This is a genomic window from Streptomyces sp. NPDC050504, assembly GCF_044458065.1.
GTDB lineage: Bacteria > Actinomycetota > Actinomycetes > Streptomycetales > Streptomycetaceae > Streptomyces.
In genome coordinates, this window is the sequence record NZ_JBITHO010000006.1 from 394,832 (window position 1) to 738,845 (window position 344,014).

Sequence of the window (344,014 nt, forward strand, 5' to 3'; positions counted from 1 at the left end):
TCCCTGGCGGGCTGGCTCCAGGGGCCCCTGGACGCCGCCGTCTGGAAGGCGGCGATCCCCTCGATGGGGCCGATGGCGCTCGTGCGGAACCTGCGGAACTTCGACCGGGCGGGCCTCCCCGACGAGATCGCCGCCCAGGTCGCCGAGCGGCTCTCGGACCCCGCGGAGGTCGCGGCGTCCCGGCAGTTCCCCTTCCGCTACCTGGCCGCCCACCAGCACGCGCCCTCGCCGCGCTGGACCGCGGCGCTGGAGCGGGCGCTGGGCCACTGCCTGGCGGACGTGCCCGCCCTGCCCGGCCGGACCCTGATCCTGGTGGACCGCTCCGGCTCCATGATCTGGGACACCGTCTCCGAACGGTCGAAACTGACCCGCGCGGACGCGGCGGCCGTGTTCGGCACCGCACTGGCCATGCGCGCCGAACAGGCGGACCTGGTGCAGTTCGGCTGGAACAGCGCCGAGGTGCCCTTCGCGCGGGGCGAGCGGGTACTCGACGTGCTGGAGCGGTTCGGTGACCTCGGGGGCACCTACACGGCGAAGGCGCTGCGCAAGCACTTCCGGGAGCACGACCGGGTACTGATCGTCACGGACGAACAGGCCGCGTCCCACGAGCTGTGCGGCGCGGCCGACCCGGTCCCCGCAGACGTCCCCGTCTACACCTGGAACCTGGCGGGGTACCGGCCCGCCCACGGCCCGCCCGGCCCCCACCGGCACACCTTCGGCGGCCTCACGGACGCCGCGTTCCGGATGGTCGGCCTCGTCGAGGCGGGTCGTGGGGGCGCCTGGCCGTGGGACGCGGATCCCGCCTGAGCGGGGAGCGGCAGCGGTACGGAAAGGGGAGGAGGAGGGGGCCTTCCCGTACCGCCCCGTGCTCAGTGGTGCCGCGTCCGGCTCAGTGGTCCCGCGTCCAGACCGTGCCCCGCGCCTCGTACTCCAGCATCGTCTCCAGCTCCGTGGTCGCGCCCGAGCCGAGTTCGCGCCGGACCAGCCACAGGCCGAGGTCCAGGCCCGAGGTGATGCCGCCCGCCGTGACCAGGTCGCCGTCGTCCACCACCCGGGCGTTCTTGAGGATCCCGCCCTGCTTCTCCAGGTCGGGCTTCGCCCTGTGGTGCGTGGTGCAGGGGCGGCCGCGGGTCAGTCCCGCGGCGGACAGCAGCATCACTCCCGTGCACAGCGCGCTGACGGTCAGGCCGGGGCGCACGGCGGCCGCCAGGGCGCGGGGCAGGGTGCCCCGGTCGATCTCGGCCCACACGCCGGGGCTGTCGCGGCGGGCGTAGCCGCCGCCGGGCACGACGAGCACATCGGCCTTGTGCGGCGCCCAGGCGTGCTGGACCCGGACCTTCGTGCCGTAGGCCGCGGTGATCGTGCCGGGACCCGTCGCCGTGACGTAACGGACCTCCACCGGGCGCTCGGTGAAGAACCCCGCGGCGGAAAGCACTTCGTAGGGAGCGGCGAAGTCGAGCTCCTCCACGCCGTCGAAGAGGACGACGTGGGCCCGGAGGGGGCGGGTGGCGGCGCGGGCGCCGACCGGTGCGTCGGCGGTGGCGGTGGGGGTGGCCGACGGGCTCGCGGCGGCCGGCGCCGCCGCTGCCGCTGCCACGGCTCCGACGGCGCCCGCGGCGCCCAGCGCGGTGGAGGCCCGGAGTACGTCTCTGCGGTTCATGTGGTGCTCCCCGAAGTTCGCGGGGCAGCCGTTCCGCCCTAGAGACAGTCGGACGGACCCGCGCATCGGTTCCCGGCCGGTCGGCCCGAACTCCGCACTTCAACTGTGGCGCGTGCCACACGACTTGACGGGGCCGGTCCGGAGCGCACCCCCGTCCCCGCGCCCGGCCCGAGGTGCGAGGATGAGCACGCCATGACGCCAGGCCGATGTTCCCGAGCCGCGCGCGCCGCGATGTTCGCGGCGGTCTGCGTGCTGCTCGCCGCCGTCGGCCACGTCCTCATGTCGGGCCGGGCACTGTCCACGGGAACCCTCGCGGTGAGCTTCGCCGGCACGGCCCTGGGCGCGTGGGGCCTGGCGGGCCGGGAGCGCGGGCTCCTCGCCGTCACGGCGGCGGCCACGGCCTTCCAGACCGCGCTGCACACGGTGTTCTCGTGGTCCCAGTCCGCGGGGGCGGCCCCCGGCGGCAGCGGCTGTCCGGCGCACGCCGCGGGCCACCTGGGCATGGCGCACCACGCCCCGCCCTCCCCCACCGGGCACGACATGACGGCCGCGTCCTCGTCGCTGCCCGAGACGGTGACCGAAGCGGTGACCGAGGCGGTGACGGGGGCGGTGACGGGTCCGATGGCCGGGATGACGGCGGCGCACGCACTGGCCGCGCTGCTCGGCGGGATGTGGCTCGCGTACGGCGAGCGGGCGGCGTTCCGGCTCCTGCGCGCGGTCCCCGCGGCGCTGTTCAGGCCGCTCCGGCTGCTGCTGGCGACCGCGGCCGCGCCACCAGTCCGCTCCCGGATACGGCCCGTGCGGCCGGGTGACGAGCCCGCTCCCCGGCAGCTCCTGCATGCTTCCCGAACGCTCCCGACCAGGGGTCCGCCCCGGGCAGTCGCTGTCGTTCGACAGCAGGCTCCCCGACTGCGCGGCGTGCCGCACGGGCCCTGACGGCCCGCGTAACCCGCTCCGCGCCTCGGGCAGCGGCCCGCGCCTTTCGCCGCGGGCCGTGCGCAGCACCGGCGCCGCCACCGGGCGCGCCGGACTCCCTTGCCCTCAGGACGTGTAAGGACATGTGGCGATGACCCCTGCCCGCAACTTCCGCCCCCGACCGGACGCCGCGGACGACGCGGCGACCACCCGCCTGGCCCTCGCGGCGCGCGACGGCGAGCCCGCGAAGGTGGAGCTGTTCGTGCGCGCGCTGCACCGGGACGTATGGAGATACGTCGCGTACGTCAGCGCCGACCGCCAGGCGGCCGACGACCTCACCCAGGAGGTGTTCCTCCGGGCCCTCGCGGCCCTGCCCCGTTTCGCGGGGCGCTCGTCCGCGCGCGCCTGGCTGCTGTCCATCGCCCGCAGGACGGTCGTGGACAGCCTGCGGCACGCGGCCGCCAGGCCCCGGCTGTCGGACCTCGACGACTGGCAGACGGCCGCCGAGCGCTCCCAGCCGCAGGGACTCCCCGGGTTCGACGAGGGCGTGGCGCTCGCCGAACTCCTGGCGTCGATACCGGCCGAGCGCCGTGAGGCGTTCGTCCTCACGCAACTGCTCGGCCTGTCCTACCTGGAGGCCGCGAAGGCGGCCGACTGCCCGGTCGGTACGGTCCGTTCGCGGGTCGCGCGCGCCCGCTCGGCGCTCGTCTCGCTGCTGCGCGACGTCGAGACCGCCGCCCCCGTCGGCCACCGGACGGGCACGGTTCCCGCACTCGCCTGACCCGGCACACCGCCCGGCCCACAGGACCCCGTGGGCCGGGCAACCACCCGTCGCACACCGGCCCGCCCAGGACTCACCACAGGACGATCCGACACACCGCCATGACCCTCGCCGGCAATGGATTGTTGTTGCACATAGTTCGCAACAAGCCATCGGTGAAGCGGCCGCTCCGCGCTCGGCCCGGTCACTGACCTGCGCGGCACGGATACCGCACCCCGTCAGCGGTGTCATTCAGGACAACCACCCGGCCAACCCTGTTGCCGCGCCTGAGCCACCGCCTACTCTGACGGCGCAGTCGGTTCGCGCCATGATTGCGTGGCGCGTCGAAAGGCCCGTGCCGGACACGGGCCCCAAGAGGGAACCCGGTGGGATTCCGGGACTGTCCCGCAGCGGTGAGAGGGAACGAAAGCCGTCAACAGCACTGGGACCCGTCCGAGGGCCCGGGAAGCGACGGCCGGTAGGTGACGCCGGAAGGTCCGGCGCCGGGCCCTTCAGTCCGAAGACCTGCCCACTGCGCGCGTGCGGGGTCGCACGCGCTCCAACACGGTGACCTCGTGGGCTGGGTCGGCGGTGCAGGCGGACACGGCGCGCTCATACCGCGCGTACGCCCTCACGTACCGGACCGTCCCTCGGGACCTGGCGACGAGGGGATGGGTACGTGACCGGGGTGCTGCGATGCTGACCGACGCCGATAACCGGCCCGCGCGAACCGTCTCCGGCGTCTGCCACGGCACGCTGGGCGAGCTGTACCAGGGGCCGCTGGACGCGCGCGACCGCCCGGAGATAGCCATCGTCTCCTTCCCGGTGGACCGCCACTCCTGGGTGTACTTCACCCCGGACGCCGGAGCGCCGACGGGCACCGAGAACCTCGGTGCGAAGGCGGCGAAGGCCGCGCGGCTGTTCCTCGACCACTACGGCCTGGAACCGCCGCCCGGCCGCTGGAACACCTACTCCGACCTCGACGTCGGTGTGGGCATGGCCAGTTCGACGGCCGACATCGTGGCGACGCTGCGCTGTCTCTTCCGGGTCTTCTCCCTGCCGTACGACTCCCGCGTCGTCATCGGCGTCCTGTCCGCGATCGAGCGGGCCGACAGCGTGTTCCTCCAGGAGTACGCGCTCTACCTGAGCGGCCGCCACCGGGTCGTGCACCGGCTCGGCACCGGCATCGCCTTCCACACCGCCTTCGTCGCGGAGCCAGGCACGGTGGACACCGCCGGGGTCACCCCGCAACTGCTGCGCCAGTACCGGCGCTGCGCGGCGGAGTACGAGCGGTGCCTCACCGACCTCCTCAAGGGTTTCGCGGGCGGCGACCCGGCGGCCGTGGCCAGGGCCTCGACCGTCAGCGCCACCCTCTCCCAGGAGGTGCTGCCCAAGCAGACCTTCGACGCCGTGCTCGCCCGCCGCGAGGAGTTCGGGGCGGACGGGGTCTTCGTCGCGCACACCGGCTCCCTCGTCGGCCTCCTCTTCGCCCGCAGACCCGCTCCCGCGGTCAAGGGCGAGGTGTCCGCCTTCTTCCACTCGCTCGGCCACCAGTGCTCGTTCGCCCAAGGAGGCTACGCGTGATCCATCCGCACATCGCCGACGCCCTGAAGGTCCCCGACCTCGTCCGGCTGACGGACGGCGCGGTCCTGCTCCGCTTCGAATCCATGAAGATCTACTCGGCGCTCGCCGCCGTCCGGCACCTGCTCGACCGGGGCGCGGTGCGTCCCGGGCAGACCCTGGTCGACAGCTCCAGCGGCATCTACGCGTACGCGCTGGCGCTGGCCTGCCACCGCTACGGGCTGCACTGCCACATCGTGGGCTCGACCACCGTGGACGCCACCACGCTCGCCCAGCTGGAGATACTCGGCGCGACCGTCGAGCGGGTCACACCGTCCCAGAACCTCAAACTGGACCAGGAGTTACGGGTCCGCAGGGTGCGCGAGATCCTCGCCGAGCGGCCCGACGTCCACTGGATGCGCCAGTACCACGACGAGGTCCACTACCTGGGCTACCAGGAGGTCGCCGACCTGGTGGCGGCGACCGTGCCCGACCGGCCGCTGACCGTCGTGGGCGGGGTCGGCTCGGGGGCGTCGACCGGCGGCCTGACCGAGCACCTGCGGCGCCGCGACCCCACGGTTCGCCTGGTGGGGGTGCAGCCGTTCGGCAGCGTCACCTTCGGCAGCCAGGACCACCACGACCCGGAGGCGATCATCGCGGGCATCGGCTCGTCGATCCCCTTCGACAACGTCCACCACCACCTGTACGACGCCGTGCACTGGATGGACTTCACGCACGCCTGCTCCGGCGCGGTCGCCCTGCTGCGCGAGCACGCCGTGTTCGCCGGGCTCTCCACCGGCGCGGCCTACCTCGCGGCGACGCACGAGGCCCGCCGCCACCCCGACCGGCTGCACCTGGTGATCGGCGCGGACACGGGCCACCGCTACGTGGAGCGGGTGTTCGCCCGGCACCGCGAGGCCTCGGACCTCGTCTCGCTCAAACCGACCGAGGTCGCGAGCCCCGAGGACATGACCATGCCCTGGTCGACGATGGCGTGGAACCGCGCCGCGTGGCAGCGGCCCGACACGTCCCGTTCCCACCCGCACCCACCCGCCGACACGCACCCGCCCGCCGACCCGCACAGCACGGCGGACGCACACGGAAATCCCCCCAGCAAGGAGTCCGCCGCATGACCGTGGCCTGCCTGGAATCGCTCACCTTCGGCCTCGGCCACCTGGCACGCGCGGCCGCGCGGCTGGACGAGAAGCTACTGCTCCTGACCCGCGACCCCGACTACTACGCCTACGAGTTGGCCCGGCTCCCCGAGGGCGCGGTGGACGTCGTCGAGATCGACACGTTCGACACCGAGCAGGTGGCCGGCCTCCTCGCCCGCACCCCCGACCTGCGCGGCCTCATCAGCTCCACCGACACCTGGATGCTGGTCGGCGCCGAGCTGGCCGAACGCTTCGGGCTGCCCGGACTCGACCCGGCGGCGCTGCGGCTCACGCGCGACAAGGCCGCCGTCCGCGACCTGTTGCACGCGGCCGGGCTGACCCGCTCGCGCGCGGCGGACGTGCCCGAATCGGCCGCCGACGACCCCGAGTCCGCCGCACTGCTGGTGAAGGCGGTGGGACTGCCCGCGATCCTCAAGGACACCTCGGGGACGGGCAGCCAGAACGTCTGGCTGGTCAAGGACGAGCCGCAGCTGCGCGCCGCGCTCGCCGAGGCGGCCGGGCGGCAGTTGAAGGGCCGGCTGTTCGCCGAACCTTACTTCTCGGGGCCCGTGTACAGCGCGGAGACCCTGACCTGGGCCGGGCGGACCCGACTGCTCGGCGTCTCCAGCCGGCTGATGTCGGCGGAGCCGCGCTTCCGCGAAGAGGTCACCGCCTTCCCCGTCGCCTTCCCCGAGCCGCGCCGCCTCGCGCTGGAGTCCTGGCTCGGGGACGTGCTCTCGGCCATCGGCTACACCGACCGCTTCGCGCACGTGGAGTTCGCGCTGACCACGGCGGGTCCCGAGATCGTGGAGGTCAACCCGAGGATCGGCGGCGCGCTGGTGGGCGAGGGCCTGTGCCGGGCGCTGGGCGTCAACGTGTACGAGGCGATGCTGGAGGCCGCGCTCGGCATCCGTCCCGGACTCATGGACGCGGCGCTGCCCGGCGGGCCCGCCGTGGCGTTCGTCCTCGGCTACCCCGCGCGCCCCGGCACCTTCTCCGGCGTCGAGGGCCTCGACCGGCTCTCCGACATGCCCGGCTCCCCCGCCTGGTACCCCGTCAAGAGCGTCGGCGACCCGGTCGAGCACCTGGACGACAGCCGGGGCTACGCGGGGATCGTGTACGCGGAGGCCGAGACGGCCGAGCTGGCCACGCACTGCGCGGTCGCCGCGGCGGGCGCCGTACGGGTCCTGACCGAGCCGTTCCCCGAGCCCGAAGCGGCGGCGCGCCCGGCCTCCGATGGCTGAAGGCGCCAAGGGCGGCACCGGGCTGTGGTCCGCGCTCGGCACGCTCACCGGGCCGCTGCGCTTCCTGCTGCTCAGCTCCTTCCTGATCCCACTCGGCAGCTTCATGGTGCTGCCGTTCATGTCGGTGTTCCTGCACGAGCGCCTGGGCATGGGGCTCGGGGCGGTCGGGGTGGTGCTGGCGGCGGCCTCGCTCGTGCAGTTCTCGGGCGGAGTGCTCGGCGGGGCGCTCGCCGACCGGGTGGGGCTGCGGCGCACGATGCTGTGGGCGCTGGTGGTGCGCACGGCGGGGTTCGCGGCGTTCCTGCTGGCGCTGCGCTGGCCGCCGCTGGCCGTGGGCGCGCTGGTCCTCACGTGCTGCGGGGCCGCCCTGTACCTCCCGGCGAACAAGGCGTACCTGGTGCACGGCGTGGACGAGGCGCGGCGCCCGGCGTTCCTGTCGGCGGGCAACGCGGCGCTCAACGCAGGAATGGCGGTGGGCCCGCTGGTCGCCGGGCCCTTCGTGCTGTCGTCACCGGGGCTGTTGTTCCTCGGTGTGACCGTGCTGTTCGCGGTCGTCGCGGTGGGGCACGCGCGGCTGCCCGCGGCGGCGGCGGACGAGGCGCGGCCCGGTGGCGGGGGCGCGCCGGGCGAGGGGTTGCTGACGGGCCTGGCGGTCCTGCCGTTCGTCGCCAACGGTCTGGCGTTCTACCTGTACTTCCACTTCCAGCACTACATGGCGGTGTACGCGCAGGAGCGGGCGTCCACCGAGTTCTACAGCCTCGTGCTGCTCGTCTGCTTCGTCCTGGTCATCGTCGTCCAGCCACCGGCCTCGGACACGATCCGGCGCATGAGCTACCCGCTCGCGCTCGCCGTCGGTTTCGCGGGCCTCGCGGCCGGAATGGCCGTCATGGCGCAGGGCTCGCGGGTAGCGCTGCTGGCGGGCGGCGTGCTGATCACGCTGGGCGACATCGTGCTCTTCCTCAAGAACGACCTGGAGGCCCTGCGCCGCAGCTCGCGCTCCGACGCGGTGGTCTTCGGTCAGCAGCGGCTCGCCGCCGGGCTCGGCGCGTGCGCCAGCGGCGTACTGGGCGGGCAGCTGTACGGCGTGGCCGAACGGGCGGGCGACACGGGCTGGTTCTGGCTGCTGGCCGCCGCCCAGTGTCTCCTGCTGCCGCCCCTCCTGCTCGCGCTGCGGCGCGGCTCCGAAAGCACCACCACCGATACCGACGCCATCCACGACACGGAAGGAACACCGGCTCCCGATGACACACACGGGCGGATTCCAGGACGATGACTTCTGGATCGAGTTCCACGACTTCCTCTTCTCCGAGCAGCGCTACACCCAGGCCGAGGAGTTGCTGGACTCCTCGCCGCTGCTCTCCTTCGCACCCGGCGCGCGGATCCTCGACCTGTGCTGCGGTCCCGGGGTGTTCACCGTGCCGCTCGCCCGGCGCGGCTTCGACGTGACGGGGGTGGACCGCAGCCCCGCGATGCTGGAGCGCGCCAGGAAGCGGGCGGCCGACGCCGGGGCCGCGCCCGCGTACGTCCGGGCCGACATGCGGGAGTACGCGCAGCCCGGCGCCTTCGACGTCGTGCTCAACATGTTCACGTCCTTCGGGTACTTCGAGGACCCGGCCGACAACTCCCGTGCGCTGCGCACCATGCACGACTCCCTGGTGCCCGGCGGGACGGTCCTGCTCGACATGGCGGGCAAGGAACTGCTGGCCCGCAAGGTCGTGCCGCCCAAGGTCGTGCAGCGCGGCGATGACCTGCTGGTGCAGACCGACACGGTGCTGGACGACTGGGCCAGGCTGCGCAGCGACTGGGTGCTGGTGCGGGGCGACCGGGTGACGCGCACCAGCCTGGTCTGGTTCGTGTACAGCGCGGTCGAACTGCGGCGGATGGTCGAGGACGCGGGCTTCGCGGACGTCGAGGTCTTCGGCGGTTTCGACGGCAGGCCCTACGACCACGACGCCGAGCGCCTGGTGGTGCGGGCGGTACGCGGGGAGTAATGGGCAGGGGCGTGCGACGGTTCGCCGCACGCCCTTTGCCCCGCACTCGACCGACCGTAATATCTCCTGGTCATCACCGCGACGGGAGACAGGAAGCCGGTGCGATTCCGGCACGGTCCCGCCACTGTGACCGGGGAGTGCACCCCTGAGGAAGGCCACTGCGCACCGCGCGGGAAGGCCGGGGGAACGTCGATCCGGGAGTCAGGACACTGGCCTGTCGCGGGTCCGATCCGAGGAGCGCGGACTCCGCAGGAGGCTCTACGTGTACGACGGCACACCCCGTCCCCCTTTCGCCCCACCCCGTTCCCTGCGCCTCCCGCGCCGCGGGACCCTGCGCGCCGCGGCCCTGGGCGCCGCCCTGTCGGCGGTGCTGCTGACCGGCTGCGGCACGTCCGAGGACGCGTCCGACAAGGGCGGTTCGGCCGACTCCGCCACCAAGGGGTTCCCGGTCACGGTCGACAACTGCGGCATGCGCACCACGTACGAGAAGCCGCCGTCCCGTGTGGTCGCCATCCATCAGCACCCCACCGAACTGCTGCTCAAACTCGGCCTGAAGGAGAAGATCGTCGGCACGGCCTTCCCCGACTCGGCCGTACTGCCCGAACTGAAGAAGGAGTACGCGGCGCTTCCCCAACTCGCCAAGAAGGAACCGTCGTTCGAGGCCGTCCTCGACACCGAGCCCGACCTCGTCTACGGCGGCTACGCCAGCGCGTTCGCGGAGAAGGACGGCCGCTCCCGCAAGGCCTTCGACAAGGCCGGGATCGACACCTACCTCAACCGCGAGTACTGCGGGAAGAAGCGGGTGTCGATGACGGACGCCTACGACGAGGTCCGCACCGTCGGCTCCGTCTTCGGCGTGCCCGACCGGGCAGCGCGCCTGGTGGCCGACCTCAAGGGGCGCGTCGACCGGGCCGGGAAGGCCGTCAGGGGCGCGCCCGCCGTGCCCGTGTTCGTGTACGACAGCGGGGACAAGTCGGCCTTCACCGCGGGCGGCAAGAGCCTGGGCACCGAGATCCTGAGGCTCGCGGGCGGCCGTAACGTCTTCGCCGACATCGACGAGGTATTCGGCGACGCGTCCTGGGAGCAGGTGGTGGCGCGCAGGCCCGAGGTCGTGGTGATCTACGACTACGCGGGGGCGGGCAGCGTGGAGCGCAAGAAGGAGTTCCTGCTCTCGCAGCCCGCGCTCGCGGACGTCCCGGCGGTGAAGAACAAGCGGTTCGTCGTGCTGCCGCTGACCGCGACGCTCGTCGGGATCAGGGCGCCGTACGCGGTCGAGGAGCTGGCCCGCGGTCTGCACCCGGAGCGGTTCAGGTGACGGCACCGGTCGAGGCGCCGCTCCGCGGCGCGCTCCCGGCCCCCGGTGCGCCCCTCCTCCAGGGGGCGCGCCGCTGGCCGTTCGCCGTCACGCTGGTGGTGCTGGGCGCGCTGCTGCTGGCCTCCGTCACGGCGGGCATGGCCATCGGTTCGGTGGACGTGCCCCCCGGCCAGGTCTGGGGCATCGTCAGCCACGCGCTGGGCGCCGACTGGACGGAACCCGACTGGTCGCGGGCGCGCGAGACGATCGTGCTGGACGTGCGCGGGCCGCGCGTGGTCCTCGGGGCGGTGACGGGCGCGGGGCTCGCGGTGGTCGGCACCGCGATGCAGGCGCTGGTGCGCAACCCGCTGGCGGAGCCGTACCTGCTGGGCGTCTCGTCGGGTGCTTCGCTCGGGGCCGTCTCGGTGATCGTCTTCGGATTGAGCCTGTTCGGCCCGCTGTCCCTGTCGGTCGCCGCGTTCGCGGGCGCCCTGGTGACGCTGCTGCTCGTCTACGCGACGGCCCGTACGGGCGGGCGCATCACCTCCGTGCGGCTGGTGCTCTCGGGCGTCGCCGTGGCCGCGGTCATCACCGCGGTGATGAACCTGATCCTGCTGACGTCCGGGCGGGGCAACGAGGCCCGCGAGGTGCTGGCCTGGACGCTCGGCGGGCTCGGCGGCGTCCAGTGGGACACGCTGTGGCTGCCGGGCACCGCGCTGCTGCTGGGCGTCAGCGTGCTGCTCGTCCAGGCCAGGTCGCTGAACCTGCTGCTCGCGGGCGAGGAGGCGGCGACGACGATGGGGCTCGACGTGGGCAGGTTCAGGGCCCGGATGTTCGTCCTGCTCTCGCTGGTGACCGGGGTGCTGGTGGCGGCGGCCGGGCCGATCGGCTTCGTCGGGCTGATGCTGCCGCACATCGTGCGCCTGGTCGTGGGCGGCGACAACCGCCGTGTGCTGCCCGCGTCGGCGCTCGCCGGCGCGGTGTTCCTGATCTGGGCGGACATCGCGGCGCGGACCGTCGCGGCGCCCATGGAGATACCGGTGGGAGTGCTGACGGCGCTGTGCGGCGGTCCGTTCTTCCTGTGGCTGATGCGCCGCGACGCCCGCAAGGACGCCGGCCGGGGAGTGGGATGAGCGCGATCGAACCGGCCGTCGAGCTGGCTGTGGAGGGGGTGACGCTCACCGCGGGCGCGCACCGCCTGGTGCGCGACGTATCCCTCACCGCGCGGCCCGGCGAGGTGGTGGGCCTCGTGGGGCCCAACGGCAGCGGCAAGTCGAGCCTGCTGCGCGCGGTGTACCGCGTGCTGCGGCCCGACGCGGGGCTCGTACGGGTGGGTGGCGCCGACACCTGGAAGCTGCCGGTGCGCAAGCTGGCCCGTACGCTCGCGGCGGTGGTGCAGGAGTCGGGCGCGGACTTCGACCTGACGGTGCGGGAGGTGGTGGCCATGGGCCGCACCCCGCACAAGCGGCTGCTGGACGGCGACAGCGCTCAGGACGCCGCGCTGGTGGCGTGGGCGCTGACCGCGGTGGACGCGGCGGCGCTGGCGGACCGGCCCTTCGACCGGCTCTCGGGCGGCGAGCGGCAGCGCGTGCTGATCGCCCGCGCGCTGGCCCAGCGGCCCGCGCTGCTGGTCCTCGACGAGCCCACCAACCACCTGGACGTACGGCACCAGTTGGAGGTGCTCGGCGTGCTGCGCCGGCTGCCCGCCACCGTTCTGGTGGCGCTGCACGACCTGAACCTCGCCGCGTACTACTGCGACCGGCTCTACGTGCTGCGCGACGGGGCGGTGACGGCCTCGGGGCCGCCCGCCGACGTGCTGACGGAGGAGTTGCTCGCCGAGGTGTACGGGGTGGCGGCCGAGGTCGCCGTGCACGCGCGCACGGGGGCGCCCCGGGTGACGTTCCTACCCGGGGAGCCGGTGCCCGAGCCGGTGCCGGTGGGACCTGATCACTCGGATTCGTGATGGTGCGGCGCCGCCGGGGGCGGGTCGACGGGCCTGGGGCGGCCTCCGTCGTGGCCCGAGACCACGACGGCCAGCAGGCCGACGACCACGGCGGCCGCCACGAGGCGCCCCGCCGCCCTGACGGTCCACCGCAGCCTGCCGGGCCCCGCGGGGTCGGCGCCTGGCGCCCCCAGGCGCTCGGCGCGGCGCGCGGGGCGCAGCAGCCGTAGCAGGAGCAGTGCGGCGACGGGGACTTGCAGCAGCCACAGGACGGTGCGCGGCCACTCGTCGTACCAGACGTTGGTGCCGTACAGCAGGGTGTGCCAGACGCTGAGGACGTAGACGACGGCGACGAAGCGGTGCAGGACGCGCCAGGTCCTGGGGCCGATGCGGTGCCTGACGTAGAACAGCAGGCCGAGGGGGATCCCCAGGTAGAGGGCGCCCTGGCCGATGGGGATGGCCACCTGGCCGGTGCCGGAGTCGTACCAGCCGGGGACGAAGCTGTCGGCGAAGGCGCCCCAGAGCCGTCCGGCCCACGCCGCCCCCGCGTTGTACCGCACGAGTTCGGCGGAGAACATCAGCGCGTGGGCGAACATCAGGGCCATCGTGGTGAGGCTCGTGGTGCGGTGCCAACGCTCCAGGACGGGCGGCGGCACGGGCAGCCGTGCGGGCTTCGGCCCCGAGAGCAGCAGGCCGAGCATGACGGTGCCCCAGGCCCAGAGCAGTCCCGACCAGCCGAAGGCCTGGCTGAGCAGGTACATCCAGTACGTGTCGGGGTCGTCCATGAAGGGCATGACGGCGACCGTCGCCGAGGCGCCCGAGCGCATCCTGAAGTACAGGAAGAGGAAGATCGCGAGGGTGACGACCAGGCCCGCGGTCGCGTCGGGCGCCGCCGCGACGAGGTCGGAGCGCAGTCGAACACGCGCGCTGCCGCGTTCTTCGTTCACCGGGGCCGGTGGCGTTCCGTCGCGGCCTGTGGTCTCCGGCTGCATTGCTGGCCCCTCGGGCTGTTGTCACCTGGTGCGTCACCTGGTGCGTCGTGTGTGTGCCGGTCAAGTCTGGCCGGGAGGAGGGGGCCTTGCCGAGGATCATTCCAGCCACAACACACCGCTTCGTGAGCCATCGAGGGGAATCGCGGTGAAGGGATGTTCGACGTCACACGGATCAATAGAATCACCCAAAGTCGTCTTCCTCATGAAAATCTGGGTTAAATCGCCCTTCTTTTGAGGAGTTGACGGCTCAGTGCAGTTCACTTCACTCACCCGTCCGGGAGGCAGGCGCGCCGGTTCCGTCCTGGCGGCGACGCTCTGCTCCCTCCTTGCGGTGCCCGCGGCGGCGCTGCCCGCGGGGGCCGCGCCGCGGACCCCGCCCGCCCTGGCCAAACCGCTGCCCGGCGGTCTGGGTCCCTGTGTTCCCGGCAGTTGCCCGCCCGACGGCTACCCCCCGATCAACAACGACCCCATCAAGTACCGCGACAACGCCGTCAACGTGTTCGTCGGCGGCGACTTCATGGTCCGCGAGAAGGCCGCCGAGGCCGAGGGACGCGTCGTGGTGCTGGGCGGCTTCGACCAGAACAAGGCCGAGGGCGTCAGCGGCATCTACAACGTCGGCGAGGCCGGCGTCGGCTCGCGCGTGACGCCCGACCCGGGCTCCGACTGGCTCACCACCGGAGGGAACGTCACGGTCGCACCGGGACAGCGGCTCCTGGCGGAGGACGGCGTCGTGCGCCACGCGGGCGACGCCACGGGCACGGTCATCGGCACCAAGGTCAAGGACCCGGACGCCGCGCTGCCCTACCTCGCGCTGCGCGACCAGCTCACCGAGGCCAGCCAGTGCTACGCCCACCCGGAGGGCGGCACGCGCCCTGCCACCGGCACCGCGACGCACGCGGGCGGCGAGACGCTGTTCACCGGCGACGGCACCTCCGCCCTCCAGGTCTTCAACGTCGACTTCGACCTGATGGGCGGCACGGGCGGCCAGGAGGGCATCTCCTTCGCCGGAATCCCCGACAACGCCACGGTCCTGGTGAACATCCTCGGGACCAACCGCACCATCAACACCTACAGCGGCACCATCGACGACAGCAGCCCGCTGAACAAGATGCGCAACCGCCTGCTGTGGAACTTCCCCGACGCCACCTCCGTCGAGATCAAGGGCACGGGCCAGTTCCAGGGCAGCGTCCTGATCGGCAACCAGAGCTCCGCCGCGTCCGTCAGCGTCCCCGGCATGAACGGCCGCTTCTTCACGACCGGCTCGCTCACGCACACCAGCCCGCCGTCGGGCGGCGGCGGCCAGGAGTTCCACAACTACCCCTTCGACGGCGACCTGCCCGACTGCGGCAGCGCACCGGTCACCGGCACCGTCCGGGTGCTCAAGCGGGACAAGGACACGGGCGCGCCGCTCGCGGGCGCCGTGTTCGAGCTGTGGAACGAGTCCAACGGCGTCAGCGGCCTGCAGACCGACGGCGCCGCGCCCGACACCCGGGTGGGCGACGCCTGCACCACGGACGCGGGAGGTGAGTGCGCCCGGTCGTCACGGCCACTGGGCACGTACTACTGGCGCGAGACCGCCGCGCCCACGGGCTACGACCTGCCCGACCCGAACGTGTTCGGCCCCCTGGAGCTCACCGAGGCCAACGCCGACCAGGGCGTGTCGGTGACCGCTGAGAACACCCGCCACACCGGCCCGGTCACGCGCGTCAAGCTCTCCGTGGTGAAGCGGGACGCCGCGACCGGGAAGCCGCTCGCGGGCGCCGTGTTCGAGCTGTGGCACGAGACGAACGGAAAGGCCGGCCTCCAGACCGGTGGCGCGTCCCCCGACACCAGGAGCGGCCGGCCCTGCACCACGCCGGGCAACGGCACCTGCTCCCGCACGGTGGCGCCCGGCACGTACTACTGGCGCGAGACCAGGGCCCCTGCCGGATACGTCGTCGGCAAGGCGGTCCTCGGGCCGATCGTCCTCACCGACGACGACGCCGAGAAGGGCGTGGTCGTGGTCGCCACGAACAAGAAGAAGGCCGTGGTGGAGGGCTCGATCGCACTCCGCAAGAAGGACGGCAAGAGCGGCGCGGCGCTGCACGGCGCCGTGTTCCAGCTGTGGCGCGAGTCCAACGGCAGGGCCGGGCTCCAGACGTCGGGCGCCCGGCGCGACACGCTGGTGGACCGGGGCTGTGCGACGGACACCAGGGGCCGGTGCACGTTCCCGAAGCTGAAGCCGGGCGCGTACTACCTGCGGGAGACCGAGGTGCCCGACGGCTACCTGCTGCCGAAGAACCCGGTCAGCGGTCCGCACCGGGTGACCGGCACGGGCGCGGGCAAGGTCGTCACCGTCACGCTGACGAACAAGCGCGGCGAGCACGGCAAGAAGGGCTGACCCGGGACGGCTCCGGCCGAAGGGCGGTGCCCCGGCGCTTCACGCGCCGGGGCACCGCCCTTGTGTGCGGCTGCGGGTGCAGGCCCAGCGGGACCGGGCCGGTCAGCCGAGCGGAACCGGGTCGACGACCGGGATGCCGTCGGAGCCGAACGCCTCCCTCACCAGCTGGTCGTCGCTCTTGACCGCGGCGCCCTCCATCGCGCGGATGGGCTGCTTGCGGCCGTAGATGTAGAGCCGGTCACCGATCTCCAGCAGCTCGAACAGCCGCTTCGCGTCCTTCACGTACATGTTGACGCAGCCGCCCGAGCCGGACTTGAACAGGTCCTTGTAGGTGCCGTGGAGCGCCTGGCCGCCGTTGAAGAACTGGGAGTAGGGCATGGGCGCGTTGTTGTAGATCGTGGAGAAGAAGGTCTTGTTCTTCTGGTAGACGCGTTGCCAGCCGGTGCGCGTCTCCAGTCCGGGCCTGCCGCTGCGGACCGGGACGGGCGCGAAGACCACCTTCTGGTTCTTCTGCACCCACAGGATCTGCCGCGTCAGGTCGACACAGGTCACGCGGTAGGACCTGACCGGGCACTTCTTGGCGGCGTTGGGGTCCTTGCGCACCTCGAACACCAGCAGCATCCGGTACGTGCGCAGGTCGGCCGCGCCGTCGACGGGCGTGACGCCGATGCGCTTCTGCAGCTTCTTGACGGCGAGGCAGTCCTCCGTGGACATCCTGCCGTCCTGCGGGAGCTTGAGCTTCTTCTCCAGCTGCCACTGGTAGGGCCCGGTCCCCGCCCCGCAGACGGCCGGGGCCGGCTTGCCCAGGCCGGTCGTCCGCGCGGCGTGCGACGCGGGGGCCGCGTACAGGCCGACCGCGGAACTTCCGGTGGCGAGGACGAGGATGGTGCACACGGAACGGAGTTCCATCGCGAGTCCAGCGGTCACGTCGTCTCCCTGATAGCCGGTTGCCGGTCGCGGTCTCACCGCGACCGGCCGTCCGTTCCAGATATCCGCGACGGGCTCCCATGTGCCATGTGGGTTACGCCGATGGGGCACAACCGCAGGTCCCCGGAACTCCCCGCGCCCGGGACCCACGACGCGCGGAACGGGACCTACGACGCGCAGAACTCGTTGCCCTCCGGGTCCCGCAGGGTCCACCAGTGTCCGGCCGGACCCTTGTCGAACTCCTGGACCCTGGTCGCGCCCAGCGCCTCCAGGCGGGCCACCAGGGCGGCCAGGCCGCCGGGCTCGCCGTGGACGTCGATGTGCAGGCGGTTCTTGCCCGCCTTGCCCTCGGGAACGTCCTGGAACAGCACGCGCCTGCCCCGGCCGACCCCGCTGGTCGCGTCGAAGGGGTCCTCCGGGTGCCGGATCGCCGCGTAGCCGCGGAACGTCTTGCGGCCGCCGTGCTCCAGGACCGCCTCCTCACCGATGTGGCCGGCCGCCAGCAACTGCTCCACGAGCGCGCTGGGGTCCTCCACCTCGTACTCCAGGGCCGCCGCCCAGAAGTCCGCGAGAGCGGGTGCGTACGTACTGTCGATGACCAACTTCCAACCGAGTGCCATGTAACCAGTTATAGTGGTTACATGGATCCCGTCGCAACCACAGGGCTGATGCTCCAGTCGCACACAGGCGCCGCCTACCTGTTCGATCCGGGCGCGCTCTGTCTGGAGCTGCTGCCCACCGGCGGCCCGGGGCCGTACCGCAGGTACGAGATCCTGCACGCGCCCGGCGACCTGGCCGACTGGGCGGCGAGGTCGCGGCTCTCCCCGACGCCCGCGCTCGACGTCGCCGAGGCGGACGTGACCGACGCGCGCGCACTGCGCGACGCGCTGCTGCGGGTGGTGCTCGCCCATACGCGCGGCGAGCCGCTGCCGCCCGACGACCTGGCGACCCTCAACACGGCCGCCGCCCGGCCGGCCCTGGCACCGGCGATCACGCCGACCGGGGAGCGGGGGTGGGCCGGGAGGCCCAGCGGCGCGCAACTGCTCGCCACGGTCGCGCGGGACGCCGTCGAGCTGCTGACCGGACCCTTCGCCCACCGCGTCCGCACCTGCGCCGCCGACGACTGCCTGCTCGTCTACGTCGACACCTCGCGCCCCGGGCGCCGCCGCTGGTGCTCCATGGAGCACTGCGGAAACCGCAGCAAGGTGCGGGCCCTGCGCGCCCGCCGCTCCGAGGAGGGATGACCGTCATGCCCACAGGACTCACCAAGGACGTCGGCTGGCAGATCGGCGTGTCCCGCACGCTGCCGCACCCCGTGCCCGTCGTCTGGGACTTCGTCAGCGGCCCCGAGGGGCTCGCCCTCTGGCTCGGCCCCGGCGCCGCGCCCGCTTTGGAGCGCGGCGCCCCCTACCGCACGGCCGACGGCGTGACCGGAGAGGTCCGGGGCTACCGCCCCGAGGAGCGCATCCGCGCCACGCACGGCAGCACCACGTTCCAGCTCGCCCTCGTCCCGTCCGCCGACGGGGCGCGGACGGCGCTCCGGTTCCACGAGGAGCACCTGACGAGCGCGCAGGAGCGGGAGGAGCGGCGGGCCCACTGGCGGCGGGTCATGGAACGGGTCGCCGAGGCGCTCGAAGGACGGTAGGGCCGGGCAGCGGTCACGCCTCGCACATGGCCGCCACCGCCTGCTCCTCCCGGGTCAGTGCGGGACCGGTGCTCGCGGAATTCACCGCCTTCGCCGCCTTGCGCTCCTCCTGCTTCTTGCACGCCGAGGCCTGCACGGCGAGCTCGGCGATCCGCTCGCGCGCCTTGTCGCGGCCGTCGGTCACGATCCTGTTCTCCACCTGTGCGCGCTTGAACGCCGGCAGGTACTTGAGCTCGATCTCCGGGTGGTCCGTGTCCATCCGCGACAGGCTCAGCCCCGCCACGGACTGGCCGATCCCCCGGTAGAGCGCCACGTGGCCGCCCTTCGCGCCGACGTAGTACTGCGTGCGCGTCCACTGCTAGCCGCCGTACGCCCCGCCGCACAGGGCGAGGAGCACCACGGCCGTGACCAGGAGCCCGGTGCGCATCCGCCGTCGCCTGCCGGGTCCGAGGTCGAAGTCGTCATCGTCGACCAAGTCGTACGAGCCCGGCGGCCCGAAGGATCCGGGCCCGGTCGGTGCGGGCGCGGGCATCACGGGGCGCACGGGCTCACTGGAGTGCACGGGCTCGCTGGGGCGCGCAGGGGCCTTGGCGTGCGCGGGGCCAGTGGCGCGTACGGGGCCGGTGGGCCCTGCGGGTCGCACGGGCGGCACCGGCGGCACGGGCGGGACCGAGGGGGCGGGCGCCGCCGGGAGCACGGGCGCACCGGCGTACGCGGCCAGCCGTCCGAGCACGCCCTGCGCCGACCCCGGCCGCCGCGCCGGATCCCGGTCCAGGAGTTCGGCGACCAGCGCCGTCAACGGCTCCGGCAGGTCCGGGCGCAGGTCCGCCAGGCGCGGCGCGTCCTCCTCCAGCTTCCGCCGCATGATCGACAGCCCGTTGTGGCCGGTGAACGGCGCGTGTCCGACCAGCATGGCGAACAGGACGCCGCCCAGGGCGTACAGGTCGGAGCGCTCGTCGCCGCGTTCGGTGAGGAACTGCTCCGGAGCCCCGTACTCCGGGGTGCCCGCCGGGGCCAGCTGCGAGGACCGCGCCACCGAGAAGGTGTTCTGCACGAAGCCCGCGATGCCGAAGTCCACGACCTTCACCCGGCCGTCCGCCGTGAGCATCACGTTGTGCGGCTTGATGTCGTAGTGGATGACGTGCGCCCGGTGCGCCGCCGCCAGGGCGTCGCAGATGTCGCGGGCGATCGCCACCGCCCTGGCGGGAGGCATCGGCCCCTCGGTGCGGACGTGCTCGGCGAGCGTCGCGCCCGTCACCTTCTCCATGACGATGAAGAGCACGTCCTCGTGCACGCCGCGGTCGTAGAGCCCCACCACGCCCGGATGGTTGATCTGCGCGGCGGCGACCGCCTCGCGGTCGAAGCGCTTGGGCAGGTCGGGGTACGAGGCGTCGTCGAGCACCAGCAGCTTGAGCGCGACGTCACGGTGCAGATCGCGGTCGCGCCCCGCCCACACCTCGCCCATCCCGCCCCGGCCGAGCCGCTTCACCAGTTCGTACCGCCCCGCGATCAGCTCGCCGCGCTCCATCGTTCCCCCTGTGCCCGCGCCGGGCGCCGACGGGCGCGTCGGCGAACCGCAGTGACCAGGAACCAGCGTACGGAGAGCGCGGCCCGCGGGAACCCGAACAGAGCGCGTACAGCACGGAGTTGGTGCCGGTCCGGCGCCCCGCGGCCCGTCAGGCGCTCCTGAGCGCGCTCACCAGCCCCGTGACGAGCCGCGCCCGCTCCTCCATCGTGTCGACCAGCACGTACTCGTGGTCGGCGTGCGCGCCGCCGCCGACCGCGCCCAGGCCGTCGAGCGTCGGAATCCCGAGCGCGGCCGTGAAGTTGCCGTCGCTGCCGCCGCCGACCGCCACGCCCTCGACGCCCGGCAGCAGGCCGCGCGCCACCGCGAAGAGCCCGGCGGAGGCCGACTCCGGCATCGGGGGCCTGCCGATCCCGCCCCGTACCGAGAGCGCCGCTCCTTCGAGATGGGGGGCGAGCGCGGCGAACGCCGCCTCGACGCGCTCCTTCTCCTCGGCCGACTCGACCCGGACGTCCACGGAGACGGTCGCCCCGGCCGGTACGACGTTGCTCTGGGTCCCCGCCGCGGCGACGGTCGGGGTCACGGTCGTGCCCGCCCCGGGGCGGCCGAGCGCCGCGATGGCCAGGACCTGGTGCGCCGCCTCCACCAGGGCGTTGACTCCGGCCTCCGGCTCCAGTCCCGCGTGCGAGGCGCGGCCCGTGACGGTCACCTCGAACGTTCCGCAGCCCTTGCGGCCGGTCTTCAGCGCGCCGCCGTCCGCCGCGCCCTCGAACACCAGGACCGCGCCGCAGGCGAGCGCGCGCTCCTCGATGAGCGCGCGCGAGGAGCGCGAGCCGACCTCCTCGTCGGCGGTCACCAGGATCTCCACGCCCGACCTGTCCGCCAGCGCCGCGAGGCCGTGCACGGCCTGCACGAGCCCGCCGAGCATGTCGAAGACGCCGGGGCCCGTCACGCGCCCGTCCGCGACCGCGAACGGGCGGCGCGCGAGCGTGCCGAGCGGGAACACCGTGTCGTGGTGGCCGAGCAGCAGCACCTTGGGGTCGCCGCCCGCCGACCAGTGGACGTGCGTACCGCCTTCGTTCTCGACGAGCGCGGCCCGCCCGCCGAGACGGCTCTCGATCATCGCGGCCACGGCCCCGGCCGAGACCTTCAGCGCGTCGAGGTCGCGCGACGGGGATTCGATCTCCACGAGCGTCCGCAGGTCGTCGATCATCGCGTCGAGGCTCACGTCGGCGGTCTTGTACGTCGTCATGCCCCCAGGTTACGAGGCGCGCACCGGCCCCTCTGCGCCATCCGTGTGACACCGGCCTGTCACCCGCTCCCCCGTCCACCCGCGTTGACACACTGCGGCCGACGCGCCGGTCCGTTCGGCGCGACGGCAGGAGAGGTGTCGGTCAACTTGAATCGCCAGAGGATGAGTCACGCACTCGCGACGGCCGCGGCGGCCCTCGCGCTCGCCGCGTTCGGCACGTCGGCCCCGGCCCACGCGGCCCCGGAGCCCGAGGCGCAGGCGCCTGTGCAGGCGGGGGAGCAGCGCGCGTACTACCCGGACGTGGACTGGATCGTGTGCCGGATCAACGAGGAGCGGGTGCGCGCGGGACTGGCGCCGCTGGCGATCTCGGACGTCGCGTCCGGCGTGGCGAAGAAGCACGCCGCGGACATGGCGGGGATGGGCCGGCTCGCCTCGGTCGGCAGCGACGGCAGGGACCTGCGGACACGGCTCGGCGACGCCGGGCTCTACTCCCGTGACGTCGCCGAGCACATGCTCTTCGGTTACCACCACGACGGCTACTTCGCCGACCGGGCCACCGATCCGGATTCGGGCAGCACCTTCTACAGGACGCTGACGAACCCGGACATGGTGGCGATCGGCGTGGGTTACGCGGACCGGTACTGGGACGTCGACCTGCTGGGCCCGCACCGCCGTCTGGTGACCAGGCCCGCGGTCTGCGCCGAGTAGCAGCGGGCGTCCGGCCGCGCGGGCCGCACGGGCCCTCCTACTTCTTGATGACGTGGGAGAGCCCGTGCTCGGCGAGCGGCTTGCGGAACGGCTCCCAGACAGCGGGGTCGGCGAGGTTCGTGAACAGTCCCTGGCAGGTGTTGGTGTCGCCGGTCACCAGCCCGTGCACCACCGGCTTCCCCTTGACGCCCGTCGAGAACAGCGGGCCGCCGCTGTCGCCGGGCCCGATCCGCGCGGTGGGCGTGCCCGCGCAGATGAACTCCTTGTCCCAGATGCCCCCTTCCGTGTCGAACGCGGTGACCGGAAGCCGTGCCTCGCGCAGCCGCGACGGCTTGGCGGGGTCCTCCAGGTCGGTACGGCCCCAGCCGGCGGCGCGGAGCACCCGGCCGGGCTTCAGCTTCTCTCCGAGAGCGGGGAGTTCGGCGACCTGGCCGGCGACGGGGCGGTTCAGGACGATGAGCCCGAGGTCGGTGTTGGTCACGGTGGAGAACTTGGGGTGGCTGTAGACGGTGAACCCGTCCTCGATGACCGTCCCGCCCGGGGTGTTCGTGTCGGCGCGGCCCACGACGAGGCGGATCGTCATCTTCCCCTTCTCCGCCCACATGGCGCAGTGGGCCGCCGTCGCGACCACCCTGCGGTCGATGAGCGCCGCCCCGCAGAAGTGGGACCACTTCCCGTCGTCGCCCCGCTGCTCGATGCGCACCACGAAGGTCCGCTGTCCGTCGGCGACCGGGGAGCCGCCGACGACGGCCGACGCGGGCGGCGCCGCCACGGCTCCGACGCCGAGCGCGCCCACGAGGGCGGCGACGGCCCGCCGCTTCGACCGGCCCGGCCGGTTCGTCCGTTCCACTGAACCGCGCAAGAGTGCACCCGCTTTCCGTACGCCGCCGCGTGCTCGACCCGGCGGACCTGTGTGCGGGGCGGCATCCCGCCGCCCCCTGTCCCTCGTAGATCCTGGACACGGGCCGCGTCCAACCGGTCTCGACGGCGCGTCAGGAACCGTGCGACCGCACGTCGGTTGCGTAACAGCTCGGGCATTCCGCGCCAGTGCCTCGGTCACCTCCAGGTGACCGAGGCACTGAAAAGTGCGTTCTTCCACGTCGGCGCGGGCTCTCCTACGGTTCTCAAGTAACCGAAAGAGAGCAGAGCCCACGCCCGAGGAGGCAGGCAGCATGCCCATCACCCTGGTGAACCCCGAAGGACTTCCGCAGGTCGACGTCTACCGGCAGGTCGCCGTCGCGACCGGCTCCCGGCTCGTCTTCGTCGCAGGACAGGTCTCCTGGGACGCCGACGGCGTCACGGTCGGCGTCGGCGACATCGCGGCCCAGGTCGAACGGTGCTACCTGAACGTCGCCACCGCCCTGGCCGCGGTCGGCGGCACCGTCGAGGACCTCACGAAGCTCACCGTCCACGTCGTCGACTGGGGCCCCGACAAGATGCCACTCGTCCTGGAGGGGATCTCCCGGGCCGCCGAGAAGCTGGGCACCGTACCGGTCCCGCCCGTCACGCTGCTTGCCGTGCCCGCGCTGGACGTGCCCGAGCACCTGGTGGAGGTCGAAGCCTTCGCCGTACTCGACTGACCCGGGGACCTCGGCCCCGGAAACCTGAGTACCCGTACTCACGACGGGTACCCGCCCCGGCCCGACCATGGGGAGCGGAACACACGTCCCGGGGGAGAACAGATGAACGTCCGCACCGTCGCCCGCCTCGCCGTCACCAACGCCGCGTCCGCGGTCTACCTCGGCGTCGTCGGCATCTCGATCGCCATCGCCACGGCGGTGACGCTGTTCTCCCCCGACCCCGGGTTCATCTGGGTGTGGCCCGCCTTCCTCACCGCCCCCGTCTCCCTGCTCACCCTGGGGGCCGGCATGGCGCTCTGGGGGGTCGAGGGGGCTCCCGCCTGGTTCCTGGTCGGCGGCGTCGTGGTCTCCGCACTGGTCCAGTCGCTCGCGCTCGGCGCCCTCTACCTGGGCCTGCGCGGCGACCGGGGCGCCCGCCGCCACCGCCCGCAGCACGGCTGATCCCCCGCCGCTCCCCCCGCGACCGCCACGCGCGGGCCGCGCGACCCGCAGGAACTGCGACGGCCGCCACGCGCGTCCAAACGCTCGGAGTACCGTACGCCGCGGTGTTCAGACGTTTGTGCGGGCGGTGGCGCCCGTCCGTCCCAGGAGGATGCGGATGTTAACAACAGCGGGCGAGGCACTCGCCAGTTCGTCGGGAGACAGACCCTGGTACCAGTGGGTGGCGCTCGTGCTGGTCGCGATGCTGCTCAGTTCGGGCTTCGCCTACTTCCGCGCGTGGCGCAGGTTCACGGCCGCCACGCTCGGCACCGCACTGCTCTTCACCGTGGCCGTCTGGTTCAACGCCGGTACGGCGACGACGACCTGGACCGTGATCTACGCCCTGTGGGCGGCGCTCCTCCTCTACTTCCTCATCCGACAGCCGCACCGCCGCGTGCTGCGGGACGTCGAGCACCCCAGCCTGGGGCGAATCCAGCTCCTCGTACGGGAGCCGGTCGGCCCCGCCCTGCCCGTGGGCCGCGCGCTGGTCGTCGGAGTGCTGGCCGCCGCCCTGACCGCAGGCGCCCTCGCCGGGCTCCGCACCATCCCGCAGGGGCAGTTGGAGGACGCCGACGCCGCCCAGCGGTCCGGGGACTGCGCGTCCGCCGTCGGCACGTACGCCACGGCAGGCTCCGACATCCACGAGTTCACGCTGAGTCCGGCGCCGGACCGGGCCCGCGCGGGCGGGAACGGCTGCGCGGCGACACTGCGGGCCGAACAGGCCGCGAAGCGGGGGGACCACGAGACCGCGGCGGAGGCGTACTGGGCCGCCACCCGGGTCTTCGAGCGGCGCATCGGCCGCACCGCGCCCCGCCTCGCCGAGCTGCGCCTCGCCTACGGCGACGAGATGGCCGCCGACCTGCGCGACGAGACCAACTACGCGCCTTCGCAGGTCGGCAACTACTCGGCGATCATCGACGCCTACCGGTCCATCGTCACGGACACGCCCGGCTCCCCACAGGCCGAGCTGGTGCCCGCGCGCATCGACGCCCTGTACGCGAACGCGGCGGCGGACAGCGCGACGCAGCCGTGCGCCGCGAGCAGCCGGATCAGCCACCTCGCCCAGATCGAGAAGGAGCGCGAGCCGGGTGCCGCCCCCAGCTCCAAGGCGGGCGAGAACCTGGCCATGGTCCAGTACCGGTGCGGCAAGAAGCAGTTCGACGACAAGGACTACCAGGCGGCCCGCACCACCCTTGAGGAGGTGACCGAGAAGGGCGCATCGGGGCCGTACGCGAAGAAGGCCGCCAACCTGCTGATCGACGTGAACGTCGCCGACGCGGCCCAGGGCAGCGCGGGCGCGCTGCCGCCGCCCGCCGCCAAGGGCACCGCGCCCGCGGGCACCACGGAACTGGTGATCACCAACGATTCCACCGAGTCGCTGGAGGTCCTGTACTCGGGTCCGGAGAGGGGCAGTTCGTCGGTGGGCGCCTGCACCGGCTGCACGACCCGTTCCCCGGACACTCCGCTGGGGAACCTCTTCACCGGGTGCTCCCCCGCGGCGGAGACGGCGACGATCAGGCTGAAGCCGGGAACGTACACGGTCGTCGTGAAGGGTGCGGGAGGCAGCAAGGTCCGCCCGTACAGCGGCAAGTGGGCCCTGAAGTCGGGGACTTCGTACTCCAGCTGCTTCTACGTCAGCACGTCCCGCTACTGACGCCGGTGTGTTCCGGCTCCGGGCGGGGCCCGGAGCCGGAACACAAGGACGCGGGTCTCCCGGCGCTCAGCCGACCGTCAGCAGCTTCGCGACGCTCGGCACGCCCTGCGCGTTCATCGCGAAGAGCATGTACGTGCCCGGAAGCGCGACGCCCGGGTCGGCCGGGATCGTCACCTCGTAGGAATTCGACCCGTTCGAGGTCGAGTTCAGCGGAACGCGCCGCTGGTCGTTGTCCGTGCTGTGGGTCGCGGCTCCGGCGCGTACGAGCACGAAGGACGACACGGCGGAGTCGGTGGTCACCGTGAGCTTCGCGCCGTTGGCCGCGCGCGAGGGCACCGGGCCGTTGATGACGGGCCTGGTCTTCTCCGTGCCGTCGGCGTTGAGCAGATAGGGCGGGGTGAAGACCGACCCGTCGGCGTGGTTGGTGGCGCAGTCGCCGCAGAGTCCGCCGCCGCCCGAGAAGATCCGCCCGTCGGGGAGCAGGTTGGCCACGCTGTGGTAGTTGCGCGGCACGGCCATCGACGCCATGCGGGTGAACTGGCCGGTGGCCGGGTCCCAGATCTCCGGGGTCATCGCCGACGTGGCGTCGCTGAACGGCACCGGGAAGGACTGCCCGCCGAAGACGGCGACCTTGCCGTCGGGCATCACGACGCTGTTGGCGAAGGAGCGCGCGTGGGCCATGTCGCCCGTGCGGGTCGCGACGGGCTGCCCGCCGCCGTTCAGGTCGACGGTGTAGGCGCGCCGGGTCGCCTGGACGTTCTCGTAGGCGGTGGCGCCGCCGAGGGTGAGCAGTTTGCCGATGTCGTACGCGATGGCGTTGCCGTTCATCGCGTCGGCGCTGTCGGCGCGGTTGCCCGCGGTGGTGACGCCGCCCGCGCCGGTGGTGGAGATCCAGTTCATCTGACGACTGGGGCCCAGGTGCAGCACGCGGCCGCCCGAAGTGGCGTGCAGCCACTGGTGGTTGTCGGCGCGGTAGGCACCGGCGGGGTCCTGGGTCATGGTGTTCGTGACCGGGACTCCGGCGAGGTTGCGCCAGGTGCCGGTGGCCTTGGACCACACCTCGCCGCCCTTGTTGCCCGCGCCGCCGCTCCAGGAGCCGCCGAGCACGAAGGCGTCGCCGTTGGAGAGCAGCGTCATGGCCTGGTAGCCGCGCGCGACGTTCATGTCCGTGGTGGAGGTCCACTGGTCGGTGACCGGGTCGTAGATGCTGGCGCGCTCGGCGTTGCTGCCGCCCGTGACCAGGACCCGCCCGTCGTCGAGGACGGCGATGCCGGGGCAGAACATGTCGTGCCGGGTGTTGTCGACGCGACGCTGCGTGACCTGGCCCGTCGTCAGGTCGAGTATCGCGGTCTGGGTGTAGCCGTTGGCGCCGCCGAAGCGGTCGGTGCCGTACGCGGACCAGGCGAGGAGCTTGTTGTTGGGCAGGACCGCGGTCGCGACGGGGACCAGCGGGAAGCCGGTGAGCCGTCCCCAGGCGCCGTGCGCGGCGGGGCTGGCGGGGCCGCTCAGCCGGATCTCGGCGGCGGACGACCAGGGGCCGCGGCCGGCCGCTTCGGTGGTGGCGGTGAGACGGACGTAGCGGGCGGTGACGGCGCTCGTGAAGGTGGCGCCCTTGACGGTGTCGTCGTCCCGCCAGGTGCCGGTGGCGACGGGAGCTCCGAAGGTGGTTCCGTCGGTGCTGGTGGTGACCGTGTAGGCGCCGATGCGGCCGTTGGTGCCCGCCCTGCGCGGCTGGTAGGAGAGGGCGGACACGGTGCGGCTGGTCTTCATGTCGATGGTGATGTGGTGCGGCAGCGGCGCCGCCGTGCCGGTCCACCTGCTGTGCCACTGGGTGTCGGGGTCGCCGTCCAGGACGTTGGCGGCCCTGCCGTCCTCGCCCGAGGTCTCCTCGTCGCTCGCGGCCGCGGTCCAGCCGTCGCGGGGCAGTTCCACCACGGACGCGGGGGTGCCTGGGTCGCCCTGGAGGTTGATCTCGGAGGCCGATGACCAGGGGCCGCGGCCGCCCGCCTCGGTGGTGGCGGTGAGGCGGACGTACCTGGCGCCCTTGGGCGCGAAGCTGAGGGTCTTCACCGTGTTGTCGTCGGCCATGGTGCCCGTCGCGACGGGCGAACCCCAGGTGGCGCCGTCGGCGCTGAGGTGGACGGCGTACTGGCCGACGCGCCCGTTCGGCCCGTCGAGGCGCGGGGTGTAGACGAGGGCGGACACCACCTGCGTGCGGTGCATGTCGACGGTGACGGTGTGCGGCAGCGGGGCCGGGGTGCCGGTCCACTTGCTGTGCCAGATGGTGGCGGTGCTGCCGTCCAGGACGTTGGCGGCCCTGCCGTTCTCCCCCGAGGTCTCCTCGTCGCTCGCGGTGGCGGTCCAGCCGTCGCGCGGAAGCACGGGAGCGAGCGGTCGCATCGCTTCGGCGGGGGCCGCGCGGTGGTGCGGCGCGGCCAGTGGTTGGCGCACTTCGGGCACGGGGCCGTTGCGCGGGTCGTCGGCGGCGCTCGCCAGCGGCAGCAGCGCGGCGGTCACCGCCGTGAGCGCGACCGCCACCAGGCCGGGCGCGCGATATCTCGCCAGTCGGCGTAAACCAGGTCTGTCCAGCATGAGATCGGCCCCCTGACCGAAAACGGCGGCGGTCCCCCCGACCGCACGCAAGGGCATGACCATGCCAGAGGCGGGATCTGTTGTAAAGGAATCGTGTACGTATTCCGGACACCTCGCGGGGAGGCCGGGCGCCTCGCGGGGAGGGGCGTACGGGCCCCGGACCGGACCCGCGCCCCGGACCGTCACGCGCCTACTCGTCGTCCCAGAGCATCGAGCTCATGCGCCAGCCCTCAGGGGTGCGTACGAACTGGGTGGTCTTGCGGCCCCCGCCCTCGAACCGTTCGCCCCTGAGGACACCGGACTTGCGGTACTCGCTGAAGCGGTGCGCGATCGTTCCGAAGACCTCGGTCCGCTCGGCCACCTCCCACTCGGAGAACTCCGTCAGCGTGCCGTCCGTGAGCATCTTCCGCCGGGGCTCGATGAACGCGTCGAGGTCGTAGACGACCGGGTCCGCGCCGATGTTGCTGGTGATCCGGCCCTGCGGCACGAAGACCTCGCGGACCGCGTCGACGTTCGGAGCCGCTCCCCCGGTGTTGGTGAACGCGCCGAGGAAGACGTCCATGAGGCGGTCGAGCTCGGCCTTGGCCGCCGCCGTCGAACCGTCCTGGACGACGCCGGCGGACTCCTCGCGGAGAGCCTCGTCGGGCTCCGCGCGCCGCGTCCTCGGTTCGTCCGCGAGGATCGACCAGACCTCGCTGTCCTGCCGTTCGCCCCGGTACGCGTAGCGCTTGCGCAGCACGCCGTCGCGCCGCATCCCGAGCCTGCGCGCCACCTCGATGCTGCGCGTGTTGTGCGGGCCGACCCACCACTCGATCCGGCTCATGCCGCGCTCGTCGAACGCCCAGTCGACGAGCGCGCGGCAGGCGCGGGTCACCAGGCCGTGGCCGGCGCCGCCCTCCTCCAGCCAGCAGCCGATCTCGCACACCCCGGCCTCCGCCTCGAACCGGGTGAACATGACGCCGCCGACCAGCGTCCCCTCCAGCCAGATCCCGTAGAGCCTGGCCGCGTCCTGCGCCTGCCGGTCCGCGTACCGCTGGAGCACGGCCGTGGCGGACGCGAGGTCGGTGCTGAAGGTCGCCCAGGGTATCCACGGGTCCACGAAGGGGCGGGCGCGGTCGATGTGGGCCAGGAACTCCTCCGCGTGGCGGGGTTCCAGGGGACGGAGCTGGGCGTTGTCGCCGAGGGGAAGAACGAACACGGTCACCTTCCGAGAAGCGTGGGAGCAGGTACGTAACGAGCGTTCGGTATGTAAAGTAGCAGCATGCCGCCCGCACCCGGAGACCGCGAAGCCCGCCGCAAGGACGTGTCGGAGGCCGTGTGGCGCGTCCTCGCCGAGAAGGGCTTCGGCGGGCTGACGCTGCGCGCCGTCGCCGCCGCCATGGGGGTGTCGACTGGCATGCTCATGCACTACTTCCCGACCAAGCGGGCCCTGGTCGCGCACGCGCTCGACCTGTTGGAGACGCGCACCGCCGAGCGCCCCAGGCGCGAGCGGCCCGTCGAAGGGCTGGCGGCGCTGCGCGCGATGCTGCTCGACATCCTGCCGCTGGGCCCCGACGACACCGCACGCAACCGGATCTGGGTCAGCTCCTGGGACCTGGCGCTCGCCGACGAGGCCCTCGGATCGGACCAGGCCGCCCGGTACGCCCGGCTGCGCTCGACGCTCCGCCCGCACGTCGAGGCGGCCCGCGCGATCGGTGAACTCCCCCCGGACGCGGACGCCGAGCGGCTGGCCGCCGCTTCGGTCGCGTTCGTGCACGGACTGGTCGTCCAGGCCCTGTTCGATCCCGACCGGTTCCCCGCCGACGTGCAGATCGCGATGGTGGACGGCTTCGTCGCGTCCCTCGCGTCGTACCCGTCCCCGTCCTGAGGGCCGGACGTCACGGCTCGATGAGGCCCGCCCGGATCGCGTAGCGGGTGAGTTCGAGCCGGTCGCGCAGGCCCAGCTTCTGGAGCAGGTTGGCCCGGTGGCGCTCCACGGTCTTGGCGCTGATGACGAGGAGGAGGCCGATCTCCTTGGACGAGTGCCCCTCCGCGACGAGCTTGAGGATCTCCTCCTCGCGCTCGGTGATCGGCCGGTCGGGCAGCGGATCGCCGCGGTGCGCCCGGTCCAGATAGGTGCGGATCAGGGTGGTCTCGACGCCCGGGTAGATGAACGGCTCGTCGCGGCGGGCGGCCCTGCACGCCTCGACGAGGTCACGGTCGGCCACGGACTTGGGCACGTATCCCGAGGCCCCTGCCCTGAGCGCCTCGAAGAAGTACTGCTCGTTGTCGTACATCGTCAGCATCAGCGTGCGCAGACCGGGCCGCACCCTGCTGAGTTCGCGCGCCGCCTGGAGGCCGGTCTGCCGGGGCATCGCTATGTCCAGGATGGCGAGGTCCACGTCGGCGCCGCGGGCGCGGGCGACGGCCTCGGCGCCGTCGGCGGCCTCCGCGACCACGGTCAGGTCGGGCTCGGCGTCCAGGATGAGCCGCACGCCGCGACGCACCAGTGCGTGGTCGTCGGCGAGCAGGATGCGGGTCGGTGCGGTCATCGCTCCTTCTCGGTCTTCATGGGCCGCGCGGTCTTCGCGGGTTCTACTGGTTCCGCGGGTTCTACGGGATCCGCGGGTTCTACGGGTTCCTCTGACGGCCCGGGTTCCCCTGACGGCACGGGCCGTTCGGACGGCGCGGACCGCTCGGGCACCACGGGCTTCCCGGGCGTGCCGGTTTCGGCCGCGGCCGTCCCCGGGGCGCCCACGCCCTCCTCCCCCGCGCCGCCCGCCACGCTCAGCCGCACCCGGGTCCCGCCGCTCGGCCCGGCGCCGACGGCGAGTTCCGCGCCGATCAGCAGCGCGCGCTCCCGCATGCCCCGCAGCCCCGCGCCCTCGGGCGCCGTACCGATGCCCTGTCCGTCGTCGCTCAGCAGCAGTTCCACGCGGTCCCCCGGCAACGGCCGCAGACGCATCTCGACGTGCCGGGCCCGTGCGTGGCGCGCGGTGTTGGTCAGGCCCTCCTGCGCGATGCGGTAGAGGACCAGCTCGGTGTCCCGGTCGAGGCGCGGCAGCCCAGGGGTGATGTGGATGCCCACGCTCAGGCGCGAGGTGGTGAACTCCGCGGAGAGGGCGCGCAGGGCGCTGTACAGGCCCAGTTCCTCCAGGACTCCGGGGCGCAGCCTGCGGGCGATGCGGCGGATCTCGTCGAGCCCGGCCCTGGTGGTCTCCTGTACCTGGCGGAGCTCTTCGCGCACGTCGGAAGGGGCGTGGTCGGCGGCGTGCTTGAGGTGCAGGAGTACGGCGGTGAGGGTCTGCCCGACCTCGTCGTGGAGCTCCTGGGCGATGCGGCGGCGCTCGGCCTCCTGGGCGGAGAGGGCACGGCCTGAGCTGGCGGCCCGTTCGGACTCCAGCCGGGCGAGCATGGTGTTGAAGGTATCGGTCAGTTCGGCGATCTCGCCCTTGCCGGTGACGGTCGTGCGGCTGCCGGGCCTGAGCAGGTCGACGGTGGCCATGGCCCGGGTGAGGCGGGCGAGCGGCGCGAGGCCGATCCGCAGCAGCACGGCGTTGGCGAAGAGCATCGCGCCGAGCCCCGCGATCAGGACCAGTGCCTCGCCGAGCAGGATCGGGGTGGAGACGGTGACCGGGCCCAGGAGGAGCAGCACGGCAGCCGTGAGCACGGCGGCGTTGAGCAGGAAGATCCGCCAGTACAGCGACAACTGCAGTCCCTTTCGCACCGGCCCCTCCTCAACCGGGCCGCCCCGTTCCCCTGTCGCTGTCCTGTTGTCCACCGACTTCACCGACGTTTCCGGACCGCCCCGTCGCGGGGCCTGACCTGCGACGGGATGTGGTGCCCCGCCCAGCTTGGCCGGTGGAGCGGCCTGCTGTCCATCCGTGCTGACACCCATATGCTCCGGCGAGCCCGTGCTGGCAACATATGCCGTCGCCGCCCGTGGTGACCTGCGCGAACGACCGTACGGCGGTGTGCTTCCCGTACGTTCCGCAGCCGCTCCACCAGGCAATTCGACACGCACTGCGCAAGACAAGAGGGGGGACAGGCCGTGCCTGCTCCGCGAATGAGTACGACGCCCTTGCCCGGGATCGGGGTCCAGTACGACCTCACCACACGCGAGCGCCGCCACCTCTCGGTGGTCGCGCACCGCGACGGGACGCGGACGGTCAACGTGTACCGCTCCGACGACCCGGACGCCTGCGCGCAGTCCCTGCACCTGACGGAGGCGGAGACGGCCTCGCTGATCGACGCCCTGACGCCGTCCCACCACAGCCCGAACCTGCTGTCGACGACCGACCTGGGGCTGGTCGCCGAACGCATCGAGCTGGCGCTGACGTCGCGCTGGCGCGGCCGGGTGCTGGGCGAGACCCGGATGCGCACGGCGACCGGCGCGTCGATCGTGGCGGTGCTGCGGCGTGCCGAGGCGATCCCCTCCCCCACGCCGGACTTCCGGCTGGCCGGCGGGGACGTGCTCATCGTGATCGGCACCCGCGAGGGCGTGGCAGCGGCCGCGACGATCCTCGGGCAGGAGTGAGCGTGCACTCTTCCGCGGTCTTCCTGATCGAGTTCGGCGCCATCATCCTCGGCCTCGGTCTGCTCGGCAGGCTCGCCGGGCGCTTCCAGTTCTCCCCGATACCCCTGTACCTGCTGGCGGGTCTGGCCTTCGGCGAGGGCGGGCTGCTGCCGCTGGGCACCAGTGAGGAGTTCGTCGCCATCGGCGCCGAGATCGGCGTCATCCTGCTGCTGCTCATGCTGGGCCTGGAGTACACCGCCAGCGACCTGGTCTCCAACCTCAAGACGCAGTACCCGGCGGGTCTGGTCGACGCCTCGCTCAACGCCCTGCCCGGCGCGGCGATGGCACTGCTGCTCGGCTGGGGCCCGGTGGCGGCGGTGGTGCTCGCCGGCGTCACCTGGATCTCGTCGTCCGGGGTGATCGCCAAGGTGCTCGGCGACCTCGGCAGGCTCGGCAACCGCGAGACGCCGGTCATCCTCAGCATCCTGGTGCTCGAAGACCTTTCGATGGCGGTCTACCTGCCGATCCTCACCGCTCTGGTCGCGGGCGCGAGCCTCGCGGCGGGCAGCATCACGCTGGCCATCGCGCTCGCCGTGGCGGGGCTCGTGCTGTTCGTCGCGGTGCGCTACGGGCGGATCCTGTCGCGGTTCGTCTCCAGCGACGACCCGGAGAAGCTGCTGCTGGTGGTGCTCGGTCTGACCCTGCTGGTCGCGGGCGTCGCGCAGCAGCTCCAGGTGTCGGCCGCGGTCGGGGCGTTCCTGGTGGGCATCGCGCTGTCGGAGGAGGTCGCGGAGGGCGCGCACCACCTGCTGTCGCCGCTGCGGGACCTGTTCGCGGCCGTGTTCTTCGTCTTCTTCGGTCTGCACACCGACCCGGCGAGCATTCCGCCGGTGCTGCTGCCCGCCTTCGCGCTGGCCGTCGTCACGGCGGGCACCAAGGTCATGACGGGCTACTGGGCGGCGAAGCGCGCCGGGGTCGGCGTCAAGGGGCGCTGGCGCGCGGGCGGCACGCTGGTCGCGCGGGGCGAGTTCTCCATCGTCATCGCGGGTCTCGCGGTGAGCGCGGGCATCGAGCCCTCGCTGGGCCCGCTGGCCACCGCGTACGTACTGATCCTGGTGGTGATGGGCCCGCTGACGGCCCGCTACACCGAGCCCGCAGCGGCCTGGGTCGGCGCGCGCATCCGGGGCAGCGGGACGGCACGGGGGAAGGACCCGGCGGTGGTGCCGGGCGACAACCCGGCGAACCCCGCCTGACCCCGCGAGCCCCGCCTGACCCCCGGCGAACCCCGCCTGACCCCGCGAACCCCGCCTGACGCGGCGGCGCGCCTCCTCTCCACGGAGGTAGCACATCCCGTCACCGCCACGCCCGTGGACGCCGGGGGGCCACAGCTTCGAGTGAAGGTCCTCCGGATTCCCTGCGCGTCCGCCCGCCCCGCGACTTGAATCGGCCCTCCGGGGCGGCCCTCCTGCGCGGAGGGGCACGGGTGGCGCGGGAGGTCTCATGGGTTTCGGCTTCGGCCATCGGCACGGGAGGCAGCTCCCCGTGGAGCGGACCAGCTTCATCGGCCGCGTACCGGAACTGACCCGGCTCCGGGCGATGCTGGGCGAGTACCGGCTGGTGACCCTGGTGGGGCCGGGCGGCATCGGCAAGACGCGTACCGCGTTGCGCGCCGCCACTGCGGCGAAGGAACGTTTCAGCGACGGAGTGCGACTGGCCGAGCTCTCGGCGCTCGACGACCCCGAGCTGGTGCCCGCGCTGGTCGCCGCCGCGCTCGAACTGCCCGACCAGCCGGGCATGGCGCCCCTGGACGCGATCGTCTCGCACCTCCAGGGGCGCCGCCAGCTGCTCGTCCTGGACACCTGCGAGCACCTGCTCGACGCGTGCGCCGTGCTCTGCGACACGCTGCTGCGCGAAACCGCCGACGTGTGCGTCCTGGCGACCAGCAGGCAGCCGCTGGACGTGCCGGGCGAGCGCTGTATGCAACTGGCGCCGCTGACCGGCGCCGACGCCGAGGAGCTGTTCGCGCAGCGCGCCGCGGCCGTGGTGCCGCACTTCGCGGTCGCGGACGCCAACCGCGAGCAGGTGCGGGCGCTCACCGCGCGACTCGACGGGATGCCCCTCGCCCTGGAGCTCGCGGCCGTACGGCTGCGCGCGGTGCCGCTCACCGATCTGGTGGCCCGCCTCGACCGCCGCTTCGAAGTGCTGACCGGCGGCCAGCGCACGGCGCTCACCCGCCATCAGACGCTGCGCACCGCGATCGACTGGTCGCGCGACCTGTGCACCCCCAGGGAGCAGTTGCTGTGGTCGCGGCTCTCGGTGTTCGCGGGCTCCTTCGAACTGTCGGCGGCCGAGCGGGTGTGCGCGGGCGGCGAGGACCTGCCGCCCGACCAGATCCTGCCGACGCTGGCGGAGCTGGTCGACAAGTCGGTGGTGCTCCGCGTCGGCGAGGGCGGGGAGCGCTACCAGCTCCTGGACACCATCCGGGAGTACGGCGCCGAACGGCTCGCCGGGTCGGACGACCCGTCGGCGGTGCGCGAGCGGCACCTGACGTACTACAAGGAGCTGGGGCAGCTCTTCTGGGACCGGCTGCTGACCCCCGACCAGGTCGACCTGCACCGCACGGTCCGGGTGAAGATCGCCAACATACGGGCGGCCGTGCACTACGCGTACGAGACGCGGGGCAGGGCGGCCGAGGGGCTGTGGCTGGCCGCGCAGCTCACGCCGCACTGGCGGGCGGCGGGGACGCTGTCGGAAGGGTGCTTCTGGATCGAGAAGGGCCTCGGTCTCGTGCCCGAGATGTGTCCCGAGCGGGCCTGGGGGCTGTTCATGACGGCGCTGGCCGCGGTGTGGACCGGCGATCTGGAGACCGCGCCCGCGCGTTTCGCCGAGGCCAGGGAGGTGGCGCTGAGCTGCGGCGAGGAGCGGGTGGCGCTCTTCACCGAGCCGTACATGGGCGCCATGCGGGCGCTGGTCGGCGAGGTCGACGAGGGGCTGGCCGCCCTCGAAGCGGGGCGGCGCAGGATCGTCGAGGCGGGCGATCCGCTGGGCATGGCGGTCGTCCACTGCGAAGGCGCGCTGCTGCGGGCGGTCTTCGGTGACCTGGCGGGCGCGCTGGAGCTGTGCGCGATCGGGATCGCCCACCTGGAGAACACCGGGGACCGCCAGCTCTACGCCTCCACCCTGCTCGTGCAGGGCGTCGTCCTGTGGCTGGCGGGACGGCACGACGAGAGCGCGGTGGCGCTGCGCCGGGCGCTGGAGGCCGCGAGCGAGGTCGGGGACATCCTGATCGCCGCGATGAGCTGTCTGGTCCTGGCCTGGCACGCCGCCCGCGAGGGCCGGCACACCACGGCGGGCTGGCTGCTCGGCTACGCGGAGAGCGCGCGGAGCCTGAGCGGCGACCCGGTCTCCATGCTGCCCTCGCTGCTGGAGGAGCAGGAGGCCGTGCACGCGCAGATACGCGACGCGCTCGGCGACACCGCTTTCCGGCGGCTGCACGCGCTGGGCGCCCGCCTCTCGGGCACCCGCGTGCTGGAGGCCGTGCACGCCGGGACGGAGCTGCCGCAGCCCGACGGGGACGTGCCCGCCGCACGCCGGGCGGGAGCGACGGCCCACACCTTGACGCCGCGCGAGCGCGAGGTGGCGGGCCTGGTCGCCCAGGGGCTGTCCAACCGCGAGGTCGCGGAGCGCCTGGTGATCTCCAAACGCACCGCGGACACCCACATCGAGCGGATCCTCAACAAGCTGGGCATCACGTCCCGTACGGAGATCCCGGCGGCTCTCGGGAACGAACCCGGGGCGTGAGGAGCAGGCGGCGCCCTCCCATGTGCCGCATATGCTCCCGGCCTGAAACGAAAAACACTTCCACCCATCAGCACCTCGCGCCGCACCACGCGCGGCGCCGCAGGCCGGAATTCACCCCCGTGCCGTCCGGCCCGACAAATTCCGGTGAATGTAAAACAGCGGAAAAATCATTAGGCCGACCTGCGGCGAAGAGCGTTCGACGCGTCAATCGGAATGTGACGGAACAGATCGACACCTTGTTCCCCGCATGTCGCCAGGGGCTCTTCGGACTTTCCGTCCCGTTGATCGGCCCGCGTTTCCTCTGTCAACTCGCGGGTTGACACAAAAGATTGGGCCCTCCTAGATTCGAGGGGCTTTTCCGGCACGGCTCCGGCACGGTTCCCGTACGACTCCGGCACGACCGACGCGCGGCTGCGCGGGGTGGTTGCTCGCAGAGCTCCCCGTTACGGCCGAGGGAGACGGCGATGAAGAAGGTGCTCCTGGCAACGGCCCCCAAAGAGGCGCTGGTGGAGCCGGACGGCATAGGGGGAAACTGGTACGACAGGACCGACACCTACATGGCCTGGACGTGTGCGGTGGACCTGGAGGACCGGCTGTCCGTCACGTGCCCGCCGACCGGTCTGCGCTTCCTCAAGCACAATGTGCCGGACGTGGAGATCCTTGAGTACCCGACCTGGCAGGAATACCTCTCCGCACTGCGGGCCGAGACCTGGGACATGGTCGGCCTCAGCTTCTACACCTGGTCGACGCCGGTCGCGATCGAAATGGCGAAGGCCGCCCGGGAAGCGGGTGTCCGGGAGATCTGGGGCGGCAACTACGGCGTGCTCACTCCCGGCATCGACCAGTACTTCACCCGTCTGGTGAAGGGCGCCGGCGAATTCCCGCTGTACCAGTACGTCTACGGCGCGACCCTGCCGCGCGTACGGCATCCCGCCATGCTCGGCGAGAGCGGATTCCGCGGCATCAGCTCCCCCGTCGGATACCTCTACTCCAAGCGCGGCTGCAACATCGGCTGCACCTTCTGCTCCACCCCGATCTTCAACCCCAAAGAAGAAGCCATCTTCATGGAGGACATGTACGCGGCCCTCGACGCGTACCGGGAGGAGAAGGTCGCGCACGTCATCATCTACGACGAGAGCTTCTTCCTCACCAACCACCTGGCCGAGCAGGTCGTGGACGCCCTGGCCGAGCGCGAACTGCCGTGGATCTGCCTGACCCGCGCCGACCTGATCCGCGGCCGCGTCCCCGAACTCACCGACCGCTACATGGACGGCGCGATCGTCGGCATCGAGTCGTACCGCGACAAGAACGTCGCGGACGTCAAGAAGCGCGACGACGTCTACAACGTCCGCCAGACCGTCCGCGAACTGATCGACCACGGGCGCCGCGCGCTCGGCACCTTCATGGTCGGATTCGCCGAGGACAGCGTCGAGGACATGAAGTTCGACATCGAACAGCTCAACGAGGAAGGGCTCTTCGCCTGCCAGCTGACGCTGCTCACCCCGTTCCACGGCACGCGGCTCTACCGGCAGATGGAGCACCTGATCGACGAGCCGGACCTGAGCAAGCACGACCTCTACAACCTGGTGTGGAAGCACCCGAAGATGAACCGCAGCGAGGCGCGCGACCTGCTGGCCTGGGCCCAGCGCCGGGTCAACGACCCGGACCGGATCGCCGGCACGCTCAAGCAGGAGATGAAGGAGAAGGTGCGCCGCCGGCTCGCGCACCAGCACGGCGCGCACGAGCGCGGCGCGGCCCAGGCCGGTCCGTCCGCCCCGTATCCGTCGGCGTCCTAGGGGCCGGGCCGTGAAGAGCCTCAACATCCTCTGCGTACAGCTCGGGTTCCACGACGCCTACCCGGACGCGTCGACCCTGGCGACCACCTACAACGACGGCATCTACTACGTCGCCTCCTTCGTCCAGCAGGAACACCCCGACGCGCGGGTCGAGATGTGCCAGATGTTCTGGGGCGAGAAGCCCGAGGACTTCCCGCTCGCCGAGTACGACTACATCCTGATCTCCGCGCTCGCCACGCACTTCTGGTCCAACATCGAGGCGCTGGAGCTGATCAAGCGCGCCAAACGGCCCGGCTGCGTGGTCGTCATGGGCGGCCCCCACGCCGCGTTCGCCCCCTACGAGGCGCTGCGCTACGCCGACTACGCGGTCATCGCGGAGGGCGAGATACCGACCGCCCAGCTCATCAACGCCCTCGAAGCCGGGGAGTCCGTCGCCGAGGTCGACAACCTCGCCTACATCGGCGCGAACGGCGAACTCGTCCTCAACAAGATCGCCCGGTACGGCAACATCGCCAACGCCATCGACCCCCGGCTCCTCGCACGGGCACCCCAACTCCACTGGGCGACGGTCTCCATGTCGCGCGGCTGCCCCTTCGACTGCTCCTTCTGCTACGCGATCCGGCTCCTGGGCCGGCGCTTCCGCACGAAGACCGCCGAGGACGTGCGCAGCGAACTGGACGCCATCCACCGGCAGACCGGCTGCAGCCGCTTCTACGTCACGGACCTCAACTTCACGACCCGCAAGGACTACTGCCGGGAGATCGCCGCGACGTTCCGCGACCGCGACTACAAGTTCATCGCGATGAGCCGGGTCAACCACGCCGACGACATGGACCTCGTCCTGGACCTCAAACGGTCGGGGTTCGAGGAGTACTGCCTCGGCGTGGAGTCGGAGGACCCCGACGTCCTCAAGGCGTTCAACAAGCGCGTCGACCCCTCGGAGCAGACCCGGCGGCTGCTGCGCTTCGCGGAGAACGACATCGCCATCCACTCCGCGATCATCTTCGGCCTGGACGTCCAGGACCGCCGGGCGATCGAGGCCACCGCGTACTGGTGCGCCGAGGCGCGCATCATGCACCCGGTCTTCGTCTGTCTCGCCGAATACCCCTTCCAGGACCTGCTGTACGGGGCCCGGCAGGACATCGAGGACCACCGGATCATCATGGAGGTGCCGACCTACCAGCACTACTCGTTCGTCGGGATCTTCCCGCGCCACATGCGCCCCAGCGAACTCCAGCGCGGCATCCTCGACAGCTACGACATCTTCTTCGAGCGGGCCTTCGAGATCGAGCAGCGGCCGCAGCGGCGGGCCCGCCTCAAGTCGTACTCCCGCAGCGTCGACCGGGGGCGCGCCGGAATGGCGCAGCACATCCGCTTCCTGGAAGAGCTGGAGAAGCCGTACTACACCGCGGGCGGCACGCTCAAGGAGGACCGGCTGAAGGCCGACTTCGACACGCGCCACGGCGAGCTGCGCGACTGGCTGGCCCGCTCCTCCAAGCGCACCGACCTCCACTTCGTGAAGGGGTACGCCCGGTGACCCGGGCCCACCGGGCGGACACGGTCGTCGACGCGCTGCTCGACAGCGCCCTGCACACCCCCGACCGGCTGGCGTTCCGGGTCATCGAGCGGGGCGACGAGGAGTACGCCCTCAGCTGTGCGGACACGGTGCTCCTGACCCACGAGGCCGTGGCGGGCCTCGCGGAGCATGCCGTCCACGCGGGCGACCGGATCGTGCTCGTGCTGCCCACCTCGCGCGACTTCCTCTCGGTCTACCTGGGCTGTCTGTACGCGGGGGTGGTGCCGGTCGTCGTGGCGGAGCCGATGGACGGCCGCACGACGCACTACGCGGCGAACCTCCGCCGCACCGCCGAGCGCGCGGGGGCCGGGCACGTCGTCGCCGCGCCCGAACTGGCCTCCGTACTCGCGCCGTTGCTGCCGGTACCGGTCCTGACGCCCGACGCGCTGCGCGTGGACTCCGCACCCCGCCCGAAGCCGCCGTGCGCCGAAGCGGACGCACCGGCGCACCTCCAGGCGACGTCGGGTTCGACCGGCGCGCCGAAGCTCGCGGTCGTCCGGCACTCCAACATCGCCGCCAACGTGCGGGCGATCTCCGGGGCGATCCACGGCAACGCCGACGACTCGCTGGTCAGTTGGCTGCCGCTCTTCCACGACATGGGGCTCATCGGCATCTCCTACGCCCTGCACGCCCGCATCCCCATGGTGCTGTCGGACCCGGTCAACTTCCTGCGCGACCCGATGTCGTGGCTGCGGTGGATCAGCCGCTACCGGGGCACGCTGTCGCCCGCGCCCAGCTCCGCGTTCCACATCTGCGCGCGCGTCGCCCGGCGGCGTCCCCCGGCCGGGCTCGACCTGTCGTCCTGGCGGGTCGCGCTGTGCGGCGCGGAGCCCGTCCACGAGAGCACGATGCGCGATTTCCAGACGGAGTTCGGGCGCTTCGGCCTGGCCCCGACGACACTCAGGCCGGTGTACGGCCTCGCGGAGGCGACGCTCGCCGTCACGATCTCCGACGTCACCCGGCCCTACGCGGTGGACCGGGTCGACGCGGAGGCGGTGACGGCCCGGGGGCGCGCCGAGCCGCGGGCGGCGGGCGACGGGCGCACGGCGGGCGAGGGGCCCGCGGCGGGCGAGGGGCCCGCGGCGGGCGTTCCGCGGACGGCGAGCATGATGTGCGTCGGCCGGGTGGTGCCGGGGCACGCGCTGCGGGTGGTGGACCCCGCGGGCGCTCCCCTGGCGGACCGTACGATCGGCGAGATCGAGGTCTCGGGACCCAGCGTGGTCGACGGCTACCTCCCGGACTCCGACGGCGCATCGCTCAAGAGGCCGGACGGGCACCTGCGCACGGGCGACCTCGGCTACCTCGTCGACGGCGAGCTGTACGTCACGGGCCGCCACAAGGACCTCGTGATCATTTCGGGCCGCAACTACCTCCCCGACCAGCTCGAATCCTTCGTCGAGGGCCTCACCGGCAGCCCGCGCACCTCGGCGGTCGTCGCCGTCGGCATCCTGGACCCCGCGCTCGGCACCGAACAGCTGCACCTCCTGCTGGACGAGCGGCTGGCGGAGGGGCGCGACCGGCAGGAGGTGGCGGGCCTGGTCAAGGACGGGCTCGCGGAGGTGTTCGGCATCGGCGGGGTCGTCCTGCACTGGACCGCGCGGCGCGAGCTGCCCCGCACCACCAGCGGAAAGATCCAGCGCCACCTGTGCCGAGAACTGATCGAGGAACGTCGGCGGAACGGACGGAGAGGCAGGCACGTGGAAGACCAGGAGCTGTTCGAGAAGATCGTGGGGCACATCGGTGAATTCATCGAGGAGGACGTCCCGTACCTCACTCCGGAATCGCACTTCGCCACGTCCATCGAGGGCATGAGCTCGCTCAAGATGGTCGAGCTGCTGCTCTATCTGGAGGACTGTTTCGGGTTGGAGTTCGACGAGTCCGTCGTCGGGAAGCTCGGGACGATGCGGGATCTCGTGGACTACATACGGGATCTCCAGGACGCGCGGCAGCAACCGGCTTGAGTCCCGGGCCGGGCCGCGCGATGCCTCGACGCAGTGTGGTCGTCACCGGCATGGGGGTGCTCTGCCCGCTCGGCGCGACGCCGGGCGAGCTGTGGCGGGGCCTCGTCGCGGGGCGCTCGGGCATCGTGCCGCTGACGCGCTTCGACCCGGCCCGGTTCCGCAGCCGGTACGCGGGGCAGGTCGACGCGTCCGTGGTGACGTTCGCGCCGGGGCCGCTGTGGTTCGAACTCAAACGCATGAGCGACTTCGTGCGGTACGCGCTGTTCGCGGCGGACCGGGCGGTCGCCGACAGCGGTCTTTCGCCACGGGCGGCGGGCGGCGGCGTCTTCCTCGGGGTCGCGATGGGCGGGCTGCCCGCCATCGAGGCGGGCGTGCTCCGGCAGGAGCGGCAGGGCGTGCGCAGGACCAGCCCGTTCCTGATCCCCTCGCTCATCCCGAACATGGCGGCGAGCGTCATCGCACTGCGCCACGGGATCGAGGAGGAGCAGGTGACCGTGGCCGGTGCCTGCGCGAGCGGCTGCCAGGCCGTGGGCCAGGCGGTGCGCGCGATCCGCTCGGGCGACCGCGTCTGGGCGCTCGCCGGGGGGACCGAGGCGGTGGCCACTCCGGTGACGTACTCCGGCTTCGAGGCGATGCGGGTGCTGAGCCGGCGCGACGACCCGGCGCTCACGCCCCGGCCGTTCGACCGCGAGCGCGACGGCATGGTCGTCGGCGAGGCGGCGGCCGTCTTCGTGCTGGAGGAGCGCGGCCACGCCGAGGCGCGGGGCGCGGTGGTGCACGGCGAGCTGACCGGGTACGCGACGAACAGCGGGAGCGAGGGCGTCGCCGGGGTCTCCGCGGGGCACGCGGCGCGCTGTGTGAACGGCGCGCTCGCCGACGCCGGAATGGGGCCGGCCGCGATCGACTGCGTGTTCGCCCACGCGTCCGGGATGGTGCAGGGCGACGCGGCGGAACTGGAGGCCGTGCGCACGGTCGTGGCGGGCTCCCGGCGCAGACCGGTGGTCACCTCGATCAAGGGGCACACGGGCCACACCTTCGCCGCGAACAGCCCGCTGAACCTGGCCGCCGCGCTGATGGCGTTGCGCTACCAAATCGTGCCGCCAACCTTGAAACTGGAGAAGCCCGATCCCGCGTTCACCGACATCGACATCGCGCGCGAGGCCCGGCCGGCCGAAATCCGGAACTGCCTGATCAACGCGTACGGCTTCGGCGGGATCAACGCGGGCCTGATCGTTTCGCGCGCATGACACTGCCGTAAGGAGCACCGCATGGCGACGCCGTCAGAAGACGCACCCCCCGCCCCGTCCTCGCAGTCGCGGCACTTCGAGAAGCTCACCCGCTGCTGCATGGAATGCAAGATCTCCCGGTACCTGAACAAGACGATCACGATCGAGAAGGCCGGCGTCGCGCGCGTGGCCATTCCGTTCCCCGCCGAGCTCACCCAGAACTCCGACTTCCTGCACGCCGCCATGCTGTTCGAGGTGGGCGACACCGCCGGTTTCATGGCCGCCAACTCCATGGAGGAGACGTACAGCGTCCTCACGGTGGACTACCACATCAACCTGATCCGGCCGGTGCGCAAGGAGGGCGTGTACGCCGTCGGCGAGGTGGTGACCGCGGGCCGGACGCTCTACGTGGCGCGCAGCGACGTCTACTCGGAGAGCGGCAAGCTGGTGGCGGCGGGGCAGGGCACGTACACCGTGTCGCGGATCCTGCTCACCGACCTCGACGGCTACGAAGACTGACCGGGCCGGGGAGCTGCGCATGATCGACACCACCGAATACGACGGCACCGCCGTCCTGACGCTCGACCACGGCCCGGTGAACGCCCTGGACCTGGAGCTGCTCTCGGCCTTCCCCAAGGCCCTGGACGCCGTCGCCGACGCCCGCGCCGTCGTGCTGACGGGCAGCGGGCGCACGTTCTCCGCGGGCGTGGACCTCAAACGAATCGTGGAGGGCGGCGCGCCCTACGTGGCGGAGTTCCTGCCGGTCCTCAGCCGTGCGCTGCTCGCGCTCTTCGACCACCCGAAGCCGGTCGTCGCGGCGGTGAACGGCCATGCGCTGGCGGGTGGTTGCGTGCTGGCCGCCGCCTGCGACGTACGGCTGATGTCCGAGGGGACCATCGGCCTCGCCGAGCTGGCGGCGGGGCTGCCGTTCCCCACGGTGCCGCTGGAGATCGTGCGCCACGCCGTGGGTCACGCGGCGGACGCGATGGTACTCGGCGCCGGACGGCTCGACCCCGCGGGGGCGGCGGCGATCGGGCTGGTGCACGAGACCGTCGAGCCGGGCCGGCTGCTCGCGGCGGCGCTGGTGCGGGCCGACGGGCTGTGCGCGGCGCCCGCGGACGTGTACGCGCTCGCCAAGCGCCAGCTGCACCGCCCCGCGCGCGAACGCATCGAGGCGGCGGGCCCGAAGGACGACCCGCAGGTGCTGCGGATCTGGAGCTCGGAGCGCACGGGGCTGAGCCTGGGCGCGTACCTGTCGCGGCTGCGGCGGAAGTAGCGGAAGGAGCCGGGACACCGGTCGCCTCGGACGGGGTGGGCCCCTCTCCGCCGTGCGTACGGCGGAGAGGGGCCCGAACCCGAACCGGGACGCGGCCCTGGGGCCGGGGGGCGACCCGGACCCGTCCCTGTCCGACCGCTGTCCGACCCGGGTCAGACGCCGGCCACGCTCTGGATCCAGGAGCGGTAGGCCGTCACGTTGGTGTACGCGGTGGTGGTCTGGCGGTCGCTGGTGGAGGCGACGCCGACCTGGATGCCGTTGGCCATCATGGGGCCGCCCGAGTCGCCGCCCGCCGTGATGCCGTTGCCGCGCCTGGCGCAGATCGCCGAGCCGTTGTACGCGTCGCGGCAGCCGCCGGTCACGGTGACGTTGGCGACCTTGAGGAGCTGCGACTGGCAGTTGATCTCCGAGCCGCACTGGGAGGTCGCGCCCCAGCCGTAGACCTGCACGCTCTGGTTGACCTGCACGGATCCGGGCTGGCCGAGGCGGGCGTAGGTGCCCTGGACGGACCGGTCGAGCTTGACCAGGGCGAGGTCGGACGCGGAGTGGGTGTAGGTGCCCGCGCCGTTGGCGACGGTGCCGCCGCTGGTCTGGTCGAGGCTGCCGATGCGGAACGAGAGTCCGCCGCCGCTGACGCAGTGCTTGGCGGTGAGGATCCAGGTGGGCGCGATGATGGTGGAGCTACAGGTCTGCCTGCCGTTCGAGAAGAGGCGGGCGGCCCACGGGGCGTTGCTGGCGTAGCCGCCGCCGATGATCGGCTGTGCGGAGGTGGCGGCCGGTGTGCTCGGCACAGGGGCGGGCGCCTGGGCGGCGGCGGTGGGCACGAGCCCTGCCACGGAGAGCCCGACGGCGGCGATGGCGGGGGCGAGTCTGGACAGTCGCACGTTCGTCTCCATTGTGTGGGGGTTGGAACGCTTTCCGCAGGGACGCCGCCGCATATGTATGCGGCGGGAGCACATACACGGAAGGCGGGTGACCCTGTCACGTGCATGCCATTCCCGGCAGTGGCGAATCTGGCAGACGGGCCAGGTCCGCCGCAAGGGGGCGGACTTCGGAATTTCGGGGTCCGCGTGACGGAACCCCACCAACGACCTTCACTAATCCACCGTCAGTGCTCCAACAAACAACGTGGAGTTGCACTACTCAACATACTCAATCAGGTCCGACTGTGCTGAACCGTTGTGCACCGAAAGCACACAGCGCAGAATGCGGAACGGGCCGCTACCCGGAAGAGGGCTCTTCCGGGTAGCGGCCCGTCCGTTCGGCGCGGGGCCTGGCTCAGCCGCGCGGCGCGTTGACGCGGACGGCCATGTTGCCCGAGGGGTGCTTGTTCTCGTGCATGAGCTGATGGGCCCGGCCCGTGTCCTCGAACTCGCCGACCCAGGACAGGCAGGGGTCCAGCTTGCCGCTCGCCGCCAGCTCGATCACCTGGCGGCACTGCTTGAGGTTCGCGAAGTGGGAACCCTGCAGGCGCTTCTGACGCATCCACAGGAAGCGCAGGTCCACGTCGCCGTTGTAGCCGCTGGTGCCGCCGCAGATCACGACCATGCCCGCGGTGTCGCAGAGGTACATGGACGTGGGAATGGTGTTCTGGCCGCTGTGCTCCAGCACGATCTTCGGCGCCCTGCGCTCGCCGAGCACGTTCCAGAACTCGGTGCCGAAGGCGCGCGCGCCCTTCATCCACTCCGCCATGGCCCGCTCGTCCGTGGTGTCGGGCAGCCTGCCCCAGTGGTGGAAGTCGTTGCGGTTGATGAAGCCCTCGGCGCCGAGGTCCAGGCAGAACTTGCCGCGCTCGTCGTCGGAGACCACCGCGACCGGAATGCCGCCGCGGATGCGGGTGATCTGGATGGCCATCGAGCCCAGGCCCCCGGCCCCGCCCCAGATCAGCACCGGGTCGCCCGGCTCCACGGTGTGCGGAGCCCAGCCGCACAGCTGGCGGTACGCGGTCGCGGCGGTCAGCAGGAAGGAGGCCGAGGCCTCCCAGGACAGGTTGGCCGGCTTGGGGTGGCACTGGTAGTCGGCGACGAGCGCGTACTGCGCGAAGGAACCGTAGTTCGTCTCGTACCCCCAGGCCTTCTGGGTGACCGACGTCATGGGGTCGGCCCCCAGGCGGATGTCCTGCGCGGTCTCGTCCCAGGTGCAGCCGGAGAGCATCACCTCGTCGCCCACCTTCACGGAGGTGACTCCGTCGCCGACGGCCCACACGATGCCGGAGCCCTCGGACCCGCCGATGTGGAAGTCCTCCGGCTCCCCGCGCTTCTGGCGGCCCGCGACGACGTCGTAGGGGTAGCCGAGCGACGCCCAGACGTTGTTGTAGTTGATCCCGGCGGCCATCACGTAGACCAGGACCTGGCCCCGGCCGACCTCGGGCACGTCCACGACCTCCATGGCGAAGCCCTGCTCCGGCGGGCCGTAGCGCTCGGGGCGGATCACCGCGGCGTGCATCCGCCGGGGCACCACGCCCAGTGGGGGCAGTTCACCGATGTCGTACAGGTCCTTCGTCATCTTTCTTTCCCTCCGTTTGTGTGGAATGGCGTTCGCCGCCGGGTCAGGCGCCGGTCCGCGCCTCGATCTCCCGGGCGAGCGCGGCGGTCGTGACGCCGCGCGTGAGCGTGGTGGGCGGCAGGGTGACGCCGAGTTCCCGCTCCAGCCGCTTGAGCAGCTGCGTTCCCATGAGCGAGTCCATGCCGAGCCGGCTGAGCGGCTTGTTCACGTCGAGCCTGGCCACGCGCATCTTGAGGATCGCCGCGACGTGCTCCCCGACCCGCTCGACCGTCGGGCGGTCGTCCGGGGCCGCGGGGACGGACGGCACGGAGGCCGTCGGTGTCGGGGCGGGCGGCGTGGGGGCGGACGGCGTGGGCGGTGCGGCCACGACCGGTGCGGCCACGACCGGTGCCGACACCGGTGCGGGGAGCGTCCGGGGAACGGGGGCAGGGACGGGAGCGGGCACGGCGGCGGGCGCCGCGACCGCGTCCCGGGAAATGCGCAGCGAGCCGCGCAGTTCGATGGAGAATCCGGTCCCCGGGTCGGTCAGCCGCAGCTCGCCCGTCAGCTCTATGCCCGTGTCCGCGCCCTTCCGCGCCGCCGAAGCCGGTGCGTCCGCGGACTCGGCCGCCGTAGTCGTGTGCACGTGGTTCTCCCCGGTCTCCGCTGTCTGGGCATCTGTCTGGGCGTCTGCGTGGCCCGCGGCTTCCGTGCCGTCCGGGTCCCGTTGGTCGCGGATCGGCATTCCCGCCGCCTCGGCGACGACGCGCTGCCGGTCGTCGAGCAGTGCGACGTCCACCACGAGGCCGCCGTCCGCGCTCCGCGAGATCCGGCAGGTGCTCCACAGGGTCTGCGTGGCCCGGCCGGTGACCGTGAACCGTTCGAGCCGCGGGACCAGGCCGGACGTGTCGGGCAGGAGCGCGAGCACGGGCTGGTAGGCCGCGTGCACCAGCTGGGGGTGGACCGGGTGGCCGGGGTCGGGCTCAAGCGACGCGGGGCGGCTGAGCCGGGCCACCGCCTCGCCCTGCCCGAGCCACAGCTCGTCCACGACCCGGCTCAGCCGGTCGCCGCGCGGGACCCTGCGGTAGAAGGTCTCCGCGTCCCAGCGCTCCGAGCAGCGCCCCAGGACCTCGGCGAGCGCCACGGGGGCGGGCCCTTCGTCGGCCACGGCGACGGTGCCCTTACAGCGCGGCCGCCAGTCGCCCGCGTCGGCCGCGGGGCGGCTCGTGACCTCGAACCGCCACCTCTCCCCCGGCACTTCGGGGGTGAGGGTGACCCTGACGACCGGTTCGTCGCCCGGGTTCACCAGGACCGCGTCGCCGATGTCGACGCCGGTGAGCACGACGGCGCCGCCGCCCGCGGCCTCGACCGCCACGGCCCTGACGGCCTCCAGGAACTCGGGGCCGTGCGCCGTCACGGGTCGCCCGTGCGCGGCGTCGGCCAGCAGCGGCGACGCCGGCCCCAGGACGAAGTCGCGGACCACCGGGAGCAGGTCCAGGTCCTCCAGCCAGTAGCTCTCGCGCTGCCAGGGGTACGCGGGCAGCGGGACGTTGCGGCCCGTGCCGTAGAGCCGCTCCCAGTCGACGGGGGCCCCGGTCTCGTACACCTTGCCCAGGTGCGCCAGGAGCGTCTCGCGTTCGGGCTCCTCGCGCACCAGGGAGCCGAAGGCTCCGCCGGGCAGGCCGGCGTCCGCCAGGCAGTCCCGCACCGCGCCGGTGAGGATCGGGTGCGGGCTCATCTCCACGAAGACCGTCGGGGCTTCCTCGGCGGTGGCGAGCACTGCCTCGTGGAAGTGCACGCGGCCGCGGAGGTTGCGGGTCCAGTACGCGGCGTCGAGGCCGGTGCCGTCGACGGGTTCACCGGTGACCGTGGAGCGCATCGGCACACGGCCCTGCCGCGGCCGCACCTCCCGCAGTGCTTCGGCGAGTTCGCCCAGGACGGGGTCCATCTGGGAGCAGTGGGAAGCCGCTTCGGCCTTCATGACGCGGCAGAAGACGTCCCGGGCGTCCAGTTCGGCCTTGATCTTCTCGATGCCCTCGACCGCGCCCGCGAGGACCGTGGTGCGCGGGCCGTTGCTGGCCGCGACGGAGACCTCGACCGCGAGTTCCGCGATCAGCTTCTCGGCGTCGGCCGCGGGCAGCGCGGCCACCGACATGGTGCCCCTGCCCGCGACCCGGTCGCGGATGAGGCGGCTGCGGCGGCAGACGACCGCCGCCGCGTCGGCGAGGCTCAGCGCGCCCGCGACGGCCGAGGCCGCGGACTCGCCCATGCTGTGGCCGATCACGACGTCCGGCTCGACGCCCCAGGCGCGCCAGGTCTCGGCGAGCGCCACCTGCACGGCCCACAGGACGGGGTGCACGACGGCCACGGTCTCGTCGATCAGGTCGCTGCCGTCGGTGAGCCGCTCGATCACGGACCATCCGGTCTCGGCGCGCACGGCCTCGTCGCAGCGGATCAGCGCGGCGCTGAACGCGGGAGAGGCGTCCATCAGTTCGCGCCCCATGCCGATCCACTGGGATCCGTGGCCCGAGAAGACGAAGGCGACCCGGGGGCGGCCCGCGTACTGGGCGTCCACTCCTTCCGCGAGGGCGGCCCCGAGTTCGGCCGCCAGGGCTTCGCGGCTGTCACCGACGACGGAGAGCCGGTAGTCGTGGTGCGCGCGGCGGACGGCGGCGGTGTGGCAGATGTCGGCGAGCTCCACCGCACGGGCGGAGCCGTCGGAACTGTCGGGGCCGCCTGAGGTGTCGGAGCCGTCGGACACGAGGTGGTCCGCGAGGTCGCGGGCGCGCTGCCGCAGAGCCTCGGGGGACGCCCCGGAGAGGAGGAGCAGCTGGGCGCCGGCGCTCTCCCCCGCGGACGCGGTGGAGCGGCGCGTGGCATCCACGGGCTGCTCGGTCCCGGTCAGGACGACGTGGACGTTGGTGCCGGAGACCCCGAAGGCGCTGACTCCGGCCGTGAGGGGGCGGCCCTGCGCCCGTACGGGCACGGCGGCGCCCGGGATGTCCATGCCCGCGGCGTCCCAGTCGATCTCCCCGGTGCGTTCGGTGACGTGGAGGCTGCGGGGGACCGTACGGTGCTGGAGCGAGAGCACGACCTTGATCAGCCCGAGCACCCCGGCCGCCGCTCCGGTGTGCCCGATGTTGCTCTTGACCGAGCCGACGAGCAGCGGCGGCCCGTCCGGGCGGGCGCCGCCCAGGACGGTGGCGATGGCGCCCAGCTCGACGGGGTCGCCCGCGCGGGTGCCGGTGCCGTGCCCCTCGACGTAGTCCACGTCGGCGGGGGCGATGCCCGCGTGCGCGTACGCCTGCCTGAGCATCTGCTGCTGGCCGCTCAGCGCGGGGGTGATCATCGTGCTGGCGCCGGCGCCGTCGTTGTTCGTGCTCCAGCCCCGGATGACCGCGCGGATCGGGTCGCCGTCGGCCAGCGCGCGGTCGAGCGGCTTGAGCACGACCGCGCCGACGCCCTCGCTGAAGACGAAGCCGTCCGCGTCGGCGGCGCCGAAGCGGCAGTTGTCCGCGAACACGCCCGCTTCCACGAACCCGTGGTTCTCGCTGTTGGTCAGCAGCAGTTGCGCGCCGCCCGCGATCGCCGTCTCGGACTCGCCGGTCTGCAGGCTCTGGCAGGCGAGCGCGACGGCCGTCAGGGAGGAGGAGCAGGCGGTGTCCACGGACAGTCCGGGCCCGGTGACGTCCAGCGCGAAGGAGAGCCGTCCGGTGGTGGTGGAGCGCGAACCGGCCCCGAGGGAGGCGTGGATGTCGGGGTGGCCGATGGACTGCTGGAGGTCCCAGTAGTGCACGTTGGTCGTGCCGACGAAGACGCCGGTACGGGTCCCCGCCAGCTTCGACGTGTCCTGCCCCGCGTCCTCCAGGGCCTCCCAGGCGGTCTCCAGGAACAGCCGCGTCTGGGGGTCCATGCCCTCGGCCTCGCGCGGCGAGATCCCGAAGAACTCCGCGTCGAAGCGGTCGACCCCGTCGAGGAGCGCCGTACGGACTCCGGCCCCGGGAATGCCGTAGGGCCTGCCGAAGCGGACCGGCGGCGCTTCCCCGACCGCGCAGACCTCGTCCATCAGGAGCTTCCAGAAATCGGCGGGACCGTCGGCACGGGGAACACGGCAGCCAATTCCCACGACGGCGATCGGGGCAGGACGTGCGGGGGCGTATTCACCCATGATTCCGGTGACTTCCTTACTCGCGGCGGGATTTCGCGCGACAAATGGGTGCGCGACGACCCGTACGACCCTCGAATACCTGTGAGTAATGTTCAACGCGGCCGTCTGGAAGCTGCCAAAAGGGCCCTGGCCCACACGGGTGTGACAGGTTGTTGCCTCCCGGCGGGCGGCGCGTCCCGCGCACCGCGTCCGTAGTGGCTGCTCCCCACCGGGGGTGTAGCGGACTCCCCCTTCGGTTCTACTGGTAGCAGCACTGTGCTGCCTTCCTTCCGTTGGAAGGATCTTCCTCAGTTCGAAGTTTCGACAGCACGACATGGGGAGTACCGGCATGGGCGAGAGCCGCGTGGACCACACGGCGGACGTGACGGACGTACGGATCGGGCGGCGGCCGCTCATCGCTGCCGCCGCCGGCCTGACGGGGGCGGCGCTGACACCGGCGGCCGCCCGCGCCGCCGACGGCTCCCGGGGCGACCTGCCGTCGGTCGTACGCGCCCTGGAGCAGGTCGCGTACCCGTTGCGGTCGACGGAGCCTGGCGGCGGCTTCGCGGACCTGCGGCCCCTGGGGGCGATGCTCGGGGGCGCCACCGTCGTCGGCCTCGGCGAGGCCACCCACGGCACGCACGAGTTCTTCACCATGAAGGAGCGCGTCTTCCGCTACCTCGTCGCGGAGCACGGCTTCACCACCTTCGCGCTGGAGATGAGCTGGCCTTCGGGCCTGCGCGTCGACGCGTACGTACAGGGCGGACCGGGGAACGCGCGGGAGCTGGTGCGGGACGCGTTCGGCGGATCCCCCTGGGAGCGCGAGGAGTTCGTGCACCTCATCGCCTGGATGCGGGACCACAACCGCCGGAACCCGCACCGCAGGGTCCACTTCATGGGCTGTGACGCCGCCGCGCCCCGGGCGGGCGACGAGTTCTTCGAGCGGATCACGGGGTACGTGCGCGAGCACCAGCCCCACCTGCTGGCGCGCGTGAGCGCGTTGTACGCGGGACTCCGACCCCTCGACGACCACCTCGCGTACCTCAACAAGCCGCTCGAAGAGCGGCGGCTCCTCGCGGCCAACGCCCGGCAGGCGCTCACCGTGCTGCGCGACCCCCGTCGCGGCGCGGCGGCCGGGGCCGAGTCCTTCGAGTGGGTCGAGCAGCACGCCCGGTGCGTCGCGGAGACCGCCGCCTTCCTCGCGTTCGACCTCGGCGACGCCGCCGTCGTTCCCACCGCGATGCGCTACCGGGACAGGCTGATGGCCCGCAACGTCTCCTGGTGGCAGCGGCACACCGGGCACAAGGTGCTGGTCTCCGCGCACAACTCCCACGTCGCGTACGTCTCCGACCTCCCCAGGGAGTATCCGAAGGTCCAGGGCGCGTTCCTGCGCGACGTGTACGGCGACGCCTACCGCGCCATCGGGTTCACCTTCCGCCAGGGGTCGTTCCTCTCCTCGGACGCGGCCGTCGGCGGCACGTGGCGCAAGTTCGGCATCGGCCCCGCGGCCCCGGGCACCACCGAGCACACCCTGGGGCAGGTCCGCCACCGCGCCTACTACCTGGACGTGCACCGCGTCCCCGCCGCCGCCCGCACCTGGCTCGCCGCCCCGCACCCCGTCACCAGCATCGGCACCCAGTACCCCGGCCCGTCGGCCGAGGCGACCGTCTCCCGCTCGTACGACGTCCTGATGCACCTCGACACCGTCACGGAGGCCGCTTTCCTGCGCCCCTGAGGCGGCTAGCCCCGCAGCAGCCAGGCGAGGAGCTCTTCCCTGCTGCCCACGCCCGTCTTGCGGTAGACCGATTTGAAGTGGTCGTTGACCGTGTGCGGCGACAGTCCGAGGCGGCGGGCGATCTGTTTGGCGGCCTGCCCCTCCAGCACCTGCTCGATCACCGTCCGCTCCCGCGCGGAGATGCCGTACCACCGCACCAGCGCGGGCAGCAGATCGGCGGGCGGTGCCGGTTGGAGCGTGACCACCACTTCTCCCGACTCCCGCCCCTCCCACGGCTGCGCCTGGAGCGAGAACCAGCCCAGGGAGGTGGGGGCACGGGTGAGTGCGGGTTCGCCGGTGCGTCGTGCCGTGCAGATGAGGTGCCGGGCGAAGCCGAACAGTTCGCGGTCACCGGCCGGGTAGACGCCGGGCAGCAGTCCGCGCAGCGCCTCGCGCCCCGCCGCCGTCACCCCTTTGACCTCGTCGTCCTGTCCGACCAGGACGACGACCGGAGGGAAGTGCGTCCGGCGGGGCCGCGGGGCCCTGCCCGTCACGAACCGCCGTACGGCCAGGGCGAGCGGCCCCGCCAGCTCGGCGGCGCGGGCCGCGTCGGCCGGTGAGAACGGCCTGGCTCCGCGCTCGCGCAGCAGCACCAACGTCCCGCAGGACAGGTCGCGTTCGCGCAGCATCACGCACATCTCGCTGCCGTAGCAGTCGGCGGCCATGATGTCGTGCAGCCGCCTCTCCCCCGGGCCCGCGTCCCGCGCGCCGGAGCCGAGCACCACCACCGGGCTCGCGCCGTCGACCAGTCGGGCGACCGGACCGCGGGTCAGCCCGAGCGCGTCCTCCTGGTCCATGCGGCGGCGCGCCCCCGCGCCGTAGGCGTTCTCGCAGGCGAGGAAACAGCGGGCGCCGGTGACGGGGTCGTAGCCCGTCAGCAGATAGCCGTCGTGCGGCACGACCCGCCCCAGCATGCGCGAGAGTTCACCGCCGAGCTGTTCCACGCCTTCGGCCCGCGCCGCCTCCCGGGGCGCCGAGCGGCTCACTGATTCCACCGAGTCCACCGCGTCAACCCATGTGGCCATGCGCCCATTGTGGCAGCGCCCGTATCGGCAACTCTCTTCATTTACTTGCCCTTTCGGGTGAGCGGGGCGCTCGTGACGGGTGGTGAATCCGCCGTGTGCGCCGGAGCCGCCGCCCGTGCCTCCGTCACTCGGGGACCAGTACCAGCCGTCCCCGCAGCCCGCCCTCCGCCAGGCGCCGGTGCGCGTCCACCGCGTCGGTGAGCGGCAGCGTCCGCGCGACGCGCGGCGTCAGCCCGCCCCGTCCGGCCAGCTCCGACAGCTCCGCGAGCTGCGCCGGGTCGGCGCCCACCCACTGCTCGGCGACCCGGATGCCGCGCAGCGCGGCCGGCGCGGCCCCGGCCACGACGGACACGAACGCCCCTTTGTTCCGTACGGCCCCCAGCGCTTCGATCCCGACGACGGCCGCGTCAAGCGCGGCGTCCACTCCCCCGGGCACCCGGGCCCGTACCGCTTCGGCGAGCGGCTCCGAGCGCGGCACGAACCACTCGGCCCCCGCTCCGCGCACGAACTCCTCGTCCTCGGCGCCCGCGACCGCCACCACCCGTATCCCGCGCAGCGCGGCCAGTTCTACCGCGAAGCCGCCCACCGCGCCCGCGGCCCCGGTGACCAGCAGGGTCGCGCCGCGCTCCAGGCCGGTGCGGTCCAGCGCCTGGAGCGCGGTGAGGCCGTTCAGCGGGAGCGTCGCGGCCTGCGCGGCGGCGACGCCCACGGGCGCGGGGGCAACGGCGGCGGCGTCCAGGACCACGTACCGCGCGTACGTCCCGAGCGGCACGTCCAGCCTGTCCCTGAGCCCGATCACCGCGTCACCTGGCGTGAACTCCTCGACGTCCGAGCCCACTTGGTCGACCGTCCCCGCGACGTCCCACCCGATGCCCGCCACCCCGTCCGGGCGCATCAGGCCCGCCGCGGCCAGCGCTCCGGAGCGGGTCGCCGCGTCCACCGGGTTGACCGCGGCCGCGGCCACCCGTACGCGGACCTGTCCGACGCCTGCCGACGGGACCGGCACCTCGACGAACTCCAGGGCCTCGGGGCCGCCGAACGACCGCACGACAACTGCCTGCATCATCACGAACTCCATTTCCGCACCGGCTTGTTCGCGACGACCTTAGGGAGAGTTACTCTCCAGCGGGAAGGACGCACTTCGAAGTGCGTCCGTCCCCCGAACGCCCAGGTCCGCACCTTGAGGAGTGTCATGATCAGCACCACGCCCGGCGCCCGCGCCGCGTACGACGCCTACCTCGCCCAGTGCCCCGCGCGGCAGATGCTCGACCGGATCGGCGACAAGTGGGTGAGCCTGGTGGTCAGCGCGCTCGCGGACGGCCCGCAGCGGTACGGCGACCTGGCCCGCAGGCTCGCGGGCGTCAGCCAGAAGATGCTCACCCAGACCCTGCGCAACCTCGAACGCGACGGGCTGGTCACCAGGACCGTCACGCCGACCGTGCCCGTGCGCGTCGACTACGCGCTCACCGGGCTCGGTGCGACCCTCGTCCCGGTGATGCGTGCCATCAAGGGGTGGGCCGAGGAGCACATGGGCGAGGTCCTGGCCGCCCGCGAGGCGTACGACGACGCGCCCCGCTGAGCGCGGGGGGAGCGACCGGGGAGCGACCGGGCAGCGCGCCGCCCGCCGGGATCACTCCTCCGCGCGTTCGAAGTCCACCTTCTCCCTGACCCCGCAGTCCGGGCAGGGCCAGTCGTCGGGCACCGAGCTCCACGGCGTCCCCGGGGGGAAGCCCTCGCGCGGCGCGCCCAGCCCCTCGTCGTAGACGTAGGCGCACTCGGGGCAGAGGTGGCGGGCGGGGCGAGGGGTCATGCGGCGGCTCCGTAGCGGGCCAGCAGGCGGGCGCGCCTGGACGGCTGGATGTTGGCGCGGGTGATGTCGCCGTCGTACGCGGCGAGGACCCTCTTGTCCATCACCCGGTACCAGAGGGGCGGGAAGTAGGCCATCACGATCATCCCCGCGTATCCGGTGGGGAGTTCGGGCGCTTCTTCGAAGTGGCGCAGGGACTGGTATCGGCGCACGGGGTGGGCGTGGTGGTCGCTGTGGCGCTGGAGGTGGTACAGGAACACGTTCGACGCGACGTTGTCGCTGTTCCAGCTGTGGCGCGGCGCGCAGCGCTCGTAGCGCCCGTTCTCCAGGCGGCGGCGCAGCAGCCCGTAGTGCTCGGTGTAGTTGATGACTTCCAGCAGGCAGAAGCCGAACACGGCCTGTCCCGCCAGGTACGGCAGTACGGCGGGGCCGAAGGCGAGGGTGAGCGCGCCGAAGAGGACGAGCGACATGGCCCAGGCGTTGAGTACGTCGTTCTGGTGCGTCCAGGGGGACTTGCCGCGCCGCCGCAGCCTGGCCTCCTCCAGGTGCCAGGCCGAGCGGAGGCTGCCGACGACGGTGCGCGGCAGGAAGCGCCAGAAGCTCTCGCCCATGCGGGCGCTCGCCGGGTCGTCGGGGGTGGCGACGCGGACGTGGTGGCCGCGGTTGTGCTCGATGAAGAAGTGTCCGTAGCAGGTCTGCGCGAGGGCGACCTTGGAGAGCCAGCGTTCGACGGACTCCTTCTTGTGGCCCAGTTCGTGGGCGGTGTTGATGCCGATGCCCGCGACCCCGCCGAGGGTGACCGTGAGGCCGACGCGGCTCGCCCATCCCAGGTCGCCCGAGGTCAGCAGCCAGCAGCCGAGGACGAGCCCGGCGTACTGGAGCGGCAGGTAGAGGTACGTGCACCAGCGGTAGTACCGGTCCTGTTCCAGCCACGCCAGCGCGCTCTCCGGCGGGTTGCCCGAGTCCTTGCCCATGAGCTGGTCGACCACGGGGAAGACCGCGTAGAGCACGATCACGCCGGTCCACCAGAAGACGCCCTGCCCCGTGACTTCGACCAGGGCCCAGGACAGGAACGGGAAGGCCGGGATGACCAGTCCCATCAGCCAGTAGTAGCGCTTGGGATCGCGCCAGGTGTCCTCTGCGGCGGTCATCAATCCACCTTCTCCCGCGCCCTGTTGGGCGGCCGTACGGTCGGACGGTTCCACGGTTGGACAGTTGGGCATGCAACTGTCCAGTAGTTAGACACCGGTCCGGACGAGTGTCAATGCCGTGGACAGGGAGCGAAGAGAACGGGACGCCGTAGAGTGGGCGTCACGATGGCGACTCGATTCCGGCAGACAGTCCGCTCCGTACTGCGGGAGCAGGTCCTCGACGCGGCGTACGCGCAGGTCGCGGCGGGCGGCTGGGGAAAGCTCGGCATCGCGGGACTGGCCCGCGCGGTGGGCGTGAGCCGCCAGACGGTCTACAACGAGTTCGGCACCAAGGACGCGATCGGGCTGGCGCTGGCGGAGCGCGAGGCCGAGCGCTTCATGATCGGCATCGTGCGGGAACTCGACGCACACCGGGCCGACCTGAGGGCCGCGGCGACCGCGGGCGTCGGCTTCGTGCTCCGTCAGGCTTCGGACAATCCGCTGATCAAGGCCGTGCTGACGGCCGCGCGCAGCGGGGACGACGAACTGCTGGCGTATCTGACCACGCGTCACGACCCGGTCTTCGACACCGCGATGGCGCTGCTCGACGCCTATGCCCAGGATGCGTGGCCGGAAGTCGACGCCGAGTCGCGCAGCCTCGCGGTGGAGACGATCGTCCGCCTCACCGTCAGCCACATCGTCCAGCCGCTGGGCGCGGCGGAGGAGTCGGCGGCGCGGATCGCCGCGATCACGACCCGCATCGCCTATCCGGGGGGCCGGTCGGGCCCGTAGCGGGCCGCTCGGCGGCGCTCACGCACCCACGGACACCGACCCCACGAGCCCGCCGTCGACGACGAGGTCCTGGCCGGTGACGTACGCCGCGTCGTCCGACGCCAGGAACGCGACGACGACGGCGACGTCCGCCGAGGTGCCGAGCCGTCCGAGCGGGACCTCGACGGAGTTCCGCGCCTCTGCCTCCGGGTCGGGGAGTGCGTGCTGAACCTGGGTGCGGCACCACCACCCTCACCGCCGGGCCCGCAGCCTCAGCGGCGGCCTGGTCAGGGTCGTCCACGCCCGGAGCAGCCATTCCACCGGTCCGTACGCACAGTGCCGCAGCCACCAGCGGCTCGCGACGGCCTGTACGGCGAAGAGGGCCACGGCAATCGCGAGCACCCCGAGCGGCGGGACGCGGCCCACGAGCGCCGCGCCGTATCCGGTGAACAGCAGGGCGCAGACGAGGGACTGGGTGAGGTAGTTGGTCAGTGTCGTGCGGCCCGGCGGCGCGAGCACGGCGGTCGGCACGGCGCCGTGCCGTCCGCAGAGCAGACGCAGCACGGTCGCGGCGTACGCGGCGGCGAGCAGCGGTGCGGTGATGACGTCGATGCCCAGGGCGAGGATCTGGTACGTCCCTCCGGGGTGTTCGAGGCTCGCGTGGGCGTAGACGATGCCGCCGAGCAGCCCCGCGGTGAAGCCGGCCCACTGGAGGCGGACCAGGGTCCCGCGGTGCCGCAGGGGGTCGGCGAGCACCCGGTGGCGGCCGGCGGCGAGGCCGAGCAGGAAGGCGGCCAGCGCGGACGGCGCCTGGAAGAGGGCGAGCAGCAGCAGGACGTCGGGCAGTTCCGCCAGGTGCGCGCCGACGACGGACGCGGGGCCGCCGCGCAGCGCGGTCACGGCCCGTTCGGCGTTCGCCGCCGCGTCGGGGTCGGGGCTCGCGCCGCCCGACAGGTGCAGGGCGAGGGCGAGCAGCGCGTAGGCGGTCGCCGTGACGGCCAGCAGCACGACGGCCGTGCGCACGGCCGTGCGCGGGCGCAGGCCGCGCAGCGCGAGCAGGACCAGGCCCAGCACCGCGTACGTGGTGAGGATGTCGCCGGGGAACAGCAGGACGGCGTGCAGGGCGCCGAGGACGAAGAGCCCGCCCAGGCGCCGCAGGAAGCGCGGCACGAAGCGGGCGCCGCTCCGCTCGGCCGAGGCGAACTGCAGGGTGAAGCTGTAGCCGAACAGGAACGAGAACAGCAGGAAGAACTTGGCTTCGAGGAAGACCGCGACCAGCGCGCGGACCGCCTCGTCCAGCGGGGCGCCGAAGGCGGGGTCCTCGACGCCGCTGCCGTGGTACGCGGAGGCGAGGTAGCCGATGTTCACCAGCAGGATGCCCAGCAGTGCGAAGCCCCGGAGGGCGTCGACGTGGGCCAGCCGCCCTGTTCCGCGTTCCCCGTCAGGCCCCACGCGCGGTCTCCGCAGCACGTTCTGTCCTCGCATCGCCCCTCACCCTCCAAAACTATCGAACTCAATACGATCGTTTTCATAATGAGCGTACTATTCTCGATAGAGCAAGTGCCGACGTGACGGAGGGGCGACGATGGCGGCCGAAGAACCGGTACGGGTGCGCAGGGACGTGCCGCCCGGCAGCGAGGGGCGGGTGGCGGCGCTGTACTGGGAGGCGTTCGGGCGCAAGCTGGGCGCGGGGCTGAACCCGCCGGACCAGGGGCGCGCCTTCATCGCCGCCCATCTCCACCGCGACCGGGCCGTCGTCGCCCTCGTCGACGGAGAGGTGGCCGGGGTCGCCGGCTTCCAGCTCGACGGCCGCGGCCTGACCGGCGGCACGGCGGGCGACGTGCTCCGCGCCTACGGGCGGCTGCGCGGCCTGCCGCGCGTCGCCGTCCTCGCGCTCTTCGAACGCGACCCCGTCCCCGGCGAACTCGTCATGGACGGCATCGCCGTGGCCCCGGAACACCGCGGCAAGGGCATCGGCGGCCTCCTGCTGCGCGAGATCGCCGCCGTCGCGGCCGAGCACGCCCGCGAGCGCGTCCGGCTGGACGTGATCGACGTCAACCCACGCGCCCGCGCCCTGTACGAACGGCACGGCTTCGTCGCCGTGCACACTGAACGGACGCCGTACCTGCGCCGCCTCATGGGGTTCGGCGCCGTCACGACCATGCACAGGGCCGTCACCCCGGCCGACGCCCGCCCGACCCGCCCGAACGGCCCGCACACCCCGAGCAACAGGACCGACAGATGACCACCGCCACCGCACCGGACGACAGCGCCTGGCCCCCGATCCCCACCCGACTGCTCGTGCACGCGCTCGTGCGCGAGGACGGCACCGTGGACGCGGGCGAGCTGTACGACGTCGCCGGACGCCTCGGCATGACCGACCAGCAGGTGCGGCTCTGCATCAAGCGCCTGGTCGCCGAGGGCCGCTTCACCCACGAGGGCCGGGGCCGCAAGGCCCTGCTCCGGGCCGTCCCCGACGCCACGGGCTCCGTCGCCCCCGACGTCGCGTACGTCCGCCACGCCTACCGCCAGGACCACGGGCTCGCGCCCTGGGACGGCGTCTGGCACCTGTTCGCCTTCGCCGTCCCCGAGGCCCGCCGCACCGCCCGTGACGCCCTGCGCGACACTCTCCTGCACCTGGGCGCCGCGCCCGTCCAGAGCGGCCTCTACGTGAGCGCCAACCGCATCGGGGAACTGGTCGGCGCCGAGGCGCACCGGCTCGGCCTCGCCGCCCAGGTCACCACCTTCACCAGCACCGACCTGAGCGTCGGCGGCGTCCATGAGCCCGCCGAACTGGCCGCCGCCCTCTGGCCGCTGGACGAGGTCGCGGCCCGCCACACCCGTCTCACCGCACTGGCCCGCACCTGCCTGGACCGGCTCGGCCGCCCCGACGGGCCGACGGCGGCCGAGCGCCTGACCCTGGCGGTGCGCCTCGCGGCGGCCTTCAGCCAGGCGATGGAGCCCGATCCGCTGCTGCCGCCCGAACTGCTCCCCCGGCCGTGGCCAGGCGCCGAGGCCCGCCGGGTCACCGCCGAGTGCTGGTCGGCGCTCGCCGCCACCGCGACGACGGCGTCGCAGGAGTCGGGAACCCCCGCGCCGCGCCTCTTCGCACTGTACGAAGGGGTGCGCGAAGAACTGGGCGAAGAGCTGGGCGAAGAGCTGTCGGACGCGTCAATCCGGTGACCGGTCAAACCAGTTGCCGATTCGGACGGGCGTGCGAGGATGCGGCGGTGAAACTCGATCAGAAGCTCGTGGACGCCGCCCTCGACCAGCTGCGCCGGAGGTGGCCGACGGACGTACCCGGCGGCGCGGAGCCCGTCTTCTTCCCGCCCTGCGGCATCTGCCAGGAGCGGCTACCACTGGCCTTCCCATGAACTCCACACCACCTGACGGCGGCGGCCCGCCGACCGCTCCCCCGGCGTTCCCGCCCCGGCCCCTCAGGGACGTGGTGGCGCTGTACGCGTTCCAGAGCGGCTGCCCCGCCGACTTCGCCCGCGTCACCCTGGACTTCGAGCCCTGGGAGGAGGGCCTGGCCTACGAGGTGGCGGCCACGCACACCGTGCGCGGGCACGTCGAGCCCGGGGAACTGGCGGAGTTCCACGAGGCCCTGGTCGAGGGCGTCCGCGAGGAACTGGCGGTCGCGCTCGACGCGGGGACCGCGGTGGCGGCCATGGTGGTGCTGCACGACACGCGGATCCACGAGGTGGACTCCAAGGTCGGCTCCTTCCGTGAAGCGGGCCGCCGTGCGGTCCGCCGTGCGGTCCTCATGGCCTACGGGCCGAAGTAGCCCGCCCCTCGTCGTCCACGGGCGTGGGCGGCCCCGTACGCGGTCAGTCGACCGCGGCGGACCCGGTGACCCGGTGGGCCTCGATGCCGGGCACCGCCAGCAGGGCGTCGACGCACTCGGCCGTGCCGCCCACGTAGGTGCTCACCAGGTCGACGTCGCCGCCCACGCACCACGCGCGGTCCTCGGGCCACCACAGGTCGGGCAGCTCGGGCGGGGCGCCGTGCGGCCGCACCGCGGGGGACGCGACGTCCGCGAGCGGCCCGGACAGCAGGACCTCCTCGCGGCCCGGCGTGTGGAAGACGGGGGCGCCGCGCCAGTCCAGGTGCCCGTAGCCGTCCCAGAGGCCGTACCAGCAGCGCTCCGGGGTGCGCGTGTGCGCGGCGAGCACGGGGAGGAGGGCGGTGGCCACGTCGGCGGGCGTCGGCCCCTCCTCCGGGTGCTCGTCCCAGACCCCGGGGATCTCGGGGGTGTCGTGGTTGCGGTACAGGCGGTCGGCCGCGCCGATCAGTTCGTGCCAGCAGGTGGCGCCGTCCACCGTGCGGCCGTACTCCCGCGCCACCCGGTCCCAGCGCACCGGCCGTTCGTCCAGCCTGGCCGGGTGCAGCACGCGTGCGTACGCCTCGAAGCCCGGCGCGCACACCGAGGCGACGGTGCCCATCCCGGCCCATCCCTCGGAGTCGCGCTCCAGCCACCGGGCCGGGGCCAGGTCGTCGAGCTCCACCCGCAGGCGGCCGTAGTGGGAGGGGAAGGGCTCGCGGTCGACGTACTGCATGGGCGCCGGTCCTGTTCGTGGGTGCGTGATGGCGGAGGCAAGAATACGGGCGGCCTTGTGCGGTACACCGGCCGGTGTACCGCACAAGGCCGTTGGACGTGCCGTGCCCGGGGAACTAGATGCGGGTGTCCTCGACGACGGGCACGGTGGCGCGGACGGTGCCGTCGCCGACGCTGTTGCGCGGGGCGACGGAGCTGCGCGCGGCCGGACTCGGCGCCTTGCCGCAGAAGGCGGGCTCCAGGGCGCCCATCAGGCCCTGCGTGACGGTGCCGTTGTTGGAGGCGTTCGCGAAGACCACCACCGTACGGCTGCCGTTCGGGGTCGTGAAGGACTGCGTCTGGTAGCCCTGCACGATGCCGCCGTGGCCGAACACCTTGCCGCAGCTGAGCTGGATCTGGCGGATGCCCAGGCCGTAGCTGACGTTGGCGGACGGCGTCGGCAGCACGTTCGTCATCTGGCGCAGCGACTCGTCGGAGACCAGGCCGCCCTTGCTGCCCGCGACCACCTTGGAGAGGAAGCGGTCCAGGTCGGCCGCGTTGGAGATGACGGCGCCCGCGCTCCACACCCAGGACGCGGTCTGCTCGGTGGAGTCGAGCAGCGGCTTGGTGCGGTCGTCGTTCGTCAGGTAGCCCGTGGCGTGGGCGCCCTTGATGGCCTTGTTCGGCACGACGAAGGACGTGCGGTGCAGGTGCAGCGGCTCGATGATCTCCTCGCGCAGCACCTCGGCGTAGGGCCGCCCGGTGACGTGCTCGACGGCCAGGCCGAGGAGGACGTAACCGGTGTTGGAGTAGGAGTAGCGGGCGCCCGGCGCGGCCTGCGGACCGCGCTTGACGGACATCGCGACGAGGTCGGACGGCTTGTAGGCGATGTTGCGGATGCGCTTCTCGAAGGCGTCCGTGGTCTCCTCGCCGGCCTGCTCCAGCAGGTCGTTGGTGTGGTCGTAGACCCCGGCGCGGTGCTGCATCACCTGACGGCCCGTGATCTGCCAGTCGTCGGGGAGCGTGCCCGCGGGAAGGTAGTCGCGCAGCGGCTTGTCGAGGTCGATGCGGCCCTCCTCGACGAGGCGCATCACGAGCACCGAGGCGAACATCTTGCTGTTGCTGCCCACCCGGAACCGCAGGCGGGAGTCCATCGGCGTGCCGTCGAGGTCGGCCTTGCCGAGGGTCAGCGCCTGGTCGCGGCCCGATCCGTCGTGGTTCTTGATCACGGCGAAGGCGCCGGGCGCCCCCGCGTCCACGGTCCGCTGGAGCGCGGCCCTGACGCCTGCCGTGTCCGAGGCGGGCGGTGCGGGCGTGGTGGGCGCCGTCGGCGCGGTGGCAGCGCCCGCGGGCGTCGCCGCCACCAGTGCCAGGGCCGCCGCCGCGACCGCCGCACCCGTCCATCTCGTGTACGCCATGTGATGAATCCCCTGTACCCCTAGTGCGGCCCCACCGCGGATCGGTGGAGCCCATGGTCAATTTCTGCACATAAGTGCGGGCAAGATCGTATACGTCGGACGGCGGCCGCTGAACGCGTCGAACGCCGCCGACCGGCATACGCCCGGGGTCCGTTCAGACCCCGGAGACAGTGGCGGCGCCCTCCGGGTCCTGGCTGCCGGGCTCCCGGGCCGGGGCGCCGAAGTCGACCGCTTCGGTGCGGGCCGTGCCACCGGTGCGGCCGGGGGCCGCCTGGTGGGTCCAGTAGAGGTTGGTGTGCGCGATGACCTGCTCCGGGCGCGGAGCGCCCCGGGACGTCAGGTCGTCCGTCGTGTGCGCGTCGCTCACCAGGAGGGCGTCGTACCCCCTGAAGAACGCGGAGTGGAGCGTCGAGCGGACGCACATGTCGGTCTGCGCCCCCGCGACGACCAGACGGCCGACCTTGAGGTCCGCGAGCACGGCCTCCAGCGCGGTGTCCTCGAACGAGTCGCCGTAGTGCTTCCCCACGACCGGTTCACCGGCGCGCGGAGCCAGTTCGGCGACGATCCGCCAGGCCTCGCTGCCCTCCGGCATCTCCTCGTCGGAGTGCTGGACCCAGACGACGGGGACGGCTTCGCGCCGCGCGCGCTCCACGAGGGCCGCGATGTTCGCGACGACCGCGTCGCGCGCGTGGGCCGCCGAGACGGCGCCGTTCTGCACGTCCACGATCAGGAGAGCGGTGTTCGGGCGGTTCTCGAGTGTCGTCACTGTCTTCCCTCGTTCGTACGGGCCCAGGCAGGGATCTGCCCGAGCAGCACGCTAGACGCGCCCACCGACAGTCAGCCGGTGGGCAGGGAGAGCTTGGCGCTGATCGCGCTGACGCGGGTGAACAGACCGGTCGGGAAGTCCTTGTTGCAGTACTTGTTGCCCGTGGAGAGGATGCCGACGAGCTTGCCGCCCACGATCAGCGGACCGCCGGAGTCGCCCCGGCAGATGCTGTCCTTGGTGCCCGCGGCGGGCGTCGTGCACAGCTTCAGGGAGGACTTGTCGTCGGGCTGCGTGTAGGGCTCGCAGCTCTTGAGCGGCGAGAGCACGAGCCGCGCCGACTTCAGCCGGGTCGCGAGGGTGTCGGTCGCGGTCAGCCCCCAGCCCAGGGCGGTCGCGCTCGTCCCGGACTTGTAGAGCGCGCCGTCCCTCGGGCCCGCGACCGGCAGCACCTTGTAGGGCATCGGCTTGTCGAGGGTGATGACGGCCGCGTCGTAGGTGAAGGCCGCCGACACGTACTGCGGGTGGATCTTGATCGAGGCGATGTTCCGTACGGTGCCCTTGGTGGACGCCACCTCGGTGCGGCCGCCGATGACCTTGAACTTCTTCGCCGAACCGTCCTCGTTGTCCACGCAGTGCGCGGCGGTGACCACCTTGGTCGGCGCGACGAGGGTGCCGCCGCAGATCTGCTCGCCGCTCGTGGACCGGATCGCCATGATGTACGGGTGGTCCGCGGTCGTGGCGTTCTTGCCGCCGTGCACCGCGGCCGCCGGGGTGGCGGCTGCGAGGGCCGCGGTGCCGAGGGTCGCCGCGGCGAGCGCGACAGCGGTGGAACGCCTGGTGAGCGTGAACACGAGTTCTCCCGGGAAGGTCCGCGCACGGCGGAAGGACCGTGCGTCACGCCGTAGAGGAGGGCGGTCCCGGACGCGGGGTTCCCTCGCCGGAACCCCTGTCCCTTCCGTCGCGCGATCGTTGCCCGTACGGTCACGCGCGACCTGTCCGTACGGTCACGCACCCGCTGTCCGTACGGTCACGCGTCCGTCCCGCGGAGCCGCCGCACGGGCCCGTGGTGGCCGTCGGCGTCAGAGCGGCGCCGATTCGTCCGCAGCGAACGCCCCGCCGTGACCCGGCACGATCACGTCGGCCGCCGCCAGCACCCGCAGCCGCGACGCGCGCAGTTCCCCCTGGTCGGGAGCGACGGGGTCCTCGACGGGTCCGTTGGGCCGCCACCACAGGTCGCCGACGAACGCCACGACGCCCTCGGGGGTGCCCGCGAGGAGCGTGATGTCCTCCGGGCTGTGGCCCGGGGTGCGGATCAGCTTGAGGGACGGGGCCAGTTCGTAGCCCTCGGCGTCCCGGTCGGTCCACTGGTCGTTGCTGTAGACCGCCTTGTGGTCGTGGACCCTGGCCCGGCCGAACAGGCCCACGTTCATGGTGTTGTCCGGGTGGTGGTGGCTGAGCACCACGTCGGTGATGTCGTCGGGCCCCAGCCCCATCGCGGCCAGCGGGCCGAGGATGCGGTCGCGGCTCGCCACCATGCCCGGGTCCACGACGACGTGCCGGTCGCCGTCGCGGACGTACGAGACGGTGGCGGCGACGCCGGGGCCGGTGGAGAGGGTGTAGCCGGTGGTCAGGATCGTGTACGCGGCGCTCTGGCCGGTGGGTGCGTCGTTCATGGCTCAAGCCTTTCAGCCGGGCCGCCTTCGAACGAGTGGCCCTGATGCCACTGATCGCGGGAAACGTGCCACTCGTGCCAGACTCCCGCCATGCCGCCCTTCCTCACCATCGCCGCCTACGCCCCGCCCGGCGTCGGCATGCTCGGCGCGGCGATCGCCGCCGAGGTGTTCGACCCACGGGGACCCGGCTTCCCCCGCTTCGACTTCGCCCTGTGCACCGACCGGCCCGGCCCGGTCCGCACCGACACCGGGCTGCCGCTCTCCGTCGAACACGGCCTGGACCGGCTGGCCACCGCCGACCTGGTGATGGCGCTGCCCTGGGCAGACTTCCGCACCCCGCCGCCGCCCGCCGCGCTCTCCGCGCTGAACGGCGCGCACGAGCGCGGCGCGCTGGTGGTGTCCCACTGCGTGGGGGCCTTCGCGCTCGCCGCCGCAGGGCTGCTCGACGGGCGGCGCGCCACCACCCACTGGCGGTTCGCCGACCTGCTGGCCGAGCGCCACCCGGACGTCACCGTCGCCTCCGACGGCCTGTACGTCGACGAGGGGCCCCTCGTCACCGGCGCGGGCGCCGCCGCGGGCTTCGACCTCTGCCTCCACCTGCTGCGCCGCGAGCACGGCGCGGCGACCGCCAACGCCATCGCCCGCGACCTGGTGCTGCCCGCCCACCGCGAGGGCGGGCAGGCCCAGTACCTCGCGGCACCCGCCCCCGAGGACAGCCAGGACGAACGGCTCGCCGACGTCCTGGCCTGGGCCCGCGAGAACCTGCACGAGCCGCTGCCCGTCACCGAACTCGCCCGGCGCGCCCTGATGAGCCGCCGCTCCTTCGCCCGCCGCTTCACCGCGTCGACCGGCACCACCCCGCACGCCTGGCTGCGCGGTCTGCGGCTCAGCCGTGCCGAAGAGCTGCTGGAGACCACGGACCTGCCCGTCGAGGAGGTCGCCAGGAGGGTCGGCTACCGCAGCGCGGCGGTGCTGCGCGAGCAGTTCGTCCGCCGCAGGGGCGTGCCGCCGCGCGCGTACCGCAGATCGTTCACCCGGGCTCCGTCGTAGGGCGGGCGACCACCCCTCAGAACTGCGGGTTCACCGCAGAACCGCGGGTGCGCATCAGAACCGCGGGTGCGCATCAGAACTGCGGGTTCGCCGCGGCGCCCTCGGTGCTCAGCAGCACCACGGTCGACGAGGCGCCGAGCCCCAGGGCGGCGCGGCGCTCCGCGCCCCGGGGGCCGGTGAGCGCGGCGCGCACGCCCGCCAGCGAGGCGGCGCCGCAGGGGCCGGCGGACACACCGAGGGCCGCGAGGTCGCGGGCGGCACCGGCCGCCGCGCTGTCGGTCGCCACGACGGCGGCGTCCAGGCCGTCGCGCAGGTGGGGCCACGCCAGTCGGGAGAGCGTGCCGCAGTTCAGGCCCGCCATCGCGGTGTGTCCCGTGGCGAGGGTGACCGGCTCCCCGTGCAGCAGGCTCTCCAGTCCGCAGGCGGCGGCAGCGGGCTCGACCGCGAGCAGCGCGGGCGCCCGGCGCCCGTCAGGCCTGCTGCGGTAGTGGGTGACGGCGGCCTGCGCGAGGGATCCCACCCCCACCGGCACGACCACCAGGTCCGCCTGCGCTTCCGCGAGTTGGTCGTCGATCTCGGCGAAGAGCGTGGAGTACCCCTCGACGATCCAGCCGGGGATCTCCTCGTAGCCGAGCCAGGCCGTGTCCTGGACCAGGACGGCGCCCGGCGCCTGGGCACGGGCGGAGGCGGCCCGCACCGCCTCGTCGTACGACCCGTCGACCACCGTGACGCGCGCGCCCTCGGCGGAGATCGCCGCCACGGCCGCCGGATGCACGCCGCGCGGCACGAAGACGTGGGCGTGCTCACCGGTCAGGCGCGCCACCCTGGCCAGGGCGCGGCCGTGGTTGCCCTCCGTCGCCGCGACGAGGGTGAGGCGCCCTGGAGTCCCGCCGCCCCCGGCCCCTTCGGACCGCTCCGACGTCAGCCGATGCACCGCCCAGGAGACCCCGAGCGCCTTGAAGGCGGGCAGCCCGAGGCGGCTCGCCTCGTCCTTCACGAGGACCCGCACCACCTCCAGTTCCTTCGCTAGCTCGGGGAGTTCGGCCATCGGCGTGGGCGCGTAGTCGACGAGCGACGCGTGGAACGCGCGTACGGCGTCCGGGGCGGGGGCGCAGCGCCACGTGCGCGCTGCGGGCCTGGAGTACCAGGGCACGTCAGGTGTCTCGTTCATGGGGGCAAGCCTCCTGCCCGCCCGGCCGATCGGTCCAACCGGGGGTCCGCCCGCCGGACCGCAGGCCCCCAGCCGTCCCGGGGCCGTGTCCCCCCGCGAACTGCTGTGCGGTGTGACCGTCCGACCATCTCTTCGTTGGACATGCCATGCCGTCCTCCATAGGCCCGGCCGAATCCCTCGCCGCCGGAACACCTCCCCGTACCCACGACGTGGAAGCCACCCTCGTCGAGCACTATCCGCGCCTGGTGCGGCTCGCGTACCTGACGCTGCCGCCCGCCCTGGGCCGCCACCGCCGCGTCCTCGCCGCGCACGCGGTGGTGCAGCGGGCGCTCCCGCGCGGCCCCGTCCCGCGCCTGTCCCGGCGCGCCGCGCCCGTTCCCGCACAGCGCGGTTCGAGCGACGCGAGGAGCGCCGCCTACGCGTGGGTGCGGACCCGGGTGCTGCGCCACTCCCTCGCGTACGAGCACCGGCGGCCGCGCGCCCCGCGCCCCGGGCTCCCGCTGGTCCTCGGACTGCGGCTGTTCCCGCGCGCGGGCGGCTCGGCCGAACTGGCCCTGGACCGCGCGCTGTCCGAGGTGTCGGCGCCGGTGCGGGCCGCGCTCGCCCTGCGCGTACTGGAAGAGCTGTCCGCGGACGCGGTCCGCGCACTGCTCGCGGAGGCCGGGGTCGCGGATCCGGACGGGGCGCTGCGCTGTGCGGCGGGCCTGCACCGGCCGGTCGGCCGCGCGGAGGGCGCCACGGACCCGGACTCGTCGGACGCGGTCGCCGATTCCCCTTTGCGCGCGTCGGAGTTCGACCCGTGCACCGTGCAGACCCGCCCGACCGATCTGCTGCGCCGCCGTCGCAGGGCGCGCCTCGCCACGCTCGCCGCCGCCGTAGCGCTGGCCGCCGCGGCCGTCACGCTGGCCGGGTCGGACGAGGAGCCCCGGCGCGAGTACACGGGCGGCGTACCGGTCGGTGCGGCGTTCACCCGCGCGCTGGATCCGGCGCTGCTGCTCCGTACGCCCGCCGCCGTCTGGTCCGACACGTCCCGGGTGGACTTCACCGCCTGGCCCGTGCGCGGCGAGCGCGCAGAGGACCGGGCGCTGCTCGGCCGCGCGCTGCGCACCTGGGCGAGTCCGGGGCCTTCCGTGCAGGTCACCACGACGCCCGGCACGTCCACCGCGCCGCCCGCCGAGCCGCCGCAACTGCTGTACGCGGGCGAGCTGGACGGGGACGCGGTCGTGCTGTTCCACGACGGCCGCCGTCTGGTGCGCTACGCCGAGACGAAGGGCTCCGGGACGGGATCGGGCGCGGCGCTCGACCTGGCCCGTACGGACGAGGCCGACGTCACCACGGCCGCCGCGGTCGTGGTGAGCCGCTCGGCGGACTCCGCCCGCTTCCTGCTCGCGCCCTGGATCGCCGAGTCCACGACCCGCGACATGCTGGCGCCGAACACCCCGGCCCGTCCGCTGGCGGTCTCGGCCTCCGGCGTCACCGCCGCCGTTCCGCGCCCCGCGCCCGGAAGCACGTGCGACTCCTGGCCCGCCCTCCAACTGCGCTCGTCCGAGGCGATCGTGGAGAAGCACGCCTTCGTCGTGACGGACCTCGGTGATCTGGTGCCCGTGCACCTCACGTACATCCCGCCGCCCGGCACCGGCGCGCCGCCGCGTCAGCCGCGCGAGGCGACCGGCGGCCCCGCGCTGGTCAGTTGGGCGCGCACGGCCTGTTCGCTGCGGTCCCTGCGGGGCTCGGGGGTGCGCGCGGTCAACAACTGGGCGTACGCCGTGCAGCCGCTTCCCGAGGGCGGCGGGAGCGCCACGTGGGTGTGCAGCAGGGCGGACACCTGGCGGGGGCCCGGCCGGGTGACGGTTCAGCTCCAGGAGTCGGGGGCGGGGCCGCTCGATCCGGGCGTGGTGGTGGCCGGGGCGGCCGACACCGCATCGTGCAGCAGGTTCGGGCAGCACGTGCTCGCCGGCGCGCACTGGAAGGCACCTTCCGGGCGGTGGTACGTACTGGCCGCCGGGAGCCGTGCGGTGAACAGGGTCTCGGTGAGCGGGGCGGTGAAGGCCACGGCCCCCGGGGCGTACGTGACGGTGCGGGCGCCGCAGGACGCGCGCGTGGAGCTGTCCGCGGAGGTGCCGGGCGGGGCGAAACTGCGCGGACTCGGTCAGCCGGGCGGGGAGTAGGGCACATCCCTCGGGGCCCGTCCTCGGAGCCCGTCGGCGTCGCCACGTGCGCGCGGCGGCGACGGGCCCCGGAGCGTTCTACGTCCGCCGTCCCCCGCGGCGCCGGGACAGTGCCTCGCCGAGCACCTTGGCGACCACCGTGGGGTGGAACAGCACGGTCGGCGGCGCCACCATGTTGGCCACGCGCACGAAGCGCGCCCACACGGCGGGGTCGCGCAGGCACACCGCGAAGAGCCGGGTATTGTACCAGTGGGCGGCCCTCGCGGCGAACGGCTGGCCCGCGGGGTTCCACATGAGGTCGGAGTTGACGGACAGGGTCCAGGGCGCGAGGACGATGCGCGCCAGGCCCCGCTGGTACGTCCGGCTCAGCCCGGCCAGTCCGGCTCCCCTGCCCTTGTGCCGGGCCAGGGTGCGGTGCAGGAACTGCGCCTCCAGGGCGGCGACGGTCAGGCCCTGCCCGTAGACCGGGTTGAACACGCAGACCGCGTCGCCGATGGCGATCAGCCGCTCGGGCCAGTCCTTGACCCGGTGGTACCTGCGCCACTGGTTGTTGACGTTGGTGTAGCGGTGGACCTGCTCCTGTTCCGTGCGGCGTTCGACCTGCTCGGCGAGGTGCGGATTGGTCAGGCCCTTGGCGAAGTCCAGGTAGCCCTCGTCGTCGGTGGGCGGCAGCTGGTCGTCGAACCCGAACAGCGAGCACGTCCAGCGGTCGTTCTCCACCGCGAGGAGCACGCCGCCGCGCGGCACGTGGGGGGCGAACGTCATCTGGTAGGCGATGTCGAAGCCGGGGGCGCCGTCCGGCGGCCGGTGGAAGTTCATCGAGGTGTAGGTGATCTTCGCCTTCACCACGACCTTCTCGGGGACGTCCACCCCCATGCCCTCCAGCCAGGCGTCCAGCGGGCTGGAACGGCCCGACGCGTCGACGACCAGGTCCGCCGTCAGCTCCTCGGAGTCCGCGGCGCCGTCCGTGCGGTACACCACGCCCTCGACCGTGCCCGGCTTCGGGACCAGCAGTCCCTCGCACTTGGTGGCGGACAGCAGTCTCACCTCGGGCCTGGCCAGCACCCTGCGCCGCAGGCTCCGCTCGATCCCGTCCCTGGTGAACGACTGGATCTCCACGCCCGTGCGGTCGCGAGGGGCGAAGCCGTCGGGCAGCCGGAAGCTCATGCGCTCGCCGTAGTCGAAGACCGGCGCGCCCTGGTCCCGCAGCTCGGCGCGGAGTCCGGGGAAGAACCCCTCCAGCACCTCCGCGCCCTTGGCCAGCATGGCGTGCGCGTGGTAGCCCTGCGGCGCGCTCGGATGGACCCCGGTGTCGCGGTCCACCGGATCCCGCTCCAGCACGACGACTTCCTCGAAGTGGTCGGCGAGCGCACGGGCCGCCACGAGCCCGGCATAGCCGCCGCCGATGACGACGGCCCTGCCCCACGAATAATCGGACTGATGTGCCTTCTTCCCCATATGTACTCCCTCCCGTTCTCCTGTTACCCAGGGAACGGAGAGGGAAAGCGGATTCAGAGCTCCCAGACGACGGGGAGCGCGGCGGACGAGCCGTCGGCCGAATAGTCGTGCTCGACCGCGAGCAGCTCCCCCATGCGCCGCTGCCAGGCGATGTTGACCGGCAGCTTCTCCAGCTCGGCGAGCAGCCGCTCGTAGTCCTCGACCTCCAGGAGGTGGAAGAGGTCGGTGCCGCTGCGCCAGATCGTCCAGCTGCTCGCGCCCGCCGCCCTGATGGCGTCGGTGAGCTCTTCGGGTACGGCGCGGTGTGCCGCTTCGTACTGCTCGATCCGGTCCGCGCGGACGCGGGTGTGCAGGGCTACGCGCATGGTTCCTCCGGGGGTTCGGGGCGCGCGGAACCCCGCCGCCGGCGGCCACAGTAACCGCTTGCTGTCCCGCACTGAAGGCCTTGGACCGAGGGCGCCCCCGGGACGCCCCAGGGGCGCTTGTAGGGTCCAGTCATGTCGAGGCTGAAGATCGAGATAGCCGTCCCCGAGAGCCATGTGGAGCAGGTCGTCGACGCGCTCCACGCCGCGGGCGCCGGGCGGGTGGGGACGTACGCGAGGTGCGCGAGCGTCTGGCGCACGAGCGGCACCTGGCTGCCGCTGCCCGGCTCGGACCCGTACGACGGCGAGGTGGGCGTGGTGCAGCGGGGCGACGAGTGCAAGGTCGAGTCGGTCTGCGACCGGGAGCAGGCGCGCGCCGTACTGGAAGCCGTTCGGGCCGCCCATCCCTACGAGGAGCCGGTCGTCCACTTCCTCCCGCTGTACGAGCCGTAGGTCCCACCCTCGGGACAGATCCGGCCAATTCGCAGATCCGGCCACTTCTTGGATCTTTTCGATTCCCCGCATCTCGCGAGGCAACCTTTGGCCAATGGTTGCCATCCTCACGGGGCGAGAGGGGCCTCAGTGATCTTCGACGGTCTCTGAGCGGCCCCGGCATCGACGATGTCGTGGAGGATCGACTTGAGACGTGTGACGCGCGCGACGACCGCCGGACTGGCGGTCCTCGCGGTGGCCGCGATAACCACGGGGCCCGCACAGGCGGAACCATCACCGGGCACGACCGGTTCCGTATCCGGGGCGTCGCCCCGGGGATCCGGCGAACAGCTGCCCAAGGGCTGGCTGTTCACCGGGGAGGGCGCCGGACGACACCTCGTCTGGACGTCTTCCGAGCCCGTTCCCATGGGCGACGCCCGCGTCGAGTTCTACGCCGGGGACAAGCTCCTCGGCAGGCCCGTCGCCTCGAAGGACCGCCGGTCCTTCCGGCTCCCGCTCGACACCGCGCGCCTCGGATCGCCCGAGGAACTGCGGGTGCTGGCGGGCGGGCGGCGGCTGGACGCGGTCGGCGCCGAGGAGGCCCGCTCGCTCGCGCCGCGCGGTGCCGCGCCCCTGCGGGCCGAGGCCCAGCTGCCCGTCAACCCGGTCGACCCGGGAAAGCCGGGCCCGTACCGGACGGCCGCGGGCGAGTACGCGCTGCCGTCGGTGAAGCTGCCGGGCTTCACCGCCCCGGTCGAGATGCAGGCCCGGGTGATCGGCCCCGTCGCCGCCCCCGGCAAGCGGCCGGTCGCGCTGTTCCTGCACGGCCGCCACGCCACCTGCTTCACGGCGGCGGGCGAGGTCACCGGCGACTGGCCCTGTGCGCCCGGCGCCGAGCCGATCCCCAGCTACCAGGGTTACCAGCGCGCCCAGCAGCTGCTGGCCTCCCAGGGCTACGTGACGGTCTCCGTCTCGGCCAACGGCATCAACGGGCAGGACTGGAACGCCGAGGACGGCGGCGCGCAGGCCCGCTCCTCGCTCGTGCGCCAGCACCTCGCGCGCTGGGCGCAGTGGGCCGCGAACCGCGGCACGGCGCCCGCCTCCGTGCGCGCCGTCGCGCCCGCCGACCTGAACAAGGTGCTGCTCGTCGGCCACTCCAGGGGCGGCGAGGGCGTCAACAGGGCCGCGCTCGACAGCCTGTACCCGGCCCCCGCCCACCAGGACGGCTACCGCGGCCCGGTCCGCTGGAAGATCCGCGGCAACGTGCTGATCGGCCCGACCATCTTCGGCCAGAACCCGGTCCCCGACGTTCCTTCAACGACGATCCTGCCGGGCTGCGACGGCGACGTGTCCGACCTCCAGGGCCAGATGTACCTGGACGCGGCACGCGGCATCGGCAAGGGAGCCGCGCTCCAGAGCGCGCTCTACGTGGTCGGCGCCAACCACAACTTCTTCAACAGCGAGTGGACTCCCGGCCAGGCCAAGGCGCCCGCCGACGACGACTTCGCGCCCGGCGAGAACCCCGACCCGGTGTGCTCGCCCGGCACCAGGACCCGGCTGACCGCGGTCCAGCAGCAGCAGGCGGGCGCCTCGTACATCGCCGCCGCCGCCCGTCTGTTCGTCGCGGGCGACGACAAGGTGCGCCCGCTGCTCGACGGCACGGGGCGCCGCGCCCCGTCCGCGGGCCCCGCGCGGGTGCTGTCCCACGCGATCGGCGCGAACCGCACCCCGGCCTTCCTGCCGGGCCCCGGGCTCAAGGTCTCCGGGGCCGGCGCGCGGCTCTGCGCGCAGGTCGCCACGGACGAGTCGCGCTCCTGCCTCCCCTTCGAGGGCGCCGGCAGGTCTCCGCACTTCGCGTTCTGGGAGGCCCTGCCGGAGCCGGGCCGTGACGCGGTGGCGATGCGCTGGTCGCGTCCCGGCACCACGGCGAAGGTCAGCGCGGTCAAGCCGTTCTCGCTGAAGGGCTCCGCCTCCCTGGCGCTGCGCGCGTTCGTGCCCGCGAACGCCCCGGCAGCCGGGCTGGACGTCACTCTGGTCGACGCTTCGGGCCGCAAGGCCAAGCTCGGCCGGGCCACCGTGGAGTCGCTGCCCGGCAGCGAGGCGACCGCCTCGCTGTGGGCGCGCGAGGTGCGCGTGCCGCTGGCGGCCGCCGCCCGCGCGGGCCTGGACCTCAAGCGGATCAAGACGCTGGAGCTGACCCAGCGCTCCGGATCGCGCCAGGTCTGGCTGATCGACGCCTGGGGCTGGCGCCCCGGCACGCCCGCCGTGACCGCCTCCCCGATGCCGCGCGTCGACTTCGGCCGGCTGACGGTCAAGGAGGGCGACAGCGGTGAGCGCACCTACCGGATCCCGGTGCGGGTCTCCGGCAAGGGCAGCGGCCAGATCCGGCTGTTCACCTCAAGGTCCGATTCGGAGCAGATCCAGTCCCGGCTGGTGACGGTGCGGGCGGGCGTCCAGGACGTCAACGTGCCGGTGAAGATACGGGGCAACACCCGCTACGGCTACGACATGGGGTACGACGCGTTCGCCAAGTCGGTGCGCGGCGCGGTGATCGGTTCGCACCACGGCGGCGTGATGACGCTGAACGACGACCCGATGCCCGATGTCGTCGTGAAGCCCGTCGCCGACCGGGTCACCGAGGGCCAGGCGCTGAAGTGGCGGATGACGCTGTCGGCGCCCTCGGACGCGGACGTCATGGGCGAGTTCAGGTTCCTGCCCGTCACCGAGGGGACCGAGCTGACCACGGCCGACGTGGACCCGGTGTGGCTGGAGGAGAACTTCGGCGAGAAGCCCACCCCGGTGCGGCCGCTGTCGAAGATCTACGACGACCCCTCGCTCGTCCTCGCCGTGACGTCCCGCACGGGGGCCGAGCTGGCCATCCCGATCCTCAAGAACCCGGCGAGCCAGCCCGAGCGGACGTTCAAGGCACAGTGGTTCACGCTCGACGCGAAGTGGGAGCCGCACCCGGGCCCGGTGGTCACGGGCACGGTGCGGGACGCCTCGTAATACCCACGCCTCCATGAGGCGTGCCCCTTACCGGGCATGAGGTACGCCCCTCGACGGGCGGGTGCCCCGGGACCGTTCCGCACGGTCCCGGGGCACAGCTCTGTCCCGGTCGGGACGCCGGGTCCGCGTCAGTCCCCGCCCCGCGCGCGCACCGCCAGCAGGCCCGCCAGCGTGATCGGCACGACGAGCAGCGCGAACACCGCCGCGTAGCCCAGCAGGTCGTTGGAGCCGAAGCCCAGGAGGGCGTTGAAGATCGCGGACGCGAGACCGATGACCGTGATCTGGCCGAGGTTCTGCGCGGTCTGCATCGCACTGCTCGCGTGGCCCTGCCGCCCGGCCGGGCTGTGGGAGAGCGAGAGCAGGGTCAGGGCCGGGGCGGCCAGGCCCATGCCGAGCGCCGCGACGACCATCGACGAAGCAGCGGTGAAGGCGGGCACGCTCGGGACGGTCCCGATGCCCGCGATCACGGCGGCGAGCACCATCAGGCCGGTGCCCGCCACGACCAGACGGTGCCGGGGCCAGTGGTCGAGCAGACGGCTCTGCACCCAGGACGAGGCGGCCCAGGCGATGGCCGCGCCCGTGAAGGCGAGACCGGTCAGCACTCCCGGCACCCGCCGCTCGTGGTCGAGCAGCAGCGGTACGAACGCCTCCAGCGTGAAGTACGCCCCCGAACAGAGGCCGCGCAGCAGGACCGTGGCGGGCAGTCCGCGCGCCGCCGTCCACGTGCCGCGCGGCAGCAGGCGCGGGGCGAACACCACGAGCAGGGCGAGGCCGCCCACGGCGAAGAGCGCGTGGCGCACGTCCCATCCGGAGACGCCGAACTGGGCGAGCGCCGCGCCCAGACTCACCGCGATCGCGACCAACAGCGCAGGGCGCGGCGGCCGTTCGTCCATCTCCTGCCGCTCCTGCCCCTCCTGTCGCTCGTTCCCTTCACGCTCTTCGGGCCCTTCGTGCTGTTCCCGTCGCTTCTGCCGCAGCATCGTGACCACGGCCAGCGCGGGGATCAGGGTCAGGGCGGCGAGGCCGTAGAAGACCACGCGCCAGGACCACCACGCGGTCACCAGACCCGCGAGCGGCGGGCCCGCCAGCGACGGGACGATCCAGCAGGTGCTCATCAGCGCCAGGGCGCGGCCCCGCAGCCGGTCCGGATAGGCCTGGCCGATCGCGGTGTTGATGGACACCGCGACCATGCCGGCCGCCACTCCGTCCAGGAAGCGGCCCGCGACGAGCTGCCAGATGCTGGTGCTGGCCGCCGAGATCACCAGGGTGACCACCGCGAGGACCACACCGGCGGCGAGCGGGCGGCGGGCCCCCGAGCGGTCCGACCAGTAGCCGCCGAGCACCCCGCCCAGCAGGCTCGCCGCGACGAAGGAGCCCGCGACCAGCGGATAGAGCGACACCCCGTCCAGGTCCCGCGCCGCCGCGGGCAGCGTGGGCATCACCGCGAGCGCGGCGAAGCCCGTCAGGAACATCACCGCGGCGAAACTGACGCTGGTGGCCGCGTACGTACGGGAGAACAGCCCGTCCTCGGCCGCGTCCTGCCGTACCGCCCGTACCTTCTGCTCCGTCACAGCCGGACCATAGGTCCGGACCTTCGGGGCTGTCGATCAATTTATCGAACGGCCGCGCGGACCCCGAGCATCGCCAGCGCGTCGATCGCCGCCGGGGACAGCGCCGCCTCCGGAAGTCCGGCCAGCGGCTGCCAGGCGACCTCGTCGGTGGAGTCGTCGGCCCTGGCGACGAAGGCCGGTGCGGGCACGAGGTCGACGACGTAGAAGAGCCCCACCAAGTGCCAGTGCACGCCGAGGCGTTGGACGGTGTAGGCGCGCGAGTCGACCAGCTCCGCGGTGCGCACTTCGAGTCCGGTCTCCTCGTACAGCTCGCGCGCCAGGGCCTCGCGCGGCTGTTCGCCGTGGTCGATCCCGCCGCCGGGCAGGTGCCAGAGTCCGGGCTCGAAGACGGGCGATGCGGCGTTGAGCCGGGTCAGCAGGATCCGGTCGTCCTCGGTGGCCACCGCGTAGGCGGAGACGCGCGAGCGCTCGGGAAGCTCCAACTGTTCCTCCGGGGATGAAGACTTGGGCAGGACAGGGCAGGACAGGGCAGGGCACGGGCCCGTGAGCCGGGGCACGCCAATCTATCGATCTTCACCGCTGCCCGCGGCCGCCGGTCTCGCGCCCGGTTCGGGCAGCCCGCGCAGCAGGAGCAGGCCGAGCGCGGGGAGCGCGATCAGCGGTGCGAGCGCCGTGCGCAGCGACGTGGCGTCGGCGAGGGCCCCGACCAGCGGGCTGGCGAGCCCGCCGACGCTCACCGTCAGCCCCAGCGTGACGCCGCTCGCGGTGCCCACCCGCGTGGGCAGGTAGTCCTGGCCGAGGGTGATGTGCAGGGAGAAGGGGACGTACAGACCGGCCGAGGTGAGCGCGACGAAGAGGTAGACCGGCGGTCCCGGGACGAACACCACGCCCGCCACGGCGAAGACGCTCAGCGCGTACGCGCCCTGGACGACCCGCACCCGGCCGTGGCGCGCGGCGAGCCTGCCGCCCGCCACCGTGCCCACCGCGCCGCCGACGTACAGGACGGTCAGTGCGGCGGTGCCGGACGCGGGACCGCCGCCCGTGCGCTGGCGCACGTACAGCGAGACGAACGTGCTCAACGAGACGAAGACGATCGAGCGGCACACCACGGCGCCCGACAGCTTCAGGAACGACCGCCAGTCGCTCTCCCCCGCCTCCGGCATCCCTCCCGTCCCTGTCGCCCCTCCCGCCCCGGCCCCCCGGCCGGTGGGCGCCGCCCGGCGCAGGGCCGTCGCGCACAGCACCGCGCCCAGGAGCGCGGGCAGTACGAGGAGCGGGGAGGCCGCCAGTCCGCCCGTCGCGACGACGGCCGTGACCAGCAGCGGCGCGGTGGCGAAACCGAGGTTGCCGCCGAGCGCGTACCAGCCCATCGCCGTGTGGCTGTCGCCTGCCGCGGCCCGCGCGGCGCGGGCGCCCTCCGGGTGGTAGGCGGCGACGCCGATCCCGGAGAGCGCGATGGCGGCGAACGCGAGGGCGTAGGAGTCCGAGATCCCGACCAGCGCCACGCCCGCGCCGCCCACCAGGGTGCTCACCGGCAGCAGCCACGGCAGGGCCCTGCGGTCGGTGAGCGCGCCGAACAGCGGCTGCACCACCGAGGAGAGCAGGGACGCGGCCAGCACCAGGCCGGACGCGGCGGCGTAGGTGTAGGCGCGCTCGGCGACGAAGTACGGGACCAGGGCGGCCACCGCTCCCTGGTAGACGTCCACGCAGGAGTGGCCCAGGGACAGCAGCGTGACGGGGCCGCCGCGCGACGGGCGCGATGCGTGGCGTTCGGGGCGGGCCCGGCTCGCGGGCCGTGCGGGGTGTTCGGTCGGCATGGGCCCATCGTCGGCGGAGCACGGTCCGGCGTGCTTCCGATAAAGTGCCAAGCCATGCCGGAAATCCGCCACACGCCCCAGGCCCCGACGCGCACCCAGGCCCTGGCACCCGGGGAGCGGATCGACGCGCACCGCCACGACGACCACCAGATCGTCTACGCGGGCTCCGGCGTCCTCGCCGTCACCACGGACGGAGGCACGTGGTTCGCACCCGGCACCCGCGCCATCTGGGTCCCCGCCGGATGCGTACACGCCCACCGTGCGCACGGCCACCTCGAACTGCACCTGCTCGGGCTGCCCGCCGACACCAACCCGCTCGGCCTCGACGCCCCCACCGTCCTCGCGGTCGGGCCGCTGCTGCGCGAGCTGATCCTGGCGTGCACCCGGGACCCGTACGACGAGGGCCCCGAGCGGCAGCGGCTGCGCGCCGTCCTGCTGGACCAGCTGCGCGCCTCGCCCCGGCAGCCCGTGCAGCTTCCGACGCCCACCGACCCCCGGCTCGTCGCGGTCTGCCGGCGGTTGCACCGGGACCCGGCGGACCCCCGGACACTGGGCGAGCTCGCGGCGGGCAGCGGGGCCGGCGAGCGCACCCTGAGCCGCCTCTTCCGGCGCGAGCTGGGCATGACGTTCCCGCAGTGGCGCACGCAGTTGCGGCTGTACCACGCGCTGCGGATGCTGGCCGACGGCGACCCCGTCACGGCGGTCGCGCACCGCTGCGGATGGGCGTCGGCCAGCGCCTTCATCGACGTGTTCCGCCGCGCGTTCGGCTGCACGCCCGGCAGTCACCAGCGGATGGGGTGACGGGACGGCCCCGTACGGGCAGCCGCCCGCGCCACCTGATCCGCGGCCCTCAGGAGGTGGAGCCGGGCCTGTTCCCCGCCGCGCGCGCCGCCTCGACGGCCCCCGCGAAGTCGGGGCCGCCCAGCGGGGTCTTGTGCCGGACGGCGTCGACCCACTGCGCGGTCGTGACGACCGAGGCGAAGAACGCCTGCAGCACGACGAGCACCGTCTGGTGGATCTGCTCGGCGGTGAGCGTCCCGATGCGGTTCGACATGGGCAGGGCCCCCGTCGCGTCGGACAGGACCTCCACGCCGTACCCGCGGTGCACCGCCTCGCGCGAGGTGGACTCGATGCAGGTCTGGGTCATGTACCCGGTGATCGAGAGGGTGTCGATGTCGTGCCGGGCCAGCCAGTCGGCGAGGTCGGTGCCGGTGAAGCTGGAGGGCAGGGTCTTCTCCACGAGGTGGTCGTACGGGCGCGATGCCACCGCTTCGGGCAGCGCGCAGCCGTGGCTCCCCCTGGCGAAGATCGGTGAGCCCTCGGGGGCCACGTGCTGGACGACCACCACGGGGACGCCCTCCTGGGCGGCCGCGTCCATGGCGGCGGCGATGTTGGTGAGGCTCCAGTTCGGGTCCGGGTAGCCGATCGGCAACCCGCCCGTGAGGTACTCGTTCTGGACGTCGATGACGACGAGGGCACGCTTCATGACGGTCTTCCCCTCTGTCCGGGGCAGGACGGACGCAGGAGGTGCGGTGTGGGGCGGGCCGAGTGCCCGCCGGGGCCGGGGTACGGGCCTTCCCCGGAGGGTGGATCCGGGTGACACGGGGTGCGGCCGGTGGCGGAGGAGCGCGGGAGCGGCGGTCAACTGCGCCTTTCGCCCACGGTGTTCGGAGGCACCGCACCGGACCTTGGCGTATGGTTTGACTCCGAACGACTGACCTGGGGCCCGTCGCCCCCACCGGGTCGAAGGAGGGGGTTCCGTGTCCGGCCAGCAGTCCATCACCCGGGCCGAGCGGCTCGCCAGGGAGAAGCTCGGCGGAGCGCCGATCCGGCACGAGCAGATGGCCGCCGTCGCCAACATCTACCGTGCGGCCACCGCCGTGCGCCAGCACCTGGAGAACTCCGTGCTGCGCGGCGCCGATCTGACCTGGACCGGCTTCGTCGTGCTCTGGGTGGTGTGGATCTGGGGCGAGTCGGAGACCCGGCGCGTGGCAGAGGAGGCCGGCATCTCCAAGGGCACGCTGACCGGTGTCGTACGGACCCTGGAGGCACGGGGCCTCGTGCGGCGCGCCGCACACCCGGAGGACGGACGGCGGGTGCTGCTTCGACTCACCGAGAAGGGCGAGGAGTTGATGCAGGACGTCTTCCCCCGCTTCAACGAGGAGGAGGCGTTCGTCACCAGCAGGCTCAGCGACGCGGAGTGCCACGGCGTGGCGCAGGCGCTGCGGCAGGTCGTGCTCCAGGTGGAGGAGCACGGCGAGGAGCGCAGGCTGACGCTGCTGGACGGCGCGCAGCCCGCGCCGCGCAGGAGCGGCCGCAGGGCGGCGAAGGGGTAGGGCGGGGGGCCGAGCCGTCCGGCGGGGCGCACGCGCGGGTCCGGCCGTTTGCCCCGTGTTCGCGGGACTTGGCGATCGCGCCCTCACCGGTGGCCCCTGGCCGCCTGCACGAACGCGTCGAACAGCCTTTGCTGCGCGGGGTCCTGACGGGCCGTGTCCTCCGGGTGCCACTGCACAGCGGTGAACCACCCCCGGGCCGTGGGCAGTTCGAGCGCCTCGCGGGTTCCGTCGTCAGCGCGTGCCGTGACCGTGAGGCCCGCGCCCATCCGGTCCACGCGCTGGTGGTGGAAGCACGAGGCCGTCACCACGGGCGCCCCCGTGACCTCGCGCAGCAGGGTGCCGCGCTCCACGCTCACCTGGTGCACGAGGTTGCGGTGCACCCGCCGCTTCGTGGACATGTGCTGCTGGAGCGTGCCGCCCAGGGCGACGTTGACGACCTGGAGGCCCCGGCAGATCGCCAGCAGCGGCAGCCCGGTCCCCAGGGCGTGGCGGGTCAGCGCCAGGTCGAAGCCGTCCTGTTCGGCGTCCACGTCGTAGACGCTGCCGTGGGCGGGGTCGCCGATGTAGCGGCTCGGCGCGATGTCGCCGCCGCCCGGCAGCAGGATCCCGTCGAAGCGGCGCATCCGGTCGGCGGCCAGGGACGGGTCCGCCGACCCTCCGGGGGCGTACGGGTGGATGCTCGCCGGTTCGCCGCCCGCCCGCCACACGGCCTCGATCAGGGCGCGGGCGTTGACCTCGGCGGCGTAGCGCAGGGCGGACGTGGAGGCGGCGAAGCGGGCGGGGACGGCGATCAGGGGGCGTGCTCGGGTGCTCACAGCGGGTACCTCGGGGTTCGCGGACGTACGGGATCACGGGGTCGGGGGCCGGGGGTCCCGGGGATCGGGCGGGACTTGGGGCTCGGGATCCCGCGACTCCGGTCCGGGAGCCGGGGACTCCGCTCCGGGGGCCGGAGGGTCCTGGGGTCTGCGGGGGATCAGGCGCGCCGTGCCCGCGCCCGCGGCGAAGACCACGGGGACGGCCAGCGCCAGCCAGGTCGCCGTGGTCCGGTCGCCGCCGATGAGGGTCGTCAGGTTGGCGAGGATCAGCCAGATGGCGCCCGCGAGGCCCAGCGCGCCGAGCGCCGGGGCCACGAGGGTGTGCCAGGGGCGGGTGTCGAAGCGCTCGCCCCGGGAGTCCCGCGCGTGCCGGAAGAAAGCGACCACCGACACGGAGGTCAGGAAGTACAGGAGCATCATCGCGAGGACGGCGACTCCGCTGAACCAGGAGAACAGCGTCAGTACGGGGTCCTTCCCGGCGAGCGCGAAGGGCACCACCAGCAGTACCGCGACGGCGGTCTGCGCGACGCCCGCCGCCCAGGGGGCGCGCCGCCGGTTGAGGCGGCACAGCACGTGCGGCAGCAGCCGCTCGCGGCCCAGCGAGAACAGGTAGCGGTTGGCCGAGTTGTGGAAGGCGAGCACCCCGGCGAAGAGGGACGTCGCCAGCAGCAGCGGCAGCAGGACGCCCGCCCAGGACCCGAGCCGGTCGGCGACCGGGTCGAACACGAAGGCCGCCGAGTCCCCGCCCTCCAGGGCCCGGCCCGCGGCCTCCGGGGCGGCCGCGCCGCCCTGGGCCGAGATGAGCGTCCAGGAGGTGACCGCGAAGAACACCGTGACCAGGCTGATGGAGAGGTACGTCGCCCGGGGCACCGTCCGGTGCGGGGTCCGTGCCTCCTCGCCGTAGATGGCGGTGGCCTCGAAGCCGAACATCGAGGCCACCGCGAACATCAGGGCCACGCCCGGCGCCCCGTCCAGTGCCGCGCCGGGCGAGAAGCTCCCGCCGAAGTCGAGGCCGCCGGGGCCGCCGCCGTCGACGAGGGTCACGAGCGCGAAGGCGAGCAGGATGCCGGTCTCGGCGAGCACGAACACCGCGAGGACCTTGGCGCCCAGGTCGATGCCGGTCGCGCCGAGCGCCTCGACGAGGGCCATCGTGACCAGCGCGCAGGCCCACCAGGGCGGGTCGAGGGCGGTGTGCTCCGCCAGGAGTCCGCTGACGGTGGCGCCGTACAGCCCGTACATCGCCGCCTGGATGGTGCAGTACGCGAACAGCGCGACGCCCGCGCTCGCGGTGCCCGCGGTGCGGCCGAGACCGCGTCCGATGTAGGTGTAGAACGCGCCCGCGTCCACGACGTGGCGGCCCATGGCGACGAACCCGACGGAGAAGAGCAGCACCACGACGCCCGCCGCGACGTACGCGGCGGGCACGGCCGGGCCGTTGCCGAGGGCGACCGAGAGGGGTACGGCGCCGGCGATGCCGGTGAGCGGCGCCTGTGCGGACAGGACGAGGAAGAGGATGCCCAGCACCCCGAGGGCGTCGCGCTTGAGCCGGGTGGGTGCGTCGTGTCTGGTGGGCCCGTCGTGTCTGGTCTGCGGCATCCCCGGTCCTTCGGTTCTCGGGTCCAGTGTGTGGTGCGGGGCGGGCGGCTGCGTGCGCGCGGAAGAGCGGGCGGCGCCGTGCCGGGCATCCCCGTGGCAAGCCCGGTACGGCGCCTTCGCCCGGCGCGGGTCAGCGCCCGGGTGGTCGGATCCCGCGGAACTCCCAGTCGCCGCCGAGCGCCGTGGACAGCACTTCCTCGGACTCGGTGGGCTGGGCGCCGACGTCCTCGCGGATGGGGGTGGGGCCCGTGACGACGTGGTTGGTGAGCCGTCCCAGGCCCTCCACCTCGACCTCCACGACGTCGCCCGGACTCACCGGACGGGAGCCCGCCGGGGTGCCGGAGAGCAGGACGTCGCCGGGAAGCAGGGTGATGGTGCGGGCGATGTCCGCGACGAGGTAGTGCATGTCCCAGCGCATCTCGTCGGTCGAACCGTCCTGGACGACTTCGCCGTTGACGTACGTGCGCAGCCGTTTGTGGTGGAAGTCCCAGCCGGTGACGAGGCCTGGGCCGAGCGGGCAGAGCGTGTCGGAGCCCTTGACGCGCAGCATGGAGCCCGCGTCGGTGTCGCGGAAGTCGTGCAGCCCGAAGTCGTTGCCGACGGTGTATCCGGCGATGTGGGCGGCGGCTTCGGAGGGGGCGATGTTACGGGTGGTGCGGCCGATGACGATGGCGATCTCGCCCTCGTAGTTGAGCCACTTGCAGCCGAGCGGCCTGACCACCGCTCCCCGGTGCGCGTTGAGGGCGGAGACCGGCTTGTGGAAGTAGGTCGGTGCGGCCGGGAGCCGCGCGCCGAACTCCTCCACGCGGCTGCGGTGGTTGAGGTGGACGGCGATGACCTTCGACGGGGTGACGGGCGGCAGGTGGTGCGCCCGGTCGGTCTTGACGCGGCGGCCGTCCCCGGCCACGAGTTCGTCGCCGTCGCGCACGGTGTGCACGGCGGCGCCGTCCAGCAGGACGCGGCGGTACTCGGGCACGTCACACCTCCCGCAGGTGGCCGTGGGGGTGGCGCGCGGCGGGAGCCCGTACGGCCGTCGCCGCGTCGCGTCCCGCCCAGCCGTCTTCGGGCCGGTCGAACCAGAGGTGTGCCTGGCCCGTGCCGATGGAGTTCTCGTACTCCCCGTACCTCCTGGCCCGTGCCGTGCACGCGCGTCCCCCGAGCGCGCCCGCGAGCATCAGGTAGTGCGCGAACCGCGCCTCCGGCTTGAACCGGTCGAACTCCGCCATCGTGTCGAGCACCCGGTCGTGCCTCCCTTCGGCGAACCACGCGATGCGCTGTTCGTCGGCGGCGCGCGCCTCGGGCGTGCGGATGTGGACGGGGTCGGCGGCCTCGTGGGCGCGCAGTTCGCGCAGCGGCCAGAAGCGGTGCGAGAGCGCGCCCGAGGCGATGACGAGGACCTTGCGCCCCGGCACCGTGGCGATTCCGTCGGCCAGGGCCCGGCCCAGGCGCAGGTGGTCGTCCGCGTCGCCGGTCTGGCAGACGCCGATGGAGACCCAGCGCTTGTCGGGCAGCCCTTCGCCCAGGTACTTCCAGAGGTTGAGGGTGGCGTAGTGGAGCGGGAGGTACGGGTCGTCGACCGGGGTGATCCAGGTGCCGTGCCGCTGGGCGAACGAGGCGACGGCGTGGGCCAGTTCGGGGTCGCCCGGATAGTCGTACGGCATCCTGCGCATGCCGCGCGGCAGTTCGTCGGAGGTGAAGAGCCCCGCCCTGCGGCCGTGCGCGGTGACGACGAACTCGACGGTGGTGGCCCAGTGCGAGTCGAGGACGACGACCGTGTCGTACGCCGTGCCGGACGCCGGGTCGAAGACGTCGTCGCGCAGCCGCTTGAGGCCGGTGACGAGGGTGGACTCCTTGCCGTCGTTGAGGGCGAGGCGGACGTCGTCGGGCAGCACGACGGTGGGGACGTGGGCGAGCAGGCCCGCGCCGGTGATCTCACCCATGGCTCCTCCAGCCGTGCGGTGCGCTGACGGGTGCGGTGGCAGGTGCGGTGACGGTGTTCTTCAGGTCGCAGTAGAAGTCGAAGCTCCAGGCGCCGCCCTCGCGGCCGATGCCGGACTGGCGGGCGCCGCCGAAGGGCACGGCGAGGTCGCGCACGTAGAAGCAGTTGACCCAGACGGTGCCCGCGACCAGTCGGGCCGTGATCCGGTCGGCTCGTGCGGGGTCGGTGGTGACGACGGTCGCCGCGAGGCCGAAGCGGGTGTCGTTGGCGAGCCGCACCGCCTCGTCCTCGTCGGTGAAGGTCTGGAGGGTCAGGACGGGGCCGAAGACCTCTTCCTGGACGATCTCGCTGTCCTGCGCGGGGCCGGTGAGGAGCGTGGGCGGGTAGTAGAGGCCGCCGCGCGGTGCGCCGCCCCGCGCGGCCACGGCCCCGGCGGCCGTGGCGCGCCGTACGAAGCCGTCGACGCGCTCCAGTTGGCGCGGGTGGACCAGGGGCCCCAGGTCGGTGGCCCCGTCGCGGGGGTCGCCCTGCACGAGCCGGTCGACGCGGGCCAGGAAGCGGTCGGTGAACTCCTCGGCCACGGACTCCTGGACGAGGAGCCTGGTCGCGGCGAGGCAGACCTGTCCGGCGTTGTCGTACTGCTCGACGGCCAGGTCGACGGCGAGGTCGGCATCGGCGTCGTCGAAGACCAACAGCGGTGATTTTCCGCCCAGTTCGAGGCTCACGGGCGTGAGGTTGAGCGCGGCGGCCGCGGCGACCGCCTTGCCGGTCGGCACGGATCCGGTGAAGCTGACGCGGCGCACGTCGGGGTGGGCGGCGAGGGCGGCGCCCGCCTCGGAGCCGTATCCCTGGAGGACGTTGAGGACGCCGGGCGGCAGGCCCGCCCGCTCGGCGATGTCGGCCAGGAGCGAGGCGGTCAGCGGGGACCACTCGGCGGGCTTGAGGACGACGGTGTTGCCCGCGGCGAGCGCGGGGGCGACCTTCCAGGTGGCGAGCATCAGGGGCGCGTTCCACGGGGTGATCAGCGCGCAGGGGCCCGCCGGGTCCCAGGAGACGCGGTTGCGGTGGCCGCGCGTGTCGGTGTCCGGGTGCTCCAGGGTGAGTGAGCGGTCCGCGAAGTAGCGGAAGTTGTGGGCGACGCGGGGCATGACGCCGCGGCGGTGGGAGCGGAGCAGGGCGCCGTTGTCGGCGGTCTCGACGCGGGCGAGGTCGTCGAGGTTCTTGTGCACGCCGTCGGCGATCGCGTGCAGCAGGCGGGCCCGTTCCTCGCGGGGCGTGGCGGCCCAGTCGGGGAACGCGGCGACGGCGGCCGCGACGGCCGCGTCGGCGTCGGCGCCGGTGCCCCTGGCCACCTCGGCGAGGGGGCGGCCGTCGACGGGCGAGTGGTCGGTGAAGGTCGCCGCGGAGGCGCGGCGCAGGCCGCCGATCCAGTGGCGGGTGTCGACGGTGACGCCTTCGACGGTGGCGGTGGGGCCCGTGACCGCGGAGTCGGACCGGGGGCGCGGTCCCGTGGTCCGGGGCCGGTGCCCTTCGGGCCCGGCACTGGGGCGATCGGTCATGTGCGGCCTCCTCGGGGCGCCGGCGGGCGGGTCATTCGGCGCCCGACGTGTGGGACTCCAGGAGCCGGCCGCCGTCCCAGACGACGCCGACCTGGCGGTAGTACGCGGCGATGGGCTCGCGCACCACGAGGCGCGCCAGCTCCTCGGTCGGCGCGTCGAAGAGTTCCAACTCGGCGTCGCCCGTCCAGGGTTGCCCGGCCTCGAAGGCGGCGGCGCCGGACTCGACGAGTTCGTCCAGGGCCAGCCCCTTGCCCTTCTCGACGGACGGCAGCCAGCGGTGGTGGGCCATCGGGTGGGCGTTGACGGTGCCGCCGGTCGGGGACGGCTCGCGCAGGGTCACCACGGTCTGCGCGAGGCGGCGGTCCCCGGCGGCGAGCGTGGCGCCGAACCGCGCGCCCGCCTCCACGCGGGGGGCGGGGCCGTAGGGGTGCGGGCGGGTCTGGTGGATGGAGCCGAGCTTCTTGGGGTAGCCCTGGTGCCAGCCCCTGGCGAGCGCGAAGTCCTTGTCGACCCAGATGAACACGCACCGCGAGTAGACGCGGCCCCGGTAGGAGCAGCGCACGACCGCGAACGCCTCCTTGTACTGCGACCTGACCGGGTCGAGGAGCTCCTGGCGTCCGGTCGAACAGGACTGCCAGTCCGCCCAGATGAGCGCGACGGCTCCGGGGTCGTCGTCGACGAGTTCGAGGGGCGGCGGCAGCAGTTCGCGCACCCGCTCGGGGTCGGTGCGGTACTCGACGGTGAGCAGGTCTCCCGAGTAGTACCAGGGCGGGGCGGGCGCCAGCGCGGAGTCGCCGGTCGCCGTCTTGGGCGGGAAGTAGCCGCGCAGTCCTGTCATCGTGGGCTCCTCACGCGAGCGGGGCGGGCTGCTGAACGAGCCGGGCGCGGTACCGGGCGGCCGCCGCGGCGGCGGCCGGGCCGCCGAGCGCGACGACGCCGACGAGGCGGCCGTCCGCGCGGTACTCCGCGACGACGTCGCCGCCGTCGCCCCGGTCGCCGTCCGGGTCGCCCTCGACGACGCGGATGTCGCCCGTGCCGAGTTCGGGCGAGCCGAAGGACTGGATGCGGAAGTCGTGCTGGTCGCTCCAGAAGCTGGGCAGCGGCGCGAAGGGCGCCGACTCCCTTTTTTCACCCGCCAGTTGGGCGACGAGCGTCCGGGCCGCGTACCGGGCGCTGTCCCCCGGCATCGACCAGTGCTCGACGCGGCGCGCGGGGCCGCCGTACCGGACGTCGGGGAAGCGGGCGACGTCACCGACCGCGACGGCGTGCGGCGCGCCCGGCGTGCGCAGCTGTTCGTCGGTCAGCACCCCGTCCGTCAGGTCGAGTCCGTTGCCCGCGAGCCATTCGGTGTTGGGGCGCGCGCCGACGCACTCCACCACCACGTCCGCCGCCAGTTCGCGCCCGTCGTCCAGCAGCACCCCCCTCACCCGTTCCTCGCCCGTGAACGCGGCGACGCCCGCGCCGAGGACGAAGCGCACGCCGCGCGCGAGGTGCCGGGCGAGCAGCGCACGAGCCAGCGGTTCGCCCAGCGGTCGCAGCATCGGCAGCGGTACGACGTCCACGACGGTCACGTCCCGTACGCCCAACGCGACGGCCGTGGCGGCGACTTCGCAGCCGATGAACCCGGCCCCGACGACCACGAGGCGGGCACCGGGCCTGGTGAGTGTGGTGTGCAGCGAGCGGGCGTCGGAGATCGTGCGCAGGACGTGCCGGCCGCTCAGCGGGCCCGCGGGCCCCGGCCGGGCGAGCCGGCGCGGGCGCAGTCCGGTCGCGGCGACCAGTCCGGTGAACGGGATCTCCTCGCCGCCCTCCAGGACCGCGACGCGCTCGTGGAGCCGTACGGCGGCGACGGGACGGCCGATGCGCCACTCCACGTCGGCGGTGCTCGGCCTGGGCGTGAAGGCGAGGGAGTCGAACGGCACCCTGCCCGCGAGGACTTCCTTGGAGAGCGGGGGGCGGTTGTACGGCATGTGGGGCTCGGCTCCGACGACGGTGATCGCCCCGTGCCAGCCCGCGGCGCGCAGCTGCTCGGCGGCGCGCAGCCCGCCGAGGGAGGCGCCCGCGATCAGGACGCGCGGGGGCGCGTGCCGTGCGGGCACCGGCCCCGGGTCCGCAAGCCGTGGGCTCATCGGTCAGTCCTCGATCCTGATGGCCTGCACGGGGCAGACGTCGGCGGCGTCCTCGACGTCGTCGCGCCGGATGTCGTCGGGGTCGGTGGTGTAGTCGAGGTGCCCTTCGTCGTCCAGCCGGAAGACCTCGGGGGCGGCGAATACGCACTGGCCGTGGTCCTGGCACTTGCCCCTGTCGACGACGACCTTCATGTACGGCCCTCCTGAGCTCCGGCGCCATAAATCGTTTGGTACCAAACAACGTAGGCAACCGTTCCGGTCCGGTCAATCCCCCGTGCGATACGAGGAGTTGACCTCCCGGGCCTTGCGCACCCGACCGGAGCATCCCTACCGTCGAAGCATCGTTTGGCATCAAACAACTTGCATCAACCCCACAACTGCGGCCACGTCAGGTCCGCCCGAGGAGGCAGCGGTGAGCGCTCCCGACCCCGCACAGGTCCGTCGGCACACCGAGCGGTTGGCCGCGACAGGGATCGACGTGGTGCGGGTGGTCTATCCCGATCTGCTCGGCACGGACCGCGCCCGCGACGTGCTGCTCGACCACCTTCCGACGGCCTGCGCCCACGGGCTCGCGTTCTGCCGGGCCGTCTACCACACGACTCCCGGCGGCGACGTGGTGCCCGTGCCCGGCGGCCTCGACGCGGGCCTGCCCGACGTGGTCGTGCACCCCGACCTCGACACGCTCGTCGCGCTGCCCTGGGAGCCGGGAACGGCGAGCTGCCTGGGCGACGTCACCGATCCGCACACCGGGACCCCCACCCCCGAGTCCCCCCGCGACCTGCTGCGCGCCGTGCTCGCCCGGTGCGCCGAACGGGACCTGCACCCCGTCGCAGGACCGGAGTTGGAGTACTTCCTGTGCGACGCCGACCCGGCGGCGCCCGGCGGCTGGCGGCGCTACAGCTCGGCTTCGGGCGCGGTGTACACGGCGGGGCTGCGCGCCGACCCCGACAACCACCTGCTGCGGCTGCTGCGGCTGCTGCACGGGGCGGACATCGGCGTCACCAACGGCAACCACGAGTTCGACGGCGGGCAGTTCGAGATCAACCTCACCCACTCCGGCGCGCTGGACGCGGCCGACCGGGCCTTCCGGCTCAAGTCCGCGGTGAAGGAGCTGGCCCGCAAGGAGGGCAGGCTCGCCACCTTCATGGCCAAGCCCTTCAACGACGCCGGCGGTTCGGGCTTCCACCTCCACCTGTCGTGCACGGACGCCGAGGGGAACAACGTCTTCGACGACCCCTCGGCCCCCGACGGCCTCTCCGCCACCGCACGGCACGCGGTGGCCGGGCTCGTCGCCCACGCGCCCGCCCTGTCCGCGCTGGTCAACCCGACGGTCAACTCCTACAAGAGGTTCGGACCCGACACCCTGGCGCCCTGGCTGATCGACTGGGGCCTGGACAACCGCAGCGCGATGGTCCGCGTCCCGCCCGAGCGCGGTTCGGGCACCCGCCTCGAACTGCGCCTGGGCGACGCGAGCGCCAACCCGTACCTGCTGGTCGCGGCCGTCGTCGCGGCCGTCCTGCTCGGCATCGAGGCGGCCGACGAGCCGCCCGCGCCGCTGAAGGGGTACGGGTACGACACCGCGCGCGCCGCCCTGCTGCCCGCGACGCTGCCCGCCGCACTGGCCGCGCTGGAGGCGGACTCGGGACTGACCCAGCTGCTCGGCAAGGACTTCACGACCGCGTACCTCGCGTACAAGCACAACGAGGTCGACCGCTTCCAGCAGCACGTCACCGACTGGGAGTTCACCGAGTACGCGTACCACCTGTGACCGCCCCCGCCGCACGGCCGGAAGGAACCCCGACATGCCCCCGCAGCCCCGGCGCCCGCACCCCGTGACGGCGCCCGACCCGGCGCCGCCCCTGCCCCTGGACGAGGTCGACCTCACCGACCTCGACCGCTTCACCGACGGCACCACCCCCTGGCGGATGTTCCACACCCTGCGCCACGAGGACCCCGTCCACTGGCAGCCCGAGCCCGCGCCCAACTCCGGCTTCTGGGCGGTCACCCGGCACGAGGACATCGTCCGCGTCGACCGCGACGCGGAGACCTTCACCTCGGCGCGGTTCGTCAACCTCGAAGAGGTGGACGACGACCAGATCGCCAAGCGCGCCTCGATGCTGGAGCTGGACGGCACCCGGCACCGGGCGCTGCGCAGCCTGCTCCAGCGCCAGTTCGGGCACACCGTGATCAGCGGCTACACGGACTTCCTGCGCGGCCTCACCGCGCGCACCCTCGACGCGGCGCTGCCCCGGGGCGAGTTCGACTTCGTCGAGCACGTCTCGGCGGACTTCCCGATCAACGTGCTCGCCCGCCTCCTCGACGTGCCGCCCGAGGACAACCGCAAGCTCATCGCCTGGGGCAACCGCCTCATCGGCAACACGGACCCCGACTACGCCGACGTGCTGCTCGACAGCGAGGACAGCGAGCGCTACCGCGACCTGCCGTTCCGCTCCCCCGCCGCGACCGAGGTCTTCGAGTACGGCCGCGAGCTGGCCGGGCAGCGGCGCGGCCGCGCCGGCACCGACCTCGTCTCGCGCCTCGTCAACGAGGTCCCGCGCGACGGGGTCCCGCTCTCCGGGCAGGACTTCGACAACTACTTCCTGCTCCTGGTCGTCGCGGGCAACGAGACGACCAGGCACGCCATTTCGCACTCCGCGCTCGCACTGATCGAGAACCCGGACCAGCTGGCGCGGCTGCGCGACGACCCGGCGCTCATCCCCGCCGCCGTCGAGGAGTTCCTGCGCTGGGCCTCCCCGATCTACCACTTCCGCCGCACCGCGACCCGGGACACCGAGCTGGGCGGCAGGAAGGTCAAGGAGGGCGACAAGGTGGTCATGTGGTACGCGTCGGGCAACCGCGACGAGGGCGTGTTCCCCGACCCGTACGCCTTCGACGTGACCCGCGCCGAGAACGACCACCTCACCTTCGGCAAGGGCAGCCCGCACCTGTGCCTGGGCAACCTGCTGGCCCGTACGGAGATCCGCATCATGTTCGAGGAGCTGATCCCCCGGCTCGCGGACATCCGCCTCGCGGGTCCCGTGCGGCGCGTCCGCTCCAACTTCGTGAACGGCATCAAGCACCTGCCGGTACGGGTGGCGACGTCGTAGCTCCTCCCGACGGGCCCGGTCGTCCGGCTCCGGGGCCCGTCAGACCCGGTCGGGCGAGAAGGCGCCGACGCCGCCACCGCCGTCCAGCGGATTGATCCGGCGCAGCGCGGCGTAGGCGGCGGCCGGGTAGCGCTGGTCGGGGCGCAGCGCGTACTCCCGCAGGCACGCCTCGGTGAACTTGACGACGTGCTCGTCGCCGTGTTCGGCGGCGCGCGGGGCCAGTTCGTGGACGGGCGGCAGGTCGGGGACCTCGGCCCGCCACGCGCCCGTGCCCTCGTCGCGCCGGTCCACGGTCAGGGCGAGCAGGAACGCCGTCTGGACCTGCCAGAGGCGGGCGACCGTCGGGCCGTGCAGCTCCGTCGGGAGGTGCGGCAGGACCAGGCGGACGGCGGCGGGCGCGGTGACGCCGTGGATCAGGGGAACCGGGTAGACCTCGGGGTGCCCGAGGTAGACGTCGGCGAACTGGAGCGTCATCTCGGTCAGCAGCAGGGGTGCCTGATCGGGGCCGATCCAGCCCAGTGCCGCACTGTAGTGCGGGAGTTCTTCGAGAGCGCCGAACCTCTCCCGGGCGGCCTCCGCCGTCAGGCCGCCCGGGAGCGGGACGCGGGGCAGGGCTTCGACGGCGGCGGACACGGCGCGGGTGCCGGTGAGGCGGGGGGTGCCGGGGAGTTCGGTGTAGCGGGCGGCCCAGTAGGCCAGGCCCCTGGCCAGCTCGCGGAGCTGGAGTCCGGTCGCGGCGTTCCCCGCTGTGTACAGGCCGCGCACCGCGTGGGCGGTGCGGATCACGCCGTGGGTGAGTCCGGCGAAGAGGCCCGGGAGGAGCCGGGGCCACCAGCGGGCGAGCACGTCGCGCCAGTGCGCTTCGGCGAGTTCCGCGCCGAAGAGCCGCTCCCAGTCGCCCGCCCTGCGGATGTCGCCGAGGGCGGGGCGCCAGGACGCCTCGTCCGCCGGGTCGACGCGCAGGAGCGCGGCGGGCGGCTCGTGGTGCTCCATGGCCCTGCGGTAGCGGACGACCCACCGGGCGACGTCGTCTCCCATGCCGAGCAGGACGAGCGCCTCGGCGCCCATCGGGCCGTGGTTGGCGAGGTCGACGCCCTGCCCCCGTTCGTACCCCAGGTCGTCCAGGCGCTCAAGGGCGTCGTTGAGCGCGTCTGTGTAGCTCACTGCGGGCATGACGGACCCCATCCTTCGATTTTCCGAACAGTTTGGATTTCCGAAGCATCTACACTCACAGTATGCACGACGCTCCCGAGCCGTACGCCGCCGAGCCGCAGACGGTCCACCGCCCCCGGGCCCTGACGCCCGAAGAACTCCAAGTCGTCGGCCTGATCCCGCTGTTGGAGCCGCACTTCCGGCCGGGCGAGGTCCGCGAGCTGATGCCGGAGCCGCTGCGCACGGCGATGGAGTCGCACGGCCTGACCACCCGTCACGGATCCGTGCTCCCCCACCTGCTGGCCGGTCCGCCGCTGACCGTCGGCGAGATCGCGGGGCGGCTGCACGTCTCCCTTTCCACGGCGAGCGAGCTGGTCGGCGGGCTGAGCAGGGCCGGGGTCGCCCGGCGCGACCACGACCCGGCGAACCGCCGCCGCGTGCTGGTCACGCTCGCCGACGAGTACCGCACCCCGCTGGAGACCTTCGCGGCCCGGCGCGGCGAACCGCTGGTCCGCGCCCTCGCGGAGCTGACGGAGGACGAGCGGGCCGGGTTCCTGGCGGGGCTGCGGGCGTGGGTCGCCCAGTTGCAGTCGCCCGCCGACTGACCGCGAGGGGCTGCGCGGGACCGTGCGGGGCTACGAGGGACCGCGCGGGACTCCGGAAGGATCCGACAGAGCCCGGCAGACCCCGCCGAACCCCGGGGGCCGATAAATCCGGTGCGCCCTCCGGGAGGGCTCGGTTAGCGTGGAGACATGTCTACGCCCCGAGTTTCCTAGCCGAGGACCCGCTTCCACGCCAGAAGTGTGTCCCTCAGCCCTCTCGGAGCGTTACCCCATGATCACCGTTCGCGGTGTCGAGCTGCGCGCAGGTGCCCGCCTGCTGCTCGCCGACACCTCCTTCACCGTCTCCCCCGGCGACCGCATCGGCCTCGTCGGCCGCAACGGCGCGGGCAAGACCACCCTGCTCACCGCCCTGGCCGGCCGCTCCCGCCCGGCGTCGGGAAGCATCACCCGCACCGGCCCGCTGGGCTTCCTCGCACAGGACTCCCGCGCCGCCGACCCCTCGGTCACCGTCACGGACCGCATCCTCGCCGCGCGCGGCCTCGACCGCGCCCTGCACGCCCTGCGCGCCGCCGAGACGGCGATGGCCGCCGCCTCGGCCGACCCCGTCGCCCTCGAACGGGCCATGGCCGCCTACGCCCGCGCCGAAACCGCCTTCCAGTCCGGCGGCGGATACGCGGCAGAGGCCGAGGCCGCCCGGGTCGCGGCCGGGCTCGGGCTGCCCGAGCGCGTCCTGGCCGAGCCGGTCGGCGCGCTCTCCGGCGGTCAGCGGCGCCGGGTCGAACTGGCCAGGATCCTGTTCGCGGGACACACCGGCACCCTGCTCCTCGACGAGCCGACCAACCACCTGGACGCCGACTCGGTCGGCTGGCTGCGCGCCTTCCTGCGCGGCCACTCGGGCGGCGTGGTCGTGATCAGCCACGACACCTCGCTCCTGGCCGACGTGGTGAACCGGGTCTTCCACCTCGACCCGGCCCGTGCGGCGGTCGACGTGCACAATACCGGCTGGGAGCGGTACCTCGCGCAGCGCGCGGCCGACGAGCGGCGGCGGGCCAGGGAGCGCGCGGGCGCCGAGCGCAAGGCCGCCTCGCTGCACGCCCAGGCGGACCGGATGCGGGCCCGCGTCGCCACCGCCGCGACCGCCAGGAGCATGGCGCGCCGCGCCGACCGCATGCTCGCCGAGCTCGAACCCGCGCGGCGCACCGAGAAGGTCGCCAGGATCCGGCTGCCCGAGCCCTCCCCCTGCGGCCGGATGCCGCTCGGCGCGGTCGGCCTCACCAAGGCGTACGGCGGCCGCCGCGTCCTGGACGGGGTGGACCTCGCCGTCGACCGGGGCAGCAGGCTGCTGGTCCTCGGCCTCAACGGCGCGGGCAAGACCACGCTGCTGCGCGTCCTGGCGGGCCGGGAGGCGCCGGACGGCGGCAGGGTCGTGCCGGGGCACGGGCTGCGGCTCGGGTACTTCGCGCAGGAGCACGACACGCTGCGCGAGGAACTGACCGTACGGGAGAACCTCGTCGCCGACGCCCCGCACCTCACCGACGGCGAAGTGCGGGGCGTGCTGGGCTCGTTCCTGTTCACCGGGGACGACGCCGACAAGCGCGCCGGGGTGCTCTCCGGCGGCGAGAAGACCCGGCTGGCGCTGGCCGGTCTCGTCCACTCCGGCGCCAACGTGCTGCTCCTCGACGAACCGACCAACAACCTCGACCCCGCGTCGCGCGACGAGGTGCTGGCGGCGGTCGGCTCCTACCCCGGCGCGATCGTGATGGTCACCCACGACGAGGGCGCCGTCGACGCGCTGCGCCCCGACCGGGTGCTGCTGCTGCCGGACGCGGACGAGGACCTGTGGAACGAGGAGTACCGGGAACTCGTCGCACTGGCCTGAGTCCGGGGCCGGGGCCGGGGCCGGGGCCGGGGCCGGTGCGGGCGTACGGGGACGGTGCGTCATCTCCGTACGCCCGCCGCCTCGTTGCAGGGGGACCGGCAGAGACCTGCGCCGACGGTCTCTGTAGCGTGCTCGTCGACACATGGGGCCGGGCGCCGGACGACCGGCCCCGGCAGCGAAAGGACATGACACGGTGACAGACAGCACGGGGGCGGGCGGCACGGCGCCCGACGACGTGGCGCTCGCCGAGCGCTTCGAGCGGGACCGGTCCCATCTGCGGGCGGTGGCCTACCGCATGCTCGGCTCGCTCAGCGAGGCCGACGACGCCGTCCAGGAGACGTGGATCCGCCTGGCCCGCACCGACACCAGTGACGTGCTGAACCTCAGCGGCTGGCTCACCACGGTCGTGGGCCGGGTCTGCCTGAACATGCTGCGCTCGCGCGACACCCGGCGCGAGGACCCGCTGGAGACGTTCGCCTCGGGCGCGCCGCGCGCCGAGGCGGACGGCTCGGCCGTCGACCCCGAGCAGGAGGCCCTGATGGCCGACTCGGTCGGGCTCGCCCTGCTGGTGGTGCTCGACACGCTGTCGCCCGACGAGCGGCTCGCGTTCGTGCTGCACGACATGTTCGCCGTGCCGTTCGAGGAGATCGCGGAGCTGCTGGACCGTACGTCCGCCTCCACGCGGCAGCTCGCCAGCCGCGCCCGCCGCCGCGTGAAGGGCGGCGCGCCGGATCCCGGCGCCGACGCCGGGCGCAAGCGGCTGGTGGTGGACGCCTTCCTGGCGGCCACCAGGGGCGGCGACTTCGAGGCGCTCGTCTCGCTCCTCCACCCGGACGTGGTGCTGCGCGCCGACCGGTTCGCCGGGCCGACGCCCGAGCCGATCCTGGTCGGCGGCGCGGAGACGGTGGCGCGCGGCGCGATGGCCGCGATGGGCCGGGCCGCGTTCACCGGTGTGGCGCTCATCGACGGGGCGTTCGGCCTCGCGATGGCTCCGCTGGGCCGGCTCCGGCTCGTGCTGCAGTTCACCGTGGTCGACGGCCTGATCACCGGGATCGAAGTGGTCGCGGACCCCGAGCGCATCGCGAATCTGGAGCTCGACGTGGCGGACGGGCCCGCCGTCACGGACGAGCCGGGCGCCACCGGGCCGCAGGCCTGAGTGGCGGATGACGCGGTACGGGGCCGGGCGCGGCGCGCCCGGCCCCGTACCGCGCTTCGGTGCCTCAGCGGCGCAGCACCTTGCGCGACAGCGCGTTGCCCAGCAGCTGGGCCGCCTGCACCAGGGCGATCAGGATGAGCACCGTCACCGCCATCACCCGGTCGTCGAACCGCAGGTAGCCGTGGGTGATGGCGAGGTTGCCCACGCCCCCGCCGCCCACCGTGCCCGCGATCACCGAGAAGTCGATCAGCGCCACGAGCATGAAGGTCATGCCGAGGATCAGCGGGCCCAGCGCCTCGGGCACCAGCACGGTCAGCAGGATCCGCACCCTGCTGGTGCCCATCGCGCGGGCCGCCTCGATCACTCCCGGCTCGACGCCCACGAGGTTGCTCTCCACGATCCTGGCGACCCCGAAGGTCGCGATGAACGTCATCGGGAAGATCACCGCGTCGGTGCCGACCGCCGTGCCCATCAGCTCCCGCGTCACGGGGTTGAGGACGACGATCGCGATCAGCGCGGGGACCGGTCTGATGACGTTGACCAGGAAGCTGAGCAGCACGAAGACGAGCCGGTTCTGGAAGATGCCGCCCTTGCGGGTGGCGTACAGGGCCAGCCCGACGAACGTGCCGAAGAGCGTGGCCAGCACGAGGGTCGCGAGGACCATGTAGACCGTCTCGCCCGTCGCGTCGACGATCTTCGGCCAGAGGACGTCCCAGTCCTGTTGCACTACGCGTTCACCGCCTTCGTCGCCACGCCGTCCGGTGCTTTCGCCACACCGTCCGCAGCCTTCGCCACACCGTCCGCAACCTTCGCCCCGCCGTCCGGCGCGCTCGCCCCGCCGTCCAGGTCCGCCAGGACCGCCGCCGCGACCGTGTCGGGCACGCCGTGCTCCCGCAGCAGCCCGGGAAGCAGGCCGCGCACGGGGGACGCGTGCAGCGCCGCCCGTACGAACTCCCGGGTCGTCGGGTGGCTCGGGCGCGTGAAGACCTCGTGCACCTCGCCCTCCTCCACGACCGCGCCGTCCTCCATGACCGCGACCCGGTCGCAGATCGCGGTGACCACCTCCGTCTCGTGCGTGATCACCACGATCGTGACGCCCAGCTCGGAGTTGACCCGCTTCAGCAGGGCCAGCACCTCCTGGGTGGTGCCGGGGTCCAGCGCGGACGTCGCCTCGTCGCAGAGCAGCACGCGCGGCGACGTGGCGAGCGCGCGGGCGATGCCGACGCGCTGGCGCTGGCCGCCCGAGAGCTGCTCGGGGTAGCGGCGGGCGTGGTCGGCGAGGCCGACGAAGTCCAGCGCCTCCAGGGCCTTGGCGCGGGCCCCGGCCCTGGAGTGCCCGGACTGGCGCAGCGGGAACACCACGTTGCCCAGCACGGTCCTGGACCTGAAGAGGTTGAACTGCTGGAAGATCATGCCGATGTCGCGCCGCGCGGCGCGCAGTTGGCGCTCGCCGAGCGCCGTCAGCTCCTGTCCCGCGACGGTGACGGTGCCGCTCGTCGGCCGCTCCAGCAGGTTCACCAGGCGCAGCAGCGTGGACTTGCCCGCGCCGCTGTGGCCGACGATGCCGTGGACGGAGCCCGCGGCCACCTCCAGGTCGACGGCGTCCACGGCCCGTACGCCGCCCTTGAACTCCTTGCTGACCCCGGCCAGCCGGATCATGGGCCCGTCCTGGGCCGCGGCGCTACTTCTTGAGCTGCTGTGCGACACGGTCCAGCTCCTTCTCCAACTCGCTCTGCGACAGGTCGAGGTGGACGCCGGTGCCGTTGGCGTACTTCTGGTAGGCGTCCTGGACCGGCTTGCTCGCGTACAGCTTCGCGATCTTGGCGTAGTCGGGGTTGTCCTTGTCGCCCGCGCGGACGGCTATGACGTTGATGTACGGGCGGATCCGCGGGTCCTTGGGGTCGTCGTGGAAGAGCGCCGACTTCGCGTCGATCTTGGCGAGCGACGCGACGCCGTCGTTGATGATCGCGATGCCCACGTCGGGCAGCAGGCGCGGCGTCTGCTGGGCGTTGACCGGGGTGAACTCCAGGTTCTTCGGGTTCTTCGCGACGTCCTCGGGGGTGGCGTACAGGCCCGTGCCCGGCTTCAGCTCGATGAGCCCCGCGCGGTCCAGCAGGTGCAGCGCGCGGCCCTGGTTGGCCGGGTCGTCGGGGTGGGCGACCTTCGCGCCGTCCTTGAGGTCCTGGAGCTTGTCGACCTTCTTGGAGTAGATGCCGAGGGGGACGACGGTGGTGGCCGAGAGGGGGACGATGTCGGTCTTGTTCTCCAGGTTGGACTGGGCGAGGAAGACCAGGTGCTGGAAGGCGTTGAGGTCGATGTCGCCGGCCGCGAGCGCCTTGTTGGGCAGCGAGTAGTCGTCGAAGGAGACCGGTTCGACCTTGAGGCCCTGCTTCTCGGCCTCCTTCACGAGCGTGTCCCACTCCTGGGCGTCGCCGCTGATGCCGACCTTGATGGTGTTCTCGTCGTCGCCGCCGATCAGACCGCAGCCCGACGTCAGGACGGCCAGCGCGGTGCCGGTTGCGGCCGCGAGTACGGCGCGGCGGCTGAGCGGGGTGCGGTGCATGGTGATGACTCTCCTCGTGGGTGTGGACGGGATTCAGGCCGGGAAGTGGCAGGCCGCGGTGGTGCCCCGGCCGGATGCGGCGGGGACCGGGATCTCGCTCTCGCAGCGCGCGCGGTCGGCGGCGCCGAGGGCGGAGTAGCGGGGGCAGCGGCCGCGGAATCCGCAGCCGGTCTGCCGTTCGGCGGGGCTCGGCGGATCGCCCGCCAGCAGGACGCGTTCGCGTTCGCGCTCCCGTACGGGGTCGGGCAGCGGGACCGCGGAGAGCAGCGCCCTGGTGTACGGGTGCCGGGGGTCGCCGAACACCTCGTCGACCGGGCCGCTCTCGACGGTGCGGCCCAGGTACATCACGCTGACCCGGTCGGCGACGTGCCGGATCACCGACAGGTCGTGCGAGGAGACGTCGAGCGCGGTGGTCGGCTCGTCGGCGAGGATCGTCTCCGGGGCGTTGGCGATCGCCGTGGTGGTGAGGGCGCGCTGGCGCATGCCGCCGGAGAACTCGTGCGGGTGGGCGCGGGCCCGGCCTGCCGGGTCGGGGACGCCGACGAGGTCGAGGAGTTCGACGGCGCGGCGGGCGGCGTGGGCGCGGGAGACGTCCTGCTGGGTGCGGACGGCCTCGGCTATCCGGTCGCCGACGTGGTGGACCGGGATGAGGGCCGAGAGCGGGTCCTGGAGGACCATGCCGATGCGGGCACCGCCCAGCCAGTGCCGGAAGCGCTCGGCGAGCGGGGTGCGGTCGTTGATGCCGAGCGCGGTGAGCCGCGCCTCGACCTGTGCGGGCGGGGGCGGGGGCCGGCGGCCCCCGAAGTAGCCGCGCGGGGAGAGCGCGAGCGAGGGCAAGGCGTAGGAGACCACGACGGCAAGCGCCAGTAGCAGAGCGTAGTAGCCGAGGCGTTTGGAGAGGTGGCTGAGCACGAGTGGGAATCCTCGGCAGGGCTTCGTGGGGACGGGGCGGTGAGCGACGCTATCCCACGGTTGTGACCGGGTGCGGCCCGTGCGTGAACCCTCTGTTGCAGCCTCAATAAATGCTCTGACCTGCTACTTTCATGGCCCTTTCGAGGGTCGGGGCCGTTCTACGGTTCCTGTTGCCGCGACCTCGCGACGCCGTACCGACCGGGAGGAACTCCAGCATGAACCGGGCCCGCAGGGCGATGGCCCTGACCGTAGCGACCGCGTCCACCGCCGTGGCGGTGACTGCGTGTGTCGGTACCTCGGACTCCGGCGACGGGGGCACGCGGCCCGCGCCGAAGGTCGGCGTGCAGGGGCTGAACCCGCATCAGGCGTCCGACCTGAAGCAGGGCGGCACCGTGCGCCTCTCGGTGCGGCAGTGGATCAGCCGGTCCAGCCCGAACCAGGTGGACGGCACGCAGGACCGCCTCAACCCGAAGGCGAAGCGCTGAACGGCACGGACGAGCGCTGCCGGGTCGCCGACACGGCGGGCTACGAGCAGATCTCATCTGGTGGTCGGCCGGCTGAAGTAGCCGTACGGAAAGCGGGGAGGTCCCACGAGTCCGTGGGACCTCCCCGGGGCGGTTCGTCGACCGTTCGGTGTGTGCGCTCCGTTCAGTGTCCGTGCGCGCCGTGCGCCAGGAAGCGGCCGAACGCCCGCCACTTCCCGACGGCGGCCCCGTCGGCGGAAGCGGCGGGCGAGGGCACGGCGGCCGGTACGGCGGCCGCCGTACCGGGTGGTTCGGGCCCCTGCCAGTCGCACGGCACGGGCGTCAGGCCCGTCGGTACCGCGCCGTGCTCCTTGAGCGCCACGCTCACCAGCGTCAGCAACAGGGCGATGTCCGCGTCGCAGTCCAGGAGGACCGTCACCCAGTCGCCACCGGGTTTCACCCGGATCGCGCTGCTGTGCCGCAGGTGGGGCAACAGCCGCTGGACGGCGGCGCGGGTGAGGCGGACATCGGCGGAGTCCTCGGAATGGAAGTGCACGACATCGCCCTCGGCACTGCTGAGGGCGAGACCAACAGTGCACCGGGGCGGGGCACTTACCAGATCCGGCCATGTCTCTAGTTGAGTCATGGCGCGATGAGCCACGGTCATAACCCCATCGTGGCGCACACTTCACCTGCTGGACCACCTCTGGTACCCACCGAGTGACGACTTTCGGGCTTTTGGTCCTTCCCACATGCCCCGACAATGACGGGGACACGCCATCGGGAGGGATCGTGAAGCCGTACCGCGCAGGACCGGCCGTCGCCTTGTTCGCCCTGTTGCTCGCCTGGTCGGGTGTCGCGGCGCCCGCCGCCCTCGGTGCCGTGCGCGCCGTGGAAGTGCGTGGCTCGGACGTGTTGTACGCCTCCGGAGGGCTGCGCTGCACGGTCGGCTTCAACGCGCGTGGCGGAGATCGTACGTACGCGGTCGTGGCCGGGCACTGCGCGGGCGCCGCGGGCACAGCCTGGTTCGCCGACCCCGCGCTGACCGTGCCCGTGGGCGTCACCGAGGCGGTGACCTTCCCCGGCCGGGACCACGCCGTGATCCGCTACACCAACGCCTCGGTGAGCCGTCCGGGCGAAGTGCGCACGGGGCCCGGCACGGTCCGCGACATCACCGGCGCCGCGCAGCCCCGGGTGGGGCAGTCCCTGTGCCACGTCGGCCGGACGAGCGGGCTGCGCTGCGGCACCGTCACCGCGGTGAACGTCTCGGTCACCTACCCCGAGGGCACGGTCCACGGCCTGTTCCGCTCCAACATCTGCACCGAGCCGGGCGACACGGGCGGCCCCGCCTTCTCCGGCACCCTCGCGCTGGGCCTGATCGTCGGCGGCAGCGGCAGCTGCGCGTCGGGCGGGGTCACCTACTACCAGCCGGTGGCCGCCGCCCTCTCCGCGTACGGACTCGCGCTGTACTGAGCCCGTGCCGCCAGCGGCCCGTCGGCCTGCGGATCAGCCCAGTTCGCGGACGAAGGTAAGGCCGGGCCGTCCGCCGAGGTCGGCCTCGCCCGTGACCGTGAAGCCCGCGCGGGCCAGCACCGCACGCGAACCAGCGTTGTCCAGGGTCGTGCGCGCCCACAGCGAGGTCAGCCCGTAGTCGGTGGCGGCCAGCTCGCACACCTCCCGCACGGCGGCCGTCGCCAGGCCCCGGCCCGCCGCGCTCTTGGCGATGCGGTAGCCCAGCTCGGCCGTGCCGTCCTCGACGTCGATCAGGTTGACCCGGCCCAGGACCGCCCCGTCGTCGGCCACGAGCAGGTGGAAGCGGCAGGTGCCGGCGGACTGCTCGGCGAGCAGCCCGGCGTGCCGGTCGTCGAACTCCGCGAAGTACGCGTCGCCCCGGTCCGGCACGGATTCGGCGAAGTAGGCGCGGTTCTCCCGCTCGAAGTCGAGCAGGGCGGGGGCGTGGTCGGCACGCAGGCACTGGAGTTCGGGCATGCGGACACGGTACGCGGCCGGTGCGCGGACGGCCCGTCCTTTTCCGTCCCCCCGGCCTCGCCCGGGGCCGGCCCCGTCGACCGCCCCCGAGCGGCGCACCGGGGGCGGTGCCGGGCCCGCCGTCCGACCGTGCAGACTGGGCTCATGTCCACCTCTTCCCGGTCCCCCCGTCGCCTCTGCCCCGTCTGCGGGCGTGACATCGCGGTCGTGGCGGGCCGCCTGGCCCGCCACGACCCGCCGCCGGGAATCGGCCACGCGCAGCTCACGTCCTGCGACGGTTCGCGGACGCGGGTGGGTCCCGGCGCCGCGCAGCCGTCCCTCGACGGGTATGTGGTGCCGGATTTCCCCGGTCAGATGCAGCTGTTCTGACCGGACCGGCCCCCTCGCGGGGTCAGATGCTGCTCGCCTCGCGCCACAGCCGTGCGGCCTCCGCGTCGCCCGTGACGCTCAGCCGCTCCTGCGGCAGCCGGTTCCACAGCACCAGGTAGAGGTCGGCCGCCGGGCCTTCGACCACGCAGTCCGGCGCCTCGGGCTCCTCGGTGGTGCGATCGGTCGTCGGCGCGTCGGCCGAGAGGCGCACGGTCCAGGCCGCGTCCGGGACGTCGGTGGCCCGCAGGCGCAGCGTGCGCGGGGTTTCGCTGCGCACCCTGCCGCGGTCGAGGGGGTGGACGCCGCACAGCAGTTCGTCCACGCCGTCCGCGGCAAACGCCGGGTCGAGCTGCGACAGCGGCAGCCCTGCGGCGGACTCGGCGTCCACCCGGTGCACGGCCGTCTCGTGGGCCTGGCGCCGCCTCCAGAAGGCCCGCGACGAGCCGTCGGGGCCGGGGAACAGCGTCCAGCAGGACAGGTCGGCGGGGGCCGAGCGCAGCGTCTCGATCAGGGTGCGGTGCCCTTGGCGGTACCACTCCAACAGGGCCTCGTGGGCGAGGTCGGGCGGGTCGACGGGCGGCTGTCGCTCCTGCAGGTTCCCGGCGACCTGACGGGTCGCCCAGCGGTGGACCCGGCCCACGTGGCCGACCAGGTCGTGGACCACCCAGTCGGGGCAGGCCGGTACGGGCGCGTCCGCGGCGGCGCGTTCGGCGGCGGCCGCGAGGCGGCGGCCCTCGACGTCCAGGATCTCGATGAACTCTTCGCTCTTCACCCCGCCGAGTGTGCCCGCAGGGGCGCTCCCGGGACACCGGATAATCACCACGCGGACCGTCCTCGCGCGATGCGAGGACCGCGTCAGGCCCAGGGGCGCCGGTCGGCTCCCGGCAGCGGGCGCGGCGCGGGCCGGGCGGCGACGAGGCGGTCGGCGAGCGCGCCGGAGAGCGTGCCCACCGCGTGCAGCAGGTCGTGGTCGCGGGCGAGCCCTGCGACCACGTCGAGCCGGTGCACCAGGCGCTCCCTGGCCGTGCTCGGCCCCCACGCGAAGTCCTCCACCGGCACGCGCGCGAGGTGGTCGCGGGTCTCGCGCTCCGCGCGCCGCACGAGCGCGTCGCCCTGGACGAGCCAGCCCGCGCAGGCGTCCGCGAGGTCGCCCGGGACGTCCGTGCCGGTGCGCGAGCGCCACGTGGAGCGGTAGACGGACTCCGCCTCCTCCAGCGGCGCGCCCGTCACCGACATGGCGCACCAGCAGGTCGGGAACCCGATGCGCAGATAGGCGAGTTCGACCAGTCCGTTGCCCAGTGCGGCGTGCTCGAAGTCGATGAACCGCACGCCGCCCGAGGTCCGCAGGTCGTTCCCGGGGCACGGGTCGCCGTGCAGCAGGGCGTGGTGCGGCGCCGGGTCGAGCCGGTCCAGGAGCGCGCCGAGCTGGTCGGCCGCGCGCGGGGGCACCTCGACGTCCAGTGCCTCGGCCAGGGCGAGGAACGCGTCGGCGTCGGCGGGCTTCGGGCCCGCCCAGGCGGGGAGCGCGCCCCGGTCGGCCGGTCCCGTGACCGAGTGCAGCCTGGCCAGCGCGTCGGCGTACCCGGGCAGCCAGTCACCGCCCCCGGACGCGCCCTGTTCTTCGAGGAGTTCCAGGACCATCACCCGGTTCCGCGGGTCGGTGCCGAGGAGCGCGGGGGCGACGGCCGGGTCGGCGGCGCGCCCCGCGAGGCGCAGCGCGGTGACCTCGCGCGCGAAGCGGGTGGCGCCGTCCGTGGTGGCGCCGCCTTCGGCGGTCTGCTTGACGATCGCGGGGGTGCCGTCGGCGAGGGCGGTCCGCCACACGTGCGAGCGGGGGCTGCTCTCCAGGAGGTGGCCTCCCTCGGGGAGACCCAGCGCGGACAGTGGCTCGCCGATCGGCATGGGTGTCGTCATGGCGATCACCCTAGGCACGGTACGGGCGGGCGGCTCAACCGACTTTCCCCCGACGGGCGCGGCCGCCAACGCCCTTGCACGACAAGGCCGATCGGCCGCGTCGTAGTCCCCAGGGCCACGGCGGCCGCTACCAAGGTCGGCGCGTCGGCGACCTTCGGACGATCCGTCCGGACGGGGCCTGCGGGCAGAGTGAGTGCCGTGCAGCGCGGCGCCGGGGGCGCCGGACGGATCGACGAGGGAGTCACGGTGAACGGCAAGGGCATGAGCAGGGCGCGGTTCCTGGCGGGTACGGCGGGCCTGGGGGCCGCTGCCGCCGCTGGGCCGCTGGTGGCGGCGGCTCCCGCGGGGGCCGCGCCCGTGCGGGCTGCGGGCGGGGCGGACGGGCGCGGGCGGCGGGGTCTCGGGCAGCGCGGGGTGTGCTACGAGGTGGGGCCGGGCGAGACCCCGGGGACGGCGTGGAGCGCGGAGCGGATGCGCGGGGACGTCAGGGCGATCGCCAGGGACCTGCACGCGGACACGGTCTCGGTGTTCGGCGAGGGCGTGGACCGGCTGCGGGCGACGTCCAGCGCGGCGGCCGAGCAGGGGCTCGGCGTCTGGCTCCAGCCCAGGCTCGGGGACGTGCCCGAGGCCGAGATCCTGGACCACCTCGCGGAGACCGGGCGGCACGCGGAGCGGCTGCGGCGGGCGGGGGCGCGGGTCCATCTGAGCGTGGGCTGCGAGTTCGTGCTGTTCGTGCCGGGGATCGTGCCGGGCGCCGACGCCCTCGAACGGGTGGAGAACCTGCTCAAGGGGAACTTCGACCCGGTGCACATGATGCGGCGGCTCACCGAGGTCGTCGCCGCGGCGGCGCGGGTGGGCAGGTCGGTGTTCCGGGGGCCGTTGACGTACGGCGCGGCGCAGGACGAGGAGGTCGACTGGAAGCTCTTCGACGTGGTGAGCGTCAACTACTACGCGTACCACCCGAAGAAGTCCGACTACGTGAAGGAGCTGTCGCCTTTCCTGCGCTGGGGCAAGCCGGTCGCGGTGACGGAGTTCGGCACGTGCACCTACGTCGGCGCCCCGGAGCGGGGCGGCATGGGCTGGCACACGGTCGACTACTCCAAGACGCCGCCGGAGATCGTCGGGGACCTGGTGCGCGGCGAGCGGACGCAGGCGGCGTACCTCACGGACATGCTCGACGTGTTCGAGTCGATGAACCTGTACGCGGCGCTGCTGTACACCTTCGTCAGCCCCGACTCCCCGCACCGCCCCGAGCCGAAGCTCGACCTGGACATGGCGTCCTACAGCATCGTGAAGAGCGTCAAGGACCGTCCCGACGAACCGGCTTCCCCCTGGCACTGGGAGCCCAAGGCGGCGTTCCACGCCCTGGCCCGGCACTTCGCGCGGCACGCCTGCTGAGCGGGGCGGCTGCCGGGAGCGGGCGCTGTTCGTGAGGCGTACGGCGGAGCTTCACCCGACGGAAACCGGCTCTACCGACCCTTCCGTTTCCCTGTCCCCGCTTGGCACACTCCGTTCGCTCCCGTTCCCTCAACGAAGAGGTCCCCCCACCATGGCCGAACTCGACCGGCGCCGGTTCCTCCAGATCGCGGGCGCCACCGCGGGCTTCTCCGCCCTTTCGAGCAGCATCGCCCGCGCCGCCGCCATCCCGGCCGCGCGCGGGTCGGGCAGCATCCAGGACGTCGAGCACGTCGTCGTGCTCATGCAGGAGAACCGTTCGTTCGACCACTACTTCGGCTCGATGAAGGGCGTACGGGGCTTCGGCGACCCGCGCCCGGTGACCCTGCCGAGCGGCAGGAGCGTGTGGCACCAGCAGTCCGGCGGCAAGGACGTGCTGCCGTACCACCCGGATGCCGAAGACCTCGGCATGCAGTTCATCGCCGGGCTCAACCACGACTGGGCGGGCGGCCACAAGGCGTTCAACAACGGCCGCTACGACCAGTGGATACCCGCCAAGTCGGCCGGCACGATGGCCTATCTGACCCGCCAGGACATCCCGTTCCACTACGCGCTGGCCGACGCGTTCACCGTCTGCGACGCGTACCACTGCTCGTTCATCGGCGCGACGGACCCCAACCGGTACTACCTGTGGTCCGGGCACACCGGCAACGACGGCAGGGGCGGCGGGCCGGTCCTCGGCAACGAGGAGGCCGGGTACTCCTGGACCACGTACCCCGAGCGCCTGGAGAAGGCGGGCGTGTCCTGGAAGGTGTACCAGGACGTGGGCGACGGCCTGGACGCGGCCGGGCACTGGGGCTGGATCAACGACGCGTACCGCGGCAACTACGGCGACAACTCCCTGCTGTACTTCAACGCCTACCGCAACGCCAAGCCGGGCGAGCCGCTCTACGAGAAGGCCCGCACGGGCACGAACGTCAAGAAGGGCGACGGGCTCTTCGACCGGCTCAGGGCCGACGTGGCGGCCGGGACGCTGCCGAAGGTCTCCTGGATCGCCGCGCCCGAGGCGTTCAGCGAGCACCCCAACTGGCCCGCCAACTACGGCGCCTGGTACGTCTCGCAGGTGCTGGACGCGCTCACCGCCAACCCCGAGGTGTGGAGCAGGACCGCGCTGTTCGTCACCTACGACGAGAACGACGGCTACTTCGACCACGCCGTGCCGCCGTACCCGCCGTCGTCGGCGGCACAGGGCCTGTCGACCGTCGACACGGCGCTCGACAGGTTCGGCGGCAACGTCTCGTACGCGGCCGGGGCGTACGGGCTCGGCCAGCGGGTGCCGATGACCGTGGTGTCGCCGTGGAGCACCGGCGGCTTCGTCTGCTCCGAGGTCTTCGACCACACGTCGGTGATCCGGTTCCTGGAGCGCCGCTTCGGGGTCGCCGAGCCGAACATCTCGCCCTGGCGCCGGGCGATCTGCGGCGACCTCACCTCGGCCTTCGACTTCTCCCTGCGGGACACCGGCCCGGCCGAGCTGCCGAACACCGACGGCTACCGGCCGCCGGACGGCCAGCGCCACGACAGCTACGTGCCGAAACCGCCCGCGCAGCCCCTGCTGCCCAAGCAGGAGAAGGGCTCGCGCCCCACGCGCCCGCTCAGGTACGCGCCGTACGCGGACGGTGCCACCACCCCGTCGACCGGGCGCTTCCGGCTGACGTTCAGCGGCGGCGCCGGGGCCGGCGCGTGCTTCTACGTCACGTCGGGCAACCGCACCGACGCGCCGTGGACGTACACCGCAGAGGCGGGCAGGAGCGTCACCGACACCTGGAACGCCGCGTACTCCAAGGGCACGCACGACCTGACCGTGCACGGTCCCAACGGCTTCCTGCGCTCCTTCCGGCAGACCGCGTCCGCGGCGGGCCCCGAGGTGACCGCCCGGCACGCCGCGTCGGGCGGCGGCCTGGAGCTGACCGCGACCAACGCGGGCACCGCCGCCTGCCGCCTCACGTTCAGCAACGCCTACGGCGGCTCGGGCTGGACGCTGACCGTCCCCGCGGGCGGGCGCGTGACGCACCTGGTGGACCTCGCGGCCACCCGGCGGTGGTACGACGTGACGGTGGTCTGCGACACGGACCCGGTGTTCCGGCGCCGTCTCGCGGGGCACGTCGAGGACGGCACGGCGGGCATCAGCGATCCGGCAATCGCCACCGTCTGACGGTCAACTCCCCGGGGGACGCCGCCCGTTCGGCGCCCCCGGGAATCCGCTCGCCCGAGGCATATGCCAGAAGCACCACCGTATCGAGTGTTGCCGAACCCCTTACAGGAACTTCCCCGCTGTGCCACAGTCGTTACCGGTCCATTCGTCAGCTGGCCGCGCCGCGCCTGTATCGGAGTCCGACATGCCGTCCCATCCACTCGCGGACCGTCATGCACCGGGGTCCCCCGAGAAGGGGCTCGTAGACGCGCTCATCACGCGTACGCACCGGCTGCGCGGCGACGTGGACGCGGTGCGGCGCGACGCGTCGGCGCACGACGAGGACGACATGCACGGCCGCTGGCAGCGCGCGCTCTGCGACCTCGCCGTGCACCAGCTCGACGACCTCAGGGCCCACCTGGGCCAGCTCAAGGAGGGGCTGCCCGAGGAGGCCGCGCAGCTCCCCGCCCCGCGCGCACCCCACGGCGGCGCCGTGCCCGCCGCGCCTTCCGGCTCCCTGCTCAGCAGGGTCGGCAGCGCCGAGTGGAACCTGCTGACCGACGAGGTGAGCTGGTCGGACGAGCTGTACCAGATCTTCGGCCGCACCCAGGACTGCGGACCGCTGTCCCTGGACGAGCTGCCGACGATGGTCTTCGCCGAGGACCAGGCGCTGCTCACCGCCCTGGTGACGGACTGCCTCGTCGACGGCCGCCCCATCGACGGGGAGTTCCGGATCGTCCGTACGGACGGCCGGGTGCGCACGCTGCACATGATGGGCGAGCCCGTCCTGGACGCCGACGGGTGCACGGCCTCCATGTGGGCGGTCCTGCGGGACGTCAGCGAGCTGCGCAGGAGCCAGCGGGTCGTCCGCGAGAGCCTCGACTCGCTCCAGCGCCAGCGCCACATCGACCGCACCGAGCGGCGCCTCGCCGTCGAACTCCAGGAGGCCGTGCTGCCGCCCTGGCGCGGAACTCCGCGCCTCTCGCCCACCGGACCCGGCGGGCTCGACGTCGCGGCGCACTACCTCCCCTCCACCACGGACGCGCTGATCGGCGGCGACTGGTACGACGCGCTCGACCTGCCCGACGGCAGCTCCCTGCTGACCGTCGGCGACCTCACGGGCCACGGCGTGACGGCCACCTCCACCATGGCGATGCTGCTCGGCGCGCTGCGCGGCATGGCCGTCGCCGGAATCGCACCCGGCCCCCTGATGGGCCATCTGAACCAGCTGTTGGAGGCGTCGGCGCAGCCCGCGCTCGGCAGCGCCATCTGCTGCCGGTACGAGCCCACCACACGCACCCTGAGCTGGGCGCATGCGGGACACCCCGCCCCGCTGCTCTTCCGCGGCGGGGCGGGCGTGGCGTTGCCGCCGCCCGACGGCGTGCTGCTCGGGGCGACCTCCACAGCCGTGTACGAACAGGACGAGGTGCCGCTCCTTCCGGGCGACGTACTGGTGCTGCACACCGACGGGCTGACCCGCCGGGGTGCGCTCGACGAGCAGAACGTGCGTCGTCTGCTGGGGCTCGCGCCGAGGTTCGCCAGGGCCAGGACGGCGCGCGACTGCGTGCGCGGGATCGTCGAGGAGTTCGGCGGTGACGTCGGGCGCGAGGACGACGCGTGCGTGCTGGTGGCCAGGGTCGGCGAATAGCGCTCCACCGTGGATGTGGTGGGTACGGGTCCTCGCGGCCCGCGGTGGGGACCCCCGCTCAGACCTGTGCGCTCCTGACCCGCTTCGTCTGCTTGGGCAGGGCGGTCTTCAGCTCCTCGCGCAGCTCCTGGATCTTCGCGTGCCCCGCGTACTGGCCCGTGAGCAGGTACATCTCCCACAGCCTGTCCCAGGTGCGGTGCGACGAAGTGCTGCCGATGGCTTCCAGTGCCTGCCTGGCGTAGCGTTCGGCCTGTTCCGGGTCGTCGGCGATGAAGCAGGCCGAGGCCAGCGAGATGTAGTCGAAGACCTTCGACCGCTGGTGGCCGGACTTGCGCAGTTCGAGCGCCAGTTTGGCGTGCCGCTGCGCCCCGCTCGCCGCCGACGGGTCGTGGTCGGCGAGGGTCCGGAAGGCCAGCGCCTGCATGCCGTGCAGGTCGGCCTCGTCGAACATCTGCATCCAGCTGGGCGGCGGCACGTCGCTGCGGTCCGAGACGAACAGTTCCTCCGCCTCGCCGAGCGTGCGGCGCATCGCCTGGCCGTGGCCCATCGACGCCTGCGCCCACGCCTCGATGGTGTGCAGCATGGCGCGGGTGCGCGGCAGCGCCTCTTCGCCCGAGCCCGACTTGGCGAGCTTCATCAGGTCCAGCGCTTCGTCCGGCCGGCCCAGGTGGACCATCTGCCGGGCGGCCCGGGAGAGCGCCTCGCCCGCCCGGGGCCGGTCGCCGCCCTCGCGCGCCGCGTGGGCGGCGATCACGAAGTACTTCTGGGCGGTCGGTTCGAGGCCGACGTCGTGGGACATCCAGCCCGCCAGGACGGCGAGGTTGGCCGCGACGCCCCACAGGCGCCGCTGGAGGGGATCGGGGTGGCGGTAGGAGAGCATGCCGCCCACCTCGTTGAGCTGGCCGACGACCGCCTTGCGCTGGAGTCCGCCGCCCCGGTTGGCGTCCCAGGCGCGGAACACCTCGACCGAGCGCTCCAGCGCCTCGATCTCCTCGTATCCGATGGGAGCGGCCTCGTAGCGGTCGAACCCGGCGGGATCGGCCTTCAGCGGATCGTCGAAGCGGGGAGCGTCGGTCGAGAGAGCGGGGTCGGTGTGCAGCCAGTCGTGCATGGCGCTGCTGAGAGCGGTGCCTGCGGCGAGCGCGGCGCCCGCGCCCACCAGGCCGCGTCGGTTGAGCATGAGGTCCATTCCCGTGAATTCGGTGAGGACCGCCGCCGTTCGCTCGGGCGCCCACGGGATGCCGTCGGGGGTGTCGTCCGTTCCTGAACCCCGTCGTCTTCCAGCGCGCCCGTGCCGTACGAAACCGAGGTCCTCGATGGTCACGACACGGCCGAGTCGCTCGGTGAACAGGGCTGCCAGCACTTTGGGCACGGGATCGCGCGGGGCCTCCCCCTTGTCGATCCAACGCCGCACCCGCGAGGTGTCGGTCGCCAGTTGGGGGTGGCCCATGGCCGCCGCCTTCCGGTTCACGAGCCTCGCGAGCTCGCCCTTCGACCAGCCGGCCAGGCCGAACAGGTCGTTCAGGCGGGTGTTGGGTTCTCCGGTCACGTCAAGCCCCCAGGGTTCTCGGCTGACTTGACAGTAGCCCCCTGTCAGATGCGGCGGGACTATTCGCCAGGGTTCGCCAGGGTGCGCCAGATGGTCTGCCACCCGCGGCCGGGTGTCAGGTAAGAAGGCGCCACCCCGGCCCGGCAGTCGGTCTTCATTCCCCAGGGTGTCGGTCGGCTTCCGGTCCGGGTGGCGCACGTAAATCGTCGGACCACGAAGGGATCTGTCTCGCCCATGTACACAGCATCGTCCTCCGTGTCCGCCCCACCTCAGCCCCGGCGACCGGTAGCGGTCGGCGGACCGTACCTGGACCCCACGCAGGCCGGCCCGAACCGGCGGGCCGCGGGGCGGGTCGCCGGACCGCTCAGCGGGAGACTCGACTTGTCTGGCGCTCAGGGCGCGCAGTTGCGGAAGGCCATCACCGCCGTGCACCGCATCTGCCCGGAGTTCAACCCGGTGCAGGTGATGCGGCGCAGCGGCCGCTCCGTCCTGCTCGTCGGCACGACCGGGCGCACGAACGCCGTCGCCAAGTGTTTACTCGACCACTCCCCCGCCTGGGCGGAGCGCTTCCGCCACGAAATAGCGACGTACCGCGCCTTCGTCCGGCACCGTCCACCCGTGCGGGTGCCGCGGCTCATCGCCGCGGATCCTGACAACTGCACGCTGGTGATAGAGCGGATGCCGGGCCGGGTGGCGGCCCTGACGCGGCACCTGGCCGAGGCTCCGCCCCGTGCCGACGTCCGGGCCGCCCTCGGCGCGGTCGCCCGGCTGAACGAGTGGCGTCCGCCCACGGAGCTGTTCGGCAACAGGCCCCAGATCGACTACGCGAGCCGCATCTCGCGCTTCCACGAGCTGGGCCTCTTCACGGACCGCGACCTGGGCGACCTCCAGAAGCTTCTGCACGGGCTCGCACATGCCAGTGGCAGGGGCGGTGGCATCTGGCAGTTCTGTCACGGCGACGCGCTGCTCTCCAACATGCTGCTGTCCCCGACCGGCCCCGTGCTGGTCGACTGGGAGCACGCGGGCTGGTACCTGCCGGGCTACGACCTGGCGACGCTCTGGACGGTGCTCGGCGACGCGCCCGAGGCGAGGCGGCACATCAGCCAGGTCGCGCAGGCGGCGGGCCCGGCCGCGCAGGACGCCTTCCTGGTGAACCTGATGCTCGTGCTGACGCGGGAGATCAGGACGTACGAGACGGCCGTGCAGCGCACCATGCGCGAGGCGCCGTCCGTCGGCGGCGCGGCCGAGCGCCCCGGCGCGGCGCCCACGGGCGAGGAACAGCGGCTGCTGCTCAGGCGGCTGCACGACGACTGCGCGCTGGCACGGCGGGCCGTGCGCGCTGCGGTCGGCACTCGCTGACCGATGTGAAAAAAGGGGGATGCGCGCTGCGCGCCCAGTGCCGACGCACTGGACGCGCAGCGCGCTGTCGCGTCCGCCGCCCCCGGCCTGCCTCCGGCTCCCACCGCACCCGCGCCGACGTGCGGGATTCATCCGAAAATCCTTTCGGTGAAGGGTAATTGACGGATCGTTCGGAAGTGGATACCCCTAGACGGGCCCCTTCCGCTCCACCCGTCACTGGAGGCCGCATTGCAAGGTTCCGCCCTTCTCAGCCCAAGAGCCCTCGGTGCCCTGGCGTCGGCCGCACTGCTGCTGCCACTGGTCCCCGGCGCCACCGCGGCGCCCGCCACAGCCGCCCCCACCGCCGCCGCGCACGCCCCCTCCGCCGCGCTCCAGCGGGCCTTCGCGGCGGCGTCCGCCGAGTACGACGTGCCGCAGAGCGTGCTGCTCGGCGTCTCGTACCTCCAGTCGCGCTGGGACGCCCACGCGGGCGCGCCCAGCGTCACCGGCGGCTACGGCCCCATGCACCTCACCGACGCCGCCGGGGCCGTCGCCGACGCCCACCACCACTCCCACGGCACCGAGGACGCCCGCGGCGACGCCTCCCGCGCCGCCCGGACCCCCGCCCCCGAGCCCGCGCCCCCGAGGCCGGACCAGCTCCCGGAGCGGCTGCGCACCCTGTCGCGGGCCGCCGCGCTCTCCGGCCTGTCCCCCGAGCGGCTGCGCCGGGATCCCGCGGCCAACGTCCGCGGCGGCGCCGCCCTGCTCGCCGCGGCCCAGCGCGGTCTGGGGCTGCCCGCGAGCGCCGACCCGGCCGACTGGTACGGCGCCGTCGCCCGCTACTCGGGCGCCGACGACGCCGGGACCGCCGCCACCTACGCCGACGACGTGTACGAGGTGATCCGCGCGGGCGAGCGCCGCACCACGGACAGCGGCCAGCGCGTCACGCTGCCCGCCGACGCCTCGCTCGTGCCCGACCGGAGCCGGCTCGGGGGGCTCGGCCTGCGGGCCGCGGACACCGGGCGGACCGAGTGCCCGAAGTCCGTGGCGTGCGAGTGGATCCCGGCGCCGTACGAGGAGTTCGGCGAGGACGACTACGGCAACCACGACAAGGCGGACCGGCCGGACAGCCAGTCGATCGACTACATCGTCGTCCACGACACCGAGGGGTACTGGGACACCGCGCTCAAGCTGGTGCAGGACCCGACGTACGTCTCCTGGCAGTACACGCTGCGCGCGTCCGACGGGCACGTGGCGCAGCACCTGAGGCTCAAGGACGTCGGCTGGCACGCCGGGAACTGGTACGTCAACGCCAAGTCGGTCGGGCTGGAGCACGAGGGCTTCCTGACCAACCCCGACGCCTGGTACACCGAGGCGATGTACCGCAGCTCGGCCCGCCTGGTGCGCTACTTGGCGAAGCGGTACGACGTCCCGCTGGACCGCCAGCACGTCATCGGCCACGACAACGTGCCGGGCACCACGCCCGCCTCGATCCCCGGCATGCACACCGACCCGGGCCCGTACTGGGACTGGGCGCACTACTTCACGCTCCTGGGCAAGCCGTTCACCCGCACCGCGGGCCCCGGCTCCGCCGTCGTGACGATCCGCCCGGACTACGCGAAGCACCGGCCCCTCTACACCGGCTGCGTCAAGGCGGGCGAGCCGTGCGCGCCGCACGGCTCGGGCGCCGTACGGCTGCACACCGCGCCGGCCGACGACGCCCCGCTGGTCAAGGACATCGGGCTGCGGCCCGGCGGCCAGGACTCCACGACGGGCGTGAACGACACCGGCGCCCGCGCGTCGACCGGCCAGCAGTACGCGGTCGCGGAGCGGCGGGGCGAGTGGACGGCGATCTGGTACCTCGGGCAGAAGGTGTGGTTCCACAACCCGCGCGAGCAGCCGACGGCCGTGGAGTCCAAGGGCCCGCTGGTGACCCCGAGGGCGGGGCTCACCGAGGTCCCGGTGTACGGCAGGGCCTACCCGGAGAAGGAGGCGTACCCGGCGTCGGTGCCCGTGCAGGCGGTGGTTCCGCTGCCGTACAAGCTGCTCGCCGACCAGAAGTACGTGACGGGCGGGCGGACGCCCGGCGAGTACTACTACTCGCCGACGTTCGACACGGCCGGGCACACGGTGGTGCGCGGCAAGGAGGTCTACTACGAAATCCAGTTCGGGCATCGGATCGCCTTCGTGAAGGCCGCCGACGTGCGCGTGACGAAGCGCTAGAAGCCGCCTGACCAGCCGCGACGGAGAACCGGGCGCCATCGGCCGCAGGGGCCGATGGCGCCCGTTCGTATGACTAATCCACATGGCGTGTAGGCCGTACGGGCGACGGGTAGAGCTGCGCCGCATCCGCACCCGATCAAGGAAGGCCGCGACTCCATGGCCCAGCCCTTCACCCTGCCGGATTTCTACGTGCCCTACCCGGCCCGGCTCAATCCCCACGTCGAGGCCGCGCGCGCCCACACCAAACAGTGGGCGCGGCGGATGGAGATGCTGGAGGGTTCGGGCGTCTGGGAGGAGAGCGACCTCGACGCGCACGACTACGCGCTGCTGTGCGCGTACACCCACCCCGAGTGCTCGGAGGAGGTGCTGTCGCTGATCACCGACTGGTACGTGTGGGTCTTCTTCTTCGACGACCACTTCCTGGAGACCTTCAAGCGCAGCCTCGACCGGGCGGGCGGCAAGGAGTACCTCGACCGGCTGCCGGCCTTCATGCCGATGGACCTCGCCGAAGGGACGCCCGAGCCGGAAAATCCGGTGGAGGCGGGGCTGGCCGACCTGTGGCGGCGCACGGTGCCCGCGATGTCGCAGGCGTGGCGGGCGCGGTTCGCGGAGAACACCCGGCACCTGCTCAACGAGTCCCTGTGGGAACTGTCCAACATGGACGAGGGCCGCATCGCCAACCCCGTCGAGTACATCGAGATGCGCCGCAAGGTCGGCGGGGCCCCCTGGTCCGCCGGGCTCGTGGAGTTCGCGGCGGACGCCGAGATCCCCGACCGGGTGGCCCGCTCGCGCCCGCTGGGCGTGCTGCGGGACGCCTTCTCGGACGCCGTGCACCTGCGCAACGACCTCTTCTCGTACCAGCGCGAGGTCGAGGAGGAGCAGGAGAACAGCAACGGCGTGCTCGTCATGGAGCGCTTCCTGGGCTGTACGACCCAGGAGGCGGCCGAGAGCGTCAACGACCTGCTCACCTCGCGGCTCCAGCAGTTCGAGCACACCGCGCTCACCGAGATCGGCCCGCTCTGCGCCGAAAAGGGCCTGACCGCGCGGGAGACCGCGGCCGTCCTCGCGTACGCCAAGGGCCTCCAGGACTGGCAGTCCGGCGGCCACGAGTGGCACATGCGCTCCAGCCGGTACATGAACGGCGGCGGGGTCGCCGCCGGTCCGTCGGACACGCCGCTCGCGACGGCCGCCGGGTCGATCCGCTTCACCGGGCGCGCCGAGGCCGCGCGGCTGCGCTCGCACCGGCACGTGCCGTTCCAGCACGTCGGCCCTTCGCTGCTGCCGGAGTTCAGCCTGCCCTACGCGGTCTCGCTGAGCCCGCACCTGGCGGGCGCCCGCGAGCGGAACATCGCCTGGGCGCACCGCATGGGCATCCTCGGACCCCAGCCGGGCCGCCCCGACTCGCACGTGTGGGACGAGCGCAGGGCCCGCAACATCGACCTGCCGCTCTGCGCCGCGGGGATCGCCCCGGCCGCGACCCGGGACGAGCTGGACCTCGCGTCGAACTGGCTGACCTGGGGCACCTACGGCGACGACCTCTACCCGGTGCTCTACGGCAGGAACCGCGACCTGGCGGGCGCGCACGCGGCCAACGAGCGGCTGCGCACGTTCCTGCCGCTGGCGGGCGAGCCCGTGCCCGAGCCCGTCGACGCGATGGAGCGGGGCCTCGCCGACCTCTGGCGGCGCACGGCGGGGCCGATGGACGAGCGCTCGCGCCGGGTGTTCCGCAAGTCCGTCGAGGACATGCTGGACAGCTGGCTGTGGGAGCTCGCCAACCAGCTGCAAAACCGTATCCCCGACCCGGTGGACTACCTGGAGATGCGGCGCTGGACCTTCGGCTCCGACCTGACGCTGCGGCTCGCCCGGCTCTCCAAGGGCGAGACGGTGCCCGTCGAGGTGTACGAGAGCGGGCCGATCCGTTCGCTGGAGAACGCGGCGATCGACTACGGGATGCTGATCAACGACGTCTTCTCGTACCAGAAGGAGATCGAGTACGAGGGCGAGGTGCACAACCTGGTCCTGGTCACGCAGCGCTTCTTCGACATCGACTACCCGACGGCCCTGCGGCTGGTCCACGACCTGATGGAGGGCCGCCTCGCGCAGTTCCACCACGTGATCGACGTCGAACTCCCGGTGCTCTACGCCGACTTCCAGCTGGACGAGGCGACCAGGAAGGCCGTCGACGACTACGTGGACGACCTGCGGAACTGGATGGCCGCGGTCCTCAACTGGCACCGCGGCTGCGTCCGTTACTCCCAGGAGCACCTGCGCTCGGGGTCGGGCGGCGCGCCCTGGCACCTCGGCGGCCCCAAGGGCCTCGGGACGTCAGCGGCCCGCGTGCTGCTCGGGTAGCGGCGGCGCGGCGGGGTGCGCGAAAGCCCGGCCCTCCACGTGGAAGGGGCCGGGCTCGTGGATGTACGGGCGGCGGGCCGGGTCCGCGGGGCTCAGCCCTGCTGGAACAGCTCCGCGGGCAGCGGCTTGAGCAGCGCGTACAGGTCGTCCGTGATCGGCCGGTCCCAGCTGGCGATGGTCACCAGGACGTTGTCGCTGCGGTCGAACTGCACGCAGGAGATCCGGCTCTCGGAGAGCTTGACGCGGCGCACGATCAGGAGGTTGTCGCCCTGCATGACCGGGACGTCCTCGGTCGAGACGACCTTGACCTCCTCGTCGTTCTCCAGCGCCAGCAGCAGCTGCGCCACCTCGAAGGGGACCTCGCCCTCGGGCAGCTCGCGGGCGGGCGAGCCCTCGGGGAGGTTGCCGATCACCATCGCGGGGCCGCGGCCGCCGAAGAGGTCGTAGCGGAGGAAGACACCCTGGCAGCTGCCGTCGGGGGCGGGCAGCAGACCGGCGCCGAGGTTGCCGGGCCAGTCGCCCGGGTCCATGGCCAGGACGTCGAAGTCCGGGCCCGCGGGTGTGGCGGAGCTGCGGCGGCGGAGGAAGGACATGCCGCAATGGTACGTGCACCGGGGCGTGCCCCGTCGCGCCCCCTCGACGCCCCCGGCGGCCCCGCACCGGCCCCCGCCCGGGGCCGGGCACGGGGCCGGGCACGGGCTCTCAGGCGCCGCTCGCCGCCGCGTGCCGTTCGTGGTGGCGGGCCACCCTCGCGCGGTTGCCGCAGGAGGGCTTGCACCACGCCTGGCGCGGGTGCTCCTTCAGGAAGTACCGCACGCAGCGGGGCGCGTGGCAGGCCCGCAGCCGCTCGCGGTCCGGGCCGGTGAGGAAGGCGACCGCGGCCCGGCCGAGCGCCGCGACCAGCGCGTCCTCGGGGCCCGGCGCGCCCACCGGGCTGACGGTCGCGACGGGGTCAGCGCCCTCGGGCCAGCCGAGCCTGGGGACGGCGGGGACCCGGGCGGCGGCCGCGTTGACCAGCCGCACGGCCTCGTCGAGCGGGAGCAGCCGGCGCGCGTCGGCCGGGCTGGGGGCGTCGGGCCGCACGGCGTGGGCGAAGAGCGCGCGGACGGCGGCGCGCAGCGCCCGTACCTCCTCGCAGGTCTCCGCGTCCGGGGTGAAGGCCACGACGCCGAGGTCGGCGGCCCGCTCGCGCACCCAGGCGCGCAGCCCGTCCCGGTCCGCGAGGTCGTCGGCGACGCCGCCGTGTCCGTCGTGGCGGACGGTGAGGGCGAGGTCGAGTACGAGGGTCTGTGCGGCCATGGGCCTACGGTAACGCGCCGCCCCGCACTGTCTTGCGGCACAAGACAGTGCACCACTACCTTGTACCGCATGACAAAGGAGCTGCCGGGCGCCGGCGACCAGCGGCACAGCCAGCTCCTGCGCGGCGTGCTCGACCTGTGCCTGCTCGCGCTCGTCGCCGAGCGCCCCAGGTACGGCTACGAGTGCGTGGAGGCGCTGGGCGGGCACGGCCTCGACCTCGTCAGCGAGGGCAGCATCTACCCGCTGCTCGCGCGGATGGAGCGGGCCGGTCTGGTCGAGGGCTTCCGGGCCCCGTCCGCCAGCGGCGGGCCGCCGCGCAAGTACTACCGCCTGACCCCAGCGGGGCACGCCGAGCTGACCACCGGCCGCGCCGCCTGGGACACCTTCAGGGCGGCGGTCTGCCGCACCCTGGCCGACCGCGCGTCCGCGCCGACGACCGACGACGGGGAACACAGCGCATGACGAACGAGCACGTCCTGGCGGTCTGCCGCAGCAACTGGGAGTACCGCGGCCTCGACGACCGGGCGGTCGCCGAGATGATCGCCGAACTGTCCGCGCACCTGGAGGACGCGGCGGCGGCCGGACGCACGCCGAGGGACGTGGTCGGCCCCGATCCCAGGGCGTTCGCCGCTTCGTGGGCGCGGGCCCGCCGGTCGCTGCCCCGCAGGGCGCTGCGGACCGCCTCGCTCGCCACGACGGTCCTCGGCGTGCTGCTGCTCGCCTCGCACGCGCTCAGGTGGACGCCGACGCTGCCGGTCGAGCCGGGCCGCGTGGCGTTCTTCGGCGTGCTGGCCGCGGTCACGGTGGGCTGGGAGCTGCGCCGCGGCAGCCTCGGCCTCGGCAGGAGCTGGCTGGTGGCACTGCTGGCCGGCGCGCCCGCGATGGCCCTGACCGACTGGCTCGCGGGCGACGGACCGCTGTTCCGGCTGCCCCTGTGGGGCACGCTGCTGATGCTGCTGCCCGGCGTTCCGTTCGCCGTGGCGGACGTCCGCGGCAGGAGGGCGGCAGCCCCGTCGCCCCCGACCGCACCGCCCGCTACGTGAGGTCAAACTCTCCGTCGCGGGCGTTCAGCACGAACGCCCGCCACTCGGCGGGGCTGAAGATCAGCGAAGGGCTCTCGGGCCTGCCGCTGTTGCGCATCGCTATGAATCCCTCGACGAAGGCGATCTGGACGTCGCCCGCTCCCTGACTGCCCGATTTCCACTCGGCGTCGCTGAGATCGAGGTCCGGCTTGATCCAGCCCGTGAACAGGTGCTGGGCGGTGGAGGTGATGGTGCTGTCTGACACGTCCGTGCTCCTCCCGGTTGCGTCGTCCCGGGCCTCAGACTAGCGATCGTCCCCGGCCCCGGACAGGTCGCGGGGGACTACGGTCCCCGATGGGGGCAGCGGGAACTCCGATCCTCACCCCGGCGGCGGCTCCGCGCCCACCAGCCACATCGCGAAGAACTGCGAGCCGCCCCCGTAGGCGTGCCCCAACGCCCGCCGCGCTCCGTCCACTTGGTGCTCGCCCGCGCGGCCCCGCACCTGGAGCGCCGCCTCCGCGAAGCGGATCATGCCCGAGGCCCCGATGGGGTTGGTGGACAGGACGCCGCCCGAGGGGTTGACCGGCAGGTCGCCGTCCAGTTCCGTGACGCCGGACTCGGTGAGCTTCCAGCCCTCGCCCTCCGCGCAGAAGCCCAGGTTCTCCAGCCACATCGGCTCGTACCAGGAGAACGGCACGTACATCTCGACCGCGTCGATCTCGCGCCGCGGGTCGGTGACGCCCGCCTGGCGGTAGACGTCGGCCGCGCAGTCGCGGCCCGCGCGCGGGGAGACGAAGTCCTTGCCCGCGTAGAGCGTCGGCTCGCTGCGCATCGCGCCGCCGTGCATCCAGGCGGGCGGGTACGGGGCGCGCGCGGCGCCCGCGCGGTCGGTGAGGACCATGGCGCAGGCGCCGTCCGACGAGGGGCAGGTCTCGGAGTAGCGGACCGGGTCCCAGAGCATCGGGGACGCCTGCACCTTCTCCAGCGTGAGGTCCTTCTCGTGGAGGTGGGCGTAGGGGTTCTTCAGGGCGTTGCGCCGGTCCTTGTACGCGACGAGCGAGCCGATCGCGTCGGGGGCGCCGCTCCTGCGCACGTACGCCCTGATGTGCGGCGCGAAGAAGCCGCCCGCGCCGGCCAGCAGCGGCTGCTGGAAGGGCACCGGGAGGGAGAGCCCCCACATGGCGTTGGACTCGGACTGCTTCTCGAACGCGAGCGTGAGGACGGTGCGGTGGACGCGCGCGGCCACGAGGTTGGACGCGACGAGGGCCGTGGAGCCGCCCACCGAGCCCGCGGTGTGGACGCGCAGCATCGGCTTGCCGACCGCGCCGAGCGCGTCGGCGAGGTACAGCTCGGGCATCATCACGCCCTCGAAGAAGTCCGGCGCCTTGCCGATGACGACGGCGTCGATGTCGGACCAGGTCAACTCGGCGTCTTCGAGGGCGCGCAGGGCGGCCTCGCGGACCAGTCCCGCGATCGACACGTCGCGGCGCGCCGCGACGTGCCGGGTCTGCCCTATGCCGACGATCGCCACCGGTTCAGCCACGGGGGTCTCCTTCCAGGACGGCCACGAGGTTCTGCTGGAGGCAGGGGCCTGACGTGGCGTGGGCGACGGCCCGTGCGGACTCGCCGCGCTGGATGCGGGCGGCGGCCTCGCCGAGCCTGATCAGCCCGGCGGCCATCAGCGGGTTCGCGGCGAGCGCGCCGCCCGAGGGGTTGACGGCCACCTCGTCGCCCAGCCGCAGCGCCCCGCGCAGGACGATCTCCTGCGCGGTGAAGGGGGCGTGCAACTCGGCCGTGTCGACCGGCCGTTCGAAGAGCCCGGCACGCTCGGCCGCGAGGCGCGCGGAGGGCGATTCGGTGAGGTCGCGCACGCCCAGGGAGTGCGCCTCGATGCGGTGGTCCATGCCCCGGATCCACGCGGGGCGCTCGCACAGCTCGCGGGCGCGGTCGCCCGCGGCGAGGACCACGGCCGCCGCGCCGTCCGACACGGGCGGGCAGTCGCCGGTGCGCAGCGGGCGCACCAGGTACTCGCCGTGCGGGCGGGCGCCGCGCAGTTGGGCGTGCGGATTGGCGTCCGCCGCCGCGCGGTTGCGCGCGGCGACCGCGGCGAGCGCGGGCTCGTCGGCGCGGCCCGCGTCGATGAGGGCCTGCGCCTGGAGCGCGGCCAGGGCGACGGAGTCGGGCCACAGCGGCGCGAGGTAGTACGGGTCCAGCTGCCGGGTCAGTACGGCGCGCAGGTCGCCGGGCGAGGACTTGCCGTACGCGTAGACGAGCGCGGTGTCCGCCTGGCCCGTCAGCAGTTTCACCCACGCCTCGTACAGCGCCCACGCCCCGTCCGTCTCCACGTGCGACTCGGAGATCGGCGGATGGGCGCCGACGCCGTCGAGGGCCATGGTGAAGGAGAAGGCGCGGCCCGCGAGGTAGTCGGACGATCCCGAGCAGGTGAAGCCGATGTCGGCGGCCTTCAGTCCGGTGGCGCCCAGGACTTCGTGGAGCACCGGCATCAGCATCTCGACCTCGGACAGCTCGTCCGAGCGCCGGCGGTGGTCGGACTGGGCGAACGCGACGATCGCGATGTCGCGCGCGTTGCCGTGGTCCGTGCCGTGCGCCTTGTCGTGTGCCTTGCCGTGTTCCTTGTCGCGTGTCATTCAGACCAGCCCCTTGTACGTGTCGTACGCGGCGTCGGGCTCGCCCGTCGGCCGGTAGTGGTCGGGGTGGCGCACGCCCTCGCGCCACACCGGCTCCACGCGCAGGCCCATCCGGACCTGGTCGTAGGGGATGCCGGAGATGCGGCCGTGCAGGGGGAGGTCGGCGCCGTCGAGGGCGATGTGGGCGTAGACGTAGGGCACTTCGATGTCGAGGTTGGCCGCTTTGATGTTGACCACGCAGTACGTGGTGACGGTGCCGCGCGGGCCGACCTCCACCCGGTCCGTGGTGGCGACCCCGCAGGTCGGGCAGGCGCCCCGGGGAGGCACGTACACCTTGCGGCAGTCGGGGCAGCGCTCGCCCACGGTGCGGTGCTCGGCGAGGGCGGCGAGGTGGGCGGACTGGGCGCGGCCGGGGGTGTAGGTGTAGTCGAGGCGGGCGGGAGCGGTGATGCCGGTGACGGGGTCGGCGAACTGCCCGTCGTGCGGGCGCGGTTCGCGGTGGCCTTCGCTCTCGTGCGGCTCGAAGCACGCGATGTCCGTGATGGCGCCGGTCCGTGTCGCGGCCCAGCGGACCCGGACGCGCATCCCGCTGCGCACGGCGTCGGGGCCCGGCGCGTCGAGGGCGTGCAGCAGGGCGGTGTCGGCGCCGTCGAGGCGGACGAGGACCCAGGCGAAGGGGGTGGCGAGCGGCTGGACGGGGGTGGGGGCGGGGTTCCAGGCCCAGGTGGTGACGGTGCCGGTGGGGGCGACCTCGACGAGGTCGCGCAGTTCGTCGGCGGTGCCGGGGTCGTACTCGACGGGCGGGACGAGGACGCGCCCGTCGGCGGTGCGGACGCCGAGGAGGGTGCGCTCGCGGAGGCCGGTGAGGAAGGCGGACTGGACGGGGCCGAGGGAGCGGGTGAAGGGGAACTCGACGGTGAGGGGGGCGCGGAGGGTTTCGGGGGTGGGAGTGGTTGGCATGCGGGCTCCTTGAGGGGAGGGTCGGGTGGGTGGCGGGTACAGGGCGGGATGACGGGCCCGTTCGGCACAGGCGCGCCCCGATAGGGGCGCGGGGAACCGCGCGAGGGTGGGGCAGCTGCCGCGCGTACCCGCCCCGGGCAACGGCGCCCCGGGCAACGCCCCTTCACTCGCGCCGGTACACCGCCTCCCGCCCCTCCGTGAACGCCCGCGCCCCCTCCTTCGCGTCCGCCGTGTCGAAGACCGGCCACCCCCGCTTCAGCTCCGCCGCCAGCCCCGCCTCCTCCGTCATCTCCGCCGTCTCGTAGACCGACGCCTTCACCGCCTCCACGGCCAGCGGCCCGCACGCGTTGATCCGCTCCGCGACGGCGAGCGCCTCGTCCAGCGCCGTACCGCTGGGGACGACCCGCCCGATCAGCCCGATCGCCGCCGCCTCCGCCGCGCTGTAGGGGCGCCCGCTCAGCAGCATCTCCAGCGCGTGCGTGCGCGGGATCTGCCGGGGCAGCCGCACCGTGGACCCGCCGATCGGGAACAGCCCCCTTCTCACCTCGAAGAGCCCGAACGTGGCGCCCTCGCCCGCGACCCGGATGTCGGTGCCCTGGAGGATCTCCGTGCCGCCCGCGACGCAGTACCCCTCGACCGCCGCGATCACCGGTTTGCGGGGCCTGTGGTGGCGCAGCATCGCCTTCCAGTGCAGATCGGGGTCGGCCTTCATGCGGTCCCGGTACGCGTCGCCCGCCGCGCTCCCCGTCCCCCGCTCCCCCGCGAGGGCCTTGAGGTCCATTCCCGCGCAGAAGTCGCCGCCCGCCCCGGTGAGCACCACGGAGCGGATCGCGTCGTCCGCGTCGGCGGCGAGCCAGCCGTCGTACAGCCCGACGAGCATGGGCAGCGAGAGCGCGTTCTTCGCCTCGGGCCTGTTGAGGGTGAGCACGAGCGTGGCGCCTTCGCGCCGGGTACTGAGGTGTTCCGTACCGCTCATGGCGTTTCCTTCTCCCGTCTCGGATGCGAGAACAGGTTGCAGGAGGCTCCGATCCAGTTCAATAGTTTTCTGACACTCAGTCAGTTTTCTTCTGTGCGTGCCCTTCCCACTTGTGGGTGCCTCTGCTCTGATGACGGCCACACGCGATGGCGCCGGGGTCAGGAGGAGCGGTGGAGTACAACCTTGCCGACCTGTTCGAGTCGGTCGTGGACGTGGCCGCGGACCGCGAGGCCCTGGTGTACGTCGACCATCCCGGTACGGGCGCGGAGCGCCGCCTGACCTACGCGCGGCTCGACGCGGCGGCCAACCGCATCGCCCACCACCTGATCGACGCGGGCCTGGAGCCGGGCGAGCACCTGGGGCTGCACCTCTACAACGGGGTGGAGTACCTCCAGACGGTACTGGCCTGCCTCAAGGCGCGGATCGTTCCGGTGAACGTCAATTACCGTTACGTGGAAGAGGAGTTGGTCTACCTCTACCGGGACGCCGACCTCGCCGCGCTGGTCTTCGACGCGGAGTTCACCGAGCGGGTGGCGGCAGCGGCGCCGCGGACGCCGAAGCTCCGGCACGTGCTGCGGGTGGGCGCCCCGCCCGTGGACGGACCCGCGCTCGCCTGCGTGGAGTTCGCGGACGCCGAGGCGGCAGGATCACCCGAGCGCGGCTTCGGGCCGCGCTCGGGCGACGACCTGTTCATCATCTACACGGGCGGCACGACCGGCATGCCCAAGGGCGTGATGTGGCGTCAGGAGGACCTGTTCTTCGCGGGGTTGTTCGGCGGCGACCCGTCGGGCGAGCCGGTCAAGCGCCCCGAGGAACTGGCCGAGCGGGTCGCCGCGGGCGGCGCCGGGCTCACGTTCTTCCCCGCGCCGCCGCTGATGCACGGCACCTCCACGCTCACCACCTTCATCGCCTTCCACTACGGCCAGCGGGTCGCCCTCCACCGCAAGTACGTGCCCGAAGAGGTGTTGCGCACCATCGAGAAGGAGAAGGTCTCCAGCGTGTCGCTGGTGGGCGACGCGATGCTGCGCCCCCTGATCGACGCGCTGAGCGGACCGCTGCGCGGCACCGACCTGTCCTCGCTGTTCAGCCTCTCCTCGTCCGGGGCGATCATGTCGGACACCGTCGCGGAACAGCTGCGGCGGCTCATGCCGCACGTGCTGCTGCTCAACAACTTCGGCTCGACGGAGTCCGGCTCCAACGGCCGGGCCACCGACGACTCGGGCCCCGCGAAGGGCTTCCGCCTGGAGGTCAACGACGTGACGTGCGTGGTCGATCCGGCCACCCGCGAACCGGTCCCGGTCGGCGTGCCGGGGCGGCTCGCGCAGCGCGGGCACGTACCCCTCGGCTACTACAACGACCCGGCGAAGACCGCCGAGACCTTCTTCCGGAAGGGCAACGAGCGGTGGGTGCTGCTCGGCGACATGGCGACGGTCGACGAGCAGGGCATCGTCACGGTGCTGGGGCGCGGTTCGCAGTGCATCAACACCGGTGGCGAGAAGGTGTATCCGGAGGAGGTCGAGCAGGCGCTCAAGGCCCACCCCGACGTGTACGACGCGCTGGTCACCGGGGTCCCCGACGAGAAGTGGGGCAACCGGGTGGCCGCCGTGGTCCAGCTCAGGGAGGGCGCGGCGGGCGGCCTGGACCTGGCGGCGGTGCAGGCGCACTGCCGGACGCGGCTCGCCGGGTACAAGGTGCCGCGCACGGTGGTGTTCACCGAGCGGATCCAGCGCTCCCCGAGCGGCAAGGCGGACTACCGCTGGGCGAAGGAGGTCGCGGCGGCGGACCGGTAGCGCGCCGCCCACCGCCCCGTACGCCGGTGTTAGCGTCCCGCCATGACCGACCGCACCAGCAGTGACAGCAGCGTGTACGTGGGCAACGCGGGCAAGGACGCCGCGCTGGACCGGGGCTGGCTCCTCGGACACTTCAAGGATCCGGGCGACCCGCGCCACAGCGAGGACGTGGAGATCAAGTGGGGCGTCCACCCGGCGGGCGACGCACGCGCCCAGTGGGTGCGGGGCGAGGACCGGACGGCGCTGCTGGTGCTGATCAGCGGGCGCTTCCGGATCGAGCTTCCGGGCCGCAGCGTGCTCCTGGCCGAGCAGGGCGACTACGTGCTGTGGGGGCGCGGCGTCGACCACTCGTGGCGCGCCGAGGAGGAGTCGGTCGTCCTGACCGTGCGCTGGCCGTCCGTACCGGGGTACGCGGCCGCGCACGACGAACCGGACCCCGGCGCGCGGTAGTGGAGCGGCTACGCCTCCAGGAACTCCCGTACCACCGCGAGGAATTCATCGGGGCGCCCCGCGTGGACGAGGTGCCCCGCCTCGACGGTCACCAGTCGCCCGTCGGGTGCCTGCTCGGCGAGCCAGGCCAGTTGCTCCTGCGAGAAGGGGCTCTGCGAACCGCCCGCGACGACCAGCGTCGGCGCCGCCAGCGTCTTCACCCCTTCGCGCCAGGCCGGATCGGGCGCGTTCAGCTGGGCGTTGACCGCCGGTACCAGCGACCAGTCGAAGTCCAGCGGCTCGTCGGGACGTTCGACGGGGCCGCGCGGCGGGTCGAGCGGGAAGAACGCCGTGCCCTCCTCGTTCACGAGCCGCCCCACCAGCTCAGGCGCGTCCTGGGCGAGCAGCAGGGCCGCGACGCCTCCCATGGAGTGGCCGATCAGGTCCGCGCCGCGCAGGTCGAGTGCGGTGAAGAGGGCGCGGACGTCGTCGCGGAACACCTCGAAGGAGTACGTGCCGGGCCAGTCGCTCAGCCCGTGGCCGCGCAGGTCGAGCGCGTACACCCGGTGCGTGGTGGCGAGGTCGGCGGCGACCTCGGCCCACTCCCGGCTGCTGCCGCACCTGCCGTGGACCAGCACCAGGGGCGGCGCCGTCTCCTCGCCCCAGGTGCGGTACGCGAGGCGGGTGCCGTCCGGTGCCGTGACGGTGGAGACCTCCGGGTCCAGGAAGGCGGCGACGGCACGGGCGAAGGCGCCGGGGTCGTCCACCCACGGGTAGTGTCCGGCCCCCGCCTGGACGACCAGTTCACCGGCCGGGAACAGCGCCGCGAGTTCGGCGGCCCGCCTGGGGGTGGGGCCCGAGTCGTGCGAGCCCGCGAGGACCAGGACGGGCGCGGTGAACCCGGCGAGCGCGGCGCGGGTGGCGTCCGGCGCGTAGGCGCCCTCGCCGTGGAAGGCGGGCAGCGCGTCCCAGTTGGTTTCGGCGTCGCCGGCCTGGGCGTGGGCGCGGGCGGCGTCGTCCCAGCGTCCGTAGGCGAGCGGCGCCGCGGCGGCCATCACCTCGCGGGCCGACGCGTCCTCGGGGAGCGCGCCGAGGGCGGCGCGCACGTGGGGGTACCATTCCTGGTCCGCGTGGACCGTGGCCGCCTCGTCCCACTCCTCGTCGGTGATCTCGATGCCGACGGCCCGCACTCCGGGCGTGACCAGCACGAGCGAGGAGACCCGCGCCGGGTGGGCGGCGGCGTACAGCGCGGCGAGGTTTCCGCTCGCGGAGTGGCCGAGCAGGTCCATGCGCTCAAGGCCCAGGTGCGCGCGCAGCGCCTCGACGTCGGCGACGTGCCGGTCGCAGCGGTAGGTGGCGGGGTCGGCCGGGGCGGCGGAGGCGCCCGTGCCGCGCAGGTCGAGCGCGACGAGCTGCCGGTGCGCGGCGAGTCCGCCGAGGTCGCCCAGGTAGGAGGAGGCCCGCAGGGGGCCGCCGGGGAGGCAGATCAGCGGTTCTCCCTCGCCCGTGGTGTGGTAGGTCAGCTCTGTGCCGTCGTACGAGGTGAAGGTGCCCATGCGGGGGATCCTGACCCGGCCGGACGATCATGGCAACGGATTTCCCCGAGAGCCGCACGCCGCGCGGCGGCGGCCGCCGCCGCAAGCCTTGACGGCTGCCGGGTCGCCCTGAATTACTGGCCCCGAAGAGTTCGACCGAATGATCGGTCGCCCGTTTGGGGCGGAGATAGGACGGGAGCGGCCCGTATGACACCGACGTCAGCCACGCCACCCTCGCTGGACCCTGCGGAAGAGATGGGCCTTCCCGAGCTGCGGGAGCTCCAGCTGGAGCGGCTGCGGGCCACCCTCCGCCACGCGTACGACCGCGTCGGCCACTACCGCGCGGCCTTCGACGCGGCGGGGGTGCACCCGGACGACTGCCGCTCGCTCGCGGACCTCGCCCGCTTCCCCTTCACCACCAAGGCGGACCTCCGCGAGAACTACCCCTTCGGGATGTTCGCCGTCGAGCGGGGCGAGGTGCGCCGCATCCACGCCTCCAGCGGCACGACGGGCCGCCCGACGGTCGTCGGCTACACCGAGCGGGACATCTCGAACTGGGCCGACGTGGTGGCCCGTTCGATCCGCGCGGCGGGCGGCAGGCCGGGCGACCGCATCCACGTGGCGTACGGCTACGGGCTGTTCACCGGCGGGCTCGGGGCGCACTACGGGGCCGAGCGCCTGGGCTGCACGGTGATCCCGGCCTCCGGCGGCATGACCGCCCGTCAGGTACAGCTCATCCAGGACTTCGAGCCCGAGATCATCATGGTCACGCCCTCGTACATGCTGACGCTGCTCGACGAGTTCGAGCGCCAGGGCGTCGATCCCCGCACGACGTCGCTGCGGACGGGCGTCTTCGGCGCGGAGCCGTGGACGGAGGCGATGCGCGGCGAGATCGAGGAGCGGTTCGGCATCGACGCCGTCGACATATACGGGCTCTCGGAGGTGATGGGCCCCGGGGTCGCGCAGGAGTGCGTGGAGACCAAGGACGGGCTGCACGTCTGGGAGGACCACTTCTACCCGGAGGTCGTCGACCCGTTCACGGGCGAGGTGCTCCCCGACGGCGAGCCGGGCGAACTGGTCTTCACCTCCCTCACCAAGGAGGCGATGCCGGTGGTCCGCTACCGCACCCGCGACCTCACCCGGCTGCTGCCGGGGACGGCCAGGCCCGCGTTCCGCCGCATGGAGAAGGTCACGGGCCGCAGCGACGACATGATCATCCTGCGCGGGGTGAACCTCTTCCCGACCGCGATCGAGGAGATCGTGGTCCGCACCCCGCACGTGGCGCCCCACTTCCAGCTGCGCCTGACCCGCGAGGGCCGGCTGGACGCGCTCACGGTCAGGGCGGAGGCCCGCGCCGGGGCGACGCCCGAGCAGCGCGCGGCCGCCGGGGCGTCGATCGCGGCGGCCGTGAAGGAGGGCGTCGGGGTGTCGGTGCGGGTCGAGGTGGTGGACCCGGAGACGCTGGAGCGCTCGGTCGGCAAGATCAAGCGCATCGTGGACCTGCGGGAGCCGAAGTAGCGGGCGCGGCGGCCGTCACATCCGGGCGGCCGCCGCCTTGACGGCCTCGCGGATGCGGAAGTACGTACCGCAGCGGCACACGTTGGCGATCTCGTCGATCTCCGCGTCCGTGGGGTTCTTCGTGCGCTTCAGCAGGGCCACCGCCGCCATGATCTGGCCCGGCTGGCAGAAGCCGCACTGGGCGACGTCCTGCTCCAGCCACGCCTCCTGCACGGGGTGCAGCCGCTCGCCGTCCGCGAGCCCCTCGATCGTGGTGACCTCCTTGCCCGCCGCGTCCGCGACCGGCACGACGCACGGGTTCACCGCCTCGCCGTCCAGGTGGCTGGTGCACGCCTTGCAGACGTCGATGCCGCAGCCGTACTTCGGGCCGCGGACGCCGAGCAGGTCGCGCAGCACCCACAACAGGGGCAGGTCGGCCGGGGCTTCGACCGTGACGGACTCGCCGTTCACGGTGAAGGTGTGCTGGGGCACGGGTGGGGCTCCTCGGGAAGGTCGGACCGGGCGGGAACTGAGGTCAGCGGGGGAAGGGCTCGAAGTCGACGTCGAAGCGGATCGGGAAGGACCGTGCGCGCTTGCCCGTCGCGCGGGCGTACGCGTTGGCGACCGCCGCCGAGGCCGCGGGGACGCCCAGTTCGCCGACCCCGCCGGGCTCGCCGTTCGCGGGCATCACGTGGACGCGCACGTCCGGCGGGGTGTCCGCCTGGCGGGCGTAGTGGAACTGGGAGTAGCTGCCTTCCAGCGGCAGCCCCCGGTCGATGTGCAGCCCCGCCTTGAGGGTGGTGGCGATCGCGTCGGTCAGCCCGCCGAGCATCTGCGCCTCCACCCCGCGCGGGTTGACGGCCCTGCCGACGTCGACCGCGATCACCGCCCGGGTCACCCGGGGCGCGTCCGGGTCGCGGGCGTCCAGCTCCACCAGGCAGGCGGTGCACGAGCGGTACTCCTCGTGGAACGCGATGCCCTGAGCCACGCCCCTGGGCAGCGCCCTGCCCCAACTCCCCATCGAGAGCGCCGCGTCCAGCACCGCGCGCTGCCGCGCCGAACCGAGCTTGGCGCGCCGGAACTCCGCCGGGTCCCGGCCCAGGCGCTCGGCGATCTCGTCCACGAACATCTCCTCGGCCGCCCGCGCGGGACCCGAGTACACCCCGCGCCACGACCCGGTGTGCAGCTTCAGCGGCAGCTCGCCCAGCGTCTGGACGGTCACCCCGAGGTCGTACGGGGAGCGCACCGTGAGCCCGAACAGCACCTGTCCGAACGCGCCGTTGATCGGCGGCAGATGGGTGGCTCCGGCCGTCAGCGCGTCGCCGAGGCCGTGCTTGAAGTCGGTCTCCACGCACGCCATGCGGTGCTCGAAGCCGAGGACGGCCCCGGCCGCGTGCGTCGCCCGCAGCCGGTGGTAGGTCGGCGGCCGCATCCTGCCGTGCCGCATGTCGTCGACGCGCGACCACATGAGCCGTACGGGCCGCCCGACGGCCTTCGACACCTGCGCGGCCTCCACCGCCGCGTCGAAGAAGAGCCGCCGCCCGAAGGAGCCGCCCGCCTGGACGACGTGGAGTTCGACGGCGGCCTGGGGCAGGCCGATCGCGGCGGCGACCGCGCCCCTGGCCGCGTTCGGCGCCTGGGTGCCGGTCCACACGGTGGCGCGGTCGGCCCTGACGTCGGCGACGGCGCTGTTGGTCTCCAGCGGGGCGTGGCTGACGGGCGCGAAGTCGAACTCCCCGTCGACGTGCTGGACGAGCAGCGGCGGCAGGAAGGGCGGCGCGATCGACCGCAGCCGCCGCTTGATATCGGCGTCGGACACGTCGTCGACGGGTCCCGGACCCCACTCGACCTCCAGCGCCTCCTTGCCCGCCAGGGCCTGCCCGAAGGTCTCGGCGACGACCGCGACCCCGGTCGGGATCGCCGTGACGCCCAGGACGCCCGGCATGGCCGCGACCTCATCGGCGTTCAGGACGCGGCGCACCGTGCCGCCCACGGTCGGCGGGCGGCGCACCATGGCGGGCTTGGCGCCGGGCACGTCGAGGTCGAGGGTGTAGCGCTGTGCGCCCGTGACCATGGCGCGGGCGTCGATGCGGCTGGTGGGGGCGCCGACCAGGCGGTGTTCTGCGGCCGGTTTGGGCGTGGCGCCCAGGAGCGCGGGGGCGGTGGCTGCGGCCTTCGCGGCGAGGGATGCGTACGTCGCCGTGCGGCCGTCGGGGGCGCGGACGACGCCGTCGCGGGTGGTGACCTCACCGGCCCGGACGCCCCACTGGCGGGCGGCGGCACGGGCGAGGCTCAGCCGGGCCGCCGCGGCGACGTCGCGGACGGGGCCGTAGAGCGAGCGGATGGAGTTGGAGCTGCCGGTGAGCTGGTTGAACAGCAGCTCGGGGCGGGCGCCGTCCAGTGACACCCGTACCTTCTCCAGCGGCAGGTCGAGCTCCTCGGCGACCAGCATGGCGACCGCGGTGGTCAGCCCCTGTCCGACCTCGGCCCTGGGCAGTCGGAAGTGCGCCTCGCCGTCCTCGGTGACGGTGAGCACGAGCAGGTGGGAGGTGGGGAGTCCGGCGACGATCAGCACGTCCCCGAGGTCGGGCAGCAGATCGGGGAGCAGGGCGGCGGGCGCGGCCTCGGGCGCGGCGCCCGGCACGGCCGCTTCCGCGGCGTCCCCGGTGCCCGCCCCGAGGGCCACGGTCAGCGTCGGCGCGGCGACGAGGTAGGTGAGGAGGGTACGCCTGTCCAGCTCCGCCATCGGGTGCAGCGCTCCATGTTCCATGGGCCCGGGTGGGCCTGAACCGTCATCAGGGGTCGAGAGATTACCGAACGGTAGCCGAGGCTCCGCGCACGGGGACCGATTCAAGACATCAGAGGGACGAGGGGGTTTCAGGGGGTGGCGACGAGTCGGCCGAGGCGCGCGGCCAGCCACGGTCTGCGGCCGCCCGCCCGCATCCCGCCGCTCGCGACCGCCTTCCAGATCGGCATGCGCCGGAAGGAGACGAGCAGGAACGGCACGGGGGCGGCCGTGATCCGGCAGTCGTAGGGGCGCGGCGGGGCGTCGCGGGTCACCGTCATCGTGCCGTCGTCGACGACGGCCGCCAGCCTGGGCCCGCCCTTGACCACGAGGTCGAAGGCGATACTCACGCCCTTCGCCCTCCGCTCGTTCAGGGCGAGCGCCATCGTCGTCGGCATCGTCTGCCCGACCACCAGCCTCGCCTCGTCCTGGCCGATCGGCCAGGGCAGCCGGGCGCCGCGCGCCATGTCCAGGCCGTGCACCAGGCTCTCGCCGAGCAGCAGGCCGGTCGCCGTCGCGACGGTGGGCCTCGCCTCCTCGCCGAACCAGGGCAGGGCGACGGGCGCGTCGTGGGCGAGCCCTTCGGTGGCCCCCAGGAACGCCTCGCCCTGTTCGGCGACCGACTCCCCCAGGCGGGCGCGGTCCTCGCCGCCGAAGAGGCCGATGGACACCGCGTTCATCGCCGCGATCCGCTCCGCGAGCGGCACGTCGCCGTCCGGCAGGAGCGCGGCGAAGTCCACGGCCCCGTCGGCGGCGACGGCCGAGCCGTATCCGAGGTACGCGGCCGCGAGGTGCGAGCCGACGTCGCCCACCGTCCAAGTGGGCAGGCCCGATGCCGCGTCGAGGTCGGGGACTTCGTCGAGCAGCCGGGCCGCGCGCGCCACGGCGGCCGCGAGCGCGGCCCGGGTCTCGCGGTGCTCGGCGGCGGGATCGAAGGTCGCTGCGGTGCCCATGCGGTTCCCCCAACTCGTGGACGGGCCCGCAGATTACCGTCGAGTAGCCCCCGTGCGACAGCGGTCGCGCGGGCTCACCGCCGCTCGGGCTCCCGCAGCGCGCGCAGTTCCCTCAGCTCCCGCTTGAGGATCTTTCCGCTGGCGTTGCGGGGCAGTCGAGCCACGAAGTGGATCCGCTTCGGCGCCTTGAAGTGGGCGATCCGCTCCTTCACGTGGGCCAGCAGCTCCGCCTCGGTGACCTCGGCGCGGGCCACCACCACGGCCGTCACCGCCTCGATCCAGCGCTCGTCGGGCAGGCCGATCACCGCGGCCTCGGCGACCGCCGGATGGGTGTAGAGCACGTCCTCGACCTGGCGCGAAGCGACCAGTACGCCACCGGAGTTGATGACGTCCTTCACCCGGTCGACGACCGTGAGGTAGCCGTCCGCGTCGCGCACCGCGAGGTCGCCCGAGCGGAACCAGCCGTCGCGGAACGCCTCCGCGGTCTCCTCGGGCTTGCCCCAGTACCCGTCGCACAACTGCGGTGAGCGGTACACCACTTCACCGGCCGTCCCGTCGGGCACGTCGGCGCCCTCGTCGTCCACGACCCGCGCCTCGACGAACAGGACGGGCCGCCCGCAGGACTCCAGGCGCCCCTCGTGCTCGTCGGGCCCCAGCACCGTGGCGAGCGGCCCGATCTCGCTCTGGCCGAAGCAGTTGTAGAAGCCGAGCCCCGGCAGCCGGGCGCGGAGCCGTTCGAGGACGGGCACGGGCATGATCGACGCGCCGTAGTACGCCTTGCGGAGCGCGGAGAGGTCGCGGGTCGCGAACTCGGGGTGGTTGGCCAGGCCGATCCAGACGGTCGGCGGCGCGAAGAGGCTGTCGGCGCACCCGGCCTCGACCAGGTCGAAGACCTTCCCGGCGTCGGGGGCGTCGAGGATCGTGTTCTCCGCGCCGACCGCGAGGTACGGCAGCAGGAAGACGTGCATCTGCGCCGAGTGGTAGAGCGGCAGCGAGTGCACCGGCCGGTCGTCCGCCGAGAGGTCCAGCGCCTGGATCGCGCTCATGTACTCGTGGACCAGCGCACCGTGGCTCATCATCGCGCCCTTGGGGTCGGCGGTGGTGCCCGAGGTGTAGAGCAACTGGGCGAGCCGGTGCGGCGGGTACGCGCCCTCCCCCGCGTCGGGGGCGGCGAGCACGGCGGCCAGCAGCGAGTCGTCGGCGTCGCGCAGCGCCCGAACGGCGAACCCCTCGGGCACGCGCGCCGCGATGCCCGGATCGGCCAGGACCAGGGCGCTGCCCGACTGCTCCAGGACGTACGCCAGGTCGTCGCCGACGAGGTTCTGGTTGACCGGCACGTGGACGAGACCGGCCCGGGAGCAGCCGAGGAAGGCGATCAGGTACGCGTCGGAGTTGTGGGCGTAGGTCGCGACCCGGTCGCCGTGCGCCAGGCCCGAACCGCGCAGCTCGGCCGCCGCGGCGGAGACCGCCGCGTCCAGCTCGGCGTACGTCCAGGCACGGTCCGCGTAGCGCAGGGCGGTGCGGTGGGGGGTCCTGCGCGCGGTGCGGCGCACGACCGAGTCGACCGGGTCGACGTGTGCGGTCCGCGCGTCTGTCGTCGTCATGGCGTGATCCTGAGTGGCTCGGATGCGCGGGTCAAGGGCCGTACGGCGTACGGCATGTTGACAGGGGCGGCCACCGGCTGCGTGCATGGACCGACTCAGAGCCCGTGTCCGGCCCGGGGCCGGACACGGGCTCCTGGCCCGGCAGTACTCACGTTGGGGGTCGACGTGCACTTCCGTACCCGTATGAGACGTCTGGCGCTGGGGTCACTCGCCCTGGTGACGGCGGCGACCGCGCTCTCCCCCGCCGCCTCGGCGGGCGCCCACGAGCGCCGCCCCTCGGGCGGCGGCCTGTCCGCGGTGATCCGGTACACCGAGTACGGCGTGCCGCACATCGTGGCGAAGGACTACGCGGACCTCGGCTTCGGCACGGGCTGGGCGCAGGCCGCCGACCAGGTGTGCACGCTCGCGGACGGCTTCGTCACGCTCGCCGGGGAGCGGTCGCGGTACTTCGGTGCGGACGCGGCGCCCGACGGCTCGCTCTCGTCGGCGACGACGAACCTCTCCAGCGACCTGTTCTTCCGGGGCGTACGCGGGTCGGGCACCGTCGAGGAGCTGCTGGCGGTGCCCGCGCCCGTCGGGCCGAGCCGGCGGCTCAAGGACCTGATGCGCGGCTGGGCCGCGGGGTACAACGCCTGGCTGCGGCAGAACCGGGTCACCGATCCGGCCTGCGCCGGCGCCGCCTGGGTGCGGCCCGTCACCCCGCTGGACGTCGCCGTGCGCGGCTTCGCGATCCAGGTGCTCGGCGGGCAGGGCCGGGTCGTCGACGGCATCACGGCCGCGCGGCCGCCCGCACCGGGCGAGGTGCGCCCGCCCGCCGATCCGGCGGCCGTGACCGGGGCCGCGCGGGCGCTGTTCGACCCGGCGACGGCCGACGCGGGCTCCAACGCGGTGGCGTTCGGAGGCAAGGTCACCGCGAACGGCCGGGGACTGCTGCTGGGCAACCCGCACTACCCGTGGCAGGGCGGGCGGCGCTTCTGGCAGTCGCAGCAGACCATCCCGGGCGAGCTGAACGTCTCGGGCGGTTCGCTGCTCGGCACGTCGATCGTCAACATCGGCTTCAACGACCGCGTCGCCTGGAGCCACACCGTCGCCACGGGCGTCCCGCTCAACCTGCACCAGCTGACGCTGGACCCGGCCGACCCGACCGCGTACCTCGTGGACGGCAAGCCGGAGCGGATGGTGCGGCGGACCGTGACGGTGCCGGTGAAGGACGGCGCGCCGGTGACCCGCACGCAGTGGTGGACGCGGTACGGCCCCGTCGTCACGGGCGGGCTCGGGGCGCGGCTGCCGCTGCCGTGGACGGCGGGCACCGCGTACGCGCTGAACGACCCCAACGCGGGGAACCTGCGCGCGTCGGACAGCGCGCTCGGCTTCGGCAGGGCGCGCTCGACCGCCGACGTGCTGACGGCGCTGCGCCGTACGCAGGGGCTGCCGTGGGTGAACACCGTCGCGGCGGACTCCGCGGGGCACTCGCTGTTCACCCAGTCGCAGGTGCTGCCGCGCATCACGGACGAGCTGGCGCAGCGCTGCTCGACGCCGCTCGGCAGGGTGACGTACCCGGCGACGGGCGTGGCCGTGCTGGACGGTTCGCGCACGGACTGTGCGCTCGGCTCCGACCCCGACGCGCTCCAGCCGGGGATCTTCGGGCCCGCGAGGATGCCGACGCTGAAGGACGCGCCGTACGCGGTGAACTCCAACGACAGCGCCTGGCTGACCAACGCGGACCGGCCGCTGACCGGCTACGAGCGGGTGTTCGGCACGATCGCCCAGCCCCGCTCGGTGCGCACCAGGGGCGGCATCGAGGACGTGGCGGCGATGGCCGGGCGCGGGCGGCTGACCGTGGGGGACCTCCAGCGCCAGCAGTTCGCCGACCGCGTGCCCGTCGCGGACCTGGCGGTCGACGACCTGGTGCGGGCGTGCCCGGCGGGGCAGGCGGCGGCCTGCGGCGTGCTGGCGCGCTGGGACCGGCGGGCGGACACCGGAAGCCGGGGCGCGCTGCTCTTCGACCGCTTCTGGCGCAGGGCGCAGGCGGCGCCCGACCTGTGGACGGTGCCCTTCGACCCGGCGGACCCGGTCCGCACCCCGCGCGGCCTGGGCGCCGCGTCGCCGCTGGTCGCGAAGGCGCTGGCGGACGCGGTCGCGGAGCTGGGGGCCGCGGGGATCGCGCTGGACGCGCCGCTCGGCGCGCACCAGTTCGTGGTGCGCGGCGGCACGCGCCTGCCGGTCCACGGCGGCACGGAGTCGCTGGGCGTGTGGAACAAGGTCGAGCCCGTGTGGAACCCGGCGGGCGGCGGCTACACCGAGGTGACGCACGGTTCGAGCCACGTCCAGGCGGTCGGCTGGGACGGCGGCGGGTGCCCGAAGGCGCGCACCCTGCTGACGTACTCCCAGTCGTCGAACCCGAACTCGCCGCACTTCGCCGACCAGACCGCGCTGTACTCGGCCGGGCGGTGGGTGACCTGGCGGCACTGCGAGCGGGACATCGCCCGCGCGCCCGGACTGAAGGTGATCAGGGTCAGGGGCTGAGCGCGGCCCCGCAGACCGTCGTCAGGGCTGAACGCAGCCCCGCCGCGGCCGTCGTCAGGGGCTGAACGAGAGGAACACGAAGGCGCCGAACAGCGCCATGTGCACGCCGCCCTGGAGCAGCGTGGCCCGGCCCGGCACGACGGTCAGCGCGCTCACCACGGCGGTGAGGGCGAGCAGCGTCATGTGGGTGGCGTCCTCGCCCAGCACCAGGGGCCCGTCCAGCCAGATGGAGGCGAGCGCGATCGCCGGGATGGTGAGGCCGATGCTGGCGATCGCGGAGCCGTAGGCGAGGTTGAGGCTGGTCTGGACGCGGTTGCGGCGCGCGGCGCGCACGGCGGCGAGCGTCTCGGGGGCCAGCACCATCAGCGCGATGACGACGCCGACGACGGCCTTCGGCAGCCCGGCGTCCTCCACGGACGACTCGATGGTGGGCGAGACGAGCTTGGCGTTGCCGACGACGGCGACCAGCGCGAGGAGCAGCAGCCCCACGCTCCACCAGGTCTCGCGGTCGCTCGGCGGCGGCGCGTGCTCGTCGGGCCCGCACTCCTTGCCCTTGGCCGTCGGCACGGGCAGGAAGTAGTCGCGGTGCCGCACGGTCTGCACGGCGACGAAGAGCCCGTACAGACAGATCGAGGCGACCGCCGCGAACGCCAGCTGTGCACCGGTGAACTCGGGGCCCGGCTGGGTGGTGGTGAAGGTCGGCAGCACCATGGTCATGGTGGCGAGGGTGCAGACCGTGGCGAGCGCGCCGCCCGAGCCCTCCGCGTTGAAGACGGCGACGCGGTTGCGGATCGCGCCGACCAGCAGCGACAGGCCGACGATGCCGTTGCAGGTGATCATCACGGCGGCGAAGATCGTGTCGCGGGCGTAGGTGGATGCCTTGTCGCCGCCGCCCGCCATCAGCGTGACGATCAGTCCGACCTCGATGACGGTGACCGCGACCGCGAGGACGAGCGAGCCGAAGGGCTCGCCGACCCGGTGCGCGATGACCTCCGCGTGGTGGACGGCGGAGAGGACGGCGCCGATCAGACAGAGCCCGATCAGCGCGACCCCCCAGCCCGGGAGGTCCCGCCCCCAGCCGAGGACGAGGGCGACGGCCGCGAGGACCGGCACCCAGGTGGTTCGCTGTCGTGTGAGCGCCGCCGCCCCCGTACCCGTACTCATACGGACCATGCTGCCATATGGGGTGAAAAGCCCGCACAGGGGGTTGGGCTGTCGGGGGCGCGGGCTCCGGGTCGGGAGGGCGGCGGTCAGTTCTCCCCGCCCGCTCCTCGCTCCCAGTACGGCTCCCGCAGCCGCCGCTTGTAGAGCTTGCCGTTCGGGTCGCGGGGCATCTGTGCGACGAAGTCGACGCTCTTGGGGCGCTTGTACCCGGCGAGGCGCCCCTCGCAGTGCGCGAGGAGCGCGGCGGCCAGCCCGGCGCCCGGCTCGTGGCCCGCCGCGGGCTCGACGACGGCCTTGACCTCCTCGCCCCACTCGGGGTGCGGGATGCCGAACGCGGCGGCGTCGGCGACCGCCGGGTGGGCCAGGAGCGCGGCCTCGATCTCGGCGGGGTAGATGTTGACGCCGCCCGAGATGATCATGTCGATCTTCCGGTCGCGCAGGAAGAGGTAGCCGTCCTCGTCCAGGACGCCGAGGTCGCCGACGGTGAAGAAGTCGCCGATGCGGTTCTTCCGGGTCTTGGACTCGTCCTTGTGGTACGAGAAGCCGCCGGTCGACATCTTCATGTAGACGGTCCCCAGCTCGCCGGGCGGCAGCCGCCGGCCGTCGTCGTCGAAGACCGCGAGCTCGCTGATGGGCCAGGCCCTGCCGACCGTCCCCGGCTTCTTCAGCCATTCCTCGGCGGTGGCGAACGCGCCGCCGCCCTCGCTGGCCGCGTAGTACTCCTCGACGCAGTGCCCCCACCACTCGATCATGGCGCGTTTCACGTGGTCGGGGCAGGGCGCGGCGCCGTGGATGGCGTGCCGCATCGAGGACACGTCGTAGCGGGCGCGCACCTCGTCGGGCAGGGCGAGGAGGCGGTGGAACTGGGTGGGCACCATGTGCGTGTGGGTGCAGGCGTGCCGGTCGATCAGCCGCAGCATCTCCTCCGGCGTCCACTTGTCCATCAGGACGAGCGGGTGGCCGAGGTGCAGGGCCGCGGCGGCGAACTGGAGCACGGCCGTGTGGTAGAGCGGCGAGCAGACCAGGTGGACGTTGGAGTCGAAGGGCCGGATGCCGAAGATGCCGAGGAAGCCGCCGAGGTGGGTCTCCTCGGGGGGCTTGCCGGGCAGCGGGCGGCGGATGCCGCGGGGGCGGCCCGTGGTGCCCGAGGTGTAGTTCATGACCCAGCCGAGGGTGCGCTCGGCCGGCGGGGTGCCGGGCCGGCCTTCGAGGAGTTCGGCGTACGGGCGGAAGCCCGCGGTGTCCCCGCCGACGGCGTAGCGGTGCGTGGCGGGCAGGTCGGCCTCGTCGGCCGCCGCGCCCGCCGCGGCGGCGTACCTGTCGTGCGCGATGAGGACCTTGGCGCCCGAGTCGGCGACGATCCAGGCGATCTCCGGGCCCACCAGGTGGTGGTTGACGGGGACGAGGTAGAACCCGGCCTGGGTGGCGGCGAGGTGGGCGGTGAGGAGTTCGGTGCCGTTGGGCAGGACGACGGCGAAGGCGTCGCCGCGCTCCAGACCCGCCGCGCGCAGCCCGTGGACGAGGCGGTTGGCGTCGGCGTGCAGCCTGCCCGCGCTCCACTCCTCGCCGTCCGGGGCGATCAGCACGGTGCGGTCGGGGTCGGCCGTCGCCTGTGGCCAGAAACCGTTGGGGCGCCCGGCCTCTTCAAGGGCCTGCTCCTTCATGACCCGCTCCTTCCCGCGATGCGGCCGATGCGGTCGACGGCCCGTTCGAAGCCGCGCGTCAGGTCGTCGAAGACCGCCTGGACGCTGCGCTCGGAGTTCATCCGGCCGACGATCTGGCCGACCGGGGTGCCGAGCAGCGGCTCCACCTCGTACTTCTGGATGCGCGACACGGCCTCCGCGACCAGCAGGCCCTGGAGCGGCATGGGCAGCGGCCCGGGGCCCGCCGGGTCGTCCCAGGCGTCCGTCCACCCGGTGCGCAGCTGGCGTGCGGGTTTGCCGGTCAGGGCGCGGGAGCGGACGGTGTCGCCCGAGCCCGCGGCGAGCAGCTTCGCGGTGAGCGCGCGCGAATGCAGGTCGGCCTCCTCGGTGGTGAGCCAGATCGAGCCGAGCCAGACGCCCTGGGCGCCCAGCGCGAGCCCCGCGGCGATCTGCTCGCCGCTGCCGATGCCGCCCGCCGCGAGGACGGGCAGCGGGGCGACGGCCTCGGCGACCTCGGGGACCAGCACCATGGACGCGATCTCGCCGGTGTGGCCGCCCGCCTCGTAGCCCTGCGCGACGACGACGTCGATCCCGGCCTCGGCGTGGCGCACGGCGTGCGCGGCGCTGCCCGCGAGGGCGGCGACGAGGACGCCGTGGGCGTGCGCCCGCTCGACGACGTCGGCGGGCGGGGGGCCTAGCGCGTTGGCGAGGAGCTTGATCGGGTAGTCGAAGGCGACGTCGAGCTGGCCCCGGGCGACCTGTTCCATCCAGCCGGTGATGCGCCAGCCGGACGCCTCGCCCTCGGGCAGTTCGGGGACGCCGTACTTGGCCAGGGTCTCCCGGACGAACGTCCGGTGGCCCTGCGGGATCATCGCCTCGACGTCCGCCTCCGTGACGCCCTCCACCTTCTTGGCGGGCATGACCACGTCGAGCCCGTACGGCAGCCCTTCCGTGTGGTCGGCCAGCCAGTCGAGGTCGCGCTTGAGGTCGTCGGGGGCGGTGTAGCGGACCGCGCCGAGTACGCCCAGGCCCCCGGCCCTGGTGATGGCGGCCGCCACGGCGGGGAAGGGGGTGAAGCCGAAGATGGCGTGCTCGATGCCCAGGGACTTGCTCAGCTCCGTCTCCATGGGCCGCAAAATGCCACAGCCGGGCGCGGGAGGGAAGAGATTTTCTGATGCAGCGTCAGATCCTTTCGGCCCCCGCTTTCCGCCGCGCTCCTTGACGCACTCCGGCCCCGGTAAGAAAGTTCCAGGTGTTGCATGCGCGGCCGAAGGAATCTTTCACCCGCGTGCGGCCGGGCGTGGCCGGCCGCACGCGGGCACGATCGGGAGGGCGGGACGTGGGCATGACGGAGGACCCGGACGACAGAGAACCCGGCGCCGGTCCCGGCCGCGGCCCCGGCGACGCGCCCCGTGACGCCCGCGGCATCAGCCGCCGCCGGCTCGGCGGCGGGGTGCTCGCCCTGGGAGGAGCGCTGGTGATCGGTACGGCTCCGGGGGCCACCGCCGCGCGGCGCCCCGGCGGACACCGCCCCACGCTGCGCCGGGGCCCGGCCGAGCGCGCCGGACTGCTGCCCGCCGAGCTGGACCGGCTGGTCGCGGAGGCGGAGAGGTTCCTCGGCCCCTCCCCCAAGCACCCCTGGTACGCGGGCGCGGTACTGCTCGCCGGGCGCGGCGGGACGGTCGCGCTGCACCGCCCGATCGGCAAGGCGGTGCGCTACCGGGCGTACGACGAGAAGACCGACACCGCCGTGGAGTTCCCGCCCGAGCAGCAGATCGCCATGGCCGAGGACACGGTCTTCGACCTGGCGTCGGTCTCCAAGCTCTTCACCTCGATGCTCGCGGTGCAGCAGATCGAGCGCGGGACGCTGGAGCTCCAGGAGCGGGTCGCCGCGTACCTCCCGGACTTCGCGGGCGCCGGGAAGCAGGACGTGACGGTACGTCAACTGCTCACGCACACCTCGGGCTTCCGCGCCTGGATCCCGCTCTACAAGGAGCCGACGCGCGAGGGGAAGCTGCGGCTGCTGTGGAACGAGGCCCCGGCGAATCCGCCGGGCACCAAGTACCTCTACTCCGACCTGAACCTGATCTCGCTCCAGCTGGTCCTGGAGAAGATCACCGGGCGCCCGCTCGACGCACTGCTCCACGACGAGATCACCGCTCCGCTCGGGATGCACCGCACGCGCTTCAACCCGCCCGCCTCCTGGCGGCCGAAGATCGCGGCCACCGAGGACGCCCGCGCGCCCTGGTCGGGGCTCGACCGGGGGCTGGTCTGGGGCGAGGTGCACGACGAGAACGCGTTCGGCCTCGGCGGCGTCGCCGGGCACGCCGGGGTGTTCTCCTGCGCCTGGGACCTCGCGGTCCTCGCCCGCACGCTGCTCAACGGCGGGGTCTACGGCCGCGCGCGGATCCTGGCGCCCGAGTCGGTCGACCTGATGTTCACCGACTTCAACACCGCTTTCCCCGGCGACGAGCACGGCCTCGGCTTCGAGCTCTACCAGCACTGGTACATGGGCGCGATGGCGACGCCGCGCACGGCGGGCCACACCGGGTTCACCGGCACCAGCCTGGTGCTCGACCCCACCACCGACTCGTTCCTGATCGTGCTCGGCAACTCCGTGCACCCGGTGCGCGGTTGGCGCTCGGGTTCGGCGCCGCGCGTCGCCACCGCCAACGCCCTGGCCCGCGCCGTTCCCGTGCGCCCCGCCCACGGCCGCACCGCCTGGTACTCGGGCACGGCCGCGGGCTCGACCGCCACGCTCACTCTGCCCGCCGTGCGCCTCACCGGGCGCGGCGCCCGCCTGAGATGCGCGCTGTGGTGGGACACCGAGCCGGGCTCCGACGCCGCGTTCCTGGAGGCGTCGGTGGACGGGGGCGCGACGTGGACCGCGGTGCCCTTCACCACCGTGCGCGAGGGGGACGAGCCGCTGCCCCACCCGGACGGCAGGGCGACGGGCTGGTCGGGCCGGGTGTGGCACCGGCTGGACGCGGACCTGTCGGGGCTCTCGGGACCCGAGGTGCGGCTGCGCTGGCGGTACACGACCGATCAGCTGTACGTGGGGCGCGGGGTGTACGTGGACGGGCTGCGCGTCGCGGACGGCGGGCGCGTCAGGTTCGACGAGGCGAGACCGGGGGACGCCGCCAGGATCGAGGCCGTGGGCTGGACGGCGTCGGCGGACTGAACGGCCGGGCGGCCGGGGGCGCTTGCCCCCGGCCGCCCGGAACGCACGTCACCGGCGCCCGGACCGCCCGGCGCCCCGGCCGGTGAGCAGCAGCGCGGCACCCGCGACGCCGAGCACGGCGCCCGCCGCCCCCGCCGCGCACAGCCCGCGCCTGGCCTGGAAGGACAGCACGGACCAGCGGGACTGGAACGACAGGAACGAGCCGATACTCAGCCCGGAACCGGCCGAGGCCAGCGACAGGACGGAGCCGATCGAACCGACCGACAGCGCGCTTCCCACCGAACCGACGGAGAGGGCCGAGCCGACGGAACCCACGGAGAGCACCGAGCCCACCGAGCCGATGGACAGCACCGAGTCCTCCGACCAGAGCGACAGCGTGGACCCCCGTGAGGCGCAGGCCGACGCCGTGTTCGCGCACTTGTTCTTCGTCATGCGTCCATACTCCCCCACCCGCGGGGATCCCGGCCCGCGCCAGGACCGCCCCGCCGGGACCCGCCCCGTGGAGCGGTCCCGCTCAGCGCCCCAGCACCGCCATCGCCGCGTTGTGCCCCGGCACCCCGCTGACCCCGCCGCCGCGCACCGCGCCCGCGCCGCAGAGCAGGACGCCCGGCCTGGCGGTCTCCACCCCCCAGCGGCCCGTGGCGTCCGTGGCGTGGGGGAAGGAGAGGTCGCGGTGGAAGATGTGGCCGCCGGGGAGGCGGAGTTCGGCTTCCAGGTCGAGCGGGGTCTTCGCCTCGACGCACGGGCGGCCATCGGCGTCGGCCGCCAGGCAGTCGGCGATCGGCTCGCCGAGGTGCGCGTCGAGCTGGGCGAGGGTCGCGGCGAGGAGTTCGGCGCGGGCCGCCGCGTTGTCGGCGGTGAACAGCCGTGCGGGGGTGTGCAGTCCGAAGAGCGTGAGCGTGTGGTGGCCGCTCGCGGCGAGCGCGGGCCCGAGGACCGAGGGGTCGGTGAGGGAGTGGCAGTAGATCTCGGACGGCGGCGCCGTCGGCAGCCGCCCCGCGTCCGCCTCCCGGTAGGCGGTCGCCAACTGCTCGTACCCTTCGGCGACGTGGAAGGTGCCCGCGAAGGCGTCACGCGGGTCGACGGAGCCGTCGCGCAGCCGGGGCAGCCTGCGCAGCACCATGTTGACCTTGAACTGGGCCCCCTCCGGGGCCTTTTGGTCCGCCGCGTCCCCGGTGAGTTCCGCCAGTGCCTGCGGCGATGCGTTGACGAGGACATGGGCGGCGCCGACCGTGTGCTCCGCGCCCGTGCGCGCGTCCCGGTAGCCGACCTCGGCCCGCGCGCCCTCGCTGTCGATCCGGGTCGCCTCGCAGCCGGTCACGATCTCGGCGCCCGCCGCGCGGGCCGCGTCCGCGAGGGCGTCGGTGAGCGCGCCCATGCCGCCCACCGGCACGTTCCAGTCCCCGGTGGAGCCGCCGATGACGTGGTAGAGGAAGCACCGGTTCTGCCGCAGCCCGGGGTCGTGGGCGTCGGCGAAGGTGCCGATCAGGGCGTCGGTGAGCACCACGCCCCGCACCAGGTCGTGCCGGAACTCCCGCTCCACGGCCACCCCGACGGGCTCCTCGAACAGCATCCGCCAGGCCGCCTCGTCGTCGATGCGGCGGCGCAGCCCCGCACGGTCCGGCAGCGGCTCGGTGAGCGTGGGGAAGACCCGTTCGGCGACGCGGCGCGTCATCCCGTAGAACCGCTGCCAGCTCTTGAACTCCTCCTCTCCCCCGGTCAGTTCGGCGAAGGACTCCCGGGTGCGGGCCTCGTCGGCGACGAGCAGCCCGCCGTCGCCGAGCGGGGTGTAGGAGGAGACGGACCTCGGGGCGACGGAGAACGTCAGCCCGAGGTCGCGCACGATCTTCGCGGGGAGCAGCGAGACGAGGTAGGAGTAGCGCGAGAGCCGGGCGTCGACCCCGGTGAACGGACGGGTCGAGACGGCGGCCCCGCCGGTGTGCCCGAGGCGTTCCAGGACGAGGACGGAGCGCCCGGCGCGGGCCAGGTAGGCGGCGGCGACCAGGCCGTTGTGGCCGCCGCCGACGATGACGGCGTCGTACGCGGCGCGTGCGGTACGTGCGGTGCGTGGAGGCATGCCGGGACCGTACCCGGCACGGGGCCCCGCGGACCGCTCTCCTGGAAGAGCACGTATCCCACCCCTCAAGGGAGGTACGCATGGAGCGCAGAAGACTGATCCAGGCGGGAGCGGGGATCGCGGCGGCCGCCGCGGCGGTGCCCACGGGCACCGCGCACGCCACGGCCGCGCTGCCGCACGACGGGACGGGGGACGCGACGGGCGTCCGGGGCGCGACGGGCACCCCGCAGGCCCCGGACGGCTGCTCGGGCGAGCCGATCACCACGCACGGCACGGCCTCGCTGACGGCCGCGATCGTGGGCATGACGGTGCTGAACGGCAAGGGCTACGTGGTGGCCAGGGGCCAACGGCCGCCGCTGTTCGGCGAGATCGACCTGACGACCCGCCAACTGGTCAGGTCGGTGCGGCTCGGCCGGGGCGACGGCGGCTGGGCCGCCACCACCTCCGGCGCCTTCGTGTACGCGGGCACCTACCCGTACCCGGACATCTACCGCTTCGACCCGGCGACGGGCGAGGTGAAGCTGATCGGTACGGTCGGCCCCGCGGGCGGCTTCGTCTGGTGCCTGACCACGGCCCCGGACGGCGCGGTGTACGCGGGGACGTACCCGAGGGGCGAGGTCTGGGAGTACCGGCCCGACACGGGCGTCCTGCGCAACATGGGCGTGGCGTTCCCCGGCCAGACCTACGTCCGGGCCATCGCGGCCGACGACCGGTTCGTCTACGCGGGCACGCTGGCCACCGGCTACGTCATCGCCTACGACCGGGCGACCGGCGCGAAGACCAACATCACGCCCACCCCCTACGGCCCGCCCGCCGCGCTCCTGGCCACCGGCGGCCGGATCATCGGCTCGCACGGCCGCAACATCGTCGACCTCGCGCCGGACGGCAGCGATCCGCGGATCGCGACCGTGCCCGCCGACGAGCGGCTGGTGGACGCGATGACCATCGGCCCGGACGGCGCGCTCTACTGCGTCGGCCGCCCCACGGGCACGGTCTACCGCCGCGAGGGCGACGCGTTCACCGCGGTCGCCACTCCCGTCACGGGCGACGAGCACCGGGGCGTCTTCACCCTGGACGACCGGACGCTGGTGGGCGGCGCGGGCAGCGGCCGCCTGTGGTGGCTCGACCTGCCGACCAAGCGGTCCCAGACGCTGGAGCTCATCGACGTGGGCCTCGCGGGGCCCGACCCGGTGCAGTCCGTGACGACCGGCAGGCGCGGCGCCGTGCACGTCGGCGGCCACTTCGCGCTCACCACCCACCGCCCCGCGTCCGGCACCCGCAAGCGCACCCAGCTCGCCGGTGAGGCCAAGCAGATCATGGAGGTGAACGGGCGGCTGTACGCGGCGATGTACCCGAGCACCGAACTCCTGGAGATCGATCCGGACACGCACCGGATCCGCTCGCTGGGCCGCGTGCAGAACGCCCAGCAGCGCCCCACCGACATGGTCCACTCGCCCCGCCGCGACCAGCTCCTGATCACCACCGCGCCCGGCGTGGGCCTGCTCAAGGGCGCGCTGACCGTGCTCGACCGGCGCCGCCGCACCTTCACCGTGCACCACGACGTGATCACCGACCAGAGCCTGATGTCCGTCGCGCTGCCCGACGGGCACGACGGACCCGACCGGCACGGGCGCAGCGTCGTCTACCTGGCGGGCGACGCGGTGGGCGGCGGCAGCGTGCCGCCGACCCGGCAGAACGGCACGGTCGTCGCCTACGACCTGCGGTCCCGTCAGGTCCTGTGGGAGGTCACCCCGGTCCCGGGCAACATCAGCCTCCAGCACATCGTGGTCCAGGACGGCATCCTGTACGGGATCTGCAAGCGCGTCGGCGGCGTGTGGTTCGCGCTCGACCTGGAGACGAGGACGGTGCTGCGCACCGGGAAGCTGCCCGGCTACGGGGAGTTGAGCGTGCACCGGGGCCAGGTGTTCGCGTCGGTCTTCGGCGGCCTGGTCTACCGGCTCGGCCCCGACCTGGCGGAGCCGGTGCCGGTGGTCTCCGGGCTCGGCGAGGGCTGGTACAACCCGCCGCAGCTGGGCTGGGAGCGGCTGTCGTGGCACGCCTGGGGCGTCGCGGACCGGGACCTGGCGCGGATGCGCCTCGACCCGGACTGCCCGCCCCCGCCGCCCGGCCGCCTCCCGGCGCCGCCGGACGAGGCGGTGCTGGAGGCGCTGCTGGAGAACTGAGGAGCCGCTGAAGGAGGCAGGGCCGTCGGGGTGCGCGGGGCCGCGTCCCCCGCCTCGACGGCACTCCCCTGCTCCGGCACGGGCTCTCGGATCACGGGCTCTCAGTGCCCGAGCGCGCCCCGCTGCTGCCTGAGCGCCGCCACCCTGCGGTACAGCTCCACCGCCTCGGGACCGCGCCCCAGTTGCTCCAGGCAGTGCGCCTCGTCGTTGCGGCTGGCGAGCGCGTCCGGGTGGTCGGCGCCCAGCACCCGCTCACGGGCCTCGGCGACCTGCCGGTAGACCGCGAGCGCGTCGCCCCAGCGGCCGAGCCAGCCGAGGCCCACCGCCACCTCGCGGCGGCTGACCAGCGTGTCCGGGTGCTCGGCGCCCAGCACCCGCTCGCGGATCGCGCACACGTCGCGGGACTCGGTCAGCGCCTCCTCCCAGCGGGCCAGGCGCCCGAGGTTGACGCCGAGGCCGTGGCGGGCGCGCAGGGTCTCCGGGTCGGCGGGGCCGCCGACCCTGGTGCGGTCGTCGACCAGCGAGCGGTACAGGTCGAGGGCCTCGGGGCTGCGGCCGAGCCTGCCGAGGCTTATCCCGACCTCGTAGCGGGCGGCGAGGGTGTCGGGGTGGTCGGGACCCAGCGCGTGGGCGCGGGCCTGCGCGACCTCGCGGTAGGTGGCCAGCGCCTCGGTCCAGCGGCCCAGCTGCCCGAGCGCGTACGCCACCTCGTACCGCGTGACGAGCGTGTCCGGATGGTCGGCGCCGAGCACCCTGGCGCGGGCCGTGGCCACCTCGCAGGCCATCCGGTACGAGTCCTCGAGGCGGCCGAGCCTGCTCAGGTTGTACGCGAGGTTGTGGCGGCAGCGCAGCGTGTCGGGGTGGTCGGCGCCCACCGAGCGCTCGCGGGCCGCGAGGACGGCCGTGTACGTCTGGTGCGCCTCGAAGTGCCGTCCGAGCTGGCCGAGCACGTACGCCGTCTCCTGGCGTGCCGCGAGGGTGTCGGGGTGGTCGGGACCCAGCGCGCGCTCGCGCCCGTCGGCGACCCTGGCGTACTCGCGCAGCGCGTCGCCGGGGCGCCCGGTGCGGCTGAGCGTGAGGCCGACCTCGTACCGGCTGGCGAGGGTGTCGGGGTGGTCGGGGCCCAGCGCGTGCTCGCGCTCGACGGCGACCGAGCGGTGCACCTCGCCCGCCTCCTCCCAGCGGCCGAGCCGCCCCAGGCTGAGCCCGGCGTTGTGGCGGTTGGTGAGGTGGGCGAGCAGTTCGGGCGCGGGCGTGGGCCGCTCGGGGCCCGCGGTGACGGGGGTGGCGGGCGCGCGGCGCGGGTCGGTGCGGGTGGTCCACTCGCCGGTGAGTCCCGCGGTGTGGTCCGGCAGCGCGGGATGCGGGCGGGCGCCGCCGGTCGCCTTGCGGCCCGTGGTCATGCCGCGCGTCCAGGAGGGGAGCCGGCGTTCGTGGGCGGGCTGCCGGGGCTGGGCGGGGACGACGGTGAGCGGGGGCGCGAGCGGGACGCCGCCGGTGCTCGCGGCGAAGGCGGCGTGGCCCGCGGTGATGCGGTGGCGCAGGTCCTTGGCGTCGGCGGGGCGCTCGTCGGGGGTCTTGGCGAGGAGGTCGAGGACGACCCGGTCGAAGTAGGCGGGGAGTTCGGCGCGGCGCTTGCGCAGCGGCTCGGGCTGGGTGTCGCGGTGCCCGACGAGGACCGCCCAGGCGTCGTCGAGGTCGAAGGGCGGCACGCCGGTGGCGATCTCGTACAGCACGCAGCCCAGCGAGTAGAGGTCGCTGCGGTGGTCGACCTCGTGGCCGCTGATCTGCTCGGGCGACATGTAGTGCGGGGTGCCCATGGCGATGCCGGTGCCGGTGAGGCGGGAGGTGAAGCCGATGTCGGCGCCGAGCCTGGCGATGCCGAAGTCGCAGATCTTCGCGGTGCCGTCGGAGAGCCGGACGATGTTGGCGGGCTTCAGGTCGCGGTGCACGATGCCCTGTTCGTGGGTGTACGCGAGGGCGTCCGCGACCTGTTCGGCGATGTCCACGACCTGCTCGACGGGCAGCGGGTGCTGCTGGTTGTCCTCCAGGAGCTGGCTGAGGTTGCGGCCTTCGAGCAGTTCCATGACGAGGTAGAGGACGCCCTCGTACTCACCGAAGTCGTGGACGACGGTGACGCCCCGGTGCTGGAGCGCGGCGGCGACGCGCGCCTCGCGGCGGAACCGCTCGCGCAGCACGGTGGTGAACGACTGGTCGGGCTGGGGTCCCAGCGGCTTGAGGCACTTGACCGCGACGCGGCGGCCCAGGGATTCGTCGACCGCGCGCCACACCTCCCCCATGCCGCCGCGCCCGATCAGATCGAGCAGCCGGTACCGGCCGTGGATCAGCCTGCTGTCCCCCATCGCCCGCTGTCGCCCCCGTCATAGCCCGTCGTCGTTCCCGTCGGCATCGCTCAGTGCTGTGCCCTCCCCGGCCCGTCCAGTATGGACGCCCGCTTACGGAGTTTGTACGGCGCGGGGCGGCTGCCGGGACCCAGCCGGGCCATCGCCTTCAAGATGTGACCTGGCGGCAGCTGCCAGCGGACGCGGGAGGGTATGAGGCGCAGGAGGCGTCCCGTGAGGGCCAGTCGGCGGGTGACGTGGTCCGGGGCGGGAGCGGGACGTCCGTACAGCTCGTGGGCGTAGGAGGGCAGCGAGTCGTACGCGAGGGCCGCGACGCGGCGCCAGAGCACGGCGCGGGCGGGGGCCAGGGCGGGGTGCACAGGGGGGCGTCTGAGGAAGTCGTCGACGGCGCGGGCGTCGGGGCCCGCGGCGAGGTCGGGGCGCACGCGCTCGAAGTAGGCGGCGAGTTCGGCGGCGGTGCCGGGGACCGCGGCCGGGTCGAGGCCGACGAGGCGGGCGTCCGCGCGGTGCTCGGCCACGTAGCGGTCGGCCTGCGCGGCGGTGAGCGGCAGCCCCGAGCGGCGGGCGACGGTCAGGTAGGAGTCGATCTCCGCGCAGTGCACCCAGGTCAGCAGTTCGGGCTCGTCCACGCCGTAGCGCTCGCCGGTCGCGGGGTCGGTGGCCTTGAGGAGGGCGTGGATGCGGCGGACCCGGGCACCGGCCTTCTCGGCGGCCTCGGTGGTGCCGTAGGTGATGGTGCCGACGAAGTTCGCGGTGCGCATGAGGCGGCCCCAGGCGTCCTTGCGGAAGTCGCTGTTCTCCATGACGCCGCGCACCGCGCGCGGGTGCAGGGCCTGGAGGTAGAGGGCGCGCACCCCGGCGACCCACATCATGGGGTCCCCGTGGACCTGCCAGGTGACGGAGGCGGGGCCGAACAGTCCGGGATCGGGCCGCCGGGGCGGTCCGGACGTCCGTGCGCGGGCCCCTGCCCCGTTCCCCTCGCCGCTCATGTGCGCCTCCTCGGCCGTGTCGGGCCGCGTCCGGCCCGGTCGCCACCGGATCACCTACCCCGTACCGAAGTCAACGCCCCGTGCGCGGAACCTCGTACACTCCGTGCGCGACTTCGCGAGTGGCGGTCGACGAAAGAGGGGGAGACGGGCGTGTCCTACGGAGGGCCTCACGATCCACGGTGGCAACCGAACGGCGGGCCGCACCCGCCCTGGCCGCCGAACGGCGGGCCGCACCCGCAGTGGCCGCCGGGCCCCGGCCCGTATCCGTACCCCCACCCGTCCCCCTACCCGCCCCCGCAGCCGCCCCGGGTCTCGCTCTGGCAGCGCTTCCGCGAGGACGAGTGGCCCACGACGCGCGAACTGCTGCGCCCCGCGCGGCGGGTGCACGGCTGTCTGTGGGCCCTGCTGCTCCCGTGCTTCTGGTTCGCGCTCTTCCCGCTGGTGTTCTATCCGATGGCCCGCTCGGCGCGGCGGCACGCGCGGCGGAGGTTCCCGGTCGGCGGGCCCCACCGGATCCAGGATCCGCAGGTGCTGCGGATACAGAAGGCGCGGGCGTGGTCGGCGCTCGCCGCGACCTTCGTCATCATGGCCGTGTACGCCACGCCCGAGGACTGGGAACAGGCGCAGGACCAGTACCAGATGCGGCTGGTGATCACGCCGTGGCTGCTGCTGCTCAGCGCGCCCGTGGTGGTCGGCGCCGTCTTCTGGCTCGCGCCGCGCCGCGCGCGGCCCGGCATGCGCCGGGGGATCCGCCCCGCGGCCCTCTCGGCGCTCTGGTACTTCGGTGCCTTCGCCTCGATGCCGCTCGTCGCCGTCGGCGGCGTCATGCTCTCCGAGCCGCTGTCGCAGGAGTCCCCGGCGCGGTTCGCGATCCTGCTGGTGATGTGCTTCCTGGTCCTGTGGCTCTTCATGTTCGTCGCCTTCTCGTCGCCGACGGTGGTGCGTTCCGCGTTCAACACGGCGGGCGTGCACGCGGCGCTCCCGGCCCTGCTGACCGGCGCCCTGGTGTGGGAACTCTCCGCGATCAACCTGGCGTTGGGCGGCATGCCGCCGGGCCCGCCGCCCCTCCAGATCTGCTCGGTGGTCTTCGGGCCGCTGTCGGTGACGGCGGTGGCCTGGTGGGAGGTGCGCCGGCTGCGCACGCGGCACGGCATCCGCATCAGGGTCTGACCGGCGGGGCGGGGGTCCACGGGCGGGGGGCGAGCACGCGTCCCAGGTCCAGGAGGCTGAGGCCGAACATCAGGACGCCCAGGGGGACGTGGAGCGACGGCACGTGGGCGATGCCGGCCACCACCTGTATCGAGGCGAGGACGAGGAAGCCGGTGGCGTACAGCAGGGGCCGGGGCGAACCGCCGCCGGGACGCCAGGCCAGGACAGCGGCGAGGACGTACAGCATGGACGCCCCGTACATCACGCGTGAGCCGACCTCGTGCAGCAGATAGCCGTGGGAGGAGGAGAGCAGCATCCCCGCGGTGGCCGCCTGGAAGAGGATCGCGAGGGTCTGGAGGGCGATCGCGGTCTTCGTGAAGGCGGGGTTGCCGAAGGTCTTCGTCGTCTGTCTGGCCATGGGGTGGGAGCCGTCCTCTGGTGTGCGGTGGCGGGCAGGAGTGCCGGGCGGATCGAAGGTGTCGGGCGCGCCGGGGGCGCCGGGCGCGGTCATCGCAGGGTCAGCGGGGTCTCGACCCCGACGCGGGTCAGCTTCTCGGGGTTGCGGACGTAGTAGAGGCCGGCGATGCGGCCGTCTTCGACGTGCGGCGCCATGACGCCGTCCAGCTCGCCGTCCAGGCGCAGCACGAGAGCCGGGTTGCCGTTGACGACGGTGGGTTCGCAGGTGATCTCGGCGTCCGCCGTGACGGGGCTGCCGAGGTAGAAGCGCACCAGTTTGTCGGCGCCGACGACCGGGCGCAGCGCGGCGCGCTTGATGCCGCCGCCGTCGCTCACCAGGACGACGTTCGGGGCGAGGACGTCCAGGAGGCCCTGCGGGTCGCGGGTTTCGAGCGCGCGCCGGAGCGACTCAAGGGCCGCCCTGACCTCGCCGGGGGTGACCGTCTTGCGGGGGCGGCGGGCGTCGACGTGCTTGCGGGCGCGGTGCGCGATCTGGCGTACGGCCGCGGGGGTCTTGCCCACGGCCTCGGCTATCTCGTCGTAGTCGACGTCGAAGACCTCGCGCAGGACGAACACCGCGCGCTCGGTGGGCGACAGGGTCTCCAGGACGACCATCAGCGCCATCGACATGCTCTCGGCCAGTTCGACGTCCTCGGCCACGTCGGGCGCGGTGAGCAGCGGCTCGGGCAGCCACTGGCCGACGTACGCCTCCTTGCGGCGCTTCAGGGTGCGCAGCCGGTCGAGTGCCTGCCGGGTGGTGATCCGCACCAGGTAGGCGCGTTGGTCGCGCACCCGCGCCAGGTCGACCCCGACCCAGCGCAGCCAGGTCTCCTGGAGCACGTCCTCCGCGTCGGCCGCCGAGCCGAGCATCTCGTAGGCGACGGTGAAGAGCAGGTTCCTGTGGGCGACGAACGCCCCGGTCGCCGGGTCGCCCGCGTGTTCGGTCATGTCTCGGCCCTTCCGGTCGCGGTCGACTGTCGACCGTCCGGCATCAAGACACCGCGGGACCGATCACCGTGACACCCTGTGACGTGGATCACTCGGCGAGGGCCGGGGCCGGGACCCGGGCGCGGGTCAGACCTTCTTCACCACGCTCGACTTGAGGTGCATCGCGCCGAAGCCGTCGATCCTGCAGTCGATGTCGTGCCCGTCCACGCCGTCCACCAGACGGATGTTGCGCACCTTCGTGCCCGCCTTGATGCCCGAGGGGCTGCCCTTGACCTTCAGGGCCTTGACCACGGTCACGGTGTCGCCGTCGGCGAGCACGTTCCCCACCGCGTCCTTGACCGCTTTCTCCCCGCCGCCACCGGCCGGGGCCGCGGCGGCTTCGGGGGACCACTCGTGGCCGCACTCGGGACAGACGAGGAGGGCTCCCATCTCATAGGCGTACGAACCGGAGCACTCGGGGCAGGCAGGAAGATTCTCAGACATGGCCGCAGTCTATATTCGGCCCGAGTCAATGCATGAATTGCAAATTTCTGCAATTCCATACATGCTGTGCGCACGTTGCGCCGCCCGGGAGCCGGAGCGCGGCGTCGCACCGGGCGGGCCGAGGAGGAGGGGGATCCCGTGGCGGTTCCGCTGTACCGGGCCAAGGCCGAGTTCTTCCGGATGCTGGGGCATCCGGTGCGCATCCGGGTCCTGGAGCTGCTCCAGCGCGGCCCGATGCCGGTACGGGACCTGCTCGCCGAGATCGAGGTGGAGCCCTCCAGCCTCTCGCAGCAGCTCGCGGTCCTGCGCCGGTCGGGGATCGTCACCTCCACGCGCGAGGGGGCGACGGTGGTGTACGAACTGGCCGGAGGGGACGTGGCGGAGCTGATGCGCGCCGCGCGCCGCATCCTGACCATGATGCTGGCCGGCCAGCGCGAACTCCTCGAAGAACTGCGGGAAGCCGAGGTCAGCGCGCCGTGAGCACCCCGACCGACCGGGTGCGCCACCCGCCCCGTTCCCCGCTGCCGACCCTCCTGACCCCTTCGGAGTCCGTACGATGACCCGTTCCGCCCCGCACCGCATGCTGGAGGTCTCCGGCAGCGAGGCCCTGTGGCTGCTCGAAGGCACCGCCCTGGGACGCCTGGTGTACGTCCGGCAGGGCGCCCCCGTCGTCCGTCCCGCGGTGCACCTCCTGGAGTACGGCCGCCTGATCGTACGGGCCCCGGCCCAGGCCGCCGCCCTGTCCGGCCGCGCCACCCTCACCTACCAGGCCGACGCGATCGACGTGGCGGCGGGCGGCACCGGCTGGACGGTCACCGCCACCGGTCCGGCCGAGCTCGTCGCCGACCCCGACGAGGCCGCCCACTACCGCCGTACGCTGCCCGGCTGGGTCCACGGCCCGCACGACACCCTGCTGCGCGTCCAGCCGCAGAGCGTCGCGGGCTTCCGCCTCGCCCGCCCGGAGGTGACCGGGTGAACGCCCACGCGCTGCCCTGGCGGCACGCACTGACCGTGCCCGCCATGGGCTCGGCCGTCCGGATGGCCCGCGAGACCGCCGAACTCGCCCTCACCGAATGGGGCGTGAGCCCGCGCCACCCCGCTGTCGGGGCGGCCCTGCTGATCCTCAGCGAGCTGGTCACCAACAGCGTCCGGCACGCCGCGGCGCTCTCCCCCGACATCACGGTCGTCTTCGCGGGCGGCCCGGACGCCTTCGCCTTCGCCGTCCACGACCGCCACCCCTACAAACCGCCCCTGCACGTCACCGCCCCCGGCACCACCGGGCTCACCACCGTCATGGAGCTCACCCTCGGCCTCGGCGGCACCGCGGTGGTACGGGGCGACTCCGACGACGGCGGCAAGAGCATCTGGATCACCCTGCCCCTGTGACCGGCCGCCCGGCCTGGCGGGGCGCCCCGGTCACGGCGCGGCACGCCGTACCGGATCGGCGGCGCGCAGGTCGGCCAGCAGCTCGGCCTGCCCGGTCAGCACCCCCGTCAGGATGGACCTGGCGACCTTCAGCAGCTCCGCGACCTGCTCGTTGACCAGCGAGTAGTACACGCCCGCCCCCTCGCGGCGGGTGACCACCAGGTTCGCCCGGCGCAACACCGCCAGCTGCTGCGACAGGTGCGCCGGCTCCACGCCCACCTTGGGCAGCATCTCGGAGACCGCGTGCTCGCGCTCGCTCAGCAGTTCCAGGACCCGGATGCGCACCGGATGCCCGAGCGTCTTGAAGAACTCGGCCTTCAGCTGGTAAAGCGGCGTACTCATCGAACCGGCCCTCCGCACCACCACGGGCGCATCGGGCACCGGGTCCACCCACGCGTCTTCGTCATGGAACCATCATCCGGCCTGTACGGGCCGGGGGCGGACCCGCCCACCCCTCGGCCGGTCCCGGAGGGCGGCCGGGTCCAGGAGGGCGGCCAGGTCCCAGGGGGTGGCCAGGTCCAGGAGGGCGGCCCCGGCTCGTCGTGCGGCCGTCGGCGTCACGGTCCGATGTCGAGCTGCCAGCGGATCTCGCCCTCGTGCCGTTCGCCGGTGGGGGCGAGCCCGGCGGCGGTGGCGACGGCGGCGGACGCCCGGTGGTCGGGGTGGACGTGGGCGACGACGGTGCGCACCCGCTGCCCGCCGAGCCAGGCGACGAGTGCTCGGGCGGCTTCGGTGGCGATGCCCCTGCCCTGCCACGGGGTCCCCACCACCCAGGCGATCTCGGCGACCGGTCCGTGCGCGGAAGGGCCGACCGTCGCCTGGACGGTGCCCGCCAGGCAGGGCTCGTCACGGATCGCGACCACCCAGTTCAGCCAGGACACGGCAGGATCGGGAGAGCCGGCGAGCATGCGCAGATAGCGCGAGCGCAGGGAGTCCAGAGTGTCCGGCGCGCCGCCGGTGAAGGCGTGCAGGGCCGGATCGGACAGCACCACGGCCATCTCCTCGGCGTGCTCCACGCGCAGCGGCAGCAGGTCCAGCCGCGTGGTGGCGATGGGCCGAGCCGCGAGAACGCCCACGCCACGACCGCCTCACCGCAGTAGGACCGGGCGGACCCGGACGGAACCGGGCAAGCGTCTTGATCACCGCCTCGGCACGGTCACGTTACACGGGCCCGTGCCGACAACGGCAAGGCCCCCGGGCCCGGTTCGCCCCGGTACGCACGGCGCACGCACAGAACACGAGCGCCCCGCCGGACACTCCGCGCGCCCTACCGATGCCCGCGGGCGGCGGATGAAGATGAGCGCTCCACCCATGAAGTCCGGCGATCCGCGGCCCCCTGCCCTCCGGCGGGCGGTCCCGCGGCGGAAGGAGCTCACGGTGTTGCTTCTCGTCTCCCCCGACAGCGTCGAGGAGGCCATCGCCTGCGCGCAGGCCGCGGAGCACCTCGACATCGTCGACGTCAAGAAGCCCGACGAGGGCTCGCTCGGCGCCAACTTCCCCTGGGTCATCCGCGCGGTCCGCGACGCGACACCGGCGGACAAACCGGTGTCCGCCACGGTGGGGGACGTCCCGTACAAGCCCGGCACGGTGGCGCAGGCCGCGCTCGGCGCGGTCGTCTCCGGCGCCACGTACGTCAAGGTCGGCCTCTACGGATGCACGACGCCCGACCAGGGCGTCGAGGTGATGCGCGCGGTCGTCCGGGCGGTCAAGGACCACCGCCCCGACGCGCTCGTCGTCGCCTCCGGTTACGCCGACGCCCACCGCGTCGGCAGCGTCGATCCGCTCGACGTGCCCGGCATCGCCGCCCGCTCCGGCGCCGACGCGGCCATGCTCGACACCGCCGTCAAGGACGGGACGCGGCTGTTCGACCACGTTCCTCCCGAGGCCTGCGCCGAGTTCGTGCGGCTGGCCCACGCCTCCGGCCGGCTCGCGGCCCTCGCGGGCAGCGTCGCACGCTCCGACCTCGGTCCGCTGACCCGCATGGGCACGGACATCGTGGGCGTACGGGGAGCGGTCTGCGAGGGCGGCGACCGGGACGCCGGGCGGATCCGGCCGCACCTGGTGGCCGCGTTCCGGGCGGAGATGGACCGGCACGCCGCCGGCGTCCCCACCGCGGGCTGACCGCCGTGCCCACCACCGCTCAGTGAGGCTCTCAGGAGGCACCGCATGAGGTTCCGGGCTGCCGTACTGCGCGCGTACGAGGACCCGTTCACGGTCGAGGAGGTGACCCTGGGGGCGGAGCCCGGCGCGGACGAGGTCCTGGTCGAGATCGCGGGCGCCGGGATGTGCCGGACGGACCTCGCGGTCCGGCGGTCGGCCGGCCGCAGCCCGCTGCCCGTCGTGCTCGGCCACGAGGGCGCGGGGGTCGTGGTGCGGGCGGGCAGCGGAAGCGGGGCCCCGGTCGGGGTGGGCGACCACGTCGTGCTGAGCTTCGACTCCTGCGGACACTGCCGCAACTGCCTGGGCGCGGCCCCCGCCCACTGCGACTCCTTCGCCTCCCTCAACCTCTTCGGGGGGCGCGGCGGGGAACCGCCCCGGCTCACCGACGCGGCCGGAAGACCCCTGGCCCCCCGGTGGTTCGGCCAGTCCTCGTTCGCCGAGTACGCGCTGGTCCCGGCACGCAACGCCGTCCGGGTCGACCCCGCCCTGCCGCTCGAACTGCTCGGGCCCCTCGGCTGCGGCTTCCTCACCGGTGCCGGGGCCGTGCTGAACACCTTCGGCGCGGGCCCCGGCGACACCCTGGCCGTCCTGGGCGCCGGGGCCGTTGGCCTGGCCGCGGTGATGGCGGCCACCGCCGCCGGAGTGCGGACCGTGGCCGTCGACCGGCTTCCCCGACGGCTCGCCCTGGCCGAACGGTTCGGCGCGGTACCGCTGCCCTCGGGAACGTCGGGACTGCCCGACCGGATCCGGCGGCTGACCGACGGCGGCGCGCGGTACGCCCTGGACACCACGGCGTCGGCCCCGCTCGTCAACGCCGCGCTCCACGCGCTGCGCCCCACCGGCACGCTCGGCCTGGTGGCGCGCCTCCACACCGCGCTGCCGCTCGAACCGGGCGCGCTCGACCGGGGCCGCGGCATCCGGCACATCTGCGAGGGGGACGCCGTACCCGCACTGCTGGTCCCCCGGCTGACCGCACTGTGGCGGGCCGGGCTCTTCCCCTTCGACCAGCTGATCCGCACCTATCCGCTGGCCGACGTCAACGAGGCCGAACGCGACTGCGACGCGGGCCTCGTGGTCAAACCCGTCCTGATCCCGGAGAGGAGCGGCCGATGAGCGAGACCCTCGGTGCCGCGCGATCCCCCCGCCCGCTCTCCGCGTACGGAGGAGCCCCGGCCCGCGCCGCGCAGCGGCGGACGGACCCGCGGGGCGTGTCAGGAGGCGTGGGCCTGACCGCCCTCCTGGTCGCCGCGGCACGGGCGATCGAGACCCACCGGCACGACAGCCTGGCCGCGGACCCCTACGCGGAGCACTTCGTGCGCGCCGCCCCGGCGTCCGCGCACTGGCCGGTGCGCGCCGAGCAGGCCGGGGGCGGGGACGACGACCCGCTGTGGGGGCGGTTCGCCCGCTACTTCGGCCTGCGGACCAGGGTCCTCGACGACTTCCTCCTCCACGCGGTCCGTGCGGGCGCCCGGCAGGTGGTCCTCCTGGGCGCGGGGCTCGACACGCGCGCCTTCCGGCTGGAGTGGCCCTCCGACCCGGTGGTCTACGAGATCGACCGGGCGGGCGTGCTGTCCTTCAAGCAGCGGGTGCTCACCGGCCTGTCGGCCGTCCCCGGGGTGCGGCGCGTCCCCGTGCCGGCCGATCTGCGCGCCGACTGGGCGGGCGCGCTGACCGGCGCCGGTTTCGACCCGGCCCTCCCGACCGCCTGGCTGGCCGAAGGGCTCCTGTTCTACCTGTCGGGCCCGGTGGAGACGCGACTGCTCGACGCGGTGGACGGCCTGACCGCCGCGGGCGGCGCCCTGGCCTACGAGGTCAAGCTGGAGAAGGACCTGCTGGCGTACCGCGACAGCCCGATCTACTCCGCGACGCGGGCGCGGCTCGGCATCGACCTGCTCGACCTCTTCGCCAAGGGCCCGCGACCCGACTCGGCGGGCGGGCTGCGGGCGAAGGGCTGGTCCGCCTGCGCCCACTCGCCCTTCGGGTTCTCCCGTCGGCACGGCCGCGGCCCCCTGCCCGAACCGAACGACGCCCTGGAGGGGAACCGGTGGGTGTTCGCCCACAGACCACGGCCGTGACGTCCCCGGGGCCCGCGCCGTGGGCCCCGGGCCGTGATCAGGACTCCGGGACGGACACCAGGCGGTCGCCCGCGGTCCCGGCCAGGTCCGGTGCGTAGTAGTCCTCGATGGCGGCGGCCCAGGTGGCGACGGTGACGCGGTCCTCGGCGTCCGGGCCGAAGGCGTCGAAGAGCGCGTGGACGTTCGCCTCCTGGAAGCCGATCGCCGTCATCAGCGCCACGAAGAGCGGGCGTTCGATCAGGCCGTCCCCGTCGGGGTCGCCGAGCGCGGAGAGCGCCACGGCGAACTCGGTGACCGTGGGGCCGAAGCGCTCGGGGTCGAGGACGACCGGGCGGAACTCGTCGACGGTGACCACACCGTCTCCGTCGGTGTCCAGCTCGGCGGCCAGCGTCGTCCAGTACCGGCGGAACGCGGCCCGGATCGCGGCCCTGGCCCCGTCGTCCGATGCGGTCGCCGCCGCCAGGACCCGGCCCGTCATGAGGTCGAAGTCGTCGGAGTCGACGACTCCGTTGCCGTTGGCGTCGAAGAGGGAGAAGACCAGTTCGACCCGCTGGGCGGCCTCGGTTCGCATGTACGTCACCTGTCTTCCGCGGCCCGTCGGTGCCGGGCCTGGCTCTGTGCGTGCTTCCACACAACCGCGCGGGGAGAGGTCCGCGCCGGTGAACCGCTCTTCGTAACCGGAAGGAGTGAGTGCCCCGCCCGCCGGGCACAGGTACGAATCGTCCCGTTCGGCGTGCCTTGTTCTTTACACCCTGTAAATCCAGATACTGATGCCCCATGACTGTGCTGGTCCTCGTCCACTTCGCCGTCGCGCTCTGCGCCGCCCCGCTGATCCGCAGGCTGGGGCTCCGCGCTTTCGCCGTGCTGGCGCTGCCGCCCGCCGCGGCCCTCGTCTGGGCCGTGTCGCGGTGGGACCGGGTGGAGTCGGGCCGGGCCGTCACGGAGTCGTGGACGTGGATCGAGGCGTACGACGTCGAGGCCGCCTTCCGGCTGGACGCCCTGTCCTTGGTGATGGTGCTGCTCGCCGCCGGGGTCGGGGCGCTGGTCCTGTTCTACTGCGGCCGCTACTTCGACGCCGGGTCGCCGCGCCTCGGCCGGTTCGGCGGGAACCTCCTCGGCTTCGCGGGCGCCATGCTGGGGCTCGTCCTCGCCGACGACCTGATGGTCCTCTACCTGTTCTGGGAACTGACGACGGTCCTGTCGTTCCTGCTCATCGGGTACGACAGCGAGAAGCGGGAGAGCCGCCGATCCGCGCTCCAGGCGCTGACCGTCACCTCCGTGGGCGGTCTCGCGATGTTCGTCGGGTTCCTGATGCTGGGCCACCTCGCGGGCACATACCGCATCTCCCGCATCCTGGAGGCCCCGCCTGAGCCGAGCGGCACGCTGACGGCGGCCGTGCTGCTCGTGCTGTGCGGGGCGGTCGCCAAGTCCGCGGTGTGGCCGCTGAGTCTGTGGCTGCCCAACGCGATGGCCGCGCCCACCCCGGTCAGCGCCTATCTGCACGCCGCCGCGATGGTGAAGGCGGGCGTGTACCTCGTGGCGCGGCTCGCCCCGGCGTTCGCGGACGTCCCCGTGTGGCGGCCCGTCCTGCTGACGCTGGGCACGGCGACGATGCTGCTGGGCGGCTGGCGGGCGCTGCGCGAGAACGACCTCAAACTGGTGCTCGCCCACGGCACGGTCAGCCAGCTGGGCCTGCTCCTCGTGCTCGCGGGCGCGGGCTCGTACGACGTCGCGCTCGCGGCGATCTCGATGATCCTGGCGCACGCCCTGTTCAAGGCGCCGCTGTTCCTGGTGACCGGGATCGTCGACCACGCGGCCGGCACGCGTGACCTGCGGCGCCTGTCGGAAGTGGGGCGGTCGCTGCCGTGGGTGTGCGCGGTGGCCGTCGTGGCGGGCGCTTCGATGGCGGCGCTGCCGCCGCTGATCGGGTTCGTCGCGAAGGAAGCCGCGTTCGACGCGCTGCTGAACGGCAGCGCTGCCGAGCGCTGCGCCCTGGGCCTGGTCGTCGCCGGGTCCGCCTGCACCACGGCGTACACCCTGCGGTTCCTGTGGGGCGCCTTCGCCCGCAAGCCGGGGACGCCGCCGACCCCCGTGCACCGCGTCGGCCCCGCGTTCCTCGCGCCGCCCGCGCTGCTCGCGCTCGGCTGTCTCGCCCTCGGCCCCGGCATCGGCACGCTCGCCCCGCTCTTCGAACGGTACGCGTCCCAGTACCCCGCCCCCGCGCACCCGTACCACCTCGCCCTGTGGCACGGCTTCGGGGTCCCGCTCGGGCTCTCCGCACTCGCCTGGCTGGCCGGCGCGGCGCTGTTCGTGGCGCGGGAGCCGGTGGCGCGGACCGGGCGGCGCCTCGCCTGGCCGACGGCGGACGCGGTGTTCGGCCGGACCGTCCTCGGTCTGGAACGGACCGCCCTCCAGGTGACGGGCGCGGTGCAGAAGGGCTCGCTGCCCGCGTACGTGGCCACGGTCCTCGTCGTCACGGTCGCCGGGCTCGCCGCGGTCCTCGTCGTCGACCGACCCTGGCACGGCGCCCCCGCGCCGCGCGCGTGGGACTCCCCGTGGCAGGCCGGAGTCGGGGCGCTGACCTGCGCGGCCGCTCTGATGTGCCTGTTCGTGCGGCGGCGGATGAAGGCCGCCGTCCTCGCGGGCCTGACCGGGTACGGCACGGGACTGCTGTACGTCGTCCAGGGCGCGCCCGACCTCGCCCTCACCCAGTTCGCCGTGGAGACCGTCTCCACGGTGGTGCTGGTACTGGTGCTGCGGCGGCTGCCGGTCTACTTCGGCGACTCGGGGATGCTGCGCCGCCGGGCGACGGGAACGGTCCTCGCGCTGGGCAGCGGGGCGCTGGTGGCGTGCGCGCTGTGGCTGGCCGCGGCGGCGCGTACGGCCGATCCCGCCGGGGCCGCCATGACGGAGGAGACCGCGCACCACGGCCTCAAGGACGTGGTCTCGGCGATCCTCGTGGACTACCGCGCCTGGGACACGATGGGCGAGTCCGCCGTCCTCGCGGTCGCCGTCCTCGGCGTCATCAGCCTGCTGTACGTGCACCGCCGCCAGGGACCGTCGGCCAGGGAACCCGTCCGGCGGCCCGGCGGCGTGACGGCCTGGTCCCCGGCGGGCTCCCGCATCCGGGCCCCCCTCGGCCCCGGTCAGGCCGCGCCCGAGCGCAGCTGGCTGGTGGCGGCCGACACCCTGGACCCCGCGTACCGGTCGGTGGTCTTCGAGGTGGTCGCCCGGCTGGTCTTCCACCCCGTCCTGATGCTGTCGGTGTACCTGCTGCTGTGCGCGGAGAACCTGCCGGGCGGCGGCTTCGTCGGGGGCCTGGTCGCGGGGGTCGCCATGACCATCCGCTACCTCGCGGGCGGGCGGCACGAACTGGACGCCGCGGCCCCGCTCCACCCCGGGTTCCTGACCGGTCTCGGCCTGTTCCTGTCCACGGGAGTCGCGCTCCTGGGGCTGGTCGACGGCACGGTGCTGCACGCCTGGACCTGGCGCGGACACCTGCCGCTGATCGGCGACTGGCACGCGGGCACCGCCGTCCTCTTCGACCTGGGCGTGTACCTGCTGGTGCTCGGGGTCGTCCTGGACATCGTCCGCGCCCTCGGCTCCAAGATCGACCAACAGACCGAGTACGCGGCGGGCCTCGCCCTCGCCGGTGAGGGGCGCCGATGACCGTCAGCGCGGCGCTGCTCGTCTGCGCCCTCGTCCTGTCCGGCACGGGCGGAATGCTCATCCTCACCCGCAGCCTCACCCGGGTCCTGGTCGGCGTCATCCTCTGCGGCAACGGGGTGAACCTCTTCGTCCTCGCCGCCACCGGACCCGCCGGGGTCCCGGCACTGCTGTACCCCGGGGTCCCCCACGACCGGGTGACGGACCCGCTGCCCCAGGCCATCGTGCTGACCGCGGTCGTCATCACCCTGGCCACCACCGCGTTCGTGCTGGCCATGGCGTACCGCAGCAGTCAGCTGACCGGCTCGGACTTCGTCCCCGACGACCTCGCCGACCGCAGGGTCGTGCTGCGCGCCCAGATCGCGGCGGAGCGCGCCGAGCTGCGCACGCGGCACCGCGACGAGGGGCCCAGTGCCTGGCGGCAGGAGCGCCGCGAACAGCGCCACCGGCTCCGCGTCGACCGGGCGTCCCAGGCACGCGCCCAGGACTCCTTCGGCGACGGCGACCCGTGGGACGACGTACTCGGCACGGACCCGGAGGATGCCCCGTGAACCATCTCGTCCCCCTGCCGGTCGTGCTGCCGCTCGCGGTGTGCGGCCTGAGCCTGTTCGTCGGGCCCCGGCTGCGCTGGCTGCACCGGCTGATCACCGTCGGGGTGCTCGTCGCGGTCGTCGCCGTCGACCTGGCCCTGCTGGTCGCCGCCGACCGCACCGGACCGCTCGTCTCCCACCTCGGCGGCTTCGCGCCGCCGCTCGGCGTGACCCTGGTCGCGGACCGGCTCGCCGCGCTGATGCTGACCGTGTCCGGGGCCGTCACCCTGATCGTCCTGGTCTACGCCATGGGCCAGGGCATGGCCGACCGCGAGGAGAAGGCGCCCCTCGCCGTCTTCCACCCGGCGTACCTGGTCCTGGTCTCGGGCGTCTCGCTCACCTTCCTCGCCGGTGACCTCGTCAACCTCTACGTCGGCTTCGAGATCATGCTGATGGCCAGCTTCGTGCTGCTGACGGTGGGCGCCACCGAGCCGCGCGTGCGGGCCGGTTCCACCTACGTCGTCGTCTCGCTCGTCTCCTCGCTGGTCTTCCTCGCGGGCGTGGCCGTGACCTACGCGGCGGCGGGCACCGTGAACTTCGCGCAGCTCGCCGAGCGGTTCGGCGCGCTCCCGCTCGGCGTGCGGAGCCTGGCGGAGGTCCTGCTGCTCACCGTGTTCGGGGTGAAGGCCGCCGCGTTCCCCGTGTCCGCCTGGCTCCCGGACTCCTACCCCACCGCGCCCGCGCCGGTGACGGCCGTCTTCGCCGGGCTGCTCACCAAGGTCGGCGTGTACTCGATGATCCGCACCGAGACCCTGCTGTTCCCCGGCAACCGGCTCTCGTCGGTGCTGATGGCGGTGGCGTTCGCCTCCATGGTCGTCGGCATCCTCGGCGCGGTCGCCCAGACCGACCTCAAGCGCCTGCTGTCCTTCACCCTGGTCAGTCACATCGGCTTCATGCTGTTCGGCATCGCGCTCGGCAGCCGCCAGGGCGTCGGCGGCGCGATCGTCTACACGGCGCACCACATCACGGTGCAGACCACGCTGTTCCTCGCCGCCGGGCTGCTGGAGAAGCGGTACGGCACGACGGAGCTGACCCGGCTCGGCGGCGTGGCCCGCGGCGCGCCGCTACTGGCCGTGCTGTGGTTCGTACCCGCCATGAGCCTCGCCGGAATCCCCCCGCTGTCGGGCTTCCTCGGCAAGCTCGGGCTGATGCGGGCCGGTGCCGCCGACGGCGGGGCGTGGGCCTACCTCCTGCTCGGCGCGGCGGCGGTGACGAGTCTGCTGACGCTGTACGTGGTGGTGAAGGTGTGGAACCTGGCGTTCTGGCGCGCCGCGCCGAACGCGTCGGCCTCGCCTGAGGGCGACGTGCTGGAGGAGAACGACGACAGCGACGACTCCGGCGCAGCGGGCGCGGTGTGCGTCCGCACCACGACCCGGGTCCCCCGCGTGATGACGGCGGCCACCGCGGCCGCCGTCGCCCTCGGACTCTCCTACACCGTCCTCGCCACGCCGCTCACCGGTCTGGCCGACCGTTCGGCCGCCGAGCTGCTGGCCCGCACCCCCTACGTCGAGGCGGTGCTCGCCCCGTGAACTCCCCCTCGCTCAAGACGCGGTGGCAGCGTCTCGACCTCCCCCTCATCGCCTGGCTCACCGTCATCTGGATGCTGCTCTGGTCGGGGCCGACCTGGGGCAACCTGATCAGCGGCGTCCTCGTGGCGGTCGTCCTGTGCCTGGTCTTCCCGCTGCCCGCCGTCGAACTCGACCTGCGGCTGCGGCCGTTCGCGATCCTGCGGCTCGCCGCCTACCTGCTGGGCGACATGGTGGCGTCCAGTGCCGTGGTGGCCAGGCACGCGCTGTCCGGTCGGCGGCGCCCGGCCGCCGTGGTGCGCGTGCCGCTGCGGTGCCGCACGGACCTGATGGTCGCGGCGACCGCCGTCGCCGTGTCGAGCGTGCCGGGCGGCGCGCTGGTGGAGGTGAACGGCTCGACGGCCATCCTCTTCCTGCACGTCTCCGGTGCCGACGACCCCCGGGCCGTGGACCGGGCGCGCGGCGACGCCTGGCGCCTGGAGGCCCTGGTCGTACGGGCCTTCGGAACCCGCGAGGAGATCGCGCGCGTCACGGCGGCTCCCCCGCCCTCCTCCCCCACCGGACCCCCACCCACCGGAAAGGCCCCCGGCCCGTGACCCTGGCCAACGACCTCCTGCTCCACGGCGCCCTGGTGCTGATCCTGCTCGCCGGCGCGCTCCTGCTCGCCGGCGTCTGGCGCGGTCCCACGATGCTGGACCGCGCCATCGCCGTGGACGTCGCCGCCGTACTGATCATCGCCGGGATCGGCGTGGACGCGGCGTTCACCCGTTCCCGCTACTACCTGTCGATCATGCTGGTGCTCGCCTTCCTGGGGTTCACCAGCTCGGTCGCCATCGCCAGGTTCATCGCCGCGCGGGACCGCGCATCGGCCAAGGAGCGCCCGTGAACACCTGGGAGAACGCGGCCGACCTGGCCGGTTCGGTCCTCCTCTTCCTCGGCGCGGCGGTCTGCCTGACCGGCGTCATCGGCCTCCTGCGGCTGCCGGACGTCCTGACCCGCAGCGCCGCCGCGACCAACCCGCAGACCTTCGGCATGCTGGTGCTCCTGGCGGGCGTGGCCCTGCGGCTGCGCTCCGGCGTCGACCTGGGCACCCTCGCCCTGGTCGCCTTCTTCCAGCTGCTGACCAGCGCGGTGGCGGCCCACCTGGTGGCCCGCGCCGCGTACCGCACGGGCCAGACCGGGGAGTGCGAACTGCTGCGCGACGAGCTGGGCGACGGGAAGTGAGCACCGCGGCCGCCGCGGCCGCACACCGTGCGACCAGGGCTCCGGGCGGCGGTGCCCCTTTCGGACGACTCCCGGTGACGGTCCACGTGCGGCGGGCCGCGAGGCGGGAGGCCGCAGTACGGACGGCCGGCTTTCGTCCGGACCGCGCTGCGTCTCCATTGGTGCCGCTGGTTCGGGCAGTTGAGGTAGTCCGGGTGGTTCGGCGCTCGTCACGCGAGGGCGCGGATCGCCTCGGCGGTCCGGTCCACGCCGAGGGTCCCGTTCGCGCAGTCGCGCAGCAGGGCCGTCACCCGTTCGTCCTGGTACTCGCGCAAGGGCGCGGGTGGGACCGGGACCTCGGGTGCCGCGGCTCGGGCGACGTCGTCGCGGGTCAGGAGGTGGTCCGCCAGGGCGGCGCAGGAACGGTGCTGGAAGATGACGTCCGGCTTGATCGGAATGCCGAGGACCGTCCCGACCCGACGGGCGAGGCGCACGTAGATGATGGAGTTCAGGCCGAGCTGCCGGAACGAGGCGTCCTCGTCGAAGCCCAGCGCGTCGTCGCCGATCTCCGGCTGGAGGACCTCGCGCTTGATGCGCTCGATCAGGTCTCGGCGCGGGTCGGGCGCGGGCTCTCGTGCGGGCTCGTGCGCAGGCTCGTGCGCGGTGGTGATCCGGTCGATGAGCGAGGTGAGCACCTTCGCTTCGCCCAGTTCCGTGAAGACCGACACGCCCGCGTCCCGCAGGTACCGGACGCAGTCGGTCCAGCGGACGGGCCTGGCGATCTGCTCGGCGAGCAGATCGCGGACTTCCTGGGCATCGGGGCCGAACGGCCTGCCGGTCACGTTGGAGATGACCGGTGTCCGCAGTTCGCCCACGTCGACCGTGTCCAGCAGGTCCCGGAAGCGCGCGGCGGCCGGGGCCATGGCCGGTGCGTGGAAGGGTCCGCTGACGCGGACCGGGACGAAGCCCCTGACACCCTCCACCTTCTCGAAGAGCGGCTTGATCCGCGCCAGTTCCTCGCGGCTGCCGGAGAGCACGAACTGCTCGGGCGCGTTGTAGTTGGCGATGACGACGCCGGTGGCGTCGTGCCGCTTGAGGGTCTCCTCGACGATCCGTTCGCACACGCCGACGACCGCGGCCATCGCACCGCCCTCGACCCGGCCCATCAGTTCCGCGCGGTGTCGCACCAGCGTCAGGCCGGTTTCGAAGTCGAAGGCACCGGCCGCGAGCAGTGCGCTGTACTCGCCGAGGCTGTGGCCCGCGAAGAAGTCCGCGGGCGGCAGGTCCTCCTGCGCCGCCGCCCAGTGCAGCGCGTTGACGACGTAGATCGCGGGCTGCGCGTACCCGGTCTCGGACAGCCGTCGTTCCGGGTTGTGCAGACAGAGCTCTTCGATCGAGTATCCGAGCACCCGGTCGGCGCGGCGACGGAGGTCGGGGAACCTCTCGAACAGGCCTCGCCCCATGCCCTTCTTCTGGGTGCCCTGTCCCGGGAACACGTAGCAGCGCATCAGATCCGCCCGCCCCCGAGGCCGGATCCGGCCGACGGCGTCGGCCGCTCGGGAAGCTCGACGATCCGGACCACGGCGCACGTCCAGGTGAAGCCTGCGCCGACGCCGAGCAGCATGCAGAGGTCGCCGACGTCCACGGCGCGCTCCCGCACGAGGTGGTCGAGTCCGGCGATCTGGTCGCCCGCGCCGAGGTGGCCGACGGTACGGCCCCAGGACCAGGTCGTGAGATCGAGGTCGATGTCGAGTGCGGCGAGGACCTCGCGCTGCAGCACGATGCGTCCGAAGTGCGGAACCACGAACCGGGCGACGTCGCGCAGACGGATGTCCGCGTCGCGCAGGGCTCGGTTGACGCAGTCGCTGAGGCCCGCCCGGAACCGGCGGGTGAACTCGTCGAGCTCCACGTCTCCCAGGTACTGCAGCTTGCGCAGACGCAGGTCGATGGGGAGCGCGGGGTCGTGGTGGGGCGTGAAGGGCGCGTCGCCGCGGTGCAGGCGCTCAAGGGTGGGGTCCGACACCGTGGAGGTGCTCAGCACCCGTGCGAACCCGGACCTCTTGCTGAGCACCATCGCCGAAGCGCCGTCGCCGGGGACGATGCCTATGTCGCTGTTCCAGCGGTCGATCGCCGGTCGGCTGACCTTGTCGGCCGTGGTCACCAGCGCCGCCACGTCGTCGGTGGCCGCGAGGGAGCGCGCCGCGATGTCCAACGCGGTCATGCAGCCGTTGGAGGCGTTCTTGACCTCGAAGGCGAGCGCCGAATGGTCCCCGAGCACTTCGCGGTGGATGTAGGAAGCCGTCGGGTAGAGCTCAAGGCCCTGGAAGTACACGCAGGCGTGCAGCAGCAGCGCGATGTCCTCGGCCCGGTGGCCCGACCTCTCCAGGGCGTCCCTGGCGGCGGCCACCGCCATCTCGGGCGGAGCTTCGTCCGTGGCCTCGCAGATCGATTCCAGCTGCGTATCCTCGGCGTCCTGGGCGTCGAACCGGCCGTCGGCGACGGCTTGTTCGACCTTGGTCGCCGGGGGCAGGCAGGTCGCGGTACCCGCGATGAACAGGGCCTCTGTCTTCACTTCTCGTTCCCTCTCAGGGTGGTGCCGTCGTGGAGCAGGAGCCCGGCGATGGCCTCGGCGGTCGGGTAGTCGAACACCAGCGTGGCGGGCAGCGTGGTGGTCACCCGCTTGGCGAGGCGCTTGCGCAACTGGACCATGGTGAGCGAGTCGATCCCGAGGGAACGCAGCGCTCTGTCGGTCGGCACGCTGTCGGGTCCTGGCAGGCCGAGCACGTCGGCGACTTCGCTGCGGACGAGGTCCAGCAGCAGGGCCGGCCGTTCGGCCTCGGAGGCGTCCGCCAGCCGCGCGTCGAGCGACTGCGCGCTTCCGGCTTCTTCGGTTCGGCGCTCTTCGGTCGTGCGCCGCAGCAGGTAGCGCAGCAGGGGAGGCGCTGGTGCGTCGCCGAGCGCGTGGCGCAGCGATGCCAGTTCCAGGCGTACGGGCATCAGCTGGGCCTCGGGCCGTGCGAGGGCGACGTCCAGGGCGTTCAGTCCGTCGGCCAGGGTCAGGGCGCCGATCCCCTGGCGCCGCAGGCGTCCCAGCTCGGCCTTGCCGAGGTGCGCGGTCATGCCCACTCCGGCCTGTTCCCAGAGCCCGAAGGCGAGGCTGAGTCCTGCCAGCCCCCGCTTGCGCCGGTTCGCGGCCAGGGCGTCCAGCGTCGCGTTCGCCGCGGCGTACCCGCTCTGTCCAGCGGTGCCCAGCGTTCCGGCCGCCGAGGAGAAGAGCACGAACGCGGCCAGGTCGAGCCGCTCGGTCAACTCGTCCAACAGGCGCGCGCCCTGCACCTTGGGTGCCATCACCCGGTGCAGCCGCTCCGCGGTGAAGCCCTCCACCAGGCCGTCGTCGAGCACGCCTGCGAGGTGGAACACGGCCGTGAGGGGATGGCCCGGGTCGATCCCCTCCAGCACCGCGGCCAGTGCGGCCCGGTCCGCGGCGTCGCCCGCGACCAGGTCCACCCGCTCGGCGCCCGCCGCTTCGAGTTCCCGCACGACCGAGTCGGCTTCCGGGGTGCCGCCACCGCGCCGCGACAGCAGCACGAGCCGCCGCGCTCCGTGCGTACGGACCAGGTGTGCGGCGAGCGCGCTGCCGAGTTCACCGAGACCGCCGGTGATCAGCACGGTGCCGTTCGGGTCGAGGGCGCGCGGCAAGGTCAGCACGGTCTTGTGCGCGGCGTTCCGCCGCGCGTGGCGCAGGGCGTGCGGAGCATCGCGTACGTCGAAGGCGGTGAACGACACCGTGTCCCGCTCCGCACCTGAGGCGGACGGATCAGCGGCCGCCCGCGCGAAGGTCAGGGTCTCGGGCATCGGCCTGAGGGCGGCACCGTCCACGCGGATCCGGTTGCCGAGCGCGCCCGCCGCACTGCCCATGACCCGGTCACCCGCGCGTACGGAAGTGACGTCGCCGCCGACCTCCGTGACGGTCCCCGCGAACTCCAGTGCCTGTGCGTGCCCCGGGCTCATCCCGGCGGCGCGCACCTCGACGCGGACTTCCCACGGCGCGACCGGCTCCGGCGCGCCCTCGTCGTGCGTGGCGGCGACGGCCTCCAACTGGTCGTCCTCCCGCTGACGCAGGTGCCAGCCGCCCTCGTCCGGCAGGACGAGCGCGTCGACCTCTTCGACGGTCGGCCTTGCCCGCGGCACGTGGGCGGCCCCACCGCGCAGCACGCACTCCGGCTCGCCGACGGTCGCGATCACGCGCGCCAGGAGCCGGAGGTCCGGGGTGCCGGGATCGAGGTCGATCAGGCGCAGCAGGCGCTCGGGCTGTTCCGTGCGGGCCGTGCGCACCATGCCCCACACTGCGGCATGGGCCCAGTTCCCCACCTGGTCGTCAGGGCTCGACGCCACCGCGTCACGGGTGATCCAGACGAGCTCCGTGTCCTGGAGCCGGGCGTCGCCCAAGCACACCTGAAGCGTCCGCAGCGCTTCGGCGGCACTCCGCTGCGCACCGTGCCACTGGGCGGACGCGTTCTCGGGCAGCGCGAACAGCAGTCGCCGAGGCACGTCCGCCTGGGCATCGAGCCGCTTCACGAGGGCGTCCAAGTCGGGTACGACGTCGGCGCCGAGCCCGGCGCCCCACTCCGCGTCGCCGACCACGAGGGTGCCCGCGGGGTCGTGGGTCTCGGCCACGGGGTGTACGGGTTCGAAGCCGACGCGGTAGAGGTGCTCGGCGAACGGGTGTCCGCGGCGCCTGCCGCGCTGGAACTTCAGCCTGCCGATACGGGCCACCGGGTGGCCCGCCGGGTCGGCCAGCCATACGGTGGCCGGCGCGAGGTCCGCGCCCCCGTCGGACTCGAACGACACCCGCACCGTCAGTTCCCTGCCCGCGGCACGGAACAGCTCGACGTCCGACCAGATGAACGGGACGAGCGGCCCGGGAGCCGCACCCGCCTCCATCAGAGCGGCGACGACGACCTGAAGTGCCGCGTCGAACAGCGCCGGATGCAGGCCGTGACCGGCCGGGTCCAGCGCGTCCGGAAGGGACACCCGTGCGTAGTGGACGCCGTCGCGGCAGGCCAGTTCGCGCAGTCCTCGGAAGGCCGGGCCGTAGTCGAGGCCGTTCGCGAGGGCGCGTCCGTAGAAGGCCTCGATGTCGAGGGCCCGCGCATCGGGCACCGGCCCGTCGCCGACGTCCTGCGGCATCGCGGCGCCGACGTCCGCGCGGGTCACGCACTCTCCGGTCACGTGCTGCCGCCAGCTCAGCGGCTCGTCCGTGTCCGCAGGGTCCTCGGGCTGGCTGTAGAACGCGAAGGGGCGTCGTCCGTGCGCGTCCGGATCGCCGACGGTGGCCTGGATCCGCAGCGCGCGGCCCGGCAGGAGGACGACCGGCTCCAGCAGCGTCAGGTCCGCCACTGCGTCGGCACCCGCGGTCCGGGCGGCGAACAGCGCGGCGTCGACCAGGCCCGCGCCCGGCACGTAGACCTGCCCGCCGACGACGTGATCGGCCAGCCACGGGTGGTCGTCGAGCGTCAGCCGGCCGGTGAACAGGTGACCGCCGCCACCGGCGAGAGTCGTGATCGCGTCGAACCACGGGTGGCCGTCCGCGGACCGACTCGCCGTCACCGCGCCGGGCCCGGCCGGAAGCTCGCCGTGCCAGAAGCGTTGGCGCTGGAACGCGTACGTCGGGACGTCGACCTTGGCGGCGCCACGGGACCCGAGGACCCGCTCCCAGTCCAGTGCGAAGCCCCGCTCGAACAACGAGGCGGCCGCTCGCCAGAGCTGCTCCACGCCGCCCGCGGCGCCTTCGGAGGGCGGGCCGATCTCGACGAACGTTCCGAAGCCTTCGCCGCGCAGCCGCTCCAACGCGCGGTCGAACTCCGTGGGCTCCGGCTCCGGCAGGTCGCGGAACCAGTAGTCCGCGTCCAGCTCCGGGCCCGGCACGACCTCGCCCGTCAGGCGCGATCGGAAGGGGACGGCGGTCCGGGCAGGGACGATCCCCGCCCTCCCGTCGCCGACCGCGTCCCCCGAGCGAGCGCGGGCCCGAAGGACGACGACGCGGGCGCCGTCCTCCAGGCTCAACGCCCCGCTCACCACAGCGGCGGCGACCTCGCCCAGCGCGTCGCCCACCACCGCCGCGGGCTCCACGCCCCAGCTGCGCCACAGCGCCGCGAGTCCGAGGTACGTCGCGAACAGCGTGCAGGGCAGCACATCAGGACCGCTCACGTCCGCCTCGCCGCGCAGCACCTCCAGCACGGACCAGCCCGTCAACGGCGCGAGGACCGCGTCGCACCGCGCCACGGTGTCGCGGAACACCGCGCTCTGCTCCAGCAGTCGGCTCTTCGCCCCTTGCGGCTGCCCGCCCCGGCCGCCGAACACGAAGGCGATCTCCCCCGGCGCCGTACCGGAGCCGGGCTCGACCGCCCGCAGGGCCTCGGCGGCCTCCACGGCGTCGCCCGCGAAGACCACGGCGCGCGCGTCGAAGTGCGTACGGCCGACGGCGGAGGTGTAGGCGACGTCCCGCATCGACGCGCCGGGCCGCGCGTCGAGCCACTCGGCCCAGCGCAGGGCCTGCGCACGCAAGGAGGCCGCGTCGATGCCCGAGATCACCAACGGGTGGACGAGACCGTCGCCCGGCCGGTCCGCGACGGCGGTCTCCGGCGCTTCTTCGATGATGACGTGCGCGTTCGTGCCGCTGATGCCGAACGAGCTGACGCCCGCGCGACGCACCCGCCGGGTCCGCGGCCACCGCCTCGGCTGCCGCAGGAGCTCCAGTTCGCCGCCGGTCCAGTCGATCCGGGTGTTCGGCTTCTCCGCGTGGAGCGTGCGCGGCAGCCACTCGTGCTCAAGCGCCATCACCATCTTGATGACGCCGATGACGCCGGCGGCCGCCTGGGCGTGGCCGATGTTGGACTTGGCCGATCCCAGGTGCAGGGGCCGCACGCGGCCCGAGAACACCGCGGCGAGGGCTCCGGCCTCGATGGGATCGCCGAGCACGGTGCCCGTGGCGTGCGCTTCGACGACGTCGATGTCGGCCGGGGACAGTCCCCCGTCGGCCAGGGCGCCGCGCAGCACGCGCTGCTGCGCGAGGCCGTTCGGCGCGGTGAGCCCCTGGCTGCGGCCGTCCTGGTTCATGGCGGTGCCCCGTACGACGGCCAGCACGCGGTCACCGTCGCGCTGCGCGTCCGAGAGCCGCTTGAGCACCAGGACGCCACAGCCCTCCGCCCAGCTCGTCCCGTCGGCGTCGTCGGCGAAGCTCTTGCAGCGGCCGTCGGCCGCGAGCCCGTTGAGGCGGCTGAACTCGACGAAGATCTGCGGGGTGCTCATCACGGTCACGCCACCGGCGAGCGCCAGGTCGCACTCGCCGCTGCGCAGCGCCTCGCACGCCAGGCGCAGGGCCACGAGCGACGAGCTGCACGCGGTGTCGATGGTGAGCGCGGGCCCGGCCAGGCCGAGCGTGTAGGCCACCCGCCCGGAGATCAGGCTCGAACCGTTGCCGGTGATCTTGTAGCCGTCGCTGCTCCCGACGTCCCAGCGGCGAGCGACGTCGTAGTCCGAACTCATCGCGCCGAGATAGACGCCCGTGTTGCTGCCTTCGAGGGACGCGGTGCGCAGATTGGCCCGCTCCAGCGCCTCCCACACGACTTCCAGAACGAGCCGCTGCTGCGGGTCCAGGGACAGCGCTTCACGGGGGCTGAGCCCGAAGAACGCCGCGTCGAAGTCCTCGACGCCGCGCACGAAGCCGCCCTTGCGCTCGAAGCGCCTGCCGGTGGCGGCGCGCTCCGCCTCCTCGATCGCGTCGAGGTCCCACCCGTCCCAGCGCTGCGGGAACGGGGAGGATGCCTCGCGGCCGTCGACGAGCAGATCCCAGAACGCTTCGGGCGTGTCGACCGCGTCCGGAAGGCGGCAGGCCATGGACACGATCACGACGGGATCGTCGTCGTCGGGCAGCGCGGGCGCCGCGGCGACGGCGGGCGGGACTTCCGGAGCCTCGTGCCGCGCACCGGCGTGCGTCAGCAGCAGGGTCGCGATCGCTCGCGGTGTGGGGTAGTCGAAGGCGAGCACCGTGGGCAGCGGGACCCGTGTCCGTGCGCTGAGCCGGTTCCGCAGCTCGACCACCATGAGGGAGTCGAAACCCTGTTCGCGCAGCGTCGTGTCGGGGCGCACGTCCTCCGCGGGCCGGCCGAGCAGGGCCGCGGCCTCCCCCGTGACGAGCGCGACCATCGAGCCCAGCCGCTCGGGTTCGGGCAGCGCCATCACCTCCTCGCGCCACGAAGCACCGCTGACGACCGGGATCGCGTCGTCGTGCTCGTCCAGCCAGTAGCCGCGGTGTTCGAACGCGTACGTCGGAAGGTCCGCCCCGCGCGCGTCCGGGGTCGAGTACACACGCTGCCACGGGACCGGAACCCCTTGGGCGTGCAGCTCCGCCAGCGCCCGCAGCGCCTGTTCGAGCCCGCCGTGGCCGCGGCGCAAGCTGCCCACCACGACGGCCGCCCCGTCGGCCTCGGTTCCCTGCGCCAGGGCTATCTGGAGCACCGGATGCGGACTCGCCTCGACGAAGACCCCGAACCCGTCCGCCCGCAGGCGTTCCAGCGCGCGATCGAAGCGCACCGGCTCGCGCAGGTTGCGGCACCAGTAGTCCGCGTCCAGCTCAGGCCCTGTCGCCCGCTGACCCGTCACGCTCGAATAGAAGGCGATCCCCGCGTCCGCGGGGGCGAGGTCCGTGAGCTGCTCGCGCAGCGCGGGCAGCAGCGGATCCATGTGCGGGCTGTGCGACGCGTAGTCCACGTCCACGCGCTGGCAGTACGCGCCGGTGGCCTCCATCTGCGCGAGGAAGCGGTCCACCGCGTCGGAGTCCCCGGCCACGACGGTGGACCGCGCGGTGTTCACCACCGCGACGGACAGGGAATCGCCGTACGCCGCCAACTGCTCGACGACCTCGCCCACCGGGCGCTCCACGAGGCCCATCGCCCCGTCCGGCGCGTGCTCGCGCACGGCCCTGGCGCGCAACGCCACGATGCGGGCGCCGTCCGCCAGGCTCAACGCCCCGCTGACGACCGCCGCGGCCACCTCGCCCTGGCTGTGGCCGACGACCGCCTCGGGTTCGATGCCCCAGCCGCGCCACATCGCGGCGAGGCCGACGTACATCGCGAACAGCGCCGGCTGCACCACGTCCGTCCGCGTGAAGGGCGGCGCGAGACCGTCCTGGCCGCGCACGGCCGCGGCGACCGAGAACCCGGTGAGCGGGGCGAGTGCCTCGTCGCAGGCCGTCACGGCCTCGCGGAACGCGTCGTTGTGCTCCCACAGCGTCCGGCCCATCCCCCACCACTGGGCGCCCTGTCCGGGGAAGACGAACGCGACGCGGCCGCGACCGGCGGCCTCGCCCGTCACCACCGCGTCGTGGCTCTCGTCCGCGGCGAGCGCCCGCAGTCCGGCCACCGCCTCGTCCGTCGTCGCGGCGATCACCACGCCGCGCGCGGGGTGCTGCGTGCGGGTCGTCACCAGCGAGTGGGCCACGTCGGAGAGCCTCGCCCCGGGCGACCGCCCGAGGTGGCCCGCCAGCCGTTCGGCGTTGCGCGCGAGCGCGTTCGGGTTCGTGCCGGACACCGCCAGGCAGACCGGACCGCCCGCATCGGGTGCGTCCTGTACCGGGGCGCCCTCGGGCGCCCCGCCGAGGGCGACGTGCGCGTTGGTGCCGCCGTATCCGAAGCTGCTCACTCCCGCGAACCGCGGCCCGGCAGGCCACGCGGCTGCCTCGGTGACCACTTCCAGGCGCTCGGCGGCGAAGTCGATGCGCGGGTTCGGCGTGCGGAAGTGCAGGCTCGGCGGAATGACGCCGTGGTGCACCGCCAGCGCGGCCTTGACGAGCCCGAGCACGCCGGCCGCCGGTTCGAGGTGGCCGAAGTTAGTCTTCACCGAGCCGATGCGCAGCGGCGCGGGCCGGTCGGGCCCGAACACGGCTCCGAGCGCGCCCGCCTCCGTCACGTCGCCCAGGGGCGTGCCCGTGCCGTGCGCCTCGACGTACGACACCGCGCTCGGCGCGACGCCCGCGTTCTCCCACGCCGACCGCAGCACCCGGGTCTGCGCCTCGTGGCCCGGGGCGGTCAGTCCGTCCGTCGCGCCGTCGTTGTTGACGGCACTGCCGTGCACCAGCGCGTAGACGCGGTCGCCGTCGGCGAGCGCGTCGGACAGCCGGCGCAGCACGACCACCGCGCAGCCCTCGCCGCGGGCGTAGCCGTCGCCGTCGCCGTCGAAGGCCCGGCACAGGCCGGCCGGGCTCTGCGTGCCGAGTCTCGTCAGGGCCACCGAGGTGTTCGGATGCAGCATCAGGTTGACGCCGCCTGCGAGCGCGTAGTCCGACTCGCCGGAGCGCAGGCTCTGCACGGCGAGGTGCACCGCGACCAGGGAGGAGCTCGACGCGGTCGCCACGCCCATCGCGGGGCCGCGCAGCCCCAGCGCGTAGGAGATCCGGGACGGGATCACCGAGTTGTCCCAGCCGATGGCCGAGTGGGCGTGGATCGCTTCGGCGGCGCCCTGTGTGAACAGCGGGTACTCCTGCCACATCGCGCCCATGAAGACGCCGGTGCGCGTGCCCGCGAGGCTCGCCGTGGAACGCCGCGCGTCCTCGACCGCGGCGCACGCCACCTCCAGGGCGATCCGCTGCTGCGGGTCCATCTGCCGTGCCTCGGCCGGGGGGATGCCGAAGTGTTCCGCGTCGAATCCCGTGACGTCGTCGAGGAATCCGCCCCGGCGGTTCGCCGCCGAGCCGGACGCCTCCGCTTCGGCCCACGCGTCGGCGTTCCAGCGGTTGGCCGGCACCTGGCGCACCGCGTCGACGCCCTTGAGCAGAGCCTCCCAGAGTGCGGTCGGATCCTCGATCTGTGCAGGCAGTCGGCAACCGATGCCGACGATCGCCACCGGCTCGTGACGGTCGTTCGTCTGGGATGCGGTCTGGTCAGCCACGGGAAACCCCGATCTCCTCGGACGCGTACAGCGCCAGGCATGTCTCTTCGATCGCGGCGAGCGGCCCCGCGTCGTTCAGGATCGTCATGTGGTTCGCGGCGTCGATCTCCACCAGGCGCAGGCCCGGCAGCTCGCGATCCCAGTCCTGCTGGTAGTTGACGTGGTCGAGGGAGAAGGTCTCGCCTTCGACCTGGAAGTAGGGTTCGGCCTCGCCCAGGAAGAGCCCGCGCCGGTTGCGGAAGTACGTGCACACCACGGCTTCCGGCCGAGGCAGCGGCCTGATGGTGTGCTCGCCGAGCCGGTAGGCGAGCTGGATCGCCATGTTGCGCCTGACGAACCGCGCGATCTGGGCGGGCCTCATGGCGAGCCCGCGCTCGGCCGCCAGGTCCGCGAGCCGCCGTACGAACGCGTCCTCGTCCAGGTCCTCCACGACCTCGTCCCGGTGGACGAGACGGGCGCGCAGGACCGCCGGGTCCTTCTCCCCCGCCGGCCAGAGTAAGGAGTTGACGACCTGGAGCGCCGCGCTCCGCGCCGACTGGAACCCGTTCGCGTTCGACTTCGCCAGGCCGGTCTCGTCCGGCGAGTCGACCATCGTCAGCGTGGCCACGTCCTGGCCCTGTGCCTGCAACAGCCGGGTCACCTCGTAGGCGACGATGCCGCCGAGGCAGAATCCGCCGACGTCGTACGGCCCTTCGGGCTGCACCGAGCGGATGGCCTCGGTGTAGTGCTCGGCCATGGCCGTGACGCCCTCGATCGGCGCGTCCTCGGTCAGCAGCCCGCGGGCCTGGATGCCGTAGAACGGGCGGTCGACGCGCTCGGCGATCGTGCGGTAGGACTCGACTCCGGCGAGGGCGCCGTGGATCCAGAAGACCGGCCTGCCCCCGGTCGTGCCGTTGAGGCGCACCAGCTCCGGGGCCGGTCCGCGCATGGAGCGGGCAGCCGTCTCGGACAGCCTCGCGACCACGTCGTTCAACGTGTCGTGCGGCTGCCACCAGTCGGGCTGGAAGCCCGGAAACGCATTGCTGATCCGGCCCAGCATCGCGACCAGGAGCAGGGAGTTGAGACCGTAGTCGGCGAGCGACCTCGTGCCGTCGATCTCGTCGCGCGGCAGGCCCAGCACCGAGGCGACGAGGTCGGCGACGAAGGCTTCGCCGTCCGGGGGCCCGACGCCCGTGTGCGGGGCCTGATCCAGTAGCGGCACCTGCTCGGCGAAACACGTCAGACGTGCGAAGGGGTACCCGGGCAGTGCGACGCGCCTGCGTCGAGCGCCGCGATGCAGCAGGTCCCAGTCGACGGACGTGCCCGCGGCCCAGAGTTCTGACGCCCGGTCGAGCCGCGGCGGCTTCCCGTCGTGCTCGGCGTCGGCGGTGGGATCGACGCCGTCGGCGAACGCCACGTGCGCGAGCGCGTCCGGGTCGCCGTCCAGCCAGCCGCCCAGAACGCGAGCGGCCTCGTCGGTGCTCCGCGCCACGAACGCCAGTCGGCAGCCCATTTCTTCCCGGCCGACCTGCAACGTGTACGCGATGTCCGCCCAGGAGCGCGGATCCGCTTCGGCGAGCCGAGGAATCAGCCGGTGCGCCCGCTCGCGCAGGGCGTCGGCGTTCCGCGCCGAGAGCACGAGGACCTGCGCACCCGGGTCGTCCGCCGTGTTCGCGGCGGCGATGTGCTGCTCCAGCACGACGTGCGCGTTCACCCCGCCGATCCCGAAGCTGTGCATGCTCGCGCGGCGAGGCAGCGGCCGACCGGCGGCGTCGGTGCGCTCGGGCCACGGCAGGTTCCGCTCGGCGATGCGCAGCCGGGTCCCCTTGAGGGAGAGGTCCCGGTGCAGCCGTCCGAAGCCCGGGAGCGCCGGGATCACGCCGTGCCGCATCGCCTGCGCGGTCTTCACCAGCGCGGCCAGGCCGGAGACCACCTCCGTGTGCCCGATGCAGGGCTTCACGTTGCCCAGGTACGTCACGTCGTCGCTGTCGTCCTCGCCGCGGAGTCCGGCGCCGAGCGCCGCCAGTTCCGCGCTGTCCGCAAGCATCGTGCTCATGCCGTGGGTCTCGATGTAGTCCACGGCGCCCGGATCGATCGCGGCGTCGGCGTAGGCGCGCGCGACGGCCGTCTTCATGCCCCTGATGTTCGGTGCGGTGAAGGACACGCCCCTGCCGCCGTGGGCCACGCCGGTGCCGCGCACGACGCAGTGGACGAAGTCCCCGTCCGCCACGGCCCGGCTCAGTGGTTTGACCAGTACGGCGGCGACGCCCTCGCCGCGCGCGGTACCGTCGGCGTCCTGCTGGAACGGCCGGACGTCGCCGCTCGGGCTGAGCATCCCCGCGGCCCGCATCCCGCCGAAGCCGGCGGGCGACATCACCAGGTTCACCCCGCCGACGAGCGCCTGCTCGCACTCGCCGTCGCGGATGGACCGGATCGCCCGGTGCAGGGCCACGAACGAGGACGAGCACGTCGTGTCGCACTGCTCGCTGGGGCCGTTGAGGTCGAGCAGGTACGAGATCCGGTTGGGCACCATCGCGGGCGACGGCAGGCTCATCAGGTCCGTGGCCGCGGGCCGGTACTCGCTCTGCGTCGTGGCGACGAACACGCCCGTGGGCCGCTTCCGCAGCTCGGCCGGCCGATAGCCCGCGTCCTCGACGGCGTTCCACGCCGTCATCAACAACAGGCGCAGTTCCGGCGTCACCTGGCGCGCCTCGGTCATCGACATGCGGAAGAAGAGGGGATCGAATTCGTGCACCCCGTCGAGGAATCCGCCCCGCAGCCCGGCCGCCCCTTCGCCGTGGACCGCCCAGTCCGCACGCTTTTCCGGCGGCTCGGTGATGCGCCGTCCGCCCTGCTCGACGATCCGCCAGAACTCGTCGATGTCGTCGGCCCCGGGGAAGCGTGCGGACATGCCGACGATCGCCATGGCGTCGGGCTCGGCCTCGTCGAGCGCGGGCCCAGGTCGAGGTTGGGGTTGAGATCGAGGTTGTACGGGATCGGGCGCCGGTTCTAGAGGTGCGGGTTCCGGCGGTGCGGGTTCCGGCGGACGTACGTCCCTCAGGTCATCGGCGTATTCGGAGACGATGAACTCGCCCAGCTCGGCGAGGGTGTTGTGCTCGAACAGCACAGTGATGTCGAGGTCGATGCCGAGCGTTCCGCCGAGGGTCCTGGCCACGTTCACCGCGAAGATCGAGTCGAGCCCGTAGTTCGAGAAGGGCTCGCCCCGCCCGATCCTCGTCCGCGGGATGTCCAACGCCTCCGCCAGCACGTCGAGCGCGACTGCCTCGATGTGGGCGCGCAGCCGGTCTGCGGGCTCGCTCCCGGCGCCGTGATCGGCCACCGTCGGCGCCGGGCTCTCGCGCACCGGCGCCACGTGCGGCGCGGACGGGCGCGGTGCGGCCGTCGCCTGCCGTATGACGCCGTCGCTCTCGGCCACGATGATCTGCTGTCCCAGGTCCTCGGCATCCTGTGCGGGCAGGGAGATCGCGCGGAAGCCCTCCTGTGTGAGGACGTGCTGCCAGTTCGCCGTGGAGAGCAGCGGGCTGCCCTGGATGCGCAGGTGCGGGTCCTCGTGGTGCCACCATCCGTCGAGGAGGCCGAACGAGAACTGGCTGAGCAGGTTGTTCGCGGTCAGTTCGTTCAGGACCAGCAGTCCGCCGGGCCTCAGGAGCGCCTTGGCGTTCCGCAGGGTGTTGCGGATGTCCCGGGTGGCGTGCAGGACATTGGCGGCGAGCACGACGTCGTATCCGCCGAGAGTGAGGCCCTGAGCTGCCACCGGGCGCTCGATGTCCAGGATTCCACAGGTCAGCGATGGGTTTGCCGCGCCGAACGAACGCTCCGCGTGGTTCAGGAAGACCCTTGATATGTCGGTGTAGCGATATTCGCGCACCTCCAGCCGCGCGGACCGCAGCGCTTCCAGGACGACGGCGCTCGTGGCACCCGTGCCGGCGCCGATCTCCAGGATCCGCGGGGCGTCCGCCGTCAGGTCCCGTGTCCGCCGTCGCAGCCGCGCCACCAGGTCGGCGGCCAGCACCTGGTTGAAGAACGCTGATGCCGGGTTGGTCGTGTAGGCGTTCTGCACCAGCTCCAGCGATCCCCCGGGGAAGATGACCTCGGTGGCCGGTCGCCGTCCGCTGAGGATGTCGGGGAAGGCGCGCAGGGTGGTCTCCACCAGCAGGTGGGTGGCCGCGAGGTCGGGGTTCTGCTGCCACGCGGGACTTTCCGTCTCCCACTCGCGCCACAGCTGCTCGATCGGCCGGTACCGCCCGGCTTCGTCGAACAGGATCCTGCCGTCCCGACGATCGATGTAGCCGGCCCCCTCGAAGACGCGCAGGCACTCCTCGAACCAGGCGTCGTACCCCGGCGCGAGGCCCGCCGACTCCCGTGCGGCCTGTGGGGTCTGCCCGGACTTGCGGAACGCGCCGAGCGTGGACAGATGGGACCAGAGGAAGTCGAGCAGCAGCTGTTTCATGATCAGTCCCTTCGAAGGCCGCGATCAGATCGCGAGCGCGGTCAGCTCTGCGATGCGGGCGCGCAGCCGCTCCAGTTCGACGTCCGGCGCCGCCGCCGGTTCCTGGACGTCGGCGGGTACGGCGTCCGGCGGCGCGTCCGTGGGGAGGACGACCTCGTCGTCGCCCAGGACGATGCCCCGGTTGTTGAGCGCGGGACTGAACTTCATCAACGTCAGCCTGCCGACCGGCCCGGCGCACAGTCGTTCGATCGCCGCCGTCAGCTCGTCCGGCTGGATGAGCGGCGCCTGCGCTCCGACCACCGCGCCCGGCTCTCCCCCGGTGGGTGCGTTGTTGAAGCAGTAGCCCAGGTTCAGCACCTTGCCGACAGCGCCGTAGCGGCGCCGCACCGTCAGTGCGAACGAATCGAGGAACGTGCAGGCGGCCGCGTAGTTCGCCTGTTTGATGGCCTTGAGGTAGGAGTTGATCGAGGACAGGAACAGGGCGAAGTCGAGCGATTCACCGCCGAACACCTGCATGCACCGGACGCTCGCGTCGACCTTGCCGCGCAGCACGTCCTCGAACTGCGCCTCGCTCATCCGGGCCAGGCTCGCCCCCGAGAACACCAGGCCCGAGTGGATGACGCCGTGCACCGCGCCGAACCGTCGTACGATCTCGTCCTTCGCCGCGCGCAGGGACGCCAGGTCGGTGGCGTCGGCCCGCAGGTACAGCGGCGCGGGCCCGTCCGTGCCGGTCGCCCGAGCGATGGCGTCATCGACCCGCGCGTCCTGCGGCCTGCGTCCGAGCCACACCACCTGGGCCCGGTACCGGCGGATCACGTACTCGCTGATGACCGTGCCGAGGGCGCCCGCCCCGCCGATGATGACGTACGTGCCGCCCTGCCGCAGCCGGGACGTCGTCGGCGAGCCCGGCCGAACGGTCATCAGCCGCTGCCCGTGCCACCGGCCGTCGCGGTGGATCAGCAGGTTGCCGTCCGGGTCGGCCGGCAGGTCGAGCACCGCCGCGAGAGAAGGCGCGTCATGGTCCTGGACGTCCGCCACCCGCACCCGCCAGTTCGGGTACTCCTTCGCGGTCGCCCCCGCCAGACCGGCGACACCGGCGTGCGCCGGGTCGACGTCCTCGGCCTCGTGGACGGCGTGCGCCCGCTCGGTGATCAGGGTCAGGCCGAGCGGACGATCGCCGTACCCCGCGGCCAGAAGGGCCTTCACCGTGCGGAAGGCGTGCAGCGGGCCGTCGGACTGGCCCTCGACGACGCTCGCGCCGGACCGGTCGTCCTCTGCTCCCGGCGCCACCCAGATCAGATGGTCGAGGTCCGGGACCGACCGGAGGGAGGTCTCCAGGTCGTCGTGCGCACTCCGCGCCGGGTCCGCGATCACGTGCGCGCCGGGATGGCGCGCGACGAGGACGTCCCGCGCCCGCCCCGGGGACGCGATGATGCCCACCGATTCGGAACTCCGCGGCCACGTCGTGGATTCCGTCCGTTGAACGGAATCCCAGACCGGCAGCAGCGTGACGGCGCTGTCCGGCGTCCGCTCGGTCCGACGGCCCGCGATGCCCCGCAGGCGCAGGCACACCGTGCCGTCGCCGGTCGCGAGGTCGATGTCGATCCGGTCCGCGCCGCGCGCGTCCTCGGCACGGCGGATCAGGGCCCACATCGTGGTCGCGCCGGGGGCGAGGACTTCGGCCGACTTGATGCCGAACACCAACCCGACCCGCTCGTCGGCGTCGAGCAGTCGCATGCACTGCATCGCCGAGTCCACCAGCGCCGGGTGCGGGACGGGGCCGTCCGCGGCTTCCGACGCGGTGCTGGGCAGCCGCAGTTCGGCGAGCACCGCGCCGTCGCCGCGGTGCACCGCCACGACCCCCTGGAACGTGGGGCCGTAGGCGATGCCGCGCTCCCGCCACTCGGCGTAGAACCGCTGGGGGTCGAATTCCGCGGGCCGCAAGTCCCGGAGCAGCGCGGGCAGATCGAGCGCCTGAGCGGACGTCTGCTCCGCGGCGGACACCTCGCCTTGGCAATGGAGTACGGGCTCGTCCTCGGCGGACTCCGTGGAGGAGACCGTGAACCGGGTGACGGCGCCGTCCGTGCGAAGGGCCACCCGCAGCGCGCGCGGCGCCCCGGACACCGAGAGGGGTCGCAGGAAGGCGATGTCGCGCAGGTGAACCGCGCCGCTCGTGGTCCGCCTCGCCGCTGCCGCGGCCCACTGGAGGTACATGGACCCCGGGGCGATCCCGGTTCCCCGCACCTGGTGTTGACGCAGGTAGAACTCGTCGCCGGTGAGGACTCCCCCGGCGCGCTGCGGCCGGTCGTCCGTCTGCGGCAGATCGTCCGCCCGCGGCCCTTCGTCCGCCGCCGCGCGGACCGGCAGGCCGTAGTGTTCCCGCTCGAAGGGGTAGCCGGGCAGCGGAACGCGGCGGTAGCGGCTGTCGCGGAACAACCCGGCGAAGTCCAGTGCCTCACCGTCGAGGAACTGCCGGGCGAGTGCCCGCAAACCGGAGTCCGCGTGCGGTCCGAAGTCCGTGCTCCACACCGGAACGTCCTGCCCGGAGAGCCAGGAGGCGCACTGGCCCTCCAGGTCCGCGATGTCCCTGACCACGCTCGCCCATCGGTGCCGCAGGTGCCTGCGGCCGAGCAGAAGGGTGTGGCTCACGTCGCCGACATCGAGGTCCGGGTGCTCACCGCAGTGGCGCGCGAGCCGGACCACCTGTTCGCGCAAGGCCTGTTCCGTCGCAGCCGACAGCACGATCAACCGGGCCCCGTCCCGCCTGCTCCACGGTGGCGCGGGCTGCTTCGACGGCTGCTCGACGACAGCGTGGGCGTTGGTTCCGCTCGCGCCGAGCGACGTGATCGCGGCGCGCCGCTTGCCGCCTTCGGGCACGGCCCACCGCCGGGGCTCCGTGTGCACGTAGAACGGGCTGCCTGCCAGCGTGACGCTGGAGTTCGTCTCCGTGTGGTGGGGCAGACCGGGGATCACCTCGTGCCTCATCGCCAGCAGTGTCCTGATGACGCCGATCACGCCGGCCGCTGCCTGCGCGTGGCCGATGGAGGCCTTCGACGAGCCGAGCGAGCAGAACCGCTCGGCGTCCGTGAAGCCGCGGAACGCGCGGTCGAGCGCCCGGAATTCCACCGGATCGCCGAGCTTGGTTCCGGTGCCGTGTGCCTCGACCAGCCCGATCCCCGCGGGGTCGATGTCGAAGTCCCGGTAGATCTGCCGGATCAGCCGTTCCTGGGAGGTCCCGTTCGGCGCGGCGATCCCGTTCGTGGTGCCGTTGTGGTTGATCCCGATCCCGCTGATCACGCCGTGGATGTGGTCCCCGTCCGCCTCGGCGTCCGAGAGCCGTTTGAGGACCAGCGCACCGACTCCCTCGGCGGGCACGAATCCGTCGGCCGCCTGGTCGAACGAACGGCACCGGCCCGTCGGGGAGAGCATCCCGGCCCGCGACGCCGCCAGATACAGCCGCGGCGAGTTCTGGACGTAGACCCCGCCCGCTATCGCCGTGGTGACCTCGCCCGCCCACAGTGCCTGGCACGCCAGGTAGAGGGAGACCAGCGAGCTGGAGCACGCCGTGTCGACCGCGATCGCCGGCCCGTGCAGGTCCAGGTAGTACGCGATGCGGGACGGCACGAGCGAGTTCATGTTGCCCCACAGCGCCTGGCCCGGGTAGTCGGCCGGCCCCGTCAGGTCCAGGTAGTCGCCCGCCGCGCAGCCCACGTAGATGCCGCACCGGTCCCGGTCGAGCGACTCGCCCGCGTGGCCCGCGTCCTCCAGCGCCCGCCACGCTTCCTGGAGGAACAGCCGCTGCTGCGGCTCCATGTAGACGGCCTCCGCACCGGAGATCCCGAAGAAGAGCGGGTCGAACTCCTCGACGCCGTCCAGGAGACCGCCGTCCAGGCACGCGCTGCCCAGCGACGCGAGGTCCCAGCGGGACACCTTCGATACGGCGTCGCGGCCGGAGGCCAGCAGGTCCCAGAACTCGTCGGTGTCCCGGGCGCCGGGGAACCGGCCGCTCATGCCGACGATCGCGACGGGCTCCCGGCCACCGCCCGACGGCCCGGACACCGCGGCCTGCCCGGACGGCCCGAACGCCTCGGACGGCTCCATTACCGCAGCCTGCCCGGACGGCTCGAATACCGCGGACGGCCCGGCCACCTCGGCCGACCCGGACACCTCAGAAAGCCCGGACACCGCAGCCGGGCCGGACACCGCGGCCCCGAGGGCGGCGCCTGCCTCCTCGACGATGAAACTCGTCAGCCGCCTGATCGACGGATTCTCGAACAGCACGCTCGGATCGAGGTCGGTGCTCAGCGACTCGTTGAGCCGCTGCACCAGGGAGACGCCGGTGAGCGAGTCCAGTCCGTAGTCGGCGAAGGGCTTGTCGGCCGCGAGTTCGTCCGCGGTCAGCTTCAGCGTCTCCGCGAGGATCCGCTCGACGGACGCGCGGACGTGTTCCTCGACCGAGGTCGAACCGGGCGCGGCGGGACGCGGCTCCCGGCGCGGAACGAGCGAACCGGCGCGCGCCAGCAGCACCTGCTGGCCCAGGTCCCGGGCGGGCTCCGCCAGCAGTTCGACCGTGTCGAACCCGCACTCCCGCAGCACTTCGCGCCACGAGTTCGAGGACAGCGCCGGTCCGCCCTCGATACGCTTTCCGTCCGTGAACCGCCACCACCCTTCGAGGAGCCCGAAGGTCAGGTGCGACCACCAGTCGTTGCGGGCGAGTTCGTTGAGCACGAGGACTCCGCCGGGCCGCAGCAGTGCCCTGGCGTGCCGCACCGACCGCACGATGTCCTCGGTGGCGTGCAGGACGTTGTTGGCGATGACGATGTCGTAGGCGCCCACGGCAAGGCCCTGTGCGCCGGGCTCCCGCTCCACGTCGAAGGTCGTGAAGGACACGTACGGCACGTCACCGGCGAAGCGCCGCTCCGCGTCGATGAGGAACGCCTTCGAAACGTCCGTGTAGCGGTACTCGGCGATTCCGCGGCCCTTCAGCCGGGCGAAGACGCGCTCGCTGGTGCTGCCGGTGCCCGCTCCGATCTCCAGCAGCCGGATCCCGTCGCGGCGTGCGTCGACCTCCGCGCGCACCGCGCCGGCCGTCACGTCGTTGAAGTAGTCGGCCGTCGCGTTCCCCCGGTACGCCGGTTCGACCAGCTCGAACGAACCGCCCGGGAACATGACAGCGGTGGCCTTCGTCCGCCCGGACAGGATCGCGGGCAAGGCCTCGACCATGCGCTCGGTCAGGCCGGTCTTGGCCGCCAGCTCCGGATCTCCGGCACGGCCGTCCTTCCACGCACGCCAGCCGCGCCACGCCTGTTCGAGACCCGGCGCGCCCTTCCTCGGCGCCACGGATCCGCCCTCGCGCACGAGTTCCCCGTGGCGCAGCAGCACGGTCACCGTGTGGTCGAGCCACTGGGCGAAGGACGGCGTGGCCCTCTGCCCGATCAGGTCGCGACGAACGGGCTCGTCGAAGAGGCCCGCCGCCACGAGCTGCGCGAGCACGAGCGGGCGCGAGAGGCTGTCCATCTCGTCCGTGGCGGACGTGCGACCTGACAGGAACGCATCGACGCTCTCGGGCGCGGCCGCGGCCACGAGCAACGCCGCCGCGTCGAGCGGGACGGCGGCCCGGGGAACCGGCGCCGCCCCGGCAGTCGGCCAGTACCGTTTCGCGGCGAACGGATACGTCGGCAGGCTCACCCGTACCGGCGGATTCGCGCCGTGGTAGGCGTGCCACTCGACGTCGACGCCGTTGACCCACAGGGGCGCGACCTTGTCCCACTCCCCGCGTTCGAGCCACCCGGCGACCAGGTCCCGCAGTTCCCCGGGGCGGTCGAAGAGGCCGAGCAGCTCGTCTTCGGGCCGTCGGGCCGTACCTTCGAACACCGTTCCGCGCGCCCGGCGCTCGACGTAGCCCTGAAGGCTCGTGATCAGCCCGTCGACGTCGTTCACGACGAAGACCACTCGTTCGGCCATCGCCCGCCGCCCGACCTGCAGCGTGTACGCGAGCGACGCCAGATCGCCGTGCGCGTCCCGGTATCCCGGCAGGAACTCCAGAAGCTGCCGCGCGAGGACGCCGAGCCGCTCCCCGTCGCGGGCCGAGAGGACCACCGCCTGGGGGCCGGGGCGGCCGGCGGCCCGCGCACCGGTCGGCGCCTGTTCCAGTACCGCGTGCACGTTGGTGCCGCCGATGCCGAACGAGCTCAGTCCCGCCCTCGCGGGCTCGTCGCCGTCCAGCGGCAGGTTCCGGTCGGCCACGAAGAACGGCGACTCGTCCCAGTCGATCTCCGGGCTCGGCACGTCGCAGTGCAGGGTCCGCGGCACCTCCCCGTGTCGCAGGGACAGGGCCACCTTGATGAGGCCCGCGATCCCCGCGGCCGCGTCCAGGTGGCCGAGGTTGCTCTTGACCGAGCCGATGCCGCAGTACTGGCTGCGTGCCGTGTAGTGGCGGTACGCCTCGGTCAGAGCCGCGACCTCGATGGGATCGCCGAGCCTCGTGCCCGTGCCGTGCGCTTCGACGTAGCGAATCGTCGACGGGTCGGTGCCCGCCTTGTCCAGCGCCTTGCGGATCACCTCGGCCTGGCCGCGCACACCGGGCGCGTAGAACCCCGCCTTGTCGCCGCCGTCGTTGTTCACCGCGATGCCGCGGATCAGGCAGTAGACGTGGTCGCCCGCGGCGATCGCCTCACTGGCGCGCTTGAGGACGACCACGCCGACGCCTTCGCCGCCGGACATGCCGTCGGCGCCGTCGGCGAACGCGCGGCTGCGCCCGTCGCTTGAGAAGTTCAGGCCCGGCTGGTGCACGTATCCCAGTTCCCCCGCGGAGAACAGGCTGGCCGCGCCGACGATCGCCTGGTCGGCATCGCCTGCCAGGAGTCCCTGGCAGGCGACGTGCACCGCGCTCAGCGCCGAAGAGCAGTTGGTGCTCACCGCCATGCTGGGGCCGTGCAGGCCCAGCTTCGTGGAAATCATCGTGGGCACCGTGCCGCCTTGGGCGAACAGCCACGCGGCGTAGGTCTCCGAGCTCGCCAGGACCCGCGGGCCCGACGCGTTCGCCATCAGGGCCGGGAGCAGGGCCTGGTAGAAGTTCGTGCTCGTGGACGTGGTGACGCTGGTCTCGGGGACGTCCTCCGGGCGGTAGCCGGCGTCCTCCAGGGCCTGCCAGGCGTGTTGCAGCAGCAGGCGCGCCTGTGGGTCCATGAACTCGGCGTCGCGGGGGGAGATGTCGAAGAACGCCGCGTCGAACTCCGCCCTGCCGTCCACGACCGACCGCTGCGGCACGTATCCGGGTCGGGCGATCAGCTCCTCCGGCACTCCGAGTGCGCGCAGTTCCTCGACCGACCACGACGTGCCGCCGCCGCGCCCCTCGACGAGCGCGGACCAGAACGCGCGGTGGTCCATGGCTCCCGGGAACCGGCAGGAGATGCCGATCACCGCGATCGAGTCGTCGAGCGAGGTGTCGTCGGCCGCCGGAGCGGCACGGCGCGGAGCGGGCCGCCGCTCGGGCTCGGCCGGGCGCGCCGCGGGTGCCTGCTCGGCGGGCAGCAGCCCCGTCAGGTGTCGGGCCATCGCGGCGACGGACGGGTGGGCGAACATGCTGGTGGGTCGCAGCGCGCAGCCGAACTCGCGGTTGATCCGCGCCACCGCTTCGATGGCCGCGAACGAGTCTCCGCCGATGTCGAAGAAGCCCGCAGCACGATCGACGTCACGCGAGCCGAGCACCTCTTCGAAGATCCCGCGCACGGTCCTTTCGATGTCGAGCGCGTCCACCGGGCTGTCGGCGGCCGGGCGCGGCTCCGTCCGGGCGGCCCCGGTCAGCTTCGCCCGGTCGACCTTGCCGTGCGCCGTGAGCGGAAAGGCGTCGAGGGCCACGAACGCGGCGGGCAGCATGTAGGCGGGGAGCGTCTTGGCGAGGTCCGCGCGCAGCAGCGCGGTGTCGACAGGTCCGTCGCCGTTCCCTGTGTAGTAGGCCGTGAGCCGGTCCGAGAGGCCGGCGTGTTCGATCAGGACGACGCTTCGGCCGATCTGCGGGTGGGCATCGAGCACCGCCTCGATCTCGCCTAGTTCGATGCGGTGGCCGCGTAGTTTGACCTGGTTGTCCATCCGGCCCAGGACGACGATCTCGCCGTTCGGCAGTCGGCGCGCGCGGTCTCCGGTCCGGTACAGCCGTCCGGGCGCGAACGGGTTGTCCGGGAAGCGCTCGGCGGTCAGCTCCGGCTTCCGGTGGTAGCCCAGGGCGAGCCCGTCGCCCGCGATGTGAAGCTCGCCGGTCACGCCGACAGGCAGGGGGCTCAGGTTCTGGTCGAGGACGTACAGCCGGGTGTTCGCGATGGGGCCGCCGATGGTCACCGGCTCCTCACGGCTCAGCCGCTTGGCCGCTGACCAGATGGTCGTCTCCGTGGGCCCGTACAGGTTCCAGGCCTCGCCGCGCGCCACGAGTTGGTCCTTCAGCCCGTCGGGCAACGCCTCGCCGCCGCACAACACCTTGACGCCCTCGGTGTTCTGCCACCCGACGCGCACCAGCATGGCCCAGGTCGCCGGAGTGGCCTGCATGACGGTGGGCCGCCAGTCGGCGACCTTCTCGGCCAGCAAGGTGGCGTCGGCGGTCGTGGTCTCGTCGCAGACGTAGACCTGACCGCCGGTGATCAGCGGGAGGTAGAGCTCCAGGGCGGCGATGTCGAAGCTGTGCGTGGTGACGGCCAACAGCCGGTCGTGGGACGACGCTCCCAGCGTGTCCGCCATGGACAGCAGGAAATTGGTCAGCGCCGCGTGCGGCACCACGACGCCCTTGGGCTTCCCCGTACTGCCCGAGGTGTAGATGACGTAGGCGACTTGAGGCGTAGAGGCTCGTGCGTCCGGTGCGTCGGCGGCCGTCTCCCCCGCCGCAGTCCCTGTCTCTGCCTCTGCCTCTGCCTCTGCCTCTGCCTCTGCCTCTGCCTGGGTGACCTGATCATCATGGTGGTCCGTCGCGTACAGCCGCGCCGTCCGCGTCCCCACGGCGGCCAGCCTGTCCATCACCGCCTCGTGGCAGATGACGAGTTGGGCGCCGCTGTCCTCGACCATGTAGGAGAGGCGTTCGGCCGGCAGCCGGCTGTCCAGGGGCAGGTACGCCGCGCCGAGTCGCATGACGGCGAGGAGGGCCACGACGAGGTCGAGCGACCGTTCGTAGCAGACTCCTACGACGTCCCCGGGGCCGACGCCCCGGCGCGTCAGTTTCCGCGCCAACGCCGAGCTGCGGTCCGCGAGTTCGCGGTAGGTGAGGGTCTGCTCCCCGCAGGTGACCGCCGGGGCGTCCGGGTGCGCCTCCGCCTGTTCCGCGAAGAGGTCCCAGCACGTCCGGTGCGCGGGAAAGTCGACCTCGGTGCGGTTCCACGCCTCGATGACGAGGCGCCGTTCCTCGTCGTCGAGCAGGTTGAGCCCGCCCATGGGCGACTGCCCGTCCGAGTCGAGGATGCTGTCCACCAGGGTGGCGAAGTGTTCCGCCATGCCCGCGACGGCGCGGGCCGAGAAGGCGTCGGGGTGGTATTTCCAGTTCACCAGGAACCCGTCACCGGGAGCCACGTCCACCGTGAGGTCGTACTCGCCCAACTGGTACAGCCCGTCGACGAGTTCGAAGTCCGTCTCGCCGGTGGTACGGGCCCGCTCGCCCAGGTGTCCGGAGAGGGCGGAGTCCTGGTAGTTGTACACGACCTGGTAGAGGGGCGACCGCGGGTTCGCGCCCCGGGCGCCGAGATCGCGCACGATCCGGTGGAACGGGTAGGAGCCGTGCTCCAGCACTTCGAGCACCGTGGACTGTACGCGCCGGGCGAACGAGGTGAACTCCTCGGAGGCGTTCGGCCTGCTCCGGACGGGCAGCGTGTTGACGAAGCAGCCGACGACCGGGTCGAAGCGTTCCGTCGGGCGCCCCGCCACCGGCATCCCGACGACGAGGTCCTCGCTTCCGGTGTACCGGTGCAGCAGAGTCAGGAAGGCCGCCAGGAAGAAGATCCCCGGGCCGATCTCGTGCGAAGCGGTGAAGGCCGCGATGGCGGCGGCCCGCTCTTCCGGCAACCGGCTGGTGTGCACCTCGCCCACATGAGGCGCGTCCGGTGCCAGGGCCACCTGCGAGGGTAACCCCGTGAGGACGTCCGCCCCGGCGAGCTCCCGCACCCAGAACTCGCGGTCCTCCTGGGCGCGTTCACCGGCGAGCGCGGCCCGCTCCCACGCGACGAACTCGCCGAACGAGGCGGAGCCCACCTCGATCGGCACCTCCCGCCCCTCGGCCCGCGCCCGGTACGAACCGAACAGCGTGTCGATGACGAGACGCCCCGACACTCCGTCGATCACGAGGTGGTGGACGACCAGCAGGACGTACGCCTCGGACGCGGACCGACGCAGGACAGCCAACCTGGCCAAGGGGTCACCGGCCAGGTCGAACGGCCGCCTCGCCCTCTCCCGCAAGAAGTCCAGCACTCGGCCGGACGGCACATCGGAGATGTCCACTTGCTCGACGTGGAAACCGTCGGCGTCCTTGTGGGACAGGACCGGCCCGTCGTCCGTCTCGCGCACCGTGGCCGCGAGGAGCGGGTGCCGGGAGAGCGTGTCGCGGAACGCGGCCTGGAGCGTCGCGGTGTCGACGTCCGCGAACGAAAAGCACACGGGGACGTTGTACGCGTACGTCTCCGGCTCCAGCTTGGCGTGTGCCCACAGGCCGCGCTGCCCCTCGGACAGGGGAACGTCCACGCGCCTGTCCAGCTCGGCCAGCACCTCCGTCGTCGACAACTCGCCGTCGGCATACATACGGGCCAGTGCACGAAGGCTCATGACTGACTCCTTCCTGCCACGCCACCCGGGCATGACGCTGCGGCGGAAGATCGCGAGCGAACGCGAGGGCCCTGCCCGAGCCCGCACGCGGTGGGATTCCCGTTGCCGCGGCGGGGGCACGGGGCGAGGCGGGCACGGATCCGGGCGAACTCGCGGTCCCACTGCCGACGGCAGGGTCGCGCATCGGTGAACTCGGCACGGTCCACCGTTCCGCCCTTGGCGTCGGCCGACCCCGGAAGGTCGGTCGAACGCGACATCACGGCCGGATGATCAAGGCCTGCGCATAACGGCGAGCAGCAGGCGCCCACGGATGTGGCCGTCGGTGTCATAACGATCAGTATGGCCTGCGGAACGTTGCATGCTCATACGTTTGTTCCACTGTGGGGTACATCACTTTTCGGCCAGCGAGGAGTAGGTGCCGCGTACCGCAACCACGGGTCAACGAGCGGCGGTGACCGGTCCGTTCGGCCTGTCGTCGGCGGTGGCCGCCGGGGCGTCGGCGCCGGTCTGGAGTGCGGCCGGGGCCGCGCAGCAGCCCGAGCCGTCAGCCGCGGTGTCGGCGGGCAGGTCGAAGAGGCCTGCGCCGCCGCAGACGCCGGTCTCGGGCAGGACGAGTTCGACGCGCTCGGCGGACTCGCGGTCTCCCGCGAGGGCGGCGACGACCGAGCGGACCTGCTCGTAGCCGGTGAGGGCGAGGAAGGAGGGTGCGCGGCCGTAGGACTTCGTCCCCACCAGGTACACACCCTCCTCCGGGTGTGCCAGTTCTTTCACACCGTGCGGGTAGACGGTGCCGCAGGAGTGCTGGTTGGGGTCGATGAGCGGTGCCAGTGCGACGGGCGCCTGGAGCCGTTCGTCGAGGCCCAGGCGCAGTTCGTCGAGGAAGGTCAGGTCGGGGCGGAAGCCGGTCAGGACGACGACCTCGTCGACCGGGTCGAGTCGGCGGCCGTCCTCGGCGACCAGGACCAGCTTCTCGCCGTCGCGCTCGATCGCGTCCGTACGGAATCCGGTGACCGCCTCGGCGTGCCCCTCGTCGACCGCCGCCTTCGCCGCGAGGCCGAGTGTGCCGCGCGCGGGGAGCTGGTCGGCGCCGCCCCCGCCGAAGGTGGCTCCCGAGATGCCCCGGCGCAGGATCCACACGGCGCGGGTGCCGCTTCCGTCCGCGGACGTGGCGAGGGAGGCCAGGGAGGCGAGCGCGGTGAAGGCGGAGGCGCCGGAGCCGATGACCGCGGTGCGCCTGCCCGCGTACCTGGCCCGCACGACCGGGTCCTTCAGGTCGGGGACGCGGTAGGAGATCCGGTCGGCGGCGGCGCGCTCACCCAGGGCCGGAAGGCCGTCGCCCCCGGCCGGGCCCGGGGTGGACCACGTACCGGAGGCGTCGATCACGGCCTGGGCGTGGACGCACCCCTCCCGGCCGTCGTCGTACCGGACGTGGACGGTGAAGGGCTGCCGCTCGCGGTCCGCGTCGACGACGCGGTCGCGTCCGGTGCGGGAGACGCCGGTGACCCGGGCGCCGAGCCTGACCCTGTCGCCGAGCACGTCCGCGAGCGGCTGGAGGTAGCCGTCCGCCCAGTCGCCGCCGGTCGGGTACGTCTCCGCGTCGGGCTTCACCCAGCCCGTCGGCGCCAGCAGCTTCTCGGCGATCGGGTCGACGACCTCGCCCCAGGCGGAGAAGAGCCGCACGTGGGACCACTCCCGCACGGCCGCTCCCGCCCGGGGTCCGGCCTCCAGGACCAGCGGTTCCAGCCCCCGGTCGACGAGGTGCGCGGCGGCGGCCAGGCCTGCGGGCCCTGCTCCGACGACCACGACGGGCAGCTGGGCGGTGGTGGTGGCGCTCACGGCTCTTCTCCTCTTGATTCGACGTTTGTCGATTTCCTGCGGCCTCAGCATGACACCTGCTTCGACAGCCGTCAACATAGACATTCATCTAATCAGAGCATCGCCAGGAAGGTGCCCCACGCCCACTCCTGGGCGCCTGGTTCGACATGTGTCAACATAGATACATGTCGAATGTGAGGGTGTTGCCGTTGCTGGGGCCCGAGACGGAGCCGTGCTGCCCGCCCCTGAACGAGCGGCCGTTGACGGCGGAGGAGGCGGAGCGGACCGCCGTCATGTTCAAGGCGCTCGGCGATCCGGTCCGGCTGCGGCTCTTCTCCGCCGTCGCCTCGCACGCGGGCGGCGAGGCGTGCGTCTGCGACATCTCCGATGTCGGCGTCTCCCAGCCCACGGTTTCCCACCACCTGAAGAAGCTCAAGGAGGCCGGACTGCTCTCCTCGGAGCGGCGCGGCACCTGGGTCTACTACCGCGTCGAGCCCGCTGTCCTCGCGGCCATGGGAGCGCTCCTCACCCAGGCGGCGGCCTCGGCCTGACCGGCCACAGGGGCGCCGGGGCGGCGCGAGGTGCCGGGGTCAGGAGATCCGGGCCACCGGTGAGGCCGCTCCCTTGCCCGATTTCCCGGTTGCCCGATTTCTCGGTGGCGACGAGAAACGCCCCCGGTGACGCCGGGCGCCGGGCGGCCGCACACCCGGGTGCCGCGCCGCCCGGAGGAGACGCCGGCGTCGGCCGTATCGCGAACGCACGCCTCGCCGCTGGGGCGCGCGGCCACTCCGAACGGGAGGTGGAGCCGGACGGGGTCGGCCAGCGCCTTGAACATTGCCGCCATGGCCGCGCCGCCCCTCCGGGACGGCGCGGCGGTCATGACGGGTGGTCAGCAGGATGCGGGCGGCCCACCGGCCGCGCGGGATGTCGGCCCGACCAAGGGGCCGGCCCTCACTCCGCGGACCGGGGACGGCCCATGACGGCGTCGGCAGCACTGGGGAAACACGCCACGCACGCGACGTTGATGGAGTAGAGCATCGACGTCCCTTGGCGCTCGCGCAGGACGAACCGGACATCGGCCAGCAGCTTCAGATGGTGGGACACCGTCGACTGCCCGACGCCCATCCGGTCCACGATCTCTCCGACGTTCATCGGACCGGGCGCCAGCGCGAGGAGATTGAGGATCTGCACGCGGGTGGGGTCGGAGAGGGCCTTGAACCAGGTCGCGTAGGACTCGGCCGTACTCCGGTCAATCAGCTGGGCATTCATCGTACCGCTCATGATTCATCGATGTTATTCGATAACTGCCCGCGAGGGCAAGGCTCCCCCCGGGCAAGACGGGCCCCCGCGGGGCCACCTCCGACCACCCGTCCTCCCACCCGCGCCGGACGCGAACGACGCGCACAGCGGCCCGACCGCCGCCCTCCCCCGGACACCATCGACGCCACCTGGGCACACGTACACCACCTGACACGCGCCTGCCCCCGGGGGCGGAAACCGGTGCGCCGGGGCGCACCGGAGTGCCTCGATCCCATTGCCGGGCATTCGCTTAATCGTCTATCATCGATGTTCGATAAAAGGGGTGGCGTTCGAGCCTTCCCCGCGCGGCTCGCCACGTCCCCCGTACGCCCCCGTCACGGCGCCGCTCCCCTCATGTGCCACCGTCTCAGAGAGGTTCACCTGTGGACGAATTGCGGGCCCTTGGCCTGTTCATCCTGCTTGAGGTGCTGCACTACCTCCCATGGTTCCTGATCGCCATCGTCCTGGGGATCGCCGTACAGCGTCTGTCGATCGACGTGGTCGCGCGCCGTAGCTTCGCCCAGGGGCGCAGGGGCGTTCTCGGTATCGCCGTCGTCACGGCCGTCGGAGCGTTCAGCCCGTTCTGTTCCTTCACCGTGATCCCGCTGATCCGCCGGTTCCTGATAGCCGGCGTCCCGCTCTCGGCGGTCATGTCGTTCTGGATCGCCTCCCCTTCCATGGACCCGGAGATCTACGCGCTCTCCGCCGCCCAGCTCGGGCTCCCCGTCGCCACCGCCCGCCTCGTCGGTGCCCTGGTGCTGAGCTTCGGCGCGGGCCTCCTCGTCCTGGTGCTCGAACGGCGGGGCCGGTTCGCCGATCCGCTGCTCGACTCCACCAAGGCGAAGGCACCCGCGAAGAGTTGCTCCCAGCAGGCGGTGACCGTCCCCGAGCCCTCTTGCTCCACGGCGAAGGCGGCCGTTCCCGAGACCGTGGCGGTGGGCGGCGCAGGCAGCGATGGGGGAACGGCAGGGGGAGAGGGGGGATACGGGGGTGTCCAGGAGCCCGCGCCCGAGACCGGCGGCTGCTCCGCCGCGGCGCGCGACGACGCCGAGGACGACGGCACTCCCTGGCGCGTGCTCGTCCGGCATGACGTCAAGAACCTCCGCGCCGGTGAGATCCTCAAGGAGGTCGTCGGCGACACCCTGGCCCTGGGCAAGTGGCTGCTGCTGGCCATCACCCTCGAAGCACTGATCGTCCGTTACGTGTCCACCGATTTCGTATCGGGCGTCCTCGGCACGGACGGCATCCTCTCCGTCCTGGTCGCCGGGCTCATCAGCGTCCCGCTATACCTCAACGGCGTCGGTGCCATCCCGGTCGTCGAGGGCCTGCTGGACCAGGGAATGGCGGCCGCGGCGGGTGTCACCTTCCTGCTGGGCGGTGCCATCACCACGATTCCGGCGATGGTCGCCGTCAAGAGCGTCGTCAAGGCGAAGGTCTTCGCCTTCTACCTCGGCGTCGGCCTCATCGGCAGCGTGGGCATCGGCCTCGCCACGCTGCCCCTGCTCTGATCCACAGACCTCCCCCCCCGTACGCGCTCCCGCGGCGGCCCGTGCCGCCGCGGGAGCGCCGCAGTCCGGTGGTCGAATGACGGGGGCCGGTCGGACACCGTGCCGCAGGAGTCGACGTGTCCGCGTGCGGTGTCCGCCCGGACGGGGCACTCGTCGTTCTGGTCATCCTGCGGGCGCGTGGTGTCCGGCGGCGTCGACCGGCCCGGGTCGCGAGAGGAGCGGGGTGAGGGAGGACACGGTCGTGTGGCCGGGCGCGGCCGGGCGTTCGTCGTCGGGGCGGCGTACCGCCACGGTCTGCCAGCCTGCCGTGTGCGCGGCGTCGAGTTCGGCGCCGACGTCGCTGACGAACAGCAGGTCGCCGGGGGCCTGCCCCAGGTCCGCCGCGATCGCCCGGTAGGAGTCCGCGTCCGCCTTGGGACCGGTCGTCGTCAGATCGAAGTAGCCGTCGAGCAAGGGGCGCAGGTCGCCGTGGGCGGTGTGGCCGAACCAGTCCCGCTGCGCGGCCACGGAGCCGGAGGAGTACACGAAGCGGCCGGTGCCCCGCGCCTTCCAGTGCTCCAGTGCGGGCGGCACGTCCGGGTACACATGGCCCAGCAGCTCGCCCGCCGCGTAGCCGTCGGCCCAGATCAGTCCCTGGAGCATCTTCAGCGGCGGCGCCTTCACATCGGCGTCGGCCCACTGCTCCAGGAGTGCGAGTGCTCCGGCTTCGTCGTGGGCCCTTCCGGTGTGGGCGGCGACCGCCCGGAGGATCTCCTGCCCTGCCGCGGTGCCCCGGTGCGCACCGAGCCAGGGAGCGAGCCGCTCACGCGCGTAGGGGAAGAGGACGGCACGGACGTGGCTGAGGGAGCCGGTGGTTCCCTCGATGTCGAGGACCACGGCCCGCAGTTCGTTCCCCGCCCCTTGGGGTTGTCGGCTGCCCGGCATCAGTCCGCCCGCAGCAGCGCGTCGAGGCGGGGGAAGGCCTCGGCGACGGAGTCCTGCGTGAAGTCGCCCACCCAGCCGTCCTCCTTCTCGAAGAAGCGGACGGCGCAGAAGTCGGGCACGGGTCCCATGTCGAACCAGTGCCGGGTACCGGCCGGGACCGACAGCAGGTCACCGGCCTCGCACACCACGGCGTACACGCGGTCGTCGAGGTGCAGGTAGAAGCAACCGGTGCCCTGGGCGAAGAACCGGACCTCGTCCTCGGAGTGCCGGTGCTCGTCGAGGAACTTCGCGCGCGCGGTGGCCGCCTTCTCCTGCCACTGTGCTCCTTCCTCGGGGTGGAGCCGGGCGACGTCGACGAGGAGCAGCCCCTGGTCGGCACTGAGTTCGTCGATCTCGTTCCGGTAGGCGTCGAGCAGTTCCGCCGACGAGGTCCGCGGTGTCACCCTCGTGCGCCGCGGCCAGCGGGTGAAGGAGACCGAACGCTCGCGCAGCGCCTGCGCGATGGCCGCCTCGTCGCGCGTGCGCAGCAGCACGGTGTCCGGTGCGTCGTCCGGCATGATCTGCAGCAGTGTCATGGTCTGGTCCTGTCGTCGGTTCCTTCAGACACGGGAGACGCGCAGCTCGGACTGGGAGAGCACGAGCAACTGGCAGAGCGATTCCAGGCATTCGAGGCGGTTCTTCGCCTCGCCCGGCGAATCGCCCCATGCCGTGATGCCGTGATCGGCCAGGAGGAGTCCGGGCGGGCCCCCCGCGTCCGCTGCCAGGTGGGTGGCGACCTCGACAGCGATCCGTTGCACCTGGGGCCAGTTGGGGAAGACCGGCAGGTCCGTGGCTGCCGGGTCCTTGAGGCCCAGTCCCTTGAGCAGTTCGAAGCGCTCCACCTTCAGCAGCGCCAACGCGCCCGGCACGGCGGCCCGGTGGGCGACGACGGTGGCGTACGGGGAGTGTGCGTGGATGACGGCACGGGCTCCGGTGGTCCGGTAGACCGCCACGTGGATGGCGGTCTCCGCCGAGGGGCGGGCACGCCCGGGGCGGGACGCCCGTCCGGTGCGGACGTCGACCTCGACCATGTCCTGGGCGGTCAGTTCGCCCTTGTCCCGGCCGCTCGCCGTGATCAGCGCCCGGTCGGGATCGTCGGGCAGCCGCACGGAGATGTTGCCGGAGGTGCCGGGCATCCATCCGCGCTCGTACAGGGTGCGGGAGAGGTCGGCCAGCTGTTGGGCCGCCTGCCGGTCAGCGGCGGTGGACGGCGTGCGGCTCATGCCCTCACCTCGGACGGATGGTGGACACCGTGTTCGGAGGCGACGGCGGTGATCGGGGCTGCGGGGGTGGCGTCGGCCACGGTGTCCAGGCGCGGGAGCCGCTGTTCGTGGGGCAGGGCGCGTTGGTCGAGGATGACGATCGCGTTGCCGTCACAGCGCGGTGACGGCTGGTCGGACGGCTCGGTCACGGGCGGCGGCTCCTTCGGTTCGGGCCCCGGTTGGGGCCTCGGGCCCCGGGCTCCTCAGCGGACCAGCAGGAAGACGACCGCCGCGACGGCGGCGGCGAACGGCGGGGTGACGAGCCAGGCGATCAGGAAGTGCCGGAGGGTCTTGCCGCTCAGGCGGCTCAGGTTGGGCCCGGCCGATCCGGCGATGGCGCCGGTCGAGGTGTGCGTGGTGGACATGGGCAGGCCGTACCCGGCGCCCAGGCCCACGAGCGTGGCGGTGGTGAGGTTGGCCAGGAAGCCCTCCGTGTGGTTCATCTTGATGACGCCTTCGCCCAGGCGCCGGGCGATGCGCATGCCGCCGGTGAGGGAGCCCACGGCCATGGCGCCCGCGACCAGGAGCATGATCTGCCAGGTCGTCATGCCGGCCGGGAGGAGGGCGAAGGCACCGATGGCGACGATCTTGGGAGTGTCGTTGAGGCCGCGGGCGAAGCCGGTGGCTCCGCTGGTCAGCCAGTGCGCGGCCGTCAGCACCCGGTGGCCGCGCGACACCGCGGGTCCGGTGGTCTCGGTGGTCGTGGTGGCGACGCGCCCGGCGGCCAGGACCGTGCTGCTCTCCCCGCTCCCCGCGGCGGGTTCCTGCCGCCGCGCGGTGCCGGATGAGGGCTTGGCCGTGCCACCGGTGAAGCGCCCGACCACGAGCGCGAGGACCAGCGAGATGCCGTAGGCGACCCCGATGCTGGTGAGCAGCGGGATCAGGAGCTTCTGGGGGATCGCGCTCCAGGCGATGGAGTCGGAGGCCAGCAGCATGCCCGCGCCGAGGAGCGCGCCGATCAGTGCGTGGGTGGTCGAGACGGGCAGGCGCAGGACGGTGGCGAGCGCCACCCATGCGACGGCTCCGGCGAGTACGGCCACGGCGAACGCCTCGGTGGGCGGGGCCGTGACGATGCCCTTGGAGAACAGCTTGGTCATCTTGTCGGCGAGGGCGAGGGAACAGACGCACCCGATCAGGGTGGTGACGGTTCCCCAGATGATCGCGGTGCGGTACTTCGTCACGCCCGCGCCCGCCAGGGTGGCGACACCCTTGGGGACGTCGTTGCTGCCGTTGGCCGCGGCGAGCGCCGCGACCAGTGTGAACACGAGGACGACGGTGAAAGACATGGCGGTGTCTCCCTTGAAGTGGCCGCGGTGAGCGGTGCCGCGGCCGTCCGTGTATGGCGTGGACGCGTCAGCAGCAGGTGCCGCCGGGCGCGCACTGCGGCGCGTCGGCGGTGCTGTCGACGGGCTTGTGCGCGCGGACGATCGCGGCGTGGAGGCCGTCGGCCGCCTCCTGGGTGAAGACGACCTCCGCGTCCTTGAGGCCGACCGCGTCGAGGAGTTCCTTGTACTCGGAGACCGAGAGGGCGCCTGCGATGCACTGGCTGTGTCCGCCGCGTTCGGCCCGCTCCTCGGGGCTGAGCCGGTCCTCGGCGACGACGTCGCTGATGCCGAGGCGCCCGCCGGGGGCCAGGACGCGGGCCATCTCGGCGAAGACGGCGGGCTTGTTCAGCGACAGGTTGATCACACAGTTGGAGATGACCACGTCGACGGTTCCGGCGGGCAGCGGGATGGCCTCGATCGTGCCCTTGAGCAGGACGATGTTGTCGATCTCGGCGTCGGCGACGTTGCGGGCGGCGAGCGCGAGCATCTCCTCCAGGAAGTCCAGGCCGAAGACGCGGCCGTCGGGGCCCACGCGCCGGGCGCTGAGGATGACGTCCAGGCCGCCGCCGGAGCCGAGGTCCAGGACCGTTTCGCCCTCGCGCAGTTCGGCGACGGCGCTGGGGTTGCCGCAGCCGAGGCTGGCGAGGAGGGCGGAGTCCGGGGCGGTGCCGGGTCCGATCCCGTCGTATGCGGCGGGCCCGAAGGTCCGCGGGTCGGGCGAGCAGCAGGCGCCGTTCCGCTCGGCTTCGGCGGCCTTGGTCCGGTAGTACTCCCGGACCTCTTCCTGAAGGCCGCCTGTGGTGGTGTCGCTCATGTCGGGTGGTCCTTCTCGGTCAGGCGCCGGCGGGGGCGAGGCGGTGCACGGGGCGCGGGTACGAGGGCTTGAACGACACCGGGGCGGTGGCCGACGAGGTGACGGCGGCGGACAGGTCGGCGGCCTCGACGGCCCCGGTCACGGCCGCGTCCAGGGCGGCGGGCTCGCAGGCGACCCGGGCGTTGACGACGGCCCGGCCGGTCGGCGCTGCCCTGTCGGTGGAGCGGTCGAGGGTGGGCCGGGCTCCGGCCTCGGTGAGGCTGAGCTTGGCGAGGTCGCCGTCGGCCGTCTCGACCGTGATCTTGGCGTGGCCGATCACCGCGTCGTGCTCCGCCGCCCAGGAGGACAGCTCCGAGAGGACGGTGCGGGCCCAGGCGGCCGCGTCGAATCCTCCCTCGGTGGCGGTGAGGTCGAGTTCCTGGTTCATCCAGGCGAGCTGGGCCTCGGCGGCCGCGTAGCGGTCGTAGTCGATGTCGAGGACGACGTCCTCGTTGGTGGCGGGCGCCTGCCAGGCGTCGAGGAGTTCTTCCAGGTGGGCGCCGGTGGTGGCGGAGTATCCGACGACGGCCGCCTTCGGGTGGGCCGAACGGAGCAGGGCGAGGAGTTCCACGGCCCGCTCAGGCGAGACGGTGTCCAGCTTGTTCACGGCGATGACGTCGGCTTCGGTGATCTGCTGGCGGAAGAGGTAGGACAGGTCCGACTCCGGCTCGCCGCGTTCGGCGGCGCGGGCGAAGGCCAGGTGCCGCAGCGGGTCGACGACGGTGGTCAGGGGGGCGACCACCATGTCGTCGCCGTAGTACTGGCGCAGCGGACGTACGACGGTGGCCTGGAGGTCGGTGCAGCTGCCGACGGCTTCGGCGATCACGGTGTCGACGCCGTCGGAGGCCACCAGCGCGACGACGGCCTCGACGAGGTCTTCGAACTTGCAGCAGAAACAGCCGCCGGTGACCTCGGCGACGCTGTCGAGCTCGCTGCGCACCAGCTTGGTGTCGACCAGTTCGACGCCCTGGTCGTTGGTGATGACGGCGACCTTGCGGCCCTTCGCCTGGAGGGCGAGCGCGGCGGCGGTCATGGTGGTGGTCTTGCCCGCCCCGAGGAATCCGGTCAGGGGTACGAAGGTGATCATGTGGCCCTTCTCGTCCTTGTCGTCCTTGTCGTCCTTGTCGTGGGGTCGGGCGCGGTCAGCCGCAGCAGCCGCTGTCGCCCGTGCCGCCCAGCAGGGGCAGGTTCCCGGGCCGGGCCTGGGCGGGGGACGCGGCGCCGAACGCGGCGCGCCTGCTGTTTCCGAAGGCGTCGAGCCAGGCGCTCGCCCGGGGCCGGAGCTGCGGGTCGGCCAGCAGCACGGAGGTGGTGACGGCGCGCGGGGTGCAGCCGCGCAGGGCCTTGGCCCGGTGGGCTCCGGCGCCGAACTCGACGGTGCGCAGTCCCTCTTCGTACGCGTCGCGGACGGGCGCGTTGAGGACGAGGGCGAAGTAGATGCCGCTGCGCTCGCCGACCGCGGCGTAGTCGAAACCGGCCCACTTGGTGAAGAGGCGGTGGTTCTTTCGGACGGTGACGCAGGTGGCGACCACGGCGCCGTCCTTGCGGCCGAGGTAGGCGCGGACGTCCGCGCCCTCGTCGATGAGTGCGCCGAGGATGCCCGCGATGTGCGCGGGTTCCTCCCCGGCGCCGTTCTTCTCCCGGTTGAGGCAGGTGAGTTCGGCGATGCGGGCGGCGTAGGGGCGGATGTCCGTGCCGTCGACGCGCTCGATCGTCACCCCGGTGGCCCCGGCGCGGCGGGCGTCGCCCTTGATGCGCTGGCGCTTCTTCAGCGGGAGGGCGGCGAGGTGCCCTTCCCAGTCCGGCGCGTCCAGGCGCGTGAAGTCCTCGTAGCCCCAAAATGTGCTGGAGGCTCCGGCGGTGTCGAGCGCGTCGACGAGGGCGTCGTTGCCGCGCCGGTCGGGGATCCAGGGGGCGAGGACGCAGCGGATGCCGGCGTCGAACGCGGCGGGCACCAGCTTGTCGACGAGTGCCCCCATCAGGGTGGGAGTCCAGAAGTTGTAGGCGACTTCGGTGCGGTAGCCCAGCGGGGAGCCGAGCAGGAGCGTCGGGAAGAAGGGCCCGGTTCCCAGGGCGTCGACCTCGGCGCTGCGTGCCGCGTCCGTCTCGGCCCCGCAGCACACCTCTTCACCGGAGGGCGCCTTCCACCCCAGGTAGGTGCGCGGTTCGTGGTCGACGACCGGCGGCGTGGTGAGGACGTAGCCCGGCAGGAGCGCCAGCTCGCCGCGTGCGCGGTGGGCGAGGGTGTGCCAGGGCTGGATGTCGGGGAGCACCTTCTCCGTGGCCCGCAGCCACGTGGGGCCGAGGTAGGGCCAGGAGTCGGTGAGTCCTGCGAGTTCGCCGCTCCAGTCCATGTCGGGGAGGGTCTGGCCGGTGGAGATGACGACGCGGGGTGATCCACCCATGTCAGTGTCCTTGTCGTGTGGGCGGGCGGGTCAGCACTTCACGCAGCAGCGGATCTTGCCGGCGTCCTCGGCGTCGGTGCGGCGCTCCTGCCAGAGTTCCTCGACGCGCTTGTCGGGATGGGTCCACTCCACCCAGAAGCCGCGGTCGACGGTGGCGATGTCCTCCATCCAGGGCGAGGAGAGCAGCGGCGAGCCCTTGAACAGCAGCAGCCGGGTCTGCAGCGCGGTGGGGTCGGTGACGCGGGCCAGGCCCGTGTCGACCAGCCAGTCCTCGAAACCGAGGAGTTCCTCGTACTCGATCCACGGGGTGAACGGGATGAACGTGGGGTACAGCTCGAAGCCGGTCTTCTCGGCCTGGGCGACGGCCTCGCGCAGGTGGTCGACGTCGATGTGCTTGTCGAAGATGCGCAGGATGCGGTCGGAGGGGAACTCCAGCGCGCAGGTCACGCGGCGCAGCCCGAGCGAGACGAGCTTCTCCAACTCCCTGGTGTAGTCCAGGACGTGGTCGACGCGGGTGGTGAACTCGAACGTGATCGGGCCGACGGCCTCGACGAGCCGTTCGACCACACCGACGCCGATGGTGCGGGAGTTGAAGAACTCGGCGTCGATGAAGCAGAAGTGCCGTACGCCCTCCTCCGCCAGTTGCAGGGCGTCGGCCAGGACGCTGTCGGCGTCGTACGCGGCGACCCCGCCGTCGTACGCGCCGTAGACGGAGCAGTACGTGCACTTGTGGTGACAGCCCCTGGACGCCTCGATGTTGCCCATCAGGCCGAACGGCGAGTGGTGCGCCGGGTAGTGCACGAGGGAGGGGAAGAGGTCGCGGGCGGGTTCGGTGACCGAGATGCGTCGGCGCGGGGGCCGCGGCCGCATGCCCGCACGGGTCATCAGGGCGGGCACCGCCTCGGGCGCGACGGTACCGGCCGCGAGCCGGACCAGTTCCTCGCCGATGAGTTCGGGTTCCTCCATGACGACGCCGTCGGCGACGCCGAGGAACTCCCGGTGGTTCATCTGCGCGTACTGGCCGAAGGCCACGACCGTGGTGCCGTACGCCTCCGAGACCCTGCGCGCCAGGGCCATGCCCCGCTCAAGGCCCTCGAACTGCTGGACCGAGACGAGCGTGAGGTCGAAGGGGCCGTTGGGGACGGCGTCGGGAAGCAGGTGGGCGTCCCATCCGACGACGTCGGCGCCGTGGTGCCGCAGAGCGGCGGCCGCGCAGGCGGACGTCAGGGGCTGGAGTTCCGCTTCGAACGCGGAGGCGACGAGAACACGGGGATGGCTCACACTTCCCCCCAGGGAGTGATCAAGACATGTGAAGGTCGGGATCGGGCCGGGTCGGAGCCCTGTTCGGCAACGGCACTGTCCGCCGACGGCCGGAACCCTGCCAGCGTTAAGCGATGCATGTCAATAGATCGATGAATGACTGGGCGCCGCCCTCACTCGGCGTCATCACCGCCGGGCGCCGCTGCCCCGGTTCGCCCGCCTCTGCGGGCGCTTGCGAAACCGTCAAGCTCACCCGAAAAGGGCTTTGGCACTGCCGGGGTTGGCGGCGATCGAGGCGGCACACACGCCTCGCGCCCCGCACGGCTGTCGCCAATTCGGCCGCCGGGCATCCTCGGGACCGTACGCCGCATGGCGGATTTTGATCGGTAATCATCGATGCTTCAGGCGCGACGGACGGTCATGAGCTTGCTCTTCCCCCTGCGGCCACCGGCGTGATCCGGCCGCTTGCGGAGGGGTCGCCACAGGGACGGGGAGGGAGTACCGTTCGCGCACGGATCCCGGTCCGCGGCCCGGCGGGTCACGGGCGGGGGACGCCACGGCAGTGCGGGCGCCCGCGAGGAGAAACGACCGGGCTCCAGCCACAGGGCCGCCGCCCGGTGGCGCTTCGCGGCCTCCGTCGGCCGGGCCGCCGAAGAACGTCGTCACATCGGCCAGCGCCCCGGGGCGCACCCGGCAGTAGGTGAAACACCCGCAGGGCCCGGTCTCCACGACACCCGCTTCCCGCAGCACCCGTAGGCGGTTCGACAGGTTCGTCTGCCGCGCACCCGGCTCCTCGACGAGACGGGTCGTACACAAGGACTCGGCGGGACGGACCGATCGCGGTACGCCGAGCGCAACCGGTGACAGGCTCGCAGGAGTGTCAGTCCCGGCTGCGATCCTGTGCCGCATGGACGAGAAGACCTTCTGGGCGCTCATGGACGAACTGAGCCGTCTCCCCGGTGACCGGCACGAACGGTTAGACCGGCTGCGCGGGCGGTTGCGACGCCGACGGGCCGCGGAGGTGGTGGAGCTTCAGGCCCGTCTGGAGGCCGTGTGCGCTGCGGTCGCCACGGACGGGCTCTGGCGGGCGGTGGACCGGATCGAGAGTGGCCTGTGCTCCGACGACGGCTTCGACTACTTCGCGCTCTGGCTGGTGGCCCAGGGGCACGGTACGTACAAGGCGGTGCTTGCCGATCCGGACGCCCTCGCCGACATCGAGCAGGTGCGGGCCCTGGCGGGACGGCACCCGCGGGAGTGGCGCGACGACGAGTGGCCGGAGTGGGAGGAGCTCGACTACGTGACCCAGGAGGTGTTCGACGAGCTGACGGGTCACCAGGAGGGAGGCGGCGAAGAGGCGTTCCACAGGGCCCTGGACGCCGTCCAGGAGAGGTGGGCGGAGCCCGAAGAGGTCGACGCGACGACGGGCGCCGCAAGGGCCGGTACACCCCGGCTCGACGCCCTCTTCCCCGCGCGGAAGCCAACGCCTGAGCCGTGACGGGACGCCGGAGGGCCATGGCGGCAGGCGGAAACCGATGCGGCGCGGACCGTTGGACCGGGGTGGAGCCGCCGGTCAGGACGGCGGGCCGTCGACGCCGCACGGGAAGGCCCGCTCCCTGAGTTCCCGAAGGGCTTCTCGGCGGATCGAGAACCAGGCCCAGGTCCCTCGCTGTTCGCGGCTCAGCAACCCCGCCGTGGTGAGGATCTTCAAGTGACGGCTCACCGTGGGCTGCGCCAGGTCGAGCGAATCGGTCAGGTCGCAGACGCAGAGTTCCCCGGCGGGCGACTGGTCGATGAGGTGGAGGATCTGAAGGCGGGTCTGGTCGGCCATCGCCTTCAACCGGGCCGTCAGGGTCTCGACTTCGTCGCGGTCGATCAGCCGCCCCGGAGTGCCGGGCACACAGAGGTCCCCGCTCACGTCTTCGATCGGTATGCCCGCCGACGGAATAGCCATCCGGACACCATACGAGCCGACAAGATCCACGGCGAACCCGTGCACCGATTTCCGTCAGGCATTCACCCTTCGTTCACCCGCGCCGCATCGCGGCGTGCGCGAGGTACACCGGCCTGCCCGCAGCCGATGACGACGACGTCGAACAACTCGCGCGTCTTCCGGGATCCCCCTTCCCGACAGCGGCGCCCCGCCCCCGCCGGGTCGGCGGGGGCAGGGCGGTGGACGCCCGCCCGTCGGGCCTACGGCCGGGCGGCGGTGAACTTCCCGCGCCAGGCCAGCGACACGTACACGAGCGCGACCAGGACGGGGACCTCGATGAGAGGGCCGACGACACCGGCGAGCGCCGGCCCCGAGGTGACGCCGAAGGTGGCGATGGCGACCGCGATGGCGAGCTCGAAGTTGTTGCCCGCGGCGGTGAAGGCCAAGGTGGCCGTCCGGTCGTACTCCAGGCCGATCGCCCGGCCGAGGAAGAACGTGCCGAACCACATCACCGCGAAGTACACGAGCAGCGGCAGCGCGATCCGCGCCACGTCCAGCGGCTGCGAGGTGATCGTCCTGCCCTGGAGGGCGAAGAGCACGACGATCGTGAAGAGCAGGCCGTAGAGCGCCCAGGGGCCGATCTTCGGCAGGAACGTCGTCTCGTACGACTCCCGGCCCAGCCTCCGCTCGCCGATCCGTCGGGTGAGGAACCCCGCGACCAGCGGCACACCGAGGAAGACGACGGCGTTCAGCGCGATCTTCCACATCGAGATGTCGAGCTCCTCGCCCTCGCCGAGGCCCAGCCATCCGGGCAGCAGGTCGAGGTAGAACCAGCCCAGGACGCCGAAGGCGACGACCTGGAAGACCGAGTTCAGGGCTACGAGGACGGCGGCCGCCTCGCGGTCGCCGCAGGCCAGGTCGTTCCAGATGACGACCATGGCGATGCAGCGGGCGAGCCCGACGATGATCAGTCCGGTGCGGTATTCCGGCAGGTCGGGCAGGAAGATCCAGGCGAGGGCGAACATGAGCGCCGGGCCGAGTACCCAGTTGACGACCAGCGAGGAGACCATCAGCTTCTTGTCGCCGGTGACGGCGTCCAGCCGGTCGTACCTGACCCTGGCGAGCACCGGGTACATCATGACCAGCAGGCCGACGGCGATGGGCAGGGAGACGCCGCCGATCTCGACCTCGGCGAGCGCGTCGTTCAGGCCGGGGACCAGCCGGCCCAGGCCCAGGCCGAGACCCATGGCGAGGAGGATCCAGACGGCGAGGAACCGGTCGAGCGTCGAGAGCTTCGCCACGACCGACCGGTCCGCGGCGACCGCGGGGGCGATGGGGGCGGCGGGGGTCAACAGGGCCTCTTGGATTCGGCGTTGGCGCGGGCGGCCGCGGCCAGGTCGGCGAACTGGCCGGCGAGCGTTTCGATGACGTCGGGCTTCAGCCGGTAGTAGGTGTACCGGCCGCACGGCTCCGTCTCGACGACCCCGGCCTCGCGCAGGACCTTCAGGTGGTTGGAGAGGTTGGTCTGCTTGGCGCCGGTCTCCTCCACCAGGTGGGTGGTGCACAGCGTCTCGCGGGCGAGCAGGGTAACGATCCGGAGCCTGAGGGGATCACTCAGCACGCGGATCAGATCAGTATCGACTGACGTCATCATGGACTGATACTGTCACATCATTCGTTGCTGATACCAGCGGGGACTGACCTCCGGAGCCCGCCGAAGGGGGTCCCCGCCATGACCGCGCCCTCGGCCGGTGTCGCGTTCGACGACCTCCGAAGGAAGACCCGATGACCACCGCTCCGCTCGCCTCCGTGCTCTTCGTCTGCGTCCACAACGCCGGCCGCTCCCAGATGGCCGCCGGATTCCTCCGCCACCTCGCCGGTGACCGCGTCGAGGTCCGCTCCGCCGGATCGGTGCCGGGCGACCGGGTCAACCCGGCCGCCGTCGAAGCGATGGCCGAGGTGGGCGTCGACATCGCGGACCAGAAGCCCAAGGTGCTGACCACCGGGGCCGTCCAGGCGTCCGACTACGTCATCACCATGGGCTGCGGCGACACCTGCCCGGTCTTCCCCGGCAAGAAGTACCTCGACTGGGCCCTAGAGGACCCGGCCGGCCAGGGGGTCGAGGCCGTCCGCCCGATCCGCGACGAGATCAAAGCCCTCGTCGAGGGCCTCGTCTCCGAGATCGACGCGAAGCGGGGAACGTGACACCGGCGGACGCCCTTGCGGACAAGGACGGGCAGACGGCGGGCGCCGCACGGTGGCGCCAGGAGGGCCGCACACACCCTCCACCGCACGCCGTCAGCGGCGCACGCGGGGCATGCCCAGGCCTATCCACGAGATGATCTCGCGCTGGATCTCGTTGTTGCCGCCGCCGAAGGTGAAGATCACCGCCGAGCGGTAGCCGCGTTCCAGTTCGCCGTGGAGCACCGCGCCCGCCGAGCCCTCCTTCAAGGGGCCCGCCGCTCCCACGACCTCCATCAGCCAGCCGTACGCGTCGCGGCGGGCCTCGGAGCCGTAGACCTTGACGGCCGAGGCGTCCTGCGGGGTGAGGCTGCCGTCCTCGACCGCGCCCACCATCCGCCAGTTGAGGAGCTTCATCGCGTCGAGCCTGGCGTGCGTGCGGGCGAGCCGGCCGCGCACCCAGCCCAGGTCGATCACGCGGCGGCCGTCCGCGAGCCCGGTGTCCTTCGCCCAGCGCTGGACGTCGGCGAGCGCGCGGATCGCCATCGTGCCGTGGGCGGCGAGCGTGACGCGCTCGTGGTTGAGCTGGTTGATGATCAGGCGCCAGCCCCCGTTCTCCTCGCCCACCCGCCGGGACACCGGGACGCGGACGTCCTCGTAGTAGCTGGCCGTGGTGTCGTGGGAGGCGAGGGTGTTGATGAGGGTGCAGGAGTAGCCCGGGTCCGTCGTCGGGACCAGGAGCATGGTGATGCCCTTGTGCGGCTTGGCCGCGGGGTCGGTGCGGACCGCGAGCCACACCCAGTCGGCCGTGTCGCCGTTGGTCGTCCAGATCTTCTGGCCGTTCACCACGTACGTGTCGTCCTCGCGCACGGCCCTGGTGCGCAGCGCGGCCAGGTCGGTGCCCGCGTCGGGCTCGCTGTAGCCGATGGCGAAGTCCAGTTCGCCGGAGAGGATGCGGGGGAGGAAGTACGCCTTCTGCTCGTCGGAGCCGTACCGCATCAGCGTCGGGCCCACCGTGTTGAGCGCCATCAGCGGCAGCGGTACGCCCGCCTGGGCCGCCTCGTCGAAGAAGATGAACTGCTCCATGGCGCTCAGGCCCCGGCCGCCGTACTCCCGGGGCCAGCCCACGCCGAGCCAGCGGTCCTCGCCCAGGCGGCGGACGGTCTCGCGGTAGAACCGCTTCTGGGCCGCCGGGTCGGCGTAGCGGGCGTGCACGTCGTCCGGGACGAGGCCGGTGAAGTACGTGCGCAGTTCGGTGCGCAACTTCCGCTGCTCGGGCGTGTATTCGAGGTGCACGGCCCCTCCGGTTCTCCCGCTCTCGGGCGCTTTGGCGTGGCGGCGCACACGGTAGAACGTGTTGCAAGAATCCGGAAGGGCGGAGGTCGTACGGAACGAAGGTCCCGGAACGAAGGTCCCGGTACGTCAGTCGCCCGCCACCAGCGCCAGCACCTCCAGCGCCTGCGGCAGGCTCCCCAGCCTGCACATCCCCGGCCTTCGCCCCGCGCTGTGCCAACCGGGCCCCGCGAGCAGCACCACCGGACGCGTACGGGCCCCCGCGATGCCCCACTTCGTGGCGCCCAGCAGCACCGCCTGCGCCGCGTCCGCCGTCTCCGCGCGCTGGGACCAGACCACCACCGCGCGCGGGCCCGTCCTGCGCACCGCGTCCGCGAGCGCCGCCACGGGCACGGCGCTGCCGAACATCCGCACCGGTACGGCGCGTTCGGCCAGGGTCATCGCCAGGACCTCGACCGCGAGCGAGTGGAACTCCCCCGGCGCGCAGGCCAGCACCACGGGCCGCTCCCCCTCCCCGCCCGGCGGGTCGAGCGTCGGCGCCACCGTGGGGCCCGCGCGGCGCACCACCGTGGAGACGTACCAGGAGAGCATGTGCTCCGCCTCCACGTACCGCTCCCCCACCGGGTCGCCCGACGTGGCCCAGCGGCGTCCGATGGCCCGCAGCGCCGGCATCATCACCCGGTCCCAGGCCCCGGCCAGCCCGTGGTCGGCGACGGCCTCCGTGAGCAGCCGCTCGACCTGCGAGGCGTCCAGCCTGACCGCGGCCTTGCCGAGCCCGCGCACCACCCGGCGCGCCTCGCCCGACGGCGACAGCGCGGGCGGCTCGGCGAGCGGGTCGGGCACGGCGGGGGCGCCGAACACCTCGCCGCCCGGCACGGCGCACAGGTCGACGGGCTCGCGCGCACCGGGCAGCGCCAGCGCGCTGCGCACGGGCGGCAGGCCCGGCACCCCCAGGGCGCTCCGCCCGCCGAATCCGCCGGGCGCGTCGGCCGTCGCGGGCGCGTCCGCGACGGGGTCGGCGGGGACGGCGGGGCCGGGAGGGGCCGGAGCGGCGGGGACGGGAGCAGCGGGGACGGGGACGGCCGCGGGGACCGTCAGGCGGGCCAGGCGGGCCGCCTCCGCCGGCGGCACGCCGCGCGCGGTGAGTCCGCACATCCGTTCCACGACGGCCACGTCGGCGGGCGACCACCGCCGGTGTCTGCCGTCCCCGCGCAGGGCGGGCCCGAGGCCGTACCGCTTGTCCCAGGACCGCAGGGTGGTCGGCGCCACCCCGAGCCGTAGCGCCAGTGCACCCGTGGTGATCCATGCAGCCGCGTCGCTCATGCCGGGACGATACGACGCACGAACGACGCGGTTTGCACGCTCACGGGAACCGGAGCACCGTGTCTTTCCGGGACGTACACTGCGCAGTCGGCGGCACGGCGCGCGTCCCTGAGAGACCTTCGGCCCGTAGGGCGCGCGGCGTGGTGTGGTGCGGCGCGGCGCACGCCCCGGCGGGGTCTCCGGTCCCGGCGAGGGGCCTTGCCCAACCCCCGCAAGGTCCCCGCCGCCCGTCCACCGACGGACTGCCGCCGTCAGGCGGCCGGCGCGGGCCCGCAAGGAATCCGCAGGCAGCGCCCCGGTCGCCCCGCCCTACGGCAGTTGCTCCTCCACCGCGGCCCTGCCCCGCTCCGCGAGCCTGCGCCGCGCCCATTCCAGGCTCTCCGGCGTGACGTCGCGGCCCGACGCGAGCACCAGGTCCTCGGCGCTCACCTCGCCGTCGGGGCTGCTGTGCAGCAGCGCGTCGGGCGTCACCCCCGACGTGGCCCGCCCGGACTCCCCGTCCCCGTCCCCCGCCCCGTACTTTCGCTCGAAAGCGGCAATGCGACCCTCGGTGTCCACGGTGCGCGCCTTCCCTGTGTAGAAGGGGTGGCTCTCCGACGAGATCTCGACGTCGACGACCGGGTAGCTGTTCCCGTCGTCCCATTCGATGGTGGTGTCGCTGGTGGCCGTCGACCGGGTGAGGAAGGCATAGCCCGCAGCCCGGTCCCGGAAGACCACCGGCCGGTAATCGATCGAGGAGTCCGCTGTCACGTCCCGCTCCTTGCTCGCCGTTTGCCCGCCGTTCCCCCTCGTGCCCGCCTGGTGCGGCACGGTTCGGGTCATTCCAGGCTATGCCCGAGCACCGACGGCGGCATCCGGCCGCGCCCCGTTCTGACGCCCCCGCAGGTTACCCGCCAGTACAAGAGGGGTAGGTCACAGCCGACTCCCCTACTGCACCCCCGTCGACCTGCCCTAACATCCCTCGCATGACGGTCCTGCCCGACGACGGGTTCTCGCTGGCCGCCGATTTCCCGGATGCGACCCATGAGCAGTGGCAACGCCTGGTGGATGGTGTGCTGCGCAAAGCGGGTCGGAACGTCCCGGAGTCGGCCGCCCCCGACGACCTGCTGTCCACCACGCTCCAGGACGGGCTCTCCACCCGTCCGCTGTACACCGCGCGCACCACGGCCGGCGCCGAGGAAGGGGAGGGCGCGGGCGCCACCGGCGTGCCCGGCTTCGCACCGTTCACCCGGGGCGGCACGCCCCAGGGCGGCGCGGCCTCCGGCTGGGACGTGCGCCAGCGCCACGACCGCCCCGACCCCGCGCGGACCAACGAGGCCGTCCTCACCGACCTGGAGAACGGCGCGACCTCGGTGTGGCTCACCGTCGGCGCCTCCGGCGTCCCGGTCGACGGCATCGGCGCGGCGCTCTCCGGCGTGTACCTCGACCTCGCACCCGTCGTCCTCGACGCGGGCGCCGAATTCGACGCGGCGGCGAGCGAGTTGCTGCGGCTGTACGAGGAGCGCGGCGTCGCCCCCTCGGCCGCGCTGGGCAACCTCGGCGCCGACCCGCTGGGCCACGCGGCCCGCACCGGCGAACACGACTCCCTGCCCGACCTGTTGACGGCCGCCGCCGCCCTCGCGCGCCGCTGCCACGAGGAGTACCCGGGGCTGCGCGCGCTGACCGTCGACGCGCTGCCGTACCACGAGGCGGGCGCCTCGCCCGCCGAGGAGCTGGGGTGCGCGCTCGCCACCGGCGTCGCCCTGCTGCGCACGCTCGACGGAGCCGGGCTGCCGGTCGAAGCGGCCCTGGGCCAGCTGGAGTTCAGGTTCGCCGCGACCGCCGACCAGTTCCTGACGATCGCCAAGCTGCGGGCCGCGCGCCGGGTCTGGGCCCGGGTCGCCGAGGCCTGCGGCGCCGCGCCCGGGGCGGGCGCGCAGCGCCAGCACGCCGTGACGTCCCCGGTGATGATGAGCCGCCGCGACCCGTGGGTGAACATGCTGCGCACCACGGTCGCCTCGCTGGCCGCCGGGGTGGGCGGCGCCGACGCGGTGACGGTCCTGCCCTTCGACCACGCGCTGGGCCTGCCCGACGCGTTCGCGCGCCGCATCGCGCGCAACACCTCGACGGTCCTGGTGGAGGAGTCGCACATCGGGCGGGTCATCGACCCGGCGGGCGGCTCCTGGTACGTGGAGCGGCTGACCGAGGAGCTGGCGGGCGCGGCCTGGGAGTGGTTCCAGGAGATCGAGCGGGCCGGGGGCCAGGCGGCCGCCCTGCGCTCGGGTCTGGTCGCCGCCCGGCTGGACGCGACCTGGCAGGCCCGCAAGGAGGACCTGGCCAAGCGCCGCGAGCCGATCACGGGCGTCAGCGAGTTCCCGATCCTCGACCAGCCCCCGGTGGAGCGCGACCCCGCGCCCGCCGCGCCGACGGGCGGTCTGCCGCGCGTGCGCCGCGACGAGGACTACGAGGAGCTGCGGGCCCGTTCGGACGCGCACCTGGCGGCGACCGGCGCCCGGCCGCGCGTCTTCGTCGCGGCCCTGGGCAGCGCCGCCGCGCACACCGCGCGCGCGTCGTTCGCCGCCAACCTCTTCCGGGCCGGCGGCATCGAGCCGGTCCACGACCCGGTGTCGGTCGACGCGGCCACGGTCGCCGAGGCGTTCGCGGCGAGCGGTGCGCGCGTCGCCTGCGTCTGCTCCAGCGACGCGCTCTACGCCGAGCAGGCGGCGCCGGTGGCCGAGGCGCTGAAGGCGGCCGGGGCCCTGCGGGTGTTCCTGGCCGGAAGGCCCGGCGAGCTGCGGGAGACGTACGTACGGGCGGGGGTCGACGAGTTCGTCGTCGCGGGCGGCGACGCGGTCGCCGTGCTGGCCTCCGTACTCGACCGGATCGGAGTGGCGTGATGGGGATCCCCGACTTCTCGCGGATCGAGCTGGGGTCCGCCCCTCCGGGCGCGGGCGAGGAGCAGTGGCGGGCCGCCGTCAAGGAGTCCACCGGCAAGGACGCCGCCGACCTGGTGTGGGAGACGCCCGAGGGCATCCCGGTCAAGCCGCTGTACACCGCGCAGGACACGACGGGGCTCGACTTCCTGGACACCTACCCGGGCATCGCGCCGTACCTGCGCGGCCCGTACCCGACGATGTACGTCAACCAGCCGTGGACGATCCGGCAGTACGCGGGCTTCTCCACGGCCGAGGAGTCCAACGCGTTCTACCGGCGCAACCTCGCGGCGGGCCAGAAGGGCCTCTCGGTCGCCTTCGACCTGCCGACGCACCGGGGGTACGACAGCGACCACCCGCGCGTCACGGGCGACGTCGGCATGGCGGGCGTGGCGATCGACTCGATCTACGACATGCGCCAGCTGTTCGACGGCATCCCGCTGGACCGGATGTCGGTGTCGATGACGATGAACGGCGCGGTGCTGCCCGTGCTGGCGCTGTACATCGTGGCGGCCGAGGAGCAGGGCGTACCGCCCGAGAAGCTGGCCGGGACCATCCAGAACGACATCCTCAAGGAGTTCATGGTCCGCAACACCTACATCTATCCGCCGAAGCCCTCGATGCGGATCATCTCCGACATCTTCGCGTACACCTCGCAGCGGATGCCGCGCTACAACTCCATCTCCATCTCGGGCTACCACATCCAGGAGGCCGGGGCGACGGCCGACCTGGAGCTGGCGTACACCCTCGCGGACGGCATGGAGTACCTGCGCGCGGGCATCGGCGCGGGTCTGGACGTGGACGCGTTCGCGCCGCGGCTCTCCTTCTTCTGGGCCATCGGCATGAACTTCTACATGGAGATCGCCAAGCTCAGGGCGGCCCGGCTGCTGTGGGCGAAGCTGGTCGCGAAGTTCGACCCGAAGAGCCCCAAGTCCCTTTCGCTGCGCACCCATTCGCAGACATCTGGCTGGTCGCTGACCGCGCAGGACGTCTTCAACAACGTGACGCGCACCTGCGTGGAGGCGATGGCGGCGACGCAGGGCCACACCCAGTCGCTGCACACCAACGCGCTGGACGAGGCGCTCGCGCTGCCGACCGACTTCTCGGCGCGCATCGCCCGCAACACCCAGCTGCTGCTCCAGCAGGAGTCGGGCACCTGCCGGGTCATCGACCCGTGGGGCGGCAGCGCCTACGTGGAGCGCCTGACGCACGACCTGGCGCGCCGGGCCTGGCAGCACATCGAGGAGGTCGAGGCGGCCGGCGGCATGGCCAGGGCCATCGACGCGGGCATCCCGAAGCTGCGCATCGAGGAGGCGGCGGCCCGCACGCAGGCCCGCATCGACTCCGGGCGCCAGCCGGTGATCGGCGTGAACAAGTACCGGGTGGCGAGCGACGAGCAGATCGAGGTGCTCAAGGTCGACAACACCTCGGTGCGGGCGCAGCAGATCGAGAAGCTGCGGCGGCTGCGCGAGGAGCGCGACGAGGCGGTGTGCCAGGACGCGCTGCGCGCGCTGACGGCCGCCGCTTCGGGCGGCGGCAACCTGCTGGAGCTGGCCGTGGACGCGGCGCGCGCCAAGGCGACGGTCGGGGAGATCTCCGACGCCCTGGAGCGGGCCTACGGGCGGCACTCGGGGCAGATCCGTACGATCTCCGGTGTGTACCGGAGCGAGGCAGGGACGTCACCGGCGGTGGAGAGCACGCGCGCGGCGGTCGAGGAGTTCGAGAAGGCGGAGGGCCGCCGCCCCCGCATCCTCGTCGCCAAGATGGGCCAGGACGGGCACGACCGGGGTCAGAAGGTGATCGCGACGGCCTTCGCCGACCTGGGCTTCGACGTGGACGTCGGCCCGCTGTTCCAGACCCCGGCCGAGGTGGCGCGCCAGGCCGTGGAGGCCGACGTGCACATCGTCGGGGTGTCCTCGCTGGCGGCCGGGCACCTGACGCTGGTCCCGGCGCTGCGCGAGGAGCTGGCGGCCGAGGGCCGCGAGGACATCCTGATCGTGGTGGGCGGGGTGATCCCGCCGCAGGACGTGCCGACGCTGATCGAGGCGGGCGCGGCGGCGGTGTTCCCGCCGGGCACGGTCATCCCGGACGCCGCGCTGGACCTCGTGGAGCGTCTTGCCGCCGAGCTCGGGCACGAGCTGTAGGCCATGGCGCCGAGCATCGACATCGACGCCTACGTACGGGGCGTACGGGACGGGAAGCGGGCGTTCGTCGCACGGGCGATCACGCTCGTGGAGTCGACCAGGCCCGACCACCGGGCCCTCGCCCAGCGGTTGCTCACCGAGCTGCTGCCGTACACGGGCGGGGCCAGGCGGATCGGGATCAGCGGGGTGCCGGGCGTCGGCAAGTCGACGTTCATCGACGCGTTCGGCACGATGCTCACGGGGCTCGGGCACCGGGTCGCGGTGCTCGCGGTCGACCCGTCGTCGAGCCGTACCGGGGGCTCCATCCTGGGTGACAAGACCCGGATGGAGCGCCTGGCGGTGGACCCCGCGGCCTTCGTGCGGCCCTCGCCGTCGGCGGGGACGCTGGGCGGGGTCGCCAGGGCGACGCGCGAGACGATGGTCGTGATGGAGGCGGCCGGGTACGACGTGGTGCTGGTCGAGACGGTCGGCGTGGGCCAGTCGGAGACCACGGTCGCCAAGATGGTCGACACGTTCCTGCTGCTCACGCTCGCCAGGACCGGCGACCAGCTCCAGGGCATCAAGAAGGGCGTCCTGGAGCTGGCGGACGTGATCGCGGTCAACAAGGCGGACGGCCCGCACGAGCGCGACGCGCGGGCGGCGGCGCGGGAGCTGGCGGGCGCGATGCGCCTCATGCACCCGTCCGACGCCGCGTGGACTCCCCCGGTGTTGCATTGCAGCGCGCGCGAGTCCGCCGGGCTCGACGCCCTGTGGGAGCGGATCGAGCAGCACCGCACGCTGCTCGACTCGACCGGGCGGCTCGCGGACAAGCGCCGCGACCAGCAGGTCGACTGGGTGTGGGCGATGGTCCACGACACGCTCCTGGAGCGGCTGCACGGCCACCCCGGGGTGCGGGACCTGGTTCCCGTACTCGAAAAGGGTGTACGGGACGGGGAGTTGACGGCGACGCTGGCGGCCGAGCGGATCCTGGAGGCGTTTCAGTCCTCGGACGCACCGGGCGCGGAGCCCGGTTCGCGGTAGCCCCACCACACGGCGGCCGCCGCGAGCAGGACGAGCAGCGCGGCGGTCCGCAGGCCCGTGCCCATCGCCGAGGTGAACTCGGCGACCTGGGCCGGGCCTTCGGGCGTTCCGGAGAAGCGCGCGGCCAGGACCGTGCCGACGACGGCCACGCCGAGTGCCGCGCCGACCTCGCGCGCCGCGGTGTTCAGCCCCGAGCCGAGGCCCGCCTGGTGGGCGGGGAGCGAGGCGACGACCGTGGCGGTCAGGGCGGGTGCGCACAGGCCGGTGCCGACGGAGAGCAGCAGCAGGTAGAGCGCGTACAGCGGGTAGGGCGTCGCGGCGTCCGCGGTGGAGACCAGCAGCAGTCCGGCGCCGATCAGGGCGAGGCCGCCGCCCGCGAGGGGCCGGTGCTTGAGGTTGCCTGCCCTCACCACGAGCTTGGGCACGACGACCATGCCGACGGTGAGCGGGACGATCGCGAGCCCCGCGACCGCGACCGAGTACCCCTTGGCGTACTGGAGGTACTGGGCGTTGACGTAGAAGAGCGCGAAGAGGCCGAAGAACGCGGTCGCCATTCCGAGGGTCCCGGCACGCAGTTCGCGGGAGGCGAAGACGCGCGGGTCGAACAGCGGGCGCGCGGCGCGCAGCCCGTACGCCGTGAACAGGGCGAGCAGTACGGCTCCCGCGGCGAAGGAGCCGAGGACCGTGGCGGAGGTCCAGCCGCGCGGCGGGCCCTCGATGATGCCGTGGACGACGGCGAACAGTGCCCCGGTGATCAGCAGCGAGCCGATCGGGTCGAGGGCCGCGGCCGGGTTGGCGGGGGTGCGGGGAGTCGTGCGGGCGACGGCGGCGGCGAGCAGCGCGGCGAGCGGCACCATCAGCCAGAACAGCGCGCGCCAGGAGAGGTACTCGCCGACCAGGCCGCCGACGACGTTGCCCGCGAGGCCGCCGAGGCCCGCCGAGAGGGTCCAGGCGGCGAGCGCCCGGCCCATCCCGGCGGGGCCCGCGAGGCGCACCACGATGGACATCGTCGCGGGCATGATCAGTGCGGCGCCCGCGCCGCAGACGCCGCGCCCCGCGATGAGCGCGGCGGGCCCGGTGGCGAGCGCGCTGGTGGCGGCGCCCGCGGCGAAGAGCCCCAGTCCGGCGAGCAGGGCGCCCTTGCGGCCCCAGCGGTCGCCGATGGCGCCCGCCGGGATCAGCAGGGCCGCGAAGACGATGACGTAGGCGTCGACCGTCCACAGTAGTTGACTGGTCGTCAGATGCAGTGACGATGCGGCGAGTTGGGGAATGAGCAGGTTGATCGCGGCGACCATGCCCTGCGCGACGAGGACGCAGGCGCAGAGCGCGAGAAGGGTGGACCGGCGGAGGCCGGAGTTCTGGGCGGGGGTCGCGGGGTCCTGTGGGTGGACCTGCACGCGGGCGTGCGTCGACAAGGCTCCTCCTCGGAGCTGGTGCGTCGGGGTGTGTCATTCACCGTAGAGTCGGAGTGGCCTGCTTTCCAATGCATCCTTTGCAGGAGATGAATGCGCGTGACGCAATCCGGGATCGACCTCAATCTGCTGGTCGCGCTGGAGGTGCTGCTCGACGAGTGCAGCGTCTCGGGCGCGGCGGCGCGGCTGCACCTCTCCGAGCCCGCGATGAGCCGGACGCTGGGCCGGATCCGCAAGGCGCTGGGCGATCCGGTGCTGGTGCGGGCGGGCCGGAGCATGGTGCCCACGCCGCGCGCGCTCGCGCTGCACGGCGAGGTGCGGGCGGCCGTGGAGCGGGCCCGCGCGGTGTTCACGACGGGCGGCGAGGTCGATCTGGCGACGCTGAAGCGGACGTTCACGGTCATCGCGCACGACACGCTGCCCGCGACGCTCGGCGCCGAGCTGTTCGCCAGGGTCGCGGACGAGGCGCCGGGGGTGCGGCTGAGGTTCCTGATGGAGAGCCACGTGGACGCCCCCGCACTGCGGGAGGGAACCGTCGACCTGGAGGTGGGGGTGATCGACTCGCGGGAGCCCGAAGTGCGGGTGGAGCACCTCTTCGACGACCGGATGCTCGGGGTCGCACGCCCCGGTCACCCGCTGCTGGACGGCGAGTTGAGCGCGGAGCGGTTCGCCGCGCAGACGCATCTGGTGGTGTCCAGGCGCGGCAGGCTGTCGGGCCCCGTGGACACCGCGCTCGCCGCGCTCGGCCTGGAGCGGCGGGTCGCGGGCAGCGTCGGGACGTTCCCCGCGTCCCTGTTCCTGCTGCTCGACAGCGATCTGGTGGGCATGCTGAGCGCGCGGACGCGGGCACTGGCCGACGCGCTCGGCCTGGTGGCCTTCGAGGTGCCGCTGGAGCTGCCGCCGCTACCGTACGGGATCGCCTGGCACCCGCGCCACGACGCGGACCCGGCGCACGCCTGGCTGCGGGAGTGCGTACGGGAGCTGCTGACGGGACGCTGAGGGGCGGGGCACGTACGGCCGTGGCGGCCGACCGCGCCCCGGGCCCGGTCACTCGTTGAGCCACCCGCCGGTCCGCGCCAGCCACTCCTTCAACAGGCTTTCGTCGCCCGTCACTTCGATGGGATGCGCGGCGCTCCGGCGGCCGTAGAGCATCAGGACCAGGCCGGTGACCGGGCCGCGCACGGCGACGGCCGCGTCCTCGCGCGCGAAGTGCTCCCAGGTGACGGCGGGGCCCGTCAGGTCGACCGTCCAGTCGGCGGGGCGTCCCGGCGCGCCGTCCGTGGCGCGGAAGCACAGCGTGCGGCCAGGTCCCAGCAGCGTGGGCACGCCCGGCTCGGGCTCCAGGACCTGCGGGAGCGTGCCGAAGCCCATCCACTCGTCGAACGCGTCGGCCGCGAGGTCGGGGGCGATCTCGTACCCGGCGTCGACGCCGCGCGCGGCGGATACCGCCCGCGCCACGTCGTAGCGGTGCACGGCCGTCTCGTGGGCCATCCTGCGCGCCCAGAACTCCGGCGTCCCGCCCGGCGCGACGGTCCACACCGGAGCGTGGGGCCCGGCATCGCCCAGCGCGTCCGCGAGCCGCCGCGCACCGTCCACCAGCCGGGCGGCGACCTCCGACGCGGCGACGCCGTCGTCGCCCGCCACGTCGTTGACGACGTCCTCGGGCACCTGCTCCTGCGCCCGGGTCCGCACGATCGTCTCCACCCAGCTGTGCGCGCCCGCGATGTGGCGCAGCAGCGCCCCGAGGGTCCAGCCGGGGCAGGTGGCGACGGGTACGGCCAGGTCGACGCCTTCGACGGCGGCCCGTACCAGCTCTGTCTGTTCCACGATCTCCGCGCGGTGGCGCTCGTAGCTCAGGAGGCTCATCGCCCCACAGTAGGCGCCCGCCGCGCCGCGCCGCCCGGAATTACCGCCCGCACGACCGCCTCGGCTCACGCGGGGAGCTGCGGGTCCGCGCGGGCCGGCACCTCGGCGAGCGGGGTGCCGGTTCGTGCCGCCGCGATGCGCCGCGCCCGCAGCTGGGCCCGGGTGCGGGGGCGGAACCCGGGTTCCCTGCCGCAGCCGCACGGCCCGAAGCCCTCGTACCGCAGACCGGCGTTCAGCACGGCCGCCACGACGGTCCACGCCTTGGCGTCCCGGCGCCGCGGTGCCGCGAAGTCGTGACCGGCGCAGGACATCGGCCCGGAGCACCGGGGGCACCGGTGCCCGCCGGGCACGGGATGCCGCTTGAACGAAACGCGGCAGGACACGCAGGCGTAGTGCGACTTGTAGGGTTTGTCCGCGTAGAAGCACACGCGGCGACCGTATCCGGCACCGCTACGGACGACGAAGCTGTTTTCGCGGCCGCGCCCACAGCGCCACGACCACGAGTGCGGCGGTGACGCCGCCGACGACCATGGCCGTGGACGGCGAGCCCCGGTCCACGACCAGGCCGCCGACCAGCGCGCCCGTCGAGATCGTCGCCTGGAAGGACGCGGTGAACAGGACCGACGCGGCCTCGGGCGCACCGGGGGCCGCCCTGGTGAACCACGTCTGGGAGCAGACGGGGACGGCACCGTAGGCGACGCCCCAGACGGTCAACAGGACCACGGCGCCGACCGGCCCCCTGCCCAGGACCGGCAGGAGCAGCGTCGCGGCCGCGATCAGGCCGGCGGCCAGGCCGAAGACGGCGCGCGGGTGGCGGCCGACGACGGCGCCGCCCGCGAAGTTGCCGACGATTCCCGCGGCTCCGTAGACCAGCAGGAAGACGGTGATCCTGGTCGGACCGGCTCCGGTGACCTGTTCGAGGAACGGGGTGACGTAGGTGTACGTGCCGAAGTGGGCCAGCACGACCAGGAAGGTCAGCAGGAGCGCGAAGCGGGTGTCGACACCGCGCAACGTCCCGCGCAGCACGCTCAGCCGGACCGTCCGGTGCGCGGGCAGGGGCGGCAGGAACAGCAGCAGCATGATCAGGACGCCGACCGTCAGGGCGCCCATGACGACGAACGCCGTCCGCCAGCCCGCCGCTCCTCCGACGAAGGTGCCCGCGGGCACTCCGACGACCGAGCCCAGGGGGACCGCGGAGAAGATCACGGCGGTGGCCCGGCCGACGGACGCCGGGGCGACCAGGCGCTCGGCGATTCCCGCCCCGATGGACCAGAAGCCGCCGATGACGATGCCGACCAGGACGCGGGAGACCAGGACGAGCCAGTAGTCGGGGGCCGCGGCGGCCAGGAAGTTCGCGGCGGCGAGCAGGGCCGTCAGCACGCACAGCACCAGGCGGCGGTCGACGCGCGCGGTCGCCGCGGTCACCACGGGTGCGGAGGCGGCCGCGAGGAAACCGGGCATCGTCATCATCAGCCCGGCCGCTCCGTCGGTGACGGTGAAGCTGGAGCCGATCCTGGTGAGCAGGCCGATCGGCAGTATCTCGGTCGTCACGATCGTGAAGATCCCGAGCGTCACCGAGACCACGGCGAGCCATCCGCGCAGGGGCGATCTTGTCGATAAGTCGGTTCCGTCGGGCGCATGCGTGCCGGTGCCGGTACTGCTGGTACTGGTATTGGTGCTGGTTGCCGAAGCCATGTTTCCCATCCCGTGAAGGACCGCCGTCGCGCGCCCGGTTCAGTTGCGTGCCCAGTTCAACAGCCCCTCCGCAGGAGAGGCTGGCAGGTACGCGACGTCACCCTCGCGGAGCCCCGGGCGGGGACCTCGACGGCTTCGGCCGGAAGCGGGCCGGTACGCTGCGTCCTGGCCGTCCGTCACGCCTTCCGCTGGCCCGCCCCCGTACCGCTTCCCTCCGAAAGCCCGCCATGCCCGCTCTCCGCACGCCGCACGGCTTCCAGCCGTGGGCCGGTGGGCTGCGCGCGGTGCGGGCCGGAGCGCTGGCGGTGCTCTGCGTCCTGCTGCCGGTGGGCGGGCACGCCCTGCTCCAGGGGCACACCCCGCGCCTCGTCGTCCTGGCGGCGGTGGCCGTGCTCGCGGCCTCCCTGTGCCTCGTCCTCACCCGACGGCGGCTCACCGACACCCAGCTGCTCGCGGCCTTCGTCGGCGCCCAGGCCGCGTACCACGTCTGTTACGTGATCCCGGGGGCCTGCGCGACGCTGACCGACGCGCGGGGCGGCGCGCACCTCACGGGCCTGACCGAGCACGCGGCCGCCGGGCCCGGCCCGTCCGTGGTGCTGGGCGGCCACGCCGTCACGCTCCTGCTGGCCGCGCGGCTGCTGGGCACGACGGGCTCCCTGCTCCTGCACGCCCGGCCGCTCGCCGAATCCGCACAGCGGATCCTGTCCGCCGTACTGCCCCTGCTCGCGGCCGTCCCCACCGGGCACGGCCCCCTGCGCCGCCCCGCCACCGACGTCGCTCCGCTGCGGCCCGCGGCCCTCGCGCACCCGCGCCCCGGACGCGCTCCCCCGGCGCCCGCGGTCCTCCCGAACCCGTTCCGGCCGTCGGCCGCGACCGGCTTCCGCATCGCGGCCTGACGCCCCCCGCGCCAGACGCCCCGACGCGGGTGAACGCCGGAGCGTCCCGTACGGCCTCCTCACCACGCCGCCACTCCCGCACCCGCCCGGTGCCGGGGGCGGCAGAGAGCCCCACTCCACCATGCGCACCAGGCACACGCCCGCCGCCCGTGCGGCGGTCCGCCCCCTCCTCCTGCCCGCCGCCGTCACCGGCCTGCTGGCGGTCTCCGCCCCGCAGGCCGCCGCCCACACGGACCTGAACGGATCCGACCCCGCGAACGGCGCGGTCCTCGACGCCCTCCCCCGTACGGTCACGCTCACGTTCAGCGATCCCGTGACCCAGAAGCACGCCCGGCTCGCCGTCACCGGTCCGGACGGCGCCGCGCTCGGCGACGGCGCTCCCGCCGTCGCGGGGCGCGAGGTCACGCTGCGCCTCAAGGACGCGAAGGCCCGGGGCCGGTACACGGTGGGCTACCGGGTCGTGTCGGCCGACGGTCATTCCGTCGCCGGGACGTCGGCGTTCACCGTGCGGCCGCCTGCCGCGACCGCCTCGCAGCAGCCCTCCCCCACCTCATCGCTCTCGCCCTCCGCCGTGGCCTCCGGGGAGCGCGCGGTCAGCAGCCTCAAGGCCATCGGGATCGGCTTCGGACTCGGGCTCGTCGGGCTGGTCACCGCGATGGTCGTCACCGTCCGCCGCCACAGGAACGAAGGTCCCGCATGAAGAAGAACGTGAAGAACCAGCTCGTCGCCGCCCTCGTCCTGGTGGCCGCGCTCGCCGCCGCGTTCGGATCCTTCCTCCTCTTCCGCCCCGACGCGGGCGGCGGCGCACGGGCCCTGCCGGAACCCGCGGCGGACGCCCGCGTGGTCCGTGACGACAGCCACCGCCTCACCGACCCCGCGCGGAGCCGGGTCACCGTCGTCGAGTTCCTGGACTTCGAGTGCGAGGGCTGCGGGGCCTTCCACCCGGTCATGGACCGGTTGAAGAAGGAGTACGGCGACCGCGTCACCTTCGTCGCCCGCTACTTCCCCATGCCGGGACACCGCAACAGCGGGTCCGCCGCCCGCGCCGCCGAGGCCGCGGCCCAGCAGGGCCGCTTCCGCGAGATGCACGACAAGCTGTTCACGACGCAGCGCGAGTGGGGCGAGGCCCAGGAGCCCAAGGACGCCGTCTTCCGCGCGTACGCCCGCGCACTCGGTCTCGACATGAAGCGCTACGACGCCGACGTCACCTCCGCCCGCACCGCCGAACGCGTCTCCCTCGACCAGCGCGACGGCCTGGCGCTCGGCGTCCAGGGCACGCCGACCTTCTTCGTCGACGGCCAGAAGGCGTCCCCGCGCGGCTACGAGGACTTCAAGGCCCTGATCGAACAGCGCCTGTCCGGACGTTGACCCGACCGGGCACGGCGCTCACCGGGGCCCCCTCCGTCCTGCGCAGGACGATCGTCAGGGTCAGTCCGCCCCCGGGCGTGTCCTCCGCCGTCACCGTGCCGCCCATCGACTCGACGAAGCCGCGCGCCACGGCGAGGCCGAGGCCCACTCCCTCTCCGCGCGGGGCGTCGCCGTACCGCTGGAAGGCCCCGAAGATGCGGTCCTTGGCCTCGTCGGGGACGCCGGGGCCGCGGTCGACGACCCGCAGCTCGACCCGGTCGGCCACGGCACTGGCCGCCACGAGCACCGGTGTCGCGGGCGGGCTGTACTTGACGGCGTTCTCGACGACGTTGGCGACGGCCCGCTCCAGCAGGCCGCGGTCAACGGCGACCATCGGAAGCGTCTCGGGGATGTCGAGGTCGACGCTGTCCCCTGGCACGCCGAGCAGCGCCATCGGCACGACCTCGTCGAGGTCGGTCTCCCTGATCACGGCGGTGACGGTGCCGGTCTCCAGCCGGGACACGTCCAGGAGGTTGCCGACGAGGTGGTCGAGCCGGTCGGCGCCCGACTCGATGCCTTCGAGGAGTTCGGCGCGGTCCTCTTCGGACCACGCGACGTCGTCGGAGCGCAGGGACGTCACCGACGCCTTGATGCCGGCGAGCGGGGTGCGCAGGTCGTGGCTGACGGCCGCGAGCAGCGACGTGCGGATCCGGTTGCCCTCGGCGAGCTTGCGGGCCTCCTCGGCCTCGCCGACCAGCCGTTGGCGGTCGAGGACGACCGCCGCCTGGGCGGCGAAGGCGCCCAGCACGCGCCGGTCCTCGGCGGGGAGCACCCGCCCGGTCAGGACGAGCGCGAGACGGTCGCCGACCGGCATCTCGGCGTCCGCGTCGTCCGGGCGTTCGCACGGACGACGGCCGACGACGGCGACGCGGGACCACGGCTGCGTCTCGTCGGAGCGCTCCAGGAGCGCCACGGACTCCATCGAGAACGTCTCCCGGACGCGTTCGAGGAGCGCGTCGAGGGTCGTCTCGCCGCGCAGCACGCTGCCCGCGAGGAAGGACAGGGTTTCCGCCTCGGACCGCAGGCGGGCGGCCTGGTGCGTGCGGCGGGCGGCCAGGTCGACGACGGAGGCCACGGAGATCGCCACTCCGACGAAGATCGCCAGGGCGACGATGTTGTGCGGGTCGGCGATGGTCAACCGGTGGACGGGCGGGGTGAAGAACCAGTTCAGGAGCAGGGAGCCGACGGCCGCGGACGCGAGCGCGGGCCTGAGGCCGCCGAGCAGCGCGGCCGCGACCGTGAGCGTGAGGTAGAGGAGGACGTCGTTGGCCAGGCCCACCGCGGGCATCGCGGTGCTCAGCAGCAGCGTGAGGAGGGCCGGTCCCGCGAGACCGACGAGCCAGCCCCAGATGGTGCGGGACCGGCCGAGCCGGGCCCCGCGGGCGGTGGACAGCCCCCCGCCCTTCGCCGCCTCGTCGTGGGTGACGATGTGGACGTCGAGGTCGGGTCCCGACTCGCGGGCGACCGTGGCGCTGACGCCGGGGCCGAAGAGGTACTGCCAGGAGCGGCGCCTGCTGACGCCGAGGACGATCTGGGTGGCGTTCACCCCGCGGGCGAAGGCGAGGAGCCCTGCCGGTATGTCGTCGCCCACGACGTGGTGGAAGGTGCCGCCCAGGTCCTCCGCGAGGGTGCGCTGGACGGCCAGTTCCTTCGGCGACGCCGACGTCAGGCCGTCGCTGCGGGCGATGTAGACGGCCAGCACCTCTCCGCCCGCGCCCTTCTCGGCCAGGCGGGCGGCACGCCGTATCAGGGTGCGGCCCTCGGGGCCGCCGGTGAGGCCGACGACGATCCTCTCGCGCGAGCCCCAGATCTTCGAGACCCGGTGTTCCGCGCGGTACTCCTGGAGGTACTCGTCGACCCGGTCGGCGGTCCAGAGGAGGGCCAGCTCGCGCAGGGCGGTGAGGTTGCCGGGGCGGAAGTAGTTGGCGAGGGCCGCGTCGACCTTGTCGGGCTTGTAGACGTTGCCGTGCGCCATGCGCCGGCGCAGCGCCTGGGGCGACATGTCGACCAGTTCGATCTGGTCGGCCCTGCGGACCACTTCGTCGGGGACCGTCTCCTTCTGCCGGATCCCGGTGATCGACTCGACCACGTCCCCGAGGGACTCCAGGTGCTGGATGTTGACGGTCGAGACGACGTCGATGCCCGCGGCGAGCAGCTCCTCGACGTCCTGCCAGCGCTTGGCGTTCCGCGAGCCCGGCACGTTCGTGTGCGGCAGTTCGTCGACGAGCGCGACGGCGGGGCGGCGGGCGAGGACGGCGTCCACGTCCATCTCCGTGAAGGAGGTGCCCCGGTACTCGACGGACCGGCGCGGGACCGTCTCCAGGCCGTGCAGCATGACTTCGGTGCGCGGCCGGCCGTGGTGCTCGACGAACGCGACGACGCAGTCCGTGCCCCGCTCGACCCGCCGGTGCCCTTCCGAGAGCATCGAGTAGGTCTTGCCGACGCCGGGCGCCGCCCCCAGGTAGATGCGCAGCTTCCCGCGTCCCATGTTCCGCGTCCCTCCCTCTTCTTCCCGCGTCTCTTGCTGGTTCCGCGGTTGTCCTACGGCTCGAACCGGTAGCCCATGCCGGGTTCGGTGATCAGGTAGCGGGGGTGCGCGGGGTCCGCTTCGAGCTTGCGGCGCAGTTGCGCCATGTAGACCCGCAGGTAGTTCGTCTTGGTGCCGTGGCTCGGGCCCCAGACCTCCTTGAGCAGGTGGCGCTGGCTGATGAGCCGCCCCGGGTTGCGTATGAGGAGCTCCAGCAGGTGCCATTCGGTCGGGGTGAGCCGTACGTCCCGGTCCACCCGCCACACCCGTTTCGCCCTCAGGTCGACGGTGAAGTCGTCCGTGGTGATCCGCCCTCCCGTGACCGGCTCGGGCACCGTGGCCTCGGCCACGCGCCGGGTCGCGGCCCGCAGCCGGGCGAGGAGTTCGTCCATGCTGAACGGCTTGGTCATGTAGTCGTCCGCGCCCGCGTCGAGGGCGCGGATCTTGTCCTCGGACCCGCTGCGCGCCGAGAGGACGAGCACGGAGGCGCGGCTCCAGCGCCGCAGCGCCTCGATGAGTTCGACGCCGTCCATGTCGGGCAGCCCGAGGTCGACGATCAGCGCGTCCGGCGGCTCGGCGGCGGAGAGGGCGAGCGCCGTGGCGCCGTCGGGCGCGGAGTCCACCGCGTACTGCCGGGCCTGCAGGTTGATCACCAGAGCTCGGGCGAGTTGCGAGTCGTCCTCGACCACCAGCACCCGCGTCATCGGCGTGCGGCCTTCCTGTTGTTCGGGGCGTTCAGTTCGTTCGGGTCTTCGGGGTCCTTCGGCGTGCCGCGGGGGCCGACCGGTCCGGTGCGTTCCCTGGCCCGAGACGAGCGAACAGCCTTTTCGGCCGTACGCCGCCGTTGTTGACGCCGCCCTAACGCGCCGGGCACCCCTCTTGACGCATCCCCTACGGGAAGGACGCGCTGGGCAGCGTGACGACCATCGTCAGACCGCCCCCCGGGGTGTCCTCGGGGGTGAGCGTGCCGCCCATCGCCTCGGTGAGACCGCGGGCCAGTGCCAGGCCGAGGCCGACGCCGGTGGTGTTGTCGGTGTCGCCGAGCCGCTGGAAGGGTTCGAACACCCGGTCCCGGTCGGCGGGCGGCAGGCCGGGGCCCCGGTCGACGACGCGGAGTTCGACGCGGCCGGAGAGCGTACTGGCTCCGAGGAGGACCGTGCGTCCGGGCGGGGAGTGGCGGACGGCGTTGGCGACGAGGTTGGCGAGGACCCGCTCCAGGAGCGGTGGGTCGGCGAGGACGAGCGGCGCGTGCTCCAGGCCGTGCAGTGCCACCGGTCGTCCCGCGTCGGGGAGCCCGTCCAGGGCCGCGGGGACGACTTCCTCCCAGGCCGTGGGGCGCAGGTCGAGGGAGAGCGCTCCCGCCTGGAGGCGGCTCATGTCGAGCAGGTTCTCGACGAGTCGGCTGAGCCGGGCCATGGACTCGTCCGCCGTGGCCAGGAGTTCGTCCCGTTCGTCGGCGGTGAAGTCCACGTCGGGGCTCCGCAGCGAGGCGACGGCGGCCCACCCGGCGGCCAGCGGGGTCCGCAGGTCGTGGCTGACGGCCGCCAGGAGGGCGGTGCGCATCCGGTCGGCGGCCTTCACCGGTTCCGCCTCGGCCGCCGCCTCCGCGAGCCCGGCCCGTTCGACGGCCGCCGTGACGTGGGCGGCGAACGCGGTGAGGACGCGGCGCTCGGCGGCCGGGAGCGTACAGCCGCGCAGCACGAGGAAGCCCCCGTCGCCGAGGGCGACCTGGCTCGCGGCGGGGTCGTCCACCGGGCGGTCGACGAGTTCGGCGGCCTCGGCCCCGAAGGTCTCCCGGGTGCGGGCGAGCAGGGCGGGGACGGTGTGCTCGCCCCTGACGACGGAACCGGCGAGCGCCGAGAGGGTCTCCGCCTCCGCGGTGGCCCTGGCGGCCCGGCGCGACAGCCGCAGCGACCGGTCCACCACCGCCGCGACGACGCCCGCGACCACGACGAACACGCCGAGGGCGAGGACGCTGTCGGGGTCGCCGAACGAGAACGCCCCGATGGGCGGCATGAACCAGTAGTTGAGCAGCAGGGAGGCCGTCACCGCGGCGACGAGCGCGGAGCCGATGCCCCCGACGCGGGCCACGCCGACCACGGTCACCAGGAAGAGCAGCGCCTCGCTGGTCAGTCCGATGCTCCCCCTGGCCCGGTCGAGCAACAGCGTGAGGAGCACGGGCAGTACGACTCCGGCGAGGGGGCCCGCGACGCGCCGCGACAGCGGCAGGGTGCGGCGGCGCGAGGGCAACGGGCGCCCCCGGCCCGCCCGTTCGTGGGTGACCATGTGGACGTCGATGCCGCCGGAGAGCGTGACGGCGGTCTCGCCGATGCCCCGTCCGGTGAGGAACCGTTCCCACCGGCCGCGTCGGCTCGTGCCGAGGAGCAGCTGGGTGGCGTTGCCCGCCCTGGCGAAGTCGACCAGCGCGGTCGGCACGTCCTCCCCGACGACCGTGTGGTAGCTGCCGCCGAGGGATTCCACCAGGCGCCGCTGTCGGGCGAGCGCCGCGGACGAGGCGCCTGCCGCGAGGCCGTCCCCGCCCACGACGTGCACGGCGGACAGCTCGCCGTGGGCCGACCTGGCGGCGATCCGGCCCGCGCGCCGTATGAGGGTGTCTCCCTCCGGTCCGCCCGTCAGGCCGACGACCACGCGCTCCCTGGCCTCCCAGACCCCGCCGATGCCGTGGTCGCTGCGGTACTTCCGCAGCGCGTCGTCGACCTGGTCGGCGACCCAGAGGAGCGCGAGTTCGCGCAGGGCGGTGAGGTTGCCGGGCCGGAACCAGCTGGCCAGGGCCGCGTCGACCATTTCCGGCGGGTGGATGTTCCCGTGCGCCATCCTGCGGCGCAGTTCCTCGGGGTCGACGTCGACGAGGACGATCTGGTCGGCGCGGCGTACGAAGCCGTCGGGGACGGTGTCGCCCGGCGGTACCTCGGTGATCCTCTCGACGACGTCGCTGAGCGATTCCAGGTGCTGGACGTTGACGGTGGTGAGGACGTCGATGCCCGCCGCGAGCAGTTCCTCGACGTCCTGCCAGCGGTGGGCGTTGCGGCTGCCGGGCGGGTTGGCGTGGGCCAGGTCGTCGACGAGGAGCAGTCCGGGGCGGCGGCGCAGGGCGGCGTCCAGGTCGAATCCGCTGTGCCGGGCGGCCGGTTGGTATGCGGCCGGGCGGTGAGCGGCCGCCCGGTCCGGGTGTTCCAGGCGTGCCAGGCGTGCCAGGCGTTCCAGGCCGTCGAGGAGCGCCTCGGTGTGCGGGCGTCCGCGGCAGTCGGCGGCGCCGACGACCACGTCCGTGCCCCGCGCCGCCCTGCGGCGGCCCTCGTCGAGCATCCGGTACGTCTTGCCGACGCCGGACGCGGCGCCGACGAGGACCTTGAGGCGGCCGGGGCGGCCCGCGGGCGGGCCGGGCTCCGGCCCACCGGCGAGCCGCCCCGGCCCGGCGGGCGCGTTGGCGGTCAGAACTTCTCCGGGCGGATCAGCGCGGCCACCAGGTAGCCGACGAGGGCGAGGGCGATGACGAGGCCAACCACGTTCTCAATGCTCATGGACGATCGACTCCCCGGGTGGAAGGCGGACGGGTGCGGACGGGCCCGGCAGGCGGTTGCCCGCTGTCGTCGGGGCCTGCGACGGGTCGCGGGCCCACCTTGGCAGCGGATCGCCACCCGTGTCCGGGACGCTGACGGAGCTTTGACGGGTCCTGTACGGCGGTTCACGCGACCGGGTGCGGTGGGCCCCTGCGCACGGTGGTCGCCCTGTGCCGCACCGGGGCCTGGGAGCACGTCGTACGGGCGGGCACGCCCGGCCCGCGGCACACCCCCTGGCTGCCTCGGGCCGGGGCGTCCCTCCTGTCGGACGGTCCCGCCCGCCCGTGCCGAGGTGCCGATCCGGGCCGTCGGTCGCGGACCGTACGCGCCGCCTGCGGCGGAGCGCCCCTCACACCTCGTACGGTCGAGCGGTCGTCCACCCCCGTGCGGTGATCATCCTGTGCCGCGCCGGGCCCGAACAGGCCCGCCTTGACGTGGTTCTGACGCTCTGCCACATCGCTTTGACGGGGCCTTGACGACTCCGGCGCACGCCTCGTATCGGGCGCGTAAAAGCCTGCGCCGGACCGCCGCCGCAGGGGTGGCGGGCGTCTAGATTCGCCCTCGGCCGCTCACCGGCCCGGGGACGTCAGTGGCCTGATCGCCCCCGGACCGCGGGGGCGCGGACGTCCTCCCGAACACGGCGACCGCGCCCCCGCGCGCGACCGCCTCCTTCCGTCCACGACCGCGCCGCGGAGCCGGGGCACCGCACCCCGCACCCGACCGCCGCGGCGCGCCTCCCGCCCGTCGTTCCCCTCCGGCCTCCGCCGCGCGGACGGCCGACTCCTGCCAGAAAGCCTTCCGCGATGCATCCCGCCGCGCCCCGACCGGCGCACTCCCCTGCCGACCCGCAGCTCTCCGCCTCCGCGCCCACCACGGGCGCGCCGTCACCCCTCGCGCCGCCCGCGTTGCCCGTACCGCCCCAGGGCCGTGTCCCCCGGTTCGGCCCCCGGCGCCGACGGGCCGGCCACGGCGGGCTGCTGGATCCGGTCCAGCTCCTGACGTCGTTGCCCGAGGCGCTGCGCAAGCTGCACCCGCGCACGCTCGTCCGCAAGCCCGTGCTGTTCGTGGTGGCCGTCGGTTCGGCCCTCACCTCGATCTCCGCGCTGTTCGACCCGTCGGTGTTCACCTGGACCGTCAGCGCCTGGCTCTGGCTGACGGTGGTCTTCGCGAACCTGGCCGAGGCCGTCGCCGAGGGCAGGGGACGCGCACAGGCCGAGTCGCTGCGCCGGGCCCGTACGGACACGGTCGCGCTGCGGCTGCGCCACTGGCAGTACGGCACGGACGTCGACCGCGCGGCGACGGAGGAGGTCGCCGCGACCGATCTCAAACAGTTCGACTTCGTCCTGGTCGAGGCGGGCGGGCTGGTCCCGGCCGACGGCGACGTCGTCGCCGGGATCGCCTCGGTCGACGAGTCCGCCGTCACGGGCGAGTCCGCGCCCGTGATCCGCGAGGCGGGCGGCGACCGCTCGGGCGTCACCGGCGGCACGACCGTGCTCTCGGACCGGATCGTCGTCCGGGTCACCTCGAGGCCGGGCCACTCCTTCCTGGACCGGATGATCGCCCTCATCGAAGGGGCGCGGCGGCAGAAGACGCCGAACGAGATAGCCCTCAACATCCTGCTCTCCGCGCTGACCGTCGTCTTCGTCCTGGTCGTCGTCGCGCTCAGGCCGATGGCGGGGTACGCGGACGCCGCCCCGTCCACGACCGTGCTCGTCGCCCTCCTCGTCACCCTCATCCCGACCACGATCGGCGCGCTGCTCTCCGCGATCGGCATCGCGGGCATGGACCGGCTGGTGCAGCGCAACGTGCTCGCCATGTCCGGGCGGGCCGTCGAGGCCGCGGGCGACGTGAACACCCTGCTCCTCGACAAGACCGGCACCATCACCCTCGGCAACCGCGAGGCCGTGGCCTTCGCGCCGATGCCGGGGGTGGAGGCGGCGCTCCTCGCCGACGCCGCGCAGCTCTCCTCGCTCGCCGACGAGACCCCCGAGGGCCGGTCCGTCGTCGCCCTGGCCCGGCACCTGTACGGCCTGCGGGCGCCTGCCGAGGGCGAGTTGGCGGACCCCCGGTTCGTGGAGTTCAGCGCGCAGACCCGGATGAGCGGCATCGACCTGCGCTGGGACGGCGGCGCCTGCCACGTCCGCAAGGGGGCCGCGGCCCGGATCGTCGCCTGGGTGGAGATGTACGGGGGTGCGGTGCCGCCCGAGGCCCGGGGCTGGTGCGACGCGATCGCGGACGCCGGCGGCACTCCGCTGCTGGTGGCCGTCCACGACGGGGGCGGGCCCCGGGTCCTGGGGATCGTCCACCTCAAGGACGTCGTGAAGGAAGGCATCGGCGAACGGTTCGCCGAACTGCGCCGCATGGGCATCCGTACGGTCATGGTCACGGGCGACAACCCGCGCACGGCACGGGCGATCGCCCACGAGGCGGGCGTCGACGACTTCCTGGCCGAGGCCACCCCGGAGGACAAGCTCGCCCTCATCCGGCGGGAGCAGGAGGGCGGCAAGCTGGTCGCGATGACCGGCGACGGCACCAACGACGCTCCCGCGCTGGCCCAGGCGGACGTCGGCGTGGCGATGAACACCGGCACCTCGGCCGCCAAGGAGGCCGGGAACATGGTCGACCTCGACTCCAACCCGACCAAACTGATCGAGATCGTCGAGATCGGCAAGCAGCTCCTCATCACCCGTGGCGCGCTGACCACCTTCTCGATCACGAACGACGTGGCGAAGTACTTCGCGATCATCCCCGCGATGTTCACCGGGGCCTATCCCGGCCTCGAAGCGCTGAACGTCATGGGGCTGCACAGCCCCACGTCGGCGATCACCTCGGCGATCATCTTCAACGCCCTGATCATCGTGGCCCTGATCCCGCTCGCGCTGCGCGGCGTGCGCTACACGCCCGCCTCCGCACACCATCTGCTGCGCCGCAACCTCCTGGTGTACGGGCTCGGCGGCCTGGTGCTGCCCTTCATCGGCATCAAGTTCATCGACCTCATCGTCTCGACGCTCCCCGGTCTGGGGTGAGCCCCCGTCAGAAGCCCGTCGGGAAGACCGGTGCGCCGCCCTGTCGCACACCGCGTCCCCGCACGGCGTCAGGGTCGCGTGAAGACTCGTCGGCCGCGCCCCTGCGCACCGCGCCTCCGCCCTACGTTCGCCCCATGAACCGATCCGACGGACGCCTGCCCGCAGACCGCCGCGTGCGCCGCCACGTGCTGGCCCTCGCCGTCGGCTCCGTCCTCCTGTGCGCCATCGGCGCGACGACGGACAGCATGTGGCTGCTCGGCATCGGCACCTGGCTCCTCATCGCGGCCGTCCTCCTGGAACTCGTGTACCGCCCGTGAACCGCGCGCGAAGGGAGGCCGGTCCACCGCGGGTTCACCGTCCCGACCCCCGGACCCACTGGTCGCGCACGAGCAGCGGCGCGTAGGCTGGCCCCGCAGCTGGTTCGCCCTGCCCGCCAGGCAGGGAGTCGCAAGAGGGAACCCGGTGGGAATCCGGGACTGCCCCGCAGCGGTGAGTGGGAACGACCGCCGTCATGAGCACTGGGCCCCGGACGGGACCTGGGAAGCGACGGCCAGTAGGTGTCCGCGTCGGAAACGACGAGGGCGTGCCCGCGAGTCCGAAGACCTGCCACTGCCCGCACGCGGACCGTTCCGCGTGCGGACATCCCGGTGACCTCGTGGGCGGGTCGGCGTACACACTGGACGGAACGGCCGCGCCTTTGCCGCGCGGGGTCGTCGCCGTCCGGTTCGTCATCCCCTTCGCGCTCTCGTCCCGTCTCCGGGATCTCAGGGATTCATCTCGCGAAGGAGATCTCCGTGACCAGCAGGACCGCAGCCGCGGCGGCACGGGCCACCGTGTACGGCTACCCCCGTCAGGGGCAGGACCGGGAACTCAAGAAGGCGATCGAGGGGTACTGGAAGGGCCGCGTGGACGCCGACCGGCTGCGCGCCACCGCGGCGGAACTGCGCCGCGGCAACTGGGAGGAGCTGGCCGCCGCCGGCATCAGCGAAGTCCCCACCGGCGACTTCTCCTACTACGACCACGTCCTCGACACCACCGTCATGGTCGGCGCGGTCCCCGAGCGGCACCGCGCCGCCGTGGCCGCCGACCCGCTGGACGGGTACTTCGCCATGGCCCGGGGCAACCAGGACGTGGCGCCGCTGGAGATGACCAAGTGGTTCGACACCAACTACCACTACCTGGTGCCCGAGTTGGGCCCCGACACGGTCTTCACCGCCGACTCCACCAAGCAGGTCGCGGAACTGCGGGAAGCCCTCGGGCTCGGCCTCGCGCCCCGTCCCGTCGCCGTCGGCCCCGTCACCTACCTGCTGCTGTCCAAGCCCGCGCCGGGCGTCGCCGCCGACTTCGACCCGCTCACCCTGCTCGACCGGCTGCTGCCCGTCTACGCCCGGGTCCTCGCCGACCTGCGGGCCGCGGGCGCCGAGTGGGTGCAGCTCGACGAGCCCGCCCTGGTGCAGGACCGCACGCCCGCCGAACTGAACGCCGCCGCCCGCGCCTACCGCGAGCTGGGCGCGCTCGCCGACCGGCCCAAGCTCCTGGTCGCCTCCTACTTCGACCGGCTCGGCGACGCCCTGCCCGTACTGGCCAAGGCCCCGGTGGAAGGGCTCGCCCTCGACTTCACCGAAGCCGCCGCCGCGAACCTCGGTGGCCTCGCGGCGGTGGGCGGCCTGCCCGGGAAGCGGCTGGTCGCCGGGGTCGTCAACGGCCGCAACATCTGGGTGGGCGACCTGGAGAAGTCCCTGAGCACGCTCGGTACCCTGCTCGGACTGGCCGACCGGGTCGACGTGGCCGCCTCCTGCTCGCTGCTCCACGTCCCGCTCGACGCTTCGCTGGAACGCGACGTGGACCCGCAGATCCTGCGCTGGCTCGCCTTCGCCCGGCAGAAGACCGCCGAGATCGCCACCCTCGCCAAGGGGCTGACACAGGGCACCGACACCATCGCCGCCGAACTGTCCGCGAACCGCGCCGCCCTGGCCTCCCGCGCGGCCTCGGCCATCACCCACGACCCCGTCGTGCGCGCCCGTGCCGCCGCCGTCACCGGGGCGGACGCGCGCCGCCCCCAGCGGTACCCCGAGCGGGCCGCCGCCCAGCGCTCCCACCTGGAACTGCCGCTGCTGCCGACCACCACCATCGGTTCGTTCCCGCAGACCACCGAGCTGCGCACGGCCCGCGCCGACCTGCGGGCCGGGCGGCTCGACAGCGAGGGCTACGAGGAGCGGATCAGGAACGAGATCCGCGACGTCATCGCGTTCCAGGAGAAGACCGGCATCGACGTCCTCGTGCACGGCGAGCCCGAACGCAACGACATGGTGCAGTACTTCGCCGAGCAGTTGACCGGCTACCTCGCCACCCAGCACGGCTGGGTCCAGTCGTACGGCACCCGTTACGTGCGCCCGCCGGTCCTCGCGGGCGACATCTCACGGCCCGAGCCGATGACGGTGCGCTGGACGGCCTACGCCCAGTCGCTGTCCGACCGTCCCGTCAAGGGCATGCTCACCGGGCCCGTCACGATGCTCGCCTGGTCCTTCGTCCGCGACGACCAGCCGCTGGGCGACACCGCGCGGCAGGTCGCCCTCGCGCTGCGCGACGAGGTGAACGACCTTGAGGCGGGCGGCACTTCGGTGATCCAGGTCGACGAGCCCGCCCTGCGCGAGACGCTCCCGCTGCGCGCCGCCGACCACGCCGCCTACCTGGCCTGGGCCACCGAGGCGTTCCGCCTGACCACGGCCGGGGTGCGGCCGGAGACCCAGATCCACACGCACATGTGCTACGCCGAGTTCGGCGACATCGTCCAGGCCATCGACGACCTCGACGCCGACGTCATCAGCCTGGAGGCCGCCCGCTCCCACATGCAGGTCGCCCGCGAGCTCGCCGCCCACGGCTACCCCCGCGAGGCCGGACCCGGCGTCTACGACATCCACTCGCCGCGCGTCCCGAGCACCGAAGAGGCGGCGGCCCTGCTGCGCAAGGGACTTGAGGCCATCCCGGCCGAGCGGCTCTGGGTCAACCCCGACTGCGGCCTGAAGACCCGCGGCTGGCCCGAGACCCGGGCTTCGCTCGAAAGCCTCGTGTCCGCCGCCCGTACGGTCCGCGCGGAGCTGGGAACCCCCACGGACTGATCCCGCCGCGCAGCACCGGGCCGGGGCGCCGCGCGGCGCCCCGGCCCGAGTCCGCCGTCGGAGGAGGAGCGCCTCACGTGCCGGGCGGCAGCGTGAAGTCGAAGACGGCCGAGTCGAAGACCGCGTACTCCTCGTAGCCGAGCAGTTCGTAGAGGCGGGAGCGGGTCTGCATGTGCGGGAGGAGGGACCGCTGGGTCCCTTCGGCGGCGATCGTGCGCAGCCCGTCCTCGACCGCGCCCATCGCGACGCGCAGCAGCGTGACCGGGTAGAGCGCGATGTCGAAGCCGAGGTCCTCCAGTGTCCGGGTGTCCAGGAGGGGCGTCCTGCCGAACTCGGTGAGGTTCGCCAGCAGGGGGACGTCCACGGCCCCGCGGAAGGCCTCGTACTCGGAGAGGTCGGTCAGCGCCTCGGGGAAGACCGCGTCCGCACCGGCGTCGACGTAGGCCTTCGCCCGGTCGATCGCCGCGTCGAGCCCCTCGACGGAGCGGGCGTCGGTGCGGGCCATCAGCAGGAGGCCCGGGTCGCGGCGGGCGGCGACGGCGGCGCGGACGCGGCGGACCATGTCCTCGCGGGGCGCGATGGTCTTGCCGTCGAGGTGGCCGCAGCGTTTGGGGTTGACCTGGTCCTCCAGGTGGAGTCCGGCCAGGCCCGCGTCCTCCAGGAGCTGGACGGTGCGGGCGGTGTTCACCGGCTCGCCGAAACCGGTGTCGGCGTCGATCAGCACGGGCAGGTCGGTGACCCGGGTGGTCTGCTGGGCGCGGGCCGCGATCTCGGTCGACGTGGTCAGGCCGATGTCGGGCAGGCCCAGGTCGGCGGCGAGCACGGCGCCCGAGAGGTAGACGGCTTCGAAGCCCGCGTCCTGGACGAGGCGGGCGCAGAGCGGGCTGATCGCGCCGGGGATGCGCAACAGGCGCCCGGTGGCGAGCTGTTCGCGCAGGGCCCGGCGGCGTTCCTGGGGCGTGGTGCGGGTGTGGAACAGCATCAGAACAGGCCTTTCGGGAGCCGGCTGTCGTACGCGGCGACGGCCGCCGTGTCCACGGCGGGGAACAGGCCGTCGAGGTCGGCCGGGCCCAGCTCGGCCAGGTGTTCGGCGGTGGCCAGGAAGCGGTCCTGCTCGGCGGGGGCGACGAGGCCTCCGGTGAGCGTGCGGAACTTGGCGGTGTAGGCGGGCCGGTCGAAGGGGCGGGCCCCGGCCGGGTGGGCGTCGGCGACCGCGAGTTCGTCCTCGACGACCGCACCGTCCTGAAGGGTGACGACCGCGCGCCCGCCGAAGGCGCGCAGGGCCGGGTCGGGGTCGTGGTAGCGGCGGGTCCACCGCGGGTCCTCGACGGTGGTGATCTTCTGCCACAGCGCGACGGTCTCCGGGCGGCGGGCCCGCTCGGGAGCGTAGGAGCGCTCGTGGTGCCACGCGCCGTCCTCCAGGGCCACGGCGAAGATGTACGGAACCGAGTGGTCGAGGGTCTCGCGGCCGGCGCCGGGGTCGTACTTCTGCGGGTCGCCCGAGCCGGAGCCGGTCACCCGGTGGGTGTGGCGGCTGGTGTGCAGGACGACCGACCGCACCCGCTCCAGCGGCCCGGTCCTCCCGCGCAGTCGTCGCGCCAGGTCGATGACGGCCTGTGCGTGGTACTCGGCGGAGTGCTCCTTGGTGTACGTGTCGAGAATGGCGCGGCGCGGCTCGTCGGGCGCGGGGAGCAGGACGGGGTAGTCGGCTCCCGGGCCGTCGAGCAGCCGGGCGACGACGCCGTCCTCGCCCTCGTAGATCGGTGAGGGCGAGGTACCGCCGCGCATCGCCCGGTCGACGGCCTCGATCGCGGCCTTGCCCGCGAAGGCGGGGGCGCACGCCTTCCAGCTGGAGATCTCGCCCTTGCGGGACTGCCGGGTCGCGGTGGTGGTGTGCACGGCCTGCTGGACGGCCTGGTACACGGTCCGGGTCGGCAGCCGCAGCAGCGTGCCGATGCCGCACGCGGTGGCCGCGCCCAGGTGGGCGACGTGATCGATGCGGTGCTCGTGCAGGCAGATGCCCTTGACCAGGGCCACGTGGATCTCGTACGCGGCGACGATGCCGCGCAGCAGGTCGGCGCCGGTCCTGCCGGTGTGCTGGGCGACCGCGAGCAGCGGCGGGATGTTGTCGCCGGGGTGGGAGTAGTCGGCGGCCAGGTAGGTGTCGTGGAAGTCCAGTTCGCGCACGGCCGTGCCGTTGGCCCAGGCCGCCCACTCGGGCGGGACTCGGGCGGCGGTGCCGAAGGCGGACGCGCCGGGGGCGCTCGCGCGGTGTGCGACGGCCTGGGCGCGGGCGACGGCGACCGGGCGGCGGGTGAGGGAGGCGACGGCGACGGACGCGTTGTCGACGACCCGGTTGACGGCCATCGCGGCGCTCTCGGCGTCCAACTCCTCGGTCGCGGTCGCCGCCGCGGCGAGCTTCCAGGCGAGTTGCCCCTCGCGCGGCAGCCGATCGGCGCTGGGGTGGACGCGGACACGGTGTTCGATCACGACGCTCCTCGGGGCGGTCGAGAGGTGCTGACGGGACCGAGGCTGCTCTCGACGACGGGCCGCCTCCACCCCCCGTGCCTTGTTGCACATATATTGCAACTGCGTATTTATTGCATCTGAAGTGCGGACGGAGTGGCGCAGTGGGCGGACCGGTGGTGCTGGGGATCGAGTCGTCGTGCGACGAGACCGGCGCGGGCATCGTGCAGGACGGGAAACTGCTCGCGCACGTGGTGGCGACGAGCATGGACGAGCACGCGCGGTTCGGCGGCGTGGTGCCCGAGATCGCCTCCCGCGCGCACCTCCAGTCCTTCAACCCGGTCGTCCGCCGCGCCCTGGACCAGGCGGGGCTGCGGCTCGGCCGGATCGACGCGGTGGCCGTCACCACAGGACCCGGGCTGTCCGGGGCCCTCCAGGTGGGGCTGGCGGGAGCGAAGAGCCTGGCGTACGCGGCGGGGGTGCCGCTGTACGGAGTGCACCACCTGGCCGGGCACGTCGCCGCCGACACCCTGGAGCACGGCCCGCTGCCCGCCCCGTGCGTGGTGCTGATCGTCTCCGGCGGGCACACCTCCCTGCTGCTCGTGCGGGACCTGGTGCGCGAGCCGATCCTGCACCTGGGCGACACCCTCGACGACGCCGCCGGGGAGTGCTTCGACAAGGTCGCCCGGATCCTGGGGCTCCCCTACCCCGGCGGGCCCGCCATCGACCGGGCCGCGCGCGAGGGCGATCCCCGCGCGGTGGACTTCCCGCGCCCCCTGACCCGCTCGGGCGACGACCCGTACGCCTTCTCCTTCTCCGGTCTGAAGACGGCCGCCGCCCGCTGGGTCGAGCGGCACCGGCTGCGCGGCGAGGAGCCGTCGGTGGCCGACGGGGCGGCCGCGCTCCAGGAGGCCGTCGCCGACGTGCTGACCCGCAAGGCGCTCGCGGCCTGCCGCGCGTACGACGTGAAGACGCTGGTCGTCGTGGGCGGCGTCGCGGCGAACTCCCGCGTCCGCGCGCTCGCCGAGGAGCGGTGTGCGCAGAACGGCGTCGAGCTGCGGGTGCCGCCGATGACGCTGTGCACCGACAACGGCGCCATGATCGCGGCCGTCGGCGACCTCCTCGTACGCGCGGGTGCCGAGCCCGCCCCGCTGCACGTGTCCATCGACCCCTCGGCCCCGCTGGAGTACGCCGCCCTGACTCCGCTGCCCGCGCCGACAGGGCGGGCCGCCTGACGCCTCCCCTCGTCAGGGGGCGGCACGTGACCCGGGTTCAGTCGAAGAGGGCGACGAATCCGGTCACCCAGACCGCGAGGACCGCGAGGACCCCCACCAGGCAACCGACACCCGCCAGCACGTCGCCGGCCGTCCACGGCTCCCGCTCCTCCTCGTCCGGGCCGTCCCGGTGGGAGGCGGGGTCGTCCCAGTCGACGGGGCGCCCCAGTGACTCGGCGCAGGCGGACCGCACCGCGGCCAGCTGCCCCTGCGCGAAGGAAGTGGCGGCCGTCGCCTCGGGACCGCGCCAGGCGACGGCCCTCATCCGCCGCCCGGGAGAGCCGTACCGCGCCTCGAAGGCGGCGGTCTCGTCGGCTTCGCGGTCCTCCTCCAGGTACATCCAGCGCCCGGCCTCGGCGGCATCGCCGTAGAGCCGGTACACCCCGGCCAGGCGCCGACGGAGCGCCAGGTCCTGCGGGAAGGACGAGACGAGACCGCGCAGGCGTTGGCGCGCCAGGGGGACCCGGCCGGCGGCCAGGTCCGCGTCGACGCGGGCAAGGGTCTCACTCAGAGGCATGGGCGCATGATCGAGTACCTCGCCGGCCCCTGTCGACCTGAATACGTCGCCCGGAGCACGGAGCCTCCGGCCGCCACCCGGTCGGCGCGGCCCCGGCACGCTCCTCAGAGCCAGCTGACGCGCATGCCGGTGGCCGTCGCCGGGTCCGCGTCGCCCACCGGGCGGGCCAGGTCTCCGGACCACACCCGCGCCAGGAGCCGACGGACGGTGTCCGTGATCTCCGCCGCCGCCGTGCGCAGGCCCTCCGCGTCCGCGGCCGGGATCTCGTCCGCCGCGATGCCCGTCGCCTTCAACAGCGCCGACACGTTGCCCAGCTTGTCGGCCAGCCACACCAGCGGATCGCTCGACAGCTCCTCGACGAAGACCCGCGCACCGGGCTCCCAGCCGTTGAAGGCCGGATGGTGGTGCGTACGGTCGAAGGTGTACGGAGCCGCGCCCGCGTCCTGGAGGAGGTCCACCCGCCACAGCGGGCGGCCGATCTCCACGGGCCGTGCGGAGTAGACGGACCCGGGCAGCTCACCGCGCCCGAAGAGCCGGAGTTCGAGACGGACCCCGCTCTCCGGCGTCTCCTGCCCCGGCAGCGGATCCGGATCGAGGAAGTGGAGATCGCTCACCACCACGCCGATCCGCTCGAACGCGAACGCGTACAACATGCCTACCCCCAGGGGCTCCGTGCGGGACACGTCCTGTGGTGGCGAGCCTACGGAATCCCGCGCCCCGACCCCACAGCGCGGAACCGGCCGGCGCCCGGTGGCCCGACGGCGTGGGCGATACTCGAACCCGCCGGGCAACGCACCGGACGACACACGGACTTGCCGCAAGGACAGCAGGCCGACCGGCCGGTTGTCACGCCCCAGGAGGTACCCATGAGGATGCTCATCAACGTCCCGGAGACGGTCGTCGCCGACGCGCTGCGCGGAATGGCCGCCGCCCATCCCGAGCTGACCGTCGACGTCGAGAACCGCGTCGTCGTGCGGCGGGACGCGCCGCTCGTCGGGCAGGTGGGGCTGGTGTCGGGCGGCGGGTCGGGCCACGAGCCGTTGCACGGCGGGTTCGTGGGGTACGGGATGCTCTCCGCCGCCTGTCCCGGCGAGGTGTTCACCTCGCCCGTTCCCGACCAGATGGTGCGCGCGGCCGCCGCCGTCGACAGCGGCGCCGGGGTGCTGTTCGTCGTCAAGAACTACACCGGTGACGTGCTCAACTTCGACATGGCCGAAGAGCTCGCCGACGAGGAGGGCGTGCGGATCGCCAAGGTCCTCGTCGACGACGACGTCGCCGTCACCGACAGCCTCTACACCGCGGGGCGGCGCGGCACGGGCGCCACCCTCTTCGTCGAGAAGATCGCCGGTGCCGCCGCCGAGGAGGGCGCGCCGCTGGAGCGGGTCGCGGCGCTGGCCCGGCAGGTGAACGGGGCCTCGCGGAGCTTCGGCGTCGCGCTGAGCGCCTGTTCCACGCCCGCCAAGGGCAGCCCCACCTTCGACCTCCCGGCCGGTGAGCTGGAGCTCGGGGTCGGCATCCACGGCGAGCCGGGGCGCGAGCGCCGCGCCATGATGACGTCCAGGGAGATCGCGGACTTCGCGGTGGACGCGGTGCTGGAGGACCTGCGGCCCACCGCGCCCGTCCTCGCGCTCGTCAACGGCATGGGCGCGACGCCGCTGCTGGAGCTGTACGGCTTCAACGCCGAGGTGCAGCGGGTGCTTTCCGAGCGCGGGGTGCACGTCGCCCGTACGCTCGTGGGGAACTACGTGACCTCGCTGGACATGGCGGGCTGTTCGGTGACGCTCTGCCAGGTCGACGAGGAGCTGCTGCGGCTGTGGGACGCGCCGGTGCAGACGCCCGCCCTGCGCTGGGGCCGTTGAGCCGGTCGATCCGGCCGGCTTCGATTCCGCTGACGCTGACGCTGACAAGGAGAGTCACTTGCTTGACGCCGAATTCTTCCGCCGCTGGCTGGCACTGACCGCGGCGGCCGTGGACCGCGAGGCCGCCCGCCTCACCGAGCTGGACTCGGCCATCGGCGACGCCGACCACGGCAGCAACCTCCAGCGGGGCTTCGCGGCGGTCGCCGCCGCCCTGGAGAAGGAGCCGCCCGCCACGCCCGGTGCCGTACTCGCCCTCGCGGGGCGGCGGTTGATCTCCACCGTCGGCGGGGCGTCGGGCCCGCTGTACGGGACCCTGCTGCGCCGTACCGGCAAGGAGCTGGGCGACCGTGCGGAGGTCTCGCGCGAGGAGCTGGCCGCCGCGCTCGGCGCGGGCGTCGTGGCCGTCGCGCAGCTCGGCGGGGCGCAGGCCGGGGACAAGACGATGCTGGACGCGCTGCTCCCGGCGGTCGACGCGCTCGGCGCGTCCTTCGCGGAGGCCGCCGCCGCGGCGGAGAGCGGCGCGGTAGCGACCGTACCGCTCCAGGCCCGCAAGGGCCGCGCCAGCTACCTCGGCGAGCGCAGCATCGGACACCAGGACCCCGGCGCCACCTCCGCCGCCCTGCTGATCGGCGCACTGGCGGCGGCCGCCGGTGAGGGGGCGGCCCGATGAGCGGCGACAAGACCGTGGGGATCGTGCTGGTCTCGCACAGCGCCGCCGTCGCCTCGGCCGTGGCCGAGCTGGCGAGGGGCCTGTCCGGCGGCGGCAGCGGCGTCGCCGTGGCCGCCGCGGGCGGCACGCCCGACGGCGGGCTCGGCACCAGTTCCGAGCTGATCGCCGAGGCCGCCGCCGCCGTGGACGGCGGCGCGGGCGTGGCCGTCCTCGTCGACCTGGGCAGTGCGGTGCTGACCGTGAAGGCGATGCTCGCGGACGGCGACGAGCTGCCCGACGGCACGCGGCTGGTGGACGCGCCGTTCGTGGAGGGCGCGGTGGCCGCCGTGGTGACGGCCTCGGCGGGCGGTGACCTGGACGCGGTCGAGGCGGCGGCCGGGGAGGCGTACGACTACCGGAAGGCGTGACCCGGTGGGGCGGGGTGCCAGGTGCTCGGAGCGGGCCGGGCACCCCGCCCGGATAGCGGTGATCGTCGTCCGGCATGCTGACGGCCGTGAACGATACGGCGAGCACCCCGGGCCCGACGACGCGCCCGGTCCCGGAGACGACCGCGATACCCGCGCCCACCCCGGCGGTGGGCTGACGTGCACGGCGTACTCTCCGGCTTCCTGCCCATCTGGGTCATCACCGCGGCCGGTTGGGGCGCGGGCCGCACCCGGGTCCTGGGCGACAACGCACAGCACGTGCTCAGCAGGTTCGCCTTCACCTTCGCGATGCCCTCACTGCTCTTCCTGACCATGTCGCGCTCGCACCCGGGCGCGGTCTTCGCACCCGGCGTGCTCGTCTTCGCCGTCGGCCTCGTGCTCGTCTTCGCCGTGGCGCTCGCCCTGGGGCGCTGGGCGTTCCGGCGGAGCCAGGCCGACGGGGCGATCGGCGCGATGACCGCCGCCTACGTCAATTCCGCGAACCTCGGCATCCCGATCGCCCTGCACGTGCTGGGCGACACCTCGTTCGTCATCGCCGCCGCGCTCTTCCAACTGCTGTTCGTCACTCCGACGATCCTGCTCCTGATCGAGCTGGACCCGCGGCGCGCCGAGGAGGGCGGCAAGCGGACCGGCGCCGCCGCGCTGGCCCGCAGGATCGCCGCCCTGCCCGTCCGCAACCCCGTCATCGCGGCCTCCGGATGCGGGCTCGCGGTCGCCGCATCGGGCCTCCGGCTGCCGCAGGAGCTGTCCTCTCCGCTCCAGATGCTCGGCGGGGCGGGCGTGCCCGTCGCGCTGTTCACGCTGGGGATGTCGCTCACCGGGCGGACCAGGCCGGACGCGGCCGGGCGGGTCGAGCGCGGGGTGCTGGTCGCGCTCAAGACGGTGGCGCAGCCGCTCCTCGCGTACGCGCTGGGCCGCTGGGTGTTCGGGCTCGACGGCCCGGCGCTGCTCGCGGTGGCGGTCTGCTCGGGCCTGCCCACGGCCCAGAACGTGTTCGTCTACGCCTCCGAGTACCGGCTGGACACCGATCTGGCCAGGGACACCGTCCTGCTGTCGACACTGGTGTCGATGGTGTCCCTGACCGTGATCGTCTACCTGCTCACACCGTAGCGGCGCCCGGCTCGCGCACGGCCGCGATCGGCCCGCCCACGGCCGGGCGCAGCCCCCGCTCGTACGCCGTCTGCCGTCCCGCCCGCAGTTCGAGCCGGTCCCCGGCGAACCCCTCGCGGAAGCGCCGGTCGTGCGAGACCACGACCACCGCGCCCGCGTACCCGGCCAGCGCCGTCTCCACCTCCTCGACGAGGGAGAGCGCGATGTGGTTGGTGGGCTCGTCGAGCACCAGCAGGTCGGCCGGGCGGGTCACCAGACGGGCCAGCGCCAGCCTGCGCCGCTGCCCGACGGAGAGGCGCGCGACGGGGACGGTCAGGTCCTCCTCGCGGAACAGGCCGAGGGCCAGCAGTTCGTCGGCGTGCTCGTCGGGCTGCCCCGGCAGTCCGGCCGCGTACGCGGTGAGCAGCGGATGCCCGGTGGGCGCGGCCGCGACCTCCTGGGCGAGGTAGCCGATGCGTCCCCTGGCCGTGACGGTGCCGCCGTCGGGCCGCAGGTCACCGGCGAGCACCCGCAGCAGCGTCGTCTTGCCCGCGCCGTTGGGGCCCGTGACCAGGAGCCGCTGCCCCGGCCCTACGGCGAGCGCGGGCAGCCGCAGCCGGTCGCCGACGGCGATGTCCGCCAGCTCGACGAGCGGCCCTGCGTCGGCCTCCGCGCCCGCCGTGGTCAGGCCCGCCGTGAACCGCAGCGGCTCCGGCGGCGCGGGCACGGGCTCCCTGCGGAGCCGTTCGAGCCGTTCCCTGGCGGCCCTGACCTGCCCGGAGAGCTTCGCCTCCGAGGAGCGCCTGTGCTTGCCGAAGCCCTGGCGCGGGTCCCTGCCCGTGGCCGCGAGGCGCTGCCCGGCCGCTTCGACGAGTTCCCCGGTGCGGGCCAGGTCGTCCAGCCACTCCTGGTGGTCCTGCGCCCAGCGGCGGCGGGCGGCGGCCTTAGCCGTGCGGTAGCCGTCCCAGCCGTCGCCGTACCGGTGCACGGTGCGCAGGTCCCGGTCGACCTCCAGGACCACCGTGGCGATGCCTTCGAGGAACGCCCGGTCGTGGGTGACGGCGACCACGGTGCCCCGGTGCGCGCGGAGCTGGTCCTCCAGCCAGTCGGCCGCGGCGCGGTCGAGGTGGTTGGTGGGCTCGTCGAGGAGGAGCAGTTCGGGCGCCGCCGCGAGGACGCAGGCCAGGGCCAGCCTGGACTGCTCGCCGCCGGAGAGCGTGCCGAGCCTCCGGTCGCGGGTGACGCGGGCGAGGCCGAGCGCGTGCAGGCCCGCGTCGACCCGGGCGTCGGCCCGGTAGCCGCCGCGCTCCTCGTAGGCGGTGAGCAGGTCGCCGTAGGCGGCGAGGCCGTCGGCGTCGGCGGTGCCCAGTGCCGCCTCCGCGTCGGCGATGCGGCGTTCCAGGTCGCGCAGCTCGGCGAGCGAGGCGTCGACCGCGTCCTGGACGGTGCACGCGGGGTCGAGGTCGAGCGTCTGGGCGAGGTGCCCGACGCCGCCGGGGAAGCGGACGGTCAGCTCTCCGGTGTCGGGGGTCTCGGCCCCGGCGAGCAGCCGGAGCAGGGTGGACTTGCCCGAGCCGTTCTCGCCGATGACGCCTGCCCTGTCGCCGGGGCGGACGGTGAGGGTCACCTGGTCGAGGACGGCACGCGTGCCGTACGCCTTGGATACGTCCTTCATGGACAGCTGGGCGTGGCTCTGGGCAGGGGTGTGGGCGCGGTGGCGCATGGGTGTTCTTCCCTGATGGGGTGAGAGGGCATGCCCCTCAGCGCGCCGGTGTCAGGCGCGGTGGGAGCCGGGCGGCGTGGAAGCTGCGCCCGGTATCAGCGGAAGAAGTAGTACGAACCCATGCGGACCAGTGTAGGGGGCGGTTCCGCGCGCGGTCGATCGTTTATTCGGGGCGCCCGGGGCTCCCGGGCGCCCGGTCATCGACGTCGACGGCGACATCCGGTTTTCCCGCGTCGCGCGCAGCCCACACCGGCAGGGCGAACCACCAGAGCACGAACCACGTCGCCATCGCCACGACCAGCCACAGCGCTGTCCCGTCCGGCAGCGCGACGCGCAGCACGAGCAGCAGCGCCGACGCCATGGTGCACAGCAGCAGCACCAGCCCGAGCAGGGTCGCGCGGGAGGCCCAGGCGACCGTCTCCGGCTTCATCCTGCGCCCGGTGAGGAGCCGGTGCAGCGAGACGGGCGCGATGAGCGCGCCCGTGGTGGCGGCGCCCAGCATGACGGTGACGGTGTAGAGCGTGCGGTCGGCGGACGACAGGCCGGGGAAGCGCGACTGGAAGACGACCGTGAGGAGGAAGCCGAAGAGGATCTGTACGCCGGTCTGGGCCACCCTCAGCTCTTGCAGCAGCTCGGTCCAGCGCCGGTCGGCGCGCTCGTCCGCGGTCTCGTCACGGCCGTGCGAGCGGCCGTCGCCGCTGCCGCCGTCCTGTCCGGTCATGGGCCGCCCTCCTTCGGGGCCGCCCGGGTACCCGCGCGGCCGGTCCGCAAACCGGGCCGGTCACCGGACCCGGCCGGTCACCGGACCGGGTCGGTCACCGGACTGCCCGGGGCGGGGTGCCGTCGCCGAACGGGCGTCCGCCCAGCTGTTCGCGGTGGTGCGGGGAGTGCCAGCCCGACGGGTCGGGACCCGCGGGCACGATGCCGGTCGGGTTGATCCCGGTGTGCACCTGGTAGTAGTGGCGCTTGATGTGGTCGAAGTCGACCGTGTCGCCGAAGCCGGACGTCTGGAAGAGGTCGCGGGCGTACGCCCAGAGCACCGGGTCCTCGGTGAGCTTGTTGCGGTTGCACTTGAAGTGGCCGTGGTAGACGGCGTCGAAGCGCACCAGCGTGGTGAAGAGCCTGATGTCGGCCTCGGTGATGGTGTCGCCGACGAGGTAGCGGTGGTGGGCGAGGCGTTCGGACAGCCGGTCGAGGCGGCCGAAGACGTCCCGGTACGCCTGCTCGTACTCGCGCTGCCCGGTCGCGAACCCGGCCCGGTAGACGCCGTTGTTGACGTCCCGGTAGACCCCGTCCGCGACGGCGTCGATCTCGTCGCGCAGCGCCTCGGGGTAGAGGTCGGGCGCGCCCGGCCGGTGCAGGGCGCGCCATTCGGTGGCGAGGTCCAGGGTGATCTGCTGGAAGTCGTTGGTGACGAGCCGTCCGCTCGGCACGTCCACGATCGCGGGCACGCTCACCCCGCCCGGGTGCCCCTTCTCGCGCGCCTCGTACGCCTCGCTGAGGTACGCGATGCCGAGCACCGGGTCCCGGCCTCCGGGGTCCAGCGTGAACCGCCAGCTGCGGTCGTCCTGGACGGGGTCGACGACGGCCAGCGTGAGCGCGTCCTCCAGGCCGAGCAGCCGTCGCGAGACCATCGCGCGGGCGGCCCAGGGGCAGGCGCGGCTGACGACGAGCCGGTAGCGCCCGGCCTCCACGGGCCAGCCGTCCCCGCCGTCCTCGGTGATGCGGTCGGCGAAGTGGCTCCGGGACCGCTTGAACGGTTTCCTGCCGTAGGCGGCGTTGCCGCTGTCCGTACCGGTCATGGCCGTGCTCCCTTCGGACGTGCTCCGACCGCGGGCCTCCCGGTCCGCGCCGTTCGTCCCGCACCTGCCCGGCCTCCGCGCCGCTATCCCGACGCGCCGAAGAGCTGGGTCCAGTACGTGCCCGCGCGGCCGCCGCCCGCGAAGCCGATGCCGATGTGGGTGAAGTCGGGTTTGAGGATGTTGGCGCGGTGCCCGGGGCTGTTCATCCAGCCGAGGACCACTTCGGCCGGGGTGCGCTGGCCGCACGCGATGTTCTCGCCGATGCCGCGGTGGGCGGCGCCCGCCGCAGCGGCCCGGTCCCAGGGCTCGGTGCCCTCGGGGGTGGTGTGGGAGTAGAAGCCGCGCGCGGCCATGTCCGCGCTGTGGGTCTGCGCGGCCGATGCCAGGCGCGGGTCGGCGGCGAGCGGGCGCAGTCCGGCGCGGCCGCGCTCGTCGTTGGTGAGCCCGATGACGTCGGTGACCGTGCGGGCGAGGCCCGCCGGGGTGAGCGGGGCCGCCCACAGCGCCGTCCAGAACAGGCCACCCGAGCGGGCGTCGGCGGCGTGGCCGATGCCCGCGTCGGTGTACGCGGCGTCACACAGCGGGCGCCGCCGGTCGGGCGAGCCCAGGAGGTAGCCGACGAACTCCTCGGGGGTACGGGGCCCGGAGACCAGGTTCTCCTCGATCCGCAGGTAGGCGTATCCGGCGGCGGTGACCCGCTGGTGCACCGACGTGCCGTCCGGGCTCTCCGTGCTGAGCCTGCCCTGGCGGGCCATCTGCGCCGCGTGCTCCCGGGCCGCCGCCGTGAGCCGGGCGTCCAGGGCCAGGGGCCGGGCGCCCGACGCGGTCCGTTCGGCGTTGACGAGCGCGGCGACCCCGCCCGACCTGCCGCCGTCGGGCGCGGGCGAGGGCCTGCCGGGGGCGCCGGGGATCTGGACCCGGCCGCCCGGTCCCGCGCCCGCGCCTCCCGCGTGCGGGGCGCCGCGGCCCGCGCCCCGCCCGGCCGCGCCGCCGTCGGCGCCGCCCGCGCCCTCGCCTTCGTCCTCCTCCAGCACCTCGATGCCGAAGTCCCTGGCCACGCCCGCCAGTCCGTCCGCGTACCCCTGGCCGAGGGCGCGCAGCTTCCAGCCGGTGCCGCGCCGGTACAGCTCGGCGAGGAGCAGCACCGTCTCCCCCGCCGCCGGGCGCGGTGGCGCGAAGCGCGCGACCCGGGCGCCGCCCGCCCCGGTGACGTACAGGACGGGCAGCGGCAGCCGGGCGAGTGCGGCGCCCTGCTCCTCGGGGCTGACGACCACGGTGACGCGGTCGGCGCCCGGTCTCAGCCGGTGGCACTCGACGGTGAGGGCGCCGCCGCCGAGGCGGACGCCGGGCGCGGACGGCTGGTTGAAGAAGACGAAGTCGGCGTCGCCCGAGACCTTGCCGCTCGCACCCGTGACCAGCGCCGAGAGGTCGTAGGGCCCCGCGACGCGCAGCGACAGGGCGCCGCTCGGCACGGGCAGGTTGCCGCCGGCCACCAACTCGCTCATGTACGGAAGAACGCCGCCCGGCGCCCGCCGGTTCCCGTCGCGTGCCCGCGCCGTGACGGCGGGTCAGCCGCGCCGGGCGACCAGCAGGCGGCAGCGCGGCGCGCCGCTCCCGGTGCGGCCCAGCTCGGGCAGGGCGTACAGCTCGACGGTGAAGCCGGCTCCGCGCAGTTCGGCGGAGACGGGCGCGAGGCCGAAGCCCCGGTAGTACATGACGAACGGGGGCCGCCACAGCGCGTTGCGCACGCGCATCGCCGCGTCGAAGCCGAGCATCGCCAGGTGGGCGCGGGAGCCGGGCCGGGGCGGGGCGACCATCGGGAAGGCGAAGGCCCCGCCCGGTGCGAGCGCGGAGTGCACCCGGGCGAAGAGGCCGGGCCGCTCGGCGGGCAGGAAGTGGCCGAACGCGCCGAAGCTGACGACCAGGTCGAAGACGGGGCCGAAGGGCAGGGCGCGCGCGTCGCCCCGCACCCACTCCACGTCGGGCAGCCCCGGCGCGGCCCGGACGTTCTCGCCCGCGGTGGCGAGCATGCCCGCGCTGAGGTCGAAGCCGGTGACGCGCTCGCGGCACACCTCCCGCAGCAGTTCGGTCCCCGCGCCCGTGCCGCAGCACAGGTCGAGGCCCGCGTCGAACGGTCCGAGCGCGCGCAGCGCGGACGCGACGGGTCCGAGCAGTTCGTCGGGCGTGCGGAAGGGGGTGCTGTCGAACTTCGGGGCGAGCAGGTCGTATCCGTGCTCGACGGACGACAGCGCCTGAACGGCGAGCTCACGGAACGTGGGGCCCTCGGGAGTGAACATCGCGAACAGGATAGGCAGGGCGGGACCGCGCGTGCCGAGTGGCAGGAAGCTGACAGCCGATTGGCAGCTTTCTGTCACGGCGTCCAGTGGATGACCTTGGCTTGATTACGATCCGAACGTCTCGAACAGAAGTTACTCGCAAGGCAAGTGAAGCCAGCGAAGACGCCAGAGAAGACGGAGTCAGGCCATCATTCGGAGAATCGCGGTCACGGTCGCCGCCGGTGCGGCACTCACCCTCGGCGCGACGCAGGTGGCGGCCGCCGCCCCGCAGGCGCCGGTCGCCCCCGTCGCGGCGGCGTCCCAGGCGCTCAGCGCCCAGCTTCCGCTCGACCTCCCCCTCACCAACGCCCAGGGCGAGCTCGGCGGCGGCGTCAACCCCGCCCTCCCCACCGACCGCGCGACGCTGGAGAGCCTGCTCGGCCAGGCGCGCGCCCAGGGCGTGGAGCCCAAGCGGTACGCGGCACTGCTCTGGCAGTACTGGCTGGTCCGCGCGACCGGCACCGCCGGGATCGACCTCACGACCTGGGAGCCGGCGCGGGGCGTCATCGCCAACGACGCCACCGTCGCGGCCGTCTACGGCTACTACGGCAAGACCTTCCTGGCCCACCCCGACCTCCAGTGGTCGGGCATGGCCAACATGATCGGCCCGGCGTTCACCGCGGGCTTCAAGGACCTCGGCTCGATGGCCGACATCGCCGCCCTGGTCTCCGGCAACGTCCGGGCCCTGCCGTCCGAGGTGCAGAAGGCGCTGCCCGCCGACGTCCGGCGGCTCGCCGAAGGCAAGGTCAGCCTCCCCTCCGACCAGCTGCGCTGGTTCGAGAGCAAGTTCCTGGCGATGCAGAAGCACATCTTCATGGACCAGGGCGCGATGCACGAGGCGTACCTGGGCGGCGGCGTCGCGGCCGTCGAGGAGATGCGCGCGGCCGGGCTCGTGGACGACAACGCGGTCGGCGCCTGGCGCGACATCGCGTCCGGCGACGCCACTGCGGTCCAGCGCGGCAACACCGCGCTGCTCAACCGCGAGCAGAACCAGATCATCGACCGGCAGTGGGGCGAGATGTACGCGCGCGACGGCGCGGTCGGCGCCGTCATGACGTACGGGATGACGGTCGGCGGCGCCGCCTCGATCCCGAACACCAGGACCCCGGGCAAATACAAGCCCCTGGTGCTCTCGGCGAACCTGCTGATCGGCAGGGTGAACCTGACCACCTCGCTGCCGAACTTCAACATCTCCAACAACGCCGAGCGCTGGGCGTACATCACCAAGGACACGCTCCCGGCCTACCAGAAGCTGCTGCGCGACCAGCCGGCCAAGGCGCGGCAGGTCATCGGCTCCTCGTTCACCGACCGGGTGTCCGACATGCGGCTGGTCAACCGCTGGCCCTCGGTGGTCGCCGACCTGACCACCGGCTGGCGCCTGGGCATCGACGGAGTCTTCGACTCGGTCGAGCCCGCGACGGCGCCCGCCTCGGCCCCGTCCGCAGTCCTGGCCCACTGACCGGTCGCACGGCCGTACGGCTCGATCCGTACGACGAGGGCGGCCCCCGGAACACCGGGGGCCGCCCCTTCGCGCGTCGAAGGCCCGAATCGGCTCTGGCGGTCACGTACGTCCGGGCGTAGAGAGTAAGGCGACCCCGTGGGGAGGCCGCCGTGGACCGGACCGTCGACAAGGGCACGTTCGAGGGCGCGTTCAAGAACCAGTCGATCGACGTGCCGGGGCTGCCGCCCGGCACGGCCAGGGACCTGGCCGCGCTGGCCAACGAGAGCGCGGGCAGGGGCGACGCGGCGCTGCGCACGCGGGCCGAGTTCGGCGCGCTGTACGACCTGCTGCTCGCCCGGCAGGGCGGCGCCGACGCGCCGGAGGGGCCGCTGGTGCTGCTCGACGCGCGGGGCGTGCCGACCGAGGCGGGCGGGCTGTACGGGACGTACCTGACGAGCGCCGAGGACAAGGCCGAGTTCTTCGCGCACCCGATGTACCACGTCGCCGTCACGGGCTGGCCGCCCGGCGTGCTGACCGCCGACGAGGTCGCCTTCGCGCCGCCCGGCGCGCTGCTGACGGTCCGCAAGAGCCTTCCGGCCGGCCCTCCGGCCTCCGGCACGACCCGGGAGTCGCCCGCGACCGTGCTGGCCACGCAGTCGTTCTCGCTGGTGAACAGCGGCAACATGACCGCGCACGCCCCCAAGCGCTCCTGGAAGGTCGACTTCGAGGTGGGCGGCAGCGAGGACCGGCTGCACGGCATGGAACGGGTCAACCTCAAGGCGATGTACAACGACCCCTCGCAGATGCGCGAGGCGATCGCCTGGCGGCTCCTGGACCGCGCGGGGGTGCCCGCGGCGCGCCACACGTACGCGACGTTCTCGCTCAACGACCGCTACATGGGACTCTTCTCGGTCATCGAACAGGTCGACAGGAAGTTCCTCAGGGACCGCTTCGGCAGGAACGACCGGGGCAACCTCTACAAGGCGTACTGCGGGGACGTCGGCTGCGCGACCCTGGAGCACCGCCCCGACCCGGGCGGACGCGACGACGGGCGGCAGTACTTCGCGCCGGGCAGCGCGGTCGACGACCGCACGTACCGGCTGAAGACCAACGAGGACGACCCGGCCCTGAACACCTACGACGACCTGGCCGCGCTGGTCCGCGCGGTCAACGGGATCGGGGTGCCGGGCGACTTCGCCTCGGACGCCTTCAGGGCGGCGGTCGAGTCCGTGCTCAACGTCCGCGCGTTCCTGCGCTGGGCCGGGGCCAACGTCCTGCTGGGCAGCTGGGACAACTACTTCGCGACCCCGTCGAACTACTACCTCTACAACTCGGGGCGCGCGGGCGACGAACGCGGCTTCGTGGACCGCCCGTACTTCACCTTCGTCCCCTGGGACTACGACAACAGTTCGGGCATCGACTTCTTCGCCACGCCCTGGCAGTACACGGACCTGCTCGACTGGCCGGCGATGACCCGCGCGTACTGCCGGGCCACCCGCGCCCCGCACTCCGAGTCGCGGCTCCCGCTCTTCACCAACCTGCTGCGCCACCCGGACTTCTGCCAGTACTACCTCGACCACCTGGAGCACCTGCTCGACGCGGAGTTCTCGCCCGAGCGGGTCGCCGCGCTCATCGGGGCCGAGGGATCGGGGCGCACCGACGGGCTGTGGCAGCGCGTGTCGGCGGCGGCGTACGGCGAGTCCGACTCGCCGCACGGGCAGCCCTTCACGGGGCGGCAGTTCAGCAACGACGAGGTGTACCGGGCCGGGTACCGGCAGTGGGAGCTGAGCCGCGGCGCCCAGTTCACGTACGGGATCTACCACTACACGCGGATGCGCTACGACCGTGCCCGCGCGCAACTCGCCGACCTGCGCAAGACGTATCCGAACGGGGCCAGTGGAGCGACCTTCTCCTCAAGCCTGGAGGCACTGCCGTCATGACAGCCAACAAGAAGAGCACCGCCGCGTCGAAGGAGCAGAAGCAGCGGAAGGGGCCGAAGGAGCCGAAGGAGCTGCGTCTGGTCAAGGAGGCCAAGCTCCAGGAGCTGATCGGCAAGGCCGCGGGGACCCGTCTGGAGGCGAGCGGCGTCCTGTACAGGGACGGCGTCTTCCTCGTCGTCTGCGACAACTTCCGCGACCTGATCCGCGTCGGCAGCGAGATCTCGCCGAAGGCGCCAGAGAACGGCCTGCTCTCCGGCCGCCGGACGGCCAAGGGCGCCGAGGAGGGGTACGAGGACCTGGCGCACGACCCGGTCAGCGGCCACTACTACGCGCTGACCGAGGCGGTCGCGGTCAAACCGACCGCGAAGGACGCGAAGGACGCGAAGAGCCCGAAGGACACGAAGAGCGCGAAGGGCGCCAAGCAGAACGGGGCCAAGTCCGGGGGCTTCAGGGCCAGGGTCAGGGAGTACGACGAGCGGTTGCGGCCCGGCGGTTCGAGCTGGCTGGACTTCCCGCTGCCCGACGCGGGCAAGGGCATGGAGGGCCTGGAGTGCGTCGAGCGCGCGGGCACCGTGCACCTGCTCGGGCTGTGCGAGGGCAACCGCTGCGCGACCGGGGCCGAGGGACGCGAACCGGGCGGCGGCCGGGTGCAGGTCTTCCGGCGGGGCAAGCGCAGCTGGGAGCACCTGGAGACGCTGAAGCTGCCCGCTTCGGTGCCCTTCGAGGACTACGCCAGCCTGTCGGTGCGCGGCGACAAGCTGGCCGTGCTGTCCCAGGCGTCGTCGGCGCTGTGGGTGGGGCGGCTCGCGCCCGACGCGTGGCGGGTCGTCGACGAGGGCACGGTGTACCGGCTGCCCAGGGACGCCAAGGGCCGGACGGTCTACGGCAACCCGGAGGGCGTGTGCTGGGTGTCGTCCGACCACGTGGTGGTGGTCTCGGACCGGGCGAAGAAGGGCCCGGACAGCGCCCGGCACCGTACGAAGGACCAGTCGATCCACCTGTTCCTGGTGCCCGGCAACGGCGACTAGCCGGGCGGGTGCCGGACCGGGCGGGCGCCCGCACACGTCAGGAGTGCGAGCGCTCGCCCGTCGGGACCGTCTCCAGCAGTTCGAAGGTCTCGTCGAGGCCGCACAGCGCGAGCACCTTGACGACGAACGGCCGGGTCACCACGATCCGCAGCCTGCGCCCCTGAGCGGCAAGCCTGGTGTGCGCGACGCACAGCGGCCGCAGCCCGCTGCAGTCCACGAAGGTGACGCCGCGCAGGTCGACGATCACGTCCCGGCCCTCGCCGCTGGTGAGGATCCGCAGACAGGACGCGAGGGGTTGTGCCGTGAGGATGTCGAGCTCGCCCCGGAGCTCGACCACCACGGACGTGCCGCACTTGCGCTGACGCGCCCTGAAGTGCGTCTGCCGCTGGGACATCGATGACCTCACCACAGTCGCTGTGAAGCAGGGTGCCGCAGAGGCGCGCGGAGCGCGTCGGCGGCGAGGACGGTCGGCGTACTGAGCGTGTGCTCGGGGTATCGGCCGCCGCCGGGGGCAGGGGTGACTGCCGTCGTGGACAGTATTGCCACGGTCACATGCGACGACACGGCGGTTATCGGCCATCCCTGAAGAGGCCCTTGGCCCGGGACCGGATCCGCAGGCCCGTGACGATCTCCACCACGCCCGTGGCGACCAGGAAGCAGCCGCCGAAGACGGTGAGGACCGCGATCGAGCTGAACGGCGACACGATCAGCACGGCACCCGCGAGCGTCCCGACGATGCCGGAGAGGACCATCCAGCCGCGCGCCGGCATGTCCTCGTCCGCCAGGGCGGCGATCGTCTGGGTGATGCCCCGGAACAGCCAGCCGATGCCGATCCACAGGGCGAGCAGGAGCAGCGACTGGGTCGCGCTCCTGAAGCAGAACAGTCCGAGCAGGATCGACAGGGCGCCGCTGATGAACGCCATCACGCGCAGCGCCGTCGACACGTGCGTGCCGAACGCGGCGACGATCTGGAAGATGCCGCTCACCAGCAGGTACGCCCCGAAGAACGCGCCGATGACGAGCAGGGTCGCCCCCGGCCAGGCGAGCACCACGACGCCGAGCAGCAGGGCGAGGACGCCGGAGACGAGCACGGCCTGCCAGGCACTGCGCGCGAGCTGCTGGAACGGGCCGCGCAGCGGCGGGGGGCGGTCCATCGTGTTCTGGCTCATCTGGCCAGTGGAACAGAGGCCTCCGGGTCGTGCCACGCGAGGTTCACTCCGTCAGCCGAGCGGCCAGTACGGCGGTGTGGCTGTGCTCGGGCTCCTTGGCGGCGGTGAGCAGCGTGACGGGCCCGCGCTCCGCGATGGCGCGCAGCCGCTCCAGCGAGGCGGCCGCGTCCGGTGCGGCGAGCTCCGCCGCGTACCGCCGCCGGAACTCCTCGAAGGTCCCGTCGGGCCCGTGGTACCAGCGGCGCAGCTCGGTCGACGGGGTGAGGGCCTTGGGCCACTCGTCGAACGCGGCGTCCGCCTTGGACAGGCCGCGCGGCCACAGCCGGTCCACGAGGACGCGAGTGCCGTCGTCGGGCTCGGGCGGGTCGTAGACACGGCGGACCCGGACGGAGGGCTTGCTGCTGTTCATGCCCCCAGCATCCCGACGACGGCCCCCGTGGCAAGTCGGTGGCCCGTGGCTCGCGGGGCCACGGGCGACAGGGCCGCGGGGCGCGCGGCTACGGCTTGCGGGCCACTCCGCCGAAGGCGTCGACCGCGAGCCGCTCGGTGTCCTCGGTCGCGCGCCACTCGGTGACCCGGGTGACGCCGGGCTCCAGCAGGTCGAGACCGTCGAAGAAGCCGGTGAACTCCTCGACGCTGCGGACGTGGTAGGGGACGGCGCCGCTCTTGTTGTACGCCTCCGACGCGGCGATCATGCCGGGACTGGTGGCCGTGGAATCGCTGACGACCAGGTAGCTGCCGGCCGGCAGGCCCGCCATGAGCCGGGAGATCAGGGAGCGGGCCGCCTCGAACTCCGCGACGTGGCCGAGGGTGTTGAGGATCATCAGCGCCACGGGCTGCCGGAGGTCGAGCACCTCGCCCGCGGCCCGCAGGATCTCCTCGGGCTCGTAGAGGTTCGCGTCCAGGTAGGAGGTCTCGCCCTCGGGCGTCGAGGTGAGCAGGGCGCGGGCGTGGGCCAGGACCAGCGGGTCGTTGTCGACGTAGACGATGCGCGCGTCGGGCGCGACGCGCTGGGCGACCTCGTGGGTGTTGTCGGCGGTGGGCAGGCCGGTGCCGATGTCCAGGAACTGGCGCACGCCGAGGTCGCCCGCGAGGTGGGTGACGGCGCGGCCCAGGAAGTGCCTGCTGGTGCGGGCGACGTCGACCAGGCCGGGGAAGATCTCCTTGATCTGGTCTCCCAGCGCACGGTCGACCTCGTAGTTGTCCTTGCCACCCACGAAGTAGTTCCAGAAGCGCGCGGAGTGCGGCTTGCCCGTGTCGATCCGGGCGTTGATGTCGGCGGCGGAGACGGGCTCGGGTGCTTGCTCGGACACGGGGCGCCTCCTGGCGTGCGTCATTCGATGATCAACGGCCGCCAATGTATCCGCAAGGCTCCCGGACAACTCCAGCCGGGTGCCACCTCCTTGTCGCGGACCCCGCGGGCCTGCCGTTCGGCGGGGGCCGAACGGGGCAGACTGGCGGGGGCCGGTGCTCCCGGGCACCCGTAGCGCCCATACGTCTGCCCGTACCGCAGGAGTCAGGAGTGACGCATGACCAGTGACCGCCACGCCCTTTCACCCGGCTCACCCGGCTCGTTCGGTTCGTTCGGTTCGTCAGGTTCGTTCGGTCCGCCCGGCTCCATCGGCGGCGAGGCGGCCCGCCACTACGAACGCGCCCTGGACGCACTGCTGTTCTTCCGCCCCGAGATGGTCACCGAGTCCGCCGCGCTGCTGCGGGCGGCGCCGCACGCGCCGATGGCACGGGCCTTCGGCGCGTACCTGGCGCTGATGGGCACGGAGGAGAAGGACGTCGCCGGGGCCAGGCTCTCCTTCGGCGACGCGGCGGCGCCGGAGCGCACCGCCGGGCTCGCGCCCCGCGAGCGGATGCACGTCGCGGCAGCGGCCGCGTGGCTGGACGGCGACATCCACCGCGCGGGGACCGTGCTCGCGGAACTCACCGCCGCGCATCCGCGGGACGCGCTCGCGCTCGCCGTCGGGCACCAGATCGACTTCCTGACCGGCGACGCCCGCAGCCTGCGCGACCGCGTCGGCGGCGCGCTCTCGGCGTGGGACGGGGACGATCCGCACTACGGGCCGCTGCTCGGGATGTTCGCCTTCGGTCTGGAGGAGTGCGGGCAGTACGGGCGCTCGGAGGAGGTGGGCCGCGAGGCGGTGGAGCGCAACCCGAAGGACGTGTGGGCGATCCACTCGGTGGTGCACAACCACGAGATGCAGGGCCGGTTCGCGGACGGCATCCGCTTCCTGGACGCGCGGGCCGGGGACTGGGCCGCCGACAACTTCCTACAGGTCCACAACTGGTGGCACTACGCGCTGTACGCGCTGGAGTCCGGCGACACCGCGCGGGTGCTGCGGGTCTACGACGGGTCCGTGCGCCACGCGGAGTCCGAGCCGCTGGCGATGCAGCTGCTCGACGCCTCGTCCCTGCTGTGGCGGCTGCTGCTGGCGGGGGTGCCGACCGGCAACCGCTGGGCGGAGCTGGCCGCCGCCTGGGCCGGGCGCGAGGACGGGCCGCACTACGCGTTCAACGACGTCCACGCGGTGATGGCGTACGTCGGCGCGGGGCGGTTCGCCGACGCGGAGCGCCTGATGGCGGACCGGCGCGCCTGGCTCCGCTCGGCCGGGCCCGGGGTCGGCAACCGGGCGATGACCGAGGAGATCGGGCTTCCGGTGTGCGGGGCGCTGGTCGCGTACGGGCAGGGGCGGTACGAGGAGGCGGTCGGCCTGCTCCTGCCGATCAGGCACCGGCTGTCCCGCTTCGGCGGCAGCCACGCGCAACGCGACGCGGTCGAGCGCACGTTGGTGGAGTCGGCGCTCGGGGCGGGTCTCGCCGACCTGGCACGCATGCTGCTGAGCGAGCGCGTGAACGTGCGCCCCGTGTGCCCGTACAACTGGCGGGCCGGTGCCCGCCTGGCCGAGCTGCGCGGCGACGCGCGGGAGGCGCAGCGGGCGGGCGCCCGCGCGGCGGAGCAGGCGGCGCGGGGGGCCGCGGCGCTGGCCGAAGGGGCTGCGGGGGCTACGGGGCGGTAGGCCCCGGAGAGGCGTTCGGTGCGGAAGAATCACGGGAGAAGGGGCGGCTCGCCGGTGGACAAGCCGGTCGATATCGGCTCAACCGGTGCATTAAACTGCTCGCTTTGCGTCTCCGTTGTCGTCCAGCCCCCAGGAGCCTTCAGTGACCCTCGCGCCCGTTGAGCCCGCCGGCATCGAAACCGCCGAGCCCGCAGATCTCGCCGCGGACACCGTCCCGGCCGCGCACGCGGGGGCCGGGACCGAGACCCACACCGAGACCCACACCGGGACCGAGACCCACACCGGCTCCGAGGCCGAGGCCGGTTCCGAGGCCGACGACCACGCCGACGACTACGCGGCCGCGATCGACGCTCCCTCCGCGATCGACGCCGGCGGGTTCTGGACCCCCGTCGACAACCCGGTGGAGCGCGACGCCCGCGACTTCGGCGCCTACGCCCGCAACGGCGCCTGGTCCTTCGCCCTCAAGGTCGCGCGCAGCGTGCGCCCCGGCGGGCAGCCCGCCGAGGGCTCCCCGAAGGTCTCCGCGAAGGAGTTCGCCCAGCTCGCCGAGACCTCCCCGGAGCGCGTGATGCGCTACTACAAGGCGTGGGACAAGGCGGCGGACGACGGCATCGTCCCGCACTTCGAGGTCCTCGTCCCCGGCGAGGACATCGACCTGCCGGACGCCGACGTCTGGCTCTCGTACTACGTCTCGCGCTCCAGCGCCGCCAGCGACCGCGGTCAGGCCATCACCGCGGCCGCCGAGGCCGAGGGCATCCGGCCCACCAAGGCGCTGGAGGTCGCGGAGAACCCGACCGCGCTGCGCGCCGCGATCCTCGCCGACCCCGGCACCGCGCAGGCCGCGCGCTCGGCGCTGCTCGACCGGCTCAAGGAGGACCCCTCCCTCCAGATGGAGCTGGCCAGGGACATCGCCCGCACCGACGGCCTGAAGAAGGCCGTCGCGACCGAGGCCAAGGCCGCCGACCGCATCGGGTACGTCCGGCAGATCGTGGAGAAGGGCCAGGTCAAGACGCCCGCGGGCCAGACCATCGACGCCCCGGCCGAGCTGCGCGCCGAGGCCGAGCGGCACCTGTCGCTCATCGACGAGCTGGACGACGGCGAGGAGAGCGGCGAGTGGGCCAGCGAGGCCTACGACACCGTGAAGTCCCTCGTCGTCCAGACCGTCGAGGCCGACCCCGAGCTGCGCGTGCAGGAGCGGCGCACGAAGTTCTACAGCAGCCTCCAGAAGGCCACGAAGGTCTTCGAGGAGCTGACCTTCGACGCGGTGGACGCCGAGGCCGACGCGTTCTACGAGGACGACATGGTCCAGCAGCTCGAAGGGTTGCAGAAGGCCCTCGACGCGTGCATCACCGCGCTGCGGAAGGCCGCCGGAGAGCACTGATCACTCATCACTGATCACTGATCGCTGAGGGGGCGGTGCCCCGGGGTCCGTTCCCGGGGCACCGCCCCCTCAGTCCGCCGTCACCGGCACGCTGCGGGGGCCGCGCACCAGCAGGCCCGGACGGTACGGCAGCCCGCTCGCGTCCGCCGCCAGGCGCAGCCCGGGGAACCGCTCGAAGAGCAGGGGCAGTGCGACGGCCGCCTCCAGGCGGGCCAGCCGGGAGCCGACGCAGAAGTGCGGGCCGTGGCCGAAGGCGGCGTGCGGGGCGGGGCGCGCGGCGCCCGGCAGGTGGCGGTCCGGGCGGAAGGCGTCCGGGTCGGGGAAGTGCTCGGGGTCGCGGTTGGCGGCGGCGAGCACCGCGAGGACCGAGGCGCCCTCGGGTATGACGGTGTCCTCGCCGAGCGTCACCTCCTCGGTGGTGCGCCGCCAGGTGGTGCCCTCCAGCGGGCTGGCGTGGCGCAGCGCCTCCTCGACGACGGCGGGCCAGCGCGCCGGGTCCCGGCGGGCTGCGGCCAGCTCCCCGGGATGGGTGAGCAGCAGCAGCGAGGCCGAGGCGAGCAGGTTCATGGTGGTCTCGTAGCCCGCGAAGAGCAGCAGGAACGCCATGGCGAGCAGTTCCCCGTCGTCGAGCCCGCCCTCCGCGCTGTCGTGCGTGAGCGCGCTGAACAGGTCGGGCCCCGGGGCGCGCCGCTTGGCGGTGATCAGTTCGCCGAAGTACCGGTACAGCTCGCTCCACGCCTCGTCCACCGCGCCCGGCTCCAGGGCTCCGGCGGGCGAGCCGACGCGGTAGGTCCACTCCCGCAGGTCGGCGCGGTCGGCCTCCGGTACGCCCAGCACCTCTCCGATGACGAGCACGGGCAGCGGGAAGGCGAAGGAGTCGACCAGGTCGGCGCCGCCCGTCCCGCGCAGCCGCTCCGCCGTCTCGTCCAGCAGCCCGTCGGTCAGCTCCGCGATGCGGGCGCGCAGCGCGTCGACGCGGCGCGGGGCGAAGGCCGCGCTGGTCAGCCGGCGCAGCCGGGTGTGGTCGGGGGCGTCGGTGTTGAGCATGTGGCGCGCGAGGCAGGCCCTGGCGCGCTGGGCGGGCGAGTCCGCCTTGGGGCGGCCCGCCGCGCGCGGCGGAACGTTCGAGAAGCGGGGGTCGGCGAGGACGGCGCGCGTCTGCTCGTACCCGGTGACGAGCCAGGCGTGCGTGCCGTTGGCGAGCGCGACACGGGCCGCGGGGCCCCGGGCGCGCAGCCGCGCGTAGTACGGGTAGGGGTCGCGGGCGAAGTCGGGGTCGGCCGGGTCCAGTGCGTCGGGCATGCGCCCATCCTCGCGGGGCGGCGCCCGCCGCCCGATGGGGCACGGGTCCAGCGATGGGGGTGCCCGAGCTGTACGGACCCGACAAGATCGGCGCCTGACAAGATCGGCGCCCGGCCGGATCGGCGCCCGGCGGTACGGGACCTGGCGCTACCGCACCCGGCGGTACGGGACCCGGCGCGCGGGGCCGGGTGCGCGGGGCCGGGCCGGTTGCAAAGGAGGCTTTGCAGAGGGGTCTAGGCAGAGGACCCTCTGCGGTCTAGCGTGAAGGCATGGGAGCAACAGGGACGGGATCCGCGCCGAGGCCCGAAGGACGCCCCGCGCCCGCCGACACCAGCACCGGACCGCCCGCCGACGCGCGCGCCCGGCCCTCCGCCGCCGTACGCCGGCTGGACGCCCACAGCCTGCGCGGGCTCGCGCACCCGCTGCGCATGCAGCTCCTCGACGTCCTCCGGGTCGACGGCCCGTCCAACTCCACCCGGCTCGCCGAGCGGGTGGGCGAGAGCACCGGTACCGTCAGCTGGCACCTGCGGCGCCTCGCCCACCACGGATTCATCGAGGAGGACCCGGGGCACACCAGCCGCCGCGAGCGGTGGTGGCGCGCCCCGTCCCGTACGGAAGTGGTCGACACCGCGGAGCTGGGCGGCGACGCCGCGTCGCGCGCCGCGGTCGCCTCCTGTCTCGAAGAACTGCTGCGGTGGAGCTTCGGGCGCGTCTCGCGGTACCTGCGCGAGGAGTGGCCGCGGCGCTGGCGTGCGGCCGCCACCGTCTCCGAGTGGACCGAGCTGCGGCTCACGCCCGAGCAACTGGCCGACCTGACCCGCGAGTTGGCCGAGGTCGTCGAGCGGAGGCTGCCCGCGCCCGGGGCGGAGCCGCCGCCCGGCGCGCTGCCGGTCGTGGTGCAGCTCCAGGCGTTTCCACGCACCCCGGGGGAGGCGGCCGAATGACGGGGCGGCAGCGCGGCGGGCTCCTGCGCCGCCACCGCGACTTCCGGCTGTTGTGGGGCGGGGAGGTGTCGGGGAAGTTCGGCGCCGCCGTGACGGCGGTCGCGATGCCGCTGGCCGCGGTGTCCGTGATGGACGCGGGCACGTTCCAGGTCAGCCTGCTCAGCGCGGCGACCTGGCTGCCGTGGCTGGTCATCGGGCTGCCCGCGGGCGCCTGGGTGGACCGCCTGCCCAAGCGCCCGGTCATGCTGTGGTCGGCCCTCGCCTGCCTGCTGCTGTTCCTCGGGCTGCGCGCGGCCGCCTGGGCCGGCCACTTCGTGTTCGGCTGGCTGCTGGCGGTGGCCCTGCTGACCGGGGTGGCCGCCGTGTTCTTCCAGATCGCGTACACGGCCTACCTGCCGACGCTGCTCGACACCGACGACCTCGCCGAGGGCAACGCGAAACTGCACGGCAGCGCGTCGGCCGCGCAGATCGTCGGCCAGGGCGGCGGCGGTTTCCTCGTCCAGGCCGTCGGGCCGGTCAACGGCCTGCTCACCAACGCGGGCACGTTCGCCATGAGTCTGGTGTGCCTGCTGGGCATCCGGCACCGCGAGCCGCGCAGACCCTCTGCGGAGAGCGAGCGGGCCGCGCTGCTCCCCGAGGTCCGCGCGGGGCTCCGACTGGTCGCCCACGACCCGTGGTTCCGGGCGTTCGCGCTGTACGGGGCCCTCGCCAACCTCTGTCTGATGGGCTACCAGTCGATCCTGGTGGTCTTCCTGGTGCACGACGTGGACCTGGACCCGGGCTCGGTCGGCGGTCTGATCGCCGTCGCCAACACGGGCGGAATCATCGGGGCGTTGATCGCCCGCCGGGTGTCGTCGGCGCTCGGGACCTCGCGGGCGACGCTCGTCTTCGCGCTGGTCCTCACGGCGCCCGCGCTGCTCGTTCCGCTGACCTTCCCCGGCCCCGGCGTGGCGCTGTACGCGGTCGGCGGCATGTGCGCGGCGGCCGGGGTCGTCGCGATCAACGTGGTCAAGGCCGGATTCCAGCAGCGCTACTGCCCGCCGGAGCTGCTGGGCAGGCTCAGCGCCAGCTCGTACTTCCTGAACTACGGCGCACTGCCCGTCGGCGCGCTCGTCGGCGGCGGTCTGGGCTCCGTGCTCGGGGTGCGGACCGCGCTGTGGATCCTGGTGTGCGGGGTGCCGCTCTCCGGGCTCGTGCTGTTCTTCTCGCCGCTGCGGCACTGCCGCGAGCTGCCCACGGAGACCGCTAGGCCTCCTGAGGTCCGGCCCGTGTCGCCGCCGCGTGCGTGACGAGTTCGCGCAGCGCCGCCAGCCACAGGTCCGCGAGTGCCGCGGCCTCCGTCCGCGCCAGCAGGGCCGGGGCGAAGGCGAAGACGGCGTGCAGTTCGGGGCCCCGGGGCCCGTCGCGGGTGACGGCGCTGATCTCCACGGCGTGGGACATCGGCATGGCCGGGTCGCAGCCGCCGCCGACGGGCAGGGCGTGCGGGGCGAAGCCCCACGCGGCGCCCGGCGCCCCGCCCCGCACCCCGTCCCGCGTTCCGTCCCGCGTTCCGAACTCCCCGGTGAAACGGCCCAGGTAGTTGAAGACCACCTGCCTCGGCGGGAACGCCGCGAGGAGGGGCGCCGTCTCGGGCACCAGGTACCTCAACAGCCCGTGCCCCAGGCCGTGGTGGGGCGCCGCGTCCAACTGCCCCCGCATCATGGCGAGGGTGTCGCCCACCCCGGACGGGCCGAGTCCGACGTCGAGCCTGACCGGGAACACGCTGGTGAACCAGCCGACCGTACGCGTCGGTTCGAGGCCGTCCGCGATCTCCTCCCGCCCGTGGCCCTCCACGTCCACCAGCACCGGGGCCGCGTCACCGGCCCGGTCACCGATGCCGCTGCGGTGCACGGCGAGCGCCAGCGCGGTCAGCAGGACGTCGTTCACGCCCGCGCCGAGCGCCGCCGGCACCGTCGAGAGCAGCGGCGCGGTGACGTCGGCGGGAAGCACCCGGGGTACTTCGCCGCGCGTGCCCGCCACATCGCGCACGGGATCGAGACGGGCGCCGGGAAGCAGTTCCCCGCCGCCCTCCAACACGCTCTGCCACCACTTGAGTTCGGGAATCCTGGCGCGGGACTCGCGGTGCAGCAGTTCGCTCCATCCCCGGTACGAGAGCCCCGGATTCCCCTCGTCGCGGCCCGGGTCCCGGCCCTCTTCGGCTGCCTGCCAGGCGGCGGCGAGGTCGGACAGCAGGATCCGCCAGGAGATGCCGTCGACCGCGAGGTGGTGCGCCATGACCAGCAGCCGCCCCGGCCGCTCCCGCCCGGCGTCGAACCACACCGCCCTCAGCAACTCCCCGCTTCCCGGGTCGATTCCCCGTCCCGCCCGGGTGCGCGACTCCTCGACGGACTCCGGCAGCCGGTCCTCGTCGAGCGCCCCGACGTCGATCCTCCGGGCGCAGCTCCGGGCGAGCGCACGGACCTCTTCGGGGGTCACGGGCGGGATGTCCAGGTGCCACTCGGAGCCGTCGCGGCCGGTGCGGGTGAGCCGCATGCGCAGCGCGTAGTGGCGGGTGAGCACGGTCCGCACCGCCGTGAACAGGTGCTCATCGCGCAGGCCGGGCGGCGTCCGGAGCAGGGCCGACTGGTGGTAGCCGGACACGGGGCCGCCGAGGTCGCGCAGCCAGTGGACGATCGGGGCGAGCGGGACGGGGCCGGTCGGCACGTCGGCCGCTTCCGGCACGGACTCTCCCCCCGGTCCCGGCGCGCCCGCCACGCCCGCCGCGCTCCTCGCATCGAGCGCCGCGACCAGCGCGTTCGCCGTCCGGTGCCGGAACACGTCCCGCGCCGACACCGCGAGCCCCGCGGCACGGGCCCGTGCCACGAGCCGGATCGACATGATGCTGTCGCCACCCAGCGCGAAGAAGCTGTCGTCGGCCGACACCTCCGACTCGGGCAGGCCCAGCACCTCCGCGAAGAACGCGCACAGCCGCGCCTCCCTGGGCCCCGCCCGCCGCCGGTCGCGTTCCCCTTCGGCGGCCGCGTCCCGGTGCGTCAGCGGCAGGGACGCCAGGGCGGCGCGGTCCAGCTTGCCGTTGTGCGTCAGCGGCAGCGCGTCCACGACGGCCACGGTCGGCACCATGTACGCGGGCAGCGCGTCGGCGACCCGTTCGCGCAGCGCAACCGCCAGCCGGGCGCGCCCCGCGGGCCCCGCGCCCGCGGTCGGCACCACGTACGCCGTCAGGCGCCGCTCCCCCGTCCCGGCCTCGTCGCGCAGCGCGACGGCGGCGCGCGCCACGCCCGGATCCCGGCCCAGCACCGACTCGATCTCGCCCGGCTCGACGCGGAAGCCCCTGATCTTGAGCTGGGCGTCCGCGCGGCCGAGGAAGTGCAGCGTCCCGTCCGGGCCGCTGCGGACCAGGTCGCCCGTGCGGTACATGCGGGTGCCCGGCGGCCCGTACGGGTCGGCCACGAACCGCTCGGCGGTGGCCCCCGGGCGGCCCGCGTAGCCGCGTGCGACTCCCGTGCCCGCGATGTACAGCTCGCCCGGCGTGCCGTCGGGGACCGGTCGCAGGCCCGCGTCCAGGACGTGCGTGCGCGTGTTGGCCAGCGGGCGGCCGATGGGCGGCGCGTCGAGGTCGGCGGGGCCCACGGGCGCGGCGGTGGACCAGACCGTGGTCTCCGTGGGGCCGTACACGTTCACCAATTGGCTCGTACGGTCGTGGAGTTGGCGGGCCAGCGGGGCGGGCAGCGCCTCGCCGCCGACCAGGACCCGCAGCCCGTTCAGGGCCTCGGGCGCGAGCAGCGCGACGCCCGACCAAAGCGACGGTGTGGCCTGGGCCGCGGTGATGCCCTCGTCCGCGACGAGCCCGGCCAGCGCGGCGGGGTCGCGTACGGCCGTCCGGTCGGCGACGACCAGCCGGGCGCCGCGCAACAGGGGCTGGAGGAACTCCAGTTGGGCGATGTCGAAGCCGGGCGTGGTCACCGACAGGAGCCGGTCGGCGCGGCCCAGCGGCAGCACCCGCTGCACGGCGTCCAGCAGGCCGTTCAGACCGGCCCGGGTCACCGTCACGCCCTTGGGGCGTCCGGTGGAGCCCGAGGTGTAGAGCGTGTAGGCGGCGCTGAGGTCGTCGGCGGGGCGTGCGGGAGGCTCGCCTCCGGGCGATCCGTCCGCCAACTCCCCCAAGAATTCGGGGTCGTCGAGCGTCCGCCACTCCCCTGCCGGTGCTCCCGCCGCGTGTGCGGCGCGCAGCGCGGGAGCGCTGCGGGTGTCCGTCAGCACCAGGGCCGGGCGGGATCCTCCGAGCATCCGCGCGATGCGCACGGGCGGCTGCTCGGGGTCCACCGGCAGGTAGCACGCGCCCGCCTTGAGCACCGCGAGCACGGCCCCCACGAGCGCCGCCGAAGGTTCGGCGACCAGGCCGATCACCGTCTCGGGGCCCGCGCCGCGCGCGGTGAGGAACCGGGCCAGCCGGTCGGACTCCGCATCGAGCCGCGCGTACGTGAGGCGGGTACGGCGGTCCACGACGGCCGTGGCCCCCGGCGCCTCGCGCACCCGCGCGGCGAAGAGCGCCAGCATCCCGGGCGCGGGGAGCCCGTGTTCGGCGGCCCTTCGGGCGGCGCGCAGCCGCTCGTGCTCGGCGGGCCCGAGGAGGTCGGCCAGACCGACGGGGCGCTCGGGCGCCCCGGCGGCGGCCTTGAGGAACGCCGCGTACCGCTGTGCGAGCCGTTCGGCGGTGACGTGGTCGAACAGGTCCTTCGCGTACCAGAGCCGACCGGTGACTCCGTCCGCCTCCCCGGCCCCGCCCTCCTGCTCCGCGAGGTCGAGGAGCAGGTCGAAGAGGATCGGCTCCTCGCGCGACTCCGGGAGGAGTTCGGCGCGCAGCCCCGGCAGGTCGAGCACGGGGGGCGAGGTGTTGCGCAGGGTCAGCATCACCTGGAACAGCGGGTGCCTGGCGGCGGAGCGCTCGTGCCCCACGGCCTCCACGACCCGGTCGAACGGCAGGTCCTGGTGGGCGTGCGCGGCGAGCGAGACGGCGCGCGCCCTGCCGACGAGCTCGGCGAACGACGGGTCGCCCGACGTGTCGGTGCGCAGGACGACGGTGTTGGCGAAGAAGCCGACCAGTTCGTCGAGGGCGCTGTCCGTGCGCCCCGCCAGCATCGTGCCCACGGGCACGTCGGTGCCCGCCCCCAGCCTGGTCAGCAGCCCCGCGAGAGCGGCCTGGAGGACCATGAACGGCGTGGCGCCCCGCTCCTTGGCCAGGCGGCGGCACGCCGCGTGCGTGGCGGCGTCCACGCGCAGCGGCACCCAGCCGGTGCGGTGCGAGGCCACGGCGGGTCGCGGCCGGTCGGCGGGGAGCGCGATCTCTTCGGGCAGTCCGGCGAGCGCGTCCCGCCAGTGTTCGATTTGGGCGGCTGCCCGGCTGCGCGGGTCGTTCTCGTCGCCGAGGAGTTCCCGCTGCCAGAAGGTGTAGTCGGCGTACTGGACGGGGAGTTGACGACGGTCGTGCGGGCCATTCGCGCGGCGCGCCCGGTAGGCGGCCGCGAGGTCGCGCAGCAGCGGCGCGAGCGACCAGGCGTCGCAGGCGATGTGGTGCACGACGACGACCAGGACGTGGTCGTCGGGAGCGAGCGCGAGGAGGGCCGCGCGCAGCGGGGGCTCCTGCCCGAGGTCGAACTTCCGTCCCGCGACGTGCGCGACGGCCCCGGCGAGCCGGGCCGCGTCCACCGCCGTGACGGTCAACTGCCGCAGCTCGGGCACCTCGTGGAGCACGTACTGGCGGGGCACGCCGTCCGGCGCGGGAAAGACCGTCCGCAGGCTCTCGTGACGGGCGGCGACGTCCCGCAGCGCGGCGCCGAGCGAGTCCCGGTCCAGGTCGCCGCTCAGTCGCAGCGGCAGCGCGACGTTGGGCTGCCCGCCGCCCTCCGCGCCCTCCCCCGCGGCCTGGATCTCCTGCTGGAACCAGAAGCGCAACTGCCCGTGGGACAACGGGATCACCACGTCCGGCGGGTACGGGGAGCCGGGGAGATCCGGCGGGTACGGGGAGCCGGGCGGGTCCGGCGGATTCGACGCGCCCGGTGGCCCCGCCGGGTCCGGTGCGCCCCCCGGGTCCCGCGCCCTCATCGCCGTACTCCCGGGCCTATGCCCGTGCCCGCCCGCGCGCCCGCTGCCGCCGCCTCGCGCAGCCGCGCGATGTGGCCGAGCCCCTTCAGCACCTCCGCCGTGCCGACGCCGAAGTCGATCAGGCAGGCGATCTCGTCGGCCCCGGCCGCGCGCAGTCGCTCCACGACCGCCGCCGCGCGCCCGACCGTGCCGAACAGCCCCCGCTCGTCGAAGTACCGTCCGAAGGAGCTCTCCACCAGGAAGTCGATGTCCTCCTGCTCCAGCGCGCCGAAGTCGAACCCGGGGTCCAGCGCCAGCGCCGACCGTACGACCAGCTCCACCGAGCTGCCCAGATAGGCGCGGAGCGGGCCGCGCACCGCCGCGCGCACCTCGTCGGTGTCGTCCCCGAGGAAGGTGTGCACCATCACGGTCACGTGCCCCGGCTCGCCCGGGTGGTGCTTGGCCAGCACCCGCCGGTACTCGGCCGTCTTCCCGGCGAGTTCGTCGATCGACTGGCCGAGCAGGTGCGTGAGCACCCCCGCCCCGGCCTCGCCCGCCGCACGGAACGTGCCGGGGTCGCCGGCGCTCGTCAGCCAGACCGGCAGCTCGCGCTGCACGGGCGGCGGGAAGATCCGCACCCGGGCCCCGCCGCCCGCGCCGTCGCGTACGGCGCGTTCCCCGCCGCGCCACAGCTCCCGTACGTCCTCCATGGTCCGGAGCGTGATGCGGCGCCGGTCCCGGTAGGCGTCGGGGCGCAGCGCGAAGTCCACGGCGTGCCATCCCGAGGCGAACGACACGCCGACCCGGCCGCCGGAGAGGTTGTCCACGACGGACCACTCCTCGGCGATCCGCAGCGGGTCGTGGAGCGGGGCGACGACGCTGCCCGCGCGGATGCGGACGCGGCGCGTGACGGCGGCGAGCGCGGCGCCGGTGACCGCGGGGTTGGGGTACAGGCCGCCGAAGGGGTGGAAGTGGCGTTCCGGCGTCCACACGGCGGTGAGGCCCGCTTCGTCGGCGAACCTGGCGCCGTCGAGCAGGATGCGGTAGCGGCTCGCGCCGGGCCCGGTCGGGGCGGTGCTGTCGTCGGCGAAGTAGAAGAGGCTGAAGTCCATGGTGTTCCCCCGAAATCGGCGCCCGCCGCCGGTCGGCGGACACCGGTGGTGTCAGGTGCTGGGTGGTGGGGTGGTGCCGGGTGCGGAAGCGGTGGCGGGCACTGGAGCGGTGGTGAGTGCCGGGGCGGCGTGTGCCGGGGCGGTGGCGGGCGTGGAGGCGGTGGCGGGTGTGGAAGCACTGGCGGGCGTGGTGGCGTTGGCGGGTCCCCGTCCGTCCCCGGTCGCCGCGACCTTCGCCGCCGCCGCGTCCAGCAGCGCGGCGCCCTCCGCCCAACGGGCGGTGCGCCGGGTCAGTTCGGCGGTCCGGTCCGCGAGCTGCTCGCGCAGCTCCCGGACCGCGAGGCGCGTCGCCTCGCCGCCTGGTCCGCCGCCGTACGCGCAGGCCGCGGCGACCGCGGTGGGGTGCAGCCACTCCCGGTCGCCGTCGGCCGGGGCGGCCGCCGCGACGGCGGGTTCGGCCGCCGCCGCTTCCGTGAGCGTCGCCCCGGACTCCAGGGCGGCCACGACGGTCCGGCCGACGAGGTGGTGCGCGGCGCGGAACGGCACGCCCGCCGCGACCAGCCGCTCCGCGAGGTAGGTGGCGCTGGTGAAGCCGTCGGCCGCGCGGCGCAGCATCCGCTCGGCGTCCGGCTCGGCGCCCGCCACGACGAGCCGCAGCAGGGTGACGGCGTCGGTGGTGCCGCGCAGCCCGGGCCAGACGTGGCGCAGCGCGTCGCCGGTCACGGCGATGGCGTTGGTGTAGGGGGCGGTGGCCATGGCCGCGGCCGCGGCCGTGAACCCGCCGAGTCCCGCGGTGGCGCGGCCCTGGATGTGTTCCAGCAGGAACGGGTTGCGCTTCTGCGGCATCATCGAGCTCGATCCGACGAGGTCGTCGGCGAGCCGCAGCAGGCCGGACTCTTCGGAGGTCCAGGTGGAGAGGTCGCGGGCCGCCCTGGCCGCGACCACGCCGAGCACTCCGGCGGCGGCCAGCAGGCGCAGGCCGAAGTCGCGGGACGCGACGGAGTCCAGTGAGTTGCGGGAGGCCCGGGAGAAGCCGAGCAGTTCGGCGGTGCGGTCCGGGTCGACGGGGACCGAGGTGCCGCCGACGGCCCCGGCGCCGAGCGGGTTGACGTCGATCTCGCGGGCGGCGCCCAGCAGGTCCTCCAGGGCGCGCAGGACGGCGGTGGCGAGGCCGGTGAGGTAGTGGCCGTAGGTGACGGGGACGGCCGGCTGGCCGTGCGTGTAGGCGGGCATCGTCACCGCGCGGTGCGCGTCGGCGCGGTCCAGCAGCACCTCGCACAGCCGCCGGGTGGCGTCCAGCAGGTGCGCCGCGTGCCTGCGGGCGCGCAGCCTGGCGGTGGTGGCGTTGAGGTCGTTGCGCGAGCGGCCGGTGTGCAGCACCCCGCCGACCTCCTCGCCCAGGGTCCCGACCAGCCACGACTCGTACGCGAGGTAGACGCCGCGCGGCATGGGCCGTTCGCGTACGGGGGCGAAGTCCTCGCCGCGCAGTGCGTCGACGGCGCGCAGCAGGGCGGCGGCGCGCCCCGCGGGCACGATGCCGCGCTCGGCGAGCATCACGAGGTGGGCCCGGTCGACCTCGCTGATCAGGGTCAGTTCCTCGCCGAGCGTGTCGGCGGCGGTGCCGTCCTCCGCGGCGGGCAGGTACTGGTCGTAGACGATGCGGTGGGCCTCGGGGTGGAGGCCGGTGCGCAGCCGCCCGGTGTCGACTCCCGTGCCGTCGTCGCGTTCGGTGCCGCTCATCCGGTCGCCTCCCCCGGTGTCCCGGTCGGTGTCCGTCGCAGCGCCTCGCGCAGCGCTACGAGGCCGTGTTCCGCCGCGCGCCCGGCCGCCGCCGGTTCGTCGGCCTCCGCGATCACGTGGCCGACGCGGCCCCGGAAGTCCGTCGCGGGCGCCACGGGCGCACCGGCCTCCCGGTACAGGGCGACGTCCACGACACCGGCCGTCCGCCGTGCCGCCGCGAGCAGTTCGGCCAGGGTGTCCGCGTCGCCGAGCACCGCTGCGTGCGGTGTGGTGAGGAAGCGGATGGCGGCGGCCCCGCCCGGGGCGCGGGGCGCGTCCCGCGGGGCGAGTCCGGCGGCGGCGCGCACCTGCTCGGCGACCAGGTCGACTCCCCTCGCCCTGCGGACCAGTTCGGGGATCATGCCGCCCGCGAGCCTGGGGTTGACCTCGATGACGTGCGCCTCGCCGCCGCGCAGCCGCAGCTCCACGTGGGCGGCGCCCCAGCCGAGGCCCAGCGCGGTGACGGCGCGCCGGGCGAGGCTGCGCAGGGCGTCGCCATCGGGGGTGCCGTCGACGGGCGCGGGCAGGTCGTGGCCGGTCTCGACGAAGACGGGCGGCGGCCCGAGGTGTTTGGCGACGACGGCCAGGGCGCCGGTGCCGAGGACCTCGACGGAGTACTCGTCGCCCGGCAGGTACTCCTCGACCAGGAAGTCCGGCGGCACGGCCACTCCGCGTTCGTTGACCGTGGCCGCGCCCAGGGCGGCGGCGTGGCGTGCGGTCTCGTCGGCGTCCGCGCACTTGCGGACGCCCAGGCTGCCGGAGCCCTGGACGGGTTTGAGCACCACGGGGAAGCCGATGCGCCGCGCGGCCGCGAGGGCCGTCGCCGTGTCCCGCACCACCGCGAAGCGCGGTACCGGCAGGCCCACCTGGCGCAGCCGCCGCCGCTGGAGGGCCTTGTCGCGGCAGGCGCGGACCGCGTCGGGCTCGGGTCCCGGCAGGCCGAGGCGCGCGGCGGTGGCCGCCGCCGCGGCGATGTAGTACTCGGAGCTGGACGTCACCCCGACGATCTCGGCCGGGCCGGCCGCGCCGCTGCCGGAGGCGACGCGGCGCGCGGTCGCGAGGACCGCCGACTCGTCGGAGGTGTCGGCGAGTTCGGTGCGCAGCGCGTCGAGCGCCGCGTACGGGTAGCGGTCGGGGTCCGTGGTGAGGAGGACCGGCTCGATGCCGAGTTCGCGGGCTCGGCGGGCGAACTGCCGTCCCGTTCCCGTGGTGTTGGACTCCACGAGCAGCAGCACGCGCCGGGCGGCGCTCACGGTGTCGCTCCCACGACGGCCTCGTAGCCCCGCCGCGCCCACATCATGCGGGTCCAGGCGGCGTTCACCTCTGCGGGGTGCTCGACGAGGCGGGGGCCTTCGGGGTTGGGCGCGGGCAGCGCGTCGTTCGCGCGCAGCCAGGTGTCGTTGTAGACGGTCGACTGGTAGCGGTAGCCCTCGTCGGGCAGCACCATGAGGACCGTGTCGTACGGGTTGCGTGCCGCCCACCAGGCCGCGACCTGGAACGAGGCGCCGCTGGTGGGGCCCATGAACAGGCCGTGCCTGCGGTAGAGCTCGTGGGTCGCGTCGAACGCCTCGGGCGGCGCGACCCAGTGGATCTCGTCGTACGCGGGGTGGTCGACGTTGCCCGGGATGATGCTGCTGCCCAGTCCCCTGAGCAGCCTGGTCCCCTCGGCGGCGCCGAAGATGATGGAGCCCGGGGTGTCCACGCCGACGAGGTGCAGCCCCGGGTTGGCGAGCCGCAGGGACGCGGCGAGCCCGCCGGTCGAGCCGCCGGAGCCGACCGGCCCCACCAGGCAGTCGACGGAGCCGAGCGTGCCGGTGACGAGGTCGCCGACGGCGTTGTACGCGGCGGGGTTGTCGGGGTTGTCGTACTGCCGTGGCACGAAGCTGTCGGGGCGCTCCTGGCGCAGTTCCTCGACGCGGGCGAGGCGGGCCGCCTGGATGCCGCCGGGTCCGCCGTGGTCGTGCACGATCTCCACGCGCGCGCCCAGCATTTCGAGGCGCCTGCGCAGGTCGTCGTCGATGACGGGGTCGCCGACGATCGTGAGGGGGTAGCCGCGCAGCTGGCACACCATCGCGAGGCCGAGGCCGAACGTGCCGGACGACGTCTCGATCACCGGCGTGCCGGGCGTGAGGACGTCCTCGTCCTCCGCCCGGTCCACTATGTACCGGGCGGGCAGGAGCTTCATGAGCGTGAACGCCGCCGCGTAGAGGTTGTCCGTGACGCGGATGAGGCGCGGCAACTCCGTCGCCTCCAGCACGGAGTGGTAGACCTTGGGACCTGCCGTCGACACTGTGTCAGTCATCTGTGTTGAACTTCCATTGCTCGACGATTCCGATGGCGCGCAGCGCTCGCTGCGCGTGTTCCGTGCAGGCGTCGACCTCGGGATCGTCCCGGTCGAGGATGATCCCCGAGATGTCGCCGCTGTGTGCGGTCTGTAGTCCCGCCGCGCCGACCTCGTCGACGATTCCCAGGATCCGGTCGAGCGCGGGGATCGGCAGGTGGCGCTGGTTGATCCTGGTGCTCGCGGTCGCGACCTCGCCCAGCAGGGGGAGGTCCTTGGTGGCGATGGCCTCGCGCAGCATGGCCCGCAGCTCCGCGAACCTCTCCGTCTCGCGGCGCGTGTAGCGGGCGGGCGGCAGCGCCAGCGTGTCGAGGCCCCGTCCCGCCGTGCCGTCGTGCGAGGGGCGGGAGCCGAAGCCGAGTATGCGCAGCTGCGGCAGCGGTGCGCCGAAGTCCTCGATCACCTCGCCCTCGCGCTGGGCGAAGAGCACCGCGCGGTCGCCGAACATCAGCGAGTCCGACGCGATCTCCGCCTGTACGGCGACCTTCGCCGCCTCCTCCGGCGTCGGCGTCACCCGGAAGGCGTTGCCGACGGCGTTGATCGCGGCGAGCACGTCGCTGGTGGAGGAGCCGAAGCCGCGGCCCAGCGGCACGTCGCCCGACAGTTCCAGGCGCCCGCCGCCCGGCAGGTCCAGCGCCACGAGCGCGAGCCCGGCCGCGGTGCGCGCCTTGCTCTTCCACGCGGGCACCACGGTCACCTCGCCCGACGCGTCCGGTGTGAACGCCGCGCGCACCGAGTACATGGCGCACGGCAGGGTGACGAGTCCCCGGACGAGCCCCGGTCCGCGGGGGAACGCGCCCTGGAGGACCTCTCCGTGGTGTATGGGGGCCGATGCCACGCCCACCCTCCATTCGGTCTGACCCACCTTGCCCCTTGGCTTTCTCTCGGAGGTGTCTCGGAGATGTGGAGACCGGCCCGCGCACCGGTACGGAAAACGGCGTCCTGCGGGGCGCGGCCCGGTCAGTTCCTCAGCCGTCGGGCGACGATCCGGCCGATGGCGGCAAGCGGGTCGACCCGTGTCATGTCGGCGTGCTCGCAGTCGATGCCGTGCACGTCGACGGGCCCCGACGCGTACGGGCGCCACGCGTCCTCGGCCGTGAGCGGCCAGGGGGTGCGGCGGGCGTCGAAGAACAGCAGGGGTCCGTGGAACGTGCGCCCCGGCACGTACCGGTAGCGCAGTTCCAGATTGGTGACGGTGGTCTCGACGACGGCGGCGGCCTGGGCGCGCTCCAGCAGGCCGAGCACGGGTTCCTCGGCCCGCAGCACGTCCAGCAGTGCCTCGACGTCGGCGGGCCCTTCCGCGCCCGGCACGTCGATCTCCGCGCCGCGCCCGCCGAGCAGCGCGATCAGCACGTCGCGCCCGGACACCGCCGTCGGCAGGAAGCCGTCGGGCAGCGGATAGGAGTCGAGCAGCCCGAGCAGGGCGACCTCTTCGCCCGCCTCCTCCAGGAGGGTGGCGGCGGCGTGCGCGACGAGCCCGCCGAACGACCAGCCGACGAGGTGGTACGGGCCGTTCGGCTGGACGCGGCGGATCTCGGACGCGTACTGCGCGGCCATCTCCTCGACGTCGTGGGGCCGGTGGCCCGGGTCCGTCATCTGCCGGGCCTGGAGCCCCACGACGGGCCGCGCGGGGTCGATGTGCCGCAGCAGCCCCGCGTAGCACCAGCTCATGCCGGAGATGGGGTGGACGCAGAACAGCGGCGGCACGGCGGCGGCCGGTCCAGGGGCCGTGCGCAGCGGCAGTACGGTGTCCAGCGGGCTCTCGCCTGTGCTCGTCGCGATGTGTTCGGCCAGGCCCTCCACCACCGGGTGCTGGAACAGGTCGCGGATGGTGACCGGCACGCCCCAGATGTCGCGGACGCGGCTGACGAGCCGGGTGGCGAGCAGCGAGTGCCCGCCGAGGTGGAAGAAGTTGTCGTCGATCCCGACCCGGGGCAGCCCCAGGACCTCCGCGAACAGTCCGCACAGCATCTCCTCGGCCGGAGTACGCGGGGCCCGCCCGTCGGCCGCGGCCCCCGAGGGGGGTGCGGGCAGCGCGGCCCGGTCCAGTTTTCCGTTGACGGTCAGGGGCAGGGCGGGCAGTACGACGAACGCGGAGGGCACCGCGTACTCGGGGAGCGCGGCGGCAGCGGCGCGGCGCAGGCGCCGCACGTCGGCGGTGAGCCGGGTCACCGCGTTGTCCTCGTCCCGGCCGTCCGCCTCCCCCGCACCGCCCGTTTCCTCGGCCGGGACCACGTAGGCGACCAGCCGCTTGTCGCCCTGCCGGTCTTCGCGCAGCAGTACGGCGGCCTGTCCGACGGCTTCGTCGCGCAGCAGCGCCGCCTCGACCTCGCCGGGTTCGATGCGGAAGCCGCGCAGTTTGATCTGGTGGTCCGTGCGGCCGAGGTATTCGAGCGCCCCGTCGCGGTTCCAGCGCACCAGGTCGCCGGTGCGGTACATGCGGCTGCCGGGCCGTCCGTGGGGGTTGGCGACGAACCGCTCGGCGGTCAGGTCGGGGCGGCCGAGGTAGCCGAGGGCGAGTCCGTCGCCGCTGAGGTACAGCTCGCCCGGCACGCCGGGCGGCACGGGCCGCAGCCGTCCGTCCAGCACGTGCGCGTACTTGCCGTCGACGGGCCTGCCGATGGAGACGGGCCCGGTGGCGGCCTCGGGGTCGGCGCCCCTGCGCGCGGTGAGGGTGTGGGCCGTGGTGAAGCCCATGCTCTCGGCCGGACCGTAGCCGTTGACCAGCCGGATTCCCGGGTGCGCGGCCAGGATCCGCGCGGTGTGCGCGGGCGAGGCGGCCTCGCCGGCCGTCATGGCCTCCCGGAGTCCGTCGAAGGTCTTCGGGTGCTCGTCGACCATGTAGTTGAAGAGGCTCGCCGACATCTGGAGCGTGGTGACCTCGTGCCGCTCCACCAGCTCCGAGATCAGCCGGGGGTCGGTCCGCTCGCCGGGCTGGAGCACGCAGACGCCGCCGTGCAGCAGCGCCCCGAACACTTCGAGCGCGAAGGCGTCCCAGGAGATGGGCGAGCACTGGAGGTACGTCTGGTCCGGGCCGAACCCGAGGTAGCGCGGCCCGACGTAGGTGCCGATGAGCGCCCGGTGCGGGGCCACCACGCCCTTCGGCGCGCCGGTGGACCCGGAGGTGAACATCACGCACGCGACCGCGTCGACCGGGACCGCGATGCCCGGCGGGGTCGACGGCAGTCGGCTGATGGCGGGCGAGTCCCTGGTCAGGTCCACCACTTCGGCGTCCGTCACCAGCGGGGTCATGTGCGTCTGGGTGATCAGCACGGCGGGCGCGGTCTGTTCGACGACCGCGTCCAGCCGCTCGGCGGGGAACTGCGGGTCGAGCAGGGTGTAGCCGGCGCCCGCCTTGAGGACCGCGAGGAGCGCGGCGACGAGGTGCGGGGTCCGCTCCAGGTGTACGGCGACCAGGGCGTCGCCCCGCTCCGCACGGTCGGCCGGGATGCGGGCGCGCAGATGGCGCGCCAGCCGGTTGGACCAGGAGTCCAACTCCTTGTACGTGACCTTGAGTTCGTCGTGGACCAGGGCGACGTCGTCCGGGGTGCGGGCCGCCTGCGCGGCGAACAGCGCCCCGAGGTCGCGGCCCGCCGCCGCGTCCACGGCGGGGCCCGTGCGCGGCGATCCGGCCCAGGTGTCGAGCCGGGCGCGCTCGTCGGCGCCGAGCAGGTCGAGGTCGGCGAGGGGCGCGTCGGGCGCGGCGACGACGTGTTCGAGCAGTCGGACGAGGCGCTCGCCGAGGGCGCGTACGGTCTCGGAGTCGTAGAGGTCACAGGCGTACTCGATGCCGAGGTCGAGGCCGTCGGGCTCGCGCCCCGCGGTACGGGCGTGGCGCTCGGTGAACGCGAACGTCAGGTCGAACTTCGAGGCGTTCAGGTCTCCGTAGGCCAGCTCGGTTTCGAGCCCCGCGAGCTGTGGGACCTGTTCGTCGGCGTCGGCGAGGGTGAGCATGACCTGGAAGAGCGGATGCCGGGACGCCGAACGCTCCGGATTCAACTCCTCCACCAACCGCTCGAACGGAAGATCCTGATGCGCCCAGGCCGCCAGATCCGTCTCACGCACCCGCGCCAACAAATCACGGAACGACGGATCACCACTCGTATCCGTCCGCAGCACAAGAGTATTGACGAAGAACCCCACCAGATCGTCCAACGCCGGATCACCACGCCCCGCCACCGGCGAACCCAACGGAACATCCCACCCCGCACCACTACGCGACAACACCGTCGCAGTAGCAGCCTGCACCGCCATGAACAACGACGCACCACACCGCCGCGCCAACGCGATCAACCCACCATGCAACTCCCCACCCATCCGCAAATCCACCCGACGCCCCCGATACGACGCCACCACCGGACGCGGACGATCACCCGGCAGCGTCGCCTCCTCCGGAAGCCCCCCCAACACACCCCGCCAGAACCCCAACTGCCCCGACACCACACTCCCCGGATCCTTCTCCTCCCCCAACAACTCCCGCTGCCACAACGCATAATCCACATACTGAACCGGCAACACACCCCACCCCGGAGCCACCCCGGAAAGCCGCGCCTCATACGCCAACGCCAAATCACGCATCAACGGACCGTTCGACCACCCGTCCGACGCAATGTGATGCACCACCACCAACAACACACACTCACCCGACCCCACCCCCACCAACGTCGCCCGCACCGGCACCTCAACCGCCAGATCGAACACACACGACGCCAACTCACGCAGCTTCAGATCGAGTTCATGCCCCGCGACCGCCACCTCACCGATCTCCACCAGCGCTTCATCGGGCGACAGAACCCGCTGGTGCACGGACTGCCCGCTCACCGGGAACACCGTCCGCAGACTCTCGTGCCGCCCCACCACGTCCCGCAACGCCGCACCCAGCGCCACCCGGTCCACCTCACCGCGCAACCGCACCGCCAACGGAATGTTGTACGTCGCCGAACCACCCTCAAGCTCACCCATGAACCACAACCGACGCTGCGCGAACGACAGCGGCAACCGATCCGGCCGGTGCGCCAACGGTTTCAGCTCGGGGCGGGTCACCGCCTCCCCGCGCGCCGCAAGACCGGCCAGTTCCGCCACGGTCGGACAGCGGAACACCTCGCGCACCGACAGCTCGACGCCGAGGGCCGCCCGCACCCGGCTGACCAGCCGGGTCGCCATCAGCGAATGCCCGCCCAGGTGGAAGAAGTTGTCGTCGATGCCGACGCTCGACAGGCCGAGCACGTCGGCGAACAGCCCGCACAGCACCTCTTCCTCGGGGCCGCGCGGGCCGCGTCCGCGCGCGGACCCGTCGCCGTACCGCGGCGCGGGCAGCGCCCCGCGGTCGAGCTTGCCGTTGACCGTCAGGGGGAGCGCGTCGAGCATCACGAACGCGGACGGCACCATGAACTCCGGCAGCACGCCCGCCACCGATTCCCGCAGCGCCTCCGCGTCACCGCCCACGACGTACGCCACCAGCCGCCTGTCGCCCGGCCGGTCCTCCCGTACGAGCGCCGCGGCCTGGAGCACCCCTTCCTCCCGCAGCAGCACGGCCTCGACCTCGCCGGGCTCGATGCGGAAACCGCGCAGCTTCACCTGCTGGTCCGCCCGGCCCACGAACTCGATCCAGCCCTCGTGACTCCACCGCACCAGGTCACCGGTGCGGTACATGCGCCCGCCCGGCGGGCCGTACGGGTCCGCGACGAACCGCTCCGACGTCAGCCCTGGACGCCCCCAGTAGCCGCGCCCGACGCAGGGTCCGGAGACGTACAGCTCGCCCACCGCGCCGACCGGAAGCAGCCGCAGGTTCTCGTCGAGGACGTGGATCCCGGTGTTCTCCAGCGGGGTCCCGATGGGCAGCGCGCCGGGGTAGTCGACCGCGCGGCGGATGGGGTGGGAGACGACGAAGACGGTGGTCTCGGTGGGGCCGTAGCCGTTGTGCACGGTGGTGTCGGGGCAGTGTTCCATGACGCGGCGCACCGCTTCGGGCGAGACGACGTCACCGCCCGTCCACACCTCGCGGACCTCGCGGAAGCCCGCCGGGTTCTCGTCGGCCATGACGTGGAAGAGCCCCGCGGGCAGGCAGAGCGCCGGGATCCGCCGTTCGGTGAGGAGCCGGCCGATCGCCCGGGGGTCGAGCGGACCGGGGGGTGCGATCACCACGGAGCCGCCCTGGAGCAGGGGCCCCCAGATCTCGATGGTGGACGCGTCGAAGGCGAGGGACGAGGACTGGAGCATGCGGACGCCCACGCCGGGGCGGAACGCGGTGTCGGCGGCCAGCTCGGCGATGTTGCGGTGGGTGTTGGCCGAGCCCTTCGGTTCACCGGTCGAGCCTGAGGTGAACATGACGTATGCGATCTGGTCGGGGTGGACCGTCACGTCGGGGGCGGGCGTCGCGGGAGCGTCCGGCCGCCGGAGGTCGAGCGGTGGCACCGGCAGGACGGCGAGGTCGGCGGGCAGCTCGGGGGCGGGCACGTCGTGGCCGATGAGCAGCAGGTGCGCGGACGCCTGGTGCCGGATCTGCGCGATGCGGGTCGCAGGGTACTTGGTGTCGAGCGGCACGTACGCGCCACCGGCCTTGAGCACCGCCAGCATCGACACCAGGACTTCAAGGCCCCGCTCCTGGAACAGCAGGACGCGCGTCTCCGGCCCCACGCCCGCGGCCACCAGCCGCCGGGCAAGACGGTTGGCCTGCTCGTCGAACTCCGCGTACGACAGGACGCGTTCACCGAACACCAGCGCGGGCGCATCCGGCCGGCTCTCCGCGAAACCCCGCACCACCTCGGGCAACGACACCGCCGTACGGGGAGACAGGTCACCGGCGCGGGGCTCCAGCAGGATTCGGCGTTCGCCGTCGGGGATCAGGTCGAGTGCACCCACGGGCCGGTCGGGGGTTTCGACCGCCCCGTTCACGAGCCGCACGACGCGTTCGCCGAAGGCGCGTACCGTCCGCTCCTCGTACACGTCCCGGGCGTAGTCGATGCTGACGTCCAGGCCGTCGGGGCCGCCGTCCCGCGTGCGGTGTTCCAGGAAGTTGACCGTGAGGTCGAACTTCGCGATGCCCAGGTCGGGGAACTCCAATTCGGCTTCCACGCCGATGAGTTGAGGGGCGCCCTCGTCGGCGTCGGCGAGGGTGAGCATGACCTGGAAGAGCGGGTGCCGGGACGCGGAGCGCTCCGGGTTCAACTCCTCCACCAGACGCTCGAACGGCAGGTCCTGGTGCGCCCAGGCCGCCAGGTCCCTCTCGCGGACGCGGGCCAGGAGGTCGCGGAAGGACGGGTCGCCGCTCATGTCCGTGCGCAGGACGAGGGTGTTGACGAAGAAGCCGACCAGATCGTCCAGCGCGGGGTCGTTGCGGCCCGTGACCGGTGAGCCCAGCGGGACGTCCGTACCCGCGCCGCTGCGCGCCAGGGCGGCGGCGGTGACCGCCTGGACCGCCATGAGCAGCGAGGCGGACGACTCGGCGGCGAGCTCGATCAGCCGGGCGTGGGCCTCGGCGGGGATCCGTACGTCGACACGGCCGCCCCGGTAGGAGGCGACGGCCGGGCGCGGACGGTCTCCCGGCAGGGTGACCTCGTCCGGCACGTCGGCCAGTTCGGCGCGCCAGAAGGCGAGCTGGCGGGCGATCACGCTCTCCGGGTCGGACTCCTCGCCCAGCAGTTCCCGCTGCCACAGCGCGTAGTCGGCGTACTGGACGGGCAGCGGCTCCCATTCGGGGGCGCCGCCCGCGAGCCTGGCCTCGTACGCCACCGCGAGGTCGCGCATGAAGGGGCCGTTGGACCAGCCGTCGGACGCGATGTGGTGCACCACGACCAGCAGCACGTGCTCGGCCGGACCCACCTCCACCAGCGTCGCCCGCACCGGCACCTCGGCCGCCAGGTCGAACACGCAGCCCGCGAGGCGCCGCAGCACCTCGCCCAGGTCGGCCGCCGACGCCTCGGCCGCCGCCAGTTCGAGCGCCGCCCGCTCGGGCGGCAGCACGTGCTGGAACACTCCGCGCTCGCCGACCGGGAACACGGTCCGCAGGCTCTCGTGCCGCCCCACCACGTCCCGCAGCGCGGCGCCGAGCGCCGCCCGGTCCACCGCGCCGCGCAGCCGGATGGCCAGCGGGATGTTGTACGTCGCCGAGCCGCCCTCCAGTTCCCCGAGGAACCACAGCCGGCGTTGCGCGAACGACAGAGGAATCACTGATCGGCTCCCGTCCTGCGGAACGGCCGCAGCTTGGGTCGGGGGGCGGCCTTCGTGTGCCTGGCCCGGTCGACGCGGCCGACCAGGCCCGCCACCGCCGGGGCCTCGAAGAGGTCCGAGACGGTGAGGTCGACGCCCAGGGCCGTGCGGACGCGGCTCACCAGGCGCGTCGCCAGCAGCGAATGGCCGCCGAGGTGGAAGAAGTTGTCGTCGACGCCGACGCGCGGCACGCCGAGCACTTCCGCGAAGAGCGCGCACAGCACCTCTTCGTCGGGGGTGCGCGGGGCCCGTCCCTGTCCGGAGTCGTCGGCGTACCTCGGAACGGGGAGGGCGTCGCGGTCGAGCTTGCCGTTGACGGTGAGCGGCAACGCGTCGAGCAGCACGAACGCGGACGGCACCATGTACTCGGGCAGCACGTCGGCGACGGCGCGGCGCAGTTCGGCGGCCGCGCCGCCCACCACGTACGCCACCAGCCGCTTGTCCCCTGGCCGGTCCTCGCGCACGACGACGGACGCCTGGCGCACCGCGGCCTCGCGCAGCAGGACCGCCTCGACCTCGCCCGGCTCGATGCGGAAGCCCCTCAGCTTCACCTGGTGGTCGGCGCGGCCGACGAACACGATCGCCCCGGCCTCGTTGCGGCGCACCAGGTCGCCCGTGCGGTACATGCGCCCGCCGGGCGGGCCGTAGGGGTCGGCGACGAACCGCTCGGCCGTCAGCGCGGGGCTCCGCACGTATCCCCGGGCCTGGCCGGCGCCCGCCAGGTACAGCTCGCCCGCCACGCCCGCCGGGACCGGCTGGAGCCGGTCGTCGAGCACGTGGGCGGCGGTGTTGTCCAGCGGTCCGCCGATGGGCGGCGGGTCCGTGACGTCGGCGGCCGACGCGAGGGGGCCGTGCGTGGCGTAGGTGGTGGTCTCGGTGGGGCCGTAGACGTGGCCGACGCGCAGCCCGGGGCAGGTGTCGAGGACGCGCCGCATGGCTCGCGGCGAGGCGGCCTCGCCGCCCGTGAGGACTTCCAGCAGTCCGGTGAACGCGGCGGGGCGCTCCTCCGCGATCAGGTTGAACAGCGCGGTCGTGAGGAACACCGCGCTGAGCCCCGTGTCCGGCACCAGCCGTTCGAGCACGGCCGCGTCCACCCCGCCGGGCGGGGCGAGCACGACCCGGCCGCCGCGCAGCAGCGGCACCCAGACCTCGTACGTCGCCGCGTCGAAGGTGTGCGGCGAGTGGAACAGCAGGCGCCGGTGCGCGGCGCCGTCCCAGCGCCGGTCGTACACCAGCTCGACCACGCCCCGGTGGGTGGCCATGACTCCCTTGGGGGTGCCGGTGGAGCCCGAGGTGTACATCACGTAGACCCACTGGCGGGGGTCGACGCGGGTGCCCGGGTCACCGGGGTCGGCGGGTGGCCCGGCGGCGGGCACCAGCAGCACGTCGGCCGCGCCCGGGGCCTTCGCCAAGGGGTGGGTGCGGTGCTCCTCGTCGACCAGCAGGAGGCGTGCGCCCGCGTCCGCCATGATCCCGGTCAGCCTGGGGTGCGGGTCGGTGGTGTTCAGCGGCGCGTAGACACCGCCCGCCTTGACGACGGCGAGCATGGCGACGATCAGTTCGACGCCGCGTCCCATGAGGACGCCCACGACGTGTTCGGCGCCCGCGCCGCGCGCGATCAGCCGGTGCGCGAGGGCGTTGGCCGCCGCGTCCAGCTCCCCGTACGTGACCTCGCGCTCGCCCGCCACCAGCGCGACCGCGTCGGGTTCGGCCGCCGCCCGCGCCGCGAACAGTTCGTTCAGCGCGCCCGACGGCACCTCCCGCGCGGTGTCGTTCAGCGCGAGCAGCCGGTCGCGTTCGCCGGGCGCGAGGAGGTCCACCTCGCCGACGGGCCGGTCGGGGGCGTCGACCGCCCCGCCGAGGAAGCGCACGAGGCGTTCGCCGAAGGCACGCACCGTCCGCTCCTCGTACACGTCGAAGGCGTACTCGATGCCGAGGTCGAGGCCGTCGGGCTCGCCCAGCGCCGAGGTGTGCTCCAGGAAGTTGACCGTGAGGTCGAACTTCGCGATGCCGAGGTCGGCGAACTCCAAGGTGGCTTTCGAGCCCGGGAATTGGGGCACCTGTTCGTCGGCGTCGGCGAGGGTGAGCATGACCTGGAAGAGCGGGTGCCGGGACGCGGAGCGCTCCGGGTTCAGCTCCTCCACCAGCCGCTCGAACGGCAGGCCCTGGTGCGCCCAGGCCGCCAGGTCCGCCTCGCGGACGCGTCTCAGCAGCTCGCGGAAGGACGGGTCGCCGCTGGTGTCGGTGCGCAGGACGAGGGTGTTGACGAAGAAGCCGACCAGATCGTCCAGCGCGGGGTCGTTGCGGCCCGCGACCGGCGTGCCGAGCGGCACGTCCGTACCCGCGCCGCTGCGCGTCAGCACGGTCGCGGTGGCGGCCTGGAGCACCATGAGCAGGGTGCCCGCCGATTCGCGCGCCAGGGAGATCAGCCGCCCGTGCAGCCCGGCGTCGGTGTGCAGGTCGACGCGGCCGCCCCGGTGGGTGGCGACGGCGGGGCGCGGCTTGTCGGTCGGCAGGGTCACTTCCTCGGGAAGGCCCTTCAAGTGAGCACGCCAGTATTCGAGTTGCTTGGCGACGACGCTCTTCGGATCCTCCTCGCGGCCCAGCAGTTCCCGCTGCCACAGCGCGTAGTCGGCGTACTGGACGGGCAGTGGCTCCCACTCCGGGGCCGCGCCGGAGAGCCGGGCCTCGTACGCCAGGGACAGGTCCCGCATCAGCGGGCCGTTGGACCAGCCGTCGGACGCGATGTGGTGCACCACCACCAGCAGCACGTGCTCGGCGGGCCCCACTTCCACCAGCGTCGCCCGCACCGGTGCCTCGCGCGCCAGGTCGAACACCCTGCCCGCCAAGTCCCTCAGCACGTGCGTGAGTTCCGTTTCGGAGGCGGTCGCGGCGCCGAGGTCGACGCGCGCCTCGTCCGGCGTGAGCACGTGCTGGTACGGGCCCTCCTCGCCGACCGGGAACACCGTCCGCAGGCTCTCGTGCCGTTCCACCACGTCCCGCAGCGCGGCGGCCAGCGCCGCGCGTGCCACTTCTCCGCGCAGCCGGATCGTGAGGGACGTGTTGTACGTGGCCGAGCCGCCTTCCAGCTCTCCCAGGAACCACAGCCGACGCTGGGCAAACGACAACGGAATCACTGGTTCACTCCCGTCCTACGGAACGGCCGCAGTTTGGGCCGTGGGGCGCTTTCCTCTTGTTTCGCCCGTTCGACGCGGTCCACGAGGCGGGCGACCGCCGGGGCCTCGAACAGGTCGGAGACCGTCAGCTCCACGTCGAGCGCGGCACGGATGCGGCTCACCAGGCGGGTCGCGAGCAGCGAATGGCCGCCGAAGTGGAAGAAGTTGTCGTCGATGCCGACCTCGGGCAGGCCGAGCGCTTCGGCGAACAGCCCGCACAGCACTTCCTCGTCCGGGGTGCGGGGCTTCCGGCCCTTTCCCGGAGCGTCGCCGTACTGCGGTACGGGCAGCGCGGCCCGGTCCAGTTTGCCGTTCGCGGTCAACGGCAGCGCGTCCAGCGTCACGAACGCCGACGGCACCATGTAGTCGGGCAGTGCGCCTGCGGCGGCCCGCCGCAGCGCCTCGGTCCCGCCGCCGACCACGTACGCCACGAGCCGCTTGTCCCCTGGCCGGTCCTCGCGCACGAGCACGGCGGCCTGGAGCACTCCTTCCTCCCGCAGCAGCACGGCCTCGACCTCGCCGGGCTCGATGCGGAAACCGCGCAGCTTCACCTGCTGGTCCGCCCGGCCCACGAACTCCACCACGCCTTCGCGGTTCCACCGGGCGAGGTCGCCCGTGCGGTACATGCGCCCGCCGGGCGGCCCGTACGGATTCGCCACGAACCGCTCCGACGTCAGGCCGGGGCGCGCCCAGTAGCCGCGACTGACGCCGGGCCCGGAGACGTACAGCTCCCCGGTCGCGCCGACCGGAAGCAGCCGCAGCCTCTCGTCGAGGACGTGGACGCCGGTGTTCTCCAGCGGGACCCCGATGGGCAGCGCGCCCGGGTAGTCGACGGCCCGGCGGATGCGGTGCGCGGTGGCGAAGACGGTGGTCTCGGTGGGGCCGTAGCCGTTGTGCACGGTGGTGTCGGGGCAGTGTTCCACGACGCGGCGCACCGCCTCGGGCGAGACGACGTCGCCGCCCGTCCAGATGTCCCGCACCTCGCGGAAGCCCGCCGGGTTCTCCTCCGCCATGACGTGGAAGAGCCCCGCGCTCATGCACACGCACCGCACCTGGTGTTCGGTGATGACCCGGCCCATCGTCACCGCGTCGTGCACCCCGGGCGGCGCGACCACCACGCAGCCGCCGTGCAGCAGCGGCGCCCAGATCTCCAGGGTCGACGCGTCGAAGGCCAGCGGCGAGTGCTGGAGCATCCGGACCAGGGTCTCGGGCCTGAATCCGGTGTCGCGCGTCAACTCGGCGATGTTGCGGTGGGTGTTGGCCGATCCCTTGGGCACGCCCGTGGAGCCGGAGGTGAACATCACGTAGGCGATGCGGTCGGGCTGCACCGGCACGTCGGGCGGCGGCGTCACGCCGTCGGCGGGGCGCCACGGCGACAGCGTGGGCACGGTGAGGACCCGGACCTCGTCCGGCAGGCCCAGACCGCGCACGTCGCGGTCGGCGAGGAGGAGCGGCGCGCCGGTCTGCCGCAGGATCTCCTTGACGCGGGTCGCGGGGTACTTGGTGTCGAGCGGCACGTACGCGCCACCGGCCTTGAGCACCGCCAGCATCGACACCAGGACTTCCGGGCCCCGCTCCTGGAACAGCGGGACGCGCGTCTCCGGCCCCACTCCCGCGGCCACCAGCCGCCGGGCAAGACGGTTGGCCTGCTCGTCGAACTCCGCGTACGACAGGACGCGTTCACCGAACACCAGCGCGGGCGCCTCCGGCCGGCTCTCCGCGAAACCCCGCACCACCTCGGGCAACGACACCGCCGTACGGGGAGACAGGTCACCGGCGCGCGGTTCGGTCAGGAGCCTGCGCTCGTCGGGGCCGATCAGTTCGACGTCCCCGATCGCGGTGTCCGGCGCCGCGACCACCCCGGTCAGGAATCGCTCGATGCGCTCGCCGAAGGCGCGTACGGTCCGCTCCTCGTACACATCGGACGCGTACTCGATGCTCACCCCGAGCCCGTCCGGCTCGCCGCTCTCCGTCCAGTGCTCCAGGAAGCTCACGGTGAGGTCGAACCGGGCGACGTGGAGCGGGATTTGTTCGGTTCGGGCGACCAGGCCGGGGAGGCGGGGCGCGGGGGTGACCGCGTCGGCGAGGGTGAGCATGACCTGGAAGAGCGGATGCCGGGACGCCGAACGCTCCGGATTCAACTCCTCCACCAACCGCTCGAACGGAAGATCCTGATGCGCCCAGGCCGCCAGATCCTTCTCACGCACCCGCGCCAACAAATCACGGAACGACGGATCACCACTCGTATCCGTCCGCAGCACAAGAGTATTGACGAAGAACCCCACCAGATCGTCCAACGCCGGATCACCACGCCCCGCCACCGGCGAACCCAACGGAACATCCCACCCCGCACCACTGCGCGACAACACCGTCGCAGTCGCAGCCTGCACCGCCATGAACAACGACGCACCACACCGCCGCGCCAACGCGATCAACCCACCATGCAACTCCCCACCCATCCGCAAATCCACCCGACGCCCCCGATACGACGCCACCACCGGACGCGGACGATCACCCGGCAGCGTCGCCTCCTCCGGAAGCCCCCCCAACACACCCCGCCAGAACCCCAACTGCCCCGACACCACACTCCCCGGATCCTTCTCCTCCCCCAACAACTCCCGCTGCCACAACGCATAATCCACATACTGAACCGGCAACACACCCCACCCCGGAGCCACCCCGGAGAGCCGCGCCTCATACGCCAACGCCAAATCACGCATCAACGGACCGTTCGACCACCCGTCCGACGCAATGTGATGCACCACCACCAACAACACACACTCACCCGACCCCACCCCCACCAACGTCGCCCGCACCGGCACCTCAACCGCCAGATCGAACACACAGGAGGCGAGCCGTCGCAGCTCGTCGTCCAGCTCCGACTCCTCCGCCGACGCGCTGCCGATCCGCACTGTCGCGCTCTCCGGCGGCAACACCCTCTGATGGACGCCTTGTTCACCCACCGGGAACACCGTCCGCAGGCTCTCGTGCCGCCCCACCACGTCCCGCAACGCCGCACCCAGCGCCACCCGGTCCACCTCACCGCGCAACCGCACCGCCAACGGAATGTTGTACGTCGCCGAACCACCCTCAAGCTCACCCATGAACCACAACCGACGCTGCGCGAACGACAGCGGCAACCGATCCGGCCGGTGCGCCGCAGGCCTCAGCACCGGCCGCCGTACGGTCGTCCCGCCCCGCGCCACCAGCGCCGCGAGCGCGGCGACCGTCGGGTTCCGGAACACCTCGCGCACCGAGAGTTCGACGCCGAACACCGCCCGCACCCGGCTCGCGAGGCGCGTCGCGAGCAGTGAATGGCCGCCCAACGAGAAGAAGTCGTCGTCCACGCCGACCCTCGGCAGGCCCAGCACGTCGGCGAACAGCCCGCACAGCACCTCTTCGACCGGGGTCCTGGCCGCCCGGCCGCCCGCCCCCGCATCGACCTCCGGCGCGGGGAGCGCCGCGCGATCGAGCTTGCCGTTGACCGTCAGGGGGAGCGCGTCGAGCAGCACGAACGCGGACGGCACCATGAACTCCGGCAGCACGTCGGCGACGGCGCGCCGCAGCGCCTCGGCGTCACCGCCCACGACGTACGCCACCAGCCGCTTGTCACCCGGCCGGTCCTCCCGCACCAGTACGGACGCCTGGAGGACTCCCTCCTCCCGCAGCAGCACCGCCTCCACCTCGCCGGGCTCGATGCGGAAACCGCGCAGCTTCACCTGCTGGTCCGCCCGGCCCACGAACTCGATGCCGCCGTCGCGGTTCCACCGGGCGAGGTCCCCGGTGCGGTACATGCGCCCGCCCGGCGGTCCGTACGGGTCCGCGACGAACCGCTCCGACGTGAGGCGCGCGCGGCGCAAGTAGCCCTGGGCCAGGTGGGATCCGGCGACGTACAGCTCGCCGACGACGCCGGGCGGTGCGGGTTCGAGGGAGCCGTCCAGCACGTACATCGCCGTGTTGGCCATCGGGCGGCCGAGGTCGAGTCCCCGCTCGGCGTCGGGCGCGCGGAAGACCTGGTAGCTACAGAAGACGGTGGTCTCCGTGGGGCCGTACACGTGGACGACCGTGGTGTCCGGGCAGGCGGCCAGGACCCGGCGGAGCGCGGCCGTGGACAGCACGTCGCCGCCGGTCCAGATCTCGCGCACCCCGCGCAGGCTGTCGACCGCCTCCTGGGCCATCGCGTCGAAGAGCGCGGTGGTGAAGTACAGGGCGGTGATGCCGTGTTCCCCGATCGCCCGGCCGAGGTCCCCCAGGTCGATCTTGTCGCCCGTCAGGACGGTGATGCGGCCGCCGTGCAGCAGCGGCACCCACATCTCGTACGTGGAGGAGTCGAAGGCGGGCGGCGAATAGTGCAGTACGTGGTGGTGGGCGGCGCCCCAGCAGGGGTCCAGGGCCAGTTCGACGACGTTGCGATGGGTGTTGGCGACGCCCTTGGGGGTGCCGGTGGAGCCCGAGGTGTACATCACGTACGCGACCTGGTCCGGATGCGCGGCGACGTCGGGGGCCGTGGCCCGCGCCGCGTCGGGGCCCTGGCGCTCCCAGGCGGAGGTGATCGGGTCGACCGGTGCTTCGCAGACGAACGGGAGCGCGTCGGCGGGCCGGTCGGTGAGCAGCAGGGCCGCTCCGGCGTCCTCGATGATCCAGGCGAGCCGTTCGGCGGGCTGGCGCGGGTCGAGCGGGACGTAGGCGCCGCCCGCCTTCAGCACGGCGAGCTGCGCCACGATCAGTTCGGCCGAGCGCCGCTGGTAGAGGGCCACCGCGTCGCCCGGACGCACGCCCCGGTCCACCATGCGGTGGGCGAGGCGGTTCGCGGCGGCGTCCAGTGCGGCGTAGCTCAGCTCGCGGCCCTCGCAGACCAGGGCGACGGCCTGTGGGGTGCGGGCGGCCCGGTCGGCGAACAGTTCGTGGAGCGGGGCTGCGGGGAGTGGGGTCGCGGTGGCGTTGTAGTCGACGAGCAGGCGGTGGCGCAGCCGCTCACCGAGCCAGTCCACGGCGCCGGTCGCGGCGTCCGGGTCGGCGAGGAGCGCGCCGAGCGCGCGGGCGAAGAGGTCGGCCGCCGCGTGCGCGGTCTCGTGCGCCAACCTGTCCGTACGGTAGGTGAGTTCGACGGACGTCGGGTCTTCTTCGGCCGTGTTTTCGCGGGGGCCTTCCGGGATCCGGACGGTCAGGGTGGCGGCGTGGTGGGTGCCTTCGTCGAGGCGTACGCCGGTGACGGTCGCGCCGGTCAGGCCGAGCGCGGCCGCGTCCCAGTCGCGGTGGTCGGTGACGACCGTGGTGTCGAAGAGCGCGCCCGAGCGGCCCGCCGCTCGCTCGATGGTGGCGGTGTCGGCGGTGCGGTGTGCGGCGGCGGCACGGTGGAAGGCTTCGGTGCGCCGGACCAGGTCGCGCAGCGGCTCGTCGGGCGAGAGGGTGACCCGTACCGGTAGGTCGTCCCCGTCCCCGATGACCAAGTCCTGACGGTTCTTCAACTTCGCGCAGGTCAGCGCCCAGGCACTCTGGTAGAGGGCCGACGGCGTGACGCCCAGGCGGGCGGGGAGCAGGCCGAGTCCCGGCGGCAGGGGAACGGCGAGCGACGCGAGCGGGTCGTCGGCGCGGTCGGCGCCGCCGGGGGCTTCCTGCCCCAGCGGGGCGGGTTCGGCGAGGCCCGCGAGGAGGGGGCGCCAGACGTCGGGGGTTCCGGCGGCCGGCGGGTCGGGTTCGCGCTGCTCGCACGCCGCGGGGCCGCCGCCGAGCAGCGCGGTCAGTGCGGTGTGCGCGGCGCTCGCCGTGAGGACGGCGCGGTGGCCCGTGAGGACGAGGTGGTGGCGCCGCCCTTCCGGGTCGCTCACCAGCGCGGCGCGGACCAGCGGCCCGGGGCCGGTCAGTTCGAAGGGGTACGCGCGTTCCGCGTCGGCGACGTCCCGCGCGGCGCGCTCCACCGCGTCGGCCGGGGTGCCGGTGCCGACCGGGGCGCCCGTCGCCGCCGTACCCGCCGCCGTGCTGGTCGGGGCCTGCGCTTCGCCCGCGCCTTCGGCGGGCTCCGCGTGCCCGGTGTTCCCCGCGCCCGTCCTGGCCACGTGCTCGGTCCACGGCAGCCGCACCCCGCGGCGCAGGACGCGCACCGGGCGGCCTGCCTCGTCGTGCGTGAACACGGCGAACAGTTCGGGCAGGCGTCGGGCCAGGCCCTCCGCACGGTCGCGCAGCGCGGGCACGTCGAGCGGGCCGCTCAGCGCCAGCACCACCTGCGCCGTGCCGAGGCCGTGGGTGTCCGGCTCGAACTCGGCGTGGAACAGCAGGTTCTGCTGGGCCGCGGTGACCGGCAGGGTCCGTGCGTCGTGCGGGTGGGACATCTCGACACCTTCTCCGGAACGTACGAGCGGGTGGCTGCGCGTGGTGCGGGGGGGGCGGTGCGGGGGCGGTACGCGGTGCGGGCCGTCCCGCCGCGCGGACTACCCGGGCGGCACGGGCTGCTCGGGCGGCACAAGCGGCACGGGCGGCTGCCAGGGACTCGTGGGCAGCAGGACGTCCTCGTGGCCGAGGTCGCCGACCGCGTACTTGCCGAGGGCGCTGACGAGGAGCCGCAGTTCGAGCGCGATGCTCTCGACCAGGCGCAGCAGGCCCCGGTCGCGGTCCTCGTCGGCCGCGACGAGGGCGGCGCGGCCCAGGCCCGCGGCCCGCGCGCCCAGGGCCAGGGCCTTGACGATCCGCGCGCCCTCCCACATGCGGCCGGTGGCGAGCAGACAGTGCGGCGTGCGGCCGACCGCCCGCAGGCACTCCACGAGCGGCAGCCCGACGTGTCCGAGGAAGGCGGTGGGCGCCCAGCCGGTGCCGCCCTCCGCACCGTCGACGAGGACGGCGTCCGCGCCCGCCTCCCAGGCGACGGCCGCGGCCCGCGCGACGTCACGGCCCGGGTGGAGCTTCACCCAGACGCGGGCGCGCGGGAAGTTGTTGCGCATGAGCCGGACCTGCTGGCGCAGGATCTCCTCGGTGAACGTGCCGGGCACACCGCTGCGCAGGACGCGCCCGCGCTCGCCGAGCAGTGGTTCCACCCGGTACTGCTCGGCCACCCGCAGCCCGTCGTGCGCGTCCAGGACGGTCATGCCGCCGAGGCCCGGTTTCGCGCCCTGGCCGACCTTCAGTTCGAAGGCGAGGCGGCCGGTGGCGAGCAGCGGCTGGGTCGCGGTGTCGCTGTAGACGAGGTTCCACACCTCTCTGTCGGCGTCCTCGGTGCTCTGCTGGACCACGACGCCGCCCACGTCCCCGCCCACGGCCCCGCCGACGTCTCCGGCGAGGTCTCCGGCGCCTTCCAGGTACGCTCCGACCCGGCCGAGGAGCGGGGAGAGCGCGCCCGCGGCCGCCCGGTAGCCGTTGACGGGGACGACGTTCTCGCCGATGACGAGCGGCAGTCCGGCGCGCGCGGCCTGGCGGGCCACGGCCTCGCCGAGTTCGCGGCCCGCCGCCTCGGTGGAGCCGAACGCGGAGACGAAGAGCGGCAGCGGCGCGCGCAGCCCGCCCAGTTCGGTGTCGAGGCGCACGTCGGCGTAGTGCGGTTCGCGGCCCAGCTCGATGAGCTTCGCCAGCCGCTCGGGCATGAAGACGGGCGGCACGATCCTGGCCCGGTCCAGCACGTCGTCGGCGTCGCCGCGCGCCCCGGCGCCGTACAGCGTGGTGCCGTAGCCGTCGAGCGGCGGGAAGACCGCGGCGGTGCCCTCCCGGGCGCGGCGCCGGACCTGCCCCTCGGGGAAGCCGTCGGCGCCGAGCCCGGGGAGCGGGGCGTACGGCTCCGCCCGCGAGGTCGTCGCCGGTGCGGCCGGGGCCGGGGGCGGGGCTGCGGCCGGGGGCGGTCCCGTCGCCGACCGCGATGCGCCGGTCCTGGTCCTGGCGGTCACGGCGACACCACTCCGGGGAGCTTGGGGTAGGCGGCGGCCTGCCAGACGGCGGCCCGCCCGGTGAGGTAGCGGGTGAAGCGTTCGAGGCCGAGGCCGAACCCGGCGCTCGGCGGGATGCCGCGCCGGGCGAGGTCCAGGTACCAGCCGTACTTGGCGGGGTTCTCGCCGGTCTCCCGCATGCGGGTGACGAGCGCCGCGTAGTCGTGTTCGCGTTCGCTGCCGCTGGCGAGTTCGCCGTAGCCCTCGGGGGCGATCAGGTCGAAGTTCCGCAGGATGCCGGGGCGTTCGGGGTCCTCGCGGTCGTAGAAGCCGCGCGAGCCCTTGGGGTAGTCGATGACGAAGAAGGGGCGGCTGGCCTTGGCGGAGAGGATCTCCTCGCCCTGCCAGTCGATCTCGGCCGCCGGGTCCTGCGGGTGGCCCAGCTCGTTCAGGTCGGTGGTGGCCTCGCGGTGCGTGACGCGGCCGAAGGCCCCGGCGACGACGTCGCGGAAGGAGTCCGGGTCGCGCTCCAGGACCTCCATCTCGGCGCGCAGCCCGCGGGCGACGGCCGCGGTGTGCGAGACGAGTTCTTCGGCGAGGCGCATCGCGTCCTCGCGCCTGCCGTCGCGGATCTCCACGTCGATCTGGTGGAACTCCACGAGGTGCCGGTGGGTGACGGCGGTCTCCAAAGGTTCGAGACGGACATTCGGCGCAATGCAGAAGATCTTGTCGAAGGCTAGCAAAGACGCCTGCTTGTAGAGGATCGCGCTGGTCATCAACTTGTAGCGGTGTCCGTAGAAGTCGACGTCGACCTGCTTGGAGCCGCGGATGCCGGGGTCGGTGACCGGGCCGATGACCGGGGGCAGCAGTTCGGTGAAGCCCCGGTCGGTGAGGAAGTTCCTGGCGACCGCGAGGATCCGGTTCTGGACGCGCAGGACGGCCCGCGTGGTGTCCGACGCCAGGTGCTCGTCGGGCGAGGCGGGCGGCCTGGGCACGGCGCCGCCGGCCCTGCCCGAGGGCGCGTGGGCGGACGCGTGCGGCTGGTGGGCCGGGCCGGTCGGGTTGGGCATGGGTTTCCCTTCGCGAAGGACCGAAAGTGCCGGGGAGCGGCGCGGTGCCGGGAAGTGGTGTCCGGGGACCGCCGGCAGGGCGTCGTCGAAGCGGCGCTGCACGAAGGAGAGCGCCTCGTGCAGCCCCGCGGCGGTCAGCCGGGGCGAGCGCGGCCCGTCCAGCACGTGCCGGATCGGCATGGCGCCGATGTCGGACCACACGAGCCGCCCGGCCGGGTCGAGCCTGCTCCTGCTGCGGCCCGCGTTGTCGGGGTGCAGGCAGTAGGGGACGTCGAGGTAGCCGTGCGCGAAGGCCGCGACGAGCGCGTCTCCGGGGTCGTCCGAGAGGTCGAGCACCGCGTCCACGAAGGCGCGCGCCTCCGCGTACACCGCGTTGTCGGCGTCCCCCGTCCTCGTGGCGTCCCCCGTCTTTGTGGCGAAGCCGTCCACGAAGCCCTCCGCGCGTCCTGTCGCGGGGCCTGTCGCGAAGCCCTCCGCGCGGCCCGTCGCGAAGCCCGTCGCCGGGCCCGTCGTGGCCGGTTCGGGCAGCGGCGTGCCGCGGGCCGCGCGGGCCGCCGCCGCTGCCGTGCGCAGCGCGGCGACGTTCTCCTCGACGGTGGGGATGCGGTGCGCCTCGGCCGCGGTCTTCACGATGAGGCGGTCGGCCCCGGTGCGTACGGCGAGGGTCGCCGAGCTCTCCAGGAGGCGCCGCGCTCCCTCGGGGGTGGTCGGGTAGAGGCCCATGTACGTGTAGAGGACGATGTGCCAGTCCGTGTCGTCCAGGGTCTCGGCGGCGAGGCGGCGCAGCGCGGCGACGGCCTGTTCGTCCTGCTCGGCGTTGGTCTGCTGGGCGTAGCTGAGGGAGACGCTGCGCAGGCCGAGGCGTTGGAAGAAGAGCGCTTCGAGGACGCTGACGGCGACGAGGAGTCCGGGCGGGCAGAGTTGTCCGAGCAGGCAGCCGCCGAAGGTCTCGAGGTGCGGTTCGCGCCCGGTGGCGCGCAGCGAGGCGAGGAAGCGGCAGGTCTCGCGCCAGTTGCGCACCGATTCGGCGAGCGGCATCCGGCCGTAGGGCAGGCAGTAGGAGACGGGGCCGCCCTCGGTGGCGTCGAGTCCGGCGCGGGCCAGGGCGGCCGTGATGGCCTGCGGGTGGGCGGAGCCGTGCCTGACCTGGATGGGGAAGCTGGCGGCGCGGGCGGCGTCGACGACCCAGCGGGTGGTGTGGGGGCTGAAGGAGGTGATGGGGTAGCCGTTGAGCGCGCAGCGCTCGCGCACGGCGCGCACGGCGGAGCGTTCGTCGCCGACGCGGGTGTAGCTGTCGACGGTGATGGTGCCCGCGACCCAGTCGGCGGCGCCCTTGGTGGCGACGAGCCCGTCGCGCATGCGGCCCGGGTCGGAGAAGCCCATGCGGGGCTGGACGACGAGGGCGCCCGCCGCGCGGGCGACGCTCATGAAGCGGGCGAATCCGCCCGGCGGCAACTGCGCCGGGTACTGGGGCGGTCGCTGTCCCGGTGGCGTTCGCGGGGGGCGTCGCGCGGGCCACTGCTGCGGGGGCGTCACGTCACCGCCCTCCTGGCCGTGGCCAGGGAGGCCACGAAGGACTCGAAGGGCGTGACGACGCTCATGCCCTCCTCGAAGACGGCGTCGAAGCCCGCTTCGACGAGGGCGCGCACGGATTCCTCGCGCCCGTCGAGCGACGTGCCGAGCTTTCCGCCGATCACCACGGGGAGGCGGGCGGTCTCGGGGGCGGCGCGGAGCGCGGCGATGAGCGGGCGGGCGTCGTTGGCCCCGTGTCCGTTCACGCTGCTGACGACGAGAAGTTCGGCGCGCAGTTCGGCGCAGCCCGCGACGACGAGGTGGTCGGGGACGCAGGGGCCGAGGTTGACGACGTCGTGGCCCAGGTCCTCCAGCAGGAGTTGCAGGAAGACGAGGTTCCAGGTGTGCGCGTCGGACGAGGTGCCGGTGACGACGACCCGCAGCGCGGCGGACCGGTGGCGCGGCACGCTGTTCGTGGAGTTCACCATGCGCACCGTCCCCGCTTTCCCCGTCGTGTGCGCCGCCTCGGGCGCGGCCGGCGCCCGGCGCCCGTGCCCGTGCCCGTGCCCGCACCGAACCGATCGTAGGAGCGCGAGGGGGTTCCCACCGGCGCCTGGAGCGGCAGCTGAGGGGCAGTTGAGCTGCCGGTCGACCGCCTCCGCCGCTGCCTGTCGCACCGCGTCCGCGCTCCTACCGTGGGGCGGACACCGGCCCTGTGACCGGCCGCCCGACGACCGAGGTGAGTGATGGCGACCAACCCCTTCGAGGACCCTGACGGTACGTACGTGGTGCTCGCGAACGACGAGGGCCAGCATTCGCTGTGGCCGGCCCGCCTGGCGGTGCCCGCAGGCTGGTCGGTGGTGCGCGAGGAGGGCAGCAGGCAGGAGTGCCTCGACCACGTCGAGGCCCACTGGACCGATCTGCGCCCTCATTCGCTGATCGAGGCGATGGGCGGCTGACGCCCGCCGGGGCCGCCGCCGGTGCGGCGGTCCCGGGGCGCCGGGCCTCCGCGCGCGTCACGCGTCCCCCGTACGCCCCGGGTGGTCCGTCGTCCGCCCCGGGTGGTCCGTGCGTCACGCATCGCCCGGCGCCGCCCGTTCCAGTACGGCCCGTTCCAGGACGGCCATCGCGGCCGTCATCTTGTGGTGGGACTGCCGCCACGCCCGGCTCCTGGCCCCGTCGAGCACGTCGTCGGTGACCTCCTGGCCGCGCACGGCGGGCAGGTCGTGCAGGAAGACGGTGTGCGGGGCCGCGACCCGGTCGATGAATCCCTGGTCGACCCGGAACCCCTCGAAGGCGGTGAGCCAGTCGGGGTCGGCCTTGGGCACGCCCATGGTCTGCCAGCGGCTGGTGTAGACGGCGTCGACGGGTCCCGGGACGTCGGCCGGGTCGGTGATCTGCGTGACCTCCGCGTTTCCCGCGCCGAGCCGGTCCGCCGTTTCGAGGACGTCCTTGGGCACCTCGTACCCCGCGGGACAGAGCAGGGTGAGCCGCAGTCCCGGGGTGAGCGCGGCGGCGAGCGCGAGCGCGGAGCCGGAGCTGTTGCCCTCGCCGACGCAGAGCAGGTGGCGGCCTTCGAGGGAGCCGAACTCCTCGGTGAGCGTGGTGAGGTCGGCGATCGCCTGGGTGGGGTGCTCCTCGATGCTGAGGGCGTTGACGACGGCGGGGCCGCCGCCCGCGGCCAGCCTGCGCATCTCGTCGGCGGGCCCGTTGGTGCGGACGACCAGGGCGTCGAGGTACTGCCCCAGGACCCGCGCGGTGTCCTCCGGGGTCTCGCCCGTGGAGAGTTGGAGGTCGTCGGGGCCGTAGGTGATGGTGTGCGCGCCGAGCCTGCTGGCCGCGCCCCAGAACGACGTGCGGGTGCGGGTCGACGACTTGCTGAAGTAGATGCCGACGGACCGGTCGGCGAGGGTCTTCTCCCGGACGCCCTCGCGGCCGATGCGTGCGGCGCGGGCCACCAGTCGGGCGAGGTCGCGCGGGCCGAGGTCGGCCAGTGAGATCAGATGACGCATGACGAGGTTCCGTCCCTCTCTGCGAGAACGTCTGCCAGAACGGTGGGGTCCGGAGCGCGGCGGGCGGGGGCCCGTCCGCCCGGGTCGGCGCCGACCAGGTGCCGCACGAGGTTGAGCACGGTGAAGTTGGTGAGGCCGCTGTGGCCCGCCTGCTCGTACCTGACGGGCCGTACGAGACCGCGCAGCAGCAGGGCGTGCAGTCCGCGCAGCGCCTCGGCCTGGGTGAGCCGGGCGCGTCCCGCGACGGCGCCGACGCTCCAGGTGGCGTCCCTGGCGGCGAGGACGCGCAGCAGTTTCGCGTGCTGCGGCGGCAGTCCTTCGATGGACTGTTCCAGCGCGCGGCGGAAGGCCCCCGCGGCGTGCGAGTCGGTGGCCGAGACGTTCTCGGTCAGGGTGAGCGGGAAGGTCTCGGCGGCTTCGAGGAGTTGGTGGGGCGCGTACAGCAGCAGCCAGGACGCGGCGGACTCCAGCGCCTGGGGCAGACCGTCCAGGGCGCGGCAGACGCGGGCCATGGTGGTGGCGACGGACTCGGTGGGCAGGATGTCGGGCCGCAGGTGGCGCAGGTAGGACATGATCAGGGCGAGCGCCGGCTGGTCGGCCGCGGGGTCGCCGTCGGGTCCGGGGGCCGCGCTGGGCAGGGCGAGCGGCGCCAGCGGCAGGACGCGCCCGCCGATGCCGGTGCCCTGTCCCGGCTCGCGGGTGGTGACGAGGACGCTGAGCCGCGGGCAGGAGTGCAGGAGCTGCGGCAGGGAGGCGTGCACGGCGGTGCGGGCGCCGACCCCGTCGAGCACGAGGAGGGTGGGCCTGGCGCCGATGACGTGGGCGAGTTCGTGGTAGGGGCCGCTGCCGGAGAGCACTTCGCTGACCCAGTTGGCGAGCAGGAGTTGGGGGACGCCCACCGCGGCGTTGGCGCCCACGCCCATGTGGGCCCAGAGGACGGGGACGCGGCTGCGGGTGTGCAGGAGTTGGGTGGCTTCCAGGACGAGGCGGGTCTTGCCGACGCCGATGGCGCCGACGACGGTCACCAGCCGTTCGCGTTCGGTGCCGAGGAGTTCGGTGACGGCGCGCAGTTCCGCCTGGCGTCCGACGAACGGTCCGATGGAGGTGGGCGGCAGGGCCTGTGCCACGTCGTACGCCTGCTTGAGCGCTCCGGCGGCGGCCGTGCCGCCCGCGGCGAGTTCGAAGGCCGCGCGGCGCGAGCCGCTGAGCCGGAGCGCTCCCGCGAGCAGCCGGATGGTCTCCCTCCTGGGCTGTTGGACCTTGCCGAGTTCCAGATCCCGAATGGCACGCACACTCACGGTGGAGAGCCCCGCCAACTGCTCCTGCGTCAGTCCCGCCTGTCGCCTGGTCACTTTCAGCATGGCACCGAGTTTGTCTGCTTCTACTTTTCCGCGATCAATCACGCAGCCCGCTCCCGATGATTTTTCCGACCCCCGCAAAACCAGATGGGATGCTGCCCAAAACGCACCCATTCTCCGCATCCGAACAATGAGCCCGTCGACTCTAACCAGGAAAGTGAAGATCATGTCAAGAGGGCACGGGGGTAATTGACAATTCATCCTCGGAAGTACTTATTCCGCTTCTCACGGGGCGAGAAACTGCCGGTCGAAATATTCCCGTGATATACGTTTCCCCTTCAATCAACCGCCCTGACCTGCAAGAACGCGCAGAAAATGCATCATGTGACGTACGCCACACGGCAGTTGAATCCGGTAGAAGCTTTCACCAACGGGTCACGTGCTAGCTTCCGACTCGCACCGCTCGATTTGGCGAGAGTTGGTGAAGGGGGAAGCCGGTGTCCACGGAACTCTGGAACCCTGAAACATTCGATGCGTTACGGCGGCAATTGATCCCGTCGTTTGAATTGCTATACGAAAGCGCGGCCAGTGTCGTGGCCGCTTCGGCGCCCGGGAAAGCGCGGGTCCTGGACCTCGGCGCGGGCACCGGACTGCTCAGCGCCGCACTGCTGCGCCGGCACCCGACGGCCGAGCTCCTGCTGATGGACCGCTCCGAGGGCATGCTGGCCAAGGCCAGGCAGCGCTTCGCCGCCGACCCGCGGGTGGGCGTCCTCGTCGGCGACCTGCTGGACCCGCTGCCCCCCGGACCGTTCGACGCGGTCATGTCGGGCCTCGCCATCCACCACCTCCCGCATCCCGACAAGCGCCGCCTCTTCTCCCGCATCCGCCACGCGCTGCGCCCCGGCGGGGTCTTCGTCAACGTCGAACAGATCGAGGCGCCCACCGTGGAGCTGGAGAGCCTCTACGACCGGCAGCACGAGGAGCACGTACACCGCTCCGGCACCCCCGCCGACGAGTGGGCGGCCGGCCGCGAGCGCATGAAGCACGACATCTGCGCCGGACTCGACGACCAGCTGGAATGGCTGCGCGACGCGGGCTTCGGCCAGGTGGACTGCCTCGCCAAGGACTGGCGGTTCGCGACCTACGCCGGCTGGACCACCAGATGAACGCGGAGCCCGGCACCGCCCCGCAGCACGACGCCGACGCCCCCGGGCTCGGCACCTCCACCCTGTACGAGGCGCTGCGCGCGGTCGCCGAGCGGCGCGGCGCCGCCACCGCCGTACGCACGCCTACGGGCGAACGCCTCGACTACGACCAACTCCTGCTCCTGGTCGACCGATCGGCCCTTGGCCTGCACTCCCGCGGCGTGCGCCCCGGCTCCTGCGTCGCCCTCAGCCTGCGCAACAGCACCGGCTACATCGCGCTGATACTCGCCGTCGCCCGGCTCGGCGCCCGCTACGTTCCACTGCTCAGCGACTTCGACCCCGATGCCCTGCGCACCGCCCTCGTCCACACCCGCCCCGCCCTCCTGGTCACCGACGGCTCCCGCCCGACCCCGCACGGCGGCCCGCCGACCGTGACGCTCACCGAACTGACCGGCTCCCCCGACCCCGCCGACGCGCCCGCCGGACCCGTCCGGCCCGCCGAGGGCGCCGCCGCCCGCGCCGCGTCCGTCGCGGACGGGGCCCCCTGCCACACCGGGATCTTCCGCACCCTGTGGACCTCGGGCTCCACCGAGTTCCCCAAGCTCACGGCCTGGCGCCAGGACAAGTTCCGCGCCGAACGCCTGCGCTGGAACGCCGACACCGGCATCGACGAGCACGACGTGTTCCTCTGCAGGCACCCGCTGGACGTCGCGCACGCCACCGACCTCCATGTGTTCGCCGCCCTCCTCTCCGGCGCCGAGCTGGTGCTCGCCGACCCCGGCACCCCGGCCGACGCCCTGCTGCGCCTGCTGCGCGAGCACCGCGTCACGGTGATGAGCGCGCTCCCCCAGCACTACGCCGACCTCGTCGACGCCGCCGACCGCGCGCTGCGCTCCGGAGGCGACCGGGCCGACGTGCGGCTGCCGCTGCTGCGGCGCCCCTTGTGCGGCGGCGCCTACCTCGACCCGACGACCGTCCGCCGCGCCGACGACGTCCTCGGCGTCCGCATCCGGCAGATCTACGGATCCACCGAGTTCGGCCTGGCCCTCGGCAACATGGACGACGTCGTCCAGACCGGGGCGGGCCTGCGCCCCGTGCGGGGCGTCGGCGTCCGCCTCGCACCGCTGCCGGGGCTGGAGCACCCCGACCACGGCGAGCTGGTCCTGCGCTCCGACCGCAGCAGCGAGGGCTACCTGCACCCGCTGGAGGCCAACGCCCGCGCCTTCCGCGACGGGGAGTTCTGGACCGGCGACTTCGCCGTCCGCGCGCCCGACGGCACCTACCGCGTCCTCGGCCGCACGGTGGAGACCCTGACAGGCACGGAAGGACCGGTCACCGCGCCGCTGCTCGACGAGGAGATGCGCGCGACGGGCGCGGTCGGCCAGGCGGTCGTGCTCCCCGTGCGCCCCGGCGGACACGGCCGCGAGGTGTACGTCGCCGTCCGCGCCGCCCGCTCGCCCGAGGAGGCCGCCCGCGCCGTCGACCAGGTGCTGGGCCGCCACGGCCTCAAGGGCGTAGTCCGGTTCGCTGAAACGATCCCGCTCACGCCCGTCGGCAAGGTCGACAAGCCCCTGCTGCGCCGCGCCTTCACCGCCGATGGCCCCTTCGACGGGGGCGGTGCGCCCCGATGAACCTGCCCCGCCACGACGACCGCGGCAGCGGCCCCGCCGTCGTCCTGCTGCCGGGCCTCGCCGCTACCGCCCGCTACTTCGACGACGTCGTACGGGAGTTGGCCCGCGACCACCGCGTCATCACCCTCGAACTCCCGGGCCACGGCGACCGCAACGGTCCCGAAGGCCCTCGGGACCCCGGAACACCCGACGCACCCTCCGCATCCTCCACACCCTCCGGCCCCGCCCCGCCGACCGTCGCGGACGCCGCCGACGCGCTCCACGCGCTCCTCGCCCGGCTCGACGTGAGCGGCGCGACGCTGCTCGGCTGGTCGCTCGGCGCGACCGTGGCGTACGCCTTCCTGGAACGCCACGGCACCGACCGGATCCGCGCCCTGGTCTCCGTCGAGCAGAGCCCCCGCCTCACGCTGGACGACGACTGGCCGCACGCCGCCTTCGGCATCCTCGACAAGGCGGGCGCCGACGCCCTCGTCGCGGGCGTCACCGCGGACTTCGCCGGGTTCACCGAAACGCTGGTCGACGCGTCGTTCGCGGCGGGCACCGAGCCGCCGCCCGCGCTCCGCGCCCGGCTCCTGGCCGAGGCCCGCCGCTGCGACCCCGCGGCCGTGCGCGCGCTCCTCGCGGACGCCGTCGGGCAGGACTGGCGGACCCGGCTGCCGACCCTCGCGCCCCGCCCGCCCGTGCTGTTCCTGCACGGCGCCCGCAGCCGCGTCTACCCCACCGGCCCCGGCGACCGGCTCGCGGACGCACTGCCCGCCGCGCGCCTCGCGGTGTTCGCCGCCAGCGGCCACCTCCCGTTCCTGGAGGAGCCCGAACTGTTCCTGCGTACCGTCCGCGCGTTCGTCGAGCACCCCGAGCCCCCCGAGGAGTCCGCACCATGACGCGGCTGAGCTGGATCTACCCGGACCGCGGCACCGCGTGGCAGCGCCGCTACGAGGACGAGGGCGTCTGGTCGGCGTACCGGAAGCTCGCCGAGGGGCTCGGCCTGCGGATGACCCTCAACAAACCGGAGGAGGTCGCCGTCGACGCGACCGACCCCGCGCGCCCCTCGGTGTACCTGCGGGGCGAGCGCGTCACGCCCGACGACACCATTTTCGTGACGTCCCTGTGGTCGCTGCCGCACCAGACCCAGGACGTGTGCAACCAGCTCTTCCTCTACACCAACCTGGAGCGCCTCGGCTTCTACCTGCCGATACCGCCGCACCTGTCGTACATCGGCGTCGACAAGGCCGCCACACTGCTGCACCTCGCCGACAGCCCGGTCCCGCTGCTGCCCACCGTGCGCGTCGGCAGCGGCCGCGAGGCCATGACCGGGCACTACGACGCGGCACTCGAAGCCCTCTCGTACCCGCTGATCGTGAAGCCCGCGTACTGGGGCATGGGTCTTGGCGTCGCCGTCGCGCACAACGTCCACGACCTGCGCGGCATGATCGGCCTGGCGGGCGGCTCGGACACCGCGCTGGTCGTCCAGCCGTACTTCCCCGGCGTGCGCGAGCTGCGCGTTTACATCGTGGACGGCCGCGCCCACACCGTCCTCCAGGGCAGCAAGGACGGCTACTGCCTGATGGTCACCAAGACGGTCGGCGGCCGGCACGAGCGCGCGTACACCCCGCTGCCGGACGAGCTGGCCGACGCGGTGGCCCACGCGGTGGCCCGCTTCCCCGGCGTGCCGTACTTCACGCTGGACTTCATCCACGACGGCGAGCGCCACTGGATCTCCGAGGTGGAGCTGGACGGCGCGGTCGGCTTCGGCACGGACGCCGAGCAGAACCGCGCCGCGGCCGAGCTGATCGGGGCGCGCTTCCGGGCGTACGCCGAGGGCCACGCGAAGTGGCTCGCGGCCGGCGGCCCCATCAGGCCCCGCACACCGGCCGGGGTCACTCCCGGCGGGGTCGATCCGGGCGGACCCGTCCCCGGCGAAGCCGGGGCGTGAGCGAGGTGCGGACCGACCGGTTCGTCACGGGCACGGTCGGCCGCCTCCCCCGCGACGCCGTCCTCGCGGGCGCACACGCGCTCGCCGCGCTCGGTGGTCCCCAAGTGCCGGACCGAGCAGCCGACTTGGCGGACCTCGCGGTGAGCGGACCGCGGGACGTCCTGCTCGCCTCGCGCGCCGCGAGCCGGGGCGGCGGCGCCTCGGTGATGTCCAGCGGCGGCACGACGGGACGGCCCAAGCTGACGTACGTCGCCCACCACCAGGCCCTGGAGCGGCTGCTGCGCGAGTGGCGGCCGCTCGCCCCCGGCGACACCCTGCTCAACCTCTTCACGCCGGGCCGCATGTGGGCCTCGCACTACTACATGCAGTCCCTGGCGGAGCGGGTGGGCTGCGACACCGTGCCCACCGGGCCCTACGGCCCCGGCGAGGTCGCCGACTGGCTCGGGATCTTCCAGGAGGTCGGCGTCAACACCCTCGCGGGAACGCCCACTTCGCTCGCGGACTTCGCCCGGGGCGTGCTGGACGGCGGATCCGGCGGCGCGCCGAAGGTGGAGAAGCTGATCTGGATGGCCGAACCCTGGGCCCCCGCGCAGGAGCGCGCGGTGCGGGCCGCCTTCCCCGGTGTCCGCCTCTGGGGCAACTACGGCTCGGTGGAGACCTACGTCATGGCCACCAACACGCCCGCGTGCGACCTCCAGGTGCTCCACCTGATGCCGGACCAGCTCATCGAGAGCGACGACGCGGGCGCGCTGCTGAGCAGGGCCGGGGACGGCTGGACGGTGCCGACGGTGCGCTACCGGCTCGGCGACCGGGTCGCGGCCGCTGCCTGCCGGTGCGGGCGCGGCGACGGGCTGCGGGTGCTGGGGCGGGCGGACGACGCGGTGAGCGTGCACAGCGTGGTGGTGCGCGTCGCCGAGGTGCTCGATCTGGTGCGGGCCCATCCGGGCGTGCGGGAGGCGCAGTTGGTGCTGACCCGGGCGGACGGCGAGGGTCGGGCCGCGCACACGGTCGGCGAGCTGTGCGTGCGGTACGCGGGCGACGCGGCGGCGGACGAGGTGCGCCAGCTCGTGCTGCGGGGCTTCTACCACCTGGGAGCCGTGGCGCGCGGCCATCCGGAGGCCGTCACCGCACAGGCCGTGGCGCGGGTGGAGCGGGTGGGGCGCACCGACAAGATCCCGGCGGCCGTGTGGCGCGGATGCCCCGGCTGACGCTCGGGCCGGCCGCGCGGCTGCGGGACAACCCCTGGGCGCTGCTGTGCACGGTCTCGCTCGCCTACTTCATGGCCCAGTTGGACATCGCGGTGCTGGCGGTCGCGCTGCCCTCGGTCGCCCGGGACCTGGGGACGTCGGTCGACGGCGTGGTGTGGGCGGTCGGCGCGTACGTCCTGGTGCTGGCCGTCACCCTGATCACCGCGGGGCGGCTCGGGGACCTGTACGGGCGGCGGCGGGTGTTCCGGGCCGGGGTGCTGCTCTTCACGCTGTGCAGCCTGGCCGCCGGACTGGCGGACACGGCGGGGCAGTTGATCGCGGCGCGGGCCGTACAGGGGCTGGGCGCCGCCCTGTTGACGCCGCAGACCATGGCGTTGCTGGTGGAGGCCTTCCCGGCGGGGAAGCGCGGTCTGGCGCTCGGCGTGCGGGGCGCGGTCGGCGCGGCGGCGGCCGTGGCGGGTCCCGTGCTGGGCGGGGTGCTGGTGAGCGCGCTCGACTGGCGCTGGGTGTTCTGGGTCAACGTGCCGGTGGGCGCGGCGCTGCTGCTGGCGACGGTGGTGGTGCGGGGCGACGGCCCTGCCGCCCGTACGGTACGGCTGGACGTCACGGGCACCGCGCTGGCCTCGGTGTCGCTGTTCTGCTTCGCCTTCGCCGTGGGGCAGGGCGGGAGCCGGGGGTGGCCGGGCTGGATCTGGGGTCTGCTGGTGCTGTCGGCGGCGGTGTTCGCCGGGTTCGTGGCGCAGCAGCGCGGGCGGCAGGGGCGCGATCCGCTGGTGCCGTTCGAGCTGTTCAGGAACCGGGACTTCACGCTGATGAACGTGTTCGCCGTCGCCGTGTCGCTGACCGTGATGGGGCTCGTGCTGGTGCTGTCGGTGTTCTTCCAGTCGGTGCTCGGGTTCGGCGCGCTCAAGGCGGGCCTCGCGATCGTCCCCGCCTCGCTGTGCTCGATGGCGCTCGGGACGGTCGCGGGGCGGCTGTCGGACCGGGTGCCGGGGCACCGTCTCCTGCTGGGCGGCACGCTGTTGACGATCGGCGGGACGGTGTGGGCGGCGGCCGGGATGCGCGAGGGCGCCGACTGGCCGGAGTTCGTCGCTCCGCTGTGCGTGATCGGTGTGGGCAACGCGTTCCTGTTCACCCCGCTGGCGGCGATCGCGCTGCACGGGGTGCGCCCGCAGTTGGCGGGCGCCGCGTCCGGGGTGCTGGTCACCACGCTCCAGCTCGGCTCGATGGCCGGCGCGGCGGCGACGGGCGCGCTGCTGCACGGGACGGGCGGCGGGGACCCGTCGGCCTCTTCGACCCGTACGGCGCTGCTGTTGTTCGCCCTGGTGGCGGTGGTGGCAGCGGCGGTGTGCGCGGGGGCGGGGCGGACGGACGCAGGAAAGGAGGCGTGAGGCGCGAGGGGCCGGGAAGGGCGGACGGGGGCGGCGCCCGGACCGTGGCCGCGCGCCCGGCGAGGGCGCCGTCAGCCCGTCACCACGTGCCGTCCGGCCAGGCGGGCCCGGGTCCCTGGCCGCCGAACAGCAGCGCCAGTTCAGCGGCGGCCCGCTGCGTCTCCCTGATCACGACGGGCGCCATCACGGGCATCTCGGCGGCGCGCCGCAGCACGAGCACGGAACCCAGCACCGCCTCGCCCCAGAGCACGGGCGCCGCGCAGGAGTTCCAGCCCGGCAGGTCCTCGTCCTTGCCCACGGCGTAGCGGTAGCGGCGCGTCTCGTCGAGCGAGGCGCGCAGCGCGTCCCAGTCGGTGAGCGCCCCCGGCCCCGCGTACGAGGGCAGCGCCACGTCCAGGGCGCCGCGCTGCGCCGACAGCGGGAGGAAGGCGAGGATGGCCCGGCCGCAGGCGCCGGAGCGCAGCGGCCTGGCCACGGAGAGGATGTCGTCGGCCGCGTAGCCGATGTCCCGCAGGTCGCTCTCCGTCACCGCCATGTCGACGCACAGGCGGCGGGTGGTGCCGAAGGGGGCGAGGGCGTAGAAGAAGACGGGGCCGCCCGCGGCGACCCTGAGTTCTTCGAGCACGGCGTGCACCAGGTGCGGGTCCTGCCGGTGCGAGCAGGCGTGGATGGCCAGTTGGACCACGGCGGCGCCGAGGCTGTAGCGGCCGTGGCCCAGTCGGACGAACATGCCCTGGCGCAGTCCCGAGCGGAGGATGCGGTGGACGGTCGAGTCGTCCAGGCCGGTGGCCCTGGCCAGTTCTCCCGGCCCGTGTACATCGCCGTCCAGCCTGGTGAACGCCTGCTGCACGCGGAACACCCGCTCCGCGAGGCCGGTGCCGCCGAGCGGGGCGTCGCCGCCGCGTTCCGCCGTCGTGTCACGGATCGTCATCGTTACCCCAACTCCCTCTCCAGGCTCAGCGCTCCATGTGGTCGATGGGGTCACCTGGGCGGTTCCTTAGCGGAATCCGCCCTGCGACCTTTCGGAGGTTGTTGATTGCGCCCGGTGTCTGTCAAGGGTCTTCGGACGACATGGCCATTACTCGCCGTGGCGCACCGGGTATGGCCGGTACTGGTCAGGGCGCGATCCGGCCATGTGCCGGGGCGCCGCGGCGGAGCGTCGTACGCAGGCCCGTGGCGGAGCCTCGTACGCAGGCCCTTGGCAGGACGCGGGGCGCGTGTCAGAGCGTCGCGAGTTCCGCGGCGAGGTCGTCGAGGCCGAGCGAGCCCTGGGACAGCGCGGCCATGTGCCAGCTCTTGAGGTCGAAGTCGGCGCCGTGCGCCGCGCGGGCCGCCTCCCGGCCGCGCAGCCAGACCCGCTCGCCGAGCTTGTAGCCGATCGCCTGCCCCGGCGCGCCCTGGTAGCGGATCACTTCGCTGCGGACGAAGGCGGCGGGCCTGCCGTGGTGGGCGAGCAGGAACTCCTCGGCGATGTCGGGCGTCCACCGCTCGCCCGCGTGCAGCGGGGAGTGCGCGGGGATCTCCAGGCCGAGGTGCATGCCGATGTCGATGACGACGCGCACGGAGCGCATCATCTGGGCGTCGAGGTAGCCGATCCGGTGCTCGGGGTCGGTGAGGAAGCCCAGTTCGTCCATGAGGCGTTCGGCGTAGAGCGCCCAGCCCTCGGAGTTGGCGCTGACCACGCCGACGGAGGTCTGGAAGCGGGAGAGCCGGCCGGCGAGGTGGGTCCACTGGGCCAGTTGCAGGTGGTGGCCCGGCACGCCCTCGTGGTACCAGGTGGAGACCAGTTCGTACGCGGGGAACCTGCTGCGGCCCGTCACGGGCAGCCAGGTGCGGCCCGGCCTGCTGAAGTCGGCGGACGGCGCCGTGTAGTAGGGGGCGGGGGCGCTGCCCTCGGGGGCGAGGCGGGACTCGACGCGCCGGATCGGGGCGGCGATGTCGAAGTGGGTGCCGTCGAGCTTGCGCACGGCCTCGTCCATCAGGTCCTGGAGCCAGGCGCGCGTCTCCTCGCCGCCCCCGGTGCCCTGTCCGTGCGCGTCGAGGTGACGCATGGCCTCCCAGGGGTCCGTGGCGCCCGGCAGGATCCGCCGGGTCTCGATGCGCATCTCGGCGAGCAGCCGGTGGAACTCCGCCCAGCCGTACTCGTACGCCTCCGCGAGGTCCAGGTCGTTGCCGTTGTAGAAGCGGGCCGAGCGGAGGTAGCGGTCGCGGCCCACCACGTCGGGGGCGTCCGCGACGGCGGGCGCGTACACGTCGCGCAGCCAGTCCCGCAGCTCGGCGAGCGCGGCGGTGGCCGCGGCCGAGGCGCGGTCGAGTTCGCGGCGCAGCGGCTCGGGCCCCGCCGCGGCGAACCGGGCGAACCAGCCACCGTGCTCCCCCATCCACTCCGCGAGCTGGCCGATCATCGCGGTGACCTGGCGCGGTCCGCCGGGCAGCGAGCGCCGCAGCCCGGCGGCGAGGGCCGCGCGGTAGGTCGCCAGGGCGGCGGGTACCGCGTCCAGCCGGCGCACGGCGGTGCGCCAGTCGTCCGCGGTCGCGGTGGGCGTGAGGGTGAAGGCCATCCGGATCTGGTGGACCGGGGAGAAGATGTTGGAGACGGAGCGCAGGTCCTCGCCCGCCTCGTGCATCGCCAGTTCCGCGGTCAGTCTCTCTTCGAGGAGGCGGGCGCAGCCCCGCTCGGCCGGGTCGTCGGTCGCGCCGGGCGCGTTCGTCGCCGCGGCCAGGCGCCGGAGCGTGTCGCGGGCGAGGTCGGCCAGTTGCCGTCGTCCGTCGGGCGAGAAGTCGGGGAGTTCGCCGTGGCTGGCCGCTTCCCCGAGGTAGGTGCCCCTGATCGGGTCGAGTGCGATCAGCCGGTCGACGTAGGTGTCCGCGACATCGCGCGGTGAGGGTGTCCGGTCCATGCGTACATGCTGGTACGCCGGGCCGTCCCGCTTCCCCCCTCCGGGGCAGCCGCCGCCTAAACTGCCCCCGTTCCTGCCTGTCGGCCGCTGTGCCCTCCCCCCTCGGTCCGTCAATTGAAGGGAGGGCACAGGCAGTTCGGGGGCAGTTGGCCCGGCCGTCGTTGACGGTGAGCGCGGGCCGTTGGAATTCTCCTGCGTGGGAACGGGCCGCGCGGGAGAAGTGCGTTCGGAGCGGTTTCCGCGATTCCTCGATTTCCGCGATGTCTTTCGCGATGCCTTTCGCGAACCTTCGCACACAGTGTCTTTCGCAAATTCGGAGCGACCGGGAGCGACGAATGGAAAGAATCGAATCCAGGGGGACCGCGGCCGACCTGGCCGCGTACGCCGCTCTGCTGGAGATCGCCGAAGACCTCGGCCTCTCCTCGCTGCTGGACCGGGGCGAACCCTTCACCCCGGGCGAGGCGGCCACCGCCGCCGACGTCCCCGAGCGGTCCGCCGTCCTCTTCCTCGACGCGCTGGTCTCCGCTGGCCTGCTGGAGCGGGACGGCGGGAGCGCCGCGTACGTGCCGGTGGCCGAGCTGGCCGAGCGCAGGTACGAGGCGGGCTACCTCTCGTGGGCGCTCAACGCGAACCGCCCGTACATCGACAACGCTGCGCTGTTCCTGCGCGACCCCGAGGGCGCGGGAGCCCGGTACCAGCGGGACGGCCGCCGGGTCGCGGTCTCCTCGCGCTGGATCGGCTCGTACGGCTTCTACCCCGGTGCGATCGAGGAGATCACCGACCGCAAGCCGCGCCGCGTCGCGGACCTCGGCGCGGGCGCGGGAGGGCTGCTGATCCACCTGCTGACCGCGCTGCCGGGGAGCACCGGGGTCGCGCTCGACCTGAGCGCGGCGGCCTGCGAGGAGGCCGAGCGGGCCGCGGGCCCGGCCGGGGTGGCGGAGCGGCTGCGCGTGGTGCACAGGTCCATCGAGTCGCTGGTCGACGACCCGGAGCCGGTGCGGGGCGCGGACGTGATCCACGCGGGTTTCGTGCTGCACGACGTGGTGGGGCGGCGCGAGGTGATCGACGGGATCCTGGGGACCTGCCGGGAGTCCCTGGCGCCCGGCGGCGCGCTCGTGGTGACGGACGCGGTGCCGTACGCGGACGGTCCGGGCGAGCGCGGCTTCAGCGCCCTGTTCACCTACCTGCACGCCAGTTCGATGGACGTGCGGCTGCCGTCGACCGACGACTGGCTCGCGGCGTTCCGCAGGGCGGGCTTCGCCGAGGTGCGCGGCACTCCGCTGCCGATGCCGGGCAGCCGGAAGTTCGTGGCGACCGCATGAGCCCGAAGCTGACCGCCGACGAGGTGCTGCGCGGCGCGCGGGCCCTCTACGAGGCGCGGGCGAAGCGGGTGCCCGTCGCGCCGTTCACCGACGCGGACCCGGACCTGGGCGCGGACGACGGGTACGCCGTCCAGCGGGAGCTGACCGCGCTGCTCGTCGCCGACGGCGACGAGGTCATCGGGTACAAGGCGGGGCTCACCTCGGCGCCCATGCAGCAGATGCTCGGCGTGTCCACGCCCGACTACGGTCCCGTGCTGGCCTCCACGGTCCACCCGGACGGGGCGAGCGTGTCCCGCGACGCGTTCATCGCGCCCAAGGTGGAGGCGGAGATCGTGTTCCGCCTCGGCAAGTCGCTGACCGGGCCGGGCGTGACGCCCGCTCGGGCGCGCGCGGCCGTGGGCGAGGTGATGGCGGGCCTGGAGATCGTCGATTCGCGGATCGCGGACTGGCGCATCGGGCTCGCCGACACGATCGCCGACCTGGCGTCGAACGGCGCCGCCGTGCTCGGCCGCCCGTTGGCTCCGCCGCCCGAGATGGACTTCCGGCTCCTCGGCATGGCCTTCTCGCGCGACGGCGAGCTGATCGCGACCGGCGCGGGGGCCGCGGCGCTCGGCGATCCGGCGGCGGTCGTGGCCTGGCTGGCGAACGTGCTGGGCGAGCGCGGGGTGAGCCTCGAAGCGGGGCAGCTGATCATGACGGGCGCGCTGCACGCCGCCGTACCGCTGGTTCCGGGCGCCGTCTTCACCGCGGAGTTCGACCGTCTGGGCGCCATCACCCTGCACGTCTCCTGACCGGGAAGGGCAATACTGCGATGAAGCGAAACGGGCGGCTGTCCGTGGCGGTGCTCGGCGCCGGCCTGATCGGTGTCGACCTGGTGGCCAAGGTGCTGCGTTCGGACTCCCTGGACCTGCGGCTCGTCGTGGGCCGGAGCACCGACGCGCCGGGGCTGCGGCAGATGACCCGGATGGGGCTGCCGGTCTCGACGGACGGCGTCGCGTCCCTGGTCGATCCGGCGGACCCGTTCGACGTCGCCTTCGACGCCACCAACGCCATGTCGCACGCCGAGCACGCCGAGCGGCTGCGGCCGCTCGGCACGATGCTGGTCGACCTGACGCCGAGCAAGGTCGGCCGGATGGTCGTGCCGACCGTCAACGGCACGGACGTGCTGTCGCACCCCGACGTCAGCGACGTCAACATGGTCAGCTGCGGCGGCCAGGCGTCGATCCCCGTGCTGCACGCCATCGCGCGGCGGCACCGGATCGACTACGTGGAGGTGGTGACCACCGCCGCCACGCTGAGCGTCGGCCGCTCGACCCGGCTCAACCTGGACGAGTACGTGGAGACCACCCAGGAAGCGGTGCGCGAGTTCACCGGGGTCAAGGACGTCAAGTCGATCCTCAACCTGAGCCCGGCCAGCCCGCCGGCGACGTTCCGGGTCGCCATGTCGCTGCTCGGCGACGACCTGGAGCCCGATTCGGTGCGCTCGGCGGTCGCGGAGGCCGCGCACGGGCTGCGCGCGTTCGTCGGCGGCTACGACGTCACGGCGTGCACCGTCGACGGCGGCAGGGCCTTCATCGCAGTGCAGGTCACCGCGGGCGGTGACCGCATCCCCAAGTACGCGGGGAACCTCGACATCATCAACTCCGCCGCGCTGCACGTCGCCGAGCAGTACGCGGCGGACCGCCTTTCGACCGCGGGTGCGGAGACCTCATGAGCGCAGCGAACGAAACGACCACGGCCACGGCCACGACCACAGCGACGGCGGCCCGGGGCGGCGGCCGCGGGACCGGCGCGGCGGGCGAGCCGGTGCGCAGGCGGGTGCTGATCCACGACCCGACCCTGCGCGACGGCCACCACGCGGTGCGCCACAGGCTCGACGCCCAGCAGCTGGGCGCCTACGCGCGGGCCGCGAACGCGGCGGGCGTGCCGGTGGTCGAGGTGGGCCACGGCAACGGGCTGGGCGCCTCGTCGCTCCAGGTCGGTCAGGCCAGGCTCAGCGACGACGAGATGCTGTCGGTGGTCCGCGAGGCCCTGACGACCAGCCGGATGGGCGTGTTCATGCTGCCCGGCTGGGGCACCGTCAGGGACCTGGACAAGGCCGTCGCGCACGACGTCGACGTGGTGCGCATCGGTACGCACTGCACCGAGGGCAACCTCGCGGAGCGGCACCTGGGGCACCTGCGGGACGCGGGCGTCGAGGCGCACGGCGTGCTGCTGATGAGCCACATGGCGAGCCCGCAGCGGCTGGGCGAGGAGTGCGCGGCGCTGGTGGAGTACGGCGCGAGCGGCGTCGGGATACTCGACTCGTCGGGCCACTACCTGCCGCCGGACGTCACGGAGCGGATCACGGCGATGCGCGAGGCCGTCGGCCCCGACGTGCCGGTGATGTTCCACGGGCACAACAACCTGGGCATGGCGGTGGCGAACTCGGTCGCGGCGGCCCAGGCGGGCGCCGACATCGTGGACGCCTGCGCCAGGGGGTTCGGCGCGGGGGCCGGGAACACCCAGCTGGAGGTGGTGGTCCCGGTGCTGGAGCGGATGGGCTTCGACACGGGCATCGACCTGTACGGGCTGCTGGACGCGGCGGACATCGCCGAGCGCGAGCTGATGGACGCGCCCCCGGCCGTCGACTCCGTCGGCATCGTCAGCGGGCTCGCCGGGGTGTTCTCCGGGTTCAAGAACCGGGTGCTGGACATCTCGGAGCGCGAGGGCGTCGATCCGCGCGACGTCTTCTTCGCGCTGGGCAGGGCGCAGGCCGTGGCCGGGCAGGAGGACCTGATCGTGGACGTGGCGCAGCGCCTGAGGGAGTCCGGCGGCGACGCGGGGCGGACCACCGGACGGACCGCCGCCCATGTATGACGTGCTCAAGGGCATCCTGGTGGAGGAGCTCCAGCTGAGCGAGTCCGACGTGCTGCCGACGGCGAGCCGCGCCGAGGTCGGCCTGGACTCCGTCGCGATGGTGGAGCTGGCGACGCTGCTGACCGACCGGCTCGGCTTCGACGTCCAGGACTACGAGTTGCTGGAGGCCGCGACGGTCGCGGACCTGGCGCGTCTCCTGGAGGAGCGCGCCGCCGACGCCGTACCCCGTACGGGCCCCGCCGCGGCCGGGCCCGCCTGACGCCTTCCCGTGCCGGACGGCACCGGACGGCACCGGACAACCGCACGGCCCGCCGCGCCGCCCCCTACGGAGCCCTTGGAGCCCCATGCCGATCCCACGTCTGCGCCCGGTCCTGGACGACCTGCCCGCCTACCGGCCGACCGACGGCGTGTACGGCGCGGCGGCGCGCGTCCTGCCGCTGTCCGCCAACGAGTCGCCGGACGCCCCGCTGCCCGGTGTGGTCGAGGCCATCGCCGACGCGGGCGCCACCGTGCACCGCTACCCCGATCCCGGCTGCACCGAGCTGACGGCGGCGATCGCCTGCGCGTACGGCGTGGCCCCCGACCGGGTCGCGGTGGGCGCGGGGTCGGTCGCGCTGCTCCAGACGCTGTTCCAGGCGGTGGCCGAGCCGGGCGCCGAAGTCGTATACGCCTGGCGGTCGTTCGAGCTGTACCCGGTGCTGGCCGATCTCGCCGCCGTCCGCTCGGTGCGGGTCCCGCTGCTGGCCGCGGGGCACGACCTGGCGGCGATGGCGCGGGCGGTCACCGCCGCCACCCGGCTGGTCGTCGTCTGCAATCCGAACAACCCGACGGGCACGGCGGTCGGCACCGACGAGCTGCGGGCGTTCCTGGACCGGATCCCGCCGACCTGCCTGGTGGCGGTGGACGAGGCGTACGTGGAGTACGTGCGGGCGCCCGGCGCGGCGAGTGCGCTCGCGCTCTGTCCCGCGTACCCGAACCTGGTGGTGCTGCGCACGTTCTCCAAGGCGTACGGCCTCGCGGGGCTGCGGGTCGGCCATCTGGTGGGCGCGCCCACCGTGGTCGAGCGGCTGCGCAAGGCGTGTCTGGCCTACGCGGTGAGCGCGGTCGCGCAGCGGGCGGCGCTCGCGGCGCTCGGCCTCGCCGAGCAGCTGCGCGAGCGGGTGGACGCCACGGTCGCCGAGCGCGGGCGGGTGCGCGCCGCGCTGCTGGCCGGGGACTGGGACGTGCCGGACGGGCAGGGCAACTTCCTCTGGCTCGAACTGGGCGGCGCGGCCGAGCGGTTCGGGCGGTGGTGTGCGGGCGAGGGCATCGCCGTGCGGACGTTCCCCGGTGAGGGAGTGCGCACGACGATCGGTTCGGCCGCGGACAACGACGCGTTCGTCGAGGCCTGCGCCCGGTGGCGCGGCCCCGGCCCCGCGGCGACGGCGATGCGGGCGGCGGCCTCGGCCGGCGCTCCGGCATCGGACACGACGGTGACGACGACGGTGGTGAAGTAGTGCGAGTTGGCAGCGCCATGCATGCCGTGCGCATGCTCGACGACAGTTCGCTCCTGCGCGAGGTGGTCGTGTCGCCCGGGATGTGCAGCGGCGGTTCGCTGGTCTTCGGCCGCATCGGGGACTGGACCTGGGAGGCGGTGGCGGCCGCCTGCCGGACGAACGTGCACGCCGCCCGTACGGCCCAGGGACAGCCCGCCTACCTGTCCTTCTACTACTACCACGTGCGCGGCGGGAAGGCCGTCCATCCGCACGGCCTGACCTTCGGCGACGAACTGCGGGTGAGTTCACGGGTGTTCCAGTTCGGCAGCCAGTCGGTGCTCACGCTGCACCGCCTCGCGCCCGCCGACCTGGACCTGCCCGACGAGCCGCTGGATCCGGCCGAGGTGTACGAACGGCCGCACCCGGACTGCCTGTACGCGGAGAACTTCAACCGCTGGATCGCGCGCAGCAGTCCCGGCAGCAACCAGCGGCTCGCGGAGGTGGCGCCGCCCGACTTCGCCTTCGCCGACCTGCCCAGGCTGCCCAACGCGTACTCGCCGCGCGCGGCGGTCGGGCGGGCCCGCGAGGCCGCCTCCTTCTGCTCGGTTCCCCCGCCGGGCTTCGAGGTCGTGGGCGGCGTGCACGCCTCGGAGTACCGGCTGGACGTGGCGCGGGACATCAACGGCGCGGGGCTCGTGTACTTCGCCTCGTACTTCTCGATCTTCGACACGGCGCTGCTGGGGCTGTGGCGCTCGCTGGGCCGCCCCGACGAGCTGTTCCCGCAGCGCAAGGTGATCGACCAGAAGGTCGGCTACTTCGGGAACGCGGACCCGGGCGCGGTCTTCGCGATCGACACCCGGCGGTGGCGCAGCGCGGCGCAGCCGGAGATCGAGATCGCCGACATGGCGCTGCGCGACGCGGCGACGGGGCGGCTGCTGGCCGTGACGGCCGTCGAGGTCGAGATCGGCTGACGTCGCGGGGCTCCGCCCCGGTTCAGGCCGCGGCCGGCAGTCCGTAGCGCACGCCCGTCAGCCGCTCCGAGAGGTCCCACAGGCGGCGGCCGGTCTCCGCGTCGGCCGCCGTGTCCGCGAGCGGCACCCGGGTGGGCGCGCCGCGCAGCTCGCCCCTGCCGTCGGGGCCGATGAACTCGCCGCCGCTCAGGCCCGGTTCGGTCGCCGCGTACAGCTGGGGCAGGGCGCCCCGGTCGGGGCGCTGGGCGAGCAGCGGGCCCGTGAGGTAGCCGAACACCCAGCGCACGAGCGCGACGGGCGCGCTGGTCTGGAGGTTGGTGGCGGTGAAACCGGGGTGGGCGAGGAGGCTGCGGACCGGGCTGCCCGCCTCGGTGAGGCGCAGGTGGAGCTGGTGGCCGAAGACCGCGTTGGCGAACTTGGACTGGTCGTAGAAGCCCATGGGCGAGTAGCCGCGCGCGCCGTCGACGTCGTCGAAGCGGATGCGGCCCTTGCGGTGGTTGAGGGAGCTGACCGTGACCACGCGGGGGTCGGTCCCGGCGGCCAGCAGGTCGAGCAGGAGTCCGGTGAGCGCGAAGTGGCCGAGGTGGTTGGCGGCGAACTGGAGTTCGTGGCCCTGGGCGCTGAGGGTGCGGGGCGGGGCCATCAGGCCCGCGTTGTTGACGAGGACGTCCAGCCGGTCGTGTTCGTCGTGCAGCCGGTCCGCGAAGGCGCGGACCGTGTCGAGGTCGGCGAGGTCGACGCGGCGCACGTCGAGGCGGGCGCCGGGCTGTTCGGCGGTGATCGCGGCGGCGGCCGCGCGCCCCTTGACCTCGTCGCGCACGGCGAGGACCACCCGTGCGCCCCGGCGGGCGAGCGCGCGGGCGGTGGCCAGGCCGAGGCCGCTGTTGGCCCCGGTGACGACGTGGACGCGGCCGGTCTGGTCCTGGATCCGTTCGGCGTTCCACTTCTGCTTCTGCGTCTGCCGATCTGCCATGCGGCACATGCTGCCCCTGATGGCACTAAGTGTCAACGTAGTCTCTGGATGCCACTCACGGCATTCGCTACCATGGCTGGGTGACCACACGCCCCGAACTCAGCCTCGCCCAGCGCAAGCGTCAGCTCGTCTCCGACGAACTGACCGAGACGGCGCTGCAACTGCTGGCCCTGAAGGGCTACGACGCGGTGACCATCGACGAGATCGCCGCGGGCGCGGGCGTGTCCAAACGGACGTTCTTCCGGTACTTCGCGTCGAAGGAGGACGTGGTCGTCCAGTTCCTGGCGGAGATGGGCACCGGGATCCGCGCCGAGCTGGCGTCCCGTCCCGCGGACGAGCGCGCTTCGGTGGCGCTGCGGCACGCGGTCTCGGTGCCGCTCAAGGAGTGCGCCGACCACTCCGAACGGGCCCTGCGCGTGGTGCGGTTGATCCTGCGCACACCCGCGTTGCTGGCGCGCTTCCTGGAGCGCCAGGCGCAGTGGCGCGACGACCTGACGGCGGAGCTGGTGCTACGGGCCGAGGGCACGGGCACAGGGGCGGGTGCGGCGGGCGGTGGCGACGACCTCTGGCCGAGGCTGGCGGCGGGGACGGCGCTCGCCGCCTTCGACGCCGTGCTGAACAGGTGGAGCGAGAACGACGGCGGCGAAGACCCGGTCGAACTGATCGACCGGGCCTTCGCCGTCATCGCGCCCGCGCTGGACGGGACCGGGTGAGGTCCCGCGGCACGGTCAGGTGCCGGACTTGCGCCCGTACACGTAGACCTCGTCGCCGTTGCGCAGCAGGCTCCAGTACTTGGCCGCCGCCGTCTTGGTCATGTTGACGCACCCGTGCGAGCCGGGCGGGGCCCAGACGCTGATGCCGACCGAGTGGAACGCCTGCCCGCCGTCGAAGAACTGGCTGTAGGGCATCGGCACGTTGTACAGGTTCGACACGTGGTCGATGTCGCGCCAGTAGACCTTCTTCAGTCCGGTGCGCGTCGCGTGTCCCTTGCGGCCGGTGCGCACTGCCACGGGCCCGTACACCAGCCTGCTGCCGTCCTGGATCCAGCTGAGCTGGTTGGTCAGGTCGACACAGGCTATGCGGCCCTTGTTGGTCGGGCACTTGCCCGCCTTGTTCGGCTTGTTGCCGATGGCCTTCTGCCGGTTCATCAGGTCCATGACCCCCCAGGTCACGGGACCCGCGAGACCGGCGTTCGGGCTGATCGAGTGCTTGGTCTGGAACGCCTTGATCGCCTTGCAGTCGGCGGCCGACTGCCTGCCGTCGACCGGGCGGCCGAGGAACTTCTCGACCTGCTTCTGGTACGCCCCCGTCTGCGTGGTGCACGAAGCCGCCTGCGCGCTCGTACCCCCGACGGCCATCGTGAGCGGCACCACGAGGCCGGTGATCCCCAGTGCGACGACTCCTCGTCTGCGAATGTCCCCCACGACTGTCTGCTCCTTGTGTGCGAATGATGCGCGTTGCGCATGGTGCGGGTCTGGCCGGATGCGCGTCGTGCGCGATCCACCTTCTAGACCGCGCGAGGGGCACCTGAGTTGCACCGCGGAATACGGCGGTTTGGTAACAGCCGCACCGGCGGCCACCTGCGGCGGGCTCCGGTGCGCACATCCTGGTGGGCCGGGACGGACGGACCGGGGAAACGGGGGTGCCCGATGGCGGGGATGGCCGCACACCTATGCGGCGGATGCGGGCACGCGCGCGGGGTGCACGCGATCTCGCTCGGCCGCTGCCTGGGCGCGCCGGACGACCTCTTCCCCTGCGGCTGCGCCCGGTTCTGGTGGCAGGACGAGCCCGAGGGCGCACCCGCCCCCGGTCCCCCTTCGGCGTCCGAGCCGGACGACGCGGAGGACTCCTGGTGGGCGCGGCAGCGGTCGCCGTACGACAACTGCGGCGGCTGCGGCGGGTAGTGACCGGGCGGCCGGGGGCCGCCTACCCGGCGGCTGCCTTGGCGACCAGGTTCCTGCGCCACTCCTGCAGCCGCTGCATCTCGTGGTCCCCCAGGTTCTCGTCGACGCCGTAGATCGTCCCCCGCTCCGCGGTGATCTCTTCGTCCAGGAGGTCCAGGGCCTCCTGGACGTCGCCGGCCAGCTCCAGTGCGACGATCAGGGAGTTGCGGATCGAACGGGTCTCGCGCTGCCGCCGCCAGTCGAAGGCCAGGGACTCGGCGTACAGGGCCCGCAGCAGGCGTACGCCCTCGGCGCACTCCCCGCTCTCGGCGAGGAACCGGGCGAGGTCCGCCCGGCGGCGATGGGCATCGGCGTGGTCGGAGCCGAGCAGCCGGACGGTGGTCTCCTCGACGGCCCGCGCCTCGGCGACCGCTCCGTCCAGGTCGCCGACCCTGCGGCGGTGCCACGCGAGCGCACTGCGCCACCTCAGGGTTTCGGGGTCCTCAGCCCCGAACTCCGCCGTCCTGTCGGCCACTTCCGCCTCGGACAGTCGAACGATGTCGGCGTGCAGCCCCTCGCCGAAAAGCCACCTGAAGACGCTCAAGCGGGCGGAGAGGGTCGCGGGATGCCAGCGACCCAGGCCCCGGGCGACCCCGTCGAGGTCCGCGTACACGTCCGGCCAGGACCGGGAAGCGGGCCGCGCCGCGTGCCTGAAGCGCCGCCCGACCCGCCAGGCGGCCGGTCCCCGGCCCGGCCGACGCCGCCCGTCGAGCGGCCCCCGACCGTCCAGGCTCCCCGGCCCCTCCGCATTCCCTGACATCAGAGCGCGCCTCCACCGTCGGTCCGCACCTGCCCGCAGGCTATCGGCCGCGGCCGGCCCTGCCCATGGCCCGCGTACCCTGACCCGATGGTCATCCCTCTGCCGCCCGGCGACTTCCGCGCCTACCTCTTCGACTGCGACGGCACCGTCGCCGACTCCATGCCCGTGCACCACCGCGCCTGGCAGCAGGCACTGGGCGAGTGGGGCTGCGACTTCCCCGAGGAGCGGTTCTACGCCTGGGGCGGGCGGTCCGTCGCCGACATCATCGGCTCGCTGAACGAGGCCCACGGCCTCGCCATGCCGGTGGAAGCGGTGGCGCTGCGCAGGGAGGAGCTGTTCCGGAAGCACCTGCCCGACGTCGCCCCCGTGCCGGGGATCGTGCCGCACATCGAGGACGCGTACGGCCGCATCCCCACGGCCGTGGTGTCGGGCAGCACCCGCGAGTCCGTCACGGCGTCGCTCACCGCGCTCGGTCTGCTCGACCGGTTCGACGCCCTGGTCTGCGCCGACGACTGCGAAAAGGGCAAGCCCGACCCCGAGGGCTACCTCAGGGCCGCCCGGATCCTGGGCGTCGCGCCCGAGCACTGCCTCGTCTTCGAGGACACCGAGCTGGGGATCCGGGCGGCGACCGCGGCGGGCATGGCGTCGGTCCGCGTCCCCCAGCCGCACGAGCGCTGAGGGACGGGGGCACACCGGCCGCGGTCGGGCCGGCTCAGACCTGGTAGCGCGCCGGGGCGAACAGGTGCGGGTGGTCCGCCACCCACTCCGACGTCCGCTTCAGCCCGTCCGTCAGCGACACCTCGGGCTCCCAGCCCGCCCAGGCGCGCGCCCGTCCGTTGTCCGAGAGCAGCCGCTCGACCTCGCTGCCCGACGGGCGCAGCCGCGCCGGGTCCACGACGACCTCCGCGTCCCTGCCGGAGGCTTCGACGAGCCGCCGCGCCAGGTCGCCGACGGCGATCTCGCGTCCCGTGCCGAGGTTGACGACCTCGCCGAGCGCGCGGTCGCAGGCGGCCAGCGCGAGGAAGCCGCGCGCGGTGTCGGTGACGTAGGTGAAGTCCCGCGTCGGGGTGAGCGAGCCGAGCCTGATCTCCCGTGCGCCCGCGTGGAGTTGGGCGAGGATGGTGGGGATGACGGCGCGCGCGGACTGGCGCGGGCCGTAGGTGTTGAAGGGGCGCACGACCGTCACGGGCAGTTCGAAGGCGTGCCAGTGCGACAGCGCCACCATGTCCGCGCCGATCTTCGACGCGGAGTACGGCGACTGGGGCTGGAGCGGGTGGTCCTCGCCGATCGGGGCGGTGCGCGCCGTGCCGTACACCTCGCTGGTCGAGGTGTGGACGAGGCGGCGCACCGCGTGTCGGCGGCAGGCCTCGGCGACGTTCTCCGTGCCCACGACGTTCGTCTGGACGTACGCGCCGGGCGAGTCGTAGCTGTACGGGATGCCGATCAGCGCGGCCAGGTGGAAGACCGTGTCGCAGCCCGCGACGGCGTCCGTGACGCGGCCCGCGTCGCGCACGTCGCCCGCGACGGTCTCGACGCGCGGATCGCCGATGAGGTGGGCGAGGTGGCCCTTCTCGGCGTACGGCTTGTAGTGCACGAACGCACGGACGCGCGCGCCCCGTTCGATGAGCAGGTCCACGAGCGTCGAGCCGATGAAGCCCTCCGCCCCGGTGACCAGGACGGTCCGGCCGGTCCAGTCGAAGCGCTCGGCGGAGGGGGCGGGGGCGGTGGTGGTGGTCATGCGGCGTTCTGCCTTTCGTACGAGGAGGTGTGCGGGGCGGAGGTGGTGTGCGGGGCGAGTGCGATGACCCGCTCCGCGAGGAGTTCGGCGGCGCGGGCGTGCGGGCCGGGGTCGGCGGCGCCGCTCATCGCCGCGAGCCTCGCCGGGTCGGCGAGCAGCGGCCCGACGAGGGCGTCGAGGCGTTCCGCCGTGGTGTCGGCGTCGGCGAGCAGCAGGCCCGCGCCCGCGTCGGTGAGCACCCGCGCGTTGTGCGTCTGGTGGTCGCCGGGGGCGTGCGGGTACGGCACGAGGACGGCGGGCACCCCGACGGTCGCCAGCTCCGCGACCGTCGCCGATCCGGCCCGGCACACCACCAGGTCGGCGGCGGCGTAGGCGAGGTCCATCCGGTCGAGGTAGGGGACGGCCCGGCCGATGGGGCCGAGGCGCCGGGCCGTCTCCGCGAGCGCGGCGGGCCCCGTCTTGACGAGGAGGTGCACGTCGTCGCGGGCCGCCCAGCGGTGGGAGAGCCCGACGGCGGCCTCGGTGAGCCGGGCCGCGCCGAGGCTGCCGCCGTTGAACAGCACGAGCCGTGCCCGGTCCGGCACGCCCAGTGCGCGGCGGGCCTCGGCGCGCAGTGCGGCGCGGTCGAGTCCCGCGATGGCGGCGGCGACGGGCATTCCGGTGGTGGTCGCGCCCGGCAGGTGGCCGGTGTCGAAGGCGACGGCGACGTTGCGGGTGAGCCTGGCCGCGAACCGGTTGGCCCGGCCGGGGACGGCGTTGGACTCGTGGATCAGGCTGGGCAGCCCGGCGAGGCGGGCGCCGAGCACGACGGGCGCGCTGGGGTAGCCGCCCATGCCGACGGCGACCTGTGCGCCCTGCTCGCGCAGGACGGCCCGCGCCTGCGCGCCGGACTTCAGGAGCGCGGCGGGCAGCAGGTAGCGGCGGGCGCCGAGCGCGGGGTCGAAGGGGATCATGTCGACGGTGTGCAGCCGGTAGCCGGCGGCCGGTACCAGCCCGCCTTCGAGGCCCCTGGTCGTACCGACGAAGGAGACGCGTGCGTCGGGGCGGGCCCGGCGCAGCGCGTCGGCGAGCGCGAGTCCGGGGTAGATGTGGCCCCCGGTGCCGCCCGCACCGATCACGACAGACAGTGGTGTGCGCATGTCCGGAACACTCGCGGAGCGGTTTAAGAGGGTTCTAAGACGCCGGTTTGGCAGGCTTTGCGCCATGGCAACCTTGCACAGCGCAGCAGCGAAGGTCCTGGTCGTGGACGACGAACCGGAGGTGAGGGAGGCGGTCGCGGACGGCCTGCGGGTGGCGGGGCACGAGGTGCGGGAGGCGGCGGACGGCCTCGCCGCGCTCTCGGAGGTGGCGGCCTGGCAGCCGGACGCGCTCGTGCTCGACGTGATGATGCCCGTACTGGACGGGCTCGCCGTCTGCCGCAGGCTGCGCGCGCTAGGCGACCGCACGCCGGTGATCGTGCTGACCGCGCTCGGTTCGGTGAGCGAGCGGGTCGACGGGCTGGACGCGGGCGCCGACGACTACCTGGTCAAGCCCTTCGCGCTGGACGAGCTGGCGGCGCGGGTGCGGGCGCTGCTGCGGCGGACCGCGCCGGATCCCGACGACGACGCGCTGCTGTCCTTCGCGGACCTGGTGGTCGACCCGGCGAGCCGCACGGGCTCCCGGGGCGGGCGGGCGCTGGAGTTCAGCCGCACCGAGTTCGCGCTGCTCGAACTGCTGCTGCGCCACCGAGGGCAGGTGCTCCCCAGGGAACTGATCCTGGAGCTGGTCTGGGGCCGGGACTTCGGCCCGGAATCCAACTCGCTCGCGGTGTACGTGGGTTACCTGCGCTGCAAGCTGGAGGCGGGCGGCGCGTCCCGGCTCGTGCACACGGTGCACGGCGTCGGCTACCGGCTGGACGTGCGGTGAGCGCGCGGCGCGGGCTCGGGGCGCGCTGGCGGCGACGGCGCCCGCTGCGCACCCGGCTGGCCGTCGCGACGTCGGCCGCCGTCGCCGCGGTGGCGCTGCTGGTCTGCACGGCGGCGTTCTTCGTCGTCCGCTACGAGCTGTACCACCAACTCGACCTGAACCTGACCCAGTCCGCGACCCTGGTCACCCAGCAGCGCGGGGACGCGACGCCGGGCGTCCGCGCGGGCGAGTGCCGTTTCCTGTCCGCGCCCGCCTGCGCGCAGGTGGTACCGGCCGCCCCCGGGCGCGACGCAGCCGACTACCTGCTGCCGGTCTCGGGTCCCGTGCGGGAGGTGGCGGCCGGTGAGCGCGCCCCGTACTTCACCAACATCACCCTGTTCGGCCGTCCGGTGCGGATGCTCACCACGCCGTTCGGCAGGGGCACGGCGCTTCAGGTGGCACTGCGCGCGGACACCGTCGAGAAGGGGGTGCGGCAGGCGACGTGGCTGCTGGTGACGGTCGGCGGCGCGGGCGTGCTGCTCGCGGCCGGTCTCGGCTCGTGGGTCGCGCGCCGGAGCCTGGCGCCCGTGGCGCGGCTCACCGCGACCGCCGAGCGGATCGCCGCGACGCGCGACGCGCGCCACCGCATCGAGCTGCCGCCCGCGCCTGCGGGCGCGTCGGGCAAGGAGGACGAGGTGACGCGGCTCGCGGCGACCTTCAACACCATGCTGGGCGAGCTGGAGCAGTCGGTCACCGCGCAGCGGCGGCTGGTCGCGGACGCCTCGCACGAGCTGCGCACCCCGCTGACCGCGCTGCGCACGAACGCCGAACTGCTGGCGCGCGCCGACCGGCTGACGGCCGCCCAGCGCGAGCGGGCGTCGGGCGCGCTCGCCCGTCAGCTGCGCGAGGTGACCGGGCTGGTGAACGACCTGGTCGAGCTGGCGCGGGACGAGGAGCCGCGGCCGCTGGTGGAGGAGGTCCGCCCGGCCGACCTGGTGGACCACGCGGTGGGCGCGGCCCGCGCGCACTGGCCGCAGACGGTCTTCACCGCGCACGTCGACGCGGCGGGCCGCGCGCGGACCCTGCCGGGGGTCCCGGCGCGGCTGTCCCGGCTGCTGACGAACCTCCTGGACAACGCGGCGAAGTTCAGCCCGCCGGGCGCGGCGGTGGAGGTGTACCTGAACGAACGGGAGTTGACGGTACGGGACCACGGTCCGGGCATCGCGCCCGACGACCTGCCCCACGTCTTCGACCGCTTCTACCGGGCGGAGGCCGCGCGGGCGCTGCCGGGCTCGGGGCTCGGCCTGGCGATGGCCCGCCAGATCGCGCGGGCGCACGGCGCGGAGCTGACGGCACGGAACGCGCCGGGCGGCGGCGCGGAGTTCCACCTGGAACTGCCCGAACCGCGCCCTACGGCCGCGCGAGCGCCGCACGCAGGTGCGCCACCGTCTCCGCACACGCGTCCCTGACGCTCTCGGCCTGGGCCGTCGTCCCCAGTTCGGTGAGCAGCAGCACCGCCGCCTCCACCGCGGCGGCCCGCACGGGCACCGTGCGCAGCGGGGCGAGGGCGGCCGTCGCCCGCTCCCCGGCCGAGGGGTTCGCGGGGGCGGAGGGGATCAGGGCGTGCACGCCGCGGCCGATGCCGCCCTCGCGGGCCGACGGGACTGCGGGCGGCACTGCGGACGGGACTGCGGGCGGGACTGAAGGTGCTGTCACGGCGCTCATTGTTCCGTACCCGCGCCCTTCGGCAGGGCCCGAAGACCCCGAGGGGTCCGGCCCTGTTCAGGCCCGTGCCGCCACGACCGCCAGCGTGGCGTACCGCGCGGTGAATTCGCCGCCCGCCGCGTCGATCGCGGCGCCCACGTCCGTGAGGACCGCCGCCCGCTGTCCAGGGCTCAGCTGGGCGTGCCCGCCGGTCGTGCGCAGGTGGTCCAGCCACTCCTCGCGCCCGTAGGTCCGCTCCCAGTCCAAGCGCCACCGCTCCGGCCCGGCGAACGCACCGGCCCGCCGCAGCCCGTCCTCCGCCCGCGCGCACAGCGCCCCGTACCCGTCCACGGCGGAGAGCGAGGGCTCGCCCGCGAGGAGCGAGCCCGGTGCGACGCGCGCGTAGATCCCGGCGAATTCCCGCGCGAGCGCGGCCGGGGGTTCGACCGCGTTCCAGAACACGGCGAGCGGGGCGCCCGGCCGCAGCGCGGACGCCGCGCGTCCGGCGCCCGCGACGGGGTCGATCCAGTGCCAGGCCTGACCGGAAACGGCCGCGTCGAACCGGCGGCCGGCCGGGTCCCAGTCCTCGAAGCCCGCGACCTCGCTCTCCACTCCGCCGCGGCGCGCCAGGTCGCCCATCCGGGCGTCGGGGTCCACGCCCAGCACGCGGCAGCCCGCCGCCGCGAACTGCCGGGCGACGATGCCGGTGCCGCTGCCGATGTCGAGCACGTACGGGCGCGGGTCCGGGCAGAGCGCGACGATCCGCTCCACCAGTTCCCGCGGGTAGTCGGGCCTGGCCCGGTCGTAGCGCGCGGCGTCCGCGCCGAACGACTCCGCCGTCCGCCGCTGCCGATGAGGCTCTATAGTGGGCATGCGCCCACTATGAATGGGCACATGCCCACTCGTCAACGGGTCAGGCCCGCAAGGAGATTCGCCATGCCGACAGGCGTAGCCATCCAGGACGCGCGCGAGCAGCTCTTCGCCGCCGCGGAACGCATCCTGCTCACGGGCGGCCCGAGCGTGCTCACCAGCAGGGCGGTCACCACGGAGGCGGGCTGCGCCAAGGGCGTGCTGCACCGGCACTTCAGCGACTTCGACGGCTTCCTGGCCGAACTGGTGCGGGACCGCGTCGCGCGCGTCGAGCGGCAGGGCGCCGCACTGCGCGGGGCCGCGGGCACCGGCACGGTCACCGATCACCTCACCGACGCCCTCACCGAGCTGTTCGGTTCCGTGGCCGTCGCGGTCGTCGGTCTCGTGACCTCGCGGGACGAGCTGCGGGCCAGGCTCCGCGAGACCACCCCGACCGGCGTACCGGTCCTGACGGAGGCCGCGGCGGCGCTCGCCTCGTACCTCGCGGCCGAGCGCGAGCTGGGCCGGATCGCGGCGGACGCCGACGTCGAGGTGCTCGCCCCCACCCTGATCGGCACGGGCCACCTGCTCTTCGCCGACCGCGGGGCCGCGCCCCCCGGGCGCGGGACGGTCCGTCAGACGGTGGGCGCGGTCGTCGCGGGCGTGCTCCGCTAGGGGCGCCCGCGACGGTCGGGTCAGCCGACGCGCTCGCCCGTCGCGCTGCCCTTCAGCCACTGCTCCCAGCTGAGGTTCCAGTCGCCGTAGCCGTTGCCGAAGGTGTCCATGGGCTTGCCCGCGCTCCCGACGACCTGCACCACGTCGCCCTTGCGGCTCAGCTCGTACAGCCACTTCGCGTCGGTCTCCGACATGCCGATGCAGCCGTGGCTCACGTTGCGCTTGCCGAAGTGCTCGGCGTTGTCGGGAGCCGCGTGGATGTACTCGCCGCTGATGGTCTCCCGCATGCTCCAGTCGTACGCGTCGTAGTAGCCGTCCGGGCTGTTGCGCGGGATGCCGATGGTCCGTGAATCCATGATGACGCGGCCGTCCTTGGACAGGATCGTCTTGATGCCGTCGCGGGTCTTGAACCGCTCCTCGCCACCGCTGATCGGTATGGTCCTGACCGGCTCGCCGCCCCGCACGACGGTCATGGTGTGGGCCTTGAGGTCGACGGTGCTCACCATCGACTCGCCGATCGTGAACGACACCCGGCGGTCGGCGGCGCCCGCCGCTCCCCCGGTGAGCCTGACCCGCTCCAGGCGGGCGTCGAGGCTCACCTTCGTCCCGGGCTTCCAGTACGTGCGCGGCCGGAAGTGCACCACCGTGTCGCCCTTGGCCTCGGCCCAGTGCCAGGCCCCGGTGACCTGCGGTGACGTACGCACGGAGAGGCGGCCCTCGATTCCGGCGCGCAGCGCGGGGTCGACGCGCTGGCCCTTGAAGACGATCGCGAGGGGCTGGCCGACGCCGACGGTCTCGCCGTTCTCGGGCGTGATCTGCGCACGGACCCGGCGGTGCGCGGAGCCGGTGACGAGTTCGGCGGCGGGCGGCGGGGTGGACACGGCCCTTGCGGGGGCGGAGGGGGCGGTGGGGGCGGTGGACGGCGCCTTCGGGGACCCGGTCGCCGCGGCGGCCACCCGTTCCCGGTCCTGCCGCTCGGTGCCACAGGCCGCCGTGGCGAGTACGAGAGCGGCGACCGCCGTCGGGACGAGAGCGGTCGAGAGTCGGGAACGGCGCATGCTTCCTCGGGTATTCAGGGAATCGGTGAATCGGCGATTCGGGGAACGGTGATCCGGTGAATCGGCGATTCGGGCCATAAAGGGGACAGGCCAGCCTAAGCGGGCGGGGCCGTCCCCCGGCCGGGTCCTTGGTCCCGGTCCGAGGGGTCCGAGGTCCCGGGCGCCGCGGCGTGGGCCAGGGCGCTGGGGGTCAGCCGGCCGACGATCGCCGGGGCCTCCCGGACCAGCGCCTCGTCGGTGAGCGCCGCCACCATGAACAGCGCGAAGTCCACCCGGCGCGTCAGGTCGCTGGCCAGGACCGGATCGCCCACGTGCCTGCTCCACACGGGCAGTCCCTGGCTCTCGCCCTCCTCCAGGCTGCTGCCGCGCACCACGGTCCAGCGGGCGTCGCTGGCGAACACCCTCCGGCACGCCTCCACCTGGTCGTCGATCTCCACCGCGCGCACGAGCTTGCCCAGCACGGCGGCGGCGCGGACCCCCAGGAGGAACAGCCGCGAGTACGCGTCCTTTCCGTCGCGCGTGATGTGCCAGCCGCAGGAGAAGACCAGGCGCGCGCCGGGCCGCGCGTGGTCGAGCACGGCCTGCGCCGTGCCCGACGCGTACTGCCGCACGCCCCAGGGCACCAGCACCGTCAGCACCCCGTCGCACCCCTCGACCGCCCGCCCGACGACCTCCGGGTCGTTCGTGGGTCCGGGGACGACGGTGATCCGGCCCTCGAACGCGGCGAGCTTCGGCACGCTGCGCTCCCGGCACACGCCGACCACCTCGTAACCGCGCTCCAGCGCGTGCCTGACCATGTACTGCCCGAGCTTGCCCGAGGCCCCGACGACGCAGACCTTCTTCATGCGTTCCGTACCCATGGCGCGGTCCTCCACCTTCACCGGCGTGCCGACCTTATGCTGTAAGGCAAGTTAGCCTTATGCCGTAAGACGGTCAAGGGAGCACGGAGGAGGGGCGGATGCCCGAGGGCGGGAAGAGGACCGGGAACGCCGGGAGGGCGGATGCGGGCGGGAGCGCCGCCGCGCGGAAGGGCCGGCGCGGCGCGTCGGAGCGCCTTCCGCTCAGCCGCGAGCGCGTGATCCGCGCGGCGGTGGCGGTGGCGGACGAGAAGGGGGCGGCCGCGCTCACCATGCGGGCCGTCGCCGAGCCGCTGGGGGTGGAGGCGATGTCGCTCTACCACCACGTGGCGGGCCGGGAGGACATGCTGGACGGCATGGTGGACGCGGTGTTCGCCGAGATCGACCTGCCGCCGCGGGACACGGACTGGAAGAGCGCCGTGCGCCACCGCGCGCTCTCCGCCCGCGCGGCCCTCCTGCGCCACCCGTGGGCCGTCGGTCTGATGGACTCCCGGTCCCGGCCGGGGCCCGCGACGCTGCGTCACCACGACGCCGTCATCGGGGCGTTCCGCGCCGGAGGCTTCTCCGTGCCGATGGCCGCGCACGCCGTCTCGCTGGTCGACAGCTATCTGTACGGCTTCGTGCTCCAGGAGACGAGCCTGCCGTTCAAGGGCGCGGCGGAACTGGACGAGGTGGCGGGCGCGATCCTCGACGGGATGCCCGACGACGCCTACCCCCACCTCGCCGAGCTGGCCGGACACGTCCTGCGGCCCGGCTACGACTACGCCGACGAGTTCGCCTTCGGCCTCGGCCTGGTCCTCGACGCCCTCGGCCCGGACGCGCTCCAGCAGCCCTGACGCCCCTCCCTCCCCCCTTCCTTCCCCCGGGGGCCGGGGGGGCTTACGCCTCCAGCACCAGCAGGACGTGCTCGGCGTCGTCGTACCAGTCGGTCTCCGCGCGCCGGAAGCCGTGCTTCTCCAGCAGCCTCACCGAGCCGGTGTTGCCCTCGTGCGGGTCGGCGTAGAGCGGGCGCTCGCGTTCGAGACCGAGGAAGAGTCCCAGCGCTTCCGTGCCTATGCCCCGGCCCCAGTACGGCCTGCCCAGCCAGTACCCGATGAAGCGCCGCTCCCCGTCCCACCACGCCACGACGTTGCCCGCGAGCTCGCCGTCGACCGTGACGGCCTGGACGCGGTTGGCGGGGTCGCCGAGGACCCTCGTCCTCCAGTGCGTCATGAAGGCGTCCCTGGCCCTGGGCGTGAACCGGGAGCGCCTGGCGGCCTCTTCGTCGTTCTCCTGCTCGAAGAACGTCTCCAGATCGGCCTGTTCGACGTCCCGCAACTGCACGTGGTTGTCCATGGCCCAGAGTCTGGCACCCGCCACTGACAATGGCCCGTGACCTGGGCGAACACCCTCAGCCGAACTGGCTGAGCGTCCCCAGGACCGTGTCGACCGCGCTGTGCACGGCGGACGCCGCCGCCGTGTCTGCGAGGTAGAAGCCGAACCCGGCGCAGATGAGGGCGTGCGACACCTTCGTGCCGCCCTTGCGGCACAGGATGACGGCGGCCCCCGCCAGCACGAGCACGAGTGAGAGATGGAGGGATGGCACGCGGTTCACCTCGCGGTCCCCGAGGCTGGTGTGCGTCGGCCGCCGCACCGGGCGGCAGCCTCGCCGCCCACGCTACGTCCGCCCGCGCACGCCCGCCACACGACCGGTCACGCGCCGTCAACGAAGGAGGTCGGACCACCTCGACCGGGTGAGCGGCCGGGTGGCCGCCGCCTCCGGCACCCGCGCCGCCGACCCGGCACCGGGGCCGACGGACCCGGGGCGCGACTCCGCTGGAGCGCCGGACCCGGCCCCCGTACCCGCCCTGGCATGCTGGCCCCATGCCGACGCCGATGCCTCCGCAGCCGACCGCACCGTCCTTCGAGGGGCTGCGGATAGCGGCCCGCGGCGTCACCCAGGAGGTCAAGGGCGCGGGGCGGGTGCTGAACGGCGTCTCCTTCGACGTGGCCCCCGGCCGCCTCACCGCAATCGCCGGGAGCAGCGGCGCGGGCAAGACCGTGCTGCTCCAGTCACTGGCCGGGCTGCGGGCGCCCACGGCCGGGGACGTGCTGCACGACGGGGCGCGTCCCGGCCCTCCGGGGCGGGACTTCGGGTTCGTGCCGCAGGACGACATCATCCACCTCGACCTGCCGCTGCGGCGCACCCTGACGTACGCGGCGGGGCTGCGCATGCCGCCCGGCACCGCGCCCGGCGCGCTCGCGTCCGCCGTCGGCCGCGCGCTGGACGCGCTCGGCCTGGCGCACCGGGCGGACACGCCCGTGCGGGCACTCAGCGGCGGCGAGCGCAAACGGGCGTGCGTCGCGGTCGAGTTGCTGACCAGGCCGCGCGTGCTCTTCCTCGACGAGCCGACGTCCGGGCTCGACCCGGTCACCGGCGCCGCGCTGCTGCGGACCCTGCGCGGGCTCGCCGACGCGGGCACCACGGTCGTGCTGACCACCCACGTGCCGGCCGATCTGCCGCGCTGCGACCGGGTGGTGTTCCTCTCGCCCGGCGGCGAGGTCGCGTTCGCCGGGGACGCGGCCGCGCTGTGCGGGGCGTTCGGCGTCGGCACGCCGGAGGAGGTGTACGAGGCGGTGGCCGACGGGGCGCGCGCCGCCACCGCACCCGTCTCGCCCCCGCACGACCCCGTCGACGTCCCTGCCCGGGTGCCGGAAGCGCCGCGCACCGGTGCCGTGCGCCAGTGGGCGCTGCTCACCCGGCGCGGCGTCGCGCTGCTGCTGCACAACCGGCTGTCGGTCGCCGTCCTCGCGGGCTCGCCCGTGATGATCGTGGCGATGTTCGCCGTGCTGTTCCGCGCGGGCGCCTTCGACCCCGAGTCGCCCGACCCCGGGTCCACCGCGATGATCATGTTCTGGATCGCCTTCGGGGCGTTCTTCTTCGGGCTGACGTACGGGCTGCTGCAGATCTGCGCGGAGTTGCACGTGCTGCGCCGCGAGTGGCTGGCGGGGGTGCGGCTCGGGCCGTACGTCGCGGCGAAGCTCACCACCATGCTGCCGGTGCTCGCGTCCGCGGACGCGCTGCTGCTCGCCGTGTTGCGCGCGCTGGACCGGCTTCCGGCGGCGGGCTGGGCCACGTACGCCTCGCTGTACGCGTCGAGCCTGCTGGCCTCGGCCGCCGCGCTGGCGCTCGGGCTGCTGGCGTCGGCCGCCGTGACGGACCCCGGTCAGGCGACGCTGATGCTGCCGCTGCTCTGCTTCCCGCAGGTGCTGTTCTCGGGGGCGTTCGTCCCCGTGCCGCGCATGACGGTCGCCGGGGAGGCGCTCAGCTGGGCGATGACGAACCGCTGGGCCTTCGAGGCGCTGGGCAGCGGGGTCGGTCTGGAGGAACTGTGGCGGGACGGCGGTTCACCGCTGGGGCCGCCGCTGCTGGCTTCGTACGGCGACTCCTTCGGCCACCCGGCGGGCCGGGGGTGGCTGGTGCTCGCGGGCTTCACACTGGTGTTCCTCGCGGGCACGTGGGCGGTGCTGGTGCGCAAGTGCCGTACGGGCGCGGAGGGTTCCAGGGCGGGCCGCTGAAAGCCCGTCGGGCGGACGGCGGCAATGTCGGGCCGCTGAAGGCCTCCCGGGCGGACGACGGCAGTGTGACGGCGGGCCTAGCAGCCCTCCCGCGCCGCCAGGCCCGCCGCGCTCGGTACCCGGTCGCGGTAGGTGTCCCGGACGAAGGCCAGGAAGACATCGACGTCCCTGGGCTGCGACGCCGGGCCCAGGGACACCCGGACCGCACCCGCCGACGGCAGGCCGAGCAGTTCCAGGTACTCCTCCAGGGACCCGGCCTCCTCCCGGGCCGCCGCGCGCAGTCGGCGCAGCGGCAGGCCGAACGCCGCCTCCCCCGCCCCCGGGTTGCAGAAACAGCCCGTGCGCAGCGAGATGCCGCGCCCGCCGCTCTCGCGGGCGACGATCCGTTCGTCCACGATCCGGCCGTCCGCGCCGAGCACGTTCAGCGCGACCGTCCCGCCGCGCGCCGCCTCGCCGCTGCCGGGGCCGTACACCCTGACCATCGGGCTGCCGTCGCTGTGGCGCAGGGCGGCGACGCCCGTGAGCATCCGGTCGGTCAGCGCGGCGACGTGGTCGTGGACGCGGGCCAGGCCCAGGCCGTCGATCCACTCCAGTCCGGCGGTCACGTCCGGTACGGCGAGGAAGTTGACGGTGCCGTCCTCGAAGGCCGCCTCGTCCTCGGCGAGCACGTGCCACTGCGCCTGCGCGCTGACCGCGTAGATCGTGCCGCCGGAGAACCAGGGGCGGCGCAGTGCGCGCAGCGCCTCGCGGCGGGCGATCAGGCTGCCCACGCCGGTCGGGTGGCCGAAGACCTTGTACCAGCTGACCACGGTGAAGTCCGGGTGGAAGCGGCTGAGGTCGAGCGGGTTGGCGGGGGCGTAGGCGGCGGCGTCGAGCAGCACGTCGTAACCGAGTGCCTTGGCTCCCGCCAGCCACTCCAGGGAGTGCTGCACGCCGGTGAAGTTGCTCTGCGCGGGGTAGACGAAGAGACCGCGCGGGGTGCCGCGGCGCGGGGCGCGCAGGGCGGTGCGGAGCCGGTCGTGCCTCTCCCGGCCGGCGAGCGCCGCGCGCAGGCGCCGTTCGTCGACGCGCAGGGCGGGCCCGCTCACGGGGACGTAGTGGGTGCGCGCGCCGCGCGCGGCGGCGAACTCCCGCAGTCCGTTGACGGAGTTGTGGTTGTCCAGCGTCAGCACGAGTCTGCTGTGCGGGGTGAACGGATACGCCTCGCCGACCAGCCGCAGCGCGCCCGTCGCGTTGGCCGTGAACACCACGGCGTACTCCGCGGGGTCGGCGTTGAAGTGGCGCAGCACCGCGTCGCGCGCCTCGGCGAGCAGCCGCCCCGACGCGCGGGACGCGGGGCTCTCGGAGTGCGGGTTGCCGTAGCAGCCTGCGGTGATGCGGGCGGCGCTCGCGTGGACGAGCGAGCTGGGCGGCAGGCCGGCGCCCGTGTGGTCGAGGTAGGTGTGGCCGCCCGCGTCGAGGTAGCCGAACTCCCGCTCGCGCAGCTCCGCGAACCCCATGCTCTTCGACGCGTCCACGGCCGTCCTCCGCTCTCCGGCCCGGCGCGGCGCGGGCCGACGGTTCTCCGGGGCCCGGCGCGGGCCGGGGGCGCGCTTTCCCCGCCGGCGTGCGCCCCCATGCGCAGTCTGCCGCCCCGCGAGCGCCCCCGCAGCCCGTGACCCGCCGTGCGGTGCCGGTCCGCCGGACGGGCCCCTGCCCCTCGTCGGCGAGGAGCCGCGGGCCCCTGCCGTACGAGGCTAGTTCGATTCGCCCCAAGGGCCGAACCTTTCCCCCGCGCGCCGCCCGGTGCCTCCCCGCCGCGCCCCTCCGCGTCCCACCGAGCCTCGCTGTCCGTCGCTGCCCGTCGCTACTTGTCGCCGCCCTTGCGCCTGGCGTTGTTGAGCGCGTCCACCGCGCCCTTCGCGTCGCCGATCGTGGCGTAGTCGACGGCGACGAAGTTCACCGGGCGCCCGCGTTCCCGTTCGCAGCGAGCGGCCCGGTCCAGGACGTAGGCGCGGGCGTTGACCTCGCCCGCGTCGAGCCTGCTGCCGCCGTCGCGGGTGATGAAGTGGTTGAGCAGGAACAGCCGCTTGCCCGTGCCGCCCCGGTGCGGCACGCAGGACATCTCGGCGGGCTTGCGGAAGGCGAACGGGGTCTCCATGCCGTACGCGTAGAAGTTGCGGTACCAGGGCGCGGGACCGTCCGCCTGCTCGGCGAAGACCACCAGGCGGTGGTTGTCGCGGATCATGTCGCCGAGCTTGGGCCAGGGCTTGGCCGGGTCGGCCTGCGGCGTCATCAGATAGCGCTCCAGGCCCGCCTCGCGGAAGGCTCCCGCCGTCTGCTCGCCGGTGATGGCGTCCTGAACGATCAGGGTGACGACGTCGCCCCTGTTCTCCTCCAGCCAGGCGCCGATCTCGCGCAGCGCCGGCACCAGCGGCGTCGCCCCGGCCCGGCAGACGCCGTGGCAGAGCCACAGTCCCGGCCTCGGCGGGTTGGCCGCCTCGCTCAGCGCGCGGATCTGTTCCTTGAGCCCCGGCGCGAACTCCGCGATGCGCAGCCGCTCGACGGCTTCCTCGGGCGTCTCCCAGGTGTACGTGTCGATGAGCAGGGCCCGCGCGCCCGCGTTCAGCTGGGCGGTGATGCCGGGGTCCTGGAGGGGGCCGATGTAGCGGTCCTCGGTGGTCGACATGGCGTTGTGCGTGGCGAGGTAGGCGACCTCGTCGTAACGCCGCTCGCAGAGCGCGGCCGAGCCCAGGCACAGGTCGCCCGCGCCCTTGCCCGCCGCGCGCGGCACGAAGACCGCGCCCGCGACGGCCCCGGCCACCACGAGCGCGGCGGCCGCGGCGACGGCGCGCACCAGCGCGACCCGGGCGCCCGCCGGGCTCGCCGCGACGCGCGGCCACAGGTGCGCGCCCGCCGCGAGCAGCAGCCCGGCGGTCAGCGGTGCGGCGGCGGTGAGCAGTCCGACCGAGAGCAGGCTGCCCGCCGCCCGGTGCTGGACGTCGTCGGTCAGTTCGGCGAGCGAGGGCGGCCAGGAGGCGGGCGGTTCCCGCACCAGGTCGCCGAGCTGCCCGTACGCCAACAGCACCACGAGGCCCGCGAGCAGTCCCCCGGCGGCGAGCGCGAGGCCCAGCGCGCGCAGGCGGCGGGCCCAGCCCGGCGGTCCCTTCCACAGGAAGAGGCCGATCGCGACGAGCCCGGCGGCGAGTGCGGCGCCGCGCATCACCTCCAGGCCCAGATGGGTGAAGGCGCGGGCCGCCTTCACCGGGCCGAGGTCGACGCCCTCGGCCTCCAGGTCGGGCACGATGCGCCACTGTCCGTTGTCGGTGATCCCGGCGAGTTCGCGCCGCGCCTCGGGTGCCTTGTCGCCGATCAGGTAGGGGCCGACAGCGGCGAGCGCGGTGGCCGTGTCGCCGCTCGCCAGCGCCGCGGACACCTGCGGGCGCAGCGCCGGCCCGACGGACTCCGGGAGCGCCCCGACGAGCAGGTCGGTGGCCTTGCGCGCGGTCGCGGCGCCCAGCTTCAGCTCGGGCAGCGCGACGGGCCTGCGGCCCGCAGCGATGTCGCCGAGCGCGCCGGACAGCTGTCCCATGAAGGCGGGGAAGTCGGCCGACTGGCGGCCCTGGGCGGTGGCGACGAGGTCGCCGAGGTAGATCTGCGCGACGCTGCCGATGTTCGTCAGTACGGGCGTGAGGTCGACGCTCACCCCGAGCCGGTCGTCGCGGCCGCGCAGGTAGTCCAGGCCGTGCCCGATCTGTTCGTCCACGAGGGTGCGCAGGGTCGCGGGCGGCAGGACGGTGCGCAGGTTGGCGGTGATCAGCGACTGCGGCACGGGGACCCGGCCCAGCAGGTCGCGGGTGACGCGGGCGGCCTGGGGGTCGACGAGCACCTGGTCGTACAGCCGCTCGTAGGCGTCCTCCTCGTCGAGGACCGACTGGTAGTACGCGCGGTTGAGCACCGTGCTGTCGGCGGTGCCCGCCAGGGTGAGCAGCGTGACGCTCAGCGCGGTCACGACGAGCGCGACGGCGTGGGCGAAGCGGCGGAGGCCGGGGCGGGCGGTCGCCCGGCCGCCCCACCACGTGCGCGGCATGGGTGGGGCTCCTTCCGATCCCGTTCTCGTGTCGATTGCTCCAGTATCTTCCGATTTGAGCATTCGTCGGCCGGTGCGGCCACCGGCGCGCACGGGCGGTCGCCACCGGCGCGCACGGGACGCCGCCCGCGGTACGCGTGTCCGGAAGCGGCCGACGCATGCGGGCAAATCGGCGAACGGCCCCCGTCGCCCGCACCCCCGAGATACGTTACCCGCCAGTCATTTACCTCTCCGGGAGCCTACGTGACCGTCTGGGCAGGCCGTACCGCCGTCGAAATCGCCGCAGCCGTGAGGGAGCGGCGGATCACCCCACGGGAGGTCGTGGCCGCCCACCTCGCCAGGATCGAGGCGCTGGACGGCCGGGTCGGGGCGTTCCGCAGCGTCCGTGCGCAGCGGGCGCTCGCCGAGGCCGACGCGGTGGGCACGCGGGCCGACCTCGGGGAACTGCCGCTGGCGGGCGTGCCGGTGGCCGTCAAGGACAACCTCGCGCTGCGCGGCGAGCCCACCCGCAACGGCACCGCCGCCTCCTCGGACGCGCCCGCCGACGAGGACCACGTGACCGTCGCCAGGCTGCGCGCGGCGGGCGCCGTGGTCGTCGGCAAGACGAACGTGCCCGAGCTGTGCGTGTTCGGCACGACCGAGGGCGTGCACGGCACCTCCCGCAACCCCTGGGACACGCGGCGCACGGCGGGCGGTTCGTCCGGGGGCAGCGCGGCGGCGGTCGCGGCCGGGATGGTGCCGATCGCGCTCGGCAACGACGGGATGGGCTCCATCCGCATCCCGGCGGCCAACTGCGGTCTCGTCGGGCTCAAGCCGGGGTACGGCAGGGTGCCCGCCGGGATCGGCAACGGCGACTGGTTCGGGATGTCCGAGAACGGCCCGCTGGCCACCACGGCGGCCGACGCGAGGCTGCTGTTCGCGGTGCTCGCGGGCGAGGACCGGGCGGCGCTCGCCGCGGAGCGCCCCGAGCCAGGACCGCTGCGCGTCGCGCTGTCCACCCGCAGCCCCATAGCCGGAGTGCCCGTCACCCTGCCCTACGCCCGCGCCGCCCACGAGGCCGCGGCCCTACTGGCGCACGCGGGCCATCTGGTGACGCGCGCCCACCCCCCGTACCCGCTCTCGCTGAGCACCATCGCCCTGGCGCGCTGGACCGGCGGCACCGCGTGCGACGCCGAGGGTCTGGACCCGAGCCTGCTGGCGCCCAGGACCCGCAGGCACGCCGCGCTCGGGCGGGCCGCCGAACGGGCCGGGCTGCTGCGAACCGACCACCGCGCGCTGCTGCGCAAGCGGCTGACGCCGTTCTTCGCGCGCTACGACGTGCTGGTCACCCCGACGCTCGCGCGGCGCGGACCGGCCGCGGCGCCCTGGCACGAGCGCGGCTGGTGGGGCAACGTCCTGGTGAACACGGCGTACGCGCCGTTCACGCCGCCGTGGAACCTCACCGGCTGGCCCGCCGTTTCGCTGCCGGTGGGCGTCCTGCCCGGCGGCGCGCCGTGCGCGGCGCAGCTGGTCGGCAAGCCGGGCTCGGAGCACCTTCTGCTCGACCTCGTGGCGCGGATCGAGGAGCTGCGCCCCTGGCGGCGCACCGCCCACGAGCTGCTCAGCAGGGCTGGCGCCACACCCCGAGATCCAGCTTCTTCCGCATCGAGCTGAGCCCCAGCTTCTGGGTCCGCGCGCAGAAGTCGCCCACCGGCAGCTTGTACTCCACGTGCAGCACCGCCTTGCCCGCCTTCACGAACGGCGTCAGCTGCTCGCAGTCGTCGTACTGCGCGCACTCCTCGTTGACCGCGAACTCGAAGTCCTCCACCAGCTCCGGGATCTGCGGCAGGTCGTTCTTGAGCCCGACCGACAGGCCGCGCTCGTGGCCGAGTGCGGCGAGCATGCGGTTGTACGCGAGCTGGTGGGCGCCGGTCAGCGGAAAGCCGGTGTCGTTGAGGTAGGCGTCCATCAGGTCGGGTTCGACCGCGTCGAAACCGCGTTCCGCGCACAGGTCGAAGCGCTTGGCCATGAGCGGGCGCAGCAGGTCGACGCGGCGGATGTCCAGCCAGCGCTCCCCCGCCCAGCCGTTGGACTTGCCGAGGAGGGCCTTGGGGAAGGCGTCCTTGTCGGGGCGCCAGTTCTCCCAGGCGCCCGCGTTGATGTAGCAGATGACCTTGCGGCCGTCGGCGTGCAGCTTCGCGACGGTCGCGGCGTCGTTCTCGAAGCCGTCGATGTCGTAGACGGGGACGTCGACTCCGGTGTCGGCCTTCCCGTTGAGCTGCCACTGCCAGGCGGTGCCGACGGCGGGCCGCCACAGGCCGCCGGGCGCCGCCGAAGAAGGAGGCGCGGGGTCCGGCTCCGCCTTCCCCTTCGTGCAGGCCGCGACCAGGAACAGCAGGGCGAGGAGGGGCAGGAGCAGGGGCCGCGAGCGGGTCATGGGTCCTTCCGGTGCAGACATACTGCCGACTGGCACAGCCCCGACCGTACGCGGTGGATCAGGTGACGGGGGCGGCCGGGGTGACGTCGTGCCGTCCGGTGCGGCGCCGCGGGCCCCTGCCTGTCGGTGCGCGCGGCCGCGCGCACCGACAGGCGGAGGCGCGCACCGGAACGAGGGGTCTCATCGCACGGCGGATGCGGGTGCGGCGGCCGCCCAGAGCCCGGCCAGCGACTCGGCGAGCGTGTAGCGGGGCTCCCAGCCGAGCGCGGCGCGCGCGACCGTGGTGTCGGCGCACTGCCAGGACACCGCGTCCGGACCTGCCGGGCCGCCGCCCGGCGTCTCCTCGAAGCGGCCGGCGGACCCCGCCGCGAGCACCAGCCCGTGGGCCAGGTCGCGCACGGGCGTGGCCTGCCCGCTGCCGACGTTCAGGACGGGCGGCAGCGGCGCGGGAAGGGTCGCGGCGAGCACGGCGGCCCGCGCGACGTCCCGTACGTCGATGAAGTCGCGGTACGCGGAGAGGTCCCCGACCCGCGCGGTCCCGCCGCCCGCCCCGCGCAGCTCGGCCGCGAGCCTGCCGGGCAGCCCCGCGACGGGCGCGCCCGGTCCGACGGGGCTGAACACGCGGAGCACCACGGCCCCGCTGCCCGAGCTGGTGACGGCGACGGTGCCGGCGAGCTTGGTCGCCCCGTACGGGCCCTGCGGCCGGGTCGGGGCGGTCTCGGCCACGGAGACGCCCGCCGGGGTCGGCCCGTACTCGGCGGCGGATCCGATGTGGACGAGGCGCGCGGTGGGCACGGACTCGCGCAGCGCCTCGCAGAGCGCGGCGGGGCCCCGGGCGTTGACGTCGGTGAGGGCCACGGCGGTGCCCGCGACCAGGCCCGCGCAGTTGACGACCGCGTCGGGTGCGGCCGAGAACAGCGCGTCGGCGAGGGTGTCGGGGTCCGCCGTCAGGTCGAGCGGCACGTCGGCGGCCGGTGACCGGCCGCCCGCCAGCAGCCGTACGCCCAGCAGGGCGCGCAGCTGCGCGGCGACGTGGCCGCCCAGGAACCCGGTGGCGCCCAGGACGAGTACGCGCACCGTCGCTCACGCTCCCCTGAGGAGCGGGTCCGGAACCGGACCGTCCGATCGGCCGGGCGCGCGCCCGGCGAGGATCGCGGTGTGCATGGTGGCTCCCCTGGGTGTCGTGTGGGTGCGAGTGCGGAGTGGCCATGGGGAGCTTCTCGGCCACGGCCCGGGTGCTCCGGACAGAGCGTGCCGAGAGCACTCCCGGCACGCCCGACCCCCCGGCGGGCAGGGCGTCTGGCGGCCGCCCCGGCGAATCCCGCTCTGTCGGAAGACATAGTGGGGTGCGCGATGGAGCTTCTGTGAGGGGATCGTGAAACCTGGCGAGAAACACTCACCGCCCGACGGGGTCCCCGCCCCCTCCCGCGCCCCGTCGCGTACCGGCCACGGAACCGGCGTTCCGGCACTCCGCCACAGCTCATGGGAGCTGAAAGCGTTTACCGGCCCGACCAGCCAACACGCCTGGTCCAGTCCTGAGGAGAACCCCGTGGACCCCCTACCGTTTCAGCCACCCGGCACCCCCGTGGCGGTACCGCTTGAAAGATCAAAACCGGGGCGGGTTAGCATATGAGCGCCACCTAGCTCGAAAGAGAAGCCTGTGACTGTCAACGACGACTCGTTCACCAACTGGAAGATCCGCGAGGAGATCGCGGAGTCGATGATCCCGATCATCGGGAAGCTGCACAGGGAGCGGGACGTGACCGTCCTGCTGCACAGCCGCTCCTTGGTGAACAAGTCGGTGGTGAGCATCCTCAAGACCCACCGCTTCGCCCGGCAGATCGCGGGCGAGGAGCTCTCGGTCACCGAGACGCTGCCGTTCCTCCAGGCCCTCACGACGCTCGACCTCGGCCCGTCGCAGATCGACCTGGCCCTGCTCGCGGAGGCCCACAAGGCCGACGACCGCGGACTGACCGTCGAGCAGTTCACCGCCGAGGCGGTCGCCGGTGCCATCGGCGCCAACAAGACCGAGCGCCGCGACGGCCGCGACGTCGTCCTGTACGGCTTCGGCCGCATCGGCCGCCTCGTCGCCCGCCTGCTCATCGAGAAGTCCGGCTCGGGCAACGGCCTGCGGCTGCGCGCCATCGTCGTGCGCGGCGGCGGCGAGCGGGCCGCCGAGGACATCGTGAAGCGCGCCTCGCTGCTGCGCCGCGACTCGATCCACGGCCAGTTCCAGGGCACGATCACCGTCGACGAGGCGAACAGCACGATCGTCGCCAACGGCAACGCGATCAAGGTCATCTACGCCAACGACCCCTCCGAGGTCGACTACACGGCGTACGGCATCGACAACGCCATCCTGATCGACAACACCGGCAAGTGGCGCGACCGCGAGGGCCTCTCCAAGCACCTGCGCCCCGGCATCGACAAGGTCGTGCTGACCGCCCCGGGCAAGGGCGACGTCCCCAACATCGTGCACGGCGTCAACCACGACACGATCAAGCAGGACGAGCAGATCCTGTCCTGCGCCTCCTGCACCACCAACGCGATCGTCCCGCCGCTGAAGGCGATGGCCGACGAGTACGGCGTGCTGCGCGGCCACGTGGAGACCGTCCACTCGTTCACCAACGACCAGAACCTGCTGGACAACTACCACAAGGCCGACCGCCGGGGCCGCTCCGCGCCGCTCAACATGGTCATCACCGAGACCGGTGCCGCCTCCGCCGTCGCCAAGGCGCTGCCCGACCTCAAGGCCCCGATCACCGGCAGCTCGATCCGCGTGCCCGTGCCGGACGTCTCGATCGCCATCCTCAGCCTGCGCCTGGGCCGCGAGACCACCCGCGACGAGGTGCTGGACTACCTGCGCGACGTCTCGCTGCACTCGCCGCTCAAGCGCCAGATCGACTTCACCACGGCGCCCGACGCGGTCTCCATGGACTTCGTCGGCTCGCGCCACGCCTCGATCGTCGACGCGGGCGCGACCAAGGTCGACGGCGACAACGCGATCCTCTACCTCTGGTACGACAACGAGTTCGGCTACTCGTGCCAGGTCATCCGGGTCGTGCAGCACGTCTCAGGCGTGGAGTACCCGACGTACCCGGCGCCGCTGGCCTGACCCCGGGCGCGGCACTCCCGCGACGCACACGGCCGGGGGGGGGGGGGGGGGCGGCGGCCCGCCCCCCCCCCCCGGGGGCCGGGGGGGGGCGGGGGGGGGGGGCGGGGGGCGGGGGCGGGGGGGGGGCGCGGGCCGCGGGGGCCCCC

Annotated in this window: 276 protein-coding genes, 3 pseudogenes and 3 riboswitches (1 of these 282 only partly in view); of the genes and pseudogenes, 127 read left to right on the forward strand and 152 right to left on the reverse strand. The window is 73.5% G+C overall.

Going from position 1 to position 344,014, the window contains the following annotated elements:
• Positions 1–807, forward strand: partial view of a TROVE domain-containing protein gene (locus tag ACIBNE_RS24475; RefSeq protein WP_399275421.1) — the 3' portion only. Its footprint begins 762 nt before the window's first position; the window shows 807 of its 1,569 coding nt (coding positions 763–1,569); its start codon lies beyond the left edge, outside the window; the stop codon is at positions 805–807.
• An 82-nt stretch (positions 808–889) separates the two neighbouring features.
• Here the strand turns inward: ACIBNE_RS24475 and ACIBNE_RS24480 are convergent, their stop codons facing one another.
• Positions 890–1,660: a DJ-1/PfpI family protein gene (locus ACIBNE_RS24480; RefSeq protein WP_399274903.1), complete on the reverse strand. Its 771-nt coding sequence runs from the start codon at positions 1,658–1,660 to the stop codon at positions 890–892.
• Positions 1,661–1,852: 192 nt separating this feature from the next.
• Between ACIBNE_RS24480 and ACIBNE_RS24485 the strand changes: the two genes are divergently transcribed.
• The 10 genes from ACIBNE_RS24485 (at position 1,853) to ACIBNE_RS24530 (ending at position 12,541) form a co-directional block, all read left to right on the forward strand.
• The gene (locus ACIBNE_RS24485) at positions 1,853–2,596 is read left to right on the forward strand and encodes a hypothetical protein (protein WP_399274905.1); all 744 of its coding nucleotides are present in this window, start codon (positions 1,853–1,855) and stop codon (positions 2,594–2,596) included.
• Positions 2,597–2,726: 130 nt separating this feature from the next.
• The gene (locus tag ACIBNE_RS24490; protein WP_399274907.1) at positions 2,727–3,356 is read left to right on the forward strand and encodes a sigma-70 family RNA polymerase sigma factor; all 630 of its coding nucleotides are present in this window, start codon (positions 2,727–2,729) and stop codon (positions 3,354–3,356) included.
• 352 nt (positions 3,357–3,708) lie between these two features.
• Positions 3,709–3,862, forward strand: a riboswitch (cobalamin riboswitch).
• 169 nt (positions 3,863–4,031) lie between these two features.
• Positions 4,032–4,919: a hypothetical protein gene (locus ACIBNE_RS24495; protein ID WP_399274909.1), complete on the forward strand. Its 888-nt coding sequence runs from the start codon at positions 4,032–4,034 to the stop codon at positions 4,917–4,919.
• On the forward strand, positions 4,916–6,028 hold the full coding sequence (locus ACIBNE_RS24500) for a cysteine synthase family protein (protein WP_399274911.1): 1,113 nt from the start codon (positions 4,916–4,918) through the stop codon (positions 6,026–6,028). The genes ACIBNE_RS24495 and ACIBNE_RS24500 overlap by 4 nt, the downstream gene beginning before the upstream one ends.
• On the forward strand, positions 6,025–7,293 hold the full coding sequence (locus ACIBNE_RS24505; protein ID WP_399274913.1) for an ATP-grasp domain-containing protein: 1,269 nt from the start codon (positions 6,025–6,027) through the stop codon (positions 7,291–7,293). The genes ACIBNE_RS24500 and ACIBNE_RS24505 overlap by 4 nt, the downstream gene beginning before the upstream one ends.
• Positions 7,286–8,566 carry an MFS transporter gene (locus tag ACIBNE_RS24510; protein ID WP_399274915.1) on the forward strand — a complete coding sequence of 427 codons (1,281 nt, stop codon included), beginning with the start codon at positions 7,286–7,288 and terminating at the stop codon, positions 8,564–8,566. The genes ACIBNE_RS24505 and ACIBNE_RS24510 overlap by 8 nt, the downstream gene beginning before the upstream one ends.
• The gene (locus ACIBNE_RS24515; RefSeq protein WP_399274917.1) at positions 8,535–9,284 is read left to right on the forward strand and encodes a class I SAM-dependent methyltransferase; all 750 of its coding nucleotides are present in this window, start codon (positions 8,535–8,537) and stop codon (positions 9,282–9,284) included. Before ACIBNE_RS24510 ends, ACIBNE_RS24515 begins: the two co-directional genes overlap by 32 nt.
• Before the next feature lie 50 nt (positions 9,285–9,334).
• A riboswitch (cobalamin riboswitch) is annotated at positions 9,335–9,517 on the forward strand.
• Between the two features lie 29 nt (positions 9,518–9,546).
• The gene (locus ACIBNE_RS24520) at positions 9,547–10,599 is read left to right on the forward strand and encodes an ABC transporter substrate-binding protein (RefSeq protein WP_399274919.1); all 1,053 of its coding nucleotides are present in this window, start codon (positions 9,547–9,549) and stop codon (positions 10,597–10,599) included.
• On the forward strand, positions 10,596–11,711 hold the full coding sequence (locus tag ACIBNE_RS24525; protein ID WP_399274921.1) for a FecCD family ABC transporter permease: 1,116 nt from the start codon (positions 10,596–10,598) through the stop codon (positions 11,709–11,711). Before ACIBNE_RS24520 ends, ACIBNE_RS24525 begins: the two co-directional genes overlap by 4 nt.
• On the forward strand, positions 11,708–12,541 hold the full coding sequence (locus tag ACIBNE_RS24530; RefSeq protein ID WP_399274923.1) for an ABC transporter ATP-binding protein: 834 nt from the start codon (positions 11,708–11,710) through the stop codon (positions 12,539–12,541). Before ACIBNE_RS24525 ends, ACIBNE_RS24530 begins: the two co-directional genes overlap by 4 nt.
• Here the strand turns inward: ACIBNE_RS24530 and ACIBNE_RS24535 are convergent.
• Positions 12,526–13,512, reverse strand: a complete 987-nt coding sequence (locus tag ACIBNE_RS24535; RefSeq protein ID WP_399274925.1) for a ferric reductase-like transmembrane domain-containing protein — start codon at positions 13,510–13,512, stop codon at positions 12,526–12,528. The two genes, ACIBNE_RS24530 and ACIBNE_RS24535, sit on opposite strands and share 16 nt — an antisense overlap.
• Positions 13,513–13,762: 250 nt before the next feature.
• Here ACIBNE_RS24535 and ACIBNE_RS24540 point away from each other — a divergent pair, with 250 nt between their 5' ends.
• On the forward strand, positions 13,763–15,892 hold the full coding sequence (locus ACIBNE_RS24540; RefSeq protein WP_399274927.1) for a choice-of-anchor A family protein: 2,130 nt from the start codon (positions 13,763–13,765) through the stop codon (positions 15,890–15,892).
• 102 nt (positions 15,893–15,994) lie between these two features.
• On the opposite strand, the gene ACIBNE_RS24545 is transcribed toward ACIBNE_RS24540, so the two are convergent.
• Both ACIBNE_RS24545 and ACIBNE_RS24550 read right to left on the reverse strand, forming a co-directional pair.
• The gene (locus ACIBNE_RS24545; RefSeq protein WP_399274928.1) at positions 15,995–16,819 is read right to left on the reverse strand and encodes a L,D-transpeptidase; all 825 of its coding nucleotides are present in this window, start codon (positions 16,817–16,819) and stop codon (positions 15,995–15,997) included.
• A 167-nt stretch (positions 16,820–16,986) separates the two neighbouring features.
• On the reverse strand, positions 16,987–17,439 hold the full coding sequence (locus tag ACIBNE_RS24550) for a VOC family protein (RefSeq protein ID WP_399274930.1): 453 nt from the start codon (positions 17,437–17,439) through the stop codon (positions 16,987–16,989).
• Between the two features lie 21 nt (positions 17,440–17,460).
• Here ACIBNE_RS24550 and ACIBNE_RS24555 point away from each other — a divergent pair, with 21 nt between their 5' ends.
• Together ACIBNE_RS24555 and ACIBNE_RS24560 are read left to right on the forward strand one after the other, a co-directional pair.
• Positions 17,461–18,063, forward strand: a complete 603-nt coding sequence (locus ACIBNE_RS24555; protein WP_399274932.1) for a CGNR zinc finger domain-containing protein — start codon at positions 17,461–17,463, stop codon at positions 18,061–18,063.
• Positions 18,064–18,068: 5 nt separating this feature from the next.
• A complete protein-coding gene (locus tag ACIBNE_RS24560) occupies positions 18,069–18,464 on the forward strand; it encodes an SRPBCC domain-containing protein (RefSeq protein WP_399274934.1) in 396 nt (131 codons plus the stop codon).
• A gap of 13 nt (positions 18,465–18,477) precedes the next feature.
• Here the strand turns inward: ACIBNE_RS24560 and ACIBNE_RS24565 are convergent, their stop codons facing one another.
• The 3 genes from ACIBNE_RS24565 to ACIBNE_RS24575 form a co-directional block, all read right to left on the reverse strand.
• Complete coding sequence (locus ACIBNE_RS24565; RefSeq protein WP_399274935.1) at positions 18,478–18,777, reverse strand: hypothetical protein; 300 nt, start codon at positions 18,775–18,777, stop codon at positions 18,478–18,480.
• 45 nt (positions 18,778–18,822) lie between these two features.
• Positions 18,823–19,992 (reverse strand): serine/threonine-protein kinase, encoded by a 1,170-nt coding sequence (locus ACIBNE_RS24570; protein ID WP_399274937.1) that lies wholly within the window; start codon positions 19,990–19,992, stop codon positions 18,823–18,825.
• 148 nt (positions 19,993–20,140) lie between these two features.
• Positions 20,141–21,241 (reverse strand): M20 family metallopeptidase, encoded by a 1,101-nt coding sequence (locus ACIBNE_RS24575; protein ID WP_399274939.1) that lies wholly within the window; start codon positions 21,239–21,241, stop codon positions 20,141–20,143.
• Positions 21,242–21,403: 162 nt separating this feature from the next.
• Between ACIBNE_RS24575 and ACIBNE_RS24580 the strand changes: the two genes are divergently transcribed.
• Positions 21,404–21,949: a CAP domain-containing protein gene (locus ACIBNE_RS24580; RefSeq protein ID WP_399274941.1), complete on the forward strand. Its 546-nt coding sequence runs from the start codon at positions 21,404–21,406 to the stop codon at positions 21,947–21,949.
• 37 nt (positions 21,950–21,986) lie between these two features.
• Here ACIBNE_RS24580 and ACIBNE_RS24585 read toward each other — a convergent pair whose 3' ends face one another.
• Entirely contained in the window at positions 21,987–22,799 is an 813-nt protein-coding gene (locus tag ACIBNE_RS24585) for a S1 family peptidase (RefSeq protein WP_399274943.1), read from the reverse strand.
• 322 nt (positions 22,800–23,121) lie between these two features.
• Here ACIBNE_RS24585 and ACIBNE_RS24590 point away from each other — a divergent pair, with 322 nt between their 5' ends.
• The 3 genes from ACIBNE_RS24590 to ACIBNE_RS24600 all read left to right on the forward strand — a co-directional run bounded on the left by ACIBNE_RS24590 (position 23,122) and on the right by ACIBNE_RS24600 (position 25,663).
• A complete protein-coding gene (locus ACIBNE_RS24590) occupies positions 23,122–23,529 on the forward strand; it encodes a RidA family protein (protein WP_399274944.1) in 408 nt (135 codons plus the stop codon).
• Between the two features lie 102 nt (positions 23,530–23,631).
• Positions 23,632–23,970: an SCO4225 family membrane protein gene (locus ACIBNE_RS24595; RefSeq protein WP_399274946.1), complete on the forward strand. Its 339-nt coding sequence runs from the start codon at positions 23,632–23,634 to the stop codon at positions 23,968–23,970.
• Positions 23,971–24,127: 157 nt separating this feature from the next.
• On the forward strand, positions 24,128–25,663 hold the full coding sequence (locus ACIBNE_RS24600; RefSeq protein WP_399274948.1) for a hypothetical protein: 1,536 nt from the start codon (positions 24,128–24,130) through the stop codon (positions 25,661–25,663).
• A 66-nt stretch (positions 25,664–25,729) separates the two neighbouring features.
• On the opposite strand, the gene ACIBNE_RS24605 is transcribed toward ACIBNE_RS24600, so the two are convergent.
• Positions 25,730–28,255 carry a discoidin domain-containing protein gene (locus ACIBNE_RS24605; RefSeq protein ID WP_399274950.1) on the reverse strand — a complete coding sequence of 842 codons (2,526 nt, stop codon included), beginning with the start codon at positions 28,253–28,255 and terminating at the stop codon, positions 25,730–25,732.
• Positions 28,256–28,445: 190 nt separating this feature from the next.
• On the reverse strand, positions 28,446–29,453 hold the full coding sequence (locus ACIBNE_RS24610) for a GNAT family N-acetyltransferase (RefSeq protein ID WP_399274952.1): 1,008 nt from the start codon (positions 29,451–29,453) through the stop codon (positions 28,446–28,448).
• 63 nt (positions 29,454–29,516) lie between these two features.
• Between ACIBNE_RS24610 and ACIBNE_RS24615 the strand changes: the two genes are divergently transcribed.
• Positions 29,517–30,122, forward strand: a complete 606-nt coding sequence (locus ACIBNE_RS24615) for a TetR/AcrR family transcriptional regulator (RefSeq protein WP_399274954.1) — start codon at positions 29,517–29,519, stop codon at positions 30,120–30,122.
• 10 nt (positions 30,123–30,132) lie between these two features.
• Here ACIBNE_RS24615 and ACIBNE_RS24620 read toward each other — a convergent pair whose 3' ends face one another.
• Together ACIBNE_RS24620 and ACIBNE_RS24625 are read right to left on the reverse strand one after the other, a co-directional pair.
• The gene (locus tag ACIBNE_RS24620) at positions 30,133–30,786 is read right to left on the reverse strand and encodes a response regulator (RefSeq protein ID WP_399274956.1); all 654 of its coding nucleotides are present in this window, start codon (positions 30,784–30,786) and stop codon (positions 30,133–30,135) included.
• Positions 30,783–31,943 (reverse strand): HAMP domain-containing sensor histidine kinase, encoded by a 1,161-nt coding sequence (locus ACIBNE_RS24625; RefSeq protein WP_399275423.1) that lies wholly within the window; start codon positions 31,941–31,943, stop codon positions 30,783–30,785. Before ACIBNE_RS24625 ends, ACIBNE_RS24620 begins: the two co-directional genes overlap by 4 nt.
• Positions 31,944–32,285: 342 nt before the next feature.
• Between ACIBNE_RS24625 and ACIBNE_RS24630 the strand changes: the two genes are divergently transcribed.
• From ACIBNE_RS24630 to ACIBNE_RS24670, 9 genes are all read left to right on the forward strand, one after another.
• Positions 32,286–32,771: a cation:proton antiporter regulatory subunit gene (locus ACIBNE_RS24630; RefSeq protein ID WP_399274958.1), complete on the forward strand. Its 486-nt coding sequence runs from the start codon at positions 32,286–32,288 to the stop codon at positions 32,769–32,771.
• Between the two features lie 2 nt (positions 32,772–32,773).
• A complete protein-coding gene (locus ACIBNE_RS24635) occupies positions 32,774–34,003 on the forward strand; it encodes a cation:proton antiporter (RefSeq protein ID WP_399274960.1) in 1,230 nt (409 codons plus the stop codon).
• 247 nt (positions 34,004–34,250) lie between these two features.
• Positions 34,251–36,551 (forward strand): LuxR C-terminal-related transcriptional regulator, encoded by a 2,301-nt coding sequence (locus ACIBNE_RS24640; protein WP_399274962.1) that lies wholly within the window; start codon positions 34,251–34,253, stop codon positions 36,549–36,551.
• A gap of 464 nt (positions 36,552–37,015) precedes the next feature.
• On the forward strand, positions 37,016–38,347 hold the full coding sequence (locus ACIBNE_RS24645) for a B12-binding domain-containing radical SAM protein (RefSeq protein ID WP_399274964.1): 1,332 nt from the start codon (positions 37,016–37,018) through the stop codon (positions 38,345–38,347).
• A 10-nt stretch (positions 38,348–38,357) separates the two neighbouring features.
• Entirely contained in the window at positions 38,358–39,884 is a 1,527-nt protein-coding gene (locus ACIBNE_RS24650; protein ID WP_399274966.1) for a B12-binding domain-containing radical SAM protein, read from the forward strand.
• Positions 39,881–41,884 (forward strand): AMP-binding protein, encoded by a 2,004-nt coding sequence (locus ACIBNE_RS24655; RefSeq protein WP_399274968.1) that lies wholly within the window; start codon positions 39,881–39,883, stop codon positions 41,882–41,884. The genes ACIBNE_RS24650 and ACIBNE_RS24655 overlap by 4 nt, the downstream gene beginning before the upstream one ends.
• A 20-nt stretch (positions 41,885–41,904) precedes the next feature.
• The gene (locus ACIBNE_RS24660; RefSeq protein WP_399274970.1) at positions 41,905–43,131 is read left to right on the forward strand and encodes a beta-ketoacyl-[acyl-carrier-protein] synthase family protein; all 1,227 of its coding nucleotides are present in this window, start codon (positions 41,905–41,907) and stop codon (positions 43,129–43,131) included.
• A gap of 21 nt (positions 43,132–43,152) precedes the next feature.
• Positions 43,153–43,629: a PaaI family thioesterase gene (locus ACIBNE_RS24665; protein ID WP_399274971.1), complete on the forward strand. Its 477-nt coding sequence runs from the start codon at positions 43,153–43,155 to the stop codon at positions 43,627–43,629.
• 19 nt (positions 43,630–43,648) lie between these two features.
• Positions 43,649–44,386, forward strand: coding sequence for an enoyl-CoA hydratase/isomerase family protein (locus ACIBNE_RS24670; RefSeq protein ID WP_399274973.1), 738 nt, complete (start codon positions 43,649–43,651; stop codon positions 44,384–44,386).
• 152 nt (positions 44,387–44,538) lie between these two features.
• Here the strand turns inward: ACIBNE_RS24670 and ACIBNE_RS24675 are convergent, their stop codons facing one another.
• The 3 genes from ACIBNE_RS24675 to ACIBNE_RS24685 all read right to left on the reverse strand — a co-directional run bounded on the left by ACIBNE_RS24675 (position 44,539) and on the right by ACIBNE_RS24685 (position 51,038).
• Entirely contained in the window at positions 44,539–45,270 is a 732-nt protein-coding gene (locus tag ACIBNE_RS24675) for a S1 family peptidase (RefSeq protein WP_399274975.1), read from the reverse strand.
• Positions 45,271–45,664: 394 nt separating this feature from the next.
• The gene (gene ccrA / locus ACIBNE_RS24680) at positions 45,665–46,891 is read right to left on the reverse strand and encodes a crotonyl-CoA carboxylase/reductase (protein WP_399274977.1); all 1,227 of its coding nucleotides are present in this window, start codon (positions 46,889–46,891) and stop codon (positions 45,665–45,667) included.
• A 43-nt stretch (positions 46,892–46,934) separates the two neighbouring features.
• Positions 46,935–51,038, reverse strand: coding sequence for a type I polyketide synthase (locus tag ACIBNE_RS24685; protein ID WP_399274979.1), 4,104 nt, complete (start codon positions 51,036–51,038; stop codon positions 46,935–46,937).
• Between the two features lie 328 nt (positions 51,039–51,366).
• Between ACIBNE_RS24685 and ACIBNE_RS24690 the strand changes: the two genes are divergently transcribed.
• The gene (locus ACIBNE_RS24690) at positions 51,367–52,752 is read left to right on the forward strand and encodes an erythromycin esterase family protein (RefSeq protein WP_399274981.1); all 1,386 of its coding nucleotides are present in this window, start codon (positions 51,367–51,369) and stop codon (positions 52,750–52,752) included.
• Positions 52,753–52,757: 5 nt separating this feature from the next.
• Here ACIBNE_RS24690 and ACIBNE_RS24695 read toward each other — a convergent pair whose 3' ends face one another.
• Entirely contained in the window at positions 52,758–53,816 is a 1,059-nt protein-coding gene (locus ACIBNE_RS24695; protein ID WP_399274983.1) for a LuxR C-terminal-related transcriptional regulator, read from the reverse strand.
• A 124-nt stretch (positions 53,817–53,940) separates the two neighbouring features.
• Positions 53,941–54,879, reverse strand: a complete 939-nt coding sequence (locus tag ACIBNE_RS24700) for an NADP-dependent oxidoreductase (protein WP_399275425.1) — start codon at positions 54,877–54,879, stop codon at positions 53,941–53,943.
• A gap of 129 nt (positions 54,880–55,008) precedes the next feature.
• Between ACIBNE_RS24700 and ACIBNE_RS24705 the strand changes: the two genes are divergently transcribed.
• On the forward strand, positions 55,009–55,395 hold the full coding sequence (locus ACIBNE_RS24705; RefSeq protein ID WP_399274985.1) for a winged helix-turn-helix transcriptional regulator: 387 nt from the start codon (positions 55,009–55,011) through the stop codon (positions 55,393–55,395).
• Positions 55,396–55,446: 51 nt separating this feature from the next.
• On the opposite strand, the gene ACIBNE_RS24710 is transcribed toward ACIBNE_RS24705, so the two are convergent.
• Positions 55,447–55,626, reverse strand: a complete 180-nt coding sequence (locus ACIBNE_RS24710; protein WP_399274986.1) for a rubredoxin — start codon at positions 55,624–55,626, stop codon at positions 55,447–55,449.
• Positions 55,623–56,774 carry an alkane 1-monooxygenase gene (locus tag ACIBNE_RS24715; protein WP_399274988.1) on the reverse strand — a complete coding sequence of 384 codons (1,152 nt, stop codon included), beginning with the start codon at positions 56,772–56,774 and terminating at the stop codon, positions 55,623–55,625. The genes ACIBNE_RS24710 and ACIBNE_RS24715 overlap by 4 nt, the downstream gene beginning before the upstream one ends.
• A 165-nt stretch (positions 56,775–56,939) precedes the next feature.
• Between ACIBNE_RS24715 and ACIBNE_RS24720 the strand changes: the two genes are divergently transcribed.
• A complete protein-coding gene (locus tag ACIBNE_RS24720) occupies positions 56,940–57,545 on the forward strand; it encodes a TetR family transcriptional regulator (protein WP_399274990.1) in 606 nt (201 codons plus the stop codon).
• An 18-nt stretch (positions 57,546–57,563) separates the two neighbouring features.
• On the opposite strand, the pseudogene ACIBNE_RS24725 reads toward ACIBNE_RS24720, so the two are convergent.
• Positions 57,564–57,707, reverse strand: a pseudogene (locus ACIBNE_RS24725) (SDR family oxidoreductase); the annotation flags it as partial.
• A gap of 69 nt (positions 57,708–57,776) precedes the next feature.
• Positions 57,777–59,009, reverse strand: coding sequence for a DUF418 domain-containing protein (locus tag ACIBNE_RS24730; protein WP_399274992.1), 1,233 nt, complete (start codon positions 59,007–59,009; stop codon positions 57,777–57,779).
• A 100-nt stretch (positions 59,010–59,109) separates the two neighbouring features.
• Here ACIBNE_RS24730 and ACIBNE_RS24735 point away from each other — a divergent pair, with 100 nt between their 5' ends.
• The 4 genes from ACIBNE_RS24735 to ACIBNE_RS24750 are packed head-to-tail and all read left to right on the forward strand — an operon-like array spanning position 59,110 to position 61,311.
• Positions 59,110–59,769, forward strand: coding sequence for a GNAT family N-acetyltransferase (locus ACIBNE_RS24735; RefSeq protein ID WP_399274993.1), 660 nt, complete (start codon positions 59,110–59,112; stop codon positions 59,767–59,769).
• Positions 59,766–60,707, forward strand: a complete 942-nt coding sequence (locus ACIBNE_RS24740; RefSeq protein ID WP_399274995.1) for a PaaX family transcriptional regulator C-terminal domain-containing protein — start codon at positions 59,766–59,768, stop codon at positions 60,705–60,707. The genes ACIBNE_RS24735 and ACIBNE_RS24740 overlap by 4 nt, the downstream gene beginning before the upstream one ends.
• Positions 60,708–60,754: 47 nt before the next feature.
• Positions 60,755–60,898: a hypothetical protein gene (locus ACIBNE_RS24745; RefSeq protein ID WP_399274997.1), complete on the forward strand. Its 144-nt coding sequence runs from the start codon at positions 60,755–60,757 to the stop codon at positions 60,896–60,898.
• A complete protein-coding gene (locus ACIBNE_RS24750; protein ID WP_399274999.1) occupies positions 60,895–61,311 on the forward strand; it encodes a hypothetical protein in 417 nt (138 codons plus the stop codon). Before ACIBNE_RS24745 ends, ACIBNE_RS24750 begins: the two co-directional genes overlap by 4 nt.
• Before the next feature lie 43 nt (positions 61,312–61,354).
• Here the strand turns inward: ACIBNE_RS24750 and ACIBNE_RS24755 are convergent, their stop codons facing one another.
• The 5 genes from ACIBNE_RS24755 to ACIBNE_RS24775 form a co-directional block, all read right to left on the reverse strand.
• Entirely contained in the window at positions 61,355–62,083 is a 729-nt protein-coding gene (locus ACIBNE_RS24755) for a hypothetical protein (RefSeq protein WP_399275000.1), read from the reverse strand.
• A gap of 115 nt (positions 62,084–62,198) precedes the next feature.
• Positions 62,199–63,479: a serine hydrolase domain-containing protein gene (locus ACIBNE_RS24760; protein ID WP_399275002.1), complete on the reverse strand. Its 1,281-nt coding sequence runs from the start codon at positions 63,477–63,479 to the stop codon at positions 62,199–62,201.
• Between the two features lie 154 nt (positions 63,480–63,633).
• Entirely contained in the window at positions 63,634–64,245 is a 612-nt protein-coding gene (locus ACIBNE_RS24765) for a cysteine hydrolase family protein (protein ID WP_399275003.1), read from the reverse strand.
• A 71-nt stretch (positions 64,246–64,316) separates the two neighbouring features.
• Positions 64,317–65,096, reverse strand: coding sequence for a S1 family peptidase (locus ACIBNE_RS24770; RefSeq protein ID WP_399275005.1), 780 nt, complete (start codon positions 65,094–65,096; stop codon positions 64,317–64,319).
• Between the two features lie 228 nt (positions 65,097–65,324).
• On the reverse strand, positions 65,325–65,918 hold the full coding sequence (locus ACIBNE_RS24775) for an MBL fold metallo-hydrolase (RefSeq protein ID WP_399275006.1): 594 nt from the start codon (positions 65,916–65,918) through the stop codon (positions 65,325–65,327).
• 90 nt (positions 65,919–66,008) lie between these two features.
• On the opposite strand from ACIBNE_RS24775, the gene ACIBNE_RS24780 reads away from it, so the two are divergent.
• Positions 66,009–66,968: a GlxA family transcriptional regulator gene (locus ACIBNE_RS24780; RefSeq protein WP_399275008.1), complete on the forward strand. Its 960-nt coding sequence runs from the start codon at positions 66,009–66,011 to the stop codon at positions 66,966–66,968.
• A gap of 73 nt (positions 66,969–67,041) precedes the next feature.
• Here ACIBNE_RS24780 and ACIBNE_RS24785 read toward each other — a convergent pair whose 3' ends face one another.
• Entirely contained in the window at positions 67,042–68,139 is a 1,098-nt protein-coding gene (locus ACIBNE_RS24785) for a diaminopropionate ammonia-lyase (RefSeq protein ID WP_399275010.1), read from the reverse strand.
• A gap of 146 nt (positions 68,140–68,285) precedes the next feature.
• Here ACIBNE_RS24785 and ACIBNE_RS24790 point away from each other — a divergent pair, with 146 nt between their 5' ends.
• Positions 68,286–70,307, forward strand: coding sequence for a hypothetical protein (locus tag ACIBNE_RS24790; protein WP_399275012.1), 2,022 nt, complete (start codon positions 68,286–68,288; stop codon positions 70,305–70,307).
• 78 nt (positions 70,308–70,385) lie between these two features.
• Here the strand turns inward: ACIBNE_RS24790 and ACIBNE_RS24795 are convergent, their stop codons facing one another.
• The gene (locus ACIBNE_RS24795; protein ID WP_399275014.1) at positions 70,386–71,765 is read right to left on the reverse strand and encodes an FAD-dependent oxidoreductase; all 1,380 of its coding nucleotides are present in this window, start codon (positions 71,763–71,765) and stop codon (positions 70,386–70,388) included.
• 53 nt (positions 71,766–71,818) lie between these two features.
• A complete protein-coding gene (locus ACIBNE_RS24800) occupies positions 71,819–72,130 on the reverse strand; it encodes an L-rhamnose mutarotase (protein ID WP_399275016.1) in 312 nt (103 codons plus the stop codon).
• A gap of 132 nt (positions 72,131–72,262) precedes the next feature.
• On the opposite strand from ACIBNE_RS24800, the gene ACIBNE_RS24805 reads away from it, so the two are divergent.
• Positions 72,263–72,580 (forward strand): hypothetical protein, encoded by a 318-nt coding sequence (locus ACIBNE_RS24805; protein ID WP_399275018.1) that lies wholly within the window; start codon positions 72,263–72,265, stop codon positions 72,578–72,580.
• A 186-nt stretch (positions 72,581–72,766) separates the two neighbouring features.
• A complete protein-coding gene (locus tag ACIBNE_RS24810; protein ID WP_399275020.1) occupies positions 72,767–75,565 on the forward strand; it encodes an alpha/beta hydrolase family protein in 2,799 nt (932 codons plus the stop codon).
• Positions 75,566–75,693: 128 nt separating this feature from the next.
• On the opposite strand, the gene ACIBNE_RS24815 is transcribed toward ACIBNE_RS24810, so the two are convergent.
• The 3 genes from ACIBNE_RS24815 to ACIBNE_RS24825 form a co-directional block, all read right to left on the reverse strand.
• Complete coding sequence (locus ACIBNE_RS24815; protein ID WP_399275427.1) at positions 75,694–77,037, reverse strand: MFS transporter; 1,344 nt, start codon at positions 77,035–77,037, stop codon at positions 75,694–75,696.
• Between the two features lie 140 nt (positions 77,038–77,177).
• Positions 77,178–77,618 carry an NUDIX hydrolase gene (locus ACIBNE_RS24820; protein ID WP_399275021.1) on the reverse strand — a complete coding sequence of 147 codons (441 nt, stop codon included), beginning with the start codon at positions 77,616–77,618 and terminating at the stop codon, positions 77,178–77,180.
• A gap of 81 nt (positions 77,619–77,699) precedes the next feature.
• Positions 77,700–78,953: an MFS transporter gene (locus tag ACIBNE_RS24825; RefSeq protein ID WP_399275023.1), complete on the reverse strand. Its 1,254-nt coding sequence runs from the start codon at positions 78,951–78,953 to the stop codon at positions 77,700–77,702.
• Between the two features lie 54 nt (positions 78,954–79,007).
• Here ACIBNE_RS24825 and ACIBNE_RS24830 point away from each other — a divergent pair, with 54 nt between their 5' ends.
• On the forward strand, positions 79,008–79,754 hold the full coding sequence (locus tag ACIBNE_RS24830) for an AraC family transcriptional regulator (RefSeq protein ID WP_399275025.1): 747 nt from the start codon (positions 79,008–79,010) through the stop codon (positions 79,752–79,754).
• Between the two features lie 49 nt (positions 79,755–79,803).
• Here the strand turns inward: ACIBNE_RS24830 and ACIBNE_RS24835 are convergent, their stop codons facing one another.
• Complete coding sequence (locus tag ACIBNE_RS24835; protein WP_399275027.1) at positions 79,804–80,439, reverse strand: isochorismatase family protein; 636 nt, start codon at positions 80,437–80,439, stop codon at positions 79,804–79,806.
• 274 nt (positions 80,440–80,713) lie between these two features.
• On the opposite strand from ACIBNE_RS24835, the gene ACIBNE_RS24840 reads away from it, so the two are divergent.
• Complete coding sequence (locus ACIBNE_RS24840) at positions 80,714–81,289, forward strand: MarR family winged helix-turn-helix transcriptional regulator (RefSeq protein WP_399275029.1); 576 nt, start codon at positions 80,714–80,716, stop codon at positions 81,287–81,289.
• A gap of 83 nt (positions 81,290–81,372) precedes the next feature.
• Here ACIBNE_RS24840 and ACIBNE_RS24845 read toward each other — a convergent pair whose 3' ends face one another.
• From ACIBNE_RS24845 to ACIBNE_RS24880, 8 genes are all read right to left on the reverse strand, one after another.
• Positions 81,373–82,104 carry a gamma-glutamyl-gamma-aminobutyrate hydrolase family protein gene (locus tag ACIBNE_RS24845; protein WP_399275031.1) on the reverse strand — a complete coding sequence of 244 codons (732 nt, stop codon included), beginning with the start codon at positions 82,102–82,104 and terminating at the stop codon, positions 81,373–81,375.
• Positions 82,105–82,137: 33 nt separating this feature from the next.
• Positions 82,138–83,700, reverse strand: a complete 1,563-nt coding sequence (locus ACIBNE_RS24850) for an APC family permease (protein ID WP_399275033.1) — start codon at positions 83,698–83,700, stop codon at positions 82,138–82,140.
• 130 nt (positions 83,701–83,830) lie between these two features.
• Positions 83,831–84,676 (reverse strand): fumarylacetoacetate hydrolase family protein, encoded by an 846-nt coding sequence (locus ACIBNE_RS24855; protein WP_399275035.1) that lies wholly within the window; start codon positions 84,674–84,676, stop codon positions 83,831–83,833.
• Between the two features lies 1 nt (position 84,677).
• Positions 84,678–85,640 (reverse strand): 3,4-dihydroxyphenylacetate 2,3-dioxygenase, encoded by a 963-nt coding sequence (locus ACIBNE_RS24860; RefSeq protein WP_399275036.1) that lies wholly within the window; start codon positions 85,638–85,640, stop codon positions 84,678–84,680.
• Entirely contained in the window at positions 85,633–87,198 is a 1,566-nt protein-coding gene (locus ACIBNE_RS24865; RefSeq protein ID WP_399275037.1) for an aldehyde dehydrogenase family protein, read from the reverse strand. Before ACIBNE_RS24865 ends, ACIBNE_RS24860 begins: the two co-directional genes overlap by 8 nt.
• A gap of 31 nt (positions 87,199–87,229) precedes the next feature.
• Entirely contained in the window at positions 87,230–88,036 is an 807-nt protein-coding gene (locus tag ACIBNE_RS24870) for an acetoacetate decarboxylase family protein (RefSeq protein ID WP_399275039.1), read from the reverse strand.
• 10 nt (positions 88,037–88,046) lie between these two features.
• A complete protein-coding gene (locus ACIBNE_RS24875; RefSeq protein WP_399275041.1) occupies positions 88,047–89,327 on the reverse strand; it encodes an NAD(P)/FAD-dependent oxidoreductase in 1,281 nt (426 codons plus the stop codon).
• 3 nt (positions 89,328–89,330) lie between these two features.
• Positions 89,331–89,519: a ferredoxin gene (locus ACIBNE_RS24880; protein ID WP_399275043.1), complete on the reverse strand. Its 189-nt coding sequence runs from the start codon at positions 89,517–89,519 to the stop codon at positions 89,331–89,333.
• A 220-nt stretch (positions 89,520–89,739) separates the two neighbouring features.
• On the opposite strand from ACIBNE_RS24880, the gene ACIBNE_RS24885 reads away from it, so the two are divergent.
• Both ACIBNE_RS24885 and ACIBNE_RS24890 read left to right on the forward strand, forming a co-directional pair.
• On the forward strand, positions 89,740–91,095 hold the full coding sequence (locus tag ACIBNE_RS24885) for a glutamine synthetase family protein (protein WP_399275045.1): 1,356 nt from the start codon (positions 89,740–89,742) through the stop codon (positions 91,093–91,095).
• Between the two features lie 34 nt (positions 91,096–91,129).
• A complete protein-coding gene (locus ACIBNE_RS24890; RefSeq protein WP_399275047.1) occupies positions 91,130–92,434 on the forward strand; it encodes a cytochrome P450 in 1,305 nt (434 codons plus the stop codon).
• 39 nt (positions 92,435–92,473) lie between these two features.
• Here the strand turns inward: ACIBNE_RS24890 and ACIBNE_RS24895 are convergent, their stop codons facing one another.
• On the reverse strand, positions 92,474–93,607 hold the full coding sequence (locus ACIBNE_RS24895) for a hypothetical protein (protein WP_399275049.1): 1,134 nt from the start codon (positions 93,605–93,607) through the stop codon (positions 92,474–92,476).
• 62 nt (positions 93,608–93,669) lie between these two features.
• Between ACIBNE_RS24895 and ACIBNE_RS24900 the strand changes: the two genes are divergently transcribed.
• The 3 genes from ACIBNE_RS24900 to ACIBNE_RS24910 all read left to right on the forward strand — a co-directional run bounded on the left by ACIBNE_RS24900 (position 93,670) and on the right by ACIBNE_RS24910 (position 97,184).
• Entirely contained in the window at positions 93,670–94,191 is a 522-nt protein-coding gene (locus ACIBNE_RS24900; RefSeq protein ID WP_399275051.1) for a MarR family winged helix-turn-helix transcriptional regulator, read from the forward strand.
• A 229-nt stretch (positions 94,192–94,420) separates the two neighbouring features.
• Positions 94,421–96,028, forward strand: coding sequence for an ABC-F family ATP-binding cassette domain-containing protein (locus tag ACIBNE_RS24905; RefSeq protein WP_399275053.1), 1,608 nt, complete (start codon positions 94,421–94,423; stop codon positions 96,026–96,028).
• 193 nt (positions 96,029–96,221) lie between these two features.
• Positions 96,222–97,184: a sigma-70 family RNA polymerase sigma factor gene (locus ACIBNE_RS24910; protein WP_399275055.1), complete on the forward strand. Its 963-nt coding sequence runs from the start codon at positions 96,222–96,224 to the stop codon at positions 97,182–97,184.
• A gap of 64 nt (positions 97,185–97,248) precedes the next feature.
• Here ACIBNE_RS24910 and ACIBNE_RS24915 read toward each other — a convergent pair whose 3' ends face one another.
• From ACIBNE_RS24915 to ACIBNE_RS24930, 4 genes are read right to left on the reverse strand one after another with little or no spacing between them, the layout of a single operon-like run.
• Positions 97,249–97,911: a methionine ABC transporter permease gene (locus ACIBNE_RS24915; protein WP_399275057.1), complete on the reverse strand. Its 663-nt coding sequence runs from the start codon at positions 97,909–97,911 to the stop codon at positions 97,249–97,251.
• Positions 97,911–98,843 carry a methionine ABC transporter ATP-binding protein gene (locus tag ACIBNE_RS24920; protein WP_399275059.1) on the reverse strand — a complete coding sequence of 311 codons (933 nt, stop codon included), beginning with the start codon at positions 98,841–98,843 and terminating at the stop codon, positions 97,911–97,913. The genes ACIBNE_RS24915 and ACIBNE_RS24920 overlap by 1 nt, the downstream gene beginning before the upstream one ends.
• A gap of 22 nt (positions 98,844–98,865) precedes the next feature.
• Positions 98,866–99,747, reverse strand: coding sequence for a MetQ/NlpA family ABC transporter substrate-binding protein (locus ACIBNE_RS24925; RefSeq protein ID WP_399275061.1), 882 nt, complete (start codon positions 99,745–99,747; stop codon positions 98,866–98,868).
• Between the two features lie 33 nt (positions 99,748–99,780).
• A complete protein-coding gene (locus ACIBNE_RS24930; protein WP_399275063.1) occupies positions 99,781–100,659 on the reverse strand; it encodes an oligopeptide/dipeptide ABC transporter ATP-binding protein in 879 nt (292 codons plus the stop codon).
• Between the two features lie 215 nt (positions 100,660–100,874).
• Between ACIBNE_RS24930 and ACIBNE_RS24935 the strand changes: the two genes are divergently transcribed.
• Positions 100,875–101,144, forward strand: a complete 270-nt coding sequence (locus ACIBNE_RS24935) for a hypothetical protein (RefSeq protein WP_399275065.1) — start codon at positions 100,875–100,877, stop codon at positions 101,142–101,144.
• Between the two features lie 163 nt (positions 101,145–101,307).
• Here the strand turns inward: ACIBNE_RS24935 and ACIBNE_RS24940 are convergent, their stop codons facing one another.
• Positions 101,308–101,790 carry a luciferase family protein gene (locus ACIBNE_RS24940; protein WP_399275067.1) on the reverse strand — a complete coding sequence of 161 codons (483 nt, stop codon included), beginning with the start codon at positions 101,788–101,790 and terminating at the stop codon, positions 101,308–101,310.
• Between the two features lie 125 nt (positions 101,791–101,915).
• Between ACIBNE_RS24940 and ACIBNE_RS24945 the strand changes: the two genes are divergently transcribed.
• A complete protein-coding gene (locus ACIBNE_RS24945; protein WP_399275069.1) occupies positions 101,916–102,596 on the forward strand; it encodes a S1 family peptidase in 681 nt (226 codons plus the stop codon).
• A 33-nt stretch (positions 102,597–102,629) separates the two neighbouring features.
• Here the strand turns inward: ACIBNE_RS24945 and ACIBNE_RS24950 are convergent, their stop codons facing one another.
• Complete coding sequence (locus ACIBNE_RS24950) at positions 102,630–103,112, reverse strand: GNAT family N-acetyltransferase (protein WP_399275071.1); 483 nt, start codon at positions 103,110–103,112, stop codon at positions 102,630–102,632.
• A 144-nt stretch (positions 103,113–103,256) separates the two neighbouring features.
• Between ACIBNE_RS24950 and ACIBNE_RS24955 the strand changes: the two genes are divergently transcribed.
• Entirely contained in the window at positions 103,257–103,481 is a 225-nt protein-coding gene (locus ACIBNE_RS24955) for a hypothetical protein (RefSeq protein WP_399275073.1), read from the forward strand.
• Positions 103,482–103,503: 22 nt separating this feature from the next.
• On the opposite strand, the gene ACIBNE_RS24960 is transcribed toward ACIBNE_RS24955, so the two are convergent.
• Positions 103,504–104,253, reverse strand: a complete 750-nt coding sequence (locus tag ACIBNE_RS24960) for a maleylpyruvate isomerase family mycothiol-dependent enzyme (protein ID WP_399275074.1) — start codon at positions 104,251–104,253, stop codon at positions 103,504–103,506.
• An 83-nt stretch (positions 104,254–104,336) separates the two neighbouring features.
• Entirely contained in the window at positions 104,337–105,395 is a 1,059-nt protein-coding gene (locus tag ACIBNE_RS24965; RefSeq protein ID WP_399275076.1) for a phosphotransferase family protein, read from the reverse strand.
• Positions 105,396–105,656: 261 nt separating this feature from the next.
• On the opposite strand from ACIBNE_RS24965, the gene ACIBNE_RS24970 reads away from it, so the two are divergent.
• The 3 genes from ACIBNE_RS24970 to ACIBNE_RS24980 all read left to right on the forward strand — a co-directional run bounded on the left by ACIBNE_RS24970 (position 105,657) and on the right by ACIBNE_RS24980 (position 110,629).
• Entirely contained in the window at positions 105,657–106,793 is a 1,137-nt protein-coding gene (locus tag ACIBNE_RS24970) for an abortive phage infection protein (RefSeq protein ID WP_399275429.1), read from the forward strand.
• Positions 106,794–106,944: 151 nt separating this feature from the next.
• Complete coding sequence (locus tag ACIBNE_RS24975) at positions 106,945–109,002, forward strand: phosphocholine-specific phospholipase C (RefSeq protein ID WP_399275078.1); 2,058 nt, start codon at positions 106,945–106,947, stop codon at positions 109,000–109,002.
• Positions 109,003–109,186: 184 nt separating this feature from the next.
• Positions 109,187–110,629 (forward strand): PP2C family protein-serine/threonine phosphatase, encoded by a 1,443-nt coding sequence (locus ACIBNE_RS24980; RefSeq protein WP_399275080.1) that lies wholly within the window; start codon positions 109,187–109,189, stop codon positions 110,627–110,629.
• 58 nt (positions 110,630–110,687) lie between these two features.
• On the opposite strand, the gene ACIBNE_RS24985 is transcribed toward ACIBNE_RS24980, so the two are convergent.
• Positions 110,688–112,178 carry a hypothetical protein gene (locus ACIBNE_RS24985; RefSeq protein WP_399275082.1) on the reverse strand — a complete coding sequence of 497 codons (1,491 nt, stop codon included), beginning with the start codon at positions 112,176–112,178 and terminating at the stop codon, positions 110,688–110,690.
• A gap of 234 nt (positions 112,179–112,412) precedes the next feature.
• On the opposite strand from ACIBNE_RS24985, the gene ACIBNE_RS24990 reads away from it, so the two are divergent.
• The 3 genes from ACIBNE_RS24990 to ACIBNE_RS25000 all read left to right on the forward strand — a co-directional run bounded on the left by ACIBNE_RS24990 (position 112,413) and on the right by ACIBNE_RS25000 (position 118,091).
• Positions 112,413–113,537 carry an aminoglycoside phosphotransferase family protein gene (locus ACIBNE_RS24990; RefSeq protein ID WP_399275084.1) on the forward strand — a complete coding sequence of 375 codons (1,125 nt, stop codon included), beginning with the start codon at positions 112,413–112,415 and terminating at the stop codon, positions 113,535–113,537.
• A gap of 228 nt (positions 113,538–113,765) precedes the next feature.
• On the forward strand, positions 113,766–115,739 hold the full coding sequence (locus ACIBNE_RS24995) for an N-acetylmuramoyl-L-alanine amidase (protein WP_399275086.1): 1,974 nt from the start codon (positions 113,766–113,768) through the stop codon (positions 115,737–115,739).
• A gap of 156 nt (positions 115,740–115,895) precedes the next feature.
• Positions 115,896–118,091: a germacradienol/geosmin synthase gene (locus tag ACIBNE_RS25000; RefSeq protein WP_399275088.1), complete on the forward strand. Its 2,196-nt coding sequence runs from the start codon at positions 115,896–115,898 to the stop codon at positions 118,089–118,091.
• Positions 118,092–118,183: 92 nt separating this feature from the next.
• Here the strand turns inward: ACIBNE_RS25000 and ACIBNE_RS25005 are convergent, their stop codons facing one another.
• Positions 118,184–118,684: a hypothetical protein gene (locus ACIBNE_RS25005; protein WP_399275090.1), complete on the reverse strand. Its 501-nt coding sequence runs from the start codon at positions 118,682–118,684 to the stop codon at positions 118,184–118,186.
• A 109-nt stretch (positions 118,685–118,793) separates the two neighbouring features.
• Positions 118,794–119,390, reverse strand: coding sequence for a CGNR zinc finger domain-containing protein (locus tag ACIBNE_RS25010; protein WP_399275092.1), 597 nt, complete (start codon positions 119,388–119,390; stop codon positions 118,794–118,796).
• A 69-nt stretch (positions 119,391–119,459) separates the two neighbouring features.
• Between ACIBNE_RS25010 and ACIBNE_RS25015 the strand changes: the two genes are divergently transcribed.
• On the forward strand, positions 119,460–119,852 hold the full coding sequence (locus ACIBNE_RS25015; protein ID WP_399275094.1) for a PadR family transcriptional regulator: 393 nt from the start codon (positions 119,460–119,462) through the stop codon (positions 119,850–119,852).
• Positions 119,849–120,433 carry a hypothetical protein gene (locus tag ACIBNE_RS25020; RefSeq protein ID WP_399275096.1) on the forward strand — a complete coding sequence of 195 codons (585 nt, stop codon included), beginning with the start codon at positions 119,849–119,851 and terminating at the stop codon, positions 120,431–120,433. Before ACIBNE_RS25015 ends, ACIBNE_RS25020 begins: the two co-directional genes overlap by 4 nt.
• On the opposite strand, the gene ACIBNE_RS25025 is transcribed toward ACIBNE_RS25020, so the two are convergent.
• The 5 genes from ACIBNE_RS25025 to ACIBNE_RS25045 form a co-directional block, all read right to left on the reverse strand.
• Complete coding sequence (locus tag ACIBNE_RS25025) at positions 120,426–120,677, reverse strand: DUF397 domain-containing protein (RefSeq protein ID WP_399275098.1); 252 nt, start codon at positions 120,675–120,677, stop codon at positions 120,426–120,428. The two genes, ACIBNE_RS25020 and ACIBNE_RS25025, sit on opposite strands and share 8 nt — an antisense overlap.
• 114 nt (positions 120,678–120,791) lie before the next feature.
• Positions 120,792–121,943, reverse strand: coding sequence for a thiolase domain-containing protein (locus ACIBNE_RS25030; protein WP_399275431.1), 1,152 nt, complete (start codon positions 121,941–121,943; stop codon positions 120,792–120,794).
• A gap of 4 nt (positions 121,944–121,947) precedes the next feature.
• Positions 121,948–123,060 (reverse strand): thiolase domain-containing protein, encoded by a 1,113-nt coding sequence (locus ACIBNE_RS25035; RefSeq protein ID WP_399275100.1) that lies wholly within the window; start codon positions 123,058–123,060, stop codon positions 121,948–121,950.
• Positions 123,061–124,020, reverse strand: coding sequence for a Zn-ribbon domain-containing OB-fold protein (locus ACIBNE_RS25040; protein ID WP_399275102.1), 960 nt, complete (start codon positions 124,018–124,020; stop codon positions 123,061–123,063).
• 163 nt (positions 124,021–124,183) lie between these two features.
• Entirely contained in the window at positions 124,184–124,996 is an 813-nt protein-coding gene (locus ACIBNE_RS25045) for a crotonase/enoyl-CoA hydratase family protein (RefSeq protein WP_399275103.1), read from the reverse strand.
• Positions 124,997–125,166: 170 nt separating this feature from the next.
• On the opposite strand from ACIBNE_RS25045, the gene ACIBNE_RS25050 reads away from it, so the two are divergent.
• Positions 125,167–126,786, forward strand: coding sequence for an acyl-CoA synthetase (locus ACIBNE_RS25050; protein WP_399275105.1), 1,620 nt, complete (start codon positions 125,167–125,169; stop codon positions 126,784–126,786).
• 42 nt (positions 126,787–126,828) lie between these two features.
• Entirely contained in the window at positions 126,829–127,236 is a 408-nt protein-coding gene (locus ACIBNE_RS25055; RefSeq protein ID WP_399275107.1) for a signal peptidase I, read from the forward strand.
• A gap of 8 nt (positions 127,237–127,244) precedes the next feature.
• Here the strand turns inward: ACIBNE_RS25055 and ACIBNE_RS25060 are convergent, their stop codons facing one another.
• Positions 127,245–128,771 (reverse strand): alpha/beta fold hydrolase, encoded by a 1,527-nt coding sequence (locus ACIBNE_RS25060; protein WP_399275109.1) that lies wholly within the window; start codon positions 128,769–128,771, stop codon positions 127,245–127,247.
• A gap of 186 nt (positions 128,772–128,957) precedes the next feature.
• Here ACIBNE_RS25060 and paaK point away from each other — a divergent pair, with 186 nt between their 5' ends.
• Positions 128,958–130,268 carry a phenylacetate--CoA ligase PaaK gene (paaK, locus tag ACIBNE_RS25065; RefSeq protein WP_399275111.1) on the forward strand — a complete coding sequence of 437 codons (1,311 nt, stop codon included), beginning with the start codon at positions 128,958–128,960 and terminating at the stop codon, positions 130,266–130,268.
• A 15-nt stretch (positions 130,269–130,283) separates the two neighbouring features.
• Here the strand turns inward: paaK and ACIBNE_RS25070 are convergent, their stop codons facing one another.
• The 4 genes from ACIBNE_RS25070 to ACIBNE_RS25085 all read right to left on the reverse strand — a co-directional run bounded on the left by ACIBNE_RS25070 (position 130,284) and on the right by ACIBNE_RS25085 (position 135,589).
• Positions 130,284–130,739 carry a (2Fe-2S)-binding protein gene (locus tag ACIBNE_RS25070; protein ID WP_399275113.1) on the reverse strand — a complete coding sequence of 152 codons (456 nt, stop codon included), beginning with the start codon at positions 130,737–130,739 and terminating at the stop codon, positions 130,284–130,286.
• Positions 130,740–130,782: 43 nt separating this feature from the next.
• Entirely contained in the window at positions 130,783–132,993 is a 2,211-nt protein-coding gene (locus tag ACIBNE_RS25075; RefSeq protein ID WP_399275114.1) for a molybdopterin cofactor-binding domain-containing protein, read from the reverse strand.
• Positions 132,994–133,124: 131 nt separating this feature from the next.
• Positions 133,125–133,985 carry a maleylpyruvate isomerase N-terminal domain-containing protein gene (locus ACIBNE_RS25080; protein WP_399275116.1) on the reverse strand — a complete coding sequence of 287 codons (861 nt, stop codon included), beginning with the start codon at positions 133,983–133,985 and terminating at the stop codon, positions 133,125–133,127.
• A gap of 74 nt (positions 133,986–134,059) precedes the next feature.
• On the reverse strand, positions 134,060–135,589 hold the full coding sequence (locus tag ACIBNE_RS25085) for a fatty acyl-CoA synthetase (protein ID WP_399275118.1): 1,530 nt from the start codon (positions 135,587–135,589) through the stop codon (positions 134,060–134,062).
• A 183-nt stretch (positions 135,590–135,772) separates the two neighbouring features.
• On the opposite strand from ACIBNE_RS25085, the gene ACIBNE_RS25090 reads away from it, so the two are divergent.
• Complete coding sequence (locus tag ACIBNE_RS25090) at positions 135,773–138,115, forward strand: penicillin acylase family protein (RefSeq protein WP_399275120.1); 2,343 nt, start codon at positions 135,773–135,775, stop codon at positions 138,113–138,115.
• Positions 138,116–138,169: 54 nt separating this feature from the next.
• Here ACIBNE_RS25090 and ACIBNE_RS25095 read toward each other — a convergent pair whose 3' ends face one another.
• The 3 genes from ACIBNE_RS25095 to ACIBNE_RS25105 all read right to left on the reverse strand — a co-directional run bounded on the left by ACIBNE_RS25095 (position 138,170) and on the right by ACIBNE_RS25105 (position 142,049).
• On the reverse strand, positions 138,170–139,279 hold the full coding sequence (locus tag ACIBNE_RS25095) for a calcium:proton antiporter (RefSeq protein ID WP_399275122.1): 1,110 nt from the start codon (positions 139,277–139,279) through the stop codon (positions 138,170–138,172).
• An 86-nt stretch (positions 139,280–139,365) separates the two neighbouring features.
• Positions 139,366–140,943 carry an acyl-CoA synthetase gene (locus tag ACIBNE_RS25100; RefSeq protein ID WP_399275123.1) on the reverse strand — a complete coding sequence of 526 codons (1,578 nt, stop codon included), beginning with the start codon at positions 140,941–140,943 and terminating at the stop codon, positions 139,366–139,368.
• Positions 140,940–142,049 (reverse strand): nitronate monooxygenase, encoded by a 1,110-nt coding sequence (locus tag ACIBNE_RS25105; RefSeq protein ID WP_399275125.1) that lies wholly within the window; start codon positions 142,047–142,049, stop codon positions 140,940–140,942. The genes ACIBNE_RS25100 and ACIBNE_RS25105 overlap by 4 nt, the downstream gene beginning before the upstream one ends.
• 218 nt (positions 142,050–142,267) lie before the next feature.
• Here ACIBNE_RS25105 and ACIBNE_RS25110 point away from each other — a divergent pair, with 218 nt between their 5' ends.
• Positions 142,268–144,103 (forward strand): serine hydrolase, encoded by a 1,836-nt coding sequence (locus ACIBNE_RS25110; RefSeq protein WP_399275127.1) that lies wholly within the window; start codon positions 142,268–142,270, stop codon positions 144,101–144,103.
• 48 nt (positions 144,104–144,151) lie between these two features.
• Here ACIBNE_RS25110 and ACIBNE_RS25115 read toward each other — a convergent pair whose 3' ends face one another.
• Both ACIBNE_RS25115 and ACIBNE_RS25120 read right to left on the reverse strand, forming a co-directional pair.
• A complete protein-coding gene (locus ACIBNE_RS25115; RefSeq protein WP_399275129.1) occupies positions 144,152–144,535 on the reverse strand; it encodes a hypothetical protein in 384 nt (127 codons plus the stop codon).
• Positions 144,536–144,617: 82 nt separating this feature from the next.
• On the reverse strand, positions 144,618–146,180 hold the full coding sequence (locus tag ACIBNE_RS25120) for a phytoene desaturase family protein (RefSeq protein ID WP_399275131.1): 1,563 nt from the start codon (positions 146,178–146,180) through the stop codon (positions 144,618–144,620).
• Positions 146,181–146,260: 80 nt separating this feature from the next.
• Between ACIBNE_RS25120 and ACIBNE_RS25125 the strand changes: the two genes are divergently transcribed.
• The gene (locus tag ACIBNE_RS25125; RefSeq protein WP_399275133.1) at positions 146,261–148,363 is read left to right on the forward strand and encodes a hypothetical protein; all 2,103 of its coding nucleotides are present in this window, start codon (positions 146,261–146,263) and stop codon (positions 148,361–148,363) included.
• Positions 148,364–148,464: 101 nt separating this feature from the next.
• Here ACIBNE_RS25125 and ACIBNE_RS25130 read toward each other — a convergent pair whose 3' ends face one another.
• Positions 148,465–150,726 (reverse strand): tetratricopeptide repeat protein, encoded by a 2,262-nt coding sequence (locus tag ACIBNE_RS25130; protein WP_399275135.1) that lies wholly within the window; start codon positions 150,724–150,726, stop codon positions 148,465–148,467.
• Between the two features lie 50 nt (positions 150,727–150,776).
• The gene (locus ACIBNE_RS25135; protein ID WP_399275137.1) at positions 150,777–151,715 is read right to left on the reverse strand and encodes an oxygenase MpaB family protein; all 939 of its coding nucleotides are present in this window, start codon (positions 151,713–151,715) and stop codon (positions 150,777–150,779) included.
• 150 nt (positions 151,716–151,865) lie between these two features.
• Here ACIBNE_RS25135 and ACIBNE_RS25140 point away from each other — a divergent pair, with 150 nt between their 5' ends.
• Positions 151,866–152,885 carry a hypothetical protein gene (locus tag ACIBNE_RS25140; protein WP_399275139.1) on the forward strand — a complete coding sequence of 340 codons (1,020 nt, stop codon included), beginning with the start codon at positions 151,866–151,868 and terminating at the stop codon, positions 152,883–152,885.
• On the opposite strand, the gene ACIBNE_RS25145 is transcribed toward ACIBNE_RS25140, so the two are convergent.
• The 3 genes from ACIBNE_RS25145 to ACIBNE_RS25155 all read right to left on the reverse strand — a co-directional run bounded on the left by ACIBNE_RS25145 (position 152,875) and on the right by ACIBNE_RS25155 (position 154,751).
• A complete protein-coding gene (locus tag ACIBNE_RS25145; RefSeq protein ID WP_399275433.1) occupies positions 152,875–153,282 on the reverse strand; it encodes a hypothetical protein in 408 nt (135 codons plus the stop codon). The genes ACIBNE_RS25140 and ACIBNE_RS25145 overlap by 11 nt on opposite strands.
• A gap of 89 nt (positions 153,283–153,371) precedes the next feature.
• Entirely contained in the window at positions 153,372–154,268 is an 897-nt protein-coding gene (locus ACIBNE_RS25150) for an RNA polymerase sigma-70 factor (RefSeq protein WP_399275141.1), read from the reverse strand.
• Between the two features lie 126 nt (positions 154,269–154,394).
• Complete coding sequence (locus tag ACIBNE_RS25155) at positions 154,395–154,751, reverse strand: zinc ribbon domain-containing protein YjdM (RefSeq protein WP_399275143.1); 357 nt, start codon at positions 154,749–154,751, stop codon at positions 154,395–154,397.
• A gap of 138 nt (positions 154,752–154,889) precedes the next feature.
• Between ACIBNE_RS25155 and ACIBNE_RS25160 the strand changes: the two genes are divergently transcribed.
• The 3 genes from ACIBNE_RS25160 (at position 154,890) to ACIBNE_RS25170 (ending at position 156,137) form a co-directional block, all read left to right on the forward strand.
• Positions 154,890–155,231 carry an ArsR/SmtB family transcription factor gene (locus ACIBNE_RS25160; protein ID WP_399275144.1) on the forward strand — a complete coding sequence of 114 codons (342 nt, stop codon included), beginning with the start codon at positions 154,890–154,892 and terminating at the stop codon, positions 155,229–155,231.
• 76 nt (positions 155,232–155,307) lie between these two features.
• Complete coding sequence (locus tag ACIBNE_RS25165) at positions 155,308–155,727, forward strand: pyridoxamine 5'-phosphate oxidase family protein (protein ID WP_399275146.1); 420 nt, start codon at positions 155,308–155,310, stop codon at positions 155,725–155,727.
• 44 nt (positions 155,728–155,771) lie between these two features.
• Entirely contained in the window at positions 155,772–156,137 is a 366-nt protein-coding gene (locus tag ACIBNE_RS25170; RefSeq protein WP_399275435.1) for an ATP-binding protein, read from the forward strand.
• 30 nt (positions 156,138–156,167) lie between these two features.
• Here the strand turns inward: ACIBNE_RS25170 and ACIBNE_RS25175 are convergent, their stop codons facing one another.
• Positions 156,168–156,518, reverse strand: coding sequence for an ArsR/SmtB family transcription factor (locus ACIBNE_RS25175; RefSeq protein ID WP_399275148.1), 351 nt, complete (start codon positions 156,516–156,518; stop codon positions 156,168–156,170).
• Positions 156,519–156,733: 215 nt separating this feature from the next.
• Entirely contained in the window at positions 156,734–157,252 is a 519-nt protein-coding gene (locus ACIBNE_RS25180) for a GNAT family N-acetyltransferase (RefSeq protein WP_399275150.1), read from the reverse strand.
• 301 nt (positions 157,253–157,553) lie between these two features.
• Here ACIBNE_RS25180 and ACIBNE_RS25185 point away from each other — a divergent pair, with 301 nt between their 5' ends.
• Genes ACIBNE_RS25185 through ACIBNE_RS25195 form a run of 3 tightly spaced genes read left to right on the forward strand, consistent with a single transcriptional unit; the run spans position 157,554 to position 160,411 of the window.
• A complete protein-coding gene (locus ACIBNE_RS25185) occupies positions 157,554–158,297 on the forward strand; it encodes a (5-formylfuran-3-yl)methyl phosphate synthase (protein WP_399275152.1) in 744 nt (247 codons plus the stop codon).
• Positions 158,298–158,342: 45 nt separating this feature from the next.
• A complete protein-coding gene (locus ACIBNE_RS25190) occupies positions 158,343–159,449 on the forward strand; it encodes an NAD(P)-dependent alcohol dehydrogenase (protein ID WP_399275154.1) in 1,107 nt (368 codons plus the stop codon).
• On the forward strand, positions 159,446–160,411 hold the full coding sequence (locus ACIBNE_RS25195) for a class I SAM-dependent methyltransferase (protein WP_399275156.1): 966 nt from the start codon (positions 159,446–159,448) through the stop codon (positions 160,409–160,411). The genes ACIBNE_RS25190 and ACIBNE_RS25195 overlap by 4 nt, the downstream gene beginning before the upstream one ends.
• Positions 160,412–160,448: 37 nt before the next feature.
• Here the strand turns inward: ACIBNE_RS25195 and ACIBNE_RS25200 are convergent, their stop codons facing one another.
• A complete protein-coding gene (locus tag ACIBNE_RS25200; RefSeq protein ID WP_399275158.1) occupies positions 160,449–160,982 on the reverse strand; it encodes an EF-hand domain-containing protein in 534 nt (177 codons plus the stop codon).
• 206 nt (positions 160,983–161,188) lie between these two features.
• Between ACIBNE_RS25200 and ACIBNE_RS25205 the strand changes: the two genes are divergently transcribed.
• Genes ACIBNE_RS25205 through mnhG form a run of 6 tightly spaced genes read left to right on the forward strand, consistent with a single transcriptional unit; the run spans position 161,189 to position 167,417 of the window.
• Positions 161,189–164,080 carry a Na+/H+ antiporter subunit A gene (locus ACIBNE_RS25205; protein ID WP_399275160.1) on the forward strand — a complete coding sequence of 964 codons (2,892 nt, stop codon included), beginning with the start codon at positions 161,189–161,191 and terminating at the stop codon, positions 164,078–164,080.
• Positions 164,077–164,628 (forward strand): Na(+)/H(+) antiporter subunit C, encoded by a 552-nt coding sequence (locus tag ACIBNE_RS25210; protein ID WP_399275162.1) that lies wholly within the window; start codon positions 164,077–164,079, stop codon positions 164,626–164,628. Before ACIBNE_RS25205 ends, ACIBNE_RS25210 begins: the two co-directional genes overlap by 4 nt.
• Positions 164,625–166,196, forward strand: coding sequence for a Na+/H+ antiporter subunit D (locus ACIBNE_RS25215; RefSeq protein WP_399275164.1), 1,572 nt, complete (start codon positions 164,625–164,627; stop codon positions 166,194–166,196). The genes ACIBNE_RS25210 and ACIBNE_RS25215 overlap by 4 nt, the downstream gene beginning before the upstream one ends.
• Entirely contained in the window at positions 166,193–166,789 is a 597-nt protein-coding gene (locus tag ACIBNE_RS25220; protein ID WP_399275166.1) for a Na+/H+ antiporter subunit E, read from the forward strand. The genes ACIBNE_RS25215 and ACIBNE_RS25220 overlap by 4 nt, the downstream gene beginning before the upstream one ends.
• Entirely contained in the window at positions 166,786–167,079 is a 294-nt protein-coding gene (locus ACIBNE_RS25225) for a monovalent cation/H+ antiporter complex subunit F (protein WP_399275168.1), read from the forward strand. Before ACIBNE_RS25220 ends, ACIBNE_RS25225 begins: the two co-directional genes overlap by 4 nt.
• The gene (mnhG, locus tag ACIBNE_RS25230; RefSeq protein WP_399275170.1) at positions 167,076–167,417 is read left to right on the forward strand and encodes a monovalent cation/H(+) antiporter subunit G; all 342 of its coding nucleotides are present in this window, start codon (positions 167,076–167,078) and stop codon (positions 167,415–167,417) included. Before ACIBNE_RS25225 ends, mnhG begins: the two co-directional genes overlap by 4 nt.
• A 209-nt stretch (positions 167,418–167,626) precedes the next feature.
• Here mnhG and fabD read toward each other — a convergent pair whose 3' ends face one another.
• The 6 genes from fabD to ACIBNE_RS25260 form a co-directional block, all read right to left on the reverse strand.
• A complete protein-coding gene (gene fabD / locus ACIBNE_RS25235; protein WP_399275172.1) occupies positions 167,627–168,904 on the reverse strand; it encodes an ACP S-malonyltransferase in 1,278 nt (425 codons plus the stop codon).
• The gene (locus tag ACIBNE_RS25240; protein ID WP_399275174.1) at positions 168,904–169,968 is read right to left on the reverse strand and encodes a ketoacyl-ACP synthase III family protein; all 1,065 of its coding nucleotides are present in this window, start codon (positions 169,966–169,968) and stop codon (positions 168,904–168,906) included. The genes fabD and ACIBNE_RS25240 overlap by 1 nt, the downstream gene beginning before the upstream one ends.
• Positions 169,965–178,343: a type I polyketide synthase gene (locus ACIBNE_RS25245; RefSeq protein ID WP_399275176.1), complete on the reverse strand. Its 8,379-nt coding sequence runs from the start codon at positions 178,341–178,343 to the stop codon at positions 169,965–169,967. The genes ACIBNE_RS25240 and ACIBNE_RS25245 overlap by 4 nt, the downstream gene beginning before the upstream one ends.
• On the reverse strand, positions 178,336–182,793 hold the full coding sequence (locus ACIBNE_RS25250) for a beta-ketoacyl synthase N-terminal-like domain-containing protein (RefSeq protein WP_399275178.1): 4,458 nt from the start codon (positions 182,791–182,793) through the stop codon (positions 178,336–178,338). The genes ACIBNE_RS25245 and ACIBNE_RS25250 overlap by 8 nt, the downstream gene beginning before the upstream one ends.
• Before the next feature lie 24 nt (positions 182,794–182,817).
• Positions 182,818–193,584 carry an amino acid adenylation domain-containing protein gene (locus ACIBNE_RS25255; RefSeq protein ID WP_399275180.1) on the reverse strand — a complete coding sequence of 3,589 codons (10,767 nt, stop codon included), beginning with the start codon at positions 193,582–193,584 and terminating at the stop codon, positions 182,818–182,820.
• A 438-nt stretch (positions 193,585–194,022) separates the two neighbouring features.
• The gene (locus ACIBNE_RS25260) at positions 194,023–195,420 is read right to left on the reverse strand and encodes an NAD(P)-binding domain-containing protein (RefSeq protein ID WP_399275182.1); all 1,398 of its coding nucleotides are present in this window, start codon (positions 195,418–195,420) and stop codon (positions 194,023–194,025) included.
• Positions 195,421–195,584: 164 nt separating this feature from the next.
• Here ACIBNE_RS25260 and ACIBNE_RS25265 point away from each other — a divergent pair, with 164 nt between their 5' ends.
• Entirely contained in the window at positions 195,585–195,950 is a 366-nt protein-coding gene (locus ACIBNE_RS25265; RefSeq protein WP_399275184.1) for an ArsR/SmtB family transcription factor, read from the forward strand.
• Between the two features lie 400 nt (positions 195,951–196,350).
• On the opposite strand, the gene ACIBNE_RS25270 is transcribed toward ACIBNE_RS25265, so the two are convergent.
• A complete protein-coding gene (locus tag ACIBNE_RS25270) occupies positions 196,351–196,680 on the reverse strand; it encodes an ArsR/SmtB family transcription factor (protein WP_399275186.1) in 330 nt (109 codons plus the stop codon).
• 401 nt (positions 196,681–197,081) lie between these two features.
• Between ACIBNE_RS25270 and ACIBNE_RS25275 the strand changes: the two genes are divergently transcribed.
• Positions 197,082–198,206 carry a permease gene (locus ACIBNE_RS25275; RefSeq protein WP_399275188.1) on the forward strand — a complete coding sequence of 375 codons (1,125 nt, stop codon included), beginning with the start codon at positions 197,082–197,084 and terminating at the stop codon, positions 198,204–198,206.
• A 162-nt stretch (positions 198,207–198,368) separates the two neighbouring features.
• Here ACIBNE_RS25275 and mtnC read toward each other — a convergent pair whose 3' ends face one another.
• The 10 genes and pseudogenes from mtnC to ACIBNE_RS25325 form a co-directional block, all read right to left on the reverse strand.
• Complete coding sequence (gene mtnC / locus ACIBNE_RS25280; protein ID WP_399275190.1) at positions 198,369–199,130, reverse strand: acireductone synthase; 762 nt, start codon at positions 199,128–199,130, stop codon at positions 198,369–198,371.
• A complete protein-coding gene (locus ACIBNE_RS25285) occupies positions 199,130–199,705 on the reverse strand; it encodes a 1,2-dihydroxy-3-keto-5-methylthiopentene dioxygenase (RefSeq protein ID WP_399275192.1) in 576 nt (191 codons plus the stop codon). Before ACIBNE_RS25285 ends, mtnC begins: the two co-directional genes overlap by 1 nt.
• 24 nt (positions 199,706–199,729) lie before the next feature.
• Positions 199,730–200,392 carry a methylthioribulose 1-phosphate dehydratase gene (gene mtnB / locus ACIBNE_RS25290; protein WP_399275194.1) on the reverse strand — a complete coding sequence of 221 codons (663 nt, stop codon included), beginning with the start codon at positions 200,390–200,392 and terminating at the stop codon, positions 199,730–199,732.
• A complete protein-coding gene (locus tag ACIBNE_RS25295) occupies positions 200,389–200,580 on the reverse strand; it encodes a hypothetical protein (RefSeq protein ID WP_399275196.1) in 192 nt (63 codons plus the stop codon). Before ACIBNE_RS25295 ends, mtnB begins: the two co-directional genes overlap by 4 nt.
• A gap of 54 nt (positions 200,581–200,634) precedes the next feature.
• Complete coding sequence (locus ACIBNE_RS25300) at positions 200,635–201,717, reverse strand: anion permease (protein WP_399275198.1); 1,083 nt, start codon at positions 201,715–201,717, stop codon at positions 200,635–200,637.
• A gap of 67 nt (positions 201,718–201,784) precedes the next feature.
• Positions 201,785–202,570 carry a methyltransferase domain-containing protein gene (locus ACIBNE_RS25305; RefSeq protein WP_399275200.1) on the reverse strand — a complete coding sequence of 262 codons (786 nt, stop codon included), beginning with the start codon at positions 202,568–202,570 and terminating at the stop codon, positions 201,785–201,787.
• 19 nt (positions 202,571–202,589) lie between these two features.
• Complete coding sequence (locus ACIBNE_RS25310; RefSeq protein ID WP_399275202.1) at positions 202,590–203,696, reverse strand: GTP-binding protein; 1,107 nt, start codon at positions 203,694–203,696, stop codon at positions 202,590–202,592.
• A gap of 55 nt (positions 203,697–203,751) precedes the next feature.
• On the reverse strand, positions 203,752–205,014 hold the full coding sequence (locus tag ACIBNE_RS25315) for a GNAT family N-acetyltransferase (protein ID WP_399275204.1): 1,263 nt from the start codon (positions 205,012–205,014) through the stop codon (positions 203,752–203,754).
• A 30-nt stretch (positions 205,015–205,044) separates the two neighbouring features.
• Complete coding sequence (locus tag ACIBNE_RS25320; protein ID WP_399275206.1) at positions 205,045–206,295, reverse strand: RCCLKC-tail radical SAM protein; 1,251 nt, start codon at positions 206,293–206,295, stop codon at positions 205,045–205,047.
• Positions 206,296–206,895: 600 nt separating this feature from the next.
• Positions 206,896–207,141 (reverse strand): annotated as a pseudogene (locus tag ACIBNE_RS25325) (ArsR/SmtB family transcription factor); the annotation flags it as partial.
• 40 nt (positions 207,142–207,181) lie between these two features.
• Here ACIBNE_RS25325 and ACIBNE_RS25330 point away from each other — a divergent pair.
• On the forward strand, positions 207,182–207,769 hold the full coding sequence (locus ACIBNE_RS25330) for a DUF4240 domain-containing protein (protein WP_399275208.1): 588 nt from the start codon (positions 207,182–207,184) through the stop codon (positions 207,767–207,769).
• A gap of 75 nt (positions 207,770–207,844) precedes the next feature.
• Here the strand turns inward: ACIBNE_RS25330 and ACIBNE_RS25335 are convergent, their stop codons facing one another.
• From ACIBNE_RS25335 to ACIBNE_RS25345, 3 genes are all read right to left on the reverse strand, one after another.
• The gene (locus ACIBNE_RS25335; RefSeq protein ID WP_399275210.1) at positions 207,845–208,225 is read right to left on the reverse strand and encodes an ArsR/SmtB family transcription factor; all 381 of its coding nucleotides are present in this window, start codon (positions 208,223–208,225) and stop codon (positions 207,845–207,847) included.
• Positions 208,226–208,464: 239 nt separating this feature from the next.
• Positions 208,465–209,556, reverse strand: coding sequence for an ACR3 family arsenite efflux transporter (gene arsB, locus ACIBNE_RS25340; protein WP_399275212.1), 1,092 nt, complete (start codon positions 209,554–209,556; stop codon positions 208,465–208,467).
• Positions 209,553–209,858: an ArsR/SmtB family transcription factor gene (locus tag ACIBNE_RS25345; RefSeq protein WP_399275214.1), complete on the reverse strand. Its 306-nt coding sequence runs from the start codon at positions 209,856–209,858 to the stop codon at positions 209,553–209,555. Before ACIBNE_RS25345 ends, arsB begins: the two co-directional genes overlap by 4 nt.
• A gap of 131 nt (positions 209,859–209,989) precedes the next feature.
• Here ACIBNE_RS25345 and ACIBNE_RS25350 point away from each other — a divergent pair, with 131 nt between their 5' ends.
• On the forward strand, positions 209,990–210,409 hold the full coding sequence (locus ACIBNE_RS25350; protein ID WP_399275216.1) for an arsenate reductase ArsC: 420 nt from the start codon (positions 209,990–209,992) through the stop codon (positions 210,407–210,409).
• Positions 210,410–210,502: 93 nt separating this feature from the next.
• Here the strand turns inward: ACIBNE_RS25350 and ACIBNE_RS25355 are convergent, their stop codons facing one another.
• The 3 genes and pseudogenes from ACIBNE_RS25355 to ACIBNE_RS25365 form a co-directional block, all read right to left on the reverse strand.
• Entirely contained in the window at positions 210,503–211,681 is a 1,179-nt protein-coding gene (locus ACIBNE_RS25355; protein ID WP_399275218.1) for an acyl-CoA dehydrogenase family protein, read from the reverse strand.
• 126 nt (positions 211,682–211,807) lie between these two features.
• Positions 211,808–213,001, reverse strand: coding sequence for a MerR family transcriptional regulator (locus ACIBNE_RS25360; protein ID WP_399275220.1), 1,194 nt, complete (start codon positions 212,999–213,001; stop codon positions 211,808–211,810).
• 486 nt (positions 213,002–213,487) lie between these two features.
• A pseudogene (locus ACIBNE_RS25365) lies at positions 213,488–213,811 on the reverse strand (type B 50S ribosomal protein L31); the annotation flags it as partial.
• A 155-nt stretch (positions 213,812–213,966) separates the two neighbouring features.
• On the opposite strand from ACIBNE_RS25365, the gene ACIBNE_RS25370 reads away from it, so the two are divergent.
• From ACIBNE_RS25370 to meaB, 3 genes are read left to right on the forward strand one after another with little or no spacing between them, the layout of a single operon-like run.
• Positions 213,967–215,877, forward strand: coding sequence for a methylmalonyl-CoA mutase family protein (locus ACIBNE_RS25370; protein WP_399275222.1), 1,911 nt, complete (start codon positions 213,967–213,969; stop codon positions 215,875–215,877).
• Positions 215,877–218,057, forward strand: a complete 2,181-nt coding sequence (gene scpA / locus ACIBNE_RS25375) for a methylmalonyl-CoA mutase (RefSeq protein ID WP_399275224.1) — start codon at positions 215,877–215,879, stop codon at positions 218,055–218,057. Before ACIBNE_RS25370 ends, scpA begins: the two co-directional genes overlap by 1 nt.
• A 3-nt stretch (positions 218,058–218,060) precedes the next feature.
• The gene (meaB, locus tag ACIBNE_RS25380; RefSeq protein ID WP_399275226.1) at positions 218,061–219,077 is read left to right on the forward strand and encodes a methylmalonyl Co-A mutase-associated GTPase MeaB; all 1,017 of its coding nucleotides are present in this window, start codon (positions 218,061–218,063) and stop codon (positions 219,075–219,077) included.
• Here the strand turns inward: meaB and ACIBNE_RS25385 are convergent.
• Complete coding sequence (locus ACIBNE_RS25385; RefSeq protein WP_399275437.1) at positions 219,035–220,474, reverse strand: MFS transporter; 1,440 nt, start codon at positions 220,472–220,474, stop codon at positions 219,035–219,037. The two genes, meaB and ACIBNE_RS25385, sit on opposite strands and share 43 nt — an antisense overlap.
• A 108-nt stretch (positions 220,475–220,582) precedes the next feature.
• Here ACIBNE_RS25385 and ACIBNE_RS25390 point away from each other — a divergent pair, with 108 nt between their 5' ends.
• On the forward strand, positions 220,583–221,488 hold the full coding sequence (locus tag ACIBNE_RS25390; RefSeq protein ID WP_399275228.1) for a LysR family transcriptional regulator: 906 nt from the start codon (positions 220,583–220,585) through the stop codon (positions 221,486–221,488).
• 48 nt (positions 221,489–221,536) lie between these two features.
• Here ACIBNE_RS25390 and ACIBNE_RS25395 read toward each other — a convergent pair whose 3' ends face one another.
• The 3 genes from ACIBNE_RS25395 to ACIBNE_RS25405 form a co-directional block, all read right to left on the reverse strand.
• A complete protein-coding gene (locus ACIBNE_RS25395) occupies positions 221,537–222,355 on the reverse strand; it encodes a maleylpyruvate isomerase family mycothiol-dependent enzyme (RefSeq protein WP_399275230.1) in 819 nt (272 codons plus the stop codon).
• Positions 222,356–222,420: 65 nt separating this feature from the next.
• Positions 222,421–222,666 (reverse strand): hypothetical protein, encoded by a 246-nt coding sequence (locus tag ACIBNE_RS25400; RefSeq protein WP_399275232.1) that lies wholly within the window; start codon positions 222,664–222,666, stop codon positions 222,421–222,423.
• A gap of 139 nt (positions 222,667–222,805) precedes the next feature.
• Positions 222,806–223,957, reverse strand: a complete 1,152-nt coding sequence (locus ACIBNE_RS25405; protein ID WP_399275439.1) for an MFS transporter — start codon at positions 223,955–223,957, stop codon at positions 222,806–222,808.
• Here ACIBNE_RS25405 and ACIBNE_RS25410 point away from each other — a divergent pair.
• The 4 genes from ACIBNE_RS25410 (at position 223,911) to ACIBNE_RS25425 (ending at position 226,314) form a co-directional block, all read left to right on the forward strand.
• Positions 223,911–224,066 carry a hypothetical protein gene (locus ACIBNE_RS25410; protein ID WP_399275449.1) on the forward strand — a complete coding sequence of 52 codons (156 nt, stop codon included), beginning with the start codon at positions 223,911–223,913 and terminating at the stop codon, positions 224,064–224,066. The two genes, ACIBNE_RS25405 and ACIBNE_RS25410, sit on opposite strands and share 47 nt — an antisense overlap.
• A 211-nt stretch (positions 224,067–224,277) precedes the next feature.
• Positions 224,278–224,946 carry a hypothetical protein gene (locus ACIBNE_RS25415; protein WP_399275234.1) on the forward strand — a complete coding sequence of 223 codons (669 nt, stop codon included), beginning with the start codon at positions 224,278–224,280 and terminating at the stop codon, positions 224,944–224,946.
• Between the two features lie 121 nt (positions 224,947–225,067).
• Positions 225,068–225,646 (forward strand): copper resistance protein CopC, encoded by a 579-nt coding sequence (locus ACIBNE_RS25420; protein ID WP_399275236.1) that lies wholly within the window; start codon positions 225,068–225,070, stop codon positions 225,644–225,646.
• Positions 225,643–226,314, forward strand: coding sequence for a DsbA family protein (locus tag ACIBNE_RS25425; RefSeq protein WP_399275238.1), 672 nt, complete (start codon positions 225,643–225,645; stop codon positions 226,312–226,314). Before ACIBNE_RS25420 ends, ACIBNE_RS25425 begins: the two co-directional genes overlap by 4 nt.
• Here the strand turns inward: ACIBNE_RS25425 and ACIBNE_RS25430 are convergent.
• The 4 genes from ACIBNE_RS25430 to kdpF all read right to left on the reverse strand — a co-directional run bounded on the left by ACIBNE_RS25430 (position 226,277) and on the right by kdpF (position 232,422).
• Positions 226,277–228,841, reverse strand: coding sequence for an ATP-binding protein (locus tag ACIBNE_RS25430; protein WP_399275240.1), 2,565 nt, complete (start codon positions 228,839–228,841; stop codon positions 226,277–226,279). The genes ACIBNE_RS25425 and ACIBNE_RS25430 overlap by 38 nt on opposite strands.
• A gap of 53 nt (positions 228,842–228,894) precedes the next feature.
• On the reverse strand, positions 228,895–229,584 hold the full coding sequence (locus ACIBNE_RS25435) for a response regulator (protein WP_399275242.1): 690 nt from the start codon (positions 229,582–229,584) through the stop codon (positions 228,895–228,897).
• Between the two features lie 187 nt (positions 229,585–229,771).
• Positions 229,772–232,207, reverse strand: a complete 2,436-nt coding sequence (locus ACIBNE_RS25440) for an ATP-binding protein (RefSeq protein ID WP_399275244.1) — start codon at positions 232,205–232,207, stop codon at positions 229,772–229,774.
• A gap of 125 nt (positions 232,208–232,332) precedes the next feature.
• Entirely contained in the window at positions 232,333–232,422 is a 90-nt protein-coding gene (gene kdpF, locus ACIBNE_RS25445; protein WP_399275246.1) for a K(+)-transporting ATPase subunit F, read from the reverse strand.
• A gap of 842 nt (positions 232,423–233,264) precedes the next feature.
• On the opposite strand from kdpF, the gene kdpB reads away from it, so the two are divergent.
• The 3 genes from kdpB to metE all read left to right on the forward strand — a co-directional run bounded on the left by kdpB (position 233,265) and on the right by metE (position 238,606).
• Positions 233,265–235,487 carry a potassium-transporting ATPase subunit KdpB gene (gene kdpB, locus ACIBNE_RS25450; protein ID WP_399275248.1) on the forward strand — a complete coding sequence of 741 codons (2,223 nt, stop codon included), beginning with the start codon at positions 233,265–233,267 and terminating at the stop codon, positions 235,485–235,487.
• A 134-nt stretch (positions 235,488–235,621) separates the two neighbouring features.
• A complete protein-coding gene (locus ACIBNE_RS25455) occupies positions 235,622–235,804 on the forward strand; it encodes a hypothetical protein (RefSeq protein ID WP_399275250.1) in 183 nt (60 codons plus the stop codon).
• Between the two features lie 132 nt (positions 235,805–235,936).
• Positions 235,937–236,092, forward strand: a riboswitch (cobalamin riboswitch).
• 189 nt (positions 236,093–236,281) lie between these two features.
• Positions 236,282–238,606: a 5-methyltetrahydropteroyltriglutamate--homocysteine S-methyltransferase gene (gene metE, locus ACIBNE_RS25460; protein ID WP_399275252.1), complete on the forward strand. Its 2,325-nt coding sequence runs from the start codon at positions 236,282–236,284 to the stop codon at positions 238,604–238,606.
• Positions 238,607–238,679: 73 nt separating this feature from the next.
• Here the strand turns inward: metE and prpB are convergent, their stop codons facing one another.
• Together prpB and ACIBNE_RS25470 are read right to left on the reverse strand one after the other, a co-directional pair.
• The gene (gene prpB / locus ACIBNE_RS25465; protein ID WP_399275441.1) at positions 238,680–239,585 is read right to left on the reverse strand and encodes a methylisocitrate lyase; all 906 of its coding nucleotides are present in this window, start codon (positions 239,583–239,585) and stop codon (positions 238,680–238,682) included.
• 2 nt (positions 239,586–239,587) lie between these two features.
• Complete coding sequence (locus ACIBNE_RS25470; protein ID WP_399275254.1) at positions 239,588–241,096, reverse strand: MmgE/PrpD family protein; 1,509 nt, start codon at positions 241,094–241,096, stop codon at positions 239,588–239,590.
• Positions 241,097–241,236: 140 nt separating this feature from the next.
• Here ACIBNE_RS25470 and tsaD point away from each other — a divergent pair, with 140 nt between their 5' ends.
• Complete coding sequence (tsaD, locus tag ACIBNE_RS25475; protein WP_399275256.1) at positions 241,237–242,307, forward strand: tRNA (adenosine(37)-N6)-threonylcarbamoyltransferase complex transferase subunit TsaD; 1,071 nt, start codon at positions 241,237–241,239, stop codon at positions 242,305–242,307.
• Between the two features lie 37 nt (positions 242,308–242,344).
• Here the strand turns inward: tsaD and ACIBNE_RS25480 are convergent, their stop codons facing one another.
• Positions 242,345–242,863: a DUF6584 family protein gene (locus ACIBNE_RS25480; RefSeq protein WP_399275258.1), complete on the reverse strand. Its 519-nt coding sequence runs from the start codon at positions 242,861–242,863 to the stop codon at positions 242,345–242,347.
• A gap of 104 nt (positions 242,864–242,967) precedes the next feature.
• Positions 242,968–243,516, reverse strand: coding sequence for a hypothetical protein (locus ACIBNE_RS25485; RefSeq protein ID WP_399275260.1), 549 nt, complete (start codon positions 243,514–243,516; stop codon positions 242,968–242,970).
• Positions 243,517–243,729: 213 nt separating this feature from the next.
• On the opposite strand from ACIBNE_RS25485, the gene dhaK reads away from it, so the two are divergent.
• From dhaK to ACIBNE_RS25505, 4 genes are all read left to right on the forward strand, one after another.
• The gene (dhaK, locus tag ACIBNE_RS25490; RefSeq protein ID WP_399275262.1) at positions 243,730–244,722 is read left to right on the forward strand and encodes a dihydroxyacetone kinase subunit DhaK; all 993 of its coding nucleotides are present in this window, start codon (positions 243,730–243,732) and stop codon (positions 244,720–244,722) included.
• A gap of 58 nt (positions 244,723–244,780) precedes the next feature.
• Positions 244,781–245,392, forward strand: coding sequence for a dihydroxyacetone kinase subunit DhaL (dhaL, locus tag ACIBNE_RS25495; RefSeq protein WP_399275264.1), 612 nt, complete (start codon positions 244,781–244,783; stop codon positions 245,390–245,392).
• Complete coding sequence (locus ACIBNE_RS25500) at positions 245,389–245,799, forward strand: PTS-dependent dihydroxyacetone kinase phosphotransferase subunit DhaM (protein ID WP_399275266.1); 411 nt, start codon at positions 245,389–245,391, stop codon at positions 245,797–245,799. Before dhaL ends, ACIBNE_RS25500 begins: the two co-directional genes overlap by 4 nt.
• A gap of 177 nt (positions 245,800–245,976) precedes the next feature.
• Positions 245,977–246,927 carry an AEC family transporter gene (locus ACIBNE_RS25505; RefSeq protein WP_399275268.1) on the forward strand — a complete coding sequence of 317 codons (951 nt, stop codon included), beginning with the start codon at positions 245,977–245,979 and terminating at the stop codon, positions 246,925–246,927.
• On the opposite strand, the gene abc-f is transcribed toward ACIBNE_RS25505, so the two are convergent.
• From abc-f to ACIBNE_RS25530, 5 genes are all read right to left on the reverse strand, one after another.
• Complete coding sequence (gene abc-f, locus ACIBNE_RS25510) at positions 246,917–248,629, reverse strand: ribosomal protection-like ABC-F family protein (protein WP_399275270.1); 1,713 nt, start codon at positions 248,627–248,629, stop codon at positions 246,917–246,919. The genes ACIBNE_RS25505 and abc-f overlap by 11 nt on opposite strands.
• 163 nt (positions 248,630–248,792) lie before the next feature.
• The gene (locus ACIBNE_RS25515) at positions 248,793–249,350 is read right to left on the reverse strand and encodes a DUF6328 family protein (RefSeq protein ID WP_399275272.1); all 558 of its coding nucleotides are present in this window, start codon (positions 249,348–249,350) and stop codon (positions 248,793–248,795) included.
• 94 nt (positions 249,351–249,444) lie between these two features.
• On the reverse strand, positions 249,445–250,431 hold the full coding sequence (locus tag ACIBNE_RS25520; protein WP_399275274.1) for a glutathione S-transferase family protein: 987 nt from the start codon (positions 250,429–250,431) through the stop codon (positions 249,445–249,447).
• 83 nt (positions 250,432–250,514) lie between these two features.
• On the reverse strand, positions 250,515–251,936 hold the full coding sequence (locus tag ACIBNE_RS25525) for a CAP domain-containing protein (protein WP_399275276.1): 1,422 nt from the start codon (positions 251,934–251,936) through the stop codon (positions 250,515–250,517).
• A 63-nt stretch (positions 251,937–251,999) separates the two neighbouring features.
• Positions 252,000–252,728 (reverse strand): class I SAM-dependent methyltransferase, encoded by a 729-nt coding sequence (locus tag ACIBNE_RS25530; RefSeq protein ID WP_399275278.1) that lies wholly within the window; start codon positions 252,726–252,728, stop codon positions 252,000–252,002.
• Between the two features lie 250 nt (positions 252,729–252,978).
• Between ACIBNE_RS25530 and ACIBNE_RS25535 the strand changes: the two genes are divergently transcribed.
• The 3 genes from ACIBNE_RS25535 (at position 252,979) to ACIBNE_RS25545 (ending at position 257,176) form a co-directional block, all read left to right on the forward strand.
• Complete coding sequence (locus ACIBNE_RS25535) at positions 252,979–254,226, forward strand: hypothetical protein (protein ID WP_399275280.1); 1,248 nt, start codon at positions 252,979–252,981, stop codon at positions 254,224–254,226.
• 152 nt (positions 254,227–254,378) lie between these two features.
• Positions 254,379–256,148, forward strand: a complete 1,770-nt coding sequence (locus tag ACIBNE_RS25540; protein ID WP_399275282.1) for a CotH kinase family protein — start codon at positions 254,379–254,381, stop codon at positions 256,146–256,148.
• Positions 256,145–257,176 carry a hypothetical protein gene (locus ACIBNE_RS25545; protein ID WP_399275284.1) on the forward strand — a complete coding sequence of 344 codons (1,032 nt, stop codon included), beginning with the start codon at positions 256,145–256,147 and terminating at the stop codon, positions 257,174–257,176. Before ACIBNE_RS25540 ends, ACIBNE_RS25545 begins: the two co-directional genes overlap by 4 nt.
• Before the next feature lie 37 nt (positions 257,177–257,213).
• Here the strand turns inward: ACIBNE_RS25545 and ACIBNE_RS25550 are convergent, their stop codons facing one another.
• The 4 genes from ACIBNE_RS25550 to ACIBNE_RS25565 all read right to left on the reverse strand — a co-directional run bounded on the left by ACIBNE_RS25550 (position 257,214) and on the right by ACIBNE_RS25565 (position 259,682).
• On the reverse strand, positions 257,214–257,570 hold the full coding sequence (locus ACIBNE_RS25550; RefSeq protein WP_399275286.1) for an STAS domain-containing protein: 357 nt from the start codon (positions 257,568–257,570) through the stop codon (positions 257,214–257,216).
• 175 nt (positions 257,571–257,745) lie between these two features.
• Positions 257,746–258,345: an HdeD family acid-resistance protein gene (locus ACIBNE_RS25555; protein WP_399275288.1), complete on the reverse strand. Its 600-nt coding sequence runs from the start codon at positions 258,343–258,345 to the stop codon at positions 257,746–257,748.
• A gap of 43 nt (positions 258,346–258,388) precedes the next feature.
• Positions 258,389–258,754: a DUF488 domain-containing protein gene (locus ACIBNE_RS25560; RefSeq protein WP_399275290.1), complete on the reverse strand. Its 366-nt coding sequence runs from the start codon at positions 258,752–258,754 to the stop codon at positions 258,389–258,391.
• An 88-nt stretch (positions 258,755–258,842) separates the two neighbouring features.
• A complete protein-coding gene (locus ACIBNE_RS25565; RefSeq protein ID WP_399275292.1) occupies positions 258,843–259,682 on the reverse strand; it encodes an SAM-dependent methyltransferase in 840 nt (279 codons plus the stop codon).
• A 192-nt stretch (positions 259,683–259,874) separates the two neighbouring features.
• Between ACIBNE_RS25565 and ACIBNE_RS25570 the strand changes: the two genes are divergently transcribed.
• Both ACIBNE_RS25570 and ACIBNE_RS25575 read left to right on the forward strand, forming a co-directional pair.
• The gene (locus ACIBNE_RS25570) at positions 259,875–261,371 is read left to right on the forward strand and encodes a tetratricopeptide repeat protein (RefSeq protein WP_399275294.1); all 1,497 of its coding nucleotides are present in this window, start codon (positions 259,875–259,877) and stop codon (positions 261,369–261,371) included.
• A gap of 343 nt (positions 261,372–261,714) precedes the next feature.
• Entirely contained in the window at positions 261,715–262,752 is a 1,038-nt protein-coding gene (locus ACIBNE_RS25575; protein ID WP_399275443.1) for a hypothetical protein, read from the forward strand.
• A 69-nt stretch (positions 262,753–262,821) separates the two neighbouring features.
• Here ACIBNE_RS25575 and ACIBNE_RS25580 read toward each other — a convergent pair whose 3' ends face one another.
• On the reverse strand, positions 262,822–264,054 hold the full coding sequence (locus ACIBNE_RS25580; protein WP_399275296.1) for a cytochrome P450: 1,233 nt from the start codon (positions 264,052–264,054) through the stop codon (positions 262,822–262,824).
• A 269-nt stretch (positions 264,055–264,323) separates the two neighbouring features.
• Here ACIBNE_RS25580 and ACIBNE_RS25585 point away from each other — a divergent pair, with 269 nt between their 5' ends.
• Both ACIBNE_RS25585 and ACIBNE_RS25590 read left to right on the forward strand, forming a co-directional pair.
• Positions 264,324–264,998 carry a helix-turn-helix domain-containing protein gene (locus ACIBNE_RS25585; RefSeq protein ID WP_399275298.1) on the forward strand — a complete coding sequence of 225 codons (675 nt, stop codon included), beginning with the start codon at positions 264,324–264,326 and terminating at the stop codon, positions 264,996–264,998.
• Complete coding sequence (locus tag ACIBNE_RS25590) at positions 264,995–266,287, forward strand: MFS transporter (protein WP_399275300.1); 1,293 nt, start codon at positions 264,995–264,997, stop codon at positions 266,285–266,287. Before ACIBNE_RS25585 ends, ACIBNE_RS25590 begins: the two co-directional genes overlap by 4 nt.
• On the opposite strand, the gene ACIBNE_RS25595 is transcribed toward ACIBNE_RS25590, so the two are convergent.
• The 12 genes from ACIBNE_RS25595 to ACIBNE_RS25650 form a co-directional block, all read right to left on the reverse strand.
• Positions 266,244–270,977: an amino acid adenylation domain-containing protein gene (locus tag ACIBNE_RS25595; protein WP_399275302.1), complete on the reverse strand. Its 4,734-nt coding sequence runs from the start codon at positions 270,975–270,977 to the stop codon at positions 266,244–266,246. The genes ACIBNE_RS25590 and ACIBNE_RS25595 overlap by 44 nt on opposite strands.
• Positions 270,978–271,096: 119 nt before the next feature.
• Entirely contained in the window at positions 271,097–272,191 is a 1,095-nt protein-coding gene (locus ACIBNE_RS25600; RefSeq protein ID WP_399275304.1) for a MupA/Atu3671 family FMN-dependent luciferase-like monooxygenase, read from the reverse strand.
• A gap of 51 nt (positions 272,192–272,242) precedes the next feature.
• A complete protein-coding gene (argH, locus tag ACIBNE_RS25605; protein ID WP_399275306.1) occupies positions 272,243–273,931 on the reverse strand; it encodes an argininosuccinate lyase in 1,689 nt (562 codons plus the stop codon).
• Positions 273,928–275,223 carry an ATP-grasp domain-containing protein gene (locus tag ACIBNE_RS25610; protein WP_399275308.1) on the reverse strand — a complete coding sequence of 432 codons (1,296 nt, stop codon included), beginning with the start codon at positions 275,221–275,223 and terminating at the stop codon, positions 273,928–273,930. Before ACIBNE_RS25610 ends, argH begins: the two co-directional genes overlap by 4 nt.
• On the reverse strand, positions 275,220–276,272 hold the full coding sequence (locus tag ACIBNE_RS25615; protein WP_399275309.1) for a PLP-dependent cysteine synthase family protein: 1,053 nt from the start codon (positions 276,270–276,272) through the stop codon (positions 275,220–275,222). Before ACIBNE_RS25615 ends, ACIBNE_RS25610 begins: the two co-directional genes overlap by 4 nt.
• Positions 276,265–277,149 carry a kinase gene (locus ACIBNE_RS25620; RefSeq protein WP_399275311.1) on the reverse strand — a complete coding sequence of 295 codons (885 nt, stop codon included), beginning with the start codon at positions 277,147–277,149 and terminating at the stop codon, positions 276,265–276,267. The genes ACIBNE_RS25615 and ACIBNE_RS25620 overlap by 8 nt, the downstream gene beginning before the upstream one ends.
• Positions 277,150–277,271: 122 nt before the next feature.
• Entirely contained in the window at positions 277,272–284,480 is a 7,209-nt protein-coding gene (locus tag ACIBNE_RS25625; protein WP_399275313.1) for an amino acid adenylation domain-containing protein, read from the reverse strand.
• A complete protein-coding gene (locus tag ACIBNE_RS25630; RefSeq protein ID WP_399275315.1) occupies positions 284,477–287,656 on the reverse strand; it encodes an amino acid adenylation domain-containing protein in 3,180 nt (1,059 codons plus the stop codon). Before ACIBNE_RS25630 ends, ACIBNE_RS25625 begins: the two co-directional genes overlap by 4 nt.
• Positions 287,653–294,024, reverse strand: coding sequence for an amino acid adenylation domain-containing protein (locus ACIBNE_RS25635; protein ID WP_399275317.1), 6,372 nt, complete (start codon positions 294,022–294,024; stop codon positions 287,653–287,655). Before ACIBNE_RS25635 ends, ACIBNE_RS25630 begins: the two co-directional genes overlap by 4 nt.
• 99 nt (positions 294,025–294,123) lie before the next feature.
• Positions 294,124–295,563, reverse strand: a complete 1,440-nt coding sequence (locus tag ACIBNE_RS25640) for a glutamate synthase-related protein (protein ID WP_399275319.1) — start codon at positions 295,561–295,563, stop codon at positions 294,124–294,126.
• A complete protein-coding gene (locus tag ACIBNE_RS25645; protein ID WP_399275321.1) occupies positions 295,560–298,040 on the reverse strand; it encodes an amino acid--tRNA ligase-related protein in 2,481 nt (826 codons plus the stop codon). Before ACIBNE_RS25645 ends, ACIBNE_RS25640 begins: the two co-directional genes overlap by 4 nt.
• A gap of 104 nt (positions 298,041–298,144) precedes the next feature.
• On the reverse strand, positions 298,145–298,612 hold the full coding sequence (locus ACIBNE_RS25650) for a cobalamin B12-binding domain-containing protein (RefSeq protein ID WP_399275323.1): 468 nt from the start codon (positions 298,610–298,612) through the stop codon (positions 298,145–298,147).
• 258 nt (positions 298,613–298,870) lie between these two features.
• On the opposite strand from ACIBNE_RS25650, the gene ACIBNE_RS25655 reads away from it, so the two are divergent.
• Positions 298,871–299,083 (forward strand): MbtH family protein, encoded by a 213-nt coding sequence (locus tag ACIBNE_RS25655; protein ID WP_399275325.1) that lies wholly within the window; start codon positions 298,871–298,873, stop codon positions 299,081–299,083.
• Positions 299,084–299,197: 114 nt separating this feature from the next.
• Here ACIBNE_RS25655 and ACIBNE_RS25660 read toward each other — a convergent pair whose 3' ends face one another.
• Together ACIBNE_RS25660 and ACIBNE_RS25665 are read right to left on the reverse strand one after the other, a co-directional pair.
• On the reverse strand, positions 299,198–300,136 hold the full coding sequence (locus tag ACIBNE_RS25660; protein WP_399275327.1) for an ornithine carbamoyltransferase: 939 nt from the start codon (positions 300,134–300,136) through the stop codon (positions 299,198–299,200).
• Positions 300,124–301,497 carry a helix-turn-helix domain-containing protein gene (locus ACIBNE_RS25665; protein ID WP_399275329.1) on the reverse strand — a complete coding sequence of 458 codons (1,374 nt, stop codon included), beginning with the start codon at positions 301,495–301,497 and terminating at the stop codon, positions 300,124–300,126. Before ACIBNE_RS25665 ends, ACIBNE_RS25660 begins: the two co-directional genes overlap by 13 nt.
• 503 nt (positions 301,498–302,000) lie before the next feature.
• Here ACIBNE_RS25665 and ACIBNE_RS25670 point away from each other — a divergent pair.
• From ACIBNE_RS25670 to ACIBNE_RS25695, 6 genes are read left to right on the forward strand one after another with little or no spacing between them, the layout of a single operon-like run.
• Positions 302,001–302,600 carry a class I SAM-dependent methyltransferase gene (locus ACIBNE_RS25670; protein ID WP_399275331.1) on the forward strand — a complete coding sequence of 200 codons (600 nt, stop codon included), beginning with the start codon at positions 302,001–302,003 and terminating at the stop codon, positions 302,598–302,600.
• On the forward strand, positions 302,597–304,210 hold the full coding sequence (locus ACIBNE_RS25675) for a class I adenylate-forming enzyme family protein (protein WP_399275333.1): 1,614 nt from the start codon (positions 302,597–302,599) through the stop codon (positions 304,208–304,210). Before ACIBNE_RS25670 ends, ACIBNE_RS25675 begins: the two co-directional genes overlap by 4 nt.
• Positions 304,207–305,091 (forward strand): alpha/beta fold hydrolase, encoded by an 885-nt coding sequence (locus ACIBNE_RS25680; RefSeq protein WP_399275335.1) that lies wholly within the window; start codon positions 304,207–304,209, stop codon positions 305,089–305,091. The genes ACIBNE_RS25675 and ACIBNE_RS25680 overlap by 4 nt, the downstream gene beginning before the upstream one ends.
• Positions 305,088–306,143 (forward strand): RimK family alpha-L-glutamate ligase, encoded by a 1,056-nt coding sequence (locus ACIBNE_RS25685; protein ID WP_399275337.1) that lies wholly within the window; start codon positions 305,088–305,090, stop codon positions 306,141–306,143. Before ACIBNE_RS25680 ends, ACIBNE_RS25685 begins: the two co-directional genes overlap by 4 nt.
• Entirely contained in the window at positions 306,140–307,351 is a 1,212-nt protein-coding gene (locus ACIBNE_RS25690; RefSeq protein ID WP_399275339.1) for an AMP-binding protein, read from the forward strand. The genes ACIBNE_RS25685 and ACIBNE_RS25690 overlap by 4 nt, the downstream gene beginning before the upstream one ends.
• Positions 307,339–308,742, forward strand: coding sequence for a DHA2 family efflux MFS transporter permease subunit (locus ACIBNE_RS25695; RefSeq protein WP_399275445.1), 1,404 nt, complete (start codon positions 307,339–307,341; stop codon positions 308,740–308,742). The genes ACIBNE_RS25690 and ACIBNE_RS25695 overlap by 13 nt, the downstream gene beginning before the upstream one ends.
• Before the next feature lie 79 nt (positions 308,743–308,821).
• On the opposite strand, the gene ACIBNE_RS25700 is transcribed toward ACIBNE_RS25695, so the two are convergent.
• Positions 308,822–309,673 carry an IclR family transcriptional regulator gene (locus ACIBNE_RS25700; protein WP_399275341.1) on the reverse strand — a complete coding sequence of 284 codons (852 nt, stop codon included), beginning with the start codon at positions 309,671–309,673 and terminating at the stop codon, positions 308,822–308,824.
• A gap of 289 nt (positions 309,674–309,962) precedes the next feature.
• Positions 309,963–311,642 carry a DUF885 domain-containing protein gene (locus ACIBNE_RS25705; RefSeq protein ID WP_399275343.1) on the reverse strand — a complete coding sequence of 560 codons (1,680 nt, stop codon included), beginning with the start codon at positions 311,640–311,642 and terminating at the stop codon, positions 309,963–309,965.
• A 335-nt stretch (positions 311,643–311,977) separates the two neighbouring features.
• Between ACIBNE_RS25705 and ACIBNE_RS25710 the strand changes: the two genes are divergently transcribed.
• From ACIBNE_RS25710 to ACIBNE_RS25740, 7 genes are all read left to right on the forward strand, one after another.
• The gene (locus ACIBNE_RS25710) at positions 311,978–312,964 is read left to right on the forward strand and encodes a class I SAM-dependent methyltransferase (RefSeq protein WP_399275345.1); all 987 of its coding nucleotides are present in this window, start codon (positions 311,978–311,980) and stop codon (positions 312,962–312,964) included.
• The gene (locus ACIBNE_RS25715; protein ID WP_399275347.1) at positions 312,961–313,755 is read left to right on the forward strand and encodes a 2-keto-4-pentenoate hydratase; all 795 of its coding nucleotides are present in this window, start codon (positions 312,961–312,963) and stop codon (positions 313,753–313,755) included. Before ACIBNE_RS25710 ends, ACIBNE_RS25715 begins: the two co-directional genes overlap by 4 nt.
• 20 nt (positions 313,756–313,775) lie before the next feature.
• Positions 313,776–314,678: an acetylating acetaldehyde dehydrogenase gene (locus tag ACIBNE_RS25720; protein ID WP_399275349.1), complete on the forward strand. Its 903-nt coding sequence runs from the start codon at positions 313,776–313,778 to the stop codon at positions 314,676–314,678.
• Positions 314,675–315,823 (forward strand): 4-hydroxy-2-oxovalerate aldolase, encoded by a 1,149-nt coding sequence (gene dmpG, locus ACIBNE_RS25725; protein ID WP_399275351.1) that lies wholly within the window; start codon positions 314,675–314,677, stop codon positions 315,821–315,823. Before ACIBNE_RS25720 ends, dmpG begins: the two co-directional genes overlap by 4 nt.
• A complete protein-coding gene (locus ACIBNE_RS25730; RefSeq protein WP_399275353.1) occupies positions 315,816–316,082 on the forward strand; it encodes an acyl carrier protein in 267 nt (88 codons plus the stop codon). The genes dmpG and ACIBNE_RS25730 overlap by 8 nt, the downstream gene beginning before the upstream one ends.
• A gap of 85 nt (positions 316,083–316,167) precedes the next feature.
• Positions 316,168–317,319, forward strand: a complete 1,152-nt coding sequence (locus tag ACIBNE_RS25735; protein WP_399275355.1) for a histidinol-phosphate transaminase — start codon at positions 316,168–316,170, stop codon at positions 317,317–317,319.
• 32 nt (positions 317,320–317,351) lie between these two features.
• Positions 317,352–318,269 carry an LnmK family bifunctional acyltransferase/decarboxylase gene (locus ACIBNE_RS25740; RefSeq protein ID WP_399275358.1) on the forward strand — a complete coding sequence of 306 codons (918 nt, stop codon included), beginning with the start codon at positions 317,352–317,354 and terminating at the stop codon, positions 318,267–318,269.
• A gap of 22 nt (positions 318,270–318,291) precedes the next feature.
• Here the strand turns inward: ACIBNE_RS25740 and ACIBNE_RS25745 are convergent, their stop codons facing one another.
• A complete protein-coding gene (locus tag ACIBNE_RS25745) occupies positions 318,292–319,242 on the reverse strand; it encodes an oxidoreductase (protein ID WP_399275359.1) in 951 nt (316 codons plus the stop codon).
• A gap of 80 nt (positions 319,243–319,322) precedes the next feature.
• Between ACIBNE_RS25745 and ACIBNE_RS25750 the strand changes: the two genes are divergently transcribed.
• A complete protein-coding gene (locus ACIBNE_RS25750) occupies positions 319,323–319,955 on the forward strand; it encodes a TetR family transcriptional regulator (protein WP_399275361.1) in 633 nt (210 codons plus the stop codon).
• Between the two features lie 15 nt (positions 319,956–319,970).
• Here ACIBNE_RS25750 and ACIBNE_RS25755 read toward each other — a convergent pair whose 3' ends face one another.
• Complete coding sequence (locus ACIBNE_RS25755) at positions 319,971–320,666, reverse strand: L,D-transpeptidase family protein (RefSeq protein WP_399275362.1); 696 nt, start codon at positions 320,664–320,666, stop codon at positions 319,971–319,973.
• A gap of 234 nt (positions 320,667–320,900) precedes the next feature.
• Here ACIBNE_RS25755 and ACIBNE_RS25760 point away from each other — a divergent pair, with 234 nt between their 5' ends.
• A complete protein-coding gene (locus ACIBNE_RS25760; RefSeq protein WP_399275364.1) occupies positions 320,901–321,146 on the forward strand; it encodes a hypothetical protein in 246 nt (81 codons plus the stop codon).
• Between the two features lie 22 nt (positions 321,147–321,168).
• Here the strand turns inward: ACIBNE_RS25760 and ACIBNE_RS25765 are convergent, their stop codons facing one another.
• Complete coding sequence (locus ACIBNE_RS25765; RefSeq protein ID WP_399275366.1) at positions 321,169–321,945, reverse strand: hypothetical protein; 777 nt, start codon at positions 321,943–321,945, stop codon at positions 321,169–321,171.
• 87 nt (positions 321,946–322,032) lie between these two features.
• On the opposite strand from ACIBNE_RS25765, the gene ACIBNE_RS25770 reads away from it, so the two are divergent.
• Complete coding sequence (locus ACIBNE_RS25770; protein ID WP_399275368.1) at positions 322,033–322,623, forward strand: HAD family hydrolase; 591 nt, start codon at positions 322,033–322,035, stop codon at positions 322,621–322,623.
• Positions 322,624–322,657: 34 nt separating this feature from the next.
• On the opposite strand, the gene ACIBNE_RS25775 is transcribed toward ACIBNE_RS25770, so the two are convergent.
• Positions 322,658–323,683, reverse strand: coding sequence for a GDP-mannose 4,6-dehydratase (locus ACIBNE_RS25775; RefSeq protein WP_399275370.1), 1,026 nt, complete (start codon positions 323,681–323,683; stop codon positions 322,658–322,660).
• The gene (locus ACIBNE_RS25780; protein WP_399275372.1) at positions 323,680–324,822 is read right to left on the reverse strand and encodes a UDP-N-acetylglucosamine--N-acetylmuramyl-(pentapeptide) pyrophosphoryl-undecaprenol N-acetylglucosamine transferase; all 1,143 of its coding nucleotides are present in this window, start codon (positions 324,820–324,822) and stop codon (positions 323,680–323,682) included. Before ACIBNE_RS25780 ends, ACIBNE_RS25775 begins: the two co-directional genes overlap by 4 nt.
• Before the next feature lie 64 nt (positions 324,823–324,886).
• Between ACIBNE_RS25780 and ACIBNE_RS25785 the strand changes: the two genes are divergently transcribed.
• Entirely contained in the window at positions 324,887–325,588 is a 702-nt protein-coding gene (locus ACIBNE_RS25785) for a response regulator transcription factor (protein WP_399275373.1), read from the forward strand.
• A complete protein-coding gene (locus ACIBNE_RS25790) occupies positions 325,585–327,036 on the forward strand; it encodes a sensor histidine kinase (protein WP_399275375.1) in 1,452 nt (483 codons plus the stop codon). The genes ACIBNE_RS25785 and ACIBNE_RS25790 overlap by 4 nt, the downstream gene beginning before the upstream one ends.
• On the opposite strand, the gene ACIBNE_RS25795 is transcribed toward ACIBNE_RS25790, so the two are convergent.
• The gene (locus tag ACIBNE_RS25795) at positions 326,978–327,283 is read right to left on the reverse strand and encodes a hypothetical protein (protein ID WP_399275377.1); all 306 of its coding nucleotides are present in this window, start codon (positions 327,281–327,283) and stop codon (positions 326,978–326,980) included. The genes ACIBNE_RS25790 and ACIBNE_RS25795 overlap by 59 nt on opposite strands.
• Positions 327,284–327,349: 66 nt before the next feature.
• Positions 327,350–328,144 carry a class I SAM-dependent methyltransferase gene (locus tag ACIBNE_RS25800; protein WP_399275379.1) on the reverse strand — a complete coding sequence of 265 codons (795 nt, stop codon included), beginning with the start codon at positions 328,142–328,144 and terminating at the stop codon, positions 327,350–327,352.
• A gap of 63 nt (positions 328,145–328,207) precedes the next feature.
• Between ACIBNE_RS25800 and ACIBNE_RS25805 the strand changes: the two genes are divergently transcribed.
• Entirely contained in the window at positions 328,208–328,795 is a 588-nt protein-coding gene (locus ACIBNE_RS25805) for a TetR/AcrR family transcriptional regulator (protein WP_399275380.1), read from the forward strand.
• 20 nt (positions 328,796–328,815) lie between these two features.
• Here ACIBNE_RS25805 and ACIBNE_RS25810 read toward each other — a convergent pair whose 3' ends face one another.
• Complete coding sequence (locus ACIBNE_RS25810; RefSeq protein ID WP_399275382.1) at positions 328,816–329,853, reverse strand: Ig-like domain-containing protein; 1,038 nt, start codon at positions 329,851–329,853, stop codon at positions 328,816–328,818.
• A gap of 95 nt (positions 329,854–329,948) precedes the next feature.
• On the reverse strand, positions 329,949–330,713 hold the full coding sequence (locus ACIBNE_RS25815) for an NAD(P)-dependent oxidoreductase (RefSeq protein WP_399275384.1): 765 nt from the start codon (positions 330,711–330,713) through the stop codon (positions 329,949–329,951).
• Positions 330,714–330,811: 98 nt separating this feature from the next.
• On the opposite strand from ACIBNE_RS25815, the gene ACIBNE_RS25820 reads away from it, so the two are divergent.
• Complete coding sequence (locus ACIBNE_RS25820; protein ID WP_399275386.1) at positions 330,812–331,546, forward strand: TetR/AcrR family transcriptional regulator; 735 nt, start codon at positions 330,812–330,814, stop codon at positions 331,544–331,546.
• A 43-nt stretch (positions 331,547–331,589) separates the two neighbouring features.
• Here ACIBNE_RS25820 and ACIBNE_RS25825 read toward each other — a convergent pair whose 3' ends face one another.
• Together ACIBNE_RS25825 and ACIBNE_RS25830 are read right to left on the reverse strand one after the other, a co-directional pair.
• On the reverse strand, positions 331,590–332,045 hold the full coding sequence (locus ACIBNE_RS25825; protein ID WP_399275388.1) for a GNAT family N-acetyltransferase: 456 nt from the start codon (positions 332,043–332,045) through the stop codon (positions 331,590–331,592).
• A gap of 55 nt (positions 332,046–332,100) precedes the next feature.
• Positions 332,101–332,295 (reverse strand): hypothetical protein, encoded by a 195-nt coding sequence (locus ACIBNE_RS25830; RefSeq protein WP_399275390.1) that lies wholly within the window; start codon positions 332,293–332,295, stop codon positions 332,101–332,103.
• A gap of 278 nt (positions 332,296–332,573) precedes the next feature.
• On the opposite strand from ACIBNE_RS25830, the gene ACIBNE_RS25835 reads away from it, so the two are divergent.
• On the forward strand, positions 332,574–334,268 hold the full coding sequence (locus tag ACIBNE_RS25835) for an ATP-binding cassette domain-containing protein (protein ID WP_399275393.1): 1,695 nt from the start codon (positions 332,574–332,576) through the stop codon (positions 334,266–334,268).
• 77 nt (positions 334,269–334,345) lie between these two features.
• Here ACIBNE_RS25835 and ACIBNE_RS25840 read toward each other — a convergent pair whose 3' ends face one another.
• Both ACIBNE_RS25840 and ACIBNE_RS25845 read right to left on the reverse strand, forming a co-directional pair.
• Positions 334,346–335,767, reverse strand: coding sequence for an aminotransferase class V-fold PLP-dependent enzyme (locus ACIBNE_RS25840; protein WP_399275447.1), 1,422 nt, complete (start codon positions 335,765–335,767; stop codon positions 334,346–334,348).
• 347 nt (positions 335,768–336,114) lie between these two features.
• Entirely contained in the window at positions 336,115–338,337 is a 2,223-nt protein-coding gene (locus tag ACIBNE_RS25845; RefSeq protein WP_399275395.1) for a hypothetical protein, read from the reverse strand.
• A 243-nt stretch (positions 338,338–338,580) separates the two neighbouring features.
• On the opposite strand from ACIBNE_RS25845, the gene ACIBNE_RS25850 reads away from it, so the two are divergent.
• Entirely contained in the window at positions 338,581–339,990 is a 1,410-nt protein-coding gene (locus tag ACIBNE_RS25850; RefSeq protein ID WP_399275397.1) for an amidase, read from the forward strand.
• Here ACIBNE_RS25850 and ACIBNE_RS25855 read toward each other — a convergent pair.
• Both ACIBNE_RS25855 and ACIBNE_RS25860 read right to left on the reverse strand, forming a co-directional pair.
• Complete coding sequence (locus tag ACIBNE_RS25855) at positions 339,938–340,753, reverse strand: endo alpha-1,4 polygalactosaminidase (RefSeq protein ID WP_399275399.1); 816 nt, start codon at positions 340,751–340,753, stop codon at positions 339,938–339,940. The genes ACIBNE_RS25850 and ACIBNE_RS25855 overlap by 53 nt on opposite strands.
• 180 nt (positions 340,754–340,933) lie before the next feature.
• Positions 340,934–341,830 (reverse strand): NAD-dependent epimerase/dehydratase family protein, encoded by an 897-nt coding sequence (locus ACIBNE_RS25860; RefSeq protein WP_399275401.1) that lies wholly within the window; start codon positions 341,828–341,830, stop codon positions 340,934–340,936.
• A 583-nt stretch (positions 341,831–342,413) separates the two neighbouring features.
• Between ACIBNE_RS25860 and ACIBNE_RS25865 the strand changes: the two genes are divergently transcribed.
• Positions 342,414–343,868 (forward strand): glyceraldehyde-3-phosphate dehydrogenase, encoded by a 1,455-nt coding sequence (locus ACIBNE_RS25865; protein WP_399275403.1) that lies wholly within the window; start codon positions 342,414–342,416, stop codon positions 343,866–343,868.
• Positions 343,869–344,014: the final 146 nt, after the last annotated feature.

What these genes read in the sequence shown, in the direction of transcription:
- ACIBNE_RS25310 (WP_399275202.1), bottom strand. Translation starts at nt 203,696, where the DNA reads ATGATCACCTTCGTACCCCTGACCGGATTCCTCGGGGCGGGCAAGACC.
- ACIBNE_RS25075 (WP_399275114.1), bottom strand. Translation starts at nt 132,993, where the DNA reads ATGGCGGAGCTGGACAGGCGTACCCTCCTCACCTACCTCGTCGCCGCG.
- ACIBNE_RS24875 (WP_399275041.1), bottom strand. Translation starts at nt 89,327, where the DNA reads ATGAGCCCACGGCTTGCGGACCCGGGGCCGGTGCCCGCACGGCACGCG.
- ACIBNE_RS24975 (WP_399275078.1), top strand. Translation starts at nt 106,945, where the DNA reads ATGGCCGAACTCGACCGGCGCCGGTTCCTCCAGATCGCGGGCGCCACC.
- ACIBNE_RS24800 (WP_399275016.1), bottom strand. Translation starts at nt 72,130, where the DNA reads ATGCGCGTAGCCCTGCACACCCGCGTCCGCGCGGACCGGATCGAGCAG.
- ACIBNE_RS25570 (WP_399275294.1), top strand. Translation starts at nt 259,875, where the DNA reads ATGACCAGTGACCGCCACGCCCTTTCACCCGGCTCACCCGGCTCGTTC.
- ACIBNE_RS25780 (WP_399275372.1), bottom strand. Translation starts at nt 324,822, where the DNA reads ATGCGCACACCACTGTCTGTCGTGATCGGTGCGGGCGGCACCGGGGGC.
- ACIBNE_RS25555 (WP_399275288.1), bottom strand. Translation starts at nt 258,345, where the DNA reads ATGAGCCAGAACACGATGGACCGCCCCCCGCCGCTGCGCGGCCCGTTC.
- ACIBNE_RS24480 (WP_399274903.1), bottom strand. Translation starts at nt 1,660, where the DNA reads ATGAACCGCAGAGACGTACTCCGGGCCTCCACCGCGCTGGGCGCCGCG.
- ACIBNE_RS24880 (WP_399275043.1), bottom strand. Translation starts at nt 89,519, where the DNA reads ATGAAGGTCGTCGTCGACAGGGGCAAGTGCCAGGACCACGGCCAGTGC.
- ACIBNE_RS25685 (WP_399275337.1), top strand. Translation starts at nt 305,088, where the DNA reads ATGACGCGGCTGAGCTGGATCTACCCGGACCGCGGCACCGCGTGGCAG.
- ACIBNE_RS25370 (WP_399275222.1), top strand. Translation starts at nt 213,967, where the DNA reads ATGACGGTCCTGCCCGACGACGGGTTCTCGCTGGCCGCCGATTTCCCG.
- ACIBNE_RS25000 (WP_399275088.1), top strand. Translation starts at nt 115,896, where the DNA reads ATGGCCCAGCCCTTCACCCTGCCGGATTTCTACGTGCCCTACCCGGCC.
- ACIBNE_RS25155 (WP_399275143.1), bottom strand. Translation starts at nt 154,751, where the DNA reads ATGTCTGAGAATCTTCCTGCCTGCCCCGAGTGCTCCGGTTCGTACGCC.
- ACIBNE_RS25045 (WP_399275103.1), bottom strand. Translation starts at nt 124,996, where the DNA reads ATGAGCGGTACGGAACACCTCAGTACCCGGCGCGAAGGCGCCACGCTC.
- ACIBNE_RS25720 (WP_399275349.1), top strand. Translation starts at nt 313,776, where the DNA reads ATGAAGCGAAACGGGCGGCTGTCCGTGGCGGTGCTCGGCGCCGGCCTG.
- ACIBNE_RS24690 (WP_399274981.1), top strand. Translation starts at nt 51,367, where the DNA reads ATGGGCGAGAGCCGCGTGGACCACACGGCGGACGTGACGGACGTACGG.
- ACIBNE_RS25175 (WP_399275148.1), bottom strand. Translation starts at nt 156,518, where the DNA reads ATGAGTACGCCGCTTTACCAGCTGAAGGCCGAGTTCTTCAAGACGCTC.
- ACIBNE_RS24605 (WP_399274950.1), bottom strand. Translation starts at nt 28,255, where the DNA reads ATGCTGGACAGACCTGGTTTACGCCGACTGGCGAGATATCGCGCGCCC.
- ACIBNE_RS25520 (WP_399275274.1), bottom strand. Translation starts at nt 250,431, where the DNA reads ATGACCGGTACGGACAGCGGCAACGCCGCCTACGGCAGGAAACCGTTC.
- ACIBNE_RS24850 (WP_399275033.1), bottom strand. Translation starts at nt 83,700, where the DNA reads ATGCCGCAGACCAGACACGACGGGCCCACCAGACACGACGCACCCACC.
- ACIBNE_RS25740 (WP_399275358.1), top strand. Translation starts at nt 317,352, where the DNA reads ATGCTCGACGACAGTTCGCTCCTGCGCGAGGTGGTCGTGTCGCCCGGG.
- ACIBNE_RS25665 (WP_399275329.1), bottom strand. Translation starts at nt 301,497, where the DNA reads ATGCTGAAAGTGACCAGGCGACAGGCGGGACTGACGCAGGAGCAGTTG.
- ACIBNE_RS25855 (WP_399275399.1), bottom strand. Translation starts at nt 340,753, where the DNA reads ATGACCCGCTCGCGGCCCCTGCTCCTGCCCCTCCTCGCCCTGCTGTTC.
- ACIBNE_RS24670 (WP_399274973.1), top strand. Translation starts at nt 43,649, where the DNA reads ATGATCGACACCACCGAATACGACGGCACCGCCGTCCTGACGCTCGAC.
- ACIBNE_RS25695 (WP_399275445.1), top strand. Translation starts at nt 307,339, where the DNA reads ATGCCCCGGCTGACGCTCGGGCCGGCCGCGCGGCTGCGGGACAACCCC.
- ACIBNE_RS25765 (WP_399275366.1), bottom strand. Translation starts at nt 321,945, where the DNA reads ATGTCAGGGAATGCGGAGGGGCCGGGGAGCCTGGACGGTCGGGGGCCG.
- ACIBNE_RS24755 (WP_399275000.1), bottom strand. Translation starts at nt 62,083, where the DNA reads ATGCAGTACGTCGACCGCGAGCCCTTCCCCTCCCACTACGGCCGCCTG.
- paaK (WP_399275111.1), top strand. Translation starts at nt 128,958, where the DNA reads ATGACACCGACGTCAGCCACGCCACCCTCGCTGGACCCTGCGGAAGAG.
- ACIBNE_RS24495 (WP_399274909.1), top strand. Translation starts at nt 4,032, where the DNA reads ATGCTGACCGACGCCGATAACCGGCCCGCGCGAACCGTCTCCGGCGTC.
- ACIBNE_RS25335 (WP_399275210.1), bottom strand. Translation starts at nt 208,225, where the DNA reads ATGGCTATTCCGTCGGCGGGCATACCGATCGAAGACGTGAGCGGGGAC.
- ACIBNE_RS25345 (WP_399275214.1), bottom strand. Translation starts at nt 209,858, where the DNA reads ATGATGACGTCAGTCGATACTGATCTGATCCGCGTGCTGAGTGATCCC.
- ACIBNE_RS25305 (WP_399275200.1), bottom strand. Translation starts at nt 202,570, where the DNA reads ATGAGCGACACCACCACAGGCGGCCTTCAGGAAGAGGTCCGGGAGTAC.
- ACIBNE_RS25650 (WP_399275323.1), bottom strand. Translation starts at nt 298,612, where the DNA reads ATGGTGAACTCCACGAACAGCGTGCCGCGCCACCGGTCCGCCGCGCTG.
- ACIBNE_RS25060 (WP_399275109.1), bottom strand. Translation starts at nt 128,771, where the DNA reads ATGGGCACCTTCACCTCGTACGACGGCACAGAGCTGACCTACCACACC.
- ACIBNE_RS24615 (WP_399274954.1), top strand. Translation starts at nt 29,517, where the DNA reads ATGCCGCCCGCACCCGGAGACCGCGAAGCCCGCCGCAAGGACGTGTCG.
- ACIBNE_RS25105 (WP_399275125.1), bottom strand. Translation starts at nt 142,049, where the DNA reads ATGGAGACGGAGCTGAGCAAGTCCCTGGGCATCGAGCACGCCATCTTC.
- fabD (WP_399275172.1), bottom strand. Translation starts at nt 168,904, where the DNA reads ATGCGCTGCTACGTGTTCCCGGGACAGGGCACCCAGAAGAAGGGCATG.
- ACIBNE_RS25480 (WP_399275258.1), bottom strand. Translation starts at nt 242,863, where the DNA reads ATGCCTCTGAGTGAGACCCTTGCCCGCGTCGACGCGGACCTGGCCGCC.
- ACIBNE_RS24785 (WP_399275010.1), bottom strand. Translation starts at nt 68,139, where the DNA reads ATGAACGAGACACCTGACGTGCCCTGGTACTCCAGGCCCGCAGCGCGC.
- ACIBNE_RS25010 (WP_399275092.1), bottom strand. Translation starts at nt 119,390, where the DNA reads ATGGCCGCACAGACCCTCGTACTCGACCTCGCCCTCACCGTCCGCCAC.
- ACIBNE_RS25500 (WP_399275266.1), top strand. Translation starts at nt 245,389, where the DNA reads ATGAGCGGCGACAAGACCGTGGGGATCGTGCTGGTCTCGCACAGCGCC.
- ACIBNE_RS25680 (WP_399275335.1), top strand. Translation starts at nt 304,207, where the DNA reads ATGAACCTGCCCCGCCACGACGACCGCGGCAGCGGCCCCGCCGTCGTC.
- ACIBNE_RS25095 (WP_399275122.1), bottom strand. Translation starts at nt 139,279, where the DNA reads ATGAGTACGGGTACGGGGGCGGCGGCGCTCACACGACAGCGAACCACC.
- ACIBNE_RS24580 (WP_399274941.1), top strand. Translation starts at nt 21,404, where the DNA reads ATGAGTCACGCACTCGCGACGGCCGCGGCGGCCCTCGCGCTCGCCGCG.
- ACIBNE_RS25250 (WP_399275178.1), bottom strand. Translation starts at nt 182,793, where the DNA reads ATGAAACAGCTGCTGCTCGACTTCCTCTGGTCCCATCTGTCCACGCTC.
- ACIBNE_RS24830 (WP_399275025.1), top strand. Translation starts at nt 79,008, where the DNA reads ATGCCGGAAATCCGCCACACGCCCCAGGCCCCGACGCGCACCCAGGCC.
- ACIBNE_RS25120 (WP_399275131.1), bottom strand. Translation starts at nt 146,180, where the DNA reads ATGCCTCCACGCACCGCACGTACCGCACGCGCCGCGTACGACGCCGTC.
- ACIBNE_RS25195 (WP_399275156.1), top strand. Translation starts at nt 159,446, where the DNA reads ATGAGCGAGACCCTCGGTGCCGCGCGATCCCCCCGCCCGCTCTCCGCG.
- ACIBNE_RS25285 (WP_399275192.1), bottom strand. Translation starts at nt 199,705, where the DNA reads ATGACACTGCTGCAGATCATGCCGGACGACGCACCGGACACCGTGCTG.
- ACIBNE_RS24575 (WP_399274939.1), bottom strand. Translation starts at nt 21,241, where the DNA reads ATGACGACGTACAAGACCGCCGACGTGAGCCTCGACGCGATGATCGAC.
- ACIBNE_RS25810 (WP_399275382.1), bottom strand. Translation starts at nt 329,853, where the DNA reads ATGCGCCGTTCCCGACTCTCGACCGCTCTCGTCCCGACGGCGGTCGCC.
- ACIBNE_RS25115 (WP_399275129.1), bottom strand. Translation starts at nt 144,535, where the DNA reads ATGACGAAGAACAAGTGCGCGAACACGGCGTCGGCCTGCGCCTCACGG.
- ACIBNE_RS24805 (WP_399275018.1), top strand. Translation starts at nt 72,263, where the DNA reads ATGTCGAGGCTGAAGATCGAGATAGCCGTCCCCGAGAGCCATGTGGAG.
- ACIBNE_RS25040 (WP_399275102.1), bottom strand. Translation starts at nt 124,020, where the DNA reads ATGCCAACCACTCCCACCCCCGAAACCCTCCGCGCCCCCCTCACCGTC.
- ACIBNE_RS25550 (WP_399275286.1), bottom strand. Translation starts at nt 257,570, where the DNA reads ATGTCCCAGCGGCAGACGCACTTCAGGGCGCGTCAGCGCAAGTGCGGC.
- ACIBNE_RS25805 (WP_399275380.1), top strand. Translation starts at nt 328,208, where the DNA reads ATGCCGACAGGCGTAGCCATCCAGGACGCGCGCGAGCAGCTCTTCGCC.
- ACIBNE_RS25655 (WP_399275325.1), top strand. Translation starts at nt 298,871, where the DNA reads ATGGCGACCAACCCCTTCGAGGACCCTGACGGTACGTACGTGGTGCTC.
- ACIBNE_RS24490 (WP_399274907.1), top strand. Translation starts at nt 2,727, where the DNA reads ATGACCCCTGCCCGCAACTTCCGCCCCCGACCGGACGCCGCGGACGAC.
- ACIBNE_RS24665 (WP_399274971.1), top strand. Translation starts at nt 43,153, where the DNA reads ATGGCGACGCCGTCAGAAGACGCACCCCCCGCCCCGTCCTCGCAGTCG.
- ACIBNE_RS24920 (WP_399275059.1), bottom strand. Translation starts at nt 98,843, where the DNA reads ATGATCCGGCTGGCCGGGGTCAGCAAGGAGTTCAAGGGCGGCGTACGG.
- ACIBNE_RS25035 (WP_399275100.1), bottom strand. Translation starts at nt 123,060, where the DNA reads ATGACACGCGACAAGGAACACGGCAAGGCACACGACAAGGCGCACGGC.
- ACIBNE_RS25580 (WP_399275296.1), bottom strand. Translation starts at nt 264,054, where the DNA reads ATGCCCGACGCACTGGACCCGGCCGACCCCGACTTCGCCCGCGACCCC.
- ACIBNE_RS25705 (WP_399275343.1), bottom strand. Translation starts at nt 311,642, where the DNA reads ATGGACCGGACACCCTCACCGCGCGATGTCGCGGACACCTACGTCGAC.
- ACIBNE_RS25125 (WP_399275133.1), top strand. Translation starts at nt 146,261, where the DNA reads ATGGAGCGCAGAAGACTGATCCAGGCGGGAGCGGGGATCGCGGCGGCC.
- ACIBNE_RS25165 (WP_399275146.1), top strand. Translation starts at nt 155,308, where the DNA reads ATGACCCGTTCCGCCCCGCACCGCATGCTGGAGGTCTCCGGCAGCGAG.
- ACIBNE_RS24560 (WP_399274934.1), top strand. Translation starts at nt 18,069, where the DNA reads ATGCCCACAGGACTCACCAAGGACGTCGGCTGGCAGATCGGCGTGTCC.
- ACIBNE_RS24715 (WP_399274988.1), bottom strand. Translation starts at nt 56,774, where the DNA reads ATGACCGCCGCAGAGGACACCTGGCGCGATCCCAAGCGCTACTACTGG.
- meaB (WP_399275226.1), top strand. Translation starts at nt 218,061, where the DNA reads ATGGCGCCGAGCATCGACATCGACGCCTACGTACGGGGCGTACGGGAC.
- ACIBNE_RS24795 (WP_399275014.1), bottom strand. Translation starts at nt 71,765, where the DNA reads ATGGGGAAGAAGGCACATCAGTCCGATTATTCGTGGGGCAGGGCCGTC.
- ACIBNE_RS25315 (WP_399275204.1), bottom strand. Translation starts at nt 205,014, where the DNA reads ATGGGTGGATCACCCCGCGTCGTCATCTCCACCGGCCAGACCCTCCCC.
- ACIBNE_RS25455 (WP_399275250.1), top strand. Translation starts at nt 235,622, where the DNA reads ATGAACCGATCCGACGGACGCCTGCCCGCAGACCGCCGCGTGCGCCGC.
- ACIBNE_RS25055 (WP_399275107.1), top strand. Translation starts at nt 126,829, where the DNA reads ATGACCGACCGCACCAGCAGTGACAGCAGCGTGTACGTGGGCAACGCG.
- ACIBNE_RS24935 (WP_399275065.1), top strand. Translation starts at nt 100,875, where the DNA reads ATGAACCGGGCCCGCAGGGCGATGGCCCTGACCGTAGCGACCGCGTCC.
- ACIBNE_RS24530 (WP_399274923.1), top strand. Translation starts at nt 11,708, where the DNA reads ATGAGCGCGATCGAACCGGCCGTCGAGCTGGCTGTGGAGGGGGTGACG.
- ACIBNE_RS25425 (WP_399275238.1), top strand. Translation starts at nt 225,643, where the DNA reads ATGAAGAAGAACGTGAAGAACCAGCTCGTCGCCGCCCTCGTCCTGGTG.
- scpA (WP_399275224.1), top strand. Translation starts at nt 215,877, where the DNA reads ATGGGGATCCCCGACTTCTCGCGGATCGAGCTGGGGTCCGCCCCTCCG.
- ACIBNE_RS25100 (WP_399275123.1), bottom strand. Translation starts at nt 140,943, where the DNA reads ATGAAGGAGCAGGCCCTTGAAGAGGCCGGGCGCCCCAACGGTTTCTGG.
- ACIBNE_RS24835 (WP_399275027.1), bottom strand. Translation starts at nt 80,439, where the DNA reads ATGAAGCGTGCCCTCGTCGTCATCGACGTCCAGAACGAGTACCTCACG.
- ACIBNE_RS24965 (WP_399275076.1), bottom strand. Translation starts at nt 105,395, where the DNA reads ATGACGACACCCATGCCGATCGGCGAGCCACTGTCCGCGCTGGGTCTC.
- ACIBNE_RS25660 (WP_399275327.1), bottom strand. Translation starts at nt 300,136, where the DNA reads ATGCGTCATCTGATCTCACTGGCCGACCTCGGCCCGCGCGACCTCGCC.
- ACIBNE_RS25820 (WP_399275386.1), top strand. Translation starts at nt 330,812, where the DNA reads ATGCCCGAGGGCGGGAAGAGGACCGGGAACGCCGGGAGGGCGGATGCG.
- ACIBNE_RS24775 (WP_399275006.1), bottom strand. Translation starts at nt 65,918, where the DNA reads ATGAACGACGCACCCACCGGCCAGAGCGCCGCGTACACGATCCTGACC.
- ACIBNE_RS25775 (WP_399275370.1), bottom strand. Translation starts at nt 323,683, where the DNA reads ATGACCACCACCACCGCCCCCGCCCCCTCCGCCGAGCGCTTCGACTGG.
- dhaK (WP_399275262.1), top strand. Translation starts at nt 243,730, where the DNA reads ATGAGGATGCTCATCAACGTCCCGGAGACGGTCGTCGCCGACGCGCTG.
- ACIBNE_RS24925 (WP_399275061.1), bottom strand. Translation starts at nt 99,747, where the DNA reads ATGCACCGCACCCCGCTCAGCCGCCGCGCCGTACTCGCGGCCGCAACC.
- ACIBNE_RS24700 (WP_399275425.1), bottom strand. Translation starts at nt 54,879, where the DNA reads ATGCAGGCAGTTGTCGTGCGGTCGTTCGGCGGCCCCGAGGCCCTGGAG.
- ccrA (WP_399274977.1), bottom strand. Translation starts at nt 46,891, where the DNA reads ATGACGAAGGACCTGTACGACATCGGTGAACTGCCCCCACTGGGCGTG.
- ACIBNE_RS25530 (WP_399275278.1), bottom strand. Translation starts at nt 252,728, where the DNA reads ATGTTCACTCCCGAGGGCCCCACGTTCCGTGAGCTCGCCGTTCAGGCG.
- ACIBNE_RS25590 (WP_399275300.1), top strand. Translation starts at nt 264,995, where the DNA reads ATGACGGGGCGGCAGCGCGGCGGGCTCCTGCGCCGCCACCGCGACTTC.
- ACIBNE_RS25600 (WP_399275304.1), bottom strand. Translation starts at nt 272,191, where the DNA reads ATGGACTTCAGCCTCTTCTACTTCGCCGACGACAGCACCGCCCCGACC.
- kdpF (WP_399275246.1), bottom strand. Translation starts at nt 232,422, where the DNA reads ATGAGCATTGAGAACGTGGTTGGCCTCGTCATCGCCCTCGCCCTCGTC.
- ACIBNE_RS24865 (WP_399275037.1), bottom strand. Translation starts at nt 87,198, where the DNA reads ATGACCGATCGCCCCAGTGCCGGGCCCGAAGGGCACCGGCCCCGGACC.
- ACIBNE_RS24550 (WP_399274930.1), bottom strand. Translation starts at nt 17,439, where the DNA reads ATGGCACTCGGTTGGAAGTTGGTCATCGACAGTACGTACGCACCCGCT.
- dmpG (WP_399275351.1), top strand. Translation starts at nt 314,675, where the DNA reads ATGAGCGCAGCGAACGAAACGACCACGGCCACGGCCACGACCACAGCG.
- ACIBNE_RS25150 (WP_399275141.1), bottom strand. Translation starts at nt 154,268, where the DNA reads ATGACCGAACACGCGGGCGACCCGGCGACCGGGGCGTTCGTCGCCCAC.
- ACIBNE_RS24750 (WP_399274999.1), top strand. Translation starts at nt 60,895, where the DNA reads ATGAACTCCACACCACCTGACGGCGGCGGCCCGCCGACCGCTCCCCCG.
- ACIBNE_RS25020 (WP_399275096.1), top strand. Translation starts at nt 119,849, where the DNA reads ATGACGAACGAGCACGTCCTGGCGGTCTGCCGCAGCAACTGGGAGTAC.
- ACIBNE_RS24870 (WP_399275039.1), bottom strand. Translation starts at nt 88,036, where the DNA reads ATGACAGGACTGCGCGGCTACTTCCCGCCCAAGACGGCGACCGGCGAC.
- ACIBNE_RS25675 (WP_399275333.1), top strand. Translation starts at nt 302,597, where the DNA reads ATGAACGCGGAGCCCGGCACCGCCCCGCAGCACGACGCCGACGCCCCC.
- ACIBNE_RS24980 (WP_399275080.1), top strand. Translation starts at nt 109,187, where the DNA reads ATGCCGTCCCATCCACTCGCGGACCGTCATGCACCGGGGTCCCCCGAG.
- ACIBNE_RS25700 (WP_399275341.1), bottom strand. Translation starts at nt 309,673, where the DNA reads ATGACGATCCGTGACACGACGGCGGAACGCGGCGGCGACGCCCCGCTC.
- ACIBNE_RS25420 (WP_399275236.1), top strand. Translation starts at nt 225,068, where the DNA reads ATGCGCACCAGGCACACGCCCGCCGCCCGTGCGGCGGTCCGCCCCCTC.
- ACIBNE_RS24510 (WP_399274915.1), top strand. Translation starts at nt 7,286, where the DNA reads ATGGCTGAAGGCGCCAAGGGCGGCACCGGGCTGTGGTCCGCGCTCGGC.
- ACIBNE_RS24505 (WP_399274913.1), top strand. Translation starts at nt 6,025, where the DNA reads ATGACCGTGGCCTGCCTGGAATCGCTCACCTTCGGCCTCGGCCACCTG.
- ACIBNE_RS25330 (WP_399275208.1), top strand. Translation starts at nt 207,182, where the DNA reads ATGGACGAGAAGACCTTCTGGGCGCTCATGGACGAACTGAGCCGTCTC.
- ACIBNE_RS24535 (WP_399274925.1), bottom strand. Translation starts at nt 13,512, where the DNA reads ATGCAGCCGGAGACCACAGGCCGCGACGGAACGCCACCGGCCCCGGTG.
- ACIBNE_RS25090 (WP_399275120.1), top strand. Translation starts at nt 135,773, where the DNA reads ATGAGACGTCTGGCGCTGGGGTCACTCGCCCTGGTGACGGCGGCGACC.
- ACIBNE_RS24730 (WP_399274992.1), bottom strand. Translation starts at nt 59,009, where the DNA reads ATGCGAGGACAGAACGTGCTGCGGAGACCGCGCGTGGGGCCTGACGGG.
- ACIBNE_RS24905 (WP_399275053.1), top strand. Translation starts at nt 94,421, where the DNA reads ATGATCACCGTTCGCGGTGTCGAGCTGCGCGCAGGTGCCCGCCTGCTG.
- ACIBNE_RS25560 (WP_399275290.1), bottom strand. Translation starts at nt 258,754, where the DNA reads ATGAACAGCAGCAAGCCCTCCGTCCGGGTCCGCCGTGTCTACGACCCG.
- mtnC (WP_399275190.1), bottom strand. Translation starts at nt 199,130, where the DNA reads ATGCCGGGCAGCCGACAACCCCAAGGGGCGGGGAACGAACTGCGGGCC.
- ACIBNE_RS25565 (WP_399275292.1), bottom strand. Translation starts at nt 259,682, where the DNA reads ATGACGCACGCCAGGAGGCGCCCCGTGTCCGAGCAAGCACCCGAGCCC.
- ACIBNE_RS24740 (WP_399274995.1), top strand. Translation starts at nt 59,766, where the DNA reads ATGACCACCGCCACCGCACCGGACGACAGCGCCTGGCCCCCGATCCCC.
- ACIBNE_RS25730 (WP_399275353.1), top strand. Translation starts at nt 315,816, where the DNA reads ATGTATGACGTGCTCAAGGGCATCCTGGTGGAGGAGCTCCAGCTGAGC.
- ACIBNE_RS24940 (WP_399275067.1), bottom strand. Translation starts at nt 101,790, where the DNA reads ATGACCGTGGCTCATCGCGCCATGACTCAACTAGAGACATGGCCGGAT.
- ACIBNE_RS25265 (WP_399275184.1), top strand. Translation starts at nt 195,585, where the DNA reads ATGTCGAATGTGAGGGTGTTGCCGTTGCTGGGGCCCGAGACGGAGCCG.
- ACIBNE_RS24780 (WP_399275008.1), top strand. Translation starts at nt 66,009, where the DNA reads ATGCCGCCCTTCCTCACCATCGCCGCCTACGCCCCGCCCGGCGTCGGC.
- argH (WP_399275306.1), bottom strand. Translation starts at nt 273,931, where the DNA reads ATGAGCGGCACCGAACGCGACGACGGCACGGGAGTCGACACCGGGCGG.
- ACIBNE_RS24950 (WP_399275071.1), bottom strand. Translation starts at nt 103,112, where the DNA reads ATGCCCGAACTCCAGTGCCTGCGTGCCGACCACGCCCCCGCCCTGCTC.
- ACIBNE_RS25390 (WP_399275228.1), top strand. Translation starts at nt 220,583, where the DNA reads ATGCGCGTGACGCAATCCGGGATCGACCTCAATCTGCTGGTCGCGCTG.
- ACIBNE_RS25800 (WP_399275379.1), bottom strand. Translation starts at nt 328,144, where the DNA reads ATGCCCACTATAGAGCCTCATCGGCAGCGGCGGACGGCGGAGTCGTTC.
- ACIBNE_RS25525 (WP_399275276.1), bottom strand. Translation starts at nt 251,936, where the DNA reads ATGAGCGAGTTGGTGGCCGGCGGCAACCTGCCCGTGCCGAGCGGCGCC.
- ACIBNE_RS25545 (WP_399275284.1), top strand. Translation starts at nt 256,145, where the DNA reads ATGACAGCCAACAAGAAGAGCACCGCCGCGTCGAAGGAGCAGAAGCAG.
- ACIBNE_RS25760 (WP_399275364.1), top strand. Translation starts at nt 320,901, where the DNA reads ATGGCCGCACACCTATGCGGCGGATGCGGGCACGCGCGCGGGGTGCAC.
- ACIBNE_RS25745 (WP_399275359.1), bottom strand. Translation starts at nt 319,242, where the DNA reads ATGGCAGATCGGCAGACGCAGAAGCAGAAGTGGAACGCCGAACGGATC.
- ACIBNE_RS25440 (WP_399275244.1), bottom strand. Translation starts at nt 232,207, where the DNA reads ATGCTCGACGAGGGCCGCCGCAGGGCGGCGCGGGGCACGGACGTGGTC.
- ACIBNE_RS25515 (WP_399275272.1), bottom strand. Translation starts at nt 249,350, where the DNA reads ATGACCGGACAGGACGGCGGCAGCGGCGACGGCCGCTCGCACGGCCGT.
- ACIBNE_RS24825 (WP_399275023.1), bottom strand. Translation starts at nt 78,953, where the DNA reads ATGCCGACCGAACACCCCGCACGGCCCGCGAGCCGGGCCCGCCCCGAA.
- ACIBNE_RS25430 (WP_399275240.1), bottom strand. Translation starts at nt 228,841, where the DNA reads ATGGGACGCGGGAAGCTGCGCATCTACCTGGGGGCGGCGCCCGGCGTC.
- ACIBNE_RS25130 (WP_399275135.1), bottom strand. Translation starts at nt 150,726, where the DNA reads ATGGGGGACAGCAGGCTGATCCACGGCCGGTACCGGCTGCTCGATCTG.
- ACIBNE_RS25360 (WP_399275220.1), bottom strand. Translation starts at nt 213,001, where the DNA reads ATGAGCGACGCGGCTGCATGGATCACCACGGGTGCACTGGCGCTACGG.
- ACIBNE_RS25715 (WP_399275347.1), top strand. Translation starts at nt 312,961, where the DNA reads ATGAGCCCGAAGCTGACCGCCGACGAGGTGCTGCGCGGCGCGCGGGCC.
- ACIBNE_RS24705 (WP_399274985.1), top strand. Translation starts at nt 55,009, where the DNA reads ATGATCAGCACCACGCCCGGCGCCCGCGCCGCGTACGACGCCTACCTC.
- ACIBNE_RS24645 (WP_399274964.1), top strand. Translation starts at nt 37,016, where the DNA reads ATGAAGAAGGTGCTCCTGGCAACGGCCCCCAAAGAGGCGCTGGTGGAG.
- ACIBNE_RS25085 (WP_399275118.1), bottom strand. Translation starts at nt 135,589, where the DNA reads ATGACGACGACAGACGCGCGGACCGCACACGTCGACCCGGTCGACTCG.
- ACIBNE_RS25435 (WP_399275242.1), bottom strand. Translation starts at nt 229,584, where the DNA reads ATGACGCGGGTGCTGGTGGTCGAGGACGACTCGCAACTCGCCCGAGCT.
- ACIBNE_RS25200 (WP_399275158.1), bottom strand. Translation starts at nt 160,982, where the DNA reads ATGCGAACCGAGGCCGCCCAGCGGGTCGAACTGGTCTTCTCCCTCTTC.
- ACIBNE_RS25825 (WP_399275388.1), bottom strand. Translation starts at nt 332,045, where the DNA reads ATGGACAACCACGTGCAGTTGCGGGACGTCGAACAGGCCGATCTGGAG.
- ACIBNE_RS24790 (WP_399275012.1), top strand. Translation starts at nt 68,286, where the DNA reads ATGCCGTCCTCCATAGGCCCGGCCGAATCCCTCGCCGCCGGAACACCT.
- ACIBNE_RS24570 (WP_399274937.1), bottom strand. Translation starts at nt 19,992, where the DNA reads ATGGAGCGCGGCGAGCTGATCGCGGGGCGGTACGAACTGGTGAAGCGG.
- ACIBNE_RS25710 (WP_399275345.1), top strand. Translation starts at nt 311,978, where the DNA reads ATGGAAAGAATCGAATCCAGGGGGACCGCGGCCGACCTGGCCGCGTAC.
- ACIBNE_RS24590 (WP_399274944.1), top strand. Translation starts at nt 23,122, where the DNA reads ATGCCCATCACCCTGGTGAACCCCGAAGGACTTCCGCAGGTCGACGTC.
- ACIBNE_RS24710 (WP_399274986.1), bottom strand. Translation starts at nt 55,626, where the DNA reads ATGACCCCTCGCCCCGCCCGCCACCTCTGCCCCGAGTGCGCCTACGTC.
- ACIBNE_RS25585 (WP_399275298.1), top strand. Translation starts at nt 264,324, where the DNA reads ATGGGAGCAACAGGGACGGGATCCGCGCCGAGGCCCGAAGGACGCCCC.
- ACIBNE_RS25635 (WP_399275317.1), bottom strand. Translation starts at nt 294,024, where the DNA reads ATGTCCCACCCGCACGACGCACGGACCCTGCCGGTCACCGCGGCCCAG.
- ACIBNE_RS25785 (WP_399275373.1), top strand. Translation starts at nt 324,887, where the DNA reads ATGGCAACCTTGCACAGCGCAGCAGCGAAGGTCCTGGTCGTGGACGAC.
- ACIBNE_RS25835 (WP_399275393.1), top strand. Translation starts at nt 332,574, where the DNA reads ATGCCGACGCCGATGCCTCCGCAGCCGACCGCACCGTCCTTCGAGGGG.
- ACIBNE_RS24640 (WP_399274962.1), top strand. Translation starts at nt 34,251, where the DNA reads ATGGGTTTCGGCTTCGGCCATCGGCACGGGAGGCAGCTCCCCGTGGAG.
- ACIBNE_RS24735 (WP_399274993.1), top strand. Translation starts at nt 59,110, where the DNA reads ATGGCGGCCGAAGAACCGGTACGGGTGCGCAGGGACGTGCCGCCCGGC.
- ACIBNE_RS24685 (WP_399274979.1), bottom strand. Translation starts at nt 51,038, where the DNA reads ATGGGTGAATACGCCCCCGCACGTCCTGCCCCGATCGCCGTCGTGGGA.
- ACIBNE_RS25270 (WP_399275186.1), bottom strand. Translation starts at nt 196,680, where the DNA reads ATGAGCGGTACGATGAATGCCCAGCTGATTGACCGGAGTACGGCCGAG.
- ACIBNE_RS25735 (WP_399275355.1), top strand. Translation starts at nt 316,168, where the DNA reads ATGCCGATCCCACGTCTGCGCCCGGTCCTGGACGACCTGCCCGCCTAC.
- ACIBNE_RS25145 (WP_399275433.1), bottom strand. Translation starts at nt 153,282, where the DNA reads ATGGCCAGACAGACGACGAAGACCTTCGGCAACCCCGCCTTCACGAAG.
- ACIBNE_RS25205 (WP_399275160.1), top strand. Translation starts at nt 161,189, where the DNA reads ATGACTGTGCTGGTCCTCGTCCACTTCGCCGTCGCGCTCTGCGCCGCC.
- ACIBNE_RS24595 (WP_399274946.1), top strand. Translation starts at nt 23,632, where the DNA reads ATGAACGTCCGCACCGTCGCCCGCCTCGCCGTCACCAACGCCGCGTCC.
- ACIBNE_RS25350 (WP_399275216.1), top strand. Translation starts at nt 209,990, where the DNA reads ATGACCACCGCTCCGCTCGCCTCCGTGCTCTTCGTCTGCGTCCACAAC.
- ACIBNE_RS25110 (WP_399275127.1), top strand. Translation starts at nt 142,268, where the DNA reads ATGACGGAGGACCCGGACGACAGAGAACCCGGCGCCGGTCCCGGCCGC.
- ACIBNE_RS25300 (WP_399275198.1), bottom strand. Translation starts at nt 201,717, where the DNA reads ATGTCTTTCACCGTCGTCCTCGTGTTCACACTGGTCGCGGCGCTCGCC.
- ACIBNE_RS24955 (WP_399275073.1), top strand. Translation starts at nt 103,257, where the DNA reads ATGTCCACCTCTTCCCGGTCCCCCCGTCGCCTCTGCCCCGTCTGCGGG.
- ACIBNE_RS24695 (WP_399274983.1), bottom strand. Translation starts at nt 53,816, where the DNA reads ATGGCCACATGGGTTGACGCGGTGGACTCGGTGGAATCAGTGAGCCGC.
- ACIBNE_RS24990 (WP_399275084.1), top strand. Translation starts at nt 112,413, where the DNA reads ATGTACACAGCATCGTCCTCCGTGTCCGCCCCACCTCAGCCCCGGCGA.
- ACIBNE_RS25170 (WP_399275435.1), top strand. Translation starts at nt 155,772, where the DNA reads ATGGGCTCGGCCGTCCGGATGGCCCGCGAGACCGCCGAACTCGCCCTC.
- ACIBNE_RS25135 (WP_399275137.1), bottom strand. Translation starts at nt 151,715, where the DNA reads ATGAGCGGCGAGGGGAACGGGGCAGGGGCCCGCGCACGGACGTCCGGA.
- ACIBNE_RS25005 (WP_399275090.1), bottom strand. Translation starts at nt 118,684, where the DNA reads ATGTCCTTCCTCCGCCGCCGCAGCTCCGCCACACCCGCGGGCCCGGAC.
- ACIBNE_RS25615 (WP_399275309.1), bottom strand. Translation starts at nt 276,272, where the DNA reads ATGACTGACACAGTGTCGACGGCAGGTCCCAAGGTCTACCACTCCGTG.
- ACIBNE_RS24620 (WP_399274956.1), bottom strand. Translation starts at nt 30,786, where the DNA reads ATGACCGCACCGACCCGCATCCTGCTCGCCGACGACCACGCACTGGTG.
- ACIBNE_RS25840 (WP_399275447.1), bottom strand. Translation starts at nt 335,767, where the DNA reads ATGGGGTTCGCGGAGCTGCGCGAGCGGGAGTTCGGCTACCTCGACGCG.
- ACIBNE_RS25415 (WP_399275234.1), top strand. Translation starts at nt 224,278, where the DNA reads ATGCCCGCTCTCCGCACGCCGCACGGCTTCCAGCCGTGGGCCGGTGGG.
- ACIBNE_RS25395 (WP_399275230.1), bottom strand. Translation starts at nt 222,355, where the DNA reads ATGAGCCTCCTGAGCTACGAGCGCCACCGCGCGGAGATCGTGGAACAG.
- ACIBNE_RS24760 (WP_399275002.1), bottom strand. Translation starts at nt 63,479, where the DNA reads ATGGCGTACACGAGATGGACGGGTGCGGCGGTCGCGGCGGCGGCCCTG.
- ACIBNE_RS25485 (WP_399275260.1), bottom strand. Translation starts at nt 243,516, where the DNA reads ATGTTGTACGCGTTCGCGTTCGAGCGGATCGGCGTGGTGGTGAGCGAT.
- ACIBNE_RS24860 (WP_399275036.1), bottom strand. Translation starts at nt 85,640, where the DNA reads ATGGGTGAGATCACCGGCGCGGGCCTGCTCGCCCACGTCCCCACCGTC.
- mtnB (WP_399275194.1), bottom strand. Translation starts at nt 200,392, where the DNA reads ATGAGCCGCACGCCGTCCACCGCCGCTGACCGGCAGGCGGCCCAACAG.
- ACIBNE_RS24600 (WP_399274948.1), top strand. Translation starts at nt 24,128, where the DNA reads ATGTTAACAACAGCGGGCGAGGCACTCGCCAGTTCGTCGGGAGACAGA.
- ACIBNE_RS25255 (WP_399275180.1), bottom strand. Translation starts at nt 193,584, where the DNA reads ATGAGCCTTCGTGCACTGGCCCGTATGTATGCCGACGGCGAGTTGTCG.
- ACIBNE_RS24890 (WP_399275047.1), top strand. Translation starts at nt 91,130, where the DNA reads ATGCCCCCGCAGCCCCGGCGCCCGCACCCCGTGACGGCGCCCGACCCG.
- ACIBNE_RS25210 (WP_399275162.1), top strand. Translation starts at nt 164,077, where the DNA reads ATGACCGTCAGCGCGGCGCTGCTCGTCTGCGCCCTCGTCCTGTCCGGC.
- ACIBNE_RS24515 (WP_399274917.1), top strand. Translation starts at nt 8,535, where the DNA reads ATGACACACACGGGCGGATTCCAGGACGATGACTTCTGGATCGAGTTC.
- ACIBNE_RS25645 (WP_399275321.1), bottom strand. Translation starts at nt 298,040, where the DNA reads ATGAGCGTCGCCCGCGCGGCGGGCGCCCTCGTCGTCCAGCCCCGCATG.
- ACIBNE_RS25015 (WP_399275094.1), top strand. Translation starts at nt 119,460, where the DNA reads ATGACAAAGGAGCTGCCGGGCGCCGGCGACCAGCGGCACAGCCAGCTC.
- ACIBNE_RS24485 (WP_399274905.1), top strand. Translation starts at nt 1,853, where the DNA reads ATGACGCCAGGCCGATGTTCCCGAGCCGCGCGCGCCGCGATGTTCGCG.
- ACIBNE_RS24815 (WP_399275427.1), bottom strand. Translation starts at nt 77,037, where the DNA reads ATGTTCCTGACGGGCTTCGCCGCGCTCGCGGTGATGCCCACGCTGCCC.
- ACIBNE_RS25815 (WP_399275384.1), bottom strand. Translation starts at nt 330,713, where the DNA reads ATGGGTACGGAACGCATGAAGAAGGTCTGCGTCGTCGGGGCCTCGGGC.
- ACIBNE_RS24555 (WP_399274932.1), top strand. Translation starts at nt 17,461, where the DNA reads ATGGATCCCGTCGCAACCACAGGGCTGATGCTCCAGTCGCACACAGGC.
- ACIBNE_RS24970 (WP_399275429.1), top strand. Translation starts at nt 105,657, where the DNA reads ATGAGCAGGGCGCGGTTCCTGGCGGGTACGGCGGGCCTGGGGGCCGCT.
- ACIBNE_RS24900 (WP_399275051.1), top strand. Translation starts at nt 93,670, where the DNA reads ATGCACGACGCTCCCGAGCCGTACGCCGCCGAGCCGCAGACGGTCCAC.
- kdpB (WP_399275248.1), top strand. Translation starts at nt 233,265, where the DNA reads ATGCATCCCGCCGCGCCCCGACCGGCGCACTCCCCTGCCGACCCGCAG.
- abc-f (WP_399275270.1), bottom strand. Translation starts at nt 248,629, where the DNA reads ATGCGCCACCGCGCCCACACCCCTGCCCAGAGCCACGCCCAGCTGTCC.
- ACIBNE_RS25770 (WP_399275368.1), top strand. Translation starts at nt 322,033, where the DNA reads ATGGTCATCCCTCTGCCGCCCGGCGACTTCCGCGCCTACCTCTTCGAC.
- ACIBNE_RS25400 (WP_399275232.1), bottom strand. Translation starts at nt 222,666, where the DNA reads ATGTCCTGCGCCGGTCACGACTTCGCGGCACCGCGGCGCCGGGACGCC.
- ACIBNE_RS25190 (WP_399275154.1), top strand. Translation starts at nt 158,343, where the DNA reads ATGAGGTTCCGGGCTGCCGTACTGCGCGCGTACGAGGACCCGTTCACG.
- ACIBNE_RS24660 (WP_399274970.1), top strand. Translation starts at nt 41,905, where the DNA reads ATGCCTCGACGCAGTGTGGTCGTCACCGGCATGGGGGTGCTCTGCCCG.
- ACIBNE_RS25845 (WP_399275395.1), bottom strand. Translation starts at nt 338,337, where the DNA reads ATGCCGCGCACGTGGTGGGGCGGCCGGGCGACCGCCCGCCCCGGCCTC.
- ACIBNE_RS25080 (WP_399275116.1), bottom strand. Translation starts at nt 133,985, where the DNA reads ATGGGCACCGCAGCGACCTTCGATCCCGCCGCCGAGCACCGCGAGACC.
- ACIBNE_RS24895 (WP_399275049.1), bottom strand. Translation starts at nt 93,607, where the DNA reads ATGCCCGCAGTGAGCTACACAGACGCGCTCAACGACGCCCTTGAGCGC.
- ACIBNE_RS24720 (WP_399274990.1), top strand. Translation starts at nt 56,940, where the DNA reads ATGGCGACTCGATTCCGGCAGACAGTCCGCTCCGTACTGCGGGAGCAG.